407 protein-coding genes, 2 tRNA genes, 1 rRNA gene, 2 pseudogenes, 4 riboswitches and 4 other annotated features (2 of these 420 cut by a window edge) are annotated in these 461373 nt (G+C 41.7%); of the genes and pseudogenes, 329 read left to right on the top strand and 83 right to left on the bottom strand.

Annotated features, from left to right (window positions below):
• Positions 1-64 carry the 3' end of an ornithine carbamoyltransferase gene (argF, locus tag IGI77_RS11815; RefSeq protein ID WP_438770131.1) on the top strand. The gene continues 950 nt to the left of window position 1, outside the view, so the window shows 64 of its 1014 coding nt (coding positions 951-1014); its start codon lies off the left edge, out of view; it ends in the stop codon at positions 62-64.
• Between the two features lie 79 nt (positions 65-143).
• Positions 144-337 (top strand) — a binding site (T-box leader).
• A 127-nt stretch (positions 338-464) separates the two neighbouring features.
• Positions 465-2156, top strand: coding sequence for an arginine--tRNA ligase (gene argS, locus IGI77_RS11810; RefSeq protein ID WP_005229423.1), 1692 nt, complete (start codon positions 465-467; stop codon positions 2154-2156).
• Between the two features lie 78 nt (positions 2157-2234).
• On the opposite strand, the gene IGI77_RS11805 is transcribed toward argS, so the two are convergent.
• Positions 2235-2705: an arginine repressor gene (locus tag IGI77_RS11805; protein WP_005229424.1), complete on the bottom strand. Its 471-nt coding sequence runs from the start codon at positions 2703-2705 to the stop codon at positions 2235-2237.
• A 302-nt stretch (positions 2706-3007) separates the two neighbouring features.
• Between IGI77_RS11805 and rpsB the strand changes: the two genes are divergently transcribed.
• The 9 genes from rpsB to IGI77_RS11760 all read left to right on the top strand — a co-directional run bounded on the left by rpsB (position 3008) and on the right by IGI77_RS11760 (position 15677).
• Complete coding sequence (gene rpsB / locus IGI77_RS11800) at positions 3008-3796, top strand: 30S ribosomal protein S2 (RefSeq protein WP_005229426.1); 789 nt, start codon at positions 3008-3010, stop codon at positions 3794-3796.
• A gap of 110 nt (positions 3797-3906) precedes the next feature.
• On the top strand, positions 3907-4788 hold the full coding sequence (gene tsf, locus IGI77_RS11795) for a translation elongation factor Ts (protein ID WP_005229432.1): 882 nt from the start codon (positions 3907-3909) through the stop codon (positions 4786-4788).
• 147 nt (positions 4789-4935) lie between these two features.
• A complete protein-coding gene (gene pyrH, locus IGI77_RS11790; RefSeq protein WP_005229433.1) occupies positions 4936-5658 on the top strand; it encodes a UMP kinase in 723 nt (240 codons plus the stop codon).
• A 1-nt stretch (position 5659) separates the two neighbouring features.
• Positions 5660-6217 carry a ribosome recycling factor gene (gene frr, locus IGI77_RS11785; RefSeq protein ID WP_005229434.1) on the top strand — a complete coding sequence of 186 codons (558 nt, stop codon included), beginning with the start codon at positions 5660-5662 and terminating at the stop codon, positions 6215-6217.
• A gap of 191 nt (positions 6218-6408) precedes the next feature.
• A complete protein-coding gene (locus IGI77_RS11780) occupies positions 6409-7209 on the top strand; it encodes an isoprenyl transferase (RefSeq protein WP_015510051.1) in 801 nt (266 codons plus the stop codon).
• Complete coding sequence (locus tag IGI77_RS11775; protein ID WP_010749318.1) at positions 7206-8012, top strand: phosphatidate cytidylyltransferase; 807 nt, start codon at positions 7206-7208, stop codon at positions 8010-8012. The genes IGI77_RS11780 and IGI77_RS11775 overlap by 4 nt, the downstream gene beginning before the upstream one ends.
• Before the next feature lie 149 nt (positions 8013-8161).
• Positions 8162-9430 (top strand): RIP metalloprotease RseP, encoded by a 1269-nt coding sequence (rseP, locus tag IGI77_RS11770; RefSeq protein ID WP_438770129.1) that lies wholly within the window; start codon positions 8162-8164, stop codon positions 9428-9430.
• Positions 9431-9499: 69 nt separating this feature from the next.
• Entirely contained in the window at positions 9500-11209 is a 1710-nt protein-coding gene (locus tag IGI77_RS11765; RefSeq protein WP_347483025.1) for a proline--tRNA ligase, read from the top strand.
• A 118-nt stretch (positions 11210-11327) separates the two neighbouring features.
• On the top strand, positions 11328-15677 hold the full coding sequence (locus IGI77_RS11760) for a PolC-type DNA polymerase III (protein WP_074933062.1): 4350 nt from the start codon (positions 11328-11330) through the stop codon (positions 15675-15677).
• A 288-nt stretch (positions 15678-15965) separates the two neighbouring features.
• Here the strand turns inward: IGI77_RS11760 and IGI77_RS11755 are convergent, their stop codons facing one another.
• The 3 genes from IGI77_RS11755 to IGI77_RS11745 all read right to left on the bottom strand — a co-directional run bounded on the left by IGI77_RS11755 (position 15966) and on the right by IGI77_RS11745 (position 18346).
• On the bottom strand, positions 15966-16907 hold the full coding sequence (locus IGI77_RS11755) for an AEC family transporter (RefSeq protein WP_123834134.1): 942 nt from the start codon (positions 16905-16907) through the stop codon (positions 15966-15968).
• Between the two features lie 106 nt (positions 16908-17013).
• Complete coding sequence (gene yidC / locus IGI77_RS11750) at positions 17014-17943, bottom strand: membrane protein insertase YidC (protein WP_010749323.1); 930 nt, start codon at positions 17941-17943, stop codon at positions 17014-17016.
• A gap of 124 nt (positions 17944-18067) precedes the next feature.
• The gene (locus tag IGI77_RS11745; protein WP_347483024.1) at positions 18068-18346 is read right to left on the bottom strand and encodes an acylphosphatase; all 279 of its coding nucleotides are present in this window, start codon (positions 18344-18346) and stop codon (positions 18068-18070) included.
• A 95-nt stretch (positions 18347-18441) separates the two neighbouring features.
• Here IGI77_RS11745 and IGI77_RS11740 point away from each other — a divergent pair, with 95 nt between their 5' ends.
• Positions 18442-19203 carry a TrmH family RNA methyltransferase gene (locus IGI77_RS11740; protein ID WP_438770127.1) on the top strand — a complete coding sequence of 254 codons (762 nt, stop codon included), beginning with the start codon at positions 18442-18444 and terminating at the stop codon, positions 19201-19203.
• 123 nt (positions 19204-19326) lie between these two features.
• Complete coding sequence (locus IGI77_RS11735) at positions 19327-19836, top strand: HD domain-containing protein (protein WP_005229452.1); 510 nt, start codon at positions 19327-19329, stop codon at positions 19834-19836.
• Between the two features lie 48 nt (positions 19837-19884).
• Here the strand turns inward: IGI77_RS11735 and IGI77_RS11730 are convergent, their stop codons facing one another.
• Positions 19885-21084, bottom strand: a complete 1200-nt coding sequence (locus IGI77_RS11730; protein WP_016610745.1) for a YdcF family protein — start codon at positions 21082-21084, stop codon at positions 19885-19887.
• A 124-nt stretch (positions 21085-21208) separates the two neighbouring features.
• On the opposite strand from IGI77_RS11730, the gene IGI77_RS11725 reads away from it, so the two are divergent.
• Positions 21209-21721 (top strand): GyrI-like domain-containing protein, encoded by a 513-nt coding sequence (locus IGI77_RS11725; protein WP_010749327.1) that lies wholly within the window; start codon positions 21209-21211, stop codon positions 21719-21721.
• 53 nt (positions 21722-21774) lie between these two features.
• Here the strand turns inward: IGI77_RS11725 and IGI77_RS11720 are convergent, their stop codons facing one another.
• The 3 genes from IGI77_RS11720 to IGI77_RS11710 all read right to left on the bottom strand — a co-directional run bounded on the left by IGI77_RS11720 (position 21775) and on the right by IGI77_RS11710 (position 24078).
• Positions 21775-23109 carry a serine hydrolase gene (locus IGI77_RS11720; protein WP_010749328.1) on the bottom strand — a complete coding sequence of 445 codons (1335 nt, stop codon included), beginning with the start codon at positions 23107-23109 and terminating at the stop codon, positions 21775-21777.
• Between the two features lie 245 nt (positions 23110-23354).
• Positions 23355-23519, bottom strand: a complete 165-nt coding sequence (locus IGI77_RS11715; RefSeq protein ID WP_005229460.1) for a hypothetical protein — start codon at positions 23517-23519, stop codon at positions 23355-23357.
• A 214-nt stretch (positions 23520-23733) separates the two neighbouring features.
• Complete coding sequence (locus IGI77_RS11710; protein WP_016610747.1) at positions 23734-24078, bottom strand: DUF4828 domain-containing protein; 345 nt, start codon at positions 24076-24078, stop codon at positions 23734-23736.
• Positions 24079-24261: 183 nt separating this feature from the next.
• On the opposite strand from IGI77_RS11710, the gene sfsA reads away from it, so the two are divergent.
• From sfsA to IGI77_RS11655, 11 genes are all read left to right on the top strand, one after another.
• On the top strand, positions 24262-24987 hold the full coding sequence (sfsA, locus tag IGI77_RS11705) for a DNA/RNA nuclease SfsA (RefSeq protein ID WP_438770124.1): 726 nt from the start codon (positions 24262-24264) through the stop codon (positions 24985-24987).
• A gap of 18 nt (positions 24988-25005) precedes the next feature.
• The gene (locus IGI77_RS11700) at positions 25006-26007 is read left to right on the top strand and encodes a Gfo/Idh/MocA family protein (protein WP_438770122.1); all 1002 of its coding nucleotides are present in this window, start codon (positions 25006-25008) and stop codon (positions 26005-26007) included.
• A gap of 14 nt (positions 26008-26021) precedes the next feature.
• Positions 26022-27296 carry a DEAD/DEAH box helicase gene (locus IGI77_RS11695; protein WP_311903770.1) on the top strand — a complete coding sequence of 425 codons (1275 nt, stop codon included), beginning with the start codon at positions 26022-26024 and terminating at the stop codon, positions 27294-27296.
• A 66-nt stretch (positions 27297-27362) separates the two neighbouring features.
• On the top strand, positions 27363-30077 hold the full coding sequence (locus IGI77_RS11690; RefSeq protein WP_010749333.1) for a sigma 54-interacting transcriptional regulator: 2715 nt from the start codon (positions 27363-27365) through the stop codon (positions 30075-30077).
• A gap of 134 nt (positions 30078-30211) precedes the next feature.
• A complete protein-coding gene (locus IGI77_RS11685) occupies positions 30212-30529 on the top strand; it encodes a PTS sugar transporter subunit IIB (protein ID WP_005229471.1) in 318 nt (105 codons plus the stop codon).
• A 37-nt stretch (positions 30530-30566) separates the two neighbouring features.
• Complete coding sequence (locus tag IGI77_RS11680; protein ID WP_005229473.1) at positions 30567-30884, top strand: PTS lactose/cellobiose transporter subunit IIA; 318 nt, start codon at positions 30567-30569, stop codon at positions 30882-30884.
• Between the two features lie 81 nt (positions 30885-30965).
• Complete coding sequence (locus tag IGI77_RS11675) at positions 30966-32402, top strand: PTS sugar transporter subunit IIC (protein WP_010749334.1); 1437 nt, start codon at positions 30966-30968, stop codon at positions 32400-32402.
• Between the two features lie 87 nt (positions 32403-32489).
• Positions 32490-32711: a hypothetical protein gene (locus tag IGI77_RS11670; protein ID WP_010749335.1), complete on the top strand. Its 222-nt coding sequence runs from the start codon at positions 32490-32492 to the stop codon at positions 32709-32711.
• Between the two features lie 42 nt (positions 32712-32753).
• A complete protein-coding gene (locus tag IGI77_RS11665) occupies positions 32754-32939 on the top strand; it encodes a DUF3188 domain-containing protein (RefSeq protein ID WP_428207095.1) in 186 nt (61 codons plus the stop codon).
• Positions 32939-33352, top strand: a complete 414-nt coding sequence (locus tag IGI77_RS11660; RefSeq protein WP_015510041.1) for a DUF3284 domain-containing protein — start codon at positions 32939-32941, stop codon at positions 33350-33352. The genes IGI77_RS11665 and IGI77_RS11660 overlap by 1 nt, the downstream gene beginning before the upstream one ends.
• Before the next feature lie 60 nt (positions 33353-33412).
• Positions 33413-34594, top strand: coding sequence for a GNAT family N-acetyltransferase (locus IGI77_RS11655; protein WP_438770119.1), 1182 nt, complete (start codon positions 33413-33415; stop codon positions 34592-34594).
• A gap of 76 nt (positions 34595-34670) precedes the next feature.
• Here the strand turns inward: IGI77_RS11655 and IGI77_RS11650 are convergent.
• A tRNA-Arg gene (locus IGI77_RS11650) sits at positions 34671-34742 on the bottom strand.
• Between the two features lie 69 nt (positions 34743-34811).
• On the opposite strand from IGI77_RS11650, the gene IGI77_RS11645 reads away from it, so the two are divergent.
• The 5 genes from IGI77_RS11645 to IGI77_RS11625 all read left to right on the top strand — a co-directional run bounded on the left by IGI77_RS11645 (position 34812) and on the right by IGI77_RS11625 (position 38987).
• On the top strand, positions 34812-35744 hold the full coding sequence (locus IGI77_RS11645; protein WP_438770117.1) for a DUF7916 family protein: 933 nt from the start codon (positions 34812-34814) through the stop codon (positions 35742-35744).
• A 96-nt stretch (positions 35745-35840) separates the two neighbouring features.
• Positions 35841-36536 (top strand): ThuA domain-containing protein, encoded by a 696-nt coding sequence (locus IGI77_RS11640; RefSeq protein WP_438770115.1) that lies wholly within the window; start codon positions 35841-35843, stop codon positions 36534-36536.
• A gap of 107 nt (positions 36537-36643) precedes the next feature.
• Positions 36644-37768, top strand: a complete 1125-nt coding sequence (locus IGI77_RS11635) for a baeRF6 domain-containing protein (RefSeq protein ID WP_005229492.1) — start codon at positions 36644-36646, stop codon at positions 37766-37768.
• A 277-nt stretch (positions 37769-38045) separates the two neighbouring features.
• Entirely contained in the window at positions 38046-38246 is a 201-nt protein-coding gene (locus tag IGI77_RS11630; protein ID WP_003126918.1) for a cold-shock protein, read from the top strand.
• Positions 38247-38354: 108 nt separating this feature from the next.
• Positions 38355-38987 carry an HD domain-containing protein gene (locus IGI77_RS11625; protein WP_121260924.1) on the top strand — a complete coding sequence of 211 codons (633 nt, stop codon included), beginning with the start codon at positions 38355-38357 and terminating at the stop codon, positions 38985-38987.
• Positions 38988-39086: 99 nt separating this feature from the next.
• Here IGI77_RS11625 and IGI77_RS11620 read toward each other — a convergent pair whose 3' ends face one another.
• Positions 39087-39857, bottom strand: a complete 771-nt coding sequence (locus IGI77_RS11620; RefSeq protein WP_081116203.1) for an SDR family oxidoreductase — start codon at positions 39855-39857, stop codon at positions 39087-39089.
• A 212-nt stretch (positions 39858-40069) separates the two neighbouring features.
• Between IGI77_RS11620 and IGI77_RS11615 the strand changes: the two genes are divergently transcribed.
• The 17 genes from IGI77_RS11615 to IGI77_RS11535 all read left to right on the top strand — a co-directional run bounded on the left by IGI77_RS11615 (position 40070) and on the right by IGI77_RS11535 (position 61435).
• Positions 40070-42826, top strand: a complete 2757-nt coding sequence (locus tag IGI77_RS11615) for a helicase C-terminal domain-containing protein (RefSeq protein ID WP_438770113.1) — start codon at positions 40070-40072, stop codon at positions 42824-42826.
• A 48-nt stretch (positions 42827-42874) separates the two neighbouring features.
• Positions 42875-43375, top strand: a complete 501-nt coding sequence (locus IGI77_RS11610) for a cell wall elongation regulator TseB-like domain-containing protein (RefSeq protein ID WP_015510034.1) — start codon at positions 42875-42877, stop codon at positions 43373-43375.
• A 50-nt stretch (positions 43376-43425) separates the two neighbouring features.
• Entirely contained in the window at positions 43426-44619 is a 1194-nt protein-coding gene (locus IGI77_RS11605; protein ID WP_438770110.1) for a pyridoxal phosphate-dependent aminotransferase, read from the top strand.
• 43 nt (positions 44620-44662) lie between these two features.
• The gene (gene asnS, locus IGI77_RS11600; protein WP_005229504.1) at positions 44663-45961 is read left to right on the top strand and encodes an asparagine--tRNA ligase; all 1299 of its coding nucleotides are present in this window, start codon (positions 44663-44665) and stop codon (positions 45959-45961) included.
• Positions 45962-46229: 268 nt separating this feature from the next.
• Complete coding sequence (locus IGI77_RS11595) at positions 46230-47018, top strand: glycosyltransferase family 2 protein (RefSeq protein WP_005229506.1); 789 nt, start codon at positions 46230-46232, stop codon at positions 47016-47018.
• Complete coding sequence (locus IGI77_RS11590; RefSeq protein ID WP_438770107.1) at positions 47018-47848, top strand: glycosyltransferase; 831 nt, start codon at positions 47018-47020, stop codon at positions 47846-47848. The genes IGI77_RS11595 and IGI77_RS11590 overlap by 1 nt, the downstream gene beginning before the upstream one ends.
• Entirely contained in the window at positions 47845-48549 is a 705-nt protein-coding gene (locus tag IGI77_RS11585) for a glycosyltransferase family 2 protein (protein ID WP_005229513.1), read from the top strand. Before IGI77_RS11590 ends, IGI77_RS11585 begins: the two co-directional genes overlap by 4 nt.
• A gap of 106 nt (positions 48550-48655) precedes the next feature.
• Entirely contained in the window at positions 48656-49522 is an 867-nt protein-coding gene (gene rfbA, locus IGI77_RS11580) for a glucose-1-phosphate thymidylyltransferase RfbA (protein ID WP_005229515.1), read from the top strand.
• Between the two features lie 15 nt (positions 49523-49537).
• Positions 49538-50110 (top strand): dTDP-4-dehydrorhamnose 3,5-epimerase, encoded by a 573-nt coding sequence (gene rfbC / locus IGI77_RS11575; RefSeq protein ID WP_438770105.1) that lies wholly within the window; start codon positions 49538-49540, stop codon positions 50108-50110.
• A gap of 12 nt (positions 50111-50122) precedes the next feature.
• Positions 50123-51151, top strand: coding sequence for a dTDP-glucose 4,6-dehydratase (gene rfbB, locus IGI77_RS11570; protein WP_438770103.1), 1029 nt, complete (start codon positions 50123-50125; stop codon positions 51149-51151).
• 42 nt (positions 51152-51193) lie between these two features.
• Entirely contained in the window at positions 51194-52045 is an 852-nt protein-coding gene (gene rfbD / locus IGI77_RS11565; protein WP_213334056.1) for a dTDP-4-dehydrorhamnose reductase, read from the top strand.
• A gap of 16 nt (positions 52046-52061) precedes the next feature.
• The gene (locus IGI77_RS11560; protein ID WP_005229522.1) at positions 52062-53228 is read left to right on the top strand and encodes a nucleotide sugar dehydrogenase; all 1167 of its coding nucleotides are present in this window, start codon (positions 52062-52064) and stop codon (positions 53226-53228) included.
• Between the two features lie 209 nt (positions 53229-53437).
• Positions 53438-54238: an ABC transporter permease gene (locus tag IGI77_RS11555; RefSeq protein ID WP_005229524.1), complete on the top strand. Its 801-nt coding sequence runs from the start codon at positions 53438-53440 to the stop codon at positions 54236-54238.
• 1 nt (position 54239) lies between these two features.
• Positions 54240-55481: an ABC transporter ATP-binding protein gene (locus IGI77_RS11550; protein ID WP_438770100.1), complete on the top strand. Its 1242-nt coding sequence runs from the start codon at positions 54240-54242 to the stop codon at positions 55479-55481.
• 36 nt (positions 55482-55517) lie between these two features.
• Positions 55518-58589 (top strand): rhamnan synthesis F family protein, encoded by a 3072-nt coding sequence (locus IGI77_RS11545; RefSeq protein WP_438770098.1) that lies wholly within the window; start codon positions 55518-55520, stop codon positions 58587-58589.
• Complete coding sequence (locus IGI77_RS11540; protein ID WP_438770096.1) at positions 58589-60160, top strand: DUF2142 domain-containing protein; 1572 nt, start codon at positions 58589-58591, stop codon at positions 60158-60160. Before IGI77_RS11545 ends, IGI77_RS11540 begins: the two co-directional genes overlap by 1 nt.
• Before the next feature lie 21 nt (positions 60161-60181).
• Positions 60182-61435 (top strand): glycosyltransferase family 4 protein, encoded by a 1254-nt coding sequence (locus IGI77_RS11535; protein ID WP_005229534.1) that lies wholly within the window; start codon positions 60182-60184, stop codon positions 61433-61435.
• Between the two features lie 402 nt (positions 61436-61837).
• Here IGI77_RS11535 and IGI77_RS11530 read toward each other — a convergent pair whose 3' ends face one another.
• On the bottom strand, positions 61838-63643 hold the full coding sequence (locus tag IGI77_RS11530) for an LTA synthase family protein (RefSeq protein WP_438770093.1): 1806 nt from the start codon (positions 63641-63643) through the stop codon (positions 61838-61840).
• Positions 63644-63884: 241 nt separating this feature from the next.
• Here IGI77_RS11530 and IGI77_RS11525 point away from each other — a divergent pair, with 241 nt between their 5' ends.
• The 16 genes from IGI77_RS11525 to IGI77_RS11450 all read left to right on the top strand — a co-directional run bounded on the left by IGI77_RS11525 (position 63885) and on the right by IGI77_RS11450 (position 79243).
• Positions 63885-64667, top strand: a complete 783-nt coding sequence (locus tag IGI77_RS11525; protein WP_005229538.1) for a glycosyltransferase — start codon at positions 63885-63887, stop codon at positions 64665-64667.
• Between the two features lie 20 nt (positions 64668-64687).
• The gene (locus IGI77_RS11520; RefSeq protein WP_005229540.1) at positions 64688-65413 is read left to right on the top strand and encodes a glycosyltransferase family 2 protein; all 726 of its coding nucleotides are present in this window, start codon (positions 64688-64690) and stop codon (positions 65411-65413) included.
• Positions 65413-65769 carry a DUF2304 domain-containing protein gene (locus tag IGI77_RS11515; RefSeq protein WP_005229543.1) on the top strand — a complete coding sequence of 119 codons (357 nt, stop codon included), beginning with the start codon at positions 65413-65415 and terminating at the stop codon, positions 65767-65769. Before IGI77_RS11520 ends, IGI77_RS11515 begins: the two co-directional genes overlap by 1 nt.
• Positions 65766-66860: a glycosyltransferase gene (locus IGI77_RS11510; RefSeq protein WP_005229545.1), complete on the top strand. Its 1095-nt coding sequence runs from the start codon at positions 65766-65768 to the stop codon at positions 66858-66860. Before IGI77_RS11515 ends, IGI77_RS11510 begins: the two co-directional genes overlap by 4 nt.
• Positions 66860-67594, top strand: coding sequence for a glycosyltransferase family 2 protein (locus IGI77_RS11505; protein WP_438770090.1), 735 nt, complete (start codon positions 66860-66862; stop codon positions 67592-67594). Before IGI77_RS11510 ends, IGI77_RS11505 begins: the two co-directional genes overlap by 1 nt.
• Before the next feature lie 184 nt (positions 67595-67778).
• Complete coding sequence (locus IGI77_RS11500) at positions 67779-68747, top strand: glycosyltransferase (RefSeq protein ID WP_438770088.1); 969 nt, start codon at positions 67779-67781, stop codon at positions 68745-68747.
• Positions 68748-70169: a lipopolysaccharide biosynthesis protein gene (locus tag IGI77_RS11495; protein WP_142965296.1), complete on the top strand. Its 1422-nt coding sequence runs from the start codon at positions 68748-68750 to the stop codon at positions 70167-70169.
• Positions 70170-70245: 76 nt separating this feature from the next.
• Positions 70246-72573, top strand: a complete 2328-nt coding sequence (locus tag IGI77_RS11490) for an N-acetylmuramoyl-L-alanine amidase (RefSeq protein ID WP_438770085.1) — start codon at positions 70246-70248, stop codon at positions 72571-72573.
• 153 nt (positions 72574-72726) lie between these two features.
• Positions 72727-74001, top strand: a complete 1275-nt coding sequence (gene mltG / locus IGI77_RS11485) for an endolytic transglycosylase MltG (RefSeq protein WP_373193034.1) — start codon at positions 72727-72729, stop codon at positions 73999-74001.
• Positions 74002-74116: 115 nt separating this feature from the next.
• Positions 74117-74596, top strand: coding sequence for a transcription elongation factor GreA (gene greA, locus IGI77_RS11480; RefSeq protein WP_005229556.1), 480 nt, complete (start codon positions 74117-74119; stop codon positions 74594-74596).
• A gap of 152 nt (positions 74597-74748) precedes the next feature.
• Positions 74749-75480: a cell wall-active antibiotics response protein LiaF gene (gene liaF / locus IGI77_RS11475; protein ID WP_325844911.1), complete on the top strand. Its 732-nt coding sequence runs from the start codon at positions 74749-74751 to the stop codon at positions 75478-75480.
• Positions 75477-76544, top strand: a complete 1068-nt coding sequence (locus IGI77_RS11470) for a sensor histidine kinase (protein ID WP_005229561.1) — start codon at positions 75477-75479, stop codon at positions 76542-76544. Before liaF ends, IGI77_RS11470 begins: the two co-directional genes overlap by 4 nt.
• A 3-nt stretch (positions 76545-76547) precedes the next feature.
• Positions 76548-77177, top strand: coding sequence for a response regulator transcription factor (locus tag IGI77_RS11465; protein WP_005229563.1), 630 nt, complete (start codon positions 76548-76550; stop codon positions 77175-77177).
• Positions 77178-77263: 86 nt separating this feature from the next.
• Positions 77264-77929 carry a potassium channel family protein gene (locus IGI77_RS11460; protein WP_005229566.1) on the top strand — a complete coding sequence of 222 codons (666 nt, stop codon included), beginning with the start codon at positions 77264-77266 and terminating at the stop codon, positions 77927-77929.
• An 11-nt stretch (positions 77930-77940) separates the two neighbouring features.
• Positions 77941-78240, top strand: coding sequence for a HesB/YadR/YfhF family protein (locus tag IGI77_RS11455; protein WP_005229567.1), 300 nt, complete (start codon positions 77941-77943; stop codon positions 78238-78240).
• A gap of 58 nt (positions 78241-78298) precedes the next feature.
• Positions 78299-79243, top strand: coding sequence for a glycosyltransferase family 2 protein (locus tag IGI77_RS11450; protein WP_015510025.1), 945 nt, complete (start codon positions 78299-78301; stop codon positions 79241-79243).
• Between the two features lie 64 nt (positions 79244-79307).
• Here the strand turns inward: IGI77_RS11450 and IGI77_RS11445 are convergent, their stop codons facing one another.
• Both IGI77_RS11445 and IGI77_RS11440 read right to left on the bottom strand, forming a co-directional pair.
• Positions 79308-80303 (bottom strand): phosphoglycerate dehydrogenase, encoded by a 996-nt coding sequence (locus IGI77_RS11445; RefSeq protein ID WP_438770534.1) that lies wholly within the window; start codon positions 80301-80303, stop codon positions 79308-79310.
• Between the two features lie 26 nt (positions 80304-80329).
• Entirely contained in the window at positions 80330-81139 is an 810-nt protein-coding gene (locus IGI77_RS11440; protein WP_118215611.1) for a DUF1189 family protein, read from the bottom strand.
• A 132-nt stretch (positions 81140-81271) separates the two neighbouring features.
• Here IGI77_RS11440 and IGI77_RS11435 point away from each other — a divergent pair, with 132 nt between their 5' ends.
• The 11 genes from IGI77_RS11435 to IGI77_RS11385 all read left to right on the top strand — a co-directional run bounded on the left by IGI77_RS11435 (position 81272) and on the right by IGI77_RS11385 (position 93415).
• Entirely contained in the window at positions 81272-81715 is a 444-nt protein-coding gene (locus tag IGI77_RS11435; protein ID WP_249686285.1) for a GtrA family protein, read from the top strand.
• A gap of 75 nt (positions 81716-81790) precedes the next feature.
• The gene (locus IGI77_RS11430; protein WP_060792203.1) at positions 81791-82396 is read left to right on the top strand and encodes a superoxide dismutase; all 606 of its coding nucleotides are present in this window, start codon (positions 81791-81793) and stop codon (positions 82394-82396) included.
• Between the two features lie 141 nt (positions 82397-82537).
• Positions 82538-82738, top strand: a complete 201-nt coding sequence (locus IGI77_RS11425) for a cold-shock protein (RefSeq protein ID WP_005229578.1) — start codon at positions 82538-82540, stop codon at positions 82736-82738.
• 253 nt (positions 82739-82991) lie between these two features.
• Positions 82992-84017 carry an LCP family glycopolymer transferase gene (locus tag IGI77_RS11420; protein WP_118215613.1) on the top strand — a complete coding sequence of 342 codons (1026 nt, stop codon included), beginning with the start codon at positions 82992-82994 and terminating at the stop codon, positions 84015-84017.
• 407 nt (positions 84018-84424) lie between these two features.
• Entirely contained in the window at positions 84425-86545 is a 2121-nt protein-coding gene (locus IGI77_RS11415; protein WP_060792205.1) for a peptidoglycan D,D-transpeptidase FtsI family protein, read from the top strand.
• Between the two features lie 188 nt (positions 86546-86733).
• A complete protein-coding gene (locus tag IGI77_RS11410; RefSeq protein WP_015510017.1) occupies positions 86734-87015 on the top strand; it encodes a hypothetical protein in 282 nt (93 codons plus the stop codon).
• Between the two features lie 3 nt (positions 87016-87018).
• Complete coding sequence (locus IGI77_RS11405) at positions 87019-89055, top strand: cation:proton antiporter (protein ID WP_005229585.1); 2037 nt, start codon at positions 87019-87021, stop codon at positions 89053-89055.
• 203 nt (positions 89056-89258) lie between these two features.
• Positions 89259-91166: an ABC-F family ATP-binding cassette domain-containing protein gene (locus IGI77_RS11400; protein ID WP_115232540.1), complete on the top strand. Its 1908-nt coding sequence runs from the start codon at positions 89259-89261 to the stop codon at positions 91164-91166.
• A 16-nt stretch (positions 91167-91182) separates the two neighbouring features.
• Positions 91183-92130 carry a thymidylate synthase gene (locus tag IGI77_RS11395; protein ID WP_005229588.1) on the top strand — a complete coding sequence of 316 codons (948 nt, stop codon included), beginning with the start codon at positions 91183-91185 and terminating at the stop codon, positions 92128-92130.
• A gap of 44 nt (positions 92131-92174) precedes the next feature.
• Positions 92175-92921 carry a hypothetical protein gene (locus IGI77_RS11390; protein ID WP_438770079.1) on the top strand — a complete coding sequence of 249 codons (747 nt, stop codon included), beginning with the start codon at positions 92175-92177 and terminating at the stop codon, positions 92919-92921.
• A gap of 5 nt (positions 92922-92926) precedes the next feature.
• A complete protein-coding gene (locus tag IGI77_RS11385) occupies positions 92927-93415 on the top strand; it encodes a dihydrofolate reductase (RefSeq protein ID WP_005229592.1) in 489 nt (162 codons plus the stop codon).
• Between the two features lie 63 nt (positions 93416-93478).
• Here the strand turns inward: IGI77_RS11385 and trhA are convergent, their stop codons facing one another.
• A complete protein-coding gene (gene trhA, locus IGI77_RS11380; RefSeq protein WP_005229593.1) occupies positions 93479-94132 on the bottom strand; it encodes a PAQR family membrane homeostasis protein TrhA in 654 nt (217 codons plus the stop codon).
• Between the two features lie 126 nt (positions 94133-94258).
• On the opposite strand from trhA, the gene IGI77_RS11375 reads away from it, so the two are divergent.
• The 7 genes from IGI77_RS11375 (at position 94259) to lepB (ending at position 99761) form a co-directional block, all read left to right on the top strand.
• Positions 94259-95101: a DegV family protein gene (locus tag IGI77_RS11375; RefSeq protein ID WP_077452680.1), complete on the top strand. Its 843-nt coding sequence runs from the start codon at positions 94259-94261 to the stop codon at positions 95099-95101.
• Between the two features lie 212 nt (positions 95102-95313).
• The gene (locus IGI77_RS11370) at positions 95314-96300 is read left to right on the top strand and encodes an SGNH/GDSL hydrolase family protein (protein WP_266167315.1); all 987 of its coding nucleotides are present in this window, start codon (positions 95314-95316) and stop codon (positions 96298-96300) included.
• Positions 96297-96947: a YpmS family protein gene (locus IGI77_RS11365; protein WP_005229598.1), complete on the top strand. Its 651-nt coding sequence runs from the start codon at positions 96297-96299 to the stop codon at positions 96945-96947. The genes IGI77_RS11370 and IGI77_RS11365 overlap by 4 nt, the downstream gene beginning before the upstream one ends.
• Positions 96947-97468 (top strand): peptide-methionine (S)-S-oxide reductase MsrA, encoded by a 522-nt coding sequence (gene msrA, locus IGI77_RS11360; protein ID WP_005229599.1) that lies wholly within the window; start codon positions 96947-96949, stop codon positions 97466-97468. The genes IGI77_RS11365 and msrA overlap by 1 nt, the downstream gene beginning before the upstream one ends.
• A complete protein-coding gene (locus IGI77_RS11355) occupies positions 97461-97682 on the top strand; it encodes a YozE family protein (RefSeq protein WP_005229600.1) in 222 nt (73 codons plus the stop codon). The genes msrA and IGI77_RS11355 overlap by 8 nt, the downstream gene beginning before the upstream one ends.
• Before the next feature lie 68 nt (positions 97683-97750).
• Positions 97751-99181 (top strand): S41 family peptidase, encoded by a 1431-nt coding sequence (locus IGI77_RS11350; RefSeq protein ID WP_438770077.1) that lies wholly within the window; start codon positions 97751-97753, stop codon positions 99179-99181.
• 31 nt (positions 99182-99212) lie between these two features.
• Positions 99213-99761: a signal peptidase I gene (lepB, locus tag IGI77_RS11345; RefSeq protein ID WP_005229602.1), complete on the top strand. Its 549-nt coding sequence runs from the start codon at positions 99213-99215 to the stop codon at positions 99759-99761.
• A gap of 129 nt (positions 99762-99890) precedes the next feature.
• On the opposite strand, the gene IGI77_RS11340 is transcribed toward lepB, so the two are convergent.
• Positions 99891-101384, bottom strand: coding sequence for a helix-turn-helix domain-containing protein (locus IGI77_RS11340; protein ID WP_438770075.1), 1494 nt, complete (start codon positions 101382-101384; stop codon positions 99891-99893).
• Between the two features lie 343 nt (positions 101385-101727).
• On the opposite strand from IGI77_RS11340, the gene IGI77_RS11335 reads away from it, so the two are divergent.
• The 15 genes from IGI77_RS11335 (at position 101728) to IGI77_RS11265 (ending at position 121609) form a co-directional block, all read left to right on the top strand.
• Positions 101728-105303: a SpaA isopeptide-forming pilin-related protein gene (locus IGI77_RS11335; RefSeq protein WP_438770073.1), complete on the top strand. Its 3576-nt coding sequence runs from the start codon at positions 101728-101730 to the stop codon at positions 105301-105303.
• Positions 105304-105367: 64 nt separating this feature from the next.
• Positions 105368-107236 carry a SpaH/EbpB family LPXTG-anchored major pilin gene (locus IGI77_RS11330; protein WP_438770071.1) on the top strand — a complete coding sequence of 623 codons (1869 nt, stop codon included), beginning with the start codon at positions 105368-105370 and terminating at the stop codon, positions 107234-107236.
• Positions 107237-107258: 22 nt separating this feature from the next.
• A complete protein-coding gene (locus IGI77_RS11325) occupies positions 107259-108155 on the top strand; it encodes a class C sortase (protein WP_413157461.1) in 897 nt (298 codons plus the stop codon).
• A gap of 420 nt (positions 108156-108575) precedes the next feature.
• The gene (gene ylqF / locus IGI77_RS11320) at positions 108576-109442 is read left to right on the top strand and encodes a ribosome biogenesis GTPase YlqF (protein WP_005229614.1); all 867 of its coding nucleotides are present in this window, start codon (positions 108576-108578) and stop codon (positions 109440-109442) included.
• A complete protein-coding gene (locus IGI77_RS11315; protein ID WP_005229617.1) occupies positions 109426-110190 on the top strand; it encodes a ribonuclease HII in 765 nt (254 codons plus the stop codon). The genes ylqF and IGI77_RS11315 overlap by 17 nt, the downstream gene beginning before the upstream one ends.
• A 68-nt stretch (positions 110191-110258) precedes the next feature.
• Positions 110259-111137 carry a DNA-processing protein DprA gene (dprA, locus tag IGI77_RS11310; RefSeq protein ID WP_121260975.1) on the top strand — a complete coding sequence of 293 codons (879 nt, stop codon included), beginning with the start codon at positions 110259-110261 and terminating at the stop codon, positions 111135-111137.
• A 142-nt stretch (positions 111138-111279) separates the two neighbouring features.
• Entirely contained in the window at positions 111280-113358 is a 2079-nt protein-coding gene (topA, locus tag IGI77_RS11305) for a type I DNA topoisomerase (protein WP_325816458.1), read from the top strand.
• Between the two features lie 151 nt (positions 113359-113509).
• Entirely contained in the window at positions 113510-114811 is a 1302-nt protein-coding gene (gene trmFO / locus IGI77_RS11300) for an FADH(2)-oxidizing methylenetetrahydrofolate--tRNA-(uracil(54)-C(5))-methyltransferase TrmFO (protein WP_005229622.1), read from the top strand.
• A gap of 119 nt (positions 114812-114930) precedes the next feature.
• The gene (locus tag IGI77_RS11295) at positions 114931-115356 is read left to right on the top strand and encodes a hypothetical protein (protein WP_010749390.1); all 426 of its coding nucleotides are present in this window, start codon (positions 114931-114933) and stop codon (positions 115354-115356) included.
• 13 nt (positions 115357-115369) lie between these two features.
• Positions 115370-116806: a flotillin family protein gene (locus IGI77_RS11290; RefSeq protein WP_395997796.1), complete on the top strand. Its 1437-nt coding sequence runs from the start codon at positions 115370-115372 to the stop codon at positions 116804-116806.
• A gap of 195 nt (positions 116807-117001) precedes the next feature.
• Positions 117002-117940 (top strand): tyrosine recombinase XerC, encoded by a 939-nt coding sequence (gene xerC / locus IGI77_RS11285; protein WP_080544137.1) that lies wholly within the window; start codon positions 117002-117004, stop codon positions 117938-117940.
• A gap of 22 nt (positions 117941-117962) precedes the next feature.
• The gene (hslV, locus tag IGI77_RS11280) at positions 117963-118505 is read left to right on the top strand and encodes an ATP-dependent protease subunit HslV (RefSeq protein WP_005229630.1); all 543 of its coding nucleotides are present in this window, start codon (positions 117963-117965) and stop codon (positions 118503-118505) included.
• A 14-nt stretch (positions 118506-118519) separates the two neighbouring features.
• On the top strand, positions 118520-119917 hold the full coding sequence (gene hslU / locus IGI77_RS11275; protein ID WP_010749393.1) for an ATP-dependent protease ATPase subunit HslU: 1398 nt from the start codon (positions 118520-118522) through the stop codon (positions 119915-119917).
• A gap of 13 nt (positions 119918-119930) precedes the next feature.
• On the top strand, positions 119931-120722 hold the full coding sequence (codY, locus tag IGI77_RS11270; protein WP_005229632.1) for a GTP-sensing pleiotropic transcriptional regulator CodY: 792 nt from the start codon (positions 119931-119933) through the stop codon (positions 120720-120722).
• 11 nt (positions 120723-120733) lie between these two features.
• Positions 120734-121609, top strand: coding sequence for an aldose 1-epimerase family protein (locus IGI77_RS11265; protein WP_231472636.1), 876 nt, complete (start codon positions 120734-120736; stop codon positions 121607-121609).
• A gap of 52 nt (positions 121610-121661) precedes the next feature.
• On the opposite strand, the gene plsY is transcribed toward IGI77_RS11265, so the two are convergent.
• Positions 121662-122300: a glycerol-3-phosphate 1-O-acyltransferase PlsY gene (gene plsY, locus IGI77_RS11260; RefSeq protein ID WP_015510003.1), complete on the bottom strand. Its 639-nt coding sequence runs from the start codon at positions 122298-122300 to the stop codon at positions 121662-121664.
• A 284-nt stretch (positions 122301-122584) separates the two neighbouring features.
• Between plsY and parE the strand changes: the two genes are divergently transcribed.
• The 18 genes from parE to efp all read left to right on the top strand — a co-directional run bounded on the left by parE (position 122585) and on the right by efp (position 148842).
• Positions 122585-124612 carry a DNA topoisomerase IV subunit B gene (parE, locus tag IGI77_RS11255; protein WP_074535153.1) on the top strand — a complete coding sequence of 676 codons (2028 nt, stop codon included), beginning with the start codon at positions 122585-122587 and terminating at the stop codon, positions 124610-124612.
• An 11-nt stretch (positions 124613-124623) separates the two neighbouring features.
• The gene (parC, locus tag IGI77_RS11250; RefSeq protein WP_016610800.1) at positions 124624-127086 is read left to right on the top strand and encodes a DNA topoisomerase IV subunit A; all 2463 of its coding nucleotides are present in this window, start codon (positions 124624-124626) and stop codon (positions 127084-127086) included.
• Between the two features lie 269 nt (positions 127087-127355).
• Positions 127356-129584, top strand: a complete 2229-nt coding sequence (gene pflB, locus IGI77_RS11245; protein WP_010749399.1) for a formate C-acetyltransferase — start codon at positions 127356-127358, stop codon at positions 129582-129584.
• A 104-nt stretch (positions 129585-129688) separates the two neighbouring features.
• Complete coding sequence (gene pflA, locus IGI77_RS11240; RefSeq protein WP_010749400.1) at positions 129689-130444, top strand: pyruvate formate-lyase-activating protein; 756 nt, start codon at positions 129689-129691, stop codon at positions 130442-130444.
• A 94-nt stretch (positions 130445-130538) separates the two neighbouring features.
• Positions 130539-131468 carry a manganese-dependent inorganic pyrophosphatase gene (locus IGI77_RS11235; protein ID WP_438770068.1) on the top strand — a complete coding sequence of 310 codons (930 nt, stop codon included), beginning with the start codon at positions 130539-130541 and terminating at the stop codon, positions 131466-131468.
• Positions 131469-131556: 88 nt separating this feature from the next.
• Entirely contained in the window at positions 131557-132366 is an 810-nt protein-coding gene (locus IGI77_RS11230) for a DUF1803 domain-containing protein (RefSeq protein WP_438770066.1), read from the top strand.
• Positions 132367-132563: 197 nt separating this feature from the next.
• Positions 132564-133010, top strand: coding sequence for a hypothetical protein (locus IGI77_RS11225; protein ID WP_005229648.1), 447 nt, complete (start codon positions 132564-132566; stop codon positions 133008-133010).
• A 98-nt stretch (positions 133011-133108) separates the two neighbouring features.
• Positions 133109-133516 (top strand): hypothetical protein, encoded by a 408-nt coding sequence (locus IGI77_RS11220; RefSeq protein WP_005229650.1) that lies wholly within the window; start codon positions 133109-133111, stop codon positions 133514-133516.
• A 178-nt stretch (positions 133517-133694) separates the two neighbouring features.
• On the top strand, positions 133695-135641 hold the full coding sequence (gene glgB, locus IGI77_RS11215; RefSeq protein WP_051095394.1) for a 1,4-alpha-glucan branching protein GlgB: 1947 nt from the start codon (positions 133695-133697) through the stop codon (positions 135639-135641).
• A gap of 31 nt (positions 135642-135672) precedes the next feature.
• Positions 135673-136815 (top strand): glucose-1-phosphate adenylyltransferase, encoded by a 1143-nt coding sequence (locus tag IGI77_RS11210; protein WP_016610807.1) that lies wholly within the window; start codon positions 135673-135675, stop codon positions 136813-136815.
• Positions 136805-137956 carry a glucose-1-phosphate adenylyltransferase subunit GlgD gene (gene glgD / locus IGI77_RS11205; protein ID WP_016610808.1) on the top strand — a complete coding sequence of 384 codons (1152 nt, stop codon included), beginning with the start codon at positions 136805-136807 and terminating at the stop codon, positions 137954-137956. Before IGI77_RS11210 ends, glgD begins: the two co-directional genes overlap by 11 nt.
• Positions 137953-139386 (top strand): glycogen synthase GlgA, encoded by a 1434-nt coding sequence (gene glgA / locus IGI77_RS11200; protein WP_438770064.1) that lies wholly within the window; start codon positions 137953-137955, stop codon positions 139384-139386. The genes glgD and glgA overlap by 4 nt, the downstream gene beginning before the upstream one ends.
• A gap of 117 nt (positions 139387-139503) precedes the next feature.
• Complete coding sequence (locus IGI77_RS11195; RefSeq protein ID WP_347482458.1) at positions 139504-141957, top strand: glycogen/starch/alpha-glucan phosphorylase; 2454 nt, start codon at positions 139504-139506, stop codon at positions 141955-141957.
• 81 nt (positions 141958-142038) lie between these two features.
• Positions 142039-142800 (top strand): hypothetical protein, encoded by a 762-nt coding sequence (locus IGI77_RS11190; RefSeq protein ID WP_142968261.1) that lies wholly within the window; start codon positions 142039-142041, stop codon positions 142798-142800.
• Positions 142801-143224: 424 nt separating this feature from the next.
• Complete coding sequence (locus IGI77_RS11185) at positions 143225-146233, top strand: WxL domain-containing protein (protein ID WP_422704043.1); 3009 nt, start codon at positions 143225-143227, stop codon at positions 146231-146233.
• A 362-nt stretch (positions 146234-146595) separates the two neighbouring features.
• Entirely contained in the window at positions 146596-147165 is a 570-nt protein-coding gene (locus IGI77_RS11180; RefSeq protein WP_005229664.1) for a DUF2179 domain-containing protein, read from the top strand.
• Positions 147166-147268: 103 nt separating this feature from the next.
• Positions 147269-148207 (top strand): cation diffusion facilitator family transporter, encoded by a 939-nt coding sequence (locus tag IGI77_RS11175; protein WP_005229666.1) that lies wholly within the window; start codon positions 147269-147271, stop codon positions 148205-148207.
• A gap of 74 nt (positions 148208-148281) precedes the next feature.
• On the top strand, positions 148282-148842 hold the full coding sequence (gene efp, locus IGI77_RS11170; RefSeq protein WP_005229668.1) for an elongation factor P: 561 nt from the start codon (positions 148282-148284) through the stop codon (positions 148840-148842).
• Between the two features lie 59 nt (positions 148843-148901).
• Here efp and IGI77_RS11165 read toward each other — a convergent pair whose 3' ends face one another.
• Positions 148902-150113, bottom strand: coding sequence for a chloride channel protein (locus IGI77_RS11165; protein WP_438770062.1), 1212 nt, complete (start codon positions 150111-150113; stop codon positions 148902-148904).
• A 92-nt stretch (positions 150114-150205) separates the two neighbouring features.
• Positions 150206-150278, bottom strand: a riboswitch (Fluoride riboswitch).
• 231 nt (positions 150279-150509) lie between these two features.
• Here IGI77_RS11165 and IGI77_RS11160 point away from each other — a divergent pair.
• The gene (locus IGI77_RS11160; RefSeq protein WP_284591586.1) at positions 150510-151202 is read left to right on the top strand and encodes a hypothetical protein; all 693 of its coding nucleotides are present in this window, start codon (positions 150510-150512) and stop codon (positions 151200-151202) included.
• A gap of 85 nt (positions 151203-151287) precedes the next feature.
• Here the strand turns inward: IGI77_RS11160 and IGI77_RS11155 are convergent, their stop codons facing one another.
• Positions 151288-151566, bottom strand: a complete 279-nt coding sequence (locus IGI77_RS11155; RefSeq protein ID WP_121260989.1) for a GIY-YIG nuclease family protein — start codon at positions 151564-151566, stop codon at positions 151288-151290.
• A complete protein-coding gene (locus tag IGI77_RS11150; RefSeq protein WP_016610820.1) occupies positions 151556-152290 on the bottom strand; it encodes a tRNA1(Val) (adenine(37)-N6)-methyltransferase in 735 nt (244 codons plus the stop codon). Before IGI77_RS11150 ends, IGI77_RS11155 begins: the two co-directional genes overlap by 11 nt.
• Positions 152291-152427: 137 nt before the next feature.
• On the opposite strand from IGI77_RS11150, the gene IGI77_RS11145 reads away from it, so the two are divergent.
• Entirely contained in the window at positions 152428-153063 is a 636-nt protein-coding gene (locus IGI77_RS11145) for a lysophospholipid acyltransferase family protein (protein ID WP_005229679.1), read from the top strand.
• A gap of 53 nt (positions 153064-153116) precedes the next feature.
• Here the strand turns inward: IGI77_RS11145 and IGI77_RS11140 are convergent, their stop codons facing one another.
• From IGI77_RS11140 to anmK, 3 genes are all read right to left on the bottom strand, one after another.
• A complete protein-coding gene (locus IGI77_RS11140; RefSeq protein ID WP_438770059.1) occupies positions 153117-154208 on the bottom strand; it encodes a DUF871 domain-containing protein in 1092 nt (363 codons plus the stop codon).
• A 117-nt stretch (positions 154209-154325) separates the two neighbouring features.
• Entirely contained in the window at positions 154326-155621 is a 1296-nt protein-coding gene (locus tag IGI77_RS11135) for a PTS sugar transporter subunit IIC (RefSeq protein WP_005229683.1), read from the bottom strand.
• A gap of 21 nt (positions 155622-155642) precedes the next feature.
• Positions 155643-156803, bottom strand: coding sequence for an anhydro-N-acetylmuramic acid kinase AnmK (gene anmK / locus IGI77_RS11130; RefSeq protein WP_015509985.1), 1161 nt, complete (start codon positions 156801-156803; stop codon positions 155643-155645).
• 254 nt (positions 156804-157057) lie between these two features.
• On the opposite strand from anmK, the gene IGI77_RS11125 reads away from it, so the two are divergent.
• From IGI77_RS11125 to IGI77_RS11115, 3 genes are read left to right on the top strand one after another with little or no spacing between them, the layout of a single operon-like run.
• On the top strand, positions 157058-158179 hold the full coding sequence (locus IGI77_RS11125; protein WP_438770056.1) for an exonuclease SbcCD subunit D: 1122 nt from the start codon (positions 157058-157060) through the stop codon (positions 158177-158179).
• Between the two features lie 2 nt (positions 158180-158181).
• Complete coding sequence (locus tag IGI77_RS11120) at positions 158182-161310, top strand: AAA family ATPase (RefSeq protein ID WP_438770054.1); 3129 nt, start codon at positions 158182-158184, stop codon at positions 161308-161310.
• A gap of 16 nt (positions 161311-161326) precedes the next feature.
• On the top strand, positions 161327-164491 hold the full coding sequence (locus IGI77_RS11115; protein ID WP_121261001.1) for a DEAD/DEAH box helicase: 3165 nt from the start codon (positions 161327-161329) through the stop codon (positions 164489-164491).
• 47 nt (positions 164492-164538) lie between these two features.
• Here IGI77_RS11115 and IGI77_RS11110 read toward each other — a convergent pair whose 3' ends face one another.
• Positions 164539-165273, bottom strand: coding sequence for an HAD family hydrolase (locus tag IGI77_RS11110; RefSeq protein ID WP_159160947.1), 735 nt, complete (start codon positions 165271-165273; stop codon positions 164539-164541).
• A 244-nt stretch (positions 165274-165517) separates the two neighbouring features.
• Here IGI77_RS11110 and IGI77_RS11105 point away from each other — a divergent pair, with 244 nt between their 5' ends.
• The 5 genes from IGI77_RS11105 to pepF all read left to right on the top strand — a co-directional run bounded on the left by IGI77_RS11105 (position 165518) and on the right by pepF (position 172141).
• Entirely contained in the window at positions 165518-167254 is a 1737-nt protein-coding gene (locus IGI77_RS11105) for an ABC transporter ATP-binding protein (protein WP_438770051.1), read from the top strand.
• Between the two features lie 709 nt (positions 167255-167963).
• Positions 167964-168362 carry a transcriptional regulator SpxA gene (spxA, locus tag IGI77_RS11100; protein WP_003127030.1) on the top strand — a complete coding sequence of 133 codons (399 nt, stop codon included), beginning with the start codon at positions 167964-167966 and terminating at the stop codon, positions 168360-168362.
• A 152-nt stretch (positions 168363-168514) separates the two neighbouring features.
• Positions 168515-169165 (top strand): adaptor protein MecA, encoded by a 651-nt coding sequence (locus IGI77_RS11095; protein ID WP_431383351.1) that lies wholly within the window; start codon positions 168515-168517, stop codon positions 169163-169165.
• Positions 169166-169265: 100 nt separating this feature from the next.
• A complete protein-coding gene (locus IGI77_RS11090; RefSeq protein WP_275854632.1) occupies positions 169266-170255 on the top strand; it encodes a competence protein CoiA in 990 nt (329 codons plus the stop codon).
• 68 nt (positions 170256-170323) lie between these two features.
• Positions 170324-172141 carry an oligoendopeptidase F gene (gene pepF, locus IGI77_RS11085; RefSeq protein ID WP_438770048.1) on the top strand — a complete coding sequence of 606 codons (1818 nt, stop codon included), beginning with the start codon at positions 170324-170326 and terminating at the stop codon, positions 172139-172141.
• A gap of 129 nt (positions 172142-172270) precedes the next feature.
• On the opposite strand, the gene IGI77_RS11080 is transcribed toward pepF, so the two are convergent.
• A complete protein-coding gene (locus IGI77_RS11080) occupies positions 172271-172927 on the bottom strand; it encodes a ClpXP adapter SpxH family protein (RefSeq protein ID WP_005229705.1) in 657 nt (218 codons plus the stop codon).
• 108 nt (positions 172928-173035) lie between these two features.
• Positions 173036-173611 (bottom strand): CYTH domain-containing protein, encoded by a 576-nt coding sequence (locus IGI77_RS11075; RefSeq protein WP_284591597.1) that lies wholly within the window; start codon positions 173609-173611, stop codon positions 173036-173038.
• A 196-nt stretch (positions 173612-173807) separates the two neighbouring features.
• On the opposite strand from IGI77_RS11075, the gene IGI77_RS11070 reads away from it, so the two are divergent.
• Genes IGI77_RS11070 through mgtE form a run of 4 tightly spaced genes read left to right on the top strand, consistent with a single transcriptional unit; the run spans position 173808 to position 177565 of the window.
• Positions 173808-174476 (top strand): GTP pyrophosphokinase, encoded by a 669-nt coding sequence (locus IGI77_RS11070; RefSeq protein WP_005229708.1) that lies wholly within the window; start codon positions 173808-173810, stop codon positions 174474-174476.
• Between the two features lie 5 nt (positions 174477-174481).
• Positions 174482-175279 carry an NAD kinase gene (locus IGI77_RS11065; protein WP_026008090.1) on the top strand — a complete coding sequence of 266 codons (798 nt, stop codon included), beginning with the start codon at positions 174482-174484 and terminating at the stop codon, positions 175277-175279.
• A gap of 4 nt (positions 175280-175283) precedes the next feature.
• A complete protein-coding gene (locus IGI77_RS11060; protein WP_074932946.1) occupies positions 175284-176183 on the top strand; it encodes an RluA family pseudouridine synthase in 900 nt (299 codons plus the stop codon).
• A gap of 17 nt (positions 176184-176200) precedes the next feature.
• A complete protein-coding gene (mgtE, locus tag IGI77_RS11055) occupies positions 176201-177565 on the top strand; it encodes a magnesium transporter (RefSeq protein ID WP_010749430.1) in 1365 nt (454 codons plus the stop codon).
• 56 nt (positions 177566-177621) lie between these two features.
• On the opposite strand, the gene IGI77_RS11050 is transcribed toward mgtE, so the two are convergent.
• Positions 177622-178458 carry an AraC family transcriptional regulator gene (locus IGI77_RS11050; RefSeq protein WP_128489306.1) on the bottom strand — a complete coding sequence of 279 codons (837 nt, stop codon included), beginning with the start codon at positions 178456-178458 and terminating at the stop codon, positions 177622-177624.
• A gap of 144 nt (positions 178459-178602) precedes the next feature.
• On the opposite strand from IGI77_RS11050, the gene IGI77_RS11045 reads away from it, so the two are divergent.
• Both IGI77_RS11045 and IGI77_RS11040 read left to right on the top strand, forming a co-directional pair.
• A complete protein-coding gene (locus IGI77_RS11045; RefSeq protein ID WP_010749432.1) occupies positions 178603-180354 on the top strand; it encodes an ABC transporter ATP-binding protein in 1752 nt (583 codons plus the stop codon).
• On the top strand, positions 180341-182122 hold the full coding sequence (locus IGI77_RS11040) for an ABC transporter ATP-binding protein (protein WP_016610838.1): 1782 nt from the start codon (positions 180341-180343) through the stop codon (positions 182120-182122). Before IGI77_RS11045 ends, IGI77_RS11040 begins: the two co-directional genes overlap by 14 nt.
• Before the next feature lie 61 nt (positions 182123-182183).
• On the opposite strand, the gene IGI77_RS11035 is transcribed toward IGI77_RS11040, so the two are convergent.
• Positions 182184-182825, bottom strand: coding sequence for a copper homeostasis protein CutC (locus tag IGI77_RS11035; RefSeq protein ID WP_015509972.1), 642 nt, complete (start codon positions 182823-182825; stop codon positions 182184-182186).
• Positions 182826-182927: 102 nt separating this feature from the next.
• Between IGI77_RS11035 and IGI77_RS11030 the strand changes: the two genes are divergently transcribed.
• From IGI77_RS11030 to IGI77_RS11010, 5 genes are all read left to right on the top strand, one after another.
• Positions 182928-183770 carry a methyltransferase domain-containing protein gene (locus IGI77_RS11030; RefSeq protein ID WP_438770044.1) on the top strand — a complete coding sequence of 281 codons (843 nt, stop codon included), beginning with the start codon at positions 182928-182930 and terminating at the stop codon, positions 183768-183770.
• Between the two features lie 354 nt (positions 183771-184124).
• Positions 184125-184628: a tRNA (uridine(34)/cytosine(34)/5-carboxymethylaminomethyluridine(34)-2'-O)-methyltransferase TrmL gene (gene trmL, locus IGI77_RS11025; RefSeq protein WP_015509970.1), complete on the top strand. Its 504-nt coding sequence runs from the start codon at positions 184125-184127 to the stop codon at positions 184626-184628.
• Positions 184629-184645: 17 nt separating this feature from the next.
• Positions 184646-185299, top strand: coding sequence for a histidine phosphatase family protein (locus tag IGI77_RS11020; RefSeq protein ID WP_438770042.1), 654 nt, complete (start codon positions 184646-184648; stop codon positions 185297-185299).
• Between the two features lie 20 nt (positions 185300-185319).
• The gene (gene recD2 / locus IGI77_RS11015) at positions 185320-187974 is read left to right on the top strand and encodes an SF1B family DNA helicase RecD2 (RefSeq protein ID WP_016610842.1); all 2655 of its coding nucleotides are present in this window, start codon (positions 185320-185322) and stop codon (positions 187972-187974) included.
• 101 nt (positions 187975-188075) lie between these two features.
• Positions 188076-188303, top strand: a complete 228-nt coding sequence (locus tag IGI77_RS11010) for a hypothetical protein (RefSeq protein ID WP_005229738.1) — start codon at positions 188076-188078, stop codon at positions 188301-188303.
• A 103-nt stretch (positions 188304-188406) separates the two neighbouring features.
• Here the strand turns inward: IGI77_RS11010 and IGI77_RS11005 are convergent, their stop codons facing one another.
• Entirely contained in the window at positions 188407-189030 is a 624-nt protein-coding gene (locus IGI77_RS11005; protein WP_010749438.1) for a response regulator transcription factor, read from the bottom strand.
• Complete coding sequence (locus IGI77_RS11000) at positions 189027-190136, bottom strand: sensor histidine kinase (RefSeq protein ID WP_370447897.1); 1110 nt, start codon at positions 190134-190136, stop codon at positions 189027-189029. Before IGI77_RS11000 ends, IGI77_RS11005 begins: the two co-directional genes overlap by 4 nt.
• An 86-nt stretch (positions 190137-190222) precedes the next feature.
• Between IGI77_RS11000 and IGI77_RS10995 the strand changes: the two genes are divergently transcribed.
• The 3 genes and pseudogenes from IGI77_RS10995 (at position 190223) to IGI77_RS10985 (ending at position 193475) form a co-directional block, all read left to right on the top strand.
• Positions 190223-191155 carry an ABC transporter ATP-binding protein gene (locus tag IGI77_RS10995; protein WP_015509966.1) on the top strand — a complete coding sequence of 311 codons (933 nt, stop codon included), beginning with the start codon at positions 190223-190225 and terminating at the stop codon, positions 191153-191155.
• 14 nt (positions 191156-191169) lie between these two features.
• A complete protein-coding gene (locus IGI77_RS10990; protein ID WP_438770040.1) occupies positions 191170-192315 on the top strand; it encodes an ABC transporter permease in 1146 nt (381 codons plus the stop codon).
• Positions 192302-193475, top strand: a pseudogene (locus IGI77_RS10985) (ABC transporter permease). Before IGI77_RS10990 ends, IGI77_RS10985 begins: the two are co-directional and overlap by 14 nt.
• A 53-nt stretch (positions 193476-193528) precedes the next feature.
• Here the strand turns inward: IGI77_RS10985 and IGI77_RS10980 are convergent.
• On the bottom strand, positions 193529-194500 hold the full coding sequence (locus IGI77_RS10980; RefSeq protein ID WP_284591604.1) for a diacylglycerol/lipid kinase family protein: 972 nt from the start codon (positions 194498-194500) through the stop codon (positions 193529-193531).
• 644 nt (positions 194501-195144) lie between these two features.
• On the opposite strand from IGI77_RS10980, the gene bsh reads away from it, so the two are divergent.
• Positions 195145-196119, top strand: a complete 975-nt coding sequence (gene bsh, locus IGI77_RS10975) for a choloylglycine hydrolase (RefSeq protein WP_347482471.1) — start codon at positions 195145-195147, stop codon at positions 196117-196119.
• A gap of 60 nt (positions 196120-196179) precedes the next feature.
• On the opposite strand, the gene IGI77_RS10970 is transcribed toward bsh, so the two are convergent.
• Positions 196180-196707 carry an FUSC family protein gene (locus tag IGI77_RS10970; RefSeq protein WP_074535165.1) on the bottom strand — a complete coding sequence of 176 codons (528 nt, stop codon included), beginning with the start codon at positions 196705-196707 and terminating at the stop codon, positions 196180-196182.
• Between the two features lie 390 nt (positions 196708-197097).
• Between IGI77_RS10970 and IGI77_RS10965 the strand changes: the two genes are divergently transcribed.
• Entirely contained in the window at positions 197098-197796 is a 699-nt protein-coding gene (locus IGI77_RS10965; RefSeq protein ID WP_118215482.1) for a sunset domain-containing protein, read from the top strand.
• Between the two features lie 174 nt (positions 197797-197970).
• On the opposite strand, the gene IGI77_RS10960 is transcribed toward IGI77_RS10965, so the two are convergent.
• Positions 197971-198423, bottom strand: a complete 453-nt coding sequence (locus IGI77_RS10960) for a hypothetical protein (protein WP_123833657.1) — start codon at positions 198421-198423, stop codon at positions 197971-197973.
• Positions 198424-198928: 505 nt separating this feature from the next.
• Here IGI77_RS10960 and IGI77_RS10955 point away from each other — a divergent pair.
• On the top strand, positions 198929-199438 hold the full coding sequence (locus tag IGI77_RS10955) for a QueT transporter family protein (protein WP_005229760.1): 510 nt from the start codon (positions 198929-198931) through the stop codon (positions 199436-199438).
• An 85-nt stretch (positions 199439-199523) separates the two neighbouring features.
• Here the strand turns inward: IGI77_RS10955 and cbpA are convergent, their stop codons facing one another.
• Complete coding sequence (gene cbpA, locus IGI77_RS10950; protein WP_005229762.1) at positions 199524-200162, bottom strand: cyclic di-AMP binding protein CbpA; 639 nt, start codon at positions 200160-200162, stop codon at positions 199524-199526.
• Positions 200163-200317: 155 nt separating this feature from the next.
• Between cbpA and rpmG the strand changes: the two genes are divergently transcribed.
• The 4 genes from rpmG to IGI77_RS10930 all read left to right on the top strand — a co-directional run bounded on the left by rpmG (position 200318) and on the right by IGI77_RS10930 (position 202933).
• A complete protein-coding gene (rpmG, locus tag IGI77_RS10945; protein ID WP_005229764.1) occupies positions 200318-200470 on the top strand; it encodes a 50S ribosomal protein L33 in 153 nt (50 codons plus the stop codon).
• A 12-nt stretch (positions 200471-200482) separates the two neighbouring features.
• Positions 200483-200653 carry a preprotein translocase subunit SecE gene (gene secE / locus IGI77_RS10940; protein WP_005229766.1) on the top strand — a complete coding sequence of 57 codons (171 nt, stop codon included), beginning with the start codon at positions 200483-200485 and terminating at the stop codon, positions 200651-200653.
• A gap of 118 nt (positions 200654-200771) precedes the next feature.
• Positions 200772-201314: a transcription termination/antitermination protein NusG gene (gene nusG / locus IGI77_RS10935; protein ID WP_005229769.1), complete on the top strand. Its 543-nt coding sequence runs from the start codon at positions 200772-200774 to the stop codon at positions 201312-201314.
• Positions 201315-201442: 128 nt separating this feature from the next.
• A complete protein-coding gene (locus tag IGI77_RS10930; protein WP_015509956.1) occupies positions 201443-202933 on the top strand; it encodes a DUF1576 domain-containing protein in 1491 nt (496 codons plus the stop codon).
• A gap of 152 nt (positions 202934-203085) precedes the next feature.
• On the opposite strand, the gene sdaAA is transcribed toward IGI77_RS10930, so the two are convergent.
• Both sdaAA and sdaAB read right to left on the bottom strand, forming a co-directional pair.
• Positions 203086-203958 (bottom strand): L-serine ammonia-lyase, iron-sulfur-dependent, subunit alpha, encoded by an 873-nt coding sequence (sdaAA, locus tag IGI77_RS10925; protein ID WP_010749448.1) that lies wholly within the window; start codon positions 203956-203958, stop codon positions 203086-203088.
• A 14-nt stretch (positions 203959-203972) separates the two neighbouring features.
• Positions 203973-204638, bottom strand: coding sequence for an L-serine ammonia-lyase, iron-sulfur-dependent subunit beta (sdaAB, locus tag IGI77_RS10920; protein ID WP_005229781.1), 666 nt, complete (start codon positions 204636-204638; stop codon positions 203973-203975).
• A gap of 318 nt (positions 204639-204956) precedes the next feature.
• Between sdaAB and rplK the strand changes: the two genes are divergently transcribed.
• The 4 genes from rplK to rplL all read left to right on the top strand — a co-directional run bounded on the left by rplK (position 204957) and on the right by rplL (position 207358).
• Entirely contained in the window at positions 204957-205379 is a 423-nt protein-coding gene (gene rplK, locus IGI77_RS10915) for a 50S ribosomal protein L11 (RefSeq protein ID WP_005229787.1), read from the top strand.
• Positions 205380-205479: 100 nt separating this feature from the next.
• The gene (rplA, locus tag IGI77_RS10910; protein WP_005229790.1) at positions 205480-206169 is read left to right on the top strand and encodes a 50S ribosomal protein L1; all 690 of its coding nucleotides are present in this window, start codon (positions 205480-205482) and stop codon (positions 206167-206169) included.
• A 63-nt stretch (positions 206170-206232) separates the two neighbouring features.
• Positions 206233-206359 (top strand) — a sequence feature (ribosomal protein L10 leader region).
• Between the two features lie 65 nt (positions 206360-206424).
• Positions 206425-206925, top strand: coding sequence for a 50S ribosomal protein L10 (gene rplJ / locus IGI77_RS10905; protein WP_016610861.1), 501 nt, complete (start codon positions 206425-206427; stop codon positions 206923-206925).
• Between the two features lie 61 nt (positions 206926-206986).
• Positions 206987-207358: a 50S ribosomal protein L7/L12 gene (rplL, locus tag IGI77_RS10900; RefSeq protein WP_438770035.1), complete on the top strand. Its 372-nt coding sequence runs from the start codon at positions 206987-206989 to the stop codon at positions 207356-207358.
• 116 nt (positions 207359-207474) lie between these two features.
• Here the strand turns inward: rplL and IGI77_RS10895 are convergent, their stop codons facing one another.
• Positions 207475-207648 (bottom strand): hypothetical protein, encoded by a 174-nt coding sequence (locus IGI77_RS10895; RefSeq protein ID WP_005231922.1) that lies wholly within the window; start codon positions 207646-207648, stop codon positions 207475-207477.
• A 148-nt stretch (positions 207649-207796) separates the two neighbouring features.
• A complete protein-coding gene (locus IGI77_RS10890; protein ID WP_438770033.1) occupies positions 207797-208816 on the bottom strand; it encodes a branched-chain amino acid aminotransferase in 1020 nt (339 codons plus the stop codon).
• A 210-nt stretch (positions 208817-209026) separates the two neighbouring features.
• On the opposite strand from IGI77_RS10890, the gene IGI77_RS10885 reads away from it, so the two are divergent.
• Entirely contained in the window at positions 209027-209995 is a 969-nt protein-coding gene (locus tag IGI77_RS10885; protein ID WP_087627667.1) for a pyridoxal-phosphate dependent enzyme, read from the top strand.
• A 199-nt stretch (positions 209996-210194) separates the two neighbouring features.
• Here IGI77_RS10885 and IGI77_RS10880 read toward each other — a convergent pair whose 3' ends face one another.
• The 3 genes from IGI77_RS10880 to IGI77_RS10870 are packed head-to-tail and all read right to left on the bottom strand — an operon-like array spanning position 210195 to position 213383.
• A complete protein-coding gene (locus IGI77_RS10880) occupies positions 210195-211019 on the bottom strand; it encodes a TPM domain-containing protein (RefSeq protein ID WP_428207181.1) in 825 nt (274 codons plus the stop codon).
• On the bottom strand, positions 211016-212137 hold the full coding sequence (locus IGI77_RS10875) for a hypothetical protein (RefSeq protein WP_015509952.1): 1122 nt from the start codon (positions 212135-212137) through the stop codon (positions 211016-211018). The genes IGI77_RS10880 and IGI77_RS10875 overlap by 4 nt, the downstream gene beginning before the upstream one ends.
• A 16-nt stretch (positions 212138-212153) precedes the next feature.
• Positions 212154-213383 carry an SPFH domain-containing protein gene (locus tag IGI77_RS10870; protein WP_010749514.1) on the bottom strand — a complete coding sequence of 410 codons (1230 nt, stop codon included), beginning with the start codon at positions 213381-213383 and terminating at the stop codon, positions 212154-212156.
• Between the two features lie 283 nt (positions 213384-213666).
• On the opposite strand from IGI77_RS10870, the gene dnaX reads away from it, so the two are divergent.
• From dnaX to IGI77_RS10805, 13 genes are all read left to right on the top strand, one after another.
• On the top strand, positions 213667-215388 hold the full coding sequence (gene dnaX, locus IGI77_RS10865; protein WP_438770030.1) for a DNA polymerase III subunit gamma/tau: 1722 nt from the start codon (positions 213667-213669) through the stop codon (positions 215386-215388).
• 20 nt (positions 215389-215408) lie between these two features.
• Entirely contained in the window at positions 215409-215723 is a 315-nt protein-coding gene (locus tag IGI77_RS10860) for a YbaB/EbfC family nucleoid-associated protein (protein WP_005229811.1), read from the top strand.
• 14 nt (positions 215724-215737) lie between these two features.
• Entirely contained in the window at positions 215738-216334 is a 597-nt protein-coding gene (recR, locus tag IGI77_RS10855) for a recombination mediator RecR (protein ID WP_005229813.1), read from the top strand.
• A 20-nt stretch (positions 216335-216354) separates the two neighbouring features.
• The gene (tmk, locus tag IGI77_RS10850) at positions 216355-217002 is read left to right on the top strand and encodes a dTMP kinase (protein ID WP_005229815.1); all 648 of its coding nucleotides are present in this window, start codon (positions 216355-216357) and stop codon (positions 217000-217002) included.
• 32 nt (positions 217003-217034) lie between these two features.
• Positions 217035-217364, top strand: coding sequence for a cyclic-di-AMP receptor (locus tag IGI77_RS10845; RefSeq protein WP_005229817.1), 330 nt, complete (start codon positions 217035-217037; stop codon positions 217362-217364).
• Between the two features lie 14 nt (positions 217365-217378).
• On the top strand, positions 217379-218311 hold the full coding sequence (gene holB, locus IGI77_RS10840; RefSeq protein ID WP_438770028.1) for a DNA polymerase III subunit delta': 933 nt from the start codon (positions 217379-217381) through the stop codon (positions 218309-218311).
• 29 nt (positions 218312-218340) lie between these two features.
• Complete coding sequence (locus IGI77_RS10835; protein ID WP_438770026.1) at positions 218341-219141, top strand: PSP1 domain-containing protein; 801 nt, start codon at positions 218341-218343, stop codon at positions 219139-219141.
• Positions 219142-219160: 19 nt separating this feature from the next.
• Positions 219161-219508 (top strand): DNA replication initiation control protein YabA, encoded by a 348-nt coding sequence (locus IGI77_RS10830; RefSeq protein WP_026008088.1) that lies wholly within the window; start codon positions 219161-219163, stop codon positions 219506-219508.
• Positions 219509-219578: 70 nt separating this feature from the next.
• Positions 219579-220439, top strand: coding sequence for a 16S rRNA (cytidine(1402)-2'-O)-methyltransferase (gene rsmI, locus IGI77_RS10825; protein WP_015509949.1), 861 nt, complete (start codon positions 219579-219581; stop codon positions 220437-220439).
• Positions 220440-220610: 171 nt separating this feature from the next.
• A complete protein-coding gene (locus IGI77_RS10820) occupies positions 220611-221828 on the top strand; it encodes an ammonium transporter (protein ID WP_005229828.1) in 1218 nt (405 codons plus the stop codon).
• Positions 221829-221844: 16 nt separating this feature from the next.
• Entirely contained in the window at positions 221845-222186 is a 342-nt protein-coding gene (locus IGI77_RS10815; protein WP_005229830.1) for a P-II family nitrogen regulator, read from the top strand.
• A gap of 150 nt (positions 222187-222336) precedes the next feature.
• Positions 222337-223461, top strand: a complete 1125-nt coding sequence (gene dinB / locus IGI77_RS10810) for a DNA polymerase IV (protein ID WP_438770023.1) — start codon at positions 222337-222339, stop codon at positions 223459-223461.
• 19 nt (positions 223462-223480) lie between these two features.
• Positions 223481-224137, top strand: a complete 657-nt coding sequence (locus IGI77_RS10805) for a DNA alkylation repair protein (RefSeq protein WP_438770021.1) — start codon at positions 223481-223483, stop codon at positions 224135-224137.
• 137 nt (positions 224138-224274) lie between these two features.
• On the opposite strand, the gene nrdG is transcribed toward IGI77_RS10805, so the two are convergent.
• Positions 224275-224871, bottom strand: coding sequence for an anaerobic ribonucleoside-triphosphate reductase activating protein (gene nrdG / locus IGI77_RS10800; protein ID WP_438770019.1), 597 nt, complete (start codon positions 224869-224871; stop codon positions 224275-224277).
• An 83-nt stretch (positions 224872-224954) separates the two neighbouring features.
• Positions 224955-227150 (bottom strand): anaerobic ribonucleoside-triphosphate reductase, encoded by a 2196-nt coding sequence (gene nrdD / locus IGI77_RS10795; protein WP_034869343.1) that lies wholly within the window; start codon positions 227148-227150, stop codon positions 224955-224957.
• A gap of 287 nt (positions 227151-227437) precedes the next feature.
• Here nrdD and IGI77_RS10790 point away from each other — a divergent pair, with 287 nt between their 5' ends.
• The 6 genes from IGI77_RS10790 (at position 227438) to IGI77_RS10765 (ending at position 234282) form a co-directional block, all read left to right on the top strand.
• Positions 227438-228202 (top strand): ABC transporter ATP-binding protein, encoded by a 765-nt coding sequence (locus IGI77_RS10790; protein ID WP_005229848.1) that lies wholly within the window; start codon positions 227438-227440, stop codon positions 228200-228202.
• Positions 228192-230246, top strand: a complete 2055-nt coding sequence (locus tag IGI77_RS10785) for an FtsX-like permease family protein (RefSeq protein ID WP_438770017.1) — start codon at positions 228192-228194, stop codon at positions 230244-230246. The genes IGI77_RS10790 and IGI77_RS10785 overlap by 11 nt, the downstream gene beginning before the upstream one ends.
• 188 nt (positions 230247-230434) lie before the next feature.
• Positions 230435-231517, top strand: a complete 1083-nt coding sequence (locus tag IGI77_RS10780; protein WP_010749523.1) for a M42 family metallopeptidase — start codon at positions 230435-230437, stop codon at positions 231515-231517.
• Positions 231518-231526: 9 nt separating this feature from the next.
• Positions 231527-232312, top strand: coding sequence for a DUF975 family protein (locus tag IGI77_RS10775; RefSeq protein WP_249641247.1), 786 nt, complete (start codon positions 231527-231529; stop codon positions 232310-232312).
• A 206-nt stretch (positions 232313-232518) separates the two neighbouring features.
• Positions 232519-233259, top strand: coding sequence for an MBL fold metallo-hydrolase (locus IGI77_RS10770; RefSeq protein WP_005229857.1), 741 nt, complete (start codon positions 232519-232521; stop codon positions 233257-233259).
• Between the two features lie 18 nt (positions 233260-233277).
• A complete protein-coding gene (locus tag IGI77_RS10765; RefSeq protein ID WP_087627656.1) occupies positions 233278-234282 on the top strand; it encodes a lipoate--protein ligase in 1005 nt (334 codons plus the stop codon).
• Positions 234283-234327: 45 nt separating this feature from the next.
• Here the strand turns inward: IGI77_RS10765 and proS are convergent, their stop codons facing one another.
• Together proS and IGI77_RS10755 are read right to left on the bottom strand one after the other, a co-directional pair.
• Positions 234328-235761 (bottom strand): proline--tRNA ligase, encoded by a 1434-nt coding sequence (gene proS / locus IGI77_RS10760; RefSeq protein WP_438770014.1) that lies wholly within the window; start codon positions 235759-235761, stop codon positions 234328-234330.
• Positions 235762-235801: 40 nt separating this feature from the next.
• Positions 235802-236006: a binding site (T-box leader), on the bottom strand.
• A 96-nt stretch (positions 236007-236102) separates the two neighbouring features.
• The gene (locus tag IGI77_RS10755; RefSeq protein WP_218212621.1) at positions 236103-237980 is read right to left on the bottom strand and encodes an SNG1 family protein; all 1878 of its coding nucleotides are present in this window, start codon (positions 237978-237980) and stop codon (positions 236103-236105) included.
• A gap of 142 nt (positions 237981-238122) precedes the next feature.
• Between IGI77_RS10755 and IGI77_RS10750 the strand changes: the two genes are divergently transcribed.
• Positions 238123-238641, top strand: coding sequence for a S24/S26 family peptidase (locus IGI77_RS10750; protein WP_016610953.1), 519 nt, complete (start codon positions 238123-238125; stop codon positions 238639-238641).
• Between the two features lie 62 nt (positions 238642-238703).
• On the opposite strand, the gene IGI77_RS10745 is transcribed toward IGI77_RS10750, so the two are convergent.
• From IGI77_RS10745 to IGI77_RS10730, 4 genes are read right to left on the bottom strand one after another with little or no spacing between them, the layout of a single operon-like run.
• Positions 238704-239384 (bottom strand): energy-coupling factor transporter transmembrane component T, encoded by a 681-nt coding sequence (locus IGI77_RS10745; protein WP_051095383.1) that lies wholly within the window; start codon positions 239382-239384, stop codon positions 238704-238706.
• Positions 239311-240723, bottom strand: coding sequence for an ABC transporter ATP-binding protein (locus IGI77_RS10740; RefSeq protein WP_438770013.1), 1413 nt, complete (start codon positions 240721-240723; stop codon positions 239311-239313). The genes IGI77_RS10745 and IGI77_RS10740 overlap by 74 nt, the downstream gene beginning before the upstream one ends.
• Positions 240720-241322 carry an ECF transporter S component gene (locus tag IGI77_RS10735; RefSeq protein ID WP_010749530.1) on the bottom strand — a complete coding sequence of 201 codons (603 nt, stop codon included), beginning with the start codon at positions 241320-241322 and terminating at the stop codon, positions 240720-240722. The genes IGI77_RS10740 and IGI77_RS10735 overlap by 4 nt, the downstream gene beginning before the upstream one ends.
• Entirely contained in the window at positions 241315-241938 is a 624-nt protein-coding gene (locus IGI77_RS10730) for a YkoF family thiamine/hydroxymethylpyrimidine-binding protein (protein ID WP_438770012.1), read from the bottom strand. The genes IGI77_RS10735 and IGI77_RS10730 overlap by 8 nt, the downstream gene beginning before the upstream one ends.
• A 93-nt stretch (positions 241939-242031) precedes the next feature.
• Positions 242032-242131: riboswitch (TPP riboswitch) on the bottom strand.
• A gap of 321 nt (positions 242132-242452) precedes the next feature.
• Between IGI77_RS10730 and IGI77_RS10725 the strand changes: the two genes are divergently transcribed.
• Together IGI77_RS10725 and IGI77_RS10720 are read left to right on the top strand one after the other, a co-directional pair.
• On the top strand, positions 242453-243991 hold the full coding sequence (locus IGI77_RS10725; protein WP_438770011.1) for a metal ABC transporter solute-binding protein, Zn/Mn family: 1539 nt from the start codon (positions 242453-242455) through the stop codon (positions 243989-243991).
• A gap of 66 nt (positions 243992-244057) precedes the next feature.
• Positions 244058-245068 carry a plasmid pRiA4b ORF-3 family protein gene (locus IGI77_RS10720; RefSeq protein WP_218212614.1) on the top strand — a complete coding sequence of 337 codons (1011 nt, stop codon included), beginning with the start codon at positions 244058-244060 and terminating at the stop codon, positions 245066-245068.
• Between the two features lie 90 nt (positions 245069-245158).
• Here IGI77_RS10720 and IGI77_RS10715 read toward each other — a convergent pair whose 3' ends face one another.
• On the bottom strand, positions 245159-246274 hold the full coding sequence (locus tag IGI77_RS10715) for an NAD(P)/FAD-dependent oxidoreductase (protein ID WP_438770010.1): 1116 nt from the start codon (positions 246272-246274) through the stop codon (positions 245159-245161).
• Positions 246275-246392: 118 nt separating this feature from the next.
• On the opposite strand from IGI77_RS10715, the gene recQ reads away from it, so the two are divergent.
• From recQ to IGI77_RS10640, 15 genes are all read left to right on the top strand, one after another.
• Positions 246393-248159, top strand: a complete 1767-nt coding sequence (gene recQ, locus IGI77_RS10710; protein ID WP_010749536.1) for a DNA helicase RecQ — start codon at positions 246393-246395, stop codon at positions 248157-248159.
• A 57-nt stretch (positions 248160-248216) separates the two neighbouring features.
• Entirely contained in the window at positions 248217-248636 is a 420-nt protein-coding gene (locus IGI77_RS10705) for a GNAT family N-acetyltransferase (RefSeq protein WP_016610959.1), read from the top strand.
• Positions 248637-248693: 57 nt separating this feature from the next.
• Positions 248694-249437, top strand: coding sequence for a MurR/RpiR family transcriptional regulator (locus tag IGI77_RS10700; protein ID WP_438770009.1), 744 nt, complete (start codon positions 248694-248696; stop codon positions 249435-249437).
• A 552-nt stretch (positions 249438-249989) separates the two neighbouring features.
• The gene (locus IGI77_RS10695) at positions 249990-250355 is read left to right on the top strand and encodes a hypothetical protein (RefSeq protein ID WP_375837477.1); all 366 of its coding nucleotides are present in this window, start codon (positions 249990-249992) and stop codon (positions 250353-250355) included.
• Positions 250356-250399: 44 nt separating this feature from the next.
• Positions 250400-252733: a lectin-like domain-containing protein gene (locus IGI77_RS10690; protein ID WP_438770008.1), complete on the top strand. Its 2334-nt coding sequence runs from the start codon at positions 250400-250402 to the stop codon at positions 252731-252733.
• A gap of 302 nt (positions 252734-253035) precedes the next feature.
• Positions 253036-255180, top strand: a complete 2145-nt coding sequence (locus IGI77_RS10685; RefSeq protein ID WP_438770007.1) for a glycoside hydrolase family 3 N-terminal domain-containing protein — start codon at positions 253036-253038, stop codon at positions 255178-255180.
• A gap of 222 nt (positions 255181-255402) precedes the next feature.
• Positions 255403-256404: a LacI family DNA-binding transcriptional regulator gene (locus IGI77_RS10680; RefSeq protein ID WP_225001069.1), complete on the top strand. Its 1002-nt coding sequence runs from the start codon at positions 255403-255405 to the stop codon at positions 256402-256404.
• 13 nt (positions 256405-256417) lie between these two features.
• Positions 256418-257344 (top strand): ROK family protein, encoded by a 927-nt coding sequence (locus IGI77_RS10675; RefSeq protein WP_181409206.1) that lies wholly within the window; start codon positions 256418-256420, stop codon positions 257342-257344.
• 48 nt (positions 257345-257392) lie between these two features.
• A complete protein-coding gene (locus tag IGI77_RS10670; RefSeq protein WP_016610970.1) occupies positions 257393-258340 on the top strand; it encodes an ABC transporter permease in 948 nt (315 codons plus the stop codon).
• A gap of 12 nt (positions 258341-258352) precedes the next feature.
• Entirely contained in the window at positions 258353-259228 is an 876-nt protein-coding gene (locus tag IGI77_RS10665; RefSeq protein ID WP_005236529.1) for a carbohydrate ABC transporter permease, read from the top strand.
• 18 nt (positions 259229-259246) lie between these two features.
• Positions 259247-260890, top strand: a complete 1644-nt coding sequence (locus tag IGI77_RS10660; protein WP_016610972.1) for a hypothetical protein — start codon at positions 259247-259249, stop codon at positions 260888-260890.
• A gap of 13 nt (positions 260891-260903) precedes the next feature.
• On the top strand, positions 260904-261482 hold the full coding sequence (locus IGI77_RS10655; protein WP_438770006.1) for a hypothetical protein: 579 nt from the start codon (positions 260904-260906) through the stop codon (positions 261480-261482).
• A gap of 162 nt (positions 261483-261644) precedes the next feature.
• On the top strand, positions 261645-263273 hold the full coding sequence (locus IGI77_RS10650) for a PTS transporter subunit EIIC (protein ID WP_438770005.1): 1629 nt from the start codon (positions 261645-261647) through the stop codon (positions 263271-263273).
• Positions 263273-264604 (top strand): 6-phospho-alpha-glucosidase, encoded by a 1332-nt coding sequence (locus IGI77_RS10645; protein WP_438770532.1) that lies wholly within the window; start codon positions 263273-263275, stop codon positions 264602-264604. Before IGI77_RS10650 ends, IGI77_RS10645 begins: the two co-directional genes overlap by 1 nt.
• Before the next feature lie 220 nt (positions 264605-264824).
• Positions 264825-266198 (top strand): gluconokinase, encoded by a 1374-nt coding sequence (locus IGI77_RS10640; protein ID WP_438770004.1) that lies wholly within the window; start codon positions 264825-264827, stop codon positions 266196-266198.
• 18 nt (positions 266199-266216) lie between these two features.
• On the opposite strand, the gene IGI77_RS10635 is transcribed toward IGI77_RS10640, so the two are convergent.
• Positions 266217-266957, bottom strand: coding sequence for a MurR/RpiR family transcriptional regulator (locus IGI77_RS10635; RefSeq protein WP_060792114.1), 741 nt, complete (start codon positions 266955-266957; stop codon positions 266217-266219).
• 151 nt (positions 266958-267108) lie between these two features.
• Here IGI77_RS10635 and IGI77_RS10630 point away from each other — a divergent pair, with 151 nt between their 5' ends.
• The 23 genes from IGI77_RS10630 to IGI77_RS10520 all read left to right on the top strand — a co-directional run bounded on the left by IGI77_RS10630 (position 267109) and on the right by IGI77_RS10520 (position 299041).
• Entirely contained in the window at positions 267109-267861 is a 753-nt protein-coding gene (locus IGI77_RS10630; RefSeq protein ID WP_026008086.1) for an IclR family transcriptional regulator, read from the top strand.
• A gap of 110 nt (positions 267862-267971) precedes the next feature.
• Complete coding sequence (locus tag IGI77_RS10625) at positions 267972-268619, top strand: bifunctional 4-hydroxy-2-oxoglutarate aldolase/2-dehydro-3-deoxy-phosphogluconate aldolase (protein ID WP_438770003.1); 648 nt, start codon at positions 267972-267974, stop codon at positions 268617-268619.
• Between the two features lies 1 nt (position 268620).
• On the top strand, positions 268621-269619 hold the full coding sequence (locus IGI77_RS10620) for a sugar kinase (protein WP_115232477.1): 999 nt from the start codon (positions 268621-268623) through the stop codon (positions 269617-269619).
• Positions 269620-269631: 12 nt separating this feature from the next.
• Complete coding sequence (gene kduI, locus IGI77_RS10615) at positions 269632-270474, top strand: 5-dehydro-4-deoxy-D-glucuronate isomerase (RefSeq protein ID WP_005229915.1); 843 nt, start codon at positions 269632-269634, stop codon at positions 270472-270474.
• 22 nt (positions 270475-270496) lie between these two features.
• On the top strand, positions 270497-271303 hold the full coding sequence (locus tag IGI77_RS10610) for a gluconate 5-dehydrogenase (protein ID WP_005229917.1): 807 nt from the start codon (positions 270497-270499) through the stop codon (positions 271301-271303).
• A gap of 138 nt (positions 271304-271441) precedes the next feature.
• Positions 271442-274180: a sigma 54-interacting transcriptional regulator gene (locus tag IGI77_RS10605; RefSeq protein ID WP_438770002.1), complete on the top strand. Its 2739-nt coding sequence runs from the start codon at positions 271442-271444 to the stop codon at positions 274178-274180.
• Positions 274181-274442: 262 nt separating this feature from the next.
• Entirely contained in the window at positions 274443-274931 is a 489-nt protein-coding gene (locus tag IGI77_RS10600) for a PTS system mannose/fructose/N-acetylgalactosamine-transporter subunit IIB (RefSeq protein ID WP_016621199.1), read from the top strand.
• Between the two features lie 4 nt (positions 274932-274935).
• Entirely contained in the window at positions 274936-275796 is an 861-nt protein-coding gene (locus IGI77_RS10595; protein ID WP_016621198.1) for a PTS mannose/fructose/sorbose/N-acetylgalactosamine transporter subunit IIC, read from the top strand.
• Positions 275789-276631 carry a PTS system mannose/fructose/sorbose family transporter subunit IID gene (locus tag IGI77_RS10590; RefSeq protein WP_016621197.1) on the top strand — a complete coding sequence of 281 codons (843 nt, stop codon included), beginning with the start codon at positions 275789-275791 and terminating at the stop codon, positions 276629-276631. Before IGI77_RS10595 ends, IGI77_RS10590 begins: the two co-directional genes overlap by 8 nt.
• A 202-nt stretch (positions 276632-276833) precedes the next feature.
• Positions 276834-277244, top strand: a complete 411-nt coding sequence (locus tag IGI77_RS10585) for a PTS sugar transporter subunit IIA (protein WP_325836774.1) — start codon at positions 276834-276836, stop codon at positions 277242-277244.
• Positions 277244-279022 carry a DUF2264 domain-containing protein gene (locus tag IGI77_RS10580; RefSeq protein ID WP_438770001.1) on the top strand — a complete coding sequence of 593 codons (1779 nt, stop codon included), beginning with the start codon at positions 277244-277246 and terminating at the stop codon, positions 279020-279022. The genes IGI77_RS10585 and IGI77_RS10580 overlap by 1 nt, the downstream gene beginning before the upstream one ends.
• Positions 279019-280149, top strand: coding sequence for a glycoside hydrolase family 88 protein (locus IGI77_RS10575; RefSeq protein WP_395997837.1), 1131 nt, complete (start codon positions 279019-279021; stop codon positions 280147-280149). Before IGI77_RS10580 ends, IGI77_RS10575 begins: the two co-directional genes overlap by 4 nt.
• A 12-nt stretch (positions 280150-280161) precedes the next feature.
• Entirely contained in the window at positions 280162-282354 is a 2193-nt protein-coding gene (locus IGI77_RS10570) for an alpha-galactosidase (protein ID WP_438770000.1), read from the top strand.
• Entirely contained in the window at positions 282332-283141 is an 810-nt protein-coding gene (locus IGI77_RS10565; protein ID WP_438769999.1) for a hypothetical protein, read from the top strand. Before IGI77_RS10570 ends, IGI77_RS10565 begins: the two co-directional genes overlap by 23 nt.
• Entirely contained in the window at positions 283138-284721 is a 1584-nt protein-coding gene (locus IGI77_RS10560; RefSeq protein WP_438769997.1) for a glycoside hydrolase family 43 protein, read from the top strand. Before IGI77_RS10565 ends, IGI77_RS10560 begins: the two co-directional genes overlap by 4 nt.
• Positions 284722-285028: 307 nt before the next feature.
• Entirely contained in the window at positions 285029-286690 is a 1662-nt protein-coding gene (locus IGI77_RS10555; RefSeq protein WP_438769996.1) for a sensor histidine kinase, read from the top strand.
• 128 nt (positions 286691-286818) lie between these two features.
• A complete protein-coding gene (locus tag IGI77_RS10550; RefSeq protein WP_151195036.1) occupies positions 286819-287754 on the top strand; it encodes an ABC transporter permease in 936 nt (311 codons plus the stop codon).
• A gap of 12 nt (positions 287755-287766) precedes the next feature.
• Entirely contained in the window at positions 287767-288702 is a 936-nt protein-coding gene (locus tag IGI77_RS10545) for a carbohydrate ABC transporter permease (protein WP_195961227.1), read from the top strand.
• Between the two features lie 20 nt (positions 288703-288722).
• Entirely contained in the window at positions 288723-290405 is a 1683-nt protein-coding gene (locus IGI77_RS10540) for an extracellular solute-binding protein (protein WP_269924252.1), read from the top strand.
• Positions 290406-290478: 73 nt separating this feature from the next.
• On the top strand, positions 290479-291087 hold the full coding sequence (locus IGI77_RS10535) for a DUF624 domain-containing protein (RefSeq protein WP_139843211.1): 609 nt from the start codon (positions 290479-290481) through the stop codon (positions 291085-291087).
• Between the two features lie 3 nt (positions 291088-291090).
• Positions 291091-292524 (top strand): response regulator transcription factor, encoded by a 1434-nt coding sequence (locus tag IGI77_RS10530; RefSeq protein WP_375856514.1) that lies wholly within the window; start codon positions 291091-291093, stop codon positions 292522-292524.
• Positions 292499-295978, top strand: coding sequence for a hypothetical protein (locus IGI77_RS10525; protein ID WP_438769995.1), 3480 nt, complete (start codon positions 292499-292501; stop codon positions 295976-295978). Before IGI77_RS10530 ends, IGI77_RS10525 begins: the two co-directional genes overlap by 26 nt.
• Positions 295979-296065: 87 nt before the next feature.
• A complete protein-coding gene (locus tag IGI77_RS10520) occupies positions 296066-299041 on the top strand; it encodes an alginate lyase family protein (RefSeq protein ID WP_438769994.1) in 2976 nt (991 codons plus the stop codon).
• A 75-nt stretch (positions 299042-299116) separates the two neighbouring features.
• Here the strand turns inward: IGI77_RS10520 and IGI77_RS10515 are convergent, their stop codons facing one another.
• The gene (locus IGI77_RS10515; protein ID WP_325845015.1) at positions 299117-300100 is read right to left on the bottom strand and encodes an AraC family transcriptional regulator; all 984 of its coding nucleotides are present in this window, start codon (positions 300098-300100) and stop codon (positions 299117-299119) included.
• Between the two features lie 165 nt (positions 300101-300265).
• Here IGI77_RS10515 and IGI77_RS10510 point away from each other — a divergent pair, with 165 nt between their 5' ends.
• Both IGI77_RS10510 and IGI77_RS10505 read left to right on the top strand, forming a co-directional pair.
• Positions 300266-301492 carry a glycoside hydrolase family 28 protein gene (locus IGI77_RS10510; RefSeq protein WP_395997844.1) on the top strand — a complete coding sequence of 409 codons (1227 nt, stop codon included), beginning with the start codon at positions 300266-300268 and terminating at the stop codon, positions 301490-301492.
• 29 nt (positions 301493-301521) lie between these two features.
• The gene (locus IGI77_RS10505; protein WP_438769992.1) at positions 301522-303600 is read left to right on the top strand and encodes a glycoside hydrolase family 36 protein; all 2079 of its coding nucleotides are present in this window, start codon (positions 301522-301524) and stop codon (positions 303598-303600) included.
• Between the two features lie 192 nt (positions 303601-303792).
• Here the strand turns inward: IGI77_RS10505 and IGI77_RS10500 are convergent, their stop codons facing one another.
• From IGI77_RS10500 to IGI77_RS10480, 5 genes are all read right to left on the bottom strand, one after another.
• Positions 303793-304464, bottom strand: coding sequence for a rhamnogalacturonan acetylesterase (locus IGI77_RS10500; RefSeq protein ID WP_438769991.1), 672 nt, complete (start codon positions 304462-304464; stop codon positions 303793-303795).
• Between the two features lie 10 nt (positions 304465-304474).
• Positions 304475-305863: a glucuronate isomerase gene (gene uxaC, locus IGI77_RS10495; RefSeq protein ID WP_438769989.1), complete on the bottom strand. Its 1389-nt coding sequence runs from the start codon at positions 305861-305863 to the stop codon at positions 304475-304477.
• 20 nt (positions 305864-305883) lie between these two features.
• Complete coding sequence (locus IGI77_RS10490) at positions 305884-307395, bottom strand: UxaA family hydrolase (RefSeq protein WP_015509921.1); 1512 nt, start codon at positions 307393-307395, stop codon at positions 305884-305886.
• A 12-nt stretch (positions 307396-307407) separates the two neighbouring features.
• Positions 307408-308811 (bottom strand): tagaturonate reductase, encoded by a 1404-nt coding sequence (locus IGI77_RS10485; RefSeq protein ID WP_438769988.1) that lies wholly within the window; start codon positions 308809-308811, stop codon positions 307408-307410.
• 73 nt (positions 308812-308884) lie between these two features.
• Positions 308885-309865 (bottom strand): LacI family DNA-binding transcriptional regulator, encoded by a 981-nt coding sequence (locus tag IGI77_RS10480; protein ID WP_005229927.1) that lies wholly within the window; start codon positions 309863-309865, stop codon positions 308885-308887.
• 162 nt (positions 309866-310027) lie between these two features.
• Here IGI77_RS10480 and IGI77_RS10475 point away from each other — a divergent pair, with 162 nt between their 5' ends.
• The gene (locus IGI77_RS10475; RefSeq protein WP_438769987.1) at positions 310028-312241 is read left to right on the top strand and encodes an AraC family transcriptional regulator; all 2214 of its coding nucleotides are present in this window, start codon (positions 310028-310030) and stop codon (positions 312239-312241) included.
• A gap of 60 nt (positions 312242-312301) precedes the next feature.
• On the opposite strand, the gene IGI77_RS10470 is transcribed toward IGI77_RS10475, so the two are convergent.
• A complete protein-coding gene (locus IGI77_RS10470) occupies positions 312302-313189 on the bottom strand; it encodes a carbohydrate ABC transporter permease (protein ID WP_015509917.1) in 888 nt (295 codons plus the stop codon).
• Between the two features lie 259 nt (positions 313190-313448).
• On the opposite strand from IGI77_RS10470, the gene IGI77_RS10465 reads away from it, so the two are divergent.
• The 12 genes from IGI77_RS10465 (at position 313449) to IGI77_RS10410 (ending at position 325317) form a co-directional block, all read left to right on the top strand.
• Positions 313449-314417: an ABC transporter permease gene (locus tag IGI77_RS10465; RefSeq protein WP_005229934.1), complete on the top strand. Its 969-nt coding sequence runs from the start codon at positions 313449-313451 to the stop codon at positions 314415-314417.
• A 15-nt stretch (positions 314418-314432) separates the two neighbouring features.
• Positions 314433-315110 (top strand): YesL family protein, encoded by a 678-nt coding sequence (locus tag IGI77_RS10460; RefSeq protein ID WP_438769986.1) that lies wholly within the window; start codon positions 314433-314435, stop codon positions 315108-315110.
• A 165-nt stretch (positions 315111-315275) separates the two neighbouring features.
• Positions 315276-316397, top strand: coding sequence for a glycoside hydrolase family 88/105 protein (locus IGI77_RS10455; RefSeq protein ID WP_151195047.1), 1122 nt, complete (start codon positions 315276-315278; stop codon positions 316395-316397).
• Positions 316394-317710 (top strand): glycoside hydrolase family 28 protein, encoded by a 1317-nt coding sequence (locus IGI77_RS10450; protein ID WP_438769985.1) that lies wholly within the window; start codon positions 316394-316396, stop codon positions 317708-317710. Before IGI77_RS10455 ends, IGI77_RS10450 begins: the two co-directional genes overlap by 4 nt.
• On the top strand, positions 317707-318597 hold the full coding sequence (locus IGI77_RS10445; RefSeq protein WP_005236484.1) for a dienelactone hydrolase family protein: 891 nt from the start codon (positions 317707-317709) through the stop codon (positions 318595-318597). Before IGI77_RS10450 ends, IGI77_RS10445 begins: the two co-directional genes overlap by 4 nt.
• Positions 318558-319475, top strand: coding sequence for a pectinesterase family protein (locus tag IGI77_RS10440; protein ID WP_438769983.1), 918 nt, complete (start codon positions 318558-318560; stop codon positions 319473-319475). The genes IGI77_RS10445 and IGI77_RS10440 overlap by 40 nt, the downstream gene beginning before the upstream one ends.
• On the top strand, positions 319472-319918 hold the full coding sequence (locus IGI77_RS10435; RefSeq protein ID WP_151195050.1) for a DUF4064 domain-containing protein: 447 nt from the start codon (positions 319472-319474) through the stop codon (positions 319916-319918). The genes IGI77_RS10440 and IGI77_RS10435 overlap by 4 nt, the downstream gene beginning before the upstream one ends.
• On the top strand, positions 319915-321507 hold the full coding sequence (locus IGI77_RS10430; RefSeq protein WP_270275774.1) for a glycoside hydrolase family 43 protein: 1593 nt from the start codon (positions 319915-319917) through the stop codon (positions 321505-321507). Before IGI77_RS10435 ends, IGI77_RS10430 begins: the two co-directional genes overlap by 4 nt.
• Before the next feature lie 3 nt (positions 321508-321510).
• The gene (locus tag IGI77_RS10425; protein ID WP_015509909.1) at positions 321511-323004 is read left to right on the top strand and encodes an extracellular solute-binding protein; all 1494 of its coding nucleotides are present in this window, start codon (positions 321511-321513) and stop codon (positions 323002-323004) included.
• Positions 323005-323153: 149 nt separating this feature from the next.
• Complete coding sequence (locus IGI77_RS10420) at positions 323154-323987, top strand: sugar phosphate isomerase/epimerase family protein (RefSeq protein WP_074535211.1); 834 nt, start codon at positions 323154-323156, stop codon at positions 323985-323987.
• A 165-nt stretch (positions 323988-324152) separates the two neighbouring features.
• Entirely contained in the window at positions 324153-325025 is an 873-nt protein-coding gene (locus IGI77_RS10415) for a VOC family protein (RefSeq protein ID WP_438769982.1), read from the top strand.
• 64 nt (positions 325026-325089) lie between these two features.
• A complete protein-coding gene (locus IGI77_RS10410; RefSeq protein WP_438769981.1) occupies positions 325090-325317 on the top strand; it encodes a hypothetical protein in 228 nt (75 codons plus the stop codon).
• A gap of 88 nt (positions 325318-325405) precedes the next feature.
• Here the strand turns inward: IGI77_RS10410 and IGI77_RS10405 are convergent, their stop codons facing one another.
• The 3 genes from IGI77_RS10405 to IGI77_RS10395 form a co-directional block, all read right to left on the bottom strand.
• Entirely contained in the window at positions 325406-326677 is a 1272-nt protein-coding gene (locus IGI77_RS10405) for a hypothetical protein (protein WP_438769980.1), read from the bottom strand.
• Between the two features lie 200 nt (positions 326678-326877).
• Entirely contained in the window at positions 326878-328104 is a 1227-nt protein-coding gene (locus IGI77_RS10400) for an Ltp family lipoprotein (protein WP_151195055.1), read from the bottom strand.
• Positions 328105-328510: 406 nt separating this feature from the next.
• Positions 328511-328593 (bottom strand) — tRNA-Leu (locus IGI77_RS10395).
• A gap of 195 nt (positions 328594-328788) precedes the next feature.
• Between IGI77_RS10395 and IGI77_RS10390 the strand changes: the two genes are divergently transcribed.
• The 4 genes from IGI77_RS10390 (at position 328789) to IGI77_RS10375 (ending at position 333383) form a co-directional block, all read left to right on the top strand.
• Positions 328789-329901 carry a hypothetical protein gene (locus IGI77_RS10390; RefSeq protein ID WP_438769979.1) on the top strand — a complete coding sequence of 371 codons (1113 nt, stop codon included), beginning with the start codon at positions 328789-328791 and terminating at the stop codon, positions 329899-329901.
• The gene (locus IGI77_RS10385; protein ID WP_325845038.1) at positions 329898-331112 is read left to right on the top strand and encodes an ABC transporter permease; all 1215 of its coding nucleotides are present in this window, start codon (positions 329898-329900) and stop codon (positions 331110-331112) included. The genes IGI77_RS10390 and IGI77_RS10385 overlap by 4 nt, the downstream gene beginning before the upstream one ends.
• A gap of 10 nt (positions 331113-331122) precedes the next feature.
• A complete protein-coding gene (locus tag IGI77_RS10380; RefSeq protein ID WP_438769978.1) occupies positions 331123-331998 on the top strand; it encodes an ABC transporter ATP-binding protein in 876 nt (291 codons plus the stop codon).
• Positions 331999-332165: 167 nt separating this feature from the next.
• A complete protein-coding gene (locus IGI77_RS10375) occupies positions 332166-333383 on the top strand; it encodes a pyridoxal phosphate-dependent aminotransferase (protein WP_005229975.1) in 1218 nt (405 codons plus the stop codon).
• Positions 333384-333438: 55 nt separating this feature from the next.
• On the opposite strand, the gene IGI77_RS10370 is transcribed toward IGI77_RS10375, so the two are convergent.
• Positions 333439-333618 (bottom strand): hypothetical protein, encoded by a 180-nt coding sequence (locus IGI77_RS10370; RefSeq protein WP_005229977.1) that lies wholly within the window; start codon positions 333616-333618, stop codon positions 333439-333441.
• A gap of 159 nt (positions 333619-333777) precedes the next feature.
• On the opposite strand from IGI77_RS10370, the gene IGI77_RS10365 reads away from it, so the two are divergent.
• The 5 genes from IGI77_RS10365 (at position 333778) to IGI77_RS10345 (ending at position 341119) form a co-directional block, all read left to right on the top strand.
• On the top strand, positions 333778-334623 hold the full coding sequence (locus IGI77_RS10365) for a helix-turn-helix domain-containing protein (protein WP_151195061.1): 846 nt from the start codon (positions 333778-333780) through the stop codon (positions 334621-334623).
• A 68-nt stretch (positions 334624-334691) separates the two neighbouring features.
• Positions 334692-335837 carry an N-acetylglucosamine-6-phosphate deacetylase gene (gene nagA / locus IGI77_RS10360; RefSeq protein ID WP_087627626.1) on the top strand — a complete coding sequence of 382 codons (1146 nt, stop codon included), beginning with the start codon at positions 334692-334694 and terminating at the stop codon, positions 335835-335837.
• A gap of 122 nt (positions 335838-335959) precedes the next feature.
• On the top strand, positions 335960-336799 hold the full coding sequence (locus IGI77_RS10355; protein WP_115232458.1) for an SDR family oxidoreductase: 840 nt from the start codon (positions 335960-335962) through the stop codon (positions 336797-336799).
• Positions 336800-336994: 195 nt separating this feature from the next.
• Positions 336995-337696: an ABC transporter ATP-binding protein gene (locus tag IGI77_RS10350; protein WP_015509898.1), complete on the top strand. Its 702-nt coding sequence runs from the start codon at positions 336995-336997 to the stop codon at positions 337694-337696.
• Entirely contained in the window at positions 337697-341119 is a 3423-nt protein-coding gene (locus IGI77_RS10345) for an FtsX-like permease family protein (RefSeq protein ID WP_438769977.1), read from the top strand.
• 44 nt (positions 341120-341163) lie between these two features.
• Here IGI77_RS10345 and IGI77_RS10340 read toward each other — a convergent pair whose 3' ends face one another.
• Positions 341164-341763, bottom strand: coding sequence for an FUSC family protein (locus IGI77_RS10340; RefSeq protein ID WP_005231932.1), 600 nt, complete (start codon positions 341761-341763; stop codon positions 341164-341166).
• 98 nt (positions 341764-341861) lie between these two features.
• Here IGI77_RS10340 and IGI77_RS10335 point away from each other — a divergent pair, with 98 nt between their 5' ends.
• From IGI77_RS10335 to IGI77_RS10325, 3 genes are all read left to right on the top strand, one after another.
• Positions 341862-342824 (top strand): aromatic acid exporter family protein, encoded by a 963-nt coding sequence (locus tag IGI77_RS10335; protein WP_118215146.1) that lies wholly within the window; start codon positions 341862-341864, stop codon positions 342822-342824.
• A gap of 944 nt (positions 342825-343768) precedes the next feature.
• Positions 343769-344401, top strand: coding sequence for a TetR/AcrR family transcriptional regulator (locus IGI77_RS10330; RefSeq protein ID WP_438769976.1), 633 nt, complete (start codon positions 343769-343771; stop codon positions 344399-344401).
• A 15-nt stretch (positions 344402-344416) separates the two neighbouring features.
• A complete protein-coding gene (locus tag IGI77_RS10325) occupies positions 344417-345223 on the top strand; it encodes an alpha/beta fold hydrolase (RefSeq protein ID WP_225001090.1) in 807 nt (268 codons plus the stop codon).
• Positions 345224-345909: 686 nt separating this feature from the next.
• Here the strand turns inward: IGI77_RS10325 and IGI77_RS10320 are convergent.
• Positions 345910-346866 (bottom strand): Gfo/Idh/MocA family protein, encoded by a 957-nt coding sequence (locus IGI77_RS10320; protein WP_438769974.1) that lies wholly within the window; start codon positions 346864-346866, stop codon positions 345910-345912.
• Positions 346867-346989: 123 nt separating this feature from the next.
• On the opposite strand from IGI77_RS10320, the gene IGI77_RS10315 reads away from it, so the two are divergent.
• The 9 genes from IGI77_RS10315 (at position 346990) to purB (ending at position 355219) form a co-directional block, all read left to right on the top strand.
• Positions 346990-347493: a hypothetical protein gene (locus tag IGI77_RS10315; RefSeq protein ID WP_005229993.1), complete on the top strand. Its 504-nt coding sequence runs from the start codon at positions 346990-346992 to the stop codon at positions 347491-347493.
• A gap of 32 nt (positions 347494-347525) precedes the next feature.
• Entirely contained in the window at positions 347526-348536 is a 1011-nt protein-coding gene (locus IGI77_RS10310; RefSeq protein WP_438770531.1) for a M15 family metallopeptidase, read from the top strand.
• Positions 348533-349138, top strand: coding sequence for a glycoside hydrolase family 73 protein (locus tag IGI77_RS10305; protein WP_005229997.1), 606 nt, complete (start codon positions 348533-348535; stop codon positions 349136-349138). The genes IGI77_RS10310 and IGI77_RS10305 overlap by 4 nt, the downstream gene beginning before the upstream one ends.
• Positions 349139-349158: 20 nt before the next feature.
• The gene (locus tag IGI77_RS10300; RefSeq protein WP_010749577.1) at positions 349159-349836 is read left to right on the top strand and encodes a hypothetical protein; all 678 of its coding nucleotides are present in this window, start codon (positions 349159-349161) and stop codon (positions 349834-349836) included.
• An 82-nt stretch (positions 349837-349918) separates the two neighbouring features.
• Positions 349919-350016, top strand: a riboswitch (purine riboswitch).
• Between the two features lie 76 nt (positions 350017-350092).
• The gene (locus tag IGI77_RS10295; protein WP_010749578.1) at positions 350093-350674 is read left to right on the top strand and encodes a xanthine phosphoribosyltransferase; all 582 of its coding nucleotides are present in this window, start codon (positions 350093-350095) and stop codon (positions 350672-350674) included.
• On the top strand, positions 350674-351978 hold the full coding sequence (locus IGI77_RS10290) for a nucleobase:cation symporter-2 family protein (protein WP_010749579.1): 1305 nt from the start codon (positions 350674-350676) through the stop codon (positions 351976-351978). The genes IGI77_RS10295 and IGI77_RS10290 overlap by 1 nt, the downstream gene beginning before the upstream one ends.
• A gap of 329 nt (positions 351979-352307) precedes the next feature.
• The gene (purE, locus tag IGI77_RS10285) at positions 352308-352796 is read left to right on the top strand and encodes a 5-(carboxyamino)imidazole ribonucleotide mutase (protein WP_010749580.1); all 489 of its coding nucleotides are present in this window, start codon (positions 352308-352310) and stop codon (positions 352794-352796) included.
• On the top strand, positions 352780-353907 hold the full coding sequence (gene purK, locus IGI77_RS10280) for a 5-(carboxyamino)imidazole ribonucleotide synthase (RefSeq protein ID WP_015509893.1): 1128 nt from the start codon (positions 352780-352782) through the stop codon (positions 353905-353907). Before purE ends, purK begins: the two co-directional genes overlap by 17 nt.
• Positions 353908-353920: 13 nt before the next feature.
• Positions 353921-355219, top strand: coding sequence for an adenylosuccinate lyase (purB, locus tag IGI77_RS10275; protein ID WP_438769973.1), 1299 nt, complete (start codon positions 353921-353923; stop codon positions 355217-355219).
• A gap of 50 nt (positions 355220-355269) precedes the next feature.
• Here purB and pbp4 read toward each other — a convergent pair whose 3' ends face one another.
• The 3 genes from pbp4 to IGI77_RS10260 form a co-directional block, all read right to left on the bottom strand.
• On the bottom strand, positions 355270-357318 hold the full coding sequence (gene pbp4, locus IGI77_RS10270; RefSeq protein WP_438769972.1) for a penicillin-binding protein PBP4(5): 2049 nt from the start codon (positions 357316-357318) through the stop codon (positions 355270-355272).
• Position 357319: 1 nt separating this feature from the next.
• Positions 357320-357925: a DUF1054 domain-containing protein gene (locus IGI77_RS10265; RefSeq protein ID WP_016611021.1), complete on the bottom strand. Its 606-nt coding sequence runs from the start codon at positions 357923-357925 to the stop codon at positions 357320-357322.
• A gap of 100 nt (positions 357926-358025) precedes the next feature.
• Positions 358026-358460 carry a hypothetical protein gene (locus IGI77_RS10260; RefSeq protein ID WP_438769970.1) on the bottom strand — a complete coding sequence of 145 codons (435 nt, stop codon included), beginning with the start codon at positions 358458-358460 and terminating at the stop codon, positions 358026-358028.
• Positions 358461-358674: 214 nt separating this feature from the next.
• On the opposite strand from IGI77_RS10260, the gene purC reads away from it, so the two are divergent.
• The 19 genes from purC to IGI77_RS10165 all read left to right on the top strand — a co-directional run bounded on the left by purC (position 358675) and on the right by IGI77_RS10165 (position 384034).
• Positions 358675-359400, top strand: a complete 726-nt coding sequence (gene purC / locus IGI77_RS10255) for a phosphoribosylaminoimidazolesuccinocarboxamide synthase (RefSeq protein ID WP_081116641.1) — start codon at positions 358675-358677, stop codon at positions 359398-359400.
• Positions 359391-359663 (top strand): phosphoribosylformylglycinamidine synthase subunit PurS, encoded by a 273-nt coding sequence (purS, locus tag IGI77_RS10250; RefSeq protein WP_010749587.1) that lies wholly within the window; start codon positions 359391-359393, stop codon positions 359661-359663. Before purC ends, purS begins: the two co-directional genes overlap by 10 nt.
• Positions 359660-360337, top strand: coding sequence for a phosphoribosylformylglycinamidine synthase subunit PurQ (purQ, locus tag IGI77_RS10245; RefSeq protein WP_010749588.1), 678 nt, complete (start codon positions 359660-359662; stop codon positions 360335-360337). Before purS ends, purQ begins: the two co-directional genes overlap by 4 nt.
• Positions 360330-362558 carry a phosphoribosylformylglycinamidine synthase subunit PurL gene (purL, locus tag IGI77_RS10240; RefSeq protein ID WP_197081988.1) on the top strand — a complete coding sequence of 743 codons (2229 nt, stop codon included), beginning with the start codon at positions 360330-360332 and terminating at the stop codon, positions 362556-362558. The genes purQ and purL overlap by 8 nt, the downstream gene beginning before the upstream one ends.
• Entirely contained in the window at positions 362543-363967 is a 1425-nt protein-coding gene (gene purF, locus IGI77_RS10235) for an amidophosphoribosyltransferase (RefSeq protein WP_010749590.1), read from the top strand. Before purL ends, purF begins: the two co-directional genes overlap by 16 nt.
• 115 nt (positions 363968-364082) lie before the next feature.
• Positions 364083-365129, top strand: coding sequence for a phosphoribosylformylglycinamidine cyclo-ligase (purM, locus tag IGI77_RS10230; RefSeq protein WP_015509886.1), 1047 nt, complete (start codon positions 364083-364085; stop codon positions 365127-365129).
• Positions 365126-365710 carry a phosphoribosylglycinamide formyltransferase gene (gene purN / locus IGI77_RS10225; protein ID WP_438769969.1) on the top strand — a complete coding sequence of 195 codons (585 nt, stop codon included), beginning with the start codon at positions 365126-365128 and terminating at the stop codon, positions 365708-365710. Before purM ends, purN begins: the two co-directional genes overlap by 4 nt.
• Positions 365703-367238 carry a bifunctional phosphoribosylaminoimidazolecarboxamide formyltransferase/IMP cyclohydrolase gene (purH, locus tag IGI77_RS10220; protein ID WP_015509884.1) on the top strand — a complete coding sequence of 512 codons (1536 nt, stop codon included), beginning with the start codon at positions 365703-365705 and terminating at the stop codon, positions 367236-367238. The genes purN and purH overlap by 8 nt, the downstream gene beginning before the upstream one ends.
• A gap of 16 nt (positions 367239-367254) precedes the next feature.
• Positions 367255-368541 carry a phosphoribosylamine--glycine ligase gene (gene purD, locus IGI77_RS10215; protein WP_159161004.1) on the top strand — a complete coding sequence of 429 codons (1287 nt, stop codon included), beginning with the start codon at positions 367255-367257 and terminating at the stop codon, positions 368539-368541.
• Between the two features lie 169 nt (positions 368542-368710).
• A complete protein-coding gene (locus IGI77_RS10210; RefSeq protein WP_438769968.1) occupies positions 368711-369625 on the top strand; it encodes an aldo/keto reductase in 915 nt (304 codons plus the stop codon).
• Positions 369626-369835: 210 nt separating this feature from the next.
• Positions 369836-370813: a GMP reductase gene (guaC, locus tag IGI77_RS10205; protein ID WP_005230038.1), complete on the top strand. Its 978-nt coding sequence runs from the start codon at positions 369836-369838 to the stop codon at positions 370811-370813.
• 121 nt (positions 370814-370934) lie between these two features.
• Positions 370935-372035, top strand: a complete 1101-nt coding sequence (gene wecB, locus IGI77_RS10200; RefSeq protein WP_395997870.1) for a non-hydrolyzing UDP-N-acetylglucosamine 2-epimerase — start codon at positions 370935-370937, stop codon at positions 372033-372035.
• Between the two features lie 390 nt (positions 372036-372425).
• A riboswitch (M-box (ykoK) riboswitch) is annotated at positions 372426-372597 on the top strand.
• A gap of 187 nt (positions 372598-372784) precedes the next feature.
• Positions 372785-375376 carry a magnesium-translocating P-type ATPase gene (gene mgtA, locus IGI77_RS10195; RefSeq protein WP_010749598.1) on the top strand — a complete coding sequence of 864 codons (2592 nt, stop codon included), beginning with the start codon at positions 372785-372787 and terminating at the stop codon, positions 375374-375376.
• Between the two features lie 434 nt (positions 375377-375810).
• The gene (pdhA, locus tag IGI77_RS10190; protein ID WP_005231936.1) at positions 375811-376920 is read left to right on the top strand and encodes a pyruvate dehydrogenase (acetyl-transferring) E1 component subunit alpha; all 1110 of its coding nucleotides are present in this window, start codon (positions 375811-375813) and stop codon (positions 376918-376920) included.
• A 2-nt stretch (positions 376921-376922) separates the two neighbouring features.
• Positions 376923-377900, top strand: a complete 978-nt coding sequence (locus IGI77_RS10185) for an alpha-ketoacid dehydrogenase subunit beta (RefSeq protein ID WP_005230047.1) — start codon at positions 376923-376925, stop codon at positions 377898-377900.
• 25 nt (positions 377901-377925) lie between these two features.
• Entirely contained in the window at positions 377926-379572 is a 1647-nt protein-coding gene (locus IGI77_RS10180; protein ID WP_005230050.1) for a dihydrolipoyllysine-residue acetyltransferase, read from the top strand.
• 7 nt (positions 379573-379579) lie between these two features.
• Positions 379580-380986: a dihydrolipoyl dehydrogenase gene (lpdA, locus tag IGI77_RS10175; RefSeq protein WP_005230052.1), complete on the top strand. Its 1407-nt coding sequence runs from the start codon at positions 379580-379582 to the stop codon at positions 380984-380986.
• A gap of 110 nt (positions 380987-381096) precedes the next feature.
• Positions 381097-381350, top strand: a binding site (T-box leader).
• A gap of 50 nt (positions 381351-381400) precedes the next feature.
• Positions 381401-382672, top strand: a complete 1272-nt coding sequence (locus IGI77_RS10170) for an O-acetylhomoserine aminocarboxypropyltransferase/cysteine synthase family protein (RefSeq protein ID WP_016613342.1) — start codon at positions 381401-381403, stop codon at positions 382670-382672.
• Between the two features lie 162 nt (positions 382673-382834).
• Entirely contained in the window at positions 382835-384034 is a 1200-nt protein-coding gene (locus IGI77_RS10165; protein WP_194193780.1) for an MFS transporter, read from the top strand.
• 72 nt (positions 384035-384106) lie between these two features.
• Here IGI77_RS10165 and IGI77_RS10160 read toward each other — a convergent pair whose 3' ends face one another.
• Entirely contained in the window at positions 384107-384631 is a 525-nt protein-coding gene (locus IGI77_RS10160) for a type 1 glutamine amidotransferase domain-containing protein (RefSeq protein ID WP_087627613.1), read from the bottom strand.
• Between the two features lie 188 nt (positions 384632-384819).
• On the opposite strand from IGI77_RS10160, the gene IGI77_RS10155 reads away from it, so the two are divergent.
• From IGI77_RS10155 to IGI77_RS10060, 20 genes are all read left to right on the top strand, one after another.
• Positions 384820-385725 (top strand): hypothetical protein, encoded by a 906-nt coding sequence (locus IGI77_RS10155; RefSeq protein ID WP_195961269.1) that lies wholly within the window; start codon positions 384820-384822, stop codon positions 385723-385725.
• Between the two features lie 208 nt (positions 385726-385933).
• Positions 385934-386206 carry a UPF0223 family protein gene (locus tag IGI77_RS10150; protein WP_008381425.1) on the top strand — a complete coding sequence of 91 codons (273 nt, stop codon included), beginning with the start codon at positions 385934-385936 and terminating at the stop codon, positions 386204-386206.
• An 8-nt stretch (positions 386207-386214) separates the two neighbouring features.
• A complete protein-coding gene (locus IGI77_RS10145) occupies positions 386215-386982 on the top strand; it encodes an inositol monophosphatase family protein (protein ID WP_074535235.1) in 768 nt (255 codons plus the stop codon).
• 129 nt (positions 386983-387111) lie between these two features.
• A complete protein-coding gene (typA, locus tag IGI77_RS10140; protein ID WP_005236363.1) occupies positions 387112-388941 on the top strand; it encodes a translational GTPase TypA in 1830 nt (609 codons plus the stop codon).
• Positions 388942-389185: 244 nt separating this feature from the next.
• Entirely contained in the window at positions 389186-390553 is a 1368-nt protein-coding gene (gene rlmD, locus IGI77_RS10135) for a 23S rRNA (uracil(1939)-C(5))-methyltransferase RlmD (RefSeq protein ID WP_074535237.1), read from the top strand.
• A gap of 426 nt (positions 390554-390979) precedes the next feature.
• A complete protein-coding gene (locus IGI77_RS10130) occupies positions 390980-392641 on the top strand; it encodes a phosphoenolpyruvate carboxykinase (ATP) (protein WP_074535238.1) in 1662 nt (553 codons plus the stop codon).
• 73 nt (positions 392642-392714) lie between these two features.
• The gene (locus tag IGI77_RS10125; protein ID WP_010749608.1) at positions 392715-393143 is read left to right on the top strand and encodes a VOC family protein; all 429 of its coding nucleotides are present in this window, start codon (positions 392715-392717) and stop codon (positions 393141-393143) included.
• 335 nt (positions 393144-393478) lie between these two features.
• Positions 393479-394309 carry a prenyltransferase gene (locus IGI77_RS10120; protein ID WP_074535239.1) on the top strand — a complete coding sequence of 277 codons (831 nt, stop codon included), beginning with the start codon at positions 393479-393481 and terminating at the stop codon, positions 394307-394309.
• Between the two features lie 107 nt (positions 394310-394416).
• Positions 394417-395109 (top strand): response regulator transcription factor, encoded by a 693-nt coding sequence (locus IGI77_RS10115; RefSeq protein WP_010749609.1) that lies wholly within the window; start codon positions 394417-394419, stop codon positions 395107-395109.
• Positions 395102-396085, top strand: coding sequence for a sensor histidine kinase (locus IGI77_RS10110; protein ID WP_438769965.1), 984 nt, complete (start codon positions 395102-395104; stop codon positions 396083-396085). Before IGI77_RS10115 ends, IGI77_RS10110 begins: the two co-directional genes overlap by 8 nt.
• A gap of 93 nt (positions 396086-396178) precedes the next feature.
• A complete protein-coding gene (locus tag IGI77_RS10105; protein WP_010749611.1) occupies positions 396179-396937 on the top strand; it encodes an ABC transporter ATP-binding protein in 759 nt (252 codons plus the stop codon).
• 3 nt (positions 396938-396940) lie between these two features.
• Positions 396941-398914: an ABC transporter permease gene (locus IGI77_RS10100; protein ID WP_142973275.1), complete on the top strand. Its 1974-nt coding sequence runs from the start codon at positions 396941-396943 to the stop codon at positions 398912-398914.
• Positions 398915-399236: 322 nt separating this feature from the next.
• Positions 399237-399929: a M23 family metallopeptidase gene (locus IGI77_RS10095; RefSeq protein ID WP_438769963.1), complete on the top strand. Its 693-nt coding sequence runs from the start codon at positions 399237-399239 to the stop codon at positions 399927-399929.
• A gap of 128 nt (positions 399930-400057) precedes the next feature.
• A complete protein-coding gene (locus IGI77_RS10090) occupies positions 400058-400609 on the top strand; it encodes a CDP-alcohol phosphatidyltransferase family protein (protein WP_438769961.1) in 552 nt (183 codons plus the stop codon).
• Between the two features lie 141 nt (positions 400610-400750).
• Positions 400751-401734: a serine hydrolase domain-containing protein gene (locus tag IGI77_RS10085; protein ID WP_074932626.1), complete on the top strand. Its 984-nt coding sequence runs from the start codon at positions 400751-400753 to the stop codon at positions 401732-401734.
• A 270-nt stretch (positions 401735-402004) separates the two neighbouring features.
• Positions 402005-402379 carry a hypothetical protein gene (locus IGI77_RS10080; protein WP_005230091.1) on the top strand — a complete coding sequence of 125 codons (375 nt, stop codon included), beginning with the start codon at positions 402005-402007 and terminating at the stop codon, positions 402377-402379.
• Positions 402380-402544: 165 nt separating this feature from the next.
• Positions 402545-402847 (top strand): antibiotic biosynthesis monooxygenase family protein, encoded by a 303-nt coding sequence (locus tag IGI77_RS10075; RefSeq protein ID WP_115232437.1) that lies wholly within the window; start codon positions 402545-402547, stop codon positions 402845-402847.
• A 59-nt stretch (positions 402848-402906) separates the two neighbouring features.
• On the top strand, positions 402907-403371 hold the full coding sequence (locus tag IGI77_RS10070) for a hypothetical protein (protein ID WP_123833712.1): 465 nt from the start codon (positions 402907-402909) through the stop codon (positions 403369-403371).
• A gap of 48 nt (positions 403372-403419) precedes the next feature.
• On the top strand, positions 403420-403878 hold the full coding sequence (locus IGI77_RS10065; RefSeq protein ID WP_074932624.1) for a DUF3788 family protein: 459 nt from the start codon (positions 403420-403422) through the stop codon (positions 403876-403878).
• Between the two features lie 316 nt (positions 403879-404194).
• Entirely contained in the window at positions 404195-404608 is a 414-nt protein-coding gene (locus tag IGI77_RS10060) for a VOC family protein (RefSeq protein ID WP_034858575.1), read from the top strand.
• An 88-nt stretch (positions 404609-404696) separates the two neighbouring features.
• Here the strand turns inward: IGI77_RS10060 and IGI77_RS10055 are convergent, their stop codons facing one another.
• On the bottom strand, positions 404697-405581 hold the full coding sequence (locus IGI77_RS10055; protein ID WP_438769960.1) for a LysR family transcriptional regulator: 885 nt from the start codon (positions 405579-405581) through the stop codon (positions 404697-404699).
• Positions 405582-405918: 337 nt separating this feature from the next.
• Here IGI77_RS10055 and IGI77_RS10050 point away from each other — a divergent pair, with 337 nt between their 5' ends.
• The 3 genes from IGI77_RS10050 (at position 405919) to IGI77_RS10040 (ending at position 408117) form a co-directional block, all read left to right on the top strand.
• On the top strand, positions 405919-406890 hold the full coding sequence (locus tag IGI77_RS10050; protein ID WP_438770529.1) for an alpha/beta hydrolase: 972 nt from the start codon (positions 405919-405921) through the stop codon (positions 406888-406890).
• 122 nt (positions 406891-407012) lie between these two features.
• Positions 407013-407525, top strand: coding sequence for a cyclophilin-like fold protein (locus tag IGI77_RS10045; RefSeq protein WP_438769959.1), 513 nt, complete (start codon positions 407013-407015; stop codon positions 407523-407525).
• A gap of 22 nt (positions 407526-407547) precedes the next feature.
• Positions 407548-408117 (top strand): sugar O-acetyltransferase, encoded by a 570-nt coding sequence (locus tag IGI77_RS10040; RefSeq protein WP_074535251.1) that lies wholly within the window; start codon positions 407548-407550, stop codon positions 408115-408117.
• A 78-nt stretch (positions 408118-408195) separates the two neighbouring features.
• Here the strand turns inward: IGI77_RS10040 and IGI77_RS10035 are convergent, their stop codons facing one another.
• Together IGI77_RS10035 and IGI77_RS10030 are read right to left on the bottom strand one after the other, a co-directional pair.
• Positions 408196-409650 (bottom strand): flotillin family protein, encoded by a 1455-nt coding sequence (locus IGI77_RS10035; protein ID WP_005230116.1) that lies wholly within the window; start codon positions 409648-409650, stop codon positions 408196-408198.
• Between the two features lie 25 nt (positions 409651-409675).
• Positions 409676-410221, bottom strand: coding sequence for an NfeD family protein (locus tag IGI77_RS10030; protein ID WP_438769958.1), 546 nt, complete (start codon positions 410219-410221; stop codon positions 409676-409678).
• 408 nt (positions 410222-410629) lie between these two features.
• On the opposite strand from IGI77_RS10030, the gene IGI77_RS10025 reads away from it, so the two are divergent.
• The gene (locus IGI77_RS10025) at positions 410630-410758 is read left to right on the top strand and encodes a hypothetical protein (protein WP_005236316.1); all 129 of its coding nucleotides are present in this window, start codon (positions 410630-410632) and stop codon (positions 410756-410758) included.
• 78 nt (positions 410759-410836) lie between these two features.
• On the opposite strand, the gene spxB is transcribed toward IGI77_RS10025, so the two are convergent.
• The 3 genes from spxB to IGI77_RS10010 all read right to left on the bottom strand — a co-directional run bounded on the left by spxB (position 410837) and on the right by IGI77_RS10010 (position 414056).
• Entirely contained in the window at positions 410837-412570 is a 1734-nt protein-coding gene (spxB, locus tag IGI77_RS10020) for a pyruvate oxidase (protein ID WP_074535253.1), read from the bottom strand.
• Positions 412571-412697: 127 nt separating this feature from the next.
• On the bottom strand, positions 412698-413390 hold the full coding sequence (locus IGI77_RS10015; protein WP_015509858.1) for an N-acetylmannosamine-6-phosphate 2-epimerase: 693 nt from the start codon (positions 413388-413390) through the stop codon (positions 412698-412700).
• Positions 413391-413570: 180 nt separating this feature from the next.
• A complete protein-coding gene (locus IGI77_RS10010) occupies positions 413571-414056 on the bottom strand; it encodes a MerR family transcriptional regulator (RefSeq protein ID WP_005230125.1) in 486 nt (161 codons plus the stop codon).
• A 137-nt stretch (positions 414057-414193) separates the two neighbouring features.
• On the opposite strand from IGI77_RS10010, the gene IGI77_RS10005 reads away from it, so the two are divergent.
• Both IGI77_RS10005 and IGI77_RS10000 read left to right on the top strand, forming a co-directional pair.
• Entirely contained in the window at positions 414194-415672 is a 1479-nt protein-coding gene (locus IGI77_RS10005) for an MDR family MFS transporter (protein WP_010749631.1), read from the top strand.
• Positions 415669-416376: a DUF4811 domain-containing protein gene (locus IGI77_RS10000; protein ID WP_005230129.1), complete on the top strand. Its 708-nt coding sequence runs from the start codon at positions 415669-415671 to the stop codon at positions 416374-416376. The genes IGI77_RS10005 and IGI77_RS10000 overlap by 4 nt, the downstream gene beginning before the upstream one ends.
• 133 nt (positions 416377-416509) lie before the next feature.
• Here the strand turns inward: IGI77_RS10000 and IGI77_RS09995 are convergent, their stop codons facing one another.
• From IGI77_RS09995 to IGI77_RS09985, 3 genes are read right to left on the bottom strand one after another with little or no spacing between them, the layout of a single operon-like run.
• Positions 416510-417664, bottom strand: a complete 1155-nt coding sequence (locus tag IGI77_RS09995; protein WP_438769957.1) for a pyridoxal phosphate-dependent aminotransferase — start codon at positions 417662-417664, stop codon at positions 416510-416512.
• 17 nt (positions 417665-417681) lie between these two features.
• Complete coding sequence (locus IGI77_RS09990) at positions 417682-418404, bottom strand: amino acid ABC transporter ATP-binding protein (protein WP_438769956.1); 723 nt, start codon at positions 418402-418404, stop codon at positions 417682-417684.
• Positions 418397-419878, bottom strand: coding sequence for an ABC transporter substrate-binding protein/permease (locus IGI77_RS09985; RefSeq protein WP_438769955.1), 1482 nt, complete (start codon positions 419876-419878; stop codon positions 418397-418399). Before IGI77_RS09985 ends, IGI77_RS09990 begins: the two co-directional genes overlap by 8 nt.
• A gap of 415 nt (positions 419879-420293) precedes the next feature.
• Here IGI77_RS09985 and IGI77_RS09980 point away from each other — a divergent pair, with 415 nt between their 5' ends.
• From IGI77_RS09980 to IGI77_RS09960, 5 genes are all read left to right on the top strand, one after another.
• Positions 420294-420956, top strand: a complete 663-nt coding sequence (locus tag IGI77_RS09980; protein WP_438769954.1) for a 2,3-bisphosphoglycerate-dependent phosphoglycerate mutase — start codon at positions 420294-420296, stop codon at positions 420954-420956.
• A 103-nt stretch (positions 420957-421059) separates the two neighbouring features.
• Positions 421060-421326 carry an ACT domain-containing protein gene (locus IGI77_RS09975; RefSeq protein WP_005230142.1) on the top strand — a complete coding sequence of 89 codons (267 nt, stop codon included), beginning with the start codon at positions 421060-421062 and terminating at the stop codon, positions 421324-421326.
• Positions 421327-421334: 8 nt separating this feature from the next.
• On the top strand, positions 421335-422684 hold the full coding sequence (locus IGI77_RS09970) for a PFL family protein (RefSeq protein WP_438769953.1): 1350 nt from the start codon (positions 421335-421337) through the stop codon (positions 422682-422684).
• 140 nt (positions 422685-422824) lie between these two features.
• The gene (locus tag IGI77_RS09965) at positions 422825-424417 is read left to right on the top strand and encodes a TPM domain-containing protein (protein WP_016611113.1); all 1593 of its coding nucleotides are present in this window, start codon (positions 422825-422827) and stop codon (positions 424415-424417) included.
• Positions 424418-424633: 216 nt separating this feature from the next.
• Positions 424634-425251: an HAD-IA family hydrolase gene (locus tag IGI77_RS09960; RefSeq protein WP_438769952.1), complete on the top strand. Its 618-nt coding sequence runs from the start codon at positions 424634-424636 to the stop codon at positions 425249-425251.
• A gap of 71 nt (positions 425252-425322) precedes the next feature.
• Here the strand turns inward: IGI77_RS09960 and IGI77_RS09955 are convergent, their stop codons facing one another.
• Both IGI77_RS09955 and IGI77_RS09950 read right to left on the bottom strand, forming a co-directional pair.
• A complete protein-coding gene (locus IGI77_RS09955) occupies positions 425323-426765 on the bottom strand; it encodes an ATP-binding protein (protein ID WP_438770527.1) in 1443 nt (480 codons plus the stop codon).
• A complete protein-coding gene (locus IGI77_RS09950) occupies positions 426755-427423 on the bottom strand; it encodes a response regulator transcription factor (RefSeq protein ID WP_005230154.1) in 669 nt (222 codons plus the stop codon). Before IGI77_RS09950 ends, IGI77_RS09955 begins: the two co-directional genes overlap by 11 nt.
• Before the next feature lie 170 nt (positions 427424-427593).
• Between IGI77_RS09950 and IGI77_RS09945 the strand changes: the two genes are divergently transcribed.
• The 6 genes from IGI77_RS09945 to holA all read left to right on the top strand — a co-directional run bounded on the left by IGI77_RS09945 (position 427594) and on the right by holA (position 435247).
• Entirely contained in the window at positions 427594-429393 is a 1800-nt protein-coding gene (locus IGI77_RS09945; protein ID WP_213357360.1) for a penicillin-binding transpeptidase domain-containing protein, read from the top strand.
• Between the two features lie 194 nt (positions 429394-429587).
• Positions 429588-430628: a CAP-associated domain-containing protein gene (locus IGI77_RS09940; RefSeq protein ID WP_438769951.1), complete on the top strand. Its 1041-nt coding sequence runs from the start codon at positions 429588-429590 to the stop codon at positions 430626-430628.
• Positions 430629-430748: 120 nt separating this feature from the next.
• Positions 430749-431390, top strand: coding sequence for a helix-hairpin-helix domain-containing protein (locus IGI77_RS09935; protein ID WP_015509847.1), 642 nt, complete (start codon positions 430749-430751; stop codon positions 431388-431390).
• Between the two features lie 93 nt (positions 431391-431483).
• Positions 431484-431981, top strand: a complete 498-nt coding sequence (locus IGI77_RS09930) for a ComE operon protein 2 (RefSeq protein WP_005230159.1) — start codon at positions 431484-431486, stop codon at positions 431979-431981.
• A complete protein-coding gene (locus IGI77_RS09925) occupies positions 431953-434196 on the top strand; it encodes a DNA internalization-related competence protein ComEC/Rec2 (protein WP_438769949.1) in 2244 nt (747 codons plus the stop codon). Before IGI77_RS09930 ends, IGI77_RS09925 begins: the two co-directional genes overlap by 29 nt.
• Positions 434197-434227: 31 nt before the next feature.
• On the top strand, positions 434228-435247 hold the full coding sequence (gene holA, locus IGI77_RS09920) for a DNA polymerase III subunit delta (RefSeq protein ID WP_034869424.1): 1020 nt from the start codon (positions 434228-434230) through the stop codon (positions 435245-435247).
• A gap of 52 nt (positions 435248-435299) precedes the next feature.
• Here the strand turns inward: holA and rpsT are convergent, their stop codons facing one another.
• Positions 435300-435554 carry a 30S ribosomal protein S20 gene (gene rpsT, locus IGI77_RS09915; protein ID WP_005230162.1) on the bottom strand — a complete coding sequence of 85 codons (255 nt, stop codon included), beginning with the start codon at positions 435552-435554 and terminating at the stop codon, positions 435300-435302.
• A 236-nt stretch (positions 435555-435790) separates the two neighbouring features.
• On the opposite strand from rpsT, the gene IGI77_RS09910 reads away from it, so the two are divergent.
• Complete coding sequence (locus IGI77_RS09910) at positions 435791-436846, top strand: inorganic phosphate transporter (RefSeq protein WP_005230169.1); 1056 nt, start codon at positions 435791-435793, stop codon at positions 436844-436846.
• A gap of 12 nt (positions 436847-436858) precedes the next feature.
• A complete protein-coding gene (locus tag IGI77_RS09905; protein ID WP_284591683.1) occupies positions 436859-437482 on the top strand; it encodes a DUF47 domain-containing protein in 624 nt (207 codons plus the stop codon).
• 76 nt (positions 437483-437558) lie between these two features.
• Here IGI77_RS09905 and IGI77_RS09900 read toward each other — a convergent pair whose 3' ends face one another.
• The 3 genes from IGI77_RS09900 to IGI77_RS09890 all read right to left on the bottom strand — a co-directional run bounded on the left by IGI77_RS09900 (position 437559) and on the right by IGI77_RS09890 (position 439899).
• Positions 437559-438392, bottom strand: coding sequence for an undecaprenyl-diphosphate phosphatase (locus IGI77_RS09900; protein ID WP_015509843.1), 834 nt, complete (start codon positions 438390-438392; stop codon positions 437559-437561).
• Positions 438393-438540: 148 nt separating this feature from the next.
• Entirely contained in the window at positions 438541-439245 is a 705-nt protein-coding gene (locus IGI77_RS09895) for a histidine phosphatase family protein (protein ID WP_118215872.1), read from the bottom strand.
• A 33-nt stretch (positions 439246-439278) separates the two neighbouring features.
• Entirely contained in the window at positions 439279-439899 is a 621-nt protein-coding gene (locus IGI77_RS09890; RefSeq protein ID WP_005230178.1) for an MBL fold metallo-hydrolase, read from the bottom strand.
• Between the two features lie 98 nt (positions 439900-439997).
• Here IGI77_RS09890 and IGI77_RS09885 point away from each other — a divergent pair, with 98 nt between their 5' ends.
• From IGI77_RS09885 to IGI77_RS09875, 3 genes are all read left to right on the top strand, one after another.
• Positions 439998-440411 (top strand): GNAT family N-acetyltransferase, encoded by a 414-nt coding sequence (locus IGI77_RS09885; RefSeq protein WP_438753980.1) that lies wholly within the window; start codon positions 439998-440000, stop codon positions 440409-440411.
• A gap of 280 nt (positions 440412-440691) precedes the next feature.
• Entirely contained in the window at positions 440692-441228 is a 537-nt protein-coding gene (locus tag IGI77_RS09880; protein WP_081116929.1) for a hypothetical protein, read from the top strand.
• A gap of 257 nt (positions 441229-441485) precedes the next feature.
• Positions 441486-443978 carry an ATP-dependent DNA helicase gene (locus IGI77_RS09875; protein WP_438769947.1) on the top strand — a complete coding sequence of 831 codons (2493 nt, stop codon included), beginning with the start codon at positions 441486-441488 and terminating at the stop codon, positions 443976-443978.
• Positions 443979-444069: 91 nt separating this feature from the next.
• Here IGI77_RS09875 and IGI77_RS09870 read toward each other — a convergent pair whose 3' ends face one another.
• Positions 444070-444561 carry a YajQ family cyclic di-GMP-binding protein gene (locus IGI77_RS09870; RefSeq protein WP_005230187.1) on the bottom strand — a complete coding sequence of 164 codons (492 nt, stop codon included), beginning with the start codon at positions 444559-444561 and terminating at the stop codon, positions 444070-444072.
• A 153-nt stretch (positions 444562-444714) separates the two neighbouring features.
• Between IGI77_RS09870 and IGI77_RS09865 the strand changes: the two genes are divergently transcribed.
• The 22 genes and pseudogenes from IGI77_RS09865 to IGI77_RS09760 form a co-directional block, all read left to right on the top strand.
• Positions 444715-445650, top strand: coding sequence for a YitT family protein (locus IGI77_RS09865; protein WP_005230189.1), 936 nt, complete (start codon positions 444715-444717; stop codon positions 445648-445650).
• A gap of 74 nt (positions 445651-445724) precedes the next feature.
• A complete protein-coding gene (locus IGI77_RS09860) occupies positions 445725-446054 on the top strand; it encodes a metal-sulfur cluster assembly factor (RefSeq protein WP_005231940.1) in 330 nt (109 codons plus the stop codon).
• Positions 446055-446256: 202 nt separating this feature from the next.
• Positions 446257-447234: a tyrosine-type recombinase/integrase gene (locus IGI77_RS09855; protein ID WP_144771445.1), complete on the top strand. Its 978-nt coding sequence runs from the start codon at positions 446257-446259 to the stop codon at positions 447232-447234.
• 108 nt (positions 447235-447342) lie between these two features.
• Positions 447343-447912, top strand: coding sequence for a recombinase family protein (locus tag IGI77_RS09850; protein ID WP_438769945.1), 570 nt, complete (start codon positions 447343-447345; stop codon positions 447910-447912).
• A gap of 317 nt (positions 447913-448229) precedes the next feature.
• Positions 448230-448856, top strand: coding sequence for a hypothetical protein (locus tag IGI77_RS09845; RefSeq protein WP_228160055.1), 627 nt, complete (start codon positions 448230-448232; stop codon positions 448854-448856).
• 757 nt (positions 448857-449613) lie between these two features.
• Positions 449614-450768: a hypothetical protein gene (locus tag IGI77_RS09840; RefSeq protein WP_438769942.1), complete on the top strand. Its 1155-nt coding sequence runs from the start codon at positions 449614-449616 to the stop codon at positions 450766-450768.
• 18 nt (positions 450769-450786) lie between these two features.
• A complete protein-coding gene (locus tag IGI77_RS09835) occupies positions 450787-451278 on the top strand; it encodes a hypothetical protein (protein ID WP_438769941.1) in 492 nt (163 codons plus the stop codon).
• A gap of 265 nt (positions 451279-451543) precedes the next feature.
• Positions 451544-452149 (top strand): recombinase family protein, encoded by a 606-nt coding sequence (locus tag IGI77_RS09830; RefSeq protein WP_438769940.1) that lies wholly within the window; start codon positions 451544-451546, stop codon positions 452147-452149.
• Positions 452150-452172: 23 nt separating this feature from the next.
• Complete coding sequence (locus tag IGI77_RS09825) at positions 452173-453567, top strand: hypothetical protein (protein WP_438769939.1); 1395 nt, start codon at positions 452173-452175, stop codon at positions 453565-453567.
• A 20-nt stretch (positions 453568-453587) separates the two neighbouring features.
• The gene (locus tag IGI77_RS09820; RefSeq protein ID WP_438769937.1) at positions 453588-453761 is read left to right on the top strand and encodes a dsDNA nuclease domain-containing protein; all 174 of its coding nucleotides are present in this window, start codon (positions 453588-453590) and stop codon (positions 453759-453761) included.
• A 247-nt stretch (positions 453762-454008) separates the two neighbouring features.
• The gene (locus tag IGI77_RS09815; RefSeq protein ID WP_438769935.1) at positions 454009-454329 is read left to right on the top strand and encodes a hypothetical protein; all 321 of its coding nucleotides are present in this window, start codon (positions 454009-454011) and stop codon (positions 454327-454329) included.
• Positions 454330-454412: 83 nt separating this feature from the next.
• Entirely contained in the window at positions 454413-454763 is a 351-nt protein-coding gene (locus IGI77_RS09810; protein ID WP_438769934.1) for a hypothetical protein, read from the top strand.
• Positions 454760-454915 (top strand): hypothetical protein, encoded by a 156-nt coding sequence (locus tag IGI77_RS09805; protein ID WP_021150874.1) that lies wholly within the window; start codon positions 454760-454762, stop codon positions 454913-454915. Before IGI77_RS09810 ends, IGI77_RS09805 begins: the two co-directional genes overlap by 4 nt.
• Before the next feature lie 194 nt (positions 454916-455109).
• Positions 455110-455685, top strand: a complete 576-nt coding sequence (locus IGI77_RS09800) for a hypothetical protein (RefSeq protein WP_438769933.1) — start codon at positions 455110-455112, stop codon at positions 455683-455685.
• 108 nt (positions 455686-455793) lie between these two features.
• Positions 455794-455979 (top strand): hypothetical protein, encoded by a 186-nt coding sequence (locus tag IGI77_RS09795; RefSeq protein WP_438769932.1) that lies wholly within the window; start codon positions 455794-455796, stop codon positions 455977-455979.
• Between the two features lie 6 nt (positions 455980-455985).
• Complete coding sequence (locus IGI77_RS09790) at positions 455986-456294, top strand: hypothetical protein (RefSeq protein ID WP_438769931.1); 309 nt, start codon at positions 455986-455988, stop codon at positions 456292-456294.
• Positions 456295-456500: 206 nt separating this feature from the next.
• Positions 456501-456653 (top strand): annotated as a pseudogene (locus IGI77_RS09785) (metal-sulfur cluster assembly factor); the annotation flags it as partial.
• 305 nt (positions 456654-456958) lie between these two features.
• Complete coding sequence (locus IGI77_RS09780; RefSeq protein ID WP_249686529.1) at positions 456959-457909, top strand: alpha/beta fold hydrolase; 951 nt, start codon at positions 456959-456961, stop codon at positions 457907-457909.
• A gap of 181 nt (positions 457910-458090) precedes the next feature.
• Complete coding sequence (locus IGI77_RS09775; RefSeq protein ID WP_010749657.1) at positions 458091-459029, top strand: dihydroorotate oxidase; 939 nt, start codon at positions 458091-458093, stop codon at positions 459027-459029.
• A gap of 65 nt (positions 459030-459094) precedes the next feature.
• Positions 459095-459616, top strand: coding sequence for a GNAT family N-acetyltransferase (locus IGI77_RS09770; RefSeq protein ID WP_438769930.1), 522 nt, complete (start codon positions 459095-459097; stop codon positions 459614-459616).
• 139 nt (positions 459617-459755) lie between these two features.
• Positions 459756-459941 carry a hypothetical protein gene (locus tag IGI77_RS09765; protein ID WP_005230211.1) on the top strand — a complete coding sequence of 62 codons (186 nt, stop codon included), beginning with the start codon at positions 459756-459758 and terminating at the stop codon, positions 459939-459941.
• 542 nt (positions 459942-460483) lie between these two features.
• Positions 460484-461373: ribosomal RNA gene (locus IGI77_RS09760) — 16S ribosomal RNA — on the top strand (it continues 670 nt past the right edge of the window).

Genomic DNA, 461373 nt, shown 5'->3' with positions numbered 1-461373 from the left:
TTTGCACTCAATCAAAGCGATCATGGCAGTGACTGCTGGAGATCTATTTATTCCTAAAGTATAAAATAATTTTTTTTGAAAATGCCAAAATCTCGCTAGCCAAACAAACATTTCTTTGCTATACTTTCTGGGAAGTAAATAGCCTTGATTTGATGAAACAAGAGAAGTAGCGATTCGAGTATCAGTTAGCGAGTTCGGGGTGGTGGAAGCCGAATTGATCAGATTGTGAAACGCACTTGTGAGAATTTGCCAAGCAAACGGAATTCTGCCGTTATCAGAAAAAAGTGGGTCCGAAAAGGACAATCAGAGTGGTACCGCGGGAAATCTCGTCTCTAGTGCATGTTATGCGCTAGAGGCTTTTTTGTTTTTATCAATCATTTCTTGCATGAAAAACATACAGCTGTTTGCTTGCTTCAAACAACTTTTCATCAAAACATGGGCTCAGTCATTATAGGAGGGATACTATGAATAACAAAGAAATCGTCGCACAAGCCATCCATCAAGTAGTAAAAGAAGATCTATCGATCGAACAAGTTCAGCAATTACTGGAAAATCCAAAGTCAGCTGACCATGGGGATGTGGCATTCCCAGCCTTCTCGCTAGCAAAAGTCTATCGGAAAGCGCCGCAGCAAATTGCCGCAGACTTAGCAGAAAAAATCGATCAAGCGTCTTTTGAAAAAATTGAAGTGGTCGGTCCATATTTAAACTTCTTTATGGATAAAAAAGCAATCTCTGCCCACGTCTTAGAGATGGTTCTCAAAGAAAAAAATCATTTTGGCGATCAAACCATCGGCAATCAGCAAGCAGTACCCATCGATATGTCTTCACCAAATATTGCCAAACCCATCTCAATGGGGCATTTGCGTTCCACTGTGATCGGTAACTCGATCGGCTTTATTTTAGAAAAAATCGGTTACCAGCCAATTCGCATCAACCATTTAGGCGACTGGGGCACACAATTTGGGAAATTGATCGTGGCCTATAAAAAATGGGGGTCAGAAGAAGCGGTCAAAGCGGAACCAATCAACGAACTGTTGCGTTTGTATGTTGATTTTCACGAAGCTGCCGAGACAGATAAACAATTAGAAGATGATGCGAGAGCTTGGTTCAAGAAACTCGAAGATGGTGACCAAGAAGCAATGGATTTATGGCAATGGTTCCGTGATGAATCATTAAAAGAATTCAATAAAATCTATGATATGTTGGAAGTTTCCTTTGATTCATTGAATGGCGAAGCTTTCTATAATGATAAAATGACAGAAGTCGTGGAATTATTAGAGGAAAAACACTTGCTGAAAGAAGACCAAGGGGCAGAGATCGTTGATTTGGCTGCGTATGACTTAAATCCAGCCTTGATCCGCAAATCCGATGGTGCGACTCTTTACATCACCCGGGACATGGCTGCTGCATTGTACCGCAAACGGACCTACAATTTTGCCAAATCATTGTACGTGGTAGGAAATGAGCAAAGTTATCACTTCAAGCAATTAAAAGCTGTTTTGAAGGAAATGGGCTTTGAGTGGGCAGATGATATGACCCACGTACCATTTGGATTGATCACCAAAGATGGGAAAAAATTATCTACGCGAAAAGGGAAGATCGTTCTTTTAGAAGAAGTATTGAATGAAGCGATCGATTCAGCGAAAGAACAAATCACTGAAAAGAACCCAACCCTTGAAAACAAAGAAGAAGTTGCAAAACAAGTCGGTGTCGGGGCAGTCGTTTTCCACGACTTGAAAAATGACCGTTTGAATAATTTCGACTTTACGCTAGAAGAAGTTGTCCGTTTTGAAGGAGAGACCGGACCCTATGTGCAATATTCTCATGCCCGTGCCATGAGCATTCTTGAAAAAGCCGACTTTGATCCTGCTGCTGTCAGCAGTTTGTCATTGGCAGATACTGAGAGCTGGGAAGTCATCAAATTGATTCAGCGCTACCCAGAAACCGTGCTGCAAGCAGCAGAAAAATATGAACCATCCGTCATTGCTAAACATGCCATCAAATTGGCACAGGCCTTTAATAAGTATTACGCCAATGTGAAAATCTTGGCTGAAGATGCGGAAAAAGACGCACGTCTGGCTCTAGTTTATGCAGTAACGACCTTATTAAAAGAAGATTTACGGTTGCTTGGTTTACATGCACCCGACAAAATGTAACAAAAAAAGCTGTGTCCTTGTTTCGACAAGGACACAGCTTTTTTGTAGTAAAAATACAGATAGGTCATGTTCGGTGTCTTATAAGACCGCGTGGTTTCTGATAAATTGATAAAAAGTTTCGGCATCTTCGTCGCTGCGGGAAATCACCGCTACTGTATCAAAGCCCGCCAACGAGCAAACTTTTTCTGGCATAGTCACTTCATCGATCGCAGCCGAAAGCAAAGGCGCATTGTCCGCAACGGTATGGATCAACGTCATAAATTGCACACGATCTACTTTAGTGACAACGTCTTCGATCATCTGTATCAAACGCTGCTCTTCTTCTTTTTCATCTTCTGACGATTGCATTCCTTGAAAAATGACAAACTTCGTCTGACCTGTTTCATCGGGCACTTTCACGATTTTCAAATCACGAATATCGCGAGAGATGGTCGCTTGCGTGGCGGAGACGCCTTGGGCTTCCAATTGCTGCAATAATTCTTCTTGCGTGCGTACAGTATGTTCAGTAATGATTTGTCTAATAAGTAAATGGCGATCAGCTTTTCGCATAGGTAAACTCCTTTAAGCATGATTGATTAAGTCAGCCTTATCATAGCAGATAAAGCCGAAAAAACCTAGATATAATAAGAAAAGAATTAGAACGTTAAAAAAAAGCTGGACCACGAATCGTAGTTTTTCATTTGAATCAGTTGCATTTCTTTTTTAGCTACTGTATACTGTTTAAGGCGTGAGTTTTTCACGTCAATCCCACATCTTGTTCCATCTGCGAAGCGGTGCTGATCGATTCAGTTCTTCAAGGAGTAAAAGAGCAAGAGAGGAAAACAAAAAAACCAAATTGGAGGAAACACAACATGGCAGTAATCTCAATGAAACAATTACTAGAAGCCGGCGTACACTTTGGTCACCAAACTCGTCGCTGGAACCCAAAAATGAAGAAATATATCTTCACAGAAAGAAACGGCATCTACATCATTGATTTGCAAAAAACAGTGAAATTAGTAGACGCAGCTTACGACTACATGAAAAATGTTGCTGAAGAAGGCGGCGTTGCATTGTTCGTAGGTACTAAAAAACAAGCACAAGAAGCAATCAAAGAAGAAGCAATCCGTTCAGGTCAATACTATGTTAACCATCGTTGGTTAGGTGGAACTTTGACAAACTGGGAAACAATCCAAAAACGTGTTGCTCGTTTGAAACAAATCAACAAAATGGAAGAAGATGGCACATTTGCTGTTCTTCCTAAAAAAGAAGTCGTTGGCTTGAACAAAGAGCGCGAACGTCTTGAAAAATTCTTAGGCGGTATCGCTGATATGCCAAGAATTCCAGATGTAATGTACGTTGTTGACCCACGTAAAGAACGTATCGCAATCCAAGAAGCACGCAAATTAAATATCCCGATCGTAGCTATGGTCGATACAAACTGTGATCCAGACGAAATCGATGTTGTTATCCCATCAAATGATGACGCTATTCGTGCCGTTAAATTGATCACTGCGAAAATGGCAGATGCTTTCATCGAAGGTAACCAAGGCGAAGACCAAGTAGCAGAAGAAGATTTTGCTGCTGAATCAACAGAAAACGCAACTTCAATCGAAGAAATCGTTGATGTTGTCGAAGGCGACAACGCATCAGCTGAATAATAAATGATGGAGCTGTTTCAAAGGCTAGGCGCCAAGCCTCACTCTCCTTTGAAACAGCTTTTTTTAAAGACAAGCAATCTTGTTTAAAAACATTTAGGAGGAAACAAAAAATGGCAGAAGTAACAGCTAAATTAGTAAAAGAATTACGCGATATGACTGGTGTAGGAATGATGGACGCAAAACGTGCATTAGTTGAAGTAGAAGGCGACATCGAAAAAGCCGTAGACTTATTACGTGAAAAAGGTATGGCAAAAGCTGCGAAGAAAAACGACCGTATTGCTGCTGAAGGTTTAGCATCTGTAGCGATCAACGGCAACACAGCAGCAATCGTTGAAGTGAACTCAGAAACTGACTTCGTTTCTAAAAACGAAATGTTCCAAGACTTAGTAAAAGAAATCGCTGAAGTAATCGCAGCAAACAAACCAGCTGATATGGATGCTGCTTTAAAATTAGAAACTTCTAAAGGCACAATGGATGCTGCGTTGATCGAAGCAACACAAGTAATCGGAGAAAAAATCAGCTTCCGTCGTTTTGAAGTTGTTGAAAAAGATGACAATGCTGCTTTCGGCGGTTACCTACACATGGGCGGACGTATTGCTGTATTGACTGTTCTTGAAGGAACAACTGACGAATCAGTTGCGAAAGATGTTGCAATGCACGTTGCAGCGATCAACCCTCGCTACGTGAACGAAGCACAAATCTCTCAAGAAGAATTGGATCATGAAAAACAAGTCTTGACAGAACAAGCATTGAACGAAGGCAAACCAGCGAACATCGTTGAAAAAATGGTTGAAGGACGCTTGAAGAAATTTAAAGCAGAAATCGCTTTGGTTGACCAACCATTCGTTAAAGACCCAGATATGACGGTTGAAAAATATGTTGCATCAAAAGGCGCAACTGTGAAATCTTTTGTCCGCTTTGAAGTCGGCGAAGGTATCGAAAAACGCGAAGACAACTTCGTTGAAGAAGTAATGAGCCAAGTGAAAAAATAATTCTGTTCCTCGAACAGATGGGAACGCATGGAAGTGCGCTCCCTTTTTTTAAGCAAAAACGGTTTTTAAAGAAATAGTGTAGATAATTTTCAACGAAAGAGCACCAATATGCTACAATAGTATTGGAGAATGTACGGAGGAATCATGATGGGCAAACCAAAATATCAACGTGTTGTATTAAAATTAAGTGGTGAAGCATTAGCGGGTGACGAAGGCTTTGGGATCAAACCACCGACGATCCAAGAGATCGTTAAAGAGATCAAGGAAGTCCACGAATTAGGCGTACAGATGGCGATCGTGGTCGGCGGCGGAAACATTTGGCGTGGACAAATCGGCGCGCAAATGGGGATGGAAAGAGCACAAGCTGATTACATGGGCATGTTAGCGACTGTGATGAATGCTTTAGCATTACAAGACACGCTAGAAAATGCTGGTGTACCAACGCGTGTCCAAACTTCGATCGAAATGCGTCAAATCGCAGAGCCTTATATTCGTCGCAGAGCAGAACGTCACTTAGAAAAAGGGCGGGTCGTCATTTTTGCAGGCGGAACCGGAAACCCTTATTTCTCAACTGATACGACCGCAGCCTTACGGGCAGCTGAAATCAACGCTGATGTCATTTTGATGGCGAAAAACAATGTTGATGGCGTCTACTCAGCAGATCCTAAAACGGACCAAAGTGCTGTGAAATTTGAAGAATTGACCCATTTAGAAGTCATTTCTAAAGGATTGCAAGTAATGGATTCAACCGCAAGTTCATTAAGTATGGACAACGATATTCCATTAGTCGTATTCAACTTGAATGAGCATGGAAACATTCGCCGCGCCATTTTAGGTGAACATATTGGAACGACAGTAAGGGGGAAATAACATGGCTGACAAAATTTTAACAGAAGCAAAAGACAAAATGAAAAAAGCAGCAGAAAACTTGCAGCGGGAATTAGGACAAATCCGTGCTGGCCGCGCGAACGCGAGCATCTTAGACCGCGTAATGGTTACTTACTATGGTGTACCAACACCCTTGAACCAAATGGCTTCAATTACGATTCCAGAAGCAAGAATTTTGATGATCACACCTTTTGACAAAACAATGATCCAAGAAGTAGAAAAAGCTATCATGCAAAGTGATATTGGTATCACGCCTGCCAATGACGGAACAGTCATTCGTTTGGTGATTCCTCAATTAACGGAAGAACGTCGTAAAGAATTAGCCAAAGACGTGAAAAAAGAAGCTGAAAATGCGAAAATCGCGGTCCGTAACATTCGCCGTGATGCGATGGAAGCTTACAAGAAACAAGAAAAAGCTGGCGATATTACAGAAGATGATTTGCGTGAATCTGAAAAAGAAGTGCAAACTGCTACAGATAACAGCATCAAAGAAATCGATGCGATCGCAGCTGAAAAAGAGCAAGAGCTACTTGAGGTTTAAAAGGAATGACGAAGAGTCGCTTCAGCGGCTCTTTTTTTATGGTCGAAAGTGGCGTATGTACTTGAATATCACGACTGTTTTTTTGTTTTTTCTTAATATGGAAATCTTTTCTTGGTTTTCATAGGCAAGAAATCTGATTATTGTTATAATGTAAAAGATGAATTTCAAGAATTGGAAGAGGAGCGAATACGATGCTGCGTTTTTTTCCACAAAAAGACAAATATATCAAAGAAGCGGCTGAACATGAATTTGATCCATCACTGCCGATTCCCCAACACATCGCGATCATTATGGATGGCAATGGCAGATGGGCGCAAAACCGGCGCTTGCCAAGAGTAGCTGGTCACAAAGAAGGCATGGAGACGGTAAAAAAGATCACGAAACATGCTTCACACCTTGGTGTGAAAGTATTGACTCTTTATGCGTTTTCAACAGAGAATTGGAAACGGCCAAACGAAGAAGTGGACTTTTTGATGCAACTGCCCGTCGACTTTTTCGACACGTTTGTTCCTGAGCTGATCAAAGAAAATGTTCAAGTCAAAGTGATGGGGTTCACGGAATCTTTACCCGAACACACACAAGAAGCGGTCAAGCGAGCGATTGACCAAACCAAAGATAATACTGGGATGATCTTGAATTTTGCTTTAAATTACGGCAGCCGCGCAGAAATTTTGACTGCGGTCCAAGCCCTTTATGAAGAGCTTGCAGCTTCGGAGGAAGCCCTGCCCAAGCTCACGGAAGACATGCTGGCGACACATTTGATGACTGGTTTTTTGCCAAACGCGTTACGTGATCCTGAATTGGTGATTCGCACGAGTGGTGAAGAACGTATCAGCAACTTCTTGTTATGGCAGATTGCTTACAGCGAATTATTCTTTACGAAAGCGCTCTGGCCTGATTTCGATGCTGCTTTACTAGAAGATGCGATCGGGAGCTTTCAACAACGAAACCGGCGTTTTGGCGGTTTGAAAACGAAGGAGGAAGAAGAGTGAGACAACGTGTAATCACTGCGGTCGTCGCATTAGCCTTTTTCCTGCCAATTATTTACGTTGGCGGCATTGCCGTCGAATTGCTGGCAGCAGCGATGGCAGGGATTGGTGTTTATGAATTATTTCGGATGAAAGGGCTAGCTGTTTTCAGTTTTGAAGGAATTCTTTCAATCATCGGTGCGGTGATTTTAGTTTTACCTCAAGAACGCTGGTTTTTCTTTTTGCCAGAGGGCACAGATAAAAGTGCCTTGTATTATGTAATCGTCCTTTTATTACTAGGGATCGCGGTTATTTCTAAAAATACGTATACTATCGATGAAGCTGGTTTTCCAGTGATCGTCAGCTTATATACAGGTGTCGGGTTTGAACGTTTCTTGACGGCACGTTCAGCAACAGATGGCTTAGTCGTTTTAGTTTTCGGGCTGTTTATCGTGTGGGCAACAGATATTGGGGCTTACATGGTGGGACGGCGTTACGGTCAACGAAAATTATGGCCAGAGATTTCCCCTAATAAAACGATCGAAGGGGCCCTAGGCGGGATTGCTGCTGCGGTGGTCGTAGCCGGTTTGTATCTGCTAGCATTTCCAGGGAAAGATTATTTTGGACATGGTAGTGCCATCATGATCTTATTGACGGTCCTCTTTTCGATCGCTGGTCAATTCGGGGATTTAGTGGAATCGGCAATCAAACGTCATTATGGCGTGAAGGATTCAGGCAATCTTTTGCCAGGACATGGCGGGATCTTGGATCGCTTCGATAGCATGCTGTTTGTGTTTCCAATCATGTATTTATTCGGTGTTTTTTAGAAATTATTTAGAAGTGCAGGCTTGGCTTGCGCTTCTTTTTTTAAATTCTTGTTACAACGGGAATGTGAGTTCCTCAACGGGAATCGGTGTGATAAAATAAGGAAAGGCTGCCCTGAATGAGAGGGATGCTGTGAAAGAGAGGAACGAGCATGAAAACGATACTTGTATTTATCATTATCTTTTCCGTAGTGGTAGTGATTCACGAGTTTGGACACTACTTCTTTGCAAAACGGGCAGGTATTTTAGTAAGAGAGTTTGCCATCGGTATGGGGCCTAAATTGTTCGCGCATCAAGCGAAAGATGGGACGACCTACACGATTCGGATGCTGCCATTAGGCGGGTATGTCCAAATGGCGGGCTGGGGTGAAGATGAAACAGAATTAACACCAGGTATGCCAGTCTCCTTGGTTCAAGATGCAACTGGCAAAGTTATCAAAATCAATACGAGCAAAAAGATCCAATTGCCGCAAGCGATCCCTATGGAAGTGACCGACTTTGACTTGGAGGAGAAGTTGACGATCACAGGGTTCATCAATGGCAATGAACAAGAAGCGATTACGTACGCTGTGGATCATGATGCAACGATCATCCATGAAGATGGCGTTGAAGTTCGGATCGCACCTAAAGACGTTCAATTCCAGTCCGCAAAGCTTTGGCAGCGAATACTGACGAATTTTGCTGGACCGATGAACAACTTTATTTTATCCTTGGTCTTATTCACTGGGTTGGTGTTTGCACAAGGTGGTGTTGCGAATCAAGATGCAACCATCGTGACAGGAATCGAAGCAGGAACACCGGCAGCTGAAGCAGGGCTGCAAAATGGCGATGAAATCTTAGCTGTCGAAGGTGTCGATGTTTCTAACTGGTCAGAATTAACGACTGAGATCCAAAAGTACCCAGATACTCAGATTGCTCTAGCAGTCAAACGAGGATCAGAAACACTTGATTTGACGGCAACTCCTGCGAGTCAAGAATCAGGGGAGACCACGATTGGTTTCTTAGGGATCACCGCTTCCTTAAAAACTGGGATCGGAGATATCTTACTGGGCGGCTTGCAAACGACCATTGACAATTCACTGGTGATTTTTAGAGCAGTCGGCAACTTGATTGCCCAACCAGATATCAATAAATTGGGTGGACCGGTAGCGATTTTCCAACTGTCTTCTCAAGCTGCATCGCAAGGGGTAACAACGGTGATCGCGATGATGGCGATGATTTCTATCAACTTGGGGATCTTTAATTTATTACCGATTCCTGGATTGGATGGCGGTAAGCTGGTTTTAAATATTTTAGAAGGTTTGCGAGGCAAGCCAATCAGCCAAGAAAAAGAAGGCATCATTACTCTGATTGGGTTTGGGTTTTTGATGCTGCTGATGGTTCTCGTTACCTGGAATGATATCCAACGTTTCTTCTTTTAAAAATAAGACGCACAAGCAAATCAATTGTTGATCGGGTGAACATGATTTTTTGTAGCAAAGGAGAAAAAAATGAAACAGTCAAAATGTTTGATTCCGACATTGCGGGAAACCCCCAGCGATGCGGAGACGTTAAGTCATCAACTGTTAGTTAGGGCAGGGTATATTCGACAAGTGGCGGCAGGCATTTATGTTTACTTGCCGCTAGCACAAAGGGTGTTAGAAAAGATCAAGCGGGTCATCCGTGAAGAATTGGCACAAATCGATGCCGTAGAGATGGCGATGCCTTCTTTGCTTCCGTATGAGCCATGGAAGGAGTCAGGACGTGCCTCATTGTATGGTGAATCCTTGTATCGATTAACAGATCGAAACGAACGAGAGATCGTTTTAGGACCTACTCATGAAGAGCCGTTTACGACATTGATCAAAAACGAGATCACGTCTTATAAACGGCTGCCATTGAGCTTGTATCAGATCCAAACGAAATATCGGGACGAACAGCGGCCGCGCTTTGGATTGATCCGCAGCCGCGAATTTATCATGCAAGATGGCTATTCCTTTCATGCCGATGAAGCCAGCTTAGATCAAACCTATAATCGTTACGAAATGGCTTATCATGCAATATTGAAACGCTGTGGGATCGAGTATCGGGCAGTGGTCGGGGACAATGGCTTGATGGGTGGCAGAGATTCGAAAGAATTTTTGGCATTGTCGGGGATCGGCGAAGAGCTGATCTGCTACTCGACCGAAAGCGATTATGTCGCCAATTGGAAATTAGCAACCAGTCAATACATCACCAAAAAATCTCACGAGACCTATTTAGAATTACAAAAAGTCGTTCAGGATGAGCCTTTAACGTTAGAGGAGCTGGCGCAGGCATACGAAACAGACTTGCAAAAAATCGTTCAAGTATCTTTATTACTCGTTGACGAGCAAGTCATTATGGTGTTATTACGAGGCGATCACAGCCTCAATGAAACAAAGGTCAAGCATTACTTAGCCGCTGATCAAGTGAAGGTGCTGACTGTTGAGGAAGCGGAGTCTTATCTGACGAGTGAGACGCAGCTGCGCAGTCCCATTGCGCTTGCTGATTCGATCCAGTTGTACGCCGATCAGCATGTCCAAGATATGGCGAATCTGATCGTTCCAGCGGCAGAAAAACAAAGCTATTATCTCAATGCGAATGTGGGGCGTGATTTTCAACCATTAGCCTTTGCCGATTTTCGCTTGGTTCAAGAAGGTGATCCTTCCCCAGATGGAAAAGGAACCTTAACCTTTACGCGAGGAATCGAAGTTGGGCATATCTTCAAGTTAGGAACCAAGTACAGTGAGGCGCAAGAAGCGACGGTTGTCGATGAAAACGGCGATGAGCAACCAATCATCATGGGCTGTTATGGGCTGGGGGTTTCTCGGCTGCTTTCAACGATCGTCGAACAATACGGCAATGAATTTGGGATCGATTGGCCCCAAGAAATTGCCCCATTTGATGTGCATATCATTCAAACGTCGATTGAAGATAGCTATCAAAATGCCTTAAGTGAAGAAGTAGAAGAAATGATGAACCAAGTCGGCTATCAAGTGCTGGTAGATGACCGCAATGAACGTGCAGGGGTCAAATTTGCAGATGCCGATTTGATTGGCTGTCCGATTCGCTTGACTATCGGTAAAAAAGCCGTAGAAGGCATCGTAGAGATCAAAATCAAGCATACTGGTGCGACCGTTGAAGTGAGAAAAGAAGAAGTCGCTTCGACCTTGACGATTTTGTTAGCCAATCAGGAATAAACAGGAACGAACAAGAATGAATAACAGATCGAGAGAGGAAATCCTTTCTCGATTTTTTAATGAAAATGAGGGCAAAAAGAGGTATACTAGTGAGTACTGAGAAAAGGAGGATCTTCAATTGTCAAAAGAAAGAGAGACCTTTGAGATATTATTAGACCAAATTGCAGCTGCCCCAAATCTTCGGCAGCATCCGTTGATGCAGACTGCCCAAATCAAACAAGTGACCGTGCATCGACAATCAAAAGCGTGGACGTTTTATTTCCAATTTGAACGTTTATTACCGGTGATGGTGTATCAGTCCTTTAAACAACATATTGAATTGGCGTTTAAAGAGATTGCGGAAGTTCGTATCATCATTGAAGCTCAAGATGGTTCCTTTGATGAGCAATTCATTCAAGAATATTGGCCATTAGCGTTAGCCAATCAAAATTGTGATCGACCACTGGTTCATCAAGTGATCAAAAACCAAATGCCTGTGCTGCAAGAGAACAAAGTGATTTTGCCAGTCAACAATGATGCGGTCATCACGATTTTGCAGCAGCAGTACTTGCCGATCATTGAGGAAAATTATAGTACCTTCGGCTTTCAAAAATTTCGGATCTTGCCGCAGCTAGACCAAGAGCAAGCGGAGGCGGCCTTAAAAGAACTTGAAGCACGCAAGGAAGAGCAAACAGCAGCGTTCCAACAACAAGCTGCTGAGAACTTGATGGCTCACGAGCAACGCAAAAAAGAAGTCAAAACAGTCGAATTTGACGGACCAATCGCCTTGGGACGTAATATTCCTGCCGATGAACCTGTGACACCGATGATCAATATCATTGAGGAAGAACGTCGGGTCACGATCCAAGGCTATGTCTTTGATAAAGAAGTCCGCGAATTGCGTTCAAAACGGAAGATTTTGATTTTGAAAATCACCGACTATACGTCGTCGTTTAGTGTGAAAAAATTCTCCAACAATGAAAAAGATGAACAAGTCTTTGATGCCATCGCCAAAGGTAGTTGGGTCAAAGTACGCGGTAGCGTCCAAGAAGATACCTTCATGCGAGATCTCGTTATGAATGCGCAAGATTTGCTGGAAGTCAAACACGAAGCCCGCAAAGATTATGCACCTGAAGGCGAGAAACGGGTCGAACTCCACCTGCATTCCAATATGAGTACGATGGATGCCACCAACAACGTGGCGGATTTTGTCGCTCAAGCAGGCAAATGGGGCCATAAGGCGATTGCAATCACCGATCATGGTGGAGCGCAAGGGTTCCCTGATGCCCATCATGCAGGAGAAAAGGCTGGTGTTAAAATTCTTTACGGTGTGGAAGCCAATATCGTGGATGACGGCGTAGCGGTTGCCTACAATCCTCAGCCTGTTCCACTGACCGATGCTACTTATATCGTGTTTGACGTGGAGACCACTGGGTTGTCTGCAGTATACGACACCATCATTGAGTTGGCCGCTGTGCGGATGCATAAAGGCAACGTGGAGGCATCCTTTGATGAATTTATCGATCCAGGTCATCCGTTATCGCGAACGACCGTAGAACTGACGGGAATCACCGATGAAATGGTTCGCGGATCAAAATCAGAAGAAGAAGTCTTACGTTTGTTCCGTGAGTTTTCTGAAGGAGCCATTTTAGTTGCCCACAATGCGTCATTTGATATGGGCTTCTTAAATACCAGTTATCGAAAATACGGTATTCCAGAAGCGGAAAATCCCGTCATTGATACATTGGAACTCGCTCGTTATTTGTATCCAGAGTTTAAGCGATTCGGTTTAGGTGTCCTTTCCAAAAAATTCGGTGTCAGCTTAGAACAACATCACCGAGCGATTTACGATGCGGAGGCAACCGGTCATTTAGCATGGATCTTTGTCAAAGAAGCAATGGAAAAACATGAGATGCTGCTGCACGAAGAGTTGAACCGACACGTGGGGGGCGAGAACTCCTACAAAGCAGCTCGACCCTTCCATGCCACGATCTTAGCTCGAACACAGGCAGGATTGAAAAATTTATTCAAGCTGATCTCGATGTCAAATGTGAAGTACTTCCATGATAAAGTCCCACGAATCCCACGTTCAGAATTGGTGAAATTGCGGGAAGGATTGTTAGTCGGAACCGCCTGTGATAAAGGAGAAGTCTTTGTCGCAATGATGCAAAAAGGGGTCGATGCAGCACGAGAACTTGCCAAGTTTTATGACTACATCGAAGTTATGCCCAAAGCAGTTTATGCCCATCTTTTAGAAACGGAACTCGTGAAAAGTGAAAAAGACCTAGAAGACATCATTCGGAATCTGGTAAAAATGGGGGAAGAGTTAGGGAAAATCGTTGTGGCTACTGGGAATGCCCATTACCTGAACGAAGAAGACGCCATTTATCGCAAGGTCTTGATCAATTCCATGGGAGGCGCCAATCCGTTGAATCGTCATAGCCTACCAGACGTGCACTTCCGTACTACGGATGAGATGCTGACCGCTTTTCAATTTTTAGGTCCAGAAGTAGCGAAAGAAATCGTGGTGACGAACCCGAATAAAATCGCTGATCTTTGTGAAAAAGTCATTCCGGTAAAAGATGATTTGTATACACCAAAGATTCCCGGATCTGAACAAGAGATCACCGACTTGAGTTACAACCGTGCCAAAGAGCTATACGGTGATCCATTACCAGAGATCGTGGAAAAACGTTTGAAAAAAGAGCTTGATTCGATCATTGGGAACGGCTTTTCCGTGATCTATTTGATCTCACAAAAACTGGTTCATAAAAGCAATGAAGACGGCTATCTAGTAGGGTCACGGGGATCAGTCGGTTCTAGTTTTGTCGCAACCATGACGGGGATCACTGAGGTCAATCCATTAGCTCCTCATTATTATTGTCCCGATTGCCAGTATTCGGAGTTTTACGAAGACGGTTCGTATGGTTCTGGTTATGATATGCCAGAGAAAAAATGTCCAAAATGCGGCACCCGTCTGAACAAAGATGGCCACGATATTCCCTTTGAAACGTTCCTTGGTTTCCACGGCGATAAAGTACCCGATATCGATTTGAACTTCTCAGGAGAATATCAGCCAGAAGCCCATAACTATACGAAAGTACTCTTCGGTGAAGAATACGTCTATCGTGCAGGAACGATCGGTACCGTAGCCGACAAAACAGCCTTTGGTTTCGTAAAAGGCTTTGAGCGCGATCATAATCTTCATTATCGAGCAGCCGAAGTCGATCGCCTGGCAAAAGGTGCCACAGGCGTCAAACGGACGACTGGTCAGCATCCGGGGGGGATCATCGTTATTCCTGACTATATGGATGTCTATGATTTCACCCCGATCCAATACCCAGCGGATGATCAAAATGCGGAGTGGAAAACGACCCACTTTGATTTCCATTCGATTCATGACAATATCTTGAAACTGGATATCCTCGGACACGATGATCCGACAGTCATTCGGATGCTGCAGGATCTATCAGGCATCGATCCTAAAACGATCCCCACCGATGATCCAGAAGTGATGCGTATTTTTGGCGGCACGGATGTGTTAGGCGTGACCGAAGAGCAGATCTATTCGAAAACCGGCACATTAGGCATCCCAGAATTTGGTACCCGCTTTGTGCGGGGGATGCTGGATCAAACCCATCCATCGACCTTTGCTGAACTCCTGCAGATCTCTGGTCTTTCCCATGGTACCGATGTATGGTTGGGCAATGCGGAAGAATTGATCCGTCGCGGAGATGCCAGCCTAGCGGAAGTAATCGGCTGTCGGGATGATATCATGGTGTATTTGATCCATGCCGGCTTAGATGACGGAATGGCCTTTAAAATCATGGAAACGGTCCGTAAAGGACAATGGAACAAGATCCCTGACGACTTGCGGGATACTTACTTGCAAGCGATGCGGGAGAACAATGTCCCAGAATGGTATATCGATTCTTGTTCGAAGATCAAGTACATGTTCCCGAAAGCCCATGCGGCGGCGTATGTCTTGATGGCGTTGCGGGTGGCTTACTTTAAAGTGTACTTCCCAATTCTCTATTACTGTGCTTATTTCTCTGTCCGAGCAGACGATTTTGATTTGATTGCCATGTCAAAAGGAAAAGACGCCGTAAAAGAACGGATGCAAGAAATCACTGACAAAGGATTGGATGCGTCAACGAAAGAAAAGAATCTGTTGACGGTTCTGGAGTTAGCCAATGAAATGCTGGAGCGCGGTTATGAATTTGGAATGATCGATCTGTATAAATCGGATGCGGAAAACTTCGTGATCGACGGGAAAAAATTGATCGCACCGTTCCGAGCAGTACCGAGTTTAGGGCTGAACGTAGCGAAACAAATCGTGGAAGCACGAAAAGATGGTCCCTTCTTATCGAAAGAAGACCTCGCCAATCGCGGGAAAGTTTCTAAGACATTGATTGAATACATGACGGATAACGGTGTTCTAAAAGATCTACCAGATGAAAATCAGTTGTCGTTGTTCGATATGTTGTAAGCCAACGGCTGTTCACTTAAAAAAATTAAGCCCATCATCGCAGCATCTAGTATAGCTAGTACCTGCATGATGGGCTTTTTTTGTCTTGTTTATGAAGGTAACCTAAGCAGTCACAATCTGGCGAAAATCAGAAAAATCGTGATCTATAGTGAAAAATCATAAGGGGAGTTGCCGCTCGGACAGCGAATCAATCGAACCTTTACCATACAAAGAGAAGAAAAATACTCGTTACCGAAAGAAGCGAATGCCTTTGGTAACGAGTATTTTTCGACAAAGTTCGTTAACTAGCTAAAAAAAGAAAAAAAGCAAAACAGGCAGATACACCATGTACAGTAAGACGGAATAGCCTAGACAAGAAGTTGCAAATTCTTCATCCCCTTGATAGTTTCGCACAAGAATTGGGACAGAGTTTTGGACGGGCATGGAGGCTTGGATAATAAACACAGAAAGCATCAATTCAGGAACAGGGATGATCCTGCTTAATAGCCATACAACGAGGGGCGAAAGAATGAAGCGACCAAACAAGACACCAGCAATGTCTTTGGTCATTCGCAAGTTCTTGAGCCCGCCAAAGTACACGATGATCCCGATAATAAACATTGATAGAGGCGTCGTTAAATCTGCTAGGTAGCTTCCAAGCCCATCAACAAAGGAGGGCAGTGGGAATGTGAACAGCATCCAGATCAAGCCGATAATGAAACCAATCAAGGCTGGCGAAAAAATCTTTTTTAGCATGACCAATGGATGAAAGGAAATGCGGGCTTCGCCGAAATCGGGGTTATCTTTTGCTAACTCAAAAATACCGATGGTCCAAAATAATGTCGTATTTACGATGTAGTACAACAACACATAGGGAACGGCTTTTTCACCAAAAATGGCTAAATTGATCGGTAAGCCGATGAAGATCGTATTGGAAAAGGTAAACATGGCGGAAAATGCCCCTTGGTGTTTGGTTTCAACTTGCGCGAAACGGCGCCATAAATAACCGGCGAAGTAAGTGATCATCATGGAAAGCAAAGGGATGATCATCCCGGAAACTAATGAGAGAAACTCGTCTTTCGTAAAGTTTTTAATGATCGTCAAAAACATATTGGCAGGTAATGAGACATTTAACACCAGTTTTGAAAACGTATCGGCGGTTCGATTAGAAAACCATTGTTTGTAAGACAACCAATAACCGATAAACATGAGACTGAAAATGACAAAAATATTGATATATGCTTGAAACATGCGCTCACCTCTCATTTACTATAGCGAAAGGCAATAGAAGAAGCAACTGATTCCCATTTGAAAACAACAAAAAACCAAACCGCCCAATGAGCGATTTGGTCAAGAATTACTTCCGTTGCTGCTTGCCAGCGTTACGACCTTTTCCGTTAGGCTTTGTCGTGTTCAACGCTTTTTTGACAGCTTCTGTTTTTTCAGGCGTTACGTCTTTACGAGGCGTAACTACCGTTTTAGGCGGATTTGCTTTCATTTCCGCTTCGACTTGGGCACGAATTTTTGGTTTCATGATGACATTCGTAATAAACGTTTGGATACAACTGAAGACCCCACCAACTACCCAGTAAAGTGTCACACCAGCTGGTGCACTCATGGACATGAAAACGATCATCAATGGAGAAACGATCAACATGGTTTTCATCGTTTTTTTCTGTTCTTCAGGAATCCCGATGGTTGAGATATATCCTTGTGCCAAGTAGGAAAGACCAGCAATCGCCACAAAGAGGATGCTTGGGTCGCCTAAAGATACGCCAAAGAATTCAGAGTTTTGGATTCCTTGTGTGTAACGAGCGGTGAAATAAAGAGCAGAGAAGATCGGCATCTGAATCAGCAAAGGGAGACATCCGATACCGCCAAACATACTGACGTTGTTTTCAGAGTAAATTTTTTGCATCTCCGCTTGCGCTTGCATTTGTTCTTCCCGAGTGGTTGCTTTTTTCAAATTGGCTTGCGCAATATCCACTTGAGGTTTCAGAAACTGCATTTTTTCACTTTGAACCATCGTTTTTCGAGACTGATGGATCCCTAATGGTAAGATAATGACACGGACAACGATCGTTACGGCGATGATCGCCCAGCCGTAAGACCAGTTGAAGTTTTCTACGAGCATCGTGATCATATCCCCTAATGGTTTCACCAAAAAGCGATAAATCATTCCTGTTTCTTTCGGCGTACCATCAGCATTGGTACTGACACAGCCTGATAATGCTAATAACAGGCCAAATAATCCTGATGAAAGCAGCCATTTATTCATTTTAGACATTCTATTCTTCCTCTTCACAATAAATTTAGACAAAAATAACTATACTAAAAAAGACCGACTATTTCAATGTACAAAGAGAAATTCATTGAAAAATCAATCTTTCGACTTAGAAAACATTCAATTGTTAATAGTACACTACATCAAAACTCCGACGCTCTTTGATAGCATCGTCTGGTTGGATGTCGATCTGATTTACTTTCCCAGCGGGTGAAGGAGAATCCTTAACCCCAGCAACAAAGGCATCGATGGCTTTGTCATCGCCAATTACTTCAATCGAAACAGAACCATCCGCTTCGTTTTTTACAGATCCGGTGACGCCCAACTGATCGGCAAGCATTTTTGTGGTATAACGAAAGCCGACGCCTTGGACACGTCCTTGCACATGGATTCGTAGTTTCTTCATGGACAATCCCTCCTCTGCTTTATATGATAGCGTTTTTTCAGTAAAAGAACAAGTTAGATCGATTGACTCATGCTATAATGAATCGAGGTGACAAGATGAAAGAAATTCAATCGAAAAAAAATACCTTTATCAAGGAAATCAAAAAACTAACACAAAAAAAACATCGGACACAAACCAATACCTATTTGATCGATGGCTGGCATTTGGTGCAAGAAGCATTGCATGCACAAGTACCCATCAAAGCATTGTTGGTGACCCCGCGAGGGTTAAGTGAAGCCAACGGGCAACTCGATGATTATCAGGAAGAAAGCTATTTGATCACAGAGGAGATCGCAGCGATGCTTTCTGATTTGCCAACACCACAAGGGATTTTTGCCGTGGTGGAAAAGCAAGAACAAGACTTACAGACACTAACGGGCAATTGGCTGATTTTAGATAATGTGCAAGATCCTGGAAACGTTGGCACCATGATTCGAACAGCGGATGCCGCTGGATTCAGCGGGGTTTTTCTCGGCGAAGGAACAGCCGATCTCTACAGCACCAAAGTCTTGCGCAGCATGCAAGGGAGCAACTATCATCTGCCGATCGTAGAAGGAGTGATCCCGCCATTTTTAAAGCAGCTGCAGGCAGCTGGTGTGGCGATTTATGGTACCGAGTTAAACAAAGAAGCAGTCCCTTATACCGAGCTTCCTAAAGAACAAGCGGCTGCCTTCATTTTAGGCAACGAGGGGCAAGGGGTCAATCAGGAACTGTTGGCATTGACCGATAAAAATCTATATATTCCTATCTATGGTCAGGCGGAATCATTGAACGTCGCCATTGCGGCAGGTATTTTGATGTATTTTGCTGTCAGCTAGATTTTTAAGGAACTGTTAAACTATTTGAATCTATTGCACCTCACCTAGAAACTTGCAGGAATAGGTGCTATACTTTGTCTTGTAACAATCAAGCAGATCAAAAAAGGTGGCAGACAAAAATTTATGACAGAAAAATGGCAAGAAGATAGCGAATACATGTCTTACGTGGCTGACCTGTTAGAAACAGAAGCTGTAAAAAAATTAGCCAATTTTGTGCAGCATATGAACTCCACACGTTTGGAACATTCGATCAGCGTCTCTTATTATAGTTACAAATTGGCCAAGAAATGGGGCGGCGATGCTCGTGCAACAGCTCGTGCAGGACTCCTTCATGATTTATTTTATTACGATTGGCGTACTACAAAGTTTGACGAAGGTACCCATGCGTACATGCATCCACGAATCGCAGTAAAAAATGCCGAAAAAATCACTGAACTTAGTGATCTAGAAAAAGATATCATCTTGAAACATATGTGGGGAGCAACGATTGCACCGCCACGCTATAAAGAAAGCTATATCGTCACGATGGTGGACAAATATTGTGCGATCAAAGAAGCATCAGAACCCCTTACAGACAGCATGAAAGAAAAATGGCAACAACGCTTCTGGAAGAAACATCGCACGATTCAATAAGAAAAAAGTTCTTCGAACCAACTGGTTCAAAGAACTTTTTTTGTTTGTTTAGCCAAAAATAAGTTGGAGGATCGCTGCTCCTGCATAGAGAATCAGTAAGGTGATCAATACCGTTAAATGTCGTCTTTTGTGCATAAAAAGGATTGCCACAAATTCTCTTAAAAAGGCATTCGGTAAATAGTAAAAGGCAGTAGGTGCTCCGATACCATCCGCTTTAAGTTGGGCTTGATCTGCATAGAGACCAGCACGAAAAATATGGTAATTGTTTGAGGCAAAGATTGCTTTGTAGCCGTTTGGCTTAAGCGAATCCATGATTTCTTTCGAAAATTTCATGTTTTCATAAGTAGTCGTGGAATTTGTTTCCACTAAAATCTCACCTTCTGGTACGCCTTGGGCAATCGCATATTCTTTCATAGCAACAGCTTCCGGCAGCTGCTCATCGCTTCCTTGTCCGCCTGACATCAGTAATCGAGGCGCGGTTTTTTTCGCTTTAAATTGCGATTCGTAGAACGAGATCGCTGTATTGATGCGTTTTGCCAATAAAGGGGAGACCGTGGTTCCATTCAAAAGGCCTGCACCTAAGACGATGATAAAGTCCTGATTATAGCGAGGATGGTTGAACTGATAAATGACTGAAATGGATAAAAAGTTCAAAAAGACTACAAACAGATACAAAAGACTTAGGGGAACAATGCCGAATAAGGTTCGGATCCAATCTGGGAAAAAGTGCAAAAGGGTATCTGAAAATAGTAAAACGGTCAAAACCACCGCTAAGATCAGGGTTAACAAATTGGCGATCGATCGCGATTCTCTTCGTAGTACGATAATGGAATTCCAGTAAAGAAAGACCACGAGTGTTGCCAAACCGAATAATAGTACAGCAACGAAGATTGCCAGTAATACAGCGAGTAAACCACCTACGAGTATGTCTTGGGTTCGGTATAAATTAATGACTAAGTAGCCGCCAAAAGCCAGCACGAACAAATTAAAAAGCAAGCCATTTACAAGTTGGTGCTTGTTGCGCCGATAAGAAAATAAAAAAAGGCCGGCGAAGGCGACGGGTATCAGAATAAAGAAACTACCTGTCCGTAATTCTGAGACAGCTAAATAAATTAGCAGGGCTAAGATCGTCCAACAACATTCAAAAAAGAAAATATCCGGATCATCTTTTTTCTTGCGCCATTTTTGAACGACGATCACGCCCGACACATAGCTGATGGCAAAAATCAGCAATTGCGTAAAATCCATGTTTTTCACTCCTTTAACGATACACTTAGTATACCGAAAAATGGCAGAAATTGCTTGTTGCTAAGGTCAAAGTTGCTGAATTTCTTGCAATTCGCTAAAATGAAGGAAAGAAGGAGGAAGGAACATGCAATTAGGTGAAGTGATTCGCGTCGAACGACCCGCTTTTTATGTGATTGGAAAAGAGGGCAAGGGGTTAGCAGAAGAAGGTGCTTCTTGGGTACCAGCGCTTTGGGAACTTGCAACAAAGGATTTTGAAGAGATCGAATTTCTCGTAAGTGATCAAAAGGCAGAAGAACTGGAATTTTGGGGCTTGATGAGTGATGGCACCAATTGGTTAGAGCCTTGGCAAGAAACCGGTCGCTACTTGGCAGGCGTTCAAGTCCAGACAGAAAATTTTCCTCCTGTCGGTTGGGTCCGTTGGGAAATGCCCGCAATGACCTATCTCGTTGTAAAAACGGATGAAAAAAACTTAACGATGATGACTGAAAAAATGCTGATGGAAGTTTTACCAGAAAACAACGTCCAGTTGTCAGCAGCCATCCAAGAAAGGTATCTTCCTCATTTTAAGGAAGGGGAAGTTGAATTGTTTTTCCCTGTGGAGCCATTGGCAACAGCAACGGTGGAAACAGTAGAATAAAAAAAATCTGTCCGAGAAGCAGTCTTTGCTTCGGACAGATTTTTTCGTTTAGGTTAAAAAAGATTACTGAAAAAGTTGGACACGCCGCGCCAAGCACGAACAAAGATGTTGGCTTTTTCCACTGTTTGTGTTGTGATCAATCCTGCAGTCTCGTCATGATCGGAATCATCAATATAACCAAGCGTATCAGCTGGAATCGAAGCACTTACGGTACCGACTTCTGTGCCCTCAGTCAATGGCGCTTGCAGGGCAGAATCACGATAATGCTCATTAAAGTCAATGGTTGTTTCAAAGGCGGTGGCATCCATATCTCCACGTACCCATAAGGTCAAACCTTGATTTAAGGCAACGGGCACACTCAATTCTTTCCCATCTTTGACTGCAACCGTCTGGGTATCTTCTAGTTGCGCATTTTCTGGTAAAATCTCTACTTGTTCCCAAGCGTCAAACGAGTAATCCATCAAACGGCCTGTTTCAATAAAACGAACACTAGGATTTTCTGCATGACCATTGACGTTTAGCACCACGGTGATGATTCGTTGGCCATCTTTAACGGCGGTTCCGACAAAGCAGGCGCCTGCCATATCTGTCGTACCAGTCTTCAGACCGTCGACACCATCTTTCGTATTCGTAAAACCTGGAAGCATCCAGTTCCAATTGACCATCTCGACAGGCGAGTAGGAACCTTCACCAAATTGTTTCGTTGAAAGGCTGGTTACTTCCAAAACATCTGGAAAGTCTTGTAACAAATGACGGGCAATCAATGCCACATCTTTTGCGGATAGTTCGTTTTCATCAGTTGAAGTTGATCCTGGGTAAATATTTTCCCCTAGATAAGCATTGTTCAAGCCAGAAGCATTGACGATCTTTGCATCGGTGATGCCCCATGATTGCACTTTTTCTTGCATTAAATCCACAAAGGCACTTTCAGACCCAGCAATCAGCTCCGCGAGCGCGACGATTGCAGCATTTGCAGATTGGATATAACTGGCATCATACAGATCTTTTACTGTATAGGTAACGTCTTGATGCAAAGGGACATTTGATAAGTTAGGGGACACGCTGAGATTAGCGGCATAATCGGAAATCGGCACAGGATCATCCCAAGCGATCGTTCCTTGTTCTACTTGCTCAGCGACAAGGTAGAGGCTGATGATCTTGGTGATGGAGGCAATACCCATGGCTGTCTCGCCATCTTGATCATACAACACTTTCCCTGTGTCAAAATCAATGGAGTAGGCGGCTTTGGCGTCAATCGAAAAATCTTGGATCTCTTCGATGCTCATTGCTGTATCATCAGCATATGAAACGAGGGGGATGCCGACAGCAGCAAAGAGGATTGCCAAAGCAGCAACGAAGGAATACCCGAACTTGGTTATTTTCTGCATATATGTAGTAGCTCCTTTTAAGTTGTATCTAAGCAAAAATTTTAACAAAGAGTATCCGCCGTTGCAATACTCTAAGAGAAAACTTAGCATTTAATTGCGAGAAGACCGCTCAAAGGGGGAATGGGCGTTGTTAAACCATTACAACCTAGAAGACCTAAGGGCAACAGACAGCAAAAAAAACTTGCCTTCCTATTTAATAAAGAAGACAAGTTTTTCTGAATTGACATCGGGTCAAACGATTTCACTTAGCGACGATTGGAATGGATTCTCGGGTTTTGGTTTTGGGCTCTGACGGGAACTTTCACTGCTCTCGTTTCTTGTTGCATGGCCAATTTTGCTAAAAAGAATGTCCCAGCTAGTAACGCAGCTAAAGCAAAGATGGAAAAAAGTGAAATAAAGGTCGTTAACATAAAAATCCCTTCTTTCTGTTTAAAATAAATGTGGAAGGTAGGAATCGAACCTACACCTTAATCTATGAACGATCAAACATCACTCAACGGAACACCTTGTTCAACCACTTGTTAAGTTAATGATAGCATGGATTGCCGGGAAATGCTGATAAAAAGTCTGAGAATTGACCGAAGAAAATGTGAAGAAAACATGAACTCGATCTTCTCATGTCCCTTAGGCGATTTTTGTCAAAGAATAGTGGCAATCTTCTGCTTCATCATATAAAGTAATAACGGAGCCTTTTTGTTCCAGGACTAAATGATAGCCAAATGTGTCCAGTAACACTAATCGCATCGGAGTCAGTTCAACAATGGAAACAGGCAACGGTTTGCCTTCGATGGTCAATGAATAATCATTGGCAATTTCTAAAATGACATCTTCTTTTGTCTTTGAAGTAAAACGCCAATTTCCAATGAAATTTTGGCGGTTTTCATTTTTTTGTTTTTCCTTTCGCAACAGCAAGGAGCTGACCACGCCCGTTGCTAGAGATAAACCAATCAATAGAGACCTTTTCTTCATTTATACACGTCCTATCACTTACGATTCATCTAGTTGCACCTTGTGAACAAGATGCCCGCTTCTGCACACTAGAAAATAATTGCCATAAGTATACCATGAGAAGGTAAAAAAGCATGGTACTTTAGTTTGAAGTTTAGAAGTTTTTATCAAAATATGCTATGATTCAAAAGAGCAGGTGAGAAAATGAATTATCCGAATACCCTATTAGCCACGTTTCTCGTTCGAGACAACCGATTCATTGCCCGATGTCTAGTCGATGGGCAAGAAGTGATCGTCCATGTGAAAAATACGGGACGAGGAAAAGAACTATTGCACAAAGGGGCACTCGTGACCCTCCAATATTGGGACAATCCGAAACGTAAAACCAATTACGATTTGATCTCAGTCAAGAAAGAAGACCAATGGATCAATATTGATAGTCAAGTACCCAATCTGTTAGGCTATGAAGGCCTTTTGGATGGCACGATCCAGTTGCCAAATATCAAAGGGAAAATTGCCCTCTTGCGGCGTGAAGTCGTCTATGGGATGTCTAAGTTTGATCTTTATTTTGAAACAGACGAACAAGAAAAAGGGTTTATAGAAATTAAAGGGATGACACTTGAAAACAAGCAAATCGGCGCCTTCCCAGATGCGCCAACGATTCGCGGCTTGAAACACGTCAATGAATTGATCCATGCCAAAGAAGCAGGCTATTATGCGGCGGTTTTGTTCATGATCCAATTTGAAGTGGTGCAAAGCGCCACGATCCATCGACAGATGCAGCCGGATCTGGCCGATAAGATCGCTGAAGCGCAAAGCAAAGGTGTCGAAGTGTTTGCTTATAATTGCCAGGTAAACCAAGGGATGATCGCGGTCAAAGAACCGATCCCTTTTGATTTGAACGTCGAATTTGACGACCCCAATCTATAGAAGAAAGAAGGAAAACACATGATTCATTTAGGGATTATCGGCACAAATTGGATCACCGATCAATTTGTACAAGCAGCCCACGAAACCAAACGGTATCAATTGGTAGCCGTATACTCAAGGAAATTAGCCACAGCGCAACGCTTTGGGGAAAAATATGGGGACATCGAATATGCGACCGATTTGGCCACTTTTTTTGGCTTAGCTCATATGGACACGGTCTATATCGCTTCTCCGAACAGTTTGCACTTTGAACAAGCCAAGCAAGGTATTTTGGCAGGAAAAAATGTCATTGTGGAAAAGCCAGCCTTTTCAACGCCTGAGGAAATGGCGGAGATCATTGACCTAGCAAACCAACAACAGGTTTTATTCTTTGAAGCAGCTCGCAACATTCATGAAGCGAGTTTTGCAACCGTAGCCGAATTCTTACCCACACGCGGTGCCATTCTTGGGGCGAACTTTTCTTATATGAAATACTCGTCTCGTTATGACGCTGTACTAGCTGGGGAGGAACCAAATATCTTTTCTCCACATTTTTCTGGCGGAGCTTTAGCCGACTTGGGTGTGTATCCAGTATATGCGGCGGTCGCTTGGTTTGGTAAACCGCAGGACGTTCATTATTTTGCGCGCAAATTACCGACCGGTGTAGATGGTATCGGGACTGCTGTGCTACGCTATGCTGATTTTGATGTCACGATCCAAACAGGCAAAATCGCTGATTCAGAGTTACGATCAGAAATTTATTTTGAAGACGGGACATTAGACTTGAATGCCGTCAATGCTATTGAAGAAGCAGCATTTTATGAACGCCAAACAAAACAAACGCATCCATTAGCAGTCGCTGCTTTAGACAATCCGATGATCGAAGAAGCACAAGACTTTGCAGACATCATTGAAAACAAAGATGATCCTAAACAAGGACAACGCTATGAGGAATGGGTGGAACTTGCCCGCAGTGTCAATGAAACCATCTCGTTGATGCGTAAGCAGGCCGACATCATTTTTGATGCAGATAAAAAATAAGGAATGGAACATTTATGACAGTATTTGAATTGACACAATTGCCAGACGTCTGGCAGGAAAAATGGCAAGCGGCTGGTTATCACGCACCGTCCTTGATCCAAGAAAAAACCTTTGGTCCTTTAAAAGACGGCGCGTCTGTCATAGGAATCTCACCGACCGGTTCTGGTAAAACATTGGCATACCTTTTGCCACTGTTAACAAAGGTCGAAGCAAAGCAAGGCAATCAGCTGTTGATTTTGACTTCTTCACAAGAATTAGCGATGCAAGTCACAGAAGTAGCACGAGAATGGGCCCAAGCCATTGGGCTGACCGTTCTGCCGCTAATTGGCGGCGCAAGTACAAAACGCCAAGTGGAAAAACTAAAAGACAAACCCGAGGTCTTGATCGGTACCCCAGGCCGTGTGTTAGAGTTGATCAAAGCCAAAAAAATCAAGACCCAGCAGCTGCAATCGTTGGTATTGGATGAGGTTGACCAATTATTGAAAGAGGGTGCCTTCACCCTGGCAGCCAAGATCAATCAAACATTACCAAAACAAATCCAGCGTAGTTTCTTTTCAGCAACCGCGAACGAAGTGATCGATGAGATTCGACCATTCGTGTCAAAAGAGCCGCTGATCATTGATGTGACCCAAGAAGATCAGAGCAAAGGCGTCATCCATCATTACTATTTGAACTATCCGCAACGACGAATCGTGGATGCTTTAAGACGCTTTGCTCATTTACCAAACTTTCAAGCCTTGGTTTTCTTCAATGAATTAAGCACTATGGGGAATGCGGAAGAAAAGCTATTGTTTCATGGCTTGCCGGTGGCCTCTCTGGCATCTGATCAAAACAAACTTGCACGAAAAGGTGCATTAGAGAGCTTTCGTCAAGGAAAACTAGTGGAACTATTGACGACCGATGTCGCCTCTCGCGGCTTAGATGTCGTGGATCTGCCTTACGTGATCAATACAGAAGTCCCTTTAGAAAAAGAATCCTATTTACACCGCGCAGGACGCGTTGGAAGAATGGGCAAAGAAGGAACTGTCGTTACGATCGTTCAAGACCATTCGTTGAAGGATTTGAAAAAAATCGCGAATCAGTTGTCCATAGAACTCAAGGAAGTCTATCTGCATGGGGGACAGTTACACACAGAAGCACCTGTTGTCGAAAAAGAAAGCAAGAAAGAAACGAAAACAGCAAGTGTGCAGAAAATTTCCAAGAAAACGCCTGAAAAATTACACACTCCTGTCAAAAAGAGCAAGAAAAAGACGAAAAAGCAAAAAGACAAAGGAAAAAGACGCCATTGAGCGTCTTTTTGTGTTACCATTAACGTTGTTTATTATTAGTGTGTAAAAAAATGAGGAGGCTATCGAATGAATTCGCGAAAAGAAGAGATTTTTCAAACGATCGAACTGCATAAGCAAGGGTTGACCGCAGTTGATGTCGCTAAAATCTTACAAATCGATCGCAGCAATGCAAGCCGTTATCTCAGTGAGCTTTATAAAGAAAAGAAAATCGGCAAACGTTCCGGCCGTCCGGTTGTTTATGAGCCTTTAGAAGAAACGGTCCATGTGGATGTTTCCTCTGAAGTTAGTTTTGAAAGTCTGGTTGGAGTCCAAGCTTCCTTGAAAGTAAGTATCCAGCAAGCCAAAGCGGCGATCTTATATCCACCTAGAGGACTCCATACCATTATTTTTGGTGAGACAGGCACGGGTAAATCCTTATTTGCCGAATGTATGTACCATTTTGCGGTTGAATCAAATATGTTAGAAAAAGATGCCCCATTCGTATCCTTTAACTGTGCGGATTATGCACAAAATCCGCAATTGTTGTTTGGTCACATCTTTGGCATCAAAAAAGGCGCCTACACTGGTGCCGCAGAAGATAGTCCGGGGTTGATGGCAAAAGCCGATGGCGGCATCCTGTTCTTAGATGAGATCCATCGACTGCCGCCAGAAGGCCAAGAAATGCTCTTTACCTTCATTGATAAAGGGATCTACCGTCCTTTAGGGGAAAGTAATCAAGTTCATGAAGCCGCCGTGCAGATCATCGGTGCCACCACGGAATCATCAGAAACCTTTTTAACGACCTTCAATCGGCGAATTCCCATGGCTATTACTTTGCCAAATGTGGAAAGTCGTTCCTTAGATGAACGGTATGAAATCATTTCGTTGTTTATCAAGCAAGAGGCGACCCGTCTGAATCAACGAATCGATGTCGAACGAGATGCGATATTGGCCTTTATGCTCTATGATGCAGAAGGCAACATTGGCCAAATCAAGCGCGACCTTAAACTCGTCTGTGCCAAAGCATTTTTGCATTATCGAACCTATGGAAAAAAACACTTGCTGATTCGAAAAGGCGACTGCTCCTTGCAAGTTCAAAAAGGCTTGTTGAAGATCAAAGAAATGTCGGAACGCTTGGATCGGTTTTTGGATGGCAAAGGCGACTTTCTAAGTTTTGAACCTGGCGACCCAGATGTCGTCTGGTCTCGTGATCCACAACGGAATATGCAAGTGTATAACGAGATCGAAGAAAAAGTCAGCTCGCTGATTGAAACGGGCGTAGCCAATGTCGATCTGGAAAATTTGATCTCTAAAGATGTCGATGCGTACTTTGAAAAGTATGTCGAAGAATTGATCCAAAATCCCGTTCATAAAGAACTGATTCCAGAAGACATTTGGAAACTGACAAATGTTCTTTATGATCTAGCGGGGCAAAGATTGTCTCGAACCTATAGTGAAAAAGCCCGCTTTGCCTTTGCACTGCATCTGCAAAGTACACTGGAACGTGTCAAAGAAGGACATATGATCGTTCATCCAGATTTAAATACAGTCAGAAAAAACTTGAAATCCGAGTTCCAGGTGGCAATGGATCTATCGACCATTATCGAAGAAGAACGCCATGTCGAGATCCCCTTCGATGAGATCGGCTTTATCAGTATGTTTTTAGCGATTCAAGTCAAACAACCCTCGCAGCTGCCCCTTGAAAAAGTCGAGATCATTGTCTTGATGCACGGCAAGGCGACTGCCAGCAGTATGTTGGAGACGGCACAAGAGCTGCTTGAAACTGACCACGGCAAAGCGATGAATATGTCTTTAGATATGGAAGTCGGTCAAATGTATGAACAGCTATTGAACTATGTCACTGACAATAAGGAAAAGATGAGCAACGGCTTATTGCTTTTAACTGATATGGGTTCCCTCAATTCATTTGCGAATTTGATTTCCGAAGAGACCGGGATTCGTACGAAAGCCATCTCGATGGTCAGTACGATGATCGTCTTAGAGGCTTTGCGAATGGCGGAAAGTGGCCGAAGTTTAGAAGACATTTATCAAAACATTCAGCGTTCTTTTGAAACCATCGTGCAAGAACAGTTCCGCACAGTTCGCGAAGCGAAGGGGAATAAAAAAGCAGTCATCGTCACTTGCTTTACTGGAGAAGGTGTCGCTGCCAAACTTTATCAACGAATTTATCCCGTCGTCGATCAATCAAAAGTCGAGATCATCCAAATGCAATTTATTGAAAAAGAAACCTTCAAGAAACATATTGATGGCTTGCTAGAAGAATATGAGATCAAAGCCATTGCGGGCACCGTCGAGATCGATTATCAAAATATCCCGTTCTTTTCCGCCTATGATGTCTTTGATGACAATCGGTTGAATGTGCTGAAGCGGATCGTTTCAGATGAAGTGCCGATTGAAAAAATCGTACGTTCATTAGAAAATACCTTAACGCATGTGGGGTCCGTCTATCATCTGATCGAAAGTCTGCAGCGAATCGTTCATCAAATTCAAAATCAATTGCATGTGATTGTGGAACCTACCGTTGATGCGGGCTTAGTGATTCATTTAGCCTTTCTAGTGGAAAGTTTATTGAAGAAGGAACATTCCCGTACCTTCCCCAATTTGGCGGCCTTCCAAAAACGCTATCGTATCGAAACAGATGTGTTACGAACTCATTTATTGCAGATAGAGAAAAACTATCAAATCAAAATCTCTGAAGATGAGATCGCCTATTTAACACAAATGTTCTTAGAAAATGAAATAAAAAGTTATGATGAATCCGCACACAATATTAGTGTGTAATGAAAAATCCGTGAGTGTGCAAAAGAAAAATTGGTTCAGACCATTGATATATAAAGGTCTGGACTTATTTTTTTTTGGCACGCTTTTTGCTTTATAGTAAAGTGTAACTTACAACAGAAAGGAGCAGATACGCGATGGCGAAAAAAACGATTATGCTTGTTTGTTCAGCAGGAATGAGTACCAGTCTATTGGTGACGAAAATGCAAAAAGCAGCCGAAGCAAAAGGAATGGAAGCAGATATCTTTGCTGTTTCAGCTTCAGAAGCCGACCAACATTTGGAGTCGAAACCAGTCGATGTTCTATTATTAGGACCACAAGTACGATTCATGAAATCACAATTTGAACAAAAACTAGCACCAAAAGGCATTCCTTTGGACGTGATCAACATGGCAGACTATGGCATGATGAACGGCGAAAAAGTATTGCAACAAGCAGAAACATTAATGAACTAAGATTTTTAGGATCGAAGTGTAAGGAGGATTTTTAAAGATGGATGAGCAAAATTTGGAAGCCATTATGGGATTGATCATGTATGGTGGTAATGCAAAAAGTGACGCAATGGAAGCAATCGCGGCAGCAAAAGAAGGGGACTTCGAATTAGCTGACCAAAAAATCAAAGATGCTGAAGCATCTCTTGTGGAAGCGCATCATTCGCAAACAGGATTATTGACACAAGAAGCGCAAGGCAATCATATGACCGTGACATTGTTGACAGTGCATTCACAAGATCACCTAATGACGTCAATCGCATTTACCGATTTAGCGAAAGAAATCATTGATGTCTATCGACGTCTAAATAACGAATAATCTTTGAACGGATAGAAGTAGTTATTGTCGATGAATCAAAAAATCTTCTTTGACGAATAGAACTTATAGGAGGAATTAAGAATGGATGGATTAACAAGTTGGATGGAGAAGTACATTCTCCCTGTAGCTGCAAAAATTGGAGCCCAGAAGCACTTAGTTGCATTACGTGATGCCTTTATCGGAACAATGCCCGCTACTATGGCTGGTTCGATCGCAGTAATGATTAACGCGATCATTCGTGACTTACCACCGCAATTCTGGCCGAGTTATGATGCCAGTACCATTCCAGTTATTCGTGAAATTATTAGTATCAATGGCTTCGTATGGAATGGTACATTGGCTGTTGCTGGTTTAGTATTTGCCTTTTCTTGGGGATATAATCTGGCTCGTGCTTATCGAGTGAATGATCTCGCAGGTGGGATCGTTGGGGTAGCGACACTGATTCAAGGGATTGCTTTTTCATACAGCACTTCTGTGGCGACAGCTGTTCCAACAGCTTTGATGGATGAAATCAATGCTGGGTCAGCAACTTCCGGATGGTCTGCAACAGCAGATGCAATTACAGCAGGTGGATGGGGTTGGTTGAAACTCGATCATCTAAACGGAAACGCTTATTTTACCGTAATGATCATGGGGGCTATTTCAGTTATTATTTTCTGTAAATTGATGTTAGCTGATATCACTATCAAAATGCCTGATTCAGTACCGCCAGCAGTATCGAAAGCGTTCGCTGCGATTTTGCCAGCAACAATCGCCTTATATGTCATTGCTATTATTAACTTTATTGTCGGTAAACTAACTGATGGACAATTAATTATTGATCTTGTCCAAAAATATATTGCAGAACCATTCCTGGGCTTGTCTCAAGGACTTGGCGCAGTTTTGATCGTAACTGTTTTTGTTCAAATTTTCTGGTTCTTCGGAATCCATGGTCCAAACGTACTGGCTCCAGTTTTAGAAGGTATCTGGGGACAAGCGCAGTTGATCAATATCGATATCTTCCAAAAAGGATATGAAGGACAAACTGGGACAAACGCGGTCCTTGCCGCAATCGAAGACGGCAAGGCATATATGTGGGTACGCGGATCCTTTGACTCATTTGCTTGGTTTGGCGGTTCAGGTGGTACAATTGTATTGCTGATTGCTATTTTGATCCTATCAAAACGTGCGGATTATCTAACTGTTGCAAAATTGTCAATCGGACCTGGTGTATTCAACATCAATGAACCGGTAATGTTCGGTCTGCCAATCGTATTGAATGCGATCATGTTTATTCCGTTCATTATTGCTCCGCTAGTAGCCACTTCAATCGGCTGGTTAGCAACGTACTTTGGTTTAGTAGCACCTGTTTCACAACAAGTAACGTGGGTCGTTCCACCAATGTTGCTATCATTCTTGGCAACAGGAGCTGACTGGCGTGCCCCAATCGTAACGTTGGTATGTATGGTCGTTACATTCTTCATTTGGGCGCCGTTCGTTATTTCAGCAAATAAAATTGATCCAAAACTAGGCGAATAGACCTGTAGATTGTGAGGAACTGCTATGGCTTCGCTTGAAGTAAAGCAGCTCCTCCTTTTATTATTGATTATTTAGGAGGAAAAGAATATGATTTCAATAGCAAGTGCAATGCAGCAAGATGCCATCAAAGAATTACTTGAAGGATATAACGAAGATGGAATTTCTTTTACATTCAAAGAAAAACAAGGGATTAAACTTATTTTTACTACCACAGCTTCCGATTCAGAAGCGGCGGCAAAAAAAGCAAAAGAATTGATCAAAGCACAGCCTTGGGGTTCTGTTTTATACTTTCAAGCAGTTGGTGTTTGAGTAGGTTCTCTGTGGATCAACGAATAGATAGGATGATTGAAAATGATAAAAAACGGCTTGTTTATATGTAGTATCGGTCTACTCGTAGTCCTATACAGTATGAATCCAAGTAATCAGCAGTTAGATATATTCAGTTTTACAACAGGTATTTTCTTGCTTATTTCTGGCAGTCTTTTGTTCGTGAAAGGAAAGAAGAAAGCCGAAGAGTCAGATAGGAGGAAGTCTTAATGAGAATTGAAAAAGATTTATCGATTCCAGCAAATGTCTTTTACGATCAAATTATGGATTCTGTTATCTTTGACGTACGAAAAGCAACTGGAAAAACACTTTCTAGAAAGCAACTGGCAGGATTTCAATATGTAAAGGAATTTTCTACTACGAGTCGTGCGAAGATAGAGATCGAAGAAATCATTGAAAATCAAGTTTATCAATTCAAAACAGAAACGACGAAAAATGAATTTGTCGCTCGCTATGAAGTAGCGCCGCTTGATGAAAAGAGCAGTAAAGTCATTTATACGGAAACCATGAAATCACATGGCTTCATGCAGCAATTGAATGACATGCTCTTAGGCACCATTCTAGGATATTTCAAACGCAAGCAATTTAAAAAAATGTTGAGTATGATGGAAGAAGCATATTAAGGGGTCGACTGACGCCTTTTTTGCGTTTCTTGCGTGTTTTCAAGTAGAGGAGATGAAGGAATGACAGATGTCAAAAAAATGACCGAATTCGGTTCGCAAGAAGTACTGGAATTGGTTTCTTATGCCTTTCAGTGGGAGTTGAATGAAACAAATATCAAGCGCTATCGCAAGCTTGCGGAAAATTCTTGGAATTATGGTTCCTACGACGAGGATGGAAAACTAGCGAGCCAAATCATGTCAACGATTTTTGATGTGAATTTTCATGGAACGACCTATCCAATGGCAGGGATCGGTTTTGTGGCTTCTTATCCAGAGTATCGCAGCCAAGGTCGGATCGATCGGATCATGAAACAAATCATTAAAGATTGCTATGAACAAAAAATCGTTCTGTCCTATCTGGCACCTTTCTCCTTTGCGTTTTATCGCAGATATGGGTATGAATATACCTTTGAACGCACCGTTTATGAAGTTGATGCGCATCAATGGCCCGATGGGAAGAAAGTGAACGGAAGGATTCAACGCATGAATTGGGAGGAAGCACAGCCGATCATTCACGAGATTTATCATCAATTGCCTCGCCATCAAAAAGGTGGGCTGATTCGCCAAGCCTGGTGGGAAGAAATCAAGTTTGTTTTGCGCAGACCGTATACGTTTGCGATTTATCGCAATGAAGCGGGCGCTCCTGAAGGGTATTTGATCTACTTTGTTGAAGGAGGACGCTTTGATATTCAAGAGTGGGGCTATTTGACCGCTGACGCGTATCAAGGATTCAATCGGTTTATCGTTTCCCATGCAGATTCAGTAGCGCAGATCCATTATCGACCAGGGTTTGATGGGGAAGTCCTGCAAGTAAATGCAGCCAAACCATTGGCTCACTACCAAGTGCGCCCGGACATGATGGCAAGAGTCGTCGATGTGGAAGGGTTTCTAACAAGCTATCCATTTACGTTGAAAAAAGCTGGTCGTTTTGCCATAGAAATTCAAGGGGATGATTATGCCCCATGGAATAATGGGTGTTATGAAGTGACGATCGAAAACGCTCAGCATCAGGTCATGAAAACGACGGACACCAAGTTGCCAAAAGCAACCTTGTCCATTCAGCGTTTTGTGCAACTGTTCTTGCAGGCGCAATCCCTTGATTCCTTGGTCTTTTTCCAGCAAATGGAAACGGAGAAGGAAGCTGCAGTGATGATTCAGGAAAACTTACCAGACGGAAAGCCGATTCTGGAAGATTATTTCTAAGCAAATCGAGGCAGAGGTATTTGCTTTCCAACAAAAAAAGATTCCTTAATAATAAGGAATCTTTTTCTTCAAAAAACGTTCCCTGCCGGAATCGAACCAGCAACTAATCCTTAGGAGGGACTTGTTATATCCATTTAACTAAGGGAACACAATAGCTATATTTTACCTGTTATTCGTGTTTCTCGCAAGATGAGAAGGAAAAGAAAGGAAGAAAAACATGGTCAAACGATTGATAAGTGCAAACTATAGTGAAATCAAAGAAATGTCGGCGCAAGAATTGAAACAATCTATTAAAGCGAGCGAAGGACGAGTGATCGTCTGTGAAACGGTGGTTCAAACCATGCCGCAAGCTGGCGACATCACCAACGCAGAAGTCGCGGCAGCTTTTGGGGCTGACTTGATTTTGTTGAATGGCTTTGATTGTTATCGTCCAGCTATTTTTGGGATGCCTGGTATCACATTGGAGCAGCTGCTTGATTCTACACAGCCCATTGAAAATCCGATTCCTCAACTAAAACAACTGATTGGACGACCTGTCGGCATCAATCTTGAGCCGATCCCAGCTACGACGGAAATGATGAGTGAAAAGATCAGCATCAGTCAAGGCCGAACAAGTTCGGTTGACACCATCAAAAAAGCCCAAGAACTCGGGGTGGACTTTCTTTGCTTTACAGGCAATCCTGGAACGGGTGTGACCAACCGAGAAATCGCTAAAGCAGTAAAATTGGCAAAAGAACATTTCTCTGGGTTGATCATCGCTGGAAAAATGCACAGTGCCGGCTCAGATGAACCTGTGGTTGATCGAGAAGCCATCATTTCTTACGCTGAAGCTGGAGCAGATATTTTGTTACTGCCTTCCGTTGGCTCGATTCAAGGCTTTCTAGAAAAGGATCTGATCGACGCTGTTCAAATTGCCAAACAATATGACTTATTGACGATGTCAGCGATCGGAACGAGTCAAGAAAGCGCGCGTCCAGAAACGTTGCGTCAATTAGCCATTATCAACAAAACTTGTGGGGTCGATCTGCAGCATATTGGTGATGCCGGCTATGGCGGCATGGCACCGACCGAAAATATTTTCGAAACATCGGTTGCAATTAGAGGTATGCGCCATACCATCAATCGTGTCGGGCGTTCAATCAACCGTTAAATCAGAAAAAATTACTAGCGAAGGAAAACGGAGAATCGTTCTGCTTCGCTTTTTGCGTTTTTTTCGCTAAGTTAGAAAGAAAGGAGGAAACACAAAATGAAACAAGCATTGATCGTTTACGGAGGTTGGGAAGGACACGCCCCAAAAGAAACCAGTCAGTTTTACCAAACACTGCTGGAGTCAGAAGGATATCAGGTGACACTCGCCTCAGATTTTGAACCTCTCTATCATAAAGAAGAATTAAAAAGGCTGGATCTGTTGATCATGAATTGGACGCGAGGAGAATTGCCTGATGAGCCGCTGCAAAATGTCACTCAGGCTGTAGCAGAAGGGTTAGGATTAGCAGGCGTTCATGGCGGCTTTGCCTCGGCTTTTCAAGCCAGTAAAGGCTGGTTGTTTCTGACTGGCGGCTGTTTTTTGGCACATCCTGGTGGATTGGAAACGACCTATAGCATCGATCTTACGACAGATCACTATATTACGGCAAATACTCAATCGATCCCTCAGTTGACGACGGAGCAATACTATTGTCTGGTTGATCCAGCCGTCACTGTGTTAGCTACCTCAACATTTGCCGCTAAAAATCATCCGAATGCAGCTAACCAAGAAGTCATACTGCCAATGATGTGGATCAAAAAATGGGGCAAGGGCAGAGTCTTTTTCCAATCCGTTGGACACAGTCTAAAAGAGCTAGAAGAGCCCACCATTCAGACTTGGACCAAACGAGGCTTTCTATGGGCCACCAGAAATACCTTGGCTGATCCGCTGAAAAATAGCCAGTATAGTGAGTAATCAGAAAAACGAATGAAGAAATAAACGCGTGCAATCGTTTTACTTTATGGAAGAAAATAAGCATGGTACACTTTATTTGTATTTGATTAAGCAGGAGGTAATGTGGAATGGGAAAATTTGGAAAAAGTTTTTTATCGCAGGTAATATCTGACGGAATCAAAGGACCATTTGTCACGATCATGCTAAATACGCATGTCGGCCACCAGAATGTCGAAAAGGATCAAATCAAATTTAAGAACTTTGCCAAAGATGCGAAGCGCCGCTTTGAAAAGAAATACCCAGAACATTCTTGGGATCTTTTTCAAACGAAAATTGATGAACTGCTTGCAGATCAATCATTTTGGCGTAACAGTACAACGAGTGTGGCGGTGATTATCACACCAGAAGATGTACTGGTCCATCGGTTAAGTATTCGTGTGGATGATCAATATTACGTAGGGGAAACCCCGTATGTATTAGCTGTCATCAAAAACGCACAATTTAATTACCCATTTTATCTCTTAGCGTTGAATCGCGATTCAATGCAAGTCTATCAAGTTGAAAACAATCAAGTGCGTGAAGTCGAGTTGCCAGAAGAGGCACCGACAACGATCGAAAAAGCGCTGGGGGAAGAAATCACTGGCGGCGGCAACTTTAATTACAGTGCCCAAGGTGGCCCTAACTCAGGGGGAGAAGGCGTCGCTTATCACGGCTTTAGTGCCAAAGATGAAGAAGTCGAGATCGATCACGTCAACTACTACCAAGCAGTTGATGCATTTTTTAAGAATGATTTTTCAAACGAAGAGCATTTACCAATGTATCTTTTTGCTTTACCAGAAAATCAAACGCTGTTTAAAAAAGTGGCAAAAACGAACTTTTTCAAAGCAGAACCAAGCATTTCCTCTTCACCAGCATCGTTATCTTTGAAAGAGATCCAAACGTGTACGCAAAAGCTGATTGCGGAGTTGACACAAAAAGAAGTTGGGGAATACGGCAAGCTGTTGGATCGGAAATTTATTGACCAATTGGTTGATATCGTACCTGCAGCTAAAGAAGGCAGGATCGCCAATCTGTTTGTAGCGACTTCCAATCTCGCCGATGGGTTTGGAGAAGATCCTGACACGGAATACGATCGTCGCCAAGTGTTAAATACGCTGGCAATCGATGTTTTAGAAAATGGCGGCGAGGTATCTATTTTGGAACAAAAAGATGCCCCAGGAGAAAAAAGTTTGACTGCGATTTTGCGCTACTAAACGCAGTTGCGTCCTTCGTAAATAAATCGTTTACAAAAAAGAAAAGACTGTTGCAGATCTTTAGTGCAGCAGTCTTTTTGCGAATTATAAAAAAAAAAGGCGTTTTCATTTTTTTTGATTTTCTATTAGTCATAAAGAAGATAATGTGCTATAATACAAAGTGTAGTTTTTGTTACGGTAAATTATGGTAGCTTGTTTCATCTTAAACATCTTCCACATTTTCACCTTATACAAGTAATTGCAAAATATGTGTATAAACACAAGGAGGATTTTTATTATGGAAACAGGTACAGTTAAATGGTTTAACTCAGACAAAGGTTTTGGATTCATCACTGCAGAAAACGGTAACGATGTATTCGTTCATTTCTCAGCTATCCAAGGCGAAGGCTTCAAAACTTTAGAAGAAGGTCAAGCAGTGACTTTCGATATCGAAGACGGACAACGTGGCCCTCAAGCGACTAACGTTAACAAAGCGTAATTTGTGAATGCCTTTTAAGAGCAGCTTAGCTGCTCTTTTTTTGTGCGCGTGATATTTGCTTGCGGAGAAAGTAGTTGTTATACTCTTAGAAAAAAAGGAGGCAGACTGATGGGATTGAATGAATTTATTCTTGGATTGGCTAATTTAGAAAAAATCCAACGAGCACCTGGATTTTTTAAGTTTACCGAGCACAGCGTGGCCGCTCATTCGTTTCGAGTAACCATGATTGCCCAGACCTTAGCCGATATCGAAGAACAAGCGGGAAACCAAGTCAATTGGCAAATTCTTTATGAAAAAGCCTTGAACCATGATTACACGGAACGTTTCATCGGCGACATCAAAACGCCAGTCAAATATGCAAACAAAGAATTGCGGGCGATGTTATCAACCGTTGAAGAAAAAATGACCGATGCTTTCATAGAAGAAGAAATCCCCCAAAGCTTTCAAGCGACGTATCGCAGACGCTTGGCGGATGGCAAAGACAACAGCCTTGAAGGACAGCTTTTGGCAATTGCGGATAAGATAGATCTTTTGTATGAATCTTTTGAAGAGATCTCAAAAAGCAACCCCGACAAAGTGTTCAAAGAAATGTTTCGTGAAGCGGTTTTGACGGTCAAAGCGTTTCAGCATCGTCCATGTGTGACCTATTTCTTTGAAGCCATTTTTCCCGAGTTATTGAATGCAGATTTTTATGGCAAGACTGCTTTTCTAGAAGAAATCGCAGCTTTGGTGGAAAAATAAACAAAAAGAAAAAACGAAAAATCAAGAAATGATCCATCTCACAGGTTTTACTTGAAACAAGTGAGGGGAGCAGGTTTGATTTTTCGTTTTTTTGTTGTATTAAAGCAAAGATTCCGCTCCATCAATATAGACTTCCGTTCCAGAAATATTACCCGCAGCCTCTGAAGATAGAAAAAGTACAAGGTTGGCGACTTGTTCTGGCACGCCTGTTTCTTGTTTTAATGGTCGAGAACGTTCTGGATATTTGACGGGGATCTCAACGCGAGCAACCTCTTCTTCAATTTCTGTGCTGGCATCGATGTTCGTTGCGATCGCCCCAGGGCAGATAGCATTGACCCGAATATTATAACCAGAAAGTTCCAGCGCAGCCATTTTTGTAAAGGCGACTTGACCTGCCTTAGATGTACTGTAAGCAGTCGCACCAAAATTGCTGAAGATGCGGTTTCCATTGACTGAACTCGTAATGACAATGCTGCCGCCGTTTGCTTTCATAAATGGGATCGCAGCTTTGACGGTAATAAAGGTACTGCGTAAATTTGTGTTGATTGTCTGGTCCCATTCCGCCACCGTCAATTCTTCGATCGGTGTCCAAGTACCGTTGATGCCGGCATTGACGTGAAGTACATCGAGACCACCTAGTTCTTCCACAAGACCACTCATCGCTTCTTGCAGCTTCTCTGCTTCAGTGACGTCAACGGCACGATAGTGGGTTTGTGCGTCATAGTCAGCAAGAAACTCCTGTAGCTCCTCTTCGTTGCGATCAATCAACCCAACAAGAGCACCCTGGTCTAGAAATTGTTCTGCCACCGCTTTTCCAATCCCTGAAGCAGCCCCCGTTACAATCACTCGTTTGTTTTTGAAATCATTCATTTTTTTCGCCTCCTTATAGTAAATTATAAAAAAGATCTCTTTTTTTGTCGAAAAAAGCGATCAGCGACGAGTGACAAATTCCTTTGGCTGATAAATACGGATACTAGATAGTAAGGTTCTTCTTCCTGCGAACCCTCGTATCCGATGGGAAAACAGATGTAATCGCCATTGATTTTGTAGTATAATGCAGACAGTGTGCAAGGAGGAATACAATGAAACCCATATACGCTGTGGTGGATCTTGAAACAACAGGAACCGATTCGACGATTGATCGAATTATTCAATTTGGCTGCGTCTTAGTCCAAGATGGCAAGATCATTAATCGTTTTGCCGCAGATATCAACCCTGACCGCAGAATTTCTAAGCAAATTCAACGATTGACACACATCACAAACCAGCAAGTAAGCAAAGCGCCTTATTTCGAAGACATAGCTGACACGATCTACAACTTACTCAGCAATACGATTTTTGTGGCGCATAACATTTATTTTGACTATCATTTTTTAAGCAATGAATTTGTTCGTTGCGGTCTGCCGCCTTTATCGATTCCAGGGATCGATACGGTGGAATTGGCGCAAGTGTTTTTGCCGACAGAAAGCAGCTTTCGCTTAGGTGATCTGGCAGACAGCATCGGCTTTCGTCATGACAACCCGCATCAAGCCGATAGTGATGCAGAAGTGACCGCAGCTTTATTTTTATACATTGAAGCAATTATGCGACAGCTACCACGGACGACTCTTAAACAGATTGCGCTTTTAAGCGGTCAGATGGGGATGCAAACGAGTGAGTATATTCACGGAATTTTGAAAGAAAAAGGACCAGAGTTGGCGGAAGATTTCGAAGTGATCGACGGCGTCGTCCTGCGAAAAAAAACTGTTCCGCTTTTTGAAGCCACGCATTTTCAAGAAACGTATCCGAAAGTAAAAACGGAAAAAGAACAGCGCTTTGGCGAGCACTTGATCTATCGGAAACAACAAGCACGTTTGATGAATGCGGTGTATACGCATTACACCCAACCAGAGAAAAATTTGATTATTGAAGCAGAAACGGGGATGGGAAAAACCATCGGTTACTTGTTTCCAGCCGCTTATTTAGCGACGCCAGAAAATCCATTGATCGTTAGCACCTCATCGATTCTTTTACAAAATCAGATCATTAGCAAAGACATTCCATTGGTGAACCAAGTACTGCAGCAGCCTTTGCAAGCGGTCTTGGTCAAAAGCCATCGTCATTACATTGATTTGCAGCGCTTTAAAGCGACGCTGGATCAACCGGTAGAACAAAAGCAATACGCCCAATATCAGATGGGGATCTTAGTCTGGCTGACCAAAACAGAAACAGGTGACTTTGATGAATTGAATTTAGTTCGTCTTGATCATCCTTTATTTACCGACATTCGCCATCGCGGGGTCGACTTTTTAGCCAAAGATCAACCCTTCTATGAACAAGATTTTGTTCGACATTTATATCGGCGGATGGCGCAAAGCAATGTTTTGATCGTCAATCATGCCTTTTTAATGCAGGAAAACCGACGGGCGCAGCCACTGTTGCCAACGAGTGATTATTTGTTGATCGATGAAGCCCAACAGTTGCCGCAGCAAGCAGAAGGCTTTAGTCAACATGTCTTTGACTCTGCTCATTTCAAGCGGCAGTTTTTACAGCTGAATGAAGAAGGACTATTGGAAGAAATTGCCCAGATCATTACCGAGGACGATTTTTTGCAACGGATGTTCTCGTTGTATCGAAATGCATTGTCGGTTTTGGTCGAAACACAAGAACAGTATTTTCGCACCTTATCGATCGATGCCCCAGAATTACAAGTCGTTCAGCATCATGACCTCTATGATGGGTCATTAGAGCAGGACAAGCTACATCAAAAATTGAGCCTCTATTATCAGGAAATCAATGAGATTCAACAGCAGCTGCGTCAGCGATTCGAGTTGACCAATGATCGGTGGTATGCAAGACAACGGATCGTGATTGCCCGTTTGTTTGATTTCTTTAGTCAAATGGACGCACAGGAACAAACAGTGACCGCGTGGTTGACTTGGTGGCATCCTCGTTACGTTCATTGGCTGAAAAAGCATCCCCAGTCAGGAAATGCTGTGATTGAGTTAGCTGATCTAGAAGGACATTCGATCGTGGAGAGCACATGGTACCAACGCTATCAGCACATCATTTATCTAGGGGGGACATTGAAGATCCCAGGCAACAAAGAATTTTTTGCCCATCAGATCGGCTTGACGGATGTGCCAGTCAAAACGATTCCTGCCTTTTATGATTACAGCAAGCAAACGCGACTGTATGTAATCAAAAAAGGTCTCTCGATCCAACAAGCATCAGCTGCCGAATACGCGGATTATTTAGTCGAAGCGTTAGTCCCGATTTTGTTTGACAATCCGCAACCAGCGCTTGTGTTGTTTACGGCGCACGAAACTTTGAAAAATGTCTATGATCGATTGAATAAAAAAGCCCTGCATTATGGCAGAGAAATCGTTGCTCAAGGGACTGGCGGAACCCGTGAGAAAATCTTAAAGAAATTTTTATTAGCGGAAAATGGTATCTTATTAGGGACTAGCAGTTTTTGGGAAGGGGTCGATTTACCAGGACAGGCACTGAAGATCGCTGTGGTGACCCGATTGCCTTTTGAGAACCCTAAACAACCCATGGTCCAAGCACGGCACGCCTTTTTGGAAGCAGAAGGCATTGATTCTTTTAAAGAAGATGCCTTACCTAAAGCGATTTTACGGCTGCGCCAAGCATTGGGGCGCTTGATCCGTTCCGAGGAGGATACCGGCGTGATGGTCGTCCTTGATCGACGCTTGCTATCGACAAAATATGGCAAACGAATGGTCAAAGGCTTACCCAAAAACTTACCTCTGATTGAAGCAAGTCCAATCGAGATCGCCGAAGACATCCAACATTTTTTTGCGCAAGAGGAAAAAGCAGCAGCCGATTTTGAAAAATGAGTTGAACATCTGATATAATGGATTTTATTTAAGATTGGAGTACGAAGTGTGAAAACAAAAGACAAAGAACATCGGCGTGTGGTTATTTTGCTGAGTGCGATCACAGTCTTACTGGTCGTTATTCTCTTCGCTTCTATTTTCTATCTCCGTTCTTCTCGTCCAATGCGACAAGCAAGAAACGAAGCAATCGAAATAGCAGAAAGATACACCGATTTAGCAGAGGTCGAACAATTTTATTGGTTTACCCGTGAGGAAACCTCCTTTAGCATTGTTGGAAAGGATACGAATAACAATGAGATCGTTGTGATCATCCCAAAAAGCGGTGAGAAGGTTTCTGTTTTTAATCAAGCGGATGGGCTGACGGAAGCACAAGCTAAGGCATTTGTTCGCGACAATCATCAAGGTCAGGAAATCCAAAAGGCCGCATTGGGTATTTTTGAAGGCGAGCCAACTTGGGAAGTCATGACGAAAGATGGCGAGGGTCGTTTGAACTATTATTTGATTGGTTTCAAAGATGGCGAAGAAATCAAAGCGATCACTGAACTATAGGAAGACGCTTATGATAGAATGAATTTTGGATCGTAGAAAGGATGATAAACATGGTACTTTCAAAAAGAGCAGAAAAATTGGAACCCTCCGCAACGTTAGCGGCATCTGCTAAGGCAAAAGCGTTAGCGGACCAAGGTGTAGACGTATTAAGTCTAACTGTCGGTGAACCCGACTTTATTACCCCGAAAAACATTCGCCAAGCAGCGATCGCAGCGATTGAGAGCGGCAAGGCCAGTTTTTACACAGCAACTGCGGGGATTCCTGAGTTAAAACAGGCGATTCTTGCTTATATGAAAGAGTTTTATGGTGCTGACTATGATTCAAACCAAGTGATCGTGACAGATGGCGCGAAGTTTGCCCTTTATACGCTGTTTCAAGCGCTCCTTGATGAAGAGGATGAAGTACTCATTCCAGTGCCTTATTGGGTCAGCTATGCGGAACAAGTCCGTTTAGCGCAAGGGACACCTGTGTTTGTTGAAGCCAAGCAAGAAGCCGATTTTAAAGTTTCTTTGGCTCAATTAGAAGCTGCTCGTACAGAGAAAACGAAAGCCATCATTTTAAACTCGCCTGCCAACCCTACAGGGGCGATTTACTCAAAAGAAGCGTTAACGGCAATCGGCAACTGGGCAGTGGAAAATAATATTTGGATCATTGCCGATGATATCTATGGTCGTTTGGTTTATAACGGCAATACCTTTACATCGATCGCAAGCTTATCAAAAGAGATCCGCAAACAAACCATCGTGATCAATGGCGTTTCTAAAACCTATTCTATGACTGGGTGGCGGATCGGATTTGCTGTCGGCGATGCAAAAATCATCAAAGCGATGATCGATATCGCTTCCCAAGCTACTAGCAACCCGCCGGCTGCTAGCCAATACGCAGCAGTTGAGGCACTGACTGGGAATCAAGAATCGATCGAAGTGATGCGTCAGGCCTTCGAAGAGCGCTTGAACAAACTATATCCGCTAATTGCCGCTATTCCTGGTTTTCAGGTGACGAAACCCCAAGGCGCGTTTTACTTGTTCCCAAATGTCAAAGAAGCCATGACGATGTGCGGCTATCAAACCATTGATGCCTTCGTGGAGGCCTTGCTGATGGAAGCCCATGTGGCAGTAGTGACTGGTGCTGGTTTTGGTACACCAGATTATTTACGCATCAGCTATGCAACTGATTGGGACACGTTAGCGGAAGCTACCAAACGAATCCATGATTTTGTTGAAAAGAAACGCCAAAAAGCTTAAAATGCTCTATGGTGCCTTTATTAATTAGATAGGAGAGAATCAAGTGGAATCTATTCAAATTTTAGATGCAAAAAAACACGTTGGCGAAACCGTTCAAATCGGAGCATGGGTTGCTAACAAACGTTCTAGCGGCAAGATCGCCTTTTTACAACTTCGTGACGGAACAGCGTATTTTCAAGGAATCGTTGTAAAAAGTGAAGTAGGGGAAGAAGTTTTCCAATTAGCGAAAAATCTAAATCAGGAAACTGCCGTACTGGTCACTGGGGAAATCAGAGAAGACAGCCGCTCAAAATTCGGCTATGAAATTGGTATCTCTGGTTTAGAGGTTGTTGGGGAAAGCCATGATTACCCAATCACACCAAAAGAACACGGAACAGATTTCTTGATGGACCATCGTCATTTATGGTTGCGTTCCTCAAAACAACACGCCATCATGCAAATCCGAAACGAAATCATTCGGGCAACGTATGAATTTTTCAACAAGAATGGCTTCATCAAAATCGATCCACCGATCCTAACCGGATCAGCACCAGAAGGAACGACTGATTTATTCGAAACCAACTATTTCGATCAAAAAGCATATTTGTCTCAGTCTGGTCAATTGTACATGGAAGCTGCCGCTATGGCGTTTGGCAAAGTCTTTTCTTTTGGACCAACTTTCCGTGCCGAAAAATCAAAGACACGTCGTCACTTGATTGAATTTTGGATGATTGAACCAGAAATGGCCTTTATGCACCAAGAAGAAAGCTTGGAAGTCCAAGAGCAGTACGTGGCATTCTTAGTGCAAAATGTGCTCGATAACTGTGACTATGCATTAGACGTCTTAGGCCGTGACCGTGAAGTCTTGAAAAAATACACCAAATTACCATTCCCACGAATCTCTTACGATGATGCAGTGGCATTATTACAAAAGAACGGCTTTGATGATATTCAATGGGGCGATGACTTTGGCTCACCCCATGAGACCTTTATTGCCAATTCATTCGATCAGCCCGTCTTTATCTTAAACTATCCAAAAGCCATCAAACCTTTCTATATGAAGCCACATCCAACGAGAGAAGATGTCGTGATCTGTGCCGATATGATCGCACCAGAAGGCTATGGCGAGATCATAGGCGGTTCTGAACGTGCTATCGATCATGAATACCTGCTAGAACAAATCCGCGCCCACGGCTTGGACGAAAATGAATATTCATGGTATTTAGATCTACGCAAGTACGGCTCAGTTCCTCACACCGGCTTTGGCCTTGGATTAGAACGGACCGTTACCTGGTTATCAGGAATCGAGCACGTAAGAGAATCCATTCCGTTTCCACGGTTGTTGAATCGGATTTATCCGTAATTTAAACAAATTTTGTGCGAAAGCGTAAATGATTCACTCATCACACCATCCCTTGCTAGAAAGTCTCTAGCGGGGCTGGTGTTTTTATCTGCTCTTGATGATGAGGGATTACTTCAGAAAAGAAGCAAGCAGCAATCCAAAGGGCGGCTGGGACTGAATAGAAGAAATCGCTTTGCTTGCTCGAGTGTGCTTTTTTTACGCGCGGGGATGTGATATAATAACAAATTGACTAGTATCTCTCATTTTATAACATTAAGGACAATACACTATGGATAATAGAAAAACGAATAAAATAATCATCAGTATTGTGACACATAATAGTCGTGATATATTCAAAACATTGGATCATCTGGAGAAAGAGATAGGAGAGGATCCACGCTTTGAAGTGAAAATATTTGATAATAATTCGAAAGCAGAATACATTGCTAAAATGCAAGATTATCCATTTGTCACTGTCATCTCAGCCAATGAAAATCTTGGATTTGGTCATGGACACAATCAATTATTAATGAATGCAACACAAGAATACGGATTTATTTGCAATCCTGATATTCTTGTCACGAAAGAATCAATTGAAGGATTATTAAAAAGAATTCAAGAGAATGAAGCAGCTGTCGTAGTTCCTCAGGTTTTGAACGAAGATGGCTCTATTCAGTATTTAGTAAGAAAACGATTAGCTGTATTCGATTATTTCTTGCGATTTATTCCGTTTCATTGGGTAAAAAAAGTATTTAAAAAAAGACTGTCTGCTTATGAGTGCCGTGACCTTCCACAAGATCAAACCAGTTATATCCGAATGGGCTCTGGTTGTTTTATGCTGGTAGAAATCGCTCGCTTTAAAGAAATCGGCGGCTTTGACGAACAGTTCTTTATGTATTTTGAAGACAATGATTTGTGTTTGAGATATGAAAAAGCGGGGTACCGCATTTTGTATACGCCCTTTGAAAAAGTCGTGCACTTATACGGTAAAGGAGCTCATAGAAGTGCAAAACTCTTTTTGGTGTTTATGCATTCGATGATGAAATTTTTTAATAAATGGGGTTGGAGGCTGTTTTGATGAACCGTTTATTTGTGACGATCGTAATGTATGAAAGAAGCTGGCAAGAAGCATCGGCTTCACCGCTTTTGGAAAAAGCGGTGAAGAACCAGCAAATCCAATTGCTGGTTTATGATAACAGTCCACAAAGTCATGATGAGCCTTTTTTTCAGCATCCATTAGTGACCTATTTTCATGATCCAGCCAATCCCGGCCTCTCCAAAGCATACAATAAAGGGTTTAAGTCTGCGTCTAGCGGCGATTTTGATTTACTGCTTCTCTTGGACCAAGATACGGAGCTGACAAAAGCCTACCTAAAATTTCTAATGGCTGAGACGATCGGAACTGAAATAGGTGCTGTTGTGCCGCTGATTTACAGTGGCACAATACAGGTATCACCGGTCTTAGCTGATCGTTACATCAATCGAAATCTGGCATATCCTGCTATCGGTGAGCAAAAACAGCGGATTATGGCAATCAATTCCGGCACCGCTGTCACTCTCGCGGCTATAAAAAAAATCGGCGGATTCAATGATGCTTTTCCGCTGGATTTTTTAGATCATTGGCTTTTTCTTCGCTTACATCAAGAAGGCTTTCGGTTTTTGATCGCAAACCAAAAGCTGAATCATGATCTTTCAGTCATGCATTATAAAACGATGACTAGGGAAAGATATGAGCAGATTCTTACCAGTGAATCGAAATTCTATAGGGATTTCGATAAAGAAAAGAAAAAGGAACATGAAAAACAGCTTTTTTTTCGAACAATAAAACAAGCACTTTCACCCAAAATGTGCCGATTCAGTCGAAGAACATGGAAAGAATACTTGTCATTTAGGAAGGATCATTTATGATATCAGTATGTGTAGCTACTTATAACGGAGAAAAGTATCTTCAAGAACAGCTGGACAGCATTCTAATTCAACTTGCACCTGATGATGAGCTGATAATTTCGGATGACTTCTCTACTGACAAGACAAGAAGTATCCTCGATTCTTATCGCGCAGATCCCCGAATCAAACTTTTGGAAGGACCGCAAAAAGGCATTATCAAAAATTTTGAACACGCAATTAACCAGGCTTCAGGCGATCTGATTTTTTTGGCCGACCAAGACGATGTGTGGCTTCCCGATAAAGTTGCTGATACAAAAGCAAAATTTAATGAAAAAAAAGAGACACAGGTAGTCATTTCTGATTTGAGAATTGTCGATGAACAGCTTGAACTGATTGAACCCTCCTATTTTGCCTATCGGAATGTGAAAGTCGGGTTTTTACGAAATTTGCTTAAAAATAAATACATCGGAGCAGGCATGGCTTTTCGAAGAGAGTTGAAGCCATCTATTCTTCCGTTTCCGCAAGCAATTCCAATGCATGATATGTGGATCGGTGCAATGGCAGGCAACCGTATCGAGCTTATCGATAAGCAGTTAACGTTGTATCGCAGACATGAAAAAAATGCCAGTGAAATCAAAACATCCGCTTCATTTGCCCAGCAATTCGTGTGGCGCTGGGGTTTAATCAGAAGCCTGATCATGAGAAAGGTATTTGATAAATAAAAGTTACATTTTCATTTCAAAACTTTGAATTGAATGACAAAGCTTTCTAGAAATGAGATAATGCTGTGGTGAGAAATACAAGTAAATTAATTAAGGAGCGTAATGAATGAAAGGGATTATTTTAGCAGGCGGTTCAGGAACACGCCTTTATCCATTAACAAAAGCAACTTCTAAACAATTGATGCCTATTTATGACAAACCAATGATTTTTTACCCAATGTCTACTTTGATGTTGGCGGGGATCAAAGAAATTTTAATTATTTCCACTCCTCAAGATACTCCTCGCTTTCAAGAGTTATTCGGCGATGGCAAAGACTTAGGACTGCAAATTGACTATGCAGTACAGCCAAGTCCTGACGGCCTCGCTCAAGCATTCATTATTGGGGAAGAGTTTATCGGCACTGATAGTGTTTGTTTAGTCCTAGGAGACAATATTTATTATGGGGGCGGTCTATCAAAAATGCTTCAACGAGCTGCTGCAAAAGAATCAGGTGCAACCGTTTTTGGCTATCATGTAAATGATCCTGAACGATTTGGTGTAGTGGAGTTTGATGACGATATGCACGCCTTGTCTATTGAAGAAAAACCTGAGAAGCCGAAATCAAATTATGCTGTAACAGGTCTGTATTTTTATGATAACGAAGTAGTCGAAATCGCCAAGAATATCAAACCGTCTGCGCGTGGAGAATTAGAAATTACCGATATCAATAAAGTTTATCTAGATAAAAATAAACTTTCTGTTGAAGTCATGGGAAGAGGTTTCGCTTGGCTTGATACAGGAACACATGAAACATTGCTTGAGGCATCTACTTTTATTGAAACGATTGAAAAACGGCAAAACTTGAAAGTTGCGTGTTTGGAAGAAATATCATTCCGAATGGGCTATATCACAAGAGAGCAGTTAGTTGCTTTAGCTGAGCCATTGAAAAAAAATCAGTATGGTCAATATTTATTACGACTAGCTGCTGAATAAAGAGGAGACGCTTTGATGAAAGTTATAGAAACAAAATTGACAGATGTAAAACTAATAGAGATGGACGTTTATGGCGATCATCGAGGTTTTTTTACTGAAAGCTATTCAAAAGAAAAATTTTCAGCACAAGGAATTGACTTTGATTTTGTTCAAGATAACCACTCATTATCTACTGAAGCAGGTGTGTTAAGAGGCCTGCATTTTCAAAAAGGTGAAGCAGCACAGACAAAATTGATTCGTGTGGTGACTGGTGCGGTACTTGATGTTATCGTAGATATTCGTAAAGGCAGCCCGACCTATGGAGAGTGGGAAGGGTACTTGTTAACCGAACACAACCATCGTCAGTTATTAGTACCTCGCGGATATGCTCACGGGTTTATGACACTGACTCCAAATGTGAACTTCTTGTATAAGTGTGACAACTATTATAATGCTGAAGCTGATGGCGGCATTGCATTTGATGATCCCGATTTGGCAATTACTTGGCCTATAGATGTGAAAAAAGCGATTCTATCAGAAAAAGATAAAAAACATCCAACACTGAAAGAATTTGAAATAGAAAATACATTTGTCTATGGTGAAGTATAAGGAGTGAAAGTGATGAAAAAAATTATTGTAACTGGTGGAGCAGGATTTATCGGCTCTAACTTTGTTCATTATGTGATCAATAATCAGCCTGATGTTTTTGTAACAGTTTTAGATAAGCTGACCTATGCGGGAAATAAAAACAATCTTAATGGTCTTCCAAAGGATCGCTTTGAATTAGTTGTCGGCGACATTGCTGATCAGGAGCTGGTAGATAGATTGGTTCAGGATACAGACGCTGTCGTTCATTATGCTGCAGAATCTCATAATGACAACTCGTTGAAAAATCCTTTTCCGTTTGTTCAAACCAACATTATTGGAACGTATACGCTGATAGAAGCATGCCGAAAGTACAATGTAAGATACCATCATGTTTCAACCGATGAAGTATATGGCGATCTTCCTTTGAGAGAAGATCTTCCGGGACATGGCGAAGGAGCGGGAGAAAAATTCACGGACAAAACGCCGTATAACCCATCAAGTCCTTACTCTTCAACAAAAGCTGGTTCCGATCTTTTGGTAAAAGCTTGGGTGCGCTCATTCGGTCTCCAAGCGACGATCTCCAATTGTTCTAATAATTATGGACCTTATCAACACATTGAGAAATTTATTCCTCGACAAATTACCAATATTTTGAGCGGCATCAAGCCGAAATTGTACGGTGACGGGAAAAATGTCCGTGACTGGATTCATACAAATGATCATTCATCTGCTGTGTGGACGATTTTAACAAAGGGACAAATGGGTGAAACGTATCTCATCGGTGCCGATGGTGAAGAGGATAATAAAGCAGTAATTGAACTGATTTTAGAACTAATGGATCAGCCCAAAGACGCGTATGAGCACGTAAATGATCGACCAGGTCATGATTTACGCTATGCAATTGATTCGACAAAATTGAAAGAAGAATTGGGCTGGCAACCGGAATTCACCAATTTCCGAGATGGCTTAGCCGATACGATTGAGTGGTATCGCAACAACGAAGAATGGTGGAAGACAGAAAAAGAAGCGGTAGAGAATAATTATGCTGCGAATGGACAATAAATAAAAGCAGGGAAACCTGCTTTTTTTGAAGGGATGAGAAATATGATTTTACTGACAGGCGGAAATGGGCAGCTGGGCACGGAGCTGCGACATCTATTAGATGAAAAAGGATTAAACTATGTCTCAACGGATGCCCAGGAAATGGATATTACGGACGAAAAAGCAACTCTTGCGTTTATTCAAGAATTAAAACCGACCGTTATTTATCATTGTGCTGCATACACAGCAGTAGATAAGGCGGAAGATGAAGGCAAGGAACTTGATGAGAAAATCAATGTCAACGGGACGGAAAACGTGGCGAAAGCGGCGAAAGTGGTAGGAGCAAAGTTTGTTTACATCAGTACTGATTATGTGTTCGATGGAACGAAAAAAGAGGGGGTCTACAAAGAAACAGATACGCCGAATCCTCAAAATGAATACGGTCGTACAAAATTGCTGGGTGAACAAGCAGTGAAAGACCTTTTAGATGAATACTTCATTATCCGAACTTCATGGGTTTTTGGTAAATATGGACATAATTTTGTATATACAATGAAACGTTTAGCGCAAACGCACCCGCGCTTAACCGTCGTTGATGATCAATATGGCCGTCCAACATGGACCCGAACATTAGCTGAATTTATGGTCTATATTATCGAAAACAATGCAGACTATGGGATCTACCATCTATCAAATGAAAATAGCTGTTCATGGTACGAATTTGCCAAAGAAATTCTGAAAGAAACGGATGTTGAGGTTGCACCTGTCACTTCAGCAGAATATCCGCAAAAAGCAAAACGACCACAATACTCGGTGTTGGATCTTACAAAAGCAAAGAATACCGGTTTTGTTATTCCTACTTGGGAAGAAGCATTGGCTGATATGACTGCATCTTTAGAGAAAGAAGAAAACTAGAAAAAGAGGGATCATGATGAAAGTTTCCGTTTTTGGTTTAGGTTATGTAGGATTAGCAAACGCTTTGTTATTGGCGCAAAAAGAAGAAGTACTTGCTTATGATATTGTGGATGAAAAAATCGATCAATTGCAAAAGAACATCTCACCTCTTGAAGACAAAGAAATTCACCAGTTTTTGGAGCGGACAGACTTGTCCGTTCGTTTCACCAAAGCTTTTGATGAAGCTGTTGACTTTGGGGATGTATTAATTATTGCGACGCCTACAGATTACGATGAGCATAAAAACTATTTTGATACGTCGACTGTAGAATCGGTGATCGAAAAAGCGCTAGAGTTGCGTCCAGATGCTGTGTTTATTATTAAATCAACAGTTCCTGTAGGATATACATTAGATCTTAAAGCACGTTTTAACACAGAGAACATTTTATTTTCACCTGAATTTTTGCGTGAGGGAAAAGCTTTATACGACAATTTGCATCCTTCGAGAATTGTTGTTGGAGAATGCAGTGAGCGAGCGAAAGAGATCGCCGAGATGTTCAAGCGAAATGCATGGGAAAATGAAATTCCCGTGCTTTTAACAAATCCGACTGAAGCTGAAGCAATAAAACTGTTTTCTAACACGTATCTGGCGCTGCGCGTGGCATATTTCAACGAATTAGATACCTACGCGGAAGTGAGGGGACTTGATTCACGACAAATCATTGAAGGCGTCGGGCTGGATCCTAGAATCGGCTCCCACTACAACAATCCGTCTTTTGGATACGGTGGCTACTGTCTGCCCAAAGATACCAAGCAGCTCCTAGCTAACTATGATAAGGTTCCGAATAATATCATTCAAGCGATCGTCGAAGCAAATACGACCCGCAAAGATTTCATCGCGGAGCAGATCCTTGATCGACAACCGAAAGTTGTGGGCATCTATCGATTGACTATGAAAGCTCATTCTGATAATTTCCGCTATTCTTCAATTCAAGGAATTATGAAGCGGATCAAATCCCATGGAATCAACGTAGTAGTATACGAGCCTTCTTTAAAAGAGAAATCCTTCTATAACTCTGAAGTGATTGATGACTTTGAGACGTTTAAAAAGATCTCTGATGTTATTGTAGCAAATCGTATGGAAGATGTACTGCATGACGTAGAAGACAAAGTATACACAAGAGATTTGTTTGAAAGAGACTAAAAACTTTGAGAAAAAGGAGGCCAAATTTCGTTCGTTGAATGCGGCTTTCTTTTTTTCGTTTAATCTGTCAATGAAACATTAATTTTTTTTCTCAATTTTTGAAATGATCTGGTAGAGGTTGAGAAAGAGGGGAATGTCGAGTATACTTTTTAAGGATAGCTTTAAAAAGTTTTACCGTAAAAAAGATTAGTGGAACCTTAAAGGAGAAAATGATGTTCGAGCGTAAAAATAGAATTTTATTGAAAGAATTAGTAAAAACCGATTTTAAACTAAGATATCAAGGAAGTATTATGGGCTATGTTTGGTCTGTTTTGAAGCCCTTGATGCTGTTTACTGTCATGTATGTGGTCTTTGTACGTTTTCTTAAATTTGGACAAGATGTTCCTCACTTTGAAGTGGCGTTACTTTTGGGAACCGTTCTATGGAGCTTTTTTAGCGAAACGACAAATTTAGGTATGTCATCAATCGTCACACGAGGCGATCTGCTTAGAAAACTAAGCTTTCCTACACATATCATTGTTATTGCTGTATCGATCAACGCCTTAATCAATCTAGTAATCAGCCTTGTGATCGTTCTTTTATTTGCGATGATCAATGGAGCGGATATTTCAATCTATGCTTTTTTAGCACCGCTGCTTCTGATTGAACTCTATGCCTTTTCATTGGGCGTGTCTTTTATTTTGGCAACAATCTATGTTAGGTTTCGAGACATTGGACCGATCTGGGAGGTTGTCCTTCAAGCGGGTTTTTACCTTACACCGTTAATTTACCCATTGACACTTGTAATGAATATGGACGTGAACATTGCCAAACTTTTGATGATGAATCCAATGGCTCAAATTATTCAAGATATGCGGCATATCTTAACAAGTACAAGCAATATTACGGTATGGCAATTAATAAATACGAATTGGATCGTCGCAATTCCATATGTTTTGCCATGGATCGTATTAGTTGCCGGCTACATGATTTTTAATAAAAATTCGAAAAAATTTGCGGAGATTATTTAATATGAATAATGAAATAGCAGTGAAAGTTGATCATATAGGAAAATCGTTTCGTCTTCCTACAGAAAGTACAACGAGCTTAAAAAGAACGATCGTTAATTATTTTAAAGGAATCAAAGGATACAATGAGCAAAAAGTCCTAAGAGATATTTCGTTTGAAGTGAATAAAGGAGATTTCTTTGGAATTGTCGGAAGAAATGGGAGTGGAAAATCAACCTTATTAAAAATTATCTCCCAAATTTATACACCTGAAAAAGGGTCTGTAGAAGTGAACGGAAATTTGGTTTCTTTCATCGAGTTAGGCGTTGGATTCAATCCAGAATTAACTGGGAGAGAGAATGTCTATTTGAATGGCGCTATGCTTGGTTTTTCCGAAAAAGAAGTGGATGGAATGTATTCCGATATCGTTGAGTTTGCGGAATTAACTGAATTTATGAATCAAAAATTAAAGAATTATTCAAGCGGCATGCAGGTTCGGCTTGCGTTTTCTGTAGCGATTCAAGCGAAAAGCGATATTTTAGTTTTAGATGAAGTATTGGCTGTCGGGGATGAAGCGTTCCAAAGAAAATGCAATGACTATTTCATGAAGGCCAAAGATGAGAACAAGACCATTATACTCGTGACTCACTCAATGGAATCTGTTCGTAAATACTGTAATAAAGCACTGATGATCGATAAAGGGGAAGTAAAAATCATCGGAACCCCAGATGATGTAGCAAATCAATATTCTTTAGACAATGTTACACAGACGGGGGCCTCCACCGTTATTGAAAAGGAAGAGGTTTTAGAAGAACCACAAGAAGTTGAAACAAAAAGTAAAGAAGAGGAAACAATTCGAAACTTTACAGTAGATTTATTATCTGATGAAATGCTTACCGATGAGAATCGACGAGTAGAGTTTTTGATTTCTTATGAAGTGTTAAAAGATATGGAGACGTATATTGCTTTTTCAATGACAGATATCGATCGCAACATTTGGATGTACAACGACAATTCATATGATGAAATGACAAAAGGTATCGGTAAAAAGACTTTTAAATATGCTTGCGAGTTAAATCACATCAATGAATGCAAATTAAGGTTAGGCGTATCAATTCGAAACGCCGCGGACGAACCATTTGCTTTTTCAGATCAAGAAAATTCACCCGTAATAATCGTTTCCCCAAGAAAAAATCGATCAAAAAGCGAGCGGATCGCCTCAAGCGGTATTTTGACAAGCAATGGAAGCTGGCAGAAGCTTAAGTGATCAGAAAAATCTACTTATAGAAAAAGGTGAGTCGTATTGGAACCATTAGTTTCTGTGATTATAACTTGTTATAATCATGAAAAATATGTTGGTCAGTGTCTGGAAAGTGTATCTTCCCAAACCTATAAACATTTAGAATTAGTGATTATCAATGATGGATCGACAGATAATTCAGATCAGATTATTAGAGATTATTTATCACATGTTTCGCTAAAACATGAGTATTTGGTTCAAGAAAACCGAGGCGTTTGTGTGACACGAAATAAAGGACTTGAGCGAGCTGTCGGAAAATACCTATTATTTGTCGACAGTGATAATTATCTAGATAATCAATATATTGAAAAGCTAGTTGAAACTGCCGAAAAAGAAGAAGCAGATATTGTATATACTGATCTTGTAAATGTTGAAACAGGTGAGCTGTTTATGGAAGCCAAACCATTCCAATTGGAAGAGTTTCTTTCTAGTAACTTTATTGATAATTGCTCGTTGATAAGAAAAAAAATTGTTGGTCAGCTAACATATGATTTAGCGTTAAACAGAAAAAAATTAGTCGACTATGACTTTTTTATGCGACTGATTCTTACCAACCATGCGAAAGCTGTTAAATGTTCTTCCACAAAATTAAATTATCGAGTGCTACAAGAATCAATATCAAGGAAAGGGCAGCATGGGACCGAAAAATTTTATTATGAGATTTATCTTTATCTCCTGAGCAAGCATCAGGAACAATATCCACAACTGGTTCTTTCAGCAATTAAGAATAATATCATGCAACTGGAAGACCGAAACGAAGATTTAATCAATCATCTTGCAGATTTGACTAATTATATAAAACAACAAAACAAAGATAATGAATTATTGCTTGCAGAAGTTAATGAATTAAAAGTATCTGTGGAAGACTTAAACAATGAAAAACAGGCGATAGATCAGCGATTACGTGAAGAAAATATTGAAAAAAATGACTTGCAAAATCAGAATTTATCTATGGCGCAATTAATTCAGTTGCTGGAAAACGATAAACAAGCGTTGATGTCATCTAAGTCATACAGGGTTGGTAAACTTATTGTGAAGCCTTTTAGTTATGGACTAAGATTTTTAAGAAATCCTAGTAAAGGATTAGTACTTGTTGATAAAGCAAAACAAAAGTTATTGGTTAAACTCAGAAAAATTCCTAATTTGCAATTTTTAGTTTTATCTAGCAAACGAAAAGCAACACGCAAAAAAAATGTTTATCAAAATCCAAAAAGAGTATTGGTATATGTTATCTATGAAAGCCAATCCCAGCTGCAAGAGTATAAACTCATTTTTCTTTCCTCTTTAGCAGATTTTTCAGAAAAAGTATTAATCGTAGTGAATGGTAAATTACCGGAGTCTGACTTAGAAAAGCTTCGTAAGTTTGGGGAGGTCGTTCTTAGATCTAATGATGGATATGATACGGCAGCCTTTAAACACGGTATCGATTTTCTTGGCGAAAAGGAATTAAGTAAGTATGATGAATTGTTATTGGTGAATGATACGAATGTTGGTCCAGTCTCAGATTTAACAGAAGCATTTAATAAAATGGCAGCTAAAAAACTTGATTTCTGGGGAATTTCTTATGGAGAAGAACAACCTGATTTTACCAAGTATAACAAGTATGGATATATCCCTATTCACTTACAGTCCTATTTTTTAGTAATTGAGAAATCAATGTTCCACGATCCATCATTTTATGACTATTGGAAAAATCTTGGAGATACAAACTCAAGAGAAAAAGCAATCGGAAAGCATGAAACGGTTTTTACAAAACATTTCAGCGACTTGGGCTTTAAACACGGGGCTTTAACCGAAAAGAATACGGATAGTCCAATGTATATCCATCCCCTTCAAATGGTTCGAGAGGGTGTACCTATCGTTAAATACACAGCTTTTGCAAACGATACAGACGAGAAATTTGCTTGGCAAGGACTTCAGAGGAAAACAGAAGTTCCTGAATTAATTGAATATATTAGAAATGAAACGGAGTATCCAGGTGCTGTGATCGATCAAATCATGGAGGATATCAAAAATAAAAAGCACAAAGAACATATTCTCATAATAGATGGTGTCGAAAATGCAATTCCGCAGTTAACAAAATACCGTGTACAAAATAAGATTGAACAGTTAAAAAACCTAGGCTTTGATGTCTGGCATGTTAATCTTTCTACATTTCAGATGGGATTAGCTGAACACGCAAGTCATATCATTATTTACCGTGCACCATATGATGAGCGATTAGCAGAACTGATTCGTTTAGCAAGAAAGTACCATAAACCTGTGTTGTATGATATTGATGATTTAGTGATCGATACCAAGTACACGGATCAGTTGACGTACGTCCAAAATCTTACAAAAGTTGAAAAAAACAATTACGATAGTGGCGTTATCAGTTACAAAAAAATGATGCTTATGTGTGATGGAGCAATAGCTTCCACAGGTGTCTTAAAAGAGGAACTTCTGAATTATCACCAGAACGTACTGCTTAATCGAAATCTTGCGAACCAAGAGTTGGTGGCGATCAGTCATGATGCAGTTGAAAATAAGATGGAAGATAGTACAAAGGTGAAAATCGGGTACTTTTCGGGATCAATCACCCATAATGAGAATTTCGAATTGATTAAGCCTGCTATTCTAGAAATCTTAGAAACTTTTCCGCAAGTGGAATTGCATTTAGTTGGGCATTTAGATGTCCCGAAAGAAATGGAAAGGGTAGAATCGCAACTGGTCATTCATCCATTTGTTGATTGGAAAGAATTGCCGAAACTGATTTGCCAAGTGGACATTAATTTAGCACCGCTGGTACATTCGATTTTTAATGAGGCAAAGTCTGAAATCAAATGGATGGAGGCTGCTTTAGTGAAAATACCTACATTAGCAAGTGAAATTGGCGCTTTTAAAGAGATGGTAACGCACAACAGAAACGGCATACTCGTCAAAGATAATGAGTGGTTCAACCAATTAGAAAAAGTGATAAACGATAAGACTTTTAGAGAAACTATCGGTGAGAATGCTTATAATTACGTAATTGAAAATTGTACAACATCAGAGCATGAAGATGAACTAAGTGCTTTTTTAAGGAGTATCCATTAATGCTACTTATTAAAAACAATCTAATTGAACTAAAAAAGAATTACAAGCTGCTTATTCTTTTTCTATTCATTCTTTTGACTGCTCAGTTTTTCTTACAATATATAGAATTAACTTGGCCTAAACTGTATATTGTTTTGGCCTTAGCGGCTGCTATACTCTTACTGATAGTTTCAAGAATAAGTGATGAAACGAAAATCGCCAGAAATGCGTTTGTCTTAATCTTTATTGCTGGTACATTAAATGCACTGATTCTACCAATTCGACAAAACTATGACGAGAACACGCATTATTACCACGCATTAGAAGTAGCAGATGGAAAAGTCAGAAATCAAACAGATGAAAGAAATTTTCTTGCCATATCCCCAGATTTCTTAGCTATTACCAAATTACCTAGTAAACCCGAGTATGGAAATGAACTGAATACTAATCTTTACCACAAAGAATTCCTTGAAATTGAATCTATTCCCTCTACCTATAATGAAGACTGGCTTGAAAAAAGCGGGTTTAATAATCCCGCTTATATACCAAGTGCTATAGGCATATCCATTGGACGATTATTCTCGCAAAGAGTATCTGTTCACTATTATTTAGGGAGAATTTTTAATGTTCTGTTTTATGCATTGTTGGCTTTTTGGGCTATAAAGGTAAGCAAAGTTTATAAATTAGCGCTTTTCGTTGCAGCTACGACCCCATTTGCCGTATGGATCTCATCTGGTTTTACCTACGATAATCTTTATTATGGTCTAGTACTATTGATATTGGCTCAATTCACCAATTTTTTTGTTGGTGAACGCGAAGTTAATTTTCGAAAAATCATACTTTATATGCTTACTTGCCTTGGGCTGGTTTTTTGTAAGGCACCAGTGATTCTGTTGGCTGCACTGCCTTTATTTGTGCCTACAAAATATTTTGATACGAGGAAAACAAAAAAAATTACGGTTTTTGCAGTACTTCTATGTTTTTCATTAGGCTTTTTATGGTTGATGAACAGTGCGATTTTCCATATATTCGAGGATGTTCCTGCAGCTAATACTGTCGCAGTGGATGAAAATGAAGATGTTCTTTCGTATTTAATCAGTAATATTGGATACACAATTACTTTGTTTTTACGATCATATTCGGATGTAATTGCTTCTATCGGTTATTTTCTGAAGAATCCAATGCCATACTTTATGGCTAGTGAAGCCGCGGGGTTCATCAATTTGATAAACTATACTTTGATGATTACTCTTTCTGCTATGCTTATTAAAATCACTATCCCTAAGAAGACACGTGTGCTTACTTTGGCTACTTTTTTTGTGATTATTTCAGGAACAATCTTGGCAATAACAGGTGATCCACGAGTATTTGCAATTGGTGATTTAAGAGTCCCAGGTGTACAAGGTAGGTATCATTTTTATTTACTCGCATTCCTGCCGTTATTTCTAGGGCCTATTCTTAATAAAGTAGGCTTTGAAAGTGAAAAGGTAATGAGTCATTTGGATTCAAATAAAATTACTAGCTTTTGCGTTAAAACAATCTATGTCATTACATTTTTTAATTCTTGTGTCGCACTGTATGGCTATTTATAAGAATAAGAAAAGGAGATTTTAATGAAAAAAATATTATTCCTTTCACCAACTGGCACAATGGACAACGGGGCAGAAATTTCAATATTTAATTTAATGAAATATCTAGTTGAGCAAGGATATGAAGTAGTAAATATTGCACCGGTTAGTGGAGACGTCGAAGTAAATGACTACTCGCGAATTTTTGAAAGTAATGGGATCAAATGTTTTTTAGTTTCAAATCAACGGTGGTGGTGGGAGGATGCACCAGGAATGTTATTTGGAAGTGAAGAACAACGAGCGGCATCTTTTAGAAATACTATAGATCTCATTGCAAAAAAGATAGACGAGTTTGATATTGAGTTGGTAATCACAAATACAGCAAACATGTTCCAAGGTGCGATGGCGGCGGCTGTTCAAGACGTTTCTCATATCTGGTTAATTCATGAATTTCCTTCCGGCGAATTTGCTTACTACAAGGATAAAATTGAGTTTATAGAAGAATTTTCTGATGAGATTTTTGCTGTTAGAGGCGAGTTGAGCAATAATTTGCAAGAGCTGTTTACAAGGAAAAAAATTAAATCATTCGCTCCCTACACAGAGTTAGAACAAGTTTCCCTTAAAAAGGGAGATGTTCAAAGAATCGTTTCAGTAGGACGTATCAACCCAAGAAAAAATCAATTAGAATTAATTAAAGCATATCATCAGTTGAACAGGTACGATATTGAGTTGGTTTTTATTGGTGCATGGGATGATGAGTATAAAGAAAAATGTCTCGATTATATCAAAAAAAATCGTTTAAAAAATATAACTTTTCTAGGAAATGTAGACAATCCATGGGAGCATGTGACATCGAAAGATATATGCGTTTTTTCTTCAGCAATGGAAACATTCGGTTTAGTTTATGTTGAGGCTCTTTTAAACGGTGTACCAGTTATTATATCCAATAATCCAGGGCACATGTCAGCATATGATTTTTTTAATCACGGTTGTGTCTATCCATTAGGTGATATAGATAAATTAGTAGAAATGATCCGCGTTCGATTAGATAACTTCGATGACTTCAAAAGCGAAACAGTCAATTTCTCCGTTGAAGCAAAAGAGAAGTACCAAATTTATTATGTTTATCAAGACTTAATCGAAGCGATCGATTCCGTAACTGCTTCGCCAAAAGCGATTCGCCATATAAAATCTTTATTGACCTTAAACGAAAAAAAGAGCAAACTGGCGCAATTTGAGTATCAAACGAGAAGTTTCCTGGAAAGAGTTAAGTATAAAATAAGGAAAAGCTTTAAATAAAGTTCAAATGATTCTAAGTAAAAAGACAAGGCCGGCAACAAAGGCAACCTTGTCTTTTTTACTTTTTCAGTTAAAAGTTTACTATTTCACGGACCGCATACTCTTAGAAATAGTAGGGATCGAGTATTAAAGCAAAAAATACAAACAAGGCTTTAAAAAAGCTGTTTAATTCTATTAGCAATAAAAATTGCTTGATAGGTGAATATGTCAGAGATTTAATGCTATCATAAACAAAATGATCAGATTTTACGATATCTTTATTGTAGAGTTGTTTCCTCGACCATATCAAATAGTGTCAGTAAAAAATAATTGAGTTTTTACTGACACTACTAAAAGACTGGTTAGTATATTCAATTATATAGTAAAAATTTATCGTAGCAATTGGCGTGATTTAGCAATTTATTATTTAACTTCAAGGTCTGATCCTTGCATAATCTGCTGATTATAAAAGCTCGATGTCTTACTAAGTTCATTAGAGAATTCATCAAACCCTAATTTTTCCATTAGAGTCATTTCTTCTGAAAATAGATTTGTTCCTAAGCCTAATCGATTTCCCTCAATGGAAACACCTAATGCAGATAAAGTGGTCGGAAACAAATCCAATGTACTGAAAGAACGATTGGTATTATTCAAGGTTGTTACCGGTGAGTTAATAAAGAGATTGAAGACAGTTCGCTCATAGTCTTCAGGGATACCATTAAAAAAAGAGGGATCCATGCTTAGGTGGTCACCGGCAATTACGATAGTAGTATTATCATAAAAAGACTGTTGCTGAACCCATCGTATAAAATTACCTAACATATAATCTGAATAGTGGATGACATTACTATATTGCTGTTCAAAAAGTTTAGGTGTATTTTCGGTCATCAAACCATCTGGGAAGTGCATATCAGCTGTTAGAAGCGTTAAATTAAAGGGCTCTTCTGACTGAGAATCTTCTATAAGTATGTTTTTAGCAAACTCAAAAAGTTTCTCATCCTCATATCCCCACCAGACTTTATAGTCAGACGGTATCCATTGATTATCGATTGCATATTGATAATCTTTTATTTGGTAATTTCCATGTTGAGAGTAAAATTTATCTCTGCCGCCAAAGCTTGCATCGGAACCGATTAACAGTGTTTGATTGTATCCTTCTTGATTTAAAATGGTACCGATTGTGGTGACACCAGGCATAAAAGATGAAGTATTGCCATATTCATTTTCGTTATAGCCACCAGAGACTCTCAGAGGAACCCCAGAACTTTGGGCAACCATTCCTCCTACGGTAAAACCAACACCAGGAACTTGACGAGCACCGCCGAAAGTACTTTGGTGCGAAAAATTTAGTCCATCTGCATAAGCTGATTCTGTGAGATTTGGTAATAGATTGACTTCTTGCATTCCTCCAAGGTCAATGGATAAGTACGTTGATTCTAATGATTCGACGTAAATATAGATAAGGTTTCTTTTTTGTTCTGGAAAGGTAAGCGCAACATCATTCGGGTCCACATAAAAATCTTCGTAAATCGTTGATTTCTCAAAAAAATATGCTTTTAGTTCTGCATAGCCCAATGTTTGTATACCAAAGAAAAAACCATATATAGTGAGGCTTACACTAATGAAGGCAAAAAAGAAACTCGTCTTTTTGGTTAACTTAATTTGCTGAAACTTTTTGTAAGATAGAGCATAGAGTAGCAAGTATAGGATTACTAGAAAACTAAGTGTGAGAATAATAGAATTTAATAAAGGACCCAAAATGAACGTATAAATTTGACCCGCATCTGTTCCTGTCAAGGGTTGAGACAAAGTGTATAGAATTTCACTAATGCCTACATTACCAAAAAAATTTTTCGTCCAAACGGCACTGTTTCCAGCAAGTGCTCCAATGAATACTAGTAATGAAAAAATAAAAAAAGAAAGTTGAAGACGCCAGTTCAAGGATTGAAATATTCTGTCAATCAGACCTGTTTTTTTGATAATCAGGACCGTTGATAAGAGAAAAAGAAAAACAAGGATACTTACACCAGTGACTGCGGACTTGGTTGAAAGGAAACTAAAAGATAAGAGATTTTTTCTTAATTCAGTTAAGCCGAGTGATCGTGCAATAAATGCCGTGAATGAAAGATGAGAAACGGCACAAAATAGAGAAAGCGAAATTCGGCGATAAAAGCTTCTATTTGCTGTTAAAAAGAGTATGAGAATAAAAAGTAAGATTGAAAAAAGCATCCTGTACCTCCAAATACATATTATATATAGTATACTAGAATAATGACAAGTCTCCAAAAGAAAAACTTAAAAAAAGGCGTGGAATCCTTATTTTTTTTTATTTTTTGCCAAATAATGAGAGTTTGTCTTCTTTAAGTTTTTTTCGGGATTTTAATTTTTGTTGAGAATTACTAAAAAGTCGAGTATAATTTTTTAGAATTGGATATTTAAAACTCTTAACAATTCATGGAAAGGGATATTCATGCATACATTTGTTATTTGCGCTTATAAAGAGTCTTCTTTTTTAGAAGAATGTATACTTTCTTGTTTAAATCAGACGAGTCTGAAAAAAGGAAAGTCCAAGCTGATTTTGTACACAAGTACACCAAATACTTATATAACAGAGATTGCCAACTCTTATGAGATACCTATGTTTACTAGTTCAGGCGGAAGTATCGGACGAGATTGGAACAATGCATTGTCTTTTGTTGATACGCCATATGCGACGATCGTTCATCAAGACGACATCTATTTAAAAGAGTATGGTGAAAGCGTCATTGATGCGTTCGAAAATAATAATCAAACAAGTATTGTGTTTACGGATTATAAGGAAATCGATCAAGAAAGTCAAATCAGAAAAAGATCAATAAATCTTAAAATTAAAACGTTCGGTTTAAAAACAATGGGGTTATTACAATCAAAGTGGTATCAAAGGCGCATATATGCGTTTGGGAACTTTATTTGTTGTCCAGCTGTTTCATATAATTTGCGGGTGCTCAATGACTTCAAATTTAATGAACAGATGCGAATGGCAGTAGATTGGGATGCATGGGAACGAATCATGAAGCGACCGGAAAACATTTGTTACATCTCAAAAAATGCAATGTATCATAGAATTCACGAAGAATCTGAAACAACTGCAACAACCCTGGATAAAACGAGAGAAGCAGAAGAATTGGAAATGTACAAACGTTATTGGGGGAAAACTATTGCTTCTTTTCTCATGAAATTTTACGTGAAAAATCAAAAAAGCAATCAATTATAAGAAAAGTTAGGGTGTAAATCGTGAATCCAAGAATTTTACTGATTATTCCAGCATATAATGAAGCAGAAGGTATTGTCCAAGTAATCGACAAGGTACTCGAGTATAGAAAAAAAACACCATATAATTTAGATTATCTTGTTATCAATGATGGGTCTACAGACAATGAGGAAGCGGTATTATTGGAAAACAATATTCATCATGTCGAGTTGGTGAACAATTTAGGTATTGGAGGAGCTGTGCAGACGGGATATCTGTATGCATTAGAACACGATTATGATATCGCGATTCAATATGATGGCGATGGACAGCACGATATTGAAAGTTTAAGTCAGTTGGTTGAACCGATTATCAATAATCAGGCTGATTTTACCGTCGGATCCAGATTTGTAGAAGACAGCACGTCGACGTTTAAATCTACTGGTGCAAGACAATTAGGAATCAAGCTTCTTTCAGGACTTATTTACCTTCTGACAAAAATGCGCGTCAAAGATGTAACGAGTGGTTTCAGAGCAGGAAACCGGCAAGTAATCAGACAATTTGCCCATCGATATCCGAGCCAGTATCCGGAACCTGAAAGCTACATGCATTTAGTAGCCAAAAACATCCGGGTGAAAGAGATTGGGGTAAACATGTTCGAAAGAACGACTGGTCGCTCGAGTATTCATTTTTTCGACTCGGCAGCGTATATGGTTAATGTCTCTTTGGCTATTCTGATTGCATCTTTGATTAAAAAGGAGGAATCCTAATGCCGGTTCAATTACAAATTATTGCTATTTTTTTAGCATTTGCTTTTTTTGTCTTAACTGTTTATTTGATTCGTAAAGATCATGCAGAAGTACGTCAAATGAACAAATGGCTTTTACTGGGAATAATAATGTTGATCGGTGCATTATTTCCCAAAGTAGGGACGACGATCGCCCACTTTCTAGGGATCACTACACTCACTTCTTTAGCATTATATAGTTTAACAGCCTTTTTATTGTTTATCACTTTAACAACTAGTATTGCATTGATAAATACGCAAAGACAAGTCAAAACATTAACACAAGAGTTATCTTTTTTGAAAAAAGAAATTAGAGAAATGAAAGAAGGAGAAAAATGAAGGGCATTTATTTTTCCCAAGACTTGACCCATGCTGGTGGAATTCAAAAGAAGATCAATCGACAAATTGAAGAGTTTGAAAAAAATGGTTTTTCCATGAAACCCTTAATAAACCCAAAAAGGAATATAGGTCATCTGTTTATAAACCTAGTTCCTTTTTTTTCAAGACAGTTTTTTTTAAAAGAGAAAATAAATTGGCAAGAGTACGACTTTGTTTACATTAGAAAAAGTGCGGTTTTTGATAAAAGTGTTATCGATTTATTAAAGAAAATCAAGACAATGAATCCATCGATTATTGTCTTATTAGAAATTCCAACATATCCTTATATGAACGAATTTAAAGGAATTGTAAAATGGGACATTCAAGCCAAAGAACATCTCTGGACACCATATTTAAAACACTACGTTGATCGAGTTCTGACTTTTTCGGATGATGAAAAAATTTTTGATATACCATGTATCAATCTTTCGAATGCGTACGACTTTGCTAGTCCGATTGAAGGTAGTAATGAGGGAGATGGTGCAATCCGATTACTAGGGGTCGCAGCACTTTGTTTCTACCATGGATATGATCGCGTCATTCAGGGACTGCACGAATACTATAATTCATCTGATGCTAAGAGAAACGTCATGTTCACTTTAGTCGGGGATGGTCCTGTCTTAAAGGACTATAAAAAGCTGGTCTCTGATTACCACTTAGAAGAAAAAGTGAAGTTATTAGGCAGAGTAGAATTTTCTCAATTGGATCAGTTTTATCAGAATGCAGATATTGGGATTGACTCTTTAGCCCGTCATCGATCTGGAGTGACTTATAATAGTAGTTTAAAAGGAAAAGAGTATTTGGCGAAAGGGTTACCGATTGTTTCTGGAGTGAAAACTGATTTGGATAATTGTGATCTTCCGTTTTATTATCGTGTACCGAGCGATGATACACCAATCGATATTCCAAGCTTAATTGAGTGGTACGATTCAATGCTTGAAAATTCTTCAAAAAAGGAATTAAGCGCAGCTATTTTTCAATATGGTCTTAGTCATTTTACTTTTGAAAAAACCTTTAAGCCTGTAATTGACTATTTGAGGAGTACAAAATAATGGATGAGAAAATCAGTATAATAATTCCAATGTATAACGGAGAGAAATATATAGGTGAATGTCTCAATAGTCTTATGAATCAAACCTATAAAAACATCGAGATCATCGTTCTTGATGATGGCTCAACAGACGATTCAATAGAGGTAGGTAATGAAGTCATAAACAAAAACACATCCAGAGTTATTCGATTAGTTAGCAAGAGTAACGGTGGCCAATCAAGCGTTAGAAACGCTGGGCTTTTGAATGTCAGTGACAAATTTATTACATTCATTGACTGCGATGATTTTGTTACACCGATTTATTGTGAAGAATTGATGCGTGCGATTAAAACATGTGATGTTCAAGTTGCTATGTGCAAGTTTACCAAAGAAGAAACCGAGTTGAACTTATCTGTGGTTAATCCTCCCAAAATTGTTGAAGGGACATCTTTACAATTAATTGAGGAATTATACGATTCTGATTTTCCTGCGGGTTCTCCAACTATCAAACTTTATGCCGTGGAACTGTTCAAAGATGTTGCGTTCACTGAAGGAATTATTTATGAGGACGGGCTGTTTTTCTATGAAATGATTGATAGTAAAAGCTATTATTATCGAACAACAGAAAATTCAACTTTAACGAGTAAAATAAGCAAGAAGAATTTTGATGTTATAAAGAAAAACAGATTAACTGAGAACTTTTTAGAGAAATATCCAGAAGCATTAGGGCAATTCTATCAAAAATACGCAATCTGAATGATTGTATTGCTGTAAAATGTATTTATGATAAAACCCCGTTTTTTGTCAATTGATAAGAGAAATCTTATCAATTTATCAAGAATATGTAAAAGAGCATACCTCAAGACAGCTTCTCTATAAAAATTATTTTCTCTATAAATCATACTCACTGAAGTGAGTATGATTTATAGGAATAAAGAAAATGGGAAAAATGTATTTTCGCAAGAATATTAAAACATCGTATAGTAGCTTAGGAAGTAGGATCAGTGAAATGAAGAAAACAATAGGAATCTTAATTCTAAATTATTTAGCTTTTCAAGATACAATTGAATGTGTGGAATCTTTAATGAGTCAAACCTTTAAAAAGATAGATATCCTAATCGTAGATAATGATTCACCAAACGATTCATTTAAACGTTTATCAGATAACTTTGAAGATTCAGAGCAGGTTACAGTTGTAAAGATGAAAGAAAATCTTGGTTTTGCAAGAGGAAATAATTTTGGTCTATCACTTTTTAGAAAGAAAGGAATTGAAAGAGTCCTGGTTATAAATGGTGACACTCTCCTTGAAGATAGAACTTATTTAGAAAAACTAGCTTCAATATCGTACAATGAGGATATTGGCATGATTGGTACAAAAATTATCACCAGAGACGGAAAGAACCAAAATACGCTAAATGTCAATCTAAAAAAGAAAGCGGATTTGGTTTTCCATAGAATGATATTGTTATTGTTGGAAAGTTCATTGCGTTTAAATATCTATCCGCACCTTAAGAAATTGATGACGCTTCGGGACAACGCGTATCAATCAGTTTCTTTTTCGGTAGAAACCCAGGAAATACTAGATCCTTACGAGAAGACACTGCATGGTGCGGCAATCTTTTTTACGGAAAATTATTTGAGATATTATATTGGATTTTATCCGGAAACATTTCTTTATAATGAAGAAGATTATTTGGCAATCCTTTGTCAGCGGCTTGGATACAAACAACTGTATATACCATCGTTGAGCATTTACCATAAAGAAGATGCTTCGAGCGACCTATTATATAATGACAATCTGAAGAAGTCATATCTTTTTAAGTTGAAAAATGTAAAAAAGAACTTATCATTAATGAGCGGATTTTTTTCGTTATCAAATGAAGACTTAAAGAGAAGGATGAGTATTTAGATGAGAAATGCTTTTAGATCAGGTATGATTTTTACAGCAATCGGACAGTATAGCAATGTTTTGATCCAATTGCTGATAAACGTTGTACTGTCAAGATTAATACCAGTTGAAGAATTTGGGGTGGTAGCGAATGTTCAAGTTTTCCTAGTATTTTTCCAAATGTTTGTGACAGCTGGCCTAGGTCCGGCAATCATTCAGAACAAAGAGATGAAGGAAGAAGATTATGGCATAGTTTTTAACTATACAGTTCTGTTTGCGTTTCTGTTAGCTGTCGGTTTTGGGTTGTTCGGCCATTTTGTTGCGATTATCTATAATAATTCTATCTATAAATCGCTATTTTGGTTTATGTCGATCATTGTATTCTCAGAAGGAATGAACGTTGTACCAACGGCAATTTTAAATAAAGAATTGAGATTTCGAACCCTTAATTTGAGGCTCTTGTTCTGTAATCTTTTTGGTGCAATCTTTGGTATTGCCTCAGCTTTTGCTGGCTTTGGCGTTTATGCATTGATTTTAAGTGCCGCTATTCCTGCAATTGCTACGCTGTTTGCTAATTTTGCTGTAGTTAAGATCAAGTACACAAAAAGTTTAGACCCGCAACCTTTTAAAGTACTATGGTCATTCGCAAAAAACCAATTAGGTTTTACAATATTAAATTATTTTTCCCGTAATTCAGATAATTTACTAATTGGACGATTTTTAGGTCCCGTGCCCTTAGCAAATTATCAAAAGAGTTATCAAATGATTACTATGCCCAATACGGTATTTTTAGGTATTATTTCCCCAGTTCTGCAACCTGTTTTGTCACACCATCAAGATGATGTGAAGTTGATACGAGAAACGTTTTTAAAAATTGTCCATGTCCTAGGATTAATCGCATTTCCATTAACTATTTTTATGGTAATGAATGCTGAGGAAATAATCCTATTTCTCTTTGGTTCTCGCTGGTATGCCGCTGTCGTTCCTTTTTCAATATTGGCATTTAGTATATGGGCGCAGATGCTTACTTCTGCAACTGGAAGCATATTTATGGCAAGAAACCATTCAAAAACATTATTGAAAACGGGAATGATTTCAACTTTTTTGATTCTTAGTTTAACATTGGTTGGAATCAATTTCTCGAAGATAACTTATGTGGCTGCCTTTGTTTGTGCAGCGTATATCTTAAATTTTTTCACCTCCTACTGGATTTTAATGACAAAAGTCTTAGAAGGAAAACTTTCAGATGTTTTGAAGCAGCTGATCAGCCCAGTATGTATCAGTGTCGTTTTAGCAGCTGCTCTCTTTTTGTTCGATCATCTCATCACGATCGACACGAACTATTTCGTCTTACTGGTAATCAAAGGTATTTTATGGTTAATTCTATTGGTTTCATGTTTGTTGATTACAGGGGAAGTCAAAAAAATAAAATCTGTCTTTTAGATTTGCTATACTCAAGAAAATCTTGTGGTATTCAAATAAAAAATCGCATCTAATTAAAAAGGAGTGAGTAATTCATATGAAAAAAAGGTTGGCTAATTTCTTTCTGGTTCTAGTAATCCTTACGAGCAGTTTCAGTCCAATCATTGGACTTGCTGAAACGAACGTTGTAGGACAAGAAATGACAAGTAACGCTTCAGAGAGTTTGACAAATGAGCAAACCAGCAGTACTGATTCAAATTATCAAAGCGAATCTACAGAAACGACGGAAATGTCGGATAGTACTTCTACAACAAATAGTGAAAGTACAAGTTCAACTTCAGTAAGTGACTCAAGTACGCAAGATATAACAGAATCATCTTCAAGTATGTTTGATTCTACGACAGAGCAGACGACGTCTTCTTCCAGTGAAGAGGATGATATTGAATTAAAATCCGCAAAAGGTTTACCCAACTTGAAACTAATGGTACATATACAAACAGATGGGGAAACACAAGTACCACCAGCTAGTAATGTTACTGGTGGTACAGTTGGACAGGCGAAGCGCTTGGAGGGAATGTCGCTCGCTATTGATCCAGACAGCACAGAACTGAAAGGTAGTATCGTTTATTCCACGCATGTTCAAACTTATGGCTGGGATTTAGGCGAAAAAAGAGATGGCGAATTTTCTGGAACGATTGGTGAAGCTAAGCGCCTTGAGGCAGTCAAAATTAATTTGACCGATGAGTTAGCGGAGGACTATGATATTTATTACCGCGTCCATTCACAAACGTTTGGTTGGCTTGGATGGGCGAAAAACGGGAATGAAGCGGGTACTTCTGGATTTGCTAAAAGACTAGAATCTATCCAAATTCAGCTAGTGGAAAAAGGTAGTCCAGCACCCGGGAGCACTGATAAACCTTATGTTTCAACTGACAATGTAACCCAACCTTCGCTTCATTTATCTTCGCATGTTCAAACTTACGGATGGCAAGACTCCCAATCGAGCGGTCTTGTTTCTGGAGGTGTTACTGGAGAAGCAAAGAGACTAGAAGCGATTCAGCTTCGTTTAGATAATAATATTTATGATGGAGATATCGAATACCGTGCACATGTTCAGAGTTATGGTTGGCAATCCTACCAAACGAATGGTGCAATTGCAGGTACAACAAATGAAGCTAAACGGATAGAAGCGATTCAGATCCGCTTGACAGGAACCTTGTCTCAATTATTTGATGTCTATTATCGGGTTCACATTCAATCGTTTGGCTGGTTAGGGTGGGCGAAAAACGATCAAATGTCGGGAAGTGTCGCGCTCTCACGAAGAGTAGAAGCAATTGAAGTTCAACTTGTGCAAAAAGGAACGGCGCCGCCAGGAGATAGTACGATGCCGTTTATCTCCTACGAAACAATTGAAACACCAAGTATTCATTTGAGTGCACATGTTCAGACTTTTGGATGGTCGACGACGATTAATCCGGGCCAAGCGAGTATTGGAACAGTTGGTCAGGCAAAACGACTGGAAGCAATCCAGCTAAGTTTAGAAAACTCACCAGTTACAGGTGGAATAGAATATCGTACGCATGTCCAAACCTATGGTTGGCAAGGGTATCAATCTAATGGGAGTACAGCCGGTACAACAGGTGAGGCGAAACGGATCGAAGCACTCCAAATTCGACTGACCGGCAATATCTCATTGCTTTATGATATTTATTATCGAGTGCATTCCCAGACTTATGGTTGGCTTGATTGGGCTCGAAATGATCAGCGGGCTGGAACGAGTTCGTTAGCAAAACGTGTTGAGTCTCTCGAAATAAAACTTGTGCCTAAAAATCAACCGGCACCAGGATCGACAACCAAACCGTATATCGAAATGCAAGAGTTTCTATTTGTAATGGGACACGGAGGGATTGACCCGGGAGCAGTGGGAAGCGGGACAAATGAGCGAGACTTTACAAGAAATGAATTGCTTCCATATTTGCGGAAGTATGCCAATCAATTGAAAGAAAGCAGAATTAATTTTTATGATGTGTCACGCGATATGTTTACTGACACTCGAAACGGACAAGGAGCACACCTTGTAAGTAATGCAATCACTTCAGTTACAGAATTTCATCTAGATAGCGGAGGTATCGGAGCTTCTGGGGGGCACGTCATAGTGAGACCAGGGGGATCCAATTCAGTTAATATCGGGCTAGCGAATACCATTCGGACCTATGTCGGCTGGCATCCTTCATTTGTTAATTCGAATGGGTTGAGTTTTAGACAAGACTTATTGAATTTAAATATTTTCAGATCTAGAGGGATTGAGTATCGCTTAATGGAACTTGGCTTTATCTCCAATCCTTCAGATGTTGCGAGAATAAGAAACAATTTGGACAATATCGCAAAAAACATTGTGCAAAACGTGACCGGTGAAAAATTATAAAAGTTTTAAATGAGCAGAATGCTTAAGTAAAAAAAAGAATGTCATTTCTTTCTGATGAGTTTTCATGTATAATGATACAAGTCAAAAAGAAGAAATTAAGGAGGAGTTGTTTTGTCTAAACAACATCCAGAAGATTCTTTTAAAGAGAAAGTTATGGAGTCTTTAAAAGAATCAAGTTCAAAAAAAGAATCGATATCTGAACACAGCTTCTTGGATGACGATTCTGTGGGATCTCGTAGTAATCATCTAAATAAGAGTAAACATATAGAAGAGAAACAAAATCATTCTGCTTCTTCAGAAAGTTTGCAAGAAACTGTTTCTGAAAAAAACCAACGCAGATTGCAGCGCAGCAAGGAAGACAAAATAGTTAATAAAATCGTGTTGATTGTTGTTCTTGTTTTCTTAGTAATCGGCGGAATATTAGGTTTCTCAGCTTATCGATATGTTACTTCAAGTTTGCAGCCATTAGATCCCGATGATACTGAGAAGGTGACGATTGTTATTCCAAGCGGTTCTTCGAATAAAGCAATTGGTGAGATCTTAGAGGATGAGAACATTATCAAAAGTGGAATGATTTTTAATTATTACACAAAATTTAATAATCTGACGGGCTTTCAAGCAGGAACATATCATTTTTCACCAAATATGACACTGGAAGCGATAAGTGAGCAGTTGCAAAATGGCGAAGGCTCAGTCACCTCTGATGCAAAAGTGACGATTCCAGAAGGATTTGATGTTGATCAAATCGGTGATGCTCTAGCGGAAGCAACGAATATCTCGAAAGACGATTTCTTAGCTTTGATGGAAAGCGATGAGTTCTTTGAAAAAATGAAAGAAACCTATCCTGAGCTTTTAGCAAGTGCCGGCGATGCGCAAGGTGTGCGTTACCGACTAGAAGGATACTTGTTCCCAGCAACTTACGACTACTATACAGGGAATACCCTAGAAGAAGTCGTTACCCAAATGGTGGATAAATCAAATTCAGTCTTGTCAAAATATTTCGATCAAATCGCTCAAAAAGAAATGACGGTTCAAGAAGTCCTTACTTTGGCATCACTTGTTGAAAAAGAGGGCAGTAAGCTAGAAGATCGTAAAAATATCGCACAGGTATTCTTCAATCGTTTAGCGATTGATATGCCGCTGCAATCGGATATTTCGATTCTATACGCGTTAGGTGAGCACAAAGAGCTAGTTACTTATGAGGACACTCAAGTTGACTCTCCTTATAATCTCTATGTGCATACTGGCTACGGACCTGGACCATTCAACAATCCAAGTGAAGCAGCGATCCAAGCGGTCTTAGATCCAACACCGAACAACTACTATTATTTCGTTGCTGACATTCAAACCCAAGAAGTTTACTTTGCGGAAACCTATGAACAGCATATGCAATTAGTGGAACAATATGTAAACAATACCTCAAATTAAATTTTCATAGGTTTATAGTTTACATTTAAAAAAAAGCATGGTAATCTTTTGTGGACTCATCGCAAAAGATTACCTTTTGCGATTTATTAGAAGTTACTAAAAGGAGAAAAGAACTATGGTAGAAAAAGTTTACCCAATGACACTTGAAGGAAAAGAAAAGCTAGAACAAGAATTAGAAGAATTGAAAACGGTAAAACGCGGCGAAATCATTGAACGTATCAAGGTAGCCCGCAGTTTTGGCGATTTATCCGAAAACTCAGAGTATGAGTCTGCTAAAGATGAACAAGCGTTTGTTGAAGGCCGAATCACTACTTTAGAAAATATGATTCGTTTTGCAGAGATCATTGATAATGAGGGTGTAGACTCTGATGAAGTTTCCATCGGAAAAACAGTGATTTTTGTTGAGTTGCCTGATGGTGACGAAGAAGAGTACATGATCGTCGGTAGTGCTGAAGCAGATCCGTTTTCTGGTAAAATTTCCAATGATTCACCAATCGCTCGTGCCTTGATTGGGAAAAAAGTCAACGATGAAGTGACGATCTCAACGCCAGGCGGAGATATGCAAGTAAGAATCACAGAAGTAAAGAAAAGCTAATTGCTTGATCACTCGATCAATCTAGTTGACCCTGTTGTTCATTCTCCTTTAGGGAATTTGATCAAACAGGGTCTTTTTTCGGACCAGCGACGGATGGACAAACCATTTTTTTCAGGTATGATAGAGTAGAATTACTAGGAGGAGGAGCTTGAATGAAAAGTCCTTGGCGTTTTTTCTTTATTGTTGAAGCGCTCTTACTGCTTTTTGCGGTATGGCAAATTTTATCTAATCCACCATTATTATTTTTATTAATACTTGGTGTGACGTGCTTGGTCCTTGTGAACCGAAGTGAGCGCAAGAGCAATTTTAAAAATTTCTTGATGGTCTCAAGTTCCATTGCTATTTTGATCAGTTTGTTAAATAGTCCAGCACTGTGGCTGATGCTGATTTTTGCGATTTTATTTATTGGTTTAAAAGGAGTCGAGATTACCGGAATCGACTTAACTAAAAATTCATTCTGGCGCAAAAAACAAATGATTATCGTTGAAACTGAAGAACCCAAAGCTGATCATCCACTGAAACAAAAGCAGCAATGGTTAGGTAATGAACGGATCGGCAGTCAAGTCTATGAATGGGACGATATCAATTTAGATATCTTGACGGGAGACACTTTCATCGATCTAGGCAACACTTTATTGCCTAAGAAAGAAAACGTCGTGATCGTACGAAAAGGCTTTGGCAGAACTCGTATTTTAGTGCCTGCTGGTATAGCAATCAAATTAGAGCACAGTACTTTTATTGGCTCCGTTATCTTTGAAGGCGAAGAAACGAGCTTGAAAAATGAAAAATTGACGATCTACAGCCCGGATTATGGCGAAAATAGTCGGCGTTTGAAAATCTTGACGAATACTCTTGTTGGTGATGTTGAGGTGATTCGGGTATGATCGGGAAATTTTCAAGAGGCATGATTGCTTTTTATGCAGGATTAGCAAGTTTTTTCACCATGATTTTGATGCTGTTTTCCTATTTGTATGCCAGTGGGAAAAATAATTGGCTGATAGAAGTCTTTCAAATCAAGCTCTTCTTTATCCCAATCGTCTTTCACTTACTTGTAATATCTGCATTGATTGCTTTAGCTGTCTTTTTACTGATTTCTTTTTTTCGCAACCGTCAATACGGTCCGGTGGAAGAAAAGTTAAGACTGTTAGCCAGCGGCTATATCGATAGCCCTTTATTGGAAACAAAAATCCCCCATGCGTCTGAAAATCATTTGATTGCGAATGTGGATCGTGACATTGCCAGTATCCAATCGAAGATGAAACAGATGTCGATGGAATTACAGCAATTGAATGCGAAACCGCAGTTTGTTGATGGTCAGACGAAAGAAGAGATTTTAGAAGCAGAAAGGCAGCGTCTGGCTCGTGAATTGCACGACTCTGTTTCTCAACAGCTGTTTGCCGCCATGATGATGATGTCTGCACTAAATGAGCAAGCGATTCGAACAGATGCGCCAGAAAGCCAAAAGAAACAGTTAGCTATGGTCACAGACATTATCAATGCTTCGCAATCTGAAATGCGGGCGCTCTTGCTTCATCTACGACCTGTTACTTTGGAAGGGAAGAGTCTAAAGCAAGGAATCGAGCAATTGTTAAAAGAATTAGAGACCAAAATCAAAATTCTATTGACTTGGGATATTGAAGACTTTACGATGCCTAGTTCGATTGAAGATCAACTCTTTCGTGTGATCCAAGAACTCTTATCTAATACACTGCGTCACGCCAAGGCCAATGAGTTGGAAGTTTACTTGCATCGCATTGATAATAACGTGTTGTTGCGGGTGATCGATGACGGTGTTGGCTTTGATCCACAAGATCAAAAGGCCGGCAGCTATGGCTTGATGAATATCCGAGAACGGGTAAGTGCCGTTGGCGGAACGTTGAAAATTATTAGTTTTAAAAATCAAGGAACCAGTATTGAAATCAAAGTTCCACTGTTGAAGGAGGCATAACGTATGATTAAAGTGTTGTTAGTTGATGACCATGAAATGGTTCGTCTGGGGGTCTCTTCTTATCTATCGATTCAAGACGATATAGAAGTAATTGGGGAAGCGGAAAATGGTCGAGTCGGGTATGAAAAGGCATTGGAATTACGTCCAGATGTGATTTTGATGGATTTGGTGATGGATGAAATGGATGGGATCGAATCTACGAAATTGATTTTAAATGATTGGCCCGAAGCAAAAATCATTATTGTCACTAGTTTTATTGATGACGAAAAAGTCTATCCTGCTATTGAAGCGGGTGCGGCAGGTTACCTGTTAAAGACGTCTACTGCTCATGAGATTGCGGAAGCCATTCGTGCAACCCAGCGAGGAGAGCGGGTCTTAGAACCCGAAGTCACCACGAAAATGATGGATCGTTTGACGAATCGGACACCGATCCTACATGAAGATTTGACCAATCGGGAACAAGAAGTGTTACTGTTGATCGCCGAAGGAAAGAGCAATCAAGAGATTGCGGATGCACTCTTCATTACGCTGAAAACAGTGAAGACACATGTGTCAAATATCTTATCAAAATTAGAAGTAGAAGATCGTACACAAGCTACGATATATGCTTTTAAACATGGTTTGATAAAATAAAGTCTTAATAATCATACCTCCTCATGGCAAGCAGAGGAGGTTTTTGTTATACTAAATTATGATCTGGTAAAAAAGGAGCGTTTGTGGTGAAGCAAAATTATGCAATAATCGGTCTGGGCCGTTTTGGTGGCAGTATTTGTCGTACGTTGATTGAATCGGGGCAAGAAGTACTGGCGATCGATAGCAACGAAGATCGCGTCAATGAGTATATGAATATCGCCACCCATGCGGTGGTCGGCAACGCACAAGATGAGATGACGTTACGCTCATTGGGTATCCGTAACTTTGACCATGTCATTGTTGCGATCGGTGAGGATATTCAAGCTAGTATTTTGGTGACTTTGATGGTCAAAGAAATGGGTGTACCTAATATCTTAGCGAAAGCCCAAAACGAATACCATGCCCGTGTACTGGAAAAACTCGGCGCAGACCGTGTCGTTCATCCCGAACGTGACATGGGGATTCGCATCGCCCATAATCTAGTTTCCAAAAATATCTTAGATTATATTGAACTATCTGACGAATTTTCTCTAGCAGAGATTCGCGTGTCCAATCCACGCTTTTTCAATAAATCCCTGATTGAGCTGAATTTTCGACAAAAGTATGGTCTGACAGTCGTTGCGATTCGTCGGGGACCAGGACAAGTGATCGTTTCGCCTGATGCAGAGGCGATCGTGCGTGAAAATGACAATTTACTCGTGATCGGCAATACAGATGATGTAGATATACTTGATGAACATATGAATGATTAGGAGTGAAGAAAATGAACTTAACAATAAGTCCTGAAGCAATGCAATGGTTTAAAAAAGAATTGGTGGTAGACCAAGGAAGCGGGATTCGTTTTTTCGGAAAAATTTATGGCAAAACACAAGTGCATGACGGATTTTCCGTGGGAATGTCAGTCGATAAACCAGAACGTCCGATCGTCGAACAAACCATTGATGGCTTGCTTTTTTTTATTGATGAAGCAGACGAATGGTTTTTCAAAGGCTATGATCTAACTGTGGACTATGATGAAACGTTAGATGAACCGAAATATGATTTTAGTGAAGATAAAAAATAATATGAGTTTGGTCAAATGATGACCGATGTAACTCGATTGGCTCTAGGAGATGAAACCGATGTTATCAATTGTTGTACCTTGTTTTAATGAAGAGGCAAGCTTGCCGATATTCTTTGAAGAAACAGAAAAAGTGAAGAAACACTTAAATATGCCTTTTGAATATATTTTTGTTAATGACGGATCTTCAGATCAAACCCTGTCTGTTTTAAGAGACTTGTATCGTACACACCCTGAAAGTGTTCGCTATCTATCTTTTTCGAGAAACTTTGGCAAAGAAGCTGCTCTATATGCAGGATTGCAAGCTGCTAAGGGCGATTTTGTCACTGTGATGGACGCAGACCTGCAAGATCCGCCGACTTTACTGCCGGAAATGTTTGCGATGCTAGAAGCAAAACCGGAACTTGATTGTGTGGGGACCAGACGGGCGGATCGCAAAGGAGAACCGAAGATCCGCAGTTTTTTCTCAGATGCCTTCTACAATATTATCAATAAGATTGCCGATACTGAAATGGTAAACGGTGCGCGAGATTTTCGCTTGATGCGCCGCAATATGGTTGATGCAGTTTTACAGCTGTCAGAGTACAATCGCTTTTCAAAAGGGATCTTCAGCTGGGTGGGGTTTGATACAGAATACATCGCTTATGAGAATCGAGAAAGAGTAGCGGGTGAGACTTCTTGGTCATTCTGGAAATTATTCCAATATTCGATCGATGGCATCGTCAACTTTTCAGATACGCCTTTGAATATTGCCTCGTTTATTGGTGCGCTCTCCTGTTTTGGCTCTCTGATTGCTTTGATCTTTATTGTGATAAGAACCTTTATTTTTGGTGATCCAACGACAGGTTGGCCGTCAATGGTCAGCATTTTCTTATTTGTTGGTGGTTTGCAATTGCTTTGTTTAGGGATCATCGGCAAGTATATCGGAAAAATTTTCTTAGAGACTAAAAATAGACCTTTGTACTTCTTGAAAGAAACCGAAAAAGACCAAGAAAAACAACGATAAAATAAAAGTGTACAAACTGAGGGTTTTGCCTCCAACTGTACACTTTTTTTGCGGAAAGAGTTTGTTAGTATCCCTTATCCAAGTTTATCTCATTTTTTACAAGTTCTGGTTTCGTTAAAAATTGTTGGAAATTCGCTAAGAAAATATCCATAAATGCCTTTTGAAAATGGGGCGTGTGTCCTGAGATATGAGGAGTAATCAACAGGTTTTCGGTATGCCATAGCGGATCATTTTCTGGTAGAGGTTCCTCTTCAAAAACATCTAGTGCGGCAAATGCCAGCTGCTTTTTCTCTAATGCCTTTGTTAATGCGACAGTATCCACGCTAGGACCGCGACCGACATTATAAAATGAAGCGGAAGGCTTCATTTGTGCAAAAAAGGCTTCATCATACAAATGTGTGGTTTCTTCTGTCAGGGGAAGAATATTGATGATGCAATCGGCGGTTTTTGCGCAAGCGTGTAAGTCAGATAACGCAAACGTTTTTTCAAAACCCGTCACCTCATGGCCGCTTGTATTAATGCCAATCGGATGTACACCAAAAAAGGTTAATGCTTTGGCTAATCTTTGGCCGATTTGTCCCGTACCAACGATCAAAATCTCTTGATCAGATAGCTTTGCATAAGGAATCGTATCCGGTGCCCATTGCTGTTTTCTTTGTTGTTGGATTGCTTGGAAAATCCCGCGGTTTTCCATAAAGAGCAAAGCCAATAAATGGTCTGTAATCGATTCTGCGTGGATGCCACTGCCATTTGATAAGAGAATGTCGTATTTTGCAAACTCTTTTAATGGCAAGGTGTCCACACCAGCCGAAATCGCTTGGACCCATTTCAAATTTGTTTTTTCGGTTAACAGGTGTTCGTTCCATGCTGGCTTCCAACCGATAGTGATTTCCACTTGTGACCAATCAATTGCTTGGTCCTTTGAGTACACGAGAAATTGATAGTCTTTTTCCATTTGTTCCACATAAGTGTCGCGAAAGTTGCGAGTGGCTAAGATTATTTTTTTCATTGCCAAGCCTCCTTGTATCTTAAGTGTAGCAAAGAATGAGAAAAAAGCCATGTTCAATGAATTGAACATGGCATAGATCATTTTTTTAATTGTATTTTTGGTGAATCTTTGACACCTTGTGTAAATAAGAATAGGGAACCAAACAAAATAAAGGTGGTAGCATCAAAGGAAGGCAGCGCTAGTTGTACAATAACACTAATGAGTGTAGGCAATGCAGCACAGACAATGAGAATCTTTAAATTTTCGAAAAAGGTATAAGAGAATAGCTTCAATTTCGTATAGATCGTTGCAATAAAGGTTCCCATGATTAAGGTGATGAGTAAGCTGACAAACGTGGGATATAAGGCGACAAAAAAGACAATGATTTTTATCAGCCATGGGATCGCTTGGTTGGATAAGGTTTCTCGAATCGCCTGACCGTTAAGATTATGTAGTGCTGGTTCACTATAATCAAACTCTAATTGGTTTGAATCGAACATAGAAGTTGAGAAACCAGAAGAAGGGATACGAATGACCAGCTGATCTTTTAACAAACCTACTGCGATCACCGAGCCGGTGACATCAGATGCAATATCTGCTGGTGTACGATTGCCATCAGGATCAAAAGTAAAGATGATCGAATCGGTTTGATAGATGAACCCTTGCGTATTGGGAGCGACAGAAAGCTGTCCATTTTCGATCGTGAAATCAGGAATCGTTTCTCCGATTTTTTGTCCATCTGCTTGCACATCACGAAAGACGTCTAAGACATTGATGGTAACTGGCAAAGCCATCATCACGGCTGCACCTAATAGAAAAACGATCACTTTGGAAAACTCTGCTTTTTTGACGAATTTTAGCTCTGGTATTCGAAAAAAAGCAATTTTAAATAGTTGGACGATAGTCATTTGCTGATAAACTCCTTTGTGGTATAACTAGAGTAATTGTAACGAAGGGTTCTTAGGATTACAAGGAATTCACAAAAAAAGAGCCAAATATCTATTAAACAAGTAAATAAAGTAATGAAAGTAGGCATATGGATGCAAAAGTTTATTGAATACAAACAAATCTTACAACAAAAAAAGCTGTGGGAGCCGCTCACGTATTTATTTTTTGGTGGTTTGACCACCGTAGTCAATATTGTCGTCTATCTTATTTTTCGTGAAGGGTTTGGTTTTTATTATCAGACAGCGAATGTGATTTCTTGGATCGCTTCTGTTTTATTCGCTTACTTTACAAATAAGTTATGGGTTTTTGAAGCAAAAACAGAAACGAAGCAAGAGTCTTGGGCGGCATTTGGAAAGTTCATTTTTTTTCGCGTTTTATCATTAGGCTTGGACATGCTCTGTATGTATCTATTTATCTCAGTTTTAACTAACGGCGATCTTGTTGCCAAGCTGGTCACCCAAGTCGTTGTCGTTTTGGCAAATTATGTGTTTAGTAAATTTTTGATTTTCAATACGAAAAAAAGTGAGAAAAAGTAAGCATATTTTTTGAACAAAGTCTGATAGTCTGATAATGTTACTTATGTAAACATTATCATTGAGGAGGATTTTTTTATGACTTACACATTACCAGATTTACCTTACGCATACGATGCATTGGAACCATATATTGATGAAGAAACGATGCATTTGCATCATGATAAACACCACAACACTTATGTAACAAACTTAAATGCAGCGATTGAAAAACATCCTGAATTAGGTGAAAAAACAGTTGAAGAATTATTAGCAGACTTTTCTTCTGTACCTGAAGATATTCAAACAGCGGTTCGTAACAATGGCGGCGGGCATGCTAACCACACGTTCTTCTGGGAAATCTTAGGCCCAAATGCCGGTGGCGAACCTACTGGGGCAATCAAAGAGGCAATTGAAGAAACTTTTGGCAGCTTTGAAGACTTTAAAGAAGAATTTAAAACTGCTGCAACTGGACGTTTTGGTTCAGGTTGGGCATGGTTAGTCGTTAAAGACGGTAAACTAGCAATCACTTCAACAGCGAACCAAGATTCACCATTGATGGATGGTCAAACACCTGTTTTAGGTTTAGATGTTTGGGAACATGCGTATTACTTGAAATACAAAAATGTTCGTCCAGAGTACATCAATGCTTTCTGGAGTGTTGTTAACTGGGACAAAGTAAACGAATATTTCGCAAAAGCTTAATCAAACTATTAGGAAGAAGCCTGACTAAGGGCTTCTTTTTTGTTGATGGAAAGAAATTTCGTTATTGCTAACGCTTACATATTCCGCTATAATGAAATCGACGGAATCGTCGGATTATAATTATTGGAGGCTTTACACACTATGGAACATGGGAAAGTAAAATGGTTCAACAACGAAAAAGGGTTTGGTTTTATTACAGTTGACGGTGGCGATGATGTATTTGTTCACTTCTCTGCCATTCAAGGAGATGGTTTTAAATCGCTTGAAGAAGGACAAGAAGTTGAATTTACGATCGTTGAAGGTGCCCGCGGACCGCAGGCAGCGGAAGTAACCAAAGTCTAATTACTTAATTACAGAATCGACTGAAAACCTTGCAGCTAAGCAAGGTTTTTTTCGTCCTAGCTAGTTTCTGGCAAAACCATGAAGGAAAAGAATGAGAAAATTATTTCTTTCCTTCAAGTGAGGGATACTTTCTTTTGTTTCATTTACATTACATTTTTATTAAAACAAAAGTTTTATAACAAATGAGATTGCTGTATGATATAAATTATGCGAAAATTTAGTCGATTGTTATTTTTATCGGACGAGGTGCAAGATGCGAAAATATCAAAGAATAGTAATAGGAACATTAGGGATTTTAGTCCTGGGAATTATCGGATTAACTGTGTACGGCTTGCAAGTTTATAAAGATACAAGTTCAACTTTTGAACATATTTCTAAACCAGTAGATCGAAAAACAAAAAGGCGTTCAGAAACTGTCAACATTGAAAAAAGAGAGCCTTTTTCCATCTTGTTACTAGGAATTGATACCGGAGCTTTAGGAAGGACCGAACAAGGCCGTTCAGACAGCATGATGGTTGTTACAGTAAATCCAGAAAAAAAGCAATCTACGATTGTTAGCTTGGATAGGGATATATTTACTCAAATCGTCGGGTATGGAACGCTAGACAAGTTAAATCACGCATATGCTTTTGGCGGAGAAGCCATGGCAATGGATTCTGTGGAAAATCTTTTGGATATACCGATCGATCATTATGTGACAATCAACATGCAAGGCCTGAGAGATTTGATTGATGCAGTTGGTGGGATCAAAGTAACGAATGATATCGACTTTACGCTAGAGGGGGTTCATGTTCCAAAAGGAAAAATCACTTTAAATGGGAAAACTGGTCTAGCTTATGCACGCATGCGTAAAGAAGACCCAGAAGGAGATATTGGTCGGCAGAAAAGACAACGTGAGGTCGTAACAAAAATTCTAAAAAAAGTAATGAGTTTGGATGGAGTCAATAATTATCAGAAAATATTAAAAGCAGTTGAGAAAAATTCAAAGACGGATCTGACATGGGACGATATGCTAGATATCGGAAAAAACTATTTACCGGCTTTTACGACGATTCATCAAGAACAGCTGCAAGGGGAAGGGCAAATGTTGAATGATGTCTACTATCAGCTTTTAGGGGTAAATCAGCTCTTACACATGCAAAATACACTCAGAGAACAACTGGCCCTCCCTCCAAACAATCAGCTTTCACAAGGAGATGAACATACGCAAGGCTACGTGAACTATCAGTTCTATGATGACAGTGCAGTGTTTTCCGATGGTGAGGATGCGAGTGAATAAAACCACATAGCTGTCTTTCAATCATTTGAGGGTGTGTCGCTTTGCACATCTCCTTCAACTGTTCGATAGGATAGCGGAATCGATACATAGGCAACTGCTTGTGTGTCGATTTTTCGTTTATATGAAAGATCCCATCGATTCAATCCATCTAGTTTTCCACAAAAACTGAAATGTATTTCTTGTTTCACGAAATCAACAAATGAAAAAACATAAGAAAGCTTAAAAAAACAATTTTTTCATGAAAGAGTGAAAATGAAACAATCTATCTGTGAAACATTCAGGCAGATATCATTGAGTTTTTATAGTTTTTTCTAAGGATTAATGGATATTTTTTGTTTTTTCTGTTTCAGATCGAATTTTTTGGTAAAATAGGACAGTAGTCATTATAGATTGGAAGGATAGATGAGATGAAGAATTTGAAAGATAAAGTTGTCCAAGGGATACGTAAGGGGCCAGAAGAACCAAAGGCCAAATCGTATCGCAAATCTCATGTTCCATTTCGATTGAACTTTTTGTTTTTTATTATTTTTGCTTTGTTTGTATCATTGATTGTCCAATTAGGCTATCTACAGATCGTCAATGGCGACAATATTGAGCAGCAATTGAAAGCTTCATCTGTAGTGGAAGTAAAAGGAAGTGCCCCTCGGGGGATGATTTACGATGCTTCTGGGAAAGCTTTAGTGGAAAATCAAGCCAATGCAGCAATCACTTTTACCCGGGGAAACAAAATGACCGCTCAAGATCTTTTAGAAACGGCCAAAAAGTTGAGCGAGTTGATCGAAATGCCAGTCGACAAAAACTTGTCTGATCGAGATCTTAAGGACTTTTGGTTGGCAGATGAAGACAATCTTGAAAAAGCAACTGAACGATTGAGTGATGAAGAGCGTTCTTTAGGTACTTCTGAACAATATGCGGCAACCGTTGAGAAAGTGACCGAGGAAGAAATCAACTTCTCCGATGCCGAATTAGAAGCAGCCACGATTTTCAAGCGGATGAACAGCGCACAATCCTTGAGTACGGTCTTTATAAAGACGTCGGATGTGTCTGACCAAGAATTGGCAGTTGTTGCTGAAAACATGGTCGATTTACCAGGAATCTCCACCGGGACCGATTGGACACGAAAGATCGTTGAAGGAAGTTCTCTGGCTAGTTTGATCGGAACGGTGACTAGTGAAGAACAAGGAATACCTGAAGAAGTTCTAGACGAATTCTTAGAAAAAGGTTACGCACGTAATGATCGCGTTGGCCGTAGTTATTTAGAACAGCAATATGAAGAAGTTTTACAAGGAACAAAATCCATCTCTGAAATATCGCTTGACAACAACAACAATATTGAAAGCCAAAAAGAAACCTTTGCAGGTGCAAAGGGGGATAATCTGGTTTTAACACTCGATGCTGAATTTCAAGCGAAAGTTGACAAGATTTTGCAAGACAATTTTCAAAAACTGATTGATTCTGGTGCTGCAGAGTATTCCCCAGGGGTATACGCAGTGGCGTTAAATCCGAAAACCGGCGGTGTCCTTTCCATGTCCGGGTATCATCATGACACGGGATCAAATGAAATGCAGGAAAATGCCATTGGTACCTTTATTAATTCCTTTGTACCAGGGTCCGTCGTCAAAGCAGGAACCTTGGCTGCCGGTTGGGAAAACGGCGTCTTAAACGGCAACGAAGTGCTGCTGGATCAACCAATCAGAATCGGCTCCGATGTAAAAGCTTCTATTTTCAACCCAACTGGGGCAAATAATCGCAATCTTTCTGCGGAGCAGTCATTGGAAGTTTCTTCTAACTCCTATATGATGCAAGTCGCTTTACGTTTGATGGGCATCAATTATCAGTCAGGCATCTCGATTCCAACAGTGGATCGTCAAGGGGATGTCTACGAAAAACTCCGTTCCTCTTTTGCCTCTTTTGGTATGGGAACTGAAACAGGGATCGATTTACCAGGAGAAGCAACTGGTATCAGCACATCCATTGAGAACATGGACCCTGTCAGTGATGGCGGAAAGATCCTCGACTTAGCATTCGGCCAGTTTGATACTTATACGACACTGCAACTGGCACAATATGCAGCAACTGTTGCTAATGGTGGCAAAAGATTGCAGCCTCACATCGTTGACGGAATCTACGACAATGATGAAACAGGCGGACTAGGTTCGCTGATTGAGGACATCGAACCAACGGTATTGAACGAGGTTGGTTTATCAGATGCCCAAATGCAAATTATCCAAAATGGCTTTTACGATGCGGTTCATGGAACGGATGCTTGGGCAACTGCCAAAGGCTTGGCTTCTGCGAAAATGGAAGTCTCTGCCAAAACAGGTACTGCCGAAACACCCATCGTGGATAGTAATGGCAATACCATCAGCTTAGTTAACTTAAACATCGTTGCCTACGGGCCAAGCAGTGATGCGGATATTGCGATTGCGATCGTGATGCCTCAATTAAAAGGAGACACCGATACGCATCCCAATATTCAAATCGCGAAAGAGATCATGGATGCTTATTACGACTTGTATATGAAATAAACAAAAAATCGCAGTGAAAGCTGCGGTTTTTTTAGTTTATAAGAATGCGGATAGAAAACCATCTTTTAGTGAGAAAGACTTGCTATTTTTGAATGATTGGCTTAGAATACTAGCGGTCAAGAGATAATTTTGATTTATACGATAAATAAAAAGATAAACTGATAATAAAAGGGGCCCAAAGCACAATCATGAACAAGGAATGTTTAAGTAAACAAGAACTGATGAAACAGTTGGGACAATTTACACCAGCTGAAAAAAAAGAGATTCGTGAGTACTTGCAACGGAAAAATCCATTGCTTTTTCGTAAATTTGAGCGAATGAAACACGATCTTTACCGCTTGGAATCACGGCGTGTCCAATGCGAAATTGAAAATAACGAAAAGGAGTTAGGTCTTCTAAACGATAAGATCCTTTTGAAAAAAGAAGATTTTCTTGAGCTGTTATTAGCTATTCGAAAGAAAAGAGGGTAATGGATGGAATTTATTGAACTCGTCATTATCATTGCAATTCTCGTCACGTTATCAAATGTGGCGAGCAAAATATTACCCTCGGTACCGATCTTTTTTATTCAAATCATCTTAGGAATTTTACTAGGTTTAACAGAAATGGGACAGGAAATCGCTTTTGAACCGGAAATGTTTTTAGTAATGATCATTGGACCATTGCTGTTTCGTGAAGGAGAACGAGCAGATGTACCTGAAATCCTCAAAAACAGCAAGATCGTATTGTTTTTGGCTTTTGGCGGCGTTTTAATGACACTGTTTGCTGTCGGCGGAACGCTCCATTGGTTGATGCCCACGATTCCTCTGGCTGCTTGTTTCGCTTTTGGTGCTGCGTTAGGACCAACTGATGCAGTGGCAGTCTCCTCATTAGCAAAACGTTTGAAAATTTCCAAAAACATTATGCACATTCTGGAAGGCGAGGGCTTACTGAACGATGCTTCAGGGGTTACCGCATTGCAGTTTGCTATCGTAGCTTTGACCACCGGGAGCTTTTCAGCAGCCAACGCAGGGTTCCAGCTCCTATTCTCTAGTATCGGCGGCGGGCTTGTCGGTTACTTGATCGTGTGGCTGAAACGCCGAATTTTGCGCTTTATTGAAAAAATCTCGGCACAAGATGTCACAGTATACTTATTGATCGAACTGCTCTTGCCATTTGCTGCCTATTTGCTGGCCGAAATGATCGGGGTCTCAGGGATCATCGCAGCCGTTGTGGCAGGTGTAGCCCAAGCCCAAAGAAAACGACGGATCTCGTTGTTTGATGCGGAGCTGGCGAACATTTCAGAAAGTACTTGGTCGACCATTGTCTTTACATTGAATGCATTGGTGTTTCTTTTTCTAGGAATCGAGTTGTCACAAGTATTTTCACCAATCTGGGAGAGCAATAATTATGCAAACTGGCATCTAGTGATTACGATTTTGGTGATCACGGCGGTGATCTTCCTTGTTCGTTTTCTCTTTTTGTTGTTTTACTATTGGTTTTTACAGTCAAAAAAACAAGTATCAATGAATCAAGTCGCCTTGTTGACTTTTGGCGGAGTCAAGGGAACAGTCAGTTTGGCAGCCATCTTTATTTTGCCTGTGATGGTGCATGATGCACCCTTTCATGAAAGAGGCTTGCTTCTGTTTTTGACCGCTTGTGTGATCTTACTGACATTGATCATCAGCGTGATGGTCTTGCCATACTTGGCAGATGGGGAAGCTGCCGAAAGCGTCGACTTCAATCACTTGCTGATCTTAGAAGACGTCATCGAACAATTGGAAGCAGAAGAAAAGCAAGAACTCTCGGATAAAGGCCGTTTAGCGATCGATGCTGTCATCAATTCCTATGAAAATCGGCGCTGGGAGTTGTATCGCAATAGTTTGACTGATTCAGAAAAACAAGAAATCCAAGAAATTCAAGGATTGATCCTATCGATCGAACAAGACGGCTTGGATGAAGCTTATCGAAATGGGAAAGTCAGCTTAAATGGCTACCGTTTTTATTCACGGTTTATTTCTCAGCAACAGCATTCCCTCGCAAAACAAATTCTCTCATTCTTTAGTTTTTGGCTCTTCTTTATTCAGCGATTTATCCGTATTTTGATTCATCCTCGCTTGTTTTTACAGCGACAGCAGCAGCTAAAAGCTGCCTTGAAGCAACGAGACATTTCTGAAGTACAAAAAATTTACTTAAAAAACAGTGAATATATTTTTCATAGTTTGAGCAATTTAGAAGATGTCTATGATTCCTCGCTGATCAATTTTTTTATTCGTCAACGAGAAATGAGCATCAAACGATTTGAACACAGCAATTTCATTGAAACGATCATGATCGAGCAAGACCCGATTTTTGTTAAGAAAGTCCTTTGGGGCTATTACCTTGAGCGCAAAACGATCGATGAATATGAAGTGGCTGAGAAAATCTCAACGATTTCGGCAAATGAATACCGACGCAATGTCAATCTGTTAGAATCGTATGCGATGTCTCGAGCAGAAGAACAGCCGAAGCAGCGAATGTTTCGCCGATAATACGTCTCAAGAGGCGCACAACTTGAGGCACGTTTTATGGAGTGTCTTCGTCAGGTTATTCCTAAACGATGATCAACATCGATGATCCGAGGGAGTAGACTGACGAAGGCATTCTTTTTTTGCAAAAATTGATTTTTTTCTCTCATCGTTTCCGCTGATGAAATGTGGTACAATGAGCGAAGAAAAAACTCAGGAGGGATTCTGTGAAAGAATTAAAAGTAAGTGAATTAACCAAAACATATGGTGAAAAAACACTGTTTGATCAGCTTTCTTTTCTGATACATGAAAAAGATCGAATCGGTTTGATCGGTGTCAATGGCACGGGTAAATCGAGTTTGTTACGGATCTTGGCCGGTTTGGATCGCGGTGATGGCGATCGCCAAACGGTATTTGCCGCCCAAGATTATCGCATCGGTTTCTTGACTCAAGACAATCAGTTACGAGAAGAATTATCTGTTGTAGATGCTGTTTTTCAAGGCACCAGTCCGCTGATTCGCGTTGTTCGTGACTATGAAAAAGCGCTGATTGCCTTAGAGAATAATGGCTTGGATCAACAAACGCAACGGAATTATCAGTTGGCAGAAGAAGCGATGAATAAAGCCGATGCTTGGAATACAGATACAACTGCCAAGATCATTTTACAAAAACTTGGGATCAATGAGTTAGAAAAAAAGGTCAGTGAGTTATCTGGAGGTCAAAAGAAACGAGTGGCTATGGCTCAAGTATTGATCGATGAACCAGACTTGTTGTTATTGGATGAACCGACTAACCACTTAGATTATGATGCGATCCAATGGTTGGAAGGCTATCTAAAAAATTATCGGGGTGCATTATTGATGGTGACCCACGATCGCTACTTTTTGGATCGAGTCGTTAATCGGATCTTTGAATTGTCTTTTGGCAAGCTACATGAATATCAGGGCAATTACGAGACGTACCTTCATGCTCGAGCAGAAAGAGAACGTGTGGAGGAGACGCAAGAAGACAAGCGCAAGCAGTTGTACAAACATGAGTTGGCTTGGATTCGCACTGGAGCGAAGGCCCGTACAACGAAACAACAGGCACGGATCGATCGTTTCGATGATTTAAAAGAAAACCTACATCAAGTAAAACGAAACGGCGAAGTGGCCATTGATGTTGCTACGACACGCTTAGGCAAACAAGTCTTAGAACTAAAAGATGCAAGTTTCAAGATTGAAAACAAAACGATTTTGTCTCACTTTGATTTGTTGATTCAATCAAGAGAACGCTTAGGGATCACAGGAGAAAACGGTGCGGGCAAATCGACGTTGCTCAATATTTTAGCTGGTCGCCTGCCTTTAGAAGAAGGGGAGCGTACGATGGGCGTGACTGTGAAAATGGCTTATTATACGCAAACGATTGAAGCGATGAACCCTGATCAGCGAATGATTGCTTATTTGCAAGAAGCAGCCGAGGAAGTGCAAAAAGTGGATGGCTCCCAAGTCAGTGTCGCCGAAATGCTGGAACAGTTTTTATTTCCGCGATCCATGCATGGCACCAAGATCGGCAAGCTGTCTGGTGGGGAAAAACGACGACTATTTTTACTCAAGCTATTGATTGGACAGCCAAATGTTCTCTTGTTAGATGAACCGACCAACGATTTGGATATTGATACCTTGACGATTTTGGAAAGTTATTTGGAAACATTCCCAGGTGCAGTCATCACTGTTTCCCATGACCGCTACTTTTTAGATAAAGTTGCCCAAAAATTGCTGATCTTCGAAGGAAATGGCAGAATTACGTCCTACTTTGGTTCCATCAATGAATATCTAGCAGCCAATACCAATAAAGCTAGTTCGAGTGTACTAGAGCCAAAAGAAACAAAAACCGATTCACTTTCTGCTGAAAGTGAGGCGTCTGCTGCAGCGCCTGTCAAAAAGAAACTGAGTTATATGGAACAAAAAGAGTGGGCGACGATTGAAGATGATATCGCGGCATTAGAAGAAAAAGCAGCCGCTTTGACCGAAGAAATGAATCATCAAGGCGCGGACTTTACTAAGCTGCAAAAATTACAGCAAGAAATCAGCGAGGTTGAAACGCAACTGGCAGAAAAAATGGATCGCTGGGAATATTTGAGCGAATTTGTATAGAGTAAAGGAGAGAACGATGGAACAAGCATATTTAGATCTAGGAAGAAAAATATTAGCAGAAGGCAATGATAAAAGTGATCGTACAGGAACGGGAACACGCAGTGTCTTTGGTCATCAAATGCGTTTTGATCTGTCCCAAGGCTTTCCTTTGCTGACAACAAAAAGAGTTCCTTTTGGCTTGATCAAAAGCGAATTATTGTGGTTTCTAAAGGGAGATACCAATATCCGCTACCTGCTGGAACATAATAACCACATTTGGGATGAATGGGCGTTTGAACGCTATATTAAAAGTGATGCTTATACAGGTCCTGATATGACAGACTTTGGTCGCCGTTCATTAGTGGATGAAGCTTTCAATGAACAGTATCAACATGAGTTGAAACTATTTTGTGAAAAAATCTTAGCCGATGATGCTTTCGCTGAAACTTTCGGCGATTTGGGCCATGTATATGGGTATCAATGGCGGCATTGGGAAAAAAGTACCGGCGGGTTTATCGATCAAATCAAAGAAGTGATCGACATGATCAAAACGACGCCGGATTCTCGCCGTCTGATCGTCTCCGCATGGAATCCTGAAGATGTACCGACGATGGCGTTGCCACCTTGTCACACAATGTTTCAATTTTATGTTCATAAGGGTCGCTTAAGCTGTCAGCTGTATCAACGCAGTGCCGATGTCTTTTTAGGCGTTCCCTTCAATATTGCTAGTTATGCGCTATTAACGCACCTGATTGCTCATGAAACTGGACTAGAAGTCGGGGATTTTGTCCATACATTAGGCGATGCTCATCTGTACAGCAATCATATGGAACAGATGAAGGAACAGTTGACTCGTTCGGTACGTCCTGCGCCAACCTTACAGTTAAATCCTGAAAAACAGTCGATTTTTGATTTTGAAATGGAAGATATTACCTTGGCAGGGTATGATCCGCATCCAACGATCAAAGCACCGATCGCAGTTTAAGTGGTTGTTTGGGTTTCATTTCATAAAGAAAGGAATGAGGCGTAATGGTAAATACCCACAAGCGAGGTTTTGCGGCGACCTTTCATCAGAGACATGCTGGATCGATTACTGTAGCGCTCATTGAGCAAGTCATCGAGTTCTTGCATCAGCACTATGATGCAGTTTGGCTATCCGTATCCGAAGAAACAGTGCCAGAGCTAAAGGAAGCCATTCGATCAAATCAGCAGTGTACTGCCATTTTTATACCAGCAAAAGGAGCAGCGGATGCCCGCAGAAGGCTTGTTTTTGCTGCCCAGCACCACCTGCCAGCTTTGGATTCGCTGCATATTTGTGATTTTGATCGCGTGGTGACGTGGATGAAGACCTATCCCGAAGAACTAGTTGCTATAAGCAAAAAGCCTTTACCTGCGAATACGTATTGTATCCTTGGACGAACTGCAAGGGCATTTGCGAGTCATCCGCAAACGTGGCAAAGAACGGAGCGCTTGATCAACGAGATCGCTGCTGACTTCTTTCAAATAGAAGAAGTTGATATCGCAGCTGGTAGTGCTCTCTTTCCAATCTCCCTGATACCGACCTTGCTGAAAAACAACAACGCGCATTTAAACGATGGGGAATGGCCGCGAAATGTCCAAAGAAGCGGTGGCACAATTGTTTACCAAGCCTGTGATGGCTTGCGCTTTGAGGAGCGCAACAAAGATCCATTTGAGCATGCATCAGCTTTTCAGCTGATGCAGCGGCTGCAGGTTGCTGCTATTATTTCGGAATCATTTTATACAGAAGGGATGTAATTTTTATGTTGATCGCACTTTGGGCACAAGATCAAAAGGGGTTGATCGGAGCGGATGGTACACTGCCGTGGCATTTGCCGAATGATTTGAAATTTTTTAAAGAGCAAACCATCAATAATACGATTATAATGGGGCGCAAAACCTTTGAAGGCATGGGAAAAAGATTACTGCCACAGCGTACGACGATCGTTTTGACGAGTGATCGGGATTATCAAGCCAACGGCGCCTTAGTGATGCATGACCGTGAGGAAATTTTGGCGTATGTGAAGCAGCAAGAGCATCCCGTTTTTTTAACTGGTGGAGCAGGTGTTTTTGAAGCGATGATTGACGATTGCGATCAATTGTACCGTACAGTGATCGCTGCGGAATTTAACGGAGATGTGTATTTCCCAGAGATTGATTGGACGCAATGGAAACTTGATCATGTGATTGATGGGATCGTCGATGAAAAGAACCATTATCCCCATCAATTTGAATTTTATCGTAGAAAATAAAAGAACAGGAAGCTTTCTGCAGCGAAAGTTTCCTGTTCTTTTTTTATAAGCAGTGCTTCATTTTTAGGTATACAACAAGACGGAAAAGTACATCAGTCCAGCACCTAACATAACGAATAAGTGCCAAACCACATGCATGAACCGAACGGATTTTAAACTATAGAATAGCGCACCTACAGTATAAGAAACACCACCGCTTGCTAGTAAAAATGTTCCCCAGTAGCCTAAATGTTCGATCAGAGGTTTAAAGGCAATAACACATAACCAGCCCATAATGATGTAGATCAGGGTGGAGATTTTTGAGACGGTCTCTTTTTTATGAAGAGTCAGTGACTTATAAACGATGCCGCTAATTGCTAGTAGCCAAATCAAGACAAAGAGTGACCAGCCAAGCCAGCCTTGGATACTAAGCAAGCAAAAAGGTGTATAACTTCCAGCGATCAGCAAGAAAATGGAGGCATGATCAAAGACTTGGAAGACCTTTTTTGCTTTGGTAAAAATCAAACTGTGAAATAAGGTAGAAAAGAGGAAGAGCAAAATCATCATCGACCCATAAATGGCATAGGAAACGATGTGGATAGGTGACCCTAGATTTGCCCCCTTGATTAAGAGGATGACCAGTCCTGCGATACTCAGTCCTAATCCGATCCCGTGGGTTACTGCATTTAATACTTCATTGACGATCAAATATCTGCGACTAAACTTCATGTGCTGCATTCGGCACCGTCCTTTCGAATCGAAATTAGATGAAAAAAAATTTTCTCTCTGTTATACTTAGTATAAATGGTCTGTGGTTATTTTACCACGAAAAAAGACTTGATTTAAAGAGAGAGTGAATATATGATGGCAAATCTTAAAATTGTGACAGATTCTTCCAGTACGATGGAACCAAGTGTCCGTGATGCTTTGGCTATCCATGTCGTGCCTTTATCTGTAATGATCGATGGTGTCGTTTATCCAGATGATGAAACGCTGCCGGGAGAAAAATTTATGCAAATGATGGCGCAAGCCAAAGAATTACCTAAAACTAGTCAGCCGCCGATTGGTCATTTTGTAGAACTGTATGACGAATTAGGCAAAGATGGCAGTGAAATACTATCGATCCATATGACCAAAGGTCTTAGTGGAACTGTGGAAGCGGCTCGTCAAGCCAGTCATTTATCAAAAGCCAAAGTCACCGTGATCGATAGCGACACGACAGACCAAGCGTTGGCTTTTCAAGTGATTCGGGCAGCAGAATTGGCTAAAGCCGGTAAGACACTAGAAGAAGTTTTACCAGAAGTGGATCTGGTGCGTGAGCATACGAAATTATTTATCGGCGTTTCAACGTTAGAAAACTTAGTAAAAGGTGGGCGCATCAGTCGTGCCAAAGGTCTTTTATCGAGCTTACTGAACATGAAAGTGATCATGGATTTTGATCATTCAGAACTGATTCCAGTCGTCAAAGGACGCGGCGTCAAGACGTTCAATAAATGGTTTGAGGAATTAAAAGCAGAATTGAAGAATATGCCAAAAGTGACGAAAATTGGTATTTCTCATGCAGAAGGGTTAGAAATCACGGAGCGTTTCCAAAAAGAACTAGCAGAATTGTTTCCTGACTTGGAGATCCCATTGCTTCACACAACACCGATCATCGCCACTCATACAGGTAAAGGTGCGTTTGCGATCACTTACAGTACGGAATAAAAAAGGTGCTTCCTTTCAGCGATTCGTTTGACGACGAATCGCTTTTTGGTGTATGAAAAGCTGAAAGGAAGAAAAAGCAGAATGAAGCTGCGATTCTTTGTCTATTCAGAGAGTAGGGAGCTGTTTTCTTTCTTAAGTTTGAAGGATTGCGACTAGGAATTTTATGAGAATTTTGTTAAAATAGCAAAGATTACAAAGGAGTTTGAATACCTGTGAAATGGAAGAAATTAGTAACTTATTTGATCGTTGTGGGACTGATAGCCGTTGGAACGGGTGTACTGTTTCATTTAGCTGTTCCCAAAGCGCAACCACTGCTGACCCCTGTGGATAAGCTAGCAGCCAATGATTCGAAAAAATCCGCCATTGAATACCTCGCTCTTGGGGATTCATTGACAGAGGGTGTTGGGGATGAAACAGCTCGGGGCGGCTTTGTGCCTATTTTGGCAGGAGATCTAGAGGACCGCTATGATCTGAGCAATTTAGTAACCAAAAATTATGGGGTCGCTGGTGAACGAAGCGACCAGATTTTAAAACGAGTCAAAAATGATGAAGACTTGCGCCAAGACCTTAGTCAAGCGGACCTGATTACTTTGACCGTCGGCGGAAATGACGTCTTAAAAGTGATCCAAAGCAATTTCTTCGGTCTGAGTATCGAGACGTTTACGGAACCGATGGCAGAATATAATGAACGCTTAAAAGATTTATTCGCTCAAATCCGTGAACTAAATAGCGATGCCCCAATCTATGTTTTGGGTATTTACAATCCATTTTATCTGAACTTTCCAGAGATCACCGACATGCAGACGATCATTGATAACTGGAATAAACAGACGGAAACGTTCGTCAATCAGCAAGAAAATGCCTTTTTTATTCCTATCAACGATTTGCTCTATAAAGGGTTAAGTGATGAGGTCGGTATTGCGGATACAGAAGAAGACGCAACTGAGGAAACAACACAAACAACCGACACTGGAAGTGTACCTGAGTCATCGGCACCAAATGCTGATGAGACACAAAGCAGCACGTCGGCGACTACCGACTCATCGCAAGCTGTCGGGAATAATATCACCAACAATGTTTTGTATGAAGGCGACCGCTTCCATCCCAATAATCTTGGGTATCAACTGATGGCGAATGCCGTTCGCGATGAAGTGATCAAAACACAAAACTATTGGTTGCTAGAGGAGGAAGCAAAATGAAACCAAGCGAATCAAAGAAGCAGCTGGAAAAAACAGCTGCAAGCACTAAAAAATCGATCAACTACTGGAAAATTGCTTTTCTAGTTCTGGTCGGCATCCTTTTGGGGACAACGGTTTTCTTTGCTTCAAGAATTTTTCAGCAGCGAGAAACTGGCTTAAATGAAAGTGCTGAACTTGTTCAACGGGAGGGCAGTCCTGTTCTGACCGTTAACAGCAACAAAAGCCAAGTCAATCAATTGATTGATTTTTATCTATCTGATTTTCAAAAGGATCAAGAGGTAAAATATAATTTTGAGCTGAGAAACGAAGCACTCTTAACAGGCGAGTTTCAAGTATTAGGGTTTCCTATCACGTTTTATCTCTATTTTGATCCTTATGTGACAGAAGAAGGCAATGTCCAATTAAAAGCCAAAAGTTTATCGATTGGCACCTTGGATTTGCCCACCAGTGAAGTAATGAAAATGATCAAACGTAGTTTTAAATTTCCCGAATGGATCGATGTCAATGCCGATGAACAAATTATACTGATACGATTGGATCAATTCCGCATGCAAAACGGATTGTTCATCAAGGCAAACAAAATCAATCTTGTAGATGATGAAATTCAAATGAGCTTATATTTACCAGCTGAAACGGAGGATGAATAATGGAACGAGCAATTTTTGCAGGTGGGTGTTTCTGGTGTATGATCCAGCCCTTTGATGAACTCGAAGGGGTGCATTCGATTTTTTCTGGCTATACCGCAGGACATACCGAAAATCCAACCTATGAAGAAGTCAAAAGCCATCAAACAGGGCATACCGAAGCAGTAGAAATCATTTTCGACCCAGAAAAAATCAGTTTTGAGGAGCTCTTGACGATTTATTGGCAGCAAACAGATCCAACCGATGCTTTTGGCCAATTTGAAGATCGCGGCGACAATTATCGTCCGGTTATCTTCTATTTTAACGAAGAGCAGCGAAAAAAAGCCGAAGCCAGCAAAGCAGCACTTCAGGCTTCCGGTCGCTTTACCGATCCGATCGTGACTACGATCGAACCAGCGCAACCCTTTTATTTAGCGGAAGAAGAACATCAAGAGTACTACAAAAAGAATCCTGAAAATTTTGCTCGCAATCATGCCCGTCGAGCAGCCTTTTTAGAAGATCATTGGGAGCAAGAACATGCGTAAAAGTTTTTATAGCTATTTAATGGCAGTCAAAGGTCCGAGTCATACAGATGAGGCTCAGATCTTTGCCACTCATGCGAGTCATGATATTCAGTTTCCAAAGCACAGTGATGATTATGATGAAGTCTCTTCTTATCTGGAACTAAACGTTGATTATTTGCCATCCATGGATATTTTTGATCGTATCTGGGCAGAGTATCTCGAAAATAACAAATAAAAACGTCCTTCGTTTTGCCTGCACAAATGCTCAGAACGAAGTTGTTTTTTCTCAGAGAGGTGTTGTGAATGAAAAATGTAACGACAAGCCGATATATCGTTTCTCTTGTCTGTGTCGCGATTTTGTCGGGAGGCGGTGTCTACTTATGGCAAACAGCCCAGCAAAATCAGCAGACGACACAGCCGGCGACAGAAACGACGACAGAAGCCAGCGGGATGGAGAAAATCCAGTCGTTGTATGACCAGATTCTTGCGAATTATTACCAAGAAGTCGATGAGGATGCATTGATTGAGGGTGCTCTTCAAGGGATGACCGATGCACTTGACGATCCTTACACGACGTATCTGAACCAATCAGATGCGGATAACTTGGATCAGTCCCTCTCAGGAAGTTTTGAAGGGATCGGTGCTACTTTGTCGATCGTGGAAGACTATCCCGAGGTCGCACAAGCGCCAATCAAAAACACCCCTGCAGAAAAAAGTGGTCTGCGCATGAATGATCGAATCGTCAAAGTTGATGGGGAAGATACGCAAGGACAGGAATTGTCTGAAGTCGTGAGTAAGATTCGAGGGGAAAAAGGCACGCAGGTGACCTTAACGATTCAGCGTGGAGCAGATACCTTTGATGTGGAAATCACTCGGGACGTGATCCCAATCGAAACGGTCCATGGTGAACTGGTTGAAAATGATGATACGATCGGTCGAATTGATATTACCTCCTTTGCCGAAAACACAGCAGCTGAGTTGAAAGAAACGATCACCGAGTTGCGGGAAGACGGTGCGAAGTCGTTTGTTCTTGATCTAAGACAAAATCCTGGTGGATTGCTGGATCAAGTCCAGATCATGGCAAGTATGTTTTTAGAAAACGGTCAAACGATCGTGAAGTTTGCCAACAATCAAGGGGTTGTCAGTGAGACCAAAGCGAGCGAAGCATTGGATGAAGGATTCAAAGTCACAGAGCCAGTCGTTGTTTTAGTCGACGGCGGCAGTGCCTCCGCAGCTGAGATTTTTGCCGCAGCCTTGCAAGAATCAGCGGATATCCCAGTTGTTGGTACGGAAACCTTTGGTAAGGGGACCGTTCAAAATGTGAAGGATCTGGGGGATAATAGTGAATTAAAAATGACAGTCATGAAATGGCTGACACCGAATGAAAATTGGGTCAACGATCAAGGTGTGATGCCAGACTATGAAGAGGATTATCCAGAATATGCGTATTTCCCGCCATTACCTCGTGATAATGCCTTAAAAGCTGGACAATCGTCAACGGCTGTCAACAATCTGAATCAATTTCTTAAAGCGTTAGGGTACGCCACGAGCGGCGATACCTTCAATGACGAGACGACTGCAGCTGTGAAAGCCTTCCAAGAAGCTCATAACCTAAAGGCAACTGGTGAAGTCGATGCCGACACTGCCCAAGCAATTGAAAAAGAAGTAGCAGAAAAACTCAAAGCAGAGGACCCAGCGTACTTAAAAGCACTGTCCTTGCTTTCAGAAAAATAAGTAAGGAATAAATCGGAGAGGAGGTAGATTTGTGAATGCCAAGAAACAGTGGATCGATCGTTTTTGGCTAGTCGTAAAATATGCCTTGATCGCCTTTGCAACAGCCTTCTTGATTCGGGCATTTTTACTGATTCCGGTTCCTGTTGAAGGGAACTCCATGGAAGGAACGTTGCAACAAGGAGATATGGTAGTCATCGAAAAGATTTCACCGATCCAGCGTTTTGATGTCGTTGTTTTCCAGCTGCCAGATGGTTCGACCTATATCAAGCGGGTGATTGGCTTGCCGGGTGAGTCGGTGAAATATGTCAATGATCAGCTTTACATTGATGATGAACCGGTAGATGAAGATTTTCTAGTGAAAAACCGCAGCAACGATCATGAGTCTGCCTCTTATACCAATGATTTTGATTTGGAATCTTTATTGGGCGTGGAGAAATTAGGCAAAGACAGTTATTTTGTCATTGGTGATAATCGACGTGCCTCTAAAGATAGCCGCTCCTTTGGTCCTATATCAGGCGATGCGATTTTAGGCAATGCCCGCTTTGTTTATTATCCATTGACTCATATTCGGCTGATTTAGACTGAGAAAAATAGAATGTTCTTAACTAAACATCCCCCCTTGGAATCATCTGTTGATTCCAAGGGGGGATTTTGTATAGCAATGATCCTTTTTCAAAAGGATGTGGTTTGTATCGAGAAAAGGGTGGACTTAGGCGCTATTGGCAGTTATTCTTTGTATTTTTTCATTAAAAGCAGCCAAGAGTTTCTGACATAGATTCGTTTCAAAATCACGGTAGCGGCAAAAATCAATGATCGCAGTGTTTTCCTCGGTTGTAAAAGGAGGTAAAAGCTGTGGGGAACTCAGAATATAAAAGTCAAAGGGTTCCTCTGTGGGCAGCGTGATCCGTTCAATTTCAACATAGGGCAATCGTTCACATATATTAAACACTTCCATTGAGACCAAGTAATTGGATACATAGACAAAAGCAACTTTAAGCTTATATTTCTGTTCCTTTTCGATGTAAATGGGGTAAAGCAAACACGCTTGATAAAAAGCAAGATCCGTATAACAGGCTTTTAACCACTCGTAGCCTTTGCGGTTTGCTATTTTACGCCAAAAACTCTGAATCGTATTTGTCAAAATCGTATGTAATGGGTACTTATCTTTGATTACAGTTGTTTCGAAAAAATTTAAAAGAGGGACTTTTTGCTTGAATATGCAGAACTTCAGCAATGTAAGATATGTATTCATATAAAGAAACGATTGATGGTCGAAATCAAAATCACAGAGAAATTTTTGGCAGTGTGCTTCAAATTCAGCCATCAGTTCCTTTAACTCCGATTTTTCATGCTTGTAACAGTCTTGAATGATCGGAAGGCGCACGTCTGTCGCTGAAGTTAGCATCGGCCAGTAATAAAAAAGGAAAAACAAAGCATTGATCTCAAGAATATCTATCGCTGAATCAATGATTTCAAAAAACGCTGAAAAGAAATCAAGATTTTCACCACTGGGAATAAAGGACTGGTTCGTTAACTGATAAAGATTTGTCGCGTGACCATTCTTGATACGAAATAGACAGATTTTGCAATGAAGCAAGGCTTCTTTTTTGCCAATCTCATACTTGCTTTTGTACTTCGTTCCTTCGTAAGTTACAAAAAGTTCTTCGATCTCTTGATCAAATGCCCTCGCCAAACTATCTCCTAAAGAAATGTGCCAGATAAAATTAAACAATAAGATGCGAATCACCATCTCCGAACCTGTAAGTGCCATAGCGGACTGATTTAACGTCACGTTGAATTCTTTCAAATGGTCTTGCAGCTTCTTTGTTTGCCGAAAGCAAGTCGAACGACTGATATAGTTTCTTTGGCAAAATGCCAGTAAATTTTCATCTTGATTGGTCAAGATGCTTAACAATAATTTGTAAGAAATACTTTCTTGCGCTAAAAATTGCTGATATTGGTTGTATTCAATCAAATTTTTAGGAAGATTCAGGGTGTTTTTATGTAATGAAAGATTTACTGGAGAGAGGTTTTGCATGTCGAGTTGGATCGAGGAAAGTAAACTTTTCAATCGTGTTGTACTTAAGTGGGTCAGATTTTTCACGAACTCTAGGTTGTATTCACCCGGAGCAATTGATAATAGTTTTCCGTAGAGTCCGATTTTGTCTAATGCTCGGGTATCTAAGAGTATTTTCTCAATCAAATGATCACCTTCTTGTTTTATTAATAACGTATTTATATAACGGTGTAAAGACACGTCTCAAAACTTTTGCTTTTTTTTAGGAAAATTGAGACAAATTTTTCATAGAACTGTCTCATAAAGAACAAAAATAGAAATCGCAGGTGAAAAACGATAGTTTTTTTTAGGTATTAAATAACATATCAATAATGATTTAACTCTAAAATAACCAATTTTTTTTATTTATGAATAACTACAGGTGTGCCAATTGTTTCTATTTTTCAGAAAATAAAAAAAAGAGGTGCCTTTTGCTTCTTTCTTGTATGATCAGCTTGTAATTTTTGATTCTTTGAAAGGAGGTCTTTTTATGTTTTTGACAAAGAGACACCACTGGTTCTCTTTCATTTTCTGTATGTTAGGGGGGATACTATTTTTCATTTATTCGAGTTTGCAAACAAACGGGACTGCAAGTGCACAAGAAGAACATACGATCACTATTGCTGAAACGAAGCAGATCAAACTGACTGGTCACCAAGAGGACCATCAATTTTCTTTATGCTATCAACTACCGCAAAAAAACAAACAGCAGCGTCTCTGGGTACAACTATACGCGATCGATGAAACGAAGGAACAGTCGTTATTAAAAACAAGCAATGAAGAGATGACTCAAGTCAAGGATGATTCCGCACAGTCTTGGCTTACAACCCAAGCTTTCTTGCAAACACCAACGGAACAAGAACTAATCTTTCAGCTGCCTGAAGAAACGAAAAAGCTAAAATTGATGATTCAGATCGAAGAATATGACAAGGAAGATGAAGAATCGTACAACCTACTGTCTTTGAATGAATCAGTTTTTGAAATCCCACTTGCCACAAATTCTGCTTCTTCAGAAACGTCAGAAGTCAATTCTGGCACTGGATCCTCTTCAGAAGCCGTGAGTGAGTCGACCTCGGAGCAAGCGTCGACTGAAAGTTCAAAAGAAGTTTCGAACGAAGAAACGAAGGAAGAGACAAACGAGACAGGAACGGCGACAAGTGCTTCTGAAGAGGAAACGCTCATTGAACCATTTAAACAAGAACATCTTTATCAAAAAACGACCATTTCACAGGCTTTTGCTTCGATTGAACCAGATTATACGACAGACCAAAGCGGGACGTATCCTGTGGCGAACTGGAAAACTGATGAAAACAGTAACGTCTTAAATCATCAGGGGAACAAGGATGCAGGCGAAACGTGGGACGGCATAACTACATGGAATGGCGATCCAGCAAATTTGACCCATTCATATATTGAATATGGTGGTGTAGGAGACGAAGCAGATTTCGCGCTACGAAAATTTGCCAAAGAGACGAATACCCCAGGACTATTTGATGTCTACCTTAATGTACGAGGGAATGTTCAACGTCAAATTGATCCCATCGATGTCGTGTTGGTAGTGGACTGGTCAGGCAGTATGAATGAGATGGGACGGATCGCAGAAGTGAAAAAAGGCGTGGATCGCTTTTTGAATCAAATTGAAGGAAGCGGCATTCAGGATAGTGTCTACATGGGCTATGTCGGTTATTCCAGTGATGGCAGCAATTATCAAAACAAAACCTGCCAATTAGGAAAATTTTCTGAAGTCAAAGAGACGATCCGATCGATGACGCCAGAAACAGCAGCGGGGGGAACCTTTACACAAAGGGGGCTACGTCAAGCAGGGGATATGCTATCGACGCAAAATGGACATAAGAAAGTCATCGTTTTGCTAACGGATGGCGTTCCTACTTACAGTTATCATGTGTCTAAAGTGCATACCCAGGCAGACGGCAGTTATTATGGAACCGCCTTTTCTCTTACTCAAGACCAGCCGATGAATACATCGTTTCTCTACAATGGCTATTTTGCGTTTGATCAACAGAACAATTATAAATGGATCAACAATACCTTTATCGCCACGATTGGTGAAGCGATGGCGTTAAAAGAACGTGGTATCGAGATTCATGGGTTGGGGATTCAACTGCAAGGAGATCAAACCGCTGGGTATACAAAGGCTGATGTCGAGAAAAAAATGAGACAGATGGTTTCTGCTGATGAAGATGGCCATCTTTATTATGAGTCAGCCAATGAAGCAGCGGATATTGCCGACTATCTCGAGAAAAAAGCCCTTCACATTGCGGCAACAGTCACCGATGGCGAGATTACTGACCCCATTTCGCAGCCATTTGTCTACGAAGAAAATAGCTTGTCCGTCAAAAGTGTCGGGTCTGCTGCTCTAACGGTGCAGCCTGACATTTCGATGTCTGACAATACAATCCATGCTTCAGGTCTTTATTTAGGCGAAGGGCAAGAACTGCAAATTCATTATCAAGTGCGGATTCAAACAGAAGCAGCGGATTTTAAACCAGATACTTGGTATCAAATGAATGGCGAAACGGTATTTTATCCGAATCATCAGTCCGATCAAAAGGCATTGTTTGGTGTGCCATCCGCCAAAGCACCTGGGAAGGAGGTGACGATCAAAAAGCACTGGGAAGAATACGATGGCGATACCTCCAGTCGTCCTGAAACGATCTATTTTGAAATAAGCAGGAGTCCTGTCAGCAATGAGAAAAGCTGGCAAACAGGGTATCTCAAACTTACTGAGACCGATGCCCAAGACCAGACAACTTGGGAACGAAGCAAGGTTTACGCGCTTTCTGAAAAGGATGGGCCGGAGTACGAAGAAACCCGTTTACTGCCGCTGTATAACAATCAAGGAGAAACTTTTGATTATCAAGTCACAAATGAGCGAGCAGTGGCAGGTTATGAAGCGACAAAAGTGGACGCTTATACATGGAAAAACACAAAGGCGTTTGTGCCCTTGGCATTAAACCTGATCAAAAAATCCGCTGTAGGAGAGGTGAAGCTGACAGGTGCCGTTTTTGAATTAACGGGGGCAGGAGAGACAGTGATCCTTGTGGACCAAGGGGATGGAACGTATGAGCTGCCAGCAGATACTGTGTTGCAAAAAGATCAGACCTATCGTTTGGAGGAAGTCACTGCACCGGCGGGACATCATTTGTCTAAGCAGACAGAGTGGCTAATTCATATCGATGCGCAAGGGAATACGACGATCGATGGGCAACCCGTCACAGTGGACGATCATACGATTACGCTGGAGATCACCAATCCGTTTACAGAAATTCCAGTTGCTATTCGAAAATATACGGTACAAAAAGAGCAGCAAGTACTGCTAGCTGGGGCTGTCTTTTCTCTGCAACAAAAAACAGCAGCGGGGGATTATCAAGAAATTGCCTCAGAAACATCGAATGATGTGGGGATGGCTGAATTTACGATCCTTGAGCCGGGCGCTTATCGCATCTCAGAAACAGCCGGTCCGCTTGGATACGATACGATTGCTGGTGATTATGAGTTTGTCGTTGGTTCAGACGGAAAGATCCAGTATCAAGGGGAAAACGTCGCTGCAGATGCCGACTGTTGGACTCTTACCCATGGCAATCGGTTAAAACCTTTTGATTTGGTTGTCAATAAACAGGATGAACTGGGACAAGCGCTTGAGGGAGCCAAATTCCGCTTAAGCGGAAACGGTCAGACGATAGAATTACCAGAATCCCAAGAATCGCTAGCGGTATTTCATTTCCATGATCTAACACCAGGCAGCTATACCTTAGAAGAAATTGTTACACCTACAGGCTATGCTGGTTTAACAGCACCTGTGAAAATCAGGATCGAAGAGGATGGCAGTGTCTTGATTGACGAAAAATTGCAGCCGAATCTTCTTGTTTCTGGAGAAAAGAACAATCAAATAGAATTGATCGTCACCAATCAAGTAAAAGTGTCTCTTCCTGAAACAGGAGGGAATTGGCATGGGTGGCTGGCGATTCTTTCAGCAGGTCTACTAGTCCTTTTAACAGGTAGCTATCTGTACGTTACGCGCAAAGATAAGCCTTCATCAAAGTAATTTGACCATTCGTGAAATAAACGAAAATATCAAACATATCAAACATAGAAGAGAGGAAAGAACAATGAAAAAGATTTTTAATCATACGAAAATGGTTTGTCTCCTATTTTTACTTCTGCCATTTGTCTTTTTTGGAACGAAAAATCAGCAAGTATCCGCAGAGAGCAATTTGGCACAGGTCCATCTGCATAAAAAGAAAATGGTCAATTTGCCAGGTTCATTGATTCAAAATAGTGGGACTGAGATGGCAGAGTTTGATCAATACCAAGGCTTAGCCGATGTCACTTTTTCTGTCTATGATGTGACCACAGCATTTTATGAAAAACGATCTGCAGGGGCATCCGTTGAAGAAGCGAAGCGTCAAGTCCAAACCTTGACGCCTGGTTCCCCTGTAGCTAGCGGGAAAACAGATGCAGCTGGTGATTTGGTTTTTGAATTGCCGAAAAAACAAGCCGATCGGGATGCAGTTTACACCATTGTAGAAGACCCTAAAGACGGTGTTACCACTGCTGAGAACATGGTGATCGCCTTTCCTGTTTACGAAATGATCCAACAAGCAGACGGGGCGTATGCTTACGGGGAAGAAGAATTAGACACGATTCATCTTTATCCTAAAAATACTGTCACAAATGAAGGAACGCTCCTTGTGAATAAGCGAGGAACGGGGGAAAACGAACCACTGAATGATGCGGAATTTGTCATCTCAAAGCAAGAAGGAAACCAACAGACCAAGAAATATATTTTAAGTGCAGCCGATGGACTTTATACGTGGACGACTGACAAACAAGCAGCGTACCGCTTTTTAACAGGTAAACAATATGCTGCTGGAGAAACGACCATCGATGTTGAAGAAAACCAAAAAGGACAGTTAAAAGTTGAGCAGTTAGAAGCAGGCACCTATCAATTAGAAGAAACGAAAGCCCCAAGTCAAGCCGCCTTGATCGAGCAAGAAACCATCAAGGATTTTTCGATCGCAGCAGGCAATGACGTCACGGTTGAGTTAACAGTCAAGAATGACACGACAAATGTTACCAAAACAACACCACAATTAGACGGCAAAGACGTGGGAATCGGCGAAAGAATTCAATATCACCTAACGGTCAATATCCCATTAGGTATCCAAGACAAAGTAGGAGCAGAAAACAAATACAAACATTTCCAATTGATCGATGCGCACGATCCAGCGTTGACTTTTGAAAACACAGCAGAGGGAGAAACTGGCTATGCGTTGTATGATGGAGAAAAGAAAATCGATTCAACGAACTATCAAGTAGCGGAAAAAGAGCATGGCTTTACGGTAACCATCAATCCAGAATTTGTGCCGCAATTAACGCCAGGAAATCAATTGCGCTTTGTGTATTATATGTATTTAAATGAACAGGCTATGCCTATCAATGGCTTTAAGAATGAAGCAAATGTAGAAACAGATTTCATGACGGATCAAACGCCGCCAAGCGTGGAAGTTTTGACAGGGGGCAAACGCTTCTTAAAAGTCGATGGGGCTGTGACCGCTACCGAAGCGCTGGCAGATGCAGTTTTTGTTGTACGAGATCAAGACCGTGATGATGCCAACTACTTGAAAATCGATGAGGGAACCAAACGGGTATCTTGGGTGCAAACAGCGGATGAAGCGACGAAATTTACCACAGGTACAGATGGATTGGTTGATATCATCGGGTTGAAATTTGGCACGTACTATTTGGAAGAAGTAAAAGCACCGAAAAATTACGTGCTGCTAACAAATCGCATCGCTTTTGAAGTCCATGAAACGTCTTATGGAACGAAAGAGCAATTGGGAGAGCCCGAAAAAGTTCCTAACCGCCGTAAAGGAACCTTACCAGCAACTGGTGGTGTCGGCACGTATTTAATGGGCGCAATCGGAGTGGTGATCGTTGGTTTAGCAGGGGGGTATTTTGTAAAACGAAAAGGATAAGTAAATGAGATGAAAAAGCACGATGAGTATCAGACGAAGAAATAGCGTAAAAGCACCAACTAGAAAAGTAACTTTGTTGGATTTTCTGATGGGTGTTCTGCTGCTGCTAGGGGTTTTGATCATCAGTTATCCTTTTGTAAGTAATCAGCTCAACACGTTTTTGGATCAACAGTTGATCAGTTACTACCAAAGCCAAGCCAAAAAAATGAGTGAAATAGAAAAACAACAAAAAAGGAACCAGTTGGAACGAGCAAATCAAGAGCTAGCACAGCAGCCCAGCAATCCTGGAATCAAAGAAACGCAAGATTTATCAGAAACAAGGGACTCAGAATCAGTTGATACACCTGATTACTATGAACGACATACGATCGGCGTCTTAAAGATCCCCGTGATTGGTGTCGCTCTCCCGATTTTTGATCAAACCACCGATACGTTGTTAAAAAGAGGCGCAACATTATTGGAGGGCGCTTCGTATCCAATAGGTGGTGAAGATACCCATGCGGTTCTTTGTGGGCACCGTGGGTTAACGAGTGCAACGCTCTTTACTGATCTGCCTAAGTTGCAGATCGGTGATGAGTTTTATATCGAAACGTTTGATGATACATTGGCGTATCAAGTAGATCAGATAAAAACGGTCGACCCTGATGATACTCAGGCATTAAAAATTGTGAGAGGCAGCGATTACGTCACGCTGTTGACCTGTACCCCCTATATGGTCAATAGCCATCGTTTATTGGTACGGGGCAAAAGAATTCCTTATGTTGAAGAAAAAGAAACAGCCGCCGCCAAAAAAGCACAGCAACAAAAAGTAGGATTGATGCTAGGCGTGATCACTGTTCTTATCCTCCTCTTGTTGATTAGTAATAGGATTCAGCGGAAAAAACGTCTTCATTCGAATACTTCCATTGATGAAAAGTAAGGATCGTTTGTTTTTCTCACTAAGTAGAAGAAAATGACTTTTTAACCTTAGTCAGAATGAAACATGTCGTGTGAAATATGGTACAATAACTAAGATAAAAGATAGCAAAAAAGCAGTCAGACTATTGTGAGTGTGTTAGGAAAAACCAAAATAAAGCGGTAAGGATGCTTCATTCAACCACTTCCCCAAAATTAAAAGTCAAGGAGCGTTGAAACAAACGCGCTCGAAGCTTTTCCTATGCATCAGGTTGGAAAAAGAACTTTGATCCGCAAACAGTTCAGCTAGTTTGCTGCACTGATGGGTTTTTCAGACTCAAAAAAAGCAAGTAGCCTTCGTTCTTGTCACCTATAGACTACACGAATATAAAAACGACTGTCTTTTTTATCAATTCGAAGAAGTACCAAGGAGGAAAACGTTCAAATGACCATTCAATGGTTTCCAGGCCATATGGCGAAAGCCAGACGTGAAGTAAGTGAAAAATTAAAGTTCGTGGATATCGTTTTTGAACTCGTGGACGCACGCTTGCCGATTTCATCCCGCAATCCCATGTTAGATCAATTATTACAACAAAAACCACGATTGATCTTGATCAATAAAGCGGATCTCGCAGATCCCGTTCAAACCAAAAAATGGGAGCATTATTTCCAAGCACAAGGCTATCTAGCACTGGCAATCAACGCCCAAGACAATCAAGGGGTTAAAGCCATTGTTCCTACAGCAAAACAAGTCTTGAAGGAAAAAATTGCTCGCGACAAAGCGAGAGGCTTGAAGCCTCGTGCGATTCGAGCAATGGTGATCGGCATCCCGAATGTCGGAAAATCGACCTTGATGAACCGCTTAGTAGGGAAGAAAATCGCTCAGACGGGCAATAAACCCGGCGTGACGAAAGGGCAGCAATGGCTGCGTTTTGGGACTGATCTAGAGCTTCTAGATACGCCTGGGATCTTATGGCCAAAATTTGAAGATCCTGAGATCGGCAAGAAGTTGGCATTGACCGGAGCGATCAAAGACCAGCTGATCCATTTGGATGATATTGCATTGTATGGTCTTGATTTTTTTGCCCGCTATTATCCTGAAAGAATCGCGAATCGTTACCAACTAAAAGCGGAAGAAGAGGCGTTGTTAGCGCCCGATCTGTTGATGAAAATCACGGAAAAACGTGGCTATAAAGACAATTACGATCGAGGAAGCGAACTCGTTGTCTTCGACATTCGGCAAGGGAAATTGGGCCGATATACACTAGATCGAGTGGAGGAAATGGAAAGCCAAGATGAAACAACCGATTAAGACAATCAAAGAGCGATTATTTGATCCAGCTTTCAATGACCAAGCGTATTTGCAGGCGCTGCAAGCAGATGAACGAGCGGGGGTCCAAAAGCTGCTGCAACAATATGAGAAACAGCGAGTGAAACACCAGCTATTGCAGGAAAAATACGAAGAAATGATGCGTTTTGAAAACGAAGCATTTCAGCAAGGCGCCCGTTTTATTGCTGGTTTAGATGAAGTGGGGCGCGGACCATTAGCAGGACCCGTTGTGTCAGCTGCGGTCATCTTGCCTAAGGAATGTCAGATCTTAGGTCTAAATGATTCCAAACAGCTTTCTGCCAAGAAAAGAGAAGAGCTGTTTATCGAAATTCAAAACAAAGCCGTTGCTGTCGGTATCGGTGTGGTCAGTCCAGAAGAGATCGATCGGATCAATATCTATCAAGCCAGTCGTCTAGCAATGAAAGAAGCCTTGATCGACTTAGCAGTCAAGCCCGAGTATTTACTGATCGATGCGATGACGATCGATACGGAAATCCCTCAACAAAGCTTGATCAAAGGAGATGCCCGTTCCATTTCCATTGCTGCAGCAAGTATCATCGCCAAGGTATATCGAGACAACTTAATGAAAGATTTTCATGAAGTCTATCCTTTTTATGGGTTTGATCAAAATGCTGGGTATGGAACCAAAGTCCATTTAGAAGGGCTAGCTGCCCACGGAATCTGTCCTATTCATCGAAAAACATTTGCGCCAGTAAAACAATATCTATAAATTTCATCCATCCCTCTTTTTTTAGCGAATCTTATAAGTAAGATTACTAAGAAAAGAGGGCTTTGTTTATGAAGTATCAACAAGCAACAGATTTTGAAAAACAGTTGATAAAACTGTACTACTGTCAGGGAATTGGTCTGCAAGGTTGTTGGAAGATCATTTGGCATTGGTTGGAAACAAAAGAGATGAATTGTTCGCTGGAAGAGATGATTGCCATCGGGGTCCTTCCACAGCACCGTGCGGTTTTTCGGCGATCATGGGAGCGATTGACAGACGAACACATCGCACAAAAGATGGGCGCACAAAACTACCTCACTTTCTTCTCGGCGGAGTATCCGATGCTTTTACGACAAATCGCGGACCCGCCATTGATGCTTTTTTATGAAGGGAATCTGCAATTGCTACAAACGACCATGATTGGCTTTGTTGGTGCAAGAACGGCGTCCTTATACGCACGAAAAGTTTGCGAAAAGCTGATTCCACCTCTAGTGACGGAAAATTATACCATCGTTAGCGGATTGGCCAATGGTGTCGACAGCTTTGCCCATGAATCAGCCATCAGAAATCGTGGACAAACCATTGCTGTGATTGCTTCTGGGATGGACCATTGTTATCCGTCATCTGCCTACCGTTTGTTCCAGCAGATCCGTCAAGAACATCTGGTGCTAAGCGAATATCCGCACGATACCAAACCGCAAAGATACCACTTTCCGCTGCGCAATCGCATTATTGCTGGGATCTCAAAAGGGGTCTGCGTAATTGAAGCCAAGGAAAGAAGCGGTTCTTTGATTACGGCACAGTTAGCGATGGAAAACGGACGAGAAGTTTTTGCAGTGCCTGGTGAAATGATTTCGGATCAGTCAAAAGGTTGTCACCGCTTGATTCAAGATGGTGCAAAATGTACGATTAGCGTGTCGGATATTTTACAAGAGTTAGCCTTTTTTTGATTTTTCCAATCAACCTTCCTTGACAAACCTTTTCTTGAAAGCTATGATAAGCTACGATTTGTATGTTTCATCTGCATACGATAGGTTCACTGATTGATAGAATATAATAGTAGGAAAAATTCAGGAAGGAGCCATTCTTTATATGGCATATAAATATTTAGTAATCGTGGAATCGCCCGCAAAGGCGAAAACCATTGAAAAATACCTTGGACGAAATTACAAAGTCGTCGCAAGTGTCGGTCATATTCGTGATCTCCCTAAAAGTAAGATGGGGATCGATGTCGAAAATGATTATGAGCCTCATTACATTTCGATCCGTGGAAAAGGTGACGTGATCAAAAGTCTCCGTTCTGCTGCGAAAAAAGCTGAAAAAGTCTACCTCGCAAGTGACCCGGATAGAGAAGGAGAAGCTATTGCTTGGCATTTAGCTTTTCTACTTGGACTAGATTTAAAAGATAAAAATCGTGTCGTCTTTAATGAAATCACTAAAGATGCGGTCAAAGCAGCCTTCAAAGAGCCAAGAACGATCGATGTGGATCTCGTCGATGCTCAACAAGCACGGCGGATCTTAGACCGATTAGTCGGGTATTCATTGAGTCCGATCCTTTGGCGCAAAGTCAAAAAAGGGTTAAGTGCTGGACGTGTTCAATCGGTGGCGCTTAAGATCATTATTGATCGTGAAAAAGAGATCCGTGATTTTGTTCCTGAAGAATATTGGAGCATTGATGGAAACTTTAAAAAAGCCACGAAGAAATTCAAAGCCAATTTTTGGGGCTTAGATGGCAAAAAGAAAAAATTACCGAATGCTGAAAGTATTAAAGAAGTCACCGATCGCCTTTCTGGTAGAGACTTTCAAGTGACAAAGGTTGAAAAGAAAGAACGCAAACGGAATCCATCTGCACCATTTACCACCAGTAGTTTGCAACAAGAAGCAGCCCGCAAACTGAATTTTCGAACACGGAAAACCATGATGGTCGCACAGCAGCTCTATGAAGGGATCGCCCTTGGCAAACAAGGGACTGTCGGTTTGATTACCTATATGCGTACCGACTCGACGCGAATCGCTGACACAGCCAAAGGGGAAGCAGCCGAATTTATCGAAAACACCTATGGGTCAGAGTTCTCCGCTCACGGTGGCAAAAAACGCGCCAATGCACAAGGGGCACAGGATGCCCATGAAGCGGTAAGACCGACCAGTGTTTTGCGTACGCCAGAAGCCATGGAGAAATTCTTAGACAAAGACCAATTAAAATTGTATCGCTTGATCTGGTCTCGCTTTGTGGCTAGTCAAATGACGCCTGCTATTTTGGATACGATGAAAGTTACTTTGGATCAAAATGGTGTCATCTTTATTGCCAATGGTTCAAAGATCAAATTCAAAGGATTTATGCAGGTCTATGTGGAAGGTCGCGATGATGGCAAAGAAGACAAAGAGAACATCTTGCCAGAGTTAGTCGAAGGAGATGTCGTTCAATCCGTATCGATCGAACCGAAACAGCATTTCACCCAACCACCTGCTCGTTACAGCGAAGCAACGTTGATCAAAACCCTTGAGGAAAACGGTGTGGGTCGTCCTTCAACCTATGCACCGACGTTAGAAACCATTCAGCGGCGTTATTATGTGAAATTGACGCAAAAACGTTTTGAGCCAACTGAACTTGGTGAGATCGTCAATTCGTTGATCGAGGAATTCTTCCCGCAAATTGTTGATATGCATTTTACTGCTGAAATGGAAAATAGCTTGGATAGCATTGAAGCTGGGAAAGAAGAATGGGTCAAAGTTGTCGATCAGTTTTATCGCCCATTTGAAAAAGAATTGACGACTGCAGAAGAAAGTATCGAAAAAATTCAAATCAAAGATGAACCTGCAGGCTTTGATTGCGATCTTTGTGGTCATCCGATGGTGATCAAATTAGGCCGCTACGGAAAGTTTTATGCTTGCAGTAATTTCCCAGATTGCCGCAACACAAAACCAATCGTGAAAGAAATCGGCGTTGAGTGCCCTGTCTGTCATCAAGGGCAAGTCGTTGAACGCAAATCGAAGAAAAACCGGTTGTTTTATGGTTGTACCCGCTACCCTGAATGTGACTTTACTTCTTGGGACAAACCAGTGGGTCGTAATTGTCCGAAGTGTGATAATTATTTAGTCGAAAAGAAAGTCAAAGGCGGGAAACAAGTCGTTTGTATCAAAGGCGACTATGAAGAAAATGTGCAAAAATAACTAGCAGGATATCCTGTTAAAAAAGAATCGGCGTATTCTCTTGAACGGTCAGCCTCATCGTTGGCTGACAAAAGAAAGCGCCGGTCCTTTTGATTAATACAAGCTGTTTCTTATGAAAAGAGACGAGCTTTTGAAATAAAAGGAGAGCACTATGAAAGAAATCAATGTTATTGGTGCCGGTTTAGCCGGAAGCGAGGCTGCGTGGCAAGCAGCGCAAGCAGGTGTCGCAGTAAATCTTTATGAAATGCGTCCTAAGAAGTCGACAGAAGCCCATCACACAAATAATTTTGCCGAGCTTGTTTGTACCAATTCACTACGAGGCAACAATTTAACGAATGCGGTCGGTGTCTTGAAAGAAGAAATGCGTCGCTTGGATTCAGTGATTATCACTTCTGCAGACAAAACAGCGGTTCCAGCAGGTGGTGCCTTAGCTGTGGATCGCGATGATTTTTCAGAGTTGGTCACCAAACGTGTCAAGGAGCATCCTTTAGTTACAGTCATCGAAGAGGAGATCACTGAAATTCCAGAAGGCATCACTGTGATCGCAACAGGTCCATTGACTTCTGAACCGCTCTCAAAAGCGATCCAAGCGTTTAACGGATCTGAAGGATTTTATTTCTATGATGCCGCAGCTCCAATCGTTGACAAATCAACCATCAATATGGATAAAGTTTATTTGAAATCTCGTTACGATAAAGGTGAAGCAGCCTATCTGAACTGTCCGATGAATGAAGAGGAGTTTTATGCGTTTCGTGAGGCCTTGGTCAATGCAGAGGTGGCTCCTTTGAAAGAATTCGAAAAAGAAAAATTCTTTGAAGGGTGTATGCCGATCGAAGTCATGGCTGGTCGTGGTCCGAAAACCATGTTGTTTGGTCCGATGAAACCAGTTGGGTTAGAAGATCCGAAAACTGGCAAGCGTCCTTACGCAGTGATTCAGCTGCGTCAAGACAATGCGGCGGCTTCTCTTTACAACATCGTTGGCTTTCAAACACATTTGAAATGGGGCGAACAAAAACGGGTATTCCGGATGATCCCTGGCTTGGAAGAGGCTGAATTTGTGCGCTATGGCGTGATGCATCGGAATAGTTTTATGAATTCACCTGAGCTTTTGCAACAAACCTATCAATCGAAAAAACGTGAGGATCTCTTTTTTGCTGGACAAATGACAGGGGTCGAAGGGTATGTGGAAAGTGCAGCCAGCGGGTTGATGGCTGGCATCAACGCTGCCAAACTTGCAAAAGGCGAAGCACCGATCATTATGCCACAAGAAACGACGATTGGTAGTATGGCGTATTATATCACCCATGCTGAAGGCAAACACTTCCAACCAATGAATGCAAACTTTGGGTTGTTGCCAGAACTTCCAGAGCGAATCAGAGACAAGAAATCCCGTTATGAAGCATTGGCAAATCGAGCGTTAGCTGCTTTAGAAAAAGCCAAGGAACAATTATAAGCACGATGATCGAAAACTTTCTTACTGATAATTGGTGAGAAAGTTTTTTTTTAATTTGTCTTGAAACTTTAATCAAGGTGACTTATGATAGACAGTAACAATGACAGAAGGTGGTGAAGATGGTGATCGGAGAATGGATTCATTTGATTCAAAACTATTTACAGCGTTTTCCTACAGTGATCCAATTTTTAGGTTGGCTGATCCTCTTGGTCGGGGTCATTTTCGTTGTCTTTGTTGCATTTAGTTTGCTGTTGGGGCCCTTTATGTGGCTCTACAATCGCATCACAGACAAAAACCGCAGCAATGTCATTAGCCGCAATGAGTTTGTGATCGGCGAACTGACGGAAAAGATTGTCGGAGATACAATCGGCGAAGTCATGGAAATAGGGAGTCAAGGTGCACGTTCTGTTTATCCTGCTCGTTTTTTTCGAGAAGAAGATCGTGAAAACAATGTTCGATTGCCAGTCGGCACCAAAGTCATCATTGTCGATTTTGATAAAAAAGGGATCGCGTTGGTGGTTGAAAGTAAAAATTTTATAGAATAGGAAGTGTTAGGTTATGGTGGATACAGGATCAGCAGTTGATTTTTTAAGTAATCCGATTTTATGGGGCGTTGTCCTCGTAGTTTTATTGATCGCCTTTTTGATGATACGCTACCGAATCGGAAAACCCGATGAAGCGTTGATCGTCACGGGGTCGTTTTTAGGAAAAGAAGGCATCAAGATTTTAAAAAACAGTGGGACGTTTGTGATTCCTATTGTTCAAAAGGCACATAAATTAAGTTTACTGACCCACAAGTTAGAGATTGGGACACCAGAAGTTTATACAGAACAAGGCGTACCGATCAAAGCCAGTGCCACGGTATTAGTGAAAGTCGGCAACAGTACCGAGTCGATCAAGACAGCTGCTGAACAATACTTAGGCAAATCCACTGGTGAACTGGAAGATGAAGCGCAAGAAGTCTTAGAAGGTCACTTACGGGCAATTCTAGGAACGATGACGGTGGAAGCCATCTACAAAAACCGCGATGATTTTGCGGAACAAGTACAAGAAGTTGCCTCTACGGATTTGAAAAAAATGGGGCTGGAGATCGTTTCATTTACGATCAAAGACGTTAGCGACAGCAATGGGTACCTCGATGCTTTAGGGCGTCCCCAGATTGCTGAAGTGAAGAAGAATGCTGAAGTAGCAGAATCCAATGCCTTAAGAGAAACGCGGATCAAGCAAGCCGAGAATGAACAGTTGGCACAGCATGAAGAGATCCGTCGCCAAACAGAAATCGCAGAAGCGACAAAAGATATGGCATTGAAACAAGCGCAGTACAAACAAGAACGTGAAGTTGCGGATGCGAAAGCAGAGCAAATCGCGGTCGGTGAGCAAATGAAAGTACAATTGATCGAGCAAGAAAAAAATATTGAGATTCAAGAGAAACAAGCGGAATTGACAGAAAAAGAATTGAATGCAACTGTCCGTAAAAAAGCCGAAGCAGATAAATATGTCGTTGAACAAAACGCATTAGCAGACAAAGCACGTGAAATCGCCCGAGCACAAGCCGAAGCGGAAAAAGTCAAATTGGCTGCACAAGCGGAAGCGGAACGAATTGAAAAATTAGGTAGTGCCGATGCGGAACGAATCGCAAAAGTCGGTCAAGCCGAAGCGGAAAGCCGAGAAAAAATGGCGATCGCTTTGACCAAGCTGAACGAAGCTGGTATTTTGATGGAATTTATCAAAGTGCTACCTGAAATTGCGAAAGAAGTCAATGCACCCCTTAGCAATATCGATAAAGTGGTCAGCTTTGGCGGCAACGATGGGCTCCAATCAATGGGAGAAGCTGGCTTAGCTCGAACCTTTGATACGATCAAAGAAACCACCGGATTAGACTTAGTGGCGTTGATCAATGACACCATGTCCACAAAACAAGGAAACAAAGAGCTAGTTCAGGCTGTTTCACAAAGCAATGGTTCGCCTCAGCCAGCAACGGAGCGGATCGAATAAAAGGAAATAAATGGAAACGTACCAGTCCCTCTCTATTTTGAGAAAGGGACGGGTACGTTTTTATGGCTCTTTTGAGTGATCTTTCTGAAGAATGATAAGAATCTTACGAAGATTCTTAGAAAATTTTCACAATTATGTCTAAACTTTGAAATATTGATTAAATTCTGACAATTCATTTGTTTTTTTTTGTGGTCTATGCTAAAGTTATTTCGAATCATGAAAAGGGGGGTTACTTTGCAAACGGATCAATTACAAGAAGAGTTTTTTCGTTATCTTATTGTTGAAAGAGGGTATTCGGAAAAGACAAAAAAAGCGTATCAAGAAGATATGAACGATTTTTTTCACTTCTTGAAAGAGTCTGGCAATGAAGACCCGTTAGCGGTGGAGTATCGTGATGTTCGTGTCTATTTGAGCTACTTGACGGAACGAGGGTATAGCCGTAATTCCATCAGTCGGAAAATGGCTAGCTTGCGTTCATTCTACCAATTTCTAACCAAGCATGAGATCGTCAAAGAGAATCCCTTCGCCTACATTCATTTAAAAAAGAAAAACGCTAAATTGCCGCGTTTTTTTTATGAAAAGGAAATGGATGCTCTTTTTCAAAGTGTCGCTGGTGATGAGCCATTACAACAGCGCAATCAAGCATTGTTAGAAGTCCTTTACGGTTCAGGTCTGCGGGTCAGCGAGTGTAGCAGTCTGACGCTGGGCGCGATCGATTGGGAAAGCGGCGTTTTGCTGATCCACGGAAAAGGCAACAAAGATCGCTATGTTCCTTTCGGCAGTTACGCACAAGCGGCAGTCAAGCGCTATCTTTCCTCAGGACGCAAGCAACTGATGGAAAAGCAGAACAAGGAACACGAGGTTCTCTTCGTGAATCATCTAGGTGATGGGATCACTGCAACAGGGATCGAGTATGTGTTGAATCAAATCATCCGAAAAAGCAGTTTAGATAGTAAAATCCATCCTCATATGCTGCGGCATACGTTTGCGACCCATCTATTAAACAACGGCGCCGATATGCGGACCGTTCAAGAATTGTTGGGGCATGCCAATCTATCTACGACACAGATCTATGCGCATGTCACCAAAGACAGTTTACAAAAAAATTATCGCCAATTTCATCCACGTGCGTAAAATTGGTACAGGAGGAACGTAAATGAAGTCAGAATTTCATTCAACCACCATCTGTGCGGTTGAAAAAGATGGCAAGTTTGCCATGGCTGGTGACGGTCAAGTAACGATGGGAGAACAGGTCGTTATGAAAGGAACCGCTCGGAAAGTCCGTCGAATTTACAACGGTGAAGTGATCGTTGGCTTTGCCGGTAGTGTGGCAGATGCCTTTACCTTGGAAGAAAAATTTGAAGGAAAACTCAATGAATACAACGGAAACTTGCAACGAGCTGCAGTAGAATTGGCACAAGAATGGCGGACGCAGCAATCGATGCAAAAATTAGAGGCGATGCTGATCGTCATGAATGACAAGGAGATGCTCTTAGTCTCAGGGACAGGTGAGGTCATTTCGCCAGATGAAGGGATTTTAGCTATCGGTTCAGGTGGAAACTATGCCTTGGCGGCAGCCCGTGCGATGAAACGTTATGGCGGTGAACTATCTGCCAAAGAAATCGCTGAAGGTGCCTTGAATATCGCAGCAGACATTTGTGTCTTTACGAATCACAATATCATTGTAGAAGAGTTTTAAAGAGGGATGACGATATGACAAACCAAAACAAATCACCACGAGAGATCGTGAAAGAATTAGATGAATACATCGTTGGACAAACCAATGCCAAAAAATCCGTGGCGGTTGCATTAAGAAATCGTTACCGCCGACTGCAATTAGATGAAAAAATGCAGCAAGATGTCACACCAAAAAATATTTTGATGATTGGACCAACGGGTGTTGGGAAAACGGAAATTGCGCGACGGTTAGCGAAAATCGTTGATGCGCCTTTTGTTAAGCTAGAAGCAACGAAATTCACAGAAGTCGGTTATGTCGGTCGAGACGTAGAATCGATGGTTCGTGACCTTGTAGAAAACGCGATCCAAATCGTGAAAAAAGAACAATATAAAAACGTACGCATCCAAGCGGAGAAAAAAGCCAATCGTCGTTTAGTAAAAGTCTTAGTTCCTGGTATTAAAAAGGAACAGAAAAAGAACACCAATCCTTATGAACAAATGATGAATATGTTCAACGCCGCACAACAACCAGAAGAACCAAAAGAAGAATTGACAGATGAGATTCGCAGCAATCGCCAAGCAATTTTCGAACAATTAGAAAAAGGCCTTTTGGATAACCGAGAAGTGACGATCCAAGTCGATGAACCGAAAAATCAAGCGCCAATGATGAACAATGGCTTAGAACAAATGGGCATTGATTTGAATGAAACATTAGGTGCATTGAAACCGCAAAAGAAAATTGAACGCACAGTAACCGTGAAAGAAGCGCGAGAATTGTTAATTCAAGAAGAATCCTCCAAACTGGTCAACGACGCGGATATTCATAGCGAAGCATTACGTTTGGCGGAATCTAGCGGCATCATTTTTCTTGATGAAATCGACAAAGTATCTTCGAAATCGCAGCAATCAGGAGAAGTTTCTCGTGAAGGGGTGCAAAGAGATATCTTGCCGATCGTTGAAGGCTCACAAGTCAATACGAAATATGGAACGTTGCAAACCGACCATATTCTCTTTATCGCTTCAGGCGCATTCCATCTATCGAAACCAAGCGATTTGATCCCTGAGTTGCAAGGGCGTTTCCCGATCCGCGTGGAGCTGGATGACTTGACGAAGGAAGACTTTGTTAAAATTTTAACGGAACCAAACAATGCCTTAGTCAAACAATACGTTGCCTTGTTAGGAACCGAGAATGTCAAAGTGGTCTTTACGATGGAAGCCATCGAAAAAATTGCCGAAATCGCGTATCAAGTGAATCGCGATACCGACAATATCGGAGCCCGTCGTTTGCATACGATCCTAGAGAAACTACTTGAAGATCTATTGTTTGAAGCATCTGAGATGCAAATGGGTGAAATCACGATCACAGAAGCGTATGTGGAAGAAAAACTTGCGTCAATCGCAAAAGATGAAGACTTAAGCCGGTATATTTTATAAAGGGAGCGGACCAATGAAAACATTATTAGAAAAGACAAGACAAATCAACGAATTATTGCAACAAAAAAACACCTTTAATTTAGCTTCTGATTTGCCTTACGACAAAATGGCTGTCATTTTAGGAAACATCCTAGACAGCAATGCGTATATTATTAGCGTCGATGGTAGCGTGTTAGGTTTTGTTGAGAACCATGATGTCAATAATGAACGCATCAAAAAAATGTTTGTCGAAAAACAGTTTCCTAAAAATTATACAGATTTAGTCGATCACCTGACTTCCACAGAAGCCAATGTGCCGATCAGTGACGATATGACGGCTTTTCCTGTGGAAGGCCGAGAGCTGTATCCCAACGGACTAACAACCATCGTACCAATCTACGGTGCAGGAGAACGCTTAGGGACGATCATTCTTTCCAGAATCGATACATCCTTTGATGATGATGATTTGGTATTAGCGGAATATAGTGCGACGGTTGTTGGTATGCAATTCTTGTACCAAAAATCCCGTAGTATCGAAGAAGATGTTCGCAGTACCACAGCTGTTCAAATGGCGATCAACACGCTTTCTTATAGTGAGCTAAAAGCTGTTCAAGCAATTTTTGAGGCATTAGAAGGAGACGAAGGTCGTTTGACCGCATCAAGTATCGCTGACCGTATCGGCATCACCCGTTCGGTGATCGTGAACGCTTTGCGTAAATTAGAGTCTGCCGGTATTATTGAATCCCGCTCTTTGGGGATGAAAGGCACCTATTTAAAAGTGCTTAACAGCCGCTTTAAAGAGGAATTGACGAAACATCAATATTAGGAGATGAGACCATGACAGTTACCATCACGGCCGGTCATCTGCAAGCAAAAATTGCAGAAAAAGGGGCTGAGCTGCAAAGCTTAGTCGATACGAGCAATGACCTTGAATATATTTGGCAAGCTGATCCAAACCACTGGGGAAAGCATGCACCGATCTTATTTCCGATCGTGGGTGCGTTAAAAGAGGACACCTATCAACATGAGGGCAAGAGTTATCATTTGCCTCGTCATGGATTTGCCAGAGACATGTTATTTACTGTCGTAGAACAACGCACAGATTACGCTTTGTTTTTACTAGAAAGTTCGACTGAAACCAAAGCAAAGTATCCGTTTGATTTTCAGCTGTATGTCAGTTATGAATTAGGCGGTGATGGCTTAGTCGTCAAATACCAAGTGAAGAATAGCGGTCAAAAAGAACTATTCTTCTCCATTGGTGGACACCCTGCATTCAACGTCCCACTTGAAAAAGGGCTGACTTTTGAAGACTATTATCTTTCTTTTTCTCCAAAGAAATCACGGGTGAAATTGCCGTTAAAAGGCAACTATATTGATTATGAGCAACGCACACTCGGTCAAACGAATACGGATCTACGCTTGACCCATGACATGTTTGCAAATGATGCGCTAGTTTATGAAACGAAAGGATTACATTCCTACTCGATTCGCAGTGAAAAATCGCCTCATAGTGTCACGTTAAGCTACAATAATATGCCGTATGTCGGTTTTTGGTCCACGTATCCAGTGAAATCGCCATTTCTATGTATTGAACCATGGTGCGGCATCGCAGATACGCTAGAAGCCTCCGGTGAGCTGTCAGAAAAGCTGGGGATTCAAGCACTTCCACCTGACGAACTATTTGAAACAAAGTATTCCATTACAGTTAAATAAACGTATGAAAAAAGAAGCTGGGAAAAGCGCAATGACTTTTCTCAGCTTCTGCTTATTTGTTCGTTTGACCCTTATTCAGTCCAAAGGGTACCCGACTTTCGGTCCCATCTTTGATGCGGGTAATGTTTTCACGATGGCGAATAAAGATAAAAATCGTTACGCCGATCGCAATGAAGGTCAGCAGCCAATTTTGCTCAGGCAAGATCGCAGGTGCGATAAAAGGCAAGACGATCGTCGATAAGGTGATCAAACACGCCGCGATCATACTGGTCAGGCTCACCATACTTGTCACATAAAGACAGATAACGAAAATCAATGAAGAATAAATGAAAAAGAGCGGATTGTATCCTAAGAGCATCCCAGCACTTGTCGCCACTGCTTTGCCGCCTTTAAATTTGGCAAAGATCGGGAAGGTATGACCTAAGATCGCACAGACCCCAAACCAGAGCGGATTGACAGTATGGAGACCAAAGATGACTGGCAAGCTGGTCGCCAAAGTTCCTTTTAAGATATCCATCAATAAAACAACGATGCCGGCTTTTTTTCCTAAGACGCGAAATGTATTGGTCGTTCCCGTATTGCCGCTGCCGAATTGGCGAATATCTTTTTTGAAAAACAGTTGGCCAATCCAAACACCAGAGGGGATCGAACCTAAAAGGTAAGCAACAATAAATAAAAGAATCGTATTCATAATAACCAACTTTCTTTGCAAGGCTAGGGCAATTTTAGCATGAAAACGCCTTTCCAACAATAAGAAAATCTTTCGCTGGTCAGACAAAGAAGAAAAACAGCTTTTCTCAGAGCTGTGAAACACAAACAAGCCATTTTGCGACTCTAGCTTGTGCAAACAAAGGAAAAAGGATAAGATAGTTTAGAAAAATGTTCGCTTGAAAAAAGCGTATTTTGTGTTAAGATTTTTTTTGCAGTCCTTTCAGCATTAGAAAAGGACTGATCAAGATTAAAGGAGCGGTGGGTTTGGCAAAGAAAACCACAGAATATAATGATGCTTCCATTCAGGTCTTAGAGGGTCTGGAAGCAGTAAGAAAACGACCAGGAATGTATATCGGCTCGACCGATAGCCGCGGCTTGCACCACTTAGTGTATGAAATCGTCGATAATGCGGTTGATGAGGCACTCTCAGGATACGGCAATGAAATCGATGTTACGATCCATAAAGACAATAGTATCAGTGTTCGAGACAATGGTCGGGGAATGCCGGTCGGGACACATGCATCTGGAATCCCAACTGTTGAAGTGATCTTCACCGTGTTACATGCTGGCGGAAAGTTTGGCCAAGGCGGCTACAAAACTTCTGGCGGCCTTCATGGGGTTGGTGCCAGTGTTGTAAATGCCTTATCCAGCTGGCTAGAAGTGGTCATCGTTCGAGACGGTATCGAATACAAACAGAGCTTCAAAGACGGCGGGAAACCAGCAGGTACTTTGAAAAAAATCGGCAAAACCCGTAAACCAACGGGAACAACCGTTACGTTCAAACCAGACGATACAATCTTTTCTGCAACCAAATTCTCCTATGAGATTCTCGCTGAACGTTTGAGAGAATCAGCGTTCTTGTTGAAAGGGGTCAAAATCTCCCTGACGGACGAACGTGGGGAAGAACCGATTCATGAAGTCTTTTTATATGAGGAAGGCATCAAAGAATTTGTTGATTATTTAAATGAAGAAAAAGATACCTTGACCCAAGTGGTTTATTTTTCTGGCACGAAAGAAGCCATCGAAGTAGAGCTTGCCTTTCAATACAATGATGGGTATTCAGAAAACGTCTTGTCCTTTGTCAACAATGTACGTACCAAAGATGGCGGTACCCATGAAGTTGGGATGAAGACGTCAATGACCAAAGCCTTCAATGAGTATGCCCGCAAGGTCAATTTGTTGAAGGAAAAAGATAAGAACCTTGAAGGCAGTGATTTCCGTGAAGGGTTAGCGGCAGTTCTGTCGATCCGCGTGCCAGAAAATCTTTTGCAATTTGAAGGACAGACCAAAGGGAAATTAGGGACACCCTTAGCAAGAAATGCGGTAGACAATGTGATTGGTGAGCAGCTAGGCTATTATCTACAAGAAAACAGTGAAATGAGTCAAATGCTGGTTCGTAAAGCGATCAAGGCAAGAGAGGCCCGTGAAGCTGCCAGAAAGGCGAGAGAAGAAAGCCGTACTGGAAAGAAACGCAAAAAAGGCGAGTCACTGCTTTCTGGTAAATTAACACCTGCGCAATCTCGTAATCCTAAGAAAAATGAATTGTATTTGGTGGAGGGGGATTCTGCGGGTGGTTCAGCAAAGCAAGGACGAGACCGCAAGTTCCAAGCCATCTTGCCATTGCGAGGCAAAGTCATCAATACTGAAAAAGCCAAGATGCAGGATATTTTGAAAAATGAAGAAATCAATACGATGATCTATACTATCGGTGCCGGTGTTGGCCCAGAGTTTTCAATTGAAGACTGCAACTATGATAAAGTGATCATCATGACCGATGCGGATACCGATGGGGCGCACATCCAAGTGCTGCTTTTAACCTTTTTCTACCGGTATATGAAACCTTTGATCGAAGCGGGGAAAGTATACATTGCTTTGCCGCCTCTGTACAAAGTGTCAAAAGGGTTAGGGAAAAAAGCAGTAGTCGAATACGCTTGGACCGATGATGAACTAAGCAAACTGACCCAAAAAATCGGCAAAGGCTATCTCCTACAGCGCTACAAAGGGTTAGGAGAAATGAATGCCGACCAATTGTGGGAAACGACCATGGACCCAGAAACGCGGACACTGATTCGGGTACGGATCGATGATGCTGCCCAAGCAGAACGTCGCGTCACCACTTTGATGGGGGACAAGGTAGAACCTCGTCGGAAGTGGATCGAAAGTCATGTTCAATTTAGTTTAGAAGAAGATGGCAGTATTTTGGATAAAAAAGAAGATACGGTACCTGAATTAGTTGATGAAAAATTAATGGATACCGAACAAGCAGACAGCAAACAGTTAGTTAAGGAATAGGAGGTGGTCTCTTGGAACACAAAAGCAATATACAAGAATTGACATTGGAAGAAGTGATGGGAGATCGCTTCGGTCGATATTCCAAATACATTATTCAAGAACGGGCATTGCCAGATATTCGTGATGGGTTAAAACCGGTTCAGCGACGGATTTTATTTGCCATGAACCAAGACGGCAATACCTATGACAAAGGCTTCCGCAAATCAGCAAAATCTGTCGGAAATATCATGGGGAATTTTCACCCCCATGGGGACTCGAGTATCTATGAAGCAATGGTCCGCATGAGTCAAGACTGGAAGCTACGTCAGATTTTGATTGAAATGCACGGGAACAACGGGAGTATGGATGGTGATCCGCCAGCTGCCATGCGTTATACGGAAGCACGGCTTTCGGAATTAAGTGGTGAGCTATTAAAAGATATTGAAAAAAACACCGTGGAATTAGTTTGGAACTTTGATGATACTGAAAAAGAACCAACTGTTCTACCAGCAAAATACCCGAATCTGTTAGTCAATGGCTCAACTGGGATCTCAGCTGGTTATGCAACAGAGATCCCTACCCACAATTTAGGGGAAATCATCGATGGAACGATCTATTTGATCGACCATCCGCAAGCTTCTTTGGATCAGCTGATGAAGTACATTCCTGGCCCTGATTTTCCAACAGGGGGTATTTTACAAGGGAAAGAAGAAATCAAAAAAGCGTATGAAACAGGCAAAGGCAAAGTGATCCTGCGTTCGAAAACCAAGATCGAAGACATCAAAGGCGGCAAACAGCAAATCGTCATCAATGAGATCCCGTATGAGGTCAATAAAGCCAACTTAGTCAAAAAAATGGATGAGATCCGTTTGAATAAACGCATTGATGGGATTGCTGAAGTACGAGATGAAACAGATCGTACTGGACTACAGATTGTTGTCGAGCTGAAAAAAGAGGCAAATGCGCAAGGGATTTTAAATTATTTATTTAAGAATACCGAATTGCAGATCAACTACAACTTCAACATGGTGGCAATCGACAATATGCGTCCTCAGCAAGTCGGATTAAAGCGGATTTTAGAAAGCTACATCAAACATCGCCGTGAAGTGATCGAAAAACGCAGTCGTTTTGAGCTGCAAAAAGCGCAAAAAAGACAGCATATCGTTGATGGGCTGATCAAAGCTTTGTCGATCCTTGATGAGGTGATCGCTACCATTCGCGGTAGTAAAGACAAAAAAGATGCCAAAAATAATCTGGTGGTTCAACATGGTTTTACCGAAGAACAAGCAGAAGCCATTGTGAACTTACAGTTGTATCGCTTGACCAATACGGACATTACACAATTGCAAGCAGAAGCAAAAGAACTTGCAGAAACGATCGCTGAATTGACAACGATTTTGAATGAAGAAAATGAATTGCTGAAAGTGATCAAGAAAGAACTGCGAGAGATCAAGAAAAAATATACGACGCCGCGGTTGACTGAGATCGAAGCAGAAATTCAAGAAATCAAGATCGAAACACAAGTCTTGGTCGCCCAAGAAGAAGTCGTCGTGACGGTCACAAGAGACGGCTATGTCAAACGCAGCAGCTTGCGTTCTTACGGTGCTTCAAAACCAGAAGAGATCGGCATGAAAGAAGGTGACTCTTTACTTTACAGTAATCAAATGAACACGTTGGATCACCTGTTGTTGGTTACTAATAAAGGGAACACGATCTATCGACCGGTCCATGAATTACCTGATTTAAAATGGAAAGATTTAGGAGAACATATTTCGCAAACAGTCATGACACTGGCGCAAGATGAAATGATCATTGGGGTCTTTGCGTACAAAGAGATCGATCCATTGAAAAATTTCGTGCTGATCAGTAAAAACGGTATGATCAAACAGACACGAATGACGGAATTTGAACCTTGGCGCACCTATAAAACACGGCCAATGACGATTATGAAGCTGAAAGATGAATCAGATGAATTGGTCAACGTCTTTTTGACGGATCAAACGGAAGAAATGGATGTATTCTTAGTCAGTCATCTTGCCTTTGGCTTACGCTACCCGCTTAATGAAGTGCCTGTCGTGGGACCAAAAGCAGCTGGGGTCAAAGCGATGAACCTTAAAGCGGATGATTATCTTATCAATGGGTTGCTCGTTTATTCCGAAGGGGATACACCGATCGTTTTGATCACCCAACGTGGCGCAGCAAAACGAATGTTGGCTCAAGAAATCAACCAATTAGGTCGGGCGAAGCGCGGATTGATGGTCTTGCGGGAATTGAAGAAAAATCCTCATCGCGTCGTCTATATGGGCAGTGGGGAAAATCAGCAACTGCTAGTGACGAATCAAAAAGGACAATCCTTTGAAGTGATCACCAACCAAATCCCGATCAATGATCGGACCTCCAACGGCTCATTTATCATGGATGAGAAAACAGGGGGACAAATCTACGAAGTGAAAACCCAAATCAGTCCTGCAATCGCAGAGGATTCTGTACTATAAATTATAACAAAGCAACCCTTCTGTACCAGTACAGAAGGGTTGCTTTTTGTCTCATAATTAATCTTTCACATTAACGAAAAAGGTACTTTAATAAAAGTTTCACATTTATTAAACACCTATAAATCAACGTTTTTAGTAATTAATATCTTAAAAAAAAATAAATTGTTAAAAATAATTCTTGAAAATGCTTGCAATCATTAAGGTGTGTGTTATACTGTTCACGTAAAGCTGTTACATTAGTGAACAGAAAATTTAAGGAGGTCCATCAAATGGAACAATGGAATGGATTTAAAGGAAAAACTTGGAAAGAAGAAGTAAACGTACGCGACTTCATCCAAGAAAACTACACACCTTATGACGGAACAGATGAATTCCTAGCAGATGCTACTGAAGCAACGACGAAGCTATGGGATCAAGTCATGGAACTGAACAAGCAAGAGCGTGAAGCTGGCGGCGTATTGGATATGGATACAAAAGTCGTTTCAACGATCACTTCTCATGGACCTGGCTACTTAGACAAAGACTTAGAAACAGTTGTTGGTTTCCAAACGGAAAAACCATTTAAACGCAGCTTGCAACCATTTGGTGGCATCCGCATGTCAGAACAAGCAGCAGAATCTTATGGCTATGAAATTGATGCGGAAGTCTCTCACATTTTCCGTGACTACCGTAAAACACATAACCAAGGAGTTTTTGATGCTTATACACCTGAAATCAGAGCAGCGCGCCGTTCTGGTGTAATCACAGGTCTTCCTGATGCTTACGGCCGTGGCCGAATCATTGGTGACTACCGACGTGTGGCATTATACGGTGTGGACTTCTTGATCAAAGAAAAACAACAAGACCTATTGTATTGCGGAAACGGAACGATGTCTGAAGACATTATCCGCCAACGTGAAGAATTGAGTGAACAAATTCGTGCGTTAAGCGAATTGAAAGAATTAGGAAACATTTACGGATTTGATATTTCTAAACCAGCTCAAACGGCGAAAGAAGCATTCCAATGGTTATATCTTGGTTACTTAGCAGCCATCAAAGAGCAAAATGGTGCAGCAATGTCATTGGGACGTACGTCAACTTTCCTTGATATTTATGTTGAACGCGATTTGAAAAATGGCGTGATCACTGAAGAAGAAGCACAAGAAATCGTTGACCATTTCGTCATGAAACTACGTCTTGTGAAATTTGCTCGGACGCCTGATTACAACGCATTGTTCTCTGGTGACCCAACTTGGGTAACTGAATCAATCGCTGGTATGGGTGAAGACGGACGTCATATGGTAACGAAAAACAGCTTCCGTTTCTTACACACTTTAGCAAACTTAGGCCCAGCACCAGAACCAAACTTGACTGTTTTATGGTCAACACGTTTGCCTCATAATTTCAAAACATTTTGTGCGAAAATGTCTATCCAAACATCAGCGATTCAATATGAAAACGATGATGTGATGCGTGGACATTGGGGCGATGACTACGGAATCGCTTGTTGTGTATCCGCAATGCGTATCGGGAAACAAATGCAATTCTTTGGTGCTCGTGCCAACTTAGCAAAAACATTGTTGTATGCAATCAACGGTGGGGTCGATGAAAAATCAAAAGCACAAGTTGGACCAAAATTCCAACCAATTACTTCTGAATACTTGGATTACAACGAAGTAATGGAAAAATATGACACAATGATGGACTGGATTTGTGATCTGTATGTGAACACATTGAACATCATTCATTACATGCACGACAAATATTCTTATGAACGCATTGAAATGGCGCTACAAGATACAGACATTCTACGTACGATGGCTACTGGTATCGCTGGTTTCTCTGTTGCAGTTGACTCATTATCAGCGATCAAATATGCCAAAGTTCGTACGATCCGTGATGAAAACGGCATTGTTGAAGATTACGAAATCGAAGGTGATTATCCGAAATACGGAAACAATGATGACCGCGTAGATGATATCGCAGTCAACTTGTTGAAAGCCTTCATGAAAAAAGTAAAACGCACGAAAACATACCGTGATTCAAAACACACAACGTCGATCCTTACTATCACTTCTAACGTGGTTTATGGTAAGAAAACAGGGAACACGCCTGATGGACGTCGTGCAGGCGCACCATTTGCTCCAGGTGCAAACCCAATGCATGGTCGCGATACGCATGGTGCTTTGGCAAGCCTTTCATCAGTTGCGAAATTACCATATGATTACTCATTAGATGGTATTTCAAACACCTTCTCGATCGTACCTAAAGCATTAGGACGTGACGACGAAACACAACAAGAAAACCTAGCAACAATGCTAGATGGCTATGCAGCAAAAGGTGGTCACCACTTAAATATCAACGTATTTAACCGTGACACATTGCTTGATGCGCAAGCTCACCCAGAAAAATACCCACAATTAACAATTCGGGTATCTGGCTATGCAGTAAACTTCATTAAATTAACAAAAGAACAACAAGATGACGTGATTGCTCGTACAATGCACGAAGCAATGTAATAAGCAACAACTTCAGGCGGCGGACGGGAAAATCCGCCGCCTCTTGTTTTGAAAGTATCAGACGGAGCGTGGTCATCCGTCGTTTCGAAGAAAGGAAGAGCATTATGGCAGTAACAGGACAAGTACATTCAACAGAAAGTTTTGGATCAGTAGATGGACCAGGTATCCGTTTTATTGTATTCATGCAAGGATGCCGCATGCGTTGCCAGTTTTGTCATAATCCAGATACATGGAAGATTGGCACCGGTGTCGAACGAACGACTGATGATGTCTTAGAAGAGGCATTGAAATATCGCGAATTCTGGGGACAAAAAGGTGGGATCACCGTCAGTGGTGGGGAACCATTGCTTCAGATGGACTTTCTGATCGATCTGTTTCGTAAAGCCAAAGCAGAAGGTGTCAGCACGACATTAGATACTTGTGGAAAACCATTTACACGGGAAGAACCATTTTTTAGCAAGTTTCAAGAGCTGATGACCGTTACTGACTTGTTATTGTTTGATATCAAGCACATCGATAACAAAGCCCATAAAGAGCTAACTACCCAATCGAACGATAATATTTTGGATATGGCGAATTATCTTTCAGAGATCAATCAGCCTGTCTGGATTCGTCACGTGCTGGTTCCTTTTAGAAGCGACTATGATGAATTTTTGATCCGTTTGGATGAGTTTATCAAAACACTGAAGAATGTCGATAAAGTAGAGATCTTGCCTTATCACACGATGGGGAAATACAAGTGGGATGAGCTTGGTTTGAAATATCCCCTTGAAGGGATCGAACCACCAACAGAAGATCGGGTGAAAAATGCCAAGCGTTTGCTTCATGTAGACGACTATAAAGGTTACTTAACCCGTTGATCAAAACAGGAAAGAAGAGATTGCTATTGCTTCTTTCCTGTTTTTTTACTATGATTAGAAAGTGAATATCAATTGAAATAGGAGCGATGAAGAAATGTCGAAAATATTAGTATTCGGTCATCAAAATCCTGATACCGACGCCATTGGTGCAGCAATTGCCTTTGCAAATTTACAAAATCAACTTGGAAAAGATTGTGAAGCAGTAGCGCTTGGTACACCGAATGAAGAGACACAATTTGCGTTAGATACCTTTGGCCTAACTGCCCCTCGGGTGATCGATTCAGTGGCAAAGGAAACCCAAGAAGTAATGTTAGTGGATCATAATGAATTTCAACAAAGTGCAGCGGATATTGCGGATGTCACTGTGTTGGCAGTTGTTGATCATCATCGTATCGCTAACTTTGAAACGGCAAATCCACTGTATTATCGTGCAGAGCCGGTCGGTTGTACAAGTACGATCGTGTTGAAATTATACAAAGAAAATCAAGTGGAAATTCCAAAAGCGATCGCAGGAATCATGCTCTCAGCGATCATCTCTGATACATTGTTGTTTAAATCACCAACATGTACCGACGAAGACGTAACAGCAGCCAAAGAACTAGCCGTTATAGCAGATGTAGAACTGGAAGTCTATGGATTAGATATGTTAAAAGCTGGTACGAATCTTGGAACGAAATCAGCAGCAGAATTGCTGGACCTAGATGCCAAAAGCTTCCCAATGGGTGCTAAAAACATCCGTATCGGACAAGTCAACACGGTTGATCTAAAAGAAGTCTTTGACCGTCAAGCAGAGTTGGAAGCGGCTATGAAGGATTCAATGGCAGCAAATGGCTATGATCTGTTCTTGCTGGTTGCCACTGATATCTTAGATAGTAATTCTGAGCTGCTAGTCGTTGGTGAACCAACTGCCCCAGTAGAAGCAGCCTTTAAAACGACAGTAACCAACAATCGTGCGTTTTTACCTGGTGTCGTTTCTCGTAAAAAACAAATCGTACCTCAATTAACAGAGGTTTTTGAAGGATAATTAAGCTAACTGTCTGAATGCTGGTGAGATCTGTTTTGGTAGATCAAGCCAGCATTTTTCATGATTGTTTGGATAAGGAGTACACGCAGTGAAATTTTTTTATAGTCCCCACTTTCGCTCATTGCAACCGATACTGGAATCTTCGAAATTCCATGAATTGGTAGAGGAGCTATTAAATAGCCAAGAGCCGCCGACACTACGAGCATTAAAATCGACGTTTACAGATGGTTCTTTTGATAAAATTCTTGACCGCTTGATCGCAGAAAAGTTGATCATCCGTCAAGAACGACGCTATTATTTAGGCTTCCCCATCTATACTGAACATGATCAACAGCAGATACAAGTAAGTGATGATTTCTATCAAGCAGCGCGCAATTGGTCAACACAAGAAATCGCTGGTTTTATCAAAAGTTTTGCTGCGTCAAGTGTTGAAAATAAATACTTTTACGGTTGTCAGCAAGGAGTTGAACAAGGAGCGGTCTATGCATTGAGTCATGAACAATTTCAGTTGATCTCTTACTCAGAAACACAGTGGCCACCAACACTGCCTGCTTTTTTTGAAGCGAATGAACAGTTGCGCACCCTTGCGATCTATGATGAATTAATGGATTTGATCGGTGATGTCGATCCAGTCTATTACTTAGACCAAGTGAGTGTGATCCTTGAACGCATTCGTAAAAATAAAAAAGTCCGTCCGAGTATTTTTCTGGAATCACTTCAACGGGTCGAGATCATAAGCCCTGAGCTACATTTGTTGCTGGAAGAAATAAATTGTGATAATCTAAAAAACGAGCGTTATCCGTCTTCTGAAAAGGATCTGTTCGTCCAACGCCTTGTGATCGCTCACTTGGCAAACAAATCAAGTTCATACAATACACTTTATTTCAATAATAATTAAAATTTCTAATAATTATGTTATTTGTTTTAAATTTTCTGACTATTAAAAAGTTGCTAGATTCGATTCTAGCAGCTTTTTTTCTTATTTCTTCAAATGATAATTTGATGAATAAAAATTAAAAAACAACAATCGTTTTGTTTGGAGTTTTGATTTCTTGATGATATGATGATTCTAGAACTTTGAAAGGGGATATAAAAATGGAAGGATATAAAACGGTTGATTTTGAACAGTTGGAACAAAACAAAACGAAAGCAGAAATGATCACGTTCGTATCAATGTCAGAAATAGAAGCTGCTCGGCAAGCAATTACAAAAGCGGGGATCGATGAAACGCGTTTTTCTGATGGCGATCTCATTCTTGCGTTAAAACAACAGGAACGGTTTGGGGCAAATACGATCGTTTCCGTGATCATTGATTGGCTCATCAATCAAAACTATCTGGTGAATCCAGCTCATGCCATGCGTTACTTAGCAAAGAAAATGGCAAATGGGCCAGTGACGAGTTACAAATTATTAAGTGAGGGTGAGTTTGATTGTGACGGGAACTATTACTTGATTGCTCGAACAAACACCTCCTCATCGGCAAATAAAGTCTATAAAGTTTACACGGATGGACAAGTAAAAGAGCTTTGGCAGGCAAAATAAGTACAGATGATTTCGGCTCTAGTGAATAAGGAAAACGGCTGTGTAAGCAGTAGTTAGCGGAAAAAGGATTTTTTTAGATTGAAGGTTGTGAAAGACGCGTGAAACTAAACATTCGAATCGGCTTAGCTGGCAGTCATCTTCTGATTGGTGCATTCAGCTTGCTCGGCGCTCTGCTGACGCTTTATAAAGTACCGACAAGTTTTGGTGCGATCCAAGCCTTGTTAGGTGAAATTTATTATACCGATACGGTATTTGACCGATTTACTCAGCTCTTCTTGTTGGGGATCATCAGTCTTTATACCGTGGTGACCAGTTTTTATGGGTTTCGATTTTGGTGTTTTTGCTCCGCCTCTTCTGCATTTGGGACACTGTTGGCATATTTTGAATTAACTGAAACACTTCCAGTGATGGTAGTTTTCATTCTTGTTTTAGCAAGTTTGTTTCAGTTATGGGTAGTCACATACTTCATTTTCCAAAAGCTAAAAAGTAGAGCTGAAACAGGTTGAACAGATACGTTCAAGCTGTTTTTTTCTGTCAAAGATTATTTGCTGGCAACTAAGGTTATTGCGTTACTAGCGCAGTGTTTTATGCTATGCTAGATAGAGAGATGTAGTTGATTTTGAAACGATTTCTAAAAGATGAAAGAGCGTAACAAGTTCGTTGGCATTTCAGTCAACGATCAAAATGAATTTGAGGAGGACTGATGAGAGAGTGGTTACCAAACAACAGGTACTGACTGCGGAAAAAGACTTTCTGAGTGGTGAAAATTTTTATGTACAGCATTTCTTAGGCGCCCATCAAGTAGATGATGGCTACGTGTTTCGCGTTTGGGCACCAAATGCTCAGCAAGTTTGGCTTGTTGGCGACTTCAACCAATGGACGGATACCTTGCCGATGAACAAAAGGACGGAATCCGGTGTTTGGGAAATTGAGACCAACCAAGTAAAAGAAGGACAGCTTTACAAATACAAAGTAAAACAATCAAATGGACGAGAAGTATTGAAGATCGATCCTTTTGCTGTCCATTTTGAAGCTCGACCAGGAACTGCTGCCGTGTTGCATTCGATCCCACAAAAAAAATGGCGGGATGGGTTATGGCAAGGACGGAAAAAAAGACAAAAAACATTTAATCGACCTCTTAATATTTATGAAGTTCATGCCAGCTCCTGGAAGCACCACGAAGATGGCACCCCTTATCGCTTCTCCGAATTAAAAGATGAACTTATTCCTTACGTGAAAAAAATGGGCTACACCCATATCGAATTTATGCCTTTGATGGAACATCCCTTAGGAACCTCCTGGGGCTATCAATTGACTGGTTACTTTGCACTTAGCTCCTATTATGGGACACCAGAAGAATTTCAAGACTTTGTAGAGGCTTGTCATTTGGAAAATATAGGTGTCTTCGTTGATTGGGTGCCAGGACATTTTTGTGTCAATGATGACAGTCTTGCCTATTATGATGGCACGCCGACCTTTGAATACATGGATGAAAACCGTGCGAAAAATGTTCGCTGGGGTGCGATCAACTTTGATCTAGGCAAACCGCAAGTCCAAAGCTTTCTGATCTCAAGTGCATTGTTCTGGATCGAATTTTACCACATTGATGGTATTCGGGTAGATGCCGTTTCCAACATGATCTATCGCGATTATGATGAAGGTCCATGGGAACCGAATCACGAAGGGGGCAATCGGAATTTTGAAGGGTACTATTTCTTACAAAAGCTCAATTCAGTCATCAAGTTAGCCCATCCTGCAGTTGTCATGATTGCAGAGGAAAGTACTTCCGAGACCAAAATAACAGGAATGGTCGAAGGAGGCGCTCTCGGGTTTGACTACAAATGGAATATGGGCTGGATGAATGATGTCCTGCGTTTTTACGAAATGGACCCGATTTTCCGTAAAGATCATCTAAGCCTTTTATCTTTTTCTTTCATGTATCGGATGCAAGAAAATTATATCTTGCCACTCTCACATGACGAAGTGGTTCATGGCAAAAAAAGTTTGATGCACAAAATGTGGGGAGACCGCTACAAACAGTTTTCACAACTACGAAATCTCTTTACGTACATGATGATGCATCCAGGGAAAAAACTGTTATTCATGGGTAGTGAATGGGGACAGTTTTTAGAATGGAAATATGATCATGGTCTTGAATGGGTCGATTTAAACGACGCATTCAATGCAAAAATGCAGTTCTTCACCCAGACCTTGAATGAATTATACAAAGAAGAACGAGCCCTTTGGGAATTGGATGATCAAGAAGATTCATTGATGGTGATCGATGCAGACAACTTAGATGAAACGACATTGACTTTCTTACGACAAGGAAAAACGAAAAAAGATTTCTTGATCGTGGTTGTCAATCTGACACCAGTGGAGCGTCACGATTTTGCGATCGGCGTGCCATACGAAGGAACGTATCGCGAGATTTTAAACACGGAACGGGATGTATTTGGTGGAACTTGGGTGGCGAATAACCCAGACTGCCAGACCAGTAATACCCCTTTTAAGCAATACGACTATCAAATCAAAACAATTTTGCCTGCACTTGGGGCTTTAATCATCAAACCAGAAAAAATCAAAATGACTCGAAAAAAAGCAGTAAAGAAAGCACAAAAAAAAGAGTAGAGGGGGAACGGTGAGTAGATCACCAAACAAAATGAAAACAGAGATGTTAGCAATGATCCTCGCAGGGGGACAAGGGACTCGATTAGGGAAATTAACAAAGAATATTGCTAAACCAGCGGTTCCATTTGGTGGCAGATATCGGATCATCGATTTCACGTTGAGTAATTGTGTCAATTCAGGAATCAAAAATGTGGGTGTTGTCACTCAGTACCAGCCATTAGCACTAAACAACCATATCGGAAATGGTGCAAGCTGGGGATTGGATGGAATTAGTACCGGTGTGACGATCTTACAGCCATATTCAAATTCAGAAGGCGAAAAATGGTTTGAAGGAACCGCCCATGCGATCTATCAAAACATCGCTTATATCGATGAGATGGACCCGCAATATGTCTTGATTTTATCAGGGGACCATATCTACAAAATGGATTATGAAGAAATGCTGGAAAAACACAAAGAAAATGATGCTTCATTGACGGTTGCAGTTCTCGAAGTACCGATGAAAGATGCCTCGCGTTTCGGAATCATGAACACCGATAAAAATGACCGTATCATCGAATTTGATGAAAAACCAGCCGAACCAAAAAGCAATCTCGCTTCAATGGGGATCTATATTTTCGATTGGAGTCGTCTGCGCAGTATGCTGTTGAGTAACTATACAAAAGACGGCGAAATGGTCGATTTTGGGAAACATGTCATTCCTTCTTATCTCGAAAGCGGCGACAACGTTTTTGCCTATCGCTTCTCTGGCTATTGGAAAGACGTAGGAACGATCGATTCATTGTGGGAAGCCAATATGGAATTTATTGATCCAGCAATGGAGTTGAATATTCGGGATAAAAGTTGGCAAGTATTTTCTAAAAACCCAATCGCACCACCACATTTTGTGACTGAGACCGGGGCTGCGAGAAACTCTCTCGTGATGGATGGCTGTTATGTTGCAGGGGAAATCGAGCACAGTATTTTATCAGAAAATGTGCAGGTGAAAGAAGGATCGACGATCAAGGACAGCGTGATCATGCCTGGAGCGGTGATCGGTAGAAATGTTAAATTAAACCGAGTGATCGTTGGGGAAAATGCAGTGATTGGTGACGATGCAGAGATCGATGGAACAGACGAAATTGCCGTAGTCGGCTATTCTGAAATTTTAGGGGTGACGATTGATGAGAACTAATAAAATGTGTGCGATTTTAGGGAATCTGCAACGATACCAAGACTTGATGCCATTAACAGAAAACCGTCCGCTGTCGACTTTATTGTTTGACTGCAAATATCGCTTGTTAGATTTTAATCTTTCAAGTATCGAAAATGCCAATATCAAACAAGTCTATATGATTTTCAATGAAGGAGAAACGCAGTCGGTCTTCGATCATATCGGTGGCGGAAAAGAGTGGAACTTGGACGGCGTACAAAACCGTTTCTTTATTCACCTGTTCCAAGACTCATTGAAAAAGCAAGCAGAAGGACAAGAGTATTATTATAATGTCATCGACTATTTGGAAAAATCCAAATCGGATCATACCGTATTTATGGGCAGCAAAGTCTTATGCAACATTGATTTGCGTGCCTTGCTGAAAATCCATCAGCTACAAGGCAATGAAATGACCGTCGTATACAAACGCATCAGCAGTGACAATGTTTGCGAAAGTGATCTGTTGTTCAATGTAGACAGTGAAGGTCACTTAGAAGAAGCGATCCAAGCGAAAAAAGGTGAGGTCAGTGACCTTGTCAACTTATGTACGGATATTTTTATCATTCAAACAGATCGTCTGATCGCTGCGCTAAAAGAGGGGCAAAAAGTTGGCGCAACGGCAGACCTCGGTCAATTTTTACGAGAAATGATCGCTGTTGAAAATACAGGTCTATATGAGTACACTGGTTACTTAAGTAACATTTATGACATCTCTTCTTACTATCAAACAAATATGGATATGCTCGATGTGCATAAATTTACGTCGTTGCTTTATTCGAATCAAAAGATCTATACCAAACTGAAAAACGAAGTGCCAACGTATTATTCAGAAACATCTGACGTGAAAAATAGCCACTTTGCTTCTGGCTGCATCGTGGAAGGAACGGTCGAACAGTCACTCGTTGCCCGCCGCACGAAGATCCATCCTGAAGCAAAAGTCAAAGGAGCGATCATCTTCGGAAATAATGAGATCAAAGCAGGTGCCGAAGTCTCTTATGCGATCCTAGATAAAAATGTGACCATCGCAGAAGGTGTCAAAGTGCAAGGAACCAAAGAAACGCCAATCGTCATTAAGAAAAATTCTCATGTGACCCAAGACGTTATTGGAGGGGCAAGCGCATGAAGGTTCTGTTTACAGCAGCGGAATGCGCCCCATTTTTTAAAACAGGCGGATTAGGGGATGTTGCAGGGGCATTACCAAAAGAATTGGTCAAAAAAGGCGTCGAGACGATTGTGGTCTTACCCTATTTCACGAAAATGCCTGCTGAATACCAGGAGCAAATGGAAGATTGTTTTTCCTTTGAAGTGGCGGTCGGTTGGCGCAAGCAATATTGTGGGATCAAAAAATTAGTTCTAGGCTCTGTGACCTATTATTTCATAGACAATCTCTACTATTTTGGCCGCGAACGGCTCTATGATTTTTATGATGATGGGGAACGCTTTGCTTTCTTCCAATTAGCCGTGATCGAAATGATGGAACGCATTGAATTTATTCCAGACATCGTGCATGTCAATGATTACCATACGGCGATGATTCCCTTCTTGATCAAAGAAAAATATCATTGGATTCAAGCGTATCAAAACATACGCACCGTTTTGACGATCCATAACATTGGGTTTCAAGGGTGGTATAGTCGCGATATTTTACCAGATCTTTTTGGTATGGGGACTGAGAGATACGATGATGGCACACTACGTTTAAACGATTGCTTGAACTTTATGAAAGCAGGAATCTTGTATGCGGACCGCATCACGACGGTCAGTCCTTCCTATAGTGAAGAAATCAAAACCTCTGAGTTCGGCTGTGGGCTTGAAGTGATTTTACGTATGGAAAGCGGCAAACTCAGCGGCATTTTAAACGGAATTGATTACGAAATGAACGATCCAGAAACCGATCCTCATTTGGACTATCCTTTCAGTGTCGAAGATTTATCAGGAAAAGCTAAAAACAAGCGAGCGCTACAAGAAAAATTTGGTTTGCCTACCCGTAAAGATGTCCCATTGATTTCTGTTGTTAGCCGTTTGACCACTCAAAAAGGGTTCCATTTGGTCCTTGAAGAAATGGAAAATCTCTTGCAATTTGATGTTCAGTTCATCTTACTAGGGACTGGCGAACATGATTTTGAAGAAGGCTTTCGCTATTTTGCTCAGAGATATCCTGACAAATGTGCTGCCGCGATTTCTTTTGATATTGCATTGGCGCAAAAGTTATACGCAGCAGCGGATCTTTTCTTGATGCCTTCCGCCTTCGAACCATGCGGACTGTCACAGATGATCGCGATGCGTTATGGTACATTACCGGTCGTTCACGAAATCGGTGGCTTGAAAGATACGGTAGATTCCTATAATCCGATCACGAAACAAGGTACCGGCTTTGGCTTTCAAGAGTTTTCACCATTTTACTTGATGAATGCCTTGAAGCAAGGGGTCGAATTGTATCAATCTGATCAGGCAACGTGGAACGTATTGGTCAAGCAAGCAATGGCAAAAGATTTCAGCTGGAATCAAAGTTCCGATCTTTATATCCAGTTGTATAATACTATCAAAGTTTGATTGTTTTAAGACAGAAGAATCCTTGTCTGCAACAGAACTGCTAGTTGTAAGACTAGCAATTTTGGCGGCAAGGATTCTTCTTTTTTATAAATTGAATGCAAAAAGGAGTGTAACCCTATGACAAAAGAACGATTGCGTGAACTGCTAGAAATCAGTGTTCATGAACTCTTTGCGATTGAAGTGGATGAAGCTTCACCACAGGAATTGTTTCAAGCACTAGCCAATGTGGTGAAGCAAATGTATTCAGAAGACTGGCGTCAAACCAGAAAAAATCTCTTGCTGGAGGATCAAAAACAAGCGTACTATTTTTCAATCGAATTTTTGCCTGGCAAAATGCTAAAAAGCAATTTGTTGAATATGCAGCTGTTGGAGCAAGCGGAAGCCGTTTTTGAAGAGTTAGGCGTTTCCCTTGATGACGTTGCGGATACAGAAAAAGACATGGCTTTAGGAAACGGGGGCCTCGGTCGTTTGGCCTCTTGTTTTATGGACTCGCTGGCTTCATTAAGCTTGCCGGGAAATGGGAACGGGATTCGCTATCGCTATGGATTATTTAAACAAAAATTTATTGACGGCCATCAAGTAGAATTACCAGATGATTGGTTACGTTCTGGGAATGTCTGGGAAGTCCGCAAAGAAAGCAAAGCGGTGCCTATTCGATTTGGTGGGCAGGTCTATCTCGTTACGGGAGAGGACGGAAAACTAGCGCCAGTCTATGAAGGCGGCTTTACCTGGCGGGCAGTTCCGTATGACACCGCGATGGTTGGCTATCAGAATCAACACATCAACACACTGCGCTTGTGGAGTGTCGAAGTGCCTGCTGAAGATGAGGCGCATTATGCGACATTGGAATCACGGCAAGCCTTAGAAAATTTGACTGCTGTTTTATATCCAGATGACTCAAACGAGATCGGCAAACGCACACGATTGATGCAAGAATACTTTTTTGTTTCTGCAGGCATTCAAAGTATCATTCGCTATTATAAAAAATCGAATCTGCCTTTAGCGATGCTTAGTGAACGAGTAGCAATCCATATCAACGACACGCACCCAGCGCTTTGTGTCCCAGAACTGATGCGTATTTTAGTTGATGAAGAAGGCCTTGCTTGGGAACAAGCGTGGGCGATCACCGTGAAAGTCATGAGTTATACGAACCATACGATCATGGCGGAAGCCTTAGAAAAATGGCCAGTTCGCATGATTGAAGAAGTGTTGCCGAGAATGGATCAGATCATCAAAGAAATTGATCGGCGCTTTGTCGAAGGAATGCAAGGGGTCCATCCGCAAGCCTTACTGGATCGGACGCGAATCATTATTGATGATCAAGTCCATATGGCACATCTAGCCATCATCGGCAGCCATAGTGTCAATGGGGTAGCCAAGCTCCATTCTGATTTACTAAAATCAGTGGTACTCCATGACTTCTATCTCATTTATCCTGCCCGTTTCAACAATAAGACCAACGGCATCGCACAACGGCGTTGGCTTCAGCTAGCCAATCAACCATTAGCCAAAGTGCTGGATCAGTCGATCGGTACGAGTTGGCGCAATGACCCCTTGGATCTGCAGCTGCTCAAAAATTATTATGATGACGAAAACGTTCTGCAACAAATTGCTGACGCAAAAATGAGTAACAAGCGTGCACTGGCAAAGTACATTCAAAAAGCAACGGGCATTACAGTAGATCCAACGGCAATTTTTGATGTGCAGATCAAACGCCTGCATGCGTACAAACGACAACTGCTGAATCTAATGCATATCTTGAAGCTCTACTTTGAGGTCAAAGACGATCCGACTGCAGCGTTTCATCCAAGAGTCTTTATTTTTGGTGCCAAAGCAGCACCAAGCTATCACTACGCAAAATCGATCATTAAAGTCATCAATGAAGTGGCGAATCTGATCAATCATGATGAAACCATCAATGATAAAATCAAGGTTATATTTTTAGAAAATTACAACGTTTCATTAGCAGAAAAAATCATTCCAGCAGCGGATGTCAGTGAACAAATCTCATTGGCCTCTAAAGAAGCGTCAGGGACAAGCAATATGAAGTTGATGCTAAATGGGGCAGTAACGATCGCGACTTTAGATGGTGCCAATATTGAGATTCGAGATGCGATCGGTGATGAAAACATTGCGATCTTTGGGTTGACGGAAGAAGAAGTGTATCAGTATTACGCCCAGCATAATTATTCTGCTTACACCTACTATGAGTCAGATCCAGTCTTGCAACGGGTGGTCAATGCCTTTATTGATGGGACGATCCCGAATATTCAAGTTGAAGGTCGGGAAATCTTTGATTCCCTTTTGAAATACAATGATGAATACTTTTTATTAAAGGATTTTCATGCCTATTGTGACGCGCAGCATCGGGTAGATAGTGCCTATCAGGATACGCAACGTTGGCGTAAAGTCAGCCTAATGAATATTGCGAATGCAGGCAAATTTTCGGCAGATGAAACGGTGCGAAATTATGCTGCAGATATTTGGCAGATCGATCCATTATTTGCCCATGTCAAAGAACCAAATGCAGCAAGCTTGACTGAGACGGTGCCTCCAGCCGAATTTAGCTGAAGTGTCCTCATCTGAAATGGTGTAGTCTTTCGTGAAATTCTCCTTAATTTATGGTATGATGAAAAAAATGCATGTAAGAGGATGAGTACAGTGGCAAATTATTTAGATGTGAAACGAAAACACTTCCGTTTTCCTGCTTATGATGATACAGATGGTGTGAAGCTGCAATCCGAGCATCGCCCCGCATTCAGTAAAGCAGATGATTGGATTTTAACCGAAATCAAAGATCCCGTGAGTCATTCTCACAAGGATGAAAATCAATCTTTGCAGCGCAAAGTGCAGTCCAGCCAACGGGATCGGGGGCACAATGTTCGTCAAAAAGAAGAGCTTGCCAATCACCGTGCCAACTTGCCTCAGTACGGAAAACGTCCAGTGAAAGAGCAGATGCCAACAGGAAAAACCAACTTTTTTGGCAAAGAGGCGAACCATTCTTCTTATCAAGTGACCAGTAAGAAGGAAAAAGCTGAGGTTCCTGTTTCTTCGAAAAAAGAATATTCGGGGCGCTCTTATTTCGTGCCTAAATATATTCCTGCATCGATTATTCCAGATGAGCAAAAACCTGAAATTACGCCGAACGATTTGATGGATGCAATGGCAAAAAAACAAGAAAGTTATTTGTTGTTTGATACTGAACCAGCAGCTTATCAAGTCAAAGAAGAAAATGATCCGACCGTCAAAAAATTCAATCGCCACCCCTCTGTTGGGATGACACGCAGTGAGTTTCGAGCCAGCAATAAAAAAAATGGTGAGAAAAAACGTTCCGTTTTAGATCGATCATTAAAAGGAATGATTGAAGACGATCAACAAGAAGAATCTTCAAATGGCTATTTTCGTTCTAAATAGCAGTGACAGTTACTCTTAATAGAAGTGGTCCTTTGAGCATAACGATGAATGATTTCAGCTAGATGGCTAACATCTAGCTGTTTTTTTTGTGTGCCGAAACTATCGATTTCACAAAGTGATTAGTTGAAATACATTTTTCACCGGCTGAGGAATATTCTGATTTTACTAAGCAATAGCGTGGGCTATAGAATAAAGTGAAACGATCAAAACCATCGTTATTTATAAGGTTTGTTATTTTAATTGGCGATTTTTTTTGTCATTTAAAATCGATGGCAAGTCAAACGGTGGCAGGACAGTGGTTTTCTGATCAGCTGCAATTGAAAAAGGGAAGCAAGCGTCCTGATGGCTAAAGCTGCTCTTTGGAAAGGCCTGATTTTTGATCGATTTCAAGGGAAAGATACGCTGAAAGGTGGGGCATCAACAAATGAACAAGAAAAAGAGAAAGGTATATTTCACCATCATTATTGGCTTACTTGGAGGACTCTACTTTTTTTCAACCATGAGTGTGTTTTCTTCAAACGTTTTCTTTGCTGCGCAGCTGGAGGAAAAAACGGTTGCGAGTGAATCATTCGATCCGATACGAGAGCAAGAGGCTGAGGAAAGAGTTGCCATTTATTTTGATGAATCAACGAAATCCGGGACTGTAGGAGACCTGTTACTGGTTGCGTTTCATACGGACCGTCCCATTAGTGAAATAGCGATCCGATTGCCGAAAGCTGCGGTTATTGCTGAAGAGGAGTTGCCAAAGGGAGTCAAGATGACGCCACTCACTGAAGAGAACGGTTGGAAACTAACGACCGATACCCCTAGAAGTGATTTTTTGGTTCCATTGATAGTTGATACAGCAGGATCGTTTCCATTTGAAGCAGCAGATTCAATGATAATGCTTGAAATAAAAGAAGCACGGGAGACAAATCCTACGGACACACAAGAGGATGAGCGAACTGATTCGAGTGACTCCACTGATCAATTGGATCATTTGGATCAAGAGGATCAAGAAGATCAACTAGCAGAAGAGAAGGAAATAGAAAGCCAGCTTCCTGAGGCATCAGCATCTGATCCTGGCAATCTTTATCTTTTAGGCGACGATGTAAAAAAAAGAGGAGTTGCTAATTGGGTCGAATTTATGGCTGCAATGGTCGATCCGACGGTCAACTATATTTATTTGACAGCCAGTTTTCAAACGAACGATAATCCTCGTTTAGGCATTACGGGAATTGACGGCTGGAGCAGCAGCGTCAATCCTAACGGCGGATTAGCCTATGTTTATATCAATGCCTCGAGAGTTTCAAGAACGTTAATCATCGATGGCCTCGACAACTATCAGATGGATCTTAGAGCCGTAGCGATCTGTTTCCGCGATTCCAGTGTCAATCCTGATTCTCCATGGGACATTACCTTGCAAAATTTGGAACTCTATCATGGAAACTTTTGGGGGGCAATTGAATACCATGATTTGAACATGACAAATCAGCAGCGTTCAATCATTCGATACCACAATCTCAACCATACGGGCAATCAGTTGTTTTACGGGTTGCACTCTCGAGCCAGCTTTTCTGGACATTCGGTTTCACACCAAACGCCTAGATATACCTCAGACTTCAATGCTTCTTGGACGATTCACACAAATACTCAGGCGAATTTTGAAATCAACCAAATAGAGCTTCGTGAGGGAGCAAACGTCGAAATGTCGACGATCAGCTCAGGAAATCTTGATTTTTATAATACAAATGCGCGTCTCGTATTAGGGGATAATGCCCGACTATCATTAAATGCCAACGGTTCAGCTGGTGAAGCAGGCGGTGCTAATATTCGCTTTGTCGCTGGCAATGGACGCATTGAGTTAGGAAAAGGCGCGGAATTGGCACTAAATACACAAAACAACAGCCCAGCAGTCATCACATCAGGTACGCCCCATGATATTCGCTTAATGGAAAAAAGTCGCTTGTCGGTTGCTGCTGCAAACCGAACGTTGTACAGTCATATTTTCTGGTTAAGTGCCAATACGCATGTCACCTTAGAAGACAGCAGCACCTTAGAGGTTGAAGCAACAAATCAAAATACAACCGCAAATATCTTCCACTTCTCTGGCACGACTGGCAATCTCAACGTAGGCAAAGATGCTACCTTAGATATTCGTTCGGACAGCCCACAAGCTGTCCAACGGCTACTTTTCTTTACCGGCGCCAACAATCCCGCAAGATTGACGATCGACGATGCCAAGCGTGTCAATTTGCAAAGAACCCGCCCCATAACGACCACCACAAATGGTCTAATTGAAGGGGGAGGAATCACTGCAAAGAATCAGGCGATTCGCCAGTGGCGGCATGGAAATACAGGAGAGACAGTTGATTTTCATTGGCAACCGATTCTGTCCATGACTGCGGCGATTTCAGGAACCAATACAAATGTGACCAATGTATCTTCGCTGAATGAGGAAACAAGTCGAGGGTTTGCCGCGCAGTTTGCTTCTCGTTCGCAACGGCTATTGTTTGAGAACATACCAGACGTCACGGTGACCATCGATCCTTTGACAGAAGATAGAACCTTACCTAATGCCTATACGATTTCGGGAACCGCCAATCCTGGTAGCTACCTTCGATTCCAAAGAGAGGGACTGATGCCAGAACCGACGCTTGAAACGACAGTCGATAGTGCTGGCAATAGCACGTATTTTCACACCCATGCGGATGAAAACGGGCATTATTTACTTGATCTATCTGATTTAGAACCTTTCCAGTATTTTACTCAAGGTGAGGTGGTCACCGCTCAGGCATTTCTTGATGGCAAATGGGCAGAAGCATCAACCACTGTGGAACCCATTGGTGACGTAGACCCAAAAGATCCCCTTGATCCTGATCAACCGATTCTACCTGAAAATCCACCCTTGATACCAGAAAATCGCGGGTTTATCAGTATAGACTTTGTTTCACAATTCGATTTTGGTACAGTACCGATTCGCTCGTCGACAAGCCGCTATCCGGCGCGTCCGCAACGAATTTCTTTAGTGGATGATCATGAATCAACCGAACGACCAAACTACATTCAGGTTTCCGATCGTCGATTTCTTCAAAAGGGCTGGACCTTGAGTGCCCGATTATCAGAGGAAGGGTTCGTTAGCACGGATGCGTTTAAGCACCACTTAAAAGGAGCGAGTGTGCATTTGACGAATATTGAAATGGTTACCTCTAGAGAAAATCCCTCTGAAGCACCAGACTACTTTGATGCAATCGAGCTGGGACCGCAGAACCAAGTGATTGCACGTGCCAATGAAAAGCAAGGGGCGGGAACTTGGATTCAACGCTATGGAAACGAGGATACCATGCAAAAAAGTGTCGAGCTGGAAATCCCTATTGGCGCGAGGCCGCAAGCAACAAGTTATCAAGGAACCATCCATTGGGAGCTGAGTTTCGTACCTGGTGCTGACGAATAACCCCTTGGAAAACAAGTAAGTATGTTCTGCAATCGTGAATATGATCGAACACTGTAAAAGTTGATCAGACAAAAAGAAGTCCATTTGCCATTGGACTTCTTTTTTGTCTGAAACAAACGAGTAGTGGTTTACACTACTTTTCCCACTTTGGTAGATACGCTTTTCAATCAATAGAAGTGAGTGAAACCACAGGTAGTGTGTCGATGAGCAAAATCATAACATGGTAGCCATCAACAAAATCACCTAAGCACTGTGTCTTCTCCAGAATAAATTTTATTTAGCTATTTTAGTAATTAAATCCTGCTCAAATATTTTAATTTTCGCTTGCCTTTTGATATGCTAAGAACAAGGGGGAATCAAAGATGGAAGTTGATCTACAAATGCTGGCGATGATTTTCTTTATCAATCTCGCCTATGTCACATTGAATACACTGCGATTTTTATTGACAATGAAAGGGTATCGCGTGATTGCCCCATTAGTGAGTATGATCGAAATCACGATCTATATTTTAGGCTTATCTATGGTATTGGATCGTTTGGATAACCCGCTGAATCTCTTGTTCTATGCACTAGGCTATGCTGCAGGAGTCAGTATCGGGATCAAAATCGAAGATAAGCTAGCTCTGGGCTATACAATGGTCACAGTGATCCTACCTAGTAATACGGATGAAGAAAAGAGTTTGCCGAAGATTTTGCGACAAGAGGGGTATGGTGTGACACAAAGCTTTGGTGAAGGATTGGAAGGCCCGCGACTGATTTTAGAGATTCTTTCCCAAAGAAAAAGTGAGAAAAAGCTCTATCAAACGATCAAAGCGGTGGAAGAGCGAGCGTTTATCATCAGCTATGAACCCAAGTATATCTCGGGCGGTTTTTGGACCAAAAAAATCAGCCGTAGAGAGGCGAAGTTGAAAAAGCAAGCACCTGTTGATTGAGGAACTAGAGGCAGCTTGATCCATTCGTGAAGAATAGTTGCATAATAAGCAGGGAGTTTATTGATGAGAGGAAGCGTTAGGTGTGGAAAAGAAAGCAAATGGCATGATGGCGGTCATCGCTGCACTGATCTCAAACATTTTGGTAGCGATCAGTAAGTTTGTCGGTTATGCCTTGAGCGGTAGTGCGGCCATGCTGAATGAAAGCATTCATAGTGTCGTAGATTGCAGCAATCAGATCTTTTTATTGATCGGTGATAAACGGGCAACAAAGGGACAAAGTGAACTGCATCAGTTTGGTGAAGGTCGGGCGAAATATTTTTTCAGCACGATCGTTGCGATGATGCTCTTCTTTGGTGGGGGCGCACTAGGCGTGATGGAAGCAGTGGAAAAGTTGCTGCATCCCGCCCATGAAGTCGGCAATACCTGGTTAGTGATCGCTATCTTGATCTTCGGGATGATCGTTGAAGGAAGTTCGTTGTGGATCGCAATCAAGGAGATCCGCGAGCTAAACGTCGAACGTCAACCAATCTATCGTTTTTTGAAAGAAAGTCGGCATAGTGAGATTTTGATCATTTTCACAGAAGACTTTTGTGCGGTGATCGGTCTGATGATCGCACTGATCGGAACGGTTTTAACAATGATTACCGGGAACGCATTTTTTGATGCCTTCAGCGGCTTATTGATTGGTCTTTTATTGATGGTAGCAGCGATCTTCTTAGCCCGCGAATTTTACAGTCTACTGATTGGGGAAAGTGTTACTAAACGTGATTTAGCGGTGATCAAACAAGCGTTTGAACGTCCCGATGTTGATCGCTTGATCGATGTGAAAACAGTCCATTTAGGGCCAGCAGAAATTTTGATTGCAGCAAAAGTCGATATTGCCGCAAAGCAAGAAGAGGTCGGCTATGAGATCATTAATGAGATCGAAGCCGAGATCCGACATCAAATGGCAGATAAAAAAGTCTATATTTATATTGAAACGGATGAGTACGATCCTCACTACATGGAGAAGCGGCGCAAACTTGTGCGACCTTCCCACTGATTTAGCTAGAATAAAGCTGTTTTTTTTGATACAATAGACAAGGATTATCACATAGTGAAGGAGATTTCAAAATTATGATCAATGCAAGTGACTTAAGAGCTGGAATGACGTTTGTTCAAGACGGCAAACTTATCAAAGTATTAGATGCCAGCCACCACAAACCAGGTAAAGGAAATACGGTTATGCGTATGAAATTACGTGACGTTCGGACTGGTTCTACTTACGATACAACCTTCCGTCCAGAAGAAAAATTTGAAAAAGCGCATATCGATACGAAAGCTGTACAATACCTATATACAATGGACGATACCGCATTCTTTATGGATCTGGAAACCTATGAACAATATGAAATTCCAGTTGAAGTGGTTGAAGAAGAAATGAAGTTCATTCTAGAAAACATGGAAGTAAAAATTCAATTCTTCGGCAGCGAAGTAATCGGCGTGCAATTACCTTCAAGTGTAATCTTGAAAGTTGTTGAAACACAGCCATCAATCAAAGGGGCAACTGTGACTGGTTCAGGAAAGCCAGCAACGATGGAAACGGGCTTAGTTGTCAATGTTCCTGACTTTGTTGAAGAAGGCGAAATGCTAGAAATCAATACAGCTGAAGGTACTTATTTAAAACGTGCAAAATAGCAAAAAAACCGCGACTTGTTCGCGGTTTTTTCTTTGCTCTTGTCGTGTTCAGAAGTGGCTCATTGTCCTTTTGCCGATCTTTTTTGTAAAGGATAGATACTATAAGGTTTACTGATAAAGTAGGCGACGGAGCAGACGATCACAAAGAAGGGTAGATTTTGAAAGCCAAAGACTTCTCCACCAATAAAGATCGGTGCAAATAAGGTGCTAGTGGCGCTGCCAAAAACACTGGCATAGCCTAGTGCTGCTACCAGTTCGATAGGCAGTCCGAACAGTGGCGCCAACACGACCCCCAAAGAAGAGCCAATCGCAAACAAAGGGGTGACTTCTCCACCCAAAAAACCAATGCTGATGGTCAATACGGTCAACACCAACTTAAGCAGCCAATCATAAGAATAGATCGGTTGCTTCGTGAAACTCGCGCTGATCAAATTTGTTCCTAAGCCTGAATAACGCCCTTGATACAACAGAACAAAAAGCAAGACTAACGCCAATGCGCCAATCCCAATACGCCAAAGTGGATTCGGGAAGCGCCGCTTCATGATGCGTTTCATCGTTTCTAAAAAGCCCGCAAAGCTGCCGCCAACCATACCAAAAATCAACCCAATCACAAGTAATTTCAGAAAAACAGGTATCGTCAAATCGACGGATTGAGGCAACATAAGACTAAATTTTTCTAAGCCTAACCATTGAGAAGTCATACTAGCAGTGAAAGCAGCCAGCAAAGCAGGTAAGAGGGCATGATGACTGAATTTACCGATGACAAGCACTTCCAATGCAAAGAACGTCGCAGCGATGGGGGTTTCAAATAAACCAGCAAATCCCGCAGCCATCCCAATCATGATCAGGGTGCTGGCGTACTTTTCTAGTCGCAGCCAATTTCCTAAACGATTGGCGATGGTGGCACCTAACTGAACCGCAACTCCTTCTCTGCCTGCGCTTCCTCCAAATAAATGCGTCAGCCAGGTTCCCACCATTACAAAAGGAATCAAACGCAGCGGAATATCTTTTTCTTCTTCCTGCCCGACTAAAAACACTAAGTTCATTCCTTGAGGACTCCGATCGCCATACTTTTGGAAAAGGTAAGTAAAGCAAGTACCGATAATTGGTAAGAAGAGAATCAATGGCAAAAAATGACTTTCACGGAAGGCACTTAAGAACAGCAAAATTTTGCCAAAGAAAGTGTCAACAGCTCCAGCAAGCACCCCAATCACCAGACTGAGCAAACCTAATGCAGTCAGTTCAAAATACGTTGTTTCTTGTTTCTTCATTTCTATCACGATCCTTTAAAAAAGATAGGAATAATGCTCTTGCAACTATGACGAACGAGTGAAAATAAAAAATGACTACTACACACTAAAAAAAAGTGGTAGAAGTCATTAGCAAACTTGCGGTTTCAGTAAGAACTGAGGGAGACATTCATTCCCTATTAGCATCAATATTATCTGATAAAACCCCCGTTTTGTCAATGGATGCTGGTCGTGAAAAGCAATCCAACGAATACTTATCTTTTATACATACTTATGGTAAAATTAATTTCATAAGAATTTACATGTGAATTGAGCGTCGGAAGAGTCACTGGCAAGAAAAGGGATGAAAGGACGATCCTTCTACTGGTTGACCAAGGGAAAAACAGTAGGTAGTGAGGAATCGAAGGGGAAGAAAGAATGATTGCATTTATGACGATCGAAAAATGGCTGCAAAGTGAGCGTTTTTACTATGTGATCCTACCAATTCTCATGGTGGTTGGTCTGATCGCGTTATTAGGGTTCCTGATGGTTCTGCTTTATCGAGAAAACCGTAACCCGAAAGTGACGCTATTGCTTGGCGGCATAGTCGTTGCGTGTCTGCTAGGTTTTTTTATTGGAGATCAAGTGTATGGTGAATTCAAAACGTATAATGCGCTGATCACACCGAATATCCGAGACCGCGAAAAAATGTTTTTAGGCTATAAATATTATGAATCTGATACTACGGCAGTTTATCAGCGCATCCAAAGCAATGAAGCGATTGAAACTTTAGGGATCTATCAAGCAGTACCAGTGGAACGGGCGATTGAATTTCTTGGATCTGCTCATAACTCCGTATATTTTAAAATGGGCGCCCAGGTTTATTATGCTCGCTATCAACCGACATTTGTGGAAGAGGAAACAACGGCTAAGCTGCAGGGGGTTCAATACCATTTGACTGATCCTTCCTTTGAAACGATCGGCTTCTATTCCGAAACCAACAACTATTTGACGGCAATTACGATTCCAAAGACTCAAGAAACCCTCGAATATCAATCCGTCGATTCTGTGATCCCGAAAGAATTTGGGAAAAGTCAAACCCAATGGGCGTTACCAAATAGGAATGAATAACCATAAAAGAAAACTACCTAAGTCACGAAAGAAAGCTCCTTCAAGCAGGAATCTTCCGTGCGCAGGTAGTTTTTTGTATGCTTGGTCAGATAACATTACTCTCGCTATGGCTGCTCAGGTAGTCCTCTTTCTTTTTGCGAGACAATTTTTTGAAGGCTGCTTCTGCTTGAGTGGCTTCACTGCGAGTAAAAAAGCTTTCCGCATGGATCATTTGTAATGGTCTGCGACTAGCAGGACGGGTATATTTTGCTCCGATCCCTTTGTTGTGCTCTAATAAGCGGCGGCTCAAATCAGTGGTATAGCCACCGTAGAAGGATTGATCGTTGCAACGCAACACATAAAAATAATGATTCTCAGCAGCCATAGAGCATCGCCTTCACTTCGGGACTATAGGCACCCGTTTCATCATAGGTAATGAGAGGGGAATCAATTTTAAAGCCATCCGCCTTGCCATCCTTGATTCCTTCAATCAATAAAATATTGGCCTCTTTGCCTACTTTCGGATAGACGAAGCGGACGCGCTTTGGTGCGATTCGATGGGCGCGCATATGGTCCAAAATATCGAGAAAGCGATCCGGGCGATGAACCATCGCAAACCGTCCGTTCATTTTTAACGCTTTGCTAGCGGTTTGGATCACTTCATCTAAAGTTGTGGTGATCTCGTGCCGAGCGATCGCTAAATAGGGATTCGGGTTTTTGATCGCCGTCGGTACATTTTTAAAATAAGGGGGATTGCAGACCAATAGATCGACGGAATCAGGCTTGATTTTTTGAAAGAGGTTCTTCAAGTCCATAGGATAGACCGTCAGCTGGTCTTGCAAGTCGTTTAATTCGATACTGCGCTGCGCCATATCCGCTAAGCGTTCCTGCAATTCGATTTGATAAATATGAGCGGTCGTTTTTTTGCTGATAAATAAACCGACTGCGCCATTCCCTGCACAAAGGTCAACGATTACGCCTCTTTTTGGCACTCTAGCGTAATTTGCTAATAACACAGCATCTAATGAAAAAGAAAAAACTTCGGAACTTTGAATGATCTTGATGTCATCGGCATACAATTGGTCGATGCGTTCGTTCGGTTGCAACATGAAGCATACTCCTGTTCTAAATTCATTTCAATGTATTATACTACGATTAAGAATAATGGGAAACGCTAAAAAATGCTTGTCATTTAAACCGTTTTTTTGCATACTTGAATAGGAGAGAAATAGAAAGGAAAATGAGTATGTTTTTTCGCTTTATGCGCGGTGTGGTTCGCGTAGTATTATTTTTGATCAACGGCAATGCTCGTTATCAAAACAAAGAGGTTTTACCTAAAAATGAAAACTACATTTTAGTGGCTCCTCACCGAACCTGGTGGGATCCATTGTACCTAGCAGTGGCTGCTCGACCAAAGAAATTTAGTTTTATGGCGAAAGAAGAGCTGTTCAAAAACCCGATTTTACGGTTCATTTTGATCCATGCCAATGCTTTTCCAGTCAAACGAGACAAACCGGGACCGAGCGCGGTAAAGACGCCAGTCAAAATTTTGAAGGAAACGGATCTTAGCTTGATCATGTTTCCAAGTGGTACGAGACACGCAACGGCTTTAAAAGGCGGCATGGCGTTGATCGCAAAAATGGCTAAGGTCAAGATCGTTCCCTCTGTTTATCAAGGACCGCTGACGTTAAAAGATCTTTTTAAACGCAAGCGAGTAACCGTCCGCTTTGGGGAGCCCATTGACATCAGTGACATCAAAAAGATGGACAAAGAGGGCTTGGCGGAAGTCGAACGGCGCATCCAGGGTGCATTTGACACACTGGATCAAGCGATTGATCCGTCATTTGTTTATCAAATCGATGAGTCCAAAAGAGAAGATTAATACCTAAGAAAAGCCGCTGATCCTTTTGTGATCAGCGGCTTTTTTCTAAAGAGTTAATCCAATAATTCGAAAGCAAATTTGGTCCACGGTTTTAAATATTCCAACAAAGGCAGCTCGTCATTTGAAATGGCGCCGACTTTGTTTTTCCGTGTGTCTTGGTGAGGGGTCAAAACGATCTGCAATTCGTTTTTGTATTGGCCAAAGGTATCATTGCCGATAACGATGTCCCCATAGGCAAAAGGTTCTTGGTTTGTATGAGGGAGGTTTTCGATGGGACGGTACTTCACCCGTGACTGTGTGGAACGAGCGACTAACACATTACTGTCACCACGACGAAAATGATTGGTTTCGGCTAATATTCTCCGTTCGATTTCGCTGGCCTTTGCTTCTACGAAAACGCCAAAGGTCAGCTTGTAACGATCGATCGCCGCCAGAGCTTTCAGCTCTGCATCCGACGCATAAGCATTGCCGATAATCACGGTATCGATCAACCCAGAAGCAAAAAGCAGCTTCCCTTGCAGCGCCAATGGTAAATCTCGACAAGATTCTAAGGTCGGTAAGCCATCATTGACTTCCCAAGGGCCGATTTTGGCTGATTGACTAGTGATGAAGGCGGCTGTTTTCAACCCGTATTTTTTAAAACGTAGGCTGCAGCTGCGGAAAAAAGCATCCGTTAAGCCTGTGCCTCGTTGGGGGTAAAAATTGTGGCAGCCATATAAAAAAGGTTCATTGGCTTGATAAGAAAGGATATTTTCTAAATAGTTCACATCATTACTCATATTCAATTCAATCGCCAAGCCAAATGGATTAAAGGTCAGCTGGGCTTCTTTACTGCCATCAAACCCTTGATCCAAGCGGATACCGTCCGCGCCTAATTCTGCAAAGAAGCTAAGATCGTCATAAGAGATCGCCAGATCACTAAAAACAGCAGGCGAAATATCTAATATCGTTTCAAAGCCAAGGTTCTTGGCAAAGCCGATAATCGAAGAGAATTTTTTTCTGACGGTCTCTTTGCCTTCACTGACTTCTAACATACTCATAAATAAGCGAGAGTAACCAAGGGCAGCAGCTTTTTTTAAATAGTCTTGATCCAGTAAAGGATCGCTATGGTCGGGGTAAATCGAAAGGCCAATTTCTCGTTTCAATGGTTTTCCTTCTTTCTAAAAAACCGCACGAAGCACCTCTTGGCATTGGAAAAAGCTGGTGAGGAAGGCTTCTTCTGTTTGTCTTGGTGGGTGCTTCGTACGACCTTTATTTATACATTATTGTGCGACTGGTTGATTTTCTTTTTCCAATTCGTTTTTGTCGTAGATTTTTACGAATGGGTAATAGATCAGGATCGATAAAAGAATCAAAAGAACATTCAGCACGATCGCACGCCAATCGCCGCCAGTCGCTAAGAAAGCGCCAATTGGTCCAGGCAATGTCCAAGGGGCATTGACCGTAACTGCATTGACTAAACCAGCTGAGGTAGCGACCCACGCAATGACGCCATTGATCAGTGGTGCAATGATGAAAGGTGGGATCAAGATTGGGTTCAAAACGATCGGTGTACCGAAAATCAGTGGTTCGTTGATGTTGAAAATAGCTGGAATCAAGGCTGTTTTTCCTAGTTTTGAACCGAATTCCGATTTGGTGCGAAACGCTAACAAGATAGCCAAACCAATCGTTGAACCAGCCCCACCGATCCAGATGAACCATTGATAAAATGGTTCGGCTGCGATATTGGGAATCATATCTCCTGAAGCAAGCGCAGTCGTATTTCCTTCCAATAACTGCAACCATAATGGACGAGCCAGTGAACCAACGATAGAAGCACCATGGATCCCGAATGACCAGAAGAAGGTCGTCAAGAAGGTGATCAAAAGCACACTTGGCAAGGTGTCTGCGGCACTGACTAAAGGATCAACGACTTTTGCCACGATCGTGTGCCAGTCAAAGCCGATATAGTAAGTGATCGCACCCATTCCTAAAATAATGACTAAGGTAGGGGTCAAGGCTTCGAAAGAACGAGCGACTGCAGGTGGGACTTGTTCTGGCATCGTGATTTTAAATTTCGATTTGTCCGTTAACCGATAGATTTCAACGGCAAGAATCGAGGTGATGATCGCCACGAACATACCAGCACTCCCTAAATTGGCCATTGGCAAGACAAAGCCGACCGTTCCAGCAGCATCCAAGGCTTCTGCTGGGATATTGACAGGGGTGAAGGTCAGTAAGAAGGCGGTCGTAGCTAGGATCCCGCCAGAAAGACCATCAAGCTTATAAGAGCGAGAAAGACTGTATCCGATCCCGAATGCCGCATACAAGCTCATAATGTACATCGTCATTCGATAAGGCAATAAGATCGTTGTGGCATTGCTAGACAAGAATTGATAGATGCCCCAACTTTGAGGCAGCGGTGGAAAGGCTAAAATCATAAAGAACGAACTGACGATGATCAATGGCAAGGTTGAAACGATCCCGTCACGAACCGCCCGCAAGTGACGCTGGCTGCCAAGTTTTTCCATCGGTCCTGCCAAATGGCGCTCGATGAATTGAGTGAATTTATCTAACATGGTTTATCCTCCTAAGGTGTTTTACATTTTTGCTTCCCATGGATTCGGAATGATTTTCCCTAAAATCACGCCTTGGGCTGCCCCGGTTGCTGCAGGGGCATTATTGACACGGCTGTGAAGGGTTTCATTTCCTAAGATGGCAAAAGCCACCGCTTCTTTGGCATCGTTGGAACCGCCAATGTCATCTTGTGTTCCAACGGCTACTGATTCTGGTAAATAGCCTTGGATCAGTTCAATCAGCAGATGATTGTGGGCACCACCGCCCGAGAGAATCACTTCCAGATCGTTTGTTCCCAACTGAGGAAAAATGAACCGTTGGTAACTGTCAGCGATGGAAAAAGCGGTGAAATCGGTTAAAGTCCTCACCAAGTCTTCAGGTGCTGCTTCGGGATACTTGGTCAATAACTGCTGCACAAAATGTTTTCCAAAAAGCTCACGCCCGGTGCTTTTCGGCGGTTGCTGGGACAAATAAAAATGAGTTCTTAATTCCTTTTGCAAGGTGGGTATAATTGCTCCCGCACGGGCTGTTTCACCAAACGCATCATAAGGCTGGCCGAATAACTGAACCATTAATTCATCGATGACCATGTTTCCTGGACCTGTATCAAAGGCATACAGCTCGTTTAAGCTGCCACTTTTTGGTAGTACAGTAACATTGCCGATGCCGCCAATGTTTTGCAGCAAACGATTTTTGCTGTCTGATTGATAGAGCAGATAATCTGTATAAGGAACAAGAGGGGCGCCTTGACCGCCAGCAGCCATATCCATCACTCGAAAATCGGCGACGACTTTCGTTTGTAAGCCATAAGCGATAATCGAAGGTTCGCCAATTTGCAAGGTGCTGTTTTTCGCTGGATCAGAATCGGGGGAGTGCCAGATCGTTTGTCCGTGGCTGGCAACAAAATCAATGCTTTTTTCTTCAATACCAGCTTTTTGGCAGAGGATTTGACACGCTTTCAAAAATTGATACCCTAGTTCAGTATTTAATTGGCAGATGAGGGGAACATTTGATTCCACCGGATCACAAGCGGTTTTTATTCGTTCCTTCAATTCTTCATCAATTGGCAGCGTGACCATTTCCATCAGCTGTACAGCAGTTTCGGTGCCGTAGCCATTGATTTTTACTAAAGCAGCGTCGATCCCATCCAAACTGGTTCCTGACATTAGTCCTATTGCAAGCATAGCGTTTCTCCTTTCTTTTAGAATAGTGATGAAAGCGATTGTTGAATTCGATTTCACACTCATTGTAAATGAAGTGTAATTATATTTCAAGATATAAATTTATAATTGAAAAAACATTTCAACATAATGATGTCAGGTCTTCGCTCTTTTTATCAAAAATGGGTGGTAAGTGAAATTTTGCTGGAAGAGAGATGTCTAACGATCAGGGAAAGTGGTATAATGATTGGAAGGATATTTTTTAAGAAGGTGAAGAAATGCGCTTTATACATACAGCTGATTGGCACATCGGAAAAAAACTACATGGCTATGATTTGCTGGAAGACCAGCGAGCAATTATTGATCAAATCATTGCGATCGCTTTAGAAGAAAAAGCCGCTGCCATCGTCATTGCAGGTGATCTGTATGATCGTTCCGTTCCCGCTGTCGATGCGGTCAAATTATTGAATGAAAAAATCGCAGAAATCAATCTAACGAATGAACTGCCTTTATTGGCTATCTCAGGAAACCATGATAGCCCAACGCGGCTAGAAACTGGTAGTCAGTGGTTTCAGCGAACACGTTTTTATCTGTCCACCAGCATCGAACAAAGTTTACAACCGGTCGAGTTTGACGATACACAATTCTTTTTGCTGCCTTATTTTGAACCGATCGAGGCGCGCTTATTTTTTGACGAACCGTTAACGAAAATTTCAGATAGTGTCCAAAGAGTGATCGAGGAGATGACCAAGCACTTTGATTCGTCAAAAAAACAAGTGTTAGTGACCCATTTTTTTGTGGCGGGCGCTAGCCAAACGGATTCTGAAACAAAAATTCAAGTTGGCGGATTGGACAGCGTGCCGACCACAGCTTTTGCGCCTTTTGATCGAGTCGTTTTGGGGCATTTACATGCCAATACCGCCCTGAAACATCCGAAAATCGGGTACAGTGGCTCTCCACTAAAATTTTCCCTTTCTGAACGGACGAACCAAAAAGGGGTCTATCTTGTTGATACTGTAAAAGACACCAATGAATTTATTCCCCTGACACCAAAAAGGGATATCCAGCAACTGACAGCCTCCTTTGAGGAGTTGATCGATCCGGTTTTTTACCGTGAGCTGGATCGTGAGGCGTTTTGGCATTTTCTGCTGACGGATCGTGCTGTGATTCCAAATATGATGAATCAGTTGCGAAAGATCTGTCCATTTATTTTGTCTGTCGAACGGTTGAATGGTCGAGAACAGACGAAAAAAAGACAGCTAACGACACGAGAAACCGACCCGCAGGCCTTGATCAGTCATTTTTTTCAAGAGATGACGGGAGATTCATTGCTCGATGCACAAACCAAGTGGATCGAACAAGGATTAAATGAAGCATTTGTCGTGGAAAAGAGGGAATAGTCATGCAACCGAAGTCTTTACAAATGAAAAATTTTGGTCCATTCATTGATGAAAAATTGGATTTTAGTCAGCTGCAAGCTGGCGGTTTGTTTTTGATCAGCGGCAAAACGGGTGCAGGAAAAACGACGATTTTCGATGGCATGACGTTTGCCTTGTTCGGTGAAACATCGGGGAATCTGCGCTCAGGCAAAGAAATGCGCTCGATGTTTGCTTCACCAACCGAAGAGACCAGCGTCACCTTTACTTTTGAACATCAGCGTTTTACCTACCAGATCCAACGGAAACCGGAACAGACCTTAGCAAAAAAACGTGGTGACGGGGTCACCAACCAAACGGCAAAAGTCCAGCTGACGATTTTTGACGCCGAAGGCAAAGAGAAAAAGCAGATCAGTAAACGCACAGAAGTTGATGCATTTATCAAGGATCTGCTGCAGCTGGATGCCAAACAGTTTTTTCAAATCATGATGTTGCCGCAAGGAGAATTTCGTAATTTTTTGATTGCCAGCAGCAATGAGAAAGAACGCGTTTTACGGAATTTATTTGGCACGGAAATGTATCAACAATTTAATGAATGGTTGAAAGAGCGAGTCAAAGCACAAAGTAAAAAGCTTGAGCATCAGCAGCTGCTCGCCTCGCAAATCATGGAGCGCTTTGAATGGGAAGAAGCGCAGGAGGTTTTAACGGTTGCGGAAGGTCTGACTTTGTGGGCGCAGGATTTAGAAAAACAGCAGGCGCAGCTTCAGCAGTTATTACACAAAAAAGACCAAGCGATCCAAGAAATGAAAGCTGCGCAAGACGCTTTTTACCGTGCAAAAGAAATTGAAAATGCACGGATCGAATGGCAAGGTCTACAAGAAAAAGCCCGAGAGCTGCATGCTAAAAAAAACGAGATCGCTCAGAAAAAAGCACAGTTGAACCAGTTGGTGTGGGCGCTTGAACATCAAGAAATCATGCAGCAAAAAGAAGAACGAGTGAAAGAAGCACAGCAAGCTACTCAGCAAATCAACGAAACAAAGCAGCAGCTGCAAGAAATTCAGCAGCAACAAGTAAGCTGGCAAGACCAACGAGCGTTGATTGACGGCATCAAGAAAAAACAGGAAGCTGCTAGTCAAAAAGTTCAACGAATCCAGCAGCAGATCCCGCTAGCACAGCGCACACAAGCGCAGCAAGAAGAAGTGGTGCAACTTGAAAAAGCCGCACAACAACAGACCACCGAATTAACGAAGATAAACCAAGCGCAAGCAAGTGCCAAAGCGCAAGCGCAGCATCTGGCAGAAGAAATCGAAGCATTGCGAGGGTTTCAAGCAGAAGCGGTGAAATTGGTAGAAACGCAGGCTCTGGTAGAAAAATGGCAGCAAGCAAAAGCGCAGTTTCGTGAAGCCGAGCAAAAAGCAGGGGAACAGCAACAAATTCATTCGGAGTTGGTTCTTGAACAACAGCAATTAGCAGCATCCTTGCTGGAGCTGCAAAAAACGTTAAAACAAGAAACCAGTCAAAATGCTCGAATGCAAATTGCTCGGCTTCGTCTTTTGCTGGAAGAAAATGAACCCTGTCCGGTTTGCGGATCCTTGGATCATCCGAATACACAGGAGCACACGACCTATCGCATCGAAGACATCATTGCCAGTGAACAAAGGCTTGAGCAAACACAAGAAAAATTGACGAAGATCCAGCAGCAAGTATCGGCAAATCAAACGCTGCAGGAGCAAGCCACATTGCGAATCAGCGAATGGCAAGCCACCAGTGCTGCTGCGCAGAAGCAAGTGGCATTCGCTTGGACTACAGTTCAACAGGCATTTGCTGCCTTGCAGCCGATAGAAAACCAAGAGACGATTACCGAGGAAACGACGGTAGCGGAACTAAAGAAACGGCAATCTTTCAATCAACAAAAAGCCGCTTCTTATGAAGACGCGCAGAAGAAACATCAGGCAGTAAATGAGAAATTAGCAACGTTAAATGAGTCCTATCAGCAAGTCAGTGAGCAAGCGAAAAAAGCCCAAGAAGCGCGCCAGCTTGCGGAGGGGAAATTGGCTTCTTTACAGGAACAACTTGCAGGCGCAACGTATGAACAATTACAAGCCGATTTAGCAAAAACCAATGGTTTACTGAGGGAATATACGCAAAAAATTGAGGCTGATGCCCGACAAGAAGCGCAGCTAAACGAACAGCAAGCGATTCTTTCAGAGAAGCTGAAAAATCTGCAGCAATTTTTTGAAGAAAAGCAAGTGGCTAAGACAAAAGCAGAACAACGACTGACGCAGCGACTCCAAGAAGCTGGTATGACGGAAGAAACGATGCGGGAATTGATTGCCCAAGCCGCTCAAACAACCGTTCTCTCAGAAGAAATCAAAACCTATGAGCAAGAAACGGTGTTTGTTCAGCAACGGCTAGCATTGTTAGATGCACAGTTAAAAGAGCAAGCTGCGATAGATTTAAACCAATTGGAAGCTGACTACCTTCAGTTGCAGACCGTGATGGAGGAACTACAGCAAGAAACAATTCGCAAACAGGAGAAAGTCAACGGCAATCAACGGTTGTTTGACGAGCTGCAGGTCATTTATCAGCAAAATGTCGAAGAACTGGCCCAATTAGGCCAACTTCAGCAGTTGGCAGAAACCATCAACGGCGAAAACGTCAAAAAAACCAGCTTGGAACGGTATGTACTGCAGCAATTTCTGACAGAGATCTTAGAAGTCGCCAATGAACGCTTGGCTCGGTTGACTCGTGGCCGCTATCAATTTGAATTAGCGGATAAAGTCGGGAGCTATCGAAGCTCAACAGGCTTAGAAATTGACATATATGACGATAATGCGGGACAAGTCAGAAGAGCTCATACACTTTCAGGCGGCGAAAGCTTTATTGCTGCCTTAGCGTTGGCGATCTCTTTGGCGGATGTGATCCAGCAACGAGCTGGTGGGATCGAGATCGAAGCCCTCTTTATTGATGAGGGCTTTGGATCGCTTGATGAAGAATCATTGGAAATGGCGATGGAAGCATTAGAAATGATCGAAAATGAAGGGCGCATGATTGGGATCATCAGTCATGTTCGAGAACTGCGGGCAAGAATCCTGCAGCAAGTTTTCGTAGAAACTAACGGCAGCGGGCAAAGCCGGATCCGAATAAAAGAATAAGGAGAGGAGGGCTCTTATGAAGTGGAGTATTCCAGAAAAAGTAATTGAGCGTGGCAGAACGTATGTCAACGAAGATCGCGTCTTATCTGTCACACCAGACAAAGAAAAAAATGTGTGGCACGCAGAAGTATTGGGGACAGAATTGTATTTAGTGACCTTAGATGCTACAGCCAAAGAGGTAGATTATTGCCAATGTCCGTACTGGGAAGAGCATCATTATTGCAAACACACGGTGGCAGTCGAACTTTATCTACGCAAACAAGGGAAAACACGAAAAATCAATGAGCAAACCCCCATCAAAAAAGCCTTTTCTGCTTCAGAGATGTTTTCCAACGGCTTTGCCCGCTTAGGGAGCGAAAAAGAAACCAGCCAACCCTTACAGGTTGAATTTCGGATAGATACCATCGCCACCAATCCTTACCATCAAGAAATGGATATCTTAGGGATTTCCCTCAAAGTCGGCCATCGTGGCACCGCACGAACCTATGTCGTTAAAAACATTTATAAATTTTTGCAGATGTACCAAGAAAACAAGCAGTACGCAGCGAATAAGCAGCAGACCTTCTTTCTATCTGCGGATGCCTTTGATGAGAAAAATCGAGCCTTGTTGAATCGATTGGCAGGAATCGCGCAAACGCAACAGTTAATCGGGCAAGCAGGCATTCAGATCAGTGGTAAACTTGACAAAAAGTATTTGCTGCTACCAGTTGAGTTCGGCAAAGAATTGTTGTTACAGTTAAACGAAGTCTATACGCAAATAACCATTGGTGAAACAAAAGTCAATGAAGCCGATTTTCAAATCGGTGAACCTTTGTCGTTTTCAGTCACAAAACAGGAGGATCATTTTCCGCTGGAATTCGTGAAAGATTTTGACCATTTACTTAGCTATTATAATTGGGGTCTGCTGGATGGAACCTTTTATGAACTGACTGTCGAACAAAAGGAAATCTATGTCACGATGCAACAGTTGTTTAAACGATTTGAACAGCCAGTCATCGACTATCCGAAAGAAGAACTAGCGAATCTTTTTATGAAAGTATTGCCTTATTTGCGAAAAATCGGGCGTGTCCAAGTAGCACCTGAAGTTCAAAATGAAATCGAAGAGTCTGAATTGAAAGCTGTCTTTTCGTTACGGAAAATCAAAGGACAAGTCGATTTACAAGTAGACTTCACTTATGGAGAAGTCGTTTTTTCAAGTGATGAAAAACATCACTATATGCCAGAAAATCATCCCGAGATTTTACGTGATTTTCAACAAGAAGCACGAATTGAAGCGATTATTGAAACCTTTGGCTATCAAGCGAGCACTAAAAATTGGCAAAAAAGCTTACCTGCGGGGGAACAACTTTATACCTTTTTTACAAGGGAGATCCCTGTTTTAAGGCAATTAGGTGAAGTCCGTATCGGCAAGAAGCTGCGGGAACTTTACCTTGACGCCCAACACCATCGACCAGAAATCGTTATCGAAGAAAATGGTTCTTGGTTGGATATCAAGTTTGATGTCAGCGGCATTCAAGAGTCAGAGATCAATGAGGTCTTGCGCAGCCTGTTACAGTCTGCACAATTTTATACCACTGAAAATGGGCAAGTCCTTTCATTGGAATCGGAAGAGTTTCAAGAAGCAAGTGCTGCCCTGAAAAAATTGCGTCTTTCACTAGAAGCGAAGGATGGGGCGATCCAAGTTCCTTTGAATCAAGGGCTGCTCCTGCAAGAGCAGTTTGCTGATCAAGCCAGCTTTAGCGCCGGTTTTCAGCAAATGACGGAAGACTTGATCCACCCAGAAAACTTTGAGGCGCAGCTGCCAGAAAACTTGCATGCTGAGTTGCGGCAATACCAAGAAGTTGGGTTCCGTTGGCTAAAAATGTTGAGCCACTATCAATTTGGCGGTATCCTTGCTGACGAAATGGGATTAGGGAAGACCGTTCAGACGATCAGCTACTTACTTTCAGAAAAACAAGAGAAACAAAAATTGAATGCATTGATCGTGGCACCGGCGAGTCTAACATTCAACTGGCAACAAGAAATCAAACGATTTGCGCCGACGATTTCTGCGTCTGTCATCAGCGGAACGAAAGAAGAGCGCGAAGGGCAGATGGCGCAACCAGCGGACGTCCGCATCACTTCTTATGCAAGTTTGCGGCAAGACATTGATGCCTATCAAGCATTAGATCTGACTTGTTTGATTTTAGATGAAGCGCAAATGGTCAAAAACAGTGCGACCAAAACGGCACAGGCCTTGCGCTCCTTGGAAGTTCCACAGCGGTTCGCCCTCAGCGGCACACCGATCGAGAACAATTTAGAAGAATTGTGGTCCTTGTTCCAAATGATCATGCCAGGCTTTTTCCCGAACAAGCAGAAATTTAAAGAACTGTCTACGCAAGAAATTGCGAAAATGATCAAACCCTTTATTTTGCGAAGAGACAAAAAATCCGTGCTGCATGATTTGCCGCAAAAATTGGAAACAAATTATTACAGTGTTTTAACAGAAGAACAAAAGAAAATCTATTTGGCGTACTTGCGGCAAATGCGGGAAGAAATCGCGCAAATGGATTCTACGTCTTTTCGTAAAAATCGAATCAGTATCTTAGCTGGTTTGACTCGACTGCGGCAAATCTGTTGTGACCCACGATTATTCGTGGAGGATTATGAAGGGTCTTCTGGGAAACTTGAACAGGTCAAAGATTTACTCTTAGCAGCCAAAGAAAATGGGCGTCGTGTGCTGCTATTTTCTCAGTTTACTAGCATGCTTTCGATCATTGAAGAAGAGCTAGCACAAGAAGGGTTTGAGTCCTTTTACTTGCGAGGCAGCACACCGCCGCAAGATCGTTTGACGATGGTCGATGCCTTCAATAGTGGAGAAAAGGACGTCTTCTTGATCTCGTTAAAAGCAGGAGGAACAGGACTGAATCTGACCGGCGCAGACACCGTGATCTTATACGATTTGTGGTGGAACCCGGCGGTAGAAGAACAAGCCGCTGGACGAGCCCATCGGATCGGTCAAAAAAATGTTGTCGAAGTCTGGCGAATGATTGCTGAAGGAACCATTGAAGAACGAATGGATGCGTTGCAACAAGAAAAACGTGAGCTTTTCCAAAAAGTGATCCAAGGCAATGAAACACAGCTTCAACAAATGACAGAAGAAGATATTCGCTTGATATTGAGTATCGGCGAAGAAAGTTAGCCAATCAAAAAGATGGACCTGCCGCAGGAGCGAAGGTCCATCTTTTTTTAGTTATACATGTATGCAGGCACTTGCATCAGTGTGTCAATACTGTCTTGCAGCTGTGAAAAAGCAGTGATCGATGCATCTGGTAAGTCTTCCAATCCACTAGGCGCTTGACGGAGACGATGATTGAACCACAAAGCTTGCCAACCGGCTTTCTTACAGCCAACCACGTCATTATCAAAATTATCACCAACGTACAGTGTGGTTTCCGGATCAAGAGCAAAGGCGGTTTCTGCCAATTGGAAAATTTCTAGTTGGGGCTTTTGATAACCAGTTGCTTGTGAAATGATCATATGCTCTGGTTTGATCCATCGAGTCAGTTGCAACTGATCCAATTTTTTTTGCTGGTGGTCAGTGGGACCATTGGTAATAATTCCTAGTTTGACTGGCAATGTGGACAAATAGTTCAAAGTTGACTCAACTTCAGGATGCAGCGTGATGGCATCTAGTTCTTGTTCATAACACAGCTGAAACTTACAGCTTTCTTCCATTGTAATAGGTAAGTACCCTAAATCCGTTAATGAATGGGTCAGTCGAAAATAACGAAAATGATCTAGCGTCCATTCATTTGCCAATACCCGTCCAAACTGCTCATCACTGTGCACCCGAAACCGTAAGTAAAGAGCAGTTAAATCTTTGTGGGCTATTTGTGGGAAACATGAGGTTACGGCATTGCGAAATGGTTGTTGCTGGTCATATAAGGTATCATCGACATCAAAAAGAATACTAGTGATCAAAAGAGACACGCCTTTCAGAGTTAGTGAAAATTTTCAGTTTGTTTTCGAATCAATCATAAGCCATTATTCCTGTAAAAAAAAGAGGGAAATCCCTGTAAAATAAAGGTTTTATTTACTGTTTTTAGAAATCCGCGTCTTTATAGGTTTTCAAAATTATAGTGAATTTTACCCATTTTCACATGTTTCTCATTTTGCATTTCTACTGAGAGTTGCTTATAATGAAAGCTATTGAGGAGGGGGAAATGTGTTAAAAAGGTTTTTTCGTTATTATCGACCGTATCGGTCACTATTTATACTTGACTTTACTTGTGCGGTATTTGCTGGTTTATTGGAACTAGCCTTTCCAGTTGCCGTCAACCAAGTAATCGATAAGATCATGCCCCAGAACAACTTTCGCCTAATACTGTTGGCATGCTTAGGCTTGTTCTTGTTTTATGTGATCAATACTGTGTTGCAATATATCGTGGTTTTTTATGGTCATAAACTTGGGGTCAATATTGAAACTGATATGCGTCAAGAGTTATTTCGACATCTGCAAACGCAATCTTTTGAATATTATGATAATCAAAAGACTGGCAAGCTGATCAGTCGTTTGACTACGGATCTCTTTGAGATTTCTGAAGTCGCTCACCATGGGCCAGAAGATGTTTTTATTACCATCATGACTTTGGTCGGTTCATTCTTATTGATGTTAAATATGCATGTTCAATTAGCTGTGGCAACATTTGCGTTGATTCCCTTGATCACGATCGCCTTGGTTTTTTTCAATAAGAAAATGACCAAAGTCAACACACAGATCTATGATAATCTCGGTGAGTTCAACGCCGGAGTGGAAGCATCTGTCAGTGGCATTCGAGTGACACAATCATTTGCCAATGAAACGTTTGAACATAAACGCTTTGACGGGTTAAGTGAGATTTATCGGCAGTCTAAGATCCTTTTTTATAAGGTAATGGCAATCAGTTCAGCGTACAATTATTTCTTGATTCGGTTGATCAACTTGTTTGCTCTGATCTTTGGTGCCTACTACGTGATTCGTGGTGAACTGACGAACGGTCAGTTCGTAGGGTTTATTTTATTGTCAAATGTCTTTGTTAGACCAATTGAGAAGGTTAATACGATGATCGAAAGCTATCCGAAAGGCATCGCTGGCTTCAAACGCTTGACCGAAGAGTTGGATAAAGAACCGACGATCAAAGACAAGCCAGGGGCACGGGCAGTAACTTCCTTAAAGGGAGACATCGTCTACCATGATGTTTCTTTTTCCTATGCGGATGCGACGAAAGTCTTGAATCACATCGACTTGTCGATCAAAGCGGGTGAGACAATCGCCTTCGTTGGACAAAGTGGTTCAGGGAAAACAACGTTATGCAACTTGTTGCCGCGGTTTTATGAAGTCACGGAAGGCGCCATTACGATTGATGGCATCAATATTCAGGAGATGACCTTGGCATCTTTACGTCAGCAGATTGGTACGGTGCAGCAAGATGTTTTTCTTTTCCCAGGAACGATTCGAGAAAATATTGCTTATGGCAAACTTGATGCAACACAAGAGGAGATTTTAAAGGCAGTCAAATTGGCACACTTAGAAAAAGTCATTGATCAAATGACGGATGGCTTGGATACGGTCATCGGTGAACGAGGCGTCAAATTATCCGGTGGCCAAAAGCAGCGAGTAGCGATTGCTCGGATGTTCTTGAAAAACCCGCCGATTCTGATTTTAGATGAAGCAACTTCAGCGTTAGATACCGAAACGGAACAAGTGATCCAAGAATCATTGAATTCTTTGGCAGATGGGCGTACAACCTTGATCATTGCCCATCGCCTCGCAACGATCAAACATGCGACACGAATCATTGTCGTTAGTGAGAAGGGGATCTTAGAAGAAGGAACCCATGAAGAGTTGATGGCGAGAAAAGGGCATTATCGTGCATTGCATGATGCTCAATTCGCTCGTGACCGAGAACCAACACTCGCTTAGAAGAAAGACATGGTAAACGATCAGTTCAAGAATAGTACAGTCTATAATGCTTTGTCAGTGACCAAGCAACATAGTGGCTGGCTTCTTGGATTGATCGTTTTTTACTGAGTTTTTTGTGAGAAACCCTTTTCATTTATAAGCAGTTGTTCATTTCTGCTGCTGTTTTATAGCAGATTATGACAGAAATGCTTCTATGGTTTTCTGATTAAAAAGGAATGTGATACAATAAAACCAAGAAGAAAGAGAGTGGTTGCGATTACTCGTACAAAAAAATAACATCCATTTTCATTGTAGCGCGATCGTTTCTCGGCAAAGGAAGGATCGTGAAAAAGTTCTTTTGAAAACGATTGAGCGACTGCCTTGGTTTTTCTCTCAGTTTTTGATTACATCTGTAATTGTCGTAGTAAAATTAAAAAACGTTGCCTTCTGTTAAAAGAATATTTTAATATTCTGACATCTTTTTGATACACCTTTGACACACTGTTGTATAAAAGGAGTAATATTAAAAAAAAATTTGAGTTTTCTCATTTAAAAATAAACTTTTTGAAGGAAACCTTTTGCCTTAAAGGTTTCGCTTTTAATATAACTTTCGAGTTTTATTAAAAAATATGAGATTTAGACTAGATTTTTTTTAGTTAAACCTGTATAATTGAAATCAAGCGAGGGAACAGGACTTGCTTGATTGAAAATTAAAAAGGAGAGATGCACGTTGTTGACACTATACACTTCCCCAAGTTGCACATCTTGTCGCAAAGCTCGTGCGTGGTTACAAGAGCACGAAATCCCTTTTGTTGAAAGAAATATTTTTTCAGAACCGTTAAATATTTCTGAGCTTAAGGCAATTCTACAAATGACAGAAGATGGCACAGAAGAAATTATTTCCACCAGATCCAAAGTATTCCAAAAGTTGAATATGGATCTAGATGACCTGCCCCTAAAAGATTTATTGACACTTGTTCAAGAAAACCCAGGATTATTGCGTCGTCCGATCATGATTGATGAAAAACGATTGCAAGTTGGGTTCAACGAAGATGAAATTCGTCGGTTCTTACCTAGGGATGTTCGCCAACTGGAACTAAGACAAGCGCAATTAATGGCAGGATTATAAATTTGACTTCATCGACTCGCTTTCTCTTTGAAAGTGAGTCTTTTTTTGAGTTTTTATGTTTTTCTTAAGAGGATATTCGTTTTCTCTTTACTTTTTATCAGGTTTCGATACAATGAACCTATAGTGAGTAGCAAAAGTGAGGTGTAGCTAATATGGAAATGGAACATATCAATGAGAACACCATTCGTGTATTGATCAAAAGTGAAGACTTAGCTGCGAGAGGCATCACTTTTCTTGACCTTCTAGGAAATCACAATGAAATTGAAAACTTCTTTTACAGTATTCTTGAAGAAGTTGATATTGACGAAGAATTTAAGGGCAGTGAAGCTGTAACTTTCCAAGTCTTGCCTAAAGGCGATGGGTTAGAATTGTTTATTAGCAAAAATCTTCCACCAGAAGGAATGGAAAATTTTGATGAGATGAACGATGAAGCGAATGAAGACATTACCGACATGTTGAAAAAGCATGTGGCGGCTCAATTACAAGAGTCGGAGCAAGCAGAAGACATCGGCAATCGTTTTGTATTCGAGTTGTTGCGATTCGAAGATATGATTCAATTGGCATCCGAAGTATATTTGGATTCCGTTGCAACCAATCTTTACCAAATGGGTAACCATTATTATATTGAAATTCGATTCATGGATGCAGAGGTTATTGATATTGAAGTGGAAAATGCACTTTCTTATTTGATGGAATTTGCCCAACGGACATCAGTGACGCCAGAGGTTTTATCTGAATATGGTCAGTTGATCATGGAAAACGATGCACTTGAATTGACTCGTTTCTACTTCAAGAATGATTAATGAATGAAATTCATTTCCAGCCAAGAACATGTTGCTAATGTTCTTGGCTTTTTCAATTGTGTTTGATGAAAATGGCGTATCTTTTATTGAGGTGAGTTAGATGCTGAAAGCATTGAACCAAAGAAAAGAAGTCATTGCAGCGAAAGGGAGAAAGAAAGCATCAGGTCCTTTTTATTGTCCAGGGTGTCACCAAGAAGTGACTTTGCGGCAAGGAACAAAACGACAGCCCCACTTTGCCCATCAAGCAACTGCTGATTGTCAGACTTACAGCGAAGGGGAGACGAAGGAACACTTGGAAGCCAAACAACTATTGTTTGAATGGTTTCAAGATACAGGGATTGAGATCGAAGCCTTTTTGCCTAAACTCCAACAGCGTCCTGACCTTTGTTATAAGAATATCGCCATTGAAGTACAGTGTTCTTCCCTCAAGTTTTCACGATTTCTTGAAAGAACCAGCACGTATTTAGCAAACGGCTATCGACCATGGTGGATCTTAGGGGAGAAATTGCATCCGAAACGCCAATGGTCACTTTTGGCAAAAGCCTGCTGTAGTTATCAGGCAACTGGTTTTTGTTTGTGGCTGATTGATACGCAAAATCAATCCTTAATGAAGTTAGATCAAATCAACTGGCACTATCAAGAAGGAGTCAGCAGTCAACAAAGCGATGCTCGAAAAGGGGCGCCTTACCATAAAGAAACTCTTCGCCCTTTGTGCAAAGGACAAAGATCAAACCATCACCGTCCTCCTGAATGGCTTGCTGCAGACTATCAGGTCTGGTTGATACAAAAACTGCGAAAGAACTTGCCAAAAATCCGTGTGATCCAAGAAATATTGTATCCGTTAAAAGGCAATGTCTCCCAGCTGCCTATGTGGTGCTATTGTAAAAGCAGCTTTGGCATTTTATTTGAGCATCGAATATTGGTTTTTCGCTTTCTTTATTTAAGTGACTGTCCACTTCGTTTTGATCAATGGGTAGCACGGCTGCGGCAGCTGGATTGGCAATGGCAGTTCCCGTTACTGGATCAACGGGAAATTTTGCGCGGGCTCTTTCAAGAATGCCAATATTTAGAAAATTCGGTTTCTTTTTAAGCCAATGATTTGGTTTCACTGAAAAGTATGATAAGATATTTTTAACCAATGAACAAGGAGTGAAGGGAATGTCAGAAACAAAACAATTACCAGCACGTGAATCGATTCCAGTCGAAAAAACGTGGGACTTAACGAAAATCTATGCCGATGATGCGGCTTTTGACATAGAATTTCAAGAGATCCAAGCACAAGTCAAAGAAGCAAGTCGTTACCAAGGCACTTTAGCCGATGGGCCGCAAGCCTTCTTATCCGCATTAGAATTTGTTTTAGCGCTTTCTCGTCGTTTAGAGAAACTCTATGTATACAGTCATTTGAAAAACGATCAAGATACTGCCAATACGACGTATCAAGGCTTGTATGCAAAAGCAAGTAACTTGGTTGCGCAAGTAAGTGAAGCCGTTGCTTGGTTTGATCCTGAGCTATTGACAATGTCTGATGAAACGATTTGGAGCTATTTCGATCAAGAGCCGAAACTAGCTGTTTATCGTCATATGATCGAAAAAACCATCAACGAACGTCCACATGTCTTGCCAGCGGAGCAAGAAGCGTTATTAGCTGGTGCTGGCGAAATTTTTGGGGCACCTGGCAACATTTTTTCTGTTTTAAACAATGCTGATTTGGATTTTCCAGTAGTTGAAGATGAAAGCGGGGAAAAAGTGCAGTTATCTCATGGTGTATACGGTGAGTTGATGGAAAGCACGGATCGGTCTGTCCGTGAAGCAGCCTTTAAAGGTCTTTATGGTGTCTATGAGCAATTCCGCAATACCTTTGCCCAAACATTAAGCACCAATATCAAAGCCCATAACTTTAAAGCAAAAGCCCGCAAATTTGATTCGGCACGGCAAGCCGCTTTGAGTGCCAACCACATTCCTGAAAGTGTCTACGATACATTAGTGGATGTCGTCAATCAGCACCTGCCATTGTTGCATCGTTACATGGCATTAAGAAAACGCCTGTTGGCTGTCGATACGTTGCATATGTATGATGTTTATACGCCGATTTTAGGGGAAGCACCCATTCGATATACCTATGAAGAAGCGGTCGGAAAAGCGAAAGAAGCGTTAAAACCATTAGGTGAAGAATACCTTGCGGTGGTTGAAGAAGCCTTCAGCAATCGGTGGATCGATGTCGTTGAAAACAAAGGCAAACGCAGTGGCGCGTATTCTTCTGGTGCCTATGATACGCTGCCATATATCCTGATGAACTGGAATGATCGATTGGATCAACTCTTTACTCTTGTTCATGAAATGGGACACAGTGTGCATAGTTACTTCACACGTAACAACCAGCCTTATGCTTATGGGGATTATTCGATTTTCTTAGCAGAAATCGCTTCAACCACCAATGAAAATATTTTGACAGAGTATATGCTGCAGACTGAAACAGATCCACGGGTCAAAGCTTATGTCTTGAATCATTTTCTTGATGGCTTCAAAGGAACGATTTTCCGTCAAACGCAATTTGCCGAGTTTGAACACTTCATGCACGTGGAAGATGCGAAAGGAACGCCGTTGACCAGTGAGTTCTTAAGCGAGAACTATGCCGAGTTAAATGCAAAATACTACGGACCTTCTGTTGAAAAAGATCCTGAGATTCGTCTTGAGTGGTCACGCATTCCGCATTTCTATTACAATTACTATGTTTACCAGTATTCAACCGGATTTTCGGCAGCTTCTGCTTTAGCGAAGAAAATCTTAGCAGGTGAACCAGATGCCTTAACCAACTATTTGAACTATTTGAAAGCTGGACGCAGTGATTATCCAATCGAAGTCATGAAAAAAGCGGGCGTCGATATGACAAAAGCAGACTATATTGAAGACGCGATGAAAGTATTTGAGCAACGCTTGAATGAATTGGAAGAACTCGTCAAAGAAATTGAAGCATAATTGAAAAGCGAACCAATCCGTAAAGGATTGGTTTGTTTTTTGTTTGTCCACAATAAAAAACGCTGCGCAGCGAGCCAAACACAAGATCATCGTTTGGCTCGCTGCGCAGCGTCGCTATTGAATAGGGTTTCATAAAAGAATCAACCCGCGATCAATTTCATGAATAGTGGAAAGTTTTGGTGCTTTCAAAGACTGAGCTTTTTGCAAAAATGTATCGAGTTCTGTTGCTGTACCACAGACGAGCGGAAGACTTCTCAGTTCCTCTGATCCTTCTAAAAGGACCCCATATTCTTCTTCACTTGAAAAATCATACACCACAGCAGAGGGTGTGATCGTGATGCCCATATCTTTGGCTACACGCTGATCGGTGGCAAAGTTCTTTTTCACTAGCTCAGAGGATCGATCTTCTAGGAACATCTCTAAATCACCATTCGTTTCAGAAAATAATTCTTTCACTAAGGCATCGCTATATTCTTGTCTTTCGATCCCTATCCGTTGTTGCAGTTTCAACAAGAAATCCCGCGCAATTTTTTTCCCTTGCAACTGAGCGGCCTTATAGTCCAGTGATGCAGCATAGATTTGGTTGGTCTGTTCATTTCGCAAGACCAAATCCGTCTTATTCATGGACAAATAGTCCATTGAGACACCTACGGAAAACAAGTTAACGAAAGGTAGGATCTGCAAATGGATTTTTTTGCGGCTGGTGTTTAATTTATTGAGAATCTCTTTTTCGATATCATAACAAATAGGCCCAATCGGATTAATAAATAAAAACAGTTCGATCATTTGAATCTCTCCCCAATTAAGATTCTTTTATACCTTGAAAAACAAAATAAGTATGTTTTATTAAATATAGCAAAAAAACGCGAAAAAAGTAAGCAAAAGGACAGCTTACTATGATTTTTCTTCAACGGCTCGGATGATCTTGTTTTTCGCTGGTCGGTAAGGAACGCCAAAGAGACGTAACAAGGAGTGAAAGGCATCTTTCCCTTTAATCGGTTCGTTGACTTCTAACTCCAACTCATAATCATGCTGTTGACCATACCAGCTTTCATCTAACGCGAGCAATCCTTCTTCAATCGGAAATTCCGCCCGTTTCGTTTTTAATGCTGCGATCATACGTAACGTGTCAGGCTCGATACCTGCCGCTCTTAGGCGCTGAGCAACGATACCCGTAGGTAGAATTTTTTCTGAAGCAATCAATGAAGCTGCGGACGTTTTCGTCAAAGGATCAGTCGTCTCTAATAACCCGTGCTCAATGGGGGTTTTTAGCGTTAATTCCGCATTGGTAGCAGTCGTGCGAATACGCAAGCCAAAGTGCTTTTCCCGCAGCTTATGATCTACCGTATCAAAATAGTAATTGGTTTGTATCTTAAATGCTTCTTCTGACAAATTGTAATAAGCAAGCAGCTGGTGGTATTCTTTTTCCGTCAACATCGTCTTGTATTCGATCTCTACTTGTTCGCCCATCGTTTCTCACTCTCTTTCTATTGCAACCATAGTGTACGCTGTTTCAGCTATTCCGTCAAAGAAACCAAACAAAGAAAAGCGGAGATGTTGGGGGAGAGACAAAAAATCTTTTGTTTCTGCTCTTCTGTTCATTCAGTTTTATTCCAAGAGTATGGTAGAATAAGAGGTATGTTATGAACAGAATCGAGGGAGAAGAATGATTCGAGATTGGGAAGAATTCTTAGCGCCTTATGAACAGGCGGTTTCAGAATTAAAAGTAAAATTAAGAGGCATACGAAAACAATATCGGGAACAAAACAAGCATGTTCCCATTGAATTTGTCACTGGGCGGGTCAAGCCAGTGGATAGCATTTTAACGAAAAGTAAATTACGTGGGATTGCTTTGGATCGGCTTGAAGAAGAGATGTCTGATATCGCTGGCTTGCGAATCATGTGTCAATTTGTGGAAGACATTCACCAAGTCGTTGAACTCTTACGAACACGCAAAGACATGAAAGTGATCATTGAACGGGACTATATCACCAATAAAAAAGCCAGTGGCTACCGTTCGTATCATCTAGTGATCGAATATCCCGTTCAACTGATCGACGGGGAAAAAATTATTTTAGCTGAGATTCAAATCCGGACACTAGCGATGAATTTTTGGGCAACGATCGAACATTCACTAAACTACAAATACCAAGGGGAATTTCCCGCTGAAATCAGTGAACGACTGCGTCGGTCGGCAGAAGCCGCCTATCAGCTAGATGAAGAAATGTCCAATATCCGTGAAGAGATCCAAGAGGCACAACGGTTATTTTCACATGGGAAAGGCAAGCGAGGCGGACATGATCAGAACCCGTTGCCAAAGGGGGAAACGGAATGAAAGGTATCCGCGTGGCAATCGTCCATAATCAAGAAAGCAAGTCGGTAGAAGTGACAAAGCGTTTAACTACGCTTTTAGAACAATCTGAAAATAAGATCGATCAAGACAATCCTGAATTAGTGATTTCTGTTGGGGGAGATGGCACGCTCCTTTCTGCTTTTCACTTGTACAATCATAAGTTGGACCAAGTACAGTTTTTAGGCGTCCATACGGGTCATCTCGGCTTTTACACGGACTGGCGAGATTATGAATTGGAAGAACTAGTCGAGTCATTATGCAATGACCATCAAAAAAGCGTCAGCTATCCGTTATTAGATGTCCGTATCACGTATGCGAATGGAAAATCAGACAAGCATTTCCTAGCATTGAATGAATCAACGATCAAGCGTGGCAATCGCACGATGGTTGCCGATATTTCTATTAAAGAAGACCTCTTTGAAAAGTTTCGCGGCGATGGCTTATCGATCTCAACGCCCACCGGCTCCACTGCTTATAACAAGAGTGTTGGTGGGGCAGTCTTGCACCCAAGTATCAATGCCTTTCAATTGGCAGAAATTGCTTCGTTGAACAATCGTGTCTTTCGGACCCTTGGTTCGCCGATCGTCGTGGGACACCATGAATGGGTCAAAGTACAACTGCAGCAAAGCACCGACTATTTAGTGACGATCGATCAGTTTACCATCGAACAAGAAGAAATCGATGCTATCTATTACCGTATTGCCGATGAACGGATTCATTTTGCGTCTTATCGGCATATGCATTTTTGGAATCGGGTCAAAGATTCCTTTATTGGAGAAGAATAAACCCATGGAATTTACGTATCACTATACTGGACAAGGACAGCAAGTCAAATACTTTTTGAAGGAACAAGGGGTGTCCAAAGGACTATTAGCAAAAATCAAGTTTCAAGGCGGAAAGATATTTGTCAACGATCACGAGCAAAACGTCTTGTTTTCTTTGGCGCAAAATGATAGGGTAACTATTGTAATTCCTCCTGAAGGGGAACATGAGACGATGCTGGCTGACCCGACACCGATTGAGATCGTGTATGAAGATGCCCATCTGTTAGTCGTGAATAAGCCAGCAGGCATCTCATCGATCCCTGCGCAATATCATCCGACTGGCACGATGGCCAATCGCGTCAAGGCCTACTATCAAGCGCAGCACTATGAAGATCAAGTGATTCATGTAGTCACGCGGTTAGACCGTGACACATCAGGACTGATGCTTTTTGCAAAACATGGGTTTGCCCATGCGAAGCTGGATAGCCAGTTGCGAAAGAAGCAGGTCGTAAAAAAATATCAAGCCCTCGTTGCTGGTGAACTGCCCGCACTTTCTGCCCATGGTGAGATTGAGCTGCCGATTGCTAGAGACCTGACGTCACTATTGAAACGCAAGGTCAGTGACGAAGGAAAAGAAGCACGGACGGAGTATTGGCTAAAACAACGCAATTCAGATTGCGCTTTAGTTGATATTCAGTTACACACAGGCAGGACGCATCAAATAAGGGTCCATTTTTCTGCAATCGGTTGTCCTTTATTAGGAGACGAGATGTATGGCGGTACAATGGCTCTTGGGATCAAACGACAAGCATTACACTGCTGTCAGCTGCAATTTCAGCATCCCTTTACGAATGAACCGTTGGCTTTTAAGCTGCCCTTACCAGCAGACATGGCCGCTGTTTGCTCAGCCATGGATAGGCAATAACAAATGAGGTGAAGAGATTGGATGAAAATCAAGAATTAACTGAACGGTTTGATCAACTGAATCAAGCATTAAAAGACAATGATATCCAGGGATTTCGTGAGGCGTTCTTGGATCTGCATATCTACGAGCAGGGTCAGTTCTACCAATCTCTAGAAGCAGCCGATCGACAAATCGTCTATACGTATCTTTCCCCGAAAGAATTGGCAGACATGTTTGACGTCATTGAAGAAGATGATGAACACATGGTGGACTATCTTTCAGAGATGCGCCCTGCCTATGCGGCTGATATGTTGGCGCAAATGTATACCGATAATGCGGTTGACCTGCTGAATACTCTGGATAAAAAACAAACAGCAAAATATTTGAGTTTGATGACCGCTGAAGCTGCTAGCGAAATCAAAGAGCTGCTGCATTATGAAGATGAAACTGCTGGATCGCTGATGACTACCGAGTTTGTTTCCATTGTTGCCAACCAAACGGTTCGTTCAGCGATGTATGTCTTAAAAAATGCCGCAGATGTTGCCGAGACGATTTACTATATTTACGTCGTGGATACTGATAATAAGCTTGTGGGCGTTATTTCTTTAAGAGACTTGATCATCAATGATGAAGATACCATGATCGCTGATATTTTGAACGAGCGGGTGATGTCGGTCCATGTTGGAGATGACCAAGAGGATGTCGCTCAGACCTTCCGAGATTATGACTTTCTCGCATTGCCAGTCACCGATTATGACGATCACCTATTAGGGATCGTGACCGTCGATGATATCATCGACGTTATCGATGATGAAGCAGCCAGTGACTACTCTGGTTTGGCAGGGGTCAATGTGGAAGAAGTCAGTGAGAACCCGATCAAAGCGTCTTCGAGACGCTTGCCTTGGCTTATCACCTTACTCTTTCTCGGAATGGCCACCGCCAGTCTGATCAGTCATTATGAAGAGTTGGTCAGCGAAGCAAGTATTCTCGCTGTCTTTATCTCACTGATCACTGGGACCGCCGGTAATGCTGGTACCCAATCCTTAGCCGTAGCCGTTCGTCGTCTGGCGATCAATGACGACAAAGAAAACAGCTTTATGAAGACGGTGGTAGGTGAAGTGCTGACGGGACTGTTCACAGGTGCCATCACGGGGTTGACGATTTTTGCTATCGTAGCTGTCTGGAAACAAAATCCGATTCTAGGGTTTGTGATTGGGATGGCGATGATGTGTGCCATCACAGTAGCCAACTTAGCGGGAAGTTTGATCCCGATGCTGATGGACAAGCTGGGTTTTGATCCAGCAGTGGCAAGTGGTCCGTTTATCACGACCCTTAGCGATTTGACCAGTGTTTTGATCTACTTCAACATTGCCAGTCTTTTTATGAACTATTTTATTCAATGAACAAAAAAGAGCAAGCCGATGATTCTTCATTCAAAGGAAGATCATCGGCTTGCTCTTTAATTTTTTGGTTTTGGCAATACCCCAGAAGGAGAGACACCATAAAGTTTTTTAAAAGACTTGCTAAAGTGATAAGCATCCTGATAGCCCACAGCAGAGGCGACTTCTTTGATCGTGAGGTTTTCATTTTTTAACATGTCTTTGGCACGCTTTAAGCGAATCTCAATCAAGTAGTTGATAGGACTGACACCCGTCGCCTCTTTAAAAATCTTTGAAAGGTACGTCGGGCTGAGAAATTGATCCTGTGCAAGCTTCTCTAACGTGATTTCTTCTTTGTAATGATTTTCCAAGTAATAGACCGTATAGTTGACGATCTGTTGTTGTCGTCGTTGGCTTTTGGAAAGGTAAGGCACGACATTGATATGGTCTTCATTTAGTCCACGTAAAATGTAGACGAGCATCTCCATCAAAACAGCCTTTTGCATCAATTGAAACTCATCCCGCTCTTCACTGCTTTCTCTCACCAACTGCCAGGCTTTTTCCAAAACTTGATGATGGTATTTGCCTAGCTCCAACAAGGGGTGTTTGTTCGGGAAAAAATTCCGTTTAAAGCCTTCCAAAGAAATATTTTTCAAACCAATATGCAGCTGATGGGAGCGAGTGCCCTTAGGCTGCAATTCGCAGTGATCGATGCCAGGATTGAAAAGCATGACGCTGCCAGCACGGATTTTTTTCGCTGGTTCTTTTTCAAAATAATAGGTACTTTCTCCTTCTAACAAGACGCTGATTTCTAAAAAGTCATGATGGTGCATTTCGCCATGACTTTCTGATTGTGTCCATGGGTCAAAGAGATAGATGATTTCTGGATTAAACGTGCGAGGGTTAACTAAATTCATGGCTGATTCACTCCAATTGGGTGCTTATTTCCTGTAAAAAAAGGGAATGGTACTTCTTACTAATATTTTACATCAAAATGAGTAAGAAAAACCATTCAAATCGCTTTTCAAAACGCTAAGCTTAACAACGAGAGGGGGAATTAGATGAGTAATACACAATGGATCTGGCGCTATGCCAAAAAGAACCGGGGAAAAATCATATTGGCAGTCCTGTTTTTAGTGATCAATGCAGCGCTGATCATTGTTAATCCGTACTTGGGAGGAATGGTGATCGATGATGTCATCAATCAGCAAAAAACGCACTTATTGATTCCATTATTGTTGATCATGATCGCAACGACCGTCATTCGTACCATTGTCCGCTACAGTTATCAAATTTTATTTGAACGGGTCGGGCAAAATACGCTATACGATTTACGGGAAGATTTGTATCAGAAGCTGCAAGAATTGGATTTCGACTTTTTCAATCACACTCGTGTGGGAGATATTATGGCACGGATGACTGGTGATACCGATGCCATTCGCCACTTTGTTTCTTGGGTGACCTACAATATCGCTGAATGTATCTTGTGGTTCTTTTCAGCGGTGGTGGTTATGAGCTTTATTGATTGGAAATTGATGTTGGCGCTGGTGGCTGTCACACCGATCATATTTCTGTTGACCAATCGCATGTCTAAGAAAGCACACCCGTTGTTTTTTGACATTCGTGAGAGCTTTTCGCGCTTGAATTCAATGGTGGAAGAAAATATTGGCGGCAATCGAGTGGTGAAAGCTTTTGCTCGTGAAAATTTTGAGATTGAAAAATTTCGCTCTTACAACGAAGATTTTAAGACCCGCAATATGGCATCTGCCAAAGTATCCCGTACCTATCTGCCATGGCTTGATGGCTTAGCAGGAAGTTTGTCAGTCATTGCCTTGATTTTGGGTGGGATCTTCGTCATCAACGGCGAGATGACATTAGGGGATCTTGTTGCGTTTAATGGCTATCTTTGGATGTTGAATAATCCTATGCGTATGAGTGGTTGGTTGATCAACGACGTTCAGCGATTTTCTGCAGCCTGTATCAAAATTCGGCAAATGTTGGCGCAAGAATCGAAAATTCCTGTTCATCAACAAGAAAAATTAGAGCCAATCAAAGGATTTGTAGAGTTTAAAGATGTTTCCTTCCACTTTTCGGATGATCCGAATCAAAATGTGTTGGAAAACATCAACTTCAAAATTGGCCCTGGCCAAACGTTAGGGATCTTAGGGGAAACCGGTTCAGGGAAAACGACGTTAGTGAATTTAGTTGGACGCTTTTATGATCCGACTGAAGGGGAAGTATTGATTGATGGAAAAAACGCCAAAGAGTATCCCGTGCGTCAAATGCGGGAAAACATTTCAATGGTGATGCAAGATGTCTTCTTGTTTTCCAATACTATCTCCGACAACATTGCTTTTGGAAATCCTTTAGCTGATGAAGGCTTTATTCGGCAAATGGCGGTAGTCGCTGATGCAGATACCTTTATTTCTCGGATGCCTCAAGGCTATGAAACGATCGTGGGCGAGCGAGGTGTAGGGCTTTCTGGCGGACAAAAACAACGGATCTCCCTAGCACGGGCCTTAGCCAAAGATCCATCGATCTTGATTTTGGATGATACGACGTCTGCCGTCGATATGGAGACAGAATCGAAGATCCAACAGGAGCTGACAAAATTAACAGGAGAGAAAACGACGTTTATCATTGCGCATCGGATCTCCTCTGTTCGAGAAGCCGATCAGATTCTGATGATGGAAAAAGGACGAGTCGTTGAACAAGGGACCCATGAAGAACTTGTCAGTCTGCGGGGCAAATACTACGAAGTGTATCAAAAACAATTAGGCTTGTCAGGAGGTGAAGACGATGGCGAGAAATAAATTTGATGTGGATGAGGAATTAGACCAGGAGTTTAGCTGGAAGGATTTCAAACGCTTGTCACAATATGTCGTTCCTTATAAAAGAAGTATTGCGAAAGTACTATTTACGATCATTCTGGCAAACTTAGCAGGAATGTTGGCGCCCGTGTTTACAAAGATCGCGATCGATTCATCGATTCCTGAGAAAAATGTCAACCAATTGCTGCTTCTAGGAGCTGCCTTTCTAGTGACCTTGATCGTTATCGGCGTCTGCATGCGTTACCGTATCTACCATATCACGAATATTGGTCAAGACGTATTGAAGGATATGCGCTTTGATATTTTTGAACATCTGCAGCGACTGCCTTTTTCTTATTTTGATACAAGGCCCCACGGCAAGATCTTGATTCGCATCGTAAACTATATCAATACACTGAGTGACCTATTGAGCAACGGCCTGATCAATTTGATCTCGGATGTTTTCAACGTCATCATCACCTTGATCTTTATGTTTGCGATCGACTTCAAATTGACCTTGTATTCCCTTGCGTTGCTGCCAATTTTGTTCATCATGGTGATGGTGATCAAGAATAACCAGCGCAAAGCTTATCAGGTGTTGAGTAATAAACAATCCAATCTAAATGCTTACATTCATGAAAGTATTGCTGGTATCAAGATTACTCAATCCTTTGCGCGAGAAGAAGAAAATGCTGAGATCTTCCAAGAAGTCAGCAATGATTACCGGACTTCATGGATGAAAGCTGTCAAAATTCAGTTTCTGATGTGGCCAGGGGTGCAAAACATTTCAGTCATTACGACTTGTTTGATTTATTTTGTCGGCATTCGTCAGATCGGTGTCGATGTCAGCACAGGTACTCTGATCGCTTTTATCAGTTATATCAATAATTTCTGGAATCCAGTCATCAATATCGGGAATTTTTATAATTCTTTGATTACAGCAACAGCCTATCTTGAACGGATTTTTGAAACGATGGATGAAGTCCCAGATATCGAAGACAAACCTGATGCAAAAGTATTACCGACGATGAAAGGGACCGTTGATTTTGAACACGTGACCTTCCGATACGAAGAAGGCAAAAACATTCTTTCTGATGTTAACTTCCACATTGAACCTGGGGAAAGTATTGCTTTGGTTGGTCCTACTGGTGCAGGGAAAACCACGATCATCAACTTGCTGAGCCGTTTTTATGATGTCAATGAAGGCAGTGTTAAAGTGGATGGGATGGACGTTCGTGACGTGACGCTGGAATCGCTGCGCTCACAAATGGGTGTCATGCTGCAAGATACCTTTATTTTCTCAGGAACGATCATAGAGAATATTCGCTATGGAAAATTAGATGCGACAGAAGAAGAGATCATCGAAGCAGCGAAGATCGTCCGTGCCCACGACTTTATCACGGAGTTGAAAGACGGCTATCAAACCGTCGTCGAAGAACGAGGAAGTACTTTATCTGCAGGGCAACGGCAACTGATTTCCTTTGCCCGAGCGTTGTTGGCTGATCCAAAAATTTTGATCTTAGATGAAGCGACCTCAAGTATCGATACGAAGACAGAAGAATTGCTGCAAGAAGGATTGTTGAAGCTGTTAGAAGGCAGAACCTCATTTATCATCGCTCACCGATTATCCACGATCAAAAATTCTGATCGAATCTTTTACGTGGCAGGGGGGACGATCGCTGAATCGGGTAACCATGATCAGCTAATGGCACAAAAAGGCTTGTATCACCATTTGTATCAATCACAATACGACTTATTGCAAGCCATCTAAAAGAATCCCCACAAACGATAGAAGCGCATCGTTTGTGGGGATTTCTTTGTGTCCTTCAAGCTCAATCGTTAAGGTCAACGATTCTGGTTCCATGAACTTCTTTTACACCTAGTGTATCGGCAACTTCTTGGGCATTTTCAAAGGAAATGCCACCGCCAGGTAAAATCGTTAAACGCTCACCAGCATAGGCGATCAATTCTTTCAGACGATCGAAATTTGCTTCGATTGGAGTGCCTGCAGCACCACCATGGGTCAAAATCCGCTGTACCCCATGCTCAGCTAACCAATCGATCGCCTTGAATTGGCGCGCTGCAGGAATCGCGTCGAACGCCATGTGAAAAGTAACCTGCAAGCCTTCTGCGGTTTCTAACAGTAGCTCCAATGCTTCTTCGTCCAACCAGCCGCTAGGTGTTAAGCAACCTAGAACAACGCCGTCTGTTCCTAATTTTTTTGCTTCGATCAAGTCGGTATGCATGATTTTCAATTCTGTATCATTGTAAACAAAATCACCGCCCCGAGGTCGAATGATCGTCATAACGGGTATTCCTTTTTCGCCAGCATATTGCAGAACTTCTTCTTGCACGCCGGTACTTGGTGTTGTTCCGCCGACTGCTAAATTATCACAGAGTTCGATGCGCTTTGCACCTCGGGCGATCGCTAAGGGAATATTGGTATAGTTTTCTGCACAAAATTCTTTTAACATGATTTACCTCCATTTGATGGGTGTTCAATTGATTTGTTATTCTATCCACTAGCATTCTACCACAAGAATATGCTAAAGTAGAGCAGAGATGAGGGAAGTTGAATGTTAAAAAAAATCGATCGCGGGCGCCTATTTTTAAACGCCCATTATCACTTGTTTGAATGTCCATTGTGCCGCCAAGCATTTTTCCCGACCGAAAATGGCTTGGTTTGTCCAAATCGTCATCGATTTGACTTATCAAAGAAAGGCACACTTTTCTTTTTGGATCATCAAGTCAAAGCAGATTATGATCAAGCACTGTTTTTGCCGCGTCAACGAATGATCGCTAGCGGCATGTATGCACCAGTCCTTGAGACCATCAAAGCAGCTTTGGGAGATGCTAAGTATCTTTTAGATGTTGGCTGCGGGGAAGGCAGTTTTCTGGCTCAGCTGGTCAATGAAAAGACTCAGGCGGCTGTCGGCTTTGATATTGCCAAGGACGGAGTCTATCTAGCAACCAATCAAAACGTACCAGCTTTTTGGTGTGTGGCGGATCTGACCAACCTGCCGTTTGCTGAAGCGAGCTTTGATACGATTTTCAATCTATTTTCGCCGTCAAATTATGGGGAGTTTAACCGCATTCTAAGAAAAGGCGGACAGCTGATCAAAGTGGTTCCTGCGGCGGACTATTTAAAAGAACTACGAGCCGCTTTTTATCCTGATAACGAAACAAAACAGCAGTATTCGAATGAACGGGTCGTTAGCAAATTTTTTGAACACTATCCCAACGCATCCCGTCAAAGAGTGACGCATGTTTTTGCGATCCCTGAAGAAAATCGTCAAGATTTACTTGCCATGTCCCCGTTAGAGTGGGGGGCTTCGGAGGAACGCAAAGAAAAGCTGCGACAAACCCCTTTGACACAGATTACGGTTGATGTTGAGGTGTTGATTGCGAAAATTTCCTGAAAATATTTTGAACTTTTTTGTTATTTACTCTTGCAATCATGCCATGGGAGTGATATATTGTTCTCAAGTCATTTTTCATTGGTTTTTATCAGGTTCCTGTTCTGATAAAAGTTAGTGAAAAGAGCTTCACTAACGTAACGACTCGCAGTGATCGACACCGAGTTGGTACGTTTTTTTTTATGCCCAAAAAAGCGCCCAAAAAATGTTGTTTCTAGAAAAACAAGCGTGCCAAAATATGGTACTATAGAAGTTATTGAAGTAGTTACTGAGCATGCAATGGAAAACGTAACGTTTAACGACACAAATCAATGCGAGAACCGATCGGCAGTAACCGATCGAAAGGAGTTTTTATCTATGAATCACATCGTTCTTTTTGAACCTCAGATCCCAGCCAATACGGGGAATATTGCACGGACGTGTGCAGCAACAAATACTCATTTACACTTAATCGAGCCTTTAGGCTTTTCAACGGATGACAAGCAATTGAAGCGTGCTGGGCTTGATTATTGGCACGATGTCAATATTACCTATCATAAAGATTTAGCTGCTTTTATGGACTTTTTAGGAGCGCGTCCGTTGTACCTGATCTCGAAATTTGCCAATCGCGTGTATTCTGATGTCGATTACACCGCAGATGACGATCAGTTCTTCATTTTTGGGAAAGAAACGACGGGGCTTCCAGAAAGTTTTATGCGTGAGCATGCCGAAAAATGCTTGCGGATCCCTATGAATGATGAGCACGTTCGTTCCCTTAATTTATCAAATACGGCGGCCTTGATCATTTATGAAGTTTTGCGGCAGCAAGGATTTCCGCAGTTGGAATTGACGCATCATTATGAGAACGACAAATTAGACTAAGAAGCGAGGCTTTTTCGATGCAATTATACTTTACCCGTCACGGAAAAACAGAGTGGAACCAAGCACGCCGCTTTCAAGGAATGCTGGGCGATTCGCCGTTATTGCCAGAAAGTTATGATGAGATCAAATTACTCGGTGATTATCTGGCAGCTATTCCTTTTGAGAAGATTTACTCAAGTACATCTTTGCGAGCAAAAGTGACTGCTCAAGAGATCCAAGCAAGACTCCAACACCCTGTTGAAATCATTTATAATGAGAACCTGCGAGAAATCGGACTCGGTGAATTGGAAGGTCGGTCCATCGATGAAATGCATGAGAAGTATCCCCAACAGCTGACTGAATTGCGTAATCACCTGGATCAATACGATCCCAGTGCCTTTAAAGGTGAGCCGATCCAAGAAACATTGAGCCGAATCGAGACCGTCGTCATGGATGCGGTGATGCAGCATGAAGGCCCATTATTGTTCGTCGGTCATGGAGCATCCTTTACGGCTGCTATACAGTGGCTTGCAGGCAAACCATTAGCCGAATTAAGAGAGCAAGGTGGATTAGTCAATAACAGCGTTAGCTTATTAGAGACGAATGAACAAAAAGTATTGCCTTTTGAACTAAAAGTTTGGAATGAAGCAAGCTTTTTAAGCAATCAGGCAGGATTAGACGCTTTATTGTAAACCATGAAAGGAGCGGCACCATGATTCCAGAAAGAACGTTTTTTGTCGGCCATGTTGCCGCCATCTTTTTCCAGAATCCCAGCAATTTTTATAAAGTACTATTAGTTAAAGTCACTGAGAATAATGCCGACTACAAAGACTCGGAGATCGTCGTTACTGGTAGTTTCGGCGAAATCCAAGAAGAGGAAAAGTATCGTTTTTTTGGTGAGCTGGTCAATCATCCCAAGTATGGTGTCCAGTTGAAGGCCGAAAGCTACCAACAAGAACAACCAACCTCTGAACAAGGGTTGATCGCCTATCTTTCTGGAGAAAAATTTCCCGGGATCGGCAAGAAGACCGCTGAAAAAATCGTTGATCTTTTAGGAGAAGAAGCGATCGACCGGATGCTGGAAGAACCAACATTGTTGGAGCAGATTCCAGGATTGAATGAAAGTAAGCAAAAAATGATTTTAGATACCGTTCGGCAAAATCATGGGATGGATCAAGTGATCGTTGGCTTGAGCCGTTATGGTTTTGGTAGTCAGCTTTCTTTTGCAATCTACCAAGCCTACAAAAATGAAGCATTAGCAATTATCGAAGAAAATCCTTACCAGCTGGTGGAAGACATTGAAGGCATTGGCTTTAAACGCGCAGATGGCATCGCTGAGCAGCTAGGGATCGAAGCTTCGTCACCGCAACGGTTTCGAGCAGCAGTCTTGCATCAGATCTTTGCCCAATCCCTGCAGACGGGTAATACCTTTATCCATGCCCAGGACTTGTTAGAGCAGACACTGCGTTTATTAGAGACGAGTCGACCTATTGAGATCGCGCCAGACGACCTGGCATCAACGATCATTCAATTAGTGGAAGAAGGAAAAATCCAGCAAGAAGAAACTCGTTTATATGAAAACAGTTTGTACTTTTCTGAGTGGGGAATCGCTAGTTCCATCGAACGCTTGCTTTCACGCAAAAAAGAGATCGTGTATCCTGAGAAAAAAATCAGCAAAACGCTGCGAAAAATTGAGAAGCATTTAGGCATCACCTATGGGTCTTCGCAAGAAGAAGCAATCAAAGAAGCCATTCGTTCGCCATTGTTTATTTTGACAGGAGGACCTGGTACTGGGAAAACGACGGTGATCAATGGGATCGTACAATTGTTTGCTGAATTGAACGATTTGGACTTAGAACCATCAAAATACAGCGACGAAACCTTTCCGATTCTCTTGGCAGCACCGACTGGTCGAGCCGCCAAACGAATGAACGAAACGACTGGCTTGCCAAGTGGTACGATCCATCGTTTGTTAGGCTTGAACGGACGTGAAAAAGCGCCATCGATCAGTCCAAAAGAATTAGAAGGCGGCTTACTGATCGTCGATGAGATGTCTATGGTGGATACATGGCTGGCGAATACCCTCTTTAAGTCGATTCCTACGAATATGCAAGTGATTTTTGTGGGGGATAAAGATCAGCTTCCTTCTGTGGGACCAGGGCAAGTCCTTCATGACTTGCTAGCGATCGATGCGATCCCGAAACAAGAATTGACGGAAATCTATCGTCAAGGCGATGGGTCAAGTATTATTCCACTCGCCCATGCCATAAAAAATGGGCAGCTGCCTGCTGATTTTACACAAAACCAAAAAGATCGTTCTTTCTTTGCGTGTGATGCTTACAAAATCGAACCGTTGATCGCTCAAATCGTGAAACGGGCAAAAGACAAAGGCTACACGCCGCAAGATATTCAAGTGTTGGCACCGATGTATCGTGGGGCAGCGGGTATCGATGCCCTTAATAAAATGATGCAAGAGATTTTTAACCCCAATGATGGGACCAAAAAAGAGGTGACCTTCAATGATACGGTGTATCGTATCGGCGATAAGGTCTTGCAGTTGGTAAACTCTCCTGAAGATAACGTGTTTAATGGCGATATGGGGCAAATCGTTGGGATCACTCTAGCCAAACAGTCGGAAGACAAGATCGACGAGCTGGTCATTCAATTTGATGCCAACGAAGTAACCTATAAGCGGAATGAATGGAACAAGATCACGTTATCCTACTGTTGTTCGATCCATAAATCTCAAGGCAGTGAATTTCAAATGGTCATTTTGCCGATGGTTCATCAATACCAACGCATGCTGCAGCGCAATTTGCTATATACTGCTGTGACCCGCAGCAAAGAGATGCTGATTTTACTTGGTGAACCACAAGCGTACCAAACTTGTGTCAACCACGAATCTGCGACTCGTTTAACGACGCTGAAAGAACGCATCAATGGCACAGAAAAAATGACGCCGTTGCAACGAGCAAAATTGGCCCAATTTGAAGAAGCGGATGATCCATTTTATGATGATTCCTCTGTTGACACGAAAGTAAAAACGTCTTCGACGAAGATAAAGGAGCAATCCAGCACTGAAGTTACTGCTAACAAGCAAGCGGTAGAAAAGACCTCAGATAGTGGGCTTGATTTGTTTGCTTTTGCCGAGACGGAGCCGTCAGCATCAAATCAGACAGAAACGGCAAAGCCTCTGTCAGGGGATAAGGTTCTAAGTGAAGGGACCACGGGGGAAGAAGCACTCATCGAAGAAACGCCAAACGATGGTGTATTGACTTTAACGATGGTCAAAAAGCATTTAGTGGATCCAATGATTGGCATGAAGGATTGTTCTCCATACGACTTTATGCCCACAAAAAATGGATGATTCAAAGATGAGAAAATCCTAAAAAAGGGTCGTTAGTGAGCGCTTTCTTTTGGTTTTTTAGCTTCTTATGCTAAGCTAAAATCAAAAGGAGGCGTTACGTTATGGCGAAAGAAACCGAAGATAAATTAGCAAAATTAGCAAAAGAATCTGGCAACGACTTTAAAAAGTTAGATGAGATGGAAAAAGAATTCAAATTGGATGAAAGTCCTGAGTCAGAACGAGGTGATCGGGAAGAATCTGGCTTAGAAAAAACGTTAGATAAGGCACCGATTTTTCCGCCTAACACACCGAATAATCCAACGAATCCTGGCAGTCCTGGAAATCCATAGCTTGTCCACCAAAAAACTACGACAGTCGGATATTCGAATAGAAAACAAAAAGCCTGAAGAATGCAGCTTCGCATTCTTCAGGCTTTTTTGCAATCGATGAGGTTTACTTTAAATGCTGATAATAATAGATCGCTAATTGCGTGCGATCCCGCAACTCCAGCTTTTCTAGTAATTGACTGATGTAATTACGAATGGTTCCATCACTCAAATACAAGGCATCAGCGATTTCTTTATTGTTTTTACCCGCTGCTACTTCTTTGATGATTGCAAGTTCACGTTCGCTAAAAGATGCTTGATTATCTATCGCTGGTTGGTTCTTCATCATTTGCGTGAAGGTCTCGACGATCTCATTCCCAAACACGACTTGCCCATTGTATGCGGCTTTGACAGAAGGGATGATCGCTTGCAGGTTCTGTTTGATCAAATATCCTTTGACACCGATAGAAAAGGCTTCACGAATGTATTCTTGATCTTTGAAGGTGGTCAAAAGCAAGAGGATCGCTTGCGGAAATTTAGCCAGTATTTCTTTGGCAGCAGCGATCCCAGTTTGTTCCGGCATACGGATGTCGGTCAACAAAACGTCAGGACGATGGGCTTCGTAAAGAGCAATGGCGTCTTTGGCACAATGACCGATACCCAACACCTGAATCTCTTCTGTGCTTTCAAGAATGGTTTGTAACGAGGTCGTCACAAACGGGTCATCATCAATAATAACTACAGTAATCATTGGTGTTCCTCCTTTGGTAAAATGATCGTCAACTGAAAGCGTTGGTTTTCTTGCAAAATATGAACTTGACCTTGCAGCTCCTGGACCCGTTGACGCATCGTTTTCAGACCGATTCCGCTGTTTGCAGTTTGGGGTGAATTGACGTCCTCGTTGGTGATTTGCAAACGGTAAAAGGCGGGCAGCGTTCGAAAATGCACGACAACGGTTTTGGCATGACTGTGTTTGATGCTGTTGGTCAAGGCTTCTTTGATGACCATTAAGAAACAGTTTTGCTGTGCTTCGCTCAATCCTTCAAACAAGTTTCCTTCAATCGTTACGGAAGAGGGAAAATCAGCAATCAGAAACTCTATGGCTTGCGGAAAAGAAATCGATGTTTCATGGAGATCATGAACGCTTTGCCGAATGCGATCCATCCCAGTGTGAACCGTTGCACTCAAATTTGCTAACGGCACATTTAATTTCGGCTCTTGATTGATCATTTCAAGCGCACCAATTTGTAAAATGGCACTCGAAAGTAGATGGCCGACATTGTCATGGATATCTCGCGCGATTCGATTTCGTTCTTCCGCGATTTGTAAGGCTAATTTTGTCTCTTGTGACAGGGCTAATGCTTTGTTTTGTTCCGATAACTGCTGCTGCTTTTCCCAATGGGTATCTTTTGAAGCAATATATTTTTTCTCAAGATCGATCATTCGCTGCTCTTTTTTTCGTAAATAAAAAGCGAAAAGCAGTAGCAGGATGATAAAGGCGAGCTCAGTGGGTGAATGGTTGCCAACCGTCGAAATCAACAAAAAACCTAATAGGAATAAACCATCATCTTGTCTTTCTTTTGGAGCGATCACTCGCATCATTGCGGGCAAAAAGAGGGCAAGCGCTGGCCAAAAGGCACATAGCAGCAACAGAATAACTTGAAAAAACCAGCTTGGTTTCTTAGGCAGCAAATAACTGACGCCAGTAAATAAAACAGCGATCAGCAGATAGATGACTTGCACAGCAACAAATCCTTGGTTTACCAATAAGAACAATGAGATAGCGAGGAAAAAGCCCGCTTCGGTGAGTGGTCGATAGTTCGTCATAGGAGACTCCTTCATTGTGACAAATGTCATGGTTGGTTTAGCCAATCGTCACTAGTTTCTTTCCTTGAACTTTATTATAGTCAGATTAACAAGAAATTTGGAAGGAGTTTTTCATCATGATTATCGAAATTGATAAATTAGTAAAACGCTATGGTGATTTTGTGGCATTGAACCATTTTGATCTGCAAGTTCAAGAAGGAGAAGTTTTAGGATTATTGGGACCAAACGGAAGCGGAAAATCCACCGCCATCAACTGTATGCTCTCTTTGTTAAATTATGACAAAGGCACCATTAAACTGTTTGGATCAATCATGACGCCGGAAAATTATGCCGTCAAGGCAATGATTGGCGTCGTTCCTCAAGATGTTGCCGTCTTTGAAGAACTTAGTGTGCAAGAAAATATCGATTACTTTTGCGGTTTATATGTTGCTGACAAACAGAAACGCCAAGCCTTGATCGAAGAAGTGATTCAATTAGTGGGATTGGAAAATTTTGTGACGTTTCACCCAGGCGAGCTCAGCGGTGGGTTGAAGCGACGATTGAATATCGCCTGCGGGATCGCTCATAAGCCGCGCTTGATCTTTTTAGATGAACCCACGGTAGCGGTCGATCCTCAAAGTCGGAACAAAATTTTAGAAAGTATCAAAGAACTGAATCGTCAAGGAGCGACGATTGTTTATACGACCCATTACATGGAAGAGGTGGAGATTCTTTGTGACCAGATCGTGATTATGGATCAAGGACAGGTGATTGCTAAAGGAACCAAGGAATCTCTAAAAGATATGGTACGGACAGCGGATCGTTTGACCATCGATATCCCCTTACTACCTGAGCCTGTATTGACAACGATTCAGCAAACCATTGCTTCTGATGGGATCGCCTATAAAAACGGTCAGCTTGAAGTAACAACGACGGAGCTGAATACAGTTTTATTACCGATTCTGACGCTCTTACAAGCAGAGCATATCACTTATGGAAAAATTGCAACCAAAGAAGCCACCTTGAATGATGTCTTTTTAGAGATCACGGGCAAGGAATTGAGAGACTAAAGGAGGGAATCACAATGTTTTGGCATTTTTATAAATACCGCACAAAAGTATTGCTGCGAAATAAATCCATGCTGTTTTGGACGTTGGCGTTTCCTATCCTCTTAGGTCTAATGTTTATGGCTGCCTTCGGGGAGATCGATCAAGCGGGCAATCTAGAAACGATCACAACGGGGATCGTAAAGACTGGAGATCAAACAGCGCTTTCGGAAAATTTTTCCACCGTCCTTGAACAAGTAAAAATCAATGAAAAACCATTATTTGAACTCGAGGAATTACAAGAGGCAGAGGCAGCTGAGAAGCTGACTGCCGGTGATTTAGCTGGGTATTATCTGATTGATGATGAAACCATTTCTCTGCATGTGGGCCAAGCGGGCATGAGCCAGTCGTTGATGAAAAATGTAATGGATCAATTCTTACAACGCACAGCAATCATTGCTAGTAAAGCGGCAGAACTTGAGAGCCTTGATCTGGCACCAATTCTATCGGCTTTTGAGCAGGAAGCGACTTTTCAAGAAGTGAGTGCTGATCGTGACATGAGTTTCAAAAGTTTCTATTTCTTTACGTTGATCGGGATGGCGATCCTCTACGGGACGATGTGGGGTGTCCGCAATGTCCAGGATCAGCAAGCCAATCAATCCGCGAATGGTATTCGGCTTTCCTTGATACCAAGGAAACGGACATTGGTTTCAAGTGCGAATTTAGCGGCGAGTTTTACGATTGTGTTAGTAGAAGTCTACATTATTTTAGCGGTGTTTCGTTTTGTCTATCAAGTGGACTTTGGCGATCGTTGGCAATGGTTACTGCTGGTTGCCGCATTAGGATCATTGTGTGCGATTTTGCTAGGGACATTGATTGGGAATCTGACACCAAAAATGAATTTGGTGCAAAAGGACGGAATTTTGATTTCCGTGACGATGGCAATGAGCTTTTTTGCCGGGATGATGGGCTCGGAACAAATCAAGTATTGGCTTGATCTGCATGTGCCACTGTTGGGGCAAGTGAATCTCGTCAATTTGATCAGTGAAAGCCTGTATCAATTGTACTACTATACAGATTTGACTAGCTTTTATACCAATCTTCTATGGCTGACTGGCTTTATCGTCCTATTTGCCATCGGGAATGCTTGGATCGAAAGAGGGGTGCGCTATGACGCTTTATAAAACGATTTGGACTTTGCTTAAAGCAAATAAGTCGAACTTACTGATTGGGGTATTGATCACTGTTGTTGTCACATTCTTTTATGCACAAAGCATCGATGTCGAAAACACCTCTTTGCAAGAGGCAAAAATTGCTTTGATCAGTGAGGAGGAGTCGCCTGTCGTGGATGGTCTCCGAACCTATTTAAAAGAAAAGCAAACCTTGGTCACGTTGGATGGCACCTCGCAAAAAGAAATTGATGATGCGCTTTATTTTAATCGTGTAAACATCGTCTTGCATGTGCCAGCAGATTTCACTCATCAAGTTGAGGCAGGCAAGATGCCGACGATCGAGATTCAAAGTCGACCCGATGCCTTTTCTAAAACAGTCGTCACTCAGCAAGTGAACACTTTTTTACAAACAGCCCTTTTGTTTCAGGAGGAAGGCAAAACCGTCGCAGCGGCAATAGAACAAGCGCAATCTGCATTGGCGGTCACAGGGGATGTGAAGCTGAGTGCAGAGTATGGGCAGCGAATGAAAAAAACTGTTGACTGGCATGACCTTTAACTTATTGTCTTATGGGCTCTTTCTCTCGGTATTTAGCGGGTTTGGTGTGATCAACTTGGCATTCAATCGCAAAGAAATCAGCAAGCGAAACCAGAGTGCACCACTTCCGAAGCGTGTATTGCAGCGGAAAATCCTTCTAAGTTTGATCAGCTACTCGCTACTCTTGACCTTCGGCTTTCTACTACTGATGGTGTTATTAGTGATTCGCACGTCTTGGGATACAGCAGCCTGGTACCACATTTTAAATACGTTCTTGTTTTTATTGCCAGTTATCAGCTTTTCAGCTTGTGTCACTTCCCTGGTGAAAAACTCAGAAGCAATCGGTGGGATCAGCAATATCTTCATAACAGGAAGTTGTTTTGTCGGTGGTGTCTTTGTATCCGCGAATTTCCTGCCAGATATCGTCAATAAAATTGCAGCGTTTACGCCAACCTATTGGTTTGTACAAAACAATACATTGATCAGTGAAACCCTCACTTATAATCAAGCGTTCACAGAATCTTTTTGGTTCAATGGCTTCGTACTAGTTGCTTTTGCTGCCGTATTTTCGATGCTCCAATTTATTTTGGGAAGAGAAGGAAGCCGTCGTTGGCAATACCACTCGGCGAAAAATTAATGATCGAACGTATAGAAAAACGATACAAATCAGCAGCGATTTGTATCGTTTTTTTATGGGCACCAGAATAATTGTGAAGCCGTGGTAAAGGTAATATCAAAGGGGCGTTGCCCCATTTCCTCGCCATCTTCTTGTCCATGTTGAGGAACGGTGGAGATGATTCTCAGCTTCGAAGTGGAAAGATGGTGAAAGTAACGTGAATTCATGTGTTTCTTTCGCATCAGTAAGCCGATCAGCCAAAAAATCTTAAAAAGCGACACACGTTCGACAAGAACGAAATCAAACTTTTTCTCTTTGACTGAAGCAGTTGGGGCAATCGCCACACCGCCGCCAAAGTAAGGATGATTGGTCGTGGTACATAAAAAAGCTTTTTTGTAACTGAACTGCTGCCCATTGCACTCAACTAAGATCGGGAAGCCTTTTTGGCGAAACAAAACCCGAATAATCGCAGCGATATAGGAAAAGGAGCCAAGATTAAACTTATTTAGATTGCTTTTTGCCATAGAGTGATTGGTGGTATAGACGATTGCCGCATCAAGACCAATTCCGACATTGTTAAGAGCAATGCCATTTTCTTCTTGGATCTGCTCCTCATAACGGATAATGGTCAATTCTTGAGGTTTAGTAGTACCAGCAATTTTCCAAAATGCTTTTTCTGGTTCCCGCGGCAACTCAATACTCCGAGCAAAATCATTTCCTGAACCAGCAGGGATATAGGCAACGGGGATTTGTTGTTGTTCAAGTTGTAACTCTGATACTACTTGGTGCAACGTTCCATCACCGCCGATAACCACCAATAATGGATAAAGCATCTCGCCGTTTTCTAAATAGACCTCATCCCAAGGAATGAGGCGTTCTTTTAAGAGTTTTCGTGTGATCGTTCGTTCATCACCTGGAGACTTTGTTACATAGACTTGATGGGGGAAACGATGTTTTTTTACGATTTTTTGCACACGTTCCACCGCTTTTTTTCCTCGTCCACTGCCTGAGGCAGGGTTCACGAGGAAGTGATAATAATAGTTCATTTTATGAATAGCTCCATATCGTTTTTTCGTTCAATGCGATTAATTATAGCATGTTTCGACAGAAGGAGGGGGGACGATGCCTGAAAAAAAGAGCAAAAAAATAGATTCGACGATTGTGCTTTCTAGGTTCTCAAAGGTTCTTATGTCCACTTTGATCCTCAGGTAACGATGCCCATCGCCGAATCCTATTCAATTAGTAAGGAGTAACTCAAATTCCCACATCCTTTGTCTTTTATTCTAAGTTGACAACAATTCTTTTCTTGCAGAACCTGCTTCGTCTGCTTTACTGGGAATCCTTGCTCCTTACACTTACAGTATAGCAGGTTTTCCTATTTTAGCAATCGCTTACAATGTTTACTTTGTGCTTTTTAAAGAATTTTAAACTTTCTAAATGAAAGGTAAAGAAAATAGCAACTTCCTCTTTTCGCACCAAATTCGGAAGCTGTCGTCCAAGTGTTCCCGAAGTGTGCAAACTGTGAGAAGGCAGGCATTTAGGTTGAAAATTTATTTGAATTTTAGTTCATATTAAAATAATTATAGAGTGTCTAATTATCTTTTTATTAATACTGCTTCCGTTTCACTTGTTAAAAAAATGCGATAGGAGTAAATTAAAGGTGTAAAAACTTATTTTAGGAGGAATTAGGATGTGTACTGCGCTAACGTATGTAACGAAGGATCATTATTTTGGCAGAAATTTTGATTACGATGTTTCTTATAAAGAAGTGGTGACCATTACTCCGAGAAATTACCAATTGAAATTTCGCAAAGTAAGTGAAATAGATCACCATTATGCGATGATCGGAATTGCTGCTGGAGTCGCTGAATACCCACTCTATTATGATGCGGTCAACGAAAAAGGCTTAGGTATCGCTGGTTTGAATTTTCCAGAAAATGCTGTATACAATGAGTTTCAAGAGGGGAAAGAAAATGTCACGCCTTTTGAATTCATCCCATGGTTACTAGGACAATGCGCTACCGTGGAAGAGGCAAAAGCCCTGTTGGCGAAGGTTAATCTGGTAAAGATCAATTTTAGTGAAGAACTACCATTATCGCCATTGCATTGGATGATTGCTGATAAAAAGAGCGCCATCGTTGTTGAGAGTATGAGTGATGGTCTTCATATTCATGAAAATCCGGTAGGGGTCTTAACGAATAATCCGCCATTTGACTACCAGTTATTCAATTTGAATAACTACCGTGTGTTATCAGCGAAAACACCAGAAACGCATTTTTCTGACAAGCTGGATTTTGATGAGTACAGTCGTGGAATGGGGGGCTTAGGTCTGCCAGGAGATCTTTCTTCGATGTCTCGTTTTGTCAAAGCGGCATTTACCCGATTGAATTCCGTTTCTGGAGAATCTGAATCCGAAAGCATTAGTCAGTTTTTCCATATTCTAGGTTCGGTCGAACAGCAAAAAGGACTATGTGATATTGGAAATGAAAACTATGAATACACGATTTATACTTCTTGCTGCAATACAGACAAAGGGATCTATTACTATCGTACGTATGAAAATAGTCAAATCGTTGCAGTCGATATGAATAAAGAAGATTTGGAAGGGAATGAACCGATCTCTTATCCATTAGTTGAAGACCAACAAGTATTTTTCAGTAACTGATCCATTTTTAAAACCCCATCTCAATGACGTTTTGAGATGGGGTTCTTTTTCTGCTTAGTTTCAAACTGAATCGCTCTGACTCGGTGTTGCCTTCGTTTGTGCAGTGCGTTTATTTGGGAATGGGAAAAAGCGATTCACCAGTATGGCGATCGTCATGCCTATGAAGCTGTCAATAATCCGATTAAAGGCATACAAGTATGATTCAGTTTGAGGAATCATAAATAAAATCGTCAATAGTGTGGCACAAGCACCAACTGTTCCCTCGGAGTAATCAAATTTGACCAATAAAGCGATCATCAACATGATCACTAAAGGGATCGCAATGATTTGTATAACGGACGAATGTCCGAAAAAGTTAAATATCGCAATACAAAACACGGAAGCGATTGCGCCAAAGCTGTTGCCAGCAATCCGATGTTTCCCGTATTTGACGGTGTTTTCATGGTCTTCTCGTAGTGTGAAAACAGCTGTGATCGTCGATACAACATACGTTTCACGATTCAAAAGAAAACTAATCAAAATACACAGAAATACACTAATGCCAGTTTTTACATTTCTTAAGCCAAAGGTCAATCCAAATAATTTCAATCATGCCATCCTCTCAAAACAATTTCAACGAAATAGATTATACCATATCGCAAGCACTCATATTTTAGATTTTCAGAAAAATGAACAACGATTCTTTCATCGTGCGATGAGAGGTAAATTCTACCAGTAGTCGAAAAGCTAGTTTTATCCTATGCACTTTTCAACTTTGAGTATTGAAAGGAATACAATAAGTAAACCTAACTTAAAATGAATTGATTTTCGCATTCCTCATTTAAAGCTCCTTTCCATTTCCATGAGTGATCCTTCTTTTGATTTTTCAGTCCTGTTATCATTTATATAAGTTGTTTTGATAAAAAACTACTTACTGTTTATAAAAAGTTTGTTTTTTAGATATTATATTGAGATAATCAAAAATAAGGAGGGGATAAAATGAAAAAAGTTTCTGTATTACTTGTTTTCTTACTTGGTTTTGTTGTTTTTCCAGTGACAGTTTTCGCTGCTTCTTCACCGAGCGTGAGCTATCAAACGAATGTCCAGTCTCAAGGGTGGCAATCATGGAAAACAAACGCTCAGACGTCAGGGACTACAGGAAAAGGGAAGCGACTTGAAGCAATCAAAATAAAAATTACAAACGAAAAATATAAAGGAAGTATTGAATATAAAACATCCATTCAGAAACAAGGATGGGAAAAATCTTTTAGAAAAAATGGTGCGCTATCTGGTACAAGCGGTAAGGGGCAACGTTTGGAAGCGATCCAAATCAAACTTACCGGTGAGATCGCTAAGTATTATGATGTCTATTATCGAGTCAATGCACAACAATTTGGCTGGATGGGCTGGGCAAAAAACGGGCAGTCCTCAGGAACTTCTGGCTTTGGCTTTCAATTGGAAGCAATTCAGATCAAGCTGGTAAAAAAAGGTGGGAAAGCACCTGGAACGACGAATAATGGCTTTCGAGATGGACTGAAAAAATATGTAGATAAACGGGGCAAAGGGTTGATCAAAGGGTCAAAACAAAAGATTTATCACCTACCGGGCAGTCAATACTATAAGAAAACGACCAGTCCGATTCGTATGTTCAAGACAGAGGTGGAAGCTTACAAAGCGGGCTTTCGACCTGCTAAATAGAGAAAGACTCAGTCAATGTGTACACAATCGGGCACTTGAAACTGGTTCGATCACTATAAACAATTCCTTCCCCTCAGCGGGAAAGGAGTTTTTTATTCCATAGTATTTTTTGCTAGATATGAGGATTCACAAAGTAAGTTTACTGGCTGCCCGCTTTATAGGCTGATCCTTTTTTTAGCGAGGTGTCAGCACAAAGCTACCATCTTCATCGTTCATTCCTTCAATAAATGTAAAAATAATATTTTTACCATCTCTTTCAAGGAAGAAGTAGGACATCTCAGTTTCATATTCTGGATCTTGCATCACTAGCTGATTGTCTTCAAGGGTATAGTTGTAGGTATACTCGAATTCTTCCCAGACTACCCCATCAAAAGCTACTCCAAGCTCTTCCAGTTCATCATCTTCTTCTGATTGTAGCGAGCTATTATCGGTACCAATAGTAAGATTCGTTTCACTAAATGTGGCTGTCATCACTGCATACTCACCATCATCATCATCTATCTCAATAAGCCAGTCATTTTTTTGTAAGTCTTCTTTTGTGATATTTTCATTACCATTACCATTTCCACAACCAACAGCTATGACCATCAGAAGGAGAGTTATTAAGTTTATCGCTATTTTTTTCATTATTACACCTTTTCTTCCTTTTATTTTTGTTTATATGAGTATATTGTAACATATTTATTGCGTGCCTCGTTAAAGTAAAAAAATATGATTATCCATCACGTGATTTGCGACATCGATTACAAGTGCTTCTCTCCCTTCTTTTTTTAGTTTTGCTATCCGAAAGATCAGCATGACTAGCGGTACTTTTTTATTAGTAAGCGTAGGCTTTGCAAGAGTATTTCTCATTGAGTTTGCTTTCCAAAAGTATGCTTTTATTGGAAGCCAAAAAGAAAAGCTACCCCATGAGCCGTGACTAGCTTGTTTAAGTAGAATAAAGAAGCACTGAATGAATGGCAATCGGTGAGAAACTTGACTTAGAAAAAGCTTTTAAGGTGATTTAGAAAAGGATTTGGCTGGTTTAACATTGATATATGGCTATTAATGTGTATAATAAGTACTTGTGCGAAGCGCACCGCGGTTCATCAACCATCCCGCGTAATCAAAACTCGGAGAAAGTAGGGATCAAATGGAAAAATCAACAAATCTAACCAATCAACGTTTGCGTGTCGTCGCAGCCAATGGGATTATTATGGCACTTTATGTTGCTGTAACGGTTCTGGTCGCACCAGTCGCCTCAGGAGCGATTCAATTCAGAATATCTGAAGGGTTGAATCACTTAGTCGTTTTCAACAGAAAATTGATGTGGGGTGTCGTCGGTGGGGTCGTTGTGTATAACTTGTTCTTTGGAATGGGGATCTTGGATGTCGTATTCGGCGGTTTCGGAAGCTTTTTAGCCTTAGGAGCAACTGCCTTGGTACATAAGAAGATTCCAAATGTTTTCTTAAGACTCGCATTTAATACAATTGTTTTTTCATTAAGCATGTTCCTGATTGCGATTATGCTAAACATCACCTTAGCATTACCTTTCTGGCCAACCTTTGCAACAACGGCATTGAGTGAATTTATCGTGATGACGATCACTGCACCTGTGATGTATATCATCAATCGTGCCGTTCGTTTCGATAAACGCGTTTAAAAAAAAATCTTGTTTTTTGCTTTGATGGTTCTCAAAAAACAAGAAAAAAGATCATTCCTTTCTTTTTTAGGAATGATCTTTTATTTTATTCTGCTTTTAGGTCTTCGATCTCCACAACTTTGAAATTTTTTGCTTCCAGTTGAGAAACGATCTTGTCGCATAATTCTTTTGATGTGTTCGCTGGTAAAGTGATCATCGTACGACGGATAAATTCATCTTTACCGATATCCAGTGTGATACAGCTGGCAATACTGCTGTATTTTGCGATTATTTTTGCGATGACTGCTAAGTCGCCTTGTTGACCAGTTGATGCGATCGTCAACACATAGCTTCCTTGCTCAACACTCCATGACTGTGACAACATGTTCAACAAAGAACTGTGTGTCAAGATGCCATAAAATTGATTGTTTTCATCTAATACAGCAATATAAGGCAATTCTTTGATTGTGAAGAAAACGTTAAAGAAAGAAGAATTGACATAAATAAATTTGGTCGCATTTTTTAGTAGATAAGTGACTGGCAAAGTCATGTCGCCGCCGTTTGCTTTGTGGCGATAAATGTGCATTTTATAAATATTTCCTCTGAAAATCTTGCCTGATTCATCTAGGATAGGCACACAACGATAACCAGATTCTTCCAAAATTGCCAGCGCTTCTTCTAAAGTAGCTGTTTCTTTTACCGTTGTTAAATCGCGTTTTTTGTAAACCATTGTTTTTAATAACATAATTTTCCCTCCCAAATACCCATTTAACACCATTATCATACCACAAAATTAGAAGAAACTATATTTTTACGACAGAAAATCAAAAATTGACACATTCTTAAATAAATGGTATTTTTAGTGTTGGAAAACTTTATAAAAAGGGGGAGGACACTAAGATGGCAACAAAAAAAGCTGCTTTGGCTTGTTCTGTCTGCGGATCCCGCAACTATTCAAAATCAGTCAGTGAAGGTAAAAAAGGCGAACGCCTTGAAATCAACAAATTTTGCAAGTATTGTAATCAATATACGTTGCATCGTGAAACGAAGTAAGGAGGGAATCAAATGAAATTTTTGAAAAATGTTGTTGAAGAAATGAAAAACGTTTCTTGGCCATCGAAAAAGCAATTACGTAAAGATACCTTTGTGGTGATTCAAACAACCATTATTTTTGCATTGATGTTCTTTGTGATGGACACACTGATTCAAACAGTCTTCAATTGGATCCTAAAGTAAGACTTCTTACTGATAGCGCTAGTCATTTATCGCAAATCATGCTATAATCGCTTTGAGGAAAAACTTCGGTGCAGCTGAGGTTTTTTTATTTTACAAAAAGATGGGGAGTCCGAAAAAAATGGAATCTTTTGAAAAAAATTGGTATGTACTGCATACGTATTCTGGCTATGAAAACAAAGTAAAAGCGAACCTAGAGTCACGTGCACAAAGCATGGGTATGGGTGATTATATTTTCCGTGTCGTCGTTCCCGAAGAAGTAGAAACAGAAGAAAAAAACGGCAAAACCAAAGAAATCGTTCATAAAACATTTCCTGGCTATGTATTAGTTGAAATGGTCATGACGGATGAATCTTGGTACGTTGTACGTAATACTCCTGGGGTAACAGGTTTCGTTGGTTCCCATGGTGCAGGAAGCAAGCCAGCGCCTTTATTACAAGAAGAAATCAATTCAATTTTACGTTCGATCGGTATGAGCACTCGGACAGTTGAACTGGAAGTAGAAATTGGCGAAACCGTCAAAATCATCGAAGGTGCGTTTTCTGGTCTAGAAGGACAAGTAGCAGAAATCGATGAAGAAAAACAAAAACTAAAAGTGAACATCGATATGTTCGGTCGTGAAACGAGTACAGAACTTGATTTTGAGCAAGTAGATAAGATTTAACTACTGGATTCACTAGCAAGAATGACTCTTTTACGGTAAAATAACAGTAATGAGAATAAAGTGGACCAATTCGTTGGCCCACTTTTTTTCTCAAAATCAGTAAGCGCTTTATAAGAGGAAGGGGTCCTATGTCAAAACTAGTCACTTTTTTTAGAGTAAAGTTTCACAATGATTTTCATCCCCATGGTAAAGGGATGATCTCTGTACATAATGGATATAGCTTGTTATTTCTTTTCAATTTGCTGCTATTTTTCTTTGCTATGTTGTTTTTTGATCCAATGGTGGCAATCGAAGAGCTCAAGTTGATTTTGTTTTCGGAAAGTCATTTAGTCACCGATTATATTGCCATGACCTCGGTAGGGACGGCTTTGTTAAATAGCAGTCTGATGACCTTTGTAGCGATCTCGATTTGCTATCACTATCGGGTACCGATCACGGGCGGTGCAGTCTCTGCGATCTTCATGGTGACTGGCTATGGCTTTTTCGGGAAAAATCTCCTGAATTTTATCCCAATATTTTTAGGCGTTCGCCTGTATTCGTATTTTATGAACGAACCATTGAAAAAATTTCTGTTGATCGCCCTCTATGGGTCGTCGGTTTCCCCAATCGTCAGCTATTTTGCTTTCAATGATTCCTTGCCACCATACTTTAGTCTAGTGATGGGGTATGGCATTGGGATCTTCACCGGTTTTTTGATGGTTCCTATGGCCTTATACTTTCAAGCGCTGTTTCAAAGCGTCAGTCTATACAGTGCGGGATTTACTTCAGGGATGCTATGTACACTGGTCGCTGCCATCTGCCGAATGTTTGGCTTGACGATCGAGCTAAGAACATTAGTATCTCAAGAGCAGCAACCTCGATTGATTTTTATGATGCTGGTTTTAGGAGGGGTATTCGTCGGCTATGGCTTGTTGATGGCGATTAAGAAAAAACGATTGAATATGCGAGCGATTTGGTCGCATAGTGGCAAAATCGAGCGAGATATTTTAAGGGATACTGGCGTTTATAATACGATGATCAATATGGGGTTAATGACATTCTTGTTAGTGGCTTACGTTGTCAGTATTGGTGCGGTTTTAAATGGACCAGTTATCGGTGCGATCTTTTGCGTCATCGGCTTTTCTGCTTGTGGCTCTCATGTGTTTAACTCGCTGCCTTTATTGGCAGGGGTGACGATCGCCAATCTATTGAGCGTATACACCATCAACGAGACAGTTACAGTCACGTCAGCGATTTTTGCGATGATGCTCTGTGCAGTAACGAATGCCTATGGCTGGAAAGGCGGCTTGGTGGTCGGTTTTGTCCACGCCTCAATGGTACTGAATATTGATTTCTTACATGGAGGTTTGAATCTGTATAACAATGGTTTTTCTGGCGGGCTCGTTGCCATGATGATCATTCCCTTATTGGATCTCAGCAAACAGCTCTGGCAAAAATCAGCCGATCAGGCACAAGCTACCCAGGAAGAAAAACCACAAATGGACTTGAAAGCACAAGAAAGCGAGCAGCCATTGGTCACGTTGGATCAAACAGAAGGGAAACCTAAATTTTCCGAGCCTGTGAAGGTATTAAAACCCGTTGCCCAAAAGAAACACTATAGGTTAGGCGAGTGGGAGTAGAAAAACCGCCAATGTCGTTTGTTACTTGTTTAACAAGTGTGGATTACTTGTCTTTTCGTCGCTGAAAATCATGGGAAAATGAAAACCAACCAAGAACAAGCAACGATTGGTTGTTCTTGGTTGGTTTTTATTCGTGTTCGTTTCTAAAAAAATCAACGATTGGCTTCTAAGATTTCTGCCTGCAAGCGTTGGGCAGTCGGTGTCATGGCTAGACCGCCTTCAGCCGTTTCCTTGAAAATGCTAGGCATTTGGCGACCGACTTGATACATCGCTAAGACCACTTCATCAGGTGGGATAACACTTTCGATTCCTGCCAGTGCCATGTCGGCAGAGATAAAGGCTTGGGAAGATCCCAGGGCATTACGCTTCACGCATGGGACTTCGACTAAGCCCGCGACAGGGTCACAAATCAAGCCCATCATATTTTTGAGGGTGATCGCCACCGCTTGAGCCGCTTGGTGAGGGGTGCCACCTTTTGCACAAACCAAAGCTGCCGCTGCCATTGCGCTAGCAGAACCGATCTCCGCTTGACAACCGCCTTCGGCTCCAGAAATCGAGGCATTGTTGGCAATCACTAGACCAAAGGCGCCGGCTGTAAACAAAAAGTCGACTTGTTGCGCTCGAGTCAGTGCCAAACGTTCACGTACGGCCATCAAGACACCAGAAACAACACCCGCACTACCGGCGGTCGGTGTTGCACAGATCAAGCCCATTTTCGCATTGACTTCGTTGACTGCAATGGCATTTTGGACCGCTTGTAGAATGGTTTCTCCGCTTAAAAAATCACCGGCAGCAAGGTAGTCGTTCATGCGTGTCGCATCGCCGCCGGTCAATCCCGTCACCGATTTTACACCAGCGACACCTTCAGCGACTGATTGTTCCATAACAACTAAATTCTTTTCCATGATTGCAAGGATCTGTTCGCGACTACGGCCAGTATTTTCAGCTTCGATCGCAATCATCATCTCTGCAACGGAAGGATAATTTTTACTCTCTGTTACTAATTCTTCTATTGTATAGAACATGTGCCTTTTCTCCTTTAATCAAAATACGCAGCGCTGTAAACGTGTGGCAAAACTTTGATTTGTTGCGCCAGCTGATCATTGCGCTGATCGACTTCGATGATCATGATTGCTTTATCACCGACAGCTTCTCTTGTTACGGTCATCGTACCGATATTGATTTGAGCCTCTGATAGTAAATTGGTTACTTTTGCAATCATTCCTGGAACATCTTGATGAACGATCACATAAGTTGGCGTACCCAGCGTCAGAGAAATTTTGAAGCCGTTAAGCTCTGAGATTTGAATATTACCACCACCGATCGAGATACCAGTGACAGAAAGTTTGTGGCTACCTTTTGTCAAAATCATCTTGACCATATTTGGATGTTCCGCTTTTTCTTTTTTAGGAACGAATAGGACTTCGATCCCTTTCTCATAAGCGATTTTTAAAGAGTCTGCTAGGCGAGCATCATCTGGCTCCATGCCTAAAAGACCGCCAACTAACGCAATATCGGTTCCATGACCGCGATAGGTTTTGGCAAACGATTCATACAAAAGGATATCAACACTGTCTGGCTGTTCACCAAAAATACTGCGAACGATTTTTCCGATCCGAGCCGCACCGGCTGTATGAGAACTGCTGGGACCCACCATGATGGGACCGATTATATCAAATACACTGCGGTATTTTAATTGTTCCATTTTTTTCACCTCGATAGTAGTAAACGAATAGGGAAGAATTCCAGTAGTAGTGTAGCATAAAAAAATGAGAGAATGAAAAAAGCAGACCAAAAGCAAGGGATTTTTATTTATTTTTTTATCAAAGGAATGACGAAAAGCGATGGTGAGTATTTTTCCAAAAAAATCAGCTGAAAAACCTTGAATTATTCCTTAAAGATGCTATAATATTCCAGTGTGCTTTCGTCACACGTTTTTTGTGTGTGCACATGAATCACCAAAGTGGGAGGAGAAATTTGGATCTCCAATTAACCACATCACGGACTCAAGGAGGTATGTCTCGTGGCAAAAAAAGTAGAAAAAATCGTTAAATTGCAAATTCCTGCAGGTAAAGCAACACCAGCTCCGCCGGTAGGTCCTGCGCTAGGTCAAGCGGGTATCAACATCATGGGATTCACTAAAGAATTCAATGCTCGTACAGCTGATCAAGCAGGTTTGATCATTCCAGTAGTGATCTCTGTATACGAAGACCGTTCATTTACTTTCGTTACAAAAACACCACCAGCAGCAGTATTGTTGAAAAAAGCAGCAAACGTTGAAAAAGGTTCAGGCGAACCAAACAAAACAAAAGTTGCAAAAGTTTCACGCGATCAAGTAAAAGAAATCGCTGAATTGAAAATGGAAGACCTAAACGCAGCTGACGTTGAAGCAGCAATGCGCATGGTTGAAGGAACTGCACGAAGCATGGGGATCACTGTAGAATAATTACAGCCCTAAGGAAGTAGCTTCTCAGTCGGCTTCATATTGAAAAATATGGGACACGTGGGAGGTTCTACCGTTATAACCACATCAAGGAGGAAACAAAATGGCTAAAAAAAGCAAAAAAATGCAAGAAGCATTGAAAAAAGTTGATGCTACAAAAGCTTATTCAGTTGAAGAAGCAGTAGCTTTGGCAAAAGAAACAAATATTGCAAAATTCGACGCAACGGTTGAAGTTGCTTACAAATTAAACGTAGACCCTAAAAAAGCGGATCAACAAATCCGTGGCGCGGTTGTATTACCAAACGGTACTGGTAAAACACAAACAGTTTTAGTTTTTGCTAAAGGCGATAAAGCCAAAGAAGCAGAAGCAGCTGGTGCTGATTTCGTTGGTGACGACGATATGGTTCAAAAAATCCAAGGTGGCTGGTTCGATTTTGACGTTGTTGTTGCAACGCCTGACATGATGGCTACTGTTGGTAAATTAGGTCGTGTGTTAGGCCCTAAAGGTTTGATGCCTAACCCTAAAACTGGTACAGTAACAATGGACGTAACAAAAGCAGTTAACGAAGTTAAAGCTGGTAAAGTAACTTACCGTGTTGACAAAGCTGGAAACATCCACGTACCAATCGGAAAAGTTTCATTTGAAGATGACAAATTAATCGAAAACTTCAAAACAATCCATGAAACATTGTTGAAAGCTAAACCTTCAGCAGCAAAAGGTCAATACATGAAAAATATCTCAGTTACAACAACATTTGGACCTGGGATCCATGTAGAACAAGCTTCTTTCTAATTTAATACAAAAATTTAAAACTTTTATTGACTTGACTGCCTTATCTATGGTAAGGTAGTCAAGGTTAAAAGTTTAACTGTACCGAAGACAGTAGGTGGCATTTGCCTTAATTTCCTACCGAGGACGTTTATTGAGAACCTTCAATAGTCCCTCTATGTCTACGGTGGCATAGAGTTTTTTATTGTCTTTTTTTAAGACATAGGAACCGTTCGTTTCGAAGAAACTCTTCCATCAAAATCAGGAGGTGAAATATAAATGAGTGAAGCAGCTATCGCTAAAAAATCCGCGATCGTTGATGAAGTGAGTGAAAAATTCTCTGCAGCCGCATCTGTAGTCGTTGTTGACTACCGTGGACTAACTGTTGATGAAGTAACTCGCTTACGTAAACAATTGCGTGATGCAAACGTTGAGATGAAAGTTATCAAAAACTCAATTCTTTCTCGTGCTGCTGAAAAAGCTGGTCTAGAAGGTTTAGGTGAAGTATTCACTGGTCCTACTGCCGTAGCATTCAGTAACGAAGACGTTGTTGCACCTGCAAAAATCATTAACGATTTCGCAAAAGACGCAAAAGCTTTAGAAATCAAAGGCGGTATCATCGAAGGCAAAGTTTCTTCATTGGAAGAAATTACTGCATTGGCGAAATTGCCAAACCGCGAAGGACTTCTTTCTATGTTGCTATCTGTGCTACAAGCACCTATCCGCAACGTGGCTTACGCTGTCAAAGCAGTGGCAGAAAAAGAAGAAGATGCAGCATAATTGCCGCATGATTTTTCAGTATTAAAAAACTAAACTACTTACTTAAATGGAGGAAAACAAAATGGCATTGAACATTGAAAACATTGTCGAAGAGCTAAAAGGCGCGACAATCTTAGAATTAAACGATTTAATTAAAGCTATCGAAGAAGAATTTGGCGTATCTGCTGCAGCTCCTGTAGCTGTAGCTGGTGGAGCTGGCGATGCTGGTGCTGCTGAAGAACAAACTGAATTCACTGTAGAATTGTCTGCAGCTGGCGATCAAAAAGTTAAAGTTATCAAAGCAGTTCGTGAAGCAACTGGCTTAGGCTTGAAAGAAGCGAAAGCAGTCGTTGACGGAGCTCCTTCAGCAGTTAAAGAAGGCATCTCTAAAGACGAAGCTGAAGCATTGAAAGCAGCTTTAGAAGAAGTTGGCGCTTCAGTAACTGTTAAATAATTTTTCTTAGTGTCAAATCCTTTTGTATGAAGGGATTTGGCGCTTTTTTTTGTAAATGAAATTCCTGCATAAGGAATAAGCAGCGATCCCCGTTTCTTACTAGTGAGGATCACTGCTTATTTTTTTCGGAATTGTTGGAATAGGAACACAAAAATAAAAAAGAAAAATGCTTCCCACAATGTTGTGGTCCAGCTAAAGCTGCGGTTGATACCAAAAACGAGATTACCGATATTGGAAACCACCAAATACAATGCTGTTGCAAGCAAAGAATAGCCGAGTCGTTTACCCATCATTACGCCTCCCTTTGCTATGATTGTAACAAGTCGAAAGAGTTGTGGCAATCAATTCTCTCCTGATGGAAAGGAATTGGTTGGCGGAAAGAGAATAAAACGAACGATCACAGTGGACCGTTCGTTTTATAATGGTCTATGGGTGTGGCTATTTCAATGGGACATCAAAGATCCAACCTGTTGGGGCCGCAATATCCCCAAATTGAATGCCGGTCAATTGATCATACAATGCTTTTGTTTGTGGACCAACTTCCGTTTCACTATAGAACACATGAAAATCCTCACCATTTTGGATCCCGCCGATTGGGGAGATAACAGCAGCTGTTCCGCAGGCACCCGCTTCGACAAACCGATCCAGCTCATTGAGATAAACATCGCCTTCAACAGGGGTCAATCCTAATGAGTGTTTCGCTAGATGCAGCAATGAATATTTTGTGATACTTGGCAAAATAGAAGGAGATTTTGGTGTCACAAATTCATTGTCAGCCGTGATTCCGAAAAAGTTAGCAGAACCGACTTCTTCGATTTTGGTATGCGTTTCTGGATCCAGATAGATGCAGTCGGAAAATTTCCGCTGATGGGCTTCGTATCCAGGCAACAAACTCGCAGCATAATTTCCACCAACTTTGGCTGCGCCAGTACCATTTGGTGCCGCGCGATCATAATCAGAAACAATGAAATTGGTCGGTGTCAATCCGCCCTTAAAGTAAGGACCGACAGGCATACAAAAAACCGTAAAAATATACTCTGGTGCTGGACTGACACCGATGTTTTCTCCGACCCCAATCAATAGAGGACGAATATACAAGGTGGCGCCGCTGCCATAAGGTGGAACATATTCCTGATTTGCTTTTACTACTTGTTTTACCGCATCTAAGAAAAAGTCCTCAGGAACCTCTGGCATGCGCAGGCGATAGGCACTGCGATTCATCCGTTTGCTATTTTCGTCTGGACGGAACAAATTGATGCCGCCATCTTTTCTTCGGTAGGCTTTTAGTCCTTCAAAACATTGTTGTCCATAATGAAGAGCGGTTGATCCCTCGTGGATATGCAGATAATTATCCTCGGTAAGTTCGCCTTCATTCCAAGAACCGTCTTTCCATGTTGCCAAAAAACGCCATGGCGTCTTGATATAAGAAAACCCTAAATTTGACCAATCGATTGTCATTCGTTCACACCCTTTTTTAATTTTTCTAAGTATAGCACTTCAGAAAAGAAATGTCATTATTTTCTGAAAATTCTTCTGTAAGAATAGTTGGTGACATTGACGTGTAAAGGATAGGGAAGTGCTCTTTGCTTGTACGAGTTCCCCAGTTTGTTTTTCTACAAGTTCTGTGCTTCAATGAGAGTATAAAAAAACAAAAAAGGGGGAACGTTTGTGATTGAGGAAGTGTTGACGGACAGTCTGGGGATCGCTGCTGCGTATCGACGATTGAAACCAATCATGATCCATACACCACTTGCACCAAGTAATATTTTAGGCAAAGAAAAAGAGGGCGCGATATTTTTGAAATTAGAAAATCTACAGCGTACCGGCTCCTTTAAAGCGCGGGGGGCGTATAACAAGCTCGCTTCATTGACTGATGCAGAAAAACTTCGCGGTGTCATCGCCTGTTCTGCAGGAAATCATGCGCAAGGTGTTGCTCTGGCCGGATCGTTACTGGGGATCAATGTCCGAATCTTTATGCCATTAACGGCTGCTAAAACAAAAATAGAGGCGACAAGAAGCTATGGCGCACAAGTCGTTTTAGCAGGAGAGACGTTTGATGAAACCAAACAACTGACAGTAGACGCCATGAAAGAAAGTGGCGAAGTTTTTGTCTCTCCCTTTGATGATCGTGCAGTAATGGAGGGGCAAGGAACGATTGCGATCGAACTGTTAGAGGATCTTCCAGATGTTGATAATGTCATTATTCCCATCGGCGGTGGTGGGTTGATCGCTGGGATGGCTTTAGCCTTAAAAGAACTTCGTCCAGAAGTCAAAATCATCGGCGTTCAATCCTATGGCGTTTATGGTATGATCGCATCGATCTGGCAGCAAAAGCTGGTAGCCAATCGCCGCAGTAGAACGATCGCCGACGGCTGTGACGTCGCTTTGGCAGGGGAGCTGACCTATGATGTTTTAAAGACCCGTATCGATGAAACGGTCTTAGTTGAAGAATCCGACATCGAACAAGCGATCCATTACTTGGCTTTGAAGGAAAAAGTCATTGCAGAAGGTGCTGGTGCATTAAGTACAGCGGCGATTTTAAGCGGACAGATCGATCATTTACTTCGAGGAAAGAAAACTGTGGCTTTGGTCTCCGGCGGCAATATTGATTTCTCTGTGTTTAAGGAAATAATTTGAATAAAAAGCATACTCAAGTAAAATCGATGAGGTTCATTTGAAATTATCAAAAGGATCTCTATATCTTTACCTTCGATAGGGTCAAAATCATTGTGACGATAGCTAAAGGATCTTGTCGATTCATGGTATGAATAGCAGCAAAAAAAAGAGTTCCCGTTTGAAGGAACTCTTTTTTACATTCAAAACAACTATTTTACGATTAGAAACTGCGTCCGCCGCCGCCGAAAGTACCGCCGCCAGAAGAGTGGGTCGTACTGCCGCCTCCGCCGCCAGAAAAACCGCCACCACCGCCGCCTCCGCCATTATTCGAAGGCCGAGGGATGCGTCTGGTTGTGACAAAGGAGTTGACTAAGCGATCTTCTTTTTGAGTCAGATCAATACTTGATTTTTCTAGATAGTTAAATTTGTAGCCGCCCATTTTTAATTGGTAACGGGATTTAACAATGATGAAAAAGGCGATACTGATCACTGCTGCGATTGCTAAGCAAATAGCAATTTCTAGTGGCGTCATCACTTTGTAATAAGTAATTTTTCCAGTATCACGATCGATACGATAGTGATCGGCAGGAACACCTGCTTCCACAAAACCAGCTGCTTTTTGCAGATAGACCAATGCCGCTTGGTAATAATTTCCCTCTGCCATCTGGTCAAATACCGCATCAAGAAGATTGTCTAGACGTGAATCGGTGAGGTAATCGATCATATTTCCAGAAGTCGAAACGTGAAATTTACGTTGCGACATATCGATCACCAAAGCGGATCCGTTGTTGTCGTTGCCGATTCGTCTCGAAAGATACCGATCAGTATACAACTCGATATCTCCCGTGTTGCTGTTCGTTGTTTGAATAAACACTTCGCCTTTGATTTTCGCATTCAGCGCTTCTGCTTCTTCATTCAACTTCTGGATTTCTTGTTCGGTAAAAAGTCCAGCGTGGTCTGCGACTGTCTCTTCGGCTGCAAAGGCGGGCAGGGTGGTGAAGAAAAAGCCAACCAGCAGAAGCAACAAATAAGATAGTTTTTTCATAAGAAATACGCTCCAATCAATGCGAGGATGGTCGTTGCCGCGAAAATTGCACCACTGACGATTCCCAAGCGTTTGTAACTGATTGGTAAAACACCGCTGACTTTTCCTGTTTGCCCATTCATCGCATAATAAAAGGCACTCTTGTTTTCATCATCGGCTCGATAGGTCACTAGCCATACAGGAAGCAAAACGTAATTGTTTTCTTCTTTTGTTAGATTGATGGATCGATTGTTGCGTTTAAAACTAGTATAGCCATTGACGGTACCTGCTAGCAGATTTTCAGCATAACCCGATAATTCGTTTTTGACTTCGTCGGAAAGATCAATGTATTCAATGTCTCTTTTTTCTGCTTGGAAGCCGGCTAAATACTGACTGCGAAAATTAACAGCTTTTTCAAGGGGAAACGGCTGAACACCAGTTACCATTTTTTGCTGGACGTTTTTTGACAGCGCATGCTTGAGCAATTCATTCACCTTGATTTTGCCTCGTCGCAAGACGTCGTATTGTTTATGCTCGGTATATTCAATGTCACCCACTCGCCAAATTCTCAAGGAGGTACCCATTCCTGAGAGGGAGCCGTTCATCTCGGCATCGACGACCCAATAAGGGAAGTATACGCCAGTCAATTTCTCTACTTGTGCTTGGTCGAAGAAATCCCGTGGGACGAATTTTTTCTTTTGCGCCCATTCTAAAAACTTTTGCGTTGCTTCTTCTTTTTCGATCGCAAAGGGAAGGACTTTGTTTGGCAAAAATTCTCCCGAAAGCCGTCCAGATAAAACGACCGGGTTATGGCAAAAGTAGCAATAGGTTGCAGCTGTAGTCGCATCCGTCACGATTTCAGCACCGCAGCTGGGGCAGGTGAAAAGGTCCATCTGTCCCGCTTGTGCATTGGCTTGTTGCTGCACTTCTTCTTCAAGGCTCGGCTCCGTCACTGAGGCAGCCGTGGCATCTACAGAAGAATCAGCGGCCATTTGCGCTTCTTTTTGCTTTTCTTCAAAGGCAGTGACTTCGTCTTCAGTAAAAATACTCAGACAAAATGGACAATGAAATTTTTGATCGCCAGGATCAAAGGTTAAAGCGCCCCCGCAATTGGGGCACTTATGTGTGATAACATCCATCAGCAATCCTCCTCAATTAGTCTACTGGGACACCTTTGAAAGGTTTGCCGCAATTCGGACAGAATTTTGGAATGCCGTTGGCTAAATCAATCACTTCACCACAATCGCTGCATTTCATTTTCAGACTTGGTCCATCGCTCGTTGGTTTAGGCGTGCCGCAATTGCTGCAGAATTTACCAGTATTAGATGTGCCGCATTGTGGGCAGTCCCAATGATCTGCGTTGCTTTGTGCAGGTGCTTGTTGCTGCTGCATCTGCTGTTGGTTGTTTTGTGACGCTTGGTTCAAATAACCGCCACCAGCGTTCATCCCCATGCCCATGCCAACAAACCCAGTCGTAGCGCCAGCGGCATTGCTACCGGCAGATTCCATACCACGAGCTACCGAACCTTGAACATAGCCTTCACGAATCGAAGGGTCACCTAACATTGCCCCTTGGTTCCGCATGTTGATCAATTTTACGGAATCATCCGTATAAGAGATGCTTGCGACGGCAACCGAAACGATTTCCATTCCTCGGAGTTCTCGCCAGCTGTCATCAAGAACTGTTCCCATATATTTGCTTAATTCCATGCTCTTAGATGGAACGTAAGAAATTCGTTCGCCATCAGCGGACATTTTGTTGATCGCTGTTTGTAGGGCGGTCAAAAATTCAGCTAAGTACTGCTCGTTGATGTCGTTGATATCGACTTGACTTTTGTTTTTTGGGATCGCATTCGTATAGAACAAAATTGGATCGGTAATTCGTAAGGAATAGTTTCCGTGCGCCCGCAAGAAAAGTTCTGCGTTGTAAAAGTTGTCAAAATAATTCAAAGGCGAGGAAGTACCGAAGCGAATCCCTTTGATTTCTTGTAGATTGATATAAAAAACTTGTTGTTTTTGCGGTGTAACGCCACCAAACTTAAAGCGGTCAAACGTTTCAGAAATCGCATCTTTCAATGAACCGTTTAACATTGAAGGCGCTAATTCGTTTTTCACTGTATAGTAGCCTTCTTCGGCGGTATAATCGATGATTCGCCCGCCATCAACCAATAACATCATCATATTCGGATAGACATGGATCACTGAGCCATCAGTGATGACATCTTCTGTGCCTTTTCTGTTGGAACCGCGTTTGTCATTACGCCGCACTTTGACACCTTTTGTCATTACTGTCGAATCGCTCATATTGTCAGGCTCGATCACCTCTAGCCATTGATCTGCTAATCCGCCGCCAATTGCGCTTGTTGCCGCTTTGATAATACCCATTTTCAGTCCTCCTTTAAATTGTTTTCATCACAATAGATGAACATAGATTCATTATACCATAGGAGGTGAGATTTACGTTATCAGTCTAAAGTTGGAGAGGAGTTTTTCGCAAAATCCATCAATAAACGGTTCGTTCGCAGGTGGATTTGAATAAAAGAGACAAATTGGAGATTGCGGATTAAATTTCCATTTCTTTTGAGATTCCCCCACGCAAACGGTGGTTTTTTTGGCTGATATTACGTATAATAGAAGGTAGCGAATTTTGAAATGAGTGTGGAAAACTATGGCTTATCAAGCATTATATCGTGTTTGGCGTTCTCAGCGTTTTGATGATGTTGTCGGACAAAAAGCAATTACCCAAACCTTAAAAAATGCAATCGATCAAAACCAGATCTCGCATGCCTATTTATTTACTGGTCCTCGAGGAACCGGGAAAACAAGTGCAGCGAAAATTTTTGCCAAAGCCATCAATTGTCCGAACCAGGTCAACGGTGAGCCTTGCAATGAGTGCGATATGTGTCGCTCAATCACAGCAGGGACGCAAGAAGACGTGATTGAAATCGATGCGGCAAGCAACAACGGTGTAGAAGAAATTCGCTTTATTCGTGATCGTGCGAACTATGCACCGACCCAAGCTGAATACAAAGTTTATATCATTGATGAAGTGCACATGCTGTCAACAGGCGCATTCAACGCTTTACTAAAAACATTGGAAGAACCACGGAAAAATGTTGTCTTTATTTTGGCAACAACAGAGCCCCATAAGATTCCAGCAACGATCATTTCTCGAACCCAACGTTTTGATTTCAAACGGATCAATACGCAAGATATCGTGGGTCATTTAGAAACGGTCCTTACTACTAGTGAGATCAATTACGAAGCAGAAGCTTTACAGATCATTGCGCGAGCCGCAGAAGGCGGTATGCGGGATGCCTTGAGTATCACCGACCAGGCGATCGCTTTTAGTGATGGAACCGTAACGACCCAAGATGCTCTTGAAGTGACGGGCAGCTTGTCCTATGAAATGATGGACCGTCTGATGCAAGCTTGCGGGGAAAAAGAAGTTGCCGATGCGTTAGCGACCTTGCGGGAGTTATTAGCCTCTGGTAAAGAAGCCCGACGTTTATTGGAAAACTTGTTGGTTTATTGTCGAGACTTGCTGATGTATCAACAAGCGCCGCAGCTGCTATCTGAAAAGTCGCTGCAATTGACTGAAGCGTTTCAAACACTGGCAAAAAATACCCCGCCAGCAAAAATCTATCACTGGATCACTGTCTTAAACGATACGCAAAATGAAGTACGATTTACGAACAATCCTACGATCTATCTGGAAGTGGCTGTGGTCAAATTAGCCAATGATCCAGAAAGTGCTGCTGTTGCTAGCAATTCAGCTGATAATAGTCAAGAAGTGGCGCAGTTACGGCAAGCATTGCAAAAACTTCAGGCAGAGGTGCAACGACTGCAGGAGAATCGACCGGCAGGTGCCGTTGCGGAAACCACTGCGCCAGTGAAGAAAGCCAAGGCGACCACTATGTTCCGTTTACCAAAGGAACGCGTGTTCCAAGTACTGAAAAGTGCAACGAAGAAAGACTTAGCAAACGTTCGCAATGTTTGGGACGATCTTTTGATGTCTCTTTCCGTGACGCAAAGAGCGATGCTGCATTCCAGTGAAGCAAAAGCTGCCAGCGAATCGGGCGTCGTGATCGCTTTTGACTATGAGATCTTATGCCAGCGAGCAAGTAACGACCAAGAGTTTCAATTGATGATCCATAATCAATTGTCTCGCATGATCAAAGACTACGCCCCCCAGGCTGTGTTTATCACAAAAGAAAGTTGGCCAGCACTACGGCAAGAGTTTTTGGCCGGCGGTCAAGCAACGGCAGATTCGGAAATTGAAGTAGACCAAGAAGAGACCGAAGCCGCTCCTGTCGAACCTGAAAATGACGACTTAGTAACAAAAGCGCAAGAGTTATTTGGTGAATTAACCAGCATTGAAGAAAATTAATGAAAATGGAGTGATTGATAATGATGCGAGGCATGGGAAATATGCAAGGCATGATGAAACAAATGCAAAAAATGCAAAAAGAAATGATGAAAGAACAAGAAGCGCTGAACAGCAAACAATTTATCGGCGAATCGACAAATGGCTATGTCAAAGCGACCTTTACTGGCGATAAGACGTTACAAGACATTACTATCAATGAAGCGATCGTTGATGCTGACGATGTGGAAATGCTGCAAGATATGATCATTTTAGCTGTCAATGACGGATTGAAGAAAATTGAAAAAGAATCGGAACAAACGATGGGCAAATACACAAGAAACATTCCGGGTCTATAAAAGGAGAAATGACGGTGCAATATCCTGAACCGATCGCCCGATTGATCGACAGTTACATGAAACTGCCGGGAATCGGACAAAAAACCGCGACACGTTTGGCATTTTATACGATCGATATGAAAGAAGAAGTCGTCAATGAGTTTGCCAAATCGTTGCTTAGTGTCAAACGAGATTTGCACTTTTGCAGTATTTGCGGAAATATAACTGAAGAAGATCCTTGTGAGATCTGTAGTGATCCAACAAGAGACAAAGAAACGATTTTAGTGGTTGAAGAGCCTAAAGATGTCATGGCACTAGAAAAAGTCCGGGAGTATCATGGACTTTATCATGTGCTGCATGGCGTGTTATCCCCGATGGAAGGGACAGGTCCAGAAGATATCAACATTGCATCGCTGATACAGCGGCTGCATGATGATCAGGTCAAAGAAGTGATTATTGCGACCAATGCGACCACGGAAGGTGAAGCAACGGCGATGTATATGTCACGTTTGATCAAGCCTGCTGGTATTAAAGTCACGCGTTTGGCTCATGGCTTATCTGTGGGCAGCGATATTGAATACGCGGATGAAGTGACCTTGCTAAAAGCAGTAGAAGGTCGCCGAGAATTATAAAGATATTGGAGGCAATTAGGGTGAATGGATTGTTTATAACCATCGAAGGACCGGATGGTGCTGGAAAAACCAGTGTGATCGAAGAGTTGTATCCTCGGTTACAGCTTGAAGCAACAAGAAAAATCGTGAAAACAAGAGAACCTGGCGGAGTTAAAATCGCTGAAAAGATTCGTAAAATTATTTTAGATCCGCGAAATGAAGAAATGGATGAGCGGACGGAAGCCTTACTTTATGCAGCGGCCCGCCGCCAACACTTGATTGAGGTTGTCCTGCCGGCATTAAATGCTGGACACATCGTGATCTGTGACCGCTTTGTTGACAGTTCGCTTGCCTATCAAGGAGCTGGACGCCGCATCGGGATTCCTGAGATCGCACGGATCAACGAGTTTGCGACGGAAGGAACGACGCCTGATTTTACCTTGTATCTAGATGTTGACTCTGATACTGGCTTGCGTCGCATCCAAGAAAACCGCGCACATCAATATGACCGCTTAGATTCGGAAGGATTGGAGTTTCATCAACGGGTTCGTCATGCGTATCTTAAGCTGGCGGAAGAAAATCCTGTACGCATTCATAAGATTGATGCTAGAATGGGGTTACAAGAAGTTGTTGAATCCAGCTATTCAGCAATCGTTGAATCGTATCCTGCTTACTTCAAGTCAATCTAGAGTAGGTTGGATAACACAAAGGAGATGGTCCCATGAAATTAATTATGGCAATCGTACAAGACAAAGACAGTAATCGTTTGGCAAATGAGTTTATTGATGCCAATATCCGTGCTACAAAATTGTCCTCAACGGGTGGGTTTTTAAAGGCTGGCAACAGTACGTTTATCATTGGTATTGAAGACGATCGGGTACAAGATGCATTAGAATTGATCAAAAAAACCTGTCAATCAAGAAAACAATATGTCTCGACACCGATGTCTTTAGACATTTCCTTAGACGGTCAAGTTCCTTATCCAGTCGAAGTCGAAGTCGGCGGAGCAACTGTGTTCGTGCTACCGGTTGACGGATTCCATCAATATTAAAAAAGGAGCTTTTCATGGAGGAGTTATTTCTACAAGAATATCAGCCTCTTGTTTTTGCCCAACTAAAAAAAAGTATCAAGCATGGGCTCATTGCTCATGCTTATCTTTTTGAAGGGGACAAGGGGACTGGCAAGCACGAATTAAGTTTGTGGCTCGCAAAACGCCTTTTTTGTACCAATGTGCAAGAAGAAGCCCCGTGCGGCACTTGCAGCAATTGTCTGCGGATCGCCCAAGGAGAGCATCCTGACGTCATCCAAATCGAGCCGGATGGGCAGATGATCAAAGTCGACCAGATTCGGCAGCTGCAAGAGGAGTTCTCAAAAAGCGGCTTTGAAAGTCGTCTGAAAATCTTTATTTTGTCTCAAGCTGACAAAATGAACAACAGCGCTGCCAACAGCCTATTAAAGTTTTTGGAAGAACCGGTGGGAAACTTTTTGGCGATTTTAGAAACTGAGAGTTTAGGACGTATTTTGCCGACGATTCAGTCTCGCTGTCAGATCATTCATTTTTCGCAGCTGTCAAAAGAAAAACTACAGGAGAAGCTCCAAGAAGAAGGACTTTCCAAAGAGACGAGTCGACTTCTGAGCCACTTGACGAATAGTTATCATAAAGCAGTTGAAATCTCGCAGAATGAATGGTTTAATGAAACTAAGGATGCTGTTAAGCGTTGGGTGAATTACCTTTTGAAGAAAGACCCGCAAGCATTTATTTTTGTTCAGAAAAAATTATTGGGTCTAGCAAAAGAAAAAAATCAGCAATCAGAAATCTTTTTGCTCTTGTTATTTTACTTTCAAGAGGAACGAGATCGATTGTTGGCACAAGGTTTATGGGGAAAAGAGATCAATCGTGCCATTGAAGCCGCATTGCAAGCACAAAAAAAATTGCAAGCCAATGTGTCTTTCCAAGGAGTGACAGAACAATTTTCCGTGAAAATCATCTATGGATAAAACGCAGCAGCCGGAAAAGGAGACCAGAGATGATCGAAGTTGTCGGAGTGCGTTATCATGACGTGGGCCAGATTTATTTTTACACACCAAAAAAACAGACCTATACCATAAATGAACAAGTCATCGTGGAATCAAAAGATGCCAAATGTCTTGCCACGGTGGTTACAAAAAGCAGAAAAATGAATGAGAGCGATTTGCCTCAAGCAGTCAAACCGATCCTGCGTCGAGCGACGAAAAAAGATTTGGAGCAAGCTGCTGCCAATCAAAAAGCAGCAGACGAAGCGTTGAAAATCGGGAAAGAAAAAATCCGAGCACACCAGCTGCCAATGAAGCTGATTCGGGTGGCATATACCTTTGAGCGCACAAAACTGATTTTTTCGTTCACGGCAGAAAGCCGCGTTGATTTTCGTGAGTTGGTCAAAGACTTGGCAAGTGAATTTCATACACGGATCGAACTGCGCCAAATTGGTGTCAGGGATGAAGCAAAGGCGCTAGGCGGAGTTGGACCCTGCGGTCGCAAACTATGCTGTGCGACGTTTTTAGGCGATTTTATCCCAGTGTCCATCAAGATGGCTAAGGATCAAGGACTCTCCTTAAATCCTGCAAAAATTTCAGGGTTATGTGGTCGTTTGATGTGTTGTCTTAAGTACGAAAGTGAAGAGTATGAGCGTGCAAAAAAAGAATTGCCGGATCGCGGCAAGGAAGTTGAAACGCCAGATGGCAAAGGACGTGTGGTCGGGCTGGATCTGTTGAGCCGAGTGATCAAAGTCCGTTTGCATGATCGGCAAACACCAATCGAGTATGATTATGAAGAACTAGTGACAAAATAAGTAGGTGACCATAATGAGCATGGACAAACGATCAATATATGACGGATTGAATCAGTTAGAAGTGGAGTTGCAAAATTCCTTGAATAATCTAGCGGAAATGAAGCAGTCTTTGCAAGAAATCGTCGAAAAAAATACGACATTAGAATTGGAAAATCAACGCTTACGTGAACACATTCGTGAGTTGAACCAAGTGGCAGATGCACCCGCTGAATCGGTCAAACAAGAGCTTTCTAAATCAAGGATGAATTTAGAAAAGATTTACGAAGAAGGATTTCATGTTTGTTATGACTTATACGGTTCTCGCAGAGAACATGACGAACCTTGTGCGTTTTGTCTAGAAGTGATCTATCGTGAAAGCGGCAAATAGCTGACAGACGAATCGGTTCGTTAGAAAAAAGATCAGTTTCTGCTGGTCTTTTTTTCGAAAGGAGCAGTACATGCAAAAGCAGCAAAGTTATAAACAAGACACTGGGAAACTGTATCTTGTTCCAACACCGATCGGTAACTTGGAAGATATGACGTTCCGATGTGTCAAAATTTTAAAAGAAGCGGACCTGATCGCAAGTGAAGATACTCGAAATACCCAGAAATTGTTGAATCATTTTGAGATTGCGACACCGCAAAAAAGCTTACATGAACACAATTATAAAGAACGGGTGCCACAGCTGATAGAACAGCTGCAAATGGGCAAGACTATTGCCCAATGCAGTGATGCTGGTATGCCCTCCATTAGTGATCCAGGTCATGAATTAGTCAAGGCGTGCTTGGTCGAAGGAATCGCAGTGATTGCGCTCCCAGGTCCTACGGCTGGTTTGACCGCGCTGATCGCTTCTGGCTTATCACCGCAGCCGAATCTTTTTTATGGCTTTTTACCTCGTAAGAAAAAAGAACAAAAGCAAGCGTTAAGTGAATTGGCAAGCCAAAAAGCTACGATGATTTTTTATGAGTCACCGTATCGAATCGCAGCGACGATCGAAACGATGAAAGAGGTATTGGGAGAACGTCAAGCAGTTATCTGCCGTGAATTGACAAAAATCCACGAAGAATATTTGCGAGGGACCTTTTCAGAATTGATTGAATACCTCGACCAACAACCAATCAAAGGGGAATGCTGTCTATTAGTGGAAGGCGCTTCTGAAATCCCTGAAGTCGTTTATGAAGGAAGCTATGCTGAACAGGTGGCAGCCTTGATGGAAGAGGCAGACTTGTCTTCGAAAGAAGCCATCAAAGAAGTGGCTAAACGCAATCAAGTGAAGAAACAGCTTGTTTATCAAGCCTACCATCAATTAGAAACGTAATCATACCGAGAATTCTCTCGGTATTTTTTTGTCTTTTTTCGGACTTGTGTTAAATTATCTGACATCAATAGTTAGCTATTTTCAGAAAATTCACGGTTTTCTCAGAAAAATCTAGATTATTTGAAAATATGATGTTAGGATAGCTAACATAAAGAAAAGGAGGCGTCAAAAATGAACACAGGGAATATTGCATTTATTTTAATTTGTAGCGGCATGGTTTTTCTTATGACTCCAGCATTGGCATTTTTTTACGGAGGATTGGAACGTCGCAAAAACATCCTCAATACCATGATGATGGTGATTTGTACGATGGGCTTGGCGTCTGTGCTATGGGTCGCTTTAGGGTATACCTTATCTTTTAGCGGCACAGGCTCATTTATTGGGAATTTAGATAAAGTCTTTTTCAATCATGTCTCGATGACAGAAGGAGAAGGGATTCCTGAAGGGTTATTTGCGGCCTTTCAAATGATGTTTGCCTTGATCACAACGGCGATCATTACTGGATCTGTCGTGGGCAGAATGCGTTTCTCAGCTATTTTCCTATTTATCGGCTTCTGGCTAGTTCTCGTGTATTTTCCAATGGCACATATGGTATGGGGTGGCGGTTTCTTAGATGCGATCGGCTCGATCGATTTTGCAGGAGGCAATGTCGTTCATATCAGTTCGGGTATCAGTGGGTTAGTCTTAGCGATCGTTGTCGGTAAGCGGCGAGAATTTCATCAAACCGAATATCGTCCTCATAATATTCCCTTTGTTGTACTAGGTGCTGGCCTTTTATGGTTTGGCTGGTTTGGCTTTAATGCTGGCTCTGCGTTAGCAGCTGATGGTCTAGCGATCCACGCCCTAATGACCACGAATACGGCAGCAGCCAGTGCGATGCTTTCTTGGATGCTGATCGAAAAAATCGTGTTGGGCAAACCGACGATCGTTGGTGCGTGTACTGGAGCCGTCGTGGGCTTAGTTGCCATCACACCAGGTGCGGGATTTGTCTCGCTTTGGTCTTCCTTTATCATTGGCGCTTTAGTCAGTCCGTTTTGCTACTTCTTTATTTCTGTCATCAAACATCGTCTAGGATTAGATGATGCGCTGGATGCCTTTGGCTGCCATGGCGTAGGCGGGATCTTTGGCGGTTTGATGACGGGGATCTTTGCGGATCCAGCAGTGGGTGGACGGTCAGGATTGCTCTATGGCGGCGTTGATCTTTTTCTCGCACAAGCCGAAAGTATCGTATTTACGATTCTATTCGCAGGTATCTTATCCTTTGTCATTATCACTTTGATCAAATGGGTAATGCCGATTCGCGTATCGCAACAAGAAGAAGCAGTGGGGATGGATCGGATCGAACATGACGAAACGGCCTATCCTACCTTTATGGGGTTAGACTCTTAAGAGTGGAGGAGCAGTCATGAAAAAAGTTGAAGCGATTATTCGCCAAGAAAAATTAGAAGAACTAAAGGCCGCTTTGGATCAGTCTGATTTGATCAGCGGCATGACAGTCAGTCAAGTGCTGGGCTGTGGCAATCAAAAAGGCCTCAAAGAGTTTATTCGTGGCCAAGAAGTGATCACAACTCTTTTACCAAAAGTAAATGTCCGTTTTGTTTTAGCAGATGAAAAAGTCGATGCGGTGATTGAGCTGATTGTATCGATCTGTCGGACAGATGAAGTCGGTGACGGCAAAATATTCGTCTACCCATTGGAAGAAGCGATTCGGATTCGCACTAATGAACGAGGGGAAGCTGCCTTATAGTAGAACTTCTTGGACCATGAAGAGGGCCGCAAAAGCAGTGAATGTAGAAGGAAGGACCAATGAAGATTGGTCCTTTTTGCGTGCTTCCCTCGATTCCTTGCTTGATAGGGAACCTCTGTTCGTTTATAATAAGAAGTGAGGTGAACAACGATGTCGGAACTGCAATTTCCCTTAAAAAATGATACGAGCCGCAAAATTATTCATATTGATATGGATGCTTTTTTTGCTTCGGTGGAAGAACGGGATGATCCAGAGCTTGCTAAGCATCCCCTCGTCATTGCCCGTCACCCAAGTGATACTGGCGGACGAGGAGTGGTCACGACCGCCAATTATCTGGCACGACAATATGGCATCCACTCGGCAATGAGTGCGCAAAAAGCCTATGAGCTTTGTCCGCAAGCGATTTTTAAACCGGGAAATCATCAAAAGTATCGTGAAGTGTCCCAGCAAGTCAGAGAAATTTTTCATCGGTACACCGACATCATCGAACCAGTTTCTATTGATGAAGCGTATCTAGATGTCACAGTCAACAAGGTCAATTGTCCTTCAGCAATTAAGATCGCTCGTTTGATTCAACGAGACATCTGGCAAGAGACTCATCTGACCTGTTCGGCAGGAGTCAGTTACAACAAATTCTTGGCAAAACTGTCTTCGGATTATCATAAACCACGAGGATTGACGGTGGTGATGCCAGATGAGGCAGTGGCATTTTTGCAACAATTACCCATTGATAAATTTCACGGGATCGGGAAGAAAACTGTTCCCCGGATGCATGAGTTAGGTATTTTTACAGGAGCTGATCTGTATGGCTGGAGTGAGATGGCGCTGATTCGTGAATTTGGCAAAATGGGGTATTCCTTGTATCGGAAAGTTAGAGGGATCCATGATTCCCCAGTTAGTGTGACGAGAGAACGGAAATCAGTTGGAAAAGAGCATACATACGGCAATCCATTAACCAGTGAAGAACAAGTATTGAGCCAGTTACGGGCTATCGCAGAAGAAGTCGAAAGATCACTGAAGCGCACACAAAAACATGGCAAGACGGTCGTGTTGAAAGTTCGTTACAGTGATTACTCTACGATCACCAAGCGAGTGACCTTGCCAACCTATGTTCATAAAAAAGAACAGCTATTTTCCGAAGCAAGTCTGATTTGGGAAGAAATTTTAGGTCTGGAAAAAGGCATCCGTCTTTTGGGGATCACCGTCACAAATCTTGATCCACTGACCTATGAAAATATCGTACTGCCCTTATGGCAACTATCTGACGAGCAGTAGTCAGAAGAGGAGGAGCAAAATGACACTCTATCAAGTATATGACATGATGGTGGGGTTGGCTGATCAGGAGCGAAGTGAAAAAATGGCCGCCTACATGCGGCATCAGTTTGATTTTTTAGGCATTCCTACGCCGTTGCGCCGCCAGCAGGAGAAAGCGACCTTCAAAGCAGCAAAACAAACGAAAACGGTTGATTGGGACTTTATCGATCATTGTTGGCAAAGCAGCTATCGGGAACACCAATACCTTGCGATTGATTATTTAGTGGTGATGGAGCCGTTTCTAGCGGCCATCGATCTGGCAAAAATTGAACAGCTAGTCATAACAAAAGCTTGGTGGGATAGCGTGGATGCCCTAAGTGAGGTTGTCAGAAAACTAGTTCGCCGACTGCCAGCGTTAAAAGCTGAAATGCTTCGCTGGAGTCTTGAGGAAAATCTTTGGCTGCGGCGAGTGGCAATACTCCATCAACTGCTGCAAAAAGAACAGATGGATCGACCACTGCTTGAAGAGGTCCTCGTCAATAATTTGGGGAGTTCTGAATTCTTTATCAACAAAGCCATTGGTTGGAGCTTACGAGATTATGCCAAGACGAATCCTCAGTGGGTCCAAGACTTTCTGCTTCGCTATCAAACAAGTCTGGCGCCTTTGACGATTCGTGAAGCAAGTAAGTACCTGTAAAAAGCTTGGTCACTGAGTTGAGATAACATAAAAAAACACCGTGCATCATCTTTGAAGGAAGAGGAGGTGACCGTCAAAAGTTCGATTTTTTGGTCTAACTTTTGGGTTCACCTCAAGATGCACGGTGTTTTTAGTTTTTAAATTTGTTTTTTGATTTGTTCGTAGCTTGCTTCAGCATCTTTGCACTTTGCCCAGATAACCGCTTTTCCTTGTTCCCGAGATGTAGCAAGATCAATGATTCGTTGATTGCTGCTGCCGCGAAACTGCAAGTTTAAATTTCGTTTGCTCAGTTCAAAACGACCGTCGACTAAAATATCGATTTTGGATAAAAGTTCCAATTTATCGGGTGTTTCCAAAAGCAATTCTTCATAGGTGTAGCCTGACCAGCTCCAAATATCTTTGCTGTGCCCAAATTCAGCACGCACCCGATCAACGACTTTCAGACAGACTGTTGTGTTCAAGAAAGGTTCGCCGCCTAGGAGGGTCAGCCCTTGGACATAATCATGCCGCAGATCTTCGATGATTCGATCCTCTAGTTCTTGCGTAAAAGGTGTACCATAGCGAAAGTTTTGGACCGCTTTGTTGAAACAGCCCTCACAAGCAAAGAGACAGCCGCTCACGTATAAACTATTTCGAATGCCTTCACCATCAACAAAGTTGAAGGCTTTGTAATCAGCAATATAATTTTGGCTATATTCTTTGGCTTGCCATTCTTTAGGTTTCGGATTTCTCATAAGAAAACTTCTTTCTATCATGAATTACAGGGATTGGTCTTCAAGAAAAGGAGTGTAGAAGAATTCTAGCACTCCTTTTTCGTTTATTCTTGCAAATGTTTGACCCGGGCAGAAATTTCTTTGTGCCGTCCATTGACCATTGGACGAGCTTGAGGATTTCCAAGATACCCACAGGTTCTTTTGACGACGTCACAACTTTTGGGGTCATGATTGCCGCATTGCGGGCATTCGAAGCCCCGTTCGGTTGGATTGAAATCTCCTTCATACCCACACTCATAACAGTGATCGATAGGGGTATTTGTTCCAAGATAGGCGACCCGATCATAAGCGTAATCCCAAACCGCTTCTAACGCTTTTGGATTTTGCTGCAAGACTGGGTATTCACAGTAATGAATAAACCCGCCAGAACAGTATTTTGGATATTCTTTTTCAAAATCAAGTTTTTCAAATGGTGTCGGATTTTTCCGCACATCATAGTGGAAGCTGTTGGTGTAGTATTCTTTGTCGGTAATGTTTTCAACTTCACCGAATTTTTCGGTATCCAAGCGGCAGAAACGATCAGTCAGGCTTTCACTAGGCGTCGAGTATACGCTGAAATGATAGCCATATTCATCGCCCCAAGCATCTGCATGAGCTTTCAATTCTTTCACGATCGCTAGGGTAAAGGCTTTTGCTTCTGGATCTTGTTCCCATGTTCCACCATAAAAAGCCGAAGCAGCTTCATACAAACCGATATATCCAAGAGAAACAGTAGCACGTTTGTTTTTGAATAGTTCATTCACATTGTCTTTGCGATCCAAACGTTCACCGAAAGCCCCATACATATAAAGGATCGGCGCATTCGCAGGGCTGGCTTCTTTACAGCGCTCCACCCGATAGACAAGAGCATCCTTGACGATTTGCAGACGGTCTTCCAGCAGCGTCCAGAATTTTTCTTGATCACCATTTGCTTCTAAGGCGATCCGAGGAATATTCAATGTTACGACGCCTAGATTCATCCGACCGACATTGACTTCTTCGCCACGTTCGTTTTTCCAGCCTTGCAAGAAAGAACGACAGCCCATCGGCACTTTAAAGCTGCCGGTCAATTCAACCAATTTATCATAATTCAAAATATCAGGATACATCCGTTTGGTGGCACACTCTAAAGCCAGTTCTTTAATATCATAGTTCGGATCGGTAGGGGCCAAGTTGACGCCACGGCGAATACTAAAGATCAATTTTGGAAAAATAGCGGTACGCTTTTCACTGCCTAACCCGTTGATGCGAATTTGGAGAATCGCTCGTTGGATTTCCCGTTCGAACCAATTGGTTCCTAAACCAAAGCCAAGGGAAGTAAACGGCGTTTGTCCGTTTGAGGTGAATAACGTATTGATTTCGTATTCTAGACTTTGCATTGCATCGTAGATATCTTTGCGCGTTTTGCTCTTCGCATAAGCTTCCCGACGTTCAGGCGACTCGATCCATTCTTCGGCATCTTTTAGATGCTTTTGATAATTCAACTCAGCAAAAGGAGCCAATAATTCATCTGTTCGATCAGCAGAACAGCCGCCATATTGACTCGATGCTACGTTTGCAATGATTTGTGAGATTTGAGCGGTGGCCGTTTGGATCGATTTTGGCGATTCCACTTCGGCGTTCCCAATTTTAAACCCATTATTCAGCATGCCTTTAAAATCGATCAAGCAGCAGTTGGTCATTGGGGTGTAAGGATGATAATCCAAGTCATGGTAATGAATGTCGCCTTTTTGGTGAGCATTTGCCACATGAGGAGGGAGCATTTTCAAACCGATCGATTTTCCTACGATCCCAGCGGTCAAATCACGTTGTGTATTGAACACATTGCTATCTTTATTGGCATTTTCATTGACGACCGATTGATCTTTATTCATCAATTTGTTGATCGTAAAGTTGATGTCTGTGGCTTTGCTGCGCTCGAAATCACGATGGGTCCGATAGTTGATATATTCTTCAGCCAAGGCATACTCGTTTTTTGCTAATAAGATATGCTCGACGATATTTTGGATCTCATAGATTTTTACATTCGTACGAAAACGTTCCGCGATCTCGTGATCGACACTGTCAACGATCTCGGTGATTTTTTCGTGGTCGATGGGAGAAAGCTCGCCATTGATTTTTCTTAGGGCTTTCACTAACGCATCGTAAATTTTTTGATCATCAAAATCGACAAGCCGTCCATCACGTTTTACGATTTTTAACTGACGCAAAGCGGACTGTCTTTCCAACCCTTGCTCAGGATTTCTCTTAATGTTCATCATTTCTACCACTCCTTATCTTCCTCAATATAATAAAACAAATTGTAGAAATGAGCAACTATATATAGTGGTGAATAAGGGTTGGTAAATTGGATATACACAATATATGGTGTATATTCATTGGAGTGTTTTCTGAGAAAACTGATAAGATTAAGGATTTGGTTGTTCCATGTTTCACATAATGAATAAAAAACTTTTTTAAATTTATTTTTTCTCTGTTTTGAAGCAGAAGTATTCAATGAAAAAGTATGCTACCATAAGGAGAGAATTTTATTAAAGGAGGGTTCTATGTGAAAAATATGATTGATGTGAAGCATCTGACCAAAAGTTACGGCACTCGTTTCAATCAAACCAAAGTATTAGATAACCTTTCTTTTGCAGTGGATCAAGGAGAATTTGTCGGGGTGATGGGGCCCAGCGGCGCTGGGAAAACGACCTTGATGAATCTGTTGTCTTCAATCATGCGACCTAGCTTAGGCTCGATCTATATCGATGGCAAAGACATTACCCGAATGTCGGAAAAAGCCCTCAGTGATTTTCGTCGTCAGCAGATCGGTTTTATCTTTCAAGACTTTAATCTTTTAGAGACGTTGACTGCCAGAGACAATATCTTGCTTCCCCTTGCCATTGATCGTTTGCCCGTGAGTGAAACCCAAGAGCGCATTGAACAAACGGCCAATTTGTTAGGAATCGAGCACTTGTTAGATCGCTACCCAGAAGAATTGTCTGTAGGGCAAAAACAGCGGGTCGCTGCTGCTCGAGCAATCATTAGTCGTCCGGCGGTCCTTTTTGCTGATGAACCCACTGGCGCCCTTGATTCAAAAGCGGCGACAGAATTGTTACGGTATTTAGCACAAATCAATCAACAAGAGAAAACAACGATCTTGATGGTCACCCATGATCCTTTCACCGCCAGCTACTGCAACCGAATTTTATTCATCCGAGACGGTGTCTTCTTTGCAGAAGTCGTCAAAAAAGGCGGGCGTCAGGAATTTTTTGAAAAAATCATCGATATGCAGGCAACGATTGGAGGCGGTCCGCGCCATGTTGTTTAAAATCGGCTGGCGGAGTTTTTTACGGCAGTTTCGCAACTATATGGTGTACTTTATTTGTATGATGACCGCTGTGATGATTTTTTATTCCTTTAACGCCTTGATGAATGATCGTCTGCTGAATCAACGGGTCCAGCAAGATATCCGCATTGAAGGGGTTTTAGGATTCGGCAGCAGTGTGGTTGCCTTTGTCGTCTTGTTTTTTATGCTGAGTGCCAATCATTTTTTTCTTAGTCAGCGGCAAAAAGAAATCAGTGTTTACCAGCTTTTGGGGCTGCGGCAAGGTCGTCTGGCTTGGCTGTTGCTGCGGGAAACGTTTCTATTGAACTTTTTCTCTTTAGTGACCGGCATCTTTATGGGGATTATTTTTTCGAAATTTTTTTCTATGATTTTGATTCGAGCGATGGGCTTGAATTTAACGAGTCATTTCTTTAATTCGCCCCAATCGATTTTTTCAACGGTTTTTGTCTTTATCGCGGCGATGATTATTTTGAGTTTTCAAGTGATCCTTTTTGTATGGCGTACCCCAATGAGTGAGCTGATCAAGACTGAATACCGCTTACCGATCAAGAAAATGAAAATGACCCCGTTTCGTTCATTAATGGGGGTTCTAGGTCTGATTCTACTGGGGGTAGGCTACTATTTGTCTTTGACCCTGAGGGAAACGTGGACCAACTATATCACGTACACACAAGATTTTTCAGCAATTTTATGGATTCCTTTATTGATTCTGTTTTGTTGTGTGACGGCAACCTATCTTTTTTTTGATTGCTCGTTGCCGGCATTGTTATATTTTTTGAGTAAGCCGAAAAAACGTCTTATCAAAGGGGCGAAACTGATTGCTTACAATAACGTACGGGCTTACTTGCAAAGAACGTGGAAAAGCTATGCGCTTTTGACGATCATCACAGCGATCGCAATCTCCCTGATCGGGGGAACGATGGGGGTCATCTCATTAAACTATCAAGCAACGAACCGCATTTATCCAACGTCCTTTCAAGTGTCAGAAGAGCAGGCAGATACCTTGCGGGACCTTTTAGAAAAAGCCGATACACCGATTATTGCCGAACAATCGATTCCCTATAAAATGACCAATATGACGGTTCAAACCCGTTACCTTGGAGAGTTGCAAGACGAAAATATTGAAAATATCATGGTGAATCTGGTCGCTTTTTCCGATTATCAGCGTCTGCGAAAACTGGTTCCCGATGCCCCGGAGATTCAACTGAGTACCGATAAACAAGCGGTGCTTTTTGACAGTCAATACGATGTGACTCGTTCGTTTATCACCTATCGCGATGAGGTCAAAATCGGCAGTCAACATACGTTCAAACTCATTCAAGCAGAACAGGATTATTTTGGGGATTCTGCCTTGCGCTATTCCTTGCCGAATGTCCTTGTCATCCAAGATGATGCGTACCAGCAAGTTGAGGGCTTCACCTATAGCGTTGCTTATTTACAAACAGACAAGGTGCAAACGGAGAGCTTGACTCAGCTGCTAGATGAAGAGCTGCCGATTGAGTGGACGCATCCTTTGACCTATGAGTTTAGCGATGACCAAAAAAGCGTGCGTTTTTATCCAGAGACTGCCCGAGATTCCACCAGTGAGAATAACCAGATGACCGCATATCGACTGACCTTAGCGAATCGTTTTACAACGATGCGCGGCGTGCGGCGGCAAGCAGGAATCGTTTTGTTTGTGTCATTATTTGTAGGTGTGATCGTTTTGATCACGACATCCAGCAGTTTGATCGTTCGGCAATTTTCAAATACCGAGCGGGAGAAACACAATTACCGATTATTGACCAAACTAGGTTACACCCGAAAAGAAGTACGCAAACTCGTTTACTGGCAAAACATCTGGATTTTTATGCCAGGTACGCTACTGGCGATCTTGCATGCCGTCTTTGCCATCAATACCTTCACCCAAATCATCGACAGTCCTGGGTATTGGGTCGCTCATTTGTTTGCGGCAGTTGCAGCAGTCGTCTATCTATTTGCCTATTTGATTACCGTCAAGCTGTGTCTGCGAATAATTGAAACTTGATTGAATTCTTGATAAAACGATCCTTAGAATTGAAGCGAACCTTACAAGTTAGACCAAAAAATCTAATCTTGAGGATCACTACAAAACGAGGATCGTTTTTTCATTTAACCAATCTTTTTGTATTTCCCTCTGGCACCAGATTAAGAGAATGGTATAATCATAATCAATGAGACAAAGGAGGAAGCAAGATGGAGAAAAAAGAAGAACAGCTTTTAATAGACCTAACGACTGCACGTGGGGTTCCTGGGAATGAGGAGGAAGTGCGTGAAGTCTTTAAAGAATATGCCAAAGACTTTGCTGAAGATATCTTTTTTGATGGTTTAGGAAGTGTCATTGCCAAACATGTTGGTGATGGCGGTGGACCGAAAATTTTTATATCGGGACATATGGATGAAGTCGGCTTTATGGTAACTAAAATCACAGAAAAAGGCTTTATTGAATTCCAGACCCTTGGTGGTTGGTGGGGGCAAGTGATGCTGGCACAGCAAGTCGAGATCAAAACCAATGAAGGCAAATTGATCCACGGTGTCGTCGGTTCAAAACCACCCCATGTCTTGAGTCCAGAGACTCGAAATAAACCGTATGATATCAAAGATATGTTCATTGATATCGGCGCTTCAAGTGAAGAAGAAGCCAAAGGTTGGGGGATCCGTCCGGGCGATATGATCACACCTTATATCCAATACAAACGGATGAACGACAGCAAATTTTTATTAGCCAAAGCATGGGACAATCGCATCGGTACGGCGGTATCACTGCGGGTATTAGAAACCTTGGCAGCCGAAGGACATCCAAACTGCTTGTTTGCTGGCAGTGACGTGATGGAAGAAGTTGGCCTAAGAGGGGCGCGAACAAGCACTCACTTAGTGAATCCCGATATCGCGATCGCACTAGATACTGGTACCGCTGGGGACACACCTGGAATGACACCAAAAGAAGCGGATTCTGTGTTAGGCAAAGGCCCACAAGTCTTGATTTTCGATGCTTCCATGATTCCTCACAAGAAATTATTGAATTTTGTGATCGATGTCGCAGAAGAGATGGAAATTCCTTTCCAATATACCGTGATCACTGGTGGAGGAACCGATGCTGGTCAAATGCATTTGACTCGTGATGGAGTCCCTTCGATCGCTATTACCGTGCCCGTTCGTTACCTGCATTCTCATACTTCTGTCATTCATGAGGATGACTACTTCAATACAGTCAAGCTTGTGACGGAAGTGGTTCGCCGCTTAGACGATAAGACCGTTAAAGCATTGCGCAGTTATTAAGGTGAGTCTATGAGATCAAATACAATGATTCGAGAGACCGCCAAAAACTCCTTGCGCGGATTCTGGGGAACGTTCGTCTTAAGTATTTTAGCGACGGTTGCGGTACAAGCGGTGGTCAGCTCGCTTTTTAGTAGTATTGGGACTTCTTTTGGTGCAAACAATGCAGGGAGCTGGATCGATCTGATCTTGGACAATTTTGTCTTCTTTGCGTTTTCGGTAGCGTTGAGTATCATGGCACTCTATCTGGTTCGTGGCAGAGGAATCAACGTGGGGGATATTTTTCTCGTCTTTGATAAGCGTCTGTATGTACCGTTTTTGCTACTAAATTTAGTGAGCGCGCTTTTAAATTATCTTTTGAGTTTTGCGATTTTCTTGCCGCAGTTTGTCTTATCAGGGCTCAATCAATATTTGGACTTGGTATTCAATTTTAATCGGGGAATCTCTATTGATTTGGCGATGTTTAATGGCTCCCTGGCTTTTGTACTCGGGACTTTTCTCGCCATCATTTTGTTCTTCTTTTTGTCACAAGTCGTTACTGGTGTGATCCAATTAGCGATCTATCTGCGCTATGATCAACCGGAATTAGGGGTTCTTCAGTCAATTAAAGTGGCCTTTGCGCTCTTGCGTCCACATCTGGGTCAATACATTTGGCTACAGTTATCATTGATTGGTTGGTTTATTCTCGGCTTTTTGGCACTGATGATCGGGATGCTATGGGCAAACGCCTACGCTTATGCAGTCAATGCAGTATTTTATGAGGAATTGATCAATGAACAACGAGCGATGATCAGATAAACAAAAAAGACGATGGCCCATTGGTCTGGCTCCCTGCAGATAGAGTAAAAAACTCATTCATAGGGTTCTACCAATAGACGTCGTTTTTTTCTCGTTTTCTCGATCTTTTTTTGCAAAAAAATGGTCGGATTTTAGTCAAATCAGCTGAGATGTGATAGCATAAAAGAAGTAGAAAACCAGCTTGAGCCAAAGAGGAGGAAACACAAGTGAAAATAACTGTCTTAGGTTGTTTAGGTGCCTATCCGTATAATGGTGAAGGGACTACTGGCTATTTAATTGAGTCGGAAGGCTTTCATTTGCTGCTTGATGCGGGAAGCACCACCTTGGTCCAACTAGAAAAAATCCTTGATCCCTTAGACTTAGATGCAGTGATTCTGACGCATTACCATCACGATCATATTGCGGATCTAGGGGTATTGCAATACTATTGGCAATTATATCCAGGAAACGAAGAACGCCAGGTTTTGCCGATCTACGGACATGGGGAGGACACGGTTCATTTTGAAAGCCTGACGATGCCTGGAGTGACTCAAGGAATTGATTACCTCCAAACGGAGTCATTGGAATTGGGCCCGTTTACCATTACCTTTATGAAAACGATCCATCCAGTCACTTGCTATGCCATGCGATTTGTTGAGAAAAGCACAGGCAAGGTTTTTGTTTTTACAGGCGATTCTGGCTACTTAGAATCTTTTGTTCCGTTTGCACAAGGAGCTGACCTGTTTTTGGCAGATACCTATCTTTTTGCAGGCAATGAGCGGCACAAGGCTCATTTTACGTCAAAAGAAGCAGGCGAGATCGCCCATGCGGCGCAGGTAAAAAAATTAATGTTGACGCATTTGCCGCAACACGGTGATTTAGAACAGTTACGAGAAGAGGCTGCACTAGCTGCCAATGGGATCCCCGTTGAATTGGCGGCTGTTCAAAAAATAATTGAAATCATCTAATTAGGAGGAACGAATAGTATGCTTTTTGTACCGAACGAACTGAATGACCCACGCATCAATTTAGCCATCGAGATTTTTCTTCTTCAAGAAATGAAAGTGGATGAACCCATCTTACTTTTTTACATTAATGAACCATCGATTATCATTGGACGCAATCAAAATACGATCGAAGAGATCAATAAGGAATATGTGGATGAACATGGGATCCATGTCGTTCGTCGTTTCAGCGGCGGCGGTGCAGTCTATCATGATTTCGGAAACTTGAATTTCAGCTTTATTATGCCTGACGATGGGAATTCTTTCAGAGATTTTGAAAAACTGACCAAACCAATCGTCCAAGCTTTACATGAGATGGGGGTTGAAGGGGCGCAACTAAAAGGCCGCAACGACCTTGTGATCAATGACATGAAGTTTTCTGGGAATGCGATGTACGCAACAAATGGCCGGATGTTTGCTCATGGCACGATCATGTTTGACAGTGATATCAATGAAGTAGTTAACGCCTTGAAAGTCCGTAAAGACAAAATCGAATCAAAAGGCATCAAATCGATCCGTTCAAGAGTGACCAACATCAAACCATTCTTGCCAAAAGAGAAGCAAGACATGACGACTGAAGAGTTCCGTCAAGAAATCTTATTGAAGATTTTTGGTGTCGATTCCGTGGAAGACGTCAAAACCTATGAACTAACAGAAGAGGATTGGGTCAAGATCAATGAGATTTCCGATAAGTATTATCGTAACTGGGATTGGAATTACGGCAAATCACCAGCCTTTGATATCGAACGTCGTCATCGATTCCCGATCGGCTCCATCGAAGTTCGTTTAAATGTGGCAGAAGGAAAAATCACAGATGCCAAAATCTTTGGCGACTTTTTCGGCCTAGGGGACATTGCAGATGTAGAACAAGCACTGATCGGTACTCGTTATGCCAAAGAAGATTTGGCACAAGTCATTGCCAACATTGATGTCAAAAAATATTTTGGCAACATCACGACTGAAGATTTTCTTTCATTGATTTATTAATCAAAAAACGAAGCAGCCTTTTCCATCTGGCTGCTTCGTTTTTTATTAGTATGCGCGGGCGATCCAAACGGTGTGTTTGGCAGGTTTGCCGCTGACAATATCGACTGTTTTTTCCATTGGTGCTTCAAACGGAATGTTTCGGGTAGTAAAGCCAGTTTCTTCTTTGATTTTGGCCTCGGTTTCTTCCGAGCCATCCCAACCGATCAAAACAAAACCAGTCACTTTGTCTTCTTGTTTGCACGTTTCGATATGGGCTTTTAGTTCATCCAATGTATCGATGTTGGTGTACTCATTATCTTTGTTTCGTTCCTTCGCAGCTGCTAATAAACGTGGAGTCATTGCTTGTAATTCTTGGTCAACAAACGCTTCTAATTCCTCAAGCGCCACCGTTTGCTTGTCAGCTAGGTCACGGACTTTGACCATGACTTTGCCAGCTTCTAAATCTCTTGGGCCACATTCGATTCGCAAGCAAGCGCCTTTTAGTTCCCATTCATTGAATTTATAGCCAGGTGAGTTATCAGAATCATCCAAACGAACACGAATGCCCTTGGCTTTAAAGTTGGCATACAGTTCTTCTAATTTTTCTAAGATGGCTGGATTCTTTTTCCAAGGACCGACTGGTAACAACACAACTTGGGTTGGTGCAATGGTTGGTGGGAAAACTAAACCATTTTCATCGCCATGGGTCATGATCAAGGCACCTAACAAGCGGGTAGAGACACCCCAAGAGGTTGTGTGGGCATGGGTATGCTTGTTTTCTTTCGTTAAATACGTAATATCAAATGCTTCAGCAAATTTTGTAGCCATGTAGTGGCTGGTTCCTGCTTGGACTGCTTTGCCGTCTTTCATCATCGCTTCGATCGAATAAGTATCTACTGCCCCCGCAAAGCGCTCAGATGGGGTTTTTTGTCCACGATAAACAGGGATCGCTAGGAATTCTTCGCAAAGGCGGGCATATTCATCTAAGACTTTCATGGTGCGTTGACGAGCATCTTCTTCATTTTCATGAGCGGTATGACCTTCTTGCCATAAAAACTCTGAGGTACGCAAGAAAGGCAATGTTTTCTTTTCCCAACGAAAGACGTTTGCCCATTGATTGATTTCATAAGGCAGGTCACGGTAGGAGTTGATCCAATCAGAAAAGGCAGAGCCGATCATGGTTTCTGAGGTTGGACGCAAGGCCAAAGGTTCTTCCAGTTTTTCGTTGCCGACTTCTGTGACCCAAGGTAATTCAGGGGCAAAGCCTTCGATATGATCCGCTTCCTTCATAAAGAAATTTTGCGGAATCAGCATTGGGAAGTATGCATTGCGAATACCTTCTTTTTTCAAGAAACGATTGAACTCCTCTTGAATATGCTCCCAAAGTTCGAAGCCGTCAGGACGGAAAATAATGGAACCTTTCACTGGGGAGTAAGCCATCAATTCGGCTTTTTGAATCGTTTGGATATACCATTCTGTAAAATCATTTTTTTGTGTCATTGTTTTTCCTCCTTAAAAAAATAAAAAAGCATCTCGTCCTAAAAAGGACGAAATGCTTGGATTTCGCGGTACCACCTTTGTTGATTATCGATCGGGATAATCCAACTCGTAAAGGATAAGGCCTTTCCACCGACCGTTTTGCGGTCATTGCCATTGGGTAGGTTCATTTTATCAGCGGGTGTCGATTTTTCAGCTGCCATCGACTCTCTAAGACCATCATAAAATTACTATTCCAATGCTTGTTGCTGTTCTTTATCATGCTAAAGCGAAAAAGCGAAAAAAGCAAGAGTTTTTTCGCTTTTTCTTAAAATAGACCGTTTAACGTATCGGAGAAAAGGCAGTCAGTCAAAAGACAGCAGATCCGCTTTAGCGGCAAGTGTCAAACGCAAAAAATGAAAACCATCTGAATCCTCGATACGCATACTTCCTTGATAGACAAGACATATTTGTTCCAGCATTTGCACATCGGTATGGATCGCCTGTCGTTTTGCTTCGTCAGTTTGCAGTTTTTCTGCCTCATCCTCTGTCAAAATCGGCATTTGACAGTCGATATGTAGCTGTTCTTTTGTGTCAGTCACTTTCAACGAAAGCCTGCGATTTTGAGGATCTGTGACCGAACAGGTGTAGCGGATGGCGTACTCTAAGCAATGGGCGATCAAGGACAGACGATCATTTTCTTCCAATCGTTCCAGTGGTTCCGTGAGGTCATCGCAGGTAAGCGTGATTCTTTTTTGAGCGGCAGTGTGTTGATAATCAGCAAGCAGCATCGTCGTGATCGATTCTTTTTCAACCGCAGGGATCGTTAGCTGCTGCTTGATTTCTTCTTCAATCTCGCAAAGACCTTCATACGCAGCCGCTAGTTGTTCATCTTCTAACATGTCTTTAATGGTATGGGTTCTCTTTTTGATGGTTTGTAAAACTTGCTGCCATTGTGCCGTTTGATCTGGACCGATCGCCTGCTGATTTTCATATAATCGCACTTTGATGTCTGCTGTGTCGATCTGCTTATTTTTGCCTTCACTGGCAAAAAAGAGTTCGAGGAACCCATAACAAGTAAAAATAAGTATCAGTAAGAAAAAGATGATCGAGCGCCAATTGATGTCAGATTGCGGGAGGACTAAAATATCTTGGATATACAAGAACCCATGACCGATTGCCGCGACAACGATCCAAGGTGCACAAAGGACATAAAATTGATTCTTTTTTAACGCCTCATAAATCGCCGCAAATGAAGTCACAAAGGTGCTGGTGATATTTAATAAAAACAGATAGTTCATGACGACTGGCAAACTTTGTTTTTGAAAAAGTGCCAAAAACATGGCAAAGATCCCAAAGGAGTAGTGAACAAACAACCATTTCTGATAATACTTACGTACGAAGTGCATGTTTGTGTAGTAAAACCCAATCAAAAACATGGGCGTAATAATCGAAAGAAAATTTAACATAAATGAATTCACGATGGGAGAAAAAAGCAGTCCACCCAGCAGATCCCCGAAGCCTGCTTCTAAACCTGCACTTAAGGCAAAGCCACTGAATAAAATGGAAGATACTTTCAGCTTTCTTTGGTTGATAAAAGAAACGAAGAGATAAAATAAATTAAGGATACAAATAAATCCGGTAAATAGGAGGATATAGATATTCAAAATTGATAGACTAAAAACATAACCGATCAATGCATTGGCAGGACCGAAAAAGACTTCGGCTGGAAAGCCAGAATAGGTGTCAAAAGGACTAGTCACGTAGATCTTCAACGTCTTTCCAACGTAATCCTCTGGCAATGTGATAAAAGATAAGGTTTTGCCAGGATGGTTGAAGGTCAATGAATGTTCGGCAGCTTCATTGGTATAAATTTCTTGATCATCCAAATAGACGGTCATGTGTTGATGATCGCCAATCAGCAGCATCGTTGGATATTTGTATTCATTGGTCATTTTTCGCTGCATGACAAATCGCTCATTGGCTTTTACGCTAGGTAAATATTTCACATAACGGCTAATAAAAGTAGAATCAGGATTGTCTTCCGCATAAAAAATCCAATCTTCCTTCTTCTCCACGGTATGGTTATCAGAAGTAGGAGATAGGAAGAGTATAAGAAAAAAACCGATGCTTCCTAGCAAAAATAGAACGAGTAGGATAAAGGGAATCCAACGTTTAAAAAAGAACTTGTTATTTAAAAAAAGCATACTTTTTCTCCTATGTTTTTTAATCGCCTTTAGCATAATATAAATAGTAAAATAAAGTCAAATAATAATCAGAAAAAATACGCATAAAAATTCAATGAATCGTTTTTAAATATTTGAAAAAAATTTAAATATGTTATAGAATCGAAAAAGAAACTGAGCCTTAGAAGGAGAAAAGAAAATGAAACTTTTGCCAAAACAAAGTATCATGCTCTCACTTTTTGTATTGTTGTTTATGCTGATTTCTGTTTTAGCGGTCGTGATTCCTCATGCGTTTGGTTTCACAATGGCCATCGTTAACAGCGATGCAATGGAACCTACATATTCCGAAGGGACATTACTTTTTGTTAAAAAGGCTTCAGAAGACAATTTGGTCGTTGGTAATGAAGTGACCTATTATGTCGATCACGGCAGACAGATGCGCACACGGCGAATCGTTGCAGTGGGAGAAAACCAATCGGTGCTTTATACGATCGGTGATAACCAAAGCCAGATGGAACCAAAAGAAATCCAAAAAAGCCAATTGATTGGGCAACCCATTTTTTATATCCCTAAAGTAGGGGCTTGGCTCAATCAAACGACGATCCAGCTTTTTAAAAACATGTATTTCCTTTTCGCAATGTATATTTTAGTGACCACCTTGTTTGTAACGCTCTATCAAATCAAATCTGGATCCATAAAAAAATCAATCATCTCTTAGCCATAAGAAGGAAAAAGCCAAAGAAACGGCAGTGTTTCTTTGGCTTTTTCTCTTTTTCCCCTTTATAAGAGCAGTGTTCCAGCGAGGCCGATTATCAGACAAAAAGATAGAAAGAGCATATCGGCGAAAGTGATGCGAAATGACTTGGCGTAGGTTCGCTTTGCCTCGCTGTCAAATCCTCTTGAAAGCATCGCAGTCGCCAAGAGCTCAGACCAACGAATCGATTTGACCAGTAAAGGGATCAGCATCTTGAATGAAAATAGATTGACGGGGATTCCTCTAGAACGCATGCTATTACGGATATTCTGATACTCGGCTGGAATGATGGGCGCAATTTGAAACGCAGCGAGCAGACCATAGGCAAAAACGGCGGGGAGTCGCAGCTGTTGCTGCAGCGAATAAATCAGCTCATTGATCGTGGTCGATACACTGAAAGAACTACCCAACATACCAAAGCAATAGATACGGCTTGCCATGTCAAGTCCATAGCGCATAGCTGCTGCTGAGGAGGAGCCACCTTGGTTGTCCTGGTAGTAAAGGAGTCCGGTGAAAAAGACCCCCACAGCTGCCAAGGTCAATGCAGAAACAAGCAAAAGGCTTTTTTTCAAAGAGCGTTCGTTTACAGAAACAGCAAAGAACAGGACACAGAGTAGCAGATTCAATCTGAAATTATTTTGAAAAGAAACCAGTAAGGCGAGTCCTAAAATGGCGAATAACTTGACTGTCGGGTTGAGGGTGCGCATCTATGTCCTCCTTTTCATAATGATTAAAATCAATGATTTGTGAACAAAATGCTTCCAATAATAAGACATCGTGACTAACGATCAAAACCAAGGTGCCGCTTGCGGCTTTTTCGGTTAACAACTGCATGACCTGCCAAGCTTGCTTGACATCTTGGCCATAGGTCGGTTCATCCACCAACAGTAATTTGACTGGTCGCTGCAATAAAGCTGCTACTGCCAAGCGTCTTTGCTGGCCTTGGCTGAGTAGAAAAGGGGACTGAGTGCTCTTGTTTTGTAGTCGCAATTTTTCCAGCAGTTTGTCACTCTCGGTCGCTGCACGTCCTTGGCTAAACTCCTGTGCCACTGTAGCAGCCAAAAACTGGTCCTGCGGATTTTGCATGATCCAGCTGATGGACCGAAAAGGGGAGGGATGCTTCTTGATTGGATCCCCGCACAGGCGAATGGTTCCTGAGTACGCCTGCTGCTGCAAGATCGCTTTTAAAAACGAAGATTTGCCGCTGCCGCTACGTCCGGTGAGCCCAATCATTGTCCCACTATCAAAGGTAAGATTCGGAAAAACAATCGCTTGGTTACGGATCGGCAGGCGAAAATCTTGAAAAGATAGCCGCTCTTTTGCAGAAAGTTTCTTAATCTCAACAGGCGGTAGTGACCTGCGCAGCTCCTGATCGAGTGTGCGCATCTTATCTTGATCAACGGATCTGAATCCTTCTTCAATCAGCAGCCACTCAGCTACCCAGTCAGCAGTTTCTTTGATTTGATGGTCGATCAGTAAGATGCCAATGGCATGTTGCTTTTGGAGCTGTCGCAGTTTTCGAATGACTTTTTGACTTGTGTCGGCGTCCAAATTGGCAAATGGTTCATCCAAAAGCAAGTAGCGACTCTTTAAAATCAGACAACAAGCCAATGCTACTAACTGTTTCTCACCGCCAGACAAGGTCGTAAAGGGCTGATCGGCAAGATGGCTGATCTCGCAAAACGTCAAGGCTTCCGCTACTTTTTTTGGCATGTCGGCTTGGGGAATACATTGATTTTCAAGACAAAACAGTAGTTCTTCTCGAGGCGTGGCCATACAAAATTGCATATCTGGATTTTGAAACAGTAAGCTGATCGACGTGCTTCTTTCTCGAATGGAAAGCTGGTTTAGCATTCGGTCATCGATCGTATAGGTTCCTTCTTCAAACCCTTTCTCGTTAAGCCCCGCTAAGAGGTGGAAAAGAGTGCTTTTTCCTGTTCCTGAAGCACCATAGATTCCTTTTGTTTCTCCGGGGGCTAAAGACAGTGTCAGATCAAGCCGTTTTTGATCCACGAAAAAGCAGCCGTTTTTCACGAGCAGGCTCATGCCGCTTCTCGTTTGGCGCTAATGGTTTGGTCTTCAGCAATCGGGTAACTGTTGAGAACGCCCATGCGTGTCAGATGGTCACAGACGATCTTGACCAAAAAGGCGGAAAAGAATAAAGAAGAAAGCAAGCGAATAATAAAAATCACCACCAACAACTGCCATTGCAAGTCAACGAAATTTGACCGAATGATCCCCCAAAGAAAACTCGTGATCGTGGCGCCAATGGCACCAGTGATCAAAGGGAACCAGCCATAGCGACGGTAGCCACCTAATGCAAAGCCAGCTTCTGTTCCAATCCCTTGTACAAACCCGCTGATAAAAATAATCGGTCCATAAAAATTCCCCATAAACACTTCTAAAAGTGCGGCGATCATCTCAGTGATCGTTGCTGCGCCCGGTTTGCGCAGCACATAGCCAGCAAAAGCCGCTGCCATGAACCAAACCCCGAAAATAAACTCATTTGCTAAAACAGACAAACCAAAGGGTGTTAAAAGCGTTCCTAACAACAGCCCAAAATGAACAGCGCCCAAATAGATCACGCCAAAAATCAACGAAGCGATCCCCACCATAATGACATCTTTTAAGACCCATTTAGTCATGCGACACCGCCTTCTTTTTGGAAGGACTGTTGACTGAGACCGTTGCTTCTAACACATAATGGGGAAGATGGTCATGGGCATACGCTAATGCCGCTTCAAAATACCCAAAGAGTTGGTTGGCCGTTCCCGTCAGCATCGTGACATAATGGGCGGAGCGAGGCGCCAAACCATAGGTTTCTGCCAGTTGGACGATGGTGGCGATCTCTTCCATATAATTGTTTTCCCCAAATACATAAAACGAATATTTACACTCCACGTCAAACGTACCATTCATAAGATTGCTTGCTTTATTGGGTTGTGCCTGTTCTCCATTCAAAAACGCGTCACCTGCAGAATCGCCAGGACAGCCCTTAGAAAAAGTAAACTCACCCACGAGGTGTGTCTTGGATTCGTAAGCGTTGATAAATAGCCCAGCTGCCGCATCGACAACACTTGGGGCTTCCCCTCGGAAAAGGGTGCTGAACAGATCGGTTTGCTGCCAAACAGCTGTTGTATCCGTCCGCTCAATGCTCGCTACGATTTGTTGCGCGAAGTGGTCTTTCATGGGGTACAAACTTACTCGGCACCCAGTGATATCGATCCCGCCTGCGGCACAGGCGATTGGTTCATTTGTCATTTTCTCTTCTCCTCTCGATGGTTTTTCTGTCTACAAAAAAAGCGTTCCTCCTTTTTCTATCCACACGTAGACAGAAAAAATGGGAACGCGAAAAATCATGCGCTGCCACTTCCCTACGTTGGTACTAACCAAATCAGGTTCTAAGGGACCAGACTTACGTCTATCTCAGCATAAAGCGCCCCTAGTGGATAATCTTCTATTCAATTACCCCTCGAGTGTAGCACAGGACCCAGCAAAGGACAATAAAAAGAGATGTTCGACGATTGAAAAAAATCAGCAGAGCAATTCTTTCAAGAAAATTTCTTCACTGATATCTGTGGTGGTACATATGAAGGTTTTTACATATAAAAAAACAAGTGAAAAAGCGGTTGACAGGTTGCAAATAGTTGTGTAAAGTATAAAACCGATGGTAAAACGTAAACGTTACGTTTTGTTCTTATAAATCGTAATTGATTTATCAGTATTTTACCAAGGGAAAGAAAAAGAGGAAAAATAAAAGGAGTGTAGTTAGAAAATGAAGAAGTTTTTTAAAATAACGATGTTATCAGCAGTAGCCCTCGCATTGGCTGCCTGTGGTCAAGGTGGTTCTGACGCTACGGAGCAGTCAGGAAACGCCTCTTCTGAGAATGAACAAATTCAGGTCATGGCCACGTTTTATCCGATATATGATTTTACACGCCAAGTCGTAGGGGAGGAAGGGCAGGTCGAATTATTGATGCCCGCAGGCACTGATTCCCACGACTACGAACCTTCTGCAAAGGACATGGCAAAGATCCAAGATGCGGATGTCTTTGTCTACAACAATGAAAACATGGAAATGTGGGTTCCTTCGATTGAAGCTACGTTAAATGATGGAGATGTGACAGTGGTCAAAGCCACAGAAGGAATGGTCTTACTTCCAGGAGACGAGGATCATGATCATGACCACGATCATGGCGATGATGGTCATTCCCATGAATTGGATCCCCATGTTTGGTTAGCACCAAGCTTAGCTATGAAACAAGTAGAGGCGATCCGTGACCAACTAAGTGAGGCTTATCCAGCGAAAGCGACAGCCTTTGCTGAAAATGCTGCGAATTATTTAGCGAAGTTACAAGAGCTTCATGCGTCTTATGAAGAAGCGTTTAGCAATCCAGCGCAAAATCACTTCGTGACCCAGCACGCAGCTTTTGGTTATTTGGCATTGGAATACGGGTTGAACCAAGTACCGATCTCTGGTCTTTCACCAAGCGAGGAACCTTCCGCTTCACGAATCGCAGAACTAAAAGAGTTCGTTCAAGAAACAGGTATCCAAACGATTTACTTTGAAGAAAATGCCAAAGACAGCATTGCACGAACGTTAGCTTCAGAAGCAGGTGTCGAACTGGCTGTCTTGAATCCATTAGAAGGGTTGACCCAAGAACAAATGGATAACGGGGAAGACTATATTTCGATCATGGAACAAAACCGTGATGCCTTGAGAAAAACGACCGATGTAGCAAATGACAAAGAAATAGCGGAAGCCGAAAAAGAAAAAACGGTTTATAACGGCTATTTCGAGGATGCAGATGTTCAAGATCGTCCCTTATCTGATTGGGCAGGAGAATGGCAATCCGTGTATCCATTTTTACAAGACGGAACATTAGACCAAGTGTTTGATTATAAAGCAAAAATGGACAAGAAAATGACGGCTGACGAATACAAAGAGTATTATACGACCGGTTATCAAACAGATGTTGCTCAGATCAAGATCACAGACAATACAATGACGTTTATCTTCGATGATGGTACGAAGAAAGAAGCAAATTATGTGTATACTGGCAAAGAGATTTTGAACTATTCCGCTGGTAATCGGGGCGTACGTTTCTTGTTTGAAAGCACTGACGAAGATGCGGCATTCAAATACATCCAATTCAGCGACCATATGATCGCACCAAGTGCGTCCCATCATTTCCATATCTACTTTGGCAATGATAGTCATGAAGCCTTATTAGAAGAAATGGATCATTGGCCAACCTATTATCCAACTGGGATGAGCGGATTAGAAATTGCACAGGAAATGCTTTCCCATTAAAAAAAAGATTGACAATCCTCGCTCTTTTCGTCAAAGTAAACTTGATAGGAAGGAGCGAGAATTTTTTTGGAAAAAACATTGAAGAAATTAGCAAAAGTGATTGACCGTATGATGGATCACGTTGATTTGTATGGCGGACCAAGTGTGGTTAGTGACGACGATCTTGAACACTACTTAGATCCTGTTTTTTACTTGATCTTTTGCGCGGAAACAGATGGTGGCATGACTAAATTAAAAGACAAAGTCTTTGTCGAATCGGTGTATACCGAAATGCTGCCTCAAGAAGTACCGTACAGTTTAAATTTTCTTCCGTTTGCCAAAACAGCCATTGAAGACTTTTATTACTGCATGTATAAAGAAAAGCATATCACCAAAACACAATACCAAGAAATCGCCTTTGTATTGGCTGAAAAACAACCTATCTTTTTCGCACGGATGTCCAAACCCCAGTTTTGGTCAGCTGAAAAGAAAGAAGCGATGTTAGCGATGATTCAAGACACCGATCCTGAAGAACATGAACTATTGCCCGTTGATGACCCGCGTATTGCTGCAATCTCGCCAAAAATCGTCCCATTTCCAACGAAACATACGGCCTTTGATGAAGCGGCGAATAGACCAGTCGCCTATCAGATCCGTATTGATTTAGAAGGATACCGTCCGCCAATTTGGCGTCGTTTGATCATTCCTGCAGGGCTGACTTATGAGCAGCTGCATATTTTGATCCAGATTGCCTTTGAGTGGATGAATCAACATTTGTACTTGTTTATTGCCGGTTCGAAATCGATCGGCTTAGGCAATTCCGTACCAACGGATGCTTCCGGTATTGACCAAGATTTTCAGTATTGCAAGTCCATGACCTACATTTATGATATGGGGGCAGATTGGACACATAAGATCAAAATTGAAAAAGTGTTGACGACAGAAGATCACCCAGATCCCGTCGTTCCAGTTTGTATCAAAGCTGTTGGCGATGTTCCAATTGAAGATGCCTTTGATGACGATTTCCGAGAACCACTGGATCGCGAGATCATCAATGAAATGTTACTCGATTATTGGGAAACAGGAGAATATGTTTAGCGATCAGCTAGAAGACTGTATCGTAACTCTGCAAGACTATCAATGACAACCACCAGACCCTAGCGGTTCTGGTGGTTTTTTAGTCTTCTGTCAAAGACGCTTCTTGATATATTCTGTCATCGGTTTTGTGTAGCTCAAGAAATTTTTTGGTTGAGATCGTCCATCATTGATCCGATTGGCTAGGAGATAACCGATATAAGGCCCGGTCGTTAACCCAGAAGAACCAAGTCCACTGGCGGCGAACAAATTCGTTTCATCAGGCACTTCCCCAAAGAACGGCGCAAAATCAGAAGTATAGGCACGTGTGCCAACGCGCATGGTCACAGGCGTGGCAAAGAGTGCTTCGGGATCTTCAAGAAAAGCACCGATTCCTGTCATCAATTGCTGCTTGGCAGCTTCCGTAGGCGTCAGATCCCAACCAGCATCATTTTCATGCGTAGCGCCTAATAAAATTTGACCATTTGAGAAGGGGATCAAGTCGCCTTCACCCTCTAGCATGGCGACTGGCCAATTATCTGTCGGCAAGTTGGCAGCAAAGGAAAGCAATTGGCCTTTTTGCGGACGAATATCAACGTGATACCCCAAAGGTGATAACAAGTCTAACAATCCAGGTCCAGCTGTCAGACAAAGAACCTCCGCCTCAAGGAGTTGATCCTTTGCTTTGATTTGCCAGTGGCTGTCCTTTCTTAAAATCTCGGCTTTTTCTTCGATAAAAGTGACTTGCTGCTGTAAGGCAACTCCTTTTACGTGCGCAAGATAAGCACGACCATCTAAACGACCACCTCCTGAGATCCGTAATGAGGACATTTCCTTCAATAATGGCAGTGCCTCTTTGGTTTGTGGTCCTGTCAGCAAATCGATCTCGCCGATTTCTGGGGCTTCTTTGCGGCGACTCACAGCCAGATCTGCCAGCTCCTGAAGCGCGTTTTCGGGACGCACCACCAACGTGCCACAGGGGGCATAGATGGATTCATCTAATGCAAAATCCTGCACCAATTGTGGGAAAAACGCGGCACCGTCTTGTGCAAGCTGGTACCATTTTTTATTGCGACGTTTGGAGAGCCAAGGGGAGATGATGCCAGCACTAGCAGACGTTGCTTGTCCGATAAGGGAATCAACGACAGTCACGTCAAATTTGGTTTTATCAAGATAATTGGCGAGGGTCAATCCAATGATCCCACCGCCGATAATCACAACTTTTTTCATAGTAGAAGACTCCTTTGGTTGATTTCAATGAAAAGCGAATAAAAAGCGAAAGTTCTCTTAATGCCGTTTTCTTTGCGTACTTAATTGCGTATAATAAGGAAATGGAAAAGAGGGTATTATGCAAACTATTCAAACAGTCTTAAAAGAACATTTTGGCTATTCACAGTTTCGTGAAGGTCAAGAGACGATTATTCAATCTATTTTAACACAACAAAATGTTTTGGGAATCATGCCTACTGGTGGCGGGAAATCGATTTGTTATCAGTTGCCAGCGCTCTTGCTGGATGGGGTCACCTTGGTCATTTCACCTTTGATTTCTTTAATGAAAGATCAAGTAGACAGCCTCGTTGATATGGGGATCCCTGCTGCTTACATCAATTCTTCCTTGACAGGAGCACAGATCAATCAACGCTTGCAAGAAGCTCGCCAAGGACGAATCAAGCTGCTGTACGTTTCTCCAGAACGTCTGGACTCAGAAGCTTTTCGCTATTCGCTGCGGCAGATGCCGATCGCTTTGTTAGCCGTTGATGAGGCCCACTGTATTTCCCAATGGGGCCACGATTTTCGCCCGAGCTATCTGCGGCTCGCCGAAACGATCGACAATTGGGAACAAAAGCCCACGATCGTAGCCCTTACCGCAACAGCTACGCCCAAAGTTGCCGAAGATATCGAAAACTTACTTTCGATTCCAGCTGAAAATCAAGTCAAGACCGGCTTTGCGCGGGAAAATTTGGCTTTTCAAGTCGTCAAGGATCAAAAAGATACCTACATAACGACGTATTTGAAAATGAACCAAGGACAATCAGGTATTATTTACGCCAGCACCCGCAAAGAAGTGGAACGAATCTATCACCTGTTGAAGCATGAACACGTGTCAGTCGGGTATTACCATGGCGGGCTTTCAGAAGAAGAGCGCTCCTTTTTCCAAGAAGAATTTCTCTATGACCGCCTACAAGTGATGGTAGCCACCAATGCATTCGGAATGGGAATCAACAAAAGCAACGTCCGCTTCGTGATCCATGCCCAGATACCAGGTAATTTGGAGTCTTATTATCAAGAAGCAGGGCGTGCTGGACGAGATGGGGAACCTAGTGATGCGATCTTGCTTTATGCGCCGCAAGACATGCAGATCCAGCAATTCTTTATCGATCAATCCGAATCAGACATTCTTTATCGCCAAAACGAATACTTGAAGTTGCGGGAGATGAGCCAATACGGACATACCCAACTGTGTTTGCAGCGCTATATTTTGCGTTATTTCGGAGAAGATGGTCCCGATTGCGGTCGTTGCAGCAATTGTCTTGATGAAAGAGAACAAGTGGATATCACAGTGGATACACAAAAAGTGTTGTCATGTGTGAAACGAATGGGCGAACGCTTTGGGAAAGCCCTGGTGGGGAAAGTGCTAACTGGCTCAGGCGATCAAAAAGTCAAACAGTGGGGCTTTGAAAAGTTACCAACTTATGGATTAATGAAAGATTGGTCCCAAAAGGAAGTCAATCAGCTGATCGATTATTTAACAGCATCAGGGTATCTTTTGCCGTCTGAAGGGCAATACCCGTTGTTAAGTGTGACCAATGCGGGGATTGATGTGTTGCTTGGAAAAGCAAAAGTTTATAGAAAACAAACCAAAGTCAAACAGTTAGTGGTGGACGATGAGCTATTCGATCAACTGCGCACCTTACGATTGAATCTCGCACAAGAACAAAATTTGCCGCCGTATGTGGTTTTTTCTGATAAAACACTACGAGAATTGGCGGAAGTTCAGCCAAAAACGCCGATCGAGTTTTTACAGATCAAAGGAGTTGGCCAAAACAAGTTGGATAAGTATGGCGACGCCTTTTTAGCATTGCTTTCTGAATACGAAAAGACGGAAAGTGACTAAAATAGACCATTTTTCAAAGATAAGACAAAAAAGACAGCAGGAAGGGACGAAACATCAGTGATTACGATTCGACCGGCAGTAGCTGCAGATCAAGCATTTTGGTTTTCTTTGGATACTCACTTACCAACGGAAGTCTTCGCCAAAAAGATAATGGAAAAAACTGCTTATGTTGTAGTTGCAGACGACCAGCCAGTAGGGTTGCTACGCTACAATTTTTTCTGGGACACGATTCCTTTTTGTACCATGTTAGTGATCGCAGAAGCGCATCAAGGCAAGGGACTCGGGAAACGGTTGGTTACTTATTGGGAACAACAGCAAAAAGCAGCTGGCCACGCTCTTTGCTTGACTTCCACACAAGTCGACGAGCAGGCACAGCATTTCTATCGCAAACTCGGTTACCAAGATGCCGGTGGGTTACTTTTGACAAGTCCTGGATTTGATCAGCCGATGGAATTGTTCCTTGTCAAACAGTTGTGATGTTTCTGCCTGCTTATGGTACATTGATAGGAGAACAAAAAAATAGGAGCGTTTAACATGTCTTTTTTTGGAAAAATCGATTTCAATGAGTTATCAGAGACCGATCGTGCAATCTATCATTACATGTACAGCCAAAGTGATAAAATTCCTTACATGCGTGTCCGGGAGATCGCGCTTGAATCCCACACTTCAGCTTCTTCGGTCATGCGCTTTATCCGTAAATTAGGGTACGAAAGCTTTACGGAGTTTCGTACCCAGTTTAAAGTCCCTGAATTAGATGCCGTTAGTTTTTATAGCAGCATGAATGTCCTGAATGCTGAACATTTTCCGCGAGACATTGAAGGAAAGATTCGTCGGATCGCAGAAAGAATGTTGGAATGCGACAACATCATTTTTTATGGCATCGGTGCCTCTGGTTCCATGTGTGAATACGCTGCCCGCCGTTTTGCTACGATTGGGTTTAATAGCTATGCATTAGTGGATAATACGTACCCCATTTTTGCTAAGCTGAAGCATACTTCGGATAATATGATCGTCGTCCTTTCCATCACGGGAACGACTACCGAGATCATTGAAGTCGTCAATGGGTTTCGTAACAATCCAGACTTCACCACGGTAGCGATCACCAGTGACGCCAATAGCACTCTGGGACGAATGTCCGATTATGTCTTGGACTATTCAGTTGATGTAAAACGCATCAACAAGTATGAAGATTTGACGACGCAAATTCCTTGTCTTTTCTTAGTGGAAGCTTTATCAGAGACGGTTCGTCAGTTTTCGTTAACAGCAGAAGAATTGTAAACGGATTTTTCTCTTTATTCACATGTAAATCAACAAACAGCTTCATTCCATCAAAAGGGATTCCTTTGATGGAATGATTCGGCTGTTTGTTTTTTTTATTAGGAAAAAGAGAAAAAAATAGGTTTAGGTATCGTTAAAAAGTCGACTTGAAAAGTTTGCTGTATGAAAAAAAGTAAAGTGACAAGCAAGGGGAAATGAGGGTTGAGATAAAGTGTGCAGTAAAAAATGACTTGGATTCGTGTCATTTTCACTAGATTTTTATAGTATGATGAGTATTTTGGAAGGAATGAGCCACGAAAGATAACGAAGATTCACAATATTCACCATTCGATGAAGAATGTGAATTTTATCAAAAGTCAAACAACGATATAATAAATAGAACATGTTTGAAAACCATCGTTTTTGGGATTATAAAAGGATTTGCAAGAAATACAGGAGAAAACCATTTTAAAGCATGGTTTACCAGCCTTATTAAAAATATCGCTCAAAATAAAATAACACGTCTCAAAAACGATGGTTTTTGAAGTGAATTCTATAAAAGGAGGAGGGAGAATGAACATCAAAGGTGCGCCTTTTCGAGCAAAACTTCTAAAAGGCTTTCTCGTCTTATGGGTCGCTTGCAGCTTTCCAATAACAAGCTTTAGCAATGAGCTGCGATCAACCGAAACAGATGGGACCGTGCAGTTTACAGGAGTATATGAACCGCTAGATCCCCCAGTACCGTCACCGCCAACAGGACCAGTCCCACGTCCCCCGCAAGACACGGTGAAGCCGGGGGGAGAACTGCCTCAGACCAACACCGTTCAGCGATTGGATTGGGTGATCCTAGGCGGTCTTTTGCTAATTATCGCGCTTGACTTATATATGTTAAAACAAATCATTCGAAAAGGAAAAGTAGCATCCCCTGACTGGGGATAGCGTCTATTAAACAAACAAGAGAATGACATTTAGGAGTGAATGGGATGAACTCATTTTTTCGTAAAAAAAATAAAGGATTGCTGGTTTTGCTTGTCTTACTCCCACTGATTACGACGTTCACGATCATGAATGCCGAGACGATTTTTTCGTGGACCCCAGAGAATGAGCAAGAGGAAAAATCAGCTGAAGACGTAATCGGAGAAATTTCTTTTCCAGAAGAAATGATCCAAGGAGAAGTCGATCATGTACTAGATTTTATCTTCTACTCAGAAGATGCCCTTGAAACGGTGGACCTCGCTTTGCCTGAACAAGTAATCATCGATCAGGAATCATTGATTGAGGGGCTAACTGCTGTAGAAACAGAAAACGAAGGTGTGTGGCAGCTGACCAGCGAGACCCCACAAACCACCTTTGTCTTACCGATTATTGTGGATACGATCGGAGAATATGAGATCATCGTTGCCGATTCTGCGTCACAACGGCTTCTGATAGTTGAAAACACGGTGATTGAAGATATTGATCAAGACGAAGATGAAAATGATTCTGCGGAAGCTGCACCAGAGGAAGAAGTAGACGAGGCTTCGGATGAGGCAGCGAAAGAGGCGGAAGTGGATGATAGAAGTGATCAGATGGTAGAAGTGACGATTGACAAAAACAATTTTAGAGAACACTTTGATGTCCAAGGCACTGCTACTTACAATGAAGAAACTGGGCTATTAGTCTTGACAGAAGATATCACTTGGTCAGTCGGTTATGTTACCTTAAAAGACAGAATTAGTCTGGATCAGCCATTTACGCTTAAAGGTAGAGCCAATATAGGGGCTAAACTGAATGGTGCTGATGGGATGGCGTTTGGCTTTCACAATTCTGAGACTCACATAAGAGGTCACGAAGGCAATGCGTTTGGAATTGGAGGATTGAGGGATGCTTTTGCTTTTAAGCTAGACAATAACTATAATGATACCCGAGGTTTTTTTGACGAGAATAGGTTTATTGTTGAAAGGGACCCTATAGCTGTCGGCGGAGCACCCTTTGCTGGCTTTATCTATCATAGGACGCCGTTATTACTGGAAACATATATGGGAAATGACGCTCCAGCAGCAAGAACGGGTGCTAGGAATGGAGCAAATGACCCTATCTTGATTGAGTACAGGCCAGATAGTCAAGGTCGCTGGTTTCAAGTTACGTATAGAGATCGGACTTGGCGACGTGATATCAGTGATTGGCAACCCGCTGATATTTCTGCAATGGCATTTATAATATCCGGTAGTACGGGGGCGAGAAGTGATCGTCATACCTTTTATTTTGAAGAGATGAATTATTATATTGGTACCGGAACCGTCCATGTGAATTATCGAGATCGAGAGACAGGGGTGGATATTCTACCAACTGAAACATTAGAACTGCCGTTACGTTTTCTTCATACACTGGACCCCAAGAACCGAGAGAGCGATGAACCCTATCAGTTAGGGTATGACTATTATGGTGTTGAGTATGAAGCAGAATACTTTGACCCAGATACATTTGACATTATGCCGCAGCCTTTCCATCAAGATGTGACTTTTTTATTTGATCGCGTGCCATCGAACATCAAGATCAATCACATAGATGAAGAAGGTGTAGCACTGAGGGAACCCACCTATCAAGGAGAATTCGTAAATGAATCGGTTGATATCCTGCCTGTGGAGATTCCTTATTATCAATATCTTTACGAGCGGGACGGTCAGCCGCTGGAAACAAGAGTCACCCGAGATGAACAAGAATACTGGCTGGTTTATGGTTTAGAAAGTACTCCGCAACCAGTAGATCCTCTTGACCCGGATACGCAAGTAAACCCTGAGAATCCGCCTGAGATTGATGAAGAACAAGGGTTTGTCAGCTTGGATTTTGTTTCCCAATTCCAGTTTGGGACAGTTGGCATTCGGTCAGAAACGACGACCTATGATGCCTTACCGCAAAAACTGCTTCATCCGGCTGATCCAAATGATAATCTACGCCCTAATTATGTGCAAGTTTCGGATCGGAGGCGGGAAAATTCTGGTTGGACCCTCCGTGCAACCTTACGAACCCCTTTTGAAAGTGATGAAGGGCATCAACTGAATGGTGCTAGAATTTTGTTAAACAATATCGATGTAGCAACGACTCGAGAAAATGCCTCTGATCCCCCTACGTATAAACCGCAAGCAACCCTGACTGTTGGACAGGCTGAAGTGATTGCACAAGCAAATGCCAACGAAGGTAGAGGCACTTGGGTCCAGCGCTTTGGCGATCGAGAAACAATGGATCAAAGTGTGAAACTTGAGGTGCCAGTGAGTGCAGCACCTCAAGCCACGCGATATACAGCAACGATCCTCTGGGAACTTTCCTTTGTTCCTTAAGAATAAAGTAAAAAGAAGCTGCAGCTAGTTGCAGCTTCTTTTTATTAGAATCATGGAAGAGACAATGTCGGACGTATCAGGGGATTCGGTGCGATCCATTTTTTGTGGTACACCTTGTACCATGATGAAGATTTTTCCTTTTTCCCATGAGTTGCACCAAAGTAGGAACACTATCTTTTTTTGAAAACGTTTTTAATTATACTGGATGAAAGGAATAGATACTTTTTTGCTTTTGCTAAGAAGGCGCAAATAGGGCTTTTTTTAAGCAAAAGAAGAGAACCGAATGATTGGAGAGAATAATAGTGGAGACCGTAAAACTAAAAGAACTGATTGACCAAATGACCGTAGCTGAAAAAGTGGGTCAGTTAGTCCAACTGACGCCAGATTTTTTTGCACAAGGAGGAGAAATCACGGGTCCGATGCAGCAATGGCAAATGAGTGAAGACCAATTATTTACGATTGGTTCTGTGTTGGGCACTCATACTGCTGAACAAGTATATGCCATCCAAACGTCTTATCTTGAGAAAAGTCGTTTAAAGATTCCCCTTGTTTTTATGGCAGATGTTATCCATGGGTATGAAACGATTTTCCCAATTCCGCTTGCCTTAGCCTCTTCCTTTGATGCGCAGTTAGTGGAAGAGGTTGCTAAAGCTTCAGCGAAAGAAGCGGCAGAAGCTGGTGTCCATGTCACGTTTTCACCGATGGCGGATCATGTCAAAGACGCGCGCTGGGGAAGGGTCTTGGAAAGTAATGGGGAAGATCCCACCTTATCTTCTGTATTGACGGCTGCTTATGTACGAGGGTATCAAGGAACTGCTTCCCTTGCAGAAAATAAACAGCGAATTGCCGCTTGTGTCAAACACTTTATCGGCTATGGCGCTGCAGAAGGTGGACGGGACTACCATACCGTTGATTTGTCCGATCTGGAGCTCTATCAGAATTATTTGCCCGCGTTTCAGGCTGCGATTGAAGCAGGGGCACAATTAGTAATGACCTCCTTTAATACGATCCACGGTGTTCCTGCCACCGCAAATCAACCCTTATTGCAGGAAGTATTACGACAAAAGCTGGGATTCGACGGCTTGATCATCTCAGATTGGGCAGCGGTAGCGGAATTGATGGCGCATCGTGTCGCTGCTGATCGAAAGGAAGCCGCAAAGAAAGCTTTTACTGCTGGCGTGGAAATGGATATGATGAGCGATTGCTATCTGAATGCATTGGAACAAATCATTCATGCAGAACCTGAAATGAACGAGCAGCTAAATAAGGCTGTCTTTCATGTGTTAAGCTTAAAAAATAAGTTGGGTCTTTTTGAAGACCCTTTTAGAGGATTAGTGCAGGGCAACTTAGCACCAAAATTAGCGCAGGAAACACGCCACCTTTCACGAGAAGCAGCAAAGAAAACAACGGTTCTTCTGAAAAACCAAGCACTGTTACCGTTGCAGAAAAAGCAAAAGGTCGCGTTGATCGGCCCCAAAGCAGCTTCGAAGGATCTTTTGGGGGCTTGGTCGTGGATCGGCAAACCGGAGGCTGCGGTCTCCTTAGCGGAGGGTCTTTCTCAAAAAGAAATTGACTTAACTGTCTTATCGTATCCTGATGGGGAAATGCTGACGAGTACCTTTATTGATGAGGCGTGTAAAGTTGCTAAAGAAGCTGAGGTTGTTTTATTGGCTCTGGGGGAAACTAGCGAGGAAGCGGGAGAAGCGGCAAGTCTGACCAAACTTTCTTTATCAAGAAAGCAAGAAGCATTGATTGAAGCAGTAAGTCAGGTCAATCCTAGGATCGCAACGATTCTTTTCTGTGGCAGACCACTGGTTTTGACCGCCATCGAGCCTCTTTGCCAAGCCATCATGATTGCCTGGTTCCCTGGATCAGAAGGAGGCAATGCGTTGGCAGATTTGTTGATGGGCGAGTCTGAACCGCAAGGACGTTTAGCTATGAGTTTTCCTCGAGCAGAAGGCCAATTACCGATGACCTATGCTCAACTCTCTACAGGGCGTCCACTGACTGAAGAGAATAGTGATCAAAAATACATTTCGCGTTATATGGATGAAAAAAATGAGCCATTGTTTTCTTTTGGCTCGGGGATGGGCTATGGTCGATGCACGATCACCCACACCCAAATCATTAATCCTCAGGAAAAGGATGCACCATTTGAGGTCAGCTGCACGTTGAAAAATGAGGGAGATATACCGCATACCACGACACTGCAACTCTATAGCAGAGACGATGTTACAGAAGTAGCGCGACCGATGCGGGAATTAAAACAATGGCAAAAAATCCATCTTGCTGCAGCCGAAGAAAGGCAGCATTCATTCTATGTTACACCAGAGGATTTTGCTTATGTTCATTCCGATTTCTCGACAAAAAGTGATCCTGGTACGATTTCTTTATACCTTGGCTTTGCTGCTGCCTCAGCGAAGTTGATTGGTACGCTCACGATTTAAAAGCCTTTCGAGGCTTTTTTTTGTAGGTACAACTTGTACCATGATGGCACAGGTTTCAAGTTGCTGGTACAAACGCCAATCAGCCCTAGAATCATTGTGGATGAAAACGTTTTTATATATAGTTGGATTATCAGATGACCAGTGAGGAAGCGGTCGTTCATTTTTCCGATAAAATAAAAACGTTTTTATTTTTGTGGGATCAGTTTAGGAGGTGAGGGTCATTTGGCAAATCGAATCACGATCCGAGAAGTGGCGAAAGAAGCAAATGTGTCGATTGCGACGGTTTCTAAAGCACTCAACGGTGTCGATGTTGTTCGTCCAGCTACGAAAGAACGCGTGATGGCGGCAGCACAACGTTTGCATTATGTTCCCAATTTAATGGGCAAACAATTGAAAAACACGAAAACGAAAATGCTCGGTTTCTACACTACCAGCATGAAAGGGCCTTACTTTAGCGTATTAGTTGAAGCGATTGCCAGAGAGGCAGAAAAACATGGTTATGCGGTCAATGTCTTCTTATCCACGGATAAACGAGTGGTTCTCAATAGTATATTAGGCGGTGTTGTTGATGGCATTATTGGCTTTGAAGATTTTTTAACGAAGCAGGATTTGGCTGCAATGGAACGAGAACAAATCAAAGCCGTCTTTATCGATCGAAACATCCAAGAGAAGAACTTCGGCAGTGTAGTCTTTGATTCTTTCGAAAAAGGAAAAGCAGCCACCGAGTATCTTTTGTCACTTGGCCACAAAAAAATTGCCTTTATCAGTGGTATCACTGGTGTTTATGATAGTGATGAGCGCTTAAGAGGGTATTTAGAAGCATTAAACGAGGCAGGGGTTTCTAAACGGTCGGACTATCAATTACAGGGGTTCTTTGAAGAAGAACGAACGAGAGTCCGTGTGCAACAGTTTTTGTTAGAGCAGAAAGATTTACCCACAGCGTTTCTGGCGGGAAATGATCTTAGTGCGATCGGAACGGTCAAGGCGATCCATGAGACCAAGTGGCGGGTGCCAGATGATTTCAGCGTAATTGGTTTTGATGGCATCGATCTTTTGGACTATTTCATGCCTCGGTTGACGACTGTGAAAAATCCAATCCAATTGCAAGGGGTCACGGCAGTCAAACACTTGATCGAAATGATTGAGGAAAATGCCATTGGGATCTCCTACGTTTTATCAGGGGAATTGTGCATCAATCAATCGACAAAACAAGTAAATGAATAATGAGGGTGAAGCAATGTTTATTGGAATCGATGTTGGAGGAACCACCATCAAATATGGTGTGATCTTGAAAAACGGTGAAATTGTCAAAAAAGGACAGATGCCGACGATCCATGAAAAGGAGGGATTTTTGCAATCCATCACAGCATTGATCAAATCATTGCAGCAAGAAGCAATAGTCGATGGTGTCGGGATTAGCGCACCGGGCATCATCCAAAAAGATGGCACGATGATTACAGCAGGATCAATCAAATCCCTTTATGGAATCAATTTAAAGCAAGAAATAGAAGAACGTGTCAAGCTACCGGTCATGGTTGAAAATGATGCCAATGCAGCGGCGATCGCTGAAAAATGGCTTGGGCACGCACAGAACTGTGAGAACTATCTATGCCTTGTCGTCGGTACAGGCATTGGCGGTGGGATCATTGTTAATGATCAGCTCTATCGCGGCAGCCATGGCATGGCAGGTGAATTCGGATGGATGCTGATCGATAGCTTACCTGACCAAGGAAATTTAGAAACTGTTTCCTTGAACCAAAGAGCTGCTGTCGTGGGTGGTCTTTTCCATCAGTACCAGTTGGCACTTCAACAGCTTGGTCGGAGTGATTTCCCTCAAGATGCGGTGGAGATCTTTCAGCGAGGAGCGCAAGGAGAAGTGGTAGCGAACCAAGTGCTTGCACAGTTTTTTCAAGATTTATCGGTGGGCTTGCTCAATTTGATCAGTACATTTGATCCCGAGCTGATTTTGATTGGTGGTGGGATCAGTGAAAATGATGGGTTTATGGCAAGGCTTGAAGAGAACCTCTGTCAGCTAAAAGCTCGCCATGAAAGTATTGGTTACTTAGAAGGACGCACGATTGCACCGATTCGACGTGCAAAATTAAAAAACGATGCAGGTATGATTGGTGCGGTCTATCAGTTGATGAACCAACGAAGGAAGTAACTCATTTCCTTCAGATGAAAAAGTAAGCGTTTTAGAAAGGGTGGAACAATGGAATCTAAAGGAGTCGTACTTAAAGCAACCCCAAAGAAAAGAACCTTTTTGCAGAAACTAAAAGGCCAAAGTTTTTATCAAGCAATGGTTTGGCCAGGGATTATCCTGATGATTATTTTTAATTTTATCCCACTATACGGGATCGTCATCGCATTTAAAGATTACTCAGTACTTGATTCGATCGCGAATGCAGAGTGGGTCGGTACCCAATATTTCCAAGAATTTTTTAGTGATTCAATGTTTTGGACGGTGATGAGTAATACGTTAGGCATCAGCTTTTTTAAACTACTGATTGGTTTTCCAGCAGCGATTGGCTTAGCGGTATTGATCAATGAAATCGTTCATGTGCGCTTGAAGAAGGTCGTTCAAACGGTGTCTTATTTGCCGCATTTTCTTTCTTGGGTCATCTTAGGAGGCATGTTTATTACGTGGTTGTCTGATACCGGTTTGGTCAATAATTTACTGTTAGGTGTTGGGTTGATCGATGAACCGATTCGCTTCTTGACTGATCCCGAAAAATATTGGGCGATTGCAGTCATTTCCGATATTTGGAAAGAAGTTGGATGGAATACGATTTTATACATTGCTGCTATGACAGGGATCAATCCAGCTCTTTATGAAGCAGCGAGAATGGATGGCGCCACGAAGTTTCAGCAGATCACTCGGATCACGATCCCTTCGATCCGTCATATTATCGCCTTGACATTTGTTTTGTCAGTCGGTGGGTTATTGGGTTCAAACCTCGATCAAACACTCGTCTTACAAAACCCTGTCAATTATCAGTCCAGTGAAGTCATTAATTCATTCGTCTATAAAATGGGGATTCAACAAGGAGACTTCTCCTATGCGACCGCCGTTGGTCTATTTGTGTCGGTTGTTTCATTGATCCTTGTGGTCGGTAGTCATCTTTTGACAAAAAAAATCAGTGATGAATCAGTCTTTTAGAGGAGGGAAAGTATGAAACAAACATTTTCAAAAGATGAGAAGATCTTCAATACTGCCAATGTGATTTTCATGGTGTTCTTCTTAGCCATCATTGCGTTGCCACTATGGAATATCGTCGCCTTGTCTTTCAATGATGCAACCGATGCCGCAAGAGGGGGGATCTATTTCTGGCCACGGGAATTTTCACTAGAAAGTTACTACACCGTTTTTGAAGATTCTGCGATCTATAAAGCCTTTGTCATCTCAGTTGCAAAAACAGTGATTGGTGTTGTTTTGCATACGGCTTTGACGGCGATGGTTGCTTACGGGATGAGTCGTAGAAACTTAATGGGGCGGAAAATCTATATGAACATGGGGATTTTAACGATGTTCGTTTCTGGAGGGATGATTCCTACCTTTCTCTTATTTAAAGAACTCGGCTTGTTAAATAATTTTTGGGTCTACATCATACCTGTCTTATTTTCTTTTTACGACATGGTGATTTTGATGAATTTTTTCCGGAGCATTCCATTTTCGCTGGAAGAATCTGCCATGATGGATGGCGCCAATCCTTTTATTATTTTCGTAAAAATCATTTTGCCATTGTCCCTTCCAGTTTTGGCAACTATCGCATTATTCCACGGCGTCTTTCAGTGGAACGACTACATGACCGCCAATATCTATGTTGATGATCGTAGTTTATATCCTTTACAAATGCTACTATTTCGGATCGTTTCGGAAAATCTATCGCCTGCAGTAGCAACAGGCACCAATGTGGTCAGAAATACGACTTCTCAGTCATTGCAATTAGCAACCATGGTGGTAACGACGGTTCCTGTCGTCGTGATCTATCCATTTTTACAAAAGTACTTTATTCAAGGGATGACTCTTGGATCAGTAAAAGAATAGACAAAAGGAGAGAAAAAAATGAAAGCAAGCAAATTATTCTTAGGAATCGGTCTCGTATGTACATCAGTCGTGGTATTAGGCGCCTGTGGTAATTCCAACAGCGAGTCAAAAGGGGCTGCTGTAGTAGAAGATCTGCCAGAAGCTCGCTTTGAAGCAGACAAAGATACCCCAAGCTGGCAAAAAGACACTGACCATGAAGCGACCTTGAAGTGGTATGTCAACTTTGATTGGTATGCTCAGCCAGGTTGGGGAAAAGATACTGTGACGCGAAAAATCAAAGAAGATATGAATATCAATGTCGAATTTATTTCAGGGAATGATGAGAACCTTAACACGATGTTAGCTGGAGGCGATCTGCCAGATATCATGACCTTCGATAAAAATCTATCTGCTGCCAACGAAGCGACGAAATTTGCTTTACCACTGAATCTTTTGGCAGAAAAATACGATCCTTATTTCCTAGAACATGCAGCGAAGCCTGAATCTGTTCAATGGTTTACTTTAGAAGATGGCAATATCTATGGATACCCAAGCTTTTCAACGACTGCACAAGATTATGAGGACGGCAATGTAGTGGGAGATCAAGTCTTCATTGTCCGCAAAGATATTTACGAAGCATTAGGTGAACCTGATATGTCGACGCCCGAAGGATTTTTAGATGCGTTAAAACGGGCAAAAGAAGCATTTCCGACAGCAGATGATGGTGCTGCATTAGTCCCATTTGCTTCGACTGCATTAGACATTTCCAATGGCGGGGATGGCGCTTATGGTGGTACTTTGCAAGATTTTCTAAGCATTGCACCAAGTGTTGATGGGCAATTCAATGATCGAGACGCTGATGAGGAGTATATCACGTGGATCGAGACTTTTAGAAAAGCTTACAATGAAGGATACATCACCAACGACCAATTTTCAGACAATGACAACACGATGAAAGAAAAACTAGGGCAGGGCCGTTACTTTGCTTACTTGCATACAAACACGAAAGGACTCAATGAGTTCATGTCAGACAATAATGCCCGTAATCCTGAACAAACCTATATTGCCGTCGATGGGCCGAAGAATTCGAATGGCGATGATTCCACTTTTACTGGCGGAAATATTGGTGGATGGACACAAACCTTTATCACGACGTCGACAAAAGAACCCCAAAAAGCCATGGAGCTTTTGACCTATTTGGCAAGTGAATATGGCACGATGGTCACGACCTTTGGGATTGAAGGGGAAACATACAACCTCGTAGATGGCGTGGTTGAATACTCAGAGGAAACAGAGGCCTTACGAAATTCGGACATAGCTCGTTTTGACAAGGAAGTTGGGCTAGGTTCTTATTGGTTTGTTGGGAATGACAATTATGCTATCCAAATGGGACAAAAACCAGCTACATCGATTCGTCAGATGGTGGAATGGTCTCAAGATAAGTTAGCACCACGTTTTGAGATCGAAGACATTGATCCTCGCACCGGTTCTGAAGCAAGAAACCTCACTTCCATCAACACAGCAAGAGTGCAAGCGTTGGTCAACTTTATTCAAGCAGACTCTGAAGAAGCGGGACGTCAGATTTGGGAAGACTACTTACAAGAACGAGAAAACAATGGGTGGTCAGCAATCGTTGATTACCGAAATGAGAAAATCGCTGAAAATATTGAAAAACTAAACTAAAGGTGTGTGTGTGATGTTTGCTTTAGAGAGTCGTTTTTATCGTCTTTGCGAAGTTATTTTTCGTATGCTGGTTTTGAATCTCTTGTTTTTGGTGGTGTCGTTTCCGATCATCACGTTTCCTGCAGCTATGCGAGCGGTCGTAGATGCTTATGAACATCCTGAAGCAAAACTGCTACGCCCCTTCTTGAAAAACAGCAAAAACGCATTGTTGAAGACCCTGCCATTAGGGGTCTTCAATCTCTTCTCATTTTTATGCGGACTCAGCTTGTGGCGTTCTGCTGCTTTGACGAATTCATTGTTTTTCTCTTTTTTGACCATCATTTTTCTTACATTTTTGTTGTCCTACAACATTAACCTGTATGTGATGCAATCAAAATTGCAAGATTGGCAAAACCTGTTTGACCTTTTTCGTAGTAGTTTTTTCTTTACGATGATGCACTACCATAAAGGGATCGGAATTTTAGTCCTAGCAGCGATCGGCTATTTCTTCACATGGCAATCAGCACCAAGTATTTTCTATCTGTTTTGTCTGTCTGGGCCCTTGTATTTTTATCAAAAAGTGTTGCATCTAAACAGAGTGGATCAATCTTGATTCACTCTGTTTTTTGCTTGTATTCGCCACTAGCAAGGAAGTAGACAGGATGAAACATGTTCCAATCTTTGAAACGCATTGAATTGAAAACGTTTGCTATTCTATTAGTAACAAATGTTTCCTATAATGAACCTACAAATCAACTACAAAGGAGTTTCCTCAATGAAAGAAAAAGTGATGGATGCGATGCAGAAATTCTCCAAGGCAATGTTTGTGCCCGTTTTGATTTTGCCGATCGCAGGGATATTGATTGCCGTTGGGAATGTGTTTACAAATGTCCGCTTGCTTGAGCAGTTTCCTTTTCTGGATAATCCGATAACCACCGGTTTTGGTAGTATCTTATCCGCTTCCTTATTACCGATTTTAACCAATTTAGGCATTATTTTTTGTGTTGGGATCGCTCTAGGGCTAGCCAATAAGAAAAAGGCTGAAGCGGGATTTACCGCGTTGTTGGGATATTTCGTCTTCTTAAATGCCATGAACAAATTCATGGAGCTTCGGGGGATGTTGGTTCCAGCCGATGCACTTCAAGGTTCAGGGCAAGCGATCGTTTTAGGGATCCAAGTGCTGGATATGGGGGTCTTTCTTGGCATCATTTTAGGAATCGTCGTGGCATTGGTCCACAATCGTTTCATCGATACGAGCTTTAACAATGCCTTTCAAGTTTATGGTGGCGCACGCTTCGTCTTTATTGTCTTGATTCCGGTCGTCGTGTTATTAGCCATCGTTTCCACGTTTGTATGGCCAGTAATACAAACTGGCATTGACGGTTTAGGCGGCATCATTCAACAAACGGGCAACTTTGGTATCTTCTTGTATGGTACGCTAGAACGCTTATTGATTCCAACTGGCTTGCATCACTTGATCTACACGCCGTTTTTGTATACTTCATTAGGCGGTGTCGCAGAAGTTGGCGGTCAAGTCTTTGAAGGGGCACGGAATATTTATTTTGCGGAAATTGCTGACCCAGCAGTCCGCGTATTATCGCAAAGTGTCATTTGGGACGCTCGTGGGATCTCAAAAATGTTTGGACTGATCGGTGCCTGTTTGGCGATGTATCAAACGGCAAAACCAGAAAATAAAGTCAAAGTCAAAGCCATTTTGATTCCCGCAGTTGTGACTTCCTTTATTGCAGGTGTGACTGAACCGATCGAATTTTCTTTTATGTTCGTGGCACCTGTTTTGTTCGTCATTCATTCTGCCCTTAGCGGCTTGAGCATGGTGGCGTTAAATCTCTTTGGTTCTCGCGCCATCGGACCGAATGGCTTCATCGACTTTCTTTTGTACAACTTGCCCTTAGGGATCGAGAAAACTCGCTGGCCAGTGTACTTGATCGTCGGGGTCGTCTTCTTCTTTCTTTATTACTTCTTGTTCCGCTTTTTGATCACGAAACTGAATTTGAAAACAATCGGGCGTGAAGAAGAAGGGGCAGAGACCAAACTGTATTCGAAGAAAGAGTACAAAGAAAAACAACTTGCTGGATCAGGTGTCGGGGTCATGGCGAGTGACCAAGCCGCCCCTAGTCCAACTAGTGAAACAAGTATCTCAGCAATCATCACCAAAGCGCTAGGTGGCGATGACAATATCAAAACCATCGACAACTGCTATACCCGCTTACGTTTAAAACTAAAGGATCCTGAACTCGTGGATGAAGCACTGCTAAAAGACGAAACACAAGCCAAAGGCGTGATCAAAAACGGTGAAAATGTCCATGTCGTCTATGGGTTGACCGTGCCGAAAGTGCGGGAAGAGTTAGAAAATTATCTTGGAAGAGAAGGAGAGATTGAATGATGAAAAATTTTTCAGTAGTGATCGCAGGGGGCGGCAGTACTTTTACCCCGGGAATCGTTATGATGCTGCTTGACAATCAAGAACGCTTTCCTTTAAGAAAGCTGAAACTATACGACAATGATGAAGCACGCCAAGCGATCCTTGGTGAAGCCCTAGCGATTTTATTAAAAGAACAAGCACCGCAAATCGAATTTTCGTTTACGACGGATCCTGAAGAAGCCTTCAGCGATGTCGATTTCTGTATGGCGCATATCCGAGTAGGAAAGTATGACATGCGGGAAAAAGATGAAAAAGTTCCCTTGCGTCATGGCGTCTTTGGCCAAGAAACCTGTGGACCAGGAGGGATCGCTTATGGGATGCGCAGCATCACTGGCATGCTGGAGATCATTGATTACATGGAAAAATATTCCCCCGATTGTTGGATGCTGAATTATTCCAATCCAGCTGCAATCGTAGCTGAAGCGTGTCGGGTCTTGCGTCCGAAATCAAAGGTTCTGAATATCTGTGACATGCCCGTGGGCACGTTGCGTCGCATGTCGCAAATCATTGGCAAACAGCCAGAGGAACTAGAAGTTCGCTACTTTGGCTTGAATCATTTTGGCTGGTGGACCAGCGTCAAAGACAAAGAAGGCACGGAGTACATTCAAACCATTCGTGACTACGTTGCAAAACACGGCTATTTGACGCAGATCGAAGTGGATACCCAACATACTGACCCAAGTTGGCAAGACACCCACAAAAAAGCCAAAGACCTCTTGGCGCTCACACCAGAATATCTGCCAAATACGTACTTGAAGTATTATTTATACCCAGATTACGTCTACGAACACATGAAAGAACATCCAGAGTATACGCGTTCCAATGAAGTGATGGAAGGACGGGAAAAACGAGTGTTCGATCATGCCAAAAAGATCACTGCCCAAGGATCTGCTGAAGGGATCGCCTTTGAGATTGATGCCCATGCAACCTTTATCGTTGATTTGGCACGCGCCATCGCTTTTAATACGCATGAGCGAATGGTCATGATTGTGGAAAACAACGGCGCGATTGCGAACTTCCCAGATGATGCCATGGTGGAAGTGCCATGTATCGTTGGTTCTGATGGACCAGAAGCCCTCGCTCAAGGAAAAATTCCTGCCTTCCAACAAGCGCTGATGTACCAACAGGTGACTGTGGAAAAATTAGTGGTCGAAGCATATGTGGAAAAGAGCTATCAAAAAATGTGGCAAGCGTTAAGCCTTTCCAAAACGATTCCTAGCGCAAAAGTAGCCAAAGAGTTACTCGATGATTTGGTCTCGGAAAATGGTGATTACTGGCCAGGATTGTCTTGATTTGTTTCACATTTGCGAAACATTTGCTGGTTGGATAACTGAAAGAGGAAGATTCTCCAAGAATCTTTCTCTTTTTTGATTTTTGTTGTGGAAGGATAATTCTCTGAAGAAAATCACCACGAAACGTCTTATCAACAAAACGATCAGACAGGTATACTAGAATATGCCACTAACTATGGTAGAATAAAGCTAATTGAATCAGATGAGAGGGAGCAATGCGATGTTTTTAGGGATTGATATCGGCACGACAGCCATAAAATTTGGGGTCATTGAAGATCGGAAAATCATTTACTCACAGTCATTACCAATCAAAACCCATAGCCACGGGTTAAAACAGACCCAATCAGCGACCCAGATCAGTAGCCAATTGATCAGTGGTGTCACAACGATTCCCGCTCAATTAAAAGCGGCAATCACAGTGATCGGGTTCAGTACCGCCATGCACAGCTTGATGCCAGTGGAGGGTGAGACCGCAGAAGAGATTTACATTTGGTCAGACAATCAAGCGAGTCAAACGATGACGGCCTTTCGTCAAACGGATCTGGCGGCAACGTTTTATGAAGAGACAGGGACACCGATCCATGCGATGTCTCCCTTTGCGAAACTGGCTTATTTTCAAACGAATGGTTCATATTCCAAAGAGACGAAATGGTTTGGCTTAAAAGAACTAGCAATGGCGTTGTTTACTGGACAAGCACGGATCGATTATAGTACCGCATCAGCGACCGGTCTTTTTTCTTTGAAAGAAAAGCAATGGAGTCAAAAGATTCTCAACTATTTATCCCTTTCAAAAGCCCAGTTAGCGCCTTTATGTGCACCGACTGATCGTTTTTTTATTACCGAGGAGATGGCGCAGCGGTGTGGCTTGAAGCCTGAGGTAGAAGTGATGTGTGGGGCTAGTGATGGGTGTTTAGCAGCATATGCTGGCTATATTTCTACAGGGATCCGCAACAGCTTGACGATCGGAACCAGTGCGGCGGTTCGTAAAGTAAGTGAGACCACCGTCTTTGATCGCCAAAAACAAAATTTTTGCTACTATCTGCAAGATGACCTCTATGTCGTAGGGGCACCTTCAAACAATGGTGGCTGTGTCCTTGCTTGGGCAAAAGAGACCTTATCAGAAGATCCTGATGCGTTTTATCATTATCTGCCTCAAGTCATGGAGGAGTCGCCGATCGGCAGTAACGGCTTACGTTTTTTTCCCTATTTAAACGGGGAGCGGGCACCTTTTTGGACAAATGAGATCACAGGCGGCTTTTCTGGCTTGACCTTGAAACACAATCGCTCAGACATGTTGCGGGCAGTCATCGAAGGCATGCTGATGAACATCGATTTATTAAAGCAAATGGCTCAGTTGGAAGGGGCAGTCACTGTAAGTGGTGGTTTCTTTCAAACAAAACTTTTAGGTCAAATGACCGCGGATGTGTTGGGGCTGACCTGTTATCTTTCCGATGAAAACGAACCGATATTCGGCTTGTATGATTTATACAAAAGCTCTGTTGTGCGGCAAGATCAGCCAGATGAAAAATTTGTTCCTGAACCGCAGAACCAAGCGCTCTATCAAGAATTGGCAAAAACCTATTTTCAAGCATAAGCAAAAACCAGCAATCCACTAGGGTTGCTGGTTTTCTTTTTCAACATGGGTAAAAGCGTCGACGATATATTCCATCAATAAGAGCAGTTTACCAAAGAAGCTAGTGTACTGGATGTTTTGGGTGTCGTAGGGACGTTCATCGGTCACTTCAAAGGAAAAGGTCGCTAGTTGATTGGCGCGATGATCACCGTTCCCGCAAAACAATACAGTTGGTATGTGATGTTCATTGGCTAATGCCATCTTTTCCAGCACTTTTTGTGTTTCGCCAGATTTAGAAATGGTGATCAGCATACTGATGTTCTCGATGTTGTTACTAATGATCCCACCTGAGTCAGAAGCACTGACTAATAAGGTTTTGATGCCGTTGACAAGCATTTTTTTGTGGAGGTATTCTGCCACGATCCCAGAAAAACCTGTTGCATAAATCGTAATAAACTTGTCCTTGTTTCGTCCATAGATTTCTTTGATCGCGTCGATCGTATCTGCAATACTGGCAGCGTCAATTTGGTAATCGATGGCGGCTTCAGTGATCGTCTGATTTTTCAAGCGATTCTTTAAGAAGTAAAGTAGCTCTAGATAGCCAGAAAAACCTAATTTTTGCGCAAGCCGCACGATGGTTGCGGGGGAAGTGTAGATCGCTTTAGCGATTTCTCTTAAGGGCAGTCCATCGATCGCAGCGGTATTTGCAAGCAAATAATCAAGAATTTGCAGCTCATTGTCAGTCAATTTTTTTCCTTTGATCAATACATTTAAGTCCATTGTTCGGCACTCCTTTGTCTTGTCTTCATCATACAATGAATAACGACAGAAAGTAAAATGGGAATCGCGTCATGCTGATATATAGGAAAAAGGATTGTGCATTTCCTAAAAAGATATTATAATTTCTTATATAGAAAATAAAGGTGGAGAAATGATGACGCAAAAACCATATGGAACCGTACTACTAAAAGCAGCAACCATTTTAGATTATCTCGCAGAAGCGCCAAGTAAACCATTGCAAGAAATTTCCGAAGCAACGAAACTGACCCCATCCACAGCTTTGAAAATATTAGAAACGCTTCAGATGATCGGCTATGTCAAACGGGACAAAGAGAAGAATTATCGCTTAGGGTCTAAGCTGATCAAGTATGCCAATCAAAACATTCAAGAGCTTGATTTAGTGGAAATCAGCTTGCCTTACTTGGAAGCATTGCAGAAAACGGCGGATGAAACGATCCACTTAGGGGTCTTGACTGCCAATGAGATTCTTTATGTCAATAAATTGGAGCCCCACAATCAAACGATCCGCATGTCTTCCAAAGTAGGGATCACAAGACCATTGTATAGTTCTGCCATGGGGAAAGCCGTTTTAGCGGAGTTTGATGCCCCTCAAGTGGAAGAATATTTGGCAGCAACGCCTTTAACCGCTTATACGGAAAACACCATTACGAATCAGTTGAAGTTGAAGAAAGAATTGGAACAGGCAAAAGAAAACCAAGTAGCGTTTGATGATGAAGAAATGGAACAAGAAATCTATTGTATCGGCGCCTCACTGATAAAGGATCAAGAGATCGTTGGGGCGTTTTCTATCAGCCTACCGAAATACCGCTTGACCCCAGAATACAAATCAACATTGATCGATGCGATTATTGCGACAAAACAACAAATTGAACAAGCATTATAAACTTTTTAGTGGAAAGCCCTTGCAAATAAAAACGAGAACGGTATAATAAACGTGTAAGTTTCTTTATAATAAATACCATTTTCCAAATAGGAAATAAATGGAGGGTCTCAATGAAAAAAGTAGCGAATTTAATGAAACTAAAAGAAAGCGGCGTGATCGCTGTTGTGCGTGGCGCTTCTAAAGAAGAAGCACTACAAGCAAGTAAAGCGATCGTTGCAGGGGGGATCACTGGCATTGAGTTGACTTTTACAGTGCCTCAAGCGGCGGATGTAATCGCTGAATTAGTAGCAACCTTCAAAGATAATCCAGAGGTAGTCGTTGGTGCGGGGACCGTTCTTGATGCAGTGACCGCTCGCTTAGCGATCATGGCAGGAGCACAATATGTGGTAAGCCCAACCTTTGATCAAGATACAGCTGAATTATGTAATTTATATCAAATCCCGTATCTGCCTGGTTGCATGACCATTTCAGAAATGAAGGACGCCTTAAAAGCAGGCGCAGATATCATTAAACTATTCCCGGGTAGTGCGTATGGACCAAGTATCATCTCGGCCTTCAAAGCGCCATTGCCACAATTAAACATTATGCCGACCGGTGGTGTCAGCTTAGACAACATGCAAGAATGGTTTGCGGCGGGTGTCGTAGCCGTTGGTGTAGGGGGCAATTTGTTAGCGCCAGCAGCAAGTGGGGATTTTGACAAAGTAACAGAAGTAGCGAAACAATATGCGGCAAAATTAAAAGAGATTCGAGGAAAGTAAGATGGCAAACATTCTGACACTAGGAGAAATCATGTTGCGTCTATCGACAACGTTAGGCGACCGAATCGCCCATAGTTCGATGTTTGCTGCCCATTATGGCGGTGGAGAAGCCAATGTTGCGATCTCCTTAGCGAATTTTGGTCATCGCGTTTCTTTTGCTAGTAAAGTGCCTGAGAATGCTTTAGGAGATGCCGTTTTTCATCATTTACGAAGCTATGGTGTCGATTGTCGCCACGTGCTTCGTGGCGGTTCCCGACTAGGTACTTACTATATTGAAACCGGTATCGGGGAACGAGCAGCGCGAGTGGTTTATGATCGCGCAGGCTCTAGCTTTGCTCAAATGAAAGAAAATGAGTGGCAATCTGACCTTTTTGATGGGGTTGATATTGTTCACCTTTCAGGAATCACGCCCGCTCTTTCAACGACTTGGCAGACACTTTTGCTGACGTTGATCAAAGAAGCGAAAGCAGCTGGTTGTAAAATCAGTTTCGATATCAATTATCGTGGAAAGCTGTGGACGACCGCTGAAGCGCGCGTCTTTTTGCAAGAAGTGCTCCCCTATGTCGATTATTGCTCGGCAGGACAGTTAGATGCCCAAGTCTTTATGGATGTATCAGCTCCAACAGAAGAAGTCGAAGATGACTACTATTATCAAGAAATGCATCGGAAATACCCAAATATCCAGCTCTTTTATTCAACTAGTCGTCAGGTGCTCTCAGCAAGTCACAATCAATTGACAGGAAGCTTATGGCACAACGGCAATTATGTCGTTTCTGCTACCCATGAGATCAATCCAATCGTTGATCGCGTCGGAGGCGGCGATGCCTTTTCAGCTGGTATCCTACATGGTCTTGTCACGAAGAAACAAGACCAAGAAATCATTGATTTTGCCACTGCAGCATCTGCTTTGAAACATACGATCCATGGCGACTGTAATCAGTTTAGCGCCAATGAGATACAAGAATTTATTGCAACAGGTTCAGGAAAAATTATCCGATAGGAGGAATAAAACATGCAACACATGGAAACACGCTATACCCATAGTCCACTTGATATTCGTCACTATAGTACCGAGGAATTACGCAGAGAATTTTTGGTAGAGAAAATTTTCACACCAGGACAAATCATGCTGACCTATACCCACAATGATCGGATGATCTTTGGCGGAGTGACACCGACGGAAGAAGCGTTAGAAGTGCAATTAAGCAGCGAATTAGGGGTGGAATACTTCTTAGAACGTCGCGAATTAGGTGTCATCAATATTGGAGGACCTGGTGCGATCACGATCGATGGCCAAAAAGAACCAATGAAAAAACAAGACGGTTACTATATCGGCAAGGAAACCAAACAAGTCTTGTTCCACTCAGATGATCCAGCAAATCCAGCGAAATTCTATCTATCTTGCGTGCCAGCACATAAGAAATACCCAAATGTAAAAATCAGTATCGATCAAGTCACACCAATGGAGACAGGCGAGGGCTTGACATTAAATGAACGGAAAATTTATCAATACATTCACCCAAATGTTTGTGAAAGCTGTCAATTACAAATGGGGTACACGATCTTAGAACCAGGCAGTGCTTGGAATACGATGCCAAGTCATACCCATGAACGTCGGATGGAAGCATATGTGTATTTTGATTTTGCCAACGAAGACACAAAAGTGTTCCATATGATGGGCAAACCAGATGAAACGAAGCATTTAGTCGTTAGTGAAGAACAAGCAGTTATTTCTCCAAGCTGGTCGATCCATTCGGGTGTTGGAACCAGTAACTACTCCTTTATCTGGGCAATGTGTGGCGAAAATATCACCTATACCGACATGGATATGGTGGCAATGGACGACTTAAAATAAAAAGAAAGAGGGTTTATCAATTATGGATTTTTCAATGGATCAATTTCGTTTAGATGGTAAGATCGCATTAGTGACAGGAGCTGTCTATGGGATCGGTTTTACGATCGCTCGTTCATTAGCAGCAGCAGGAGCAACGATCGTTTTTAACAACTTGGATCAAGAATCAGTGGATAAAGGATTAGCAAACTATCGTGAAGCAGGGATCGAAGCCCACGGCTATGTCTGTGATGTAACGGATGAAAAAGCAGTCAACGAAATGGTCAAGCAGATCGAAGAAGAAGTTGGCGTGATCGATATCTTAGTCAATAATGCTGGGATCATCAAACGAATTCCGATGTTGGAGATGTCTGCTGAAGACTTCCGCCAAGTCGTTGACGTGGACTTGAACGCTCCATTTATCGTTTCAAAAGCAGTCTTACCGTCAATGATCAAAAAAGGACATGGAAAAATCATTAACATTTGCTCAATGATGAGTGAATTGGGAAGAGAAACGGTGGCTGGTTACGCAGCGGCTAAAGGCGGCTTGAAAATGTTGACGAAAAACATTTGTGCTGAATTTGGTTCAGCTAACATCCAATGTAATGGGATCGGACCTGGTTATATTGCAACACCGCAAACCGCACCATTACGAGAGATCCAACCAGACGGTTCTCGTCACCCATTTGATCAATTTATCGTAGCGAAAACGCCTGCTGCCCGTTGGGGTGAGCCAGAAGATTTAGCAGGACCAACGGTTTTCTTAGCTTCTGAGGCATCAAACTTTGTCAATGGCCATGTCTTATATGTAGACGGCGGTATCTTGGCGTATATCGGGAAACAACCTGAATAAAACAATCGTAAGGAGGCAGAATTCTTTTTGAATTGCTGTCTCCTTTGTTGTAGACTGTAAGGGCTACAAGAAGATAATAGAACACGTAGCAAAGAAGAATAAAGACTTTTGTAAAAAGTTTTGAATAGAGGGGAAAAGATGTCAAAAGAAAGAGTTTTGACTGTTTTGAAGGAGCATACGAATCAAGTTGAAAAAATTGCACCAAGTGAGACCTTAACGACAGAAGGGATTTCCGAAAAAGTCGGTATTCAAAGAAATACCACGAGCCAATACTTGAACGAATTAGTAAAAGAAGAACGGGTCCTTAAGATTCGTAGTAGACCGGCAATCTTTTATGACAAAACAGTTTTTTCTGAACGCTTTTTTACGCCAAAACAGACCGTCTACGATACCTATGAAGAGCTTCTAAATGAAACAAAAAATCAAGAGCAGGGAAATGATGTTTTTTCGACATTGATCGGAAATCGTTCAAGTTTGCAGCGAGTGATCGATCAAATCAAAGCTGCCTCATTTTATCCCGACACAGGACTGCCAATCATGCTTCATGGAGAAACCGGTGTTGGTAAGAGTTTACTCGCAAAAAAGATGCATGAATTTTGCGTTGAAAAAAAGCTCATTGGAGAAACTGCCCCCTTTTTAGAATTAAATTGTGCGCAGTACTATCATAATCAAGAGTTATTGAGTAGTATCTTATTTGGCTATAAAAAAGGTGCATTCACTGGAGCAAACGAAGAACAAGTAGGCCTTTTGGAAGCTGCTGACGGGGGAATCTTATTTTTAGATGAATGCCATCGTTTACCAGCAGAAAGCCAAGAGAAATTATTTACCTTTATGGATAATCAAACCTTTTCGAGAATAGGTGAAAGTAATAAAACCAGAAAAGCGCAGGTCCGTTTGATTTTTGCAACTACGGAAGATATTCAGCAAAATTTTTTAAGAACATTTATCCGACGCGTGCCCATCACGGTTCAGATCCCGTCGTTGCAACAACGGACAAAAAAAGAAATTTCTGAATATATCTATACGTTTTTGATTCATGAAAGTCAAAAATTTGCAAAAGAAATCGTCATTACGTCATGGGTCTTGAATCGGTTGTTGTATTTAATTTATCGCGACAATGTCGGTGAATTGAAAAACTTGATCAAGATCATCTGTGCAAATGCGTATAGTCGTCAAAAAAATCACCCCTATGTTTTGATCAATTCCGAGTCAATCGAAAATAGTTTGTTGTCTCGATTTCTTTCTTTGAAAGAAATCGATAATCTAGAAAACAAAGATATCCGCATCACACCCCAAAGCCAAGCCGGTGATTTCATGCACCTAGAAACAGCGGATAGTACGATCATTCATGCAATCTTTAAAGTTTTTGAGAAATTGTTTCAGCAATATGAAAGCGGTGGAATCACTGAAGATTATTTAGTCAAACAGCTTTCTAGAGAAGCCAGCACAGTCGTGGAGATGTTGGTTTACGAGGATGCAGAAGAAAAACCAACCTTGAAGTTATTGCGTAATACAGTCAAGGAACTAGTAAATTTCTTAGAAGCTAGTTTTTTTATCAAAATTCGTGGCAACTCGATTATCGCCCTGACAAGTTATTTGTATAAACGGAATAATTTTATTTTCAATATTCCCAAAATTGACGAAAAGACCATTGATTCGATCGAATCGTTTATGAATGTGCATTTATTGATGGAATCAAAGCTCCTCAATTCTTTATTGGAATTAGTAGAGACAAAGCTTGATGTTACTTTGATGAGAATGGAAAAAATCTTACTGGCTTTTTACTTCAAAGGATTAGGTTTAGAAAGCCAACAAGACGCGATCCGAGGCGTCATTTTGGCCCACGGATTTTCCACTGCTAGCAGTATCGCTGATGTCGTGAATCGTTTTATGAAGGAACACATTTTTGATGCCTTTGATATGCCTTTTAATGTCAGCGTGGATAAAGTCAAAGAATTTATGACGCATTATATAAAAGCCAATGATTGCTCAAAAGGATTGATCGTTTTAGCGGACATGGGTTCACTTATGTTCTTAGCAGATACGTTAGAACCATTGTTAGATGGGCCATTATTGATTATCAATAACGTCACGACACAGCAAGCATTATTCGTGGGTGAAATGATGCAAAATAATTACGACCTTAAGATTATTGGCGATAAAATCAAGGAAGGTCTCTCGATCGAATACAAAGTTACTTATCCGAGAAAGCAAAAGCAGCCACTGCTGATCACTGTTTGTCAGACTGGTCTTGGAACAGCACAGCAGCTGCAATCATTTTTGAAAGCGAGTATCCCTGAAGAAACGAAGTTTGAGATCGAAGCGGTAGATTACCATTACTTGAAAAAGTATGGAAAGAAGAATGGTCTATTTCAACAATATGATGTGCAAGGAATCGTGGGAACAGCTGATCCAGAAATTGATGGTGTCCCATACATCGCTTTAGAAGACTTGATTTCTGGTAAAGGACAAGAAATCATTGATGATATTTTTGTTCTTGTCAAAGATCCGGCCATTCGTAAAGCGATCAATGACAATCTTGTGCGAAATCTATCGATCGAACGGCTGCTTTCGGCGGTGACGATCTTAGATGTCAATAAAGTCATTTCCTATATTGACCAAGGATTTGTTAGTTTGGAGCGGTACTTACAGCTTCAATTATCCAACAGTAAAAAAGCGATATTATACGTACATATCGCAAGCTTAGTAGAACGTCTGATCCGAAATCAAGAAGTCCCAATTTACCAAGGAGATCCGAGCAAGTTTATGGAAGAAAAAGCAACTATCGCCAAAGCATTAGAGGGCTTAGAGGTGGCTTACAATATCAAAATCAGCGAATACGAGCTAAATTATCTCTGTGAGATTATTTTCGACTGATAAAAATCCTTCTTCGACACTAAAACAATCCATTCCGACAGATGATCAAGTGTTTCGTTTTCACTTTTTTGGCTGGAAAGAATGGATTTTTTTTTGTTTTTAAACTAGGAACAATTTTTTATATCAGTAAATAGAAAGCCTTTTATGATAGCGTTTTTATTTATTCTTGTGAGAAGATGAGCGAAATATTTGTTATCGCCAGAAACTTGGCACAGAAATTGCTTATTAGTAATACGACAAAACAAAAAATGGAGGAAACAATATGATCTCAATGATAAGAATCGATGACCGTCTTGTGCATGGTCAAGTAGCTGTGAAATGGTCGAAGGAGTTGGGGATTAGTCGCATCGTCGTCGTTAGTGATAGTATCGCACAAAACGAAATTCAAGTAAGTGCGTTAAAAATGGCAGGGCCTTCAGGGGTGAAAGTTGCAGTGCTCTCATTAGAAAAAGCGATTGCTATTTTGAATGATCCACGCTCGGAACAATTAAAAATCTTAGTTGTTACAAATGAACCGAAATATGTCGCTGGTCTTGTGCCAAAACTTAAAGAGAAACCAATGTTGAATATGGCAAATTATGGACGGATCGGCGGTAGTCTGTCAGACAAAGAAAAAATCACAGAGACTGTCTATTTATCAGAAGAAGACAAAGAAACACTGAAAGAGATCTTTGATGCTGGGTATGATTTTAGCTATCAACCGTTACCAGATGATACCCCACAATCTTTGAAATCATTAATAGGAGGTTAAACTTATGTTAGTCAATGCGTTAATCGTTGGATTTGTCGTCGCTTTAGCAAAATTTTTGGATTGGTGGGGGTCCACTCAGCTAGCTAGACCTATTTTTATCGTTGCCTTATTAGGAATGCTTCTCGGTCATCCGACTGAAGGAATTATTATGGGTGCTCAGCTGGAATTGATTTTCTTAGGAAATGTTAGTTTAGGAGGCGTTATGCCTTCGGATATTACTTTAGGATCCATTTTTGGTGCTGCATTTGCCATGATCGTTGGTTCGGATTTAAATGTAGCGATCGCACTAGCTGTACCGATCTCCATGTTAGGTACCTTGCTATATTCCGTTATGAAGATGGTTGTCACTTCATTAGTTCCTCGATTTGAAAAACATATCAAGGATCACAATTATCGAGCATTCAGCCGGTTATGGCATATTCAGTTTTGGGGATTTGAACTGTGCTATTTCTTATTAGGTTTTGTCGTTATCCTTTTAGGTGCCGATGCAGTAAAAACGTTTGTTGATTGGTTACCCGAGTGGGTTCAAAGTTCTATGACCGTCGCTTCAACCATGCTACCAGCAATTGGACTTGCTCTACTACTAAAAATGCTATGGCAAAAATCTTTGGCTCCCTATTACTTTTTAGGATTTGCTTTAGGTGCATTCTTTTTCTATCAACGTGCGACCGAAGTCAAAGATGGTGTGATCACAACCCAATCAAGTAGTATCTTGTCTTTAGTACAGATTGCATTTATCGGATTTATCGTTGCAGCATTAGTTGTGATGGCAGAGTTGAGAGCAGCGAAGAATCCAGCTGTCAGCAGTGGTCCAACTGTATCGACCGCAAGTGAAGACGAAGGAGATGACTTTTTCAATGACTAAAAATGATATGCTTAAATTAAACAAAGAAGAACGAAAAATCGTTTCGAAAATGTTCTGGAGAAACCAATATTTAATGTTTTGTACAAGTTATACAAAGCAACAAGGAATTACCTATGGGTGGTTAATGGCACCTTTTTTACAAAAAGTATATGGAAAAGATACCGATGAGTTTTATGAAGCAATGAATCGTAATTTGGATTTCTATAACACCGCACCTGCAATGAATGGCTTTATCTCTGCTTTAGGGTTATCGATGGAAGAAGAGAATAAGGCAATGAAAGACAAAGGAGAGTTTTTTGATGCTACTTCGATCTCTGCATTAAAAACTTCTTTGATGGGTCCATTAGCTGGAATCGGTGATGCGATTTATCTTTCTGTTTTGCGAGTCATTGCAACCGGGATCGCATTAGGGCTCAGTGAACAAGGAAACATTTTAGGACCGATCTTGTTCTTATTAGTCGTAAATGTACCAAACATGCTGATTCGTTGGTTTACAACGGTGTTAGGCTATAAAGCAGGCGGTCAGTTCATCTCAGAGGCACTCAAATCAGGTACCTTTGCGGCAATTACAAAAGGTTCCGCAGTGTTAGGATTGATCATGACGGGAGCAATGACGGCTCAATTTGTAACGTTTAGAACAACTTTTGTTGCAGAATTGTCAGGAACGACCTTCAACCTGCAAAATGTGTTTGACTCGATCATGCCAGGTTTATTACCGTTAGCGATCACTATGGGTTGCTTTGCCTACTTGCGTAAACACAATCGTCCTGTTTTAGCATTAGTCGTGATGTTTTTAGCATCAGTCGTTTTGACGATTCTAGGTATTGCAGGATAAGTTGATAGAGAACTTTTCTGGTTGATTCAGAGAAGTTCTCTTAGCTTTTGATCGACATAAATACGTTTGGTCCTCGTTCGAGACAGTTGCAGGCATCATTTTCGAAAAGGAAAAACAAACAGTTCGCCACTTTCGACAGAAAGTTGGCATACATATTGCTTATAACTAAGCGAATAGCAAAATCGAACAAGGAGTGAACAAAGTGAAGAAAAAATATTTTTTGATCTCACATAACGAATTAGCCAATGGCTTGAAAAAAGCATTAGAAATGATTATCGGCACTCAGAAAAATTTATATGCCTTTGGACTGATGCCAGGAGGCCATCCAGATTTGATCACCAATCAAATCGAAGCGCTGATCGATGAGGAAACACAAGTTGTTATTCTAGGTGATATTGCTGGTGGCAGTGTTTGTAACTCGGCCATGCGTTTGACCCAGCAACCGAATGTCGTATTAGTTACCGGTATGAATCTCCCTCTTGCTATGGAAATTATAGTTAGTCAAAGCACATCAGAACAGCAGATCGCAGCAATTATTGAAGAGGTACGCAAGGGGATGACTGTTCAAAATTTACGTCCTTCTATCAAAGAATCATTCGAGGATTTCTTTTAATGATGATTTCTCAAAAAGACTTGCAGATGTGGATGGAAAGGATGTTGCCCAACGATCGCTCATATCTGGCACAAAGCGGTAGCAGCTATACCAAAGAAATTCGATCGTTTGAAGCAATAATGAGGAGTTTTTGGGGGATTTTCCCAGCGTATGGTGACCAACCCCAGAAGCTCAAGACATTCGACACTGTCCAAGATTTTATTGATTGTGTCGAAGAAGGAAATTTACCTAAACTCTCAACAGAAAATCGCCAGATTGCAGTGGAATTAGGTGTATTAGGTTTTATATTGGGTCGTTATCCATCCTCCTTCTTTCAACTATTTTCGAACAAAGGTAAAAAAGAACTCCTCGCATGGTTATATCAAATCAACGAGATTGATCTGCCCAAGGGCAATTGGTTTTTCTTTTTGCTATTGGTCAATCTTGGTTTGAAGAAAAATAATAGTCCTTATTCTCAAGAGAAAATAGACGAAGCAGTGGCAATAATTGAAGAATGTTATTTAGGTGAAGGATGGTACTCAGATGGGGTCAATCGCCAAAGAGATTATTATGTTGCTTTTGCTTTTCACTTTTATGGGTTACTGATCGATTATTGCTTTCCTGAAGAGATCAAAACGCGCTACAAAAAGCGAGCCATCATTTTTGCAGAATCGTTTAAACACTGGTTTGACGCAGAGGGGCGATCGATTCCTTTTGGTCGTAGTTTGACCTATCGTTTTGCACATTGTTCGTTTTGGAGTGCGCTTTTGCTTACAGAGGCCTATCGAGAAACGAGTTTGTCTGTGTCCGAAATAAAAGGACTAATGGAAAAAAATATTTCTGATTGGCAAAAAAGACCTATCGTTTTACCTAAGGAACAAAACCTCTCGATCGGATATGGATACAATCAGCAATTATTATCGGAAGATTACAATGCCCCCGGGTCACCTATGTGGGCATTTAAAACCTTTGTTGTGCTCGCACTTCCTGAAAAGCATGAGTTTTGGCAGGCGATCAGCGCCATGAACATCCAACGAAGAGATAAAACTGTTCAAGCACATGCTGGATTTCATATCAATCACGACTTACATCAGACAACCGCGTTAAGTAGTTTGCAATGTAGCAATAATCCACTTTTGTACCATCATTTTGAAAAGTATAGCAAGTTTGCTTATTCAAGCTATTTTGGCTTTAATGTCACTCGGGATATCCAAGGAATCGAGCAATTTGCAATCGATTCGACGTTAGCAGTTTCAATACCCGGTCATGAGCAGTATATGACCCGTGGGAAAATTGAAAAAACAAAGATGTATGATTCCTATGGGGTTAGTTTTTGGCATGTCTGGCAAGAGGTTTCGATCACGACGTATTTGGTTCCAATCGATGCTGCCAATCATATCCGCATCCATGAGATTCTTACAAACCAACCGTTGGAAGTGGTTGAAGGTGGTTTTCCTTTGGCAAATTGGAACCGCAAATACAATCAGGCGATCATTCAGGAGAATTCTTGCGCTATTGAAAACGAACAAGGGGAATCGATCATTCGTAATCTTGGTGATGTGCGAACTGCCAGAGTGATTCCTCAAGGACCTAATACCAATATTTATTCTAGTGAAAAAAATGCAGTTCCGACGTTAACGACTATGATCGAAGCTGGGCGGACTGTTTTGGCTGCGCATATCATTGGTCAAAAAAACAAGCAGCTGCTTCCAAAAGTGACTTTTCATGAAACGAATAATGCGTTTCAACTTAGGGGAAACGTTGATTTAACAATTAAAAAGGAGCGATTTGCGAAATGAATGATGAAATCAAACAATGGGCGCTAAAAATTTTTGAAAAAATCGACCACAAATTAGAAGTACAAGTAGTACGGGTGGGGGAAAAAATTCCGTACATTCCTAATGAGATGACAGGTTTATATGAAGAAGATAAAGGTGTAACAGATCCCGTGTGGTGGACCAATGGGTTCTGGGCTGGGATGTTGTGGCAGATGTATCACGCAACTGGGAAAACAGCCTATAAAGAAACAGCAGAAATAAATGAAGTTCGGTTGGATAAAGCTTTCGATCAATACACCGGACTGCATCATGATGTTGGGTTTATGTGGCTGCATACAGCGGTCGCTAATTACCGTTTGACGGAAAATGAGCGTTCAAAAGCAAGAGGACTACATGCTGCACATCTATTAGCGGGTCGCTACAATCCAAGAGGAGGTTTTATTCGCTCTTGGAATCGCGATCGTTCCGGTTGGGTCATTATTGATTCGATGCTAAATATTCCCTTGTTGTATTGGGCAGAAGAAGCAATCGGTGATCCACGTTTTCGTTATATGGCAGAAGACCATGCCGACAAAGTAATGAATCACATCGTTCGACCAGATGGTTCAGTCAATCATATCGGTGTATTTGATCCAACAAACGGTGAACTAGTTGAAACACCAGCCGGACAAGGCTATGCCTCAGGTTCTGCTTGGTCTCGTGGCCAATCGTGGGCAATCTATGGATTTGCATTAAGTTATCTGCATACGGGGAAAAAGGAATATTTAGAAACAGCCAAAAAAGTTGCTCACTATTTTATTGCGGAAGTCTCGAAAACAGACTGGGTACCAGTTGTTGATTTTCGTTCACCTAAAAATCCCGTGATGATCGATACTTCTGCTGGATTATGTGCTGCCTGTGGCCTATTGGAAATCGCAAAACACGTAGACGATTTAGAAAAAGATCTTTACACAGATGCGGCGATCAATATTTTAAAAGCGACAGAGGCCAACTATGCGATTTGGGATGAGGAAAAAGACGGTTTGATTGATTGCGCAACAGGCAGCTATCACGATGAACCGTGGACAGAAGTGCCGATCATTTACAGTGATTATTATTTTGTCGAAGCGATTTTACGCTTGCTAGATAAAGATTTTTTGATTTGGTAAAAGGAGCGACCAATGAACTGTTCAGGCAAAGAAACGATCACGCTTACAACAAAGCACAGCCAACTTAGCTTTATAGTCACAGAGAATGGCTATCTAACTTTGGCTTATTTTGGAAAAAAACTACCCAAAAGTGATCTATCCTATGTGATCACGGAGATTCCAAGGGCAAGCTATTTGGCTGATACCGACAGTATTGAAAACTTTAAGCTGGAACAGCTACCTGTAGGCTATCCTGCATTTGGCAATTCTGATCTAAGAAGTCCAGCTCATCAAGAGATTTACGCTGACGGCAGCCGTCTTTCGGATTTTAGATACGTTGATCATTCATTTAGTAAAATCAAACAGCCACTGAATGGATTGCCTTACGCAAATACTGAAAGGCTTGATTATCTAATTATTGAATTAAGCGATCGTTATACAGGAGTGAGTCTCCACCTAAAGATCACTGCGTTTCAGGAGCAAGATGTCTTTACACAATCGGTCACCTTTAGTAATCCTTCAGATCAGGAGGTCGTATTGACCAAAGCGATGTCTCTCAATCTTGACTTTTTAACGGATGATTTTGAGTTATTACTTTTATCAGGGGCTTGGGGTAGAGAAATGCATCTTTCAAGACGCAAACTTGTTCAGGGGCTGCAGGGAATCGATAGTAAACGTGGGGCGAGTGGTCATGGACAAAATCCTTTTATAGCGTTAGTTTCCCCAGATACCACAGAAGCAGCTGGTGCGGTCATCGCTTGTCAATTAATGTACAGTGGGAATTTTGTTGCAAGCGCCGAGGTCGACATGCATCAAAACACCCGGATGCAAATCGGGATCAATCCTTTCGACTTTAGTTGGACATTAGCTCCGAGTGAATCATTTGATACGCCAGAAGCGATTTTCTTGTATGCAGATGGTTTGAATCAAATGAGTCAGAAATTTCATGCTTTTTATGAGGACTGTGTCGTACCTCGTGCTTTTAAAAACAAAGAGCGTCCGATTTTATTGAATAATTGGGAGGCAACCTATTTTGACTTTGATCAAGAACGCATTTTGCGATTAGCTAATGAGGGCGCTAAAATCGGTATCGAATGCTTTGTTTTAGATGATGGTTGGTTTGGCAAGCGAGAAAATGAACGAACGTCGTTAGGTGACTGGACACCAAATCAAGAAAAATTGGGGGGCAGTTTGCAACAACTGATTACGGCAATCAAAGAGCTAGGACTCGATTTCGGTTTATGGATCGAACCAGAGATGGTATCGAAAAAAAGCCTTCTCTACCAGCAGCATCCCGAATGGATCGTACGTGTACCAAATCGTCGACCACAGCAAGTCCGATATCAGTATGTTTTAGACTTGTCTTTAAATGAAGTCCAAAAATATTTGATTGAACAGATAACCTGGTTGTTAGATACCCATGAGATCAATTATTTGAAATGGGATATGAATCGCAATATCACTGACAGCTTTTCTAGTGGATTGAAAAAAGAACATCAGCAAGAATTTTCTCATCGCTATATTTTAGGCTTATATCATGTCTTAGAAACGATCACTAAGCGATTTCCTAATGTTTTGATAGAAAGCTGTGCTGGAGGTGGCGGTCGTTTTGATCCGGGCATGCTATATTACACGCCTCAAATCTGGACAAGTGATGACTCTGATGCCATCGCAAGATTAGAAATCCAAAAAGGGACCTCACTGCTTTATCCGCCCAGCACGATGGGCTGCCATGTCACAGCATCGCCGAATCACCAAGTAGGCAGAGTGACCTCCCTTCACACACGAGCACTTGTGGCTCAACAAGGCAATTTTGGGTATGAATTGAATCTTTTAGCATTATCTGAAGCAGAAAAAGATTGTTTGGCACAGCAGATCAAGCAGTACAAGCTAGAAAGGCAAACACTCCAATTTGGTCAACAGACGAGACTCGCTGTCTATGATTCACAAAATGAATACGCATGGCAAAAACAGAACTTAATGACGAGTGAAGTGATCGTTACTCATATCAATATTTTAAATAAACCAAACACAGTTCCAAAGCGCTTAAAGCTGAAATCCTTAAAGAATGACCAACTATATCAAGTCAATGACACGGTACGATCCGGCGCTGAGTTGATGGAAATCGGACTAATGATTCCCAAACCGTCGGAAGATTTTTTTGCAACAAGATGGAAAATTATGCCGATAAAGGAGACACAATATGCTGACACTAAAACTAATTGATCATGAGGGGCACACGATCGAGGAACATACCCACTCAGAAGAAGTTTATCTTGCATTTAAAGATCGGACTTATCAAGCCGGTGAGAAAATTATGCTTACGACGACGAAAGCGCCACTATTCGTCTGGCTGCAAGTGGATGAGGCACTTGCACCAAGTCTGGTTTATTTGAAAGAAAGTGAATGGATTTTTCCAATCATTACAGAAGACACGCTACGGCGAGCGTATTCGCCTAAATTATTTTCAGGAAAACGCCATTATCTACACACCTGGTTAGCAAAAGAATACGAAATCAACGCCTATCGAAATTTGGCAGTGAATGCCCATGATCAAAAGAATCATAGTGGCGCCTATCCTCATGCTTATGCCAATGTTGAAACTAGAAATGATTCGACATTTTTTGCAAGAAATGCGATCGATGGCATGATCGCCAACGAGAACCACGGGTCTTTTCCATATCAATCATGGGGTATCAATCAACAAGCGGATGCGCAATTGACGATCGATTTTGGTCGCAACGTTGAGATCGACAAAATCGCTTTGGTTCTTAGAGGAGACTATCCTCATGATAGTTACTGGACGCAAGTGACACTCGAATTTTCCAACGGACAACAAGAAATCCTGAAACCAACGAATCAACTCGATCGCCAATATTTCAGCTTTACCAAAATCCGTACTTCCTCAATTTTGTTAAAGGAATTGATTAAGCACCATGATGAATCACCTTTTCCAGCGCTAACACAAATTGAAATTTATGGCACTGAATGTCACCAGGAGGAAAGCAAATGATAGAAAATCCAATTCTTAGAGGATTTAATCCTGACGCCAGTGTAGTCAAAGTCGGATCTGATTATTATCTAGCAACCTCAACGTTTGAATGGATGCCCGGTGTTGAAATCTATCATTCATCTGATTTAGTAAATTGGACGCTAGTTGCTCAGCCGTTACAAGACGAGACCACTGTTAGCTTAGTGGGCAATCTAAATTCCGGTAGTATTTGGGCGCCACACTTAAGCTACTCCGAAGGGCAATTTTGGTTGTTGATCACTGATGTGAAAACAGGAACGGCATTCAAAGACACACTGAATTATGTGCTGTCGGCAAAAGAAATTACTGGACCTTGGAGTGAACCTGTCTTTGTCACTGCCAGTGGATTTGATCCGGCATTTTTTCATGATGATGATGGAAAACATTATCTAATGAGTATGCTTTTTGACCATCGTTTGGAAAAGAAACGGTTTGCTGGTCTTGTGATGCAGGAATTCGATTTAGCTACAAAATCTTTGGTGGGGGAAAGAAAAAAATTCTTTGAAGGAACGGATCTGGGGGTCTGTGAGGGGCCACAGATCCTAAAAAAAGATGGTTGGTATTATTTACTAGCAGCTGCTGGTGGAACCGATTATAGTCACGCTGCGACAGTATGTCGAGCAAAACAGGTGATGGGTCCATATGAGCTTTCACCGTATCATCCTTTTTTAACAACTAAAAATGATCCAAAAAATCCGTTACAAAAAAGTGGTCATGCTTCTTTTGTTCAAGTAGCGGCTGATGAATGGTATATCGTTCACATTTGTGCACGCCCATTGACGGAGCGTGGCTATTGTCCATTAGGTCGGGAAACCGCCCTTCAAAAAATAGAGTGGATCGATGGCTGGCCTCGTTTAGCTACTGGTACCTCTGCGCCAGAACGTTTGATTGATGAACCAAGTATTGCAAAAGAAGTCATTCAAAAAAAAGACCATAGTTCTCGGACAGATTTTGATGAGCCGACTTTGCCAAGTTACTTTAAAAGTCTTCGACAGCCAATTGGCAGCCAGTGCTCACTTTCAGAAAGAAAAGGGTATTTACGTCTTTACGGTCAACAAAGTATAACGAGTTTGCATCGTCAGACGTTGATTGCCAGACGTTGGCAGCATTTTGCCTTTCGCGTAGAAACCAAAATGGAATTTGAACCACAGTCGTTTCAACAATTAGCAGGTTTGACCTTATTTTTTGATACAGATAATTGGCATTACCTGCATGTTTCCTACGATGAGGAAACCAAAGAAAAATATATCCAATTAGAAACAGATGCGATCAATCAGTTTCAATATGCTTCAGAACGATTAGTTATCCAACCGAATCTTGCCATTCATTTAGCAGTGGAAGTGGATCATGAATGGGCACAGTTTTCATATGCTGTCGGGGATGAACCATGGCAAATGATTGGTGATCCGGTCTCAGCTGCCCAATTAAGTAGTGATTTTATCAAAGAAAACGGGAAACTAGCTTTTACCGGCGCAATGGTAGGTATCTGTGCACAAGACATGGATAATCATCGATCCTACGCAGATTTTGATTTCTTTACTTACACGGAAAGCCATTCGTGAGAGGGCGTAAAGTAAATCAGCGGGTTTTGCTTAAGCGATTCATTCATTGTTCGCTCGTTTTGTTCAAGGATAGAACGAGATAGCATGAAAGACAAAATAAAAGAAAGACGGGCACAGAATGAATGAGCAGCGCCAGATTGCCCATAGTCTGTGCCTTTTTTCAAAGAATGAAAAGCCTTGAGGAGCAAAAGAAGATCGTATGAATAATGATCGAGTATCATGAACTCAGAATCACGCAGGAACAGAGTAGTCAAATGGCGATAACAATTATGTAAGCGCCTACTTTTTGTCGGAGAGGAGATTACAAATGAATAAACTTTTTGAATTAATCCGACAGCAGTCTTTGCTCAAAAAAATGATCGTTAGTTTAAGTAGCTTGTTTCTCACCTTTTTTCTCATATTATCTACTTATCTTTATCTTCAATCGCAGCGAGTACTGTTGGACCAAGGAGAACTTTTATTAAAGAATGCCAGTGAAAAAAATCAGACGAATTTTAATGTAGGAATTGAATCGATCGAAGAGTTAGGCATCGAGCTGGTTTCAGACAATGAGTTTGTCAATTTTTTACAAAGATATGTTTCCGAAAGGACGATCAACGATCAGCCTTCCTTTGATTTTCAGACGACCGTCATTCCTCTTATACGCAAACTTCTTTCTACCACCCCGACACTGGCAAGTATACAGATACAGCTGTACGACCTTCAATATACTGTTTCATCTAAAAGCATGGTCACTGATCATCAGCTGTATCAGGAAGATCCCTTGACCTTCGGTTGGTATTTGGATCAAGATCAGCAATTATATTATCATTTTCCAATCAATCCTTTTGAATCGAATCAGCGGAAAAAGGGCTGGATCAATCTGTATGTCAATCCTCTTTTTCTTTTCCAATCGGTGAATGAAAATCTCGACAATCAAAGTGGGTTCTCTATTTTAGATGCTACCGGAGCAGTGATCTATGATCCATTGCTGTTTGCTGATCACCAAGATAAGGAAAATTACTTGATTCAGGAAGTTCCATTAAAAAATCAGTGGCAGTTGCTGACTTTTTATGCGAAAGAAAATTTTCGTGTGTCGTTAAAGGATTTTCTGAATAGCAATTTCATTTTGATTATTTTTTTGCTCAGTATGATGATCGTTTTTACGAATATCTTCTATAAATGGCTCGTTTCTCCGATTCTAAGGTTATGCGAAAAAATGAAATTGACGAATGGTCAGCAATTACCGCACAAAATCGCCATTTCGAGTAATGATGAAGTTGGTCAACTAGAAGCAACCTTTAATAAAATGATTGAAGATTTAGAAAACCTTCTGCTTAAGATCAAATCAGATGAAGCCTTGAAAAGAAAGGCGCAGTTGAGTAAATTTCAAGCACAGATTCAACCCCATTTTTTATACAATACGTTAGCAATCATTTCTTGGTGTGCAAAAGCAGGTGAGACAGAGCAAGTCGTTCAAATAACGAACGATCTCGCTCAGTATTATCGACTCATTTTGGCGAAAGGAAAAAACTTCGTTTCTTTAAAAGAAGAATTAGATTTAGTGAAACATTACTTATCCATTCAACGATTACGCTTTGCAGATCAACTTGACTATGAGATTGCTGTTGATCCTGAAATCGATGTAGAGTCAATTCAAATTCTTCATCGAATTTTACAACCCTTAGCAGAGAATGCTTTTCAGCATGGTATCTATGTAAAAGGTCAAGGGAAAATCAAAGTTACTGTTGCTGAAAATGAGGAAACATTAATCCTTCTAGTCGCAGATAATGGCGCGGGTGCCTCGCCAGAGATAGTAGAGAAAATTCGCAGCGGGGAACAATTAGAGCTAAAAAAGGGAGGCTTTTCCTTGCAATCCATCATCAATATCTTGAAATCTTCTTATGGGGATCAGGTGAGGGTAGAATTCTTTTCAAAACAAGGGGAAGGAAGTGTGTTTCAAATTGAGTTGAATAAAAGCGTGCTTTAGGATCAAACTGTTTTATTGTGGTAGATATTACCATTTTCGGTGAATATTACCAGTTTTCAATCCTTCTCAAATCGTATAATTCTATATAAGAAAGCGTTTACTAAGGAGCTTTAGAAGGAGGTTTTTAAATGAGTACAGCAACCATTAAAAGAAAGAAGAGCTTATTTTCCACTGGAAATAAGCTATTGTACTGGGTGTTGCCCTTTTTGTTAGTTGTTCTAGTTTTTGGGTATTTGCCGATGTTGGGCTGGTATTTAGCTTTTATTGATTATTCACCTGGTGCTTCTTTGGCAGATATGCCATTTGTAGGATTCAAATGGTTTCGAATGTTGATCTCTTCCAGAGAACAAGTGAATATCATCATACGCGTGATGAAAAACACACTAGGTATGAGCTTTTTAGGGTTAGCAACTAGTGTGTTACCAATGTTTTTTGCCATTTTATTATACGAAATCAGAAGCAGTAAACTAAGACGGCTCATTCAAACCATGACGACTGCGCCACATTTTGTCAGTTGGGTTTTAGTTTATTCTTTAGTTTTTGCCTTTTTATCAGTTGATAATGGGGTCATCAATAATCTATTGGTTGACTGGGGATTTATTGATACACCAATCAATTTTTTGCTAGATAACAGTCATATGTGGCTGAAAATGACGGCTTTAGGGGTATGGAAGGGCATCGGTTGGAGCGCCATCATGTACTTAGCGGCGATCAATGGGATCGATCAAGAATTGTATGAAGCTGCCAGTATAGATGGTGCGAATCGTTTGAAAAAAGTTCTTCATATCACGATTCCGGGTTTGTTGCCAACCTTTTTCGTTTTACTCATGATGAGTGTTGCCAACATGATCAATACTGGAATGGAACAGTATTTCGTTTTCTCTAATGCGATGACGAAAAGTTCGCTAGAAGTACTAGATCTTTATACGTACAACATCGGGATCGGTCAAGGGAACTTCTCTTTAGCAACGGTTGTCAGTATTTTGAAAACGGTCGTCAGCTTGATTTTATTCTATTCAGTTAACCGTTTGTCAAAAACCGTTCGCGGTGAATCGATCTTCTAGGGGGAGGACAGTATGGCAGCTATTAGTAAAAAAAATAAAGCCTATTCAGTAAAAGATACGTTGTCGATAGGTGAACGAGTATTTAATTTCTTCAATATCTTATTCTTTTTTCTTTTCATGTTTTTGTGTGCTTACCCATTTTACTATATTTTTATCAATACGATCAGTGACAATCAGTTGAGTGCAATGGGGGAAGTCTTGTTTATACCTAAAGACATTCATTTTCAAAATTATAAACAAATTTTGGAGATCCCAAATATCACAAATGCATTTATCATCAGCGTCGCTCGGACCGTTATTGGGACGACGTTGACTGTCTTATGTTCAGGATTTCTTGGCTTTATGATGACCCAACAAAAAATGACGGGGCGCAAATTTGTTTACCGTTTTATTATTTCAACGATGTATGTCAGCGCGGGGACGATTCCCGTCTATATGTTATTCAATTACCTAGGCCTATTGGATAACTTTCTCGTTTACGTCATTCCGGGTATGGTTTCAGCTTACAACATTGTTTTAGTTAAAACGTATATCGAGTCTAGTATTCCAAGTTCTTTGCAGGAATCGGCAGAGATGGACGGTGCTGGGATCATCACGATGTTTTTCAAAATCGCTTTGCCACTAATGGTGCCGATTTTAGCCACTTTGGCCATCTTCAGCGCAGTTGGACAATGGAATAGTTTTATGGATACAGTGATTTATGTAACGCGTGAGGATTTACATACCTTGCAGTATGTGCTTTACCGTTATTTGACACAGTCCACAGCGTTAGCGAATGAAATCAATTCGGGAAACATCTCTATTGATCAAGTTGCTGCTACGGCGCAGACAGCTCAGTCCGTCAAATTAACGGTGACAATGATGGTCGTTTTACCAATATTTGCCATTTACCCGTTCTTTCAACGTTTCTTTGTTAAAGGAATAACGATTGGAGCGGTCAAAGGATAAAAAAATTAGGAGGAAAGAGAATGGATTTAAAAAAGACTGGGAAAGCATTAATGTTAGGCGGACTGTTAGTGGGGACAGCAGCGTGCGGTAGCAACAACGAAAGCAGTGATGAGCCTCAAGGTGCTCAGGATGTATCGATTTATTCAATGTCAAGTACCTATGAGGGAGAGATCAGAGGGTACGTAGGGAAATATCTTCAAGATGAATTAGGCGTCAATGTAAATGTGATTCCTAACAGTGTCGGAGGGACAAGTCGATTAGAGACGCGTTTGACTACTGGGGAATTGGGGGATTTGATCGTTTTTACAACTCAAAAGGATTTGAATCGAGCAAAAACGGCTGGTATTATCGAGGATTTGACTGAGTATAAGGAGAAACTGCCGAATGTTACTCGTTTTGAGGACGCCGTAGCTCGAGCTGAGACTATTTTTGAGGGATTGTACGGCATACCAACCACCGTTTCCCAAGAAGCAGAAGTAACCAAAACGAATCCGACCTGGTTGCCGTCAATGCGTTATGATTATTATAAAGAATTAGGCAGTCCAGAAATTGAAACGTATTGGGATTACGGGGTTTTGGCAGAGCAAATGGTCGAGGCACATCCTGAAACTGAAAATGGAGATAAATTTTATGCTCTTTCCTTGTTCAGCGAATGGGATGGAAATAGTGTCAACCAATTGCGTAGTATAGCAAAATCTCAAGGTTATACTGATACTGATGGTGTAAATCGCTATGAGTTCATCAACGTGTCTGTCCTTGATGATAGTTATGAAGATATTTTGAGTGAAGATAGTCTGTATCTGCAAGCGTTGAAATGGGCGAATGATCTGCATAAAAAAGGATTGCTAGATCCCGATTCTGCTTCACAGACATGGGAGGACTATTTAAAGAAGGCGGAAAAAGGACAATCGGCGATCATGCCATGGGGCTACACTGGCGAGCTGAATTTTAATCCCGTCAATCCCGAATTAACCAGTCAAGGCAAAGGGTACAAGCTAGTACCAAACAATGAACTTCTAGTAGCGGATCAAAAAACGACGACCTACGGGAACAACTGGTTCTGGGCGGTTAGTAAGAATGCAAAGAACAAAGACAAAGCATTAGAACTTTTGGACTTCCTATATTCTGATGAAGGACATTTGTTCTGGGAAAACGGTCCTCAAGGAATCATGTGGGATATCAATGATGATGGCAAACCCTATCTCACAGAATTAGGCAGCGGCAGCTGGGAAGCACAGGCACCAGAAGAAGCAGGTGGCGGTGCTTTATCAGAGACGTTCAAAAAATTAGTCAATGGACCAAGTGTGGATCAACAATCCGTAAGTCCAATTTTGAACGAACCAGCAAATCGCTCCGTTTGGGAAACGACGCTTTTAGAAAGTGCGACAGAGTTAGATAAACAGTGGACAGAAGATCACGATGGTGCGCTAAATTCAAAAGAATACTTGCTTGAAAATGGCTTGCTAGCATCTTACGATATCGCAGATGTTCCATTAGTTGAGCGAGGGGATGAACTGGACTTGACCTACAATCAAGTAGGTGCAGTCATTAAAGAATACTCATGGCAAATGATCTATGCCCGAGATGATGAAACATTTGATAGCTTAAAGAATGAAATGATTGAGAAAGCGAAAAATCTAGGATACGACCGTTGTGTAGAATCTGAGCAAACGATCGCTCAAGCATGGTTCGCAGCACGTTAAATCATTTTGAGGATCACTCTTAGAAAGGTCTATTTCTTTGGGTGATCCTCCTCATTATGGAGGTGATGAAGAGGTGAAAGAGAATTGGGCTGCTTGGCTCTATGAAACGACGCTTTTATTTAGTCGTTTGGTAGCGATGAATCTCTGTTGGTTATTTTTTGTCCTATTAGGTGGAGGGGTTTTTGGCGCTTTACCAGCAACGATCTCACTTGTAGCAGTTTTTCGTAAGGCACTCGTTTCAGAAAATGAGTTTTCATGGCTAAAAGAAGCGTGGTATTGCTACCTAAAGAATATCAAAAAATTCTTCTGGCTTTCGCTCCTATTGTCTCTGATTTGTACAGGTTTACTGTTCAGTAGGGTTTTATTTATTCAAAATTCTTTGCTGTTAGAAAGAGCGGCGTACCTTAGTTTACTCTATTTACTCGTTCTGGTCGTACCTTATTTTTCATTGAATGAAGTACATTTTTCGTTATCCACAAAAGCGCTACTTAAAAATGCTTTTTTACTACCTTTATTCTGGCAGTTTTCTTCAATCAAAATCATCGTTAGTTACAGTGCTGTCTTGGTATTAAGTTTACTTATACCAGGGATCATTCCGATTCTGAGTTTTTCACTCCCTTTATATCTTACAACGACGATTTTGCTCAACCGTTGGAAAAAACAGCTTTCGAAGGAGGCGTAACGGATGTATCGCTGTTTGATTGTTGATGATGAAAAAATCAGTCGTGATGGCATCGCTCAATCGATTGATTGGCAAAATCTAGGGATTGAAATCGTCGGATTAGCCAAAAATGGCGCAGAAGGATTAGCAATGTTTAGAGAAACCACTCCTGAAATCGTTCTTTCAGATATTCAGATGCCCATCATGGACGGACTTGCATTGGCAAAGAAAATCAGAACACAGGCTCCAGAAACAAAAATCATTATATTATCCGCTTTTGGCGAATTTTCTTATGCACAAGAGGCGATTCAACATGGCGTTCAAAACTATTTGTTAAAGCCAATTGATGAGAAGGAATTAGAAGAAGCTTTGATCAAGCTCTTGCAAGAAATCCAAATAGAAACCAAACGCAAGCATCAAAGGCAAACAATTGATCTTCTCTTCAAACGGGAGATCATACCCTTGGTTAAAAATACCGGGATCGTTACTGTTTTGGATGCTGAAGGATTTATGCCTACAGAAGGTGAAGGGATCGAGGGTGAAATAGAAGGCAATAGAATCTCTATTTTAACACTTACTCATTTTACGTATGAGCGAATCATCTTATCTGGACAAAAGGGGTTTTACAGTAGTTATCGTAGTGACGGTAATGTAGTAAAAAGCTATCAAGAAGCTCGAATGGTGATGGCAATTGCCTTGTTTTGGTCACGAACAAATCTAACGTATTGGCGTGTTGAACAACAAAGAAAAAAATGGCAACAATTTCGTTTTGAGCGAAACAACGAAGTCAATAAATCCTCAAGAAAGCTAGTTGAGGCATTGCATCAGTCTTGCCAAAGTGAAATTCAAGAGACATTGACCAGTTTTTTTCGGTTATTAAAACAGTTTGTCGGATTAGATGCTGAGGAGATGAAAACGACCTGTATGAATCTCCTTCGTAAAGTTAACGAGTATAGTAACTTTCTTGCTGAAGAAGAACAACGTCGCTTTCCAGAAGAAATCATGGCATTAACAACCTTTGACCAAATTGAAGAAAAAATGCACCAACTATTTGAGCAATTACTGATCAATTATCAAAACCTTGACCAGCAGGCGCATTTGTCGATCATTGAAAAAATCGATCGCATAATTGAGCAACAAATGGCAGGGGATCTGACCAATCAGACGATTGCTGAACAAGTTTTTTTGAGTCCAAATTATATGGCAGCAACGTTCAAAGAGTTGACTGGTCGTTTGTTAAGTGAATATATCACGGAAAAACGTTTGGAAAAAGCAAAGGAACTACTTTTGACAACCAATTTGCCGATCGTAAAAATCGCCAAACAAGTAGGTTTTTCTTCTCAATCGTATTTCACCAAAAATTTCAAACGATTTTTCGGAGTCACACCGAAAAGATTTAAACAATTGCACTGGTCGAAACAAGGAGTCGAAGATGAAAAAGAAAGCAACTACTTATGATATTTTATCGTGGAATGAACAATCAGATAAAAACAAGTGTATCTGGCTATTTTCAAATTCTAAAAGAGAAATGCACTGGGTCGAACATGGATTTATCCAGTACCACCCGTGTGCAGCCAATGCGCTAGGTTGGTGGGGCCTTCGCTTTGAAGTGGGGGCGCAAAAAAACAAGCGGATGAAGATTCGTTTGGCATGCAGTGTAAATCGCAATCCACAAGAAGAGGCGATCCGTTTTTTTGAAACTGAAGTAGTGCTACTTTCGGGGCAAACCCAATATGTGCCTTTCAGCCAGTTTGGAATTGATCAAGGAATGCTGATTTATTTAAAAGCTATTGTCCGCATTGAATGTTGGGGGGTAAAAAAAGAGGCGATCAAAGAACTAGAGATTATTGCGGCACCCTGCGTATATATGGATGCTACAATCAAAGGAAAAGCATTGCAGAAAAAACAAGTCGATTATGAGATAACTTTGACGAATACCACCTCAAAACCACAATTTGTTCAGATCGCGCAGCAGAAAATGGGCTGGGAGATTTTGACGACACTGCTTCATGAGAGCGGATCGGATCAACCAATCAAAGGGCTAGAACTGAAGCCTTTTGAAGAAAAAGTGGTTCTCCTCAGTGTATTTGATGATCTCCGTTTTGGTCCATTGGCTTCAGAAAAGCATAAAATCCAACTCATTGATCGTAGAGGTTTTACGCAAACCTTAACCTTTATAACGGGTCGTTACGAAGAAACGTTCACGACCACCCTTTCAAGCGCTGATATCCATGAGATCCAAGAGAAAATAGGCAGCACACCATGGGCGCAGGCAAAGTACCAACAGCTTTATCAAAGGGCTAAGCTTTGGCAGGTACCGAAAATCGATCCTGAATTGCCCTATCTTTTTATGAGTAGGCAATCAGACGAAGCAGGAAATGCTGCGTTGATTTATTTGCTGAGTGAGGAAGAAGTATTTGGAAAAAAAGCGGCTGAATTCTTGAAAGAATTGGTTGACGATGAAAAAGGATACCTTGTTTTACCACATGCAGGAAATCAAGAATTAGTCCATGAAGGTGAGTTTTTTAAACACGCAGCGCTAACTTATGATCGATTGAAGCATAGCGGTTTGCTTACAAAAGATGACAAACAAAAGATTGAGGAAGCCTTTCGACTATTTATGTCCATTATTCGGGATGAATGCCATCGGGGGAAAATATCGAATTGGAATTTAGCGGAATTAGCTGGGGTCATTGCTTGTGCAGCTGCTTTACAGGATCTGGAGAAGATTGATTACTTTTTACACTGTCCTGGTGGGGTGATCGAGCATATCAGTAAAGGAATCCTAAATGATGGCTGGTGGTATGAAGCGTCCATTGGTTACAACTTGCTAGCAATGGGTCTTTTTTTAGAAATCAGTCAGATTGTAAACAAATGGGGTTACCAGTTGCATTTGCAAAGAGTCCCAGCAAATTATGCCCCATACTATGATCTTCATCAGAAAGGTTTAGATGAAAGTGATCGCATTGACGGGCTTTCCACAGAAGTCTGGGGTCCTACTGACAAAAATTATCGTTCCATTGAAATGCTGACCGATAGCATGATCGATTATTATGATGAAACTGGCGTGATATTTGGCATGAATGATTCCTGTGAATCGCGAGCAGTTGGTGTCCATCTAATGGACCCAAGATACGATTTAGCTTACCGCTTGTATCAAAAACCCGCGTATCTCTCTTTGCTTAGGACGATTCGACCCGAGGACCGTGATCTTTGTTTTGGTGTCGCTCAGTTGTCAGATACTCCTCATGAGAAAAAGGTTCCCTATCGTGAGGCTGTCATCGCTGAGGTTGCTGGCATTGCTTTGTTGCATTCGAATGCTCCGAAGCGTTCTGCCGAACAACAATATCAAGTAACTTTGAAGAGCGGAATTTTAGGGGGAGCTCATGGACACTATGATCGATTAGCGTTAAACTCGATGCGACGTTTTGGGAAAAGTTTCTATAACCCGGAAAATGTTTGGTATGCCTATCATACGTTTATGTATAAGTTTTATGTTCAAAATTCGCTCACCCATAATATGACAGTTGTTGATCTCAAGCAGCAAGATCCGGCACCAACGAAAACGTTGGCATGTGTAAGCGAGACAGAGTACCAATACATTGTTCAGGAAATTCGTACGAAATGGTGTCAACCGCCTTATGGTGGTTGGAGAGTCGGCAACGCTGAGACATTTCGCGAAAGATGCTGGCAAGAAGGTCGAAGCGTGTTTATTCCTGATGAGACACCTGAATATAGCCAAAGATCCGCTTTTACTGAAGAGATCCTCCAACGACGAGCAGTTGTAGTGACCGATGACTATGTCATTGTACTTGATTATCTGGAAGGAGAAGATACCCATGCTTTTGATTGTCTATACCATGCAAGTGGATTAAAGGGAATTTTTACTAAAGAGCTAGAAGCAGATTATTTACTTAGTAATGACCCTCAAGATGCTCGGTACTTTTTAGTTGGCAAAGATATCGAGTACCAAAAGACAACAGAAAAACTTTCAGATGATCCGTTATCAAGCGCTCAGTTTATGACAGATGTGCATTGGTTCCGTGCACAAGAACCATTAAGGTTTTCTTTTTCGGTCGATATGCATAAATACAATGATAAGGGCTGGCTCACACCGTTGCGAACCAGTCAAAATCAACCGGGATTACTAAACTTGGCTATTCACATGATCCACCCGCAAAATGCGCCCGTTTTTGTGGGGATGGAGCCAGCATATAGTCAAACACAACAGCAACTGGTTTATCAGATTCGAACGGAAAAGAGTGTTCTTCATGAAAACAAGATGGGTACATGGATTTTTGGAAAAGAAGAAATTCAAGTAGCTATTCCTGCAAAGAGCCAAACGATCGTTTTAGAAACTAAGACAACCTATGTTGCGAATGAATACGGAAGTGGAAAAGACGTGCCTTTGCCTGCAGTGTTTTGGGGTGAAGGAGTCATCAAGACCCACGCAGGGGAGAGAATTCCTATTAATCAACTGCCACGAGTGACAGAAGGTATCAAACAATCCCCATATGAGAACAGAGATTACTTTGGCGGTCCTATCAAATTTGAAACCCAAGTGATCCAATCCGCTTTGCCAGCCACGCCAATTGCAGAAGCTATTTCTGGAACGATAACGATCGATCTCAGCGGCGTTGATGCAGCATCATTAGAGATTGTGATAGGTGGCGATTATCCGTTAGGAGATGAATCCGATCATCGGCGAGTAGTTGGTATTCGCAAAGAGGGACGAACTGCCCAGTTTGCAACGATTCTCGAGCAGTACGATCAAGAAAGCAAAGTTGAGTCGGCAACGATTTCAGAAAAGACCTTGACTGTAAGGCTAAAAGATGGACGTGAAGATGAATTGAATGTAGCCGATTGGCATTTAGAACAAGCACAATTGCGTTTTAGATCTGGAAAAACATAAATAGCTTTTTTGTGGAAAGAGGCAAGACATAGCTGATAACGTTGGTCGATTATTTTGACTATTTTTTTTAAAAAAAGGAGGCAGAAAATGGGGATCGCAAAAGTTTGGTTTTTGTTGCTTGGTAGTCTGTTGCTTAGTATTTTAAGTGTTCAAGTAGGATTTGCTAGCGAAAGAGAGGAAATCATCATTGTTGATGATGCGTTTGTCTCAAACTTTAATGGTCAACATGGAGAAGTGATGAAAGAACGAAACAGAGAAAAATTAATTGTAGGAAAATTAAGAGAAGCTTATATGAAATTAGCTATCAGTGATTTGACAGACATAGAAACGATCAAACAGATCCAATTGGAAATGGTGACTACTCATGGCGGCAACCAGTTGTTTTTCCAAGAGGCTTCCAATGAATTGACTAGTGGAGGACAAGCCGGGAGTCAGTGGGATTCTGATACGATCACTTACGACAACAAGCCTAGCGTATTGAAGGATACGAAAACGTATGAAGTCACGCTGCCAAATGGAGAGGCAGTAGTTACGTTAGATATCACTGATTTGATCAAAGAAGCCAAAGCTGCGAATCGTCAAGAAGTGACCATCCACTTTTATACAGAAAAAAGTCTTGATGAATCGATTGCTGCATCCGAACTTTTTTCAATTCGTTCGACAAGAGCGCCCTATGTCAAGATTATACGGACAACTGATGAAGTACCCCAAACCATAGAGGGACATAAGATTGGTAATTATTTCACCAACGCTTCATTACCAGTGAAGTACATGAAAATCAAAACTGATTCGGGGAGTTACTTTGCCGTTAGGGAAAATGGGGCAATTTACACAGTAGAGAATGAACAAGAAGCAGAGACGTTTGCTTTGTATGTGGCAGAACCGATCCACAAAATAACTGGTTCTTTAAAACCGACAGCTCAAATTCAATCAACCACCACTGGTAAATTTCTGACCTTTCAAAACTATTTTTCAGAATCAGATGAACAAAAAAACTATTATCAAAAGAAAGACGAACGCTTTTTATTCAACTTTACCGCCGCATCCGTCAATGATAATGAACGGTTATCCATTCATTATTATCCTGAGTCAAACCGTTATACGATCGCTTCAGATCTAGATACTTTACGAGACGAACCCTCCGTTACTCATTGGTTTTTACATTGGCAGGAAGGAAGCTTAACTGCTAGTCGACAACAAAATCGACCAGCGTACTTTGTTTTTGAAGAAACTGAGTTCTCAGGAGCGCTGATTGTTGACCATGAAATACGTGCAAATCAAGTGTTTGTTCGATGGTTGCCGATCACAAGTGATGATCTGCCAGATGACTATCAATTAAATGTTTCAGCTAAAGTTCAGAAAACAAGCGACTATTTTCAAGCTGTTTTCCCAGTAGCGGATTTGCCTGAAAGCATCGAAGTTACTTATCAGCAGGCAACGTATACGGTAAAAGGAGTAAGTGAAGCTAGATCCTTTACCCATCCAGGTATCCAACTGACCACTGAACATCTCGATCAGATGAAACAACGAATCGCTGAGAAAAAAGAACCCTGGTATAGTGATTATTTAAAACTTAAACAAGGGGTCTCCAATGATCAAAGTGCATTGACATTTATAGATACGCCTTTAGAAGGAGTGGGACGCGGTGCTCCAGAAGGTCATGGCAATATCGGCAAATTTGAAAGCGCCAGCAATGCAGCGTACTTTTTAGCCCTACAATGGGTCATCACAGAAGAGGATGACTATGCACAAAAAGCTAAAGAAATCATTAATGGCTGGTCGCAAACCTTAAAAGTGATTGATGGCCGTGATCGCATTTTGGGCGCTGCGATCAGTAGTTCAAAATTAATAGAAGCAGCAGAGATACTTGCGCATTATCAAGGTGGTTATTCTGGATATACTGCCGAAGATATCAGCCAAACCCAAGAAATGCTTATTAATACTGTGTATCCAGCAATTGAAGATCTAGGGGTTCCGATGTTAGCAAACGGCAACTGGGATACGGCGGCTATGAATGCGATGATGGCGATTGGTCTTTTTACAGATAGTCAACCGATCGTTGAGCGGGCGATCAATCTGTATCAGTCGATTCATATCAATGGATCGATTGCTGTCTATGTCAGCGATACGGGGCAATCGGTTGAAAGTGGACGTGACCAAGCACATGCACAGTTAGGGATCAGCTATTTGGCATCTGTGGCTGAAGCCGCTGCGAATCAAGGGATCGATCTTTATTCATTACATGATTATCGCTTAGTGAAAGCCTTTGAATGGGCTGCCAAGTACAATTTATTTGAAGAGGTACCATTCACCCCCCTCATGAACGTTTTCCAAAACCCGAATCGAGGGTATTGGACCCGGCTAGATAGTGAACGCATCAATCGCGGAGAGTTGCGCCCAATATATGAACAAGTGGCAGCACGCTTTCACGATAGTCCCGTTGATACGACCTGGACAAGCAAAGCTGCTGCAGCAATGCGCGCCCAAGGGTACATCCATAATGATCATTTGAATTTTTCAACGTTGACTTTTTACAATGGCCCGATTTATGAGACTGCGCCAAGCTTAATTTTGCGAATAAGAACACGCTTAGAACCTTGGTATGAAAGAACCTTAACCAAAGTAGACGACGAGTATGTTTATGAAACACGAAATTCTTATTTATCCGCTAACGATGCAAGTCTTCTACAAATCAGTAAAAAATATGTTGAAGCTGATCTTTTCCAACTAATACCTCTGGATGGAGGGAAGGTTGCACTGTGGAACCAATCAGCAAACTGTTACTTGTCAATTACAGATGAAAAAAATGCTGCCGGTGATCAGTTGATCAAAGCAAATCAAACAGAAATTACTGAAAGCGAGACGTTTTCTGTCATGGGAACGGGACGAGGATTTGTTTTTCTGACCGCTCCGTTTTATGAGGATCGAATCATAAAAATCGATCTTTCAGCAGTTGCAAAAGAGCAAGACCCTGAATTGACACTCGTCTTAGGACAAAAACAAACAACTGATGCAAATGCACTTGCAGAAGAAGAAAAATTGCTTTTTTATTACGATTTCTAAATAAAAGAACAAAAAACATTTGCAGCCACCTTGAACAAGTTCCGTTAAAACGGACCAAAGGTGGACAAATGTTTTTTATTGATGATTTTCTTTCAAAATCTGATAGATAAGCTTCTTTAGTGCCTCATTACCTAATTGCTGTGGTAACGGGGCGGAAAGATTCATCTGACTAGAATTTAGATTGGTTTGCGCATTTTCTGCTCGATAGTCAGAAGGGGTTAAGCCATTTTTCTGTTTAAACGTCCTCATAAAATGTTTTGCATCGGAAAAGAAAGCTTGATCAGCTACTTCGTTGACCGATAAATTGGTTGTTGCTAAAAGTGTTTTTGCATAATCAATTTTGATGTTTACCATATACTCTTTGATACCAATTCCCTGTTCTTTTTTGAACAGTCGGCTAAGATAATTGGGATTCAAGCCAAAATGGTTAGCAATATCAGATAAGTGGAGTTCACTTGTAAGGTTGACTCGAATCCACTCGGCAATCAATGCAGTTTTTTTGACATGATTTTTCGCGGTATGTGCCAATTGATTTAGGTAATCATCACAAAGAGCGATCAGTAATAAGGTTAAAGAAAAATCATTCCCCCGTTGTGTGTATTGTTGTCTTTTTCCGTTTGTAAGCAATTGATTAAGCAAAACAACGATTCGTTCGGGATACTTTAACTGGAAACGTTGTGGGAGAAAGATAAAATTATTTAACTCTGTTGGCATCGTTAGTGTTGCTAGATCCTGTAGGCCTTTTTGTAACATAGGCTCTTTTAAAGAAATCGTTTGGTAGGAAGCAATGAAATGTAGCCAGTAAAAATGAACTTCATGTTCAATTGTAGCAGCAGCTTTGATTTTCGCATATGGCGGTATCAAAAAGCATTCGTTTTCCTTGATCAATACCTCTTTTTCGTTGATGGTCAAGGAAACATCGTTTTTTATTGGCAAGATAAGTTCAAAATTTTCGGAATGATGGGTTTCTTTGTGGCGCCATGTTTGATTTTTATTGTTCGAAAACAACCCACTCCATAAATTGAAAATTGGTAGATTTAAATGAATCTGATAGATCATTCGATACTCCTTCATAGCAAAGACATTAGAAAGGTAACTTTCTGACACCAATTATATCGTTTTTTCAGTTATTCAACAATTAGATCCGCATTATAATTGACTTGTATTCATTTTTGAGAAATGACTGGGTGGAAAAAAATGATTATTGGACAGGAGGAAATGGAAATGGAAGACCAAAGGAACACGTTTATTATCACTGATTACGGGGTGTCAACAAATTCAGAAAAAAATCAAACAAAGGCGATTCAATCATGCATCGATGCTTGTCGAAAGGCTGGAGGAGGAGAAGTAATCATACCAGAGGGGGACTATTTGATTGGCTCTTTACGTCTTTATTCAAATATCACCTTACGTTTAAAATCTGGGGCAATCTTAAGGGGAAGCCAAAACTTAGCGGACTATTGTGATTTTCAAGTACCAAGTACGATCAACTACTTGCACGATGAATACTACAAAAAAATTTGGCATTTACCTGAGTATTATTTTTATGCCATGATCACGGCTTTTAAAGAAGAAAATGTGAAGATCATCGGGGAACCTGGATCGTTGATCGATGGTCAAGATACTTTCGACGAAAATGGGGAAGAAGGCTTTCGTGGACCGATGGGGATCGTTCTTTCCCAAATCACGGGGGTTCATTTAGCTGGTTATTGTTTTAAAAATAGTGCTAACTGGAGTCATACGATCGATGGCTGTCAAAATGTCCAAATAAACAATGTAATCATCGAAGCGGGGCATGACGGATTCAATCTACATCATTCCACCAACATTTATGTCCGTGATTGTCATCTAGCATGTGGAGATGACTGCTTTGCTGGGTATGACATTGAGCAGCTGATGGTAGAAGATTGTTTTTTAAATACAGCTTGCAACGCAATGAGGATCGGTGGCGATACGATTATCTTTAAAAACTGTAGGTATCAAGGTCCAGGGCGTTATCCTCACCTTTCAGAAAATACGTATTATACCCATGCCATTTTTAAATACTATGCGATTGAGGCAGATACGATTCAAAAAGATGCCCAAAACATTCGCTTAATTGATTGTAAAATCGCTGACGCAGATAAGTTTCTTGTTTACGAGTATGGCGAAAAGAAACTAATGCAAAATAATCGACCTTTGCGCCAGTTATTGATAGAGAATTGCTCGATTTCTGGGATTCGCAAGACATCAAACTTTTTTGGGAACGGTGAACAGGTCCGATTACAATTTAAGAATCTCAAGATTGATTATACAGGGGAAGCTTGTTTTCTTCGGGTGGACGAAAGTGTTCAACTGGAACTTCAACAAGTGGAATTTTTGAATCCGACGAAGATTGAAATTGGGAAAAACCAGGTGATTGAATTGCAAGGACTTATTACGCAGCGCTTTTTTAAAGGAATCGATCAGTAGGCAGTATACAAATGAAAGGAGACCGTTATATGCAAAAGTTACGCACGGTCGTGTTTGGCGATATGACGATCGACTACTATCAATCCGCCGAATCTGTGGAATGGGTCCTTAGCCCAACTTCTTTGCATCATGAAGTACAGCTACCTAAAAAGACCAAATTTGATTCCTTGATTCAAGCAAAACTGATAGGTGATGATTACCCAAAAGGGTTCAGCACAGGGAGTACGATGCGGAATAGTGCAACAGTCAAAAGCCTTCGATTAGTGAAACAAATCGATAAACAGGAATCGAATAAAAAAGAAATTGCTACCATCTTAGCTGATGATAGAGGAAATCACTATACCCATTATGTAAGCTGGCAGATAGGGTTTCCAGTAATAGAAACTTATGTGACCTTTGAAAATCGGACGAAGATTCCCCAGATGCTTGAAATGTTGGCAAGCTTCTCATTGAGTAATCTTAGTCCATTTTATGATGAGAATCCAATAGGCAATTTGAGCTTGATCCGCTATCAAAGCAAGTGGAGTTTTGAAGGGCGTAAAACCATACAATTGCTTGAAGACTTACAGCTTGAGCCCTCATGGAAGCCGTCTGGTATAGGATTAGAAAAATTTGGGCAAGTGGGTTCGATGCCAGTTAGAGGGTGGTTTCCGCAAGCGGCAATCTATGACAAACAAAAGGATATTACATGGGCAGTTAGTCTTGCGCAACCAGGATCATGGCAGTTTGAAGCGTATCGTCTTGATGAGGATTTTTGTTTGTCGGGTGGATTAGCAGACCGAGATTATGGACATTGGCTAAAAGCTGTTATGCCGGGTGAAGTTTTTGTCACTCCAAAAGCATACCTAACCGTCACTTGCGGGAATGAAGCAATTGCCGCCCAAAGATTAACAAAGATATTGACGTTACCTTTGGCACAAAAACAGCATCCTACGGAAGAGGATTTGGCAATCCAATTCAACGAATTTTGTACATCTTGGGGACGACCAACAGAAGCTATGACTTTGAAAAATTTGGCTGCCTTAAAAGGGAAAGCGATTCAATATTATGTCATTGATGCTGGCTGGTATGCCAATCAACATGGATGGGAACGTAGTCATGGTGATTGGCAAGTAAGTTCGTCACAGTTTCCCAATGGATTAGAGACGGTGATCGCTGCTATCAAGCAGCATGATCTGATTCCGGGCATTTGGTTTGAAATTGAAACAGTCGGAGATCAGTCAGTTGCCAGTACGTTTTTTGAACATCTATTGAATAAAGATGGACAGCCTCTAACCGTCGGCAATCGACGCTTTTGGAATATGCGAGATCCTTGGGTCATTGACTATTTACAAGAGAGAGTAATCAATTTTTTAAAGTACTATGATATCGGATATTTGAAAATCGATTATAATGAAAATTTTGGGATCGGTTTTGATGGGAAAGAATCTTTTGGCGAAGAAAGTCGCTTACAGCTGTTGGCAACACAGGCATTTATTAAACGCATTCAGCAGCAATTGCCTGATTTAATCATCGAAAACTGTTCGTCAGGCGGTCATCGCTTAGAGTATTCAATGATCCAACTGACGGATCTGTCGAGCTTTTCTGATGCTCATGAGGCAATCAGTGTCCCAATCATAGCAGCAAATTTGCATGACCATCTTTTACCGAGACAAAGCCTGATTTGGGCGGTCATTAGAAAGCAAGATTCACCCCAACGGTTGTTTTATTCTTTGATCAGTACCTTTTTAGGAAGAATATGTCTATCCGGCGATATCAATGAGCTTTCCAAAGAGCAGTGGAAAGTGATTGATGATTGTTTCGTCTTTTACGATCACTGTCGTCCTTTGATCAAGGATGGAACGACAACTGTCGTCCGAAGTCAGATTCTTTCCTATCGAAAACCAACTGGTTATCAAATCGTTCAACGGGAACTTGGTGATCAAGCCTTGCTCATCATTCATAACTTTGACCGAACAATGGTTGAACTACCTATGGATTTTCGTACGATTCTTCATACCTGCGGATTTGAGTGCCAGGGAATCCAGCTTCAAAAGAAGAAAAATAAGTGGTACCTTTCTTTTCCTTCTCCCTTAATGGGGTGTGCGATGCTCATTAAGCTTCGTTAGCATTTTCTTTCTATCAAAATTCAATCATTAAATAGCCTTTTAAACTAAGTAGAATAGAGGAAGTGACCGCTCAAAGTTAGACGAAAAATGCTAACTTTAAGCGGTCACTTTCAAATTCTGAAACGAACCAGTTTGGGGGATACATGGTTTCTTCTAATCTAAATGGGGAAGATTCAACACGAACAATGAGTTTCAATCTAACAAAACTTGTTGTGCAAGCGGTAATGGAGCATTTGTCAAACCTTTGGCAACTAATTTGGCGACGGCTGTAGCACCTTGGTCATTCAAATGCGTGTTATCCGTAATGCCGGCTGGATAATTGGGGTGCTGGTTTTTTTCTAAATGAAGAAAATAGGTTTTCGCCTGTTGTGGTTCCAGTGCTGAAAAGAACCGTTGTGTTGCGACAAAAAGATCCAGACAGACCACATCCAAGGAGGTAGCCAAAGCACGCATTGCTTCTGGGTAAGGACCGACTGCCAAAGGATCAAGTTGCTGTTGGTCCACGTAATGCAAACGAGTGATCGAGGTCAATAGGATCGGTGTCGCTTGCTGCTGGCGTGCCGTTTGCACAAAGGTTGCTAAATTATGCTGATATTCTACAGGTGTCGTACCACGACTATCTGTTTTTTGATCGTTGTGTCCAAATTGAATCAAGAGATAATCACCAGCATATAGTTCTTTTTTTGCCTGCAACAAGCGTCCTTCTTCAATGAAGCTTTTGGAGGAACGCCCATTTTTTGCCAAGTTGACGATTTGATGCTGGGGGAGATAGCGTGAGATCTTTTCACCCCAGCCCGTTTCTGGACGAGCGCTAGGCTCTTTGATCGATGCGGTGGAATCACCGACGATGACGATTTTTTCCATTGTCTTTCTCCTAAAATTTGAAGTAGTTGTTGGCGTTTTGATAACAGACATTTTCTACTAATGGTTTTAGCTGACGAAGATCAGCAGGTGCTTCACCACGTACAACGATCTCAGCAAGCCATTCACAAAAGACGCGTCGGAAATATTCATGACGGGTGTAAGACAAAAAGCTTCTTGAATCCGTCAGCATGCCGACAAAGTTAAAGATCACACTGCCGTCTGCGAATTTCGTCAATTGGTGACGCATGCCTGCGCGGGTGTCGTTATACCACCAGCCAGATCCTAACTGCAATTTATTATTGCCTTCTTGCTGGAAGCACCCCATCAAAGCGACGAGTGCATCATAGTCATTGGGATTTAAGGAGTAGAGAATCGTTTGAGGCAAATGGTCCTGCGCATCAGCAGCGTTCAATAATTTCTGCAAGCTTTGAGTCAGTGGTTGATCATTGATGCCATCGTAGCCCGTATCTGGTCCCAAGCGCTCAAACATTCGTTGATTGCAGTTACGGTACGCATGGACATGCAGTTGCATCGTCCAACCATGTTCGTGATACAGCTTCATCAGTTCAACTAGAACATTGGTTTTGAAGAACGAGACTTCGTTTTCCTCCAAAGATTCTCCAGCTAATGCTTTGGCAAAAATTGCTTCAAGGGATAACTGTTCGTCTGCAGCATACACTAAAGTATCCAGCGCATGGTCAGACAAGCGGCAGTGATGCTGGTGAAAGTAGGTTACACGGTCCCGCAAGGCTGTCAAGAAAGCATCGTAGGTAGTGATCGCGTTTTCGACACTCTTTTCGAGTTTGGTAACATAGGTAAGAAAATTTGGATGGTCGATTTGTAACGCTTTGTCAGGTCGAAAGGTCGGCAAGACCCGAAAACGTTGTTCTGTTTGGCTTAATTGGTGATGATAGTGAAGATCATCGACTGGATCATCTGTGGTGCAAACGATCTCGACGTTACTGCGAGCAATCAAAGCTCTTCGGGTAAAGTCTTTTTGCTGCAATTTTTCGTTGCATAGCCTCCACAAAGTTTCGGCGTTTTCTTCAGTAACGGGAAGATCAATCTCAAAAAATCGCTTTAATTCTAAATGGGTCCAACTGTAAAGGGGATTTCCCACCAATTTTGGCACTGTTTGACACCATGCCAAAAATTTTTCATAATCACTGGCATTGCCCGTAATCGCTTCTTCGGGTACGCCACAAGCGCGCATCAATCGCCATTTGTAATGATCACCACTTAGCCATGCCTCGGTGATCGTTTTAAAGGGCCGATCCTCATAGATTTCTTTCGGGTCTAGGTGGCAGTGGTAATCAATAATCGGCAGCTCTTTGGCATAGTCATGGTATAGTGTTTGAGCAATTTCATTTGGCAATAAATAGTTTTCATTTAAAAACATGTCGGACCTCTTTTCTTTGATTATAGTGTCACGCCATTTTTAAAGATGGCGATCTCACGAACGTTGTTGGCTTCATTACGCGTCGGTTTTCCACTGGCAGTATCGATGATCGCTTGAATAAAATCTTCCAGCACGACCTCCATCGGCTCTTCCAACAAGCGACCAGCGTTGAAATCCATCCAGTGGGGTTTCTTATGATAAATCTCTTGATTCGTGGCAACTTTCATGGTCGGCACATAGGCACCAAATGGCGTGCCGCGACCAGTGGTAAATAAGACGAGTTGGCAATCGGCAGAAGCCAGTGCAGAAGCGGCAACAAGGTCGTTTCCTGGACCTTCCAGCAGGCTCAAGCCTGGCTTACGGAGTTTTTCCCCATATTTTAAGACATCGACGACAGCGGAAGTCCCAGATTTTTGGGTACAGCCTAATGACTTATCTTCTAGCGTAGTGATGCCGCCTGCCTTATTGCCAGGAGAAGGATTTTCATAGACCGGTTCACCGTATGCAAGGAAATAATCTTTAAAGTCGTTGATTAGATGGAGAATTTTTTCAAAGGTTGCTTCATCTTGTGCACGCGCCATCAAGACTTGTTCAGCGCCAAACATTTCGGGTACTTCCGTCAAGACTGTACTGCCACCTTGAGAAACTAAAAAGTCAGAAAATGCCCCCAACAAAGGGTTGGCGGTGATCCCAGAAAACCCGTCGGAACCCCCACATTTCAACCCGATCTTTAGCTCACTCAAGGGAACGGCTTCTCGTTGATCCTCTTTTGCTGCTTCCAGTAATTCTTCTAATAAGCTTTCGCCGACCGCAATTTCATCGTCGCTTTCCTGTGCCACCATAAATTTGACGCGCTTTGGATCGTAGTCACCCAGGTTTTTCTTAAACTCGGGAACGGTGTTGTTCTCACAACCTAAGCCAAAGACCAAGACGCCACCGGCATTTGGATGATGCACCGCATCAATTAAAATTTGACGGGTATTTTGATGATCTTGGCCTAACTGAGAGCAGCCGTAGGGATGTTTAAGGATCGTAATATGATCAAAAGTGCCAAGATCCGGATGATTCTTCTTGAAGTTTTCAACAATAATCTCTGCGATGCCATTGATACAACCAACTGTTGGCACGATCAGTAAATCATTACGAATCCCAACTTTGCCGTTTGCCCTACGGTACCCTTGGAACGTCGCAGCCCTTTTTGGATAACGGACGGGATGCAAATCGGGAGCATAGGTGTATGTTAAGGTACCAGAAAGGTTGGTTTTGACATTGTGGGTATGCAACCATTGGCCAGTTTTCACGTCAGCTAAGAGATGTCCAATGGGATAGCCATATTTGATCACGTCTTGTGATTGTGCTAGGTCTTTGAGGGCGATTTTGTGTCCTTGTGGAATATCCTCAAAAAGGGTGATCGTTTGACCTTCAAATGCAAGGGTCGTTTTAGCAGCTAGTGGTTTTAATGCGACTGCGACATTGTCTTTAGGGTGCAATTTCAATAGTTGCGCGGGTGTTTCTGTTAATGTGCTGGACATAAAGATTCTCCTTTATTTCAAACTTGGCTCAGGGGTGTCAATCGACGCAAGTAACTGGCGGGGTCCGTCTTGTTTTAGGCATGCGCACATTTCATTGATCGTCTCTGTCATAAAGCTCAGGTCTGCATGCCAAAGTTGCTCATTTTTCAATAGAGCTGCGATCTGTTCTTCTGCTGGTAATTGTTTCACTTGCTGAAATATGGTTGTCACTAGCTCATCATCTTGAAAGGGTCGTGTGAGATAGAAAGTCAGCAATCCTGCCAGTGCAGCAGTGATTCGTTTTGGTACCTGCTGGTTTTGTTGGACATAACGAATTAAGACTGGTTGAAGACGCGCACGGAATTTTGAGACGCTGTTTAAAGCGATCGATTGCAGCTGATGCTTCACATAAGGATTTCTGAAGCGCTCTTTGATTTGGTCCGCATAAGCTGCAAGCTGTGCTTTAGGCAAATCAAGCATTGGAATCAACTCTTCCTGAAAAAGACCATCCAAAAAGGCTGCAAATTCACGGTCGTTCATTACTTCTTCAACGGTTTCTAAACCCGCTAAAAGACCGAGTGGAACCATCGCCGTATGAGGACCATTTAATAAATGTACTTTTTGTTCACGGTAAGGAGTCATATCTTCTGTCACGATCACATTCAACCCAGCTTCTTGCAAAGGGAGCTTTTCGGCTACGCCGTTTCCTTCGATCACCCATAGCATAAAGGGTTCCGCAGTGACCATTACGGCATCCTCATAGCCAAGAACCTCTTGGTATTGTGCCACTTTGTCGCGAGGATATCCTGGAACGATCCGATCGACTAAGCTGCAGCAGAAGGTGTTTTCTTTTTCTAACCAGTTGACGAAGTCTGATTCCAAAGACCATAATACGGCATATTGTAAGACGATCTCTTTTAGTTTTTCCCCATTCCGATCGATCAATTCACAAGGAATGATCAAAAATCCCTTTTTTCGTAGTTGAAAACGACGATACAAAAGAGCGGTCAGTTTTGCGGGAAAACTTTGGGGAGGGGTATCGTGTAAGGTATCCTCTGGGTGAAACGCAATACCTGCTTCCGTCGTATTAGAAACGATAATCTCAAGTTGCTCGTCTTCGGCTAAAGCAAGATAGTCTTCCCATTGCTGATAAGGATTCAGCACTTGATCAATGGTGGAGACGACTTCAAATGTTTGAGATAAAGCGCCATCGACAAGCCCTTCTAAGATAACGGTGTAGAGATTTTCTTGTTGTGCCAACAGCTCTTTCAAGCCGTGATCAATCGGCTGTACCACAACGGCACTGCCGTTAAAAAGACCTTGCTTGTTCATTTGCTGCAGCTGCCAGTTAAAAAAGCCCCGCATAAAATTGCCTTCCCCGAATTGAATCACTCGGGCTGGATAGGTTTGATGGGGTTGTTCGGTAATTTTTTTCATAGAATCCTCCTTAAAAAAATATATATATGCACACGTTAACATTTTTGCGTAAGCGCTCTTGAAAACAAGAGGCTTACAGCGATTGACGAATGATTAACGAGGTATCAAAGAAATGTTGTTTCTCAACTACTTGATTGGCAAATGCCTGCAACAGCAGGGTTGCTGCCAATTGACTCATTTCATAGACTGGTTTGCGGATCGTTGTTAATGGGGGATACGTATAGGGAGAAAAAGAACTATCATCAAAACCGATGATGCCTATCTCCTCTGGGATCTTTCGTCCTGCTTGATGACAGGCATTGATCGCACCGATCGCCATGTCATCATTGGCGCAAAAAATCACTTCAGGTGGTTCAGGTAAAGCGAGTAGTTGCTGGGCACCCAGCTGACCGCTTTCCAACGAGTAGTCGCCAGCTACGAAGTATTCTTTCGGGCAGACAAGCTGCTTTTCTTGAATCGCTTTCATAAATCCTTTGCGGCGCTCTCTAGCGGAACCAAAGGAAGCGATCCCTTCGATCATGGCGATCTTTCGAAAGCCTTGTTCAAGCACATAGGTGATCATTTGATAGACCCCTTGGGCATCATTACTAGTGACATTCATCAAGGTTGCATCCTGCAATTGACGATTCAAAACGACGATGGGAATGTTTTTCTTTGAAAGAGCAGCGATAAAACCGTCATCACGATCGCTTTGACTCATCACGATCGCTCCATCGAGGCGATTCGGCTCTTCATCAAATGTATCGGATTGCAATAATTCATGAACCGCCAAAGTATATTCGGATGGTAGGGTATCACTGATTCCTTTGATCACTTCGACTAAAAAGCTATCGGAAGTACCAATGGATAGATGAGAAAAATAAAGACCAATGATATAGGATTTTTGATTCACCAGACTTTTGGCATTGACATTGGGCACATAGTGTAAAGATTCAGCGATGGCTGCGATCTTCTTTTTTGTTTCTGGCTTAATTAATGGGCTATCGTTTAGCGCACGAGAAACAGTTGTATGTGAAACACCAGCGACTTTGGCGATATCTTTGATCGTGACCATAGAAAACCTTCTTCCTTTTTGCTTGATTCAAGCATAGCTTGTTCCCACGAGAATGTCAATACACCAAGGATGCACACGTGAAACATTTTTCAAAATAACATAGGAACTTTTTCTGGGATGTGCTAGTATAAAAGAAGATAGTTAGGTAATGGGAGGGAGTCTATGAAATTCTTTTTAAGCTATCATCAAACGTCCAACTTGTTTTATAAAATATTTATTTTGATTTTTCTAATTGGTAGCGCTTTAATCGTTGGGTTTAGTGGGGTCATTTATCATCGAACGTATCAAAACATTCAAGAAACATTTTTGCAAAGTCAACATAATTTGGTCAACCAAGTCAAAGAAAATCTGGATCAAAAAATTCAGATGGTGGAGTATGCCTTTTCTACATACAGTAGCACACAAAGCTTTTCCGATACGATGGAACAGCCGTTTTCTGTGACGAATTATCGACAAGTACGAGAGATCAATTCACAACTGGCTTACATTGGTGTGATGGGGATCGAAAACGCCAGTTACCAATTGGTGAATTTGAACCAGCATTGGAAAATCGAAGAAGGCTCCTTAAAACAGATCGATGATACTGAACTTGCTGCTTTTCAAGCGTTGATCGACAACCAACGCTACTTGTATTGGTTACCAGAAGATGGCTATTTAAAAATGGTGATGACGCTGCCTGTGTTTCGACAGGAAACCACTGCTTTGGGGATCGCTGAAATCCAAGACCATACCATTGCGCAGTTGGTGGCAGATCATGACGATTCCTTTTTGAATATTTTTCATGCTGACGGACAACTGCTTTTCGATAATGGTGAAGTGATCGATTCTGCCTTACAAGAAACAATGATTGCAGCTGCCCACGGCGATGGCATCTTCACTGACAAAGAAAACAATAAGTATGTGGTCACACAATCGGATTACAATCAGTGGTATCATGTGATCCGCCTGGCGCCTGCTAGCGTTTCACAAGCAATCCGTGAATTAAGAAGCGGTTTGATCGTGATTGGCAGTCTTTTGATCATCCTCTTTTTATTAGTATCCTATCGCATTGCGATCGTGGCTACCTCACCCATCAATCGGATCGGTGAGCTTTTAAAGCCCAAAAAACAAGGTCAGAAATTAGAAGTCAATCAGTTGATTTCCGATATCGACCAGGTCTTACATCAAAACCACGATCTCGCCGTCAAAGTCGAGCATCAAAAGCCCGAATTAGAATCCTTGTTTCTATTAAACTTGTTTCGCGGCTGTATCTCAGAAGAAGATATTCACTTAAAACTGTCACAATTTGGGTATGAAGTATCCAAAACAGAACACTTTGCCGTATTACTGATTCAAATCGATGATTTGTGTGGACGAGAAACAGCGACTATTGATATTTTCTTGCTTGCCATCGAGAATCTCGTTTCTGAGATCATTCCAGCAAATTTGCGTTTTCAACCAATCATCTCCAGTCAAGAAACCCAAGGAACGATTTTAAAGCTTCCTGAATCACTTGACCAAAAACAAGTATTGACCTATTGTCAAAAGATCCATCAAGCGGCAAAAGATTACTTGAAAATCAAAATAAGTTGTGGGGTCTCACAATCCTACGACCGCCTCGTAGAAACCAAATTAGCGGTTGATAACGCCAAAGAAGCCTTGCACTATCGAATGAATTTAGGGGAAGAAGTCATTATCTTTTTTGACGACATTGCAGCACAATTAGACAATAATGCGATCGTTCAATACCCTAGAGAAGTAGAAAGCACCTTTTTGGATGCGATGCGTAGTGGGGAACTAGCGACCATCAAAGGGAGTTACACGGAAGTCGTACGGGAAATCATTCATGAAAACAAAAATCCGTTGACGATTGAAAGTGCCTTGTTTAAGTTGATCAACAGTATCGTTCAGCTAGGGCAACTCTTAGGAGCGGATCATACCAGCTTGCAGAATAGTCGTAAAGTTTATCAATCCGTGCTCAATCAAACTAGTTTGTTCAAAGTTGAGCAAATCATCTATCATGAGTTAGTTTTACCTATCGTTGAAACGACACAAGCCAAAACAGATCGAGAAATTCGCTCCTTGTCTGAAAAGATGGTCTTGATCGTACACCAACAATACGATCAAGATCTCTCCTTAGATAGCATTGCTGAACAGCTGCATTATAATGCCAATTACTTAAGTAATGTGTTTAAAAAGGAATTATCCATCAATTTTGCCGATTACTTACAAAACTATCGGTTACAAATCGCCAAAAAATGGTTGCGGGAAACGGATATGACGATCAAGGAAATCGCAGCCAACCTTCAATATACCAACTCTCAAAACTTCATCCGCTTTTTCAAAAAGAAAGAACAGATGACCCCTGGAGAGTATCGCAAACGATCCAAAGACTAAAAGAAAAAAAGCGCTTTTTGATCGTTGATCAAAAGCGCTTTTTTCTTTGCTGCCTGTTGGTTACCCTTTGACGGAACCAACCATTGCACCTTTCACGAAATACTTCTGGACAAATGGATAGGCGATCAACATTGGCAGAGTCGCAACGACGATCACGGCCATTTTTACGGATTGTGCTGGGGGGACAACATCGACACTAGCGGCATCAGCGTTCATCCCGCTGGAGACGATCACGATTTGTCGAAGGAGCACTTGGATCGGCCATTTCGCTGAATCATTGATGTACAAGATCGCTGATTGATAAGTATTCCAATAACTAACAGCGTAGAACAAAGAGATCGTCGCAATCGATGGTAAGGAAAGGGGTAAGATGATACGGAAAAAGACGCCCCAATCAGAGCAACCATCCATTTTTGCGGATTCCTCTAAACTATCAGGAATCCCTTGGAAAAAGTTTCTCATAATGATCATATTATATGCACTGATGGCGCTCGGTAAGATCAATGCCCAGAGAGAATCGATCAAGCCGAGGCTTTGTACCAAAATAAAACTTGGGATCATCCCACCGCTAAACAACATGGTAAATACGACAATAAAGTTGAAGATGCCGCGTCCATGCAAATATTTTCTCGAAAGAGCATAGGCCATAAAAGAGGTCAAGATCATTGAAAGAACCGTTCCGACGATGGTCACGAAAAGGGAAACACCAATACTCGTAAAAATCGTGGGTGTCGAGAGAATATACCGGTAAGCATTTAAGCTAAATTCACGTGGAATAATGATAAATGTTCGTGTCGCGATCTCAGAAGAAGAAGCAAAGGAGCTTCCGAGAATGTTTAGAAAAGGTAAGAGACACGTTAAGGTGAAGAGTAGTAGAAAGCCAATAATAAATCCTTGAACGACCCGTTCACTTTTCGGGCGGTTCGTTTTTTTCAGGGTTTGTTGCATAGAAAAAACCTCCATCTTTTTTTACTTAAATAGGTACTTCCAACGTATCATGAGGCGGGGACAACGTATATAATCACTTTTACATGTTAAAAAATTCACAATAGTTATAAACGTTGATAAATCAAGGGTTTTCCAATTCGATTGAGAAATAATCCTAAAAAATGTATGCCTTTTCAAAGCTGAGAAAATGATTATATACGTTATCTTTTTTTCACGCTACCATGGGACTATCAAATCAAAAAAATTCGGAGGAACAAGTATGGAAACAAAAGTTGATAATTACTTCTCACCACTTAATGAAGAAGAACAGCGGCTGCGGCTGAAAAAGAAAAAATGGGCGCAAATCAGAAAAAATCGTGCCCTCTATATTATGGTATTGCCGGGGATTTTATATTTTCTTATTTTCCGTTACATACCGATGGGCGGTTTGGTCATCGCTTTTCAAGACTACCAACCATTCTTGGGGATCCTAGGAAGCCCCTTTGTTGGCTTCACTCATTTTATTCGGCTCTTTACTGAAGATACCTTCGTGATGTTGATGCGCAATACACTGATCATGTTTTTCTTAAATATCACGATTTCTTTCCCTTTTCCTATATTATTGGCACTTATGCTAAATGAAGTAAACAATCGCCGTTTGAAAAAAGGGATTCAAACCATCATTTATTTGCCTCATTTTATGTCGTGGGTCATCGTTGTTTCCATCTTCTATGTTTTATTAACGACAGAAGGTGGTGTAATCAATAACATGATCGAAAGTCTTGGTGGCGAACGTATCCCGTTTCTAACAAGCCGCACGTGGTTGCGTCCAATGTACATTTTCCAAGATCTTTGGAAAGGTGCCGGTTGGGGGACGATCGTCTATCTAGCCGCTATTACTAATGTTGATGAACAGCTTTATGAAGCTGCGGATATGGATGGGGCTGGCAAGCTACGAAAAATGTGGCATATCACATTGCCTTGTATTCGTCCAACGATCGTAACCTTATTGATTTTAAAGATCGGTTCGATCTTAGATATGGGCTTTGAGCATATGTTCTTGTTGATGAACTCAATGAACCGTGAAGTTGCCCAAATCTTTGATACCTTTGTCTATACCGCCGGGATTCAAAATGGTCAATTGAGTTACTCGACAGCTGTTGGGCTGTTTAAAGGACTTGTTGGCTTGATCCTCGTTATCTTTGCGAATCGTTTGGCGAAAAAAATTGGCGAAGACGGGATTTATTAAGAAAGAAGGGATCACATGACGATCGAAAAGATCACGAAAATCAACGAAGGATTACTCGCATTTTTGACGCTGATCGCACTTCACTTTCTTTGGCTCAGTGTGACTCTCCTGGGAGGGGTCCTCTTTGGCATTGGCCCTGCGTCGTATGCCATGATGAAATATTATGATCGCTGGCTTCGTCTTCATGAACGACCACCTTTGATCAAAAGTTTTTTCTACTATAGTAAAGAACGGTTCCGACAATCGGTGCTGATCAGTTGGTTGTTTCTGATCATTGCAGCGATCGTGATCACCAACATATTTGCGCCATTTCCATGGTTTATCCAAGTAGCGAATGTCCTCTTTTTGATTGCGTTTCTCTTTTTATTCATGCACGTGTATACCGTCATGGCAGCCACCAACTTTGTGAACGTGTTTGAGATCCTGCGGGGGAGTGCGTTGTTAGGTTTAGGCTATCTGCATTATTCGATCATAAGTTGGACGATTTTGATCGTTGGCTATTTAGTCCTGGGCAGTTATTTCTTGATCGGCCTCTTTTTGATGGGTAGCAGCTTAGTTGGTGGTGTTTTTGCCCTTGCTGGTAAAAAAATTCTTCAAGATATCCACCCAGTTGAAACAGATCAGGTGGTTTCAAAAACGGCATCGACTACGGAGCAAACCGTTTCCAGCAAAGGAGAGGAGGTCATTATCTAAAGAAAACGGCTCAAAGACTTTTACTGGTCCGCAAACAAAACGGTTACTAGAGAACACCTGAAAATAGCAAGACAAGCTGAACCCTCATGAAATACAGCCGGTAAAACGGATTCATTCAAATAGCTCTATGAATTGAGGAGACTACAATAAAAGGAAGTATCGTACATGAAGAACTATTCGGAAATTGCTTTGAACACATTATTTGAGCGCTATGACTACTTATGCAAAGAAAAAATTTATCACGGAAAATGGTCCTATGACATCGGGGTCGTTTTACAAGGCGTGAAAGAAGCCTATGAGCAAACTGGTGACAAACGCTATTTCGACTATATCCAAAACACGATGGATTTTTATATTGACGAAGACGGTTGTATCAAAAACTATCAGATGGATGCGATGAATATCGATTACATCAATAATGGCAAATGTTTATTCTTACTATACAAAGAAACAGGTGCTTCAAAATACAAGATCGCCTTGGACACGCTGTATCAACAATTACAGCAGATGCCAAGAACAAGCGAAGGCGGGTTCTGGCATAAAAAAATCTATCCTTATCAAATGTGGTTAGATGGCTTATATATGGGGGCCCCATTTCTAACAGAATACGCACTGACATTTGAGAAAGAAGAAGCATTGGAAGATGTAATCAAGCAATTCACCTTATGCTTTACTCATACCCTAGATCCAAAAACGGGTCTTTTGTATCACGCGTGGGATGAACAAAAAGTCCAGCCGTGGGCAGATCCTGAGACCGGTTGTTCAAAAAATTTCTGGGGACGATCAATGGGATGGTTCATGATGGCTCTCACAGATACGATGGTGCTATTAGGGGAATCAGAGCAGAAGAATCCATTAGAAAAAATGTTTGTCTCCTGTCTAGAAGCTCTTGCTAAAGTAAGAGATCCCCAGAAAAAAGTGTGGTATCAAGTCTTAGATAAAGGCAGTGAGCGTGGGAATTATTTAGAAGCATCCGCTTCTTCAATGATTTGTTACGCAACAGCGAAAGCAGTCAAAGCAGGGATCATCGATCAAAAATGGCAAGTGTTTGCCCAAGAGACCTATCAAGGATTGCTTGATGAGTTTGTCTTTTTAACAAAAGAAGGCTGGTTGAATCTGATCAGAAACTGTGAAGTTGCTGGTCTTGGTGGCCCAGATGATCGGGATGGTACGTTTGTTTACTATATCAGTGAACCCGTTATCACGAATGATTTCAAAGGATACGGTGCCTTTTTACAAGCGAGTTTACTGCTGCAACCACTAATGGAGGAAGGAAGCAAGAAATGAATATCCAATTGACTACAGCTGATTTACAAGAAAAAGAAGGTCTGTTGACAGAAGCGATTCAAGAAAAAATTGATGAATTGCATCAACAAGGAGGAGGCAGAATCACTTTTTCCGCAGGACGCTATCCGACAGGAGCGCTCTTTTTAAAAAGTAATATTGAACTGCACCTACTATTGGGGGCGACCCTAGTATTTTCTGATGATCCCAAAGACTATCCCGTCGTTGTGTCTCGCTGGGAAGGGGTCAAACGGGAAGTTTATGCCTCTTGTTTATATGCCGAGAATGCGGAAAATATCGCTGTCACAGGACTAGGAATGCTTGATGGACAAGGGCAAAGATGGTGGAACACCTTTCGGGAAAACCGTGAACAGCTTGCTTATCCACGACCAAAATTAATCAGTTTTGACTCTTGCCAGCAAATTACGTTGAAAGATATCCGTCTTGTCGATTCACCAAGTTGGACCGTCAATCCGATTCTTTGCCAAGATCTAACGATCGATAATCTTCGCATCAAAAATCCAGCGGATTCGCCAAATACGGATGGGATCGATCCTGAATCTTGTAAAAATGTCCGCATCAGTAACTGTCATATCGATGTTGGTGATGATTGTATCGCCATCAAATCAGGAACGGAGGACACCAAAGAACGGGTCGCTTGTGAGAATATCACGATCGTAAATTGCCATATGCTTTATGGGCATGGGGCAGTCGTTCTAGGTAGTGAGATGAGCGGCGATATTCGTAATGTCACCATCAGTAATTGTATTTTTCAAGATACCGATCGTGGGATTCGGTTGAAATCCCGTCGGGGACGTGGCGGAACGATCGAAGATATTCGAGTGAATAACATTGTGATGGATAATGTTATCTGTCCATTCACTTTAAATCTTTACTATTTCTGTGGACCGAAAGGCAAAGAAAAGTATGTTTGGGATAAAAATCCGTACCCGATCACCGAGGAAACCCCTCATTTTCGGAGAATCCATTTTGCAAATATCTCGGCTCGGAATGTTCATGCGGCCGCTGGGTTTGTTTATGGCTTGGCTGAACAATTTATTTCAGATATCACTTTCCAAGATATTGCTGTCTCTATGGCTGAACACCCAATTCCAGGAAAGCCTGCAATGATGACAGGTATCGAAGAGATGACAAAACAAGGCTTTTATATTGGCTGTGGACGGAATATTCAGTTTGATCGTATCAATTTGGAAGGCGTAACTGAAGCGTTCCATATCGAGAATAGTCGGGAAATCACCGTCACACAATCATTTGAGAATCGTCAGCCTCTGGCACTTCAAGGAGATTTTTTGTGAGGGATCCTCAGTTACTACAGCTGCTAGGTCCTGATATGAAAGTTGCACCACAAGTGGTTCAGCAAACAAAAGAGCAAGTGCAAAATTATACCTTGGAACATTTACTTCTACGATTAAATCAAGAAGAGGATGTCCCTGCATACTTTGCTTATCCTAGCTCTCAGCAACCTGTTCCACTCGTTTTGTTCAATCATTCTCATGGCGGCGACTTCACGATGGGGAAAGAAGAACTACGACAAAGTCCGTGTTATATGCAAAAAGAAAGCCTATTCGCGACATTTATGAAGTTGGGCGTCGCCGTTGGGGTGATCGACATGTGGGGCTTTGGCGAACGAAAAAACGGTGAGAATGATAGCTACAAGCGGTTTCTGTTGCAAGGCAAAACATTATGGGGACAACGAATCTATGACAATCAACAGTTTTTGACCTATCTTGCTTCCCGCAAAGAAGTGAAACATTCCGCTATCGCCACATTGGGACTTTCTATGGGCGGCTTGATGAGCTGGTGGTTGGCAGCGCTAGATGAACGGATATCAGTGGTGGTGGACATGGCAGCACAAGTGGACTATCAAGCATTGATCGAAGAGGACCGTCTAAGCAAACATGGGTTTTACTATTATGTTCCTAATGTGTTGAAAGACTTTACGACTGCGGCCATCCAAAAACAGATCGCACCACGCCCCCGTTTGAGTTTGGTTGGCAAAGAGGATCGTGGCTGCCCCTCAAGCGGCGTCGCTCGTTTGGATCAGCAGCTCGGGCAGCATTATGAAGCAATAGGCTACAAGGAGCATTGGCAGGCGTGTTGCTTGCCAGGCGGTCATGAAGAAACCAAGGAGATGAGAGCGCAGTGGATCGAATTTCTAAAACAGCACCTCCTATCAAGCTAAAGGTTAGTAAAGAGCCGCAAAAGGGTGATTTTACGAGTATCCAAGCAGCCGTGCTGGCTGCTGAAGCCTTAACAGCACCTTGTGAAATCACGATCGCCTCTGGCGTGTATCAAGAACAGGTGAAAATTTATAAAAACCAGCTTACGTTGATCGCGGAACCTAACACGTTCTTATGCTACCACTTGGCTGCCGAGCAAACCGATGAAAAAGGGCAAAAAAGAGGAACGTTTCAAACAGCGACGCTCTTTATCAATAGCCGAGAAGTCTTTGTAAAAAACCTGACCATCATCAATGACGCAGGGTATGGGCAAGCAGTCGGGCAAGCAGTTGCCGTCTATATCGAAGGGGATGACATTCGCTTCGAACGCTGTCATCTCGATGCTTTTCAAGATACCTTGTGCCTGGGTCCATTGCCAAAATATACCAAAGAAGGCGAACCAATGATCAGTCCTTGGCGAAAGACAATCTTTGACCAACAACAGAGTTTGTTTTTGCATTGCAGGATCAGTGGAACAGTCGATTTTATTTTTGGCGGTGGTTCCGCCACCTTTGAAGAGTGTCGCTTGCATTGTAAAAATACACCACAAACGAACTATGTTACTGCTGCCTCAACCAGCAAACAAGCAAGCGGGTTAACCTTCGATCGGTGCCGAGTGACAGGGGACAAAGCCTATTACTTAGGCCGTCCTTGGCGTAATGACGCCAAAGTCACCTTTTTATCCTGCTGCTTTGATCAACAGCTCGCCCCTTGCGGATGGTCTGATTGGGGAAAAACAGCAAGCCACCAAACGGTCACATTCACGGAGCGAATGTGTTGTTACCAAAGAAGTCCCCAACGTCCTGAATGGGTGACTCTTGAAGGAGTGATAGAAAAATGAGCAAGGCAAAATGGTCTGGCTGGATCGGGATGGTTCTCGCTCTGGTGTTTATGGGCGGCTTTTCCTTGGCGATCAATCAAATGACTGTCCAGCAGTTCGAAGAGATCTTTCAACGTGCGTTTCCCACTATACTGAATCAAATGACGGCAGAAGCAGCATTGGCGCAATTTCAAACACTCGGCGCTTGGTTTGGCTTCACGCTGTTGGCACTCCTGATATTGGTTTCAGTGGCGACGATGCTTGTTCGCTATCGTAATTATCGAAAGCAATCTTGTGCTATTTATTTTTTGACTGGTGTCGTGACATTGATTGGTAGTCAAATGATCGCTTTTCCGATTGCCTTTTGTTTCTTTTTAGCGGCGGGTTTTTGTTTTCTCCATCGCGATGACGGACACAAGAAAAAAACAACGGACGCAGTCAGCAAACAAGGAGGGGTTGCATGAAGGCAATAATCAATAATCCGATTTTAAGAGGGTTTCATCCTGATCCGAGTATTTTAAAAGTCGAGGATACTTATTATTTAGCGGTTTCTTCCTTTGAGTGGTTGCCAGGAATTCGGGTCTACTGTTCTCAAGATCTAGTCAATTGGTCCCATGAAACAGATATTCTGACCAATCAAGTGGATTTATTAGGCAACGCAGCAAATTGCAGCATTTGGGCACCGCAAATCAGTTACGCAAACGGACAATACTATTGTGTCTATACAAATGTTCGCAACACGACACGCCCCTTCAAAGACTGTCGAAACTATCTCATCACGGCTCCTACCATTCATGGGCCATGGAGTGAGCCCATTTACTTAAATGGTAGTGGCTTTGATCCGTCCTTGTTTCATGATCAAGAGGGGCGTATCTGGTTATTGAATGCGCTTTGGGATTATCGTAAGGATACACCAAATAAATCGGTGGGGATCGTGCTCCAAGAATACTCTGAAGCACAAGGGTGCTTGATCGGTGACAGAGTGCCAATTTTTTCTGGAACCCAGCTGGCGAAGACTGAAGCACCGCATCTTTATTACCACAATGAGTGTTATTACTTACTGACGGCAGAAGGAGGAACGGGTGCAGGTCATGCGGTAACAGTTTGTCGTAGTAAAACCATCACTGGACCTTATGAAGTAGATCCGCATTTTCCCATGATGCGTGCCTATCAGCGCGAAGATTCCCCTTTTCAATGTACAGGTCATGGCAGTTTGACGATTGCGCCATCAGGAGAATGGGTCATGAGCTATTTGATGACTCGGCCAGTAGAAGGGGCAGCGATCCTTGGACGAGAGACAGCACTCCAAACTGTCTATTGGGATCACGAAGGATGGCTGCGTCTTAGCAATAACGATACGATCCCAGATCAAACCATCAGGCTCGCTAGCGACGCTCAGAAGCAAAGGGCATCACCTGCTGTTTTTATTGATGACTTTAAAGGATCGTTGCAAAAAGCATGGAACGGTAGACGACTGCTGCCCAATGAAGAGTGGTGCAATCTGAGTGAGCGACCAGGGTATTTGCGATTGATCGGCGGAGAATCGATGCAATCGAACTTTCATAAGCACTTATTGGCGATTCGTCAACAAGACTTTTGTTTTGAAGCTGAAACAGTGATGGAATACCACCCCCAATCGTTCAATCAGATGGCTGGATTGTCGCTTTTCTTAAATGAAGAAAACTATTTGTTTTTCTACGTAACCTATGATGAAAAAGAAGACAAGGTCCTTCGGTTGCTGCGGTGTTGTGAAGGAGAATTTCACTTGTTCCCAGATAAATTGCCCCTCGCTGCTGCAAGTGAGCCGATTGGATTGAAAGTAGTCGGTTCTTATCTAGAAGCCCAATGGTTCTATCGGCAATCACAAACGTGGCATCCCTTTAAAAAGCAAAACATCCAGTTCTTGTCTGGTGGTTTTACGGGGAATTTCATTGGAATCAGTGCCCATGATTTAGATCACTTTGGCAAAAGCTATGCCGATTTTGAATATTTTACGTATCAAGGGAAAGATCCGCTCGATGATGGCTCCCTAAAAATAGAGAAAGAAGGTTAACAAATGAAAAAGTTGAAAGTTGCAAGTTTATTATTATGTGCTGGACTGTTTTTAGCAGGCTGCGGCGATGGTGGAGGTTCACCTGAAGGACCAGAAAGCGAAGGGAAATCAAGTATTTCTTGGATGGCGATGCTACATACTGCTTCCCCACCATCTGGAGATGTCACGCAAAAGCTAGAAGAATACACAGGGGTCGAGATCGACTTTACGTGGGTGCCAGATGCTTCAAAAACAGAACGCTTGAATGCAGCATTGGCGTCGAATTCTTTAGCAGATATCGTTAGTCTGACAGAAATCAATAACACAACCGTCCGCAGCTCACTCGCATCTGGAATGTTCTGGGATGTGGAACCCTATTTAGAAGAGTTCCCGAATTTGGCAGAAATTTCCGAAGATCGGTTAGAGTCTTCTCGAATTGATGGTCGAATCTACGGCGTTCCGTTTTTAAAACCGATCGCGCGTTATGGCGTCCTTGTCAGAAAAGATTGGTTGGATAATTTAGGCTTGGACGTGCCGTCGACATTAGAAGAATTAGCAGCTGTTGCCCAAGCCTTTACGGAAGATGATCCAGATGGAAACGGTGCGGATGATACGGTTGGTTTCGTAGAGCGTGATGAGTCCTTTAACGTTGGGTTCCGTTCACTTTCAGGTTACTTTGGTGCAGACAATTGGTTTACGATCACGGATGATGATGAAGTGATGCCATCCTTTATGCAACCAGAATACAAAGAAGCAATGGAATGGTTCCGTAATATCTATGATAACGGCTGGATGAATTCTGATTTTGCGGTAATGGCGAAAAATGATCAGAAGAACTATATCGTTCAAGGTCGTGGTGGGATCGTATTGAGTGGTTTGCAAGAAGTACGTAACTACATTGATGATGCAGCTGGTACTGATGAAGAGCATATGGAATGGGTCTTGATCAATGATATCGTCCATGAAAATGTGGAACGTCGTATCCTTTCTGATACCAATGGCGGAATGGGCGGCTGGTTAGCCATTCCGAAAAACAATGTTGAAACCGAAGAAGACTTACGTGTTGTTTTGAAATTTATCAATGATTTGATGGACGAAGAGCCGTTTACGTTGATGACGCAAGGGATCGAAGGTGTTCATTATGAAATTGATGATGAGGGTGTCTATGTCCGTTTAGATGATACGAAGTGGCAACAAGAAGTACAACCATTTTCTTCGTCTCGTCCATCCGAATTAGTAACAGTTTTCCCTTCAAGCAACCCATATGTCAACTTAGCCAATGAAAAGATTCGCGAAAATGAAGAGTTTGCGGTGATCAATCCTGCACAATCGCTGACCTCTGAAACCTATGATCGTTCATGGTCAAGCTTGATTGAAGGAATCTCAGACGCTTACTACCAATATATGACTGGGGAAATCGAGATCGATGGGTTTGATACAGCGATCGAAACCTTCTTAAGAAATGGTGGACAGCAAATCATTGACGAGTTCACGGAAGACTATCGTTCACAACAATAAAGGTCCCAAAAGGTTCTGATCATCTATTGAGAAGAAATGGATGAAGTGAGGAGCCGCTACTGCTGAAAGATTTGAAGACCAAGACCAGTTGAAGTGATTGGCTGCTTGGTCTTCTTTTTGCTTCAAAAGCAGTGAAGAAAGGAGAAGCTATGTTTCAACTAACTGTTCGGGGGCATGATTTAAAGAATTATGGGTCCCCAGAAGAATTAGCGCAAAAAATTGCCGCCCAAAACATTCATAACATTCAATTTGCATTAAATAAATCCTTCCCGCAATGGGCAGAGCCAGAGCAATTAAGCCCTGGTTTAGGCCGCTTTTTCAAACGAGTTTTTGGTCAATCTCACGTTCAGGTCGCTTTATTAAGTTGTTATTGTAATCTGATCCATCCTGATCTGGAAAAACGGGAAACGATTTTATCCAGATTCGAGACCTATCTCGCACATGCCAAATATTTTGATGCAGCTATGGTCGCAAGTGAAACTGGTTCGGTTTTGCCAAATATGGGGTATACCGAGGAAAATTTTAGTGACGTCGTTTTCGATGATTTGGTTCAGGTGATCAAGCGTTTGGTCCAAGTGGCTAAGAGACATCAAGTGATGCTAGGAATTGAAGCAGGCTTGAATCATCCACTATCATCGATCGACCGAATCGAAGAATTGCTGGAACGGGTACCCTCTGACTATTTAGGGATCATCTTTGATCCAACCAATCTGATTACTGCGAAGAACTATCAAGAGCAAGTCGCTTTGACAAGGGAAGCTTTTTCCCGCTTTGGCGATGCCATCGTTTGCTTGCACTTGAAAGACTATCAAGTAATCGATGGGAAAATCAAGGTAGTCCCATTGGGAGAAGGAATGATTGATTATCAACAACTATTGGCCATTACCGCTGAATACAAGCCATATTGTTATGTTGTGTTAGAAGGGACGACCGAAGAAGCGATGCAGCCAGCCATTTCACTGATTGAAGCATTGAAAAAGTGAGGCAGATGTCTTTGATTGTGACTGATGCGGAAATGCTTTATTTCAAGGAATCACGGGAGATCACGGAATCCTTTCCTCAGCAAGCAGATTTATTTACTTACTAAAAGTTAGTGTTATACTTAAAGGTACAAGTGAATTTAACTGTTTAGAAAAGAGGAAATAGCGATGACAATGATTCAATCCACCTATCAAATCGATGCAACAGCCGCAATTGGCAAAGTCGTTTTAAAAGTAGCAAACATAGAAAAAATGAGCCAGTTTTATTCGGACGTGATCGGCCTGACTTTATTGGAGCAAAGTGTAGATCACGCGCGATTAGGCGTGGGAGCGCAAGCGCTTTTAGTTCTAGAGAAGGTGAGTGATCCGTTGCCTTTGACACGGAAAACAGGCCTTTTCCATACGGCGTTTCTTTTGCCTAGCCGTAAAGACCTAGGAAATATGCTGATTCATTATTTGGAAGCCAAAGCTCCCCTCGATGGTGCCAGCGATCATGGGTATAGTGAAGCGTTATACCTGAGCGATCCAGAAGGAAATGGGATCGAAGTGTATCGTGACAAACCGATGAGTGAATGGGATATTCGAGCAGATGGTGAGATCGTAGGCGTTACTATCGAAATGGACGCGCAAGGCGTCCTGGGAGCCGCTGACCGATCCCAAACGACCTTTCCAGTTGGCACCACGGTGGGGCATGTCCATTTGAAAGTGGCGGACTTGGCAAAAACAGAAGAATTCTACACAGAAGTTTTAGGCATGCGTTTGACCTCAGATTTTGGTAGCCAAGCAAAGTTTTTTGCTGCTGGTTCGTATCATCACCATATCGGATCGAATATTTGGATGGGAAGAAATGTTCCAGCTATGGAAGAACAGGATCTAGGCTTAGCGTACTTTACGATCGTTTTGCCAGCTTTGGCTTTTTCTACGTTACGAAGTCATCTCAAGGCAAGAGGCGTTTCGTATGAGTTAGAAACAGACAGCCGCTTGCATTTGACTGATCCGAATGGGATCAATCTGATCATCGAAAGAAAGAATCAGCCTTAAGATGGAGGTTTTTTCATTCATGAAATGAGAGAATAACCTATAATCAAGTAAAAGGAGAGCAAGCATGAAAAAAAACGGGGCGGGACAATCACTATTTCTAGCATTATTGATCAGCATGGGCTTATTTTTCTTTGTCCAAGGGAAACAATTAATAGAAAGTGGGGCGTCTCCTGTGATTTTTATTGCTTTTTCGGCTTTTGCAGGAATTATCGGAGTTGGTGTCTATGGTCTTCAAGCAATAATGAAGCAGCATCGGAGCAAAGCCATGGTACCAATCAAAACCAAAAAATAAAGAAACCGACCAATCTTAAACAGGAAGATTGGTCGTTTTTTTGTTTAAGCTAAGACAAAATGGGAAATGGGGTCTCGTCCCCTACAGATTAATTTTCCATGTTTTCAATCGCAAATTCGATCTCATCAGGTGAGAAGCCGTTCCCTTCAAGATGAGCAGCCATATTTCTTTGACGGATCCCTAACACCCGACGGGATTGATTGGCGCGTCCTAAAGCATGGCGATACCAATCTACATCTAGGGTTTCTAGTGCCCATTGTGTTTCCTCCGCAGTAAAACCTTCTGTTTCTAACAGTTCTGCCATCTCTTGTTTTGAATAAAAGCGACGATTTCCTTGCGCTCTAACGAGGAAAAAGGCTTCACGTTCTCGTTCTGTCGCATTGTTTTCGCGCTCATAGCGTGCTGCTACAGTCGGGGCGAGATGAAACCCTGCTAAAATCGTTTCCTCGGTCACTTCGTTATCAAACACGTAGGTTCTGAACTGAAAACGATTGTCGTTTTCCAGTTCAAGCCATAGTGATTCAACCAGAAATCGATAACCGTATGGAATCGTTTCATAAACAGCATCAGCAATTTCGTAAAAATAAGCGGAAACGGCTTCGTAAGGAGTCATTATCTCGGGAACGATTTCCGTCGTTTGTCCATTAAACAAAGTGATTGCGGAAGGGTAGGTCTCACCAGCATTCGTAAATGTGAGAATCCCTACTGGCTCATGTTTTGTTGAAAAGACATTCATGGTCACACCGTTCGCCAAATCAATCGCACTCTGCCACTCGATTTCTTGGTCATCGCTTTGTTGGTGTAAGTGTTCAAGTGTATCAGGTGTCAAACCAAGCTTTTCTCGTGTATCTTCATTAATTCCTTCTTCATCGGCAAGAGGATTGTTTGCTCCAGCGGTCACTAGTGCTAAATCCTCTTCGTATTCGTTGAATAATTCTTGCAATTTTGCTCGTCTACTGACGATGATCGGGCTCTCTTCATGGATGGCAAGTAAGGCTTCGATACGGCCATTCCGAGCGGCAACCCAACTGGGCATATCCAGATAGCGAGCTTCGATCGCTTCTTGAGCGAGTGCGATCATTGTTTCCGTGTTTTCAATGAATGCCGCCTTGTGTTTTGAGTTGCTATTGACCTGGTCTAGAAAGGCCAATTCTGCTTCTTTGCCTCGAATCATCAGTTCGAGATTTTCAATACTTAAATCATAAGTAAGATTTTCTGCATGATAGGTATGTTCCCAACCAGCATCTAAAGCTGCACCGATGCGTTCAGAAAGTTCCTCAGGGCTTGCTGAATTTATCGTCCCACATCCTGAAATCAGGGACAGTATTAGTAATAAAGGCAACAAAACTTGTTTTTTCATTTTTCTCCTCCTCGTGAGACTCTACTAAACCTCGCCATTTTGTACGAATGAACGCCTTAGATCGAGCTCTTTCTTGAGTATAAACATAGCCACAATATAAGGGACATCAACTGACCCCCAAAGTTAGACCAAAAAACCTAACTTTTTGGGGTCACTACAACAGCATAAGGGCATCGCGATGCCCTTTTCTTCGCTAGCTTTTAGTTACCTATGTTTGTCATCGCGTAGTCGATTTGTTCTTCTGAAAAGTCTTCAAAAGTCAATAACCGGCGAATGTTGTCAGGAGGAAGACTCATCAAGGAATGGTAACTATTTGCTTTCTTCAACGCCTGCTCGTTCCAATCAATCGTGAGCTGATCAACTGCCCATTGTGCATCATTATGGGTAAACCCTTCAAATTCTAATTGCTGTATCAATCGTGCACGTGAGAAAGCCATGAGGTTCGTAAAGGATTCGGCACGAGCGATCGCTCGTCTTTGTTCTGAAGATCCTTCATTCTCGGTCTGAGTTTGTTCGTCATTGTTTTGCTCTTGCTGCAAAGCCGTAGCTGCTTCTTGTTTGGCGTTTGCTTCTTGAAGCTGTTGATACACGGTAGTGACCATGTCTTGATCAATGTCATGATCAAAGCCATAGGTCATCACCGCCAGCTGATGTTCATCAGAAGATTGATCGAATCGATTCATAAACATCATTGATTCACGAGGAATATTTACGGCGAGCGCTCGTAAAATCGTTTCATAGAAAGCAGCTTTTTGCTCGTCGGCAGTTTCCCGATTCAGAACAGTAAACCCAGATGCGTACTCCTCATCGGGCATCGCAAAAACGAAGACGTCAACATTCGTTTCGCTTGTGTGGTAAACAGTGGCAGTGAGTCCATCGTCAAGTTCGATTGTGCGATGAAGAGTAAGCGCATCTTCTGTGAGCTGCTGAAGCTGCTCGATATCGTCTGCCAAAAGCCCCAGCTTTTCCCGCGGGTCGGCTTCAGGAATCGTTTCGTTTGCTACCTCTAGTAGACTGTTGAGGTTGTCTTGATTACTGAGAATGATAGGGCTCCGTTCATGAATCGCAGCCAGAGCCTGGCTATAACCAATGCGAGCGGCAAACCAAGCAGGGACATCGATCCGACGCTCCACTAACGCTCGTTCAGCGGTTGCCATCAAATCAATCGTGTGGCTGATCAATTGCTGAAGGTCTTCGTCGGAAGAATCAAGTTCTTCCAAAATAGCCAGTTCGGCTTGGCTGCCTGCAATCAGCAATTCTAAGGTCGCTGGTTGATAATAGGCCCAACCCGTTCCAGACTGGTTTGTATATTCCAGTCGTGCGTCGATGCCAAGCGCAACGGTCTCTGACAGTTCTTCATCTGCCTTCGTGCAGCCGATAAGCAAAATAACGAATGACAATAGGGTGATCAGTATTCTTTTTTTCATTAGACTCCTTCTTTCTATCGAAAGTAACTGAGAAAACGGTCGGCAGAGGTTGGTTCATCTGGGGGAAGGAGGAGGGCAGGTGAATGGAAAAAATGTTGAAAAGATTTCCATCACAAGTTCATTCAAGCAATTGTTTCTGATACGCTAATAAGAAAAAACGGAATATCGAACCAAATTTTATGAATAGTCGTTATATTATTCATTTTATATGAAAAATATCACTAAATGCAACGATAAAAGGATTTTTATTGGATTTTTTATCTTTGGGGAAAGGAAGGTTACTCTCAACTTTTGAGGAGTAGGTACTCAAGATCAAAGCGATCGAGGGAATTCATTGAAGGATCACCAAGGGGGGATCTTTTGTGCAAACAAAAAAAAGCTTCCCACAATGGGGAAGCTGTAAGGATGCGGAAAATGGGATTTGAACCCACACGAGCGATTGCTCACAAGACCCTCAATCTTGCACGTCTGCCATTCCGTCATTTCCGCAAATACTATAGAAGGAAACGCAGGCTGAGGTAGTTCTGTCACGCCGCGTCTAGAAAATATCTTACCTGATTTTCAGCAGGTTTGTCAATAACTTTTCCAAATGCTATTTGAAAGAATTTTCAGACTTTAGATTGCATTTTTTTCCATAAAAGGTATGCTAAAAGAATGAATAATTTTTTTTTGAGAGGAGAGCAAATGAACTATTTTAAAAACCAACTGGCAAAAGCTGTTAAGCAGAAAACATTCATCTTCCTACTCATTGGAGCCTTTAGTTTAGGCTGTTGTTTTTCCATTTATTTGAAACTGATGGAACCTGTCAACTTGCCTGCTACCATTACCGCAGAAAAAGCGGAGGCTTCACGGCTTGTTGATCGCTACCAAGCCAATCAATCTGGTTCACCGGATGACCAAGAGGTATATCAGCTATTACTTGATAACAATACTCTGACCTCACGGCAGCTGTCCAACTTGATTATGGAGGAATATGAACGATTTAATCAAACGAGTATTCAAATGGCGGAGCTAAAAAAGCAGATTTGGGCGTCTTCAGTTGATGACAAAGCCTTTTTACCGCCGATGTGGTCGATCGAACAAGAGCAAACGGTCTATCAAGCCTTAGCCGAGCAAGAAAAAGATCCGGTTCTCACGGCTGCCAATACCCAGACGGCTGTCGCTTTGGCAATAACGTTTTTACTGAATTTTGGGTTCTTCTTCTGGGCATTTTTTGCTAGTGACAATTTATTAGAAGAAAGAGAACACTTCTCCTTGATCCGCTCATACCCACAGATTTTCCCGATTCGGATGGTCAGTAAGGTTTTTGTCAAAACGATCACCAATTTAGGAATCTTGCTTGTGTTTTTCTTAGGCGTCTTTCTGTCCATGAGCCTTCTGGGGGAGTTCGGGGATTGGCAGTATCCAGTAGCCGTCTATCTCAGTGGGGATTGGGTAGCCTTACCTTTTTGGCAGAGTGTTTTATCTAGTATGGTTTCTTTTGCCTTGCTGATTGGTTTGATCGAATGCTTAGGTTTTGTCATGAACATGGTCGCAGCCAATCGATACGTCTCTTTCTTTTTACTGGTGCTTTTTTATGGATTCGGCTTGATTCCGATGCTGCAAAAGATCCCTATATTACCAGTTCATCTAGCTGCTATGGAGAAATTTTATTCGGGTGCCTTTGCTTTGGGCTCTGGCACTTCTTGGGGCGTCTATGCCAGTTGGCTGCTGACGCTAGTGTGGATCTTCCTTTGTTTAAGCATCATGCTTGTTGCGGATAAACAGAATCGCTTGTTGAGAGGAGGTAAAGGATGAAAGACTATTTTTTCTTTGAATTACGCCAGCTGTTAAAAAGCAAGAAAACCATCGGCCTTTTTTGCTTGCTGCTGATCTACAGCGGCGTTTACAGTTTTTGGCAAAGAGACTTTCGCCCGATTGAACGAGTAGATAAAACAGAAATGCAACAACGCTATACCGTGCGACAAGATTTTCTTGATCAACAAGCAGCCAATCCCTCTGACCATTGGTCGGCATTCATGGCAGTCGAAATGTTTACCCCATGGAATGAAGCAGAAAAACAACGGCTCGACGCGCTAGCCGAGAAAGACTGGCAAGCATACGCACAAAGCACAAGTACTTGGTACCATCTCGCTTTGCAATTTACCGATGAACGAAATATTTTTTATACCCCTGATTATTACACGTTTCGAAATTACTATGCTGGGTATGACGGGCGCTTTGGCTATGCATCAACCGCAAAACTGATGGAAGCTTTTAGCCAGCTGCCCAATAGCAAACTCTCTCAAGCAGTCATGGAGCAAAAAACGGGGGTGCAAGCATTACAGCGAAGCTTTACTGAATATTTACCAATTCTATTAATTGCTGTTTCTTTATTTTTGGCGATCGATTGTTTACCAAAAGAACGAAGACATAAATCCCTGTTTCTTTCACTGCCATTATCGGCAGAAGAGATCCTTTGGAGTAAAACGGCAGCGTTGATGGTTGGTTCTGCAATCGCAACGCTAGGAACCATGTTCTTTATCTGGTTTGGCTCTGGTATTCAATTCGGCTTTGGTTCCTTGGAACTGCCAGTCACGATTTTATCATCGTCCTTTGATGCCCGCTACCCGATCACAGATTTCAATGCTTTTGAAACACAAGCCATCGGTCTTTTTTTAAGTCAATGTTTTCTTGCAACGCTTTTCTTGCAGTTTCTTTATTGTCGCGGCATCTTGCTGTTCAGTGCCCTGTTTCGCTCAGAGCTGATTAATCTGCTTGTGGCTGGTTTTTGTTTGCTTTCGCCCTTTCTTTTCCAACGACGCTGGTTTAGTGCCTACCTTGATAAAACGCTGTATGTCTATCTGTATCAAAATGTGGGACAAGTCCTTTCAGGCTGGACACGCTTTTACTTTGGTTCTGCAGGATTTACGATGGAAAAAGGCTTACTTTTATTAGGCGGCGTTTGGCTTCTGATCGAATTGTGTTTCTTTTTGACGATCCAACGCAAAAAATTTCATTTGGCATAGGAGGAACGATATGTTAGAACTGAAAAATGTGACTGTCACGTATACGAGAAAAGTATTGGATCAACTTTCCGTTGCTTTTTCTCCCGGGGAGATCGTCGGGTTAGTCGCCCCTAACGGCACTGGGAAATCCACACTATTGAATGTGGCGATGAATTTCATCCAGCCGAATGAAGGCGCAGTATTTTTAAACGGCAGTCAAGTATATGTGACCAAAAAATCAGAAGTGGCAGCGCATCAACAAATTTCATTTTTTCCTGACCAAAATGATTTGTACAATGATTTAAGCGGACTCGAGCATTTGAAACTGTATCAGCGAATGTGGCGTTCAGAGGAACGCGTGGTGGAAGAAACGATTGCTCGTTTGCGAATGAGCGATTATATCAAACGCCCAGTGGGAACCTATTCGCTGGGGATGCGGCAACGTCTGTGTTTTGCGATGCAGATCGTGACAGATACGCCATACATGCTGATGGATGAGGTGATGAATGGCTTAGATCCGACAAATGTCGAATTGATCTCTAATGTGTTGAAAGCCTTGCGGGAGCAAAAGAAAGCGATCGTGATCGCTTCGCATATTCTGACGAATTTAGATTCTTACGCGGATCGGGTCTTGTTTTTAAAAGACGGTAAGATCATTCACGAATACCTTGGCCGCAAGTCGTTGGTCAATGAACCGTTGTATGTAAAGACGGACTCGGCGGATTTCTTGGTGGCTTTTCCAGAGTTAACGACAGTGACTATCGATCTGCAAGGGCGAATCTATCTAGTAGAAATCAGCGATCCGCAGCTGCCGCAACGTTTTATCGCAGCAGGAATCACTGATTTTTCGGTGGGGCATTTGGCGTTAAATGAATTGTACTTGAAGTATTTTCCTGAAAATTCCTGAATGAACCAAATTCAGTGGATGAACGCAGGGCAAGCCCTCTCGACCGAGAGGTGAAAAATTTTCGCCACAGTTAAAATTTTTTTGCTATAATAGGTTCAATCTGAAAAGAGATCAACGACGAGAACCAATAACCTGACGTTGACCTATGGTTAAAGGAGAAATGGAATATGAAGAAATTTTCAAAGTCGTCAAAACTTGAAGGGGTCAGTTATGATGTACGCGGCCCTGTTTTAGAAGAAGCTGATCGGATGCAAGAAGAAGGCATCAGTATCTTAAAATTAAATACTGGGAATCCCGCGCCCTTTGGCTTTGAAGCCCCAAATGAAATCGTTAGAGATTTAATCATGAATGTGCGAGAGTCGGAAGGCTATTCTGATTCAAAAGGGATTTTCTCGGCCCGTAAAGCGATCGAGCAATATTATCAATTACAAAAATTTCCTGATGTGACCATCAATGATATTTACACAGGTAATGGTGTTTCCGAGCTGATCACGATGTGTATGCAAGGGTTATGTAACAATGGGGACGAAGTGCTCGTGCCGATGCCAGACTATCCTTTGTGGACTGCTTCGATCTCATTAGCTGGCGGAAAACCCGTCCATTATATTTGTGATGAACAAGCAGATTGGAATCCTGATATCGAGGATATCAAAGCCAAAGTAACCAGCAAGACGAAGGCCATCGTCATTATTAATCCAAATAATCCCACTGGCGCCGTTTATCCGAAAGAAGTTTTGCAACAAATCGTCGAGGTTGCTCGTGAGCATGACTTGATCATTTTCTCCGATGAGATCTATGACCGTTTAGTCATGGATGATTATGTCCATGTACCGATTGCTACACTAGCACCAGATCGCTTCGTTGTGACGCTAGGCGGTTTGTCTAAGTCTCACCGAGTGGCAGGCTTCCGCGTTGGCTGGATGGTTCTCAGCGGGGATAAGTCCAATGTCAAAGACTATATCGAAGGCTTGAATATGTTGTCATCGATGCGGCTGTGTTCCAATGTTTTATCGCAACAAATCGTCCAGACTGCATTAGGCGGCTATCAAAGCTCCGATGAGCTGCTGCTGCCAGGTGGTCGAATCTATGAACAAAGAGAGTTTATCTACAAGGCAATCAATGATATTCCTGGATTGTCAGCAGTGAAACCGAAAGCAGCCTTTTATATTTTTCCTAAAATTGATATTCAGCGCTTTAACATTACCAATGATGAACAATTTGTTCTCGACTTTTTACATGAACACCATATTTTGTTGGTGCACGGCGGTGGGTTCAATTGGCAACAGCCCGATCATTTCCGTATCGTCTACCTTCCTAATATGGAAGATTTAAAAACGACTGCTGAAAAAATGACAGAATTCTTGGCAGCGTATCGCCAGAAGTAAGTACATGAAAAAGCACCGCTCCTTCAGCGATCGTGAGGGAGCGGTGCTTATGTTTTTATTCGGTAACTGGTTGACAAATTTTTTTGCTGACAATCATCCGATTGGTAAACTTATCCAGCATTTCAGCACTAGGATCGGTCACTTGAACGAGGACCGAATTTTCATATTCCCGTTCGATGATCCCTTGGTATTTTTTGCCTTCCCATGTAAAAAAGATCGTACTGTCGATCGTCATCTTAACACCTCATTTGAAATTGTGGAAAAATAACAAGACATTCTTGAAATTGCTTTCCTTTTTGTCATTATGTGCTAAAATAAAGAAAATTAAAAATGCGAATTCGCATTTTTGACAAGAAACGTTCGATTTTTTTAGAATTCCCCCTGGAGGACGATTATGAAAAAAAGAGATGAATCTTTTGGTCAAAATATCCGTTCAATTCGGTTGAAACGAAAGATGACCCAGAAGATGTTAGCGGAAGATATTTGTTCGCAAAGTGTGTTAAGTCGTATCGAAAACAACGAAGAGCTGCCCAATGTCTGGGTGATGTACCAAATCTGCCAACGCTTAGGCGTCACCTTAGATCAAGTAATGATGCTTCATTCGGAAGAGATCAACAAAACCAATCAAATCTTTGCCGAGATCGAATCACATTTTGTCCATAAACAATTTCAAGAAATGCGGGAAAAAATGGAAGACAAGGCGATCAAGGATTATCTGTATCTGGATTCAGATATGCAAATGTATTACTACTATCTAGGCAGCTGTGATTATTTCCTCGATCAAAACTATGATGCCGCCCTTGAGGCGCTGAAAAAAGGATTGGCCTATTCCTATCAACAGGATAAGACCAATGTTTCGGTGATGGAAATTCGTATCCTGAGCTGCATGGGTCGTGTCTATAGTGATTTGCTGCAACTGGGTGAGGCGCGTTTTTACTTAGAAAAAGCCTACGATGCCATGCATGCCTTGCCGCCAGAGCGACTGTCCACAACGCTGACCAAAATTTATTACAACTATGCGGTCTTTTTAAAAGAGCAACAAGAAGACTGTCGCGCGCTAAAAGTAACCAACGAAGGCATTGCTCTAGCGAGAGAGAAAAATAGCTTATATTTTCTAGAAGAATTGTTTGAACTAAAAGGACAATTGCTTCAAAGACTAAAAGAAGAAAAAGCAGCTGAAAAAAGTTTTCAACTGTATCGTGCCGTCATGGATATTCGCCAATCAGACAAAGTGGTGTAGACCTTTCTTGACTTCTGCTGCAAATAAGAGTACTTTTAAGGAAGAAAAGAAATAGAGGAGCGATCAAGATGAATAAATATATTTACGCAGACAAATTCTTTCTGAAATCAGCGGTTCATGGCCCTGGTTACTTGGAGGTCAAGGAGGGAAAATTCGGCGCGATCGTCGATGAAGTCCCTGCTGGTGCAGACGTAGAAGATTATTCAGGCAAATGGGTAGCACCGGGTCTTGTGGATACTCATATCCACGGGTTTATGAACCATGATGTGATGGATAACGATGCAGAAGGCATCAAAGCCATGTCAGAAGGTCTTTTGTCTTGTGGTGTGACATCTTTCTTACCGACAACTTTAACATCTAGCAAAGAACGGTTGCGGGATGTTGCTGAAACCGTTGGGAAAGTCAAAGACGAAGTTACAGGAGCGAAGATCCAAGGGATCTACTTTGAAGGACCGTTCTTTACTGAAGAACATAAAGGGGCACAAAATCCGATCTATTTTGGTGATCCTGATATTGATACCTTCCATGAATGGCAAGAAGCTTCTGGTGGAATTATCAAGAAAATCGCCTTGGCTCCTGAGCGCGAAGGTGTGAAGGAATTTGTTTCGCAAGTGACGGAAGAAGGCGTAGTGGTTGCACTAGGGCATAGTAACGGAACGTTACAAGAAGCGCAAACAGCAGTAGAAGCTGGTGCCAGTGTCTTTGTTCATGCCTTCAACGGAATGCGCGGATTAAACCATCGTGAACCTGGAATGGTCGGCGCCTTACTTTCATTAAAAGAAGTTTTTTCTGAGTTGATTTGTGATGGCCACCATGTGCATCCTCAAGCAGCTGAGATCTTAATGGAAAAAGCTGGTCATGACCATGTGGCCTTGATCACCGACTGTATGATGGCTGGCGGTATGCCAGACGGTGATTACATTTTAGGTGAATTTCCAGTAGTGGTAAAAGATGGCACGGCTCGAATGGAAACAGGCAATCTTGCTGGCAGCATCTTGAAACTAAAAGAAGCCGTGAAAAATGTTGTAGAGTGGGGAATTGCTACTCCTCAAGAAGCGGTCATGATGGCCAGCTTGATCCCAGCGATCAGCTGCAAGATCGACCACGCTTGCGGTATGATCAAACAAGGTCGTCCAGCTGACTTCATTGTTTTGGATCAAGAAATGAATTTAGCAGCCACTTATTTAGATGGTGTTTGCCGTTACCAAGCATAAAATGAAACAATCTGCTTCAAGAAACAAGAAGAGAGCTTCTCTTGATCTGTTTTTTGAGCAGATTTTTTTATTTTCAGTTATGATGAAAGAAAACGGTATTCTTAGAAGGGGAAGGTGGCAAATTGAAGACGATTTTAGTTACGGGTGCCAACGCTGGCATGGGCTTTGCAACAGCCAAACAATTGGCAGAATTGGGGATGCATGTGATTTTGTATTGCCGTTCTGCCGAACGAGGACAGGCAGCACAGCAACGTTTGAAGGAAGAGACAGGCAATCCAAGCATCGATCTAGTGATCGGTGATTTGGGGTCGTTGGCTAGCGTACGCAAGTCAGCCGCTGAAATCAATGCCCGCTTTGAGAAATTGGATGTACTGATCAATAATGCGGGCATCGTCAATTTAAAAAAAGAGCGAACAGCCGATGGATTTGAACAAATGCTGGGCGTAAACTACGTGGGGCATTTTGAACTGACCCGTCAGTTATTGCCGCTAATAAAACGTGCGGATGCTGGTAGGATCGTTAATGTTGCTTCTGGTGCTTACAAATTTGTAAAGAAAAAGGATCAGCGCTTTTTCGATGTGGCGAATTTTTTGCCTTGGCGGGAATATGGCCGCTCAAAAAAAGCCCTGATTTTATTTACAGATGCGCTTGCGTTTCAACTGCGCAATACGACCGTTACTGCCAATGCCTTGCATCCGGGAGCTGTGGCGACCAGCTTAGGGGTCAGCCGACAAACAGGATTTGGTCAATCTGTCTACAAAATGCTCACGCCTTTTTTCAAAACACCAGAGGAAGGGTCTGATACAGCGATATATTTGGCACTAAGCCCCGAGGTGGCTGGCATTAGCGGGCGCTACTTTGTCGATCGGCAGGCAGTGCCGACGGAGATCCTTGATGAGCGGCAGCAAGCGCAAAAACTTTGGGAAGAAACCCAGCGAAGAATTGCCGACCAAGCACAATGATTGGTTTTTGTTCTTTGTCAATCAAATGAGATGGAAGTGTAAAATCGATTCTGGGACAGAATGAGCATCATTTTGTCTCAGATTTTTTAATTTGATAAAATAAGCTGCTTTTTTGCTGTTTCTTTCGCAGGAATAAGTATGATACACTATTAAGCGAGAAAGCGCATGCGGCGCTGGAATTCTTGGAGGAACATAATGAGTTATATCGAAGTTGTGAAAGAAGTGAAGAAATACACAATGGGCGACACGGTCATTGCTGCTAATGATGGTGTTTCGTTTTCCGTAGAAAAAGGAGAGATCGCACTGATCCTTGGTCCTAGTGGCGCTGGTAAGTCCACCGTTTTGAACATATTAGGCGGAATGGATCAATGTGATAGTGGCAAAGTGATCGTTGATGGAACAGATATTGCTGGCTTTGATGCCAAACAATTGACGACCTATCGCCGCAAAGATGTCGGTTTTGTCTTTCAGTTTTATAATTTGGTCCCTAATTTGACAGCCAGAGAAAACGTTGAACTCTCAGCACAAATCGTGCCAGAGGCACTTGATGCTGCTGAGATCTTGACTCAAGTTGGGCTTGGTGATCGCTTGGATCACTTTCCAGCGCAATTGTCTGGTGGCGAGCAGCAGCGAGTCACGATCGCTCGTGCTATTGCGAAGAAGCCCAAATTGCTGCTTTGTGATGAACCAACTGGGGCACTTGACTATGAAACGGGGAAACAGATTCTAGCAATTCTAGAAAAAACGGCTCGCGAGACTGGGACGACCGTTTTGATCATTACACATAACAGCGCATTGGCTCCCATGGCTGATCGCGTGATCCATATCAATGATGCAAAGGTCCGCAAGATGGAAAAAAATACTCATCCGATTCCAATTGCCTCTATTTCTTGGTAAATGCCTATGAAAAAAACATTATTACGTTCCAGTTTACGTGAAATCAGGCAAGCACCCGGGCGGTTTTTGTCCATATTAGGCATTATCTTTTTAGGGGTCGCTTTTTTTGTGGGGATCAGTGCAACTGGTCCGAATATGGAACAAGCAGCTGAAGATTATTTTGCTCGCCAGAAATTAGCTGACTTTACGATTGCGTCAACTTTAGGGTTGTCGACTGCCGATCGGGAAATCATTGAAGAAATGCCTGGTGTCACGTCTGTTGAAGCAGAGCAGATCGCCGATATCAATGCCGAAAATCACCGTGCCGTGATCCGTGTCTTTTCCCTTTCGAAGGAGCGGCAAGTCAATCAATATCAGGTGACTTCTGGTCGATTGCCGCAAAAGTCAGGGGAAATTGCTTTGGATCAAGCGGCACAAAGCAGCGGTGGGTTTGCACTAGATGAAACTTTTGAACTGCCAGAAAGCGGTGAAAACCAGCTAGAAACGCACACTTACACGATCGTTGGCTTTGTCAATAGTCCCGAATTTATTGAGAATTTTCATCGAGGCAATAGTACCGTTGGGAATGGGACGGTCGATTACTTTGCAGTAATTCCAGAAGAAGATTTTAAAGAAACTGCGTATGCTAGATTGTTAGTTCGTTTTGATGAGCTATCGCAAGTGGCTAGCTATTCAGAAGCATATCAGACAAAAAGGGATCAAGTAAGTGATGAAGTAGAAGAACGGTTGGCTCCGCGGGCACAAGGACGGCGGCAAGAGTTGATCGATGAAGCGCAACCAGCCATTGATGAGGCCAAAGAACAGATCCGTGATGGCGAAGAAGCATTGCAGCAAGCGCAAGCGGAACTTGACGACGCAACAGAGAAATTGGCGCAGGCGCATCAGGAGTTGACGGAACAAGAAGCAGCTTTTCAGACAGAGATTCAAACTGCCCAAGAGCAATTGAATGGAGAAGCGCAAAAATTAGCTGAGGGGAAACAGGCATTGATCGAAAATCAACGCCTGCTAGATCAAAATGAACAAGCATTGATTCAGCAAGAAGCCCAAGTACAGTCAGCCCAAGCTCAGTTGGCACCCGTTTTGGCACAAAGACCTGAACTACAAAAGGGCATCCAGCAGGTAGAGGAGCAACTGGGGCTGGCATACCAAGGCATGGATCAAATCAGAAGTGTGGGTCAACTTTCTGCAGAGGAGCAAATGGCCCAGCTGCCTACCGTCTATGCACAAGTAACCGCCGCTCTGGCACAGTTGAACCTGCCGACAGATGTCCTTGGTCCGATTCCTGATCTGGAGGAAATCGATGAAACGATGATTGCTACTATGCTGACGGCAGCTGAAGATACATTGCGTCCACTCATTGCCGAAGGTGAGCAACAACGTGCGCAATTACTTGGGCAAATGGCTGCGATCAATGACCAAGAAGCGCAACTTCAGCAGGCACAACAGCAAGTCAATGCTGGCTGGAGCCAAATCAGAGCTGGGCGCCAAGAATTGGCACAAGCGCAGACCCAGATCACCCAAGGAGAGACGCAGCTGAGCGACGCTCGTGAGACCTTAGCTTCTGAAAAAGCCAAGGGTCAGTCTTTATTAGCTGCTGGTTGGCAAGAATATCGAGAAAACGAAGCAACCCTTCAAGAAAAGCTTGACGAATTTAAAGAAAAAGCACCAAAAGAACGCGAAAAACTTGAAGATGCCAAAAAAGAAGTTGCTGAAAAAGAGCAGGAATTATTGGAGCTAAAACCGGCAGTTTATCGTGTCGCGAACCGCGATGCGAATCCTGGTTATTCAGAGTACCAAGACAATGCGGAACGGGTTTCTTCGTTAGCGACGATTTTCCCAGTTATCTTCTTTTTGATTGCAGCGTTAGTCAGTCTAACCACCATGACGCGGATGATCGATGAAAAACGTAGTGAGATCGGTACATTGAAAGCATTAGGCTATCGTAACTGGGAGATTGGACAGAAATTTTTGCTTTATTCCTCTGCAGCAGGCATCACAGGTGCTGTATTGGGTCTAGCGGTCGGCTTTTCCTTTTTTCCAGCAATCATCATTCAAGCTTATGGACCGCTTTACAATCTCACGGAGTATGACACCCCATGGTATTTGCGGCTTTCATTGATTGCTGTGGGAGTCAGCTTGCTTTGCACCATCGGTATCGCGTTGTTGGTTTTACGTTTTGATTTAAGACAGTCATCGGCTTCATTGTTACGACCAAAGGCACCCAAAACAGGAAAACGAATTCTCTTAGAAAGAATCACCGTTATATGGCGGCACTTAAGTTTTATTCAAAAAGTTACAATGCGAAACCTGTTTCGCTACAAGTCCAGAATGCTCATGACCATCTTAGGGATCGCGGGATGTACCTCCATGATCTTGACTGGATTTGGTCTAAGAGATTCTATCAGCAATATCATTCCTTTACAGTTTGAGAAAATCTGGCAGTATCAGGCGGTGATCACCTTTGATGATGAGGATTCGGAAGCAATGAGTGAAACAAAAGCCGCCGCAGAAGATATTGAAGGCTTTGAAGCAGGGTTATTCTTGCATACGGAAAGTCTGACGTTGGCTCAATCGGGGGTCACGCAGCAAGAAGTAACCGTCACCGTGCCAGAAGATCCTGCGGCTTTATCGAGATTTGTCCACTTGAATGATCGGGTTTCAGGAGAAGCTTACGAGCTAGAAGGAGAGGGCGCCATCATCAATGAAAAGCTTGCTAAGTTGTTTGGATTATCGGTGGGTGATACGATAACGTTGACGAATGAAAGCGGCGAAGCATTTGAACTGAATGTGGCTGCAATCGCAGAAAACTACACAGGGCATTTTGCTTATTTGACCCCAGATGCGTATCAAAAGATCTTTCAGGCCGCCCCTTCTTACAACAGTGAGTTATTGAAATTCAGTCAGCGTTTGACGAAATCGGAGGAAGAAGCGATCGCGGCTGATTTGATGGCACAAGACAATGTCATCAATGTTTCCTTCCTCTCAGCTTCAGCGGATGCCTTAGATGACACGACAGCAACCTTGAACATCGTCATCTGGATCTTGATCTCGTCTGCGGGGGCATTAGCCTTTATCGTGTTGTACAACTTGAACAACATCAATATAGCGGAACGCATTCGCGAGTTGTCGACCATCAAAGTATTGGGCTTTTATGATCGAGAAGTGACCATGTACGTCTTTCGTGAAAATATCTTTCTGACGATCTTCGGCATTGCATTTGGTTTATTATTAGGGGTGCTTCAGCATCAATTTGTCTTACAGACCATCGAAGTCGATATCGCCATGTTTTCACCGACAGTCGAACCAATGAGCTATGTGTATGCCGCTGGATTGACCTGCTTATTTTCAAGCGTGGTAGGGATCGCAATGTATTTCAAACTGAAACATGTCAATATGATCGATGCACTGAAAGCCAATGAGTAACAAAAACAGCCTTTTCTCAGAATGATTCTGGAAAAAGGCTGTTTTTATTTTTCTTGTTTTTCTTGTTCGGAAATCTCGCCTTGGACTTCTTCTAGCATGGCTTTTAGTTCAAGCTCTTTTTGCCTCAGCACCACCAGATCTTCTTGGATCTCATCCTTTTTCTCTTCCTCAGGTGGTCGAATGACGAAATTGATCGATAGGGCAACTAACGTGCCGATAAAGGTGTCCAATACACGGTCTAAGGCGAAGATGATCGATTCCCCTTGAGGGACACTGGAAGTGATCAAAAGCATCGTCGCAATAGCAGAGATAATGCCAGAATTGTTATTGATGCCATCTGAAAAAACGATGACAAAAATGACTAGCGCTGGCAAGACAAACAATTCGATCAGAAAGTCATTTTGAAAATATTGCTTCGTCAAAAAGTAAAAAATGGCTGTACCACCACCGATCGTATTTCCTAATACCCGTGACTTACCAAAAGAGATCGTTGTGGTCAGGTCTTGTCGCAAAGAAAACACAGCCGACAAGGCAGCAATCAATGGTTGGCCACGATCAAGAAAATGAAAGAGCAGAATACAAAGCATGACAGCGATGGCTGTTTTTATCGTTCGCATACCTAAGCGAAAACGCCCCAGTTTCATGGTCAAATGCCCCCTTTACTTAATCATACCCAAAGCAGTTGAGAAATTCTAGTCTTATTCCTCACAATTTAGTATACTTTTCACAGGAGGTGACAAAAATGAAAATCGGAATGAGGACCGTGAAAACGGCGATTGCTGCTGGTTTATCAATGTTTCTGGCACAACAGATCGGTCTTTTGTATGCGCCAGCCGCAGGGATCATCGCCATTTTAAGCGTCGGTAATACAAAGAAAACGTCACTTTTTACGGGAATCGGGCGTTTGATCTCTTTGGCGATCGCAACGCTCTTAGCTTTTGTCAGCTTCCATTTATTAGGCTTTGGGCCGATAGGATTTGTTCTTTTTCTCTTTCTCTTTATCCCAACCGCTGTCTATTTCAATTTGACCGATGGGATCGTCGTCAATTCTGTCTTGGTGACCCATTATATGATGGAACGTTCGTTTGCTTGGCCACTGATTGGGAATGCTTTTTTATTGATGAGTATTGGCATTGGCTTTGCACTTTTGTTCAATTTATATATGCCAGATGGCGAACGAGCATTGAAAGAAAGACAGCAATTAGTGGAAGAATCGTTTAAAAGTCTTTTAAAAGACATGTCGATTGCCTTAACTGAAAAAGAAAAGGCGACGCTTCCCCAGGTCTGCCAAACGCTTTTGGGGGATATCAAGCAAGGCAAACAACAAGCAATGGTGCATAGTGAAAATCAATGGCGAGGAGAAGCCTCCTATTATGAAGAGTACTTTACCATGCGCCAAAGTCAGGCACGCTTACTCTTAGAAATGGTTGACTTATTGCAGTTGTTTTGGGTAGAAGAAGCCTATACTAATGCGTTTCAAGAGTTGCTATCCTTTACTGCCGAGTCCTTTCACGAAAATAACGATGGGAAAGAGATCTTGGCAAAAATTGCTGCGCTTTATGAAGATTATCGACAAAAGCCATTGCCCCAAACAAGAGCAGAGTTTGAAAATCGCGCTCAGCTGTTTCAGTTTCTGCAAACCTTTAAAAGTTTTATTGAAATCAAAGCCGACTTTTCTGATCAAATGCAAACAATGGCACGCTAAAAAAGACTCCCAAAAAGGCAGCTGTAATATACCAATATAGGAAGCAGAACTTGAGCGCTTCATTGGCGGTAATATCCCGACAAGAGCATAGCAATGCGAAGAATCTACCTGCTCTTTTCGGTGCTTCTACAACCATCTTGCTAACAACATGGTTGAGAAGAGCAGGCATCAATTCGCCCCGTTCAGAATACTGCTTATACTTAGAGATAAATTCCTTCACCTGTATAGTCTGTTATTCCTGTTGATCTATTTCTTTTTCCAGCCTTGTAATCAGTTTTAGACATTCTTTTTGTTGAGTATCATACCCATTCGATAGCTGTAGGAAAAGTTTCTCAGTCAGCGAGCTAGTCACATGGTTTTCATACACCCATTGGAAAAGTAGCTACAATTTTTCGTTCAGCTTTATCGTGTGGTCACCCCAAAAGTTTGACTTTTATGGATTGAAGAAATTTGGAGTTGTCAATAAAAACTGGACACTTAGTTAAGAGAGTAAGTGGAATTTTTTTCAAAGACATTAGGAAATTGATAGCTCGGAGCAGAGTGGTTGAATTTTGTGTTTAGTAAGTTTCAAACTATTTAGATATCTCCATTTGAGCCTGATCAAATCCTCTAAATTGAGCGTCATTGATCAGCTCTCTTTTTTTCTTATAGACATCAAAAAAAACAGATACATAAAGCGTTTCTTCCTTCAGAGGGATTTAGGTAATGTCCCCTAGCCAAATTTTATTTTTTACTGTTGACTTGATGTTGTTGGATAGCCACTTCCATTGCATGTTCTTCTTCCAATTCCATGTAATTAGATAGGATAACTCCCGAAGATCGGTTCCTCTTACAGATAAACATATTGATGGCGGGAGTTTCGTATGGTATAATTTTTTTAGTGACCACGTGGTCACTGAAATTTCGAAAACAAATGACCATGTGGTCACTGAACGGAGGACCTTATGCCTAAAAAGTTGTTTCATGAACTGCATGAAGATAAAAAGAAAAGAATCATTTCTGTTAGTATTTCAGAATTTGCAAAATACGGGTATGCAGATAGTTCCACCAACCGTATTGTAAAGGCCTCTGAAATTAGTAAAGGAAGTTTGTTTAAATACTTTGAAAACAAAGAAGATTTGTATTTTTATTTGCTTGATTTTGTCACAGGTGAGCTGAACGCAAACCTATATCAAAAATTAGGCACCCTTTCAACTAACTTGTTTGAGCGTATAATTCAATACTCGGAATTGGAATTTTTATGGTATATCCAAAACTCAGAAAAATATAAGCTTATTATCAAAGCATTTAGCAAAAATGATACAGAAATTTATCGAAAGGTTGAAGCAAGATTTAATTATGCTGGTCAGAATGTTTATTATAGCGTATTAGAAAACGTTGATACGAAATCGTTGAATTGGGATAAAAGAAAAGTTCTTGATTTGCTTAAATGGTTTTTACAAGGTTTTAATGCCGACTTTATCGAAAGAATAGAAGTGCAAAACGGAAATAAATCCGAAATTAACCAAATTAGGAATGAGTATGTAACCCACCTTACCGACTATATAGATATACTTAAAAAGGGGATTATAGACTAGAAGGAGTTGAAGATCTTGTTTTATGGTGCCAAAGGAAGTTCAGTAACTATCAATGGATCAAAAATGGATTATGTAGAATTTGGACTGGGGAAATCTCCATTGATAATTTTGCCTGGGTTATCAGATGGATTAAAAACTGTAGAGGGGCAAGCAATCAAATTGGCGTATTACTTTAGGGCTTTTTTGAACGATTTTAAGGTGTATGTGTTTAGTAGAAAAACAAATATTGAAAATGGGTACACCACCAGGGAGATGGCAAAAGACCTTAAAGCAGCACTTGACCAACTTGGAATAAAAAGTGCTTGCCTAATGGGTATATCACAGGGTGGTATGATAGCCCAGCACTTTGCTATCGACTATCCTATGATGGTAAAAAAGCTTATTCTTGCTGTTACCACTTCCCGTGCAAACGAAACTCTTCATCAAGCTGTCAATGAATGGTTGAATTACGCGGAAAATAATGATTATAAATCACTGATGATTGATACAATGGAGAAAACATACTCATCCCAAAAACTGAAAACATATCGGCTGATGTATCCACTTCTATGTAGAGTTGGAAAGCCGAAAAGCTTTGAGAGGTTCATACTTCAGGCAAAAGCTGTATTGGCACACGATACTTTCAGTAAACTTGAAAACATAATTTGTCCTACCTTCATAATTGGCGGTGATAGCGATAAAATAGTTGGATCAAATTCTTCAGCGGAGATGGCTGATAAAATCCCAAACGGTCGTTTGCTTCTCTATAAAGGGCTGGGACACGCGAGCTATGAAGAAGGCAAAGATTTCAATAAACATGTTAAAGATTTTCTTTTAAGTTAGTTCGAAGCCTCACATATGCAGATTAGTAAAAGCAGGAATTGTCTTTATGCTAAATTCAAACAATAGCCGCGAACGCACTGTAAAATAGCTATATATATGCAATTCGAACGCTACATTTTACCGCGTTAGCTGCCTACAGTGAACGGTTCCGACTTTGGAAAAGAAATACCTTTTTCCCAACTGCCTAGATCAGATGACGTAGGCACAAAGGTCCACATCAGCATACACCTGCTAAAAATCTTTACTGTCTTTGATTTCAAAATTGGCGTGCAAAATAAAGAACTAGCTGACACGCAAAGCCAGCTAACTGAACACCATCGGAATAGTTAACCTTCTCAAATCTTACTTAAAATGGACAGGAAAATTGCCGAAGTCACTTTAAGATCGTACACACGGTAATCTTCCACAGTTACGGTGTAAAGTAATGGGCAGTTACGATTTAAAGAATTGGTGCTATTATCAGCTTTTTTACAGCCTATAGGTAGTGTTAAATCTTCTTCTGACCGTATTTTCTTCTGCGTGAATTTTCGCCAAAACTGTGGTGGTTTGGAACAGAAAAAAGGTAGCAACGGAATTTCGCTTCCGTTGCTACCTTTTCTTTTGACAATCCTATTGGTGAATGATTAGGTATTATGTGTTTTGATTCCTGTTATATCTGGCATCAGCGTAAAGGAGTCTTTTTCATTTTACTGCTGTTCCCAAAAAGCTTGCATTTGATCAAGAACGTCAATGACATCGGTGGTCAAATGGATCGATCCTTCGATCTCGCCATCGATGGCTTTGATCATATTGGCAATTTCATAATTAAGGGCTTGACTGCTGTCGCCAGCTTCAATCACTTCATTTGTTCCATCTCGGAAATGGATCACGGCTTTGTCCGCACGAGGGTATTCGTCTACGGTAATGTATCCTTCTTCGAAAGCGACGATACCGGTTTTAGGCATTTTCGCTTGAAAAGTCAGCGTGACACTAGCCATTTCATCGGCTGGATTTTGTAGGATCGTGACTGATTGTTCATCCACACCTGTAGAGAAGGGCTTCATGCTGCTAAACGTCACTTCTGGTGTATCCGTCATGAAAAAGCGGGCAAATGAAACAGCATACGTACCGATATCCAATAAAGCACCGCCGCCTAAATCTGGATTGAAGAAACGATTGCTTGGGTCTGGATCTTTGTAGCTGCCAAATGGTGCTTGGATCATTTTTAATTTTCCTAAGCGTCCGGCATCGATCTCTTCTTTCAACCGAGCATAAACCGGCATATTGAAAATCGTCATTGCTTCTTCTAAGATTAGATTTTTTTCTTTGGCTAAGGCTAGTTCTTCCGCTAGCTCATCGGCACTGGTGGTGATGGCTTTTTCGCAGAGGACATGTTTTCCTGCCATCAGAGCTTTCATAATAAATTCATGATGAAGATCATTAGGTACTGCAATATAAACAATATCGATTTGCGGATCTTCTAACATGGCATCTGTGCTTTCATAGGCATGGGGAATAGAGTGTTTCTCAGCAAATGCTTGGACTTTAGGGAAACTCCGGGCACTGACCCCAGATAGTTCACTTGCTTCATTAGAAAAGCCAGCAGCAAATTGCGTTGCGATATCTCCGAGGCCAATCATTCCCCAACGGTATTTTTTCATCATTGATCATCTCCTTCGTATTTAGTATAACAAAAGAAATCAATTCTTTAAAATAATCAAAAACAATCGCAAAAAGTTTCCATTACGGCTGACTTTCAGTAAAATATAGAAGAGGAGGGATAACATATGCATAATGTATCAATTGCAATTATTTTAAATACCATCATCGAGCAATACGCATCAGAAAAACAGTTTTATGAAACACAATTAGGCATCACCGAGGAGCAATGGGAGGCATGGAAAAATGGCACAATGAGTCTGTCACCTGCTGAAAATCAGAAAGTGAAGCTGCTGTTTTCAGATTATGAATGGATGTTGATCCAAAAAATCATTCGGCAAACCGTCATTTATCCAGAAAAACGCAATCAAGCGGTCGTCGAGTTCAAAAAAATGAAGACTCAAATCGCCAGAACGTGGTTAGCAAGCGATTTAGCGAAAGTCGAATTGTTAACAGAATCTGAAGAAACAGCCCAATACCTTGATTTGAGAGTCAGTATTACGTATGATGAGTGGGGTTATGATGATATACTAAACTTCCGATTGCCCGCTTTTGTTCAGCAGCAAATTCGCAATGAAAAAATCGAACTGTTGGAGTGGGTCAAAGAAAATCTGGAAGAAACTTACAACTAAAGGTAGGATATTTTTTGAAAAAGTATTATGGAATGGCTGCGGCGGCGGGCTTCTTGTTTCTGGTTCTTTTAACCATTCAAGTGAACCGAGTGACCGCAGTCACCCCAACAAAGAGTGCAAGTATCGCTCGTTCAACAGATCAAGCATCAACGGGTGAAACAACAGAAACAAATGAAAAAGAGCCAAATGGGAACACGCAAGAGTCACAAGAACAAGCAAGTGCTAGTGCTGAAGTGAACGAAGAGGATTTTCCAACTGTCTCATTGGATGATTGGTCATTGGTTTTGGTAGGCCCAAACAATAAAATCAAAAGCGAAATTGCCCAAAAAGATTTAGGGAAATTGTCGAATGGCTATCTCGTCGATCAACGCATCGTTTCAGCTTATGAAAAGCTGGCAGATGCCGCAAAAGCTGCAGGACATCCTTTGGTGATGGTCTCTGCCTACCGTTCAGTCGCGTATCAAGAGGAGATATTCAATGCCAATGTCAACACCCTGATGAGTCAAGGTCATACAAAAGAAGAAGCAATTCGGATCACGAAACTGACCTTTACTGAGCCTGGCTATAGCGAACACCATACTGGGCTTGCTGTTGATGTTGTGGATCAGGATTGGTATCAAAATCATACAGGAGAACTGCTCAATGAGGGGTTCGGTGATACTGAGGGTGGAAAATGGCTACAAGCTCATGCAAGGGAGTATGGGTTTATCATCCGTTACCCGAAAGGAAAACATGCTATTACGCAAATCGATTATGAGCCTTGGCATCTACGATATGTAGGGGTCGAAGTGGCAACCTACATTGAGGAGCAGGAGTTGACCTTTGAAGAGTTTCTGGAAGAAGCAAAAGAACACATCGCTCGAAAAGAAGCAGAACTGTCCTCTCACGAATGGGAAGATCCTTTGGCAGAGGACTGGATCTATGAGGGGTCTCTTGCTAAAAGTCAGGAAAGCAGTGAGCTTACACAAGATGAGTTGTTGCTGAATGGAGGCAATTTGTTTTCTGAAAATGTGTTTAGTCAGACAAAGGAAGTGAAAAAATGAGCGCAAGACGAAAAAAACAGAAGACTCGTTTCCCATTAGTCTTTCTAGGGTTATTCTTGATTGGGATTGCTTTTATTTTTTCCTTAAATAGTTTGGCAGACCCCCTTCCAAAAGAGGAAGAAACAAACACGGAAGCCATCTCCCATGAAGAATTTATTGATCGCATCGCTCCTTACGCACAAGAACTGCAAAAGGGCTACGGGATTTTACCAAGTATCATTATTGGACAGGCAATCCTTGAATCAGATTGGGGTCAAAGTTCTCTAGCCAGTGAATACAATAATTTATTTGGAATTAAGTCGTTTGGCCATTCAAAAAAGGTGACATTAGATACCCAAGAGTTTTATAATGGAGAATGGGTCACGATTCAAGGAGATTTTCGTGTCTATGATACTTGGGAAGAATCAATGGATGATCATACGATGTTGTTTGTAAATGGTGTGGATTGGAATCCTGCACTTTATGTAAATGTCTTGACAGCAAACGACTACCGCAGTGCCGCACAAGCATTACAAGATGCAGGGTATGCAACGGATCCGGATTATGCCAGCAAAATCATTCAAGTAATTGAAACCTACCAATTGAATCGATTTGATCAATAAGAAAAGAGAGTTGGCTGCTTATGGAAGAAAAATATATGCCAAAAATCACCACCGATTTGCGTAAAGATATCGTGAAAGTGCCTAAAGTTATTCGAGAGGCTAGCGGTATTCAAATATTTGGAAAACAAATCCGCTCCATTATTTTCACAACGGATATTGCGATCATCCGTAATACAAATGCGGATGCTGTGATTGCGGTCTATCCCTTTACACCACACCCAGCAATTACGAAAGCAATCATCGAAGCAGCGGACATTCCAGTGTTTTCTGGTGTCGGCGGGGGCTTGACCCAAGGATTTCGCTCGTCTTATATGAGCATGTTTGCTGAAGCCCAAGGGTCGATCGGGGTCGTCTTAAACGGACCAACGCCACTGAAAACTGTGGAGCAGGTCTGTAAAGTTGTAGATATTCCCGTTATCAGTACCGTAACGAGTAAGTATACCGAAATTGATGCCAAGCTTGAAGCTGGTGTGAAAGTCATCAATATCAGTGCGGGCAAGGACACAGCAGATACCGTGGCTTTCTTCCGTAAAAAATATCCGAAGCTGCCGATCATCGCAACCGGTGGACCAACCGATGAAAGCATCTTAGAAACGATTGAAGCAGGCGCTAATGCCATCACCTACACGCCGCCGTCCAATGGGGAGCTTTTCAGTAAAAAGATGGAACACTATCGCGATATGGAGAAGCCAGAGTAGGAAATGATCCACAAATGAGAATATTTTTATTTATAAAGGGCATTCCATGCTTGTGTTTTTAATCAAAGACAGGCATAATCGAATCTATCATTTAAAAATTACTTGTATATCGTCGAAATATGGTCGACAGTCTCTACCCGATACCGTAAATATCGGACTATAAGTAAAAATCGTGCCTGTTAGACACTTTTTTTGCTTTGGCAAAAAGAGTGTCTTTTTTTTCAGGATGGAATAGAAAGGAACGAGGAGAGCTAGGATGGAAAAATTAGTTGAGCGTATCAAAACACACGGAAATGTGCTGGGCGAAGGGGTTCTTAAAGTGGACCAATTTTTGACCCACCAAGTGGATTATGAGTTGATGAAAGAAATCGGTGCAGTCTTCGCGGAACGGTTTCAAGGAAGCGGCATCACAAAAGTAGTGACCATCGAAGCTTCAGGGATCGCACCAGCCCTTTATACTGCAGAACAGTTACAAGTACCAATGATCTTTGCCCGTAAAGCAAAGAGTTTGACAATGGATGAAGAGCTGCTGACTGCATCTGTCTATTCCTTTACCAAGCAAGTGACCAGCCAAGTATCGATTTCCAAGAAATTTTTGTCTTCAGAGGATACGGTCTTGATTATTGATGATTTTTTAGCAAACGGACAAGCAGCAAAAGGCTTGATCGAACTGTGTCAACAAGCAGGAGCCAACGTCGTCGGTATCGGTATCGTGATTGAAAAATCATTCCAAAGTGGTCGACAATTACTTGAAGAAATGGGGATTCCTGTTGTTTCACTAGCACGGATCGCCTCATTGTCTGAGGGACAAGTCAGCTTTTTAGAAGGAGATGCCTAATGAAAGAAACGAATAGCCGTTCAGCAGTTTTAGGCTTGCAACATTTGCTAGCGATGTATGCAGGAGCTGTTGCCGTTCCTTTGTTGATTGGAACAGGTCTGGGCTTCAATGAAGCTCAGATGACGTATTTGATCTCGATCGATATTTTCATGTGCGGAATCGCTACGCTTTTGCAACTAGTTGTTACCCGCTTTTTCGGGATCGGCCTACCAGTCGTTTTAGGCTGTGCCATCCAAGCTGTCTCCCCATTGATTTTGATTGGCACCAAATCAGGGATCAGTGCGATTTACGGAGCGATCATTGCCGCTGGGATTTTCATTGTTCTGATCGCTGGCATTTTTTCGAAAATCAAAGTCTTGTTTCCCCCATTGGTGACGGGAACCGTGATTACCGTCATCGGCTTGACCTTGATTCCAGTCGCCATCACTAAAATCGGTGGCGGCGATGCTGCAGCTGCTAACTTTGGTGATCCAACGAATTTATTGTTAGGCTTTGTGACGATTGCCTTGATCATTGGGGTGCAGGTCTTTGGGAAAGGCTTTATTCGCTCGATTGCCGTTTTGATCGGTTTGATCGGTGGGACCATTTTAGCAGCGCTCTTAGGATTGGTGGATCTTTCTGCCATCGCCCATGCGCCTGTGTTTCATTTGCCTCAGCCTTTTTATTTCGGCTTACCAACCTTTGATCTGTGGTCGATCGTTTTGATGATCATTATTTCCATCGTGAGTCTGGTAGAGTCCACTGGTGTTTATTTTGCGCTGGGAGATATTACTGAAAAACCGATTACAGGCAATGACTTAAAGCGCGGCTATCGTGCGGAAGGCTTGGCGGTGATCCTTGGGGGGATCTTCAATACATTTCCTTATACTGGATTTTCACAAAATGTAGGTTTAGTTCAACTTTCAGGTATTAAGACGCGACGCCCGATTTTCTTTTCAGCTATCTTTTTGATCGTATTAGGGCTGTTTCCAAAAGTCGGTGCCATTGCGCAAATCATTCCAGAAGCAGTACTGGGAGGCGGCATGTTAGTGATGTTTGGCATGGTCGCTGTTCAAGGGATGCGAATGCTAAGCAAAGTTGATTTTATGAATGACAAGAACTTGTTAGTGATTGCGGTATCGATCGGTTTTGGTTTAGGGTTCAATATGATGCCAACCTTATTCAGTCAGATGCCTGAAACCGTCCAAATGTTTACAGGCAATGGAATCGTCATGAGTAGTTTGACAGCCATTGTTTTGAATCTGTTCTTCAACGGATTGCCGAAAGAAACAGACGAAGTGACGGAATTGAGCTTGCAACAGTAAGTTGATTTGATCCAGACGAGGATTCGTCTGGATTTTTTGTATTGTTCCTTTATTTGTCTTTTTCCTGCCAAACAGAAAGACTGAATGGTTTTCTTAGCCATAAAAACGAACGATACAAAGTTAAACTAGCAAATAGTTCGAAAATATTTTGACATTGCTCCGGCAACTCGTTACTATTTAAAGGGGAAAGTGATTGTTAGTCATAACGTGCTATGCAAGGGGCGTTGGGTCGCAGTGACAAACTGCTGCTAACAAACTAATTTCGTGAGAAAATACTTCTGAGCTTGTTTCAGAAGAAACTAGTAAAAAATCGTTGGAGGGAAAATCAAATGAAACCAGCAGTTGCAGTGATTATGGGGAGCAAGTCAGATTGGGAAACAATGAAGGAGTGCTGCTTGATTTTAGATGAGTTAGCGATACCTTATCAGAAAAAAGTCGTTTCGGCACATCGTACACCAGATTTGATGTTCGAATTTGCCGAAACTGCTCGTGCAGAAGGAATCAAAGTCATTGTCGCAGGAGCAGGGGGAGCAGCTCATTTGCCAGGAATGGTCGCAGCGAAAACAACGTTGCCCGTCATTGGTGTGCCTGTACAATCTCGCGCATTAAACGGGTTGGATTCCCTACTATCGATCGTGCAGATGCCAGCTGGTGTACCAGTGGCAACAACAGCGATCGGAAAAGCTGGCGCAACTAACGCAGGACTACTTGCAGCGCAGATGCTTTCCATGTATGATTTAGAGATAGCGGAGAAATTAAACGCGCGAAGAAATACATTAAAAGAAATTGTATTGGAAAGTAGTGATCAACTTGATTAAACCTTTAATGCCCAACGCAACGATCGGAATCGTTGGCGGAGGACAGCTAGGTCGTATGATGGCAATGAGTGCCAAAGAAATGGGCTTTCGGGTTGGCGTCTTAGACCCTACTGCCAATTGTCCAACAGCCCAAGTCGCTGATTGGCATATTGTTGCTGCCTACGATGATGTGTTTGCTTTAGAAGAAATGGCACGACGTGCCGACGTGATCACCTATGAATTCGAAAATGTCAGTGTCGAGGCATTGAATTCCATTTTGCCTTATTCCCATATCCCTCAAGGGACTGACCTGTTAGCAATCACTCAAGACCGTTTATTAGAAAAGTCATTTCTAGAGGCTAACAATATCGTGATTGCACCTTATGCCACGATCATCAGTCCAACGGATATCCAAGATGCCATCGACAGTATCGGTTATCCCTGTGTGTTAAAAACGACTAGAGGCGGTTATGACGGAAAAGGGCAGCACGTGTTATACAGTACCGCGGACTTAGCGCCTTCGATGAACTTACTGCGTGAAGGGACGTGCGAATTAGAAGCGTGGATTCCTTTTGAAAAAGAATTGTCGATTTTAGTTGCTGGTAATGGAGAAACCTTTACCACTTTCCCAGTGGTAGAAAACATCCACCGCAACAATATTTTGCATCAAACGATCGCTCCTGCGCGCATTGATCCAGAAGTTGCCGAAGAAGCCAAACGGATCGCTCATATTATTGCGAAGGCCTTGGATCTGCAAGGCGTTTTAGCCATCGAAATGTTCTTGACTAAAAGTGGCGGCTTGTATGTCAATGAGTTGGCACCGCGACCGCATAATTCTGGTCACTATTCGATCGAAGCTTGTTCCATGAGTCAGTTTGATGCCCATATCCGGGGGATCTGTGGCTGGCCATTACCAGAAGTGTCATTGCTTTCACCAGCAGTCATGGTCAATGTCTTAGGCGATGAATTGACAGAAACGTATGAGTTGATTGCCACAAAACCTGCTTGGCAATTCCATTACTATGGCAAAGAAGAAGCGAAAACCGGGCGTAAAATGGGTCATATCACTGTTTTGACAGAAGATATCGCAGAGACCACTGAAGAAATCTATCAAACCAATATTTGGGATTAAAGGAGATAATAACATGTTAGAGCGTTACACAAGACCAGAAATGGGTGCTATTTGGACCGATCAAAACCGTTACCAAGCGTGGTTAGAAGTAGAAATATTGGCGGATGAAGCTTGGGCGGAACTAGGGGAGATACCGAAAGAGGATGTTGCTTTGATTCGTGAAAAAGCAACCTTCGATATCGACCGTATCTTAGAGATCGAAGCGCAAACGCGACATGATGTGGTTGCTTTTACCCGAGCAGTCTCTGAATCTTTAGGTGATGAAAGTAAATGGGTCCACTACGGCTTGACGTCGACGGATGTTGTTGATACTGCGTATGGCTACTTGATGAAACAAGCCAACGACTTGATTCGGGAAGATTTAAATCGTTTTGTGATGATCATTGGTGAAAAAGCCAAAGAATACAAACATACCGTAATGATGGGACGTACCCATGGTGTACATGCGGAACCAACGACCTTTGGCTTGAAATTAGCCTTATGGTATGCGGAAATGAAACGCAATGTCGAGCGTTTTGAGCGGGCAGCAAAAGGGGTCGAAGCAGGAAAGATCAGCGGAGCAGTTGGAACCTTTGCAAATATTCCACCGTTTGTCGAAGAGTATGTCTGTGAAAAATTAGGGATTCGTGCGCAAGATATTTCCACACAAGTACTACCTCGTGACTTGCATGCAGAGTATTTCTCTGCAATGGCGTTGATCGCAACTAGCATTGAGAAATTTGCAACCGAAATCCGGGGCTTACAAAAATCAGAAACCCGAGAAGTTGAAGAATTCTTCGCAAAAGGTCAAAAAGGTTCTTCTGCCATGCCCCATAAGCGTAACCCAATCGGTTCTGAAAATATGGCGGGACTTGCACGAGTCGTTCGCGGCCATATGGTGACAGCTTATGAAAATGTCTCACTGTGGCATGAAAGGGATATCTCACATTCATCGGCAGAACGGATCATTATTCCGGATACGACGATTTTGATCGATTATATGCTGAATCGCTTTGGCAATATCGTCAAAAATCTGACTGTTTTCCCAGAGAATATGAAGCGCAATATGAATGCGACCTTTGGATTGATCTACAGCCAACGAGTGATGTTGAAATTGATCGATCACGGTATGACAAGAGAGCAAGCCTATGACTTGGTTCAGCCAAAAACAGCGCAAGCTTGGGATGAGCAAACGGATTTCCGTCCACTATTAGAAGCTGATCCAGCCATTACGGATGTGTTGTCCAAAGCAGACTTAGACGATGCGTTTGATTACAACCATCACTTAAAACAAGTCGACACGATCTTTGAACGTGTCGGTTTAGCCGAATAAGAAAAAAGCCGCAACCTTCAGATCCTTGTCTGAAGGTTGCGGCTTTTTTTTTAATAATGTTCAGCTAAGTAGGTCAATAGTTCAGGTGCTAAACCAGTTGCTGATTGGTTTTCCTGGCGATCTTCTAGCATGGAGACCATCAGAAATCCTTGGTCTTGCGAATCAAAGGCAAATAAGAAGCTGTTTTCCTGGCCTTTTTCATCTTGCTTTTCTTTGATTTCAGCTGTTCCTGTCTTAGCAGCTAATGGAATGTTTAATGCTGCCAAGGAATGTGCAGTTCCGTTTGGATCGGAAACAACGGCGGTCAAATCTTGATTGATTTGATCGATCGTTTCTGCTTTAAAGACTTCTTTGTCTTTTTGCTCTGCCTCTTTCACTAAACGGGGATAGACCAGCTTCCCTTGATTGGCAAAGACGGAGTAAATAGCCGCTTGCTGGATTGGATTCATTAACAATTCTCCTTGGCCATAGCCGGTATCTGCCAGTAAAATGTCCGAATTGAAGGAGTCTTCATTTGAAATTTGAGCAGGATTCATCGCGATCGGTAAATCCAATGTTTCACCAAAAATCAACTTCGACAAGCCGTCACGAAAGGCATCTTCGCCCATAGATAGGGTTTGTTGCGCCATATAAATATTATCAGAGTATACCAGTGCATCCTTGAGATTCACAGAAGCTACATCAGTAACTCTCGTCACAAAGTAGTCGCCCCACGAGCTATCTTTTTGCCATTTCAATCCATCGATCGCGATACTCTGCGTAGGATCGATCGTGCCATTTTCCAAGCCAATCGCACCAGTGATGGCCTTAAAGGTCGAACCAGGTGCATAGGCCGTAGCAAAGCGGCTGATGAAAGGCAGGTCTTCATTTTGTTCATACGCATCATAATCTTCTTGTGAGATCCCTTGGGTCATTTTATTGGGATCATAACTTGGCGAGCTGGCAAGTACCAACAGATCGCCAGTTTTGGGTTCGGTAACGACCGTTGCTCCTGCTTGGTTTTGTAAGGAGTCAAACGCCGTCTTTTGGGCTTGGGCATCAATGGTCAAGTGGATATCCTTGCCATCTGCGCGTTCTTTTTCTAACAGGACGACTTTTTCAGCACCATCTTCATCTGTGATGGCGATTTTTCCGCCGTTTTCTCCTCGCAACTCTTTATCGAAGGCAGCTTCCAGACCACTACGACCAATTTGTCCGTTGCTTGCTAGTGTTTCATCTTTTTCGATATCTTCCGCTGTTACATTTCCTAAGTAACCAATCAGTTGGGCGGCAGCTTCCCCAAGTGGGTAAGTGCGTCCAGTCGTTTCTTTTAAACTTGTTCCAGTTGGCATCTCATCCGTTGGTTCGATGATCTTCAAGGGGACGAACAACTCATCTTGAACCCAAGATTGCCCCAACGCTTGATTGATGGCTTCTTCTGTCAGGTCGAAACGTTCCGCGATCGCTTTGATATTGGCGTTTTTTTCGTCTCCCGTGCCCAGTTGCCCCGGAACGACGCCTAACTGATAAAGCGTGCCATTTTCTGCTAGTGGTTCGTTGTTTCGGTCGAGAATCTCACCGCGAGTGGCATTATCTACGGAAATACTGACTTTGTCTTGTCCCTCCATTCCTGGAAAGATCAACTGAGGGGACCAATCGATCTTGGCTTCGTTATCAGCTACAGTGATCGTGCCGCTATAAGAAAGCTCGGTTAATTCACCTAACGAGGTGGTCAAGGAACCGTTGTATTGGAAATTGAATTGATCGGAATCCTTGTCATTAGGAGTTACCTCAATCCCAGAGGCTTTAAATGATTCAGCACCGATACCAGTGAAGATCGCTTCGTATTTTGCAGAGACTTCGTCTGCGGTAAAGCCGGTTGATGTTAAACTGTCTTCAGACACGAAGGCAGGCAAGTCACTGTACTTCTGATCGGCCAAAGCGTCGATAAAGGAAGTGAGGGCTTTTTTAGCAGCGGCTTCTTCTTGCCGATCCTGATAGACGGTATAACCATAATAGCCGCCGCCTAGTACCAATAAGGCGGCAGGAAGTGCCAACCAGACGAAGCGCTTGGGCTTTTTCGCTGGCTTTTCGTTGCGAGAGCGCCGATTTTCTGACATATTATTGTTCCTCCTTCAAAGCCGTCATACGGGCATGATAAAGCGGCAACAGCGTTTGATAAACTGCTAAAATATCCGCCATCTCAACGTCTTCGATCATTTCTTTCGGAAAAATCTTTCCAATTTGAAGCTCGCTTTTTTTGACTTTCTTCAATCGTTCCAGATAGGTTGGCCACATGGCGATAGGGTGGTGGTCGTATTTTGTGTGATCAGGAGAAAGTGTAAAGTCAGCTGGTAATTGATCGAATAATTCTTTTTGGGCCAACCAGGATTCAGCGATCGTTGCCTGATTTTTCGGTTGATCGATCACGCTGAGCCAAACAAAGACATACGCTTGATTGATCCCAATTTGAAAGTGGGCATCCATTTTATAGCCTCGTTTGTTCGGACCGATCCCTGCCCAGGTTTCGGCAGGAGGGTAGACGGTTCTGCGTCGGTGCTGAGCAATATGCAAATAAAAAGGCTCTTGGCAGCTTTCTTCAATTAATGGGATCGCTGCCTCACCGATCGTTTGAAAAATCGGCTGAATCTCGGCACGGATTTTTTCCATTCGTTCGTCTAACGTTTCTAAAGAAAAAGCATCAAATGATTGTTTCGTAAATAGCATAATCGTATCCTTTCTGTTGTCTGAAAATAGTATAACAAAAAAAGCCCGATAAATTACGGGCTTTTGTTTATTTTACCTTTTTTTATTGAAGGATACTCAGTCAATTTGCCGCTGGACTCAATTTAAACGTTGGTGTCTGGCTTTGTTCCTTCAAAAGATGCAAAAGATCATCCAAGAAAGAAAAGTCTATTTCTTCTAAATTAAAATAAATCCGAAAAGAATACGTATGTTTAAATAAGCTTTGGCGATGGATTTGATGAATAATCAATTCGTCATTGCGTTCATTTTGAAATTGTAGAACACGCTTTTGTTCTTCGGTATAATGAGGGCGCGCCCCTTTTTTGAAGGGACTGAATAAATAGAAACTTGTTTGTTGGTTGATGGAAAGGATTTGCTGCACGGCCAATAATTCGTTATGGAGCTGTTGTTTTTCTTTGTCTGATAAATGAGCTAAAAAAAGTTCAGCACGATTCTTTAGCGACCACATATAGTACTCCTCCTTGAATGTAGCTACAATACGACCTAAATATAGCATGAAAAAAGGATATTGTAAACGCTTTATAAATCATTCGCTGCTTCTAAAGAGGAATCTGCTTTCAACCAACTGGTTAAAAAGCGAACATTCGTGTTTATTAATATGTAAATGTACAGATAATCGTTGACCCGCTTTTTCTGCGTTGTTAGAATAATAAGCAAATAAAGATGTGTGTCATCGCTATGTGAAAAATATTACTTAACTGAGGTGGATTATGGAATCAGAAGTGCTTCTTTATGAAGGAAAAGCCAAAAAATTGTTTAAAACCAACGAAGAGGATGTATTGAGAGTCGTTTATTTGGATCAAGCTACTGCATTGAATGGTCAAAAGAAAGATGCCGTTGTAGGAAAGGGTGCCTTGAACAATCAGATCACTGCGCATCTTTTTCAGCGGCTAGCCGACAAAAACGTCCCAAGTCACTTTCTTCAATTAGTGTCTAAACACGAACAATTAATTCGAGCTGTCACCATGATTCCTTTAGAAGTCGTTGTTCGCAACACGGCTGCTGGTAGTTTTTCAAAGCGCTTGGGCATCGAAGAAGGAACCAAACTGCCAAAGCCGATCGTAGAGTTTTACTACAAAGAAGATCGCTTGGATGATCCGTTTATCAATGATGATCATGTGTTTTATCTAGGGCTTGCCTCAGAAGAGGAGCTGGACCAGATCAAAACATTGGCGCTGCAAGTCAACGCTGCGTTACTGGAAATCTTTGCGAACATCAACATTCGCTTGATCGATTTTAAAATCGAGATCGGCAAAACCAAAAAGGGCGAGTTGCTTCTGGCTGATGAGATTTCACCAGATACTTGTCGTTTATGGGATATGGGGACAAATGAGCATCTTGATAAAGATGTTTATCGACGTGATTTAGGGGACATCGTTCCTGTTTATGAAGAAGTCTTAAATCGTTTAGAAAAGGAGAATTCAGCATGTATTTAGTCAAAGTTTATGTAACCTATAAGGAATCTGTTTTAGACCCTCAAGGGGAAGCTGTGAAAGGAGCGGTTCATCGCTTGGGGTATCAAGATGTCAGTGATATTCGGATCGGGAAATACTTTGAAATCAAAGTGACACCTTCAAACAATCAAACACAAGCAGCTGTAGCAGAAGAAATCGAAGCGATCTGCGACAAGCTTTTGGCAAACGTCAATATGGAAACCTACCGTTATGAAATGGTTCAAATGGAGGAAGCGGCCCTATGAAATTTGCAGTGATCGTTTTTCCTGGATCAAATTGTGATGTTGATTTGATGTGGGCAATCAAAGATATCATGGGGGCAGAAGCAGAATATGTGCGCCATGATGCAGACAGTTTAGCCGGTTTTGACGGTGTTTTGCTTCCAGGAGGATTTTCTTATGGTGATTACTTAAGATGTGGAGCGATCGCCCGTTTTTCAACGATCATGTCAGAGGTCATTCGTCTGGCAAATGAAGGCAAACCTGTCTTTGGTACCTGCAATGGGTTTCAAATTTTAACGGAAGCGGGCTTGTTACCAGGGGTTTTACAAAGAAATGAATCACTCCATTTTATTTGCAAACCGGTCCGTCTGCAAGTGAATAATCAAACAGCTTTTACTTCTGAATATGAAACGGATCAAGTCATTACGCTTCCTGTCGCTCATGGTGAGGGCAATTATTATTGTGATGAAACGACTTATCAGGAATTGGTTGCCAACAATCAAATCGTTTTCCGTTATGAAGATAACGTCAACGGTAGCCTACACAACATCGCTGGTATCTGTAATAAAGCTGGCAATGTTCTAGGCATGATGCCTCATCCAGAACGAGCGATGGAAAGCTTATTAGGCTCAGAAGATGGCAAGAAGTTTTTTGCTTCATTATTGAAAAATTTTGGGAAGGTGCCGGTAAATGGATAAAATGATCGTAAAAGAACCTACACCACAAGAAATCAAAGACACGAAATTATACGAGCAATGGGGATTGACCCAAGAAGAGTATCGGATGATCTCAGAAGATATTTTGGGACGTTTACCGAACTATACCGAAACTGGACTCTTTTCAGTGATGTGGAGTGAACATTGTTCTTACAAAAATTCCAAACCTGTTTTGCGGAAATTCCCGACAGAAGGGCCGCAAGTACTGCAAGGACCTGGCGAAGGTGCGGGTATCGTGGATATCGGCGATGATCTAGCCGTCGTTTTTAAAGCGGAAAGCCATAATCATCCTTCTGCGGTGGAACCTTATGAAGGAGCAGCAACTGGTGTTGGTGGGATCATCCGCGACATCTTCAGTATGGGTGCAAGACCGATTGCTGTTTTAGACTCCTTACGATTTGGTGAGTTAGATAATCCAAGAACGAAATATCTTTTGGAAGAAGTCGTTGCTGGGATCAGTGGCTATGGCAACTGTATTGGGATTCCGACCGTCGGTGGTGAAGTGGCATTTGATCCTTGTTATGAAGGCAATCCATTAGTCAATGCGATGTGTGTAGGGATCATTGCTCACAAGGATATTCAAAAAGGGCAGGCCAAAGGTGTTGGAAATACTATCATGTATGTCGGCGCAAAAACAGGACGCGACGGGATACATGGGGCGACTTTTGCATCGGAAGAATTTGTCGAAGGTGAAGAACAACAACGTTCCGCCGTACAAGTCGGTGATCCTTTTATGGAAAAACTTTTGTTGGAAGCTTGTTTGGAATTGATCGTGGATCATTCGGACATTTTAGTCGGAATTCAAGATATGGGTGCTGCTGGATTGGTTTCTTCTAGTGCCGAGATGGCATCAAAAGCCGGATCAGGGTTGCGCTTAACGTTAGATGATGTTCCACAACGAGAAACCAATATGACGCCTTATGAAATGATGTTGTCAGAATCTCAAGAGCGGATGCTGATCTGTGTCAAAAAAGGACATGAAACTGAAGTGGAAGCACTCTTTAAGAAATACGATCTAGAAGCCGTCGTGATCGGTGAAGTAACAGATGATGGCAACTATCGTTTGTTCCATCACGGACAGGAAGTCGCTAATTTGCCAGTAGATGCTTTAGCTGAAGATGCGCCGACTTACTACAAAGAAATGGCAGAACCGAAACGGATCAAAGTGTTTAAGGAAACACCAGACTTTGTTCCAGTGATTCATTCAGCAACGTCTGTATTTGCCGATCTACTGCAGCAGCCGACGATCGCTTCAAAACGCTCGATTTTTGAAACCTACGATTCGCAAGTTCGTACCAATACCGTGGTAGGACCCGGCAGTGATGCCGCTGTTTTACGAATCAAGGGAACCAATAAAGCCTTGGCGATGACGACTGACTGTAATGCTCGTTACCTGTACTTAGATCCAGAAGTCGGCGGACAGATCGCAGTTGCAGAAGCTGCTCGAAATATCGTCGCTTCCGGTGGGCGTCCATTGGCGATCACTGACTGCCTTAACTTCGGCTCGCCAGATAAACCAGAAGGATTCTGGGAGTTATCCACGGCTGCTGACGGGATCTCAGAAGCTTGTCGTGTGCTAGAGACACCAGTCATTTCTGGGAACGTCTCCTTATACAACGAAACGGACGGACAATCGGTCTATCCAACGCCGGTAATTGGGATGGTCGGATTGATCGAAGAGCTGGCGCATATCACGACGCAGCATTTCCAAGCAGCGGGGGATCTGATCTATGTCCTAGGGGAAACCCATGCTGACTTCAATGGGTCTGAATTGCAAAAACTGCAGACAGGAAAGATCGCTGGGCGTTTAATGTCCTTTGACCTTGAAACAGAAAAAATGAACCAACAATTGGTTACCGCAGCGATCCAAGCAGGTCTTGTTCAAAGTGCCCACGATTGTGCCGAAGGTGGTTTAGCGATCGCTTTAGCCGAATCCGCTTTTGACAAGGGCTTTGGTCTAAATGTGACCGTGTCATTGCCAGCAGCACAATTGTTTTCAGAAACCCAATCCCGATTTGTGCTTTCAGTCGCACCTGATAAGCAAGCAGCTTTTGAAGCGCTGGTAGGCGCTGCTGCAACAGCGATCGGGGAAGTGACTGCTGATGGCCAGATTCGCATGCAAGCACAAGATGATACGATCGAGATGCCCCTTACTGAGGCGAAATTGAAATGGGAGGAAGCCATTCCATGTTTAATGAAGTAAAGAGCCTCAACGAGGAATGTGGGGTTTTTGGTGTTTGGGGTCATCCAGATGCCGCTCGTGTCACCTACTTCGGACTACACAGTTTGCAACATCGCGGCCAAGAAGGTGCAGGGATCGTCACGAATGATGCGGGGAAACTCAATGGCCACCGTGATTTAGGGTTGCTAGCGGAAGTCTTTTCGGATGAACGTGTCCTCCAGCGTCTGACAGGAGATGCTGCCATTGGTCACGTTCGTTACGCAACTGCTGGTAATGGTAGCGTTGATAATATTCAACCATTTTTATTCAAATTTTTTGATCAGCAGATTGGCTTAGCTCATAACGGCAACTTGACGAATGCGAAAAGTCTACGGAAATCCTTAGAAAAGGCTGGTGCGATTTTCCACTCGAATTCCGATACAGAGATTCTCATGCACTTGATCCGTCGAAGCGAAGAACCGCTTTTTATGGATCGGGTCAAGGAGGCATTAAATCAAGTTAAAGGTGGATTTGCGTACCTTTTACTGACCGAAAATGCCATGATCGCAGCACTAGACCCCAATGGCTTTCGGCCATTGTCAATCGGGAAAATGGTCAATGGTGCTTATGTGGTGGCTTCAGAAACCTGTGCGTTGGAAGTCATCGGTGCGGAATTTATTCGTGATGTCCGACCAGGCGAAGTCGTGATCATTGATGATGCAGGCATTCAAATTGAACAGTATACCCAAGAAGTACAACCCGCGATATGTTCGATGGAGTTTATCTATTTTGCCCGTCCTGATTCCAACATCGCTGGCGTCAACGTCCATCGTGCCCGTAAAAATATGGGCCGTCGCTTAGCACAAGAGGCGCCGATCGAAGCGGATATGGTCATTGGTGTACCGAATTCATCCTTATCTGCTGCCAGCGGGTATGCAGAAGCTTCAGGTATTCCCTATGAATTAGGCTTAGTAAAAAATCAATACATCGCACGAACGTTTATTCAACCGACGCAGGAGTTAAGGGAACAAGGTGTACGGATGAAGCTCTCAGCTGTTCGTGGCGTAGTCGAAGGCAAACGAGTGATTCTAGTCGACGATTCGATCGTCCGAGGAACCACCAGCCGCCGTATCGTGCAACTGCTAAAAGAAGCAGGTGCCAAAGAAGTTCATGTACGTATCGGTTCGCCGCCTTTGCGCTATCCGTGTTTTTACGGGATCGACATTCAAACGAGAAAAGAATTGATCGCAGCCAAATATACGGAAGCTGAGATTTGTGAAAAAATCGAAGCAGATTCTTTGGCCTTTTTAAGTGAAGACGGGTTGATCGAAGCGATCGGTTTAGATTTTGACGCACCTTACTCAGGATTGTGTATGGCCTATTTCAATGGCGATTATCCAACCCCTTTGTATGATTATGAAGAAAACTATCTCGCGTCTTTAGCTGAATAAATTGTAGGCAAAAATGGTTTTTCAAACGAAGCAGTGAAGGACCGCTGGTTTACTTGCGTTAACGACGAATGAGCTGAATGAAGAAAAGCGGATGAATGATTGAGGAGGAACGAACGTGGCAAATGCATATGCAAAAGCCGGTGTCGATGTCGAAGCCGGTTATGAAGTAGTCGAACGGATCAAAAAGCATGTGAAACGAACAGAACGTCTAGGCGTGATGGGGGCAATCGGGGGTTTTGGTGGCTGTTTTGACTTATCATCGTACCAATTGAAAGAACCAGTACTCGTTTCTGGGACAGATGGTGTAGGAACTAAGCTTTTATTGGCGATCCAGCAAGAACAGCATACAACGATCGGCATTGATTGCGTCGCAATGTGCGTGAATGATATCGTCGCTCAAGGGGCAGAACCTATCTACTTCCTTGACTATGTTGCAGTCGGTAAAAACGATCCTGCAAAGATCGAACAAATCATTGCTGGTGTCGCAGAGGGCTGTGTGCAAGCGGGTGCTGCCCTGATTGGTGGGGAAACCGCTGAAATGCCGGGAATGTACCAACCAGAAGAATATGATCTTGCTGGCTTTGCCGTAGGAATCGTCGAAAAAAGTCGCTTGATCACTGGAGAAACCATCAAAGAAGGCGATGAGCTGATTGGTTTGCCTTCATCAGGCATTCACTCGAATGGGTACTCTTTAGTCAGAAAAGTCTTTTTTGAACAGCATGGCTATACAGGAGCAGAAACATTTGCAGAACTTGGCAACCAAACACTTGCAGAAAGTTTATTGACGCCAACGAGAATTTACGTGGATGCATTGAAGCCTTTATTGACAGAAGGATTGCTAGCTGGAATTTCTCATATCACTGGTGGCGGATTTGTTGAAAATATCCCGCGGATGCTGCCTGAAGGTCTGGCGGCAGAAATCTCCTTAGACACTTGGCCGCAGTTGCCGATATTTGATCTGATCGCTGCTCATGGCGCGATTCCTCACCAAGAAATGTTCGAGATTTTCAACATGGGGATCGGTATGGTCTTAGCCGTTGCGCCAGAAAATGTTGCGGCAGTAATGGCGCTTCTATCCGCCAATGAAGAACCAGCATATCGGATCGGTAAAGTGACGAAACGTGACAACGAAGCTGTCTGCTTTAAAGAGGCAGTCCGATGAGGATCGCCGTCTTTGCTTCTGGAACGGGCAGCAATTTTAGAGCGATCGCCGATGCGATCCAGGCTAATGAAATCAAAGGGGCGCAGATCGGATTGGTCTTTTCCGATAAACCTGCAGCGCCAGTGATAGAAAAAGCCCGCGCAAGAGACTATGAAACGCTTGTCTTGGAGCCAGCGGCTTTTGCGTCAAAAGCAGCCTTTGAAAGGAAATTGATCGAAGAATTGCAGTATCATGCCATCGATTTTATTGTTTTAGCTGGGTATATGCGGATCATCGGGAACACCCTATTATCCGCTTATGAAGGCAGAGTCATCAATATCCATCCCTCGTTGTTGCCGAGCTTCCCAGGCAAATCTGGGATTGCCGATGCCTTCGCTTATGGCGTGAAAGTGACGGGGGTTACGGTTCATTATGTCGATGCTGGCATTGATACAGGGCCAATCATTGCCCAAGAAATCGTTCGGATTGACACCGACGATACGTTAACAAGTGTGACAGAGAAAATTCATCAAGTGGAACACCAAATCTATCCAGCTGTTTTAGCTGAAATTGTGGAAAAGGGGCTATCAAATCGTGAATAAACGTGCATTAATCAGTGTGTCTGACAAAGAAGGACTGGTACCATTTGTCCAAGAATTGACCAATTTAGGATTTGAGATCATTTCAACTGGCGGGACCAAAACCGTCTTGGAGGAAGCAGGGCTTCAACCGATCGGCATCGAAGCGATCACAGAATTTCCTGAAATGATGGACGGTAGGGTAAAAACGCTACATCCGCGGGTGCATGGTGGTCTGTTAGGGCGACGTGATCTGCCTTCTCATATGGAGGCAATGGCTGAGCACGGTATTTTACCGATCGACCTCGTTGTCGTCAATCTTTATCCATTTAAAGAAACGATCAGCAAGCCTGATGTCACAGAAGCCGACGCAATCGAAAATATCGACATCGGCGGACCAAGCATGCTGCGTTCTGCGGCGAAAAACCATGCCTCAGTAACTGTTGTCGTTGATCCCAAGGATTACGACTGGGTTTTAACTGAGCTGAAGGAAGGCAATACGACGTTGGCATCAAGAAAGAAATTAGCTGCCAAAGTCTTCCGTCATACCGCAGCCTACGATGCCTTGATTGGTGAATACTTGACCAAAGCGGTGGCCGAAACAGAAACGGAGAACTTGACGAAAACCTATGTTTTGAAACAAACATTGCGTTATGGTGAAAATAGTCATCAGAAAGCTTCCTTCTATCAAGACGCATTACCCGTGCCCTATTCGATTGCCAGCGCAAAACAAATCCACGGCAAAGAATTGTCTTACAACAACATTAAAGATGCTGACGCTGCCTTACGGATCGCAGAAGAATTTACAGAGCCAACTGCAGTAGCCCTAAAGCACATGAATCCATGTGGAATCGGAAGTGGAGAAACGATTGCTGAAGCTTTCCAAGAAGCTTACGAAGCAGACCCAGTGTCGATTTTTGGCGGGATTATCGTCTTAAATCGTCCAGTTGATGTGGCAACTGCGCAGCAGCTGCAGCGGATTTTTCTTGAGATCATTATTGCACCTGCATTTGAAGAAGGAGCACTTGAAATCCTAACGAAGAAAAAAAATCTGCGCTTGCTGGTTGTTGATTTCGAAAAAGCAGCCAAACAGCCAGAAGTTGTCTCTGTCCTTGGGGGCTTATTGGTGCAAGAACCAGACGATCAAATGGAGTCACCAGCAGATTGGACCGTGGTGACCAAAAGACAGCCGACACCAGAAGAAATCGCAGCCTTGGCATTTGCTTGGAAAGCGGTGAAACACGTGAAGTCCAATGCGATCGTTTTAGCCAATCAACAGCAAACCGTCGGGATCGGTGCTGGTCAGATGAACCGCGTTGGTTCAGTGAAAATCGCTGTGGAACAAGCCCGTGAAAACAATAAATTGGCTGGTTCAGTGCTGGCAAGCGATGCCTTTTTCCCGATGGATGACAGTGTCGAATATGCAGCACAACAAGGAATCAAAGCGATTATTCAACCTGGTGGTAGTATCAAAGATCAAGAATCGATCGACATGGCAGATAAGTACGGTGTGGCGATGGTCTTTACTGGTGTTCGTCATTTTAAACACTAAGAAATAGGAGAAGACGATGAAAATACTTGTTATTGGTAGTGGTGGCAGAGAACATGCCGTCGCAAAAAAGTTTCTGCAAGACCCTCAAGTTGAAACAGTCTTTTGTGCAAAGGGCAATCCTGGAATGCGAAAAGACGGGATCGTGACAGTCGCAATTGAAGAGTCCGATCATGAAGGTTTGATTGCTTTTGCTCAAGAGCAGGAGGTTGATTGGACCTTCGTTGGTCCAGAAGTTCCATTACTAAATGGCATCGTAGATGATTTTCAGGCGGCGGGCTTGGAAATTTTTGGTCCCAATCGACAAGCAGCGATGATCGAAGGATCAAAAGAGTTTGCCAAAGAATTGATGCGTGCCAATCACATTCCAACAGCTGACTATCAAAGCTTTACAGATAGTGCGCAAGCAAAAGCATATATCCAACTTAAAGGTGCACCGATCGTTATCAAAGCTGATGGCTTAGCGGCAGGCAAAGGCGTAGTTGTTGCTGAAACCGTTGATGAGGCGAATGCAGCTGTCGAAGCGATGCTGGAGCAAAATGCTTTTGGTGAAAGTGGTGCAAAAGTGGTGATCGAAGAGTTTTTGGCTGGCGAAGAGTTTTCGCTCTTGGCGTTTGTTAAGGACGAAGCCGTCTATCCAATGGTCATTGCGCAAGACCATAAACGTGCGTTTGATGGCGATTTAGGGCCGAATACAGGAGGTATGGGGGCGTACACACCAGTACCGCAGATTCCGCAAGAAATGGTCGATCAAGCGGTCAAAGAAGTTTTACTTCCTGCAGCAAAAGGGATGATTCGTAATCAGACACCATTTACTGGTATTCTTTATGCAGGTCTGATTGCTACTAATGACGGACCGAAAGTCATTGAATTTAATGCTCGTTTTGGTGATCCAGAAACGCAAGTCGTGTTAAGTCGTTTAGATAGTAGCCTGGCACAGATCATTGATGATCTCTTGCAGGATCGAGAGCCCGCGATCCGCTGGAATCAAGCGGCTTCGATCGGTGTCGTGATTGCATCGCAAGGATATCCTGGCAAGTATCAGCAAGGAATGCCTGTTCCATCTCCTCAAGGAGAAGGAACACAATTCTTTTATGCAGGAGTGGAGGAGACTGCTGATCAAGGCGATTTGACGGCAGCTGGTGGTCGTGTTTTTCTTGTGGAAGCTTCAGCCGAGGATTTAGCTACTGCCCAAAAGAACGTCTATGAAGCAATCAATAAATTGCCTTTGTCGGGTTTGTTTTATCGAAATGACATTGGTGACAAAGCCTTACACTATAGCAACTCATCAAAGGCGATGAAGTAAAGAACGTTTCAATGCGTAATGCAAATTGAAAGTAAAGGATGACTGCCAGTAGAACCAATCGGTTGTGCTGGTGGTTTTCATTTTATAGGAGGTTTTTTTGACGTTGGTGTAGCGTTTTCATCTTGTTGTGCTAAAATAAGAATGTAGTTTAAATAAGGAGGAACTTTACGTGAAAAAAATTAAATTCGGTCCCACTGATTTAGAAGTATCTAGCGTGATTTTAGGTTTGATGCGAATCAACAATGCCAAAGACCCAGTGAAAGTATTGACGACAGCGATTGAAAATGACATTACCTTTTTTGACCATGCCGATATCTATGGGCGCGGGGAGTGTGAAACGATTTTTGCGGAAGCGTTAGCAAAAACGGATGCCAAAAGAGAAGAGTTGTTCATTCAATCAAAATGTGGCATCGTTCCAGGTGAAATGTTTGATTTTTCGAAAGAGCATATCATTTCTTCCGTGGAAGGTAGTTTACAGCGTTTGAAAACCGATCATTTGGATGCGCTACTATTGCATCGCCCTGACACTTTGTTTGAACCAGAAGAAGTGGCAGCTGCCTTTGATCAATTAGAAAAAGACGGCAAAGTGAAATACTTCGGTGTCAGCAATCAAAAACCTGGTCAAATCGAATTGTTGAACAAATATGTTTCCCAACCTTTAGTAGCGAATCAGCTGCAATTCGGGATCATGCATACGGGAATGATCGATCAAGGAATTCATGTCAACATGACGGATGCTGGTAGTGTCGATCATGATGGAGAAATTCTTGAATATTCTCGCTTGCATGAGATGACGATCCAAGCTTGGTCTCCGTATCAATATGGTTTCTTCGAAGGTGTCTTTATCGGTAACGAGAAATTCCCAGAGTTGAACGAAAAATTGACCGAACTAGCGGACAAGTATCAAACGACACCAACAGGTATTGCTTCTGCGTGGATCTTACGTCACCCTGCAAACATGCAAGTGATTGCTGGAACGATGACCCCACATCGGATCGAAGAAATCGCGCAAGCATCTTCGATCGTATTGACCCGCCATGAATGGTATGAGGTGTATAAAGCAGCAGGAAACATCTTGCCGTAATTTATTAGTAAATCCCGTTTTTTTCAGTACTTATAAGGATGAATGTTCGCAAAAGACGAACATTCATCCTTTTTTTTCAAAAAGTATTTCTAAAAAGCTTGTATTTCACTTCTAGGTGGTTTAAATTGTTGTGGGCGTTAAAAATAGGCTGAGGCCATTTGATGCTTGCTTCACTCTTAGTAAGATTTGGAGGATATTTTTATGTTTGACATGAAAGTTTTTGATTACGAAGATATACAACTGATTCCTAACAAGTGTATCGTGAACAGCCGTTCAGAATGTGATACCACGGTGACATTAGGCGGACACTCTTTTAAGATGCCTGTCGTTCCTGCAAATATGCAAACGATTATTGATGATTCGATCGCAGAATTTTTAGCTGAAAATGGCTATTTTTATATTATGCACCGCTTTGATGAAGAAGCACGGATTCCATTTATCAAAAAAATGAAGAGCCGTGGCTTGATTGCTTCTATCAGCGTAGGTGTCAAAGAAAATGAATATGCCTTTGTGGAAGAACTAGCTGACAAAGAGCTTGTTCCTGATTTTATTACGATCGATATTGCTCATGGCCACTCAAACGCCGTGATCAATATGATCCAACATATCAAGAAGCATTTGCCAGCAACGTTTGTGATCGCTGGAAATGTTGGAACGCCAGAAGCAGTTCGTGAATTGGAAAACGCTGGTGCAGATGCAACGAAAGTCGGCATTGGACCTGGGAAAGTGTGTATCACAAAAATCAAAACTGGTTTCGGAACTGGCGGCTGGCAGTTAGCAGCACTACGCTGGTGTGCCAAAGCTGCTCGCAAACCAATCATTGCAGATGGCGGCATTCGGACACACGGCGATATCGCTAAATCTGTCCGTTTCGGTGCAACAATGGTCATGATCGGTTCATTGTTTGCAGGTCATGAAGAATCACCTGGTGAAACGAAAGTAGAAAACGGTGTTGTGATGAAAGAATACTTTGGTTCTGCATCGGAATTTCAAAAAGGCGAAAAGAAAAACGTGGAAGGAAAGAAAATTTGGATTCAATACAAAGGTTCTTTGAAAGACACGTTAGTTGAAATGCAGCAAGACTTGCAGTCATCGATCTCTTATGCAGGTGGAAAAGATTTAGAATCGATTCGTAAAGTGGATTACGTAATCGTGAAAAATTCGATTTTTAATGGAGATACGATCTAAACAGGATACTAAAGAAGCGACCTTCTATTGGTCGTTTCTTTTTTTGTAAGAAGAACCATTTTGTTTTTCTGTTTTCTTCGTTATAATAGAAGCAATGAAGAGTAGAGGAGCGGGTGACCAAATGACAATCAAAGTGATGTCAGTGTTCGGTACCAGACCGGAAGCCATCAAAATGGCGCCACTAGTAAAGGAATTGGAAAACGACCCGCGTTTTGAATCGATCGTTGTGGTGACGGCGCAGCATCGAGAAATGTTGGATCAAGTATTAACGGTTTTTGAGATCGCACCAGACTATGATCTGGATATTATGACTTTAGGGCAAACCTTGACAGGGATCACCACCAAAGTTTTACTGGATCTAGAACCGATCCTGCAAAAAGAAACTCCTGATATCGTGCTGGTTCATGGGGATACGACCACCGCTTATGCAGCCGCGACGGCCGCCTTTTATCAGCAAATTCCTGTGGGGCATGTGGAAGCCGGTTTGCGCACATGGAACAAAAAATCTCCTTATCCAGAGGAAGCCAATCGTCAGTTGATCGATGTCTTAGCTGATTTTTACTTTGCGCCAACTTCCCAAAGCAAAAAAAATCTGCTGGCTGAAAACCGCAATGAGGCTGCGATTTATGTAACAGGTAATACCGCCATTGATGCGATGCGTTATACGATCTCGGAGGAATACCAGCATCCAGAACTTTCCGCAGCAGATCAAACCATGATCCTACTAACAATGCATCGTCGAGAAAACTTAGGTGCTCCGATGCAGCAGGTCTTTCGTGCTTTAGCACAGATCGCAAAGGAGAAGCCAACGATCAAATTGGTTTTCCCTATGCACAAGAATCCCCAAGTCCGAGGGATTGCTCAGGAGATTCTTGGGGAACTAGCAAATGTTACGTTGATTGAGCCTTTAGATGTCATTGATTTTCATAACGTTGCGAATCAAAGTACCTTGATTTTGACGGATTCCGGTGGTGTCCAAGAAGAAGCACCGTCATTAGGCGTTCCTGTTTTGGTCTTGCGAGATACAACAGAGCGCCCCGAAGGCATTGCTGCAGGTACGTTAAAACTGATCGGTACGTCTGAAGCTGCGGTTTATCAAGAAACAAAGCGACTGCTAGAAGATCCAGAAGCTTACAATGCCATGGCACATGCAGAAAATCCATACGGCGATGGGAAAGCAAGCCAGCGAATCCTGCAAATTTTAGCCGATCATTTTTCGTGAGAGCTAGAGTGAATAATAATTCTCCCAGTATAGGGGAACATAGAGAAAGAGGCAGCTGTTTGTTACATGGCTGTCTTTTTATATACATGAAACCTGCGGGAACGCCGTTTCCATTTTTTCGTTGATTGTGACAAACGAAGAAGCTTGATTAAGTGTGAGTTTCGCTTTGAAAGGGTTTCTGTTCATCTGCTCGTATATAAAGGTTTATCAAGTATAAAATCACATCGGTTCTTTAATGTTGTTATTTTATTGTAAGACCTTTCATTTGAAAACCTATGGAAAACTTTGAAAAAAGGGTACTTTTTTCCTTAGATGCTGTTGACATTGGTTAGGATAGCAGTTATTATGTGGGTAGTTGGAAGAAAGACTTCCGACGAACTGACATTTTATACAAATAATTGTTAGGTGAGGCTCCTATATGGACACAAGCTGCTGCCGCAAAAGCATCGAGAGATGCTTAGTTGGTAGGACAGGTCTAATCGTGAAGGTTAAACCCAAAGCAGCTGATAGCAAATTTGCTATCTACGCCCTATAGTGCTAAAGCTCTACAATGATCATGAGTTTTTTACGCATGCTTATTGGGAGCGTGCGTTTTTTTGTGTCTTTTGCGCGCGTTCCACAGTGACTTACCTAATAAAAAGAAAGGAAGATTCACATGGAATACCCCAGTCCCCAGATGAAACAGCGGAGTAGTTATCGAATCGCTAGGGGTGGCGTAAGCAACTCCTAAGTGCTAGGAGGAAAAAAAGATGTTAAAAAAACTATCGAAAGATCAAGAACTAAAATTACTTGCAAAATTGACCGAAAGAGAATTATTGATGGAGATGCGGACCTCCTTTCAAGGGTTATCGGAAGAAGATGCTGCAGAGCGTTTAGCAGAGTATGGTCCAAACAAAGTCGACGCACAAAAACCAACACCCGCTTGGTTGATGATCTTAGGCGCTTTTAAAGATCCCTTTGTGTTAGTTTTAGCCCTATTAATGATTATTTCTTTTGTAACAGGCGATATTGAAGCAGTGATCGTGATGGGAATCATGATTTTAGCCAGTGTCATGATTACTTTCGTCCAAGAATACCGTTCCCAAAAAGCAAGCTTAGCGTTAAAAGAACTTATTGAAAATACTTGTTCCGTAACCAGAGATGGAATCACGAGAGAAATTCCAATGGATGAAGTCGTTCCTGGAGACATCGTCACCTTAGCAACTGGCGACATGATCCCTGCGGATGCGATCTTGATTTGGACCAAAGATTTATTTATCAATCAATCTTCATTAACAGGCGAATCAATGCCCGTTGAAAAATTTGTCGACGCTGGGATCAAAGAAAGCGATGAACAAATTTCTGCACTAGATATGCAAGATCTTGTTTTCATGGGTACCGATGTCTTAAGTGGTCAAGGAAAAGCCATTATTTTGAAAACCGGTCAAAGTACATTCTTTGGCGATATTGCTAAAAATGCGACCACGAAACGCGGCAAAACAACCTTTGAAGATGGCTTAACGAAAGTCAGCAAACTATTGTTACGAATGGTCATGGTTCTTTTCCCAATCGTTTTATTGATCAATGGATTAACCAAGGGTGATTGGGGCGAAGCGTTGTTCTTCGCGATTGCAGTAGCAGTTGGTTTGACGCCAGAAATGCTACCAATGATCGTTACCAGTAACTTAGCCAAAGGGGCGATCTCTTTGTCAAAAGAAAAAGTGATCGTCAAAGAATTGCCTTCGATTCAAAACTTAGGTGCAATGGATGTATTATGTACCGATAAAACGGGTACGATCACCGAAGATCGTGTCGTGCTGGTACAACATTTAAATCCGTTTGGCGTAGAAGATAAACAAGTTCTTGATATGACCTATTTAAATTCTTACTATCAAACAGGGTGGAAAAACCTGATGGATATCGCAGTGCTAAACTACTATGAAGAAGAAGGTTTGGCAGCGCCATTTAACGATGTGACAAAAATCGATGAGATTCCTTTTGACTTTTCACGTCGTCGCTTGACGGTTGTTGTCAATGCGGATGGTCATCAACTGATGGTCACAAAAGGTGCAGCTGAAGAAATGGAACAAGTCTGCAAATACGTAGAAGTTGATGGCAAAGTGATGGAATTGACTCCTCAATTGAGAGAGCAATTACGTCAAGTGAACCTGCGCTTGAATAAACAAGGAATGCGCGTGTTGACAGTTGCCGTAAAACGCGATGCTCACGCAGATGCCGTTTATTCTGTAGCAGACGAACAAGACATGATCATGATTGGCTTTATGGGCTTCTTAGATCCAGCAAAAGAAACAGCCAAAACAGCGATTGCTTCTTTACACGGTCATGGCATCAATGTCAAAGTGTTGACTGGAGATAATGCGATCGTTGCGCAAAAAGTTTGCCGAGATGTTGGTATCGATGCAGATGAATACTTATTGGGAACCGATATTGATCATCTGTCAGATGAAGAGTTAGCAGCGAAAGCTGCAAAAACCAATCTGTTTGCAAAATTAAACCCAATGCAAAAATCACGAATCATTGAAACCATTCAAGCAGCAGGCCATACAGTCGGCTTTATGGGAGATGGCATCAACGATGCGCCTGCTTTACGCACGGCAGATGTTGGCATCTCGGTTGATACAGCAGCGGATATCACCAAAGATGCCAGCTCGATCATTTTATTAGAAAAAAGTTTAAATGTCCTTGATAAAGGGGTCATCGAAGGGCGCAAAGTATTTACCAATATGATGAAGTACATCAAAATGACGTTGAGTTCGAACTTCGGGAATGTCTTCTCGATCTTAGTTGCTAGTGCCTTTTTACCTTTCTTACCAATGTTGTCCATTCAATTGTTGGTTCAAAACTTGGTGTACGATATGGCACAATTGACGATTCCATGGGACAACGTAGACAAAGCAGAGTTAGAAAAACCAGTCAAATGGCAAGTAGGCGGACTATTGAAGTTTACCGTCGGCATTGGACCGGTCAGCAGCATCTTTGATATTTTGACCTTCTTTGTGATGTGGCATGTCTTTAGTGCAAATACGATCCAAGAGCAAGCCTTGTTCCAAGCAGGATGGTTTATGATCGGCTTAACGACACAAACCTTAGTCGTTCACATGATCCGAACAAGAAAATTACCATTTATCAATAGTATTGCTTCACCGGCAGTCTTGATCTCCAGCGTCCTAGCAATTGCAGTTGGCTTCTTAGTTATCTTGACGCCATTGCACACAGTCTTCGATTTTGCGGCGCTGCCATCAAGCTACTGGCCATGGTTTATTGGTATCAATTTCGCTTATTTAGTAACAGTTGAATTTGCCAAACGCATTTACATTCATGTGACGAAAGAATGGATTTAAAAAAACAGGTCGGCGTTCTTCCTATGGAGGGGAGAATTGCCGATCTGTTTCTTTTTATCCAATCTCTGTATTATTTTTTTCTCATCTTAAGAAAATTCTTTTTGATTCAAGTCGAATCCTTCACAAGTAATAAAAGGAGGTTAATGGTAAATCTGTTTAGCCAAATGATGATTGCTGTACTATTCTTAAATAAAAAAAAGAATCTGAAAAGAAAAAATTGAAGAAAGCGATTGCTTTAATGTGATTAATTTCACTAATGTTTTCTTAAGAGTTGCTACAGTGGGAATTGTTTTATTAAAAAAAATACCCTTTTCACTTGTCATTTTCGAAGTTAAATGATAATTTATAAGAGTAAATGAAATTTCGATAGTACAGATTTAAACCCTGTTACATACGAAAGTGAATTTTTATATCAGAGAGGAAAGTGTGTCAAGATGGCAAAAAAACAAAAAGCACTTGATTTCCAAGCGATTTTGGAGCAAGTCAATGCAGATTTTCCAACTTACCAAGCTTTGGACAAAGACGGGAAAATTGTAAATCAAGAGTTAGTACCAGATTTAAGTGACGACGAATTAGTTGAATTGATGACTCGTATGGTATGGTCTCGTGTATTAGACCAACGCTCAACTGCGTTAAACCGTCAAGGTCGTCTAGGTTTCTTCGCGCCAACTGCTGGACAAGAAGCAAGCCAATTAGCAAGTCAATTTGCTTTTGAAAAAGAAGACGTTCTATTACCAGGTTACCGTGATGTACCACAATTGATCCAACACGGTCTGCCATTGAAAGAAGCGTTCTTATGGTCACGTGGTCACGTTGCTGGGAACCTTTACCCAGAAGATTTAAAAGCATTGCCACCACAAATCATCATCGGTGCACAATACGTCCAAGCAGCCGGCGTTGCTTTAGGATTGAAAAAACGCAATAAGAAAAATGTTGTATTCACTTATACAGGTGATGGCGGTTCTTCACAAGGGGACTTCTATGAAGCAATCAACTTTGCAGGGGCATACCATGCAAACGCTGTATTCTACATCCAAAACAATGGTTTTGCGATCTCTACACCTCGTGAAGTACAAAGTGCGGCACCAACATTGGCACAAAAAGCAGCAGCAGCTGGGATCCCTGGTATCCAAGTTGACGGTATGGATCCATTGGCAGTGTACTATGTTTCTAAAGCAGCTCGTGAATGGGCAGCAAACGGCAACGGTCCTGTATTGATCGAAACCTTGACTTACCGTTACGGTCCACATACATTGTCTGGTGATGATCCAACCCGTTACCGTTCAAAAGACATGGACAGCGAATGGCAACAAAAAGATCCATTGGTACGTTTCCGTACTTACCTAACTGAAAAAGGACTTTGGTCTGAAGAAAAAGAAGAACAAGTCATTGAACAAACAAAAGAAGAAATCAAAGCAGCGATCGCTGAAGCTGACCGCGTGCCAAAACAAAAAGTTTCAGATTTCTTGAAAAACATGTTTGAAGTTCAACCACAAAACATTAAAGAACAAATTGCAACTTACGAAGCGAAGGAGTCGAAATAGTCATGGCACAAAAAACAATGATTCAAGCAATTACAGATGCCTTAGCTGTTGAAATGGAAAATGACAAAGAGATTTTAGTCTTTGGTGAAGATGTCGGTAAAAACGGCGGGGTTTTCCGTGCAACAGAAGGTTTACAAGAAAAATTCGGCGAAGATCGTGTCTTCGATACCCCTCTTGCTGAATCTGGTATCGGCGGCTTGGCTTTCGGTTTAGCATTAGAAGGTTTCCGTCCAGTTCCAGAAATCCAATTCTTTGGTTTCGTATTTGAAACCTTTGACGAAATCGTTGGTCAAATGGCGCGTACTCGTTACCGTATGGGTGGTACACGTAATTTACCAATCACTATTCGTTCACCATTTGGTGGCGGTGTGCACACACCAGAATTGCACTCAGATAACTTGGAAGGATTGATCGCTCAATCACCTGGTATCCGTGTCGTTATTCCATCAAACCCATATGATGCAAAAGGATTATTGATTGCTTCTATCCGCAGCAATGACCCAGTTGTTTTCTTAGAGCACATGAAACTTTACCGTTCATTCCGTGAAGAAGTGCCAGAAGAAGCATACGAAGTTCCTTTAGACAAAGCAGCAGTAACTCGTGAAGGTTCTGATGTTTCCATCATCACTTATGGTGCGATGGTTCGTGAAGCAATCAAAGCTGCTGACAACTTAGCGAAAGAAAACATCAACGCTGAAATCATCGACTTGCGTACAGTTGCTCCTCTTGATGTTGAAACGATCATCAAATCAGTTGAAAAAACTGGTCGTGTGGTTGTCGTTCAAGAAGCACAAAAACAAGCAGGTGTTGGCGCTCAAGTCGTTTCTGAAATTTCTGAACGTGCGGTTCTATCACTAGAAGCTCCAATCGGACGCGTGTCTGCACCAGATACGATCTTCCCATTCGGTCAAGCTGAAAACATTTGGTTGCCAAATGCAAAAGACATCGAAGACAAAGTGAAAGAAATCGTGAACTTTTAATAGTTGAAGAAGGGAAGAATAGAAAATGGCATTTCAATTTAAATTACCGGATATCGGTGAAGGAATTGCAGAAGGCGAAATCGTAAAATGGTTCGTCAAAGCAGGGGATACCATCAATGAAGATGATACCTTACTAGAAGTTCAAAATGATAAATCAGTGGAAGAAATTCCATCTCCAGTAACAGGAACAGTGAAAAACATCGTTGTCCCTGAAGGTACAGTCGCAAACGTTGGGGATGTCCTTGTTGAGATCGATGCACCAGGACATGAAGACAACGAAGGCGATGAAGGTGTAGCAGCAGAGTCTCAAACACCAGCAAAACCAGCGGCAGAACCTACAACGGAAACGGCTGAAGCATCAGCTGGTTCTTCTGAAGGCGCAGGCGTTTTCCAATTCAAATTACCAGATATCGGTGAAGGTATTGCAGAAGGTGAAATCGTAAAATGGTTCGTTAAAGCAGGAGATACCATCAATGAAGATGATACGTTGCTTGAAGTTCAAAACGACAAATCAGTGGAAGAAATTCCATCTCCTGTAACAGGAACAGTGAAAAACATCGTTGTTGCTGAAGGAACAGTCGCAAATGTTGGGGATGTTTTAGTTGAAATCGACGCACCTGGTCACAACAGTGCGCCTGCTTCATCAAGCACATCTGCAGAAGCACCAAAAGAAAAAGTGGAAACTTCTGGTTCAGCAAGTGTTGTTGAAGCAGCAGATCCTAACAAACGCGTCTTGGCTATGCCTTCTGTACGTCAATTTGCTCGTGAAAAAGATGTTGATATTTCTCAAGTATCAGCAACAGGTAAAGGCGGCCGTGTAACAAAAGAAGACATCGAAAACTTCCTATCAGGTGGCGGACAAGCTGCAAAAGCTGAAACTCAAGCTCCTGCGAAAGAAGAAACAAAAGCTGCAGCAACTGAAAGCAAACCAGCAGCTCCAGCAAAAGCCTTCAAATCAAACTTAGGTGATTTAGAAGAACGTGTGGCCTTAACACCTACACGTAAAGCAATCGCTAAAGCGATGGTAAACAGTAAACAAACAGCACCTCATGTAACCTTGCATGATGAAGTTGAAGTAACAAACCTATGGGATAACCGTAAGAAATTCAAAGAAGTTGCTGCTGCAAACGGCACAAAACTTACTTTCTTACCATATGTTGTGAAAGCATTGACTGCAACAGTGAAAAAATTCCCTATCTTGAATGCGTCGATCGATGATGCAAAACAAGAGATCGTATACAAAAACTATTACAACATCGGTATCGCAACAGATACTGACCATGGTTTGTATGTACCAAACGTAAAAGATGCAGATCGTAAAGGCATGTTTGCTATCGCCGATGAAATCAACGAAAAAGCAAAACTTGCTCATGACGGCAAATTAGCTGCAGATGATATGCGTAACGGTACCATCACGATCAGTAACATTGGTTCAGTTGGTGGCGGCTGGTTCACACCAGTAATCAACTACCCTGAAGTAGCTATTTTGGGTGTAGGTACGATCGCGCAACAACCAATCGTAAACGCTGAAGGCGAAATCGTTGTCGGACGTGTGATGAAACTTTCATTAAGCTTCGACCACCGTATCGTTGATGGCGCAACAGCGCAACAAGCAATGAATAATATCAAACGTCTATTAGCTGATCCAGAGCTATTAATGATGGAAGGATGATTAACAAATGGTAGTTGGAGATTTTGCTGTTGAATTAGATACAGTTGTAATCGGTGCGGGACCTGGCGGCTATGTAGCTGCCATCCGCGCTGCTGAAATGGGACAAAAAGTAGCAATCATTGAAAGAGAATACATCGGCGGCGTTTGTTTAAACGTTGGTTGTATCCCTTCAAAAGCTTTGATCGCTGCAGGTCATCATTACCAAGAATCTTTGGATTCAACAATGTTTGGTGTAACAAGTGAAAATGTTTCCCTTGATTTTACCAAAACACAAGAATGGAAAGACAACAAAGTCGTTAAAACGTTAACTTCTGGTGTTGGTTTCCTATTGAAAAAACATAAAGTTGAAACAATTGAAGGAGAAGCTTTCTTCGTTGATGATCACACATTGCGTGTCATCCACCCAGATTCAGCACAAACTTACTCTTTCAACAATGCAATCATCGCAACAGGTTCTCGTCCAATTGAAATCCCTGGTTTCAAATTCGGCGGACGTGTCCTTGATTCAACTGGCGGATTGGCATTAAAAGAAGTTCCTAAAAAATTTGTTGTTATCGGTGGCGGTGTCATCGGTTCTGAACTAGGTGCAGCGTATGCAAACCTAGGTGCAGAAGTAACAATCCTTGAAGGTTCTCCTCAAATCTTGCCAACCTATGAAAAAGACATGGTCAAATTGGTTGAAGAAGACTTTGCGAAAAAAGGTGTAACAGTCGTTACCAACGCAATGGCGAAAGAAGCAATTGACAATGGCGATAGCGTAACTGTGAAATATGCCGTAGATGGTAAAGAAGAATCAGTTACTGCTGATTACGTGATGGTTACTGTTGGCCGTCGTCCAAATACTGATGACATGGGCTTGGAACAAGCAGGTGTTGAAGTAGGCGAACGCGGATTGATCACGGTTGACAAACAAGGCCGTACCAACGTATCAAACATCTACGCAATTGGTGATATCGTTCCTGGTGCTGCATTAGCACATAAAGCCAGCTACGAAGCAAAAATCGCTGCTGAAGCAATCTCTGGCAAAAAAGTTGCTGTTGATTACAAAGCGATGCCTGCAGTTGCCTTTACTGACCCAGAATTGGCTTCTGTCGGTATGACGATCAAAGATGCCAAGGATGCTGGAATTGAAGCAAAAGCATTCAAATTCCCATTCTCAGGTAACGGTCGTGCGTTATCTCTAGGAAAAACCGAAGGATTCATTCGCTTAGTAACAACGGTTGAAGACAATGTGATCATCGGTGCGCAAATTGCTGGTTTAGGAGCAAGCGATATGGTTTCAGAACTTGCTCTTGCTATTGAATCTGGCATGAACGCAGAAGATATCGCGTTAACCATCCATCCACATCCATCTCTAGGTGAGATCACAATGGATGCTGCTGAGTTAGCTCTAGGTTTACCAATCCACATTTAAGCTTTTTGAAACTCGTTCATCATTTGGTGAACGAGTTTTTTTATCACCAAAAATAAAGCGATCCTAAACTATTGACAGAATCTTCTGTAAATGATACGATGCTCTTAATATTTCAACCGTTGATGAGGAAAGTACATTGATTTGGCAAGCCTAGAGAGTCTTCGTAGGGTGCAAGAAGAACTTGTAGAATCAATCGAAAATGGCCTCAGAGGTGATCTTCTGAACTTGTACGAAAGATAAGAAGATCCGGGTGCGCCCGCTATCGCGTCAGAGTATAACGACGTTTATTTGTCGCGTACTTGCTGAGAAGCATGCTGGAAAGTCTGCTTGAATAAAGGTGGTAACACGTAAACACGTCCTTTGATATCTCGATATCAGAGGGCTTTTTTATTTGTATTATTAAGGAGGAATAGTATGACAGAAAGATTTGAGACGATTCAATTACACGGAGGACAAACACCAGATCCTACCACAGGGAGTCGCGCCGTACCCATTTATCAAACCACATCGTATGTGTTTGAGGACGCAGATCAAGCGGCAGCGAGATTTAGTCTTAGTGAGAATGGCAATATCTATACCCGTATTACCAATCCGACAACGGCTGTTCTAGAAGAACGACTAGCCCTCTTAGAAGGCGGTGTCGGTGCGTTAGCAACGGCTTCTGGCTCAGCAGCGATCACCTATGCGATTTTAAATCTTGCACAAGCAGGAGATCATATCGTTTCTGCTGCTTCAATTTATGGGGGGACCTATAATTTATTCGCTCATACGTTGCCAGATTTTGGCATCACTACAAGCTTTGTTGATAGTGAAGATCTGGCAGCACTAAAAGCAGCCATCCAAGAAAATACTAAAGCAGTTTTTCTAGAGTCTTTAGGCAATCCAGATATTGATATTGCCGACTTTAAAAAGATTGCAGCGATCGCTCATGAAGCAGGGATTCCCCTCATCATTGACAATACCTTTGCGACTCCCTATCTGTTTCGAGGATTTGAGCATGGGGCGGACATCGTCGTTTATTCCACGACAAAATACCTCGGTGGTCACGGCGCTGCTTTGGGAGGGGCCATTATCGACAGCGGCAACTTTGATTGGACAAATGGCAAATTTCCCAAGCTGGTCGATCCCGATCATAGCTACCATGGAATCTCATGGGTAGAAGCCGCTGGTAACGCTGCCTATATCACTCGAGCACGAACGATTCTTTTACGGGATACAGGCGCTGCGATTTCTCCCTTCAATTCATGGGTGTTGCTGTTAGGCATCGAGACGCTTTCGTTGCGGATGGAACGTCATGTAGAAAATGCGCAACAAGTTGCTGAATTTTTAGCCAAGCACTCGGAAGTCTCTTGGGTTCATTTCCCAACACTGCCGGACAGCCCCTATTTTGAACGGGCGCAGGAGTATTTCCCCAAAGGGACCAGTTCCGTCTTTTCCTTTGGATTAAAGGGTGGAGCAGAAGCAAGCAAAACCTTTTGTGGCGCAACCAAGCTCTTCTCTTTGCTGGCAAATGTCGGGGATGCAAAGTCCTTGATCATCCATCCAGCTTCGACGACCCATTCCCAGCTTAGCGTAGAAGAACTTGCAGCAGCCAAAATTCGTCCAGAGACGATTCGCCTATCCATTGGATTGGAAAACATCAACGATCTCTTGGAAGATCTCACGCAAGCCTTCCAACAGCTCTAAATAGTTGAAGCAGTAGGAAAAGCGCAGGATACTATGCTGCGCTTTTTTGTTGTCGGTTAGTGTTTCAAATAAAACTGCGGTTTCTGTTGGTAGAAGGATAGAAAATCCATCGGTTCTATGCTATATTTAGTTGCTAAGGAATATGGATAAGGTGGGGGATGTATGCGTAATCATGCGAGTGACAAGAGGATTCGGTTTTACTACACAAGTTTGCAATTTCTTTATTGGATGATGTTTTGCTCAATCTATGGCTTTGCGACCCTTTTTTTGATTTATTTCAAGGTCGATCCAGCAAAAATTGGCGGTATTTTAGCCTTAGTCAATATTGCGTCTACGATTTTGCAGCCCTTCATCAGTCAAATCATTATCAAAAAAAGTAAAGTACCGCTGATCGTTGTCTTGAAAACGATGACAATCGGCGTGGTCGCGGTGCTCTTAGCAGGTGTGATTTTCCCTGCATTATCAATACTGACCTATGTCTTAGGAGGGATTTTGCTCGTTTCCATGCAGTCCTTTCTCAACGCCTTGGCGTTTGAATACACGAATAGCGGCAACAAAATCAATTTTGGCTTTTCGCGTGCGGGTGGGTCACTAGGATTTGCGGGAACCTCCTTTTTACTGGGGCAGCTCTTGGAGGAGTTTTCGGCAGCCCTTTTGCCAATGATCGCTATCGGGCAGGCCGTTTTGTTTCTCATTATTTTGCTTTTGCTGCCAGCGATCAAGAAGCCAGAAATGCCCGTGATGCATACAGAACAAAGTCATTCAGGTGCCTTTTTGAAAAAATATCCTTTTTTACTCTTTCTCTTTGTCGGGTTTAGCTTTCTTTTCAGCTTCCACACGATGATCAACAGCTTTTTGGCACAAATTTTTGCCGATATTGGCGGTGGCAGTAAGGAAGTTGGCATCGCCCTGATGGTTGCGGCGTTATGCGAATTGCCTGGCATGATTTTCTTTGAACAGTTAGTGAGGATACGGTCTAGCCGTTTTTGGCTGTTGTTTTCCAGTGTTGCCTTTGCCATTCGTGGGGTGCTCATGCTGTTGATCAGCTCCATCATCTTGATGGAATTGAGCCATTTGATGCAAGGGGTTAGTTTTGCTTTGTTTATTCCAGCTTCGGCTTATTTGTTCAACCATAGTTTGGCAGATGAAGATCGGGTTTTTGGACAAACGATTATTATCATTGCTACCACGATCGGTGGAGTGATCGGCAATCTTTTGGGCGGGATGCTGATCCAAAGCTTCGGTGTTTGGGAAATGCTTTTGATTGGGACTGGGTTTGCCGTTCTAGGTGCTGCATTGACCTTTATCGGTGTGAAAAAAATCCCTAAAAGTAACAAGAAACTAGCGATCCTAAGCGAATGATCGATAGGTAGAAAAAAGAGTTGCGGCCGTATTTGCTTCGGTCGCAACTCTTTTGAATCTGATCAACGGGTACTATTTCTTTTCTAATACAGCGATAAATTCCCGCATATAGTCTGGTAGATCTGGGGGACGGCGGCTGGAAACGATATGTCCATCCGTAACCACAGGTGTATCCACCCATGTGGCTCCAGCATTTGTCATATCATCTTTGATGCCTGGTGTACTGGTGACCGTCTTGTCTTTCAGGATATTCGCAGAAATCAAGACCCAGCCTGCATGACAGATTTGACCAATGACTTTTTCGTCTTTGTCCATCGTTTGCACGAAAGAGATGACCTCTGGGAAACGTCGTAATTTATCAGGCGCCCAACCACCTGGAACTAAGATGGCATCGTAGTCATCGGCATGAATATCAGAAAAAGCATAGGCTGATTCTGCGGGTACACCGTATTTGCCAATATACGTTTTATGCGCTTCTTCACCGACTAAATCGACTTGCGCGCCTTCTTCCCGTAACCGATGGACCGGGTACCACAGTTCTAAATCTTCGAAATCATTGTCGACTAAGGCAATGATTTTTTTGTTTTCTAAACGCAAGAGAATTCCTCCTTTTTCTTGTTATTCTTACTGTAACATCATGCAAAGAGAAACACCAAAAGTATGCTTCTTAAAAAATGCCAAGAAGCTATTTTGAGAATGGTCATTCAGAGAAATGGTATTGATGTAAGCGTTGTAATCATTAGGAAAGTAAGAGATAATGAAAGAAAGCCAAAGGAGGCGAAGATGTGGAAGCATTCGAAAATGCTCGAAAATTTATTTACAAAAACGCGCGCCCTTTAGACCTTGCTCGTTGGCAGTATCATTTTGAAAATGGATCTCGCGAGGCTGTATTACAGGCGTTACAATTCTACCAAAATGAAGATGGTGGGTATGGGCATGGTTTGGAACCTGATCATTGGAATCCCAACAGTACACCGATTGCAGTGTGGGAGGCATGTCGAATTTTAAGAGAGCTTGAATGCCTTCATTCGACAAATCCACAAGTCCAAGGGATTTTAAGGTATTTAGCTAGTGGAAAAGAGTTTTCTGAAGGGAAATGGTTCAACCAAGTGCCGTCAACGGTATCCTATCCGCATGCGATTTGGTGGGAGAGTCCTGTAGGCGTGCCAGCAGACAACCCAACGGTAAGTCTAGCTGGTATGATCTTAAAAACAGGGGAAACTACCCTCTATCAAAAAGCACAAGAAATCGTTGAAACAGCAGTTGCAAGTTTCCTTAAGGAACCAACCAGTGAAATGCACACATTAGTCGTCTATCTAGAATTATTACAAGACTGTGAAGAAATCCAGTATCAGCCTGTTTTAGCAAATGAACGCTTTCGCGAGATCTTATTCCAGCAAATTCGCCATACTGTCTCAAACGAGCCAGAAGAGTGGTTCACGTCTTATGTCAGTAAACCTTCAAATTTTTTCTTTACAAGAGAGCAGCTGCTTGGGATCTTTAGTGAAGAATTATGTAAAAAAGAAGCCCAAGAAATTTTAAAATACCAACAAGAAGATGGATCATTTGTCATTCCATGGCAATGGGGAACGGATTACCCAGAGTTTTTCATAAGTAAACAGTGGTGGAAATCAATTACTATCATTAAAAATTTTTTGTTTTTGCAGGCTTTTCTAGACGAACCTTTTTGAAATCGGTCATTTTCTAATAAGCAATCTCGTTGAAAGAACAAAGGAATTTCCTTCTTAATTTGAGATTCATGGGTTTCAGCTTCTAAAAATCTCAATAGTTTGTATACAAGAGGTACATTCATTGCTAGGATGTACCTTTTTTGCAGCGGAGGCTCTGACCTATTTTCAATTTTGTGGTACACTGAATAAGATGAATAGGAGTGGTAATATGCGGGATTATCAATATCCTCTTGACTTAGATTGGTCGACAGATGAAATGGTCGTCGTCATGAAGATGTGGGAACGATTAGAACAAGCCTATGAAAAAGGCCTTCCTAGTAGTACGTTTCTTGAGGCGTATCAAGCCTTTAAGAAAGTCGTTCCTAGCATTGGCGAGGAACGCCGTTTAGGCAGAGAATTTGAAGAACTATCAGGCTATTCGCTGTACCATGCTGTGCAGGCAGCGAAAAAGACTGAGGGAAAACTAAAAATGAAAGGGTAGATCAACGAATGCATGAAATCGTTAATGAAGTTCGCCAGTGGATGATCGCTGCAGGTGAAACGATCAAAGACAATTTAAATAAAGAAGACTTAGTGGTCGAGACAAAATCAGGACGGAAAGACTTAGTGACAGAATTGGATAAAGCCACGCAAGATTTTCTGATTGGTAAGATCCAATCCTATGATCCGGATGCCAAAATTTTAGGTGAAGAAAACGGACTGGACACACTTGCCGACATGAGTGGGCGGGTCTTCATCATTGATCCGATCGATGGAACGATGAATTTCGTGTTAGAAAAAGAAAACTTTTGTATCATGATCGCGATTTACGAAGAGAGCAAAGGGCGCTTTGGCTTTGTCTATAATGTTATGAAAGATGAATTCTTATGGGGTGGTCCAGAGATTGGTGTCTATAACAATGGCGAGAAGATCGAACCGCCGAAAGATATTGCCTTATCCGAAGGTCTCGTTGGCTTGAATTCGCCCATGTTGATCCATAACCGCCACCACGAAACCGAGGTCAGTGACAAAGCATTAGGCATTCGTATGACTGGCTGTGCTGGGGTAGAGCTGATCGCCCTCGCTAAAGGACAAAGAGCAGGCTATCTTTCTCATCTTGCGCCATGGGATTATGCGCCAGGGGGCGTTTTGTTAGAAACCCTTGGATTAAAGATGGCAAACATCAAAGGAGAGCCGCTATCCTTGAATGGACGGGAATTGTTCGTAGGCGGTACACCGAAAGCTTTTGAAGAATTATTGGCGATCGTTAATCAATAAGAAAAAACCAGATATTTTATTAATATCTGGTTTTTTCTGCAAAAATGAAAACTTTGCACTATATTTCAGAAAGAAATTCTGGTATAATGGCTTGTCGAGTGCAATGTCACCAAAAAAGGAGTTTATAAATTGAATATTAGAAATGATATCCGCAACGTCGCTATTATTGCCCACGTTGACCACGGAAAAACTACATTAGTTGATGAATTATTGAAACAATCCCAAACGTTAGATAGCCATACCCAATTACAAGAACGGGCGATGGATTCAAATGCGATCGAAAAAGAACGTGGCATCACGATCTTAGCGAAAAATACAGCGGTTGAATACAACGGTACAAAAATCAATATCATGGATACCCCAGGACACGCGGACTTCGGTGGTGAAGTAGAGCGGATCATGAAAATGGTCGATGGTGTTGTTTTGGTTGTTGATGCTTATGAAGGAACGATGCCTCAAACACGTTTCGTATTGAAAAAAGCGTTGGAACAACACTTAGTGCCAATCGTAGTTGTCAACAAAATCGACAAACCATCTGCTCGTCCTGAGCATGTCGTCGATGAAGTCTTAGAACTATTTATCGAATTAGGTGCCGACGATGACCAATTGGACTTTCCAGTGATCTACGCTTCTGCGATCAACGGAACTTCAAGTGAATCAGATGATCCTGCTGATCAACAAAAAACGATGGCACCATTGTTTGATACGATCATCGAACATATTCCAGCGCCAATCGACAACAGCGATGAACCATTGCAATTCCAAGTATCATTGCTTGATTACAATGACTACGTTGGACGTATCGGTATTGGCCGTGTCTTCCGCGGATCAATCAAAGTCGGCGACCAAGTTGCATTGATGAAATTAAACGGAGAAGTTAAAAAGTTCCGTGTGACGAAACTTTTCGGTTTCTTCGGTTTGAAACGTTTAGAAATCCAAGAAGCCAAAGCCGGTGATTTGATTGCCGTTTCTGGGATGGAAGATATCTTCGTTGGTGAAACTGTTACACCAATCGATCATCAAGATTCATTACCTGTTTTACACATTGATGAACCAACTTTGCAAATGACCTTTATCGTGAACAATTCACCATTTGCGGGTCGCGAAGGAAAATTCGTAACCGCTCGTAAAATTGAAGAACGCTTAATGGCGCAATTGCAAACAGACGTTTCATTGCGTGTGGATCCAATCGGACCTGATTCATGGATCGTTTCTGGACGTGGCGAACTTCATTTGTCAATTTTGATCGAAAATATGCGTCGTGAAGGCTTTGAATTGCAAGTTTCTCGTCCAGAAGTTATCGAACGCGAAATCGATGGCGTGAAATGTGAACCATTTGAACGAGTGCAAATCGATACCCCAGAAGAATACATGGGATCAGTAATCGAATCATTGGGAATGCGTAAAGCAGAAATGCAAGATATGATCAATACAGGGAATGGACAAGTACGGATCATTTTCTTGGCACCAGCTCGTGGCTTGATCGGTTACACGACAGAATTCCTATCAATGACTCGCGGCTACGGCATCATGCACCACACTTTCGATCAATATTTGCCAATGATCCAAGGACAAATTGGTGGCCGTCATCAAGGTGCACTTGTATCGATCGATACAGGAAAAGCAACAACATACTCGATCATGAGTATTGAAGAACGTGGAACGGTCTTCGTTGAACCAGGTACCGAAGTGTACGAAGGAATGATCATTGGTGAAAACTCTCGTGACAAAGACTTAACGGTCAATATCACGAAAGCAAAACAAATGACCAACGTCCGTTCAGCAAACAAAGACCAAACCTCAGTTATCAAGAAACCTCGTATTCTTTCTTTGGAAGAATCACTGGAATTCTTGAATGATGATGAATACTGTGAAGTAACACCAGAAAGCATTCGTTTAAGAAAACAAATCTTGAACAAGAGCGAACGGGAAAAATCACAGAAAAAGAAAAATAACTGATAACTAAAACAGTGATCAAAAGTTTTAAACACTTCTGATCTGTTCGATTTTCCGAAGGATGGAAAAGGGATTGCTCCTGTGTTGCAGCGGCTCTTCGCCGCAGGACCCAGAAAAAGCAATCAGCCGATTTCCCTCCTTCGGTTCTTTTTTGCTCGAAGTCAAATTGAACCGTTAGAATAAGCACCGCTTGCAATTTCGGCCATTCCTTTTTAAAATGAAGAAAGCAAGCACAAAGGAGAAATCTATGAAAAATTATCCTGTTAAAAAGAATCAGGAACTTGAAGTTGATATTTTGGATCTTTCCCATGAAGGAAATGGGATCGCCAAAGTCGATGGGTACTTATTATTTATTGAAAACACCCTGCCAAATGAACGTGCCTTAGTCAAAGTGTTGAAAGTCGGAAACAAATTTGGTTTTGCCAAAGTGATGAAATTGTTGCAAGCAAGTCCTGATCGGCAAGAATTGCCGAATGAAGCATTGCTGCGCACCGGTATCGCTCCATTGAGTCATTTGAGCTATGACAAACAATTAGCCTTCAAACAGCAGCAAGTAGAGAATGTTTTGGCTAAAATCGCCAAACTGCCTGAAATCAAGGTCAATGCACCAATCGGAATGGAAAAACCATTTGGTTACCGCAACAAAGCGCAAATCCCTGTGCAAAAGATTCATGGGAAATTAACGACTGGATTTTACCGCAAAAACAGTCATACTCTGGTACCGATCGAAGACTTTTATATTCAAGATCCAAACATCGATCAAGCAATCATCAAAGTCAGAGATATCTTGCAGCGCTTCAATGTCAAAGCCTACAATGAAGAAGCCCATGAAGGGTTCTTACGCCACATTGTCGTTCGTCGTGGGCATCACTCAGGTGAAATGATGGTCGTATTAGTGACACGTAAACCGAAATTCTTCAAGGGAGAAGAGATCGCGGAAGTGATCCACGAAGAGATTCCAGAAGTTGTTTCTGTCATTCAAAACATCAATGAAGAAAAAACCAATGTGATCATGGGCGAGTTCGAGCGTGTTTTGTATGGCAAGTCATCGATCGATGATCAATTATTAGGCAAAACCTTCCAAATCTCAGCGAAATCTTTCTACCAAGTCAACACAGCGCAAACAGAAGTCTTGTACCAAACCGCCTTCGAGATGGCACAACTGTCTGAAAATGATGTCGTTGTGGATGCTTATGCAGGAATCGGAACGATCGGGATTAGTTTGGCTGATCGCGTGAAAGAAGTGTTAGGGATGGAAGTCATTCCTGAAGCAGTGAACGATGCCAAAGCCAATGCCAAAAGAAATGGTGTCGAAAACGTGCATTACTTTATCGGTAAAGCCGAAAAAATCATGCCGCAATGGCTACGCGAAGGCATTCAACCGACAGTCGTCTTCGTTGATCCACCTCGCAAAGGTTTAGATGCTAGCTTTATCGAAACGACTGCTGCGGTTAAACCAGAGCGCATCGTCTACATTTCCTGCAATCCAGCAACCTTGGCTCGTGACCTCGCGTTATTTGCGGAAGAAGGGTATGTGACAAAAGAAGTCCAACCTGTTGATTTGTTCCCACAAACGACCCATGTGGAGTGTGTCGTGTTGTTAGAACGTCGTTAAGAAAAAACGAGCTTCTTTTCAGCAATTTTGACCGTGAATTCTTATTATGGTAATTGTCATAAAATCTTACGATACCAAAGTTGCTAGAGAAAGCGAGTCAATTGATAAATAAGCAACTATAACCCATCTGTTTATCTAATTACGTCGATTGTGACGTTTGGAATGGATGAAATATAAAACCAGAAACTGGAACAGAAAGACACTCTTTTTTGTTCCAGTTTTTTTTGTTCTTTCTCACTATTGATGAGCGGGGACAAAATCAATGCAAAAAGCAGTGAAGCTACAAATATGCAGACAGCCAAATCCTTTAACAAAATGGTTTGTCGGCAATTTATAGTTAATGTGTATAAAAATATGGCGTGTAGTGATTAGAAAGTATTATAATAAACGTAGTGAATAGAAAATTTTTGTTAGGAGGGATTGCACATGGCAACGATTCGTGCATTTTCACACAAAGAGATTACACCGCAAAATACGCATTTGTCTAGTTTTAAAGTGTTGATAGAGTCAGCTTTTTATGGGAACAATGTCACTTGGATTGATGATCTAGCCACTGCCTATCACTTAGCAAAAGAATCTTCTGGGGCTATTCTTACGGATATGCCGGTATCACACACCAAGGAGTTAGGACTACCAGAGGATGCAAAAGTCATCGTGTTTAATGACGGAAAAGTTGTTGGACGAACAGCGTCAGCTCGACGCATCATCGGACATCCTGGAATCCAGCGAGAATTATATGAAGACATTTTGCGAGATGCCTTATATCATGGAACCCGCAAGCAATTTTATGGTGGTGAAGTTGTTGTAGGATTAGACGAAGCGTTTATGGTCAAAGCTCACCTGTTGATACCAGAGCACTATGAAACCAATTTTTACTCTTATTTGTTGAATTTTCAATTGATGACGAAATCATGGGAGGAAAGATACCAACGTTCCAAAGAATATCCAGAGACGGACATTTTTTTGTACGCTGATCCAGACTGGTCTCATCCTGATTTTCCTTACGGGCTGTCTCTTTTTGATCCTGAACACAATGTTGCGGCAGTCTTAGGTTTAAACTATTTTGGTGAATTGAAAAAAGCGACATTAACTTTGGCTTGGGCTACCGCGCATCGCCATGGCTTTGTGGCGTGTCATGGGGGAATGAAGCAGTATCAGTTACCGAATCGAACATTTACGATGGCTGCTTTTGGTCTTTCAGGATCAGGAAAATCGACTATCACATTGGCAGAACATGATGGCAAATATGAGATCAAGGTTCTGCATGACGATGCATTTGTGATTAATCAAACAAATGGTGCCTCCACTGCACTGGAGCCTTCTTATTTTGATAAAACGCAAGACTATCCACTAACCAACCCAAATGTCCGCTACTTTATCACCTGTCAAAATGTTGGGGTTACTTTAGACGAGAAAGGAAAAAAGGTCCTCGTGACCCAAGATATTCGTAATGGGAATGGTCGAACCGTCAAATCACGATATGTCACACCTAATCGGGTGGACCATTTAGATTCGCCGATCGATGCCGTATTTTGGATCATGAAAGATAACACGCTGCCTCCGGTAGTAAAAATTGACGATCCGATTTTAGCCGCTGTTTTTGGTTTGACCTTAGCTACGAAGCGCACGACAGCTGAACATATTGTCGAGACCACGGATATAGATAAACTGGTCATCGAACCTTATGCCAATCCATTTAGAGTCTATCCTTTAGGGGAAGATTTTGCCCATTTCATGCACTTGTTTAAAGAAAACCAAACGGCTTGTTATATTCTAAATACAGGCTTTTACAAAGGCAAGAAAGTCACGCCTGAAGTCACACTAACATCGATTGAAAAAATTGTGGAAGGCGAGGCTGAATTTAAAAATTTCGGTGGGATCACCGAAATGAGTTTCCTGCCAGTAACAGGCTTTAAAGTCGATTTTCAAGATGCCTCCTATGTTGCTCATTTAAGAGAGCGGATGCAAGGACGGCTGGACTTTATTTTGGCTCAAGAGACAGAAAATGATGGCTATAATAAGTTGCCTAAAGAAGTAGCAACGGCAATGGAAAAGGTGATTTCTACATTAAGTGAGCTTCCTAGCTAATTTAGTTGAATCAAACTTCCGCAAGCGGCTTTTTTCCTGAAACACTTATTTTGTTAGCCAGAAAGGAGCGAATATGAACATTCAGTTTCACCATATCCAAATCACAGTCAATGATGTAAAAAAAGCAGAAGGCTTTTATGATCAATTATTTGCACTATTAGGTTTTGACCTTCAGAAGAAATATTCTGGGTACTTAGAACATGCTGATATGGAAGTAGTAGAATATATAGGCGATTCATTTGATTTCGGCATTTGTTCCCCACGAAAAGAATGGAAGAACGAGAAAATCGATTCAAGAAAACCTGGCTCTGTTCAACACATAGCATTTAAGGCGGAAAGCCGCGAAGTAGTAGATGCGATCTTTCCCAAAATAAAAGCTTTAGGGGTAAAGATCCTTCACGATCGACCAATGGAGTACAAAGAGCGCATCGCTCCTAACTACTATGCCTTATTCTTTGAAAGCCCAGAAGGCATTCGTTTTGAACTATTTCATTATGCCTGATTCCTTTTACTAAAAGAGCGTGGCATGAACTTGTTGCGTGAACGTGTTCCTATTCAGGTGATCTTTCATTGTGGGGTTCGTATAACCATGTGATATCAGAGACAAACTTTTTTAAAACCTGTCATCAGGAAAACTAGAACATTCTTTTTAAAAGTACGTCCGTCTGGAAAAAACTATTTGATTTCTAAAATTCATTTGGACAATTCACAAATAAAAACCTAACTCGTGTGTTAAAAAACGTTCGAATTTTTATCATTCTAGAAGCGAGTGCACCGTGGGTCAATGAGGATTATTGGGTTGATGGCACGACACTTAAGAGAGGGAGGAAGATCAATATGGATCAGAGGGTTCAGCAAGACATCGAAGCAATCATTTCCCATCAATATGATCATGGCGCCGATTTATGGTCGACGCCAGACCATAAATTACTAAAAGGAGCACCCTTTACGACCTTAGAAAGTCCTCTTTATTTACTTGAACTTGGTATGTCTCCTGAGGAGAACTTATTAAAAGAGACAGCCGCATTGATCTTTCAAGGATGGAGAGAAGATGGCAGATTTAAAATTTCTCCGTCAGGGGGGATCTATCCATGTCATACGGCGTTGGCTTTGCGAACGCTGTGTGCTCTTGGTTACACAAGGGACCAGCGGCTGCAACAGACCGTTCACTATTTTCTTGCTACTCAGGAAGCAGATGGCGGCTGGAAGTGTAATAAGTATAGTTTTGGTCGCGGCCCGGAGACCCACTTTTCCACGCCAATGACGACGTTAACGGTCCTTGATGCTTTTCGCTATATTCATGATCGTGAAAAAATGGAAACGCTTAAGCAAGCAAGCGAATTTTTGCTTGCTCATTGGGAGATCCGTCAGCCAATCAGTCCCTGTCATTATGGGATGGGTACATTATTTATGCAGACAGAATACCCCTTTAGAGGATACAATCTTTTTTATTATCTGTATGTCTTGTCTTTTTATCCTTCTGCCAGAAAAGACGCACGATTTTTGGAGGCTTTGCAGCAGTTTGAATCGAAAGTTCAAAATGGCAATGTCATCGTAGAACGGGTCGTACCCAAACTGGGGAAACTGAATTTTTGCCAAAAAGGGCATATCAGTCCCTTTGCCACACAGCGTTACCAAGAAATTCTTGCTCGATTGGCAGAGGATTGAGGAAAAACAGCCCTTTGAAAGGTTCCCCCCATCTAGACGATTCTTTTTCTTTTCTGGTACACTGTCTGTAAAGAAGCAAGTGATTAATCAACAGAGAGGAGAAAGACATGCAAAAAATATATCTTGTTGAAGATGATGCAACGATCGTCTCTGTTCTAGCAGAATATTTACAGCAATGGGGGTACGAATGTGTTTCCGCGAAGAATTTTGCTAGCATCTTGCAAGAGTTTCATGAGATCAAACCGGATCTCGTTCTTTTAGATATTTCGCTGCCTTATTACAACGGGTATCATTGGTGCCAAGAAATTCGCAAGAAGTCAGAAGTGCCGATCATTTTCCTTTCGTCGATGGATCAACAGATGAATCAGATCATGGCGATGAACATGGGAGCAGATGATTATTTAACAAAACCCTTTGATTTAGCCTTCGTTTTGGCAAAAATCCAAGCATTGCTGCGGCGGAGCTATCAGTATAGCCACCAACAAGCGCTGACCTTTGAGATAGGGCAAGTAACCTTTTATCCCACAGAAAATGTATTAAAAAAACAGGGGGAACAGTTGCCACTGTCTCCAAATGAAGCTCGGATTCTTTCCTTGCTTTTGCAGCATCGAGGGAAGATTGTAGCCAAAGAGACCATCATTGAAATGCTCTGGAATAGTGAAGAATTCATCGATAATAACACATTAGCGGTCAATATGACCCGCTTGCGAAAAAAATTAAGCCAGATCGAACTATCCGATTTGATCCAGACGGTAAAGAATAAAGGGTATTTGATAGAAAAGGAACACGCCTATGACTAACGTGAAAGAATATTTCGTCCTTTATGGAAAGTTTTATCTCGTTTACCTGCTGTTTAGTGCGGGCCTATTTGGGCTATTCTTTCTCCACAGCCTTTCATTGGAGCCCTTCATTGACTATGTGGTCTTTTCAGGGGTGATCTTAGGGGGACTTTCCCTTTTTCATTATTTTCGTTACGCACAAAAAAGAAAGCAGCTGCAGCATTTATTAAGAAAACAACGTATGACGGAAGCGGCGTTGGCGTTCTTGCCTGCCACTCGAAATCGTTTAGAAGACGAATACCAAGCCCTTCTTAAACAATTGGCAAGAGAAAAAACCACTTCTGATTACAAGGCAGCGTTAAAAAATGAAGAAATTTATGAAGATTTCGGCTTGTGGCTTCATCAAATCAAAACGCCTCTAGCTGCGCTGGATCTTTTGGTCCAAAGCGATTCGTTGTCACCGACGGAGGTCAAAGCGGAATTATTTAAGGTGAATGATTACTTGCAAATGATGTTGAATTATTTACGACAAAATTTAGCGAATGAAGATTTTGTCTTTGAGTCGATTGCTTTAGCGCCCCTCGTTCGTCAAACGATCAAAAAGTATGCCTTGTTTTTCTCGAAAAAGAATCTGCAACTGGACATGGCGGTGGATTTGACGGTGACATCCGATCGAAAGTGGCTCGTTTTTATTTTTGAACAGGTTCTTTTCAACAGCTTGAAGTATACCGAAACTGGTGGCATCAACGTTTTCACTAAAGACAATGCCTTAGTGATTCAAGATAGCGGCATTGGTATTCGTAAGGAAGACTTGCCAAGGGTGTTTGAGAAAGGATATACGGGACAAAATGGTCGCTTTCAGCAACGAGCGAGCGGGCTAGGCTTATATATGAGTCAACAAGCGGCTGAAAAAATCGGCTGCCGTTTAGCGATTGATTCTGAAGTGGGACAGGGAACCATCGTCACACTTCATTTTCCCACCACAAATAACCGATAGCCGCAAACTTTCAACACTGTAAGTTTGCGGTTTTTATTGTAAGTCGCTTTTTTCTGCCAGTCAGCTTATTCTAAAAAGGAAGGAGGGAACAAGATGACACTTTTAAACATTCAACAAGTAAAAAAAATCTATCAAAGCCAGCTGAACGGACAACCCGTTGAAGCGTTGAAAAATATTACCTTTATGGTAGAAGAAGGGGAATATGTCGCTATCATGGGGGAATCAGGCTCGGGAAAGAGTACGTTGCTGAACTTGATGGCGACGTTAGACCAACCAACAGCGGGTGAAATGCAGCTGAATGGCATCGATCTGACCACGATCAAAGAAAAAGACGCAGCGAGTTTTCGACGGGATCACTTAGGCTTTGTTTTTCAAGACTTTAATTTATTGGACACCTTTTCGGTAAAAGACAATATTTTATTGCCATTAGTTTTATCAAAAGTTTCCGTCAAACAAATGGAAAAGCAGCTTCAACCTATCGTACAAACTTTAGGGATCGCCGATTTATTGCAGCACTATCCGTATGAATTGTCTGGCGGACAAAAACAACGAGTTGCTGTCGCACGAGCAATCATCACAAAACCGGAACTGCTATTAGCAGATGAGCCAACCGGAGCGCTGGATTCGAAAACCTCTGATCAATTACTGACATTATTTCAACAGATCAATCAAAATGGACAGACGATCGTGATGGTCACTCACAGTTCGATCGCAGCCAGTCGCGCACAACGCGTCTTGTTTATCAAAGACGGGTATGTGTTTCACCAGCTGTATCGAGGGGATCGCAGCAATACCGCTTTTCTAGAAGCAATAGCCGAAACAATGACTGCTGTCTTTGCAAAGGAGGAGTAACCAATGTTCTTTCAAAAAATCGCCTTCTCCAATTTGCGTAAAAATGCCAAAGCTTACACACCCTTTTTATTATCTATGAGTTTCTTGGTGGCTGTTTTGATGATGACGCAAATCATCGTGAACAATCCAGGAATGAAGGAACTTCCTAGTAGTCAAAGCGCCATCTTCATGTTTCGTTTAGGAAATATCATCCTCATGATTTTTGCGGCGATCTTTTCCTTTTACACCAATAACTTTTTGATCAAACAGCGAAAAAAAGAATTTGGTCTCTACAATGTTTTAGGACTAGGAAAACGTGAGATAGCCTTCGTGGTCTTTTGGGAACTCTTTTACAGTTTTCTCATTAGCCTTGCCGCCGGATTGATCAGTGGCTTATTGTTTGCACGATTAGGATTTTTGATACTGAAGAAAATCTTAGCCGTAGGCGAGTTCTTTGTCTTTAAACTATCATTTGAGAGTATTGGCTTGGTGATCCTGTATTTTATGTTCGTCTTTGGTTGTTTATTTTTATTTGACATACTGCAAGTCCGCAAAACCAATCCACTTCAACTACTGCAGGGAAGCAAGCGTAATGAAAAAGAACCACGAGCAAAAGGTATTTTGGCACTATTAGGTGTCCTTTGTTTAGTGGCAGGCTATACGATCTCTGTGACGATCAAATCTCCTATCAGTGCATTAGGCCTGTTCTTTGTCGCCGTCGTCCTCGTAATCTTGGCTACCTATTTGTTGTTTATTGCGGGCAGTATCAAAGCATTGCAGTTTTTAAGAAAACGAACGACCTATTATTATCAAACGACCCATTTTATCAATGTCTCTACCATGTTGTATCGGATGAAGCAAAATGCGGCTGGTTTAGCAAGTATTTGTATTTTATCAACGATGGTGTTAGTGACCGTTGCTACGACCGCCAGTCTTTATTTTGGACAAAAGAATGTGATCGAAACCCGTTTTCCTTACGATGTTCAAATTGAGTCAGCGGCTGATTCCCAGCAAATCAACACAGCAATTAATGGACTTGAAGAGAAGCTAACGATCAAAGAGCGCCAGCAAGTCACTACAACAAGACCGTTGCTTTTTACCTTTGAGGAACCAAATTTTGTTCCCTCAACCACTTTTGAAGAAAATAGCGGTAGTTTAGATAAAGCCGTGTATCTTATTTTTCTTACCAGTTCTGAATACCATGAAATCACTGGGAAAACAGGACCCGCTGACGACGAACTATTCGTTTTTCCCGCCACCTGGACGCATCAAGCTTTACCAGAAAAGACGACGATCGATGATCGTCAATTTCGCTTGCGGGAATTGAAAGAACTGCCAACATTCACGAAAACAGAAAACCCCGTTCAGCATCTTGTTCTCGTGGTGGATGATCAGTGGCTTGCCGAAAAGCTAAGCGCTTGGTATCAAAACGAAGAGTTTCAACTTTACCAGCAACCAGTGACAACAACAGTCTTTAATTTTCAAGCAGCAGAAACAAGCGATCGCGAAGCCATCGCAAAAGAGATTCGCAGCGAACTTCTGGCAGCAGATGCTCAGGCGAGCGTTGAATCAAAAGATCTTTTTGAAGTTGAGACAAAAACCTTTACCGGCGGCTTTTTCTTCTTAGGTTTGATTTTTGGTGTGATCTTTATTTTAGCTGCTGCATTGATCATTTATTATAAACAAGTTTCCGAAGGGATGGAGGACAAAGAACGTTTCGAGATCTTGCAAAAAGTTGGGTTAAGCCATAAGGAAGTCAAGCAAGTGATCCAGCAGCAAGTTTTGATGATCTTCTCATTTCCTTTGGTGGCAGCGATCATCCATTTGGCGTTTGCTTTACCAATGATTCGAAAATTACTGATTCTTTTTGGTCTGACGGATCGTAACTTATTGATTACGGTAACGATTATTTCTGTCCTGTTGTTTACAATGATTTATCTGCTGGTGTATTTCATCACCGCAAGAGTCTACTATCGATTGGTGGAGCGCAAACAGTAGCGGGGGGACAAATGCTATTTTGTCAGACGATAGCTAGATGGATTAGCCGTCACCGCCAAGAGCTACAAAAAAATAAAATGTAAGAACACCTCATCCATGAAGCGACGCTCAAAAGTTAGAATTTTTGGTCTAACAGTTTGGAATCACTACATGATTGAGGTGTTTTTTTGATAGGCACGCCCGTTAGCCCACTTTTTAGAGTTGAAAAAAATCCTTAGGTGACCTATAGTGAAAAGGAGTAAAGCACGGGTATAGAGTGCCGCGCGATTGATAGTCATTTCAAAATAAAAGAGATCATGTGATCCAAAAAGGAGAAAGCCCTATGAAAGAGCAGCCGATAACCATTGGATTCCCCTTAAGAGGTGAATGGCTTGCGCCGACTACACCAGCCGAGAAGATTCCTAGCCATGGTACCGATCGAATGGGGTTGCGTTATGCCTTTGATTTTTTACAAGTTAATTTTGAGGGGAAAACCAAAGCTTTTCATAATCGAAGCTTTCTGCGCTATTTCTTCTTAGGGGTTCCGCTGGAGAGCTGTTATTGTTGGGGCGAAAAAATCTATGCGCCTTGTGATGGCGAAGTCATTGTTGCAAGAGATGGCTATCGGGAACGGAAAATCGTTCACTGGATCAGAGATTTTTCGATCGCTGTAAAAAATGGTTTGTTTTTTAATGAACAAAAAGATGATTATCAACAAATAGCTGGCAACTACATTGTGATAAAAGCTTCTGAGGGCGTTTATATGGCATTTGTTCATCTGCAAAAAAGATCTGTCACTGTTTCCGTAGGACAAAATATCACCAAAGGGATGGTGATCGGAAACGTTGGCCATTCGGGAAATTCGACTTCGCCTCATCTGCATTTTCAAGTGATGGACACAAGTGATATCGGCCATGCAAAAGGTCTTCCTTGCCGCTTTGAAGAATATGAAGTGTACCAAGCAGGGGGATGGACAAAGGTGCAGAATCGGATACCAGGAAGTACCGATCGGATACGATTGTTAAAGGAATACTAAGGACCAGTTTTGAAACATTCGCATCAGGGCTTGCAGGATGCTCAACTGAAAGAACGTTTAAAAGTCTTTGGACTACTTTTAAGTACGTGAAATAATCTTAGGCTTTCAAAATTTGTGAAGAAAATGAAATGCAAGGAGAACAAATGAATCATTTACCCAATATCCTTACCACATCTCGACTGATTCTCGCACCACTTTTACTATTCCTTCAGCCAATGTCTGGCTGGTTTTGGCTGCTCTATTCCTATTGTTTTGTAAGCGACCTCGTCGATGGGCTGCTTGCAAGAAGGATGAATCTTACGAGTGAGGTGGGTGCCTTACTAGACAGTTTCGCAGATGTAAGCTTTTTTCTCGCAGTTTTTCTTTCTTTTCTACCACAGTTGTTGGCGGCACATACGCTTTGGGTCTGGCTACTAGTGATTGCTATGATTCGTTTTGTCAGTTATCTGATTGGCTATGTAAAATATCGGTCTTTTAGTAGTCTGCATACATGGCTCAACAAAGCAGTCGGTTTTCTTTTAGGTAGTTTCCCATTGCTGCTCGTGGTGAGTCCTGCAAAAATTGTTGTCTTGATTTTGGGGACCATCGCCACTGTTTCCGCATTAGAAGAATTGCTGATAACGATCCTCTCAAAAAATCTGGATAGAAATCAAAAATCGATATTCGAAATTTTTAAGTAAGGCGCCTCTATCATTGAGGGCCTTTTTTTGCGTATTCATCGCTAATAGACTTTTAAAAGACCCTTCAAAAACAATTTTAAAAATAACATTGAAAACAATTTTTAATGGTATTATGCTTATCTTTGAAGGGAGGCTTCACAAATGAATAGACAAGAACTGCATGCATGTATCAGTAAAAACCAGCCTAATATTTGCCAAATTGCTGCCTACCAAAATGGAAAGGAAGTTTACTCGGATGAATGGCATGAGTATAAGCCAGAGGATACTTGCCACCTTATGTCCGCTACGAAAAGTATCGTTTCTCTACTAGTTGGGATAGCGATCGATCAAGGTGTCATCCGAAGTGTTAATGACAAAGTACTCGATTATTTTCCAGACTATCAAGTAAAACGGGGCGAAAAAACGATTCAGGATATTACGATCAAACACCTATTAACGATGCGAGCCCCGTATAAATGCAAAGGTGATCCATGGACAAAGGTTTGTTCGAGTGACGACTGGACCAGCGCCTCGCTTGATTTATTGGGAGGAAGAAAAGGAGTGACAAATGAATTCAATTATCAAACCGTTTGTCTGCAGATCCTCACTGGTTTGTTAGCGAAAGCTTCTGGAATGACGACCGTTGATTATGCGAACCATTATTTATTTCGACCTCTTGGTGTAGCCGAACTGACCAATTATTATGCGGAAACGGCACAAGAGCATAAGCACTTTACGATGAGCAAGGCACCAAAAAAACCGGTTTGGTTTTGCGATCCTTTAAATATTGGCACTGCAGGTTACGGGCTTTGTCTTTCAGCAAAAGATTTAGCCAAAATCGGTGAGCTATGCTTGAACCAAGGCATCCATCAAGGACAACAAGTGATTTCTTCACAATGGCTCACTGAAATGGTCAATCCGCTAGAGACAAACATAGAGAAATTTCAAAATATGAGTTATGGGTATTTATGGTGGATCTTGGATGCTGAGAAAAGCACCTATGCCGCCATCGGCAATAGTGGAAATGTCCTTTATATTGATCCCGAATCAGAGACTGTTATCGCCATTACGGCGTATTTTAAGCCAACTGTCTTTGATCGCATCGACTTTATCGAGACAGAGCTAAAACCGTTCCTTTTGCACTAATGAGCGTTAAGAAAAAGCAGTCTGCTGTCAAAAGTTGATTGCTTTTTTTGTAGACGAAAGCTTAATGATCCCTTTTGTGACTATGGCAGGCAGGTGACCTACTGATAAAGCTCGGCTGCTAGCCTTTTTATGAAATTATAATTTAGCAATTTGATCCCGCAGGTAGGAGGCTAAATCAATAATAAACGGAAGATAAATGAGAAATGAATAAAATGACCAAACTATCAACGACGTAAACTTGGTATACTATAATTGAGAAGAAAATCACAAGTGAAAGGAGCGGTCGGGGTGTTTTCAGAAATCAGTATCTATCAAGTGAAACCCAGTAGTGTTGAGACCTTTGAAGCAGTCATGCAGGAAGCAACAGAGGCAATGAAGGCCATGGAGGGGGCTTTGTTCTTTCGATTAATGAAACGAACCCATTACATCAAAGAAATGAGGACCATCAAGGAAGGTCGCCTCCCAGATCCATTGACGAGAGTCATAAAATGTGTGAAATATGCTCACTATTGGGAGTTTGATAGCGAAGAAAATTATGGCAAAGCTCAAAAAAAGTTGTATGAAAGTTACTGGAAAGCAATGGAGAAATGTTTGATCGTTCCCCACGACAAACTATTGGGGGAAGTTCTTGAGTGCTCGCTTTAGTACCAAATGCTCTCCTTCTGAACGGACTTTTTGTTGCAACTGTTAAGAAAGGACAGGGTAGAAATACAACGGATGTTAAAAAAGTCATTTGAACGTTTGAATGGAGGACTGGTATTTTTTTTAAACACTCTATTTCTTGAAGGAATCTAAAAGGAGGAAGCCCCGATGGCACAGGTTGCTTTTCATAATTCGTACAAATTAAAAAAAGGCGTTTCAACAGCGGAATTTGTTCGTGTCGTTGAACAATTAAACCGAGAATACATTTCCAAACAAAGAGGATACCTTTCTTTTGAATTATTAGTAGATGGAGAAACTTGGGCGGACATCACCAAGTTCGAAACGAAAGAAGATGCGGAAACATTTGCTCGATGCGGCACGCCTAATGCCTTTGCACAAAAGTTTTATTCATTCATCAATCTAAACAGTTGCAGCTCTCACCTATACACGATTGAAAAAACGTTCCAATAACTTAGCCAGAATGGAATGAACAGCGCAAAAGACAATTCATATGAAAAGAGGAACTTCTTATGACAAAGACAGCAGAATGGTATCAAGGAAAAGCCGGTCGGGCAGAACATTTGGTCTATTTAAATAAGGAAGCCAAAGAGCTTGAGAAACTGATTCACGGTGACAAAACAATGATCATTCGGGGGGCAGCGGGCAGAAAATCACCTTTAGGAGGAAGAGCCAAAATCAACGATCTTGTTTATTTTGTGGAGACCGGCGGCGATTTGACCATCACTCATCGGGGCATCATTGCCAACGTGATTGAATCTGAAAAGATGACGAAAGAAGAATCCATAGATTTTGTAAAACGCTATGAAAAAGAGTTGAATTTATCGAAAAAACAAGTCGATCGATGGGCAGGGAAAAAGTATCTAGCGGTCTATGAAATCGCTGAATTAGAAGAAATAACACCATTTCAGTACAATCGTGAAAAAAATATGGATGATTGGGTCATCACAGATGATATCAACAAAATCAAATTGTAACGTAGCGAAAACCTTAAAAAACGAAGCGCAAAGGAGTTGAGTGGAAGGATGGAAGGCAAAAAGCAATTGTTTCGAGACAAAAACGTGAAACCAACAGAGCAGCTGATTGCAGAATCTCTGGGTGAAGGATATGTCATTTATCAACGTTTTATCGAAACCCTTGAAAACGAGGGCATCTCTCTTATGGATTGGCGCTATTACCAAGATGGAAAAGCGTGGTTATCAAAAGGCGAATACAAATGGACAACGACTCGTGGAACGAATAAAGTGAAACCAATTTTTTGGCTCTCGATGTGGGAGGACTTCTTCAAAGTCTCCTTTCACTTTAGCGAGAAAGTCCGAACACAGTTATTGTCTTTACCAGTCAGCGATGAGACAAAGGAAACCATTCTTAAGGCGCCAACTAATGGCACGAAAATGAAGTTTTTTTCTGTGATTTTTGATGTCGCTAATCCATCACTCTTTGAAGATATCACCGAATTGATCGTGTTCAAAAAAAGTAAATAAAGTAAGAGTATGATTTATTTAACTTGGATAGTCTGATTTTATTACATCTATCAAAAAGGAATCTTTGTTATAGTTTACCCATTTTTTAGGTTAAGAAAAGTAAAAGTCAATCAGAAGACTCTAAGTTTATCGCCTTTCCTCTGATTGGGTTTTAATATAAGTAACTCTTGGGAAAACCAACGCTAATTTTGATTAGATTATCGGATAAAATTCACAATGAAATAAATTTTACTCGCTAAATATGCTATTATGGGTAAAATATGCTTTAATTACTTTTGAATTGATGGAAGACACATTGGAAAAGGAGAAAAGACAAATGACTATTCAACGAATCACAGCTTGCGTTCAAGTCAAAGGAGACTATCAGAAGTGTTATCATTTTTATACGGAAAAAGTTGGTTTGGTACCAACTTATGGCGATGAGTCAGGTCCTTATACAAGCTTTGCATCGAAGAAAGAGGAGGCGCCTTTTTTTGGTATGTTCCAAGTGGATGCCGTGATCGATCAAATGGAGGGCTATCCGATTTCGGATAATCGGATTTCATCTGATACGCTTTCGGCAACGTTTCACACCACGGATTTTGAAGAAGATTATACGAGAATGAACAATGCTGGTGTAGTGTTTGAAGTGAGTAAAACCGTTTTGGGGGAAGGGGACCAAGCTTTTCATATTGCCTATTTCCGCGATCCAGAAGGAAATTTGCTAAGCTTGGAGGATGGCGGTGTCTAAAGAGTTCACATTCAAAAAGAATCAGAAAAAAACGTAAAGAAAGATTTATCTCATAATTGTTTTGAGATAAATCTTTTTTTATTTGAAATCATTCCTCTATAAAGCGTTCCTTCATCCGCTCCAAGAAAAGTCCAGAGGCTTTTGAAAAAACTTGGGTGTTCTTCCAAATGACTGCAAGATCTGATTCAAGAGTGGGACTCAATTTTCTAAAGCATAAAGGACTGTCAGGGGTGAAGTTGATTAATTTGTCGAGGGTCAATGCATAGCCGACGCCTTCTTCAACCAACTTTGACGCATTGTACACGAGATTATACGTGGCAACGACAGTCAATTTGTTCATGTCTTTTTTCAACCATTTAGAAAGCTCACTGCTGACCAGACTTTGTCGTGAAGTAATCAAGGGAACCTCCCAGAGATCCTTTGGTGTGATGACTTCGTTACTAGCAAGGGGACTGTCTTTTCGCATCAAGACGCCCCAGGTGTCTCTGGCAGGTAAGCGCAAGGAATGGTATTTTTTGACGTCGACGGGGCTGATCACGACGCCAAAATCCAACAATCCTTTGTCCAACCGTTCTTTGACCTCGTCAGCATTGCCGCTAAATAAATGAAATTTGACGTTAGGGTACTCAACTTGAATCTCCTTGATGATTTTTCCCAACATCTGGATCACGTAGGTTTCTCCAGCACCGATCGACACGTTGCCCGCAATCGTATCTCGAGGCGACAAAAATTCAGAACGGGTCTTTTCTAACAATTCTACAATTTCTTCCGCCCGCTTACGAAACAAGAGGCCATCTTCCGTCAGCGTAATTTTGCGATTGCCTCTGGTGAACAGCGTGACACCTAATTCTTTTTCTAACTCCATTAACTGTCGTGACAGGGATGGTTGCGAGAGATGCAGATGTTTTGCGGCAGCTGAAATCGTTTCTTTTTCTGCAACTGTTAGAAAGGTGGTTAAACTTTTTAATTCCATAGGTCTATACTCCTTTTTCTATGCTATATATGAATAGTTGGGTATTTGATATTAGTATTTTACATAGAAAGATGCGGCAAGTACAATAGGTTTATCCAAAAATAGCTCAAGCGATCAAGAAAAAACGATCATCCAGACCTTGATCATTTGAGAAAAATTGGAGAATCGCCCTAAGGTACAGGATAGTTGACCGAGAAAGAAGGCGAATGAAATGAAAAACTGGCAAAAGAAGGCCCTTGTGTCTTTAGTTGTGCTGGCACCGCTGGTTTTAAGTGCTTGTAGCAGCAATAATGAGGAGACGAATGAAGAGCCGCAAGCCAGCTCAGGAGGAGAAACGATGACAGAAAATGTTTCATTGACAGATGAATGGGATAAAGTTTTCCCAGAAAGTGACACGGTGAATCACCGAAAAGTGACTTTCCAGAATCGTTACGGGATCACTTTAGTTGCGGATCTTTATGAACCAATTGATGCGCAAGGACCACTTCCAGCAATCGCTGTTAGCGGACCTTTTGGAGCAGTCAAAGAGCAGACATCTGGTCTATATGCGCAAACGATGGCAGAGCGTGGTTTTGTTACGATCGCTTTTGATCCGTCCTATACAGGTGAAAGCGGTGGCGAACCACGCTATGTGGCTTCCCCAGACATTAATACAGAAGATTTTCAAGCAGCCGTCGATTTTCTATCTGTCCAAGAAAACGTAGATGAAGAAAGAATCGGTTTGATCGGGATTTGTGGCTGGGGTGGTCTAGCTTTGAATGCCGCAGCCATCGATACCCGTGTGAAAGCGACTGTTTCTGCCACCATGTATGACATGTCGCGAGTCAATGCTCAAGGGTATTTTGATGAAATGGGGGCTGAAGGACGCCATGAATTGCGCCAGCAGCTGAACGCCCAACGTACAGTTGATTTTGCCAATGGCAGCTACGAACGAGCAGGTGGGGTACCAGATACACTGCCAGAAGATGCGCCGGTCTTTATTCAGGATTATTTTGATTATTACAAAACAGACCGAGGCTACCACGAACGTTCCTTGAACTCTAATGATGGTTGGAATGTCACGTCTTCGCTGTCATTCTTAAATATGCCACTTTTGTCTTACATTGATGAGATCCAAAGCGCCGTTTTATTGCTTCATGGAGAAGAAGCCCACTCACTTTACTTCAGTCAAGACGCTTTTGAGCAATTGCAAGGTGATAACAAAGAGCTGACAGTCATTCCTAATGCTTCGCATGTTGATCTATACGACCAAACAGAGGTGATTCCTTTTGACCAAATGACCGAATTCTTCCAAGAGCATTTGAATTAAACAGCAACAACCAGCTGCACGACTGTTCAGTCCCATATCTTCTGCTGAGCAGTCGTATTTTAGAAAATAAGCATTCCGTTGCCCGCCGCTACATCGAATCATCAGCAGAAAGGAGCGAAGCCATGCTGATAAAACTCATCCCTGCTGTCTTGCTGTTCCTACTAAGTGCCTGTGGGACAAGTGGAACAGAGGAGAGGCATGCGCTGTCTGCCAGCGAAACTTCCTCTGAGGCAAGTCAGGATCATGATCAACCGACGATTGAATCAGCAACAGCTGTCGTCATTACGGTTGGTCAACAGGATTTTATAGCAAAGTTTTATGAAAATGAGGCGTCTGAATACCTAATGAATCAAATGCCCTTCACGTTGACAATGAGTGACTTGAACAACAACGAGAAATATTATCGTTTTTCTGAGAATTTGCCAGAAATGACTACAGAACGGCCGGAGATCATTCACGCAGGAGAAATCATGAGCTGGAATAGTCATACGTTGGTGCTGTTTTATCAGACCTTTACCAATTCTTATGGTGGCTATAGTCGTATCGGCGTTATTGAAGATCCAGCAGGCTTAAGAGAAGCAATGGGGGAAGAGGACGTGGAGGTTGTCTTTTCGCTAGAAAATACTCGTGAGTAACGAATGATTAGGAGAAAAACAAATGACGATCGATCAATTAAACAAACTTATGGCAAGTGGTGAACCCTTACTTGCCGGTTCGCAAGCTTCAAAACAAATGGTGGCTTTGAGTGCTGAGGCGAGAAAATTGACCATGAAAATCAATACGGTTTATCATGAACCTCATGAATTACAAGAACTTTTTGCCCAATTGACTGGGAAAGCAGTTGAACCGACATTTTCGCTTTTTCCGCCTTTTTATACAGATTATGGCAAAAACATCCAAATTGGTAAAGGGGTGTTTCTTAACGCCGGTTGTCATTTTCAAGACCAAGGAGGGATCACGATCGGTGATGGTACCCTAATTGGGCATAACGTTGTTCTAGCTACCTTGAATCATGGCCTTCACCCTGAAGATCGTAGTACGCTTTATCCAGCACCCATTACGATTGGGAAGAATGTCTGGATTGGCTCAAATGCAACGATCGTTGCTGGTGTGACCGTCGGTGACCATGCAATCATTGCTGCTGGGGCAGTGGTGACCAAAGATGTCGCTGAGCGCACGATCGTGGCTGGTGTACCTGCAAACTATGTCAAAGAGGTCACTGAGTAAGCACAATAGCAATGAGTAAGAAAAAAACTGCTGTTCGCCTTGTCGCTTTTGAAGCGATGAAGACGAACAGCGGTTTTCTTATTCTTGAGGCGGCTCGCTCGTATTGGAACCGGCGAAGTTTTCGATCAACGATTTCACATCCAGACCGAGGGTTTCTTTCAAAGTTTCTTGTGTGGTCGATAAGAGATTGGTGGCGTAATTGGTGACACGATTGGCACCGCCGCCTTCACCTGATCCTGTATCAACGACCGAAATTTTATCGATATTGCCTAATGGGGCGGCAGCCTCTTTGACTAATTGCGGCATGATCTCAACGATCATGCTAAGGATCGCTGCTTCATCATATTTCTTGAAGGCTTCGGCGATTTTTTCCTTCGTTTCAGCTTCCGCCGTTCCTTTCGCCAAGGTCGTCTCGGCTTCTGCCAAACCAATCAGACGAATTTTATCGGCTTCAGCTTTTGCCAACGACTCTGTTCGAAACTGCTCAGCTTCAGTGGTTGCTAACGCAGACGCTTTTTTCGCTAATGCTTCTTGTTCAAGCGCATAACGATCGGCATCGGCTTTTTTCTTGATCTCAGAATCAAATTGGCGTTCACGACGCAAGATTTCTTTTTCTTCCAATTCGATTTGTTTTTGTCGTTCAACGACTTCAACTTCAATCTCTTGTTCTCGAACTTTTTGTTTCATGATGGCACTTTGCAGATGATAGGCTTGATCGGCATCGGCTTTGGCGATGTCTTGTTCTTTCTTATAAAGCGCCAACTTCAATTCTTTTTCCTTCAATGCTTCAGCGATTTCGGTCATGCGTTTTGATTCCGCTGTTTGCGATTCTTGTTCCGATTGGGCTTTTTTGATGCGGGTTTCTTTCAGCGCTTCGGCTTCCGCAATTTCAGCATCCCGTTTGACTTGAGCGATTCTAGGTTTTCCAAGAGAATCTAAATAGCCATTTTTGTCTCGTACTTCTTTGATCGTAAAGGAGACAATGATCAAGCCCATTTTCGCTAGATCGACAGAGGCCACTTCTTGCACGCTTTGGCTGAATTTGTCGCGATTTTGATAGATTTCTTCGACGGTCATCGAACCAAGGATCGAACGCAGGTGACCTTCCAAGACTTCTCGTGCCTCATTTTCTAATTCTTCACGGGTTTTTCCTAGAAACTGTTCCGCTGCCGTTGCGATTTCTTCTACGGATGAGCCGATCTTGATAATGGAAGTTCCATCACACATAACGGGAACTCCTTGTTCCGTATACACTTCTGGTGTTGAAACATCCAGCTTGCTGGAAAGTAAGCTGATTCGGTTTGATCGTTGGAACACTGGCAAAACAAAGGCTCCGCCACCACGCACGATTTTGATTTTGTTATTGCTCTCATCCGCATGAACATTTTTGTTGCCAAGGTAACTTCCGCTGATAATCAACGCTTCATCGGGCTTGGCTGTTTGATATTTCGTGACAAAGATGATCAAAAGCATCAGTAAAATGAACGCTACGATTGCGATCGGAAAGACAATTGGTGATAAGAAAATATCCATAGATGCACCTCTTTAGTGATTTATTTTAGTTGTCCAAAAATTTTTCTGTATAGGGAACGACGTAGCAAATACGCTCTTTGACTTCAATAATCAACACTTTTGATCCTGCTGCTAATGATTCATCGATTGGTTGAAAAGCCGAGGCTGGACGATTACTTGAACCAGTGACACTTGTGAGTTGAATTTCACCCATTCCTTCACAAGGAATCGGCGTCAGCACCGTTGCGATTCGACCTTCAAAGTCTTTCTCGGAACTCGAAAGCGTCGCTTCAGCATTCCTCATGGGAATCAGCACGTAAAAATTCAAGAGAAAAACGAGCCCTGTAGAAAGACAAGCGCTACCAATGAAAAGCACCATCGAATAACCTGGGAAAATAGTTTCCCCTAAGTAACCGAAAAGACTCGTAAAGGCAAACCAGGGGATGATCAACATCGGATCAATTGGACCATCAAAATCGAAGATATCGCCAAACAGAAGCAGCAAAAAGGCTAAAATGGCACAGCCAATCAATACATACAAATAAATCTGATCAGGTGCGTAAGTGTGCAGCACGTATCCACCTCCTTTCAAATAGAGTGATTTGTAAGAACAATGAAAGCTAAGAAACAATCGAAAGAAGAACGAGGGAAGGAAAAGAACGGAATAGGTGTTCTGTTATAATTATACCAATAAATAATAAAAAAACTTAAATAAAATAGTAAAATTGAACAAATAGTACAACAAAGGGAGGTTTATTTTTTTGAAAGAGCCAATCAAAAATCAGCTTTTTTTCATCAGCCATTGACAAACCAGGAAAATCCAAGTAGATTAAATCAGGGTACTAGAAAAAGGCAAAATTAGCTGCAGATGATTTGAATCGTAAGAGGCAGCTTTTATTTTCTATTACCATAGATCGAAGGTAGTTGTTCGCAAACATAAAAGAAGTCAGGAACACTTCTTTTCAACCGACAGTATTGCTAAGAAATAGAGGTGGAATCGATGGATCAAAAAGAAAAAATGTTAGAGCTAATCAAGAAAAAACAAGGCGGCGGCCGTTCAAAAAAAATGGAATCCCCAAAAAATGATCGAAAAAACATGCGTAAAGGCCCGAAAATTTATAATAAGTAAGGCGATGCATTAGAAACATGAAATGGTTGATGAAAAAAAGAGAGAAGGACAGGATTTCTGTCTTTCTCTCTTTTTTATTTACTCTTGAGAATCCACGTACAACTCACTCAAAGCTGGCAGATCATGGACTTGGTATTTTGCTTTAAAAGCTGCGATTTCTTCAGCGCTGAAGCGGTTCGGATCAAGTTTCAGTTCTTCGACAGGAAGAGGGCGTTCGTTAGCGATCTTGACATCGATCACCACAGGTCCGTGGCTTTCTTTAGCTTGTGTAAAGACGGATGCTAATTCTTCTTCCTTCGTTACCGTGAAGCCTTTCGCACCCAATGCTTCCCCAACTTTACCAAAATCAGCACCGGCTAATTGGACACCGAACTTGGTTTGCTCGGTATCTTCTTGCTCCGCTTCGATGAAGCCGAATGAGTCATTGGAAAAGACCACGTTGATGATTGGCAAATCATATTTCACTTGGGTGATGATGTCTTGCATTTGCATCGCAAAACCGCCATCCCCACTAAAGGTAAATACTTGGCGATTCGGATAGCTCAATTGAGCTGCGATCCCACCAGGTACACCATTGCCCATTGTCGCAAACCAGCCAGACGTTGTGAAACGCTGTTCACCCGTCATTTCTAAATGACGGATACTGTGAATCGTCACATTACCGACATCCGTGACAAACAGGGCATCAGGAGCTGCAATCCGGTTGATTTCTCGATAGACAGGTTCAGGACGCAAAGGAACTTGCGAATCATGGTAAAAACGATGGCGCCATTCATGCCAATTGCGACAGTTTTCTTGATTGGCTTTTAACCAAGCATCTGCAGGACGAGGGGCTGCCATCTCTGTCCATTTTCTAAGAGCGGTCGCACCATCTCCTAAAACGGAGACATCCGTCTGATGACGACGACCAAATTTCGAGGCGTCGATATCAACTTGGACAAAGTTGGCACCAGGATTGAAAAAGCGGCGGCCAAAAGGGAAGTCACTGCCGACAAAAACGATGAGATCGGCTTCTGCCAAAGCTTCATTGGCAGGTTTTGTCGCCACCCGTCCAGCAAATCCAAGAAAGTTTTCATAAAGATCAGGCACGATGCCTTTGGCTAAGACAGAAGATGCGATAGGCATCGAGAAATGCTTAGAAAAAGCATCGATGGCATCAAAATGACCAAAGAGACCTTGTCCGATATAAAGGACGGGTTTTTTTGCTTGTTCAAAATAAGGAAGGGCAGCCTGTAAATCCTCTTCATCAGGCTGGAGAACACCTGTCTTATGATTTTTTGCGGTTGCAATCTCCTGTTTGTCGATTTCTGCAAACCCGTAATCGACCGGGATCGTTACCACAGCGACTCCTTTAAATTTGTAGGCTGCTTTAATGGCTTCGTCCACCACGTGGGGCAAACTTTCAGGGGACATGACCGTGCGATTGTAGATACTGACATCAGCGAACATCGGATTTTCATTCATTTCTTGAAAATCATTGTAGTTCATCGAGCTCGAAGCTACTTGTCCTAACAAGGCAACGACGGGCACGTTATCCATTTGAGCATCATATAAGCCATTGATCAAATGGGTGGCACCCGGACCAGCAGAACCAAAAACCGCACCGACTTTTCCCGTTAGCTTGGCATCAGCCGCTGCTGCCAGCGCACCTGCTTCTTCATGACGTACTTGAATATACTTGACCGATTGCCGTTCATGGTACAAAGCATCCATCGTTGAGTTGAAAGAGCCACCGGGGATTCCATAGATATGGTCGATGCCCCAAGCTTCAAAAACCTTGATCATTGCTATACCAGCATTGATTTTTGTCATTTTCTTCACTCGCTTTCTCTGTTGTCATTCGTTCTCTTTTAAGTATAAACGTTTCTCAAAAAGACAACAAAGAATGCGCCTTCTGTCACAAGGCGCAGTGAAAGACTTATTTTAGGAAATGAACGACTCAGTTGCGCAGCTCTTGCACGAATCGGCTGGCGATCTCTTTTGGTCGGGTGATGGCACCACCAACCACGATACCCGTCACACCCATATCTTGGATTTTCTTTGCTTGTTTCGGGGTGTGGATCTTGCCTTCGGCTATCACTGGAACCTTTGCCGCAACCAATTGCTGGATCAATTGATAATCTGGTTCGTCAATGGTGGGACTATTCGCCGTATAGCCGGACAAAGTTGTACCAACAAAATCGACGCCCGCTTCAAAGGCATTGATGCCTTCCTCATAGGTGGCGATATCTGCCATGAGTAGTTGATGGGGATAAAGAGTTTTGATTTGTTTGATAAAGGCATTGACCGTCAAGCCATCGTGACGTTTGCGCAAGGTGCAGTCCAAAGCGATCACCGCAATCTGTAAAGCTGCTAATTCGTGCACCTCTTTGATGGTCGCTGTGATAAATGGTTCTTCAGGTGGATAGTCTTTTTTGATGATTCCGATGATCGGCAGATCAACAGCGGCTTGGATTTCGCGAATATCGCGAACGGAATTGGCACGGATGCCAACAGCTCCAGCTTCTTGAGCTGCTTTTGCCAATAGGGGCATGACACCGCCGTTTTCGGTATACAAGGGTTCTCCAGGCAATGCTTGACAAGAAACAATCAACCCGCCCTTGATTTGTTGGGTAAAGACTTCTTTTTCCATTTATATGACACTTCCCATTCTACTAAAGGTTCGTTTCTCCCTTCGACTATATCATGAGGTTTTTTGCTTGTAAATGAATCAACACCTCTTTGAATCAAAGGCAAGACATTCAAAAAACGTGCAGCAAGCATCATTGTCATGGATACTTGCTGCACGTAACGAATAGGCTAGGCAGATTTTTTATTCTGCTTGTTTTGACGTGCATTGCTTGAACTTTTCAAAATCGATCGTTTGATTAGCAGGCAGCACTTCGTATTGCAATCGTTCTGTTTCTTCATCGTGAATGATATGGAGGATTTTTCCTTCGTCATCTACTGGTCCCAGACTGATGATCGTAAAGCGTTCATTGATGACTTCTAAATTTTGTAAAACCCCAGAAAACACTTTGCGAATATGATGGGCGGTTTTGATTTTTTTGTCCGCTTTTTCAACAGCCTTGGCCAACGTAAAGCCTTCATCTAAAAACGTTTTGATCATTTCCACTTTGACGACCGTGGGCAGTCGGTATTTTCGTGGGGCATTTTCTTCTTGTGGGACCGATTGAATAAATCCTTTTTGTTCCCAATAACGCAATTGGCGAGGGGAGATATCACACATTTGGCTAAGTTCGCTGATGCCGACCAACAAGTTTTCATTATCAACGAGTTTTCGAAAAAGATGAGACATACGGACTCCATTCTTGTAAAGGTATTTGTTAATATTGTAACTTGTTTTACTTTTATGTCAAGTAGGTTGACAAATTTCAGGGAAAGATTTAAAGTAAAGAAGGTTTTATGAAAAATATACTGAAAAGAGTGTGAAATATGTCAACGAGTCGTCCTTTAGATATCTACGGCAAACCTTACAACCGTTCCTTACTGGTCATGGTTTTGCTGATCGGTACGTTTTGTACTGTTTTGAACCAAACATTGTTAACAACGGCTTTTCCAACTTTGATGGATGCCTTTGACATCTCAGCATCTGATGTTCAATGGCTGACCACTGGTTTCTTGCTGGTCAATGGGATCATGATCCCGATCACCGCATGGCTGATCAACAAGTTCAGCTCGAGAAGTCTTTACTTAACGGCAATGAGCATCTTCCTTGCAGGAACGATCGCTTGTTTTGCTGCACCGAACTTTTCTACATTATTGATTGGCCGCTTAGTGCAAGCTGCCGGTGTAGGGATCTCGATGCCGCTTTTGCAAAATATCATGTTGTCGATCTTCCCACCAGAAAAACGCGGTTCAGCCATGGGCATGTCAGGAATCGTTATTGGGTTAGCACCAGCCTTAGGCCCAACGTTATCTGGTTGGATCATTGATCATTATGACTGGCGCTATTTGTTCGGAATGGTCATTCCGATCGTCGTTTTAGTCTTAGTCTTAGCGCTCTTTCTAATGAAGAGTGTGATTGAATTGTCGCATCCGAAAATCGATCTGTTCTCAGCGATTTTATCAACCCTTGGTTTTGGTACATTGCTCTATGGCTTTTCAAGCGTCGGCGACAAAGGGTGGGGCAGTATGGAAGTAATCGGTTTTCTAGCAGCCGGTGTCTTTTTCATTGCTTTCTTTGCATGGCGTCAATTGCACATTGAGCATCCGTTCTTAGAGTTGCGCGTGTTCAAATCAACGACCTTTACCTTGGCGTCGATCCTTTCAGGGGTCACGAATATGGCGATGATCGGTGCTGAAATGGTTCTCCCATTGTATATCCAAAACATTCGTGGTGAGTCAGCGTTTCATTCAGGATTGATGTTATTGCCAGGTGCGTTGATCATGGGGATCATGATGCCGATCACTGGTGCGATCTTTGATAAGTATGGTGCAAAACGTTTAGCTATCACCGGGATGTTTATCTTGACTGCCGCAACCTTACCATTTGCTTTCTTAACAAAAGATACACCGATTTTGCATATCATCATTCTTTATGGGATTCGGATGTTCGGGATCTCAATGGTGATGATGCCAGTAACGACTTCAGGAATGAATGCCTTACCTGGTCATTTGATCAGTCACGGTACCGCGGTAAACAATACGTTCCGTCAAGTAGCCAGCTCAATTGGTACGGCTATCTTGATCAGTGTCTTGACAAACGTCACTAAGGGCAACTTGCCAAGTGATTCTTTGCTGGATGCAACGCCTTTGGCATACAAAGAAAAAGCAATCGAAGCGACTTTATCTGGCTACCATGCCGCCTTTTATGTGGCAGCGGTCTTTAGCTTCTTAGGATTCTTGATCGCCTTCTCCTTAAAGAAAAAAGAACCGCGATTGACGGTTCTTGAAGGAGGTGCGGACAAATGATCTTGCTTTTGATCGTTCTTAGCGTGTTAGGGTTTGCGGTACTGAATGTCTTTGCCAAAAACAAGCTGCAAACAGGTTTATCATTGGTCTTAGGTCTAGTCTTCGTGGCAAGTGTCGTCGCACTGATGGCCAATTTGACCTATCATTTTGGAATGGAAAAAGAAACGACTGCTAAAACAACCCCACTGGTTTCTAGTGCCGATAACGAGAATTTTGATTTGCTATTGTATCAGCCATTAGGAGATGGTACGGAAAAAATCTACCTATATAAAACGGATGCTGATCAAGAGGAACCAAAACAAACCGGTACTGATAAAGTGACTAATGTTGTGGAAACAGGGGCTGATTCAGCTCAATTAGAAACAAAAACGACGCGCTGGGTTTATAAAAGTGACCTATCACGCTTCTTGTTCGGGATCGCTGATAACGATGGCCAATATGTCAGCCGTACCAATACGTTCTCATTGCCAGATTCATGGGAAGTCTTGAGTGTGGATCAAGCAAAAAAACTGGCTTCTTTAGCGAAAGAACAAGCAGACACTATGAAAACACAAGGACAAGCCTATGTCCAAGAAAAAATGCAAGCTGCATTAATGGCTGATCCAACTATGGATGAGGCAGCCCAAAAAGCAAAAATCGCTGAATTGACAGAAGCTTATCAAAAAGAAGCGATGGCAAAATTACTAGAAGAAGCAAAAAAGTAAAAACGAGCAGATAGTCAGGGGATGGAAGAATCAAATCGGATTCTTCTGTCCCTTTTTATATGGAACGTGATACTTTTGAAAAACGGCTACCACCAAAAAAAATCCCACACACTAGAAGTGAGTGGGATTTTCTTTAGTCAAATGAGCACGCGGCAATGCGGTCGAAAGCTTCTTTTAACAAGTCCAACGATTGGGTGGCAGCTAAGCGAACATAGCCATCGCCGGTCGTTTCTCCAAAGGCTTTCCCAGGGATCATCAGCACACTGGTTTCCTTTAATAATTTCTCGACAAAGCTGACAGAGTCCAACCCCGTTTGTTCAATGTTGATGAAGGCATACATGCTTCCTTTGACTGGGGATAAGGAAAGGAAGGGGATCTCAGCAACCCGTTGTTCAATGTAGGTCAGTCGTTCCTTAAAGACAGCAACCACTTGCGGCACGAGGGTATCATAGTGATTCAATGCGTAAATACCTGCCCGTTGTGAAGGAGTTGGTGCCGAATAGGCGATCGACTCATTGATCAGTTTTGCCGTAAGATTGATCGATTCAGGTGCGATCATGTAACCGATCCGCCAGCCAGTCATGGCAAAGGCTTTTGAGAAACTGCTGAATGTGATGGTGTTCTCAGGTGCGAAGGCTGCCATCGGTACAAAGGTATCATCAAAGCAAAAGGCTTCATAGACTTCATCCGAGAGGACCAGCAAGTCATGGTCAATGGCAACTGCTGCGATTTTTTCAAAAGTTTCTGGAGAAAAAACAGCACCAGTAGGATTGTTTGGTGAATTGATAATGATCGCCCGAGTTTTCTCAGTGATGGCGGATTTTAAGACCTCGACATCGATTTGAAAGCCATCTTTTTCAAAGGTCGGGATAAAGACCGGCACACCACCGACTAGTTCGACTTGTTGTTTATAAGGTGAAAAGTATGGTTCATGAATAATCACTTCATCACCAGGATCAATGATGGCAGCCAAAGCTAAGTACATGCCATGCAATGCACCGACAGTTCCTCGTACTTGGCTAGGTGAAAAAGTAAGCTGGTATTGCTTTTGATAAAAATCAACGACAGTTTGGATAAAATCAGCACTGCCGTCTGAAGCGGTGTATTTTGTATGACCTGCTTTGACGTCAGCAAAAGCTGCTTCAATGATTGTCGCATCTGTAATCAAATCAGGATCACCAATCGACAAATCAATCAAATTTGGGGTTTTCTTCGCAAGAGTGGCGATCTCCATTAAAAGATTTTCTTCTGGTTGTAAAAAACGTTCTGCAATCAACGGACGGTTCATTTTGTCATCTCCAATTTCTATAAAACTTTGCTTAAAAAATCCTGTGTCCGCGCATTTTGCGGATGCTCAAAGATTTGTTCTGGTGTTCCTTGTTCTTGAATGATACCGTCAGCCATAAAGATGACACGATCGGCAACTTCTTTGGCGAAGCCCATTTCGTGGGTAACGACCACCATCGTCATGCCTTTTTCTGCCAAAGCTTGCATGACCGTCAACACTTCTCCGACCATTTCTGGGTCCAATGCTGAGGTTGGTTCGTCAAAGAGCATTACATCACGATCCATTGCCAACGCTCTAGCAATAGCCACCCGTTGCTGCTGCCCGCCAGAAAGGCTAGAGGGGTAACTATCCGCTTTTTCAGCTAAGCCAACTTGCTCCAGCAATCCTTTCGCTGTCTCTTCGGCAGCAGCTTGCTCTTGCTGTTTGACTTTGATCGGGCTGATAGTCAGATTTTCTAACACCGTTTTATGAGGGAATAAATTGAAGCTTTGAAAGACCATTCCCATTTTTTGACGAATCTGATCGATTTTCACCCCTTTTGCCAATAAATCATTGCCTTCGAAGGTGATTTTCCCGCCAGTCGGCTGTTCAAGAAGATTCAAGCAGCGTAAGAAAGTACTTTTCCCACTTCCTGAGGGTCCGATGATCACAACGACTTCACCAGGTGTCACTTCAAGATCAATTTCTTTTAAGACGGTATTCTCGCCAAATGTTTTCACTAATTTTTCAACTTTAATCACTAGTTTTCATTCTCCTTTCAGCAACACCCAATAGACGTGAGAGGGCGAAGGTCAATACAAAGTAGATCAATGATACGATAACGTATGGTAAAAACGGTTTGAAGCTGGCCCCTTGAACGACGCCTGTTTGGAAAATCAGTTCAGACACACCGATCACCGATACGACCGAAGACTCTTTGATGACCGTGACAAATTCATTTCCTAGAGCAGGTAAGATGTTTTTGATGGCTTGCGGGAAAATGATGAAGCGCATCGCTTGGATCTGATTCATGCCTAATGAACGAGCGGCTTCCAGCTGTCCTTTATTGACGGCATTGATCCCAGCACGGATGATTTCTGCCACATAGGCGGCACTGTTTAGTGCTAAGGCAATACAGCCGGCAGCTAATTTCGAAAGCTCTAAGCCTAACACGCCTGTTCCAAAGTATACAATAAAAATTTGTACTAACAAAGGTGTTCCCCGAACATATTCAATATAGACAGCGGCAATGACTTTCAATGCTTTTGACTTAGAAAGCTTCATAAAGGCTAACAAGCTGCCACCGATAGAGCCGAATAATACCCCAACCAAGGCTAGGAAGATCGTATAGCCAGTTCCAGTGATGTAAAAAGGCAGATATTTTTCCCAAAAGCTTTGCTCTTCATCAATCGTGCCTTCTTCGGTAAACATCAATCGATAGGCATCTTCTTTGTATTGGCTTAAAAGATCATTACTAATGATAGTTTCAATGGAGGAATTGAGTTTTTCCAGTAAAACTGGCGCTTCTTTCGAGATGGCGATCGCGGTCTCCTTCACGCCGTTTTCAAACGTGACATTTTCGGCTAATGCCAAGGTATCATTCGCCGTCACATAAGCTTCGGCGACGGGACCTTCCATCACGATCGCATCGATCTTGCGTGATTTTAGATTGGTGATCAAATCAGGCACCCTTTGCAAAGAGGTGACGGTCGAGCCAGTCAATTCTGTATTTGCCAGCTCTTCTTGTGTGGTTTGTCGTTGTGCACCGACAGCTACACCATCAAAATCAGCCGTCGATTGGAAACGATCCGCATCTTCTGCTCGAACCAGGACGGTCTGTTGGACTTCCATATAGGTGTCAGTGAAATTGACTTCTTTACGGCGCTCATCCGTAGCAGCCATCCCAGAGATGACGACATCGATTTTACCCGTTTTTAGAGCCCCTAACAGCGCGTCGAACCCAAGCTCCTCAATCTTCAGATCGACCCCTAAGTCATCTGCAATTTTTTTGGCAATCGAGATATCGATCCCCACGATTTCATTTTTTCCATCAACATTGGCACGGAATTCATATGGTGCATAATCGGCAGATAAACCCACGACCAATACACCATTTTCTTTGACTTTTTCATAGATTGGATCGGTTTCTTCTGCATGTGTTTGTCCGACAAAGAAAAACGGCAGCAACGCTGTGATGATCCCTAATAAAACAGTACCCTTACTAAACCTTTTCATGTAAACGCCCCTTTAACTTTTTCTGCGCATCTATTAAAAATGCAAATAATAACTAATAAATGTATAAAAATACATATAAGTGATAGAAACTATCATAGCATAACATCAGTTGAAGTCAATAAGTCAGAGAAAAAAAGTCAAAAATTGTTGTAGAGCGTAAAACCATTTATTCAAATTATTTGCAATCCAAGGAAGAAGAAAGTGGAAAAGGCGCAGCTGCCATTTTCTATACCCATCTATTTGAAAGGATGCTTAGAAAATAACGGATAGTGAAGAAAGAAAGCAGCTTCGCTTAAACGAGAAACAGGATCTGCAATGACAAAATAAAAAGTTGTCTGAAACAAAGCGGCAAAAACGAAACATAAGACATTTTTTGGATTTCTTGCGATAATAAAAGAGAAGAGGAGGCGATAGAATGAAGGTCGTATTGATTCGACATGGTGAAAGCGAAGCAAATTTTGAAAATTACTGGACAGGGTGGCTAGATGTTTCTCTGACCGAAAAAGGCCGACAACAAGCTTGGGCTGCGGGGGAACAGATCAAAGCATTGGGGATTTCCTTTGATTTTGCCTTTGCATCTGTGCTGCAGCGAACGATCATCACTTGCGATGCGGTTCTGGAAGCCAGCGATCAGCTTTGGGTCCCTGTGAAAAAAACATGGCGCCTAAATGAACGTCATTATGGCCAATTAGTAGGGGTCAATAAAGATGAGATGGTGGCAAAGTATGGAAAAGAACAGGTGCAAAAATGGCGACGTGGATATGATGAACCGCCTTTATATGTGGAGAAAAATGATTTAGACCGACGCTATGATTCTTTAGACCCTCGCTTGATACCTAAGGGAGAAAATCTGGGGATGGTGGTGGTGCGAGTAGTCCCATTTTGGCAAGACCAGGTGGTTCCGTTACTTAAAGATCATAAGAATATTCTCATTACTGGTCATGGGAACAGCTTGCGGGCGTTAGTCAAATACTTGGAAGACGTGCCAAAAGATGCCATGGATACGATCGATATTCCTAACGCACAGCCGATCATTTATGAGTTTGATAGCCAAGCAAACTTGATTGAACGGGCGTAATAACGAACATTTAAAGAATAAACCACAATTTCGTTTGATGTTACATCGAAAATGTGGTTTTGTTGTGCTATAATAAGAAAAATTTTATGAAAGGCGGGAGGATATGAAAGCCGTATTAACCGTTATTGGAAAAGACAAGGTTGGGATCATTGCTGGTGTTAGCCAGAAATTAGCAGAATTAGAAATCAATATTTTAGATGTGTCCCAAACGATCATGGAAGATTACTTCACGATGATGATGCTTTTAAACATGGATGCCAATCAGGATTTTGATGGTGTTCGTGAGGAGCTTCACCAAATTGGTCGTACATTAGGTGTAAAAATCAGCATTCAAAATCAAGAGATTTTTGATACCATGCACAAATTATAGGAGGCACTATGGAGACAAATCAAATACTTGAAACCATTCGCATGGTGGAAGAAGAAAACTTAGATATTCGTACCATCACAATGGGGATCTCATTATTGGATTGTATTGACGCCGACATTGATCGTACCTGTGAGAAAATTTTTCGAAAAATTACAACAAAAGCGAAAGATCTTGTCAAAGTCGGCGAAGAGATCGAAAGTGAATATGGCATTCCGATCATTAACAAGCGGATTTCGGTTACCCCTGTAGCGATCGTAGTGGCAGCTTGCCAGCCGACACCCGCAGACTGTATCAAAGTTGCGAAGACCTTGGATCGAGCGGCGCAAGAAGTCGGAGTAAATTTCATCGGCGGCTATAGCGCACTAGTAGAAAAAGGCTATCAAGGCGGCGACCTTGCATTGGTCGAATCGATTCCAGAAGCCTTGGCTCAAACCAATTTTGTCTGTTCGTCGGTCAATATTGGATCAACGAAAGCTGGGATCAACATGGATGCAGTACGTCTGATGGGAGAAACAGTCAAGAAGACGGCTGAGGCATCAGATATGGGCTGTGCGAAGCTCGTCGTCTTTGCGAATGCAGTGGAAGACAATCCCTTTATGGCGGGTGCTTTTCATGGGGTCGGTGAAGCTGATGTGGAAATCAACGTTGGTGTCAGCGGACCTGGTGTCGTCAAACGTGCCTTGGAAAAAGTCAAAGGCGAGTCCTTTGATGTTGTGGCGGAAACAGTCAAAAAAACAGCTTTCAAGATCACGCGGATGGGGCAATTGGTCGGGCGCGTAGCTTCAGAGCGCTTGGGCGTTCCATTCGGGATCGTCGATCTTTCGCTGGCGCCAACTCCTGCAGTCGGCGATAGTGTGGCATTGATTTTAGAAGAAATGGGTCTAGAATCTGTCGGTACCCACGGAACGACGGCGGCTTTGGCCTTGTTAAATGATGCAGTAAAAAAAGGCGGCGTAATGGCATGTAACCATGTTGGAGGTCTGTCGGGTGCCTTTATCCCCGTTTCTGAAGACGCAGGGATGATCAAGGCTGTAGAAGCTGGTTTATTGAATTTAGAAAAACTTGAAGCCATGACGGCGATCTGTTCTGTCGGTTTGGATATGATTGCGATTCCAGGAGATACTTCTGCTGAGACGATCGCCGCAATGATTGCGGATGAAGCAGCGATCGGCGTCATCAACCACAAGACGACAGCTGTCCGAATCATTCCAGCGAAAGACAAAAAAATCGGCGACCGCATTGAATTTGGTGGATTATTAGGGACGGCACCAGTGATGAAAACCAATCCTGCACAGTCTACTGATTTCATTTTACGTGGGGGACGTATTCCCGCTCCGATCCATTCATTCAAAAATTAATTTGTACTCCTTTACTAGGAAAATATGATAAAATGACCTTTAAAAGACCGACCCAAATGCTGTCTTTTAAAGGTTTTTTAGTCATGTAACTATTTTTTTCATGCTTAAGGCGGATGTTTTATCATTTGAAATCGAATACAATGAAAGATAACACGATGAAAAGGGGTGGTAAAATGAAGAAAATCTTCCAACTTGGGATGTTGGTTTTTGTTGGTTTGATGGGATTTTTTGTCCTTCAACCATCAATTGCCTTTGGACAGACATTTGTTCGTGATGATGCCGGGGTCCTTTCACAAGAGACAATCAAACAAATCGATACTTTGAATAAAGAGGGCTTTCAATCATTGACTGGAGCACCAGAATATGCTGTGATCACGATCCCTTCTTTAGATGGGCAATCGATTGAAGAGCGTAATTTGGAACTGTTCAATGAGTATGGTTTAGGAAATCCAGAGGACAATAATGGACTATTGTTTCTCTTTGCCATTGACGATCGTGAATTTCGTCTGGGTTATGGCGATGGACTATCCTATGTCTTCAGTGAGCTATCGGAAGATGATTTAGTGGATGAAGATGCCAAAGACGCATTACGAGATGAAGATTATGATACAGCGATATTGGCAGCTTCTAATGAAGTCTATCAGCGAATGAAAGAAGCGGATGAAACGATTGGTTTAGGGACGATCTATCAAGATGGCAAGCAAATGTTAGCAGAAAAACAGGCACAAGAAGCAGAAGCCACTAAGCAGATGTGGTTCACTATTGGTAAAATCGTCAGTGGTGTCGTAGCGGCAGCAGCTGCAGGCCTTGTCGGGTTCATCAGTTTTCGCCATCTTAAAACCAAACGGCGTTTTGAAGAGCACCTGCCATTGCCGAAACATCTGTTAGAAGATAGTCACTTCCAACAGAAAGATTTCTTGAAATGGGCTAGCAATAGAAAGAACTATCAGCGTTACCATCAGTATCAGACAGCAAAAGATTGTCAACAAGCATTTACGCAGTATGTGACGAGGACTTATGTGCCAGCGAAATTGACTTCGGTCACTGGATTGTCGACAGCGGATAAACGAGTCATCCAACACGGCTTGACGAATCCAGCAATTGGCGCCTATTTTTCAAACTTGCTGATGAAGAAACAAACCACGGTCAAACATTTCGGTCAGGTGATCCTTACACAACATGACACCTTAAAAACCTATGAAGCCCAATTAGGCAGGGAAGTGTCTGAACGGATGGCAGACTACGATTTGACTGATGCGGTGTTACCCGAAAATCTGCCTTTAGCAGATGCTTATCGAGCAGAAATAGCCAAGCAAGCCAAAGAAGAGATCAGAAGACGCAATGAGCAAGGGCGATACTTAGCTCAACTTGTGACGGAAAAAGCGACCTATCCTGAGATGGTACAAGCCATTCCAAAAGAAGTTTCTAATGTTCTAGCGGAAGTGAAAACAGATGCTTTGTTCCAAGTTGACTTGAAACAGGTTTATCAAAATCACCCAGATTTAGCAAACAAATTATCCTCATTTGATGCTTCTGATCGAGCAGCCGTTTTGAATAATGCTCGCCAAGAGTATGACCCCCATGGTATGAATATGGCGTTGTTCTTTGTAATGATGAATAATCATGTGACCCATCAAGAACAAGTCATTGCAGATACGCAAAGTTCTTCGAATGATTTTGGCGGCTTTAGCGGAGGAAGCAGCAGCGGTGGCGGTGTTTCTGGTAGCTGGTAATTTTTCGTAGTGAGGAACGTTCATTGTTCTGCAGTACATTCGCTTGCATGTAGGTTTGTGCAAGCGGAAGGATTGCATGGTCAATGGCGTTTTTTCTTGTGGAGGAAATCCCTTGATAAATAAGACAAACCAAACAAAGTGTGGTAAACTTTTTAGAGTTACAGAAAATGAATGGAACTTTCATTCATTTGAAAAAGGGAGAAAACGAGGGATATCATGTACCAATCTTACATATGGGATTTTGACGGAACACTTTACGACAGCTACCCAATCATGTTAAAAGCTTTTATCAAGACATTGAAGGAGTATGGCTTCGATCCAGATCCAGCGGAGATTTATTATATACTGAAAGATTCATCTTCCAAAAAAGTTGCTGAAAAATACAACTTAGATTTTCATGAGTTCACTAAAGCATTCAAAGCAAATGAAGCGCTGGATGATCGTTTGCCGCTTTCCTTTGCAGGAACCAAAGAAACATTAGAAGCCGTGGTTGCTGCTGGCGGAAAGAACTACATTTTGACCCACCGCGATGTCGTCTCAACGAAAGAGTTGTTAGAAAAAGAACAGATGGCAGACCTGATCGTTGAGATCGTTGGCCCAGAAAACAACTTCCCCCGCAAACCGGATCCAACTTCCCTGATTTATCTTGTTGAAAAGTATCAACTAGACAAAGATCAGACTGTCATGATCGGCGATCGCACGATGGATGTTTTTGCAGGACAAGGAGCAGGTGTCAAGACGATATTTTATGATATAGAAGGTCTCTTAAAAGATGTATCTGCCGACCATACCGTCCAATCAATGGCTGAAATACAAGAAATCATTAAGTCTTGAGAAATCAAGGCTTTTTTGTGCATAGAAAGTAAGTCATTCAGTACTCATGATGAACGGTATAAACGTAGTTCTCATTGATCTTCTAGTCTCGGCACAACAAACCAAAAACAAGTCACACCATTTTTCGACTCAGCGCCATATTCGAAGGCATGAGAAGTCAAAATGGTTTTTACGATCGCTAAGCCGATGCCGGTTCCTTCTTTATGTCCTGCTTGATGTTGGACGCGTTGGTATCTTTCCCAAATAAGTTCGAGTTGTTCTGGAGGGATATCTTTTCCAGGATTGATGACAGCAACTTTTGTTCCTGCAGATGTATTCGTTAATTTGATTAAGAGTCGTTCATTTTTAGGTGTATGGTTGATGCCATTGTTTATTAAATTACGCAAAACCTGTTCCATTTTGATGCGATCAAAAAGAGCATTTCCATTCGTACGATCTGCTTCAAAATCGACAGTGATGTCATATTGATTGGCGATCCCTCTTGCGTAAGCAACGACGGAGGAAACCACCTCGTATGTATTCCAGATTTCATTTTTAAGTTGTGTGTAGCCTGCTTGCATGATAGAGAAATCCATGATGTCATCGACCATAGCACTCATGCGGTGGGCTTCGCTGATAATTAGGTCCATATGTTCTTTTCGAAGGCGTTCGTCGCTTCCAGATACATCACGTACCATCTCCCCATAGCCAGTGATCAACGCGAGGGGGGAGCGTAGTTCATGAGAAACATTGGCAATCACTTCTTTTCGCAAGACGTCTACTCGCTGAAGTTCTGTGCTTAAGTCCGCAACCGATTCAGAAAGTGTACCTAATTCATCACTACGCTTAAGTTTGGGTACGGAATAAAGCTCACCGTTAGTTAAGCGGATGATGGCTTCTTTGATGGTTTTGATCGGGCGAATAAAATGCTGTGCTAAAAAAAAGGAGATCGTTGACGCAAAAATAGTTAATATGATGGTGAATAGAAGGAGTTGCTGTCGATTCAAGCTTTGAAGCGCTTCGATTTGAGTGATCGTATTGGAGAGCAAAAGGGCAGCTGGGCGTTGGAAAAGAGTGGTAGGAACGCCAATAAGAATGGCAGAAGACTTTTCAAAGTCTTCTACAGCACTCAGGCTCTCACCATCAAGGACAGTTGGTGCGTGAGATAACAACCAGTTGTATTCGTTGCTCAACCCATCTATGTTTAATTGTTGGCCATTGTTAAATGCCGCCAGAATTTCGCCATCCGCGTCGACTAAGAAAAGAGTCCCAACGATCGTTTTACTAAGAAAAAGTAATGGCTCTTCTGGTAAATCATCTGTATCTACTGCCATTTCTTCAATAGCGGCAGCTGTTTCCTGAACTGTTTCTAAAAGTGATTCTTTCGTTACATTGATATAATTTGGTTCAAAGAGCAAAATTTGAACAGTCCACAAAAAAGCGATGCCAATGATGACCAGCAGCATATTGGCGGACCAAAGCCGCACGAGTAATTTACTTTTGATGTAAGTAAAACCTAACCGACTAGTCTTCATAATCAAATTTATACCCAACTCCCCATACCGTTTGGATCAACTCACGGTAATCCCCTAGACGCTCTCGCAAGGACTTGATGTGTGTATCCACTGTTCTGGTATCTCCAAAATAATCAAAGCCCCAGACACCTTCTAAAATTGATTCTCGGCTCAAAGCGATATGATTATTTTTCGTCAAATAGACCAGCAGATCGAATTCTTTTGGCGTAAGCGGCAGAGGATTCCCATTGATCGTTACAGTATGAGAAAAAACATTGACTTCGAGATCACCAAAAACGATCTTTTCGAACTGAAACTGACTGCTTCGTTTCAACACAGCTTTGATGCGAGCCATCAGCTCTTTAGGGCTAAATGGCTTGGCAATATAATCATCGGCACCAAGATTGAAGCCAAAGAGTTTATCATACTCTTCCTTTCGAGCGGTAATCATAATGACTGGCGTGTTACAGCTTCCTCTGATTTCCGAAAGCGTCTGAAAGCCATCTTTTCCCGGCATCATGACATCTAGGAGGATCAAATCGAATGAATGATTGGTTAATTTTTCCAAAGTTTCTTTTCCATCCGCTGCCTCAAAACATAGATACCCTTCGATCTCCGCATAAGTTTTCACTAAGGCACGCATATGAGTATCATCATCAACGATCAATATTTTTTGCAAATTTATTCACATCCTTAAAAATAATTTATATTTTTTAAAGTATATCACAGCATAATCGCTGATTTAATAGGAAAATGACTCTTTGAAAAATAATTGTTCTTTCCCTCACAAGATCATCACAAATACCCAATACTATAGAGGTATATTCAATCGAAAGGAGCGCTTTGGCGATGTATGACTATCATATGGTCAGAAAGAAAAAAGCAAAGAAAAATCGTAAGCTAGTCGGTCATTGGTTATACATAATCAGTCTTGCGCTTTTTATGGGGTTTTCTGCACGTTTGATTTACATTGTTCAAGTCGGCGTGATTGCAGGCGTCTCTTTGTCTGAAAGAATAGAAAATTTGTATTATAGTTCAAGATCGATCGAAACAAGTCGAGGGGCGATTTTTGATCGGCAGGGGACAGTGATCGCACAAGATATTCTTTCCTATACTGTTCGAGCGGTTCTTTCTGAAGATTACATTGACAATGGACGACCCATGTATCTAGACAGAGCGCGCTTTGAGGAGACCGCAACGATTCTTTCGGAGTATTTACCTATTTCTAACGAGCAAGTTTTGTCAATCTTGTCAGATGGTGCGAATCAAACAGATCCGCCTGTCTTTCAAGTGGAATTTGGCAATGTTGGCAGTGGTCTAAGTGTGACTACTCGAAATCAAATCGAAGCGGCGTTTGATGCAGCTGGAATCAACGGTATCTATTTCGATGCTCGTTCAAGTCGCAGTTATCCGAATGGTATCTTTTCTTCACATTTGATAGGTACAACGTCAGATGATGAAGAGATTCGAGTCGGTGTTTCTGGATTAGAATATGTACTGAACGACTTTTTGAAGAATCAAAATGGGCGAGAGTCCTTTCAAGTCAATGCTTCAGGGAATCCTGTTCCCGCAACCAATCAAACCGTAGAAGAAGGAGTAGATGGGAATGATGTTTGGACGACATTAGATGCTCATCTGCAGTTATTCACTGAATCAGTGATGGATGAAGTTATGGAACAAACACGACCAGAAAATCTAACGGCTTTATTGATGGATGCGAAAACTGGGGAGATTTTAACGATGGCTCAAAGACCTAGTTTTCATCCAGAGACCCAAGAAGGAATTACGGATGAACACTTTATTTGGCGTAATCTTTTTACGGAAGAGATGTATGAACCTGGTTCGACCTTGAAGCTGGCAACCGTTGCGGCAGCTATAGATGAAGGTGTTTTTGATCCGACGGAACGCTACAATCCTGTGAGTATGCAGATTGAAGATCGAGTCATCAATGACCACGACTCCGGAGCAAATGGTGAGTTGACGATGCGGCAAGCGTTAGCTTGGTCAAGCAACACTGGGATGGTTCGACTTCAGCAACGGATCGGTTTTGATCATTGGGCACAGTATTTAACTGATTTTGGATTAGGGAAAGTTACAGGAAGTGAGCTTCCTGGGGAAGTGCCTGGGATCTTACCTTCAAGAAATCGGGTGGATTATGCCATGAGTTCCTATGGCCATGCGATCGGCGTCAATCAGATGCAGATGATGCAGCTATTTAGTGCATTTGCCAATGGTGGCGAGATGATACGTCCGCAATTGATTCGGCGAGTAGGGGAAGAGACCCAAGTTTTTCCAGAAGTCGTTTCCCAGCCTATTTCACAAGCAGCAGCTGATGCTGTTTTAGAATACATGACCGATGTAGTGACGGATGAACGTTATGGCACCGCTTATGATGTATACCAACTGACGAACCATGAGATTTCTGTCAAAACTGGGACTGCTCAGATCGCCAATGAGAATGGTCAAGGCTACATGACGGGAGAGTTTGATTATATTTATTCGGCGGTCTCCATCTACCCAACGGATGATCCACAGTTTATTCTTTACCTCACTATCAAGCGACCAGAAGAATACGATCGACATACATTAGCTAAAATCGCCAATCCCTTGATGGAGCGTTCGATGGCGCTGCAAAGTTTTCGTGAGTAAAAAAAGTTTCTTAACAGGAGCTTAAAAAGACCTAGATCATCTAAGAAATTTCATGCTGCAGCTGGTCAACTTCCCACAGGAATGATAGTCTTTAGAAAAGACAGGAAGGGTGCATCAGCGATCCAATCTAGGGATGAATGGATAAACGATCGTGCTAAAGTTAACACATAAAGATTCATTGACGGAGGTGTCATATGAAAAAAATAAAATTCTTGATCAAAAGCATTTTTCTCATCGGGCTTCTTTATTTTGCAAGCCAGGTGATCACATGGCAAGACGGGCGCTTGGCATTTCGTGATGCCCGACTCAACGAGATCACTCAATCTCTCTCGTCCCAATTTTCTCTTTCACAAGACACTTCAGCAAGGCCAGCGGCAGAAACGCCTGCCCAGACATATTTATATAATGAATCACGACAAGTGATCGAAGAAACCTTTGGGGAAGCGATCAGTGAATCAGCGAATCGGTATGGACTGAACTGGACTTCCTATCACGATGATTTTCGTAACTTCATGATGGTGATGTACGATGAACATGATATTGCGCAAGGGATCTATACGAATCAAGATACGATTCTTATCGATGACACGCTAGGTATCGGATCTTCAAAAGCAAGCGTTCGTAATCAGATGGGGACGCGTCAAGAAAGTCTACAACGAGGATCACGACGGTATCGCATCGATTCGGATGTTGACTATGATCTGTTCTTGCAAGACGATCAATTGATTACTTTTTTCTATGATGTTCATGCCGAAGATACAGTGACTGCGATCCAAATCATCAATCGCTCCCTAGAAACACGCCATGCGAATGATTTTCGCCAAAATCAAGCCGCCATTTTAACCGGTTTACGAACACAGTTATTTGAATTAACGAATGCCACCCGAGTGAAATTTGGTTTGTCACCTCTTGATTTCAGCGAAGCAACCAGTGAGACTGCCGTGAAGCATAGCCAAGATATGGCAGAACATCGATACTTTGATCATATCGGGTTAGATGGATCGACTCCATTTGATCGGATGCAAGAAGACGGGATCAGCTTCACTGCTGCAGGGGAAAATTTGGCATTTGGCCAAGCCAGCAGTATTTACGCCCATCAAGGTTTAATGAATTCAGAGGGACATCGGGCAACGATTCTAAATGATGAGTATCAATTTCTCGGGATCGGTATTGCGATCGATACCAGCGAACAGCCATATTATACAACGTTGTATCACCGAGGATCGGCGTCGTAAATTCCTGAATTGCTTGAAACTGATACTTCTTAGCTAGTGAAAAAGTCGACACGTGGAAAGTGTTGACTTTTTTTCTGTCCTTGATTACTTTTTGCGTATTTCATCTATGAGGTGGTGAAAATGGATCAATGGAAGCTGCTCAAAGACTATTGGCGATTTGCAGTTGGTGGTGCTGTTTTGATGGTTTTGCTGATCATCTGGTTTGTACCGTTCTCGCAAAACAAAGAAACAAACTGGCAATCAATGGCAGATGCAGCAGGTCAATCGTCTGAAATGGGGGAAGGTGGAACCCTTCAAGAAGATGGTCTTCACGATGAAGAGTATGAGATCGTTATCGATGTCAAAGGAGAAGTGCACCAACCGGGCATTTATCGTTTAAAATCAGGTGCGCGGATGTATGAATTGATCGAACAAGCAGGTGGTCTGACAGAAGAGGCGTTAGAAACAGCCATAAACTTAGCACAGGTGCTGCAAGATCAACAGATGGTGATCGTCCCGCATAAAGAGGATCAAGCGTTTACGGAGATGAATGCTTCAGGAGTAGGTGGCAGCCAGACAGCAGTGACACAAATCAATCTGAATCAAGCCAATGCGCAGCAACTGCAAGAACTGCCAGGCGTGGGTGCCAAAAAAGCAGAAGCAATCATCGCTTACCGCGAAGAATATGGCTTTTTTAAACAGATTGATGACCTAAAAAAGATCACAGGCATCGGAGAGAAGACCTTTGAGTCCTTGAAAGAGATGATTACAGTGACGGACTGAACCAAATAAAAGTAAGAAATACTAAGAAATGACGGTTGAAAATTCAAGAAATTCGATTAGAATAGAACTAATCAATCGCAAAGGAGCAAATGAATGAGCAATACGAGAATCCCTTGGGACCAGTATTTTATGGCGCAAGCTGTTTTACTTTCTTTACGCAGTACGTGTTCCCGACTTGAAGTCGGCGCTACATTAGTCAAAGATCGCCGAATCATCGCTGGAGGCTACAATGGCTCAGTCAGTGGCGATGTACACTGCATCGACGATGGCTGTTATGTTGTCGATGACCATTGTATTCGGACGATTCATGCAGAAATGAATGCCTTATTGCAATGTGCAAAATTAGGGGTGTCAACAGACAATGCGGAAATCTATGTGACGCATTTCCCTTGCCTTCCCTGTACGAAAGCAATTTTGCAAGCAGGGGTCAAAACGATCCATTATTTGAATGACTATCGTAACAATCAGTATGCAATGGAATTGATTCAACAAGTAGGTGCTTCCGTCCACCAAGTTGAACTTGATCCGGTGTATTTTGAAAAACTTTCATTTGGTGTGCTGAATGATGCACAACCAACAAAAGAGAACTGATTCATTTTTATTTCTTAGTATTATTTTTGCTTGTTCGGTGACTGCTTACTATGTGCAGTCCATCTTACTGGGACTCATTGCACTTTATTATTTCGGGATGCTTGTCTTAAGACGACAAGCATTTTTGTGCATGATTTGTTTTGTCGGACTGTTGCTGTTAAGTGTCCGCGTCTGTCTTTCTCGGACTGGAAACATACAAGAAGGTGAGTATGAAGGGGTAGTCAATGTGTTGCCAGACACGATCAAAATCAATGGCGATCTGCTTACGTTTGAAGCAAAATCTTCCGCAGGTAAAGTGATTGGCCGTTACACGATTTCTTCAGAGACTGAAAAACAGCAATGGCAGGATCGATCCGATTGGGGAAGAAAGCTGCTGGTGAAAGGATTTTTTTCTCTTCCTGAAAAACCACGAAACCGCCACGGGTTTGACTATTCTGCCTATCTAGCCAGTCGATCAATTATTGGCACAGTCCATATCGAGCAAGTTGTAGGAATGGAAGCAGCAGACTCAGGCTTTTCGCTTGCAAAAATTCGAGCAGATGTTATTTCTTCTGTGCAACGAATCTTCCCTGAACGCTCAGCAGCCTATATCAATGCGTTGCTCTTTGGTTTTAAAGACCATGACTTTCAAGAAGTACGTCAAATGTATCGTGCTAGTGGCTTATTGCATTTCTTTACGATCTCAGGAATGCATGTCGTCTTATTTTTCAAGTGGTTTCGCGGATGCTTCTGCCGATTGGGGTTTACGCAACAAGAAATGCTGTTGCCAATGGGGGTCTTTTTCTTGGTCGTAATTGGGATTTGTGGCGGCGGCATTAGTGTCTGGCGTGCTGTCTTGGCATTGTCGGTTACTCAAGTGACCACTCTTTATCAACAACGGCTATCGGCAAGTGATCATTATGGGATCGTCTTAACGGCTCTTTTATTCGTTGATCCCAAAGTATTGCTTCAAACCTCGGGGCAATTAAGTCTTTTGATGGCCTTCCTGATAATGATGCAGCGACCGATCAAATTGACGTGGTTTTGGCGCAGTCAGTTCCTCACGGTGCTGGCTGCGCCTGTCATAGTCTCGCTCTTTTATGAATTTCCATTATTTGGGGGCTTTTTGACGTTTGTCTTTTTACCGTTTTTTCAATTGGTTTTGCTGCCAGCCTGTTTCTTAATGTTCATTGCTGGGACGCTTTTCCCAACCATCAGTGGGCTGATTGCCCTTTTTGAAGAGCTTTTATTACTTATGGAAGTTGTCGTGGGCGCTGTAGGAGGCGTATCGATAACGGTGGGTGCCCTTCCTGCAGGATTGGCAGCTAGTTGTTGTTTGCTTGGCCTGCTCTGTTACCAAAAGAAACGGTGGCTGTTGGTGATCTGTTTTTCGCTTGTTGTACCAATCGTCTTTCAACAGAATCGCGTTTTACCCACCATTAGTTATGTCGACGTTGGTCAAGGCGATAGTATCGTTTTACAGGCAGAAAAAAATCGCGAAGTTTATGTGATCGATACTGGAGGTTCTCTATCTTTTCCGAAAGAAAACTGGCAAGAGCGCAAACGACAAGCTGCCGCGGAATCTACATTGATTCCTTTTTTGAAAGGGGAGGGAGTCAGGAAGATTACTGGTTTGTTTCTAACTCACGGGGACACGGACCATATGGGAGATGCGCTAGCATTGATGAAGGCGATTTCTGTTGAAACGTTATATCTTGTACCAGGAAGTGAACAAGATCACCGCATCGCCAAGCTTTTAAACGAACTGCCTAATCAGACAAGCGTTGTTTGGACGACGGTTGGCCAAGTGGTGGGTGATTTCCTTCAGTTGCAAGTATTGGCACCAGAATCAGGTGCAGGACAAAACGAAGATTCGATGGTGATTAAAACCAAGGTAGGGGATAAAACATTTTTGTTTACTGGCGATCTCGAACAGGCAGGGGAAAAAAAGTTGATTCATGATTATCCGAATTTAAAGGTTGATGTATTGAAACTAGGGCATCATGGCAGTCGAACCTCGACGGCACCTGAGTTTGTTGCGGCAATCGATCCCCAATTCGGGATCGTTTCAAGTGGACGGAACAATCGGTACGGGCATCCTCATGAAGAGGTGCTTGAAACGTTGGTAAATCAGACCGTTTTGCGAACCGATCAGCAAGGCATGATCCAATTTATTTGGTCTGAAAAACAACAATCATTTTTGATAAAAACGCTGCTAGACTATCCGATTGACTAATGGTAGGATAAGAATGAAAGCGGGGGGAACGATGGAATTACAAAAAGCGTTGCAAGCAATTCGAACCAAGGAGTTGCAATCGATTTATCTGGTCATCGGCAGTGAAATGTTTTTACAAGAGCAAGTTCGCACGGCCTTTTTGGAGCGTTTTTCCGTTGGGAAAGATGATCTGAATTTTGCTTCCTTTGACATGGAGAAAGATCCCCTTGATATGGTGATCCAAGAAGCTCAATCGTTGCCTTTTTTTGGCGATCAGCGATTACTGTTCGTTGAGCGGCCATTTTTCTTAACGGCTGAAAAAAAGAGCAATGCACCTGAGCATGACCTAGATGATTTTTTGAATTATATCAAAGACCCATTGGAATCATCGGTAATGGTGATTTTTGCAGATGTCGATAAATTAGATGAACGGAAAAAAATTACTAAGCAGTTGAAGAAAGCCGCAGTTGTGATTGATGTCGCACCTATGAAAGAAGCCGACGTGCGTCAGTATCTCCAACAGTCGTTGGCCAATGATGGCATCGAAATGAGCCGAGAGGCGTTTGATTTGTTTTTACGGTTAACGGATCTGCACCTATCAAAAGCGATGCAGGAGTTACAGAAACTACGGCTGTATGCAGGAAATGGCAATAAAATTACGAAAGAGATCGTCTTGCAGTTGATCCCTAAGACGTTGGAACACAATGTCTTTGAATTAACCAGCGATGTCTTAAAGGGGAACGTATCGGATGCGTTGCGCTTATATGACGATCTATTATTGCAAGGGGAAGAGACGATCAAGATCAATGCTATCTTGATCAGCCAAGTCCGTCTGCTGTTACAGGCGGCGATTTTGATGAAAATTGGCTACCAGCAAGCCAATATCGCAGAAACGTTGGGGATTCATCCGTACCGAGTGAAGTTAGCGATGCAGCAAGCTCGGGGGTTTGGAGAAAAGCAATTAGCGGCACTATATAGTGAATTAATCGAAAATGATTACTTAGTGAAAAGTGGTCAGATGGACAAAGAGTATTTGTTCCAGCTATTTGTTTTAAAACATGGCAAACAGTAAGTCAAAAAGAAAGGCGCAGCAATCATCGATTGCTGCGCCTTTCTTAATTTGCTTATTTTGCAATTTTTTTACTTAAACGAGATTTGTCGCGACTAGCTTTGTTCTTGTGGATCAATCCTTTAGTCTCAGCCATATCGATTGCTTTAACAGCATCTTTATATAACGCATCTACGTTATCAGCACCAGCTTCAACAGCTTGATCAAATTTTTTGATTGCTGTACGCATTGTGCTTACTTGAGATGAATTCTTAGCATTAGCCGCTTCGCTTGTGCGAACACGTTTGATTGCAGATTCAATGTTTGGCATGTATTTCACCTCCGAAAAAAAAGTTCAATTACGTTTAGAAAACGTATAAATCAACACTAGTCATTATACCTAATGCCAAGAGTGATTGCAATAAAAGTTGTAAAGAAATTTTACTTAACACAAAAATTTGTTTTTTGGCCGTGCTATTTTTTGCTTTATGGATTTTAAAAATGCTTCTTTACACATTTTTTACTGAATAGTTATAAAAAGTTTACACAGAAACAGCTTTCTATGCTATGATTACTTCGGAATTTTTAAATGGGGGAATCTATGTGAATATCGCTTTGTTTCTAACGATTGTGTTGTCATTAGGGGTGATTTTCGTCAACGGCTGGACGGATGCGCCGAATGCTATTGCAACCGCTGTCTCCACGAGAGTCTTACGCCCGAATATCGCCATTGGCATGGCAGTCGTCATGAATTTCTTAGGTGTGCTAGTGATGACGTATTTTAATGCGCAAGTTGCAGAAACCATCAGCAACATTGTGACTTTTGATTCAGGCGGGAGTTTTCGGGTCTCACAGATCGCATTAGCCGCTGCCTTGTTTTCAATTGTTGTTTGGACGGTCGCAGCTTGGTATTTTGGGATCCCAACTAGTGAATCTCACGCGTTGATCGCAGGACTGACTGGTGCAGCCATGGCCCTTGGTGGGTTACATGCAGTCAATGGCGAGGAGTGGCTGAAAGTTTTGATCGGTCTTGTCGTTTCTACGTTGATGGGCTTCATTGGCGGCTTTCTGATCACGAAACTGATCGTATGGCTCTTTCGCGATACCCAACGGCGAAAAGCCAACAAAATTTTTACAGTTGGTCAAGCCATTGCGGCTGGTGCCAATGCGTTCTTACATGGTGCACAAGATGGCCAAAAATTTATGGGTGTCTTCATGTTAGGGCTTTTCTACAACAATCTTGCTGAAAAGACCGGCAATGGCTTTTCGATCCCACTCTGGGTGATGGTTCTTTGTTCCTTGACCATGGGGATCGGTACTTCTGTCGGTGGGATGAAAATCATCAAATCAGTAGGGATGGATATGGTAAAACTGGAAAAATACCAGGGCTTTTCTGCAGATGTTACCGCTGCGATCTGTTTGTTCTTGTCTTCCGTATTTGGTATCCCAGTTTCAACGACCCATACAAAAACGACTGCCATCATGGGGGTAGGGGCTTCTCGACGTTTTTCTAGCGTTGATTGGCGCATCGTTAAAGAAATGATCTATGCTTGGATTTTAACGTTCCCTGGTTGCGGGTTGATTGCGTTTCTAATGGTGAAAATTTTATTGCTAATTTTGTGAGGAGAGAAAGTAATGGCACGAAAAAAAGGATTTGATTATTTTGCGGCAATGGAGCAGTTGGCAACAAATGGGCATCTAGCTGCGAAACGTTTTTCGCTGTTGATCAATGATTACTCTGAAACAGCGTTAAGTAAAGCGGCAGCTGAGATTCATGGATTAGAAAAGGAAGGCGATCAGGTGATCGCTGAGTTAACGAATGAGTTGTACGACTCATTTATCACACCGATCGATCGCGAAGACATCCTGGTCATCTCTGAGCGTTTAGATGATATTTTGGATGGCATTATGGGACTGACTTATTTATTTGAGAATTTGGTCATTACGAAGATCCGCCCTGAGACGAACTTATTTGCTGAAATGATCGTTCAAGCGACACAGGGGGTCGAAACAGCATTAAAAGAGTTTCCGAAGTTCAAAAATTCAAAAACATTGCGTCAAATGATCAACGATGTAAATACGATTGAATCAGAAGCAGATCTTTTGTATTCAAAAATGAAAAAAGCGTTGTTTACGGATGAAAAAGAAGTGCTGGAAATCATTAAATGGAAAGATATTTATGATCGCTTTGAATCGATTATCAACGACACCGAAAGTGCGGTTGATATTATCGATGGTATGGTGATCAAAAACACGTGAGGAACTAGAGAGCATTCAAACGAAAAAAAAGAGCAACTATTGCGGCAGTTACCTGCCCAAGAGTTGCTCTTTTTGCTTATAATTGGATCAGCCAATAGCCGATCAAAATGATTCCTAAAACGATGCGATACCATCCAAATACGGTAAAATCATTCCGTTTGATGTAGTTCATCAAGAAACGGATCGCGATGATCGAAACGATGAATGACACGATGGTTCCTGTCAATAAGATGACGGTTCCTTGGAAATCAAAGGCATTGCCATCTTTCAAAAACTTGAAGATTTTCAAGGCACTGGCACCAAACATGGTGGGAATACCTAAGAAAAATGAAAATTCAGCAGCAACATAACGAGAAGCGCCGATCATGATAGCACCTAAGATAGTAGCACCAGAACGAGAAGTTCCTGGGATCAATGCCAATACTTGGAACATTCCTACGATCAATGCCGCTTTGTAGGTGAACTTGTTCAAATCGGTACATTTTGGTGCTTTATTTTTGTTGCGTTTTTCTACCACGATAAAGCCGATCCCATAAACGATCAAGACGATCGAAACGGAGAAAAAGTTGTAGAAGTGCGCATCTAACCAATCATCTAACGGTAATCCGATAATAACCGATGGCAAGACCGCCACGACGACTTTAAACCATAACGTCCATGTATCTTTTTTCTCTAACTCATTTTTCTGCGGTGAAAAAGGGTTTAGTTTATGGAAATATAAGTAGACGACTGCTAAAATCGCACCCAGTTGTATGACAACATTGAACATCGTCATAAACTCGGGAGTTACATTCAATCCGATAAATTCGTTGGCTAGAATCAAGTGACCCGTGCTGCTGATTGGCAGCCATTCCGTGATCCCTTCAATGATCCCAAATAAAATCGCTTTTATGAAATTTGTAAAAAACATTGGTTCAGTCCTTTCTATGACAAAATACAACTCTTAGTATACCGTTTCCTGATTCGAATACCAATCTTTTTCCTAAAAAAAGGGGGCAGTTTTTAAAACAAAAACTGCTCCTTTCTTAAAGAAATTGATCAACTGCCAAAGGTTTCTCTTAGGATAAAAGTTCTTGAGAGAGTGCTAAGCCTTTTTTGATGTAATCGGTACTGCCCACTTCAGCAATCGTAAAGCTGCCATCTTCGTAGATCAGTCGAGTGACCGAGCCATTTTCAATATCCATGCGAACATTGTTCTCATCATTGATCAGATGCAAAAGAAAAGCGATCGTTAAGCCGTGAGACACAACTAGCGCATTGCCGCCGCCTTTTTTCTCAACGCGGTAGGCGATATCTTCAAACCCTGTTTTGACACGTTCGGTCAACACATCAAAGGTTTCCGCCCAATTGGCTGTATCTGCATGATAGATCGCATTGGCGATCGCCTCAAACGAGACATGATTGGCAATCATATCATCGTAATCAGGAAAATCAAGAATCCGTGGCAGAACGCCCCACATTTCTGCATCATAGGCACCTTCAAGTGAGCCAAAGCACCATTCACGAATCCGTTTGTCGATATGATAAGGGATCTCTGGTCCTCTGACATGTTCACCCAGTATCAGACGCATCGTTTCGATCGCGCGGCCGCTGTCACTGGATACTGCTTCCACAAAATCCACATCTCGTAACCCGAGTCCTAAATAATGGATGCCTTGTTCACCAGTACGAGTCAATGGGGTGTCGCACCAGCCTTGCACACGCTGCAATGTGTTGAACATGGTTTTCCCGTGACGCACGACATACAATTCCGTTTTTGCCATAAGTAGTAATTCCTCCTTTGGTTCGTCATTCGTTTATGCGTTAAAAAACGGATTGGTCCGTTTCTCAATCTCGATCGTTGTTGGTTCCCCGTGGCCAGGATAAACGGCCATCTGATTCGGTAAAACAAAAAGTTGCGTTTGGATGCTGGTCAGCAATTGCTCAAGGTTGCCAGTTGGTAGATCGGTCCGACCGATGCTGCCTTTAAATAAGGCGTCTCCAGAAACGACAAACTTGTCAAAAATAAAACTGACGCTGCCGATGGAATGACCTGGGGTTGCAACAACCTTAAAGGACATGCCAGCTATCTCGTACTCTTTCAATTCTAGCTCGAATTCTGCTGGACGTGCGGTGATGGTTCCTAATTCAGGATGACGACCAGAAAGGTTTTTCATAGGATCACTTAGCCATTCTTGCTCAAGTGGACTAACGTAAACGGGGATCTGATAATAATCCCGCAAATGGTCAACTGCGCCGATATGGTCATAATGAGTGTGGGTCAATAAAATCGCTGCTGGTTTTGCGCCTGTTTTTTCGATCTCAGCGATCAATCTCGCTGCTTCTGCTCCAGGATCAATAATCAACAAAAAATCTTCTTTCCAAATAAGGTAACAATTTTCTTGAACGGGTCCTGTCACTAAACCAATGATTTTCATGCTAAAACCTCCTAGGATCACAAATACTTGTGTCTGACTATAAGTATAGCTTAAAGTATAAGAGGAAACAAAGAAAGGTTTTTAGGAGTGAAAAATTAATGATAGAAACGATTAACACAGAAGACAATCGTCAGGCGATCTGTCAATGGCTCAATTATTCAACGAAAAAAACAGAGGCAGTGAGTGCCTTTTCCGATCAAGAGCAGCTTTCATTTGCATTTTTTGACAATCACGATCAACTTGGTGGGTTGATTGGGAAACGGACAGGTAATACGATTCATATTCAATTGTTTGCAGTTGATCCAAACCATCAGAATCAAGGGGTGGGGAAACAATTGATGGAAGCACTTTTCGATCACGGTAAAAAAGCGGGGTGTCGTTCCGTGACAGTTACCACCCAAGACTACCAAGCGCCACAGTTCTATCAAGCAGTCGGCTTCGAACAATTTGCTGTGCTTTCTGACACACCTGTACTTGGCATGGATAGGCTTTATTTCGTGAAGATGCTGTGACCACCCTATGGCAGGCAGGTGATAAGGCTAACCAATAGTTTGATGAGAGAAAAGCTCAGAATTATTGTGGGAATTCGAAAATTTTTCTAAGAAACCGCATTAGCAAAAAACTGCTGTTATACTAATTAAAATAAGAAAGCGCGTGTTTCGTTTGAAACTGGTCTAATTTTTTCCTGCAGCAGAAACCTTCGTCGTGACTAAGTTCGGGGAAAGTAAGTGTTCAGGACCTTGTGTTCGTTTTGATTGGTATACATCAACTTTTTGTAAGAAGGTGTTTTTTATGAAAAAATCGCTCCAATTCTTTTTCACTGTATGCTTTGCTGTGCTTCTTTTAGCGAGCTGTGGTGAGGAAGAGCTATCCATCGATGATTCGAAAGAAGTTTCTGAAACCGTTACTTCCGCCTCAAAAGCGGTTGAAAATGGCGACCTTGATTTGATGTTGATCCAAGATGAGAGTGTCATCTTTCCGCAAAGCCAAGGGGTTTATGATTTCCATGAGAATGAGTTGACGATCGTTAAGCAGTATTTGCCGATGGCAGACTTAGAAGATAGTTCAGCCAGCGCTAGTGATGTTGCCTTGTATGAAGGACAAATCGAAAGTGATTTTCAGCGTCATTTTTCCCATTCAGAGGTACAGTTGTCCAACGATCCTTATCAAATTTATGAGATCACCTATCAAGATGCCTCATACATCGTCGAAGGAAAACGTTTGACGATCATGGCAGATGGGCGAACCTTTGAGTTCACCTTAGATCCTAATAATCAGAAGGCCTATGATCAAAATGGTGTTAGCTATGACATTCAGGTCGATCAATAAATTTTCTTAAAAAAATATTCCTGCTTTACTTGCTTAGGTGAGTAGAGTAGGTTTTTTTGGTAACCTTTCGTCAAACCCATTCTCTGGAAGTGGAAATGGCGTTGATTACCTGATGAGAAGGCATTTTGCCGCAAGTGGTTTTTTTAGAGATCAAACCTGTTTGGATAGGATACTCTCCGCAGAGGATGAAAAGCTGTTTCTGTTCGCTTTTCCAAAAGTGATCTATCCGCTATAATGGCAAACGAGAAGGTGAACACGTGTATAAAGGAAAAGTTGCGGTTAGAAAAATCGTAGAATTTATTTTGCGCAGAGGCGATATTGATAGCCGCAAAGTCAGTAATCATACCGCACAAGAAGGCGCCCGTATCCATCGCCAACTACAAAAAGAGGCTGGGGATGCGTATCAAAAAGAAGTCTTTTTCAAACGAGAAAGCCAAATTGAGAAAGATTCGATCACTGTCGAAGGACGTGCCGATGGTCTCTTTTTTGATGCAGCTGTTAATTCTTGGGTGATCGATGAGATCAAAACTTCAGAACCAGCTTTCGAAGATATCCCTGAAGATCAAATCGATTTGTTTTTTGCCCAGGGAATGGTTTATGCTTATTTGTTTTTACTACAAGAAAATGAACAAGCAGCGCTTAATGACAGTGAAAAACAAGAGAAACCAGAAGCAGAAGCTACTGCTGATGGAGAAAATGATCCGAGGAGACCCATCGATCGGATCGCCGTACAATTGACTTATTATCAAACCACTGAAAAGCTGACCACCCGTACGAGAAGAACATTTCAGTTCTCAGAATTAGCTGTTTTTTATGAAGAATTACTTCAGGAATATCATAAATGGTTAGTTTTTCAAGAGAATTGGCGCCGTGTCCGCAATACGTCTTTGCAGCTGCTGTCTTTTCCCTTTGAAACCTTTCGCAAAGGGCAGCGAGAGTTAGCAGCAGCGGCGTATAAAACACTAAAAAATGGCAAGCGACTTTTTGCGGAAGCGCCAACGGGAACTGGAAAAACCATGTCAACGCTGTTTCCCGCATTAAAAGTTCTCGGGGAAGAAGGGGCAGATCGGGTCTTTTATCTGACGGCGAAGACGATCACCAGACAAGTGGCTGAAGATGCGTTGAGCAAGTTAGCAGACAACGGTAGTGAAACCAAGAGTGTCACGATCACTGCCAAAGATAAAATTTGCTTTCTGGATGAACGAAATTGTACGCCAGAGCATTGTCCTTATGCACAAGGTTATTACAATCGAATCAACGAAGCTTTGTGGGATCTGTTGCATCACGAAAACCAAATAACCCGAGAAGTGATCGAGACTTATGGAATGAAGCATACGGTTTGTCCCTTTGAGCTTTCACTGGATGTCAGTGTCTTTTGCGATGTCATTATTGGTGATTATAATTATTTGTTTGATCCAACCGTTTATTTACGGAGATTTTTTGAAGAGCCAGACGAAGAGTATTTCTTTTTAGTGGATGAAGCCCATAACTTAGTTAATCGTTCGAAAGAAATGTATTCTGCAACGATCTCCCGACAGCCATTTAAGGAATTAAAGAAGAAGCTGCCGAAGGATCAACAGAAATTAAAACGCGCACTAAACAGAGTTGATAAAGAATTTGCGGCTTTAGCCCAATTAGCAAAAGAGGAAGGATGGTCATACCACCATCAAGCAGCTCCCCATGAAACAATGGTCAATCAGCTATACAAATTAGCTGAATTGATGAAGGAATGGTTGCCGGCAAATCCTGAGCATGAATTGCAAGAAGAAGTGCTGCAAGTGTATTTTGAAGCTAACCATTATTTGAAGATCAGTGAATTTTATGATGATCACTACGAAACGACGGTGGAGATCGACCGCTATGATATCAAACTACGGCAATTTTGCATCGAACCAGCGCCGTTTTTGGAATCCGTGTTAGATAAGGGCAAGGCCAGCCTGTTGTTTTCTGCGAGCTTTACCCCTTTGTCGTATTATCAAGAAGTATTAGGTGGCGGCGATGAAGCTTTGCGCTATCGCTTGCCAAGTCCTTTTGATCCGAAAAATCAGGGGATTTTTATTGCGGACTATATCCAAACGACATATCGCCAACGTGAAGCCAGCATTCCTGCGATCGTTGATGCGATCCAGCAAATGACGGCAGCGAAAGCGGGAAACTATATGGTCTTTTTCCCATCTTATCGTTATTTGGATGAGGTGGCGGCAGCATTTTCTCAACAGGCGCCAGAGGTCGAGGTCTTGATTCAGGGGACTGCTATGAACGAAGCAGAGCGCGAGGCGTTTCTTGCGCAGTTTCAATCTTTTGACTCGCAACAATCATCCTTGCTGGATAAAAGTCAAGACGAACCAAAGAGTCAACCAAAAACATTGGTGGCATTTTGTGTCCTTGGAGGAATTTTTTCTGAAGGGATCGACCTAAAAGGCGATCGCTTGATCGGTGCAGCAGTGGTAGGAGTCGGACTGCCGCAAATCAATCACGAGCAAGAATTGATTCGGGAATATTACGATGAGAAAAAGGCAGCTGGCTTTGCGTATGCCTATCAGCTGCCAGGGATGAATAAAGTCCTGCAAGCAGCCGGTCGAGTGATTCGGGATGTCAGCGATCGTGGCGTGGTGTTATTGCTGGATCAGCGCTTTCGGACACCGCGTTACCAAGAACTTTTCCCACTGCATTGGCAGCATGCCTTGCAGATTCGTCGGCCGCAAGAGTTATCAAAAGCATTGACTCATTTTTGGCAAGAAAAAAACTAGAAGCAGAGCTTTCAGGAGCGGTTGCGCAAAATCAGTAGATAAAGCTGATTTTGCCTAACCATCACGTTAGACTCTGTTCTAGTTTTTTTGATTAGCGATAATTTGTAAACTGTAAATCGATCGTCAGGGGCAGTTTACGTAACAATTGGATCACCTCTTGCAGATCGTCACGGCTTTTGCCTGTTACCCGAATTTGATTGTCTTGAATTTGGGTTTTAACTTTTAGCTTGGCGTTTTTGATCGCTGTCGTTATTTTTTTGGCGTTTTCTTTATCGATGCCATTGATCAATTCTGCCGTTTGACGAGCTTTTGCCCCCAAGGCATGCTCCGTTTCGCCAAATTGAATGTTTTTCGTTGGTACATTCCGTTTGATCAGCTTCGCAAAGAGCACATCTTTGATTTGCTCCAACTTAAATTCGTCATCTCCAACGATCGTCAGTTTGCCCTCAGTCATCTTGATTTCTACCGTGGAGCCTTTAAAATCAAATCGGTTTTTCAATTCTTTTTCCGCCTGTTGAATGGCGTTTTTCACTTCTTCTGTGTTGATCTCAGATACGACATCAAAACTTGCTTCTTTTGCCAAAATCAATCACTCCTCTCATCTCTTACCTATGATTTTAACATGGAGGCGAACGATGCGGGAATGAAAAGTAAATTTTTGCAAATAATTGTTTCATTTTTTCACACAAACTGCTATTCTTTGGAAGGAGATTTTTAGTGAAGGAGCTAGATCATTGTGAGTAAGTTATTAACGAAGCACGAACAATCAGAACGATTGAAAAAAATAGGGGTTATTTTGCTGTCAGGTATCACTGCAGCCATTGCTTTAAATTTCTTTTTGATTCCCGCAAACGTTCTTTCTGCTGGGATGAACGGGGTCGCCCAATTGATCGTGGCACTTGCCTTGGAACATTTTGGCGTTCACCTTAGTACAGGGCTGTTTATTTTCCTCTTAAACTTGCCTATCTTTGTTCTCGGGTTCATCAAACTCGGGAAATCATCGACACTATTGAGCTTTATCAATGTCGTTGTCGTTTCCGTCTTAACGATGATCCTTCCGCAAGGAGCGATCACTGACAATATTTTGGTTAACGCTTTGCTAGGTGGCGTACTGTTGGGCGTCGGCGTTGCGTTTTCACTGAAAATGGGTTTTACCACCGGCGGAATGGATATCCTTTCGTTGATATTATCAAAAACGACTGGAAAAACAGTCGGTAAATATATGTTTATTTTAAACGGCATCATTGTCATGGTCTCAGGTTTCGTCTTTTCTTGGGAAAGTGCCTTGTACACGATCATTTCGATTTTCGCGATGAGCTACGTTGTGGACATGCTGCACACAAGTCATCAAAAGGTAACGGCAATGATTATTACGACCAATGCGGAAGCTGTTGGGAAAAATATTTCTAAGCATGTGTTTCGCGGCATGACTTTGTTCCCCTCAGTCGGAGGGTATTCAGGCGTACCTGGCAATATGATCATGATGGTCGTGACCCGCTACGAGATCTACGATTTAGAACAAGCCGTTTTAGAAGCTGACGGCAATGCGTTTATTAATTTTGTGCCGACCCAATCGATTACAGGCCGTTTTGCGACAGATGATGAACAACGGACCTTTAAAACGACAGGGGTCTTCCCAGAACTGAAAATACACAAGAAAAGCCGTCCATAATCAAGGATCGTCCATTTACAAATCTTGCAAAAGAAGGTATTATTTGAAACAAGAATTAAAGGAGGTCTTCAACCGTGGCATATACTGAAGTAGAAGCAGAAGCAATCAAAGAGCGTGTCTTGGCTGCCTTGGAAACCGTGATTGACCCTGAGTTGGGGATTGATATAGTGAATCTAGGCTTAGTTTATGAAGTCGAATTTGATGCAGAAACAGGCAATACCGTAATCAAAATGACCTTAACAACAATGGGCTGTCCCTTAGCCGACGTATTGACTGAATCGATACACGAAGCACTAAGCGATATTCCAGAAGTCAAAAATCCAGAGGTGAAATTAGTCTGGTATCCCGCTTGGACGACCGATAAAATGAGTCGTTACGCACGGATTGCTTTGGGGATTCGTTAAGGATGATATATCAAGGTTTAAAGAGATTTTTGATTGAAATTTGATGGGTTAAATACTCATCTAGTGCGGTGTCCAATATGAATTTTTACTGTCTTGGATTACTTAACACATGAGTTAAATTTTGATTGGACTCTAATTTAAAATGGCAAAAGTCAGAAGGCTCTTTCGTTAACTAATATGTTAGCGAAGGAGTTTTTTTGTTATGGAAAGATTGATATTAAAGGATTTAGTAGTAGAATCAGCATTCAATGACAGGGCAAGAGGATTATCTCCAAAGACGATAAAAAAACATGGGAAAACTTTGAGTATGTTTCTGAAATTTTTAGAAGAAAAAAATGTTGACTCACTAGATATGGTGACTGTATCTCACGTACGCGGCTTTTTGATTAAGAATATTGAAGAAGGAAAAGCAGAAACTTACGTAAATAGCCATTTACGTAGCATTAGAGCGTTTTTTAGGTATTGTATAGATGAGAATTACATGAGAGAAAAAGAAAATCCCTGTTTATATGTAAAGTGGATAAAAGAGAGACAGGTTGTTATCAATACCTTCTCTGATGATGAAGTTAAAAAGATGTTAAAGTACGCTAAACAAAGAACATTTACTAATGTAAAGCGTAAAGACAAATACCATCTAGGACTTCAGACCAAGTTTACCAATGAAAGAAGTTACTTACTGTTGCTAATTTTAGTTGACACTGGTCTCAGAATAAGTGAGGTTATGAATCTTAAACACTATCATGTTGAAGAATCGCAAATTAAGGTGGAGAACGGTAAAGGGAAGAAAGATAGAGTAGTTCATTGTTCGCCAACAGTATATAAAGCTTATCTAAAGTATCTCAGAGTAGCTAATGTTTTTTTTGAATATTATGAAATTATGAAAGATGAATATGTATTTCTTACAAAGTATGGCAAACAATATAGTTATATCTCGGCAGAGAGAGAAATTAAGAAAATTGGTGTTGCAAGTAATGTTAATCCAAATATTAGGATTAGTCCTCATACTTTTAGACATTATTTTACTCAGAAACTAGTTAGAAATGGTGCAGATATTTATATGATTCAAAAATTATTGGGACATTCCTCGATTAAGACGACGGAAGTCTATCTAAGGTCATTAAATATTGACGATTCAATAGAAAAAGCAGTCAAACACTCACCGTTACAAACAATTAAGTAAAAGTGTATTGACAATATCAGTAATAGTTCATAAGCTTGCTACAAAGTTTCTTAACCACTCACTATTACTGACACCATGAAGTTATTAAACAAATAGAAGGAGTCAGCAATGAAGAAAGTAGCATATGTAAGAACATCGACAGGAAAGCAAACATTAGGTATTGAAGTCCAAATAGAGGCTCTCACAGCTTACCAACCCACTCACTGGTTCATTGAACAAGTCAGTGGTCGTAAAGTTGATAGAGAGCAATTAAACAGAGCTCTAGACATCCTAGAAGAAGGAGATACGCTAATAGTCTACAAACTTGACAGATTAGGAAGGAGCACTAAACAATTGGTCAATCTTATTAGTCAATTAGAGGATAGAAAGATTCATCTTAATATCATGACAGAGGGAATTGACACGTCAACAGCGACAGGAAAACTTATTTTTACAATATTATCCGCAGTTGCAGAGATGGAAGCAGCTTTAATCTCAGAACGTACTAAACGAGCTCTAGCGATATCTGAGAAAAAAGGCGGAAGACCGGGACTAAATAATATGACTAAAGTTAAAGTGCTTGAAATGCATCAAAAACAGGCGTACACAGTAAAAGAAATATCCATCAAGCTTAACATTAGTGAAAGTAGCATCTATAGAATAATTAGAACACATAAATCAAATAGTAACAGAGGTTGATAAACTTTTAGTAAGTATCGTATAATGATGTTAAGAAACGAACGTTTTTGACAAACGTTAAACAATAAAAAACTGACTCACTAAGAATCTTATGAAATCAACCTTTGTGGTTGTTTTTTGAGATTCTTTTTCTATTATATTCATTATTATCTAATTCGTTCGTTTTAGACATAGTCTAACAGTGTTAGTAATAGTGAAATATAGATTGAAGGGAGTTTATATAGGGGTAGCTTTTTACCAAAATTAGTAATAATGATTAAAAGTAATGATTACACCACTTCTTTCTTGCAACTATAATAATAAAAAGGAGAATGAAAATGGAAGAGTCAATGAGTTTGATGGAAACTTTAGGATGGTTAGGAATAATTGCAATAGGTTTTTTTGTAGTAGCGGGAATTATCGCAACTATAACAACACCAAAATTAACCACGAACGACATTTCGAGTGATGAATTAAATCATTATGGAATTGATACAAGTTCGAATAATTGTTTTAATGGTAGTTTTAGTAGACTTGGTATAGATATACAAAAAAAAGTGTTTTTTGAAGCAAATTTGAGACACATTAAGCTAGATGGAGTTTCAAAGTCATATTACAAAATGAAAGAGATGATTAATTTAACGGATGTAATTGAAGTCGAATTAATCCAAGACAATGACATAGTTAGCAAAGTATCTTCGAGTAGTGCTATATCAAGAGCCATTGTAGGAGGAGCACTAGCGGGAGGAATCGGTGCAGTTATTGGTGGCAATACGGCAAAATCAAAGTCATTAAATAAATTAAGTAGAATTTCTTTTAAATTTAAAATTAATGACATGGATAATCCATACAAGGAGATACTAATTTTTAGTGATAAAAAAGGATTATCAAAAACTGAGAAGGAACAAGCATGGAAATTGTTTGGTCAACTCGAATTAATTATAAGTGATTTAAACAAAAAATAACTTCTTTCTCGCAACTATTGATTAAAATAATATTTAAGTATATACACGATGCAATAGACCTTAAGTGTTTATACAGCGTTTATAAACGACATTTGAAACCAAAAATTCGTTATTTTAATTGTAGGCTTTTAGGAGGGTGTTGATATAGTCGACACCCTCTTTTGTTGAAAAAATTATTAACATTTTCATAAAGGGAACATACGTTTGTGGTGTTGTGGATAAAATAATCTGGAAATATGGTATAATATATATATATCGATATGGCAATTTTTTGTTTATCGTTTAAATAATGCAGTTTATAGACACTAAGGAATAGAATATTTAAAAAAATTACATTTGTTAGTCCATTTTGATTCATTTTTAAAGTCAAGTTCAAGAGACTCACGTTCGATATTGCTACGCTAACAAGTTAGCTTGCGCAATCCTCGACCGCCTAAAATAACTTGAACCCGCATTCGCTACGCTCAAGCACAAGTTATTTTACAAAGTTTTTGGTTTCTTGTATTAGTTATTGAGAGTTAAACAAGATGAATAATAATAATTGTAACAAGAGAACGAGTGTAGACGAGAGCTTTAGCGGTTCGGCTACGACAAACAAAGATTGCGACCGAGCCTGCGAGTAGCAAGCTGTGCGTCAGCGGGTTCGGTCTTTGAACAAGATATAATTTAATTGGTACACAACTCCGTTTCTTTATTAGAATGGAAATAGATTAATAAAAGAATGGAGTTGTGTACCAATAAGAAAGGGGTAAATAATATGGAAATTACAATATCAGAATTGTTGCAATCAAATTTAATAAAGCCATCGACAAAGGATTCAATCATTAAAGCAGGGAAAATGAGAGACAATGTAAAAAAATCAGTAATCCGTCAACTACAGCATTCACACGAGACAGTTGAGTATGTTGCAGGCAAAAGAGGTCAAGAACCACGTTTCATTCTTGGCAGCCCAAGAGAGGTAGAAAGTGAGTATAATCAATATGAGAATGTTGGAGGTAAATCAATTGATTGGTCAGAGATTGATAACTACATTGAAAACTGCATGGGCTATATGATGATTGTTGAAGAAAGGAAAGGCAATAAATATGAACATTATGTAACTAAGAGAAGAATTATAGAGAGATTGACTAAAGAAGACAAAATAGTAAAAGCATTAGTAAGAATTTTTATCAATAATGATAATATCGAAAGTCTTCAACAAGTCAAAAATATGTATTCAGACAATGAAAATTGGAACTTGAATAGAATGATGTACGACTTGGCAAAAATGAAAGATTATCTTGATTATTTTGTAGAGAGTCGCATAACTACAAGTTTGTTGAATCGAGTAGATGTTGTTCTAGCAAAACATGAACACAGTGTAAAATATATATCGGAAAAAGATGGCAAATATATTCAAATCACAGAAGAAGAGTATAACAAATATACAAAATTCAAAAAAGAACAAAAAGAAAATAACCCAAGAATCACCGTCAAACAAATGAATAAGCTTGTTGAAGAAAAGTTTCCTTTTGAATATGCTTTTGTTACTTACTTTGTTCATAATGCAGAAGAGTTAAAAAATGACAACTATGATTTTGTTGAGATTACAAATTTTCTATATAGTCGAGTGATTCAGTCTGCTGAACGAAAACAATCTAAATCAGAATTTGTAGACGATGATAAAGCAGGTGTAGATATCTTGAATGTTAGATTATTGAAAAATGGTAATTTTGTTGAGTTCATGGAATTGTTTTTCAAAGAAATGTTTGACGAAAATAGCAAAAATAATGAAGCAGTATCAAACTTTATTGAAAATATCACCAGTTATGAAGAAGAAATAAATAGAATGATAGAGTTAAACGGTGGCAAGTTAAACAAAGAAGATAAAGCGAGATTGTATCAAATTAACTTACTTAAAAAAGTAGTGTAATAAAAAGGAGTAGACAAAATGGAAAAAGATAAGATTATTAATTTAAGCACTTATAAAAATGAAAAAGAAATCACTCTAGAAGAAATGATTGAAATTAGAAAAGAAAGAAAGAAAAATAGAAAAGAATATTTTTCGTTCACGCAAATCAAAGACTTCATTGGTGATTTAGGCACAAGAGAGATTGTTGATTGGTTTATAGAAGAGAATATCGTTAAAAAGCGTGAAAATGGTAAAGTAGGATTGATTTTTACTAGTTTAGAAGTTGAAGAGAAGTGCGGTTTTCTCAACACAGGCGTAAGAGATGGGAAAGAATGGGAACAACCACTCTTCACTAAAGAGATAGCTCAGAAATATATTGATAGTAGAATGGAAGAGGAAATTGAAAGCTTTTTGAAACGTTCTGCTAAACAGTATGACAGAATGTTGAATGCTAAAATTGGCGAGGATTACAACGGTGGAATGATACTCACGCAAAATTGCTTAGATGCTATTCATGAAATTTTAGGTTAACTTTGAAAATGAATTTTAATAAGAAGAACTATAAACATGAATTTGAAGTATAAAACGAAGACATACACTATTCATTATAAAAGAAAAATTAGACTTATATTAAAATTAATTCTTGAAAACATACTAATTTTCACTTTAATTAGTATGTTTTTTTGCTTAATTTGAGTATACCTAAACTATACAACATGCAGTCGTTGATATATAATGGTTTCAAGTTGTTTAATATACATGTTCATTATATATGAATCCTAGCAGGAGGTTCACCATGACAAAAATAGGGTATGCGAGAGTATCTTCAAGAGAGCAAAATTTAGAAAGACAATTTGAAGTGTTGAAAAAAGCAGAAGTTGAAAAGATTTTTTCAGACAAACTAAGTGGTAAAGATAATAATCGACCAAAAATACAAGAGTTATTAAATTATATAAGAGAAGATGATATAATCGTTGTAAGCGAATTAGATAGACTAGGACGCAATAATAAAGAAGTAACTAATATCATGAATCAGATACAAGATAAAGGAGCAACCCTTGAAATTCTTAATTTGCCATCTCTGAGCGGTATAAAGGATGATAACTTGAGAAGGTTATTAAATAATCTCATTATTGAATTGTTTAAGTATACGGCTGAGAATGAGCGTAAACAGATACGTGAAAGGCAAAGACAGGGTATTGAGTTAGCAAAAGAAAAAGGCAAATATAAGGGTAGACCTTTTGCCTATAGTTCTGATTCATCAGATAAACAGAAACGTGTAACGTATGAAAAGATTGTAGAGATGTTAGAGAAAGATGTTCCTATAACTCAGATTTCAAAAGAGTTAGATGTGGCTAGGAATACAATTTATAGGATTAGAAATGAAATAAGTTCTACATGATTAGCAGAAGGGAAGAAAGGTATTTGAAAAATATAAGTAATATTAAAGAAATGAAAAATATAAGAATGAACCCTTTTCAAAATAAGTATGAATGGTTTTTTTCGAATATTGAAAATACATATTTATCTAAGAATAATTGGGAAAAAATAGTTCTTGATATCCTGAATGAATATGATGATTTTGGGATAATGTACATCCTAGATAAACTATTCGAAATAAATACCGAGTTGTATGATAGTGTAAAAAAGATGTTAAAAAGAAATAACCACACTTTGTTTAAAACTCATAAATTATTCGAAGAATTTGATATAAAAAGTCAGCTTCACCCGAAATTTTTAATGTTAAGAGATAATGAGGAGTTTTTATACCACAGAAAAATTTTAGAAAATTGGTTTGAGGGATTTCAAGATAGAGATGGAAAAATAATAAAGGAATTTCAAACAACTTTTCACTCTAGTTTTTGGGAATTTTTTTTATTTAAAATTTTCAAAGATTTAAACTTTGATATTGATTTTTCGAAAAATAGACCAGATTTTATTCTAAAAAAGAAAAAAAATAAAGATATCTATGTCGAAGCGACTACTGCTAATATTAAAATGGATGGACGAAAAGAAAATAAGAGAAATTTAGAGGATATTTTGGGAATGGTTACTCCGCCGTCAATGAATGAAGATTTTGATGTTGAGATTAATGAGTCCATTATTAGATATTCAAATTCAATACGTAATAAACTACAAAAATATAAAAATGAGTACATTAATTTAGATTGGATAGATAAAGAAAACCCTTATGTAATTGCGTTATCTTCATTTTCTCAAGTGAATTATGGAAGAGAATATATCCATGGAATAATAGCTTTATTATATGGCATTATTTACTCAAAAGATTCTAAAGAGTTTATTGTTAAGGAAAGTGTCCAAAAAAATAAAAACGTAAATATACAATTAGGAATTTTTAATAAAAAAGAATACTCAGATGTATCAGCAATAATATTTAGTTCTAATATTACTATAGGAAAACTTTCTGCATTAGTAAAATCTGAAATAAGCTATAATAAACAAGAAGTGTTTACTCTGTATCAAGATTTCATTGATGATGAAATTAAGTTTAAAGTAAATAGAGTATCTCAGGAATCTAAAGAAGTACTGACTGATGGCATATGGGTTTTTCATAATCCAAATGCAAAAAATAAATTAGCACTTTCTGATTTTGATGATCTAGGAATTACAAATTTCATAAATAAAAATCAAGAACTGTACGTTTTTGGAAATCTTAATCCAACAATCTCGAGATTAGATATTCCAAATGTTTGTTGTCATAAATATTTTCCGAGAATAATGGGTATGGTAGAAAAATATAATGCAGAAAATTTTAATTTTGTAAATTATTATTTGATTCCAGAGAATAAAAATATGTAAGAATTGAAAAGATTGAACTTTTGGAAAAATTACTAAGTATTCCACCAAGAGAACAATCAGGAGCAGATTCCCAGAATAGATTTGAATATCAAGTTAGTAGTATTGTTTCTCATTTGATTCAGAAATATAAAAATAATGAAGAAGTTATGGTTTATTGTGAATTTCACGATGATTTTTCAGAACTAAAAAAGTAAATGAAGACAAAAATTTAATTTTTTATCAAGTTAAAACTAATAATGTGAATACGAATTGGACTGTTAATAGATTAATAACAAAAGATGGAAAACATTCTATGATAGGTGCAATATTTTATAATTATTATACATTTTATGACAAATGTTCATCATGCTTTTTTATTACTAATATAACTTTTGATAGTAACTTGATTTTAAGCCAAATCATAAATCGATTGATGGAAGTAGCGGTAGTGAAGGAACTCGTTTGATTTTAGCATATTTTCTATCTATATATTCACTAAATATTGAGAGAGAGGATATTCCGTTTAAATTCTTAATTATTGATACTTCAAATCAACAAGGTCAGGATTCAGAAAACTTAGAAAAAATTTATAGTTTACTTAGTGAATTTTCTGAAACAAAAGGACAAATGATTATAGCTTCAGAGCGCTTAACTGGATTTGAAGATAAAGTGAGTAATTTTATTGATATTGGAGAAACAAAGAAAAAAACATTAAGTGAGAAATACTATAATAAACATTTAGAATACTTAATAGTTCTAAATGAAATTTCTGGTATTCAATAATTTATGCAATAAAATTCTGATTTTATAGAGAAATATTTAAATTAATTTTTTCAAATAAATAAAATGCAAAAGAGAGTGATGTAATGAAAGAAGATAAAAATTCAGGTGTTGGATTTAGCTTGGCATTAGCTATAATTGTAGTTGGAATAGTATTACCGATTGTTTTTAAACAAACCATAATAACAACAGTTTTTAGTGTAGCACTCGTATCAGTTGGAGTAGCAGGTTTAGGAATAGAACTTGAATCTTTTGATAATGGAAAAGGCTTTGCTTCAATTGGGATAGGAATATCATTTTTAGTACCAGCAATCAGCTTATTTTTTATAACTTCAACTTTAATTAAAATAATTGGAGTTCTTTTACTTTTAATAGGAGTATTTGGAACTTTTGTAGGTGTCTCAGAACAAATTACAGTAAGAAATTCAAAAAAATGACCAAAGAAGTAACTAAAGAAATAAAAAGTACTGATAAATCTATTAGTAAAGGCATGATACCTAATGTTAAAATTTTATTTTTTATCCTAGGAGCACTTGCTGGATTTATTGCTAATTTAGTAACTATTTTAGATTATTTAAAAATTAGATGATGAGTTGGATATAGAGAAAAATGGTGAGAAGTATTCAGTTGAGAAGAGTAAGGGAAATAGAGAAAAGAGGAATGTTGAGTGAGAAGTAATATTGAGTTTTCAGATATAGAAAAAATAAAATACTTTGATGAAATATGTGAAAAATACTATAAAAAAACTTTGGACTATCATCTAAGTCTGAAATTGATTTGTTAATGTTTAAGTTTTTTTACCAAAATAAACTTGATAAAAAGAAAAACGGAGTGTTTAATGCTGATTCAGATTATCTTCTGAGTAAAGAACTGGGTATAACTCAGAGTAGAGTTCGAAACTTAAAAGTAAAGAAAGAGTTAGTTTATCCCGAGCTGGAGTATGACTGGAAACAACAATTTTTGGAATTAATCGACTTAGCTCAATACGATGAACAAAATAAAAAAGTGATAATGAATATTACTGACCCTAATTTACAAATAGAGATTGAAAATCATATAGAACAAAGAGGTTTGTATTATGAAAAACAGCTTAATTCTAAGCTATTACAGCTTAGAGTTGAGTATTTTATAGAATTAGTTGTTTCTTTAGATGACAGTATAAATCAAGATGAACTGATTAAAGTTATGAAAACTCAGATTAAAGATTTAAGCTTAGTTGAAGACAAAATTATGAAAAAAGGTTTTGGGAAAATTGCAAAAGAAAAAGGGATAGATTCTATTGAGTTATTATCAGCGATAACTACTATTGGAACAGCAATAGGACCTCATTTAATAAAGTTAATGAGTGTGATTAACTAGAAAGGAAAACTTCTAGTTTTCAATAGTTTTTTAGAAATATTAGAAATTAAACAAGTTATTTCACGATGATTATAAATAGAACAAACAAATTTTAAAAAGAGTAGTAGAATGACAATTATTAAACAAGCAATAGATGATGACGTGATATATACTTTAGAAAATACATTGGATGAATTACTGAAAGATGAAATGTTAATAGAGCTATTTAATAAAAAAGAAATTTTAGATACTTATATTTGGGGAGTTCCCAAGAGTACGAGAAATAGTAATTTAATAAAAGAAATTTGTCAGTGAGACATAATGATTTTTGGACAGAAAAATAAAATCAAATATATTGGAGAGATAATTATAACTTCCTTAGATTTAAACCTTAGAGATGAAGAACCTAAATTAATTTCCAATGTATTCTGGGTTAAAGATGATTACGAATTACTATATTTTATGAAACCTGTAATCACCGTCTCGGGGGATATGTCCAATTTTAATAGCTATATAGGTTATAATGAGTCTGCAATGTTTAGAGGAATATCAAGAGTAGCAAAATCAGATGTTAAGAATGTAGATGATGGAAAAATAACAATTTTGAAATTGGAAATAAGCGTTTTTTAGGAAAAGTATTGGATGACCTTTTATTGCAAGAAATTGACAAAGATGGATAACAAACCAAAATGACAAATTAATACTCTTCCTAGTATGTAGTCCAAGCCTAATTTAGCTAGAATATTCACTTTTTACATGGTAAAATGAATAAGTAAATAAGAAGTTAACGAAAGATTTTTTATTAACTTTTTGCCATTGAAATGTTGATATATCAATGTCCCTTAGCCGACGTATTGACTGAATCGATACACGAAGCACTAAGCGATATTCCAGAAGTCAAAAATCCAGAGGTGAAATTAGTCTGGTATCCCGCTTGGACGACCGATAAAATGAGTCGTTATGCACGGATTGCTTTGGGGATTCGTTAATAAGCATGATAATGATAGAAATAATAAAGAACCATTGAAGATGCTCAAGAAATTGAGTGTCTTTTTTTATTCAGAAAAAGGTAAATAAACGAAAATGAAAAAGAGAATAGTTGGATATCGGAAAATTTAGTAGTTATTTTATGGTATTTAAACTTTATAAAAAGTAATGATATTATAGTTAGAATTATGATAAAGTAGGAACTAAGGCAGTTATAATAAGTTCTTATAGAACTTTAATTCAAGGCGTGGAAAAAATCAAAACGAAAATAGCGTACTCATAAATGAAAAAGAGAAATGGGGTTCTAATGATTGAAAAAATATATTTAGAAATAAACGGAGTGAAGCAAGGCTTAATTGTAGAAAGAAATATGAACAAAAATGCTCCAGTTTTATTATTCGTTCATGGAACTGCACCAATTTTACCCTTTATATGGAAGCGGCAAGTAAAATTCAATCAAGATTTCCATACTTGCTATTGGGACCAGAGATGGGTAGGGATGTCTTGTAGTTTGCCTGATGAAGCGGCTTTTAATATTGAAATACTTACAGCAGATGTCCTCAAAGTGACAGAACAATTGAGGTATATGTTTAATCAAGACAAAATTTATGTCTTGGGCCATTCTTGGGGATCTTACATAGCGAGTCTCGCTGTTCAAGAAAAACCAGAATATTATTATGCATATATTGGTGTGGGACAAATAAATTGTATGAGGAATTCAGAAAAAGAAAAATATCAGGCAATTTTAAAAGAGGCTTGTAGAAGAAATGACAAAATAGCGTTACGCCGATTTGAAAAACTTGATCTGCCAGACAACTTTTTCGATACATATAAAATCAATAAAGAAAGTATGCCTTATGGAAGTGCCAGTATGAAATATACAGAAAAGTATGGATTTGGAGTGACACGTGAAGGCTATCAAAATAGTAAGCTGTTAAAAGCGGTCTTTCTATTTCCGTATTATACTGTTAATGAAAAAATCTGCTTCTTTAAAGGAATGTTTCAAGCTTCTGAAAAACTCATCAGTCAAATCCTAGATACACCACTTCAAGAGGTAGTTAGAAATATTGAAATCCCGATTCATATCATTCATGGAGAATTGGATAGTTCAACATCGTATAAAGAGGCAAAACGATTCTTTCACAGTGTCGATGCAAATGAAAAAAATTTCTATACATTTTCTCATTCCGCTCATATGCCATTTATTGATGAACCAGACAAATTTATGGAAGTACTCTCAAAAGTAAAGTGTTTTTAATTTGTAACGAACAGTTTGATACTGTATCCGACCCGTGTAACTAATAGAATTGCAAATAGGCATTCAATCTGAGCATCCCGAAAAATGAACAAATATATTGAAAGAGGAGCTTTGTAAAAGGACCGTTGCATTTTCAGAAATGAAACGGTAAACTAGTTGAAAAGATTGGAGGAATGAATCAATGTTAGCTACGAATTTTGGGAAATATACATACGAAAATCCGTTTATGAACGCCTCAGGGGTCCATTGTATGACGATCGAGGAATTAGATGAATTAGCGGTATCAGCAGCTGGATCATTTGTCACAAAGAGTGCAACGCTAGAAGCACGTGCCGGAAATCCAGAACCACGTTATACCGATTTACCCTTAGGAAGCATCAATTCGATGGGATTACCAAATCTAGGGGTGGACTACTACTTAGATTATGCCATCAAAAAACAGCAGGAAATGACTCAGCAAGCGCCTTTCTTTTTCTCTGTCGCTGGTATGAGTGTGGCTGAAAACATTGAGTTATTGAAGAAGATCCAAGAAAGTGATTTTGAAGGAATCACTGAGTTGAATCTTTCTTGTCCAAACGTGCCAGGAAAACCACAAGTTGCCTATGATTTTCCTTTGACCGATCAAATTCTTGAAACAGTCTTTGGTTTTTTCACAAAACCTTTAGGTGTCAAATTGCCGCCATACTTTGATTTGGCTCACTTTGATGAGATGGCTAAGATATTAAACAAGTATCCGTTAACCTACATCAATTCAATCAATAGTATTGGGAATGCTTTATTCATCGATCCTGCTACTGACTCGGTAGTCATCAAACCAAAAGGTGGTTTTGGTGGTCTCGGAGGCGAATATGTGAAACCAACGGCATTAGCCAATGTGCGGGCTTTCTATACACGTCTCAAGCCAGAAATCAAAATTATTGGTACAGGTGGGATTCGTAATGGTCAAGATGCGTATGAGCATTTGTTGTGTGGTGCCTCTATGTTGCAGATCGGCACAGAGTTGCAAAAAGAAGGGCCGGCGATCTTTGAACGATTGACGAAAGAATTAGAAACGATCATGAAAGAAAAAGGATATCAATCAATCAGTGAATTTCAAGGCAAACTAAAAACGATTGATTAAAACGACTTTCTATCATCGTCTGTTTCTTTTTATAGAAGAAAGTCATAGAAGAAAGGTGGGGTTAAATGGAGAAATTTCGTAAAACAACTGAGGGCGATTTAACGGAGTTAATGGCGCTGATTGAGGAAGGAATTGCTTTTTTAAAAGCTCAAGGATCACCACAATGGCAAAATGGCTATGGCCCAAAAGAAACTCAAATCAAAGAAGATATTGCAAAAGGTGAAAGCTATGTGTTAGTGAAAGATGGGAAAATCGCAGCGTCTGCGGCACTGGTTTCTGGTGATGATCCTGTCTACAACGCAATTACCGGCGCAGGGTGGGATGGAAACGGTCCGTATCTATCCATTCATCGCGTCGTTGTCAGTTCTCATTTTAAAGGGCAAAAGTTAAGTGCCAAATTGCTGCAAGCTCTTGAAGTGGTTGCATTAGAGCAAGGAATCGTTGATTTGCGTATCGATACGTATAAAGCCAATATTGGGATGCAAAAGAATATCCGAGCAGCTGGCTATCAATATAAAGGAGAGGTAACATTTCCTTTTCCGAATGGAGAGCGATTGGCGTTTCAAAAACGTTTGATCACAAACTAAACATTCTTTTTCCATTCTTGTCACTTGGCTGAAAGAATGGAAAAGGTGTGTCAAAGTGAATTTTTGGTATGAAAATGTGGATAATGGTTGTCAGAATCCTTTCGGCTTGCTAAGATAAGCACGTAAAGGACGGTGCCAAATGAAGAAAAGAATCAAAAAGAAAAAAGCTTATAAAAAATACATCCATGATATTTTTGCAGGTTATGAAGAAATGCTTGAAAATCCAGCGATCGATGAGAAGAAGTTCTCTTATTTGAAAGAAGAAACAACCTTAAAACGAGACGATCAAAATCAAATCCGTTTCCGTACGATCGATATTGATTAAACTACCTTTTGGGTAGTTTTTTTCTTTGTTTTTGTTAATTGGAAAAATTTCAGAAAAAAAGCTTGCTCTTTCATTCATAGAATGATAAAGTATTCAACGTTGGCAATTGAGCCAGCGGGTCAAAACAACAGTTGAAAAATCTTCAAAAAAGACTTGACCAAAAATGAAACAGATGATATTATAACGAAGTCGCAATAATAAAACAGTTAATCAATGTTGATACATCAACAAAATTAATTGAAAAAAGTTGTTGACAAATAACAAATCATTTGTTATTCTAATTAAGTCGCTGAGACAGCCGCTACGAAGTTGAAAAACAACGAGCGAAAAAAAACTTTTAAAAAAAGAGTTGACAATTAAATGTCACTCTGATATGATATAAAAGTTGCTAACACAGCACGGTAGACCTTTGAAAACTGAACAAAGCAAGCAAACGAACCAATGTGTAGGACGTTTCAATTTATTGAAACAAATACATGCAAGCAATAGCTAGCAAAGTTAATTTTTATGAGCTTAATGACCGTACGGTCATTCAAACAAATCATTATGAGAGTTTGATCCTGGCTCAGGACGAACGCTGGCGGCGTGCCTAATACATGCAAGTCGAACGCTTTTTCTTTCACCGGAGCTTGCTCCACCGAAAGAAAAAGAGTGGCGAACGGGTGAGTAACACGTGGGTAACCTGCCCATCAGAAGGGGATAACACTTGGAAACAGGTGCTAATACCGTATAACACTATTTTCCGCATGGAAGAAAGTTGAAAGGCGCTTTTGCGTCACTGATGGATGGACCCGCGGTGCATTAGCTAGTTGGTGAGGTAACGGCTCACCAAGGCAACGATGCATAGCCGACCTGAGAGGGTGATCGGCCACACTGGGACTGAGACACGGCCCAGACTCCTACGGGAGGCAGCAGTAGGGAATCTTCGGCAATGGACGAAAGTCTGACCGAGCAACGCCGCGTGAGTGAAGAAGGTTTTCGGATCGTAAAACTCTGTTGTTAGAGAAGAACAAGGATGAGAGTAAAATGTTCATCCCTTGACGGTATCTAACCAGAAAGCCACGGCTAACTACGTGCCAGCAGCCGCGGTAATACGTAGGTGGCAAGCGTTGTCCGGATTTATTGGGCGTAAAGCGAGCGCAGGCGGTTTCTTAAGTCTGATGTGAAAGCCCCCGGCTCAACCGGGGAGGGTCATTGGAAACTGGGAGACTTGAGTGCAGAAGAGGAGAGTGGAATTCCATGTGTAGCGGTGAAATGCGTAGATATATGGAGGAACACCAGTGGCGAAGGCGGCTCTCTGGTCTGTAACTGACGCTGAGGCTCGAAAGCGTGGGGAGCGAACAGGATTAGATACCCTGGTAGTCCACGCCGTAAACGATGAGTGCTAAGTGTTGGAGGGTTTCCGCCCTTCAGTGCTGCAGCAAACGCATTA

It is taken from the genome of Enterococcus sp. DIV0213h (assembly GCF_051711285.1).
GTDB lineage: Bacteria > Bacillota > Bacilli > Lactobacillales > Enterococcaceae > Enterococcus_D > Enterococcus_D casseliflavus.
The sequence above is the reverse complement of the archived record's forward strand: the minus strand, read 5'-3'. Positions and strand labels throughout refer to the sequence as shown.

What these genes read in the sequence shown, in the direction of transcription:
- IGI77_RS10410 (WP_438769981.1), top strand. Translation starts at nt 325,090, where the DNA reads ATGAAAAAAAACGGGGCGGGACAATCACTATTTCTAGCATTATTGATC.
- purS (WP_010749587.1), top strand. Translation starts at nt 359,391, where the DNA reads ATGTATTTAGTCAAAGTTTATGTAACCTATAAGGAATCTGTTTTAGAC.
- trhA (WP_005229593.1), bottom strand. Translation starts at nt 94,132, where the DNA reads ATGCAGCACATGAAGTTTAGTCGCAGATATTTGATCGTCAATGAAGTA.
- IGI77_RS09845 (WP_228160055.1), top strand. Translation starts at nt 448,230, where the DNA reads ATGGAAGAGTCAATGAGTTTGATGGAAACTTTAGGATGGTTAGGAATA.
- IGI77_RS10165 (WP_194193780.1), top strand. Translation starts at nt 382,835, where the DNA reads ATGCGTAATCATGCGAGTGACAAGAGGATTCGGTTTTACTACACAAGT.
- IGI77_RS09945 (WP_213357360.1), top strand. Translation starts at nt 427,594, where the DNA reads ATGTATGACTATCATATGGTCAGAAAGAAAAAAGCAAAGAAAAATCGT.
- IGI77_RS10540 (WP_269924252.1), top strand. Translation starts at nt 288,723, where the DNA reads ATGGATTTAAAAAAGACTGGGAAAGCATTAATGTTAGGCGGACTGTTA.
- IGI77_RS11070 (WP_005229708.1), top strand. Translation starts at nt 173,808, where the DNA reads ATGATTCGAGATTGGGAAGAATTCTTAGCGCCTTATGAACAGGCGGTT.
- IGI77_RS10700 (WP_438770009.1), top strand. Translation starts at nt 248,694, where the DNA reads ATGTCTTTTTTTGGAAAAATCGATTTCAATGAGTTATCAGAGACCGAT.
- IGI77_RS10725 (WP_438770011.1), top strand. Translation starts at nt 242,453, where the DNA reads ATGAAGAAGTTTTTTAAAATAACGATGTTATCAGCAGTAGCCCTCGCA.
- IGI77_RS10385 (WP_325845038.1), top strand. Translation starts at nt 329,898, where the DNA reads ATGAAAGACTATTTTTTCTTTGAATTACGCCAGCTGTTAAAAAGCAAG.
- IGI77_RS10575 (WP_395997837.1), top strand. Translation starts at nt 279,019, where the DNA reads ATGAATGATGAAATCAAACAATGGGCGCTAAAAATTTTTGAAAAAATC.
- IGI77_RS10130 (WP_074535238.1), top strand. Translation starts at nt 390,980, where the DNA reads ATGGCAACGATTCGTGCATTTTCACACAAAGAGATTACACCGCAAAAT.
- rpmG (WP_005229764.1), top strand. Translation starts at nt 200,318, where the DNA reads ATGGCAACAAAAAAAGCTGCTTTGGCTTGTTCTGTCTGCGGATCCCGC.
- pflB (WP_010749399.1), top strand. Translation starts at nt 127,356, where the DNA reads ATGGAACAATGGAATGGATTTAAAGGAAAAACTTGGAAAGAAGAAGTA.
- IGI77_RS10735 (WP_010749530.1), bottom strand. Translation starts at nt 241,322, where the DNA reads ATGACTAAATGGGTCTTAAAAGATGTCATTATGGTGGGGATCGCTTCG.
- IGI77_RS10340 (WP_005231932.1), bottom strand. Translation starts at nt 341,763, where the DNA reads ATGAAACTGGGGCGTTTTCGCTTAGGTATGCGAACGATAAAAACAGCC.
- IGI77_RS11615 (WP_438770113.1), top strand. Translation starts at nt 40,070, where the DNA reads ATGAAACCCATATACGCTGTGGTGGATCTTGAAACAACAGGAACCGAT.
- IGI77_RS10590 (WP_016621197.1), top strand. Translation starts at nt 275,789, where the DNA reads ATGACTAAAAATGATATGCTTAAATTAAACAAAGAAGAACGAAAAATC.
- IGI77_RS10695 (WP_375837477.1), top strand. Translation starts at nt 249,990, where the DNA reads ATGAACATCAAAGGTGCGCCTTTTCGAGCAAAACTTCTAAAAGGCTTT.
- IGI77_RS11060 (WP_074932946.1), top strand. Translation starts at nt 175,284, where the DNA reads ATGGAATTTACGTATCACTATACTGGACAAGGACAGCAAGTCAAATAC.
- IGI77_RS10785 (WP_438770017.1), top strand. Translation starts at nt 228,192, where the DNA reads ATGTTGTTTAAAATCGGCTGGCGGAGTTTTTTACGGCAGTTTCGCAAC.
- IGI77_RS10365 (WP_151195061.1), top strand. Translation starts at nt 333,778, where the DNA reads ATGAAAAAAAGAGATGAATCTTTTGGTCAAAATATCCGTTCAATTCGG.
- IGI77_RS11450 (WP_015510025.1), top strand. Translation starts at nt 78,299, where the DNA reads ATGTTATCAATTGTTGTACCTTGTTTTAATGAAGAGGCAAGCTTGCCG.
- IGI77_RS10965 (WP_118215482.1), top strand. Translation starts at nt 197,098, where the DNA reads ATGAAAAAAGTTTCTGTATTACTTGTTTTCTTACTTGGTTTTGTTGTT.
- pbp4 (WP_438769972.1), bottom strand. Translation starts at nt 357,318, where the DNA reads ATGTCAGAAAATCGGCGCTCTCGCAACGAAAAGCCAGCGAAAAAGCCC.
- argS (WP_005229423.1), top strand. Translation starts at nt 465, where the DNA reads ATGAATAACAAAGAAATCGTCGCACAAGCCATCCATCAAGTAGTAAAA.
- IGI77_RS10490 (WP_015509921.1), bottom strand. Translation starts at nt 307,395, where the DNA reads ATGTCCAGCACATTAACAGAAACACCCGCGCAACTATTGAAATTGCAC.
- ylqF (WP_005229614.1), top strand. Translation starts at nt 108,576, where the DNA reads ATGACCATTCAATGGTTTCCAGGCCATATGGCGAAAGCCAGACGTGAA.
- IGI77_RS11530 (WP_438770093.1), bottom strand. Translation starts at nt 63,643, where the DNA reads ATGCTTTTTTCAATCTTACTTTTTATTCTCATACTCTTTTTAACAGCA.
- IGI77_RS09830 (WP_438769940.1), top strand. Translation starts at nt 451,544, where the DNA reads ATGACAAAAATAGGGTATGCGAGAGTATCTTCAAGAGAGCAAAATTTA.
- IGI77_RS10095 (WP_438769963.1), top strand. Translation starts at nt 399,237, where the DNA reads ATGAAAGAGCAGCCGATAACCATTGGATTCCCCTTAAGAGGTGAATGG.
- IGI77_RS11265 (WP_231472636.1), top strand. Translation starts at nt 120,734, where the DNA reads ATGACAGTTACCATCACGGCCGGTCATCTGCAAGCAAAAATTGCAGAA.
- IGI77_RS11665 (WP_428207095.1), top strand. Translation starts at nt 32,754, where the DNA reads ATGATAAAAAACGGCTTGTTTATATGTAGTATCGGTCTACTCGTAGTC.
- IGI77_RS11375 (WP_077452680.1), top strand. Translation starts at nt 94,259, where the DNA reads ATGGCAAATCTTAAAATTGTGACAGATTCTTCCAGTACGATGGAACCA.
- IGI77_RS11445 (WP_438770534.1), bottom strand. Translation starts at nt 80,303, where the DNA reads ATGGCTTTTTTCTCATTCTTTGCTACACTTAAGATACAAGGAGGCTTG.
- pdhA (WP_005231936.1), top strand. Translation starts at nt 375,811, where the DNA reads ATGGCAAAAAAACAAAAAGCACTTGATTTCCAAGCGATTTTGGAGCAA.
- IGI77_RS11365 (WP_005229598.1), top strand. Translation starts at nt 96,297, where the DNA reads ATGAAACCAAGCGAATCAAAGAAGCAGCTGGAAAAAACAGCTGCAAGC.
- IGI77_RS10520 (WP_438769994.1), top strand. Translation starts at nt 296,066, where the DNA reads ATGGGGATCGCAAAAGTTTGGTTTTTGTTGCTTGGTAGTCTGTTGCTT.
- tsf (WP_005229432.1), top strand. Translation starts at nt 3,907, where the DNA reads ATGGCAGAAGTAACAGCTAAATTAGTAAAAGAATTACGCGATATGACT.
- IGI77_RS10110 (WP_438769965.1), top strand. Translation starts at nt 395,102, where the DNA reads ATGACTAACGTGAAAGAATATTTCGTCCTTTATGGAAAGTTTTATCTC.
- trmFO (WP_005229622.1), top strand. Translation starts at nt 113,510, where the DNA reads ATGAAAGAAATCAATGTTATTGGTGCCGGTTTAGCCGGAAGCGAGGCT.
- IGI77_RS10640 (WP_438770004.1), top strand. Translation starts at nt 264,825, where the DNA reads ATGTTTTTAGGGATTGATATCGGCACGACAGCCATAAAATTTGGGGTC.
- IGI77_RS10390 (WP_438769979.1), top strand. Translation starts at nt 328,789, where the DNA reads ATGAACTATTTTAAAAACCAACTGGCAAAAGCTGTTAAGCAGAAAACA.
- IGI77_RS09940 (WP_438769951.1), top strand. Translation starts at nt 429,588, where the DNA reads ATGAAAAAAATAAAATTCTTGATCAAAAGCATTTTTCTCATCGGGCTT.
- IGI77_RS10750 (WP_016610953.1), top strand. Translation starts at nt 238,123, where the DNA reads ATGAAACTTTTGCCAAAACAAAGTATCATGCTCTCACTTTTTGTATTG.
- liaF (WP_325844911.1), top strand. Translation starts at nt 74,749, where the DNA reads ATGAAAAGTCCTTGGCGTTTTTTCTTTATTGTTGAAGCGCTCTTACTG.
- IGI77_RS10300 (WP_010749577.1), top strand. Translation starts at nt 349,159, where the DNA reads ATGGAAGAAAAATATATGCCAAAAATCACCACCGATTTGCGTAAAGAT.
- IGI77_RS10415 (WP_438769982.1), top strand. Translation starts at nt 324,153, where the DNA reads ATGACAATGATTCAATCCACCTATCAAATCGATGCAACAGCCGCAATT.
- IGI77_RS09965 (WP_016611113.1), top strand. Translation starts at nt 422,825, where the DNA reads ATGAAAGATAACACGATGAAAAGGGGTGGTAAAATGAAGAAAATCTTC.
- greA (WP_005229556.1), top strand. Translation starts at nt 74,117, where the DNA reads ATGGTAGAAAAAGTTTACCCAATGACACTTGAAGGAAAAGAAAAGCTA.
- IGI77_RS11645 (WP_438770117.1), top strand. Translation starts at nt 34,812, where the DNA reads ATGGTCAAACGATTGATAAGTGCAAACTATAGTGAAATCAAAGAAATG.
- IGI77_RS09930 (WP_005230159.1), top strand. Translation starts at nt 431,484, where the DNA reads ATGAGCAATACGAGAATCCCTTGGGACCAGTATTTTATGGCGCAAGCT.
- IGI77_RS10805 (WP_438770021.1), top strand. Translation starts at nt 223,481, where the DNA reads ATGACACTCTATCAAGTATATGACATGATGGTGGGGTTGGCTGATCAG.
- dnaX (WP_438770030.1), top strand. Translation starts at nt 213,667, where the DNA reads ATGGCTTATCAAGCATTATATCGTGTTTGGCGTTCTCAGCGTTTTGAT.
- IGI77_RS11325 (WP_413157461.1), top strand. Translation starts at nt 107,259, where the DNA reads ATGAGTATCAGACGAAGAAATAGCGTAAAAGCACCAACTAGAAAAGTA.
- purE (WP_010749580.1), top strand. Translation starts at nt 352,308, where the DNA reads ATGAAACCAGCAGTTGCAGTGATTATGGGGAGCAAGTCAGATTGGGAA.
- IGI77_RS11050 (WP_128489306.1), bottom strand. Translation starts at nt 178,458, where the DNA reads ATGAATTTAGTTAACCCTCGCACGTTTAATCCAGAAATCATCTATCTC.
- IGI77_RS11290 (WP_395997796.1), top strand. Translation starts at nt 115,370, where the DNA reads ATGGTGGATACAGGATCAGCAGTTGATTTTTTAAGTAATCCGATTTTA.
- IGI77_RS11755 (WP_123834134.1), bottom strand. Translation starts at nt 16,907, where the DNA reads ATGTTTCAAGCATATATCAATATTTTTGTCATTTTCAGTCTCATGTTT.
- IGI77_RS11555 (WP_005229524.1), top strand. Translation starts at nt 53,438, where the DNA reads ATGATGTTCGAGCGTAAAAATAGAATTTTATTGAAAGAATTAGTAAAA.
- IGI77_RS09800 (WP_438769933.1), top strand. Translation starts at nt 455,110, where the DNA reads ATGTTTAAGTTTTTTTACCAAAATAAACTTGATAAAAAGAAAAACGGA.
- IGI77_RS10655 (WP_438770006.1), top strand. Translation starts at nt 260,904, where the DNA reads ATGTTTGCTTTAGAGAGTCGTTTTTATCGTCTTTGCGAAGTTATTTTT.
- IGI77_RS10475 (WP_438769987.1), top strand. Translation starts at nt 310,028, where the DNA reads ATGAAATTCTTTTTAAGCTATCATCAAACGTCCAACTTGTTTTATAAA.
- purC (WP_081116641.1), top strand. Translation starts at nt 358,675, where the DNA reads ATGGAATCAGAAGTGCTTCTTTATGAAGGAAAAGCCAAAAAATTGTTT.
- IGI77_RS11470 (WP_005229561.1), top strand. Translation starts at nt 75,477, where the DNA reads ATGATCGGGAAATTTTCAAGAGGCATGATTGCTTTTTATGCAGGATTA.
- purF (WP_010749590.1), top strand. Translation starts at nt 362,543, where the DNA reads ATGTTTAATGAAGTAAAGAGCCTCAACGAGGAATGTGGGGTTTTTGGT.
- rplJ (WP_016610861.1), top strand. Translation starts at nt 206,425, where the DNA reads ATGAGTGAAGCAGCTATCGCTAAAAAATCCGCGATCGTTGATGAAGTG.
- IGI77_RS10265 (WP_016611021.1), bottom strand. Translation starts at nt 357,925, where the DNA reads ATGCTATTTACGAAACAATCATTTGATGCTTTTTCTTTAGAAACGTTA.
- IGI77_RS11620 (WP_081116203.1), bottom strand. Translation starts at nt 39,857, where the DNA reads ATGAATGATTTCAAAAACAAACGAGTGATTGTAACGGGGGCTGCTTCA.
- IGI77_RS09975 (WP_005230142.1), top strand. Translation starts at nt 421,060, where the DNA reads ATGAAAGCCGTATTAACCGTTATTGGAAAAGACAAGGTTGGGATCATT.
- IGI77_RS10500 (WP_438769991.1), bottom strand. Translation starts at nt 304,464, where the DNA reads ATGGAAAAAATCGTCATCGTCGGTGATTCCACCGCATCGATCAAAGAG.
- rplA (WP_005229790.1), top strand. Translation starts at nt 205,480, where the DNA reads ATGGCTAAAAAAAGCAAAAAAATGCAAGAAGCATTGAAAAAAGTTGAT.
- IGI77_RS10335 (WP_118215146.1), top strand. Translation starts at nt 341,862, where the DNA reads ATGAAAATCGGAATGAGGACCGTGAAAACGGCGATTGCTGCTGGTTTA.
- IGI77_RS11420 (WP_118215613.1), top strand. Translation starts at nt 82,992, where the DNA reads ATGCGAAAATATCAAAGAATAGTAATAGGAACATTAGGGATTTTAGTC.
- IGI77_RS10450 (WP_438769985.1), top strand. Translation starts at nt 316,394, where the DNA reads ATGAATATCCAATTGACTACAGCTGATTTACAAGAAAAAGAAGGTCTG.
- IGI77_RS11725 (WP_010749327.1), top strand. Translation starts at nt 21,209, where the DNA reads ATGCAATTAGGTGAAGTGATTCGCGTCGAACGACCCGCTTTTTATGTG.
- IGI77_RS10470 (WP_015509917.1), bottom strand. Translation starts at nt 313,189, where the DNA reads ATGCAACAAACCCTGAAAAAAACGAACCGCCCGAAAAGTGAACGGGTC.
- IGI77_RS11690 (WP_010749333.1), top strand. Translation starts at nt 27,363, where the DNA reads ATGAATTCGCGAAAAGAAGAGATTTTTCAAACGATCGAACTGCATAAG.
- nrdG (WP_438770019.1), bottom strand. Translation starts at nt 224,871, where the DNA reads ATGAGAAATCCGAAACCTAAAGAATGGCAAGCCAAAGAATATAGCCAA.
- IGI77_RS10115 (WP_010749609.1), top strand. Translation starts at nt 394,417, where the DNA reads ATGCAAAAAATATATCTTGTTGAAGATGATGCAACGATCGTCTCTGTT.
- rseP (WP_438770129.1), top strand. Translation starts at nt 8,162, where the DNA reads ATGAAAACGATACTTGTATTTATCATTATCTTTTCCGTAGTGGTAGTG.
- IGI77_RS10100 (WP_142973275.1), top strand. Translation starts at nt 396,941, where the DNA reads ATGTTCTTTCAAAAAATCGCCTTCTCCAATTTGCGTAAAAATGCCAAA.
- IGI77_RS11560 (WP_005229522.1), top strand. Translation starts at nt 52,062, where the DNA reads ATGAAAGTTTCCGTTTTTGGTTTAGGTTATGTAGGATTAGCAAACGCT.
- IGI77_RS11010 (WP_005229738.1), top strand. Translation starts at nt 188,076, where the DNA reads ATGGCGAAAGAAACCGAAGATAAATTAGCAAAATTAGCAAAAGAATCT.
- IGI77_RS11515 (WP_005229543.1), top strand. Translation starts at nt 65,413, where the DNA reads ATGCCGGTTCAATTACAAATTATTGCTATTTTTTTAGCATTTGCTTTT.
- holB (WP_438770028.1), top strand. Translation starts at nt 217,379, where the DNA reads ATGGAGGAGTTATTTCTACAAGAATATCAGCCTCTTGTTTTTGCCCAA.
- IGI77_RS10145 (WP_074535235.1), top strand. Translation starts at nt 386,215, where the DNA reads ATGCATGAAATCGTTAATGAAGTTCGCCAGTGGATGATCGCTGCAGGT.
- efp (WP_005229668.1), top strand. Translation starts at nt 148,282, where the DNA reads ATGATCAATGCAAGTGACTTAAGAGCTGGAATGACGTTTGTTCAAGAC.
- IGI77_RS11490 (WP_438770085.1), top strand. Translation starts at nt 70,246, where the DNA reads ATGAAAAAAAGGTTGGCTAATTTCTTTCTGGTTCTAGTAATCCTTACG.
- IGI77_RS11030 (WP_438770044.1), top strand. Translation starts at nt 182,928, where the DNA reads ATGTTAAAAAAAATCGATCGCGGGCGCCTATTTTTAAACGCCCATTAT.
- IGI77_RS10025 (WP_005236316.1), top strand. Translation starts at nt 410,630, where the DNA reads ATGGATCAAAAAGAAAAAATGTTAGAGCTAATCAAGAAAAAACAAGGC.
- rfbC (WP_438770105.1), top strand. Translation starts at nt 49,538, where the DNA reads ATGAAAGTTATAGAAACAAAATTGACAGATGTAAAACTAATAGAGATG.
- IGI77_RS11635 (WP_005229492.1), top strand. Translation starts at nt 36,644, where the DNA reads ATGGGAAAATTTGGAAAAAGTTTTTTATCGCAGGTAATATCTGACGGA.
- IGI77_RS10555 (WP_438769996.1), top strand. Translation starts at nt 285,029, where the DNA reads ATGAATAAACTTTTTGAATTAATCCGACAGCAGTCTTTGCTCAAAAAA.
- IGI77_RS10510 (WP_395997844.1), top strand. Translation starts at nt 300,266, where the DNA reads ATGGAAGACCAAAGGAACACGTTTATTATCACTGATTACGGGGTGTCA.
- IGI77_RS10635 (WP_060792114.1), bottom strand. Translation starts at nt 266,957, where the DNA reads ATGGACTTAAATGTATTGATCAAAGGAAAAAAATTGACTGACAATGAG.
- IGI77_RS10185 (WP_005230047.1), top strand. Translation starts at nt 376,923, where the DNA reads ATGGCACAAAAAACAATGATTCAAGCAATTACAGATGCCTTAGCTGTT.
- IGI77_RS10040 (WP_074535251.1), top strand. Translation starts at nt 407,548, where the DNA reads ATGACGATCGATCAATTAAACAAACTTATGGCAAGTGGTGAACCCTTA.
- IGI77_RS10990 (WP_438770040.1), top strand. Translation starts at nt 191,170, where the DNA reads ATGTTTTGGCATTTTTATAAATACCGCACAAAAGTATTGCTGCGAAAT.
- IGI77_RS10620 (WP_115232477.1), top strand. Translation starts at nt 268,621, where the DNA reads ATGGCAAACATTCTGACACTAGGAGAAATCATGTTGCGTCTATCGACA.
- IGI77_RS11075 (WP_284591597.1), bottom strand. Translation starts at nt 173,611, where the DNA reads ATGGGCGAACAAGTAGAGATCGAATACAAGACGATGTTGACGGAAAAA.
- IGI77_RS11745 (WP_347483024.1), bottom strand. Translation starts at nt 18,346, where the DNA reads ATGAAGAAACTACGAATCCATGTGCAAGGACGTGTCCAAGGCGTCGGC.
- IGI77_RS09885 (WP_438753980.1), top strand. Translation starts at nt 439,998, where the DNA reads ATGATAGAAACGATTAACACAGAAGACAATCGTCAGGCGATCTGTCAA.
- IGI77_RS11045 (WP_010749432.1), top strand. Translation starts at nt 178,603, where the DNA reads ATGAGTAATACACAATGGATCTGGCGCTATGCCAAAAAGAACCGGGGA.
- IGI77_RS10665 (WP_005236529.1), top strand. Translation starts at nt 258,353, where the DNA reads ATGAAACAAACATTTTCAAAAGATGAGAAGATCTTCAATACTGCCAAT.
- IGI77_RS11495 (WP_142965296.1), top strand. Translation starts at nt 68,748, where the DNA reads ATGAGAAATGCTTTTAGATCAGGTATGATTTTTACAGCAATCGGACAG.
- IGI77_RS09775 (WP_010749657.1), top strand. Translation starts at nt 458,091, where the DNA reads ATGTTAGCTACGAATTTTGGGAAATATACATACGAAAATCCGTTTATG.
- IGI77_RS11780 (WP_015510051.1), top strand. Translation starts at nt 6,409, where the DNA reads ATGCTGCGTTTTTTTCCACAAAAAGACAAATATATCAAAGAAGCGGCT.
- IGI77_RS11685 (WP_005229471.1), top strand. Translation starts at nt 30,212, where the DNA reads ATGGCGAAAAAAACGATTATGCTTGTTTGTTCAGCAGGAATGAGTACC.
- IGI77_RS11455 (WP_005229567.1), top strand. Translation starts at nt 77,941, where the DNA reads ATGAACTTAACAATAAGTCCTGAAGCAATGCAATGGTTTAAAAAAGAA.
- IGI77_RS10870 (WP_010749514.1), bottom strand. Translation starts at nt 213,383, where the DNA reads ATGGGTATTATCAAAGCGGCAACAAGCGCAATTGGCGGCGGATTAGCA.
- IGI77_RS10745 (WP_051095383.1), bottom strand. Translation starts at nt 239,384, where the DNA reads ATGCGCACCCTCAACCCGACAGTCAAGTTATTCGCCATTTTAGGACTC.
- IGI77_RS11125 (WP_438770056.1), top strand. Translation starts at nt 157,058, where the DNA reads ATGCGCTTTATACATACAGCTGATTGGCACATCGGAAAAAAACTACAT.
- IGI77_RS11180 (WP_005229664.1), top strand. Translation starts at nt 146,596, where the DNA reads ATGGAAGTTGATCTACAAATGCTGGCGATGATTTTCTTTATCAATCTC.
- wecB (WP_395997870.1), top strand. Translation starts at nt 370,935, where the DNA reads ATGACAATCAAAGTGATGTCAGTGTTCGGTACCAGACCGGAAGCCATC.
- IGI77_RS11035 (WP_015509972.1), bottom strand. Translation starts at nt 182,825, where the DNA reads ATGTTAAAAGAATTTTGTGCAGAAAACTATACCAATATTCCCTTAGCG.
- IGI77_RS11730 (WP_016610745.1), bottom strand. Translation starts at nt 21,084, where the DNA reads ATGGATTTTACGCAATTGCTGATTTTTGCCATCAGCTATGTGTCGGGC.
- IGI77_RS11190 (WP_142968261.1), top strand. Translation starts at nt 142,039, where the DNA reads ATGAGTACAGTGGCAAATTATTTAGATGTGAAACGAAAACACTTCCGT.
- IGI77_RS10375 (WP_005229975.1), top strand. Translation starts at nt 332,166, where the DNA reads ATGAAGAAATTTTCAAAGTCGTCAAAACTTGAAGGGGTCAGTTATGAT.
- IGI77_RS10065 (WP_074932624.1), top strand. Translation starts at nt 403,420, where the DNA reads ATGGAAGGCAAAAAGCAATTGTTTCGAGACAAAAACGTGAAACCAACA.
- rsmI (WP_015509949.1), top strand. Translation starts at nt 219,579, where the DNA reads ATGCAAAAGCAGCAAAGTTATAAACAAGACACTGGGAAACTGTATCTT.
- IGI77_RS11405 (WP_005229585.1), top strand. Translation starts at nt 87,019, where the DNA reads ATGGAATTTATTGAACTCGTCATTATCATTGCAATTCTCGTCACGTTA.
- IGI77_RS09810 (WP_438769934.1), top strand. Translation starts at nt 454,413, where the DNA reads ATGAAAGAAGATAAAAATTCAGGTGTTGGATTTAGCTTGGCATTAGCT.
- secE (WP_005229766.1), top strand. Translation starts at nt 200,483, where the DNA reads ATGAAATTTTTGAAAAATGTTGTTGAAGAAATGAAAAACGTTTCTTGG.
- IGI77_RS11715 (WP_005229460.1), bottom strand. Translation starts at nt 23,519, where the DNA reads ATGTTAACGACCTTTATTTCACTTTTTTCCATCTTTGCTTTAGCTGCG.
- IGI77_RS11700 (WP_438770122.1), top strand. Translation starts at nt 25,006, where the DNA reads ATGATTCATTTAGGGATTATCGGCACAAATTGGATCACCGATCAATTT.
- trmL (WP_015509970.1), top strand. Translation starts at nt 184,125, where the DNA reads ATGAATCACATCGTTCTTTTTGAACCTCAGATCCCAGCCAATACGGGG.
- IGI77_RS11315 (WP_005229617.1), top strand. Translation starts at nt 109,426, where the DNA reads ATGAAACAACCGATTAAGACAATCAAAGAGCGATTATTTGATCCAGCT.
- nrdD (WP_034869343.1), bottom strand. Translation starts at nt 227,150, where the DNA reads ATGATGAACATTAAGAGAAATCCTGAGCAAGGGTTGGAAAGACAGTCC.
- IGI77_RS09970 (WP_438769953.1), top strand. Translation starts at nt 421,335, where the DNA reads ATGGAGACAAATCAAATACTTGAAACCATTCGCATGGTGGAAGAAGAA.
- IGI77_RS09770 (WP_438769930.1), top strand. Translation starts at nt 459,095, where the DNA reads ATGGAGAAATTTCGTAAAACAACTGAGGGCGATTTAACGGAGTTAATG.
- IGI77_RS10260 (WP_438769970.1), bottom strand. Translation starts at nt 358,460, where the DNA reads ATGCTATATTTAGGTCGTATTGTAGCTACATTCAAGGAGGAGTACTAT.
- sdaAA (WP_010749448.1), bottom strand. Translation starts at nt 203,958, where the DNA reads ATGTTCTATACAATAGAAGAATTAGTAACAGAGAGTAAAAATTATCCT.
- IGI77_RS10050 (WP_438770529.1), top strand. Translation starts at nt 405,919, where the DNA reads ATGACAGAAAATGTTTCATTGACAGATGAATGGGATAAAGTTTTCCCA.
- rpsB (WP_005229426.1), top strand. Translation starts at nt 3,008, where the DNA reads ATGGCAGTAATCTCAATGAAACAATTACTAGAAGCCGGCGTACACTTT.
- IGI77_RS09995 (WP_438769957.1), bottom strand. Translation starts at nt 417,664, where the DNA reads ATGAACCGTCCGTTGATTGCAGAACGTTTTTTACAACCAGAAGAAAAT.
- rplL (WP_438770035.1), top strand. Translation starts at nt 206,987, where the DNA reads ATGGCATTGAACATTGAAAACATTGTCGAAGAGCTAAAAGGCGCGACA.
- IGI77_RS10930 (WP_015509956.1), top strand. Translation starts at nt 201,443, where the DNA reads ATGTCAAAACTAGTCACTTTTTTTAGAGTAAAGTTTCACAATGATTTT.
- anmK (WP_015509985.1), bottom strand. Translation starts at nt 156,803, where the DNA reads ATGCTTGCAATAGGACTAATGTCAGGAACCAGTTTGGATGGGATCGAC.
- IGI77_RS09880 (WP_081116929.1), top strand. Translation starts at nt 440,692, where the DNA reads ATGAAAAAATCGCTCCAATTCTTTTTCACTGTATGCTTTGCTGTGCTT.
- dinB (WP_438770023.1), top strand. Translation starts at nt 222,337, where the DNA reads ATGTCGGAACTGCAATTTCCCTTAAAAAATGATACGAGCCGCAAAATT.
- IGI77_RS10150 (WP_008381425.1), top strand. Translation starts at nt 385,934, where the DNA reads ATGCGGGATTATCAATATCCTCTTGACTTAGATTGGTCGACAGATGAA.
- IGI77_RS11425 (WP_005229578.1), top strand. Translation starts at nt 82,538, where the DNA reads ATGGAACATGGGAAAGTAAAATGGTTCAACAACGAAAAAGGGTTTGGT.
- IGI77_RS11350 (WP_438770077.1), top strand. Translation starts at nt 97,751, where the DNA reads ATGAAAAATGTAACGACAAGCCGATATATCGTTTCTCTTGTCTGTGTC.
- IGI77_RS10605 (WP_438770002.1), top strand. Translation starts at nt 271,442, where the DNA reads ATGTCAAAAGAAAGAGTTTTGACTGTTTTGAAGGAGCATACGAATCAA.
- IGI77_RS10595 (WP_016621198.1), top strand. Translation starts at nt 274,936, where the DNA reads ATGTTAGTCAATGCGTTAATCGTTGGATTTGTCGTCGCTTTAGCAAAA.
- proS (WP_438770014.1), bottom strand. Translation starts at nt 235,761, where the DNA reads ATGACACAAAAAAATGATTTTACAGAATGGTATATCCAAACGATTCAA.
- IGI77_RS10765 (WP_087627656.1), top strand. Translation starts at nt 233,278, where the DNA reads ATGCTTTTTGTACCGAACGAACTGAATGACCCACGCATCAATTTAGCC.
- IGI77_RS10060 (WP_034858575.1), top strand. Translation starts at nt 404,195, where the DNA reads ATGACTATTCAACGAATCACAGCTTGCGTTCAAGTCAAAGGAGACTAT.
- IGI77_RS10435 (WP_151195050.1), top strand. Translation starts at nt 319,472, where the DNA reads ATGAGCAAGGCAAAATGGTCTGGCTGGATCGGGATGGTTCTCGCTCTG.
- IGI77_RS10420 (WP_074535211.1), top strand. Translation starts at nt 323,154, where the DNA reads ATGTTTCAACTAACTGTTCGGGGGCATGATTTAAAGAATTATGGGTCC.
- rfbA (WP_005229515.1), top strand. Translation starts at nt 48,656, where the DNA reads ATGAAAGGGATTATTTTAGCAGGCGGTTCAGGAACACGCCTTTATCCA.
- IGI77_RS11510 (WP_005229545.1), top strand. Translation starts at nt 65,766, where the DNA reads ATGAAGGGCATTTATTTTTCCCAAGACTTGACCCATGCTGGTGGAATT.
- IGI77_RS10660 (WP_016610972.1), top strand. Translation starts at nt 259,247, where the DNA reads ATGAAAGCAAGCAAATTATTCTTAGGAATCGGTCTCGTATGTACATCA.
- IGI77_RS10860 (WP_005229811.1), top strand. Translation starts at nt 215,409, where the DNA reads ATGATGCGAGGCATGGGAAATATGCAAGGCATGATGAAACAAATGCAA.
- IGI77_RS10090 (WP_438769961.1), top strand. Translation starts at nt 400,058, where the DNA reads ATGCAAGGAGAACAAATGAATCATTTACCCAATATCCTTACCACATCT.
- IGI77_RS10650 (WP_438770005.1), top strand. Translation starts at nt 261,645, where the DNA reads ATGAAAGAAAAAGTGATGGATGCGATGCAGAAATTCTCCAAGGCAATG.
- IGI77_RS09890 (WP_005230178.1), bottom strand. Translation starts at nt 439,899, where the DNA reads ATGAAAATCATTGGTTTAGTGACAGGACCCGTTCAAGAAAATTGTTAC.
- frr (WP_005229434.1), top strand. Translation starts at nt 5,660, where the DNA reads ATGGCTGACAAAATTTTAACAGAAGCAAAAGACAAAATGAAAAAAGCA.
- IGI77_RS10820 (WP_005229828.1), top strand. Translation starts at nt 220,611, where the DNA reads ATGAACACAGGGAATATTGCATTTATTTTAATTTGTAGCGGCATGGTT.
- IGI77_RS10880 (WP_428207181.1), bottom strand. Translation starts at nt 211,019, where the DNA reads ATGAAAAAACTATCTTATTTGTTGCTTCTGCTGGTTGGCTTTTTCTTC.
- mltG (WP_373193034.1), top strand. Translation starts at nt 72,727, where the DNA reads ATGGAGTCTTTAAAAGAATCAAGTTCAAAAAAAGAATCGATATCTGAA.
- IGI77_RS11585 (WP_005229513.1), top strand. Translation starts at nt 47,845, where the DNA reads ATGATATCAGTATGTGTAGCTACTTATAACGGAGAAAAGTATCTTCAA.
- IGI77_RS10370 (WP_005229977.1), bottom strand. Translation starts at nt 333,618, where the DNA reads ATGACGATCGACAGTACGATCTTTTTTACATGGGAAGGCAAAAAATAC.
- IGI77_RS11115 (WP_121261001.1), top strand. Translation starts at nt 161,327, where the DNA reads ATGAAGTGGAGTATTCCAGAAAAAGTAATTGAGCGTGGCAGAACGTAT.
- uxaC (WP_438769989.1), bottom strand. Translation starts at nt 305,863, where the DNA reads ATGTTTTTAAATGAAAACTATTTATTGCCAAATGAAATTGCTCAAACA.
- IGI77_RS10670 (WP_016610970.1), top strand. Translation starts at nt 257,393, where the DNA reads ATGGAATCTAAAGGAGTCGTACTTAAAGCAACCCCAAAGAAAAGAACC.
- rfbD (WP_213334056.1), top strand. Translation starts at nt 51,194, where the DNA reads ATGATTTTACTGACAGGCGGAAATGGGCAGCTGGGCACGGAGCTGCGA.
- IGI77_RS11175 (WP_005229666.1), top strand. Translation starts at nt 147,269, where the DNA reads ATGATGGCGGTCATCGCTGCACTGATCTCAAACATTTTGGTAGCGATC.
- IGI77_RS10315 (WP_005229993.1), top strand. Translation starts at nt 346,990, where the DNA reads ATGCATAATGTATCAATTGCAATTATTTTAAATACCATCATCGAGCAA.
- purQ (WP_010749588.1), top strand. Translation starts at nt 359,660, where the DNA reads ATGAAATTTGCAGTGATCGTTTTTCCTGGATCAAATTGTGATGTTGAT.
- sfsA (WP_438770124.1), top strand. Translation starts at nt 24,262, where the DNA reads ATGAATTATCCGAATACCCTATTAGCCACGTTTCTCGTTCGAGACAAC.
- IGI77_RS09840 (WP_438769942.1), top strand. Translation starts at nt 449,614, where the DNA reads ATGGAAATTACAATATCAGAATTGTTGCAATCAAATTTAATAAAGCCA.
- hslV (WP_005229630.1), top strand. Translation starts at nt 117,963, where the DNA reads ATGAAGTCAGAATTTCATTCAACCACCATCTGTGCGGTTGAAAAAGAT.
- IGI77_RS09955 (WP_438770527.1), bottom strand. Translation starts at nt 426,765, where the DNA reads ATGAAGACTAGTCGGTTAGGTTTTACTTACATCAAAAGTAAATTACTC.
- xerC (WP_080544137.1), top strand. Translation starts at nt 117,002, where the DNA reads ATGCTAAAGTTATTTCGAATCATGAAAAGGGGGGTTACTTTGCAAACG.
- IGI77_RS10035 (WP_005230116.1), bottom strand. Translation starts at nt 409,650, where the DNA reads ATGGATATTTTCTTATCACCAATTGTCTTTCCGATCGCAATCGTAGCG.
- IGI77_RS11385 (WP_005229592.1), top strand. Translation starts at nt 92,927, where the DNA reads ATGTTGATCGCACTTTGGGCACAAGATCAAAAGGGGTTGATCGGAGCG.
- IGI77_RS10045 (WP_438769959.1), top strand. Translation starts at nt 407,013, where the DNA reads ATGCTGATAAAACTCATCCCTGCTGTCTTGCTGTTCCTACTAAGTGCC.
- IGI77_RS09780 (WP_249686529.1), top strand. Translation starts at nt 456,959, where the DNA reads ATGATTGAAAAAATATATTTAGAAATAAACGGAGTGAAGCAAGGCTTA.
- IGI77_RS10055 (WP_438769960.1), bottom strand. Translation starts at nt 405,581, where the DNA reads ATGGAATTAAAAAGTTTAACCACCTTTCTAACAGTTGCAGAAAAAGAA.
- IGI77_RS11390 (WP_438770079.1), top strand. Translation starts at nt 92,175, where the DNA reads ATGGTAAATACCCACAAGCGAGGTTTTGCGGCGACCTTTCATCAGAGA.
- glgA (WP_438770064.1), top strand. Translation starts at nt 137,953, where the DNA reads ATGAAGGTTCTGTTTACAGCAGCGGAATGCGCCCCATTTTTTAAAACA.
- pepF (WP_438770048.1), top strand. Translation starts at nt 170,324, where the DNA reads ATGTCAGAAACAAAACAATTACCAGCACGTGAATCGATTCCAGTCGAA.
- IGI77_RS11595 (WP_005229506.1), top strand. Translation starts at nt 46,230, where the DNA reads ATGGATAATAGAAAAACGAATAAAATAATCATCAGTATTGTGACACAT.
- IGI77_RS10350 (WP_015509898.1), top strand. Translation starts at nt 336,995, where the DNA reads ATGAGTTATATCGAAGTTGTGAAAGAAGTGAAGAAATACACAATGGGC.
- IGI77_RS11720 (WP_010749328.1), bottom strand. Translation starts at nt 23,109, where the DNA reads ATGCAGAAAATAACCAAGTTCGGGTATTCCTTCGTTGCTGCTTTGGCA.
- dprA (WP_121260975.1), top strand. Translation starts at nt 110,259, where the DNA reads ATGAAGTATCAACAAGCAACAGATTTTGAAAAACAGTTGATAAAACTG.
- IGI77_RS11605 (WP_438770110.1), top strand. Translation starts at nt 43,426, where the DNA reads ATGGTACTTTCAAAAAGAGCAGAAAAATTGGAACCCTCCGCAACGTTA.
- pyrH (WP_005229433.1), top strand. Translation starts at nt 4,936, where the DNA reads ATGGGCAAACCAAAATATCAACGTGTTGTATTAAAATTAAGTGGTGAA.
- IGI77_RS09985 (WP_438769955.1), bottom strand. Translation starts at nt 419,878, where the DNA reads ATGAAAAGGTTTAGTAAGGGTACTGTTTTATTAGGGATCATCACAGCG.
- IGI77_RS11740 (WP_438770127.1), top strand. Translation starts at nt 18,442, where the DNA reads ATGAAAGAAATTCAATCGAAAAAAAATACCTTTATCAAGGAAATCAAA.
- IGI77_RS10630 (WP_026008086.1), top strand. Translation starts at nt 267,109, where the DNA reads ATGATGACGCAAAAACCATATGGAACCGTACTACTAAAAGCAGCAACC.
- IGI77_RS09850 (WP_438769945.1), top strand. Translation starts at nt 447,343, where the DNA reads ATGAAGAAAGTAGCATATGTAAGAACATCGACAGGAAAGCAAACATTA.
- IGI77_RS11590 (WP_438770107.1), top strand. Translation starts at nt 47,018, where the DNA reads ATGAACCGTTTATTTGTGACGATCGTAATGTATGAAAGAAGCTGGCAA.
- IGI77_RS10485 (WP_438769988.1), bottom strand. Translation starts at nt 308,811, where the DNA reads ATGAAAAAAATTACCGAACAACCCCATCAAACCTATCCAGCCCGAGTG.
- mgtA (WP_010749598.1), top strand. Translation starts at nt 372,785, where the DNA reads ATGTTAAAAAAACTATCGAAAGATCAAGAACTAAAATTACTTGCAAAA.
- IGI77_RS09855 (WP_144771445.1), top strand. Translation starts at nt 446,257, where the DNA reads ATGGAAAGATTGATATTAAAGGATTTAGTAGTAGAATCAGCATTCAAT.
- IGI77_RS11430 (WP_060792203.1), top strand. Translation starts at nt 81,791, where the DNA reads ATGACTTACACATTACCAGATTTACCTTACGCATACGATGCATTGGAA.
- IGI77_RS11080 (WP_005229705.1), bottom strand. Translation starts at nt 172,927, where the DNA reads ATGATCGAACTGTTTTTATTTATTAATCCGATTGGGCCTATTTGTTAT.
- IGI77_RS10430 (WP_270275774.1), top strand. Translation starts at nt 319,915, where the DNA reads ATGAAGGCAATAATCAATAATCCGATTTTAAGAGGGTTTCATCCTGAT.
- IGI77_RS11330 (WP_438770071.1), top strand. Translation starts at nt 105,368, where the DNA reads ATGAAAAAGATTTTTAATCATACGAAAATGGTTTGTCTCCTATTTTTA.
- IGI77_RS10170 (WP_016613342.1), top strand. Translation starts at nt 381,401, where the DNA reads ATGACAGAAAGATTTGAGACGATTCAATTACACGGAGGACAAACACCA.
- lpdA (WP_005230052.1), top strand. Translation starts at nt 379,580, where the DNA reads ATGGTAGTTGGAGATTTTGCTGTTGAATTAGATACAGTTGTAATCGGT.
- IGI77_RS11095 (WP_431383351.1), top strand. Translation starts at nt 168,515, where the DNA reads ATGGAAATGGAACATATCAATGAGAACACCATTCGTGTATTGATCAAA.
- IGI77_RS10645 (WP_438770532.1), top strand. Translation starts at nt 263,273, where the DNA reads ATGAAAAATTTTTCAGTAGTGATCGCAGGGGGCGGCAGTACTTTTACC.
- IGI77_RS10005 (WP_010749631.1), top strand. Translation starts at nt 414,194, where the DNA reads ATGTCAACGAGTCGTCCTTTAGATATCTACGGCAAACCTTACAACCGT.
- codY (WP_005229632.1), top strand. Translation starts at nt 119,931, where the DNA reads ATGAAAACATTATTAGAAAAGACAAGACAAATCAACGAATTATTGCAA.
- IGI77_RS10570 (WP_438770000.1), top strand. Translation starts at nt 280,162, where the DNA reads ATGAACTGTTCAGGCAAAGAAACGATCACGCTTACAACAAAGCACAGC.
- IGI77_RS11695 (WP_311903770.1), top strand. Translation starts at nt 26,022, where the DNA reads ATGACAGTATTTGAATTGACACAATTGCCAGACGTCTGGCAGGAAAAA.
- IGI77_RS11525 (WP_005229538.1), top strand. Translation starts at nt 63,885, where the DNA reads ATGCATACATTTGTTATTTGCGCTTATAAAGAGTCTTCTTTTTTAGAA.
- IGI77_RS10780 (WP_010749523.1), top strand. Translation starts at nt 230,435, where the DNA reads ATGGAGAAAAAAGAAGAACAGCTTTTAATAGACCTAACGACTGCACGT.
- IGI77_RS09895 (WP_118215872.1), bottom strand. Translation starts at nt 439,245, where the DNA reads ATGGCAAAAACGGAATTGTATGTCGTGCGTCACGGGAAAACCATGTTC.
- pflA (WP_010749400.1), top strand. Translation starts at nt 129,689, where the DNA reads ATGGCAGTAACAGGACAAGTACATTCAACAGAAAGTTTTGGATCAGTA.
- IGI77_RS11625 (WP_121260924.1), top strand. Translation starts at nt 38,355, where the DNA reads ATGGGATTGAATGAATTTATTCTTGGATTGGCTAATTTAGAAAAAATC.
- IGI77_RS10545 (WP_195961227.1), top strand. Translation starts at nt 287,767, where the DNA reads ATGGCAGCTATTAGTAAAAAAAATAAAGCCTATTCAGTAAAAGATACG.
- IGI77_RS10075 (WP_115232437.1), top strand. Translation starts at nt 402,545, where the DNA reads ATGGCACAGGTTGCTTTTCATAATTCGTACAAATTAAAAAAAGGCGTT.
- IGI77_RS10895 (WP_005231922.1), bottom strand. Translation starts at nt 207,648, where the DNA reads ATGGGTAAACGACTCGGCTATTCTTTGCTTGCAACAGCATTGTATTTG.
- IGI77_RS09980 (WP_438769954.1), top strand. Translation starts at nt 420,294, where the DNA reads ATGAAGGTCGTATTGATTCGACATGGTGAAAGCGAAGCAAATTTTGAA.
- IGI77_RS11235 (WP_438770068.1), top strand. Translation starts at nt 130,539, where the DNA reads ATGTCGAAAATATTAGTATTCGGTCATCAAAATCCTGATACCGACGCC.
- IGI77_RS09805 (WP_021150874.1), top strand. Translation starts at nt 454,760, where the DNA reads ATGACCAAAGAAGTAACTAAAGAAATAAAAAGTACTGATAAATCTATT.
- IGI77_RS10715 (WP_438770010.1), bottom strand. Translation starts at nt 246,274, where the DNA reads ATGAAAAAAGTTGTGATTATCGGCGGTGGGATCATTGGATTGACCCTC.
- holA (WP_034869424.1), top strand. Translation starts at nt 434,228, where the DNA reads ATGGAATTACAAAAAGCGTTGCAAGCAATTCGAACCAAGGAGTTGCAA.
- IGI77_RS09900 (WP_015509843.1), bottom strand. Translation starts at nt 438,392, where the DNA reads ATGTTTTTTACAAATTTCATAAAAGCGATTTTATTTGGGATCATTGAA.
- IGI77_RS11640 (WP_438770115.1), top strand. Translation starts at nt 35,841, where the DNA reads ATGAAACAAGCATTGATCGTTTACGGAGGTTGGGAAGGACACGCCCCA.
- IGI77_RS11355 (WP_005229600.1), top strand. Translation starts at nt 97,461, where the DNA reads ATGCGTAAAAGTTTTTATAGCTATTTAATGGCAGTCAAAGGTCCGAGT.
- IGI77_RS10815 (WP_005229830.1), top strand. Translation starts at nt 221,845, where the DNA reads ATGAAAAAAGTTGAAGCGATTATTCGCCAAGAAAAATTAGAAGAACTA.
- IGI77_RS11805 (WP_005229424.1), bottom strand. Translation starts at nt 2,705, where the DNA reads ATGCGAAAAGCTGATCGCCATTTACTTATTAGACAAATCATTACTGAA.
- IGI77_RS10845 (WP_005229817.1), top strand. Translation starts at nt 217,035, where the DNA reads ATGAAATTAATTATGGCAATCGTACAAGACAAAGACAGTAATCGTTTG.
- IGI77_RS10320 (WP_438769974.1), bottom strand. Translation starts at nt 346,866, where the DNA reads ATGATGAAAAAATACCGTTGGGGAATGATTGGCCTCGGAGATATCGCA.
- purB (WP_438769973.1), top strand. Translation starts at nt 353,921, where the DNA reads ATGTTAGAGCGTTACACAAGACCAGAAATGGGTGCTATTTGGACCGAT.
- IGI77_RS11710 (WP_016610747.1), bottom strand. Translation starts at nt 24,078, where the DNA reads ATGAAGAAAAGGTCTCTATTGATTGGTTTATCTCTAGCAACGGGCGTG.
- IGI77_RS11145 (WP_005229679.1), top strand. Translation starts at nt 152,428, where the DNA reads ATGTTTTTTCGCTTTATGCGCGGTGTGGTTCGCGTAGTATTATTTTTG.
- IGI77_RS10290 (WP_010749579.1), top strand. Translation starts at nt 350,674, where the DNA reads ATGAAAGAAACGAATAGCCGTTCAGCAGTTTTAGGCTTGCAACATTTG.
- IGI77_RS11535 (WP_005229534.1), top strand. Translation starts at nt 60,182, where the DNA reads ATGAAAAAAATATTATTCCTTTCACCAACTGGCACAATGGACAACGGG.
- IGI77_RS11295 (WP_010749390.1), top strand. Translation starts at nt 114,931, where the DNA reads ATGGTGATCGGAGAATGGATTCATTTGATTCAAAACTATTTACAGCGT.
- IGI77_RS09935 (WP_015509847.1), top strand. Translation starts at nt 430,749, where the DNA reads ATGGATCAATGGAAGCTGCTCAAAGACTATTGGCGATTTGCAGTTGGT.
- msrA (WP_005229599.1), top strand. Translation starts at nt 96,947, where the DNA reads ATGGAACGAGCAATTTTTGCAGGTGGGTGTTTCTGGTGTATGATCCAG.
- purL (WP_197081988.1), top strand. Translation starts at nt 360,330, where the DNA reads ATGGATAAAATGATCGTAAAAGAACCTACACCACAAGAAATCAAAGAC.
- IGI77_RS10775 (WP_249641247.1), top strand. Translation starts at nt 231,527, where the DNA reads ATGAGATCAAATACAATGATTCGAGAGACCGCCAAAAACTCCTTGCGC.
- cbpA (WP_005229762.1), bottom strand. Translation starts at nt 200,162, where the DNA reads ATGTTATTAAAAACAATGGTTTACAAAAAACGCGATTTAACAACGGTA.
- nagA (WP_087627626.1), top strand. Translation starts at nt 334,692, where the DNA reads ATGAATAAATATATTTACGCAGACAAATTCTTTCTGAAATCAGCGGTT.
- IGI77_RS11410 (WP_015510017.1), top strand. Translation starts at nt 86,734, where the DNA reads ATGAACAAGGAATGTTTAAGTAAACAAGAACTGATGAAACAGTTGGGA.
- IGI77_RS11185 (WP_422704043.1), top strand. Translation starts at nt 143,225, where the DNA reads ATGAACAAGAAAAAGAGAAAGGTATATTTCACCATCATTATTGGCTTA.
- IGI77_RS10380 (WP_438769978.1), top strand. Translation starts at nt 331,123, where the DNA reads ATGTTAGAACTGAAAAATGTGACTGTCACGTATACGAGAAAAGTATTG.
- IGI77_RS11335 (WP_438770073.1), top strand. Translation starts at nt 101,728, where the DNA reads ATGTTTTTGACAAAGAGACACCACTGGTTCTCTTTCATTTTCTGTATG.
- IGI77_RS09765 (WP_005230211.1), top strand. Translation starts at nt 459,756, where the DNA reads ATGAAGAAAAGAATCAAAAAGAAAAAAGCTTATAAAAAATACATCCAT.
- recQ (WP_010749536.1), top strand. Translation starts at nt 246,393, where the DNA reads ATGCAAACTATTCAAACAGTCTTAAAAGAACATTTTGGCTATTCACAG.
- IGI77_RS10835 (WP_438770026.1), top strand. Translation starts at nt 218,341, where the DNA reads ATGATCGAAGTTGTCGGAGTGCGTTATCATGACGTGGGCCAGATTTAT.
- rfbB (WP_438770103.1), top strand. Translation starts at nt 50,123, where the DNA reads ATGAAAAAAATTATTGTAACTGGTGGAGCAGGATTTATCGGCTCTAAC.
- IGI77_RS10405 (WP_438769980.1), bottom strand. Translation starts at nt 326,677, where the DNA reads ATGAAAAAACAAGTTTTGTTGCCTTTATTACTAATACTGTCCCTGATT.
- IGI77_RS10830 (WP_026008088.1), top strand. Translation starts at nt 219,161, where the DNA reads ATGGACAAACGATCAATATATGACGGATTGAATCAGTTAGAAGTGGAG.
- IGI77_RS11465 (WP_005229563.1), top strand. Translation starts at nt 76,548, where the DNA reads ATGATTAAAGTGTTGTTAGTTGATGACCATGAAATGGTTCGTCTGGGG.
- IGI77_RS10690 (WP_438770008.1), top strand. Translation starts at nt 250,400, where the DNA reads ATGAACTCATTTTTTCGTAAAAAAAATAAAGGATTGCTGGTTTTGCTT.
- IGI77_RS11670 (WP_010749335.1), top strand. Translation starts at nt 32,490, where the DNA reads ATGATTTCAATAGCAAGTGCAATGCAGCAAGATGCCATCAAAGAATTA.
- IGI77_RS09835 (WP_438769941.1), top strand. Translation starts at nt 450,787, where the DNA reads ATGGAAAAAGATAAGATTATTAATTTAAGCACTTATAAAAATGAAAAA.
- bsh (WP_347482471.1), top strand. Translation starts at nt 195,145, where the DNA reads ATGTGTACTGCGCTAACGTATGTAACGAAGGATCATTATTTTGGCAGA.
- IGI77_RS11120 (WP_438770054.1), top strand. Translation starts at nt 158,182, where the DNA reads ATGCAACCGAAGTCTTTACAAATGAAAAATTTTGGTCCATTCATTGAT.
- IGI77_RS11225 (WP_005229648.1), top strand. Translation starts at nt 132,564, where the DNA reads ATGGAAGGATATAAAACGGTTGATTTTGAACAGTTGGAACAAAACAAA.
- plsY (WP_015510003.1), bottom strand. Translation starts at nt 122,300, where the DNA reads ATGAATACGATTCTTTTATTTATTGTTGCTTACCTTTTAGGTTCGATC.
- IGI77_RS11415 (WP_060792205.1), top strand. Translation starts at nt 84,425, where the DNA reads ATGAAGAATTTGAAAGATAAAGTTGTCCAAGGGATACGTAAGGGGCCA.
- IGI77_RS09790 (WP_438769931.1), top strand. Translation starts at nt 455,986, where the DNA reads ATGATTTTTGGACAGAAAAATAAAATCAAATATATTGGAGAGATAATT.
- IGI77_RS10000 (WP_005230129.1), top strand. Translation starts at nt 415,669, where the DNA reads ATGATCTTGCTTTTGATCGTTCTTAGCGTGTTAGGGTTTGCGGTACTG.
- IGI77_RS10305 (WP_005229997.1), top strand. Translation starts at nt 348,533, where the DNA reads ATGAGCGCAAGACGAAAAAAACAGAAGACTCGTTTCCCATTAGTCTTT.
- sdaAB (WP_005229781.1), bottom strand. Translation starts at nt 204,638, where the DNA reads ATGGAACAATTAAAATACCGCAGTGTATTTGATATAATCGGTCCCATC.
- IGI77_RS10550 (WP_151195036.1), top strand. Translation starts at nt 286,819, where the DNA reads ATGAGTACAGCAACCATTAAAAGAAAGAAGAGCTTATTTTCCACTGGA.
- IGI77_RS10015 (WP_015509858.1), bottom strand. Translation starts at nt 413,390, where the DNA reads ATGGAAAAAGAAGTCTTTACCCAACAAATCAAGGGCGGGTTGATTGTT.
- rlmD (WP_074535237.1), top strand. Translation starts at nt 389,186, where the DNA reads ATGAAAAATTATCCTGTTAAAAAGAATCAGGAACTTGAAGTTGATATT.
- IGI77_RS11020 (WP_438770042.1), top strand. Translation starts at nt 184,646, where the DNA reads ATGCAATTATACTTTACCCGTCACGGAAAAACAGAGTGGAACCAAGCA.
- purD (WP_159161004.1), top strand. Translation starts at nt 367,255, where the DNA reads ATGAAAATACTTGTTATTGGTAGTGGTGGCAGAGAACATGCCGTCGCA.
- IGI77_RS10105 (WP_010749611.1), top strand. Translation starts at nt 396,179, where the DNA reads ATGACACTTTTAAACATTCAACAAGTAAAAAAAATCTATCAAAGCCAG.
- IGI77_RS10085 (WP_074932626.1), top strand. Translation starts at nt 400,751, where the DNA reads ATGAATAGACAAGAACTGCATGCATGTATCAGTAAAAACCAGCCTAAT.
- purN (WP_438769969.1), top strand. Translation starts at nt 365,126, where the DNA reads ATGAGGATCGCCGTCTTTGCTTCTGGAACGGGCAGCAATTTTAGAGCG.
- glgB (WP_051095394.1), top strand. Translation starts at nt 133,695, where the DNA reads ATGAATTTGAGGAGGACTGATGAGAGAGTGGTTACCAAACAACAGGTA.
- IGI77_RS10995 (WP_015509966.1), top strand. Translation starts at nt 190,223, where the DNA reads ATGATTATCGAAATTGATAAATTAGTAAAACGCTATGGTGATTTTGTG.
- IGI77_RS11395 (WP_005229588.1), top strand. Translation starts at nt 91,183, where the DNA reads ATGGAACAAGCATATTTAGATCTAGGAAGAAAAATATTAGCAGAAGGC.
- IGI77_RS11500 (WP_438770088.1), top strand. Translation starts at nt 67,779, where the DNA reads ATGGGAAAAATGTATTTTCGCAAGAATATTAAAACATCGTATAGTAGC.
- IGI77_RS11630 (WP_003126918.1), top strand. Translation starts at nt 38,046, where the DNA reads ATGGAAACAGGTACAGTTAAATGGTTTAACTCAGACAAAGGTTTTGGA.
- IGI77_RS10955 (WP_005229760.1), top strand. Translation starts at nt 198,929, where the DNA reads ATGGAAAAATCAACAAATCTAACCAATCAACGTTTGCGTGTCGTCGCA.
- topA (WP_325816458.1), top strand. Translation starts at nt 111,280, where the DNA reads ATGGCATATAAATATTTAGTAATCGTGGAATCGCCCGCAAAGGCGAAA.
- recD2 (WP_016610842.1), top strand. Translation starts at nt 185,320, where the DNA reads ATGATTCCAGAAAGAACGTTTTTTGTCGGCCATGTTGCCGCCATCTTT.
- IGI77_RS11150 (WP_016610820.1), bottom strand. Translation starts at nt 152,290, where the DNA reads ATGTTGCAACCGAACGAACGCATCGACCAATTGTATGCCGATGACATC.
- IGI77_RS10625 (WP_438770003.1), top strand. Translation starts at nt 267,972, where the DNA reads ATGAAAAAAGTAGCGAATTTAATGAAACTAAAAGAAAGCGGCGTGATC.
- IGI77_RS10465 (WP_005229934.1), top strand. Translation starts at nt 313,449, where the DNA reads ATGGAAACAAAAGTTGATAATTACTTCTCACCACTTAATGAAGAAGAA.
- IGI77_RS11160 (WP_284591586.1), top strand. Translation starts at nt 150,510, where the DNA reads ATGATTGCATTTATGACGATCGAAAAATGGCTGCAAAGTGAGCGTTTT.
- guaC (WP_005230038.1), top strand. Translation starts at nt 369,836, where the DNA reads ATGAAAGTTTTTGATTACGAAGATATACAACTGATTCCTAACAAGTGT.
- IGI77_RS10400 (WP_151195055.1), bottom strand. Translation starts at nt 328,104, where the DNA reads ATGAAAAAAAGAATACTGATCACCCTATTGTCATTCGTTATTTTGCTT.
- IGI77_RS10525 (WP_438769995.1), top strand. Translation starts at nt 292,499, where the DNA reads ATGAAAAAGAAAGCAACTACTTATGATATTTTATCGTGGAATGAACAA.
- IGI77_RS11655 (WP_438770119.1), top strand. Translation starts at nt 33,413, where the DNA reads ATGACAGATGTCAAAAAAATGACCGAATTCGGTTCGCAAGAAGTACTG.
- IGI77_RS09910 (WP_005230169.1), top strand. Translation starts at nt 435,791, where the DNA reads ATGATTACTTCGGAATTTTTAAATGGGGGAATCTATGTGAATATCGCT.
- spxB (WP_074535253.1), bottom strand. Translation starts at nt 412,570, where the DNA reads ATGACAAAAATCAATGCTGGTATAGCAATGATCAAGGTTTTTGAAGCT.
- yidC (WP_010749323.1), bottom strand. Translation starts at nt 17,943, where the DNA reads ATGTCTAAAATGAATAAATGGCTGCTTTCATCAGGATTATTTGGCCTG.
- IGI77_RS10730 (WP_438770012.1), bottom strand. Translation starts at nt 241,938, where the DNA reads ATGACAAATGAACCAATCGCCTGTGCCGCAGGCGGGATCGATATCACT.
- IGI77_RS11155 (WP_121260989.1), bottom strand. Translation starts at nt 151,566, where the DNA reads ATGGCTGCTGAGAATCATTATTTTTATGTGTTGCGTTGCAACGATCAA.
- IGI77_RS10600 (WP_016621199.1), top strand. Translation starts at nt 274,443, where the DNA reads ATGATCTCAATGATAAGAATCGATGACCGTCTTGTGCATGGTCAAGTA.
- IGI77_RS10310 (WP_438770531.1), top strand. Translation starts at nt 347,526, where the DNA reads ATGGCTGCGGCGGCGGGCTTCTTGTTTCTGGTTCTTTTAACCATTCAA.
- IGI77_RS09925 (WP_438769949.1), top strand. Translation starts at nt 431,953, where the DNA reads ATGATGCACAACCAACAAAAGAGAACTGATTCATTTTTATTTCTTAGT.
- IGI77_RS10330 (WP_438769976.1), top strand. Translation starts at nt 343,769, where the DNA reads ATGCCTAAAAAGTTGTTTCATGAACTGCATGAAGATAAAAAGAAAAGA.
- IGI77_RS11040 (WP_016610838.1), top strand. Translation starts at nt 180,341, where the DNA reads ATGGCGAGAAATAAATTTGATGTGGATGAGGAATTAGACCAGGAGTTT.
- IGI77_RS10425 (WP_015509909.1), top strand. Translation starts at nt 321,511, where the DNA reads ATGAAAAAGTTGAAAGTTGCAAGTTTATTATTATGTGCTGGACTGTTT.
- IGI77_RS10560 (WP_438769997.1), top strand. Translation starts at nt 283,138, where the DNA reads ATGATAGAAAATCCAATTCTTAGAGGATTTAATCCTGACGCCAGTGTA.
- IGI77_RS11550 (WP_438770100.1), top strand. Translation starts at nt 54,240, where the DNA reads ATGAATAATGAAATAGCAGTGAAAGTTGATCATATAGGAAAATCGTTT.
- IGI77_RS10675 (WP_181409206.1), top strand. Translation starts at nt 256,418, where the DNA reads ATGTTTATTGGAATCGATGTTGGAGGAACCACCATCAAATATGGTGTG.
- IGI77_RS11440 (WP_118215611.1), bottom strand. Translation starts at nt 81,139, where the DNA reads ATGACTATCGTCCAACTATTTAAAATTGCTTTTTTTCGAATACCAGAG.
- IGI77_RS10505 (WP_438769992.1), top strand. Translation starts at nt 301,522, where the DNA reads ATGCAAAAGTTACGCACGGTCGTGTTTGGCGATATGACGATCGACTAC.
- hslU (WP_010749393.1), top strand. Translation starts at nt 118,520, where the DNA reads ATGACAAACCAAAACAAATCACCACGAGAGATCGTGAAAGAATTAGAT.
- IGI77_RS11195 (WP_347482458.1), top strand. Translation starts at nt 139,504, where the DNA reads ATGACAAAAGAACGATTGCGTGAACTGCTAGAAATCAGTGTTCATGAA.
- IGI77_RS10755 (WP_218212621.1), bottom strand. Translation starts at nt 237,980, where the DNA reads ATGCTAAAGGCGATTAAAAAACATAGGAGAAAAAGTATGCTTTTTTTA.
- IGI77_RS11435 (WP_249686285.1), top strand. Translation starts at nt 81,272, where the DNA reads ATGCAAAAGTTTATTGAATACAAACAAATCTTACAACAAAAAAAGCTG.
- IGI77_RS10610 (WP_005229917.1), top strand. Translation starts at nt 270,497, where the DNA reads ATGGATTTTTCAATGGATCAATTTCGTTTAGATGGTAAGATCGCATTA.
- IGI77_RS11660 (WP_015510041.1), top strand. Translation starts at nt 32,939, where the DNA reads ATGAGAATTGAAAAAGATTTATCGATTCCAGCAAATGTCTTTTACGAT.
- IGI77_RS10010 (WP_005230125.1), bottom strand. Translation starts at nt 414,056, where the DNA reads ATGTCTCATCTTTTTCGAAAACTCGTTGATAATGAAAACTTGTTGGTC.
- IGI77_RS10565 (WP_438769999.1), top strand. Translation starts at nt 282,332, where the DNA reads ATGCTGACACTAAAACTAATTGATCATGAGGGGCACACGATCGAGGAA.
- glgD (WP_016610808.1), top strand. Translation starts at nt 136,805, where the DNA reads ATGAGAACTAATAAAATGTGTGCGATTTTAGGGAATCTGCAACGATAC.
- IGI77_RS11210 (WP_016610807.1), top strand. Translation starts at nt 135,673, where the DNA reads ATGAAAACAGAGATGTTAGCAATGATCCTCGCAGGGGGACAAGGGACT.
- IGI77_RS10515 (WP_325845015.1), bottom strand. Translation starts at nt 300,100, where the DNA reads ATGATCTATCAGATTCATTTAAATCTACCAATTTTCAATTTATGGAGT.
- IGI77_RS11090 (WP_275854632.1), top strand. Translation starts at nt 169,266, where the DNA reads ATGCTGAAAGCATTGAACCAAAGAAAAGAAGTCATTGCAGCGAAAGGG.
- IGI77_RS10460 (WP_438769986.1), top strand. Translation starts at nt 314,433, where the DNA reads ATGACGATCGAAAAGATCACGAAAATCAACGAAGGATTACTCGCATTT.
- IGI77_RS10295 (WP_010749578.1), top strand. Translation starts at nt 350,093, where the DNA reads ATGGAAAAATTAGTTGAGCGTATCAAAACACACGGAAATGTGCTGGGC.
- IGI77_RS11680 (WP_005229473.1), top strand. Translation starts at nt 30,567, where the DNA reads ATGGATGAGCAAAATTTGGAAGCCATTATGGGATTGATCATGTATGGT.
- IGI77_RS10125 (WP_010749608.1), top strand. Translation starts at nt 392,715, where the DNA reads ATGAACATTCAGTTTCACCATATCCAAATCACAGTCAATGATGTAAAA.
- IGI77_RS09905 (WP_284591683.1), top strand. Translation starts at nt 436,859, where the DNA reads ATGGCACGAAAAAAAGGATTTGATTATTTTGCGGCAATGGAGCAGTTG.
- IGI77_RS11135 (WP_005229683.1), bottom strand. Translation starts at nt 155,621, where the DNA reads ATGTTAGATAAATTCACTCAATTCATCGAGCGCCATTTGGCAGGACCG.
- rpsT (WP_005230162.1), bottom strand. Translation starts at nt 435,554, where the DNA reads ATGCCAAACATTGAATCTGCAATCAAACGTGTTCGCACAAGCGAAGCG.
- IGI77_RS10455 (WP_151195047.1), top strand. Translation starts at nt 315,276, where the DNA reads ATGAAGAACTATTCGGAAATTGCTTTGAACACATTATTTGAGCGCTAT.
- IGI77_RS10480 (WP_005229927.1), bottom strand. Translation starts at nt 309,865, where the DNA reads ATGGTCACGATCAAAGATATCGCCAAAGTCGCTGGTGTTTCACATACA.
- IGI77_RS11005 (WP_010749438.1), bottom strand. Translation starts at nt 189,030, where the DNA reads ATGATTACTGTAGTTATTATTGATGATGACCCGTTTGTGACGACCTCG.
- IGI77_RS11505 (WP_438770090.1), top strand. Translation starts at nt 66,860, where the DNA reads ATGGATGAGAAAATCAGTATAATAATTCCAATGTATAACGGAGAGAAA.
- IGI77_RS11735 (WP_005229452.1), top strand. Translation starts at nt 19,327, where the DNA reads ATGACAGAAAAATGGCAAGAAGATAGCGAATACATGTCTTACGTGGCT.
- IGI77_RS10890 (WP_438770033.1), bottom strand. Translation starts at nt 208,816, where the DNA reads ATGACAATCGATTGGTCAAATTTAGGGTTTTCTTATATCAAGACGCCA.
- IGI77_RS11675 (WP_010749334.1), top strand. Translation starts at nt 30,966, where the DNA reads ATGGATGGATTAACAAGTTGGATGGAGAAGTACATTCTCCCTGTAGCT.
- IGI77_RS09795 (WP_438769932.1), top strand. Translation starts at nt 455,794, where the DNA reads ATGACAATTATTAAACAAGCAATAGATGATGACGTGATATATACTTTA.
- IGI77_RS10180 (WP_005230050.1), top strand. Translation starts at nt 377,926, where the DNA reads ATGGCATTTCAATTTAAATTACCGGATATCGGTGAAGGAATTGCAGAA.
- nusG (WP_005229769.1), top strand. Translation starts at nt 200,772, where the DNA reads ATGGAATCTTTTGAAAAAAATTGGTATGTACTGCATACGTATTCTGGC.
- IGI77_RS11000 (WP_370447897.1), bottom strand. Translation starts at nt 190,136, where the DNA reads ATGACATTTGTCACAATGAAGGAGTCTCCTATGACGAACTATCGACCA.
- IGI77_RS10345 (WP_438769977.1), top strand. Translation starts at nt 337,697, where the DNA reads ATGCCTATGAAAAAAACATTATTACGTTCCAGTTTACGTGAAATCAGG.
- IGI77_RS11765 (WP_347483025.1), top strand. Translation starts at nt 9,500, where the DNA reads ATGAAACAGTCAAAATGTTTGATTCCGACATTGCGGGAAACCCCCAGC.
- IGI77_RS10875 (WP_015509952.1), bottom strand. Translation starts at nt 212,137, where the DNA reads ATGGATGTTATCACACATAAGTGCCCCAATTGCGGGGGCGCTTTAACC.
- IGI77_RS10070 (WP_123833712.1), top strand. Translation starts at nt 402,907, where the DNA reads ATGACAAAGACAGCAGAATGGTATCAAGGAAAAGCCGGTCGGGCAGAA.
- IGI77_RS11165 (WP_438770062.1), bottom strand. Translation starts at nt 150,113, where the DNA reads ATGAAGAAACAAGAAACAACGTATTTTGAACTGACTGCATTAGGTTTG.
- IGI77_RS10120 (WP_074535239.1), top strand. Translation starts at nt 393,479, where the DNA reads ATGGATCAGAGGGTTCAGCAAGACATCGAAGCAATCATTTCCCATCAA.
- IGI77_RS10980 (WP_284591604.1), bottom strand. Translation starts at nt 194,500, where the DNA reads ATGAACTATTATTATCACTTCCTCGTGAACCCTGCCTCAGGCAGTGGA.
- IGI77_RS10530 (WP_375856514.1), top strand. Translation starts at nt 291,091, where the DNA reads ATGTATCGCTGTTTGATTGTTGATGATGAAAAAATCAGTCGTGATGGC.
- IGI77_RS10960 (WP_123833657.1), bottom strand. Translation starts at nt 198,423, where the DNA reads ATGAAAAAAATAGCGATAAACTTAATAACTCTCCTTCTGATGGTCATA.
- IGI77_RS09960 (WP_438769952.1), top strand. Translation starts at nt 424,634, where the DNA reads ATGTACCAATCTTACATATGGGATTTTGACGGAACACTTTACGACAGC.
- IGI77_RS10580 (WP_438770001.1), top strand. Translation starts at nt 277,244, where the DNA reads ATGATGATTTCTCAAAAAGACTTGCAGATGTGGATGGAAAGGATGTTG.
- kduI (WP_005229915.1), top strand. Translation starts at nt 269,632, where the DNA reads ATGCAACACATGGAAACACGCTATACCCATAGTCCACTTGATATTCGT.
- IGI77_RS11540 (WP_438770096.1), top strand. Translation starts at nt 58,589, where the DNA reads ATGCTACTTATTAAAAACAATCTAATTGAACTAAAAAAGAATTACAAG.
- IGI77_RS10740 (WP_438770013.1), bottom strand. Translation starts at nt 240,723, where the DNA reads ATGAGCCTGCTCGTGAAAAACGGCTGCTTTTTCGTGGATCAAAAACGG.